438 protein-coding genes, 9 tRNA genes, 1 other RNA gene and 1 riboswitch (2 of these 449 running past the window's edge) are annotated in these 447,571 nt (G+C 65.2%); of the genes, 204 read left to right on the forward strand and 244 right to left on the reverse strand.

Annotated features, from left to right (window positions below; genetic code table 11):
• Window positions 1–266 carry the 3' portion of an AAA family ATPase gene (locus tag ACSQ23_RS11750; RefSeq protein WP_436090747.1) on the forward strand. 217 nt of this gene lie to the left of the window's left edge, so 266 of the gene's 483 nt are visible here — the last part of the coding sequence; its start codon lies beyond the left edge, outside the window; it ends in the stop codon at window positions 264–266.
• Complete coding sequence (gene purN, locus ACSQ23_RS11755; protein WP_436090748.1) at window positions 259–855, forward strand: phosphoribosylglycinamide formyltransferase; 597 nt, start codon at window positions 259–261, stop codon at window positions 853–855. Before ACSQ23_RS11750 ends, purN begins: the two co-directional genes overlap by 8 nt.
• Here the strand turns inward: purN and ACSQ23_RS11760 are convergent, their stop codons facing one another.
• Window positions 856–1,743 carry a bifunctional helix-turn-helix transcriptional regulator/GNAT family N-acetyltransferase gene (locus tag ACSQ23_RS11760; RefSeq protein ID WP_436090749.1) on the reverse strand — a complete coding sequence of 296 codons (888 nt, stop codon included), beginning with the start codon at window positions 1,741–1,743 and terminating at the stop codon, window positions 856–858.
• Between the two features lie 142 nt (window positions 1,744–1,885).
• Complete coding sequence (locus tag ACSQ23_RS11765) at window positions 1,886–2,434, reverse strand: hypothetical protein (protein WP_156384530.1); 549 nt, start codon at window positions 2,432–2,434, stop codon at window positions 1,886–1,888.
• Window positions 2,435–2,595: 161 nt separating this feature from the next.
• Here ACSQ23_RS11765 and ACSQ23_RS11770 point away from each other — a divergent pair, with 161 nt between their 5' ends.
• The 4 genes from ACSQ23_RS11770 to ACSQ23_RS11785 all read left to right on the forward strand — a co-directional run bounded on the left by ACSQ23_RS11770 (window position 2,596) and on the right by ACSQ23_RS11785 (window position 4,886).
• Window positions 2,596–2,982 (forward strand): tautomerase family protein, encoded by a 387-nt coding sequence (locus tag ACSQ23_RS11770; RefSeq protein WP_055996066.1) that lies wholly within the window; start codon window positions 2,596–2,598, stop codon window positions 2,980–2,982.
• A gap of 13 nt (window positions 2,983–2,995) precedes the next feature.
• Window positions 2,996–3,886 (forward strand): DMT family transporter, encoded by an 891-nt coding sequence (locus tag ACSQ23_RS11775; protein WP_055996063.1) that lies wholly within the window; start codon window positions 2,996–2,998, stop codon window positions 3,884–3,886.
• Entirely contained in the window at window positions 3,883–4,236 is a 354-nt protein-coding gene (locus ACSQ23_RS11780; RefSeq protein ID WP_055878169.1) for a VOC family protein, read from the forward strand. The genes ACSQ23_RS11775 and ACSQ23_RS11780 overlap by 4 nt, the downstream gene beginning before the upstream one ends.
• Window positions 4,237–4,301: 65 nt before the next feature.
• Complete coding sequence (locus tag ACSQ23_RS11785; protein ID WP_055878171.1) at window positions 4,302–4,886, forward strand: carboxymuconolactone decarboxylase family protein; 585 nt, start codon at window positions 4,302–4,304, stop codon at window positions 4,884–4,886.
• A gap of 1 nt (window position 4,887) precedes the next feature.
• On the opposite strand, the gene ACSQ23_RS11790 is transcribed toward ACSQ23_RS11785, so the two are convergent.
• From ACSQ23_RS11790 to ACSQ23_RS11815, 6 genes are all read right to left on the reverse strand, one after another.
• Window positions 4,888–5,373 (reverse strand): VOC family protein, encoded by a 486-nt coding sequence (locus ACSQ23_RS11790; RefSeq protein ID WP_055878173.1) that lies wholly within the window; start codon window positions 5,371–5,373, stop codon window positions 4,888–4,890.
• 86 nt (window positions 5,374–5,459) lie between these two features.
• On the reverse strand, window positions 5,460–5,753 hold the full coding sequence (locus ACSQ23_RS11795) for a DUF1330 domain-containing protein (RefSeq protein WP_436090750.1): 294 nt from the start codon (window positions 5,751–5,753) through the stop codon (window positions 5,460–5,462).
• 8 nt (window positions 5,754–5,761) lie between these two features.
• A complete protein-coding gene (gatB, locus tag ACSQ23_RS11800) occupies window positions 5,762–7,261 on the reverse strand; it encodes an Asp-tRNA(Asn)/Glu-tRNA(Gln) amidotransferase subunit GatB (RefSeq protein WP_055996060.1) in 1,500 nt (499 codons plus the stop codon).
• A gap of 146 nt (window positions 7,262–7,407) precedes the next feature.
• Complete coding sequence (locus ACSQ23_RS11805; protein ID WP_055996057.1) at window positions 7,408–7,914, reverse strand: AAA family ATPase; 507 nt, start codon at window positions 7,912–7,914, stop codon at window positions 7,408–7,410.
• Window positions 7,911–8,429, reverse strand: a complete 519-nt coding sequence (locus tag ACSQ23_RS11810) for a GNAT family N-acetyltransferase (protein WP_055878180.1) — start codon at window positions 8,427–8,429, stop codon at window positions 7,911–7,913. The genes ACSQ23_RS11805 and ACSQ23_RS11810 overlap by 4 nt, the downstream gene beginning before the upstream one ends.
• Before the next feature lie 27 nt (window positions 8,430–8,456).
• The gene (locus ACSQ23_RS11815; RefSeq protein ID WP_436090751.1) at window positions 8,457–8,765 is read right to left on the reverse strand and encodes a chorismate mutase; all 309 of its coding nucleotides are present in this window, start codon (window positions 8,763–8,765) and stop codon (window positions 8,457–8,459) included.
• 308 nt (window positions 8,766–9,073) lie between these two features.
• On the opposite strand from ACSQ23_RS11815, the gene ACSQ23_RS11820 reads away from it, so the two are divergent.
• Window positions 9,074–9,331: a YjhX family toxin gene (locus tag ACSQ23_RS11820; RefSeq protein ID WP_055878184.1), complete on the forward strand. Its 258-nt coding sequence runs from the start codon at window positions 9,074–9,076 to the stop codon at window positions 9,329–9,331.
• Window positions 9,332–9,394: 63 nt separating this feature from the next.
• Here the strand turns inward: ACSQ23_RS11820 and ACSQ23_RS11825 are convergent, their stop codons facing one another.
• From ACSQ23_RS11825 to ACSQ23_RS11855, 7 genes are all read right to left on the reverse strand, one after another.
• Window positions 9,395–9,709, reverse strand: coding sequence for a hypothetical protein (locus ACSQ23_RS11825; protein WP_055878186.1), 315 nt, complete (start codon window positions 9,707–9,709; stop codon window positions 9,395–9,397).
• Window positions 9,710–9,821: 112 nt separating this feature from the next.
• A complete protein-coding gene (gene gatA, locus ACSQ23_RS11830; RefSeq protein WP_055878187.1) occupies window positions 9,822–11,306 on the reverse strand; it encodes an Asp-tRNA(Asn)/Glu-tRNA(Gln) amidotransferase subunit GatA in 1,485 nt (494 codons plus the stop codon).
• 94 nt (window positions 11,307–11,400) lie between these two features.
• Window positions 11,401–11,883: a GNAT family N-acetyltransferase gene (locus ACSQ23_RS11835; RefSeq protein ID WP_436090752.1), complete on the reverse strand. Its 483-nt coding sequence runs from the start codon at window positions 11,881–11,883 to the stop codon at window positions 11,401–11,403.
• A 5-nt stretch (window positions 11,884–11,888) separates the two neighbouring features.
• Window positions 11,889–12,176: an Asp-tRNA(Asn)/Glu-tRNA(Gln) amidotransferase subunit GatC gene (gatC, locus tag ACSQ23_RS11840; protein WP_055996048.1), complete on the reverse strand. Its 288-nt coding sequence runs from the start codon at window positions 12,174–12,176 to the stop codon at window positions 11,889–11,891.
• 82 nt (window positions 12,177–12,258) lie between these two features.
• Window positions 12,259–12,774 carry a hypothetical protein gene (locus ACSQ23_RS11845; RefSeq protein ID WP_436090753.1) on the reverse strand — a complete coding sequence of 172 codons (516 nt, stop codon included), beginning with the start codon at window positions 12,772–12,774 and terminating at the stop codon, window positions 12,259–12,261.
• A complete protein-coding gene (locus ACSQ23_RS11850) occupies window positions 12,771–13,046 on the reverse strand; it encodes a type II toxin-antitoxin system RelE/ParE family toxin (protein ID WP_436090754.1) in 276 nt (91 codons plus the stop codon). The genes ACSQ23_RS11845 and ACSQ23_RS11850 overlap by 4 nt, the downstream gene beginning before the upstream one ends.
• Window positions 13,043–13,312 carry a CopG family ribbon-helix-helix protein gene (locus tag ACSQ23_RS11855; protein WP_436090755.1) on the reverse strand — a complete coding sequence of 90 codons (270 nt, stop codon included), beginning with the start codon at window positions 13,310–13,312 and terminating at the stop codon, window positions 13,043–13,045. The genes ACSQ23_RS11850 and ACSQ23_RS11855 overlap by 4 nt, the downstream gene beginning before the upstream one ends.
• A 46-nt stretch (window positions 13,313–13,358) precedes the next feature.
• Here ACSQ23_RS11855 and ruvX point away from each other — a divergent pair, with 46 nt between their 5' ends.
• The 9 genes from ruvX to rpmG all read left to right on the forward strand — a co-directional run bounded on the left by ruvX (window position 13,359) and on the right by rpmG (window position 23,836).
• On the forward strand, window positions 13,359–13,820 hold the full coding sequence (ruvX, locus tag ACSQ23_RS11860; protein ID WP_055878198.1) for a Holliday junction resolvase RuvX: 462 nt from the start codon (window positions 13,359–13,361) through the stop codon (window positions 13,818–13,820).
• A gap of 88 nt (window positions 13,821–13,908) precedes the next feature.
• Window positions 13,909–14,892, forward strand: a complete 984-nt coding sequence (locus ACSQ23_RS11865; protein ID WP_436090756.1) for an aspartate carbamoyltransferase catalytic subunit — start codon at window positions 13,909–13,911, stop codon at window positions 14,890–14,892.
• Window positions 14,889–16,202, forward strand: a complete 1,314-nt coding sequence (gene pyrC / locus ACSQ23_RS11870; protein ID WP_436090757.1) for a dihydroorotase — start codon at window positions 14,889–14,891, stop codon at window positions 16,200–16,202. Before ACSQ23_RS11865 ends, pyrC begins: the two co-directional genes overlap by 4 nt.
• Window positions 16,199–16,828: a glycerol-3-phosphate 1-O-acyltransferase PlsY gene (gene plsY, locus ACSQ23_RS11875; RefSeq protein ID WP_055996029.1), complete on the forward strand. Its 630-nt coding sequence runs from the start codon at window positions 16,199–16,201 to the stop codon at window positions 16,826–16,828. The genes pyrC and plsY overlap by 4 nt, the downstream gene beginning before the upstream one ends.
• Window positions 16,829–16,831: 3 nt before the next feature.
• Window positions 16,832–17,950 (forward strand): DNA-processing protein DprA, encoded by a 1,119-nt coding sequence (gene dprA, locus ACSQ23_RS11880; RefSeq protein WP_055996026.1) that lies wholly within the window; start codon window positions 16,832–16,834, stop codon window positions 17,948–17,950.
• A gap of 192 nt (window positions 17,951–18,142) precedes the next feature.
• Window positions 18,143–20,806 carry a type I DNA topoisomerase gene (gene topA, locus ACSQ23_RS11885; protein ID WP_055996023.1) on the forward strand — a complete coding sequence of 888 codons (2,664 nt, stop codon included), beginning with the start codon at window positions 18,143–18,145 and terminating at the stop codon, window positions 20,804–20,806.
• A gap of 11 nt (window positions 20,807–20,817) precedes the next feature.
• Window positions 20,818–23,109 (forward strand): ribonuclease R, encoded by a 2,292-nt coding sequence (rnr, locus tag ACSQ23_RS11890; protein ID WP_436090758.1) that lies wholly within the window; start codon window positions 20,818–20,820, stop codon window positions 23,107–23,109.
• 2 nt (window positions 23,110–23,111) lie between these two features.
• Window positions 23,112–23,528 carry a DUF983 domain-containing protein gene (locus ACSQ23_RS11895; RefSeq protein WP_055996016.1) on the forward strand — a complete coding sequence of 139 codons (417 nt, stop codon included), beginning with the start codon at window positions 23,112–23,114 and terminating at the stop codon, window positions 23,526–23,528.
• Between the two features lie 140 nt (window positions 23,529–23,668).
• Window positions 23,669–23,836, forward strand: a complete 168-nt coding sequence (gene rpmG / locus ACSQ23_RS11900) for a 50S ribosomal protein L33 (protein ID WP_055048921.1) — start codon at window positions 23,669–23,671, stop codon at window positions 23,834–23,836.
• 396 nt (window positions 23,837–24,232) lie between these two features.
• On the opposite strand, the gene ACSQ23_RS11905 is transcribed toward rpmG, so the two are convergent.
• Both ACSQ23_RS11905 and ACSQ23_RS11910 read right to left on the reverse strand, forming a co-directional pair.
• A complete protein-coding gene (locus tag ACSQ23_RS11905; protein ID WP_055878213.1) occupies window positions 24,233–25,603 on the reverse strand; it encodes a PleD family two-component system response regulator in 1,371 nt (456 codons plus the stop codon).
• 56 nt (window positions 25,604–25,659) lie between these two features.
• Entirely contained in the window at window positions 25,660–26,034 is a 375-nt protein-coding gene (locus ACSQ23_RS11910) for a response regulator (protein WP_055878215.1), read from the reverse strand.
• Between the two features lie 109 nt (window positions 26,035–26,143).
• On the opposite strand from ACSQ23_RS11910, the gene ACSQ23_RS11915 reads away from it, so the two are divergent.
• The 10 genes from ACSQ23_RS11915 (at window position 26,144) to ACSQ23_RS11960 (ending at window position 34,919) form a co-directional block, all read left to right on the forward strand.
• Window positions 26,144–26,416 (forward strand): DUF3572 family protein, encoded by a 273-nt coding sequence (locus ACSQ23_RS11915; RefSeq protein ID WP_055878217.1) that lies wholly within the window; start codon window positions 26,144–26,146, stop codon window positions 26,414–26,416.
• Window positions 26,417–26,420: 4 nt separating this feature from the next.
• Entirely contained in the window at window positions 26,421–27,749 is a 1,329-nt protein-coding gene (locus ACSQ23_RS11920) for a DNA polymerase IV (protein WP_436090759.1), read from the forward strand.
• Window positions 27,730–28,194, forward strand: coding sequence for a RidA family protein (locus ACSQ23_RS11925; RefSeq protein WP_055878220.1), 465 nt, complete (start codon window positions 27,730–27,732; stop codon window positions 28,192–28,194). The genes ACSQ23_RS11920 and ACSQ23_RS11925 overlap by 20 nt, the downstream gene beginning before the upstream one ends.
• Window positions 28,195–28,269: 75 nt before the next feature.
• Complete coding sequence (locus ACSQ23_RS11930; protein ID WP_055878222.1) at window positions 28,270–29,031, forward strand: glycerophosphodiester phosphodiesterase family protein; 762 nt, start codon at window positions 28,270–28,272, stop codon at window positions 29,029–29,031.
• Window positions 29,024–30,190, forward strand: a complete 1,167-nt coding sequence (locus ACSQ23_RS11935) for a GNAT family N-acetyltransferase (protein WP_436090760.1) — start codon at window positions 29,024–29,026, stop codon at window positions 30,188–30,190. Before ACSQ23_RS11930 ends, ACSQ23_RS11935 begins: the two co-directional genes overlap by 8 nt.
• A gap of 144 nt (window positions 30,191–30,334) precedes the next feature.
• Window positions 30,335–31,663 (forward strand): glycosyltransferase, encoded by a 1,329-nt coding sequence (locus ACSQ23_RS11940; RefSeq protein WP_055878223.1) that lies wholly within the window; start codon window positions 30,335–30,337, stop codon window positions 31,661–31,663.
• A complete protein-coding gene (locus tag ACSQ23_RS11945; RefSeq protein ID WP_055878225.1) occupies window positions 31,660–32,082 on the forward strand; it encodes an HIT family protein in 423 nt (140 codons plus the stop codon). Before ACSQ23_RS11940 ends, ACSQ23_RS11945 begins: the two co-directional genes overlap by 4 nt.
• A gap of 1 nt (window position 32,083) precedes the next feature.
• Window positions 32,084–32,719, forward strand: coding sequence for a YoaK family protein (locus ACSQ23_RS11950; RefSeq protein ID WP_436091036.1), 636 nt, complete (start codon window positions 32,084–32,086; stop codon window positions 32,717–32,719).
• Between the two features lie 112 nt (window positions 32,720–32,831).
• A complete protein-coding gene (locus ACSQ23_RS11955; RefSeq protein WP_055878228.1) occupies window positions 32,832–33,095 on the forward strand; it encodes a helix-turn-helix domain-containing protein in 264 nt (87 codons plus the stop codon).
• Window positions 33,096–33,173: 78 nt separating this feature from the next.
• Window positions 33,174–34,919: a SulP family inorganic anion transporter gene (locus ACSQ23_RS11960; RefSeq protein ID WP_436090761.1), complete on the forward strand. Its 1,746-nt coding sequence runs from the start codon at window positions 33,174–33,176 to the stop codon at window positions 34,917–34,919.
• Window positions 34,920–34,927: 8 nt separating this feature from the next.
• Here the strand turns inward: ACSQ23_RS11960 and ACSQ23_RS11965 are convergent, their stop codons facing one another.
• The 3 genes from ACSQ23_RS11965 to clpS form a co-directional block, all read right to left on the reverse strand.
• Window positions 34,928–35,668, reverse strand: coding sequence for an SDR family oxidoreductase (locus tag ACSQ23_RS11965; protein ID WP_436090762.1), 741 nt, complete (start codon window positions 35,666–35,668; stop codon window positions 34,928–34,930).
• A gap of 76 nt (window positions 35,669–35,744) precedes the next feature.
• On the reverse strand, window positions 35,745–38,117 hold the full coding sequence (gene clpA, locus ACSQ23_RS11970) for an ATP-dependent Clp protease ATP-binding subunit ClpA (protein WP_436090763.1): 2,373 nt from the start codon (window positions 38,115–38,117) through the stop codon (window positions 35,745–35,747).
• 10 nt (window positions 38,118–38,127) lie between these two features.
• The gene (gene clpS / locus ACSQ23_RS11975; RefSeq protein WP_082528039.1) at window positions 38,128–38,529 is read right to left on the reverse strand and encodes an ATP-dependent Clp protease adapter ClpS; all 402 of its coding nucleotides are present in this window, start codon (window positions 38,527–38,529) and stop codon (window positions 38,128–38,130) included.
• Between the two features lie 291 nt (window positions 38,530–38,820).
• On the opposite strand from clpS, the gene ACSQ23_RS11980 reads away from it, so the two are divergent.
• Together ACSQ23_RS11980 and ACSQ23_RS11985 are read left to right on the forward strand one after the other, a co-directional pair.
• A complete protein-coding gene (locus tag ACSQ23_RS11980; protein ID WP_055878235.1) occupies window positions 38,821–40,482 on the forward strand; it encodes an SPOR domain-containing protein in 1,662 nt (553 codons plus the stop codon).
• 59 nt (window positions 40,483–40,541) lie between these two features.
• The gene (locus tag ACSQ23_RS11985; RefSeq protein WP_055878237.1) at window positions 40,542–40,820 is read left to right on the forward strand and encodes a hypothetical protein; all 279 of its coding nucleotides are present in this window, start codon (window positions 40,542–40,544) and stop codon (window positions 40,818–40,820) included.
• 2 nt (window positions 40,821–40,822) lie between these two features.
• Here the strand turns inward: ACSQ23_RS11985 and ACSQ23_RS11990 are convergent, their stop codons facing one another.
• From ACSQ23_RS11990 to mgtE, 5 genes are all read right to left on the reverse strand, one after another.
• A complete protein-coding gene (locus tag ACSQ23_RS11990; RefSeq protein ID WP_055878238.1) occupies window positions 40,823–41,725 on the reverse strand; it encodes a division plane positioning ATPase MipZ in 903 nt (300 codons plus the stop codon).
• 144 nt (window positions 41,726–41,869) lie between these two features.
• Window positions 41,870–42,217 carry a DUF4180 domain-containing protein gene (locus ACSQ23_RS11995; RefSeq protein WP_055878240.1) on the reverse strand — a complete coding sequence of 116 codons (348 nt, stop codon included), beginning with the start codon at window positions 42,215–42,217 and terminating at the stop codon, window positions 41,870–41,872.
• Entirely contained in the window at window positions 42,217–42,648 is a 432-nt protein-coding gene (locus tag ACSQ23_RS12000; RefSeq protein WP_248310517.1) for a DUF1489 family protein, read from the reverse strand. Before ACSQ23_RS12000 ends, ACSQ23_RS11995 begins: the two co-directional genes overlap by 1 nt.
• Complete coding sequence (locus ACSQ23_RS12005; protein WP_055878241.1) at window positions 42,645–43,322, reverse strand: glutathione S-transferase family protein; 678 nt, start codon at window positions 43,320–43,322, stop codon at window positions 42,645–42,647. Before ACSQ23_RS12005 ends, ACSQ23_RS12000 begins: the two co-directional genes overlap by 4 nt.
• 358 nt (window positions 43,323–43,680) lie before the next feature.
• Window positions 43,681–45,096, reverse strand: a complete 1,416-nt coding sequence (mgtE, locus tag ACSQ23_RS12010) for a magnesium transporter (RefSeq protein ID WP_055878243.1) — start codon at window positions 45,094–45,096, stop codon at window positions 43,681–43,683.
• A gap of 120 nt (window positions 45,097–45,216) precedes the next feature.
• Between mgtE and ACSQ23_RS12015 the strand changes: the two genes are divergently transcribed.
• The gene (locus ACSQ23_RS12015) at window positions 45,217–45,579 is read left to right on the forward strand and encodes an MmcQ/YjbR family DNA-binding protein (RefSeq protein ID WP_055879788.1); all 363 of its coding nucleotides are present in this window, start codon (window positions 45,217–45,219) and stop codon (window positions 45,577–45,579) included.
• 171 nt (window positions 45,580–45,750) lie between these two features.
• Here ACSQ23_RS12015 and ACSQ23_RS12020 read toward each other — a convergent pair whose 3' ends face one another.
• Genes ACSQ23_RS12020 through ACSQ23_RS12035 form a run of 4 tightly spaced genes read right to left on the reverse strand, consistent with a single transcriptional unit; the run spans window position 45,751 to window position 48,985 of the window.
• Window positions 45,751–46,653, reverse strand: a complete 903-nt coding sequence (locus ACSQ23_RS12020) for a bifunctional methylenetetrahydrofolate dehydrogenase/methenyltetrahydrofolate cyclohydrolase (RefSeq protein ID WP_055878245.1) — start codon at window positions 46,651–46,653, stop codon at window positions 45,751–45,753.
• Between the two features lie 57 nt (window positions 46,654–46,710).
• Entirely contained in the window at window positions 46,711–47,454 is a 744-nt protein-coding gene (locus ACSQ23_RS12025) for a LamB/YcsF family protein (protein WP_200940421.1), read from the reverse strand.
• On the reverse strand, window positions 47,451–48,341 hold the full coding sequence (locus tag ACSQ23_RS12030; protein WP_055996007.1) for a biotin-dependent carboxyltransferase family protein: 891 nt from the start codon (window positions 48,339–48,341) through the stop codon (window positions 47,451–47,453). Before ACSQ23_RS12030 ends, ACSQ23_RS12025 begins: the two co-directional genes overlap by 4 nt.
• On the reverse strand, window positions 48,338–48,985 hold the full coding sequence (locus ACSQ23_RS12035; RefSeq protein WP_436090764.1) for a 5-oxoprolinase subunit B family protein: 648 nt from the start codon (window positions 48,983–48,985) through the stop codon (window positions 48,338–48,340). Before ACSQ23_RS12035 ends, ACSQ23_RS12030 begins: the two co-directional genes overlap by 4 nt.
• Before the next feature lie 557 nt (window positions 48,986–49,542).
• Here ACSQ23_RS12035 and ACSQ23_RS12040 point away from each other — a divergent pair.
• Window positions 49,543–50,091, forward strand: a complete 549-nt coding sequence (locus tag ACSQ23_RS12040) for a dihydrofolate reductase (protein WP_436090765.1) — start codon at window positions 49,543–49,545, stop codon at window positions 50,089–50,091.
• Here the strand turns inward: ACSQ23_RS12040 and ACSQ23_RS12045 are convergent, their stop codons facing one another.
• Window positions 50,092–50,307 carry a dodecin gene (locus ACSQ23_RS12045; protein WP_055878254.1) on the reverse strand — a complete coding sequence of 72 codons (216 nt, stop codon included), beginning with the start codon at window positions 50,305–50,307 and terminating at the stop codon, window positions 50,092–50,094.
• Between the two features lie 212 nt (window positions 50,308–50,519).
• Between ACSQ23_RS12045 and ACSQ23_RS12050 the strand changes: the two genes are divergently transcribed.
• From ACSQ23_RS12050 to ACSQ23_RS12060, 3 genes are all read left to right on the forward strand, one after another.
• The gene (locus ACSQ23_RS12050; protein WP_055878256.1) at window positions 50,520–51,368 is read left to right on the forward strand and encodes an alpha/beta fold hydrolase; all 849 of its coding nucleotides are present in this window, start codon (window positions 50,520–50,522) and stop codon (window positions 51,366–51,368) included.
• 79 nt (window positions 51,369–51,447) lie between these two features.
• Window positions 51,448–51,915, forward strand: a complete 468-nt coding sequence (locus ACSQ23_RS12055; protein WP_436090766.1) for a DMT family transporter — start codon at window positions 51,448–51,450, stop codon at window positions 51,913–51,915.
• Complete coding sequence (locus ACSQ23_RS12060) at window positions 51,912–52,343, forward strand: DMT family transporter (protein ID WP_055878259.1); 432 nt, start codon at window positions 51,912–51,914, stop codon at window positions 52,341–52,343. Before ACSQ23_RS12055 ends, ACSQ23_RS12060 begins: the two co-directional genes overlap by 4 nt.
• Window positions 52,344–52,446: 103 nt before the next feature.
• Here the strand turns inward: ACSQ23_RS12060 and ACSQ23_RS12065 are convergent, their stop codons facing one another.
• On the reverse strand, window positions 52,447–52,866 hold the full coding sequence (locus ACSQ23_RS12065; RefSeq protein ID WP_156387301.1) for a hypothetical protein: 420 nt from the start codon (window positions 52,864–52,866) through the stop codon (window positions 52,447–52,449).
• A 184-nt stretch (window positions 52,867–53,050) separates the two neighbouring features.
• On the opposite strand from ACSQ23_RS12065, the gene ACSQ23_RS12070 reads away from it, so the two are divergent.
• The 7 genes from ACSQ23_RS12070 (at window position 53,051) to ACSQ23_RS12100 (ending at window position 62,663) form a co-directional block, all read left to right on the forward strand.
• Complete coding sequence (locus ACSQ23_RS12070) at window positions 53,051–53,758, forward strand: hypothetical protein (protein ID WP_156384529.1); 708 nt, start codon at window positions 53,051–53,053, stop codon at window positions 53,756–53,758.
• An 18-nt stretch (window positions 53,759–53,776) separates the two neighbouring features.
• A complete protein-coding gene (locus ACSQ23_RS12075) occupies window positions 53,777–55,165 on the forward strand; it encodes an O-antigen ligase family protein (RefSeq protein ID WP_436090767.1) in 1,389 nt (462 codons plus the stop codon).
• On the forward strand, window positions 55,158–55,970 hold the full coding sequence (locus ACSQ23_RS12080) for a metallophosphoesterase family protein (RefSeq protein ID WP_055878267.1): 813 nt from the start codon (window positions 55,158–55,160) through the stop codon (window positions 55,968–55,970). The genes ACSQ23_RS12075 and ACSQ23_RS12080 overlap by 8 nt, the downstream gene beginning before the upstream one ends.
• Window positions 55,971–56,059: 89 nt before the next feature.
• Entirely contained in the window at window positions 56,060–58,195 is a 2,136-nt protein-coding gene (locus ACSQ23_RS12085) for a GumC family protein (RefSeq protein ID WP_055878269.1), read from the forward strand.
• Between the two features lie 311 nt (window positions 58,196–58,506).
• Window positions 58,507–59,730 (forward strand): sugar transferase, encoded by a 1,224-nt coding sequence (locus ACSQ23_RS12090; RefSeq protein WP_436090768.1) that lies wholly within the window; start codon window positions 58,507–58,509, stop codon window positions 59,728–59,730.
• A gap of 336 nt (window positions 59,731–60,066) precedes the next feature.
• The gene (locus tag ACSQ23_RS12095; protein WP_436090769.1) at window positions 60,067–61,368 is read left to right on the forward strand and encodes a hypothetical protein; all 1,302 of its coding nucleotides are present in this window, start codon (window positions 60,067–60,069) and stop codon (window positions 61,366–61,368) included.
• 521 nt (window positions 61,369–61,889) lie between these two features.
• A complete protein-coding gene (locus tag ACSQ23_RS12100; RefSeq protein WP_436090770.1) occupies window positions 61,890–62,663 on the forward strand; it encodes a hypothetical protein in 774 nt (257 codons plus the stop codon).
• A gap of 44 nt (window positions 62,664–62,707) precedes the next feature.
• On the opposite strand, the gene ACSQ23_RS12105 is transcribed toward ACSQ23_RS12100, so the two are convergent.
• Complete coding sequence (locus ACSQ23_RS12105) at window positions 62,708–63,373, reverse strand: hypothetical protein (RefSeq protein ID WP_436090771.1); 666 nt, start codon at window positions 63,371–63,373, stop codon at window positions 62,708–62,710.
• A 745-nt stretch (window positions 63,374–64,118) separates the two neighbouring features.
• Between ACSQ23_RS12105 and ACSQ23_RS12110 the strand changes: the two genes are divergently transcribed.
• The gene (locus tag ACSQ23_RS12110) at window positions 64,119–64,895 is read left to right on the forward strand and encodes a glycosyltransferase family 2 protein (RefSeq protein WP_436090772.1); all 777 of its coding nucleotides are present in this window, start codon (window positions 64,119–64,121) and stop codon (window positions 64,893–64,895) included.
• A 41-nt stretch (window positions 64,896–64,936) separates the two neighbouring features.
• Here the strand turns inward: ACSQ23_RS12110 and ACSQ23_RS12115 are convergent, their stop codons facing one another.
• Entirely contained in the window at window positions 64,937–66,322 is a 1,386-nt protein-coding gene (locus tag ACSQ23_RS12115; protein ID WP_436090773.1) for a glycosyltransferase family 4 protein, read from the reverse strand.
• Between ACSQ23_RS12115 and ACSQ23_RS12120 the strand changes: the two genes are divergently transcribed.
• Together ACSQ23_RS12120 and ACSQ23_RS12125 are read left to right on the forward strand one after the other, a co-directional pair.
• Window positions 66,262–66,990: a class I SAM-dependent methyltransferase gene (locus ACSQ23_RS12120; protein ID WP_436090774.1), complete on the forward strand. Its 729-nt coding sequence runs from the start codon at window positions 66,262–66,264 to the stop codon at window positions 66,988–66,990. The two genes, ACSQ23_RS12115 and ACSQ23_RS12120, sit on opposite strands and share 61 nt — an antisense overlap.
• A 333-nt stretch (window positions 66,991–67,323) precedes the next feature.
• Window positions 67,324–68,304 (forward strand): NAD-dependent epimerase/dehydratase family protein, encoded by a 981-nt coding sequence (locus ACSQ23_RS12125; protein WP_436090775.1) that lies wholly within the window; start codon window positions 67,324–67,326, stop codon window positions 68,302–68,304.
• 85 nt (window positions 68,305–68,389) lie between these two features.
• On the opposite strand, the gene ACSQ23_RS12130 is transcribed toward ACSQ23_RS12125, so the two are convergent.
• From ACSQ23_RS12130 to ACSQ23_RS12160, 7 genes are all read right to left on the reverse strand, one after another.
• On the reverse strand, window positions 68,390–68,515 hold the full coding sequence (locus tag ACSQ23_RS12130) for a hypothetical protein (RefSeq protein ID WP_436090776.1): 126 nt from the start codon (window positions 68,513–68,515) through the stop codon (window positions 68,390–68,392).
• Complete coding sequence (locus ACSQ23_RS12135) at window positions 68,512–68,871, reverse strand: hypothetical protein (RefSeq protein ID WP_156384525.1); 360 nt, start codon at window positions 68,869–68,871, stop codon at window positions 68,512–68,514. The genes ACSQ23_RS12130 and ACSQ23_RS12135 overlap by 4 nt, the downstream gene beginning before the upstream one ends.
• Window positions 68,872–69,012: 141 nt before the next feature.
• Window positions 69,013–69,102, reverse strand: a tRNA-Ser gene (locus ACSQ23_RS12140).
• Window positions 69,103–69,132: 30 nt separating this feature from the next.
• Window positions 69,133–70,104 carry a quinone oxidoreductase family protein gene (locus ACSQ23_RS12145; protein WP_436090777.1) on the reverse strand — a complete coding sequence of 324 codons (972 nt, stop codon included), beginning with the start codon at window positions 70,102–70,104 and terminating at the stop codon, window positions 69,133–69,135.
• A 3-nt stretch (window positions 70,105–70,107) separates the two neighbouring features.
• A complete protein-coding gene (locus ACSQ23_RS12150) occupies window positions 70,108–71,610 on the reverse strand; it encodes a hypothetical protein (RefSeq protein ID WP_436090778.1) in 1,503 nt (500 codons plus the stop codon).
• Between the two features lie 13 nt (window positions 71,611–71,623).
• Window positions 71,624–73,471: a flagellar hook-associated protein FlgK gene (gene flgK / locus ACSQ23_RS12155; protein WP_055878287.1), complete on the reverse strand. Its 1,848-nt coding sequence runs from the start codon at window positions 73,469–73,471 to the stop codon at window positions 71,624–71,626.
• A gap of 68 nt (window positions 73,472–73,539) precedes the next feature.
• Entirely contained in the window at window positions 73,540–75,309 is a 1,770-nt protein-coding gene (locus ACSQ23_RS12160; RefSeq protein WP_436090779.1) for a flagellar hook protein FlgE, read from the reverse strand.
• 255 nt (window positions 75,310–75,564) lie between these two features.
• Here ACSQ23_RS12160 and ACSQ23_RS12165 point away from each other — a divergent pair, with 255 nt between their 5' ends.
• Window positions 75,565–76,431 (forward strand): ATPase, encoded by an 867-nt coding sequence (locus ACSQ23_RS12165; RefSeq protein WP_436090780.1) that lies wholly within the window; start codon window positions 75,565–75,567, stop codon window positions 76,429–76,431.
• 57 nt (window positions 76,432–76,488) lie between these two features.
• A complete protein-coding gene (locus ACSQ23_RS12170) occupies window positions 76,489–77,406 on the forward strand; it encodes a homoserine O-succinyltransferase (protein WP_436090781.1) in 918 nt (305 codons plus the stop codon).
• 153 nt (window positions 77,407–77,559) lie between these two features.
• On the opposite strand, the gene ACSQ23_RS12175 is transcribed toward ACSQ23_RS12170, so the two are convergent.
• The 3 genes from ACSQ23_RS12175 to ACSQ23_RS12185 are packed head-to-tail and all read right to left on the reverse strand — an operon-like array spanning window position 77,560 to window position 81,129.
• Complete coding sequence (locus ACSQ23_RS12175) at window positions 77,560–77,994, reverse strand: SRPBCC family protein (protein ID WP_436090782.1); 435 nt, start codon at window positions 77,992–77,994, stop codon at window positions 77,560–77,562.
• 22 nt (window positions 77,995–78,016) lie between these two features.
• On the reverse strand, window positions 78,017–79,183 hold the full coding sequence (locus ACSQ23_RS12180) for a hypothetical protein (protein WP_436090783.1): 1,167 nt from the start codon (window positions 79,181–79,183) through the stop codon (window positions 78,017–78,019).
• Entirely contained in the window at window positions 79,180–81,129 is a 1,950-nt protein-coding gene (locus tag ACSQ23_RS12185; RefSeq protein ID WP_436090784.1) for a glycosyltransferase family 2 protein, read from the reverse strand. The genes ACSQ23_RS12180 and ACSQ23_RS12185 overlap by 4 nt, the downstream gene beginning before the upstream one ends.
• Window positions 81,130–81,312: 183 nt before the next feature.
• On the opposite strand from ACSQ23_RS12185, the gene ACSQ23_RS12190 reads away from it, so the two are divergent.
• The 5 genes from ACSQ23_RS12190 (at window position 81,313) to ACSQ23_RS12210 (ending at window position 86,016) form a co-directional block, all read left to right on the forward strand.
• Entirely contained in the window at window positions 81,313–82,767 is a 1,455-nt protein-coding gene (locus tag ACSQ23_RS12190; RefSeq protein WP_436090785.1) for a YcjX family protein, read from the forward strand.
• Window positions 82,764–83,786: a YcjF family protein gene (locus tag ACSQ23_RS12195; RefSeq protein WP_436090786.1), complete on the forward strand. Its 1,023-nt coding sequence runs from the start codon at window positions 82,764–82,766 to the stop codon at window positions 83,784–83,786. Before ACSQ23_RS12190 ends, ACSQ23_RS12195 begins: the two co-directional genes overlap by 4 nt.
• 113 nt (window positions 83,787–83,899) lie before the next feature.
• The gene (locus tag ACSQ23_RS12200; protein WP_436090787.1) at window positions 83,900–84,736 is read left to right on the forward strand and encodes an alpha/beta hydrolase family protein; all 837 of its coding nucleotides are present in this window, start codon (window positions 83,900–83,902) and stop codon (window positions 84,734–84,736) included.
• Between the two features lie 157 nt (window positions 84,737–84,893).
• A complete protein-coding gene (locus ACSQ23_RS12205; protein WP_436090788.1) occupies window positions 84,894–85,481 on the forward strand; it encodes an NADPH-dependent FMN reductase in 588 nt (195 codons plus the stop codon).
• A 175-nt stretch (window positions 85,482–85,656) separates the two neighbouring features.
• Window positions 85,657–86,016, forward strand: a complete 360-nt coding sequence (locus ACSQ23_RS12210) for a YciI family protein (RefSeq protein ID WP_436090789.1) — start codon at window positions 85,657–85,659, stop codon at window positions 86,014–86,016.
• Window positions 86,017–86,168: 152 nt separating this feature from the next.
• Here the strand turns inward: ACSQ23_RS12210 and ACSQ23_RS12215 are convergent, their stop codons facing one another.
• The gene (locus tag ACSQ23_RS12215) at window positions 86,169–86,720 is read right to left on the reverse strand and encodes a DUF2269 family protein (RefSeq protein ID WP_055878307.1); all 552 of its coding nucleotides are present in this window, start codon (window positions 86,718–86,720) and stop codon (window positions 86,169–86,171) included.
• Between the two features lie 279 nt (window positions 86,721–86,999).
• Between ACSQ23_RS12215 and ACSQ23_RS12220 the strand changes: the two genes are divergently transcribed.
• Complete coding sequence (locus tag ACSQ23_RS12220) at window positions 87,000–87,872, forward strand: EamA family transporter (protein ID WP_055996702.1); 873 nt, start codon at window positions 87,000–87,002, stop codon at window positions 87,870–87,872.
• On the opposite strand, the gene ACSQ23_RS12225 is transcribed toward ACSQ23_RS12220, so the two are convergent.
• Window positions 87,873–88,346 (reverse strand): winged helix-turn-helix transcriptional regulator, encoded by a 474-nt coding sequence (locus tag ACSQ23_RS12225; RefSeq protein ID WP_082528046.1) that lies wholly within the window; start codon window positions 88,344–88,346, stop codon window positions 87,873–87,875.
• Window positions 88,347–88,477: 131 nt separating this feature from the next.
• Between ACSQ23_RS12225 and ACSQ23_RS12230 the strand changes: the two genes are divergently transcribed.
• Together ACSQ23_RS12230 and ACSQ23_RS12235 are read left to right on the forward strand one after the other, a co-directional pair.
• Window positions 88,478–89,077: an NADPH-dependent FMN reductase gene (locus tag ACSQ23_RS12230; protein ID WP_436090790.1), complete on the forward strand. Its 600-nt coding sequence runs from the start codon at window positions 88,478–88,480 to the stop codon at window positions 89,075–89,077.
• Between the two features lie 101 nt (window positions 89,078–89,178).
• Entirely contained in the window at window positions 89,179–89,706 is a 528-nt protein-coding gene (locus tag ACSQ23_RS12235; RefSeq protein WP_055878311.1) for an SH3 domain-containing protein, read from the forward strand.
• Between the two features lie 111 nt (window positions 89,707–89,817).
• Here the strand turns inward: ACSQ23_RS12235 and ACSQ23_RS12240 are convergent, their stop codons facing one another.
• The 8 genes from ACSQ23_RS12240 to ACSQ23_RS12275 all read right to left on the reverse strand — a co-directional run bounded on the left by ACSQ23_RS12240 (window position 89,818) and on the right by ACSQ23_RS12275 (window position 97,120).
• Window positions 89,818–90,150 (reverse strand): 2Fe-2S iron-sulfur cluster-binding protein, encoded by a 333-nt coding sequence (locus ACSQ23_RS12240; protein ID WP_436090791.1) that lies wholly within the window; start codon window positions 90,148–90,150, stop codon window positions 89,818–89,820.
• A gap of 3 nt (window positions 90,151–90,153) precedes the next feature.
• On the reverse strand, window positions 90,154–91,179 hold the full coding sequence (locus ACSQ23_RS12245; RefSeq protein ID WP_055878314.1) for an NAD(P)/FAD-dependent oxidoreductase: 1,026 nt from the start codon (window positions 91,177–91,179) through the stop codon (window positions 90,154–90,156).
• 124 nt (window positions 91,180–91,303) lie between these two features.
• The gene (locus tag ACSQ23_RS12250) at window positions 91,304–92,590 is read right to left on the reverse strand and encodes a phosphoadenylyl-sulfate reductase (RefSeq protein WP_082533209.1); all 1,287 of its coding nucleotides are present in this window, start codon (window positions 92,588–92,590) and stop codon (window positions 91,304–91,306) included.
• Between the two features lie 38 nt (window positions 92,591–92,628).
• A complete protein-coding gene (locus tag ACSQ23_RS12255; RefSeq protein ID WP_055878317.1) occupies window positions 92,629–94,287 on the reverse strand; it encodes a nitrite/sulfite reductase in 1,659 nt (552 codons plus the stop codon).
• Window positions 94,274–94,579 (reverse strand): DUF2849 domain-containing protein, encoded by a 306-nt coding sequence (locus ACSQ23_RS12260; protein WP_055878318.1) that lies wholly within the window; start codon window positions 94,577–94,579, stop codon window positions 94,274–94,276. Before ACSQ23_RS12260 ends, ACSQ23_RS12255 begins: the two co-directional genes overlap by 14 nt.
• 6 nt (window positions 94,580–94,585) lie before the next feature.
• A complete protein-coding gene (cysG, locus tag ACSQ23_RS12265; protein WP_055878320.1) occupies window positions 94,586–95,977 on the reverse strand; it encodes a siroheme synthase CysG in 1,392 nt (463 codons plus the stop codon).
• 416 nt (window positions 95,978–96,393) lie between these two features.
• Complete coding sequence (locus tag ACSQ23_RS12270) at window positions 96,394–96,714, reverse strand: 2Fe-2S iron-sulfur cluster-binding protein (RefSeq protein ID WP_055878326.1); 321 nt, start codon at window positions 96,712–96,714, stop codon at window positions 96,394–96,396.
• An 88-nt stretch (window positions 96,715–96,802) separates the two neighbouring features.
• Entirely contained in the window at window positions 96,803–97,120 is a 318-nt protein-coding gene (locus tag ACSQ23_RS12275; RefSeq protein ID WP_055995919.1) for an Hpt domain-containing protein, read from the reverse strand.
• 410 nt (window positions 97,121–97,530) lie between these two features.
• Between ACSQ23_RS12275 and ACSQ23_RS12280 the strand changes: the two genes are divergently transcribed.
• Window positions 97,531–102,834: a hypothetical protein gene (locus ACSQ23_RS12280; RefSeq protein ID WP_436090792.1), complete on the forward strand. Its 5,304-nt coding sequence runs from the start codon at window positions 97,531–97,533 to the stop codon at window positions 102,832–102,834.
• A gap of 61 nt (window positions 102,835–102,895) precedes the next feature.
• On the opposite strand, the gene ACSQ23_RS12285 is transcribed toward ACSQ23_RS12280, so the two are convergent.
• The 8 genes from ACSQ23_RS12285 to acs form a co-directional block, all read right to left on the reverse strand.
• Window positions 102,896–103,276 (reverse strand): cupin domain-containing protein, encoded by a 381-nt coding sequence (locus tag ACSQ23_RS12285; protein WP_055878332.1) that lies wholly within the window; start codon window positions 103,274–103,276, stop codon window positions 102,896–102,898.
• 50 nt (window positions 103,277–103,326) lie between these two features.
• Entirely contained in the window at window positions 103,327–104,526 is a 1,200-nt protein-coding gene (locus ACSQ23_RS12290) for an MFS transporter (RefSeq protein WP_436090793.1), read from the reverse strand.
• Between the two features lie 8 nt (window positions 104,527–104,534).
• The gene (locus tag ACSQ23_RS12295) at window positions 104,535–105,752 is read right to left on the reverse strand and encodes an MFS transporter (RefSeq protein ID WP_436090794.1); all 1,218 of its coding nucleotides are present in this window, start codon (window positions 105,750–105,752) and stop codon (window positions 104,535–104,537) included.
• 104 nt (window positions 105,753–105,856) lie between these two features.
• Window positions 105,857–106,882, reverse strand: a complete 1,026-nt coding sequence (locus ACSQ23_RS12300; protein ID WP_436090795.1) for a glycosyltransferase family 4 protein — start codon at window positions 106,880–106,882, stop codon at window positions 105,857–105,859.
• Between the two features lie 258 nt (window positions 106,883–107,140).
• Window positions 107,141–107,956: a UDP-2,3-diacylglucosamine diphosphatase gene (locus ACSQ23_RS12305; RefSeq protein ID WP_055878338.1), complete on the reverse strand. Its 816-nt coding sequence runs from the start codon at window positions 107,954–107,956 to the stop codon at window positions 107,141–107,143.
• Window positions 107,957–108,197: 241 nt separating this feature from the next.
• Complete coding sequence (locus tag ACSQ23_RS12310; RefSeq protein ID WP_436090796.1) at window positions 108,198–108,698, reverse strand: cupin domain-containing protein; 501 nt, start codon at window positions 108,696–108,698, stop codon at window positions 108,198–108,200.
• The gene (locus ACSQ23_RS12315; RefSeq protein ID WP_436090797.1) at window positions 108,682–109,785 is read right to left on the reverse strand and encodes a glycoside hydrolase family 3 protein; all 1,104 of its coding nucleotides are present in this window, start codon (window positions 109,783–109,785) and stop codon (window positions 108,682–108,684) included. Before ACSQ23_RS12315 ends, ACSQ23_RS12310 begins: the two co-directional genes overlap by 17 nt.
• A gap of 204 nt (window positions 109,786–109,989) precedes the next feature.
• Complete coding sequence (gene acs, locus ACSQ23_RS12320) at window positions 109,990–111,933, reverse strand: acetate--CoA ligase (RefSeq protein ID WP_436090798.1); 1,944 nt, start codon at window positions 111,931–111,933, stop codon at window positions 109,990–109,992.
• A 175-nt stretch (window positions 111,934–112,108) separates the two neighbouring features.
• Between acs and ACSQ23_RS12325 the strand changes: the two genes are divergently transcribed.
• Window positions 112,109–112,675: a hypothetical protein gene (locus ACSQ23_RS12325; RefSeq protein WP_436090799.1), complete on the forward strand. Its 567-nt coding sequence runs from the start codon at window positions 112,109–112,111 to the stop codon at window positions 112,673–112,675.
• A 25-nt stretch (window positions 112,676–112,700) separates the two neighbouring features.
• Here ACSQ23_RS12325 and ACSQ23_RS12330 read toward each other — a convergent pair whose 3' ends face one another.
• The 4 genes from ACSQ23_RS12330 to ACSQ23_RS12345 all read right to left on the reverse strand — a co-directional run bounded on the left by ACSQ23_RS12330 (window position 112,701) and on the right by ACSQ23_RS12345 (window position 116,331).
• Window positions 112,701–114,029, reverse strand: coding sequence for a lipopolysaccharide biosynthesis protein (locus tag ACSQ23_RS12330; protein WP_055995889.1), 1,329 nt, complete (start codon window positions 114,027–114,029; stop codon window positions 112,701–112,703).
• Window positions 114,026–115,183 carry a lipid II:glycine glycyltransferase FemX gene (locus tag ACSQ23_RS12335; protein ID WP_055995886.1) on the reverse strand — a complete coding sequence of 386 codons (1,158 nt, stop codon included), beginning with the start codon at window positions 115,181–115,183 and terminating at the stop codon, window positions 114,026–114,028. The genes ACSQ23_RS12330 and ACSQ23_RS12335 overlap by 4 nt, the downstream gene beginning before the upstream one ends.
• 108 nt (window positions 115,184–115,291) lie before the next feature.
• Entirely contained in the window at window positions 115,292–115,990 is a 699-nt protein-coding gene (locus tag ACSQ23_RS12340) for a TerC family protein (RefSeq protein ID WP_055878350.1), read from the reverse strand.
• Between the two features lie 265 nt (window positions 115,991–116,255).
• Window positions 116,256–116,331 (reverse strand) — tRNA-Lys (locus ACSQ23_RS12345).
• Window positions 116,332–116,457: 126 nt separating this feature from the next.
• Between ACSQ23_RS12345 and ACSQ23_RS12350 the strand changes: the two genes are divergently transcribed.
• On the forward strand, window positions 116,458–117,327 hold the full coding sequence (locus ACSQ23_RS12350; RefSeq protein WP_436090800.1) for a mechanosensitive ion channel family protein: 870 nt from the start codon (window positions 116,458–116,460) through the stop codon (window positions 117,325–117,327).
• Window positions 117,328–117,585: 258 nt separating this feature from the next.
• On the opposite strand, the gene msrA is transcribed toward ACSQ23_RS12350, so the two are convergent.
• Window positions 117,586–118,230: a peptide-methionine (S)-S-oxide reductase MsrA gene (msrA, locus tag ACSQ23_RS12355; RefSeq protein WP_436090801.1), complete on the reverse strand. Its 645-nt coding sequence runs from the start codon at window positions 118,228–118,230 to the stop codon at window positions 117,586–117,588.
• A gap of 160 nt (window positions 118,231–118,390) precedes the next feature.
• On the opposite strand from msrA, the gene ACSQ23_RS12360 reads away from it, so the two are divergent.
• The 3 genes from ACSQ23_RS12360 (at window position 118,391) to ACSQ23_RS12370 (ending at window position 121,167) form a co-directional block, all read left to right on the forward strand.
• On the forward strand, window positions 118,391–119,491 hold the full coding sequence (locus ACSQ23_RS12360; RefSeq protein WP_436090802.1) for a pyridoxal phosphate-dependent aminotransferase: 1,101 nt from the start codon (window positions 118,391–118,393) through the stop codon (window positions 119,489–119,491).
• An 80-nt stretch (window positions 119,492–119,571) separates the two neighbouring features.
• Window positions 119,572–120,237: a hypothetical protein gene (locus ACSQ23_RS12365; RefSeq protein ID WP_436090803.1), complete on the forward strand. Its 666-nt coding sequence runs from the start codon at window positions 119,572–119,574 to the stop codon at window positions 120,235–120,237.
• Between the two features lie 18 nt (window positions 120,238–120,255).
• Window positions 120,256–121,167, forward strand: a complete 912-nt coding sequence (locus tag ACSQ23_RS12370; RefSeq protein WP_436090804.1) for a S8/S53 family peptidase — start codon at window positions 120,256–120,258, stop codon at window positions 121,165–121,167.
• Window positions 121,168–121,240: 73 nt separating this feature from the next.
• Here the strand turns inward: ACSQ23_RS12370 and ACSQ23_RS12375 are convergent, their stop codons facing one another.
• Entirely contained in the window at window positions 121,241–121,690 is a 450-nt protein-coding gene (locus ACSQ23_RS12375; protein WP_055878359.1) for an Lrp/AsnC family transcriptional regulator, read from the reverse strand.
• A gap of 111 nt (window positions 121,691–121,801) precedes the next feature.
• On the opposite strand from ACSQ23_RS12375, the gene rocF reads away from it, so the two are divergent.
• Together rocF and ACSQ23_RS12385 are read left to right on the forward strand one after the other, a co-directional pair.
• Window positions 121,802–122,755 (forward strand): arginase, encoded by a 954-nt coding sequence (gene rocF / locus ACSQ23_RS12380; RefSeq protein WP_436090805.1) that lies wholly within the window; start codon window positions 121,802–121,804, stop codon window positions 122,753–122,755.
• Window positions 122,756–122,798: 43 nt separating this feature from the next.
• On the forward strand, window positions 122,799–123,911 hold the full coding sequence (locus ACSQ23_RS12385) for an ornithine cyclodeaminase (RefSeq protein ID WP_436090806.1): 1,113 nt from the start codon (window positions 122,799–122,801) through the stop codon (window positions 123,909–123,911).
• Here ACSQ23_RS12385 and ACSQ23_RS12390 read toward each other — a convergent pair.
• From ACSQ23_RS12390 to ACSQ23_RS12455, 14 genes are all read right to left on the reverse strand, one after another.
• Window positions 123,803–124,954 carry a glycosyltransferase family 61 protein gene (locus ACSQ23_RS12390; protein ID WP_082533204.1) on the reverse strand — a complete coding sequence of 384 codons (1,152 nt, stop codon included), beginning with the start codon at window positions 124,952–124,954 and terminating at the stop codon, window positions 123,803–123,805. The genes ACSQ23_RS12385 and ACSQ23_RS12390 overlap by 109 nt on opposite strands.
• An 86-nt stretch (window positions 124,955–125,040) precedes the next feature.
• Window positions 125,041–125,985: an endonuclease/exonuclease/phosphatase family protein gene (locus tag ACSQ23_RS12395; RefSeq protein ID WP_436090807.1), complete on the reverse strand. Its 945-nt coding sequence runs from the start codon at window positions 125,983–125,985 to the stop codon at window positions 125,041–125,043.
• A gap of 118 nt (window positions 125,986–126,103) precedes the next feature.
• Window positions 126,104–126,553, reverse strand: coding sequence for a GNAT family N-acetyltransferase (locus tag ACSQ23_RS12400; RefSeq protein WP_436090808.1), 450 nt, complete (start codon window positions 126,551–126,553; stop codon window positions 126,104–126,106).
• Between the two features lie 110 nt (window positions 126,554–126,663).
• A complete protein-coding gene (locus tag ACSQ23_RS12405; RefSeq protein ID WP_436090809.1) occupies window positions 126,664–128,259 on the reverse strand; it encodes a 2-isopropylmalate synthase in 1,596 nt (531 codons plus the stop codon).
• A gap of 115 nt (window positions 128,260–128,374) precedes the next feature.
• Window positions 128,375–128,500, reverse strand: coding sequence for a hypothetical protein (locus ACSQ23_RS12410; protein WP_274532685.1), 126 nt, complete (start codon window positions 128,498–128,500; stop codon window positions 128,375–128,377).
• 97 nt (window positions 128,501–128,597) lie between these two features.
• Entirely contained in the window at window positions 128,598–128,975 is a 378-nt protein-coding gene (locus tag ACSQ23_RS12415; protein WP_436090810.1) for a VOC family protein, read from the reverse strand.
• Window positions 128,975–129,379 (reverse strand): hypothetical protein, encoded by a 405-nt coding sequence (locus tag ACSQ23_RS12420; RefSeq protein WP_436090811.1) that lies wholly within the window; start codon window positions 129,377–129,379, stop codon window positions 128,975–128,977. The genes ACSQ23_RS12415 and ACSQ23_RS12420 overlap by 1 nt, the downstream gene beginning before the upstream one ends.
• A gap of 24 nt (window positions 129,380–129,403) precedes the next feature.
• Window positions 129,404–129,829: a hypothetical protein gene (locus tag ACSQ23_RS12425; protein ID WP_055878371.1), complete on the reverse strand. Its 426-nt coding sequence runs from the start codon at window positions 129,827–129,829 to the stop codon at window positions 129,404–129,406.
• Between the two features lie 106 nt (window positions 129,830–129,935).
• Window positions 129,936–130,514, reverse strand: coding sequence for a TetR family transcriptional regulator (locus ACSQ23_RS12430; protein WP_055995848.1), 579 nt, complete (start codon window positions 130,512–130,514; stop codon window positions 129,936–129,938).
• Window positions 130,514–131,512, reverse strand: a complete 999-nt coding sequence (locus tag ACSQ23_RS12435) for an aldo/keto reductase (protein WP_436090812.1) — start codon at window positions 131,510–131,512, stop codon at window positions 130,514–130,516. The genes ACSQ23_RS12430 and ACSQ23_RS12435 overlap by 1 nt, the downstream gene beginning before the upstream one ends.
• Window positions 131,513–131,593: 81 nt before the next feature.
• Window positions 131,594–132,481 carry a PhzF family phenazine biosynthesis protein gene (locus tag ACSQ23_RS12440; protein ID WP_436090813.1) on the reverse strand — a complete coding sequence of 296 codons (888 nt, stop codon included), beginning with the start codon at window positions 132,479–132,481 and terminating at the stop codon, window positions 131,594–131,596.
• A gap of 77 nt (window positions 132,482–132,558) precedes the next feature.
• On the reverse strand, window positions 132,559–133,056 hold the full coding sequence (locus tag ACSQ23_RS12445; protein WP_055878377.1) for a heme-degrading domain-containing protein: 498 nt from the start codon (window positions 133,054–133,056) through the stop codon (window positions 132,559–132,561).
• 64 nt (window positions 133,057–133,120) lie between these two features.
• The gene (locus tag ACSQ23_RS12450) at window positions 133,121–133,633 is read right to left on the reverse strand and encodes a heme-degrading domain-containing protein (protein ID WP_436090814.1); all 513 of its coding nucleotides are present in this window, start codon (window positions 133,631–133,633) and stop codon (window positions 133,121–133,123) included.
• A gap of 99 nt (window positions 133,634–133,732) precedes the next feature.
• Entirely contained in the window at window positions 133,733–134,206 is a 474-nt protein-coding gene (locus ACSQ23_RS12455; protein ID WP_436090815.1) for a GFA family protein, read from the reverse strand.
• 101 nt (window positions 134,207–134,307) lie between these two features.
• Here ACSQ23_RS12455 and ACSQ23_RS12460 point away from each other — a divergent pair, with 101 nt between their 5' ends.
• The 4 genes from ACSQ23_RS12460 to ACSQ23_RS12475 all read left to right on the forward strand — a co-directional run bounded on the left by ACSQ23_RS12460 (window position 134,308) and on the right by ACSQ23_RS12475 (window position 136,034).
• Window positions 134,308–134,454: a hypothetical protein gene (locus ACSQ23_RS12460; protein ID WP_436090816.1), complete on the forward strand. Its 147-nt coding sequence runs from the start codon at window positions 134,308–134,310 to the stop codon at window positions 134,452–134,454.
• 90 nt (window positions 134,455–134,544) lie between these two features.
• Window positions 134,545–134,715: a DUF1127 domain-containing protein gene (locus tag ACSQ23_RS12465; protein WP_082528055.1), complete on the forward strand. Its 171-nt coding sequence runs from the start codon at window positions 134,545–134,547 to the stop codon at window positions 134,713–134,715.
• A gap of 141 nt (window positions 134,716–134,856) precedes the next feature.
• The gene (locus ACSQ23_RS12470; protein WP_082528056.1) at window positions 134,857–135,339 is read left to right on the forward strand and encodes a DUF1003 domain-containing protein; all 483 of its coding nucleotides are present in this window, start codon (window positions 134,857–134,859) and stop codon (window positions 135,337–135,339) included.
• Between the two features lie 62 nt (window positions 135,340–135,401).
• Window positions 135,402–136,034 carry a LysE family translocator gene (locus ACSQ23_RS12475; protein WP_436090817.1) on the forward strand — a complete coding sequence of 211 codons (633 nt, stop codon included), beginning with the start codon at window positions 135,402–135,404 and terminating at the stop codon, window positions 136,032–136,034.
• A 318-nt stretch (window positions 136,035–136,352) separates the two neighbouring features.
• On the opposite strand, the gene ilvC is transcribed toward ACSQ23_RS12475, so the two are convergent.
• Together ilvC and ACSQ23_RS12485 are read right to left on the reverse strand one after the other, a co-directional pair.
• Window positions 136,353–137,372 (reverse strand): ketol-acid reductoisomerase, encoded by a 1,020-nt coding sequence (gene ilvC / locus ACSQ23_RS12480; protein ID WP_055995826.1) that lies wholly within the window; start codon window positions 137,370–137,372, stop codon window positions 136,353–136,355.
• A gap of 45 nt (window positions 137,373–137,417) precedes the next feature.
• Window positions 137,418–138,056, reverse strand: coding sequence for a TetR/AcrR family transcriptional regulator (locus ACSQ23_RS12485; protein ID WP_436090818.1), 639 nt, complete (start codon window positions 138,054–138,056; stop codon window positions 137,418–137,420).
• Between the two features lie 232 nt (window positions 138,057–138,288).
• Here ACSQ23_RS12485 and ACSQ23_RS12490 point away from each other — a divergent pair, with 232 nt between their 5' ends.
• The 3 genes from ACSQ23_RS12490 to ACSQ23_RS12500 all read left to right on the forward strand — a co-directional run bounded on the left by ACSQ23_RS12490 (window position 138,289) and on the right by ACSQ23_RS12500 (window position 142,769).
• Window positions 138,289–139,278: an aldo/keto reductase gene (locus tag ACSQ23_RS12490; protein WP_436090819.1), complete on the forward strand. Its 990-nt coding sequence runs from the start codon at window positions 138,289–138,291 to the stop codon at window positions 139,276–139,278.
• Between the two features lie 21 nt (window positions 139,279–139,299).
• Window positions 139,300–140,391 carry a fatty acid desaturase family protein gene (locus ACSQ23_RS12495; RefSeq protein ID WP_436090820.1) on the forward strand — a complete coding sequence of 364 codons (1,092 nt, stop codon included), beginning with the start codon at window positions 139,300–139,302 and terminating at the stop codon, window positions 140,389–140,391.
• A 140-nt stretch (window positions 140,392–140,531) separates the two neighbouring features.
• Window positions 140,532–142,769: a hypothetical protein gene (locus ACSQ23_RS12500; protein WP_436090821.1), complete on the forward strand. Its 2,238-nt coding sequence runs from the start codon at window positions 140,532–140,534 to the stop codon at window positions 142,767–142,769.
• 303 nt (window positions 142,770–143,072) lie between these two features.
• Here the strand turns inward: ACSQ23_RS12500 and ACSQ23_RS12505 are convergent, their stop codons facing one another.
• Window positions 143,073–143,669: an HdeD family acid-resistance protein gene (locus ACSQ23_RS12505; protein ID WP_055878391.1), complete on the reverse strand. Its 597-nt coding sequence runs from the start codon at window positions 143,667–143,669 to the stop codon at window positions 143,073–143,075.
• A gap of 235 nt (window positions 143,670–143,904) precedes the next feature.
• Here ACSQ23_RS12505 and ACSQ23_RS12510 point away from each other — a divergent pair, with 235 nt between their 5' ends.
• The 4 genes from ACSQ23_RS12510 to ACSQ23_RS12525 all read left to right on the forward strand — a co-directional run bounded on the left by ACSQ23_RS12510 (window position 143,905) and on the right by ACSQ23_RS12525 (window position 147,378).
• The gene (locus ACSQ23_RS12510) at window positions 143,905–144,579 is read left to right on the forward strand and encodes a response regulator transcription factor (protein WP_436090822.1); all 675 of its coding nucleotides are present in this window, start codon (window positions 143,905–143,907) and stop codon (window positions 144,577–144,579) included.
• Window positions 144,576–145,928 carry a sensor histidine kinase gene (locus ACSQ23_RS12515; RefSeq protein ID WP_436090823.1) on the forward strand — a complete coding sequence of 451 codons (1,353 nt, stop codon included), beginning with the start codon at window positions 144,576–144,578 and terminating at the stop codon, window positions 145,926–145,928. Before ACSQ23_RS12510 ends, ACSQ23_RS12515 begins: the two co-directional genes overlap by 4 nt.
• A 181-nt stretch (window positions 145,929–146,109) precedes the next feature.
• A complete protein-coding gene (locus tag ACSQ23_RS12520) occupies window positions 146,110–146,742 on the forward strand; it encodes an outer membrane protein (protein ID WP_055878397.1) in 633 nt (210 codons plus the stop codon).
• Window positions 146,743–146,946: 204 nt separating this feature from the next.
• Window positions 146,947–147,378 carry a BA14K family protein gene (locus ACSQ23_RS12525; protein WP_055878399.1) on the forward strand — a complete coding sequence of 144 codons (432 nt, stop codon included), beginning with the start codon at window positions 146,947–146,949 and terminating at the stop codon, window positions 147,376–147,378.
• Between the two features lie 35 nt (window positions 147,379–147,413).
• Here ACSQ23_RS12525 and ACSQ23_RS12530 read toward each other — a convergent pair whose 3' ends face one another.
• The 5 genes from ACSQ23_RS12530 to ACSQ23_RS12550 all read right to left on the reverse strand — a co-directional run bounded on the left by ACSQ23_RS12530 (window position 147,414) and on the right by ACSQ23_RS12550 (window position 152,916).
• Window positions 147,414–149,444, reverse strand: coding sequence for a GMC family oxidoreductase (locus ACSQ23_RS12530; RefSeq protein WP_436090824.1), 2,031 nt, complete (start codon window positions 149,442–149,444; stop codon window positions 147,414–147,416).
• A 32-nt stretch (window positions 149,445–149,476) separates the two neighbouring features.
• Window positions 149,477–150,016, reverse strand: a complete 540-nt coding sequence (hpt, locus tag ACSQ23_RS12535; protein ID WP_055878403.1) for a hypoxanthine phosphoribosyltransferase — start codon at window positions 150,014–150,016, stop codon at window positions 149,477–149,479.
• Window positions 150,017–150,018: 2 nt separating this feature from the next.
• Complete coding sequence (locus tag ACSQ23_RS12540) at window positions 150,019–150,894, reverse strand: carbohydrate ABC transporter permease (RefSeq protein WP_436090825.1); 876 nt, start codon at window positions 150,892–150,894, stop codon at window positions 150,019–150,021.
• Window positions 150,891–151,853: an acetylxylan esterase gene (locus tag ACSQ23_RS12545; RefSeq protein ID WP_436090826.1), complete on the reverse strand. Its 963-nt coding sequence runs from the start codon at window positions 151,851–151,853 to the stop codon at window positions 150,891–150,893. Before ACSQ23_RS12545 ends, ACSQ23_RS12540 begins: the two co-directional genes overlap by 4 nt.
• A gap of 61 nt (window positions 151,854–151,914) precedes the next feature.
• Window positions 151,915–152,916: a LacI family DNA-binding transcriptional regulator gene (locus tag ACSQ23_RS12550; protein WP_436090827.1), complete on the reverse strand. Its 1,002-nt coding sequence runs from the start codon at window positions 152,914–152,916 to the stop codon at window positions 151,915–151,917.
• Between the two features lie 366 nt (window positions 152,917–153,282).
• Between ACSQ23_RS12550 and ACSQ23_RS12555 the strand changes: the two genes are divergently transcribed.
• The 10 genes from ACSQ23_RS12555 (at window position 153,283) to ACSQ23_RS12600 (ending at window position 164,464) form a co-directional block, all read left to right on the forward strand.
• A complete protein-coding gene (locus ACSQ23_RS12555) occupies window positions 153,283–155,625 on the forward strand; it encodes a family 78 glycoside hydrolase catalytic domain (RefSeq protein ID WP_436091037.1) in 2,343 nt (780 codons plus the stop codon).
• Between the two features lie 86 nt (window positions 155,626–155,711).
• Complete coding sequence (locus tag ACSQ23_RS12560; RefSeq protein ID WP_055879818.1) at window positions 155,712–156,998, forward strand: ABC transporter substrate-binding protein; 1,287 nt, start codon at window positions 155,712–155,714, stop codon at window positions 156,996–156,998.
• Between the two features lie 112 nt (window positions 156,999–157,110).
• Complete coding sequence (locus tag ACSQ23_RS12565; RefSeq protein WP_197421198.1) at window positions 157,111–157,992, forward strand: carbohydrate ABC transporter permease; 882 nt, start codon at window positions 157,111–157,113, stop codon at window positions 157,990–157,992.
• Window positions 157,989–158,816, forward strand: a complete 828-nt coding sequence (locus ACSQ23_RS12570; protein WP_055878412.1) for a carbohydrate ABC transporter permease — start codon at window positions 157,989–157,991, stop codon at window positions 158,814–158,816. The genes ACSQ23_RS12565 and ACSQ23_RS12570 overlap by 4 nt, the downstream gene beginning before the upstream one ends.
• A 267-nt stretch (window positions 158,817–159,083) precedes the next feature.
• Window positions 159,084–160,499 carry an MFS transporter gene (locus ACSQ23_RS12575; protein ID WP_055878414.1) on the forward strand — a complete coding sequence of 472 codons (1,416 nt, stop codon included), beginning with the start codon at window positions 159,084–159,086 and terminating at the stop codon, window positions 160,497–160,499.
• A 160-nt stretch (window positions 160,500–160,659) separates the two neighbouring features.
• On the forward strand, window positions 160,660–160,980 hold the full coding sequence (locus tag ACSQ23_RS12580) for a hypothetical protein (RefSeq protein WP_055878415.1): 321 nt from the start codon (window positions 160,660–160,662) through the stop codon (window positions 160,978–160,980).
• A gap of 152 nt (window positions 160,981–161,132) precedes the next feature.
• On the forward strand, window positions 161,133–162,260 hold the full coding sequence (locus tag ACSQ23_RS12585) for an NADH:flavin oxidoreductase/NADH oxidase (protein ID WP_055995787.1): 1,128 nt from the start codon (window positions 161,133–161,135) through the stop codon (window positions 162,258–162,260).
• Between the two features lie 72 nt (window positions 162,261–162,332).
• A complete protein-coding gene (locus ACSQ23_RS12590) occupies window positions 162,333–163,469 on the forward strand; it encodes a helix-turn-helix transcriptional regulator (protein WP_055995783.1) in 1,137 nt (378 codons plus the stop codon).
• Window positions 163,470–163,552: 83 nt separating this feature from the next.
• Entirely contained in the window at window positions 163,553–163,870 is a 318-nt protein-coding gene (locus tag ACSQ23_RS12595) for a hypothetical protein (protein WP_055995780.1), read from the forward strand.
• Window positions 163,871–164,035: 165 nt separating this feature from the next.
• The gene (locus ACSQ23_RS12600) at window positions 164,036–164,464 is read left to right on the forward strand and encodes a hypothetical protein (protein WP_055995773.1); all 429 of its coding nucleotides are present in this window, start codon (window positions 164,036–164,038) and stop codon (window positions 164,462–164,464) included.
• A gap of 245 nt (window positions 164,465–164,709) precedes the next feature.
• Here ACSQ23_RS12600 and ACSQ23_RS12605 read toward each other — a convergent pair whose 3' ends face one another.
• Window positions 164,710–165,918: a multidrug effflux MFS transporter gene (locus ACSQ23_RS12605; RefSeq protein ID WP_436090828.1), complete on the reverse strand. Its 1,209-nt coding sequence runs from the start codon at window positions 165,916–165,918 to the stop codon at window positions 164,710–164,712.
• Window positions 165,919–166,191: 273 nt separating this feature from the next.
• Between ACSQ23_RS12605 and ACSQ23_RS12610 the strand changes: the two genes are divergently transcribed.
• Window positions 166,192–166,818 (forward strand): TetR/AcrR family transcriptional regulator, encoded by a 627-nt coding sequence (locus ACSQ23_RS12610; protein ID WP_436090829.1) that lies wholly within the window; start codon window positions 166,192–166,194, stop codon window positions 166,816–166,818.
• Between the two features lie 390 nt (window positions 166,819–167,208).
• Window positions 167,209–169,044: an ABC transporter ATP-binding protein gene (locus ACSQ23_RS12615; protein ID WP_436090830.1), complete on the forward strand. Its 1,836-nt coding sequence runs from the start codon at window positions 167,209–167,211 to the stop codon at window positions 169,042–169,044.
• A 198-nt stretch (window positions 169,045–169,242) separates the two neighbouring features.
• Here ACSQ23_RS12615 and ACSQ23_RS12620 read toward each other — a convergent pair whose 3' ends face one another.
• From ACSQ23_RS12620 to ACSQ23_RS12640, 5 genes are all read right to left on the reverse strand, one after another.
• Complete coding sequence (locus ACSQ23_RS12620; RefSeq protein ID WP_436090831.1) at window positions 169,243–170,895, reverse strand: DUF4166 domain-containing protein; 1,653 nt, start codon at window positions 170,893–170,895, stop codon at window positions 169,243–169,245.
• The gene (locus ACSQ23_RS12625; RefSeq protein ID WP_436091038.1) at window positions 170,892–172,127 is read right to left on the reverse strand and encodes an FAD-dependent oxidoreductase; all 1,236 of its coding nucleotides are present in this window, start codon (window positions 172,125–172,127) and stop codon (window positions 170,892–170,894) included. The genes ACSQ23_RS12620 and ACSQ23_RS12625 overlap by 4 nt, the downstream gene beginning before the upstream one ends.
• 30 nt (window positions 172,128–172,157) lie before the next feature.
• Complete coding sequence (locus tag ACSQ23_RS12630; protein WP_436090832.1) at window positions 172,158–174,071, reverse strand: potassium transporter Kup; 1,914 nt, start codon at window positions 174,069–174,071, stop codon at window positions 172,158–172,160.
• A gap of 277 nt (window positions 174,072–174,348) precedes the next feature.
• On the reverse strand, window positions 174,349–174,954 hold the full coding sequence (locus ACSQ23_RS12635) for an NADPH-dependent FMN reductase (protein ID WP_436090833.1): 606 nt from the start codon (window positions 174,952–174,954) through the stop codon (window positions 174,349–174,351).
• A 261-nt stretch (window positions 174,955–175,215) separates the two neighbouring features.
• Window positions 175,216–175,512, reverse strand: coding sequence for a hypothetical protein (locus tag ACSQ23_RS12640; protein WP_055878440.1), 297 nt, complete (start codon window positions 175,510–175,512; stop codon window positions 175,216–175,218).
• Window positions 175,513–175,776: 264 nt separating this feature from the next.
• On the opposite strand from ACSQ23_RS12640, the gene ACSQ23_RS12645 reads away from it, so the two are divergent.
• Window positions 175,777–176,100: a hypothetical protein gene (locus ACSQ23_RS12645; protein WP_436090834.1), complete on the forward strand. Its 324-nt coding sequence runs from the start codon at window positions 175,777–175,779 to the stop codon at window positions 176,098–176,100.
• Window positions 176,101–176,206: 106 nt separating this feature from the next.
• On the opposite strand, the gene ACSQ23_RS12650 is transcribed toward ACSQ23_RS12645, so the two are convergent.
• From ACSQ23_RS12650 to ACSQ23_RS12660, 3 genes are all read right to left on the reverse strand, one after another.
• Complete coding sequence (locus ACSQ23_RS12650; protein WP_436090835.1) at window positions 176,207–176,965, reverse strand: pyridoxine 5'-phosphate synthase; 759 nt, start codon at window positions 176,963–176,965, stop codon at window positions 176,207–176,209.
• A gap of 117 nt (window positions 176,966–177,082) precedes the next feature.
• Complete coding sequence (locus ACSQ23_RS12655; protein ID WP_436090836.1) at window positions 177,083–177,970, reverse strand: DMT family transporter; 888 nt, start codon at window positions 177,968–177,970, stop codon at window positions 177,083–177,085.
• A gap of 50 nt (window positions 177,971–178,020) precedes the next feature.
• Window positions 178,021–178,392, reverse strand: coding sequence for a winged helix-turn-helix transcriptional regulator (locus ACSQ23_RS12660; protein ID WP_436090837.1), 372 nt, complete (start codon window positions 178,390–178,392; stop codon window positions 178,021–178,023).
• A 106-nt stretch (window positions 178,393–178,498) separates the two neighbouring features.
• Between ACSQ23_RS12660 and ACSQ23_RS12665 the strand changes: the two genes are divergently transcribed.
• Window positions 178,499–179,365, forward strand: a complete 867-nt coding sequence (locus tag ACSQ23_RS12665; protein WP_436090838.1) for an NAD(P)-dependent oxidoreductase — start codon at window positions 178,499–178,501, stop codon at window positions 179,363–179,365.
• Between the two features lie 265 nt (window positions 179,366–179,630).
• On the opposite strand, the gene ilvN is transcribed toward ACSQ23_RS12665, so the two are convergent.
• The 3 genes from ilvN to ACSQ23_RS12680 all read right to left on the reverse strand — a co-directional run bounded on the left by ilvN (window position 179,631) and on the right by ACSQ23_RS12680 (window position 182,826).
• A complete protein-coding gene (ilvN, locus tag ACSQ23_RS12670) occupies window positions 179,631–180,185 on the reverse strand; it encodes an acetolactate synthase small subunit (RefSeq protein ID WP_055878448.1) in 555 nt (184 codons plus the stop codon).
• A 12-nt stretch (window positions 180,186–180,197) separates the two neighbouring features.
• On the reverse strand, window positions 180,198–181,967 hold the full coding sequence (locus ACSQ23_RS12675; RefSeq protein ID WP_436090839.1) for an acetolactate synthase 3 large subunit: 1,770 nt from the start codon (window positions 181,965–181,967) through the stop codon (window positions 180,198–180,200).
• 280 nt (window positions 181,968–182,247) lie between these two features.
• The gene (locus tag ACSQ23_RS12680) at window positions 182,248–182,826 is read right to left on the reverse strand and encodes a TetR/AcrR family transcriptional regulator (protein WP_436090840.1); all 579 of its coding nucleotides are present in this window, start codon (window positions 182,824–182,826) and stop codon (window positions 182,248–182,250) included.
• Window positions 182,827–182,900: 74 nt separating this feature from the next.
• On the opposite strand from ACSQ23_RS12680, the gene ACSQ23_RS12685 reads away from it, so the two are divergent.
• Window positions 182,901–183,788, forward strand: coding sequence for an NAD(P)-dependent oxidoreductase (locus ACSQ23_RS12685; protein ID WP_436090841.1), 888 nt, complete (start codon window positions 182,901–182,903; stop codon window positions 183,786–183,788).
• Here the strand turns inward: ACSQ23_RS12685 and ACSQ23_RS12690 are convergent.
• Genes ACSQ23_RS12690 through ACSQ23_RS12700 form a run of 3 tightly spaced genes read right to left on the reverse strand, consistent with a single transcriptional unit; the run spans window position 183,785 to window position 188,726 of the window.
• Window positions 183,785–184,933, reverse strand: a complete 1,149-nt coding sequence (locus ACSQ23_RS12690; RefSeq protein ID WP_436090842.1) for an alanine racemase — start codon at window positions 184,931–184,933, stop codon at window positions 183,785–183,787. The two genes, ACSQ23_RS12685 and ACSQ23_RS12690, sit on opposite strands and share 4 nt — an antisense overlap.
• The gene (locus ACSQ23_RS12695) at window positions 184,930–186,666 is read right to left on the reverse strand and encodes a hydantoinase B/oxoprolinase family protein (protein WP_436090843.1); all 1,737 of its coding nucleotides are present in this window, start codon (window positions 186,664–186,666) and stop codon (window positions 184,930–184,932) included. The genes ACSQ23_RS12690 and ACSQ23_RS12695 overlap by 4 nt, the downstream gene beginning before the upstream one ends.
• Window positions 186,663–188,726 (reverse strand): hydantoinase/oxoprolinase family protein, encoded by a 2,064-nt coding sequence (locus tag ACSQ23_RS12700; protein WP_436090844.1) that lies wholly within the window; start codon window positions 188,724–188,726, stop codon window positions 186,663–186,665. The genes ACSQ23_RS12695 and ACSQ23_RS12700 overlap by 4 nt, the downstream gene beginning before the upstream one ends.
• Before the next feature lie 97 nt (window positions 188,727–188,823).
• On the opposite strand from ACSQ23_RS12700, the gene ACSQ23_RS12705 reads away from it, so the two are divergent.
• From ACSQ23_RS12705 to ACSQ23_RS12715, 3 genes are all read left to right on the forward strand, one after another.
• Entirely contained in the window at window positions 188,824–189,717 is an 894-nt protein-coding gene (locus ACSQ23_RS12705) for a LysR family transcriptional regulator (RefSeq protein WP_436090845.1), read from the forward strand.
• Window positions 189,718–189,854: 137 nt separating this feature from the next.
• The gene (locus ACSQ23_RS12710; protein WP_055878456.1) at window positions 189,855–190,733 is read left to right on the forward strand and encodes a phytanoyl-CoA dioxygenase family protein; all 879 of its coding nucleotides are present in this window, start codon (window positions 189,855–189,857) and stop codon (window positions 190,731–190,733) included.
• Window positions 190,734–190,803: 70 nt separating this feature from the next.
• Complete coding sequence (locus ACSQ23_RS12715; RefSeq protein ID WP_436090846.1) at window positions 190,804–191,805, forward strand: bestrophin family protein; 1,002 nt, start codon at window positions 190,804–190,806, stop codon at window positions 191,803–191,805.
• On the opposite strand, the gene ACSQ23_RS12720 is transcribed toward ACSQ23_RS12715, so the two are convergent.
• Together ACSQ23_RS12720 and ACSQ23_RS12725 are read right to left on the reverse strand one after the other, a co-directional pair.
• Window positions 191,802–192,290, reverse strand: coding sequence for a DUF805 domain-containing protein (locus ACSQ23_RS12720; RefSeq protein WP_436090847.1), 489 nt, complete (start codon window positions 192,288–192,290; stop codon window positions 191,802–191,804). The genes ACSQ23_RS12715 and ACSQ23_RS12720 overlap by 4 nt on opposite strands.
• 143 nt (window positions 192,291–192,433) lie before the next feature.
• Window positions 192,434–194,056: an ABC-F family ATP-binding cassette domain-containing protein gene (locus tag ACSQ23_RS12725; RefSeq protein ID WP_055995719.1), complete on the reverse strand. Its 1,623-nt coding sequence runs from the start codon at window positions 194,054–194,056 to the stop codon at window positions 192,434–192,436.
• A 178-nt stretch (window positions 194,057–194,234) separates the two neighbouring features.
• Here ACSQ23_RS12725 and ACSQ23_RS12730 point away from each other — a divergent pair, with 178 nt between their 5' ends.
• Window positions 194,235–194,600 carry an ArsR/SmtB family transcription factor gene (locus ACSQ23_RS12730; protein WP_055995716.1) on the forward strand — a complete coding sequence of 122 codons (366 nt, stop codon included), beginning with the start codon at window positions 194,235–194,237 and terminating at the stop codon, window positions 194,598–194,600.
• Between the two features lies 1 nt (window position 194,601).
• A complete protein-coding gene (locus ACSQ23_RS12735; RefSeq protein WP_055995713.1) occupies window positions 194,602–195,105 on the forward strand; it encodes an SRPBCC family protein in 504 nt (167 codons plus the stop codon).
• A gap of 183 nt (window positions 195,106–195,288) precedes the next feature.
• Here the strand turns inward: ACSQ23_RS12735 and ACSQ23_RS12740 are convergent, their stop codons facing one another.
• The gene (locus ACSQ23_RS12740) at window positions 195,289–196,494 is read right to left on the reverse strand and encodes a mandelate racemase/muconate lactonizing enzyme family protein (RefSeq protein ID WP_055995710.1); all 1,206 of its coding nucleotides are present in this window, start codon (window positions 196,492–196,494) and stop codon (window positions 195,289–195,291) included.
• A 598-nt stretch (window positions 196,495–197,092) separates the two neighbouring features.
• Here ACSQ23_RS12740 and motA point away from each other — a divergent pair.
• A complete protein-coding gene (gene motA / locus ACSQ23_RS12745) occupies window positions 197,093–197,953 on the forward strand; it encodes a flagellar motor stator protein MotA (RefSeq protein ID WP_436090848.1) in 861 nt (286 codons plus the stop codon).
• Between the two features lie 11 nt (window positions 197,954–197,964).
• The gene (locus ACSQ23_RS12750) at window positions 197,965–198,876 is read left to right on the forward strand and encodes a flagellar motor protein MotB (protein ID WP_436090849.1); all 912 of its coding nucleotides are present in this window, start codon (window positions 197,965–197,967) and stop codon (window positions 198,874–198,876) included.
• A 94-nt stretch (window positions 198,877–198,970) separates the two neighbouring features.
• On the opposite strand, the gene ACSQ23_RS12755 is transcribed toward ACSQ23_RS12750, so the two are convergent.
• Window positions 198,971–199,177 (reverse strand): cold-shock protein, encoded by a 207-nt coding sequence (locus ACSQ23_RS12755; protein WP_055878471.1) that lies wholly within the window; start codon window positions 199,175–199,177, stop codon window positions 198,971–198,973.
• A 210-nt stretch (window positions 199,178–199,387) separates the two neighbouring features.
• On the reverse strand, window positions 199,388–199,735 hold the full coding sequence (locus tag ACSQ23_RS12760; protein WP_055878473.1) for a hypothetical protein: 348 nt from the start codon (window positions 199,733–199,735) through the stop codon (window positions 199,388–199,390).
• A gap of 140 nt (window positions 199,736–199,875) precedes the next feature.
• Between ACSQ23_RS12760 and ACSQ23_RS12765 the strand changes: the two genes are divergently transcribed.
• Window positions 199,876–201,042, forward strand: coding sequence for an FG-GAP repeat domain-containing protein (locus ACSQ23_RS12765; protein WP_436090850.1), 1,167 nt, complete (start codon window positions 199,876–199,878; stop codon window positions 201,040–201,042).
• 64 nt (window positions 201,043–201,106) lie between these two features.
• Here the strand turns inward: ACSQ23_RS12765 and ACSQ23_RS12770 are convergent, their stop codons facing one another.
• Entirely contained in the window at window positions 201,107–201,391 is a 285-nt protein-coding gene (locus ACSQ23_RS12770) for a hypothetical protein (protein WP_055878477.1), read from the reverse strand.
• A 131-nt stretch (window positions 201,392–201,522) separates the two neighbouring features.
• Here ACSQ23_RS12770 and ACSQ23_RS12775 point away from each other — a divergent pair, with 131 nt between their 5' ends.
• Both ACSQ23_RS12775 and ACSQ23_RS12780 read left to right on the forward strand, forming a co-directional pair.
• On the forward strand, window positions 201,523–202,944 hold the full coding sequence (locus ACSQ23_RS12775; protein ID WP_055878480.1) for an MATE family efflux transporter: 1,422 nt from the start codon (window positions 201,523–201,525) through the stop codon (window positions 202,942–202,944).
• Between the two features lie 12 nt (window positions 202,945–202,956).
• Window positions 202,957–203,433, forward strand: a complete 477-nt coding sequence (locus tag ACSQ23_RS12780) for a YbaK/EbsC family protein (RefSeq protein WP_055878481.1) — start codon at window positions 202,957–202,959, stop codon at window positions 203,431–203,433.
• Between the two features lie 21 nt (window positions 203,434–203,454).
• On the opposite strand, the gene miaA is transcribed toward ACSQ23_RS12780, so the two are convergent.
• Window positions 203,455–204,309 (reverse strand): tRNA (adenosine(37)-N6)-dimethylallyltransferase MiaA, encoded by an 855-nt coding sequence (gene miaA / locus ACSQ23_RS12785; protein WP_349236238.1) that lies wholly within the window; start codon window positions 204,307–204,309, stop codon window positions 203,455–203,457.
• A gap of 51 nt (window positions 204,310–204,360) precedes the next feature.
• Between miaA and serB the strand changes: the two genes are divergently transcribed.
• Genes serB through ACSQ23_RS12805 form a run of 4 tightly spaced genes read left to right on the forward strand, consistent with a single transcriptional unit; the run spans window position 204,361 to window position 206,313 of the window.
• The gene (gene serB, locus ACSQ23_RS12790) at window positions 204,361–205,233 is read left to right on the forward strand and encodes a phosphoserine phosphatase SerB (protein WP_055878485.1); all 873 of its coding nucleotides are present in this window, start codon (window positions 204,361–204,363) and stop codon (window positions 205,231–205,233) included.
• Window positions 205,230–205,667, forward strand: a complete 438-nt coding sequence (locus tag ACSQ23_RS12795) for a GNAT family N-acetyltransferase (RefSeq protein WP_436090851.1) — start codon at window positions 205,230–205,232, stop codon at window positions 205,665–205,667. The genes serB and ACSQ23_RS12795 overlap by 4 nt, the downstream gene beginning before the upstream one ends.
• Window positions 205,664–205,786, forward strand: a complete 123-nt coding sequence (locus ACSQ23_RS12800) for a hypothetical protein (protein WP_436090852.1) — start codon at window positions 205,664–205,666, stop codon at window positions 205,784–205,786. The genes ACSQ23_RS12795 and ACSQ23_RS12800 overlap by 4 nt, the downstream gene beginning before the upstream one ends.
• Complete coding sequence (locus ACSQ23_RS12805) at window positions 205,783–206,313, forward strand: GNAT family N-acetyltransferase (RefSeq protein WP_055878489.1); 531 nt, start codon at window positions 205,783–205,785, stop codon at window positions 206,311–206,313. The genes ACSQ23_RS12800 and ACSQ23_RS12805 overlap by 4 nt, the downstream gene beginning before the upstream one ends.
• Here the strand turns inward: ACSQ23_RS12805 and ACSQ23_RS12810 are convergent.
• Genes ACSQ23_RS12810 through ACSQ23_RS12850 form a run of 9 tightly spaced genes read right to left on the reverse strand, consistent with a single transcriptional unit; the run spans window position 206,310 to window position 213,447 of the window.
• The gene (locus ACSQ23_RS12810) at window positions 206,310–207,806 is read right to left on the reverse strand and encodes a Do family serine endopeptidase (protein ID WP_055878490.1); all 1,497 of its coding nucleotides are present in this window, start codon (window positions 207,804–207,806) and stop codon (window positions 206,310–206,312) included. The two genes, ACSQ23_RS12805 and ACSQ23_RS12810, sit on opposite strands and share 4 nt — an antisense overlap.
• 44 nt (window positions 207,807–207,850) lie before the next feature.
• A complete protein-coding gene (locus ACSQ23_RS12815; RefSeq protein WP_055878493.1) occupies window positions 207,851–208,036 on the reverse strand; it encodes a DUF2065 domain-containing protein in 186 nt (61 codons plus the stop codon).
• Window positions 208,037–209,119: a protease modulator HflC gene (locus tag ACSQ23_RS12820; RefSeq protein WP_055878495.1), complete on the reverse strand. Its 1,083-nt coding sequence runs from the start codon at window positions 209,117–209,119 to the stop codon at window positions 208,037–208,039.
• Between the two features lie 3 nt (window positions 209,120–209,122).
• A complete protein-coding gene (gene hflK / locus ACSQ23_RS12825; protein ID WP_055878497.1) occupies window positions 209,123–210,244 on the reverse strand; it encodes an FtsH protease activity modulator HflK in 1,122 nt (373 codons plus the stop codon).
• A 60-nt stretch (window positions 210,245–210,304) separates the two neighbouring features.
• Window positions 210,305–210,811: a dihydrofolate reductase gene (locus ACSQ23_RS12830; protein WP_248310539.1), complete on the reverse strand. Its 507-nt coding sequence runs from the start codon at window positions 210,809–210,811 to the stop codon at window positions 210,305–210,307.
• A 14-nt stretch (window positions 210,812–210,825) separates the two neighbouring features.
• Window positions 210,826–211,305, reverse strand: coding sequence for a GNAT family N-acetyltransferase (locus ACSQ23_RS12835; RefSeq protein ID WP_055878501.1), 480 nt, complete (start codon window positions 211,303–211,305; stop codon window positions 210,826–210,828).
• A complete protein-coding gene (locus ACSQ23_RS12840) occupies window positions 211,302–211,628 on the reverse strand; it encodes a MazG nucleotide pyrophosphohydrolase domain-containing protein (RefSeq protein WP_055878502.1) in 327 nt (108 codons plus the stop codon). Before ACSQ23_RS12840 ends, ACSQ23_RS12835 begins: the two co-directional genes overlap by 4 nt.
• Window positions 211,628–212,656 (reverse strand): DUF4424 domain-containing protein, encoded by a 1,029-nt coding sequence (locus tag ACSQ23_RS12845; protein ID WP_055878504.1) that lies wholly within the window; start codon window positions 212,654–212,656, stop codon window positions 211,628–211,630. Before ACSQ23_RS12845 ends, ACSQ23_RS12840 begins: the two co-directional genes overlap by 1 nt.
• On the reverse strand, window positions 212,653–213,447 hold the full coding sequence (locus ACSQ23_RS12850; RefSeq protein ID WP_055878506.1) for a thymidylate synthase: 795 nt from the start codon (window positions 213,445–213,447) through the stop codon (window positions 212,653–212,655). Before ACSQ23_RS12850 ends, ACSQ23_RS12845 begins: the two co-directional genes overlap by 4 nt.
• 49 nt (window positions 213,448–213,496) lie before the next feature.
• Between ACSQ23_RS12850 and ssrA the strand changes: the two genes are divergently transcribed.
• From ssrA to ACSQ23_RS12865, 3 genes are all read left to right on the forward strand, one after another.
• Window positions 213,497–213,850, forward strand: a transfer-messenger RNA (tmRNA) gene (gene ssrA, locus ACSQ23_RS12855).
• Window positions 213,851–213,980: 130 nt separating this feature from the next.
• On the forward strand, window positions 213,981–214,472 hold the full coding sequence (locus tag ACSQ23_RS12860) for an SspB family protein (RefSeq protein WP_055878507.1): 492 nt from the start codon (window positions 213,981–213,983) through the stop codon (window positions 214,470–214,472).
• Between the two features lie 7 nt (window positions 214,473–214,479).
• Window positions 214,480–214,686, forward strand: a complete 207-nt coding sequence (locus ACSQ23_RS12865) for a ribbon-helix-helix domain-containing protein (RefSeq protein WP_055878509.1) — start codon at window positions 214,480–214,482, stop codon at window positions 214,684–214,686.
• On the opposite strand, the gene ACSQ23_RS12870 is transcribed toward ACSQ23_RS12865, so the two are convergent.
• The 8 genes from ACSQ23_RS12870 to ACSQ23_RS12905 form a co-directional block, all read right to left on the reverse strand.
• Window positions 214,683–218,306 carry an AsmA family protein gene (locus ACSQ23_RS12870; protein ID WP_436090853.1) on the reverse strand — a complete coding sequence of 1,208 codons (3,624 nt, stop codon included), beginning with the start codon at window positions 218,304–218,306 and terminating at the stop codon, window positions 214,683–214,685. The two genes, ACSQ23_RS12865 and ACSQ23_RS12870, sit on opposite strands and share 4 nt — an antisense overlap.
• Window positions 218,307–218,452: 146 nt before the next feature.
• Window positions 218,453–219,454 (reverse strand): CorA family divalent cation transporter, encoded by a 1,002-nt coding sequence (locus ACSQ23_RS12875; protein WP_055878514.1) that lies wholly within the window; start codon window positions 219,452–219,454, stop codon window positions 218,453–218,455.
• A gap of 10 nt (window positions 219,455–219,464) precedes the next feature.
• The gene (locus ACSQ23_RS12880; RefSeq protein WP_055878515.1) at window positions 219,465–222,311 is read right to left on the reverse strand and encodes a valine--tRNA ligase; all 2,847 of its coding nucleotides are present in this window, start codon (window positions 222,309–222,311) and stop codon (window positions 219,465–219,467) included.
• Between the two features lie 367 nt (window positions 222,312–222,678).
• Window positions 222,679–223,371 carry a PopZ family protein gene (locus ACSQ23_RS12885; RefSeq protein ID WP_436090854.1) on the reverse strand — a complete coding sequence of 231 codons (693 nt, stop codon included), beginning with the start codon at window positions 223,369–223,371 and terminating at the stop codon, window positions 222,679–222,681.
• Window positions 223,372–223,556: 185 nt separating this feature from the next.
• Complete coding sequence (locus ACSQ23_RS12890) at window positions 223,557–223,931, reverse strand: hypothetical protein (RefSeq protein WP_055878519.1); 375 nt, start codon at window positions 223,929–223,931, stop codon at window positions 223,557–223,559.
• 136 nt (window positions 223,932–224,067) lie between these two features.
• A complete protein-coding gene (locus ACSQ23_RS12895) occupies window positions 224,068–225,441 on the reverse strand; it encodes a TolC family outer membrane protein (RefSeq protein WP_082528061.1) in 1,374 nt (457 codons plus the stop codon).
• A 156-nt stretch (window positions 225,442–225,597) separates the two neighbouring features.
• Entirely contained in the window at window positions 225,598–226,251 is a 654-nt protein-coding gene (locus tag ACSQ23_RS12900; RefSeq protein ID WP_436090855.1) for a protein-L-isoaspartate O-methyltransferase family protein, read from the reverse strand.
• Between the two features lie 164 nt (window positions 226,252–226,415).
• Window positions 226,416–226,489, reverse strand: a tRNA-Cys gene (locus ACSQ23_RS12905).
• 141 nt (window positions 226,490–226,630) lie between these two features.
• Between ACSQ23_RS12905 and ACSQ23_RS12910 the strand changes: the two genes are divergently transcribed.
• The 9 genes from ACSQ23_RS12910 to ACSQ23_RS12950 all read left to right on the forward strand — a co-directional run bounded on the left by ACSQ23_RS12910 (window position 226,631) and on the right by ACSQ23_RS12950 (window position 238,199).
• Complete coding sequence (locus ACSQ23_RS12910) at window positions 226,631–228,985, forward strand: response regulator transcription factor (RefSeq protein WP_436090856.1); 2,355 nt, start codon at window positions 226,631–226,633, stop codon at window positions 228,983–228,985.
• Window positions 228,986–229,186: 201 nt separating this feature from the next.
• Window positions 229,187–230,737 carry an ABC transporter substrate-binding protein gene (locus tag ACSQ23_RS12915; RefSeq protein ID WP_436090857.1) on the forward strand — a complete coding sequence of 517 codons (1,551 nt, stop codon included), beginning with the start codon at window positions 229,187–229,189 and terminating at the stop codon, window positions 230,735–230,737.
• A 76-nt stretch (window positions 230,738–230,813) separates the two neighbouring features.
• A complete protein-coding gene (locus ACSQ23_RS12920; protein ID WP_055878527.1) occupies window positions 230,814–231,836 on the forward strand; it encodes an ABC transporter permease in 1,023 nt (340 codons plus the stop codon).
• Entirely contained in the window at window positions 231,836–232,735 is a 900-nt protein-coding gene (locus ACSQ23_RS12925) for an ABC transporter permease (protein ID WP_055878529.1), read from the forward strand. The genes ACSQ23_RS12920 and ACSQ23_RS12925 overlap by 1 nt, the downstream gene beginning before the upstream one ends.
• The gene (locus tag ACSQ23_RS12930) at window positions 232,735–233,580 is read left to right on the forward strand and encodes an ABC transporter ATP-binding protein (RefSeq protein WP_436090858.1); all 846 of its coding nucleotides are present in this window, start codon (window positions 232,735–232,737) and stop codon (window positions 233,578–233,580) included. Before ACSQ23_RS12925 ends, ACSQ23_RS12930 begins: the two co-directional genes overlap by 1 nt.
• Window positions 233,577–234,461, forward strand: coding sequence for an ATP-binding cassette domain-containing protein (locus tag ACSQ23_RS12935; protein ID WP_436090859.1), 885 nt, complete (start codon window positions 233,577–233,579; stop codon window positions 234,459–234,461). Before ACSQ23_RS12930 ends, ACSQ23_RS12935 begins: the two co-directional genes overlap by 4 nt.
• Complete coding sequence (locus ACSQ23_RS12940; RefSeq protein WP_436090860.1) at window positions 234,458–236,005, forward strand: hydantoinase/oxoprolinase N-terminal domain-containing protein; 1,548 nt, start codon at window positions 234,458–234,460, stop codon at window positions 236,003–236,005. The genes ACSQ23_RS12935 and ACSQ23_RS12940 overlap by 4 nt, the downstream gene beginning before the upstream one ends.
• On the forward strand, window positions 235,995–237,098 hold the full coding sequence (locus tag ACSQ23_RS12945; RefSeq protein ID WP_055878536.1) for a DUF917 domain-containing protein: 1,104 nt from the start codon (window positions 235,995–235,997) through the stop codon (window positions 237,096–237,098). The genes ACSQ23_RS12940 and ACSQ23_RS12945 overlap by 11 nt, the downstream gene beginning before the upstream one ends.
• A gap of 18 nt (window positions 237,099–237,116) precedes the next feature.
• Window positions 237,117–238,199, forward strand: coding sequence for a DUF917 domain-containing protein (locus ACSQ23_RS12950; RefSeq protein WP_069909440.1), 1,083 nt, complete (start codon window positions 237,117–237,119; stop codon window positions 238,197–238,199).
• Between the two features lie 54 nt (window positions 238,200–238,253).
• Here ACSQ23_RS12950 and ACSQ23_RS12955 read toward each other — a convergent pair whose 3' ends face one another.
• The gene (locus ACSQ23_RS12955) at window positions 238,254–238,886 is read right to left on the reverse strand and encodes an outer membrane protein (RefSeq protein ID WP_436090861.1); all 633 of its coding nucleotides are present in this window, start codon (window positions 238,884–238,886) and stop codon (window positions 238,254–238,256) included.
• Window positions 238,887–238,977: 91 nt separating this feature from the next.
• On the opposite strand from ACSQ23_RS12955, the gene mobA reads away from it, so the two are divergent.
• Entirely contained in the window at window positions 238,978–239,619 is a 642-nt protein-coding gene (mobA, locus tag ACSQ23_RS12960) for a molybdenum cofactor guanylyltransferase (RefSeq protein ID WP_436090862.1), read from the forward strand.
• A gap of 79 nt (window positions 239,620–239,698) precedes the next feature.
• A tRNA-Asn gene (locus ACSQ23_RS12965) sits at window positions 239,699–239,774 on the forward strand.
• A gap of 62 nt (window positions 239,775–239,836) precedes the next feature.
• Here ACSQ23_RS12965 and ACSQ23_RS12970 read toward each other — a convergent pair.
• From ACSQ23_RS12970 to ACSQ23_RS12980, 3 genes are all read right to left on the reverse strand, one after another.
• Window positions 239,837–241,483, reverse strand: a complete 1,647-nt coding sequence (locus ACSQ23_RS12970) for a L,D-transpeptidase family protein (protein WP_436090863.1) — start codon at window positions 241,481–241,483, stop codon at window positions 239,837–239,839.
• The gene (locus ACSQ23_RS12975; protein ID WP_436090864.1) at window positions 241,464–242,459 is read right to left on the reverse strand and encodes an amino acid ABC transporter substrate-binding protein; all 996 of its coding nucleotides are present in this window, start codon (window positions 242,457–242,459) and stop codon (window positions 241,464–241,466) included. The genes ACSQ23_RS12970 and ACSQ23_RS12975 overlap by 20 nt, the downstream gene beginning before the upstream one ends.
• 120 nt (window positions 242,460–242,579) lie before the next feature.
• Complete coding sequence (locus tag ACSQ23_RS12980) at window positions 242,580–243,002, reverse strand: response regulator (RefSeq protein WP_436090865.1); 423 nt, start codon at window positions 243,000–243,002, stop codon at window positions 242,580–242,582.
• A gap of 831 nt (window positions 243,003–243,833) precedes the next feature.
• Between ACSQ23_RS12980 and ACSQ23_RS12985 the strand changes: the two genes are divergently transcribed.
• From ACSQ23_RS12985 to ACSQ23_RS13050, 14 genes are all read left to right on the forward strand, one after another.
• Window positions 243,834–245,153, forward strand: coding sequence for a nucleotide sugar dehydrogenase (locus ACSQ23_RS12985; RefSeq protein ID WP_055995634.1), 1,320 nt, complete (start codon window positions 243,834–243,836; stop codon window positions 245,151–245,153).
• A 3-nt stretch (window positions 245,154–245,156) separates the two neighbouring features.
• On the forward strand, window positions 245,157–246,644 hold the full coding sequence (locus ACSQ23_RS12990) for a glycosyltransferase (RefSeq protein ID WP_055995631.1): 1,488 nt from the start codon (window positions 245,157–245,159) through the stop codon (window positions 246,642–246,644).
• A gap of 13 nt (window positions 246,645–246,657) precedes the next feature.
• The gene (locus ACSQ23_RS12995) at window positions 246,658–247,782 is read left to right on the forward strand and encodes a hypothetical protein (RefSeq protein WP_436090866.1); all 1,125 of its coding nucleotides are present in this window, start codon (window positions 246,658–246,660) and stop codon (window positions 247,780–247,782) included.
• A gap of 1 nt (window position 247,783) precedes the next feature.
• Window positions 247,784–249,220, forward strand: a complete 1,437-nt coding sequence (locus tag ACSQ23_RS13000) for a mannose-1-phosphate guanylyltransferase/mannose-6-phosphate isomerase (protein ID WP_082528063.1) — start codon at window positions 247,784–247,786, stop codon at window positions 249,218–249,220.
• Window positions 249,213–250,733 (forward strand): right-handed parallel beta-helix repeat-containing protein, encoded by a 1,521-nt coding sequence (locus ACSQ23_RS13005; RefSeq protein WP_436090867.1) that lies wholly within the window; start codon window positions 249,213–249,215, stop codon window positions 250,731–250,733. Before ACSQ23_RS13000 ends, ACSQ23_RS13005 begins: the two co-directional genes overlap by 8 nt.
• A complete protein-coding gene (locus ACSQ23_RS13010; protein WP_055878566.1) occupies window positions 250,733–252,163 on the forward strand; it encodes an MBOAT family O-acyltransferase in 1,431 nt (476 codons plus the stop codon). Before ACSQ23_RS13005 ends, ACSQ23_RS13010 begins: the two co-directional genes overlap by 1 nt.
• Window positions 252,164–252,171: 8 nt before the next feature.
• Window positions 252,172–253,290 (forward strand): alginate O-acetyltransferase AlgX-related protein, encoded by a 1,119-nt coding sequence (locus tag ACSQ23_RS13015; protein ID WP_055995619.1) that lies wholly within the window; start codon window positions 252,172–252,174, stop codon window positions 253,288–253,290.
• Entirely contained in the window at window positions 253,287–254,087 is an 801-nt protein-coding gene (locus ACSQ23_RS13020; RefSeq protein WP_436090868.1) for a hypothetical protein, read from the forward strand. The genes ACSQ23_RS13015 and ACSQ23_RS13020 overlap by 4 nt, the downstream gene beginning before the upstream one ends.
• Window positions 254,084–255,409 carry an alginate O-acetyltransferase AlgX-related protein gene (locus ACSQ23_RS13025; RefSeq protein ID WP_436090869.1) on the forward strand — a complete coding sequence of 442 codons (1,326 nt, stop codon included), beginning with the start codon at window positions 254,084–254,086 and terminating at the stop codon, window positions 255,407–255,409. Before ACSQ23_RS13020 ends, ACSQ23_RS13025 begins: the two co-directional genes overlap by 4 nt.
• A gap of 11 nt (window positions 255,410–255,420) precedes the next feature.
• Window positions 255,421–256,062, forward strand: coding sequence for an alginate O-acetyltransferase AlgF (locus ACSQ23_RS13030; protein ID WP_436090870.1), 642 nt, complete (start codon window positions 255,421–255,423; stop codon window positions 256,060–256,062).
• Between the two features lie 77 nt (window positions 256,063–256,139).
• Window positions 256,140–258,869, forward strand: a complete 2,730-nt coding sequence (locus ACSQ23_RS13035; protein ID WP_055995607.1) for a tetratricopeptide repeat protein — start codon at window positions 256,140–256,142, stop codon at window positions 258,867–258,869.
• A gap of 1 nt (window position 258,870) precedes the next feature.
• Window positions 258,871–259,920 carry an alginate lyase family protein gene (locus ACSQ23_RS13040; protein ID WP_436090871.1) on the forward strand — a complete coding sequence of 350 codons (1,050 nt, stop codon included), beginning with the start codon at window positions 258,871–258,873 and terminating at the stop codon, window positions 259,918–259,920.
• A 160-nt stretch (window positions 259,921–260,080) separates the two neighbouring features.
• The gene (locus ACSQ23_RS13045; RefSeq protein ID WP_156387307.1) at window positions 260,081–260,389 is read left to right on the forward strand and encodes a hypothetical protein; all 309 of its coding nucleotides are present in this window, start codon (window positions 260,081–260,083) and stop codon (window positions 260,387–260,389) included.
• Between the two features lie 336 nt (window positions 260,390–260,725).
• Complete coding sequence (locus ACSQ23_RS13050; protein ID WP_055995601.1) at window positions 260,726–261,535, forward strand: outer membrane protein; 810 nt, start codon at window positions 260,726–260,728, stop codon at window positions 261,533–261,535.
• 73 nt (window positions 261,536–261,608) lie between these two features.
• On the opposite strand, the gene ACSQ23_RS13055 is transcribed toward ACSQ23_RS13050, so the two are convergent.
• Both ACSQ23_RS13055 and ACSQ23_RS13060 read right to left on the reverse strand, forming a co-directional pair.
• Window positions 261,609–262,613 (reverse strand): alpha/beta hydrolase family protein, encoded by a 1,005-nt coding sequence (locus ACSQ23_RS13055; protein WP_436090872.1) that lies wholly within the window; start codon window positions 262,611–262,613, stop codon window positions 261,609–261,611.
• Complete coding sequence (locus ACSQ23_RS13060; RefSeq protein ID WP_436090873.1) at window positions 262,589–262,885, reverse strand: hypothetical protein; 297 nt, start codon at window positions 262,883–262,885, stop codon at window positions 262,589–262,591. The genes ACSQ23_RS13055 and ACSQ23_RS13060 overlap by 25 nt, the downstream gene beginning before the upstream one ends.
• A gap of 175 nt (window positions 262,886–263,060) precedes the next feature.
• Here ACSQ23_RS13060 and ACSQ23_RS13065 point away from each other — a divergent pair, with 175 nt between their 5' ends.
• On the forward strand, window positions 263,061–266,843 hold the full coding sequence (locus ACSQ23_RS13065) for an autotransporter domain-containing protein (RefSeq protein ID WP_436090874.1): 3,783 nt from the start codon (window positions 263,061–263,063) through the stop codon (window positions 266,841–266,843).
• Window positions 266,844–267,003: 160 nt separating this feature from the next.
• Here the strand turns inward: ACSQ23_RS13065 and ACSQ23_RS13070 are convergent, their stop codons facing one another.
• On the reverse strand, window positions 267,004–267,966 hold the full coding sequence (locus ACSQ23_RS13070) for a hypothetical protein (protein ID WP_436090875.1): 963 nt from the start codon (window positions 267,964–267,966) through the stop codon (window positions 267,004–267,006).
• Window positions 267,967–268,206: 240 nt separating this feature from the next.
• Between ACSQ23_RS13070 and ACSQ23_RS13075 the strand changes: the two genes are divergently transcribed.
• Window positions 268,207–268,716 (forward strand): invasion associated locus B family protein, encoded by a 510-nt coding sequence (locus tag ACSQ23_RS13075; protein ID WP_436090876.1) that lies wholly within the window; start codon window positions 268,207–268,209, stop codon window positions 268,714–268,716.
• A gap of 73 nt (window positions 268,717–268,789) precedes the next feature.
• Window positions 268,790–269,530, forward strand: a complete 741-nt coding sequence (locus tag ACSQ23_RS13080) for an invasion associated locus B family protein (RefSeq protein ID WP_436090877.1) — start codon at window positions 268,790–268,792, stop codon at window positions 269,528–269,530.
• Window positions 269,531–269,666: 136 nt separating this feature from the next.
• Here the strand turns inward: ACSQ23_RS13080 and ACSQ23_RS13085 are convergent, their stop codons facing one another.
• Entirely contained in the window at window positions 269,667–270,251 is a 585-nt protein-coding gene (locus ACSQ23_RS13085; protein ID WP_436090878.1) for a TetR/AcrR family transcriptional regulator, read from the reverse strand.
• Between the two features lie 81 nt (window positions 270,252–270,332).
• Between ACSQ23_RS13085 and ACSQ23_RS13090 the strand changes: the two genes are divergently transcribed.
• The gene (locus tag ACSQ23_RS13090; protein ID WP_436090879.1) at window positions 270,333–271,751 is read left to right on the forward strand and encodes an MFS transporter; all 1,419 of its coding nucleotides are present in this window, start codon (window positions 270,333–270,335) and stop codon (window positions 271,749–271,751) included.
• 70 nt (window positions 271,752–271,821) lie between these two features.
• Here ACSQ23_RS13090 and ACSQ23_RS13095 read toward each other — a convergent pair whose 3' ends face one another.
• The 3 genes from ACSQ23_RS13095 to cysD all read right to left on the reverse strand — a co-directional run bounded on the left by ACSQ23_RS13095 (window position 271,822) and on the right by cysD (window position 276,431).
• Complete coding sequence (locus tag ACSQ23_RS13095) at window positions 271,822–273,351, reverse strand: peptidoglycan-binding protein (protein WP_436090880.1); 1,530 nt, start codon at window positions 273,349–273,351, stop codon at window positions 271,822–271,824.
• A 246-nt stretch (window positions 273,352–273,597) separates the two neighbouring features.
• Window positions 273,598–275,514 (reverse strand): sulfate adenylyltransferase subunit CysN, encoded by a 1,917-nt coding sequence (gene cysN, locus ACSQ23_RS13100; RefSeq protein ID WP_436090881.1) that lies wholly within the window; start codon window positions 275,512–275,514, stop codon window positions 273,598–273,600.
• Entirely contained in the window at window positions 275,514–276,431 is a 918-nt protein-coding gene (cysD, locus tag ACSQ23_RS13105; RefSeq protein ID WP_055878611.1) for a sulfate adenylyltransferase subunit CysD, read from the reverse strand. Before cysD ends, cysN begins: the two co-directional genes overlap by 1 nt.
• Window positions 276,432–276,628: 197 nt before the next feature.
• Here cysD and ACSQ23_RS13110 point away from each other — a divergent pair, with 197 nt between their 5' ends.
• From ACSQ23_RS13110 to ACSQ23_RS13120, 3 genes are all read left to right on the forward strand, one after another.
• Window positions 276,629–278,008, forward strand: a complete 1,380-nt coding sequence (locus ACSQ23_RS13110; protein WP_436090882.1) for a cryptochrome/photolyase family protein — start codon at window positions 276,629–276,631, stop codon at window positions 278,006–278,008.
• Between the two features lie 222 nt (window positions 278,009–278,230).
• On the forward strand, window positions 278,231–279,283 hold the full coding sequence (locus ACSQ23_RS13115) for a cysteine synthase A (RefSeq protein ID WP_436090883.1): 1,053 nt from the start codon (window positions 278,231–278,233) through the stop codon (window positions 279,281–279,283).
• Window positions 279,280–279,990: an alanyl-tRNA editing protein gene (locus ACSQ23_RS13120; RefSeq protein WP_055878619.1), complete on the forward strand. Its 711-nt coding sequence runs from the start codon at window positions 279,280–279,282 to the stop codon at window positions 279,988–279,990. Before ACSQ23_RS13115 ends, ACSQ23_RS13120 begins: the two co-directional genes overlap by 4 nt.
• A gap of 52 nt (window positions 279,991–280,042) precedes the next feature.
• Here the strand turns inward: ACSQ23_RS13120 and ACSQ23_RS13125 are convergent, their stop codons facing one another.
• From ACSQ23_RS13125 to ACSQ23_RS13145, 5 genes are all read right to left on the reverse strand, one after another.
• Complete coding sequence (locus ACSQ23_RS13125) at window positions 280,043–281,098, reverse strand: amino acid ABC transporter substrate-binding protein (protein WP_055878620.1); 1,056 nt, start codon at window positions 281,096–281,098, stop codon at window positions 280,043–280,045.
• Window positions 281,099–281,322: 224 nt separating this feature from the next.
• Window positions 281,323–282,123, reverse strand: coding sequence for an amino acid ABC transporter ATP-binding protein (locus tag ACSQ23_RS13130; protein WP_055878623.1), 801 nt, complete (start codon window positions 282,121–282,123; stop codon window positions 281,323–281,325).
• Window positions 282,124–282,126: 3 nt separating this feature from the next.
• The gene (locus ACSQ23_RS13135) at window positions 282,127–283,251 is read right to left on the reverse strand and encodes an amino acid ABC transporter permease (RefSeq protein ID WP_055878624.1); all 1,125 of its coding nucleotides are present in this window, start codon (window positions 283,249–283,251) and stop codon (window positions 282,127–282,129) included.
• A 9-nt stretch (window positions 283,252–283,260) separates the two neighbouring features.
• A complete protein-coding gene (locus ACSQ23_RS13140; RefSeq protein ID WP_436090884.1) occupies window positions 283,261–284,448 on the reverse strand; it encodes an amino acid ABC transporter permease in 1,188 nt (395 codons plus the stop codon).
• A 116-nt stretch (window positions 284,449–284,564) separates the two neighbouring features.
• Window positions 284,565–285,596, reverse strand: a complete 1,032-nt coding sequence (locus ACSQ23_RS13145) for an amino acid ABC transporter substrate-binding protein (RefSeq protein ID WP_055878630.1) — start codon at window positions 285,594–285,596, stop codon at window positions 284,565–284,567.
• A 214-nt stretch (window positions 285,597–285,810) separates the two neighbouring features.
• Between ACSQ23_RS13145 and metC the strand changes: the two genes are divergently transcribed.
• On the forward strand, window positions 285,811–286,998 hold the full coding sequence (gene metC, locus ACSQ23_RS13150; RefSeq protein WP_436090885.1) for a cystathionine beta-lyase: 1,188 nt from the start codon (window positions 285,811–285,813) through the stop codon (window positions 286,996–286,998).
• Here metC and ACSQ23_RS13155 read toward each other — a convergent pair.
• On the reverse strand, window positions 286,988–287,719 hold the full coding sequence (locus ACSQ23_RS13155; protein WP_436090886.1) for a phosphatase PAP2 family protein: 732 nt from the start codon (window positions 287,717–287,719) through the stop codon (window positions 286,988–286,990). The two genes, metC and ACSQ23_RS13155, sit on opposite strands and share 11 nt — an antisense overlap.
• Before the next feature lie 104 nt (window positions 287,720–287,823).
• Here ACSQ23_RS13155 and ACSQ23_RS13160 point away from each other — a divergent pair.
• A tRNA-Pro gene (locus ACSQ23_RS13160) sits at window positions 287,824–287,900 on the forward strand.
• A 202-nt stretch (window positions 287,901–288,102) separates the two neighbouring features.
• Window positions 288,103–289,083 carry a DUF930 domain-containing protein gene (locus tag ACSQ23_RS13165; protein WP_436090887.1) on the forward strand — a complete coding sequence of 327 codons (981 nt, stop codon included), beginning with the start codon at window positions 288,103–288,105 and terminating at the stop codon, window positions 289,081–289,083.
• A 198-nt stretch (window positions 289,084–289,281) separates the two neighbouring features.
• On the opposite strand, the gene ACSQ23_RS13170 is transcribed toward ACSQ23_RS13165, so the two are convergent.
• The 12 genes from ACSQ23_RS13170 to ACSQ23_RS13225 form a co-directional block, all read right to left on the reverse strand.
• A complete protein-coding gene (locus ACSQ23_RS13170; protein WP_436090888.1) occupies window positions 289,282–290,085 on the reverse strand; it encodes an alpha/beta fold hydrolase in 804 nt (267 codons plus the stop codon).
• Between the two features lies 1 nt (window position 290,086).
• Entirely contained in the window at window positions 290,087–290,713 is a 627-nt protein-coding gene (locus ACSQ23_RS13175; protein WP_436090889.1) for a TetR/AcrR family transcriptional regulator, read from the reverse strand.
• A 234-nt stretch (window positions 290,714–290,947) separates the two neighbouring features.
• Window positions 290,948–292,234 (reverse strand): hypothetical protein, encoded by a 1,287-nt coding sequence (locus ACSQ23_RS13180; RefSeq protein ID WP_436090890.1) that lies wholly within the window; start codon window positions 292,232–292,234, stop codon window positions 290,948–290,950.
• A gap of 16 nt (window positions 292,235–292,250) precedes the next feature.
• Window positions 292,251–293,261 carry a zinc-dependent alcohol dehydrogenase gene (locus ACSQ23_RS13185; RefSeq protein ID WP_436090891.1) on the reverse strand — a complete coding sequence of 337 codons (1,011 nt, stop codon included), beginning with the start codon at window positions 293,259–293,261 and terminating at the stop codon, window positions 292,251–292,253.
• Between the two features lie 8 nt (window positions 293,262–293,269).
• Window positions 293,270–294,595 (reverse strand): histidinol dehydrogenase, encoded by a 1,326-nt coding sequence (gene hisD, locus ACSQ23_RS13190; protein WP_055995534.1) that lies wholly within the window; start codon window positions 294,593–294,595, stop codon window positions 293,270–293,272.
• Window positions 294,596–294,629: 34 nt separating this feature from the next.
• Window positions 294,630–295,433: an ABC transporter permease gene (locus ACSQ23_RS13195; RefSeq protein WP_055878662.1), complete on the reverse strand. Its 804-nt coding sequence runs from the start codon at window positions 295,431–295,433 to the stop codon at window positions 294,630–294,632.
• Window positions 295,430–296,374, reverse strand: coding sequence for an ABC transporter permease (locus tag ACSQ23_RS13200; RefSeq protein ID WP_055995531.1), 945 nt, complete (start codon window positions 296,372–296,374; stop codon window positions 295,430–295,432). Before ACSQ23_RS13200 ends, ACSQ23_RS13195 begins: the two co-directional genes overlap by 4 nt.
• Before the next feature lie 184 nt (window positions 296,375–296,558).
• Window positions 296,559–297,665 (reverse strand): ABC transporter substrate-binding protein, encoded by a 1,107-nt coding sequence (locus tag ACSQ23_RS13205; protein ID WP_436090892.1) that lies wholly within the window; start codon window positions 297,663–297,665, stop codon window positions 296,559–296,561.
• Between the two features lie 33 nt (window positions 297,666–297,698).
• Complete coding sequence (locus ACSQ23_RS13210) at window positions 297,699–298,832, reverse strand: ABC transporter ATP-binding protein (protein WP_436090893.1); 1,134 nt, start codon at window positions 298,830–298,832, stop codon at window positions 297,699–297,701.
• A 123-nt stretch (window positions 298,833–298,955) separates the two neighbouring features.
• Window positions 298,956–299,726 (reverse strand): SDR family NAD(P)-dependent oxidoreductase, encoded by a 771-nt coding sequence (locus ACSQ23_RS13215; RefSeq protein ID WP_436090894.1) that lies wholly within the window; start codon window positions 299,724–299,726, stop codon window positions 298,956–298,958.
• A 95-nt stretch (window positions 299,727–299,821) separates the two neighbouring features.
• Complete coding sequence (gene hutC / locus ACSQ23_RS13220; RefSeq protein ID WP_436090895.1) at window positions 299,822–300,568, reverse strand: histidine utilization repressor; 747 nt, start codon at window positions 300,566–300,568, stop codon at window positions 299,822–299,824.
• 48 nt (window positions 300,569–300,616) lie between these two features.
• Window positions 300,617–301,963, reverse strand: coding sequence for a formimidoylglutamate deiminase (locus ACSQ23_RS13225; RefSeq protein WP_436090896.1), 1,347 nt, complete (start codon window positions 301,961–301,963; stop codon window positions 300,617–300,619).
• Window positions 301,964–302,056: 93 nt separating this feature from the next.
• Between ACSQ23_RS13225 and hutI the strand changes: the two genes are divergently transcribed.
• From hutI to ACSQ23_RS13265, 8 genes are read left to right on the forward strand one after another with little or no spacing between them, the layout of a single operon-like run.
• The gene (gene hutI, locus ACSQ23_RS13230; protein WP_436090897.1) at window positions 302,057–303,286 is read left to right on the forward strand and encodes an imidazolonepropionase; all 1,230 of its coding nucleotides are present in this window, start codon (window positions 302,057–302,059) and stop codon (window positions 303,284–303,286) included.
• A complete protein-coding gene (gene hutH / locus ACSQ23_RS13235) occupies window positions 303,283–304,818 on the forward strand; it encodes a histidine ammonia-lyase (RefSeq protein ID WP_436090898.1) in 1,536 nt (511 codons plus the stop codon). The genes hutI and hutH overlap by 4 nt, the downstream gene beginning before the upstream one ends.
• The gene (gene hutG, locus ACSQ23_RS13240; RefSeq protein WP_436090899.1) at window positions 304,818–305,627 is read left to right on the forward strand and encodes an N-formylglutamate deformylase; all 810 of its coding nucleotides are present in this window, start codon (window positions 304,818–304,820) and stop codon (window positions 305,625–305,627) included. Before hutH ends, hutG begins: the two co-directional genes overlap by 1 nt.
• Complete coding sequence (gene hutU / locus ACSQ23_RS13245; RefSeq protein WP_436090900.1) at window positions 305,624–307,294, forward strand: urocanate hydratase; 1,671 nt, start codon at window positions 305,624–305,626, stop codon at window positions 307,292–307,294. Before hutG ends, hutU begins: the two co-directional genes overlap by 4 nt.
• 7 nt (window positions 307,295–307,301) lie before the next feature.
• Window positions 307,302–307,922 (forward strand): HutD/Ves family protein, encoded by a 621-nt coding sequence (locus tag ACSQ23_RS13250; RefSeq protein ID WP_436090901.1) that lies wholly within the window; start codon window positions 307,302–307,304, stop codon window positions 307,920–307,922.
• A gap of 31 nt (window positions 307,923–307,953) precedes the next feature.
• The gene (locus ACSQ23_RS13255; RefSeq protein WP_055878698.1) at window positions 307,954–308,259 is read left to right on the forward strand and encodes an ETC complex I subunit; all 306 of its coding nucleotides are present in this window, start codon (window positions 307,954–307,956) and stop codon (window positions 308,257–308,259) included.
• A 12-nt stretch (window positions 308,260–308,271) separates the two neighbouring features.
• The gene (locus ACSQ23_RS13260) at window positions 308,272–309,210 is read left to right on the forward strand and encodes a TraB/GumN family protein (RefSeq protein ID WP_436090902.1); all 939 of its coding nucleotides are present in this window, start codon (window positions 308,272–308,274) and stop codon (window positions 309,208–309,210) included.
• Window positions 309,211–309,214: 4 nt separating this feature from the next.
• On the forward strand, window positions 309,215–309,958 hold the full coding sequence (locus tag ACSQ23_RS13265) for a sulfite exporter TauE/SafE family protein (RefSeq protein WP_436090903.1): 744 nt from the start codon (window positions 309,215–309,217) through the stop codon (window positions 309,956–309,958).
• Between the two features lie 153 nt (window positions 309,959–310,111).
• Here ACSQ23_RS13265 and ACSQ23_RS13270 read toward each other — a convergent pair whose 3' ends face one another.
• From ACSQ23_RS13270 to ACSQ23_RS13310, 9 genes are all read right to left on the reverse strand, one after another.
• The gene (locus ACSQ23_RS13270) at window positions 310,112–311,263 is read right to left on the reverse strand and encodes a Gfo/Idh/MocA family protein (RefSeq protein ID WP_436090904.1); all 1,152 of its coding nucleotides are present in this window, start codon (window positions 311,261–311,263) and stop codon (window positions 310,112–310,114) included.
• A 171-nt stretch (window positions 311,264–311,434) separates the two neighbouring features.
• A complete protein-coding gene (locus ACSQ23_RS13275) occupies window positions 311,435–312,490 on the reverse strand; it encodes a sugar phosphate isomerase/epimerase family protein (protein WP_436090905.1) in 1,056 nt (351 codons plus the stop codon).
• 321 nt (window positions 312,491–312,811) lie between these two features.
• Window positions 312,812–313,954, reverse strand: coding sequence for a Gfo/Idh/MocA family protein (locus ACSQ23_RS13280; RefSeq protein ID WP_436090906.1), 1,143 nt, complete (start codon window positions 313,952–313,954; stop codon window positions 312,812–312,814).
• 4 nt (window positions 313,955–313,958) lie between these two features.
• The gene (locus tag ACSQ23_RS13285) at window positions 313,959–314,702 is read right to left on the reverse strand and encodes a sugar phosphate isomerase/epimerase family protein (RefSeq protein ID WP_436090907.1); all 744 of its coding nucleotides are present in this window, start codon (window positions 314,700–314,702) and stop codon (window positions 313,959–313,961) included.
• Between the two features lie 13 nt (window positions 314,703–314,715).
• Window positions 314,716–315,471 (reverse strand): sugar phosphate isomerase/epimerase family protein, encoded by a 756-nt coding sequence (locus ACSQ23_RS13290; RefSeq protein WP_436091039.1) that lies wholly within the window; start codon window positions 315,469–315,471, stop codon window positions 314,716–314,718.
• A 229-nt stretch (window positions 315,472–315,700) separates the two neighbouring features.
• Entirely contained in the window at window positions 315,701–316,777 is a 1,077-nt protein-coding gene (locus tag ACSQ23_RS13295; RefSeq protein ID WP_436090908.1) for an ABC transporter ATP-binding protein, read from the reverse strand.
• A 6-nt stretch (window positions 316,778–316,783) separates the two neighbouring features.
• Window positions 316,784–317,704, reverse strand: a complete 921-nt coding sequence (locus ACSQ23_RS13300; RefSeq protein WP_436090909.1) for a carbohydrate ABC transporter permease — start codon at window positions 317,702–317,704, stop codon at window positions 316,784–316,786.
• A complete protein-coding gene (locus ACSQ23_RS13305) occupies window positions 317,704–318,660 on the reverse strand; it encodes a carbohydrate ABC transporter permease (RefSeq protein ID WP_436090910.1) in 957 nt (318 codons plus the stop codon). The genes ACSQ23_RS13300 and ACSQ23_RS13305 overlap by 1 nt, the downstream gene beginning before the upstream one ends.
• 112 nt (window positions 318,661–318,772) lie before the next feature.
• A complete protein-coding gene (locus tag ACSQ23_RS13310) occupies window positions 318,773–320,011 on the reverse strand; it encodes an ABC transporter substrate-binding protein (RefSeq protein WP_055878729.1) in 1,239 nt (412 codons plus the stop codon).
• Between the two features lie 237 nt (window positions 320,012–320,248).
• On the opposite strand from ACSQ23_RS13310, the gene ACSQ23_RS13315 reads away from it, so the two are divergent.
• The 3 genes from ACSQ23_RS13315 (at window position 320,249) to ACSQ23_RS13325 (ending at window position 323,324) form a co-directional block, all read left to right on the forward strand.
• The gene (locus tag ACSQ23_RS13315) at window positions 320,249–321,277 is read left to right on the forward strand and encodes a LacI family DNA-binding transcriptional regulator (protein WP_436090911.1); all 1,029 of its coding nucleotides are present in this window, start codon (window positions 320,249–320,251) and stop codon (window positions 321,275–321,277) included.
• Between the two features lie 113 nt (window positions 321,278–321,390).
• Window positions 321,391–322,860 (forward strand): ArnT family glycosyltransferase, encoded by a 1,470-nt coding sequence (locus ACSQ23_RS13320; protein WP_436090912.1) that lies wholly within the window; start codon window positions 321,391–321,393, stop codon window positions 322,858–322,860.
• A gap of 218 nt (window positions 322,861–323,078) precedes the next feature.
• Window positions 323,079–323,324 (forward strand): hypothetical protein, encoded by a 246-nt coding sequence (locus ACSQ23_RS13325; protein WP_055878738.1) that lies wholly within the window; start codon window positions 323,079–323,081, stop codon window positions 323,322–323,324.
• Between the two features lie 1,237 nt (window positions 323,325–324,561).
• Here the strand turns inward: ACSQ23_RS13325 and ACSQ23_RS13330 are convergent.
• Window positions 324,562–324,637 (reverse strand) — tRNA-Arg (locus ACSQ23_RS13330).
• A gap of 201 nt (window positions 324,638–324,838) precedes the next feature.
• Here ACSQ23_RS13330 and ACSQ23_RS13335 point away from each other — a divergent pair.
• A complete protein-coding gene (locus ACSQ23_RS13335) occupies window positions 324,839–325,627 on the forward strand; it encodes a YdcF family protein (protein ID WP_436090913.1) in 789 nt (262 codons plus the stop codon).
• Between the two features lie 183 nt (window positions 325,628–325,810).
• Here the strand turns inward: ACSQ23_RS13335 and ACSQ23_RS13340 are convergent, their stop codons facing one another.
• Window positions 325,811–326,398 (reverse strand): metalloregulator ArsR/SmtB family transcription factor, encoded by a 588-nt coding sequence (locus tag ACSQ23_RS13340; RefSeq protein ID WP_436090914.1) that lies wholly within the window; start codon window positions 326,396–326,398, stop codon window positions 325,811–325,813.
• Window positions 326,399–326,638: 240 nt separating this feature from the next.
• Here ACSQ23_RS13340 and trhA point away from each other — a divergent pair, with 240 nt between their 5' ends.
• Window positions 326,639–327,325 carry a PAQR family membrane homeostasis protein TrhA gene (gene trhA, locus ACSQ23_RS13345; RefSeq protein WP_055878751.1) on the forward strand — a complete coding sequence of 229 codons (687 nt, stop codon included), beginning with the start codon at window positions 326,639–326,641 and terminating at the stop codon, window positions 327,323–327,325.
• On the opposite strand, the gene ACSQ23_RS13350 is transcribed toward trhA, so the two are convergent.
• Entirely contained in the window at window positions 327,312–327,773 is a 462-nt protein-coding gene (locus tag ACSQ23_RS13350; protein ID WP_055878753.1) for a DUF192 domain-containing protein, read from the reverse strand. The genes trhA and ACSQ23_RS13350 overlap by 14 nt on opposite strands.
• Window positions 327,774–328,006: 233 nt before the next feature.
• On the opposite strand from ACSQ23_RS13350, the gene ACSQ23_RS13355 reads away from it, so the two are divergent.
• A complete protein-coding gene (locus ACSQ23_RS13355) occupies window positions 328,007–328,411 on the forward strand; it encodes an SgcJ/EcaC family oxidoreductase (RefSeq protein WP_436090915.1) in 405 nt (134 codons plus the stop codon).
• A 393-nt stretch (window positions 328,412–328,804) separates the two neighbouring features.
• Here the strand turns inward: ACSQ23_RS13355 and ACSQ23_RS13360 are convergent, their stop codons facing one another.
• Window positions 328,805–329,428 (reverse strand): cold-shock protein, encoded by a 624-nt coding sequence (locus ACSQ23_RS13360; RefSeq protein ID WP_082533190.1) that lies wholly within the window; start codon window positions 329,426–329,428, stop codon window positions 328,805–328,807.
• Window positions 329,429–329,685: 257 nt separating this feature from the next.
• Here ACSQ23_RS13360 and ACSQ23_RS13365 point away from each other — a divergent pair, with 257 nt between their 5' ends.
• From ACSQ23_RS13365 to ACSQ23_RS13390, 6 genes are all read left to right on the forward strand, one after another.
• On the forward strand, window positions 329,686–330,105 hold the full coding sequence (locus tag ACSQ23_RS13365) for a VOC family protein (protein ID WP_055995483.1): 420 nt from the start codon (window positions 329,686–329,688) through the stop codon (window positions 330,103–330,105).
• A 163-nt stretch (window positions 330,106–330,268) separates the two neighbouring features.
• Window positions 330,269–330,724: a YcbK family protein gene (locus ACSQ23_RS13370; RefSeq protein WP_436090916.1), complete on the forward strand. Its 456-nt coding sequence runs from the start codon at window positions 330,269–330,271 to the stop codon at window positions 330,722–330,724.
• An 88-nt stretch (window positions 330,725–330,812) separates the two neighbouring features.
• Window positions 330,813–330,887 (forward strand) — tRNA-Glu (locus ACSQ23_RS13375).
• A 61-nt stretch (window positions 330,888–330,948) separates the two neighbouring features.
• Window positions 330,949–331,023 (forward strand) — tRNA-Glu (locus ACSQ23_RS13380).
• Between the two features lie 220 nt (window positions 331,024–331,243).
• The gene (locus ACSQ23_RS13385; protein WP_436090917.1) at window positions 331,244–331,972 is read left to right on the forward strand and encodes a hypothetical protein; all 729 of its coding nucleotides are present in this window, start codon (window positions 331,244–331,246) and stop codon (window positions 331,970–331,972) included.
• 832 nt (window positions 331,973–332,804) lie between these two features.
• On the forward strand, window positions 332,805–333,251 hold the full coding sequence (locus ACSQ23_RS13390) for an ion channel (RefSeq protein ID WP_436090918.1): 447 nt from the start codon (window positions 332,805–332,807) through the stop codon (window positions 333,249–333,251).
• A 3-nt stretch (window positions 333,252–333,254) separates the two neighbouring features.
• Here the strand turns inward: ACSQ23_RS13390 and ACSQ23_RS13395 are convergent, their stop codons facing one another.
• Window positions 333,255–334,619, reverse strand: coding sequence for an FAD/NAD(P)-binding protein (locus ACSQ23_RS13395; RefSeq protein WP_436090919.1), 1,365 nt, complete (start codon window positions 334,617–334,619; stop codon window positions 333,255–333,257).
• A gap of 204 nt (window positions 334,620–334,823) precedes the next feature.
• Between ACSQ23_RS13395 and ACSQ23_RS13400 the strand changes: the two genes are divergently transcribed.
• From ACSQ23_RS13400 to ACSQ23_RS13420, 5 genes are read left to right on the forward strand one after another with little or no spacing between them, the layout of a single operon-like run.
• Window positions 334,824–335,711, forward strand: a complete 888-nt coding sequence (locus tag ACSQ23_RS13400; protein WP_436090920.1) for an amino acid ABC transporter permease — start codon at window positions 334,824–334,826, stop codon at window positions 335,709–335,711.
• A complete protein-coding gene (locus ACSQ23_RS13405) occupies window positions 335,708–336,544 on the forward strand; it encodes an amino acid ABC transporter ATP-binding protein (RefSeq protein ID WP_436090921.1) in 837 nt (278 codons plus the stop codon). The genes ACSQ23_RS13400 and ACSQ23_RS13405 overlap by 4 nt, the downstream gene beginning before the upstream one ends.
• A 41-nt stretch (window positions 336,545–336,585) precedes the next feature.
• Window positions 336,586–337,509, forward strand: a complete 924-nt coding sequence (locus tag ACSQ23_RS13410; RefSeq protein ID WP_436090922.1) for a transporter substrate-binding domain-containing protein — start codon at window positions 336,586–336,588, stop codon at window positions 337,507–337,509.
• Between the two features lie 17 nt (window positions 337,510–337,526).
• Window positions 337,527–338,930, forward strand: a complete 1,404-nt coding sequence (locus tag ACSQ23_RS13415; protein ID WP_436090923.1) for an NtaA/DmoA family FMN-dependent monooxygenase — start codon at window positions 337,527–337,529, stop codon at window positions 338,928–338,930.
• Window positions 338,931–338,990: 60 nt separating this feature from the next.
• On the forward strand, window positions 338,991–340,172 hold the full coding sequence (locus tag ACSQ23_RS13420) for a mandelate racemase/muconate lactonizing enzyme family protein (RefSeq protein ID WP_436090924.1): 1,182 nt from the start codon (window positions 338,991–338,993) through the stop codon (window positions 340,170–340,172).
• A gap of 122 nt (window positions 340,173–340,294) precedes the next feature.
• On the opposite strand, the gene ACSQ23_RS13425 is transcribed toward ACSQ23_RS13420, so the two are convergent.
• From ACSQ23_RS13425 to ACSQ23_RS13435, 3 genes are all read right to left on the reverse strand, one after another.
• Window positions 340,295–341,341 carry an aldo/keto reductase gene (locus tag ACSQ23_RS13425; protein ID WP_436090925.1) on the reverse strand — a complete coding sequence of 349 codons (1,047 nt, stop codon included), beginning with the start codon at window positions 341,339–341,341 and terminating at the stop codon, window positions 340,295–340,297.
• 40 nt (window positions 341,342–341,381) lie between these two features.
• Window positions 341,382–342,365 (reverse strand): Gfo/Idh/MocA family protein, encoded by a 984-nt coding sequence (locus ACSQ23_RS13430; RefSeq protein ID WP_436090926.1) that lies wholly within the window; start codon window positions 342,363–342,365, stop codon window positions 341,382–341,384.
• A gap of 78 nt (window positions 342,366–342,443) precedes the next feature.
• Window positions 342,444–343,397, reverse strand: a complete 954-nt coding sequence (locus ACSQ23_RS13435; protein ID WP_436090927.1) for a transglutaminase family protein — start codon at window positions 343,395–343,397, stop codon at window positions 342,444–342,446.
• A gap of 108 nt (window positions 343,398–343,505) precedes the next feature.
• Here ACSQ23_RS13435 and ACSQ23_RS13440 point away from each other — a divergent pair, with 108 nt between their 5' ends.
• From ACSQ23_RS13440 to ACSQ23_RS13460, 5 genes are all read left to right on the forward strand, one after another.
• Complete coding sequence (locus ACSQ23_RS13440) at window positions 343,506–344,342, forward strand: transglutaminase-like domain-containing protein (protein WP_055878786.1); 837 nt, start codon at window positions 343,506–343,508, stop codon at window positions 344,340–344,342.
• 57 nt (window positions 344,343–344,399) lie between these two features.
• Window positions 344,400–344,753, forward strand: a complete 354-nt coding sequence (locus tag ACSQ23_RS13445; protein WP_055878789.1) for an ArsR/SmtB family transcription factor — start codon at window positions 344,400–344,402, stop codon at window positions 344,751–344,753.
• 92 nt (window positions 344,754–344,845) lie between these two features.
• The gene (locus ACSQ23_RS13450) at window positions 344,846–345,463 is read left to right on the forward strand and encodes a dihydrofolate reductase family protein (protein WP_055995314.1); all 618 of its coding nucleotides are present in this window, start codon (window positions 344,846–344,848) and stop codon (window positions 345,461–345,463) included.
• 15 nt (window positions 345,464–345,478) lie between these two features.
• The gene (locus ACSQ23_RS13455; RefSeq protein ID WP_055995312.1) at window positions 345,479–345,934 is read left to right on the forward strand and encodes an SRPBCC family protein; all 456 of its coding nucleotides are present in this window, start codon (window positions 345,479–345,481) and stop codon (window positions 345,932–345,934) included.
• Window positions 345,931–346,722, forward strand: coding sequence for an alpha/beta fold hydrolase (locus ACSQ23_RS13460; RefSeq protein WP_436090928.1), 792 nt, complete (start codon window positions 345,931–345,933; stop codon window positions 346,720–346,722). Before ACSQ23_RS13455 ends, ACSQ23_RS13460 begins: the two co-directional genes overlap by 4 nt.
• A 174-nt stretch (window positions 346,723–346,896) precedes the next feature.
• Here ACSQ23_RS13460 and ACSQ23_RS13465 read toward each other — a convergent pair whose 3' ends face one another.
• Genes ACSQ23_RS13465 through ACSQ23_RS13480 form a run of 4 tightly spaced genes read right to left on the reverse strand, consistent with a single transcriptional unit; the run spans window position 346,897 to window position 350,778 of the window.
• Window positions 346,897–347,721 carry an ABC transporter ATP-binding protein gene (locus ACSQ23_RS13465; protein ID WP_055995309.1) on the reverse strand — a complete coding sequence of 275 codons (825 nt, stop codon included), beginning with the start codon at window positions 347,719–347,721 and terminating at the stop codon, window positions 346,897–346,899.
• Between the two features lie 13 nt (window positions 347,722–347,734).
• A complete protein-coding gene (locus tag ACSQ23_RS13470) occupies window positions 347,735–348,796 on the reverse strand; it encodes a FecCD family ABC transporter permease (RefSeq protein WP_436090929.1) in 1,062 nt (353 codons plus the stop codon).
• Window positions 348,793–349,821: a FecCD family ABC transporter permease gene (locus ACSQ23_RS13475; protein WP_055995303.1), complete on the reverse strand. Its 1,029-nt coding sequence runs from the start codon at window positions 349,819–349,821 to the stop codon at window positions 348,793–348,795. Before ACSQ23_RS13475 ends, ACSQ23_RS13470 begins: the two co-directional genes overlap by 4 nt.
• A 3-nt stretch (window positions 349,822–349,824) precedes the next feature.
• The gene (locus tag ACSQ23_RS13480) at window positions 349,825–350,778 is read right to left on the reverse strand and encodes an ABC transporter substrate-binding protein (protein ID WP_436090930.1); all 954 of its coding nucleotides are present in this window, start codon (window positions 350,776–350,778) and stop codon (window positions 349,825–349,827) included.
• Between the two features lie 148 nt (window positions 350,779–350,926).
• Here ACSQ23_RS13480 and ACSQ23_RS13485 point away from each other — a divergent pair, with 148 nt between their 5' ends.
• Window positions 350,927–351,298: a hypothetical protein gene (locus ACSQ23_RS13485; RefSeq protein ID WP_436090931.1), complete on the forward strand. Its 372-nt coding sequence runs from the start codon at window positions 350,927–350,929 to the stop codon at window positions 351,296–351,298.
• 150 nt (window positions 351,299–351,448) lie between these two features.
• On the opposite strand, the gene ACSQ23_RS13490 is transcribed toward ACSQ23_RS13485, so the two are convergent.
• A complete protein-coding gene (locus ACSQ23_RS13490) occupies window positions 351,449–351,724 on the reverse strand; it encodes a hypothetical protein (RefSeq protein WP_156384587.1) in 276 nt (91 codons plus the stop codon).
• Window positions 351,725–351,819: 95 nt separating this feature from the next.
• Window positions 351,820–352,035: a hypothetical protein gene (locus tag ACSQ23_RS13495; protein WP_436090932.1), complete on the reverse strand. Its 216-nt coding sequence runs from the start codon at window positions 352,033–352,035 to the stop codon at window positions 351,820–351,822.
• On the opposite strand from ACSQ23_RS13495, the gene ACSQ23_RS13500 reads away from it, so the two are divergent.
• Window positions 352,034–352,996, forward strand: coding sequence for a nucleoside hydrolase (locus ACSQ23_RS13500; protein ID WP_436090933.1), 963 nt, complete (start codon window positions 352,034–352,036; stop codon window positions 352,994–352,996). The genes ACSQ23_RS13495 and ACSQ23_RS13500 overlap by 2 nt on opposite strands.
• Complete coding sequence (locus tag ACSQ23_RS13505) at window positions 352,996–353,283, forward strand: antibiotic biosynthesis monooxygenase family protein (RefSeq protein ID WP_436090934.1); 288 nt, start codon at window positions 352,996–352,998, stop codon at window positions 353,281–353,283. Before ACSQ23_RS13500 ends, ACSQ23_RS13505 begins: the two co-directional genes overlap by 1 nt.
• A gap of 8 nt (window positions 353,284–353,291) precedes the next feature.
• Here the strand turns inward: ACSQ23_RS13505 and ACSQ23_RS13510 are convergent, their stop codons facing one another.
• The 3 genes from ACSQ23_RS13510 to recJ form a co-directional block, all read right to left on the reverse strand.
• Window positions 353,292–354,083 (reverse strand): class I SAM-dependent methyltransferase, encoded by a 792-nt coding sequence (locus ACSQ23_RS13510; protein WP_436090935.1) that lies wholly within the window; start codon window positions 354,081–354,083, stop codon window positions 353,292–353,294.
• A gap of 94 nt (window positions 354,084–354,177) precedes the next feature.
• Entirely contained in the window at window positions 354,178–355,413 is a 1,236-nt protein-coding gene (locus ACSQ23_RS13515) for an SAM-dependent methyltransferase (protein ID WP_082528080.1), read from the reverse strand.
• A 173-nt stretch (window positions 355,414–355,586) separates the two neighbouring features.
• The gene (gene recJ, locus ACSQ23_RS13520; RefSeq protein ID WP_436090936.1) at window positions 355,587–357,383 is read right to left on the reverse strand and encodes a single-stranded-DNA-specific exonuclease RecJ; all 1,797 of its coding nucleotides are present in this window, start codon (window positions 357,381–357,383) and stop codon (window positions 355,587–355,589) included.
• 190 nt (window positions 357,384–357,573) lie between these two features.
• Here recJ and ACSQ23_RS13525 point away from each other — a divergent pair, with 190 nt between their 5' ends.
• Window positions 357,574–358,524: a Tim44 domain-containing protein gene (locus ACSQ23_RS13525; protein ID WP_082528081.1), complete on the forward strand. Its 951-nt coding sequence runs from the start codon at window positions 357,574–357,576 to the stop codon at window positions 358,522–358,524.
• Between the two features lie 54 nt (window positions 358,525–358,578).
• On the opposite strand, the gene ACSQ23_RS13530 is transcribed toward ACSQ23_RS13525, so the two are convergent.
• The 13 genes from ACSQ23_RS13530 to ACSQ23_RS13590 all read right to left on the reverse strand — a co-directional run bounded on the left by ACSQ23_RS13530 (window position 358,579) and on the right by ACSQ23_RS13590 (window position 370,832).
• Window positions 358,579–358,959, reverse strand: coding sequence for a DUF1801 domain-containing protein (locus ACSQ23_RS13530; RefSeq protein WP_436090937.1), 381 nt, complete (start codon window positions 358,957–358,959; stop codon window positions 358,579–358,581).
• Window positions 358,960–359,009: 50 nt separating this feature from the next.
• On the reverse strand, window positions 359,010–359,990 hold the full coding sequence (gene glpX, locus ACSQ23_RS13535; RefSeq protein WP_055878826.1) for a class II fructose-bisphosphatase: 981 nt from the start codon (window positions 359,988–359,990) through the stop codon (window positions 359,010–359,012).
• Between the two features lie 180 nt (window positions 359,991–360,170).
• Entirely contained in the window at window positions 360,171–361,511 is a 1,341-nt protein-coding gene (locus ACSQ23_RS13540) for a homoserine dehydrogenase (protein ID WP_055998071.1), read from the reverse strand.
• A 244-nt stretch (window positions 361,512–361,755) separates the two neighbouring features.
• Complete coding sequence (locus ACSQ23_RS13545; protein WP_436090938.1) at window positions 361,756–362,727, reverse strand: ABC transporter substrate-binding protein; 972 nt, start codon at window positions 362,725–362,727, stop codon at window positions 361,756–361,758.
• Between the two features lie 3 nt (window positions 362,728–362,730).
• Complete coding sequence (locus ACSQ23_RS13550) at window positions 362,731–363,699, reverse strand: iron-siderophore ABC transporter substrate-binding protein (RefSeq protein WP_436090939.1); 969 nt, start codon at window positions 363,697–363,699, stop codon at window positions 362,731–362,733.
• Between the two features lie 8 nt (window positions 363,700–363,707).
• Complete coding sequence (locus ACSQ23_RS13555) at window positions 363,708–364,679, reverse strand: iron-siderophore ABC transporter substrate-binding protein (RefSeq protein ID WP_436090940.1); 972 nt, start codon at window positions 364,677–364,679, stop codon at window positions 363,708–363,710.
• A 176-nt stretch (window positions 364,680–364,855) separates the two neighbouring features.
• Window positions 364,856–366,073 carry an LL-diaminopimelate aminotransferase gene (locus tag ACSQ23_RS13560; RefSeq protein ID WP_055878839.1) on the reverse strand — a complete coding sequence of 406 codons (1,218 nt, stop codon included), beginning with the start codon at window positions 366,071–366,073 and terminating at the stop codon, window positions 364,856–364,858.
• Between the two features lie 358 nt (window positions 366,074–366,431).
• Window positions 366,432–367,079: an SdpI family protein gene (locus ACSQ23_RS13565; RefSeq protein WP_055997906.1), complete on the reverse strand. Its 648-nt coding sequence runs from the start codon at window positions 367,077–367,079 to the stop codon at window positions 366,432–366,434.
• Complete coding sequence (locus tag ACSQ23_RS13570) at window positions 367,076–367,345, reverse strand: autorepressor SdpR family transcription factor (RefSeq protein WP_244488447.1); 270 nt, start codon at window positions 367,343–367,345, stop codon at window positions 367,076–367,078. Before ACSQ23_RS13570 ends, ACSQ23_RS13565 begins: the two co-directional genes overlap by 4 nt.
• A 52-nt stretch (window positions 367,346–367,397) precedes the next feature.
• Window positions 367,398–368,423, reverse strand: a complete 1,026-nt coding sequence (locus tag ACSQ23_RS13575) for a glycosyltransferase family 4 protein (RefSeq protein WP_055997903.1) — start codon at window positions 368,421–368,423, stop codon at window positions 367,398–367,400.
• 100 nt (window positions 368,424–368,523) lie between these two features.
• A complete protein-coding gene (rpsI, locus tag ACSQ23_RS13580; protein ID WP_055997900.1) occupies window positions 368,524–369,006 on the reverse strand; it encodes a 30S ribosomal protein S9 in 483 nt (160 codons plus the stop codon).
• Entirely contained in the window at window positions 369,006–369,470 is a 465-nt protein-coding gene (rplM, locus tag ACSQ23_RS13585; protein ID WP_055878849.1) for a 50S ribosomal protein L13, read from the reverse strand. Before rplM ends, rpsI begins: the two co-directional genes overlap by 1 nt.
• 309 nt (window positions 369,471–369,779) lie before the next feature.
• The gene (locus tag ACSQ23_RS13590; RefSeq protein ID WP_436090941.1) at window positions 369,780–370,832 is read right to left on the reverse strand and encodes a COX15/CtaA family protein; all 1,053 of its coding nucleotides are present in this window, start codon (window positions 370,830–370,832) and stop codon (window positions 369,780–369,782) included.
• Between the two features lie 82 nt (window positions 370,833–370,914).
• Between ACSQ23_RS13590 and ACSQ23_RS13595 the strand changes: the two genes are divergently transcribed.
• A complete protein-coding gene (locus ACSQ23_RS13595) occupies window positions 370,915–371,118 on the forward strand; it encodes a DUF2842 domain-containing protein (RefSeq protein ID WP_055878854.1) in 204 nt (67 codons plus the stop codon).
• A gap of 53 nt (window positions 371,119–371,171) precedes the next feature.
• Here ACSQ23_RS13595 and ACSQ23_RS13600 read toward each other — a convergent pair whose 3' ends face one another.
• From ACSQ23_RS13600 to ACSQ23_RS13615, 4 genes are read right to left on the reverse strand one after another with little or no spacing between them, the layout of a single operon-like run.
• A complete protein-coding gene (locus ACSQ23_RS13600) occupies window positions 371,172–371,411 on the reverse strand; it encodes a hypothetical protein (protein ID WP_436090942.1) in 240 nt (79 codons plus the stop codon).
• Between the two features lie 41 nt (window positions 371,412–371,452).
• Window positions 371,453–372,739, reverse strand: coding sequence for a UDP-N-acetylglucosamine 1-carboxyvinyltransferase (locus tag ACSQ23_RS13605; RefSeq protein ID WP_055878859.1), 1,287 nt, complete (start codon window positions 372,737–372,739; stop codon window positions 371,453–371,455).
• A 45-nt stretch (window positions 372,740–372,784) separates the two neighbouring features.
• Window positions 372,785–373,819: a polysaccharide deacetylase family protein gene (locus ACSQ23_RS13610; RefSeq protein WP_436090943.1), complete on the reverse strand. Its 1,035-nt coding sequence runs from the start codon at window positions 373,817–373,819 to the stop codon at window positions 372,785–372,787.
• 4 nt (window positions 373,820–373,823) lie between these two features.
• Complete coding sequence (locus ACSQ23_RS13615) at window positions 373,824–375,917, reverse strand: GumC family protein (RefSeq protein WP_436090944.1); 2,094 nt, start codon at window positions 375,915–375,917, stop codon at window positions 373,824–373,826.
• 159 nt (window positions 375,918–376,076) lie between these two features.
• On the opposite strand from ACSQ23_RS13615, the gene ACSQ23_RS13620 reads away from it, so the two are divergent.
• The 5 genes from ACSQ23_RS13620 (at window position 376,077) to ACSQ23_RS13640 (ending at window position 381,345) form a co-directional block, all read left to right on the forward strand.
• Window positions 376,077–376,631, forward strand: a complete 555-nt coding sequence (locus ACSQ23_RS13620; RefSeq protein WP_055878866.1) for a polysaccharide biosynthesis/export family protein — start codon at window positions 376,077–376,079, stop codon at window positions 376,629–376,631.
• Window positions 376,632–376,668: 37 nt separating this feature from the next.
• Window positions 376,669–377,844 carry a glycosyltransferase family 4 protein gene (locus tag ACSQ23_RS13625; protein WP_436090945.1) on the forward strand — a complete coding sequence of 392 codons (1,176 nt, stop codon included), beginning with the start codon at window positions 376,669–376,671 and terminating at the stop codon, window positions 377,842–377,844.
• A gap of 37 nt (window positions 377,845–377,881) precedes the next feature.
• Complete coding sequence (locus ACSQ23_RS13630) at window positions 377,882–379,399, forward strand: undecaprenyl-phosphate glucose phosphotransferase (protein ID WP_436090946.1); 1,518 nt, start codon at window positions 377,882–377,884, stop codon at window positions 379,397–379,399.
• 135 nt (window positions 379,400–379,534) lie between these two features.
• A complete protein-coding gene (locus tag ACSQ23_RS13635) occupies window positions 379,535–380,791 on the forward strand; it encodes an O-antigen ligase family protein (RefSeq protein ID WP_055878873.1) in 1,257 nt (418 codons plus the stop codon).
• A 38-nt stretch (window positions 380,792–380,829) separates the two neighbouring features.
• Complete coding sequence (locus tag ACSQ23_RS13640) at window positions 380,830–381,345, forward strand: cyclic nucleotide-binding domain-containing protein (RefSeq protein ID WP_248310528.1); 516 nt, start codon at window positions 380,830–380,832, stop codon at window positions 381,343–381,345.
• A 36-nt stretch (window positions 381,346–381,381) separates the two neighbouring features.
• On the opposite strand, the gene ACSQ23_RS13645 is transcribed toward ACSQ23_RS13640, so the two are convergent.
• The 6 genes from ACSQ23_RS13645 to ACSQ23_RS13670 all read right to left on the reverse strand — a co-directional run bounded on the left by ACSQ23_RS13645 (window position 381,382) and on the right by ACSQ23_RS13670 (window position 386,473).
• Complete coding sequence (locus ACSQ23_RS13645; RefSeq protein ID WP_436090947.1) at window positions 381,382–382,167, reverse strand: metallophosphoesterase family protein; 786 nt, start codon at window positions 382,165–382,167, stop codon at window positions 381,382–381,384.
• Window positions 382,168–382,185: 18 nt separating this feature from the next.
• Window positions 382,186–383,160 carry a phosphotransferase enzyme family protein gene (locus ACSQ23_RS13650; protein ID WP_055878884.1) on the reverse strand — a complete coding sequence of 325 codons (975 nt, stop codon included), beginning with the start codon at window positions 383,158–383,160 and terminating at the stop codon, window positions 382,186–382,188.
• A gap of 28 nt (window positions 383,161–383,188) precedes the next feature.
• Window positions 383,189–383,265 (reverse strand) — tRNA-Pro (locus ACSQ23_RS13655).
• A gap of 148 nt (window positions 383,266–383,413) precedes the next feature.
• Window positions 383,414–383,836, reverse strand: a complete 423-nt coding sequence (locus tag ACSQ23_RS13660) for a hypothetical protein (RefSeq protein WP_055878886.1) — start codon at window positions 383,834–383,836, stop codon at window positions 383,414–383,416.
• Window positions 383,837–383,943: 107 nt separating this feature from the next.
• Window positions 383,944–385,731 carry a peptidoglycan D,D-transpeptidase FtsI family protein gene (locus ACSQ23_RS13665; protein WP_436090948.1) on the reverse strand — a complete coding sequence of 596 codons (1,788 nt, stop codon included), beginning with the start codon at window positions 385,729–385,731 and terminating at the stop codon, window positions 383,944–383,946.
• A gap of 103 nt (window positions 385,732–385,834) precedes the next feature.
• Entirely contained in the window at window positions 385,835–386,473 is a 639-nt protein-coding gene (locus tag ACSQ23_RS13670) for an isochorismatase family cysteine hydrolase (protein ID WP_248310529.1), read from the reverse strand.
• A gap of 140 nt (window positions 386,474–386,613) precedes the next feature.
• Here ACSQ23_RS13670 and ACSQ23_RS13675 point away from each other — a divergent pair, with 140 nt between their 5' ends.
• Window positions 386,614–386,775 (forward strand): Thivi_2564 family membrane protein, encoded by a 162-nt coding sequence (locus ACSQ23_RS13675; RefSeq protein ID WP_291311183.1) that lies wholly within the window; start codon window positions 386,614–386,616, stop codon window positions 386,773–386,775.
• A 14-nt stretch (window positions 386,776–386,789) separates the two neighbouring features.
• On the opposite strand, the gene ybaK is transcribed toward ACSQ23_RS13675, so the two are convergent.
• Window positions 386,790–387,263: a Cys-tRNA(Pro) deacylase gene (gene ybaK, locus ACSQ23_RS13680; protein WP_055878892.1), complete on the reverse strand. Its 474-nt coding sequence runs from the start codon at window positions 387,261–387,263 to the stop codon at window positions 386,790–386,792.
• 72 nt (window positions 387,264–387,335) lie between these two features.
• Window positions 387,336–387,989, reverse strand: a complete 654-nt coding sequence (locus tag ACSQ23_RS13685; RefSeq protein ID WP_436090949.1) for a MarR family winged helix-turn-helix transcriptional regulator — start codon at window positions 387,987–387,989, stop codon at window positions 387,336–387,338.
• A gap of 116 nt (window positions 387,990–388,105) precedes the next feature.
• Between ACSQ23_RS13685 and ACSQ23_RS13690 the strand changes: the two genes are divergently transcribed.
• The gene (locus tag ACSQ23_RS13690) at window positions 388,106–389,641 is read left to right on the forward strand and encodes an MDR family MFS transporter (protein ID WP_055997871.1); all 1,536 of its coding nucleotides are present in this window, start codon (window positions 388,106–388,108) and stop codon (window positions 389,639–389,641) included.
• A gap of 75 nt (window positions 389,642–389,716) precedes the next feature.
• On the opposite strand, the gene ACSQ23_RS13695 is transcribed toward ACSQ23_RS13690, so the two are convergent.
• Window positions 389,717–390,106 (reverse strand): response regulator, encoded by a 390-nt coding sequence (locus ACSQ23_RS13695; protein ID WP_055997868.1) that lies wholly within the window; start codon window positions 390,104–390,106, stop codon window positions 389,717–389,719.
• A gap of 179 nt (window positions 390,107–390,285) precedes the next feature.
• On the opposite strand from ACSQ23_RS13695, the gene ACSQ23_RS13700 reads away from it, so the two are divergent.
• Window positions 390,286–390,540, forward strand: coding sequence for a hypothetical protein (locus ACSQ23_RS13700; protein ID WP_055878902.1), 255 nt, complete (start codon window positions 390,286–390,288; stop codon window positions 390,538–390,540).
• On the opposite strand, the gene ACSQ23_RS13705 is transcribed toward ACSQ23_RS13700, so the two are convergent.
• From ACSQ23_RS13705 to ACSQ23_RS13730, 6 genes are all read right to left on the reverse strand, one after another.
• A complete protein-coding gene (locus ACSQ23_RS13705; RefSeq protein ID WP_055878905.1) occupies window positions 390,537–391,052 on the reverse strand; it encodes a MerR family transcriptional regulator in 516 nt (171 codons plus the stop codon). The two genes, ACSQ23_RS13700 and ACSQ23_RS13705, sit on opposite strands and share 4 nt — an antisense overlap.
• Before the next feature lie 26 nt (window positions 391,053–391,078).
• On the reverse strand, window positions 391,079–391,390 hold the full coding sequence (locus ACSQ23_RS13710) for an integration host factor subunit alpha (RefSeq protein ID WP_055048678.1): 312 nt from the start codon (window positions 391,388–391,390) through the stop codon (window positions 391,079–391,081).
• Between the two features lie 255 nt (window positions 391,391–391,645).
• Window positions 391,646–392,614 (reverse strand): beta-ketoacyl-ACP synthase III, encoded by a 969-nt coding sequence (locus ACSQ23_RS13715; RefSeq protein WP_055878908.1) that lies wholly within the window; start codon window positions 392,612–392,614, stop codon window positions 391,646–391,648.
• A complete protein-coding gene (gene plsX, locus ACSQ23_RS13720) occupies window positions 392,611–393,693 on the reverse strand; it encodes a phosphate acyltransferase PlsX (protein WP_436090950.1) in 1,083 nt (360 codons plus the stop codon). The genes ACSQ23_RS13715 and plsX overlap by 4 nt, the downstream gene beginning before the upstream one ends.
• Before the next feature lie 124 nt (window positions 393,694–393,817).
• Window positions 393,818–394,366 carry a YceD family protein gene (locus ACSQ23_RS13725; RefSeq protein WP_436090951.1) on the reverse strand — a complete coding sequence of 183 codons (549 nt, stop codon included), beginning with the start codon at window positions 394,364–394,366 and terminating at the stop codon, window positions 393,818–393,820.
• On the reverse strand, window positions 394,363–394,890 hold the full coding sequence (locus ACSQ23_RS13730; protein WP_436090952.1) for a ubiquinol-cytochrome C chaperone family protein: 528 nt from the start codon (window positions 394,888–394,890) through the stop codon (window positions 394,363–394,365). The genes ACSQ23_RS13725 and ACSQ23_RS13730 overlap by 4 nt, the downstream gene beginning before the upstream one ends.
• Before the next feature lie 160 nt (window positions 394,891–395,050).
• Here ACSQ23_RS13730 and ACSQ23_RS13735 point away from each other — a divergent pair, with 160 nt between their 5' ends.
• Window positions 395,051–395,500 (forward strand): outer membrane protein assembly factor BamE, encoded by a 450-nt coding sequence (locus tag ACSQ23_RS13735; protein ID WP_055878918.1) that lies wholly within the window; start codon window positions 395,051–395,053, stop codon window positions 395,498–395,500.
• A 199-nt stretch (window positions 395,501–395,699) separates the two neighbouring features.
• Here ACSQ23_RS13735 and ACSQ23_RS13740 read toward each other — a convergent pair whose 3' ends face one another.
• The 4 genes from ACSQ23_RS13740 to glyA form a co-directional block, all read right to left on the reverse strand.
• Window positions 395,700–396,914, reverse strand: a complete 1,215-nt coding sequence (locus tag ACSQ23_RS13740) for an MFS transporter (RefSeq protein ID WP_055878921.1) — start codon at window positions 396,912–396,914, stop codon at window positions 395,700–395,702.
• A 7-nt stretch (window positions 396,915–396,921) separates the two neighbouring features.
• On the reverse strand, window positions 396,922–397,422 hold the full coding sequence (nusB, locus tag ACSQ23_RS13745) for a transcription antitermination factor NusB (RefSeq protein ID WP_436090953.1): 501 nt from the start codon (window positions 397,420–397,422) through the stop codon (window positions 396,922–396,924).
• Window positions 397,423–397,504: 82 nt separating this feature from the next.
• Window positions 397,505–397,984, reverse strand: a complete 480-nt coding sequence (nrdR, locus tag ACSQ23_RS13750) for a transcriptional regulator NrdR (RefSeq protein ID WP_055997857.1) — start codon at window positions 397,982–397,984, stop codon at window positions 397,505–397,507.
• Window positions 397,985–398,024: 40 nt separating this feature from the next.
• Entirely contained in the window at window positions 398,025–399,329 is a 1,305-nt protein-coding gene (glyA, locus tag ACSQ23_RS13755) for a serine hydroxymethyltransferase (RefSeq protein ID WP_055878928.1), read from the reverse strand.
• A gap of 137 nt (window positions 399,330–399,466) precedes the next feature.
• Window positions 399,467–399,549: riboswitch (ZMP/ZTP riboswitch) on the reverse strand.
• Between the two features lie 120 nt (window positions 399,550–399,669).
• Between glyA and ACSQ23_RS13760 the strand changes: the two genes are divergently transcribed.
• On the forward strand, window positions 399,670–400,095 hold the full coding sequence (locus ACSQ23_RS13760; protein ID WP_436090954.1) for a BA14K family protein: 426 nt from the start codon (window positions 399,670–399,672) through the stop codon (window positions 400,093–400,095).
• Window positions 400,096–400,137: 42 nt separating this feature from the next.
• On the opposite strand, the gene ACSQ23_RS13765 is transcribed toward ACSQ23_RS13760, so the two are convergent.
• Window positions 400,138–400,722, reverse strand: coding sequence for a SixA phosphatase family protein (locus ACSQ23_RS13765; protein ID WP_436090955.1), 585 nt, complete (start codon window positions 400,720–400,722; stop codon window positions 400,138–400,140).
• Window positions 400,723–400,835: 113 nt separating this feature from the next.
• Between ACSQ23_RS13765 and parC the strand changes: the two genes are divergently transcribed.
• Together parC and ACSQ23_RS13775 are read left to right on the forward strand one after the other, a co-directional pair.
• Window positions 400,836–403,115 (forward strand): DNA topoisomerase IV subunit A, encoded by a 2,280-nt coding sequence (gene parC, locus ACSQ23_RS13770; RefSeq protein ID WP_055997851.1) that lies wholly within the window; start codon window positions 400,836–400,838, stop codon window positions 403,113–403,115.
• Window positions 403,116–403,131: 16 nt separating this feature from the next.
• Window positions 403,132–404,058, forward strand: coding sequence for a hypothetical protein (locus tag ACSQ23_RS13775; RefSeq protein ID WP_436090956.1), 927 nt, complete (start codon window positions 403,132–403,134; stop codon window positions 404,056–404,058).
• Window positions 404,059–404,060: 2 nt separating this feature from the next.
• Here the strand turns inward: ACSQ23_RS13775 and ACSQ23_RS13780 are convergent, their stop codons facing one another.
• Together ACSQ23_RS13780 and ACSQ23_RS13785 are read right to left on the reverse strand one after the other, a co-directional pair.
• The gene (locus ACSQ23_RS13780) at window positions 404,061–404,789 is read right to left on the reverse strand and encodes an arginyltransferase (protein ID WP_055878940.1); all 729 of its coding nucleotides are present in this window, start codon (window positions 404,787–404,789) and stop codon (window positions 404,061–404,063) included.
• 123 nt (window positions 404,790–404,912) lie between these two features.
• The gene (locus ACSQ23_RS13785; RefSeq protein WP_436090957.1) at window positions 404,913–405,404 is read right to left on the reverse strand and encodes an RDD family protein; all 492 of its coding nucleotides are present in this window, start codon (window positions 405,402–405,404) and stop codon (window positions 404,913–404,915) included.
• 135 nt (window positions 405,405–405,539) lie between these two features.
• Between ACSQ23_RS13785 and ACSQ23_RS13790 the strand changes: the two genes are divergently transcribed.
• Complete coding sequence (locus ACSQ23_RS13790) at window positions 405,540–405,974, forward strand: hypothetical protein (RefSeq protein WP_436090958.1); 435 nt, start codon at window positions 405,540–405,542, stop codon at window positions 405,972–405,974.
• Here ACSQ23_RS13790 and hemB read toward each other — a convergent pair.
• Window positions 405,971–406,984 (reverse strand): porphobilinogen synthase, encoded by a 1,014-nt coding sequence (hemB, locus tag ACSQ23_RS13795; protein WP_436090959.1) that lies wholly within the window; start codon window positions 406,982–406,984, stop codon window positions 405,971–405,973. The genes ACSQ23_RS13790 and hemB overlap by 4 nt on opposite strands.
• A 196-nt stretch (window positions 406,985–407,180) precedes the next feature.
• Here hemB and ACSQ23_RS13800 point away from each other — a divergent pair, with 196 nt between their 5' ends.
• The 4 genes from ACSQ23_RS13800 (at window position 407,181) to ACSQ23_RS13815 (ending at window position 410,171) form a co-directional block, all read left to right on the forward strand.
• The gene (locus ACSQ23_RS13800) at window positions 407,181–407,564 is read left to right on the forward strand and encodes a hypothetical protein (protein WP_055878947.1); all 384 of its coding nucleotides are present in this window, start codon (window positions 407,181–407,183) and stop codon (window positions 407,562–407,564) included.
• A 291-nt stretch (window positions 407,565–407,855) separates the two neighbouring features.
• Complete coding sequence (ldtR, locus tag ACSQ23_RS13805; RefSeq protein ID WP_055997842.1) at window positions 407,856–408,365, forward strand: transcriptional regulator LdtR; 510 nt, start codon at window positions 407,856–407,858, stop codon at window positions 408,363–408,365.
• A gap of 280 nt (window positions 408,366–408,645) precedes the next feature.
• A complete protein-coding gene (locus ACSQ23_RS13810) occupies window positions 408,646–409,911 on the forward strand; it encodes a L,D-transpeptidase family protein (protein WP_162247934.1) in 1,266 nt (421 codons plus the stop codon).
• 5 nt (window positions 409,912–409,916) lie between these two features.
• Entirely contained in the window at window positions 409,917–410,171 is a 255-nt protein-coding gene (locus tag ACSQ23_RS13815) for a DUF6898 family protein (protein WP_055879867.1), read from the forward strand.
• A 108-nt stretch (window positions 410,172–410,279) separates the two neighbouring features.
• On the opposite strand, the gene ACSQ23_RS13820 is transcribed toward ACSQ23_RS13815, so the two are convergent.
• From ACSQ23_RS13820 to rpoZ, 9 genes are all read right to left on the reverse strand, one after another.
• Window positions 410,280–410,747, reverse strand: coding sequence for an SRPBCC family protein (locus ACSQ23_RS13820; RefSeq protein WP_055997836.1), 468 nt, complete (start codon window positions 410,745–410,747; stop codon window positions 410,280–410,282).
• Between the two features lie 44 nt (window positions 410,748–410,791).
• A complete protein-coding gene (recO, locus tag ACSQ23_RS13825) occupies window positions 410,792–411,514 on the reverse strand; it encodes a DNA repair protein RecO (RefSeq protein ID WP_436090960.1) in 723 nt (240 codons plus the stop codon).
• Between the two features lie 24 nt (window positions 411,515–411,538).
• Window positions 411,539–412,489: a GTPase Era gene (gene era / locus ACSQ23_RS13830; RefSeq protein ID WP_156384584.1), complete on the reverse strand. Its 951-nt coding sequence runs from the start codon at window positions 412,487–412,489 to the stop codon at window positions 411,539–411,541.
• The gene (gene rnc / locus ACSQ23_RS13835) at window positions 412,486–413,190 is read right to left on the reverse strand and encodes a ribonuclease III (RefSeq protein ID WP_055878959.1); all 705 of its coding nucleotides are present in this window, start codon (window positions 413,188–413,190) and stop codon (window positions 412,486–412,488) included. The genes era and rnc overlap by 4 nt, the downstream gene beginning before the upstream one ends.
• Window positions 413,190–413,954, reverse strand: coding sequence for a signal peptidase I (lepB, locus tag ACSQ23_RS13840; protein WP_244488443.1), 765 nt, complete (start codon window positions 413,952–413,954; stop codon window positions 413,190–413,192). Before lepB ends, rnc begins: the two co-directional genes overlap by 1 nt.
• A gap of 30 nt (window positions 413,955–413,984) precedes the next feature.
• Window positions 413,985–414,404 (reverse strand): holo-ACP synthase, encoded by a 420-nt coding sequence (gene acpS / locus ACSQ23_RS13845; RefSeq protein WP_055878965.1) that lies wholly within the window; start codon window positions 414,402–414,404, stop codon window positions 413,985–413,987.
• Window positions 414,401–414,985, reverse strand: coding sequence for an orotate phosphoribosyltransferase (pyrE, locus tag ACSQ23_RS13850; protein ID WP_436090961.1), 585 nt, complete (start codon window positions 414,983–414,985; stop codon window positions 414,401–414,403). Before pyrE ends, acpS begins: the two co-directional genes overlap by 4 nt.
• Window positions 414,982–417,255, reverse strand: coding sequence for a RelA/SpoT family protein (locus ACSQ23_RS13855; RefSeq protein WP_436090962.1), 2,274 nt, complete (start codon window positions 417,253–417,255; stop codon window positions 414,982–414,984). Before ACSQ23_RS13855 ends, pyrE begins: the two co-directional genes overlap by 4 nt.
• Before the next feature lie 189 nt (window positions 417,256–417,444).
• Window positions 417,445–417,813: a DNA-directed RNA polymerase subunit omega gene (gene rpoZ / locus ACSQ23_RS13860; protein ID WP_055878973.1), complete on the reverse strand. Its 369-nt coding sequence runs from the start codon at window positions 417,811–417,813 to the stop codon at window positions 417,445–417,447.
• 347 nt (window positions 417,814–418,160) lie between these two features.
• Between rpoZ and ACSQ23_RS13865 the strand changes: the two genes are divergently transcribed.
• The 4 genes from ACSQ23_RS13865 (at window position 418,161) to ACSQ23_RS13880 (ending at window position 421,522) form a co-directional block, all read left to right on the forward strand.
• Window positions 418,161–418,772 carry a LabA-like NYN domain-containing protein gene (locus tag ACSQ23_RS13865; protein ID WP_055878975.1) on the forward strand — a complete coding sequence of 204 codons (612 nt, stop codon included), beginning with the start codon at window positions 418,161–418,163 and terminating at the stop codon, window positions 418,770–418,772.
• Window positions 418,773–418,892: 120 nt separating this feature from the next.
• Window positions 418,893–419,528 (forward strand): uracil-DNA glycosylase, encoded by a 636-nt coding sequence (locus ACSQ23_RS13870; RefSeq protein ID WP_244488442.1) that lies wholly within the window; start codon window positions 418,893–418,895, stop codon window positions 419,526–419,528.
• 120 nt (window positions 419,529–419,648) lie between these two features.
• Window positions 419,649–420,518 (forward strand): FecR family protein, encoded by an 870-nt coding sequence (locus ACSQ23_RS13875; RefSeq protein ID WP_055878980.1) that lies wholly within the window; start codon window positions 419,649–419,651, stop codon window positions 420,516–420,518.
• A 134-nt stretch (window positions 420,519–420,652) separates the two neighbouring features.
• A complete protein-coding gene (locus ACSQ23_RS13880; RefSeq protein ID WP_436090963.1) occupies window positions 420,653–421,522 on the forward strand; it encodes an alpha/beta hydrolase family protein in 870 nt (289 codons plus the stop codon).
• Window positions 421,523–421,564: 42 nt separating this feature from the next.
• On the opposite strand, the gene smpB is transcribed toward ACSQ23_RS13880, so the two are convergent.
• Both smpB and dapA read right to left on the reverse strand, forming a co-directional pair.
• Entirely contained in the window at window positions 421,565–422,029 is a 465-nt protein-coding gene (gene smpB / locus ACSQ23_RS13885) for an SsrA-binding protein SmpB (RefSeq protein WP_055878984.1), read from the reverse strand.
• A 100-nt stretch (window positions 422,030–422,129) separates the two neighbouring features.
• Entirely contained in the window at window positions 422,130–423,011 is an 882-nt protein-coding gene (dapA, locus tag ACSQ23_RS13890; protein ID WP_436090964.1) for a 4-hydroxy-tetrahydrodipicolinate synthase, read from the reverse strand.
• Window positions 423,012–423,350: 339 nt separating this feature from the next.
• On the opposite strand from dapA, the gene ACSQ23_RS13895 reads away from it, so the two are divergent.
• On the forward strand, window positions 423,351–425,408 hold the full coding sequence (locus ACSQ23_RS13895; protein ID WP_436090965.1) for a lytic transglycosylase domain-containing protein: 2,058 nt from the start codon (window positions 423,351–423,353) through the stop codon (window positions 425,406–425,408).
• A 46-nt stretch (window positions 425,409–425,454) separates the two neighbouring features.
• Window positions 425,455–426,399 carry an alpha/beta fold hydrolase gene (locus tag ACSQ23_RS13900; protein ID WP_436090966.1) on the forward strand — a complete coding sequence of 315 codons (945 nt, stop codon included), beginning with the start codon at window positions 425,455–425,457 and terminating at the stop codon, window positions 426,397–426,399.
• Between the two features lie 7 nt (window positions 426,400–426,406).
• Here the strand turns inward: ACSQ23_RS13900 and ACSQ23_RS13905 are convergent, their stop codons facing one another.
• From ACSQ23_RS13905 to ACSQ23_RS13920, 4 genes are all read right to left on the reverse strand, one after another.
• The gene (locus ACSQ23_RS13905) at window positions 426,407–427,747 is read right to left on the reverse strand and encodes a hypothetical protein (RefSeq protein ID WP_436090967.1); all 1,341 of its coding nucleotides are present in this window, start codon (window positions 427,745–427,747) and stop codon (window positions 426,407–426,409) included.
• Between the two features lie 131 nt (window positions 427,748–427,878).
• On the reverse strand, window positions 427,879–431,265 hold the full coding sequence (locus tag ACSQ23_RS13910; RefSeq protein ID WP_436090968.1) for an OmpA family protein: 3,387 nt from the start codon (window positions 431,263–431,265) through the stop codon (window positions 427,879–427,881).
• 225 nt (window positions 431,266–431,490) lie between these two features.
• Window positions 431,491–432,939 carry a hypothetical protein gene (locus ACSQ23_RS13915; protein WP_436090969.1) on the reverse strand — a complete coding sequence of 483 codons (1,449 nt, stop codon included), beginning with the start codon at window positions 432,937–432,939 and terminating at the stop codon, window positions 431,491–431,493.
• A 301-nt stretch (window positions 432,940–433,240) separates the two neighbouring features.
• Window positions 433,241–434,974 carry a tetratricopeptide repeat-containing sulfotransferase family protein gene (locus ACSQ23_RS13920; protein WP_436090970.1) on the reverse strand — a complete coding sequence of 578 codons (1,734 nt, stop codon included), beginning with the start codon at window positions 434,972–434,974 and terminating at the stop codon, window positions 433,241–433,243.
• Between the two features lie 107 nt (window positions 434,975–435,081).
• Between ACSQ23_RS13920 and ACSQ23_RS13925 the strand changes: the two genes are divergently transcribed.
• A complete protein-coding gene (locus tag ACSQ23_RS13925) occupies window positions 435,082–435,825 on the forward strand; it encodes an SDR family oxidoreductase (RefSeq protein WP_055879008.1) in 744 nt (247 codons plus the stop codon).
• Between the two features lie 59 nt (window positions 435,826–435,884).
• On the opposite strand, the gene nagA is transcribed toward ACSQ23_RS13925, so the two are convergent.
• From nagA to ACSQ23_RS13940, 3 genes are all read right to left on the reverse strand, one after another.
• Window positions 435,885–437,042 carry an N-acetylglucosamine-6-phosphate deacetylase gene (nagA, locus tag ACSQ23_RS13930; protein WP_436090971.1) on the reverse strand — a complete coding sequence of 386 codons (1,158 nt, stop codon included), beginning with the start codon at window positions 437,040–437,042 and terminating at the stop codon, window positions 435,885–435,887.
• 178 nt (window positions 437,043–437,220) lie between these two features.
• Entirely contained in the window at window positions 437,221–438,231 is a 1,011-nt protein-coding gene (locus ACSQ23_RS13935; protein WP_055998053.1) for an SIS domain-containing protein, read from the reverse strand.
• Between the two features lie 48 nt (window positions 438,232–438,279).
• Complete coding sequence (locus ACSQ23_RS13940; RefSeq protein WP_436090972.1) at window positions 438,280–439,044, reverse strand: GntR family transcriptional regulator; 765 nt, start codon at window positions 439,042–439,044, stop codon at window positions 438,280–438,282.
• Window positions 439,045–439,288: 244 nt separating this feature from the next.
• Between ACSQ23_RS13940 and ACSQ23_RS13945 the strand changes: the two genes are divergently transcribed.
• The 4 genes from ACSQ23_RS13945 (at window position 439,289) to ACSQ23_RS13960 (ending at window position 444,605) form a co-directional block, all read left to right on the forward strand.
• Window positions 439,289–440,575, forward strand: coding sequence for a neutral/alkaline non-lysosomal ceramidase N-terminal domain-containing protein (locus ACSQ23_RS13945; protein WP_055879015.1), 1,287 nt, complete (start codon window positions 439,289–439,291; stop codon window positions 440,573–440,575).
• A gap of 177 nt (window positions 440,576–440,752) precedes the next feature.
• The gene (locus ACSQ23_RS13950; RefSeq protein WP_436090973.1) at window positions 440,753–441,802 is read left to right on the forward strand and encodes a Gfo/Idh/MocA family protein; all 1,050 of its coding nucleotides are present in this window, start codon (window positions 440,753–440,755) and stop codon (window positions 441,800–441,802) included.
• A 78-nt stretch (window positions 441,803–441,880) separates the two neighbouring features.
• Window positions 441,881–442,702 (forward strand): amidohydrolase family protein, encoded by an 822-nt coding sequence (locus ACSQ23_RS13955; RefSeq protein ID WP_436090974.1) that lies wholly within the window; start codon window positions 441,881–441,883, stop codon window positions 442,700–442,702.
• Between the two features lie 361 nt (window positions 442,703–443,063).
• On the forward strand, window positions 443,064–444,605 hold the full coding sequence (locus ACSQ23_RS13960) for a tryptophan halogenase family protein (protein ID WP_436090975.1): 1,542 nt from the start codon (window positions 443,064–443,066) through the stop codon (window positions 444,603–444,605).
• A 209-nt stretch (window positions 444,606–444,814) separates the two neighbouring features.
• On the opposite strand, the gene ACSQ23_RS13965 is transcribed toward ACSQ23_RS13960, so the two are convergent.
• Window positions 444,815–445,207 carry a DUF3224 domain-containing protein gene (locus ACSQ23_RS13965; RefSeq protein ID WP_436090976.1) on the reverse strand — a complete coding sequence of 131 codons (393 nt, stop codon included), beginning with the start codon at window positions 445,205–445,207 and terminating at the stop codon, window positions 444,815–444,817.
• Between the two features lie 82 nt (window positions 445,208–445,289).
• On the opposite strand from ACSQ23_RS13965, the gene ACSQ23_RS13970 reads away from it, so the two are divergent.
• Together ACSQ23_RS13970 and ACSQ23_RS13975 are read left to right on the forward strand one after the other, a co-directional pair.
• Window positions 445,290–445,613 (forward strand): hypothetical protein, encoded by a 324-nt coding sequence (locus tag ACSQ23_RS13970; protein WP_436090977.1) that lies wholly within the window; start codon window positions 445,290–445,292, stop codon window positions 445,611–445,613.
• 3 nt (window positions 445,614–445,616) lie between these two features.
• Window positions 445,617–446,438, forward strand: a complete 822-nt coding sequence (locus ACSQ23_RS13975; protein WP_436090978.1) for an AraC family transcriptional regulator — start codon at window positions 445,617–445,619, stop codon at window positions 446,436–446,438.
• 131 nt (window positions 446,439–446,569) lie between these two features.
• Here ACSQ23_RS13975 and ACSQ23_RS13980 read toward each other — a convergent pair whose 3' ends face one another.
• The gene (locus ACSQ23_RS13980) at window positions 446,570–447,001 is read right to left on the reverse strand and encodes a CBS domain-containing protein (RefSeq protein WP_055879036.1); all 432 of its coding nucleotides are present in this window, start codon (window positions 446,999–447,001) and stop codon (window positions 446,570–446,572) included.
• A 198-nt stretch (window positions 447,002–447,199) separates the two neighbouring features.
• Window positions 447,200–447,571 carry the 3' end of an aminoglycoside phosphotransferase family protein gene (locus ACSQ23_RS13985; protein WP_436090979.1) on the reverse strand. Its footprint extends 492 nt past the window's final position, so 372 of the gene's 864 nt are visible here — the last part of the coding sequence; the start codon falls outside the window, past its right edge; it ends in the stop codon at window positions 447,200–447,202.

Here is a 447,571-nt window from a genome sequence, read left to right on the forward strand (position 1 = left end):
GCACGGCCATCATCGAGTGGGGCACCTGGGCCCGTTCCGAGCGCGACGCGTTGCGCGAAGGCGCCCGTGCGCTGGGTGCTGCCGTCGAGCTTGTCCACATGGATGCCCCAATCGACGTGCTCCTCGACCGCGTTACCAGGCGCGGCCGGGAATCACCGCCGATCGATCGCGCCATGCTAGAAGATGCCTCACGCGCCTTCGAACGGCCGACCGCCGAAGAACTCGCCCTCTACGACCCTCCAGCAAAGGCCCCGCCCCGTGACTGAGCCGAAAAAGCGTGTTGCCATCCTGATCTCCGGTCGTGGGTCGAACATGACCGCGCTGATCGAGGCCGCCAAGGCGCCCGACTATCCGGCCGAGATCGTCGGCGTGTTTGCCAACAAACCGGATGCCGGCGGGCTGCAGATCGCCGCCGGCCAGGGTATTGCCACGGCCTGGCGCTGGCATAAGGACTATCCGAGCCGTACCGGGTTCGAGCTGGCCTTGTCGGACGTGCTGAAGCTCTGGCGGCCCGATTTCATCGCGCTCGCCGGCTTCATGCGCCTGTTCACGCCTGAGTTCACCGAGAAGTGGCAGGGCCGGATGCTCAACGTTCACCCCGCGCTGCTGCCACTGCACAAGGGCCTCCATCCGCAGCAGCAGGCGCTCGACGCTGGCGACAGCGAAAGCGGCTGCACGGTACATTTCGTCACAGCGGGCACGGACGAAGGGCCCACCATCCTGCAGCGCCGCGTCCCGATCCTCCCCGGCGACACTGCGGAGACCCTCGGCGCCCGCATCCTCGTCGAGGAACACATCGCTTACCCCGAGGCACTGGCCATGTTGGCGCGCGGCGAAGTCACCTTCGAAGGCTGATCAAGCGGCAATCGCTGAGCGACCGCGCCAGATCATGTAGACATTGGCCCGATCGTAAGGCGAGCCTTCGCGGATCGCCGGCTGATGCTCGAAGCCGGTCCGCTCGTAGAGGTGGATCGCCGACTCGAGCCGCGTATTGGTCTCGAGGAACAGCTCGGCGCCACCGAGCCGCTCGAACTCGGTAATCGCCGCCTCGATCAGCTTCCTGCCAATACCGACGCCCTGTACCGCGGGATCGACCCCCATCTTGGTCAGCTCGTACTCGCCGGGCGCATGTTGCTTCAGGGCGCAGGTCCCGACTACGGCATCGCCGAGCAGTGCGAACAGCACCGCGCCACCGTGCTCGACGATCGCCTCTGGGTGCGACATCACCTCGATGTCATAGGGCTCGAGCACGAAGTAGCGCTCCAGCCAGATGGCGTTGAGCCGGTAGAAATGCGTGCGCAGTTGCGGGCTGAGCGGCACGATCCGCACCGTCTCCTGGCTGTAGGCGCGTGCCTTCGCCGTGATGAGGTCGGCCAGCCCCGGCGCCGCCACCTGCTCCAGCCCGGCCAGCAGCGTCGCCGGATCTAACCCGGCGCCGGCGACTCGCTCCTCCAGCGCGTCGCGGATCGCGCGCCACAGCGGTTTGGCCGTCTGCAGCGCGGTCTCGGCCTTCGCCGTCAGAGTCAGCCGTCGGGTCCGGCGGTCACCGGCGTCGCTCGCCGTGTTCACCCAGCCGTCGCGGACCAGGCGCGTGGTCAGCTGGCTGATGGCGGAATGGGTCTGGCCGACCGCGCTCCCGATCTCGCCCACCGTCATCGGCCCGCGATCGTGCAGCAGTCGGAGAATCGGGAACCAGCGTGCCTGCAGCTCAATGCCGTGCCGTCCGTAGACCTCATCGGCCATGGCCTAGAGCTGGTCGCTGATCGCCTTGAGCTGGCTGCCCAGCGAGAGCAGCCCCATATCGCCGAGATAGGTCATTCCTGGCTCCTGCAACGATATATGTAAGTACTAACATATCTCCGTTCGAGGGACCATCGCAAGCCTATTACTTCCTCGGGTGGTCCGCCGTGCACCACACTTCGGCCTCGGCAATGAAGGCACTCGACAGCGGCTGCGCCTCGTCGAGCTTGATGGCACCAGCCAGTGGGCTGCCACCGACGCTGATCGAGCCGTCGCGGCAAGGGATCCACACGGTGGAGAGGATGTTGGGCGTGCCCCCGAGGTCGTAGTCGTCCTTGCGGGTGAGATAGCGTTCGATCGGCCCGGATATCTCCACCGTCACGTCGCCGGCCGATGCCCGCAAACCAGTATCGAGGTCGAGCTCGAAGCGAACCGGCGCCAACGTGAATTCCGGCTCGCGCCAGGCAATGCCGGCACTGACGCTCCTGATGTGTCGATTGAACTCCGCACCGAGCCACGCCCCGAGTTCGCGATCAGGTCCGATGATGCGGGTGCACTGCGGCGTCCCGAGCACGAGGGCGTGTCCCTTGCCGCGCAGCGACCAGTCCACCCGCCAAACCGAGGCGTAAGCAGTGGCCCTGCCTCCGTCGTAGAGCGTCACGCACGGGTTGGCGCCCATCAGTCTCAATGTCATGCTGGCGGCCCTCCATCCGCCGGCTATGTAGGTACGGGCGCCGCCGAGACCAGAGGTGGACGAAACGCTGCCATCACGGGAATCGATCGGACCCATCGTCAAAATCGGTTCGACGCGACTCTGCTTTGTGGTCCATGTTCCGGCCTTCTCGAGGATACCCGATGCCATCAACACGACTTGAAACCCGCGCCGGCTGGATCGGCGATCGCCATGCGGCGCTGATCGCCGCGGTGCAGCGCGCGCTGGTCGAGGGCATCCGCATCCCGGAGCAGGATCGTGACATCCGGATCATCGAATATCCCGCGCATGCCTTCGCGCCGCCCGACGGCAAGAGTGTCAACTACACCGTTCTTGAGATCACGATGTTCAGCGGCCGCTCGGTGGACGCCAAGCGCCGGCTCTATGCCGCGCTGGTCAGCGAGCTCGGCGTCTTCGGCATTGCTCCGTCCGATCTAAAGGTTGTGCTGCACGACGTGCCGCGCGAGAACTGGGGGCTGGGTGGCAAGGCCGCCGTTGATATCGAACTCGGCTTCAAGGTCGAAGTCTGAAGGAGCCGTACCGATGAAACTGCAATACTGGCTGCTCATCATCCTGCTCGGCGCCGTCTGGGGCTGTTCGTTCCTGTTCAACGCGATCCTGATCCGCGAGATCAGCCCGCTCTGGGTAGCCGCCGGACGGGTCAGCATCGGCGCCGCCATCTGCTGGCTGGTGTTCTTCGCTACCCGCAAGAAACTGCCGACCGATCCGAACCTCTACTGGCAGTTCCTCATCCTCGGCATCCTCAATTACGCCATCCCTTTCGCGCTGTTCCCGTTCGCAGAGCAGACCGTCGCGAGCTCGATCGTCGGCGTCATCAACGGCATGACCCCGATGACCACGGTGATCGTCTCCCAGCTCTGGCCGGGTGGTGAGAAAGCCAGCTGGAATAAGGTGGCCGGCGTCGCCATCGGCTTTGCCGGCGCGGTGATCCTCGCCCTGCCCTCGCTCGGCGTCGGCGCCTCGGCCCAGATCATCGGCCTCCTCGCCGCGTTCATCGCGACGCTCTGCTACGCGCTGACCCTCAACTATGCCCGCCGCTTCGCCAAGGTGGAGCCCTATGCCGTGGCCTCGGCCTCGCTCACCGGCGCCGCGCTGATCTCGGTTCCCATCGCGCTGTTCTTCTCCGGCATCCCGATCATCACCCGCCCCGAGACCTGGGGCGCACTGTTCGGCATCTCGGTGTTCTCGACCAGCTTCAGCTTCCTCCTGGTCTACTGGCTGTTGCCGCGGGTCGGCGCCACCAACCTGTCGCTCAACACCTTCATCACGCCGATTTCGGCGATCCTGCTCGGCGTGCTGATCCTCCACGAACGCTTCGAGCTGATCCACATCCTCGGCATCATCGTGATCTTCCTCGGTCTCGTTTTCATCGACGGCCGGCTGGTCAAGGGCTGGCGCAAGGCGCCGGCGTGACAGTCAAGCGCATCGTCGCAAACATCGCGGCCGACGACCTGTCTGCCGCCAAGCGGTTCTACGGCGATGTGCTCGGGCTGGACCAGCTGATGGATCACGGCTGGATCGTCACCTATGGCTCGTCGGCGCAGATGAGCGTGCAGGTAAGCGTCGCCGGTGAGGGTGGATCCGGCACGCCGGTGCCGGATCTCTCGATCGAGGTAGATGATCTCGAGGCTACCTTCGCCAAGATTCGCGCCGCCGGATTTGCCGTTGAGTACGGCCCTGTCGACGAACCATGGGGCGTCCGTCGCTTCTATGTCCGCGATCCGTTTGGGCGCCTGGTGAACATCCTCAGCCATACCGACTAGCGTTCAGCCACGGTTCAGGTGACCTGCTCCACCCCTAGTCATCATATGACCTGAGGAGGCCACCGGTGTTCATCGGAACCATCGACGAGAAAGACGCGACCGGCGCCATTGCCGATATCTACCAGACCGAAGCGGCGGCGCTGGGCTTCGTGATGGAAGGCACCAAATGCTGGACCGCCCTGCCGCACATCGCCCCGATGGTCGAGCACCTGCTGCATGCGGCGCGGAACAACTTCTCGCTCGGGCTGGTCAGCTGGCGGCTGATCACGCTGGTCGCAGCCAAGCAGATTCCCTCGAGCTATTGCTCGCATGTCTACGCCAAGCTGCTGGTCAGCGACCTGGGCTCGAAGGAGAAGGTGCTCGCCATCCAGCACGATTTCCGCAGCGCCGGCCTCGCGGCGAAGACCGTGGCCATGCTGGCCTATGCCGAGCAGGTCGCGCGTGACGCCAGCCTCATCACCGAGGGCGACATCGAGGCGCTGCGTAAGCACGGCTTCACTGATCGCGAGATCGCCGACATAGCGTTCTGCGCCGCCTATCGCAGCTTCATGAGCCGCTATTTCGATGCCGTCGGCGCGATGCCGGAATCCACCTGGCTCGACCCCGATCCGGAGTTTCGCGCCGCGATGACGGTGGGTAAGCCCGTCTGAGCTACCAGACCGGCCTGGAGATGGCGTCGCGGTCTCCAGGTTGCTGCTGGTCGATGGCGGTATCGCGACCGACGTCCTCGATGACCACGTCCTCGCGCATGGCGAGTTGCGCGGTTGGCGTCGACACATCGATCACCATGCCGTTGAGGTCGCGGATCAGCCCGCGGGTCTGGCCATAGTCCAGCGCAATAGCCTCCGACACCACGTCGGCGCCCATGGCCCGGGCGCGGTCGAGCACCTCGAACACGTCATCGACCTCGAAGGTGAGGTAGGTTCCCTCGTGCATGCCCCAGGCATGGCGCGGCGTGAACTGGCTCATCTGGTCGATCAGCCCAATCTGGACGTTCGCCTGGCCCTTGGGGGTGAGCACGACGAACCAGTCGCTGTCATAGATCGTCTCGAGCCCGAACAGCTCCTTGTAGAACCTGGTGCTGTCAGCGAGGTCCTTGCAGAGGACATTGAACAGAACACGATTGAGCACCGACATGGCTGCCTCCGTAGACGGGGTGGTTTTCGTCAACGGTCTGCGACGGCGAGGGTTCCGAAACGGCTTCGTAGCGATCCCACAGCGGATCAGCCGTCAAACCCTTCGACGATGGCGAAATTGGCGGAACTCGCGCCGAGGCGGGCCTGCATGCCCTGCTGGTATTCCTGGGAGTGGTAGGCACGCAGCGCGTGCTCGTAGCTGGGGAACTCGACAACCACGACGCGAGGCCCGACCGTGCCCTCGACGACGCTTTGCTGACCGCCACGGACGATGAACCGGCCGTCATTGGCGGCGAGGAAGGGCCGAACGAACGCCTGATACTGCTTATAGAACTCGGGGTCGGTGACCTCGAGATTGACGACCCAGTATCCGCTAGCCATCGCCCCTCCTATTCGAGCCCGAGTTTCCTTTTCAGAATCTCGTTCAGCGCCTGCGGGTTGGCCTTGCCACCCGAGGCCTTCATCGCCTGTCCGACGAACCAGCCGATCAAAGTGGGCTTCGCCTGTACCTTGGCCACCTGGTCCGGGTTGGCGGCGATGATCTCGTCGACCACCTTCTCGATGGCGCCGAGGTCGGTCACCTGCTTCATGCCGCGCCGCTCGACGAGATCGGCCGGCTCGCCCTCGGGCTCCTCGGCGATGATCACCTGCAGCAGGTCCTTGGCGCCCTTGGACGAAATGGTCCCGGCTGCCACGAGATCGACGATGCCGGCGATCTGATATGGCTTGATATGCGTCTCAAAGGCCGAGAGACCCTGGCTGTTGGCATAGGCTGCGATATCGCCGGTGACGAGGTTGGCCACCGCCTTGCCGTCGCGTTTGGTGCTGCCGAACTTCACCGCGGCCTCGTAATAGTCGGCCGTCTCGCGCTCCAGTGTCAGCACCATCGCGTCGTAGGGCGTCACGCCGTACTCGGAAACGAAGCGCGCTTCCTTCTCATCGGGCAGTTCCGGCAAATGCTGCGCCAGATCGTCGATGAAGGCCTGGTCGAACTCCAGCGGCAGCAGGTCCGGATCGGGGAAGTAGCGGTAGTCGTGCGCTTCTTCCTTCGAACGCATCGAGCGCGTCTCGCCGGTCTTGGGGTCGTAGAGCCGAGTCTCCTGGTCGATCGAGCCGCCGGCCTCGAGGATATCGATCTGGCGGCGCGCCTCGAACTCGATGGCCTGGCCGGCGAAGCGGATCGAGTTGACGTTCTTGATCTCGCAGCGCGTGCCAAACTCGCCGCCGGGCTTGCGCACCGAGACGTTGATGTCGGCGCGCATCGAGCCCTGCTCCATGTTGCCATCGCAGGTGCCGAGGTAGCGCAGGATGCTGCGCAGCTTGCCGAGGTAGATCTTGGCCTCTTCCGAGTTGCGCAGGTCAGGCTTCGAAACGATCTCCATCAGCGCCACGCCCGAGCGGTTCAGGTCGACGAAGCTCATGGAAGGGTGCTGGTCGTGGATCGACTTGCCGGCATCCTGCTCGAGGTGCAGCCGTTCGATGCCGATCTCGATCCGCTCGCCGCCCATGTCGAGGAACACCGAGCCCTCGCCGACGATCGGGTCCTTGAACTGGGAAATCTGGTAGCCCTGCGGCAGGTCCGGATAGAAGTAGTTTTTCCGGTCGAAGATCGAGCGCTTGTTGATCTTGGCCTTCAGCCCGAGCCCCGTCCGCACCGCCTGACGCACGCACTCGTCGTTGATCACCGGCAGCATGCCGGGCATCGCCGCGTCGACGAAGCTGACATTGGAGTTCGGCGGCGAGCCAAATTCGGTCGACGAGCCCGAGAACAGCTTGCTCTCCGAGGTCACCTGCGCATGCACTTCCATGCCGATGACGATCTCCCAGTCCCCGGTTGCTCCCTGGATGAAGCTCTTGGGGTTGGGCGTGCGAGTATCGATAAGGGTCATGGGCTAAGGCTCTTGTTCATTCCGACTTTGTCTATGGCATAGCCGAGCGCTGCAGAAAACTTCTCTGCGCGCCAAACTTCGGCAAATCCATGCCGCTGACAGAGCGCGATGGCTCTGCGATTGCCCGGAACCGGCTCTCCGAACCGTCACGAGCGCGGATCGACGACGCGGAGCACGGCGTCCAGCACGTCGTCGAAGGCGCCGCTGGTATCGATCTCGTGAGTCGCACCATCCCGCAGGATCGGCTCCACCTCACGGATCAGTTCGAGAACACGCTCCGTCTCACCCACACCTTTGCCGTAACTGTTGCCCGTTCGGGCCGCGAGCCGCATCGCCACGACGGGCTCGGGCGCGCTCAGCAGCACCACTGCATCGAGTTGCGGGTAGAACTGCCCCTGGTTGGGCGAACAGCCGCTGATCACCAGGATGTCGGCGCCCTCCTCCGCCAGCAGCTTTCCGACGCGGTCGTCGCGCCAGACCCAGTCGCGTCCGGCCTCGACCGGCGTTCCCGGCGCGTTATCCTCGACGACGTCGACCCAGTGCGACCAGGCATCGGAATCGAGATCGACAGCCTTGTAGCCGCGGGCGGCAATTGCCGCCGTGATGGTCGATTTGCCGGTGGCTGACATCCCGGTCAGCAGGATCCGCCTCATTCGTCGTCGTTCAGCGGACCACGATAGGGGGAGAGGCGTTTTTCCAGCCGGACGCTGGTTTGCGGGTCACTGCCAGTGGCGCCTTCGCGCTTCAGCACCAGGATGCGGTAGCCCTGATGCTGGTAGAAGTTCACCGCCCGCACATTGTCGCTCAGCGTATCGAGCTGCACCTTGTCGGCGCCCTCGAGCTCGATGATCGATTCCATGCGGCGGAGCAGCAGCGTGCCGATGCCCTGGTTCTGCAGCGACGGCGTGACGAACAGGTAGGGAATATAGGGACGGCTGCGCGCCCGGGCGCACCAGCCGACCGGCGAGCCGTCGATTTCAGCAACGATCGTGCGATCGAGCAGCTCGTGCACGGCGATACCGAGCCGGCGCTTCTCGTTCGCCCGGCTTGCCGCCTCACCGCTGAGGAAGGGCTGCAGGTCGCGTTCCCACGCGAGCAGCGCGATGTCGGCGAGACGTTCTGCCTCGCTCGCCACAGCCTTGCGGATAGTGATCTCCGGCGACGTCATCGAAGCCTCCACTCCGCCCACGCTATCTCAGCCGTGGCGCTTGCGTGCAGCGATAATGCCCTTTTCGTAGTTCACATTCCAGTTGATCAGCGTGCGCCAGATCAACTCCGCCTGATCCTCGTCGAGGTCGAGCTGCTCGGCGCGCTGGCGCTGCTTGGCGATAATCGCCTCGATGCGGGTCGGGTCATAGGCCTCGTGCGGGTCGGTCTTGATCTCCGCCATGCGCGTCACATAGCCGTGCCGCTCGGCGAGCAGGCTTAAGAGGGCCTGATCGATCCGGTCGATCTCGGCGCGCACATCTTCCTTGGTCTGGCATTCGGCGGGGGCTTTGGTCACGGGAGGCACTCGGCGGATAAGGAAAGAGTTGCTGGTTTGCACCGCCGCGCCACTGTTTGCAACCGACCACTGGTCTAGGCGCCGTTGTGCGGCTATTCATCCGCCGTTCAGCGGCCCGGCGATATCGCGGCGCCGTCAAAAAGTGGACTGCCCTATGTCTAGCAAAGTTGAGATTGCGTAATACCCCGTCCGCCCGCTGAGCCCTTTGGGCCGGCGATGTGTCTGCGACGGGGTTTCTGGAACCAGGCAGCTGCCAGGCGAGATGCTGGCCGCGGCCCTTTTCCACGCATCCTCAGGCTAGATTTCTCATGGATATTTCCCGCCACGAGCAGCGGGTGCTGCACGTCCTCGCACAGGGCGGCAAGATCGTCGCGCTCAAATCCGACAATGGCAAACTCATCGGCGTCGAGTGTTTCAACCGCGATGGCTGGCTGATGCAGCAATGCAGCCTGCCGCTGTTCAAGAAGCTTAGGGCCAAGAAGGCGATCGCCTCCAGCAATGGGCATCCCTACCGCATCACCAGACGCGGCCTCGAGCTCGCCCGCAGCGAGTTCGACAACCGCTGAATACGCAGAGAGCCCCGGATCAGCTCCGGGGCTCTCCTGCAATGGGGCCGTCGTCTGTCGCGCTTAGTGCTGCGTGACGCCGCTCAGTTCGCGGGCGATGTGTTCCCACTCGGCGGAAACGCTGGCGGTGGCGCGCTTGCGGCCGGCGCGGCGATACCAATAGTCGGCATTGCCCATGTCGGCTTCGATCCAGTGCAGCAGCGCATGCACCCAGTCGAACTCGAAGGTGCCTTCCATCGCCTGGACGATACGATGCGCTTCTTCCCACTCGGGGCCGACGCGCAGCTCGCCCTTCTTCATCCACCACAAAGCCTGCAGGGGCTTGGACATATCCTTGGGCGGGGCCGACCAGTCTAGGGTCGTGAACACATCGGCCATGGAGCCAATCCTCTGAAACGAAACCACCGGTTTGGCCGGGAGTTCGACAAGTCTCAATTTGCGCATGGGCGGCAAATAGTGCCGAAACCGCTATGGTTCAAGCGGTTTCCGATCACCACCACTTGTCAGGGCTGAAGTCGATGCCGGCCGAACGCTCGATGACGCGGCCCGCGGCGAACAGCGTTTCCTCGTCGAACGGCTTGCCGATCAGCTGCAATCCGAGCGGCAGGCCCGCGCCGTCCTTGCCGGCCGGCACCGCGATTCCCGGCAGGCCCGCCATATTCACGGTCACCGTGAACACGTCGTTGAGGTACATCTTGACCGGGTCGGCCTTCATGTCCTCGTCGCCGATGCCGAACGCCGCCGACGGCGTGGCCGGGGTCAGGATGGCGTCGACGCCGTCGTTGAAGACGATCTCGAAATCGCGCTTGATCAGTGTGCGGACCTTCTGCGCCTGGACGTAGTAGGCGTCATAATAGCCAGCCGACAGCACATAGGTGCCGATCATGATGCGGCGCTTCACCTCGCGGCCGAAACCATCGGCGCGGGTCAGCTCATAGAGGTCGGTGATGTCCTTGCCGGTGTCGCGCAGACCGTACTTCACGCCGTCATAGCGGGCGAGGTTCGACGACGCTTCGGCGGGCGCCACGATGTAATAGGCCGGCAGCGCATATTTGGTGTGCGGCAGCGAGATGTCGCGGACCGTCGCACCCTCGGCCTTAAGCCAGGCGATGCCCTGCTGCCACAGCGCCTCGATCTCGGCGGGCATGCCGTCCATGCGGTACTCACGCGGAATGCCAATGACGAGACCCTTGACGCCGCGCTCCACCGCCGCCGCGAAATCCGGCACGGCGAGGTCGACGCTGGTCGAATCCTTCGAATCGAACCCTGACATCGAGGTCATCATGATCGCCGCGTCCTCAACGGTGCGGGCGATCGGTCCGGCCTGGTCGAGCGAGGAGGCGAACGCCACCACACCCCAGCGCGAGCAGCGGCCATAGGTCGGCTTGATGCCGACGGTGCCGGTCAGCGCCGCTGGCTGGCGGATCGAGCCGCCAGTATCGGTCGCCGTCGCGGCGGCGCAGAGCCACCCCGAAACCGCCGTCGCCGAGCCGCCGGACGAACCACCGGGCACCAGCTGCGCGTTGGAGTTGTTCGCCCGCCACGGGTTGATCACCGGGCCGTAGTAGCTCGTCTCGTTGGACGAACCCATGGCGAACTCGTCCATGTTGAGCTTGCCCAGCATCACGGCGCCATCGCGCCACAGGTTGCTGGTGACGCTCGATTCGTATTCCGGCTTGAAGCTGTCGAGGATGTGGCTCGCCGCCTGCGTGTGCACACCCTTGGTGGCGAACAGGTCCTTGATGCCGAGCGGAATGCCCTCGAGCGGACCGCCCTGCCCGGCCGCGAGCTTGGCATCACTCGCCTTGGCCTGCGCCTGGGCCTGCTCGGCAGTCACCGCTACATAGGCGTTGAGCTTGGCGTTGCCGCCCTCGATGGCGTTCAGGTAGGCGCCGGTGAGTTCGCTCGAGGTGAACTCCCTGGCCTTAAGGCCAGCACGGGCGGCAGCGAGGGTCAGGCGGGTAAGGTCGGTCAAAGGCTTGGCTCGCGGGGAAAGGACGCGGGGGAATGTCGACCGCCGTTCCTATAGCGGCGTAGCGATTACCGCAACATTCGGAACGCGCATCGGATCAGGCGACGGCGGGTTGCCCGATGTGCTTCTCGAAGAAGGCCGACCATTCACTGTCGGGATAATCGAGGAACGGCCCGCGCACGCTGAAACCCGCATTGGTGTAGAGCCGGTGCGCTTCCGACATGCCCGGGCCGGTGCCAGTCTCCAGCAGCAGGTGCGAGATGCCCTTCGAACCCGCCAGTTCGGTGATCGCCGCCAAGAGCGCCGAGCCCACGCGCTGACCGCGCACCGACGGACGGGTGTACATGCGCTTCACCTCGCCCTCGGTCGCCGAGATCGCCTTCAACGCACCGCAGCCGACGGCCTCGCCGACCGCATTGCGCGCCACGAATACGGTGGTGTCGGCGCCGGCCATCTGCTCGACCGTCATCTTGAACTGGAATTCCAGCGGCGACAGCGGAAGCAGGTGCGCGTTGAGCTCCTCGACCAGCCCGCGGACATCATCCTGCAGCGGCGTCTCAATGGCGATGGTGACGGTCATATCAGTTACTCGACGACCTTGGGCACCATGAAGAAGTTGTCTTCCGTCAGCGGTGCGTTGGCGACGATCTTGTCAGGGTAGCCGCCATCGGTGACCTTGTCCTCGCGGCGGCGCAGCGTCATCGGCATTACCGAGGTCATCGGCTCGACGCCGCTCACATCGACCTCGCCCAGTTGCTCGACGAAACCCAGAATGGTGTTGAGCTCGTTGCGATAGGTCTCGACTTCGCCCTCCTCGATGCGAATGCGGGCCAGGCGGCCAATACGCTTCACGGTGGCGGCATCTACCGACATGGGGGCACTCCGAAGGTCACGATTTCCGGCGTTCTAGCAATGGAAGCGCGCGAAGAACAACGAAAAGCGTTGATGGGCGCCATCAAACTTCCAACGCCATGCCGGCCTCGAGCGCCACCAACCCCGTGCCGTCGAGCCGGTCGCGCAGCGCCGCGAACGTGCGCTCAACCACCGCGTCGGGCCCCGCGACCGCAATCAGCCGTGGCCCAAGTGCATCGAGTGCATCTGCCGCCAGCCGGTCGCCCTCGGTGCCGAACACCACAATCACAGCGTCTCGAACCCAGCGCCCGGCCTTCGGCACGGCCTGGGACAGCAACAGCAACGGCGCTTCGCCGATCGCCGCAATCAGCGCGCCGCCTTCGAGACCATGCGTCGTCACCTCGCCCAGCACATCTTCATCGAGCATCGAACCTGGCCGCCCGGGCTGCCAGAGCACCGGATCGATTTCAGGCAGGCTGCCATCGAGCGCAAACGTCGCGTCGGCGCCCGACACCAGCTCCTCCGGATCGACGCCGCTGACCCCCGTGGGATCAGCCACCAGGATCTTGCCGCCGATATGAATTCGGATCGTGGTGCCGCCGAACCAGGTGAGTTTCATCGATCCTCGCGCATATGGAAAACGCGGAGGACGCGGATCAGGTTGGGAAGCACTTCGTAGCGTAGTTCATACTGGTCGATCAGTAACTTCCGTATCTCACGCGAGGTGATTTCGTCTACGCGTTCCCCTATCTGAGGATGTTCTAACGTTCGGCGCGCGTTGGCTCGAATTGCCGAGATAGCGCGCTTCGCTGCGTTGCGATTCACCTGCGCGAGGAACGTCTCGAATCTCCTGAGGTCGCCAAGGGCCGCTCCAGCCCACTGCAGCCTCATTTCTTCACGGCGGGCAATGGCAGTGGGTTTTCGGTGTCGAGACTCTCGATCCAGGCGGCAACTGCATCGTCGTCAACGACGTCGCCGCGATCAGCGGCCTCTGCTGCCCCCAACGTCAGTCGATTTTTCTCCTCCTCCCAGTCCACCCAGTCGGAGAGAGCGCGCTTGACGATCCAGGCACGCGAGCGCTCCATACTTCTCGCGTAGCGATCCACTTTCTCCGCCAGCTCTTCAGGAATATGTGCCGTCAGGACTCGGGTGCTCATGGCAATCGTCTCCAATCAAACCTAATCATAGTGATTGACCGCGACTATGCCAACCGAGAACGACCTCACCGCCCTCCCCGCCACCGGCAAGCTGCTGGGGCTCGATCTCGGTACCAAGACCATCGGCGTGGCGATTTCGGACGGCATGCGCTACTCGGCGACGCCGCTCGAGACCATCAGACGGCTGAAGTTCACCCAGGATGCGATCCGGCTGCAGGAACTGATCGCGGAGAACGACGCAGTCGGCATCGTGCTGGGGCTGCCGCTCAACATGGATGGCTCTGAAGGACCGCGCGTCCAGTCGACCCGCGCCTTTGCCCGCAACCTCGCCCCCAAGATCGCCATCCCCATCGCGTTCTGGGATGAGCGGCTTTCCACCTCCGCCGTCACCCGCACGCTGATCGAAGCCGATGTGCGCCGCGACAAGCGTGCTGAAGTCGTGGACAAGCTGGCGGCGAGCTACATCCTGCAGGGGGCACTAGAGCGGCTCCGCCGAGGCGCGCTGTAACCGATCGGTCTCGTGGAAAATGTACAGCTGGACTGTACATGCTCCGCCCCTCGCGTTAGACCCCCGCGAACATTCGGAACGGAGCGGCATGGCTACTTCCTCGCCAGCATCGGTCACCGGCGGCCAGGGGGTCGCGAGACCCGCTTTCCGTCATCGTCATCTTCTCGGCATCAGCCAGCTCAACCAGTACGAGATCGTTGATCTCCTGGATCGGGCCGAGGCCATGATCCCGATCTCGCGACAGGAGCGGAAGATTCTGCCGACGCTCTCGGGCAAGACGCAGATCAACCTGTTCTTCGAGAACTCGACGCGCACCCAGTCGAGCTTCGAGATCGCCGGCAAGCGGCTCGGCGCGCAGGTCACCAACATGTCGGTGAAGACCTCGTCGGTCGCCAAGGGCGAGACACTGATCGATACGGCGGCGACGCTCAACGCCATGCGACCCGATGTGATCATTGTGCGCCACGGCGCGTCCGGTGCAGTGGAGCTGCTCAGCCAGAAGGTCGGCTGCTCGGTAATCAATGCCGGCGACGGGGCGCACGAGCACCCGACGCAGGCACTGCTAGATGCGCTCACCATGCGCCAGCACAAGGGGCGGCTGGCCGGGCTCACCGTCGCCATCTGCGGCGACATCGCCAACTCGCGCGTCGCCCGCTCGAACCTGTTGCTGCTCGGCGCCATGCAGGCCCGCACCCGAGTGGTCGCGCCGCGCACCCTGCTGCCGAGGGGCATCGAGACGCTGGCGACGGAAGTGTTCACCGACATGCGTGAGGGGCTCGAAGGCGCCGACGTGGTGATGATGCTGCGCCTGCAGCACGAACGCGCCAACGGGCGAATGATCCCTTCGGTGCGCGAGTATTACCACTTCTACGGGCTCGACGAGGAAAAGCTGAGCTTTGCCAAGCCCGATGCCATCGTCATGCATCCGGGCCCGATGAACCGCGGCGTCGAGATCGACCCGGCGATTGCCGACGGCCCGCGTTCGGTGATCACCGAGCAGGTGGAGATGGGCGTCGCGGTGCGCATGGCGGTGCTCGATACCCTCCTCGCCGACCGGGAGGCTCGGCCATGAGCAAGCCATTCGTCATCGCCAATGCCCGCATCGTCGACCCCGCCAGCAACCATGACGCTCCCGGTGCCGTGCTGGTGGAAGATGGCGTGATCACCGGCATCACCAATGGGGCGCCGCAAGGTATTCCTGACGGTGCCGAGACCTATGATGCCCGCGGCCTCGTCGTCGCGCCCGGCCTCATCGACATGCGCGTGTTCACCGGCGAGCCCGGGCACGAGTACCGTGAGACCCTCGCCAGCGCGGCGGCAGCCGCTGCGGCCGGCGGTGTCACCAGCTTCGTCTTGATGCCCGACACCACGCCGGTGATCGACGATGGGGCGCTGGTCGATTTCATCCTGCGGCGCGCCGGGGCCAAGGCATCGGTCAACATCCTGCCGGCAGCCGCCATCACCCGCGGTCTCAGGGGCGAGGAGATCACCGAGTTTGGCCTCCTGAAAGAAGCCGGTGCGGTGGCGCTCACCGACGGTCGCGAGTCGATCCAGTCGGCTGGGCTGCTGCGCGCCGCCTTCACCTATGCCCGCAATTTCGACCTGCCAGTCATCCACCACGTGGCGGAGCGCTCGCTGATCGGCGACGGTGTGATGAACGAGAGCGCGCTGGCGACCATCTCCGGCCTCAAGGGTATCCCGGTCGAAGCCGAGACCATCCCGCTCGCCCGCGACCTGCAACTCGCTGCCCTTACCGGCGTCCGCTATCACGCGGCGCAGGTGTCGACCGAGGCGGCCGTGGAGCAGCTGGCGCTGGCCAAGCGGCGGCTCTCCACTGTCTCCGCCGGTGTCTCGATCAACAACCTCTCGCTCAACGAGAACGACGTCGCGCCTTACCGCTCGTTCTTCAAGCTGTCGCCGCCGCTTCGCTCCGAGGACGATCGCCGCGCCGTCATCGACGGGCTGAACTCGGGCGCCATCGACACCATCCATTCGGGTCACGACCCGCAGGACACCGAGGTGAAGCGCCAGCCCTTCGCCGAGGCCTCGGACGGCGCCATCGGGCTCGAGACCCTATTGGCCGCAGCGCTCCGCCTCGTGCACTCCGGCGACGTGCCGCTCATCACCCTGCTGCGCGCCATGACCAACCGGCCGGCCGAAGTGCTGGGCCTGGCGTCCGGCCGCCTCGCGGTCGGGGCGCCGGCCGACCTGATCATCTTCGATCCAGAGTTTCCCTGGGTGGTCAAGGAGACGGCGCTGCGTTCACGCTCACGCAACTCGGCCTTCGAGGGCGCCCGCATGCAGGGCGCCGTGATGCATACGTTCGTTGCAGGCCGCCTGGTCTTCAGCCATGCTGCTACCGCTGAGGGGGCCAACGCATGAACTTCCTGATCGCGACTGTACTGGGGTATCTCCTCGGCTCGATCTCGTTTGGCCTGTTGCTGACGCGCGCCGTCGGTATCGACATCCGCGCCGTCGGCTCGGGCAATATCGGCGCCACCAATGTACTGCGCACCGGCAACCGCTGGCTCGCTGCCGCCACGCTGCTGCTCGATGCCGGCAAGGGCGCTGCTGCGGTGCTGCTGGCGCGCTACTTCCTCGTGCCTGGCGCCGAGCCGTTACAGGCCGAGTTCATCGTCTACGGCGCCGGTATCGGTGCGTTCTTCGGCCACGTCTTTCCGGTCTGGCTCGGGTTCAAGGGCGGCAAGGGTGTCGCCACCTATATCGGCGTCTTGCTCGCCTGGAACTGGGTGGTCGGGCTGATCTTCTGCGCGGTATGGCTGCTGATCGCCGTCGCCCGCCGTTTCTCCTCGCTCGCAGCGCTCACTGCCGCCGCGACGGCCCCGATCTTCGCCTACACCCTTGCCGGCACCGACATGCAAGGGTTCACCTTCGCCGCTGCCTGCGCGCTGCTCAGCTTCGTGCTGTATTTCAAGCACTGGCAGAACATCCGCCGGCTGTGGAACGGCACGGAGCCAAAGATCGGCTCGGAAAAGCCCAAGGCCTGAGCTATGGCGCGTGACGGCATCGTACTGACGCCGTCGCAACGCACTGCGTGGCTGCGGCTCATCCGCACCGACAATATCGGGCCGCAGACCTTCCGCCAGTTGATCAACCGCGAAGGCTCGGCCGAAGCCGCATTGGCCGGCCTGCCTGACCTGCTCAAGCGCCTTGGCACCCCGGCCCGCATTCCCTCGATTGCAGAGGCCGAGGATGAGATCGTCGCGACCGAGCGGCTCGGTGGCCGTTTCGTCGGCTCGAGCGAACCCGACTACCCGCCGCTGCTCCGCTATATCTCCGGCGCGCCACCGCTGGTCACCATCGCCGGCGGCCACAATCTCGACTGGGGGCACAGCGTCGCCATCGTCGGTGCCCGCAACGCCTCTACCGCGGGACAGAAGTTCGCGCAGATGCTGGCGGTCGATCTGGGCGGGGCGCGCTACACCGTGGTCTCCGGCCTCGCCCGCGGCATCGACACGGCGGCCCACCGGGCCGCGCTCCGCACCGGCACCGTGGCGGTGCTGGCTGGCGGCCTCAATCATATCTATCCCAGCGAGAACATCTCGCTGGCGCACCAGATCGTCGAGAACGGCGGTGCGCTGCTCACCGAGATGCCGCTCGGCTGGGAGCCGCGGGCGCGCGACTTCCCGCGCCGCAACCGCCTCGTCTCCGGCCTCTCGCTCGGCACGGTGGTCGTCGAGGCGGCGAAGCGCTCCGGCTCGCTGATCACCGCCCGGCTGGCGCTGGAACAGAATCGCGAAGTCTTCGCCGTCCCCGGCTCACCGCTCGATCCGCGTGCCGAAGGCGGCAATGCGCTGATCCAGCAGGGCGCCAAGCTGATCACCGGCGCCGCCGATATCATCGAGACGCTGCGCGAAGCCGACCCGTCGCGCAGCAGCCTGTTCGAGCCCGACTGGCTGCCCGAGCGCGAGGTGGCTGAGGCGGCGGCACCGTCGAGCGATGAGCGCGCCCGTCTGATCGAAGCACTGAGCCTCACGCCGATCCCGGTCGACGACGTGATCAAGTCCACCGGCATCACCATCAGCCGCGTGCAGACCCTGCTGCTGGAGCTCGACCTCGAGGGGCGGGTCGAGTGGTCAAGCGGCCAGTTGGTGGCGCTTCGTCCCTGACCGATCCGACCCCCGAGATGATTGCCGCGGGGTGATGGGCGCGGCCCCGCCCATTCTGTCGCGCACCGCGTTGTCACCCAACTTTCTTCCCCCATAGGGGGAATGCCGCGCGGCGCCTCCGGGCTGGTTGACAGCCCTTAGACGCTTCACCATGTTGCGCCGCGTTCGAACGCCACTCCTGAAAGCTTGTTCATGAAGCTCGTCATCGTTGAAAGTCCCAATAAGATCAAGACGATCAGCGGCTATCTTGGCAAGGACTATGAGGTCCTCGCGAGCTTCGGTCACGTTCGCGATCTGCCCGCCAAAGACGGTTCGGTGCTGCCCGACGAAGACTTCGCGATGAGCTGGGAAGTCGATGCTGCGTCGAAGAAACGCCTCACCGATATCGGCAATGCGCTGAAGAATGCCGACGAGCTGATCCTTGCTACCGACCCGGACCGCGAAGGCGAAGCGATCTCGTGGCACGTGCTCGACGTGCTCAAGCAGAAGAAGCTGGTCAAGGACAAACCGGTCAGGCGCGTCGTCTTCAACGCCATCACCAAGGACGCGATTACCGAGGCGATGCGCAATCCGCGCGACATCGACGAGCCGCTGGTCAATGCCTATCTCGCCCGTCGCGCCCTTGATTATCTCGTCGGCTTCACCCTTTCCCCCGTGCTGTGGCGCAAGCTGCCGGGCTCGCGCTCGGCCGGCCGGGTGCAGTCGGTGGCTCTGCGTGTCGTCTGCGACCGCGAGTCCGAGATCGAGAAGTTCCGCCCGCAGGAATACTGGTCCGTCGGCGCGCGCCTCAACGAGAAGGGCCGCAGCTTCGAGGCGCGGCTCTATTCGGTGGACGGCAAGAGGACCGACAAGCTCGACGTGGGCACCGGCCCCGAGGCCGAGGCGCTGAAGGCCGCAATCGAAGCCGGCACGTTCTCCGTTACCGCCGTCGACAAGAAGCCCACCAAGCGCAATCCCTATGCACCGTTCAGCACCTCGAGCCTGCAGCAGGATGCGTCCTCGCGTCTCGGCTTTGCTCCGGCGCGCACCATGCAGATCGCGCAGCGCCTCTATGAGGACGGCATCATCACCTATATGCGAACCGACGCCGTGCAGATGGCGCCGGAAGGCATCGACCAGGCCCGTCGCGCCATCGTGAAGAACTTTGGCGCCGACTACCTGCCCGAGAAGGCCCGCATCTATTCGACCAAGGCCAAGAACGCGCAGGAAGCGCACGAGGCCATCCGCCCCACCGACATGTTCCGTCACCCCGACACACTGCGCGGCGACCCGGACAAGCACCGCCTCTATGAGCTCATCTGGAAGCGCACGCTCGCCAGCCAGATGCGTTCGGCCGAAATCGAGCGCACGACGGCCGATATCTCGGTGTTCGCCACCAGCCGCGACATCACGCTGCGCGCCGTCGGCTCCGTCGTTACCTTCCCCGGCTTCCTCGCGCTCTACGGCGTCGAAGCCAAGGAAGATCGCGATCCCAACGCCGAAGAAGACGAGGATAGCCGCGAGTTGCCGCCGCTCAATGTGGGCGACCGGCCGAAGCTGGAACAGGCGCTGATCGAGCAACACTTCACGCAGCCGCCGCCGCGCTATTCAGAAGCCAGCCTGATCAAGAAGATGGAAGAGATCGGCATCGGCCGCCCGTCCACCTACGCCGCGACGATCTCGGTGCTGCAGGACCGCAGCTACGTGCGGCTCGAAAAGCGCATGCTGATCCCCGAGGATCGTGGTCGCATCGTCACGGCCTTTCTCGAGAGCTTCTTCAATCGCTATGTCGAGTATGGCTTCACCGCCAGCCTCGAGGAACAGCTCGACCTGATTTCAGACGGCAAGCTCGCCTGGAAGGACGTGCTGCGCGACTTCTGGAAGGACTTCCAGGGTCATGTCGAAGAGATCAAGGACCTCCGGGTCTCCGAGGTGCTCGATGCCCTCAACGAGGTGCTGGCCGATCATATCTTCCCGGCCAAGGCCGACGGTTCCGATCCGCGCCGCTGCCCGAACTGCGGCGAAGGCCAGCTATCGCTGAAGCTGGGCAAGTTCGGCGCCTTCATCGGTTGCTCGAATTACCCCGAGTGCCGCTACACCATGCAGCTTTCCGACGCCGCGACCGGCGGCGCCAGCGAGGCCGGCACCGGCGACGGCATCCTCGGCACCGATCCCGAGAGCGGCCTCGAGGTGGCCTTGAAGTCGGGCCGTTTCGGTCCATATGTGCAGCTGGGCGAGGGCGCCGAGCCGAAACGCTCGTCCCTGCCCAAGGGTTGGACGCCCGACAGCCTGACGCTTGAGAAAGCGCTGCAGCTGCTGTCGCTGCCCCGTCCGGTCGGCGACCACCCGGAGACCGGCAAGCCGATCAGCGCCGGCATCGGTCGCTATGGGCCGTTCATCCTCCACGATGGCACCTATGCCAACCTTCCCGAGGTCGAAGAGGTGTTCACGGTCGGGCTCAACCGCGCTGTTGATCTGCTCGCCCAGAAGGCGGCAGGCGGCGGACGGTTCGGTCGCGGCGGCGGCGGTACCCCGGCGGCGATCAAAACCTTCGAGCACGATGCCGGCACCATCTCGGTTCGCGCCGGTCGCTATGGCCCTTATGTGAATCAGGGCAAGGTGAACGCAACGCTGCCCAAAGAGTTGAAGCCCGAGGACGTGACGGTCGAGCTGGCGCTCGAACTGATCGCCGCCAAGGGCGGCGCTTCCGGCGCCAGGAAATCCTCGTCGCGGTCCGCCGGCGCCAAGAAGGCGCCAGCGAAGCAAGCGGCACCCAAGAAGACGACAACCAAACCCGCGGCCAAGGCCAAGTCGACTGCAAAGACGGCGACCAAGCCCAAGGCCGCAGCGAAGACAAAGGCGGAGACCCCCGCCTAAAGAAAGCGACAATGGCGAAAGCGCCAAAAACCAAGACCACACCCAAGAGCCCACGGCAGTTTGCCGTCGGCACTCTCCCCTCACGCGAAGCCATCCTCGAAGCGATGGCGCAGCAGCCGACCCTCGATGGCAAGCGCGACCTGGCGCGCCATTTCGGCATCCACGGCGACATGCGCACCCCGTTCAAGGTGCTGCTCAAGCAGATGGAGGGCGAGGGCTTCATTGCCCGGACCCGCAAGCAGATCCGGCCGACCGCCGCCCTGCCCGCGGTCACCGTCCTCGACATCCCCGCCGACGCTGACCCCGACAATCTCCACGCCTTCCCGGCGCAGTGGAACGACGAGGAAGGCGCGCGTCCGCGCGTCATGGTCAAGCAACCGAGGGACGCCCGCGTTGCTCCGGCCCCTGGCGATCGCATCCTGGCGCGCATCAGCGCCGGCGATGGCGAACTGCCGGACTACACCGCGCGGGCGATGAAGATCCTCGACAAGCCGCGCCGCGGCCAGATCGGCATCGTCCGCATGGACGAAGACGGCGCACGGTTGATCCCGGTGGACCGCAAGCAGAAGGAAATGCGCATCGACGGCGGCGATCTGGGCAGCGCCCGCGACGGCGACCTGGTCGAAGTCGAGATCAAGCTGACCGGCCGGTTGATGATCCCCAAGGCCAAGGTGACCAACGTCATCGGCAACCCCAAATCCGAGGGGGCGGTCTCGATGATCGCCATCCATAACCTCGAGATTCCCTACCGTTTCCCCGCCTCGGTGACCAAGGAAGCCGAAGAGGCCAAGGAAACCACGATCAAGGGTCGCGAAGACTGGCGGCACATTCCGCTCGTCACCATCGACCCGGTCGACGCCAAGGACCACGACGACGCGGTCTATGCCGAGCCGGACAGCGATCCGAAGAATGCCGGCGGTCACATCGTCTACGTCGCCATCGCCGACGTCGCGGCCTATGTCCGCCCCGGCACGGCGCTCGATCGTGAAGCCTATATCCGCGGCAACTCGGTCTATTTCCCCGATCGGGTGGTGCCGATGCTGCCCGAACGCATCTCGAACGATCTCTGCTCGCTGCGCGAGGGCGAGAACCGGCCGTCGCTGGCCGTCCGCATGGTGTTCGACCAGAACGGCAAGAAGCGTAGCCACAGTTTCCATCGCGTGCTGTTCCGCTCGGCCGCCAAGCTCAACTACCAGCAGGCGCAGGCGGCCATCGACGGCAAGCCGGACGACAAGACCGGGCCGATCCTTGACACGATCCTCCGACCGCTCTGGGCCGCCTACGGCGCCATGGCGAAGGCACGCGACAATCGCGGCCCGCTCGATCTCGACCTGCCCGAGCGCAAGATCATCCTCGACAAGACGGGGATGGTGGTCGACGTGAAGGTGCCCGAGCGGCTCGATGCGCACCGGCTGATCGAGGAGATGATGATCGCCGCCAACGTTGCGGCCGCCGAGACCCTGGAAAAGCACAAGAGCGCCCTGCTCTATCGGGTGCACGACACGCCGAGCCAGGAGAAGCTCGTGGCGCTGCGCGACTTCCTCAGTTCGCTGCAGCTGCCGGCGCCGAAGTCGGACGCAGTACGTCCAGCGGATTTCAACCGCATCCTCGACAAGGCCCGCACCGACGGCAAGATCCAGCAGGTATCGGAGATCATCCTCCGCACCCAGGCACAGGCCGAGTATGCCGCTGAGAACTATGGTCATTTCGGTCTCAACCTCGACCGCTATGCGCACTTCACCTCGCCGATTCGTCGCTATGCCGACCTGATCGTGCACCGGGCGCTGATCAGCGCGCTCGACCTGGGCAAGGACGGGCTCACCGACGGCGAGATCGCCAAGCTCCCGGGCATTGCCCAGCACATCTCGTCGACCGAGCGCCGCGCCATGCTGGCCGAGCGCGAGACCATCGACCGGCTGCTGGCGCAGTTCCTCGCCGCGCATGTCAACGCCAAGTTCGAGGGCCGCATCTCGGGCGTCACCCGCTCGGGCCTGTTCGTGCGGCTCAGGGACACCGGCGCCGATGGCTTCATTCCGGCCTCGACGCTTGGCCAGGACTATTATCGCTTCGTCGAGGAGATGCAGGCGATGGTGGGCGACCGCACCGGCGAGACCTTCCGCATCGGCGACGATGTCAGCGTACGCCTGCTCGAAGTCGCCCCGGTTGCGGGAGCCCTGCGCTTCGAGCTGCTGAGCGAAGGCAGCCGCGGCGTTCCGTCATCTGGCGGGCGTCAACGCAAAGGACCATCTAGCAAACGAGGCAAGGCGGGCGCCTATCGCAAGCTCGCCAAACGAAAGAGATAGCGATGGCGGTCGAGATCGGTTTTGCGCGCGAGCAGCGCTCGCTGTGGAAGGCAATCGGCAATGGCGTGATGTGCCGTTGCCCGAACTGCGGCAAGGGCAAGCTGTTCCGCTCTTACCTCAAGATCAACGACACCTGCAGCGAGTGCGGCGAAAAGCTGAGCTCGGCGCGTGCCGATGACTTCCCGCCCTATATCGCCATCTTCATCGTCGGCCACATCCTGGTGGGCTGGATGCTGCATGCCGAGATGAGCGGGCCGGTCGATCCGATGTTCTACGTCTGGACGATGATCCCGGCGGCAATCCTGCTGCCGCTGATCATGCTGCCCTCGATCAAGGGCGCAGTGGTCGGCCTGCAATGGGCCAACTACATGTACGGCTTCGACCCGACGCGCGGCGATACCTCGAAGAGCGACGTCTGAACCCCGGCCGGGCGCTTCAGGGCCGCTTGACATCGGCCCGAAAATCCGTAGTTTCCGGCCAAATTTCCACAGGCCGGTTGGCCGGTTGAATTCACAGCCCCGCGGATAGCGCGCGGCAAGCCGTTTCAAGGAATGTGACCATGGCCAAAGCCGTATCCCTCAAGATCAAGCTCGTGTCGACCGCTGACACCGGCTTCTACTACGTCACCAAGAAGAACTCGCGTACCCAGACCGAGAAGCTCTCGTTCAAGAAGTACGACCCGGTCGTGCGCAAGCACGTCGAGTTCAAGGAAGCCAAGATCAAATAATCTGGCCCTTCCTGCCGCTTTCAAAGCCCGCGCTCGTTGAGCGCGGGCTTTTCGTTATGGGCCTCACGAAGTTCGTGCGCGACCGTACGAAGAAGTTCGTGATGGACGTCACGAACGCAAAACGCCCGCCCCGGTATACGGGACGGGCGTCTGAAGAAGCGGCTGGTCCGCGGCGGCATGTCGAAGAGGCCACTCTTGCCCGCTGCGAACCAGCCTCCCTACGGACCCAGGAGTTGCGGCGGACCTGAGGAGAACCGTAGGGGTGACTGCTGACACCGAAAGTGTCGGCGTTATTTCTATGGGTCCAACTTAACCCTTTCCGGCGTCAGAGCAAGTAGCCGCTCCACAACGTTACTAATCCTTAACCTTAATATTCCGCCATTGCGCTGATCGCAACTAGGCGGCGTCGACGACGACCCGATTTCGTCCCTCGCGCTTGGCGCGATAGAGGGCCACGTCGGCGCGCTTCAGCAGCAGCTCCGGGGTGTCGGTTTCGTGCTCGTTGAGCGCCATGCCGACCGACACCGTGACCGGCAGCGGCCGGCCGTTGCCGGCCTCGAAGCCCCGCTCCGCCACGGCGCCGCGCACCCGTTCGGCCACGCTCTGGGCCTGCCGTGTGTCGGTGTCGGGCATCAGCACCACGAACTCCTCGCCGCCGAATCGGCAGGCGAGGTCGACACCGCGAATGTTGCGGCGCAGGCGGTCCGCGAACTCGCGCAGCACTGCATCGCCGGTATCATGGCCGTGCGTGTCGTTGACGTCCTTGAAGTAGTCCATGTCGATCAGCATCACCGCCATGTCGCGGCCCTGCTGTTGCGCCTTCTGCAACAGGATCGACAAATGCCGCTCGAAGTAGCGGCGGTTGTAAAGCCCGGTCAGTTCATCGGTCACCGCCAGCGCCAGAGTATTGTTGACGCTCTGGCGCAGTTCGACAGCATAGCGCTGACGGCGGATCTGGGTGCGTACCCGCGCCATCAACTCGTTGCGCTCGACCGGGCGCATGATGAAGTCGTTGACGCCGAGGTCGAGGCCGCGGACCACGCGCGGTCGGTCGTCCTCTTCGGCGATCAGGATGATCGGCAGGGTGCGCGTCTGCTCGGCGGTCCGCATCTGCGAGCAGACCCGCAGCGGGTCGAAATCCCCCAGCGCCATCGACACCAGCGCCAGCTCGTAGTCGCCGCCGCTGACGGCCAGCACGGCATCAGCAGGGTTGGCGAGGATATCGACGCGGTTATGCGCCTCGAGGTAGCCACGGATGCGCTCGGCGTGGCGCAGGTCGGGATCGACCAAGAGGATGCGGCCGTCATTGTGATCGATCGAATCCATGGCGCGCATGGCGTCCTCGATGGCGATCTCCTGGCCGGTGCGCGCCCGGGCGCGCAGCTCGTCGGTCAAGGCCTTGAGGCGCACCAGGCTCTTCACCCGCGCCATCAGCTGTACGTCATCGACCGGCTTGGTCAGAAAATCGTCGGCACCGGCCTCGAGCCCACGCACCCGGTCGGAGGGCTGGTCGAGCGCCGTCACCATCAGCACCGGGATGTGGCTGGTGCGGCGATCGGCCTTCAACCGCGCGCAGACCTCGAAGCCATCCATCTCAGGCATCATCACGTCGAGCAGGATGATGTCGATCTCGCCCTCGGCGCAGATCGCCAGCGCTTCCTTGCCGGAAGCTGCCGTAACCACGTCGAAATACTCAGCCGAAAGCCGCGCCTCGAGCAGGCGGACATTGGTTGGAATATCGTCGACGATCAGCACCCGCGCCGTCAAAGACCTCAGGCCCCGCGATTTGAGGAAATCTGCCCGAACGCCATATAGGGAAAAGCCTAGTTGGCGGGTCCAATGTAGCGGGCAATGGTTTCCAAAAAGTGAGGTACGGAGATGGGTTTAGAGATGTAGCCTTCGCATCCGCCCTGGAGGATTCGTTCCTCATCGCCCTTCATGGCGAAGGCTGTCACGGCGATTACGGGAATCGACATCAGCTCGTCGTCTTCCTTGAGCCACTTGGTGACCACCAGCCCGGAGACCTCCGGCAGCTGGATATCCATCAGAATCAGGTCGGGGCGATGCGCCCGGGCAAGATCCAGCGCCTCCAGGCCATTGCGGGTCTGGATGATGGAATATCCACGCGATTCAAGCAGATCGTTAAAGAGCTTCATGTTGAGCTCATTGTCTTCGACGATCATGACGGTCTTGGGCATACGGGACTCAAATCCACCCTGAACGGGGCCGGCGGGCCCTCGTGTTCTGCCCGAAGTTCGGGGTAACATCAATCCGATTACCTCCCGAGCCCTTGCCGAGACCCTGCCCTTGCCCAAAACCCTCGAACTCACCTCACGCAGCCTGGGCGATCTCTGCCTCCACCAGCTCGCCGAGAACCCGGCGCAATTGGCCGAGTTCATGACCATGACGGGCTACTCCCCCGACGCGTTGCGCAGGGCCGCCGGCGGCGACGGGCTCGATCGTGGGCTGATCGACTATTTCGCCGCCAATGAGGCGCTGCTGCTCACGCTGTGCGCCAATAACAGCTTCAAGCCGGACGACTTCATGCGCGTCTGGGCCCGGCTCAACCCGGCGGGATGAGGCGATGCTGGCGATCTGCCGCGACTGTTCGGCGACGGTGGAGGCCTTTGAGGCCCCTACCCGCTGCCGCACGTGCGGATCGCCCAGAATCAGGGCGCATGACGAACTGGGCGCGCTCAGCATCGCGCATGTCGACTGCGACGCCTTCTATGCCTCGATCGAGAAGCGCGATGACCCGAGCCTGGTCGACAAGCCGCTGATCATCGGCGGCGGCGCGCGCGGCGTCGTCTCCACCTGCTGCTACATCGCCCGGCAATACGGTGTGCGTTCCGCCATGCCGATGTTCAGGGCGAAGGAGCTCTGCCCACACGCGGTGATCATCCCGCCCAACATGGCGAAGTACGTGGCGGTCAGCCGCGAGATCCGCACCCTGATGGACCAGCTGACGCCGCTGGTCGAACCACTGTCGATCGACGAGGCTTTCCTCGATCTCTCCGGCACCGAGGCGCTGCACAAGGCCAAGCCCGCCGTGGTGCTCGCCCGCTTCGCCAAACGCGTCGAAGCGGAGATCGGCGTCACCATCTCGGTGGGGCTCAGCCACAACAAGTTCCTCGCCAAGGTTGCCTCCGACCTCGACAAGCCGCGCGGCTTTGCGGTGATCGGCAAAGCCGAGACCGTGGCGTTCCTCGCGCCGCAGCCGGTGACGCTGATCTATGGCGTCGGCAAGGTGTTTGCCGAGACGCTGCGCAAGGATGGTTTTGAGACCATCGGGCAGTTGCAGGCGACGCCGCCCGAACAGTTGATGCGCCGCTACGGCGATTCCGGCGCCCGGCTCTCCCGGCTGGCGCGCGGCGAGGACGCGCGGACCATCTCTACCGACGACCAGATGAAGACTGTCTCCGCCGAAACCACCTTCAACACCGACCTCAGGACATTCGAGGACCTCTCCACCGAGCTGCTGGCGCTTTGCGAGCGGCTCTCGGAGCGGCTCAAAGCCAAGTCGATCCTCGGCGACACGGTTACGCTCAAGCTCAAGTCGGCAGGTTTTCGCTTGCGCACCCGGGCCCGGCAATTGATGATCCCGACACAGCTTGCCAACGTGCTCTACGAGACCGGCATGCAGCTTCTCGCTCGCGAGATCGACGGGACGGCATTCCGGCTGATCGGGATTGGCGTCAGCGGCATCTCGGAGGCTGACGGCATCGATCCAGTCGACCTGATCGAGCCGGGAATCGCCCGACGCGCCGCGGCCGAACGGGCCATTGATCGTGTACGCGATCGCTTCGGCCGGGACGCGGTGATCCGCGGCAAGCTATACGACCGGGTGAAGGCTCGCGCCGCCCGCAACGCAGACAAAGACGAAGAGAACCAGGATGACCAGCCCCCTCGATAAGCTCCGCGAATATGGCTACGAGCTGCCGCAGCCGAAAGCGCCGGTCGCCACCTATGTGCCGATCACCCGGACGGGCAATATCATCTACGTGTCGGGTCAGATCTCCTCGGGCGCCGATGGCGTGGTGACGGGCCTGCTCGGCGACACTATGAACGTCGTCCAGGGCGGCAACGCCGCCGAACTTGCGGCGGTCAATTTCCTCAGCCAGATCGTTCACTCGGCAGGCGTCGACCTCAGCAAGGTCAAGCGTGTGCTGAAGCTCACCGTGTTCGTCGCTTCCACCCCCGAATTCGCCGAACACCACCTCGTCGCCAATGGCGCCTCCAACCTCATCGTCGGCGTACTGGGCGACAAGGGCAAGCATGCCCGCTCCGCCGTCGGCATGGCCGCCCTGCCGCTCGGCGCCGCAGTGGAAGTCGAAGGCATCATCGAAGTCGAGGGATGAGGTACGGGCGACGCGAAAGTGTCATGCGGGGCTGCTAGCGGCGGCGCTGCTTCCACCCCATATGACGGCTAGAGCATGTGCGCCAAACCTAACTTCGATCGTCCCATTGCCCACCGCGGTCTGCACGACCGCGGTCGCGGCATTATCGAGAACACCGCGAGCGCCTTCGCGGCGGCGATCGAGGGCGGCTACGCGATCGAGTGCGATGTCCAGCTGAGCCGCGACGGCATCCCAATGATCTTCCATGACGACGATCTCGACCGCCTGACCGGCGTTGCCGGTCCGGTCGGCGCGCGGACCATGGCCGAGCTCTCGACCTACACCCTGCTCGACAGCGCCGCTGGCGATACCCCGCAGCGGTTCGACGCGTTCCTTGCCCAGATCAATGGCCGCGTGCTGCTGCAGATCGAACTGAAGCAGCAGCCTAACCAGGCCGCCACCGAAGTGCTGGCGCAGACGGTGATGGATGCACTCAAGGGCTATCGTGGGCCGGTGACACTGGAGTCGTTCGATCCCAAGCTCATCATCGAGGTGAAAAAGCGCGGCGCCACCATGCCGGTCGGCATCGTCACCTATGCCTATGACGAACCGGAATGGGACCAACACCTCAGCGACGCAACCAAGTTCATGCTGCGCCATCTGCTGCACTGGCCGGTCAGCCGCTTCGATTTCATCTCCTGCCGCGACAAGTCGCTCGAACTGCCAGCAGTGAAGCTGTTCCGTTCGTTCGGCATGCCGGTCACCGCCTGGACCGTCAAATCGCCGGCCGCGGCGCTCGCCGTGCTCGGCAAGGCCGACCAGATTGTATTCGAGGGGTTCGATCCACCAAGTGCCTGACGAAACGCTCAGCGCCGACGTGCTCAGCTCCATCGCGGAGATCCCCGCGGCGGTGTGGAACGCCTTGGCGCCTGCGCATGACGGGGTGGTCGACAACCCGTTCCTCGATCACCGCTTCCTGCTGGCCCTCGAGCAATCCGGCTCGGCTTCCAATCGCACGGGCTGGCAGCCGCAGCACCTGTTGCTGAGCGACAGCGCCGGCACGCCGGTCGGCGCCATGCCGCTCTATCTCAAGTCGCACTCGCAGGGCGAATACGTCTTCGACCATGGCTGGGCCGATGCGTTCCAGCGCGCCGGCGGCGAGTATTACCCGAAGCTGCAATGCGCGGTGCCGTTTACCCCGGTCACCGGCCCGCGTTTCCTCGCCAGGGACGACGCCAGCCGGACCGCAGTGATCCGCACCGCAGAGACGCTCGCCACCCGCAACAACATCTCCTCGGTGCACGCCACTTTCGTCAGCGAGGCCGAGGCCGAACTCGCCCGTGCCTCCGGCTGGCTGGTGCGCCACGACACCCAGTACCACTGGCACAATGACGGTTTCTCGAGCTTTGAGGATTTCCTCGGCACGCTGTCATCGCGTCACCGCAAGGTTACCCGTCGCGAGCGCCGCGATGCGCTGGAGGCCGACGGGCTGACGGTCAAATGGCTCACCGGCTCCGACCTCACCGAGGCAGTCTGGGATCAGTTCTTTGAGTTCTACCAGGATACCGGCAGCCGCAAATGGGGCCGCCCTTACCTCAACCGCCGCTTCTTTTCCCTGCTTTCAGAGGCGATGGCCGACCGCGTCCTGCTGATGTTCGCCTATGACGGCGATGAGCCGATCGCCGGCACCTTCTCGATGATCGGGCACGACCGGCTCTACGGCCGCTACTGGGGCGCCACGCGCAATGTGCCGTTCCTGCATTTCGAGCTCTGCTACTACCAGGCCATCGACTACGCCATCGCGCACAAGCTGCCGGTGGTCGAGGCCGGCGCGCAGGGCGAACACAAGCTGGCGCGCGGCTATGCGCCTGCAACTACCCGCTCGGTGCACTGGATCGGCCACCCCGGCCTTCGTGATGCCGTCGCCCGGTTCGTGGCGCAGGAACGCGCCTCGGTGGCGCGCGAACAGGAGCAGCTCGAACGCTATACGCCATTCAGACATGGGGACCCGCATTAGGTGTGAGTTGCGCCCGGCCCGGCACTGTGGTTCGAAGGCACCACACTGGACGGGCTCGGGTCTGACGCGGTATTTTCCTGCCTCAGCCAGACCATACTCTCGATAGATATGACGGCCGCCTCCTCCCGAGGCCCTGGAGACCGAATGAGCAAGCGCATCGCCATAGCCGCGATTGGGACGATGGGGGACGTACAACCCTTCGTCGCGCTTGCACTGGCGCTGAAAAAGCGCGGTCACTCGGTGGTGCTGTGCGCCACCAGCGACTTCGAGGGGTTCGTGACCGGTCACGGCGTCGAGTTCGCGACGCTGGGCAGCGATATCCAGGCCTTCATGCGGCAGAGCCAGTTCGACAACGTCATGTCGAAGAACTCGCTGCTCTACGCGCCAAAACTGCTGCGCGACGGCCAGAAGATCATGAAGGAAGCCTGCCGGCACCTCTGGGCCACCGCCCAGGATGTCGACGCCATCATCTTCCACCAGACCACCAATTTCGCCGTCGACGTCGCCGAAGCGCTGGATATTCCGGCGATCATGACCGCGTTCCAGCCGATCAACCCGACCGGCGAGTTCCCGTATTTCGGCTATGACGGCCCACCGCCCGAGCCATTGTTCAATCGCATCAGCCTCGATCCGCTGTTCAACCGGCTGAGCTACGTGGTGCAGGCGGCGCACCAGAGCTACTACGATTTCCCGCGCGACCGGATGCGCGCCAAGCTGCTCGGCCTCCGCAGCCGCAAGCGCTCGGGCTTCTCCAAGAACGCCCGTGGCGAGCCGATCCCGGCGCTGCACGCCTATTCTCCGGTGATCTCCCCGCGCCCCGGCGACTGGCCGGAGACCACCACCGTCACTGGCTTCTGGCGCCTCGACGACATCACCGGCTGGGAGCCGGATGCCTCGTTCCGCAAATTCCTCGATGCCGGCGAAGCGCCGATCTATTTGGGCTTCGGCTCGATGCCGTGGGGCGCGGCGCGCAACACCGAGATCATCACCAAGGCTCTGAGGGAATGGGGCGGCCGGGCCGTGGTCGGCAAGGGCTGGGGCGGCATCAAGGCCGAAGACCTGCCCGATACGGTCTACACCATCGACAAGGCGCCCCACACCAAGCTGTTCCCGCTGATGAAAGCGCTGGTGCACCATGGCGGCGCCGGCACCACCTATGCCGGCCTTTATGCCGGCCGGCCGACCTTCGTGGTGCCACACTTCTTCGACCAGCCCTACTGGGGCCGCCGGGTCTACGAGCTGGGCTGCGGCCCTGCCCCGGTTCGCCTCAGGAAACTCACCCCGGGGATCCTCGCTTCGGCGCTCGAGGAACTGGCCACCGACGCCACGTTCGAGATTGCAGCGACCGAACTGCGCGATCGCCTCGTGCTCGAGGACGGCACCGGGCTCGCCGCCGACATCGTCGAAGAAACGATCGAGACCTATCCCGGGAACCTCTACGACAGCGACGACGTGATGGAGACCGCCTCGTGACCGCCTACGACCCGAGCAACATCTTCAATAAGATCATCAAGGGCGAGATCCCGTCCCACAAGGTCTACGAAGATGCGGACGTGCTGGTCATGATGGACGTCTTCCCGCAGTCCAAGGGACATGTGCTGATCATCCCCAAGGCGGCGTCGCGTAACCTGCTCGATGCCGATCCGGCCGTCCTCGCCCGCACCATGCCGCAAGTGCAGCGCGTTGCGAGAGCGGCGCAGAAGGCACTGAACCCCGACGGCATCCGCATCATGCAGTTCAACGAAGCGCCGGCCGGGCAGTCGGTGTTCCACCTGCACTTCCATGTCATCCCGGTCTACGAGGGGGTCGAGATCGGCCGCCACGGCCAGGGCAAGGCGGATGACGCCGAGCTCGCCGCGCAGGCCAAGGCCATCGCAGCCGCCCTCGCCTGACGTGACGCCGGCTCCGCAGCTCAGCCTCGGTCTGCTGCTCACCGCCGCTGCCGGCATGATTGACGTCGTCGGCTTCATTGAGCTGGGCGGCTTTTACACCTCGTTCATGAGCGGCAACACCACGCAGCTCGGCGCCGGCCTCGCCGAGCTCGGCCCGGCGCTGGCACTGCCTGCCGGGCTCATCGTGATGTTCGTGGTCGGCAGCTTCTTTGGCAGCCTGATCTCGGGGATCGGCCAGCGGCGGGGCCGCATCGGCGTGTTGGCGCTCGTCATTGCCGGCCTGCTGGCGACCCTGGTGCTGCACGCCAACGGGTTCTCCGCCGCCCAGGCCATGCTGGCGCTCGCCACTGCCGCCGGCGCGCAGAACGCTGCACTTCCGCAAACCGGGGCGGCCAGGCTGGGTGCCACCTTCGTCACCGGCACTCTATTCGCGGTGGGGCAGGACCTGGCGCGCGCCGTCCGCCGCGAAGCCCCGCCGCTGCGCTGGCTGCAGCACCTGCTGGTCTGGCTGGCGCTGCTGCTCGGCGCGTCCATCGGGGCCTTTGCCTATGGACAGTGGCAGGTTGGGGCGCTGATCGTGCCCGGGGCGATCTACCTCGCCTTCCTATGCGCCTATGTGGTGCGGGCGCCGCGCTAGTCGCCCGGCTTTTCGACTCCCGGCGAAGCTGCTAGAAATCCCAATAGTGATGTGCAGCACATCAGTTCGTCGACATTCTGCGCTAGACTTCCTCGTCCAGGCGTTAGCACCGATGATGACCGCCGCTCAATTGCGGGCCGCCCGCGCCCTGCTCGGCATCGACCAGAAGACCCTGGCCGATATGGCCGGAGTATCGCTGCCCACTATCCAGCGCATGGAAGCAAGCGACGGCACCGTGCGCGGCATCGTCGAAACCCTCACCAGAGTGATCGAGGCCCTGAACGAGGCCGGCGTCGATTTGATCGGCGACAACGCCCGCAGCGATACGGGTGGCCGCGGCGTGCGCCTCCGACGACCGACGCCGAAGACCGACTGAACTCCAGACATCATTTGGGCGATCACGGCCCTTGCCACCGATGATTGCCGCGCTTGTTCGCGAAAGGCGAATGATCCGATGGCCAGTTCTGCCCCCGCCTCACGTGCCGCGTCGCCCGCCCTCACCGAGCTTTTCACCCCCAAGCTGATCACCGTGCTGCGCGAGGGCTATGGGCTCGCCGACCTCAGGGCCGATATCCTCGCCGGGCTCACCGTCGCCATCGTCGCACTGCCCCTGTCCATGGCCATCGCCATCGCCTCGGGGACGACGCCCGAGCGCGGACTGTTCACCGCTGCCGTCGGAGGCTTCCTGATCTCGGCGCTGGGCGGCAGCCGCTTTCAGATCGGCGGACCGGCGGCGGCCTTCACGGTGCTGGTCGCCTCCACCATCAGTCGCCACGGGCTCGACGGACTGCTGCTCGCGACGATCATGTCCGGAATGTTCCTGCTGTTGATGGGAGTGTTCCGCCTCGGCAGCTACATCAAGTTCATCCCCTACCCGGTGACAGTCGGCTTCATCTCCGGAATCGCGGTGATCCTGTTCGTGGGCCAGATCCACGATCTGCTCGGCCTGACGCTGCCGGGCGCCGATCCGGCGGATATCCTTCCCAAACTTGCAACACTGGCGGCGGCCATCGGGACCACCAACCCGACCGCCCTCGGCATCGCCGCGCTCGCCGTCGGCGTCATCATAGGGCTGCGGCGCTGGCGCCCGCACTGGCCGGGCATCCTCATCGCCGTGATTGCGGCCTCGCTTGCCGGCGCGCTGCTGCAGCTGCCGGTTGAAACCATCGGCACGCGTTTCGGTGGTATTCCGAGCACTCTGCCTGGCCCCGCGCTGCCGCCGTTCTCGCTCGACAAGGTCCAGGCGGTTCTTCCCGATGCCGTCGCCTTCGCCCTGCTTGGCGCCATCGAGTCGCTGCTCTCCGCCATGGTTGCCGATGGCATGACCGGCCGGCGGCATCGTTCCAATATGGAACTGGTGGCGCAGGGTATCGCCAATGTCGGCTCGGCGCTGTTCGGCGGCATCTGCGCCACCGGCACGGTAGCTCGCACCGCCACCAACGTGCGCTCCGGCGCTCGCAGCCCGCTGGCCGGCATGTTCCACTCGGTGTTCATCGTGCTGTTCATGCTGGTGGCCGCCCCGCTTGCGAGCTTCATCCCGCTCGCGGCCCTCGCCGGGGTGCTGGTGGTCGTTGCCTGGAACATGGCCGAAAAAACCGCGTTCGCGACCCTGCTCCGCACCTCGCCGGGCGACGCGGTAGTGCTGCTGGCGACGTTCGGGCTCACGGTATTCCGTGGCCTCACCGAGGGCATCGTCGTTGGCTTCGCGCTGGGAGCACTGCTGTTCATTCACCGGATGGCTCAGCATGCCGGAGTCGAAGTGCACGCCCCGCCGGTTCCCGAGGATCAGGCCGACGCCGCCGGCGCCACGCGCCTACCCTACGACCCCGCCATCGCCACGGACCCCGATGTCGCCGTCTACCGCATTACCGGTGCCTTCTTCTTCGGCGCGGCGGCGACCGTGGGCTCGGTGCTCGAACGCATCGCCGACCAGCACCGTGCCTTCGTCGTCGATTTCTCAGCCGTGCCGTTCATCGACTCGACCGCCGCCAACACCATGGGGGGCATCGCGCGCAAGGCGGCGCGTCATCACGTCGTGCTGCTGATCTCCGGCGCGACCCCGGCGGTACGGAAATCCCTCACTACGCATGGTGTCAGCGGGCCCACGGTGCTCTACGAGCGCACCGTGGAGGCCGCGATCGGCGCCGCGCATGCGGAAATCGCGCGCCGCAGCGCTCCCGAGGTCATCGCACCGGCGTAGCGCGCGCCCTAGCTCAGGAACTCGGTCCGAGCCCGCTCGATCACCAGCGAACGGATCGCGACGTTGCGCGGCTGGCCGAGGACGAACAGGATCGACTCGACCACATCCCTGTCGCTCAAGGCGTCCTCGACACCGCGCAGCTGATCCCAGTTCTCCTCGAGCGGCGAGGTGTCCTCGATATGGCCGGGATAGACCGAGGTGACGCGCACGCTGGTGCCTGCCATCTCCTCGGTCAGCGCCTGGACGAAGCCGTTCTGGGCGTGCTTGGCGGCGACGAACGGCACCGATGAGCCGCGCATCCGCGCATAGGGCAGCCCGCTCACCGACACGACGGTATGGATGTCGGCCTCGGGCCGCTTCAGCAGCAGCGGCAGCAGGCGCCGCGTCAGCGCCATCGTGCCCGTCACCGTCGAGTCGACGACGGCGGCGATCTGCGCATCGGTCATCGCCTGATAGGCGCCGCCCACCCATTGCGAGCCGGAATTGACGAGGATGTCGAGTTCGGGATGCACCGTGGCGATCTTGCTCGCCGCGCCGGTCAGCGACAACGGGTCCGCCAGGTCGCAGACGAAGGCATCCGGCCGCTTGCCCGTCCGCTGCTCGATCGCATCGGCGACGGCGCCGATGCCGGCAGCGTTACGCCCCAGCAGCAACGGGATCATCCCCCGGTCTGCGGCGACGATGGCCAGCGCGGCCCCGAGGCCACGCGCCGCGCCAGTTATTGCAATGGTCTTGCCCTCAAGTGCCACTCGTTCCTCCCTCGATCGTCACCTAAAGAAAAAGGCCGGGATCGCTCCCGGCCTTGCATAGACCCTGCATGGGATCTCAGCTTTTCTCTTCTGCCGGCTTGTCGGCAGCGGCCTTGGCCTTCTTGGCCTTGGGCGCAGCGATGGCCTTGGGCCGGGCCGGCCGCGGCGGAACCGCGATCAGCTCGAGCTTGGCCTCGGTGCCGACGCCAACAACGGCCACGGTGACCGAACCGCCGTTCTGCAGCTCGCCGAACAGTACCTGGTCGGCCAGCGGCTTCTTGACGTGCTCCTGGATCACGCGGCCCAGCGGGCGGGCGCCCATGCGCTCGTCATAGCCGCGGATCGCCAGCCACTCGGCCGCTTCCGGGGTCAGCTCGATAGTCACGCCACGCTCGGCCAGCTGGCCTTCGAGCTGCAGCACGAACTTCTCGACCACCCGACGGACGACTGCCGGCGGCAGCGGGCCGAACGAGATGATGGCATCGAGGCGGTTGCGGAATTCCGGCGTGAACATCCGGTTCACCGCTTCCTCGTCGTCACCCTGCTCGCGCTTGCGACCAAAGCCGATCGGCGACTTCTGCAGCTCCATGGCGCCGACGTTCGACGTCATGATCAGGATCACGTTGCGGAAGTCGACCGACTTGCCGTTGTGGTCCGTCAGCTTGCCATGGTCCATCACCTGCAACAGGATGTTGAACAGGTCCGGATGGGCCTTCTCGATCTCGTCGAGCAGCACCACGCTATGCGGATGCTGGTCCACGCCATCGGTGAGCAGGCCACCCTGGTCGAAACCAACATAGCCCGGAGGGGCGCCGATCAGCCGCGACACGGTGTGCCGCTCCATGTACTCGGACATGTCGAAGCGCAGCAGCTCCACGCCCAGCGTATCCGCCAATTGCTTGGCCACCTCGGTCTTGCCGACACCGGTTGGGCCGGTGAACAGGTAGGAGCCGATCGGCTTTTCCGGTTCGCGCAGGCCCGCACGGGCCAGCTTGATCGCCGACGAGAGCGCGGTGAGCGCCTGATCCTGGCCGAACACCACGGTTTTGAGATTGCTCTCGAGGTTGGCGAGGAGCTCCGAATCCGACTTCGACACCGACTTGGGCGGAATGCGCGCCATCGTGGCGATGGTCTGCTCGATATCGGCGACGTCGATGGTCGTCTTGCGGTTCTCCGGGGTCAGCAGCATCTGGCTGGCGCCGGTCTCGTCGATCACGTCGATCGCCTTGTCGGGGAGCTTCCGATCATTGATGTAGCGTGCGCTCAGCTCGACGGCGGCCTTCAGCGCGTCGTCGGTGTATTTCAGCTTGTGGTAGTCCTCGAAATACGGCCGCAGGCCCTTCACGATCTCGATCGCATCCGGGATGGTCGGCTCGGCAACGTCGATCTTCTGGAAGCGGCGAACCAGCGCCCGGTCCTTCTCGAAGAACTGCCGATACTCCTTGTAGGTAGTCGAGCCGATGCAGCGGATATTGCCCGAGGCCAGGGCCGGCTTCAGCAGGTTCGAGGCATCGAGCGCGCCGCCTGAGGTGGCGCCGGCGCCGATCACGGTGTGAATCTCGTCGATGAACAGGATGGCGTCGGGGTGCTTCTCGAGCTCCTTCATTACGGCCTTCAGCCGCTCTTCGAAGTCGCCGCGATAGCGGGTGCCGGCCAAGAGCGAACCCATGTCGAGCGCATAGATTACCGCTTCGCGCAGCACTTCGGGCACGTCGCCCTCGATGATCTTGCGAGCCAGGCCCTCGGCAATGGCGGTCTTGCCCACGCCGGCGTCACCGACATAGAGCGGGTTGTTCTTGGAGCGACGGCAGAGGATCTGGATGGTCCGGCGCAGCTCGCTGTCGCGGCCGATCAGCGGATCGATCTTGCCGGCCCGGGCCTTCTCGTTGAGGTTGACGCAGAAATCGGCAAGCGCCGAGCTCTGGCCGTTGCCGGCACGTTCGCCTTCCTCGCCCTGCCCGTTCCCGGCCGGAGTCTCGGCGCCACGCACCCGACGCTCCTCGCTCGGCCCCGACTTGGTGATGCCGTGCGAGATGAAGTTGACCGCGTCGAGCCGCGTCATGTCCTGCTGCTCGAGGAAGTAGGCGGCATGGCTCTCGCGCTCGGCGAAGATGGCGACGAGCACGTTGGCGCCCGTAACCTCTTCCTTACCGGACGACTGCACATGGATCACGGCGCGCTGGATGACGCGCTGGAACGCCGCGGTCGGCCGCGCGTCCTGCCCGTTGGGCACCACGAGGCTGTCGAGCTCCTCGTTGATGAAATCCTCGAGGTCGGACTTCAGCGCTTCGATGTCGACATCGCAGCCGGTCAGCACCGCGATGGTGTCGCGGTCGTCGGTCAGCGCCAGCAGCAGGTGCTCGAGCGTGGCGAACTCATGCGCCCGCTCGCGCGCCAGGTTCATCGCCTGATGGAGGGCCTTCTCAAGTCCGCGGGAGAAAGAGGGCATATGTCGGTTCCTATTGCTTTTCCATCACGCACTGAAGTGGGTGCTGGTTCTTGCGGGCCGCGTCCATCACCCTGGTGACCTTGGTTTCGGCCACCTCGAAGGGGTACACACCGCATTCGCCGACGCCCTGGTTGTGGACGTGAAGCATGATGCGCATGGCCTCTTCGCGGGTCTTGTTGAACACATCCTGCAGCACCAGGACGACGAACTCCATCGGAGTGTAATCGTCGTTGAGCAGCAGCACCCGATAGAGGCTGGGCCGTTTGCTCTTGGTCTTCGGCTTCGTGATGGTCGCCGTATCGTTCTTGCTTCCCCCATCGCCCTTGCCGCTCTTGCGGTCATCGTCTGCCCCGCGCGGCGGCACCTTGGATGCACCAGTGGTCGGGAGCGTCAGTTCGATGGCTGCACGCATGGCTCGGGTCTGGGGGAGATCGGTTCGAAGCAGCATGGTGAGGCCATTATGTAGGCAAAACTCCCTGCCTGTTAAGTGCCGAACTACCTAAACTTTGGAGCAGGTCGCCGTGTTCGGTGGCTCTTAACCAAGTGCCCGAAATCCATCGCATTTTACGGAATGGTAAGACCGGCTCCCTAAGGTGGTGGGTAACAGGGAACGTGGCTGGTCTCATTTGGGGAGGATCGGCCACAGGTTCTCGAGGCGTTGAGTACGGGCGGCGTTTGCGCCCGAGAGTAGTTGGAGTACCGGGTGCTTTCGCAGAAGCATTTTTCCCATTCGCGCGCGCTGTTCGGGCGTATCGTCGCGGCATTCGCGCTGACCTTGGCACTGCTGGTGCCGATGATCTCGGCAGCTGAAGCGGCGACTGTGCCACGCAAGTTCGCGGGCATCGTGGTCGACGCCAAGTCCGGCAAGATCCTCTACGAAAGCTCGGCCAACGCCGCGCGCTATCCCGCCTCCGTCACCAAGGTGATGACCCTCTACGTCCTGTTCCAGGAACTGGAGGCCGGTAACATTACGTTGAAGACCAAGTTCACGGTGTCCAAATACGCCGCACAGGCGGTGCCGACCAAGCTTGGGCTTAAAGCCGGCTCGACCATCACCGTCGAGAACGCCATCAAGGCGATCGTCACTATCTCCGCCAACGACATCGCCCGCGTCATCGCCGAGAACATCTCCGGCTCCGAGAGCGCGTTCGCCAAGCGCATGACCTCGACCGCCAAGGCGCTGGGCATGTCGAACACCACTTACCGCAACGCTTCGGGCCTGCCTGACAAGGGCCAGGTCACCACCGTTGCCGACCAGGCCATCCTTGGCATCGCCGTCTACCAGCACTTCCCCAACTACTACGAGTATTTCCAGACCCGGAGCTTCTCGTACGGCAAGCGCACCTACGGCAACCACAACCGCCTGCTCGGTTCGAACGGCGTTGACGGCATCAAAACCGGCTACACCAATGCGTCCGGCTTCAACCTTCTGACCGCGGCCCGCGCCGACGGCCACCACATCGTGGTTGCCGGCTTCGGTTTCGACTCGAGCGGCGCTCGCGACGCCAAGGTGCGCGAGCTGGTTAAGAAGTACCTGCCCAAGAGCCGCAGCGGTGGCTATCTCGACGTCGCCATGATCCCGCAGCCGGGCCGCAAGGGTGCGACCGTGATGGTTGCCTCCACCGATCCGGTGCCGGTGATGCCGGCCCCCTACCCGTCCTTCCGCATCGGCGGTGGCACGGTCAGCGTCACCGCCAAGCTGCAGCCGATCGAAGCGGCGCAGCAATCCGACGACATCGTGGTCGCCTCGATCGGCGAAGCCGCCCCGCTGCCGGAGGCGCGGCCGGCAGACCTCGGCTTCGATGAAGCTGTGCAGGCCGCCAATACGCTCGCCAGCCGGCCGACCATTGCCAGCATCGCGCCGCAGCAGGAGCGCCCGCTCGATGTGATCGGCGCGTGGCTCAGCGACACCTTCTCGCTCGGCGCGGCTCCCGCCCCGCTCGGCCAGACCGCGCCGTCCGCTCCGCTGCTGCCACCGGTCGGCATCGGCGAAGAAGGCCAGCCGATCGACCTGATGACCTCAGGCGGCATTGGCGACACCGCGCCCGATATCATCGAAGACCAGCCCGCTCCGGCACCGCTCGCGGTTGCTGAGGTGGCCGAGGTTCCGCAGGAAGTCAGCGGTGGCTGGATCGTCCAGATCGGCGCTGCGCCGACCGAGGGCGGTGCCAATTCCCTGATCAGCGACGCTTCGTCCAAGCTCGGTAACCTTGGCGCAGCCCGCTCCTATGTCGAACGGTTCGAGAAGAACGGACAAGTGTTCTTCCGCGCCCGCTTCGGCGGTTTCAACGACCGCGATGCCGCGGCCGGTGTGTGCAATGAGCTGAAGAAAGCCAAGATGAGCTGCCTCGCGATGCAGTCCTAAGACGCGAAAAGCAGCCGCCCCAGGGAAGCGAATTTGTGGCCTGTGTTGGAGTAGCCCAAATGAGCGATACGTCTAGCCTCACCGAACTCGCCCGATTTGTAGGGCAGTCGGCCCTTGCGTCCGAAGATGCCGTTGTCCGCAGGCAGGCGGTCAATGCCATGGTGACGCGGTTCAACCCCGGCCTGAAGCGCCGCGGCGTCGGCGATCTGCTCGGCGTGGTGATGGCGCTCAGCGCCCGCACCCGCCGCATGCTGATGCCGCATGTCGAGATCGAACTCGATGTGTTCGCGCCGGCCGGCGGCCGCGCCGTGACGGTGACCCTGCCCCGCCGATCCTGAGTTTACTCGCCGGCCATGTGCTCGAAATTGGCCGGCGCGCCGGCCGTCGCCGCCAGCGCCTTCTCGCCTTCGATGCGGGCTTTCGCACGCTCGCTTACCGGCAGTCTCAGCGCCTCGACCAGTGCCCGGTATTCCTGCCGGGCACTGAGATGCGACATCGACGGCAGCCCGCCCAGCATTTCCGCATCCAGCGGATCGAACACCGTCATGCCGGTCGGGAACAGCGAGCGGAAGATCACCCGTTCGGCGATGCCCTCGGCCACGCGGCAGCCGAGCCGCACCGCGATCTTCTCGATCGCCCCCTGGACGATCTTGGTCGAGCGCGACGGCAGCATCGAGATGCGGTTGCGCACGATCACCCAGTCGATAGTGCGCCCGTCGATCGACAGCCGCTCGGTGCGCGCCCGCTGCACCAGCCGCGCATAATGGCTCATCTCGCGCGGGTCGCCGGTCACCGGGTCCACATGCGCCATCACGTCGAGGTCGATGATCGAGTCGTTGAGCGGGGTGATCAGCGTATCGGCCAGCGAGTGCGCCAGCCGGGTCAGGTGGGTATCGAAGCCGGGCGTATCGACGATCAGGAAATCCGCCTCACCTTCGACCTCGATGATCGCCTGCCGGAACAAGTCGAACTCGACGCGCTGGTTCTCCTTGACCGAATCCGACTTCGACAGCGGCAGATGGAAATGCGTGGCGTGCGGCAGCTTCAGATCGTGCGCCTGGGCCCAGTTGCGGCGGTTGCGTACATAGTGGGTCAGTGTCTGCTGGCGGCTGTCGACGTCGATCGAGGCGACGCGGAAGCCCTGATACATCAGGAAAACGGCAAGATGGAACGCCGTGGTCGACTTGCCGGAGCCGCCCTTCTCATTGCCGACGACAATGACGTGCGTGCCTGTCCTGCCCATCAGTCTCCCCTGCCGCTCCAGTAGCCCGAAGCGACGCGATTTCGGGATTCGGTATGTGTTCGCCCGAGCGGACTATTGATGAGACACCCACCCCGTTCAAGGGGGTGTTTCAGCACCGGGCGATGACAGGCACGCAACGTCACCCTAAAGCCGCGCTTCCAGCGCTGCCCGGTCGGCGAGGAACATCACCTGTCCGCGCCGGTTGCTCTCATAGATGAAGTCGCGCAGCGACGGGCTTTCGGCGGTGAAGCGCGAGATGTCGCCGAGGATGGCAACGCGAAAACCGTATTGCTGGAACTTCTGCAGCACCGCGCCGGCGAGCCCGCTGCTCAGCCAGAAGAAATCGTCCACCAGGTGTTCCACCGGGATGGCGATCAGGTCGATGCCCAGCCCATAGGTCGAGCCGATCACATCGTTGCTGTCCACCTCGGCGGCAATCACCGGCCCTTCGTAGAAGCCGACATTGACGCCCTTGATCGCTGTGCTCTGCATCAGATCAGTCCCAGTTTCGCCAGCTCTTCAGCGAGTTCGAGCGAGCCTTCCTCCTCGAAGCCGCCCTTGCCGATATCGGCGGGTGCATCCCTGGGGTCAAGGTAACGCCAGCCCTGGAACGGCGACTTCGGCCGCGGGATGGTGCGAACCATGTCCGGCGCCATGATGATGTCGCAGCACTTGAGCCCCTGCTCATCGACCGCTTCAGCGAGTCGCAGGATCGGCTGGCGGCAGCGCACGACGCCCGAGATCACCCAGTAGATCGACCCCTGCCCCTCCATCTCGTCCTTGCGCTTGGGCATGGTGCGGGTGCGGTGGACGTGCACGTCCTCGCCGTAATCGGCGCCCCACCAGTGGGCCCGTTCGCTGCGATAGGACTCGAGCTCCTCCAGCGTCGCAACACCGACGCAGAGCTTGATCATGTGCATCATGCGGTGCCGGCCGCATCCCGCCTGGCGAGGATGATGTCGATTTCGTCGTGCTCGACCACCCACGGCTCTTTCACCGCCTCGGCGAACCATTCCTGGAAGGCCGGCAGGGCGTAGATCGCCTCGACATATTCCTGCGCCAGGTCGCTCACCGGCAGCTCGTAGGTGCGGATGCGCGTCGCCACCGGCGCAAACATGGCGTCGGCGGCGTTGAACGAGCCGAACAGGTAGGGGCCGCCGGAACGCGACAGCAGGTCACCCCAGATCCGCTCGATGCGCTTCAGGTCATCGGCCACGACGTCGAAATCGACCTTGCCCGGATGCGAGGCCCGGAGGTTCATCGGCGCCGCGTCGCGCAGGGCGTTGAAGCCGCCATGCATCTCGGCCGCGGCTGAGCGCGCGTAGGCCCGCTCGACGCGGTTGGACGGCCAGATACCCTTGGCCGGATACTTGTCGTTGAGGTACTCGATGATCGCCGTGGTCTCGGGCAGCACCACGTCGCCATCGACCAGCACCGGCACTTTGCCGCTGGGCGATTTCTTGCGCAGGTTCTGCTGCCAGCCCTCGCCGTTGAGCAGCACCAGTTCCTCATCGAACGAGATGCCGAAGTGGCGGAGCACCAGCCAGGCGCGCAGCGACCAGCTCGAGTAATTGCGGTTGGCAAAGATCAGTTTCATCGGTCGGCCTCAAAAGCGGAAGGGCGCCGAGTGGCCCGGCGCCCTTCCAAAATTCTGTACTATCGAAGGACCTTCAGGTCCAGTTGCACCCCGTCCTAGGCGCCGGCAACGATAGTGAACACGAGTGACATGGCCAGCAAACAGACGAGTGTCCAGGACACTGTCGGTAAGGCTGAACGCCACCATTCGGTCTTTGATTGGCCTCGCATCAAAGCTCCTTTTTGCCGTTCACGGGCTGCCGCAACCACACTTGGTGACGAAATTGCGACAGTAATGATTCGTTAACTCGGCAAGGGCGTGGTTGGGAAGTGGCGGGAAAGCCACAGTGGATAGGTCGAGTATCCCTGTGGAAAGCGCTTCAGAACAGCCCGAACCAGAGCCCGGCCAAACCCAAAAACGCGAAGAATCCAATCACATCGGTGACGGTGGTGACGAACACCGAGGAGGCGATTGCCGGGTCGACCTTCAGCCTGTTGAGGGTCAGCGGGATCAAAATTCCAGCGCTGCCGGCGGCGATCATGTTGATGATCATGGCTAAGCCGATGACCATCCCGAGACTCAGATTGGCGTAGCGGAGCCAGGTGATGGCGCCGATCAGCACCGCGAAGATGCAGCCATTGAGGAAGCCGCCGGTCACCTCACGGACGATGAGGCGGCGCACCCTGCCCCGGTCGAGGTCACGGGTGGCGAGCGCCCGCACCGTCACGGTCATGGTCTGCGTCCCGGCATTGCCGCCCATCGAGGCGACGATGGGCATCAGCGCCGCCAGCGCCACCATCTGCTCGATGGTGGCGTTGAACAGGCTGATCACGAACGAGGCCAGCATGGCGGTGAAGAGGTTCACCACCAGCCAGGGCGCGCGGCTCCGCACCGTCGACAGCACGTTGTCCGACAGCTCTTCGTCGCCGACGCCGCCGAGCAGCTTGATGTCTTCGGTTGCCTCTTCATGGATGACGTCGACGATGTCGTCGACGGTCAGCACGCCAACCAGCCGCTTGTTCTCATCGACCACGCCGACTTCCACGAGGTCATAGCGCTCGAAGTCGCGCGCCGCCTCTTCCTGGTCCTCGGTCGCTTCCACGGTGAGAACATCGTGGTTCATCAGGTTCTCGATGCGCACCTGCCGCTTCGAACGCAGGAACTTGTCGAGTGGGATGGTGCCCAGCACCCGGTAACCGGGGTCGACGACGTAGAGCTGGTAGAACTCGTCCGGCAGCTCCTTTTCCACCCTGAGGTAGTCGATGGTCTGGCCGACGGTCCAGAATGGCGGGATGGCGATAAAATCGGTCTGCATCCGCCGGCCGGCGGAATCCTCGGGGAAATCGAGGCTGCGCTTGAGGCTCAGCCGTTCGAAGGCCGGCAGTTGCGCGAGGATTTCCTCGCGGTCGCCGGCGTCCATATCCTCGAGGATGTAGACGGCGTCGTCGTTGTCGAGCGTCGCGACGCCGCGCGCCACGTCCTCGGCCGGCAGCTCTTCGATCAGGTCGGTACGGACGTTGTCGTCGACCTCGGTGAGCGCCAGATAGTCGAACTTGTCGCCCAGCATCTGGACCAGCGCGACGCGCTCATCCTGCTCCAGCGCCTCCAGCACGTCGCCCGCGTCCGACGCGTGCAGCGGCTCCATCATCTCGGCGACGTCGTGCTCTTCGCCCGCCGAGAGGTGGGCGCGCAGCCGCTCGATCCAATCCTGATTCAGGTGATCGTCCGGACCGCGAAGCGCGTTCGGATCGGGCCGGGCTTCCCCGATTTCCGCGATGTCGGATTCATTGGTCATGGAGACCCCGGGAGACAGGCGCTTCGGGTTCAAGGCTGGTGTAGCCAATCGGTTGCAGATGCGCCAGACTTGCAAGGCTAGTCGAGCGCAGTTTTTTGCTTCGCCCAGAGGGAGATGGCCGTGGCCGGAACGAGGGAGAGCGAGATGGATCGGATGCTGCGCCTGTGCTCTGCGCTCGGCCTGCCCGATGTGGCGGAGTCCACCAGCTACGGCGCTCCTTCAATCAAGGTCAAAGGCAAGAACTTCGCCTCGGTGCGCGGCCCGCAGGAAATGGTGCTGCACTGCCCGCTCGAGCAGAAGGAACTACTGATGGAAATGGCGCCCGACGTCTACTGGCAGACCGATCACTTCAAGGGCTGGCCGGGCCTGTTGGTGCGGCTCGACGTGATCGGCGACGAGGAACTGTCGCTGCGACTCGAGGACGCCTGGAGGTTCCGGGCACCCAAGCGGCTGGCCGATGCCTACGCGGCGGCGAAGCGTTAGGCCGACATAGCCTCGCGTCTATCAGTCGTCGCCTCCCTCCCCCCGGGGCGCTACCGCGTCCCTAGGAGGGGAGGGATTGAGGGAGGGGGTGGTGAAGTCAGCACCGTGGCCACCTCACCACCCCCACCCCCCTGCCTCAAGGGGGAGGGGAGCAGCCCGGCTCCCGCGGTCCTAGGGCGTCAAATCCTTCGGCGGCGTGATGCCGTTGATCAGCGAGGCGGTCGTCACCGTGTTGGCGAGCAGGCAGACGATGGTCATCGGCCCTACCCCGCCCGGCACCGGCGTAATGGCGCCCGCAACCTCGGCCGCCGCCGGGTAATCGACGTCCCCGAGCAGACGCGTCCTGCCTTCGCCACGCTCAGGCGCCGGGATCCGATTGATGCCCACATCGATCACCGTCGCGCCCGGCTTGATCCAGTCTCCCTTGATCATCTGCGGGCGGCCGACCGCGGCAACCACGATGTCTGCCTGCCGAACCACATCGGCGAGGTCCTTGGTTTTGGAATGCGCCACCGTCACCGTGCAGTTCTCACGCAACAGCAGCTGGGCCATCGGCTTGCCCACGAGATTTGAGCGGCCGACGATCACCGCGTTCAGCCCCTCGAGCGAACCGAGCGTATCGCGCAGCAGCATCAGGCAGCCGAGTGGCGTACAGCTCACCGGCCCCGGCAGTCCGATCTGTAGCTTGCCGACGCTGGCCGGCGTGAAGCAGTCGACGTCCTTGTCGGGCGAGATGGTGGCAATCACCTTGTTGGGATCGATCTGCCTGGGCAGCGGCAGCTGCACCAGGATGCCGTGAATGGCCGGATCGGCATTGAGGTTCTGCACCAGTGCCAGCACTTCGGCTTCCGAGGCATCCTCAGGCAGTTCGTACTTTTCCGAGTGCATGCCGACCTCGACGGTCTGCTTGGCCTTCTGGCTCACATAAATTTCGCTGCCCGGATCATGTCCGACGATCACAACGGCAAGGCCGGGTGTCACGCCGTGCTCGCGCTTCAGGCGCTCGACATGGCCGGCAATCCGGGTGCGCAGCCCCTCGGCGTAGGATTTTCCGTCGATGATCTTGGCGGTCATGGCAGCTCCTGGGGGGTGGAGCCGCCGATATGGAACAACTCGCCCCGCCGCGCAACCTCAGTAAGGGGCGCGGATGGCGATCCCCTCGGCCTCGAGCGCCGCACGCACGGCACGGGCAATCGCCACCGCCTCGTTGGTGTCGCCGTGGATGCAGAGCGAGGTGGCTTGCGTACTGATCACCGAGCCATCGATCGCCACCAGTTCCCCCGCCCGCGCCAGCCGGACGGCGCGGTCGGCAATCGCCCCCGCATCGTGCAGCACCGCGCCGGGCTCCGACCGCGGCACGAGCAGCCCGTTGGGCTGGTAGGCGCGATCGGCATAGGCCTCGCGCACCACCGGATAGCCCAGTGCCTCTGCCACCTCGACCTGGGCGCTGTCGTCGATCGCCAGCACCGACAGGCTCGGCACCAGGCCGGTCACCGAGGCAAAGCACAAAGCCGCCACCGCCGGCTCCTCGGCCGCCATATTGGCCAGGGCGCCGTGCAGCTTCAGGTAACGCACCGGCACGCCCTCCTCCTCGGCGTACTCGACCAAGGCGCGCACCTGCCCCCGCACCTGCTCGTCGAGCTCTTCGGGCGGCAGGAACAAGCGGCGACGACCAAAGTGCTCGCGATCGGCAAAGCCCGGATGCGCGCCGACCGCCACACCCCGCGCCTTGGCCGCCCGCAGCGCCAGCCGCATTGTCGTTTCGTCCCCGGCATGCCCGCCGCAGGCGATCGAGGCCGACGAGATGATGTCGAACAAAGCTGCGTCCCCCGGCATACCCTCGCCGAGGTCGGCATTGAGATCGAGTTCGTTCACCGCTTCAGTCCTTCTGCATGCTGCACGGTCACCGGCACGAACCGCACCTGGTTGCCCGGCCGCAGCTGGGCAAACCGGTCGAGATCGGCCGTCACCACCGTCGCGATCCGCGGATAGCCGCCGGTCGGCTGGTGATCGCGCATCAGCACGATCGGGGTGCCATCACCGAGGATCTGGATATCGCCCGGCACCACCGCATCCGACACCAGTGACAGGATTTTGGCGTCGGCGAACACCTGGCTGGGATCGCCAAGCCGCACGCCCATGCGATCGAGCTGTGACGACACCGCGAACCCATCAGTAACGAAACGCTGACGGATGGCGTTGTCGAAGCGGTCGGCATGGATGCCCCAGACGATGCGGATCGGGCCGTCGGCGACTTCGGCTGGAGTTGGATGCTGGCCCCGTCCGCGGGGCAGCGTGGCGCCGAGCGGCAGGAGGTCGCCAGCCCGCAGAGCCCGCCCACCAAAGCCACCGATCCCGGCGATCGAACTGGTCGCCCGGCTACCCATCACCAGGGGCACCTCGATTTCGCGGTCGAGCCGCAGATAGCCGTAGTTCCCGGCCGGACCGGGCCGGATATCCACGACTGACCCAGCGCCCAGCAGCGCCCTCGCCGGCCATGACTTCGCTTCGCCATCGATGCTGAGTTCGAACGCCCCGCCATCGACCGCAATGGAAACCGAACCCTCGGCGACGAAGCTCAGCCCCGCCGTGGTGAACTCGATCGCGGTGGTCCCCGCCGCGCCAAGCCAGCCGCCCGCCCGCGCGAACGCCGCGCCATCCATCGGACCGGAAGCGCTGATGCCGTGCCGCAACAGCCCTGGCCGCCCGGCATCCTGCAGCGTCGCCAGGGGCCCGGCGCGCGTAATGCGGATGGCGCTCATGATGCCACGAACTTTACGCTGTCGCCGGCGCGCACCGTGGTCGGGGGCTCGGCGGCCGGGTCGAAGTTGCGAAACTCCGTGTGGCCGATCACGTGCCAGCCGGTCGGAATGGCGGTCGAGGTGATCGCCGTCTGCCCGGCGGCGAACAACACCGTACCGGCCTGTGCCTGCCGCCGCACCACGCCCCGTCGCGGCACCACCAGCGCCTCGGGATGCATGCCGCAATAGATGAAGCCGGGCGCAAAGCCAGTCGCCAGTACGCGCAGTGGCGCGGCGTTGTGAGCGGCGATGAAGTCCGACACCGAGAGCCGCACCAACCCCGCTACATCGGAGAGATCCTCGCCGTCGAAACGCACGGCAACGCGGTGCTCGGCGTCCGCGGCAGCCGGCTGCCCGGGGGCCGAGACCAGCAGGCGCACCTCACCGGCCAGCGCGTCGAAGCTGATCGCCGATGGTTCATAGCGGAGCAGCACCGAAACGAGGTTCGGCACGACCTCCACCACGCCGCGCACGCCCGCTGCCTCAGCCCGGGCAGCAAAACCGATGGCGGCCCGATTGGCGTCGTCGGAAAGGGTCTCGGCGAAGCGGATCAGCAGCCCACGGTCGCCCAGGGGCAGCAGGGTTGGCGAAAGGGTGTCGGTCATGGGCGGCGTCAGGCGCCGCCGCCGGGACAGCAGGCCATCAGCAGCTCCCACCGCCGTGGCTTCGGCGGTCCTGCGAGCGGCCCATACGACAACATGGCTACCCGGTACGGACTGAGAGGCGGCAAGTCGACAAGACCGCGTGGTTCGGAACAGGGGAGACAGGGCGGCGCCGGCGGGGCGACATCCCCGCTCCCCCCGGCTCCCAGCGAGATGAAATCCAGCGGCACCCGGCTGGGGCCGCAGTTCTCGGCATGCGCCACGGAATCGAGCAGCAGCGAGAAACAGCCGAGGAAGTGCCCGAGCCCGTCCTCTGCTGCCGACGGCACGGAGACGGCCCGGGCCGGGCCTGCAGATATCAGCAACGCCACGGCGCAAGCTGCGCCCAGACGCCAGTACTGGTCCAGTTTCATCGGCGCTCTCCCGCCCACTGGGCACCTGCCGCGCCCCGCCAATAGCTAGCAAGGCGCGCCGCGCATGGCTATCGGTATGAGAAACAGAGTCTCCAGCTTTCGCGGGCGTCTCACAGCAATCGCGCAAGACGAAAGGTCCAGCTCCCCATGTCCATTCCCGACGCCGGTGTTATCGTCGAAGGCCATGCCATCGTCTCGGTCGATGGCATGATCGCCGCTGCCGACGGCAGCATGCCGCCGGCCCTCCGCAACGAAGCAGACTGGCGCATCTTCCAGGCGGCGCTCGACGCAGCGGCGCTGGTCGTCCTCGGTCGGCTCGGCCACGAGCGGCATCCGAACCCTGGCCGCAAGCGCCTGGTGCTGACCCGCTCGGTCGCAACGCTCGAACGCGACCCGGCCGATCTCCTGACGCATTTCTGGAACCCGGACGGTATGGAGATCGGCGATGTCCTCGGGCAACTCGGCATCGGCTCGGGCACCATCGCCATCACCGGCGGCACCGGCACGTTCGACCTGTTCCTGCCGCTGTTCGATCGCTTCGTGCTCGCGGAAGTTCGCGAGCTGACGCTGCCCGACGGCATCCTCTGCTTCAGCAAGGGCCACCCAAGGCTGGTGCTGCCCGGCGCCGGTCTCGAGGCCCGCGATATGGAACTGATCGATCGCGGCGTGGTCCAGACCCAGTGGGTCCGGCCCTGATCAGCTCGGATCCTCGATCCGGAAGCCGACCTTCATGACCACCTGATACTGCGCGACCTTGCCCTCGAAAATCGAGCCGCGCACTTCTGCGACCTCGAACCACTCGAGGTTGCGCGTGGTGCGATGCGCCCGAGCAATGGCGCTTTCGATCGCATCGGTAATCGAGGTCGTCGACGAGCCGACCAGATCGATCTTCTTGTAGGTGTGGTTTGGCATGTCAGTCCCCTTCATGTGTCGAACGGGCGGATGAGCCTGGGCCGCCGGCACGCCGGCAGACCAGCCACGGCGCGCCTTTCCGACCAAACTGTCAAGGGATGGCAACTGCCTGCGCTGCGATGAAACGCACGACCGCTCGGCTGCGTTCACCCCAGAGCAAGGCAGCCGGAAAGGTGATTTTCGTGGATGGGCAGGTTCGGCATCTGAGGACAATGGTCGGCAAGGTCGACACGTTCTTCCGCGAGGCGGGACCACCCGACGCGCCGGTTCTCCTGCTGCCCCATGGCTACCCTTGCTCATCCTATGAATTCCGCAACCTGATGCCCCGGCTGGCCGATCGCTGGCGGCTGATTGCACCGGACTTTCCCGGCGCCGGCTACAGCAGCGACCCGGATGGCTTCGACTACAGTTTTGACGGCTATGCCGACTTCCTCGACGACTTCGTCACCGCGCTCGGCATCGACCGCTTCGTCCTCTACCTGCATGATTTCGGCTCGCCGATCGGGGCGCGCCTCGCCATCAAGGCGCCCGAACGCATCGTGGCGATGATCCTGCAGAATGCCGACGTGCCCTACGACGACGCGCTGGGCCCGAAATACGCCGAGATCGAGCGCACCTGGGAATTGCCGCCCGCGGAAATGCGAGCCGAGCTGGCCAAGGCAATCAGCAAAGAGACGTTCAGGGAGGAGTTCCAGAACGGCACGCCGACCGAGATTGCCAACCGCTTGCCTCCCGACCTGTGGGAATTGCATTGGTCATTGCTGACCCCAGGGCGCCAGCAGATCGCCATCGATCTCATCGCCGGCCTCAAACAGAACCGCGCCTGGTTCCCGCAACATCGGGATTACCTCAGGACGCATCGCCCGCCGGCGCTGATCGTCTGGGGGCCATATGACGAATATATGCCCGAGGTATCGGCGCGGGCCTATCTGCGCGATCTGCCCGATGCCGAGCTGCACCTGCTCGACGGCGGCCACTGGCTGCTGGAAACCCATCTCGACGAGGTCTCGAAGATCATGCGTGACTTCCTCGATCGGGTCGCACCGCCGGAGGGCGCATAGCTCCAGATCGCTCGAACATCTTGACGATGCGGCCCGCCATCCGTCACTTGCTCGGGCCCACCTCCCAACGTAGTTCCACATGTCACCCCGCCGGATCGATCTCGCCGCCAACCTTGCCGCGCTGGCGGCAGGGGCCCTGCTCTCGCTCATGGTCCACCTCAACGGCGAACTCGCCCGCCAGGGCGGTGCGTTGTTCTCGTCATGGATGGCGCACGGCACCGGAACGGTGGCGGCCGTGCTGGTGATCCCGCTGTGGTGGAAGGCGATCCAGCGCAGCGATGCGCCGCGCCAGGCCATTCCGCTCTGGGCCTATCTCGGCGGTTTTGCCGGCGCGGTAACGGTGATCATGACCTCGACGGCGGTGAACTCGTCGCTGGCGCTGAGCGGCACGCTGGCGCTGGGCCTAGCCGGCCAGATCGTCTTCAGCCTCGCCGCCGACCGCTGGGGCCTGTTCGGTATCGCCAAGCGGCGCCTGCGGCTGGGGGACGCCGTTGCGCTGGCGCTGATTGTCGCCGGCAGCGCCCTCGTGATCTGGGGCAGCCTATGATCGAAGCAGTGGTTCTTGCCTTTGTCGCCGGCGGACTGGTCGGCGTCAGCCGCCAGCTGAACGGCCGGCTGGCGGTGTCGACCTCGGCGCTGTTCGCCTCGTTCTGCAACCACCTGGTCGGCTTTGGCCTGCTGACCGTCATTGGCCTCGCGATCGGCGGCCTGCTCAGCGACGGCGCGTTCTCGGGGCCGTGGCACATCTATTTCGGCGGGCCGGTCGGTGTGGTGTTCGTGGCGCTGAGCAGCTGGATCATCGGCCAGATCGGCGCCACCCGCTCGACCATGCTGATCATCGCCGGTCAGGTGCTCGGCGGCGTGGCGCTGGATTGGGTGCTGACCGGCAAGCCGGTCTCGATCGCGGCGCTCTGCGGCATCATCCTGATCGTCGCCGGCGTGATCGTCGCACAGCGCCAGCGTTCCGCCGACTGATGTGTCGCAACCAGAATCCCGAACAACTAACGTCGGCGACGGGAAGGCCGCCAACCCATTTACGTGCGATGCTCGCGATAACCCGCTTGTCCGCGGGGGATCGTCAAGCCGGGCTGGCCGAGACGTCGCCCGCGCCGAGGTCGATGCCGGCTTCGACATTCGCCGCGGCGACCTGTACCCGAGAGGCCAGGGCGGGATCGGTGATCTCGTTGGCAATGATGTTGATGGCATCCGCGACGCGGGCCCGGACGTCGGCCGGCAGGCTGGAGGCAACCGAGCCCAGCTCAACCACGAGTTGCGCCAGAAGTGCGTCCTTCTGATCGGCCGGCAGCCCTGCCGCCCTGATGTCGGCGATGTAAGCCTCGACCGCAGCGATGCACGCCTGCTCGCTGCCGCCGGTGTGGCAGCTGGCCTTGATGTCGGCGATCGATACGCTGGTCACGACGCTCTGGGCCCCCACGGGGGCTATCGCGCCGAAGGTCACCATGCTAGCGACGGCAAGCGTTCCAAGTATGTTGCGCATGACAAATATCTCCGCAGGATGGCACAAGGTACTGCATGGTACCCGTCGAGGTCAATCTTGCTGACACTGAGCGACTCTCGTGGCGAGAAGCCGGAGCAGGCAGAATTAGCAAGGTTAACCACGTCTCGTTGCTTAAATCACCTGAGGTTTCGCCTTGTAACGCCGATGTCTCGAGGGCATGGCGATGACCGGTCGGCGAGCTCGTCACTCCCCTGGGCTAGTGCTGCTTTCGCTCACCTCACTGCTACTTGCCGCCGGGTCGGCCTACGCGCTGTTCGCCGAATCGAGCCCCTATCTGTTCGCCGGCAACGGGCTTGCGCAGCGGATCGAGGTGCTCGCCGACGGTCAGTTCCATCCCGGGCTGTCGCGTCCGGCGCATGATCTCGTGCTCGACGACTGCGTGGCAGTCGCGAGCTCGCTCTATGGCCTCGCCATGCCCACCGAGCGACGCAACGCGGCGCTCAGAACCTGCAGCAGCGCTGCCACCGGCTTTGCCGAGTCATCGCCAACCTACGCCTATGCCTATTATGTCGAGGCACTGCTGGCCGCCGAACATACCGACTCCGGCGCCCTCAACGCCGCCCTCAGCACCTCGCGAGCGCTGGCGCCGACCGAGCAATGGCTGGCCGAGCTCCGCGTCAAGTTGGCCGAGGATCACCTGGCGCAGCTGCAGCCCGCCGCCATTGCCGGCCACGAGGCCGATCTGGCGCTGCTGGTCGTCAGCCAGCGCGGCATCCGGGTGATTGCCCGCCGCTACGCCGCGCTGGCAGGATTCCGTGAGCGCATCACGGCGATCGTCGAAACGCTGCCGCCCGAGCAGCAGAGGCGCTTCGTCGCGGCCCTGCGCAACGAGATCGCCGCCCGCAGAGCGAGCACCCCTGCCACCCCCTGAGAGAACTGGAGCCCAGACGTGACTGCCCTGCCCGACCAAGCCATGGAGCGCACGCGCCGGCACGCCGTGCCGACCAACCGCGGCAATGCCAACGGCCGGCTGGGCGGGATGCTGCTGCTGCTGGTTGGCCTGTCGCCGCTGCCGCTCGGGAGCAACCGGCCGGCATTCTGGGCCGCCTGGGGTGTCGCGCTCGGCGTGATCGGGCTGGTGTATTTCCTCTCGCAGCGCGCCCGGCACAGCGCGCTGCGCATCGGCCCCCGGCACCTGCCGGAACTGACGATCCTGTTCATCGTGCTGCTGCTGTTCGTCGCGGTGCAGGTATTGCCGTTGGGCGGCCTCGGCTACAGCCCGATCCAGACTTTTCCCCGCGGGCTTCAGCTCAGCGCATCCAGCATCAGCCTCGATCCAGCAACCACCAGCCTGACGCTGCTGCAGTTCGCCTCCTACGGGCTGCTGGCCCTGTTGTTCCTGCAAGTGGGCTACCGCAACTCCCGCGCCGACCGGGTGCTCAACGCCATCTTCGCGATCATCGTCGCCTATGGCCTGCTCGGCATCGTGCTGCAGGGGCAGTTGGGCGCCCTGCTCGGCATCCCGGGCTCGGGGGGCATCGCCACCGGCCCCTTCGTCAATCGCAACAGCTACGCCACCTATCTCGCCTTCGGCCTCGCCATCGGCGTGGCGCTGGCCATCGGCCAGCTCGAGCGGGGCGAGAGCCGGCGTAAGCGCCATCGCCGCGTCGCGACCCTGGCGCTGATCGGCGTGGGGCTGTTCGTCATCGGCGCGGCGCTCGTCGCCACCCAATCGCGCATGGGCTTTGTCGCCGGACTGGTCGGCGCCCTTTCGGTGACGCTGCTGGCGCTGGCCGGCCGCCGCCTCGGCACCGGCATCTGGTTGGGCATCCTCGCCGCGCTGCTGCTTGGGACTGTCGGCATGCTGGCCCTGAATGGCAGTGGCCTGCTCGAACGCCTCGGCTCGCTCGAAACCGCCGGCGACGTCCGGGCCGATCTGTATCGGCAGGTCTGGCAGATGATCCTGTCGAGCCCGCTCGTCGGCTATGGCGGCGGCACTTTCGAGGGCGCCTTCCCGCTGTTCCACCAGCTTCCGGTCAGCCCCGACGTGGTGTGGAACAAGGCGCATTCCACCTACTTCGCGCTCTGGGCAGAGTTCGGATTCATCTTCGGCAGCCTGCCGCTGATCATCGTGCTGGCGGTGGCCATCCGGCTTCTCGCCGCACGCCCCAGCGGCCCACGCCTCGCGGCGATCGGGGTGATTGTGGTGGCAGCTGTTCACTCGAGCGTCGATTTCAGCCTCGAGATCGAGGCCGTGGCGTTCGTCTTCGTGGCCATCGTCTTTCTCGCCATCGGCGCCGGCATCGGCGCGGCGGAACAGCGGAGGCACCATGCGTAAGTACCTGCAGCACCTGCTCGCCCGGCTGCCGCTGTCGCGCCCCCGGCAGGCGACAGCGGAGTTCGAGGCTCGCAGCGCGGCGGAGGAGCCGGGCACCATTTACGCCATCGGCGACATCCATGGCTGCCTCGATCTGTTGCGCCAGCTGGAGGCGCTGCTGTTCGAGGACGCGGCCCGGCGACCGGGTCCCAAATGGCTGGTCATGCTGGGCGACTATGTCGACCGCGGCCCGCAATCGGCCGGCGTGCTCGATCACCTCCTGGCGCCACTGCCGGACGGCTTCCAGCGGATCTCGATTGCCGGCAACCACGAGGTTGCCATGCTGAAATTCCTCGAGCAGCCCTCGCGCAACTCGTCCTGGCTGGGCTTCGGCGGCATCGAGACGCTGCAATCTTACGGGATTTCCGAAACGGCGGTGGCCGGCGCCTCCCGCTCGGCCCTGCGCGACCTGATCCACAGCCACATTCCTGCCGAACACGGCGACTTTTTGAGGCAGCTGCCGCTGCTTTTTTCGACGCCCAACTATCTTTTCGTGCACGCGGGCCTGCGTCTGGGCACCCCTTTAGAGCAACAGCATCCCGATGACTTGCTGTGGATTCGTAACGAGCCTGCAACGAGTTACGCTGAGTTTCAAAAGCTGGTGCTGCATGGCCATACGCCGACCCCCGACGTAGTCTTCGGCGATCACCGCATTTCGGTCGATACTGGGGCTTATCTTACCGGCAGATTGTCAGCAGTTCGCCTGAGCCGAGAGAATCAGCCACAGTCCTTTTCGGTGCAGGCGCGCATTCCAGGTGCACGTTAAGCGCATACCGGCGGCCTCAATAGTTCACTATCCGCCATAGTCCACCGGCCGGACCCACAGGGGTGGCAGCAATTGGTGCTTGAATATTTATGAACGACCAAGGTTTCGATCTCCGCAGCATCCTGGGGTTGCTGCGCCGGCAGGCTCGGTTGATTGCGATTACCGTCCTCGCCGTGCTGGTAGTTGCTACGGCTGCCGTGTTCACCATGAAGCCGATCTATACTGCGAGCACGCTGGTACTGGTCGACCCCTCGCGGAAAGACCTGCTCGATCCCAATGCCCAGATGGGCGGCGGCTCGGGTGAAAGCGCCCGGGTCGACAGCGAGGTGGAGCTGGCGAAGTCCGAAGCGACGCTGCTGCAGACCATCGAAGACGAAAACCTCATCGACGACCCCGAATTTGGCGTACGGCTGGGGTTCCGCGATACGGTGCTGAGCTTCTTCCGCATCGCCGAGGCGACATTGCCCACCGGCGACGAGGCGCTGCAGAGCGTCATGGCGAAGCTGCGCGAAAGCGTCACCGTGCAGCGCCGCGGCCTCACCTTCATGCTGGCCATCCAGGCCCGTTCCCCCAATCCGGCAACGGCGGCGCGTATCGCCAACGCGGTCGCTGCCGCCTACATCAAGGTGCAGCTCGCCGCCAAGATCGGCTCCACCCTCGCCTCGCGCGACATCATCCAGGGCCGTATCGCCGGCGCCAGCGCCGCCGTCTCGCAATCGGAAGGCGCCTTCGACAAATTCATCGAGGATAATATCGACACCATCACGGCGGAGACGGGTCGCACCGATCTGGCTGCGTTGCGCGCGCAACTGAAGGAAGTCGGCGGCAACCGGGCCCGCGACGCGGCGGTGGCGGAACTGGTGCAGCGTAGCCTCGAACAGCGCGACTGGGCTGCGGTATCGGCCAATCTCGGCTCACAGGCGATCACGGCCCTCGCCGAGCAGCGCCAGCAGCTGGTCAACAGCCTCGCCGACACCGTCGACGACTCGCAGCAATCGATCGACCTGCGGGCCGAGGTCGCCAAGCTCGACGCCGAGCTCGAGAACTCGACGACGGCCGAGCTCACCACCATGCGCCAGCGCGTCGCCACCTATCAGTCGCAGGCCTCCGATATCCGCAACCAGCTGCGCACGAGCATCCTCTCCACCGACCTGCCGCCCGACGTGCTGACCAATATCTACGAGCTGCAGCAGAACGCCGAGATTGCCCGCACCCAGTACCAGACGCTGCTGTCGCGCCTGCGCGAGCTCGAGGCCCAGGCTTATCTGCAGGTAGCCGACAGTCGCGTGGTGTCGCAGACCCTGCCACCCTCCGAGCCCTCGTTTCCCAACCCGCGGCAGATCCTGACGCTGGCCGGCCTCGCCGCCCTCGGCCTCGGCATCGGCCTCGCCTTCCTGAGGGAGAACTTTGTCGGCGGCTTCACCAGCGAAGCGCAGTTGCACTCGTTCCTCCGCGGCCCGGTGATTTCGGCGGTGCCGCGCCAGAAGGAGGCGCGGGCCGGCGCCGGCGACGGCGGGATCGGCGAATACATGGTGTCGAGCCCGCTCTCGATTTTCGCGGAATCTGTGCGCCGCATCCGCGTCGGCATAGATCAGTCGCTGCAACGCAGTGAGGCGAACCGGCCGGCCGGTGGCATCGTCATAATGGTATCGTCGGCGTCGCCGAGCGAAGGCAAATCCACGCTGGCTCTCTCAATTACCCGAGCTTATGCGCTGGCCGGCCACAAGACCCTGTTGATCGACTGCGACCTCAGAAAACCCAGTATTCATCGTCAACTCGGCCTCGAGCCGTCCACTGGCCTGCTCGAATATCTCAATCACGCGGTGAAGGAAGATGCGCTGCCGTCAATCATGACTGTCGATGATGAAAGCGGCGCCCAAGTTGTGCTCGGCGCCCGGCGAAGTGACATTGCCACAGATTCGCTGCTTTCTAGTACCACGTTCGCTCGACTCATTAGTGCGGCGCGTTCCACGTTCGATATTGTTGTTCTTGATACACCGCCCGTCGGACCAGTGGTTGATGGGTTGTATCTTGTGAAGCACGCTGATTCTATTGTGTTTGTAGTTCGCTGGGCCAGCACTTCGCAGCACGATGTTCGTCATGCGGTGACGCTGCTCCAGGGCGCCAAGAAGCCGGAGACAGAAATTCTAGCCGTGCTCAACCAGCAGGAGATTTCCAAGTCCGCCTATTCGGGCAAGTACGCCGGATACTACACCGCCTCATGAATTCAGCGGCCACGCTCTCATGCGGTCGATTTCTTTCTTAATCGTCACCACCGGCAGCAAAGACAAGCTCATCCTGCATGACCAGCTCAGCCTCGAGCAGAAACGGCAACAACTTGCGCATGATGATCGTATTTTGAGACCTTCTTTGAACAAGAGCAGCGTTAATTTTCATTGAGAAGCACTGAACTGCCCAACTGAGGGGATACTGATGAATGACGCAGGATGCGGCAAAATCTGCGGAAATTCAGGGAGAGGGCCTGGGAGGCCTATGGCCTCCGCATTGGCTACTGAGCCGGCTGGGTCGCACACGCGTGCAGATCTTCGGCGCCCTGTTGTTCGGCGTCCTCGTGCCGGTGGCCTTCCGCTGGGGCACCGACATTGACGGCTGGCTGCTGCCAGAGCAGATCTCCACTATCGTCGCCACCACCTTCGCCATCACCCTGGGCCTGATCGGGCTGCGCCAACTGGCACGGCTGCCCGGCGTCGAGGAGAGCATCTATTGCGTGCCGGCCCTGCTGGTGAGTTTCCTTTTGGCGCTGGCGGCCCTCTTGATGCTGCGCCTCGAGTACAATCGGTACCTGTTTCCCACCAGCTTCGCGCTGACCGTCGTCTGGGTGTTTGTCGCCCACGCCCTCAACCGCCGCTACCGCACGGTGCGCCTCGCTATCGTGCCGGGTGGCGAGGTCGAAACGCTCGCTTCGATCCGCGAGGTGGAGTGGCTGCCGCTCGACACCCCCACCCTACCACCGGGCCGCCTCAACGGCCTGATCGTCGATTTGCGGCAGGATCTCGATCCACGTTGGGAACGCTTCATCGCCGATTGCGCCCTCGCCGGCATCCGCATCTTCCACGTCAAGCAGATCCGCGAGTCGCTGACCGGCCGGCTGGAGATCACCCAGCTCTCCGAGAATACACTCGGCTCGCTCAACCCCGACGCGCTCTATCTCAAGATCAAGCAGGGGCTGGACTGGATTTTCGCGCTCCTGGCGCTGGTGCTGCTGTTCCCCGCCCTGCTGCTGGTCGGCCTCGCCATCTGGCTGGAGTCGCCAGGCCCAGCGATTTTCCGGCAGACCAGAGTTGGCTTCCGCGGGTTGCCCTTCCACGTCTACAAGTTCCGCACCATGCGCACTGACAGCGAGGTTTCCGGCGATCGCCGCCAGCAGGCGATCACCCTGCTCGATGACGAGCGCATCACCCGCCTCGGTCGCTTCTTGCGTCGCACCCGCATCGATGAACTGCCGCAGCTCATCAACATCCTGCGCGGCGAGATGAGCTGGATCGGCCCCCGCCCCGAGGCCCTGCCGCTGGCGCAATGGTACGAAAAGGAGCTCTCCTTCTACCGCTACCGCCACATCGTCCGCCCCGGCATCAGCGGCTGGGCCCAGATCAACCAGGGCCACGTGACCGCAGTCGACCAGATCCGCGACAAGCTCCACTACGATTTCTACTACATCAAGAACTTCTCGCCGTGGCTCGACGTGCTGATTGCGCTGAGGACGGTGGGGATCGTGGTGTCAGGGTTTGGATCGAAGTGAGGGTGGAGACGAGGGCTTGGCTACGTCGCCTGCTCCAGCGGTGAGCAGCTTCCCAGTATCTTTCACGTTTGATGCGTCCTTGGAAGAAGCGATATCGGATCCCGCAGACCCCACTGCCCCAATGGAATCCACGATCCGGTTGTTCCAGATCTCGCACCCGCTGATCCGAACGGGCAACGCGGCGCAAAACAGATCGAAACACTTCCCGCCAGTACCCGTGCGAGATATGCAGCAGACCCTGCCTCGTCAGCCTCCTTACATCCAGGAACGGACATAATGCAAAGCTCCCGGGCCGGGGCGGACGCCGACGCTCACGCTAGTGGTCCGTCGGGCGCCATGCCGACGGTCGCCGTCCCTAGCCGCGACGTGCCCGTCGCAACGCCCAAGCAGATCCGCCTAGCGACGCTATTGCTGTTTGTTTACTGGATCGGAGTCTATTCCGGCTTCAGCATCCTTGGCTCTGACGGAGGCCTCATCGTTCCGTTCGCCATCGCAAATGGAGCGGGCCTGGTCGGCATCGCACTTTACCTACAGTTCCTTCCACAGCCGAAGATAGTCTTGGGCTGGGTCGCTGCATTGCTCCTGATTGTAGCGGCTAGCGCGGTAACATCAGTTTTTACTGTGGCGAACAGCTGGCCTCGACTGTTGGCGTGCGCACAGATCTCGCTTTCTATCGTGTCCGGTGTTGGGGCTGTGTGCGTGATGATGGCGGCCGGCAGAAATGGGATGTCACGAACCTTTAGAGCTATAACAGCAATCATATTTTTCGCCTCACTCATTGAGATATTCGCACCGAGGGAGTTTGTTCTTCTCGTTTATGAGAACTTGTACGCTTGGCGGCCGGTTGCAATCTATGACGCAATCGCTCGCGACGAAGCGCTCTGGGGATGGGTGAGACCTCTTGGCCTTAGTACAGAGCCATCCTTTGTAGGCATATTCCTTGGCCTGTTAACTCTCGCTGACAACATAGTTACAGATGGAACGAGCCGCCAGCGGAGCCTGCTCCAGCTGCTCGTTCTTTTTGCGTGCTATTTTGCAGTCGTGAGAAGTGTCACGCTGTTCATTTTCCTATTGCTTGTCCTCCTACGTTACCTCTCGCCTCAACGAGGCAACCTGCTCGCCTCAATCACGACAATCTGCGTATGCGCTGCGGGCGCCAGCCTCTTGGCTTACGCATTGAACGAGACGGGATTTCTTGGAGGTGGAAGTGTCTTCATTCGGTTGGTCGCGCCATACGCGGCGGCTTTGGACGCGATTTCCGAGTTGCCCGTCTTCGGTTTTGGCATAGGATCCGAGAGCGATGTTTACCCCATCATTTCAAGCGTCTGGAGCAGACTGGATGCGTGGAGCAACTTCTCTTACTACTATGGAAGTCCCTCCGAACGGCTGATCACGTCCAACATAGCCTGGATGCTAATATATCTCGGGATCGGGGGCGCCGCGGCGCTGTTGTTCTGCATCCATGGCTTTTGTTCCGCTCTTGCGAAAAGCGATGCCTCGTGGACCGTTGTCGCCATTTTGCTCGTTTGGACGTCAATTGGCGGATTCGCTGATGCTCGCACATGGTCAATAGTATTTATTCTTGCCTCTGCTGCCGCGATAAATAAACATCCACCTACTGCTGAGCCGCGTTCATGAGCCTGCGAGGTTTCGGGAGGATATCGCTACCGGTTTCGTCTCTTGCCTCCGCTGCAGGCGGGCTGGTGACGATCCTTGGTATATCGAAGATCTTGCCATCACATGAGTTCGCACACTTCAGCCTTCTCCTTTCGGCTGCCCAGTTGTCATGTGTCGTGGCGTTCGAATGGCTCAGGCTATCTGTACTTCGCTATTGGCGTGAAGGGTCACGTGCGCGCAAGTCCGCATCCTTGCAGGCTGCAATAACTTGGATGTACCTCGGTGAGTTGGTTGTCGCGTCTGCTGTGGTGGTCGCCGCGATGGTGTTTGGGTGGGTTGCCTTCGCTCTCGTCGTGGGGATAGCAGGGACGACTGCGATGCTCGATTGGCGCCAAACATGTGCGCGTTCCGCGTATGACGATTTCGGCTTCGTCCAAACATCGCTGTTGAGGGCCATCGTGTTGCCGACTGGGACCCTTGTGGCAGCCTCTTGGGCGCCCGATGCCCTATGGGCTTTGGGAGGATACCTAGGAAGCCAGATCTTGGCGCTCGTACCGAGCTTAGCAGCGGCGGCGAGCCGCGCTGGCGCCAGACTTCCGACCCGCACGTTCACCAAAGAAGACCTTGCCGAGATTGCGTCTTACGGAAGCACCATGTCCTTGGGAGGCGCTGTCTCGGCTGGGATTTTCACCCTCGCACGGTCCGCCTCCATTGCCTTGGCCGGTGCAGCAGGCAGCTTCCCGGTGCTCATAGCGATAGATGTCGGACAGCGCGCCTTTTTTAGCGTGGGGGCCGCAGTAACCCTCTTGACGTTTCCCGACCTCGTCCGGAGTCATACGAGTGGTTCGAAAGTCGCCTTCGCAGCGGCGGCGGAATCTCAGTTCCTGCTTCTGTGGGGCACCTTCACTGCGCTTCTGACGGCTGGGATCGTAGCCGGCGGGCTGTTCGCTAGGTACTTGGGCGTTCAACTTGACGATCCGTATGGCACACTGGTCGCCACTGCTGCGTGCGGGCTGCTTGCGTTCAGAAATTTCGCGGTGGATGCCATTTTTGTGGTGCGTGCGGATCGGTTGGCGGTCTTGATCGGCCCTATCCTGTCATTGACTTCCTTTGGCGCCTTCGCGGTTGCTTCGGACTATGTTGGTCTCTGGAAGGGCGACGTGAGTACAGCGTTGTTAGCTAGCGCTGCCCTTGGAACCTTCGTGACCATTGCGTTAGCAAGCATTAGGCTTGAAACTGTCGCTTGGGTTCCCTGGAGGGCAGTCGCGTTCTCTGTGATATTGCTGTTGGCGTGCGCTCGCGTCGCTGGCCTGTGAACTCGGGTCCAATGCTCTCACCCTAAGGGCTGCGGATCTCGGCCCTAGTCGTCACTGAAGACCCCCCCGAAAACATCTAATGCGCGTGCTGTCCAGTCGAACCGCTTGAGGCAAGCAGCGCGAAACTGGGCAAAGGCATCCCAGTCTTCAAATCCCTCAAGCGATGAAATCAACCCGTCAAAGCTCCGCACGTCCGAGAATACTCGAACGAACCGATCCGCGTGAGGAACATTGCTAAACTCTTCGCCTAGGCCCCGGGGCGACAACACGACGCAGTTGTTTGCGATATACCACAGTACCTTAAGCTTCATTCCGGTTACAAACCGATCCGGAACGATGCCCACCCGCAGGGTTTGATCCTGCGGGAGCTTTTCCAAGTCGGTTTGCCCAGGGATGGAACCATTAAAGGTTGCATCGCTGAACATGCGCAGCACGGATGAGAAGTTCGAGGGCTGCAAGATCGCACGCTCCAACCAAGCCGCATCGCGCCGCTTGAATGACCACCCGAAGGTGCCAGACACGACAAGTTCAGGAGGACTTCCCACGTTTGTCGGCAAGAGCGGTCGGGCCTGCGGGCAGCCGGGCGGTAGGTACTTAACCTTGAATCCGGCCTCCTCAAGGATCCGCTGCTCGCGTAGCGAAAGAACGAGGATTCTCACGTTGTTCCTCGATAACAGTCTCCGCTCGTACAAGCGGGACATGCCGATCATCAGCCCATCGACACTAAGTCGACCCTCGTCGTCGAAAGCGCTTGGCAGGTTATGGAGGATGAGGTGGATTCGACGATCGACCGGCAGGTCGTGCGCTAGGGCGGAGAAACTCTCGTGTGAGAGTATGATCTCTGTTTCGGCGTCTAGCAGTTGAGGCACCTCCGCCGCAAATCGCGTGTATCGAGGCGTACTGGCTCGGAGAACCGCTCTGGCGACGGCCTGCACCGTTCCGAGCCGGCGCCCGTCAAGCTCCCAAACGATCGCCCCAAGTTCCCGCAGTGAGCGTACCAGCATGTCATCGTAGATCGTCCCACCATCCTGCAGCCACGCGGGGCGGCGAACGTAGAGAAATTTGCGTTTCGATAAGGGTGGGGTCATTATTCTTTGCGGTGTCGCGGCGCGATGTTGTGAAGGCGAGCCGCAGTCGCCCCTGCATTTCCCCTGCGCTCGCCGCGGAAGCGCTAAGCTGGCGACGCAAACTTCGTTCAGAATGCAACGCATGCCGCCTGTGCGGATGCCTCTTCATCAGGGTCTAGTGGCGCAATCTGAGCCTGTCGCACTTTAGGCTCATCGCAAAGGAAGAGCCTCTGATGAAGTGGCACAACTGAACCGAGTCTGCCATATAATAATGCGATACGATTCCTGCATCGCTTCTTGTGACTGAGACCGACCCACGGACTACGCTCATGAAGTCTTGAGCGCGTTGGCCAGGTACTCCGTTCGTGAGATTGGAGAACTACTAGGCATGACTGGCGCGGCGATCAACATTTCCATGATAACGGCGACGTTCAATTCGGGTGCAACTCTACCCGCAACACTGCAGTCATTGGCTGCCCAGACCTACGGCAACGTAGAGCACTTGGTGATCGACGGGGGCAGCAGCGACAACACGATGACGATCGTACAGTCGGATCGGTTCGCCAACCGAGTGGCTCTGAGCGAGCCTGACGATGGACTTTTTGACGCCCTTAATAAGGGCGTCGCCAAAGCTACTGGCGACGTCATCGGCATTCTTCACTCCGACGACGTATTGGCATCTTCTGATGTGCTGGAAAGCGTTGCGCGAGAGTTCCGTGACCCGGCCGTCATGGCAGTCTACGGAAACCTCACTTATGAGACACGTGAGGCGCCGCACAAGATCATTCGATACTGGCACAGCGGTGAGTTCACACTCCTAAAGTTGAGGCGGGGATGGATGCCTCCCCATCCTACCTTGTACCTGCGACGTCCGGTCTATGAACGTTTCGGCGTCTTCGACTGCAGCTATCGGATTGCCGCAGATTACGACTTTGTCCTTCGCGTTCTTCCCAACATCGCCGGGGGGGTAAGATATCTCGATAAGCTCCTAGTGAGGATGAAGGTTGGGGGGACGAGCAACCGATCTCTGAAAAACATAATCGCAAAATCTGCGGAAGACTTGCGGGCACTCCGAAGTAATGAGATCGGCGGCTGGGGGTCCTTGCTGTTGAAGAACACCGCCAAGATCGGCCAGTTCTGGCATCGTCCCGCCTCGATTTCTTGATCGTCACTACCACATCAGTAGCGGCGGCGTTCACATCGCGCTCATTTGACGGTTACGGCCCTGAGCACCGCAAGATGTGCTTCTGTCACATTCTCCGCGCTGAATCGACGCGCGCTCTCGAACGCCTGAAGCGCTGCCTTATCGGTAAGCGTCCTTTCGGAGGCGACCTTGTTCATGATGGCGACAAGGTCGTCAACACTGTCGGGATTGAACAGCCAACCACCGCCCGCAGTCCCCACCGCCTCTGGTATGCCGCCCCGTTCTGAAGCAATTACAGGACGTCCATAGGAGAAGGCTTCCAGGACAGCTCGGGGCAAAGGCTCGGCCCACAGCGACGGAACGACAACCACGTCAACCCGCGAGTAAAACTCATCCGGCGCCACGAATCCCATGAAGTCGATTTCGCGCCCGGCCTCCGCTACCAGCCGCTGGCGCACTTCGGGCCGAGTTTCGCCCGCAATCACTAGCTTGACGTTGCCCTGCATCCTGCCGAAGGCCTTAGCGAGTAATTCAAGTCCCTTTTCTGACGATGCTCTACCGATGTAGCCAAATGTCACGAACCCGTCTTCACTTCGCACAACCCTCACGGCGCGGCGTTCGGCAATATTTACGATGTTGGTTCGGATCTTGGCGTTTACAAATAGGCCAGCCTCAAGATGAGTGTCTAGGATAGCTTTGCTGTTGCCTATCACTGCGTCGACCAATACGGTTTTTGGCCCACGGGCAAATGTTGCGACCCGGCACTCGGCGCAAGTAGACGTGCAAATCCGACCATTGCGAAATCGAGCGCTGCGTCCGCACACGAGATAATAGTCTCGCAAGACATGAACGATCGGGATGTTTCGTTTGGCGGCCTCGCGCCAAACTCCCCATGACAGTCCGATCAGATTGTTTGTATGAACGACCTCTGGAGCGAACTCGTCGAGAAGATCGGTCAGCCCCCTCGGTACGAGACCCAGGTTATCGACGATGTGCCACATCGCCTTGCTAGCCTTAACTCGTACAACGCCATCAAAAGGCCAATAGAAATTTCTAATGTCGCGACTAACGACGCGCACCCCTTCAACGTTCTCATCAGCATCGGCTACCTTGCTGTCGTGCCCCCTGAACACCACAACCTCGTGCCCCCTCGCAACCAGACCTTCAGCAAGCGCCTTCGTGGAGACCTCCGCCCCCCCTACTACTCTAGGATCGGAGGGCGTAGCGTAGACGATGTTGGCGATTAGTACCCTCAATTGGCGGTATCTTTCTTCCGGTCGACGATTCGAGCTAACAGACCGGATACGGAGGAGCCAAGCAACCCGTTCAGCGCCGACAACGAGCCGTACCGTCTGCCCTGCGACCGAACAGAGCGCGAGACACCTGCATGCCGCTGTACAAAACTGACTTCTATCAGAACCGGCGGAGCCATACCGTTTCGTCGGCACGCACTGTGCTGACGTGTGTATGCCAACTGTTTCCGTTTAGCTCGGTCGTTGATCTGGGCTGCGGCACTGGCACGTGGCTTTCTGCCGCCGGCAGTCTCGGTGCAACCAGATTGGTCGGCTACGAGGGCGACTGGGTTCGTCGCGACATGCTCGACAACTCTTCCATCGAGTTGCACAGCGTGGACCTTTCTAAACCCCTTCGATCAGATGCGGAGCGGTTTGATTTGGCGATGTGCCTCGAGGTCGCAGAACACCTCCCGCCAGAGCGCGCCGACGGGGTGATCGAAGAACTCTGCACCAAGTCGGACACTGTGTTGTTTGGGGCAGCTGTCCCCGGCCAACGCGGCGTCGGACATGTTAACGAGCAGTGGCAGGACTACTGGGTCGAGAAGTTCGCAAACCGAGGTTACGCAGCAAACGACCTGCGTCCGAGGTTTTGGAGCGATGAAACGGTTCTCCCGCATTACGCCCAGAACATCTTCGTTTTTACACGAGGCGTACGGGTGCTGGAGCCGAGCGGTTATCCGATCAACATAGTGCACCCCGGCGTCCTGCAGCAGTACGAACACCCCGGCATCAAGTTGCTAACTAAACTAAATGCAGAGCTGCCGAGGGCTCTTTTTGGCGCGGTCGCCCGTCGCATGCGAAGAAAAAATGCTTCCGAGTGAGGTCAGCTCATCCACCGATCAGACGGAGTTCGTGACTGTAGATGCCGTGCCAGCCCGACCTCTGCATGCACGAACAGTTTGCCGACTGGAAACAGCCGGCAGACAAGCTTTTGTGGACGCTGTCGACCGTGGCGAGATCCAGCGCGCCGATCTAGGCTCGGTGGTTGACCGCGTTGTGACGGAGTGCCATCCGACAGGATGTCTCGTATTCTACCATAACAACAACGACTTGCACTCCGCGCGTGAGCGCAGGCATGCGTCCAGTGGTCAGCGCTCGACCGCAGCTAAGGCGCTGGACTGATCTTATCCGATGTCGAAGAAGGATGCGATTTGATGACGAAATTTGCGCTGGTCTGCGGTGCGGGCGGTTTTATTGGTAGCCATCTGGTGCGGAGACTCAAGAACGAGGGGTTCTGGGTCCGCGGCGTCGATCTGAAGTTCCCGGAGTTCGCCGAAACGGAAGCGGACGATTTTGTAGTCGGAGACCTTCGGGACCAACGGGTAGTCGATGCAGTGGTCGATCGGCGTTACGACGAGGTCTACCAGTTGGCAGCCGACATGGGTGGCGCCGGGTACATTTTTACCGGCGAGCATGACGCGGACATCATGCATAACTCGGCCACCATCAACCTTGGCGTTATCGACCGTGCCCACAAGCGTAACATACGGCGCATCTTCTATTCATCGTCGGCCTGCATGTACCCGGCGTACAACCAGGAAGATCCGGACAATCCGAACTGCAAGGAGTCATCGGCCTATCCAGCCGCTCCCGATAGCGAATATGGGTGGGAGAAGCTGTTCTCCGAACGGCTGTTTCTCGCCTTTAACCGGAACCACGGCATGTCCAACCGGGTGGCGCGTTACCACAATATCTTCGGCCCGCAGGGCACGTGGACGGGCGGCAAGGAGAAGGCACCGGCGGCGGTTTGCCGTAAGGTCGCCATGGCTGCAAACAACGGTGAGATTGAGATCTGGGGTGATGGTAACCAGACCCGTTCATTCCTCTACATCGACGAATGCATCGAAGGCACAATCCGGCTGACGCGGTCCGACTTTGAGGGGCCGGTCAATGTCGGTTCCGATGAGATGGTCACGATCAATCAGCTCGTTGATATGGTTGCCGATATCGCCGGCAAGACGCTTCATAAGAACCACGTTCCGGGCCCATTGGGAGTTCGCGGCCGCAATTCCCACAATCAACTGATCGAAGACAAGCTGGGATGGCGTCCGACACAAAGCCTGCGGAAGGGCCTTGAGACGACTTACGCGTGGATTGAAACACAAGTACGCCGCAACGCCGCTAGCAACGCCTGATCCGAAATCACCGGAATCCCCGGCGTCACAGTTTCTAGCGTAGACTTGGAGCGCGAAACCTCGCGCTCCTGCAGCGCCCCCTCCCCTACAACCGCACGACCTGCAACGCCACGATCCAGAACACCAGCCCCGTCAGCACCAGCAGCGGCACCCCCCAGCGGGAGGGGATACGGTCGAGTTGGTCGGCGAGCCTCTCCCAGAGGCGCTTCATTGGCGCAGCAGGTAGGGCTTGTGGTTGTAGAAGACGGTGCCGGGAGCGACTTCGACGCGGCCGGGCGAGCCTTTGGCGTCGAACTTTACCGCCTCGAGATAGGCGAGGTAGCAGGCGCTCTGGCACTTGCCCTTGAACAGCAGCGTCTTGCCTTCCATCAGCATGGCCCGGGCATAGCCCTCCCACACCCAGACTTCGCCGCCAGGGCCAGTAAAGGTGCAGACGCGGCGCTCGGCGCACGATTGCGGGTAATAGCCCTTGTGGGCCAACAGGTCGGCGCGTGACATCCGTTCGGCAGCCGGCGTATCCGGCAGCTGGCGAACGGCGACGCCCGCAGCAAGTGCAGGTGCGGCCAATAAAGATGCGAGAAGTACGGCAGAAAACTGCGTCCGAAAGCTAACCATTTCCAAGCCCCAATCTTGGTTATGGTCCGCCGCAGGTGATAGATTAACAGATACTTAACCGCCTACCAAGACGGGCAATTATCACAAATGCTTTGGCGGGTAGGGAGGGATTCGAACCCCCGGAACGCTTTCACGTTCGCCGGTTTTCAAGACCGGAGCAATCAACCGCTCTGCCACCTACCCGACGGCCACGCCTTTAGCGGCAGCCGCGCCTTACGGCAAGAGCAGCGTCGAGCCGGTGGTGGCGCGCGTCTCGAGAGCGATGTGGGCTTTGGCCGCTTCGGCAAGAGGAAAGGTCTGGTCGATGGCGATCTTCACCTTGCCCAGCGAGATCACATTGAACAGCGCCTCGGCCCCAAGCCGCAGATCGTCGGCGGTCCTGAGATATCCCCCGGTGGTGGGGCGGGTGAGGAACAGCGAGCCCTTCTCCGCGAGGATGGTCAGCTTGGGAATGGACACCGGACCCGAGGCATTGCCAAAGCTCACCATCAGGCCGCGCGGCTTGATGCAATCGAGCGACGGCTCGAAGGTCGCGGCGCCGACGCCGTCGTAGACGACGTCCACCCCTTTGCCGCCGGTGAATTGCCTCACCCGCTCGACAAAGTTGTCGGTCCGGTAGTTGATTGTGAGGTCGGCGCCATTCGCCTGGGCAATGGCGCACTTGTCGTCCGATCCGGCCGTGGCGATCACCATCGCGCCGATCGCCTTGGCCCATTGCGTCAGGATCTGGCCGGTGCCGCCGGCGGCGGCGTGGATGAGGATGGTCTCGCCTGCCTTGAGCGGATGGGTCCAGTGCAGCAGGTAGAAGGCGGTCAGGCCCTTGAGGATCGCCGCTGCAGCCACCTCGTAGCTAATGGCATCGGGGATGCGCACCACCCGGTCCGCCGGCAGCAGGCGCTCGTCGGCATAGGCGCCGACAGAGCCCTGGTAAGCGATACGATCGCCAACCCGCCACTGGGTGACATCAGGCCCGACCGCGATCACCTCGCCGGCGCCTTCGTTGCCCGCGACGAACGGCAGCGCCACCTTGTAGAGCCCGGTGCGCTGGTAGGTATCGATGAAGTTGAGCCCGATGGCGTGGCTTCTGATCTTGATCTGACCCGCGCCGGGCGCCGGAACCTCGACCTGCTCCAGTGTCAGCTTTTCCGGGCCGCCAAGTTCGCGGACGACGATTGCACGGCTCATCGGTTACCTCATGTAGTTCACCAGCGACAGCTGGCTGAGCAGCGCGGTGGTCTGATAGCTCGCTTCGAGACGCGTCTTCAGCGCCAGGATTTCCATGGCGATCGTCTCGGTGGGCGCCGCCTCAATCTGCTCTAACATGTTTCCAAGCTGGGCGGAGTGCGCAGTATGCCGCTCGGCAATGGCGCCAGTGGTGCTCTGGGCGAGGCCGAGCTCGACGGTGATCGCGGCGAGTGAGCCGGGCTGGTTGTCCTTGGTATCGGCGAGGCGGGCGGCATTGCGCGACATCATCGAGGAGTAGCGCTTTTCCGAGGTCGGATCGCTGTCGGGGAAATCCTGCACGGCGACGGCAGCGAGGGTCTGGATCAGGTTGATGAAGCCGCTCTCGTTGGCCTGGACGCCGTAGCCGACGGTGGTGCCTTCGCCCACTCGCGCCGTGACGGTGCTGCGCGGATCAGCGCTGTCCTCGCCGGTGTACCAGAGCATGGTGTTGGCCGAGGTGCCGGCGATGAGACCGGTGGCGCTGTCGAAGGGCGGGCCGTCGACGCGCATCACCTGCTCGCCCTGGCCGTTGAAGAAGTTTTCGGCCGCGGCATAGGCGGAGGCCGAGACCAGGGTGGTCTCGGCGAGCTGCTTGACCGAGCCGGTGAGCGCGGTCTCGAAACTGGCGGCGGTCGCATCAGCATCGGCGCCGATCTGGAACTCACCGTCGCCCGGCGTGCCCGTCGTAGCGACGAGGACGATCTGCTCCTCGGTGCCGTCGGGCATGGTGAAGCTGACCTGCACCTTGTCGCCGGCATTGGGCAACGGCGTGCCGAACTTTACCGTCAGCGCCGGTGGCGGACCGCCGCCCGGGGCCGTGACCGCGATATTGGCCGAGGTGGTGGTGATGCCGGAGAGCTTCATGCCGAAGACGGTGATCTCTTCGGCCAGCGTCACCGTGTCGGTGACCCGACTGATATCGAGGCGGCCAAGATGGTCGGCCCCGAGATCGGCGAGCTTGCGCTCCCCGGCCACCTGCTTGAAGCCGGCACGGGCGCCGACGCCGTTCATCACATCGGATGAGGTCGCCACCGGCTGGCTGTCGGTGCGGTTGCCGCCGAACATGTAGCGGCCGGCGACATCGGTATTGAGCAGCGTCAGCACTTCGTCGAAGCGCGAGCCGGCCAGCGTCGGCGTGGTCTGGAAATTGATGCCGGAGGTGCCGCCGCCGCCCGAGATCGCCGCGGCGCGGGCGTCGGACTCGATGGTGTCGAGCCGGCTCATCACCGTATCGAGCACTTCGAGCCTGAGGTTCACCGTCGAGATCGACTGCTGGTAACCCTCCATCCGCGCCATGCGCTGGCGCAGCGCCAGGTCGAAATAGCGGTCCGAGCCCATCTCGGCCAGGGTCGAGGCCTTCTCGCCACTGGCCAGCTGCGTCTGCAACTGGTCGTAGCGGGCCTTCATGGCGGTGATGTTCTTGATGCCGTTGGCGAGCGGGAACATCGTCTTGCCGACTGAGGTCATGGGCTTGTTCCTTCTAGAGCTGCATCAGGGAGTCCATCAGTTCCTGCACCACGCTCATCACCCGCGCATTGGCGGCGAAAGCGTTCTGCAGTTCCATCAGGCGCGCCATTTCTTCGTCGACGTCGACGCCGTATTCGCTGTCGAGCCGCTGCGTCAGGGCAGCCAGCGTCTGCTGCTGCGTCTCGTTGTTCGAGATCGCCGCTTCGGCAACGTTGCCCTGGTAGTTGAGGGTCTGCGAAATCAGGTCGGCGACGGTACCGCCGAGGCGTGAGCTGGCGTCGCTCAGCCCACCCCCCTGCCCGCCGGAAAAGCGCATGTCGTCGAGGTTGGCGATCACCTGGTTGAGCCGGTCCTGATCACCTAACGGCGTCGTGCCGGTGTATTGCACCAAGAGCTTGTTATCGGCGACGATCGAGGCGTTGACGCTGATGCGGCTGGCGAAGCCGAGCTTCTGGCCGACGCCGTCGAGGCTGTTGGTGAAGTCGGCATTGTTGGTATCGACAAACAGCGAGAAGCCGAGCGTACCGTTCTGCAACCCCGAGGAGGTGGTGCGGGTCGAGAGCGACAGCATGTCGGTGGTGCCGGCGACGCCGTCGTCCATGATCCTGAGTGTGCTGCCCGACGGGTTGGAGACAGACAGCCCCCCACCCAGCTTGTTCTGCAGCTGCGAGGCGACCCCAGCGGCTCCGCCGGAGAAATCGAGCCCGATCACCCGTGCGCCGTTGGCATCGACATAGTCGAGCGGGAGCTTGGTGGTGTCGTCGACGCGCAGCACGCGGACGGTCTTTTCGGCGCCACCCTGCGTGTACTTGAAGGTGAACTCGTTGCCGTTGCGGACGTTGGCGAGGTCGACCTCGTAGCCGTTCGACGGCCCCGAGGTGACCTGCGTGCCCTGCTTGACGTTGGTCGACATCGCCTGCGCCACCGAGGCGGCGATCTCGTCGAGCTGATCCTGCGCCTGCACCAGTTGCTGGTCGCGCAGTTGGATGAGGCCGGCGAGCTCGCCCGATTGCAGCACGTTCTGCTTGACCAAGTCGATCTCGAGGCCGGCCGGAGTCATGATCGAGAGCTTGCCGACGCCGCTCACCGCATCGTTCGGGCTGAAGCGCGAGGCGGCCGACAGCGCACCGGCGCTTTCGTAGCTGAATACGGATGCCTTCACATCGAGGATGCCGACGCCCGAGCGGGTCATCAGCGAAACGGTGCCGTCGCCGCGATAATTGACGCGCAGATCCATCTGCTGCGACAGGTCCTCGACCAGCCGGTCGCGCTGGTCCATCAGGGTGGCGCGCGAGGTGGCATCGATGCCCTGGTCGGCGAGCCTGAGGTTCACCTTTTCCAGCGATTGCAGCTGGTTGTTGATCGAGTCGACGCTGTTGGAGAGCTTGGCCTCGATCTCCTGGCGCAGCGACTGGATGTCGGAGCTCAGCCGGTTGAGCGTCGAAGCCACGGTCTGGGCCTTCTGCACCAGATCGGCTCGGTTCGCATAGCTGTCGGGGCTGGTCGCCACGGCGGCGAGAGAACTCTCGAAGGCATTGTAGGCGCTGTCGATCGAGCCGACAGTGCCGGGCTTGCCGAACAGGGTCTGCACCCGGTCGAGGAAGCTCGCCTGCACGCTGGTGAAGCCGGATTCGGCAGTGCTGCGTGTGTAGTGCGCCTGCAGAGATTGGTTGAAGGTGCGGCTGAGCTGGCCCTCGCGGGCATAGGTCGAGTTGACGCCCAACGAGTCGATGACGCTGACCGAACGCCGGTGATAGCCGGGGGTGCCGGCATTGGCGACGTTGTTGGACAGCGTATCGAGCGCGTTCTGCCCGACACGCATGCCCGAAAGCGCATTGCTGAGGGTAACCGAGAGCCCCATACCACCCTGCTCCAGTTGAGAAAGCTCCGGCGCAGGGCGGACCCGCGCCGGAGGGGTTCAGTTCCGCCTCAGCGGATCATGTTCAGCGATTCCTGCAGCATCTGGTCGGCCGCGGAGACGATGCGGGTACCGGCGGCGTAGGCCTGCTGCGTGACGATCAGCTTGGTGAACTCTTCGGAGATGTCGGTGTTGGAGGCCTCGACGGCCGAACCGATCACCCCGTCGGTGTCGAGCAGCGGCTCACCCGATTCCGAGGTCGCGGCGAACACGCCGCCGTCCATTCTCTTCAGCGCATTGACGGCGCTGAAGTTGGCGGTGACCACCTGGGCCACCTCAAGCTGCTGGCCGTTGGTGTAGGAGACCACTACGCGGCCATTGTCGTTGACCGCGACCGAGACGAACTCGCCGGCGGCATAGCCGTTCTGGTTGAGCGTCGTCACTTCGGCATTGCCGTTCGGATCGGCGAACTGGGTGAGGCCCGAGGCACCGTGCTGCAGGGTGATGTCGCCGATGGCGACGCCGTTGACCTGGAGACCCTGCAACTCAGTGGACTCGACGGGCGGGTTGGGCGAGCCGTCCGGCCCGAAAGTGTAGTCGCCACCGAACCGAGACCAGGCGGTGCCGGTGCCGGTAGCTTGCGAGTTGGTGAGAATGAACAGGTTCCATTTCTCGGAACCGCCGTTCGCCGTCGAGTTCACCTTGGCCCAGCGCATCTGCACGTTGGCCGGCGCACCGTTGCCGGCATAGACCGTCACCGCACCGCCGGAGATCGACTGCGAAACAAAGGCGTCGGCCTTGTCGGCGCTGACGCTGTTGACCCGCTGCTGCAGGGCCAGAGCCGACGAAACGGTCGGGTTGTAGGTGCCGTCGGCAAGGCCGAAGCCCAGCGACGAGGTGCCGGTGGTGTTGTCGGCAACCTGCACCACGTCGGTGGCGTCGGCGCCGGTCACGGTGATGGCGCCGCTCGAGTTGAGAGCCACGGTGGGCCGATCGCCGGCCGGCAGCGCGCCGTTGATGGCCGTCTGGATGGCCGTCAGCAGGCCACCGACGGTGCCCGAGGCGGTCACGTCGACGTTGGTGCCGCTGGTGCCGCCGCCTTCGTTGAAGGTAATGGTGACCGGTGTGCCATTGACGGTGAGGGTCAGAGTGTTGCCGGCGCTGGCAATGGTGTTGGCGGCAGCGCCGGATGTGGTAGTCGCACCCGAGGTGGTCGCCGCCGTATCCGGCGTGATGTTGAGGAAGTCCTGCGCCCGCAGCAGCTCGCTGCCCGGAGTCTTCGAGGCCTGGTAAGCCGCGGTCTTGGGCAGTTGCGGCAGGTTCAGCTCGTAATTGACCGACGTGGTCTGCTGCGCCGGCAGGAACGCGCTCGACACCTGCAGCACCTGCGGCACCGAACTCGAGATGTTCTGCGTCGCCGGGTCGATCGGCAGGCCCTTGAGGTAGTAGCCCGAGCCGTTGACGAGGTAGCCGTTCTTGTCGAGTTCGAAGTCGCCGCGGCGGGTGTAGTAGTTGGCGCCGGCGAACAGCGTATCGCCGTCCGACATGCCGATCGGCGGCTCGACGACGAAGAAGCCATTGCCGTTAATGGCCATGTTGGTTTCGGTCGAGGTGCCCTTGATGTCGCCCTGGATGTTGTTGGTCGAGCGCGAGTAGGCGAGCACCGAGCCGGCGGTCTGCCGCTTCTGGGCGGCATCGGGGATCATGTCGACGAAGTCGGTGTCGATGCGCTTGAAGCCGGTGGTCTGGCTGTTGGCGATGTTGCCCGAGATGTTCTCGAGCGCGAAGGATTGGGCGCGTAGCCCGGTGACTGCGGTCGAAAGAGCGCCGTAGATGCCCATAGTTTGCTCCATACCCCCATTTGGCGTGCGGACACGCGGGTTCGGACAATGCAATGCAAGGGCGATGCCAGTTCGGCTGCGCATTGAAATTGCTGCGTTTTTCGCTGCGCTGGTACGGGTGTGGCGACAAAGGGGCAAAAGAGTCCGGGTCGGGCGGCAGGAATTGCCGGGGTGGCATGGCCGGGCGGAGCCCCCTGCCCTTGTCGCGTCCCCGCGCATCGTCTAAATCGATCACGCCGAACCGGACCCGCCCCTATGCTGTTCAATTCCGCCGAGGATTTCCTGAGCGCGCCGCGTCACGCCGTGACGGTGTTCGGCATGGCCGGGGTCGGCAAGACCTGGCTGGCGGCGCTGCTGCGCAAGCACCAGTGGTTCCACTATTCGGCCGACTACCGCATCGGCACGCGCTACATGGGCGAGTTCATCGTCGACAACTTCAAGGCCGAGGCCATGAAGGTGCCGTTCCTGCGCGAGCTGTTGCGGACGGACTCGATCAAGATCGACAGCAATATCACCTTCGCCAACCTCGACCCGCTCTCGACCTATCTCGGGCGCCCCGGGGATGCGCGCCGCGGCGGGCTGCCGCTTGCCGAGTATCAGCGCCGGCAGGAGCAGCACCGGGTGGCCGAGATCGCGGCGCTGGCGGACGTGCCCTATTTCATCGAGCGCGCCGACCAGCTCTATGGCTACTCGAACTTCATCGCCGATACTGGCGGTTCGCTGATCGAGGTGGTGGACCCGGCCAATGCCGAGGACCCGGTGATCAAGGCGCTGACCTCGAGTACGCTGCTGCTCTACATCCGCGGCACCGAAGACGACGCCCACAAGCTGATCGAACGCTTCAAGCACAGCCCCAAGCCGATGTATTATCAGCCGCACTTCCTCATTGAGAAGTGGAACGAGTTCAAGACCCTGAACAAGGTCAAGGACGACGCCGGCGTCGACCCGGACGCCTTTGGCGCCTGGGGTTTTGAGGCGCTGCTCAAGGATCGGCTGCCGCGCTACCAGCAACTCGCCGACAATTTCGGCTACACCATCGAAGCCAGCGACCTCGCCACTGTGCGCGACGGCGACGAATTCCTCGACCTCGTGGCAGGGGCGATCCGTCAGCGAATGCGATAGCGCCCTCACCGGCGCCGCTTCCGCTCACCTGATCGCTATCCTATCTAGAGGCACATCATGCCAATTCGCATTCCTGACCACCTGCCGGCGGCCAAAACCCTTCAATCGGAGGGTGTCATGGTCATGGACTCCTCCCGCGCTGCCCGCCAGGACATCCGCCCGCTGCAGATCGGCCTGCTCAACCTGATGCCCAACAAGGAGCGGACCGAGACGCAGTTCGCCCGGCTGATCGGCGCCACGCCGCTGCAGGTCGATCTGACGCTGGTGCGGGTCAGCGACCACAAATCCAAGAACACCTCGGAAGAGTACCTCAAGAGCTTCTATTCCACCTGGGAAGAGGTGCGGGAGCGGAAGTTCGACGGCTTCGTGGTGACCGGCGCGCCGGTGGCGAACATGCCGTTCGAGGAGGTAAAGTACTGGTCCGAGATGCTCGAGATCATGGACTGGACAGAGACTAACGTGCACCACACGATGTTCATCTGCTGGGGCGCGCAGGCGGCGCTGCATCACTTCCATGGAGCGAAGCGCTACCGCATGCCGTCTAAGGCTTTCGGAGTGTTCCGCCACAAGCTGGTCGGCCCGCAGACGCCGTGGCTGCACGGCTTCTCAGACAGCCCGATGATCCCGGTGAGCCGCTATAACGACATCGACCGAACAAGCCTCGGGGCGAACCTCGAAGTGCTGATCGACAATGACGACATCGGCGTCTGCATGCTCGAGGACAAGGTGCGCCCTGCCCTCTACATGCTGAACCACCTCGAGTACGACAACCGCTCGCTGGCGGACGAGTATGAGCGCGACGTCAAAGCCGGGCTGGACACAGCGCCGCCGGTCAACCTGTTCCCCAATGGCGACACCACGGTGGAGCCGGAGAACCGGTGGCGCAGCCATGCCCACCTGCTGTTCCAGAACTGGATCAACGAGATCTACCAGACCACGCCGTACGAGCTCGAGAAGATCGGTTTGAGCGAGTAACTCGTTGTGAGGGACTGAGAGAGACGGCCCCCTCCCATCCTCCCCCATGAAGGGGGAGGTGCCGCATCGAGATTGCGGCAGCGATGGGTGTCAAACGCTCGACTCTTCACCTCCCCCTTCATGGGGAGGCCGGGAGGGGGCCGTCTGCTTCAGTCAATGCATCCCCTCCGCCGACTGCTTCAGACCTTCCAGCATCATGGTCCAGTTCTTTTCGAACTCGGCCCGGGTCTTGGCGTCGACCTCGGTGTCCTGGCCCTCGTTGAACTGGCTGAGCGTCACCTTGGTGCGCGCGCCTGATGGGGCGAGCTCATACTTGACCACGTGGTAGCTGGGCGGACGTTTGCCGGAGCCGTCCTTGTCGCTCCAGTGGGTGAAGCTCAACTCCTTGGCTTCCGCGAGGGTCTGGATCTCGCCGCGATCGGTGAAGCTCTTGCCCTGCCATTCGCCTTTGAAGGTGATGGGATTGCCGATCTTCCAATCGGTCTCGATCCTGGTGCCGGGGAACATGGCGCCGCCCTTCATCGCCTTCCATACGGTGGCGCTGGGAGCAGCAATGAAAGTGTCGATTTCAACGACAGGTTTGTGCATTTGCACCTCCTCTGATTGGAGGTCAAACGCCCGACCTGAGGGACAGTTGCGCAATGCCGGCCGGAACCTGGTTGAACAGCGCCGCCTTCCAAGCTGCATCGTTCCAGAGATCGCTGTAAGTCCAGCTCGCTGCGGCCGCGAGCACCAGCAGCAGCAACGACAGCAGCCGGAGTTGGAACGGCAGCCGAACCACGGCAAGCCACGACAGGAAGGCAACGATCAGCGCGATCGGCGGCACGATGGCAGTCATCGTGGTGTTGAGGATGGCGCGGGCGAACACCAGGTAGAGCGGCTGGGCGATCACCGCCAGCGCGCTGAAGACGTGGCGCCGCTCCGGGAGTTCGGGCCAGAAGCAGTAGAGCAGCGGCACGATCAGCACCGGCGCAAACACCGCCAGCGCCTCGAGCCCGCCCGCCAGCGCCTCAACGTCGAAGTGCAGGTTGGTGTAAGTGCTGACATAGGGCAGCAGGGCGGCCGCGACATCCATTCGCGCCTGCACGATGAAGCCGACAATGCCGATGGCGACGATCAGCGTCGGCAGGATCGCCACCAGCAGCATGGCCACGAAGGCACGCGGGTCGGTGCGCGCATCGCGATCGGCCAAGGCCGTGGCGATAGCCAGCGGGACGATCAGCAGCGCTGCAATCGGGCTCGCCAGCAGCAGCAAGGGCAACAGCAGCCCGAGCCCGATGGCCGATTGCACGTCGCCGACATCCTCGAGCGAACGGATCGCCGGGATCAGCGCGGCGAAGGCGATGTAGAGCGGGATGGCGCGCGAGGATGCCGTCACCGTGTAGAGGCCGCCGGCATGCAGCATCAGCGCGACGAGCGCGATGAACGCGCCGATGCGGAACCAGCCATTGGCGCGCAGCCGGTCGTACAGCGCGCCGAAGGCGAAGCCCGAGACGGCGACGACGGTCAGCGACAGCGCCCATTGCTGCAGCTGGGTGCCCGGCAGCAGGCCGACGACGCGCAGCACCACCTGCGACAGCCAGCCGCCGGTTCGCCACGCCTCGCCTGCCTGCAGCTGTTCGATGTCGCGGCGGACATAGCCGCCATCGATGACGTGCAGCGCCAGCACCAGCAGCACAATCACGGCCGCCAGTGACCAAAGGATCGTCGCCGGGCGCCAGAATGGCCGCCGCTGATGGGCCGCAACCGGGGCGGTGGCGAGATCGAGGATGCTCATTTCGGCGCCTCGCTCTTGACCTGTGCGAGCGTCTTCTGGGTGACGCTCGAGGTGCCGTGCTCGGTCTTTTCCCAATAGTGCGGGTTGAAGATCAGCTGCCAGAACGCCTTGTAGGCGGCGATCGAGTGCAGCACCCAGTAGACCGGGAGCAGGATGCCGACCGGCACCAGGTCATAGTACTTGCGCTTCAGTGCCGCGATCACCCCGAAATAGACGAGGAACAGGTTGCCGATCACCAGGTTGAACAGCGCCATGGTGCCGAACGGCTCGGGGAACAACCAGCCGAAATCCCAGCTATTGGTGAACCACACCAGGAAGGTGATCACCCACAGGATCGGCGCCAGCAGCATGGTGAAGGGCGGCGCCCCGATGAAGAAGTGGAAGGAGAAGAAGCCTTTAGCGCCGATGGACTTCCAGAGCTGGATCGGGTGCCGCATGTGCACCAGCCAAGTCTGCATGTAACCCTTGATCCAGCGCGAGCGCTGCTTGATCCAGCTGGGCAGCACGCCGTTGGCTTCCTCGTAGGTGGTCGAGTTGATGACGCCGACGGTGTAGCCCTCCTGCGCCAGCCGCACGCCCAGGTCGGCATCTTCAGTGACGTTGTAGGGGTCCCACGCGCCGACCTTGCGCAGCGCCGAGAGCTTGAAGTGGTTGGAGGTGCCGCCGAGTGGGATCGGCACCTTCAGCCAATCGAGCCCCGGCAGCAGGAAATCGAACCACTGGCTGTACTCGAGCGTGAACATCCGCGTCAGCCAGTTTTCGGAGCGGTTGAAGTAGTTGAGCCGCCCCTGGACACAGGCGAGCTGCGGGTCGCCGTTGCGGAAGGCCAGCACTGCCTTCTTCAATTGGTCCGGCTCAGGCTGATCCTCGGCATCGTAGATGGTGACGAACTCGCCGCGGCTGAACTGCAGCGCGTAGTTGCAGGCCTTGGGCTTGGTCTTGGGCTGGCTTGGCGGCACCCGGACGATCTCGAAGGTGCCGGGCAGCCGCAGGGCCTTCGCTGCCTCGATGGTTTCGGTATCGTCCTCCTCGAGGACCAGCTTCACCTCGAGCTTGGAGGCTGGATAATCCAGCCCTTTCAGCGCCTTGGTCAGCAGCGGCAAGACCTTGGCCTCTTTGTACATCGGCACCAGCACGGTGTAGACGGGCAGCTCGCTGTCCTTGAGTGCGGCGATCGCCTCGGGCGAGATCTCCATGTCGGCCTTGCGCGACGAGCCGATGAAGGTCAGCACGAATTTGAACACGAAGGTCAGGGTGTAGATGGTGGTGAAGAACGCCATCAGCGTCACCGCCGTCGCCATCGGCGCCAGCACGAGACCTGCCAGCAACACGGCCAGCAGCGCCCACAACACCAGCTTCTGCGGCTTGGTCACCGTGTATTTGGCCGAGTGCTCGGGCTTCCACGAATAGAGCGCCTCGCGGGCGAAGAAGCTGTCCCAATCGCGGAACAGCTGCTGGGTCTGCCACAGGATATCGAATGGCGAGGTGATGACGAAATCGTAGCTGTCGGGGCCGAACCGCTCGTCGCCCCACAGGAAATGTTCGGTGGTAATCTCGGTGGCGGCGAGGATCAGCCGGCCGTCGATCCGGCGCCAGGGCACGATGTTGCGCTCGGCGTAATCGGCGCGGTCCTCGACCCGGGTCAGGGTCTGGTCGATCGGTTCGCGCTGCAGATCGACGAAGGGCAGGCCGTACACTTCGGCGACCGCCTTGTAATAGTCGATCGGCCGTACGAACCCGAGCGCGATGATGGTTGCCGCAAGGCTCGAGCCCCACTCCGCCGTTTGCCGCATGGCGATCGCCAGATCGGTGAGCCGCAGCGTCTTTTTGGCAAGCAACAGCTTGGCGACATCGAGATGCAGCCGTTCGCCGGCCGTACGTTCGCGCGGAACCCCGACGAGTTCGTCTGCATCAGCCTCAAAATTACGAGCAACCGCGTAAGCCATGGTTCAGCTAAGGCGGGGAACCGTGAAGAATCCCCAAATCTGGCAATCACGATTCCTCCCAACGGGCCAACGCGCTAGCCTTGCAATCGCCATGGGACCGCCTACCTTCCCGACAATCTTGGTTTGTCGCGCTTTCGAACCGGAAAAGTCTGCAACTTTTCCTGAAAGCGCTTAGGGAACCCGATGCCGCAAGCGCCGACGACCATCACCGACGAGATCGGCATCGCGCTAGGCAACCTCGCCGATGCGGCGGTGGCGCCGTTCACGCCCACCTTGCGACTGGGGGTGACCGGGCTCAGCCGCGCCGGCAAGACCATCTTCATCACCGCGCTGATCCACAACCTCCTCACCGGCGGGCGCCTGCCCGGCTTTGCGGCGCTGACCGAGGGCCGCTTCATTGGAACTCGGCTGGCCGAACATCCCGATGCCGGCATCCCGCGCTTTGCCTATGAGCAGCACCTCGCCGCGCTGACCGGCAAGGAGCCGCACTGGCCGGAATCGACGCGGAAGATCAGCCAGTTGCGGTTGACGCTGAAGTTCCAGTCGAAGCGCTGGGTGTCGGGGATGTTCGGGCCGACAGTGCTTAACCTCGATATCGTCGACTATCCCGGCGAGTGGCTGCTCGACCTGCCGCTGTTGTCACTGAGCTTCGCCGAGTGGAGTGCACAGGCCCTGAAGCGTGCTGCGCTGCCGCACTCGAAAACCGAAGCCGCGGCGTTCATGAGCGAGATCCAGCAGACGGACAGCGCGAAAGAGGCGACGGACGTGGATGCCGAACGGCTGGCGGCGGCGTTCACCGATTACCTGCGGCGCAGCCGCGAGGATGGGCGGGCCCTCAGCACCCTGCCCCCGGGTCGGTTCCTGCTGCCCGGCGACCTCGAGGGCAGCCCGGCCTTGACCTTCGCGCCGCTGCCGCCACCGGTCGGCCCGGTGCGATCGTCGAGCCTCTACGCCATGCTGGAGCGTCGCTACGAGGCCTATAAGGCGATCGTGGTGCGGCCGTTCTTCCGCGACCACTTCGCGCGGCTCGATCGGCAGGTGGTGCTGGTCGATACGCTCAGGGCACTGAACGCCGGCCCGGCAGCAGTGGCCGATCTCGAGACAGCGCTGACCGATATCCTGTCCTGCTTCCGGCAGGGCGACAACAACCCGATCACTCGCCTGGTGGCGCGACGTATCGACCGCATCCTGTTCGCGGCCACCAAGGCCGACCACATCCACTCCTCGAGCCATGACCGGCTGGAGGCGGTGATGAACCGGCTGGTCGCCGATGCGGCGCGCAAGGCCCGGTTCGCCGGGGCCGAGACCCGCTCGATGGCCATCGCGGCGATCCGGGCAACGCGCGAGAGCGTCATCGACGACGGCGGCGACAAGCACGAGGTGATCGTCGGTACGCCGCAGGCGGGCGAGGTGCTGGACGGCAAGACCTACGACGGCAAGACGGAAATCGCGCTATTCCCCGGTGACTTGCCCGAGCATCCTGATGCGCTGTTCGAGGATGGTCGTCCAGTTGCACTGAATTTCCTGCGCTTTCAGCCGCCGCAGCGGCTGGAAAAGAACGCCGAAGGCAATGTGGTGCTGCCGCATATCCGTTTCGACCGGGCGCTCGACTACCTGATCGGAGACTGGCTGCGATGAAACCACCCTTCGCCCGCTCCGTCTCGTCCAGCGGCGACGCCGCCGAGGAGCCGCGCCGCCCGCGCGTGTTCGAACCAGCGCAGGCCGTCGCCCTGCCCGAGAGCATCGAGCCGATCACCGATATCGAGGCGCCACTGGATGATGCGGCGCGACCGCCGCGGCTGCTCGGCTGGGTCGGGCGCGTCGCCTGGATCGCCGGCGGTATCCTCGTCTCTCTGGCGCTGGGGCTTGCCGCCGAACGGCTGATCGCCGAGCTGTTCGCGTCGCAGCCCTGGCTCGGCTGGGTCGGGCTCGGAGTGCTTGCCGTGCTGGTGATCGCACTGCTGGTGATCATCGTGCGCGAGGTGGCTTCGCTGCTGCGGCTCCGCGCCCTCGACCGGCTGCGGCACGCCGCGGTCGCGGCGCTCAGCAGCGACCGCAACAAGGATGGTGCGGCGATCACCCGCGAACTGCTCGAGATTTACGCGCGCCGACCGGACCTGGCGCGGCCACGCGACGAACTGGAGAGCAATGCGCGCCACGTCTTCGATGGCGCCGAGCATGTGCGGCTGGGCGAACGGCTGCTGATGGCGCCGCTCGATACGCGAGCCCGGGCGCTGACGGCGGCTTCGGCGCGGCGTGTGGCGCTGGTGACGGCGGTCTCGCCGCGGGCACTGATCGACATCGCCTTCGTCATCTTCGAGAGCGTGCGGCTGGGCGGCGACATCGCCCGGCTCTATGGCGCGCGGCCCGGCTTCATCGGCACCTGGCGGCTGATCGGCGCCATCCTCGCACACCTCGCGGTCACCGGCGGGCTGGTGCTGACCGACGGCGTGGTCGAGCAGCTGGTCGGCCAGGGGCTCGCGGCGAAACTCTCGGCGCGGCTCGGTGAGGGCGTGGTCAACGGGCTGATGACGGTACGGGTCGGCATCGCCGCGATGCGCGTGGTCCGCCCGCTGCCGTTCGAGGTGGTAAAGCAGCCGATGGTCAAGGATTTCATCCCGGAGCTGGCCAACGTGCTGAACGCGGAAAAGAAGTAGATCGGGCTTCTTCGCTCGTCCCACATTGTCGGATTTCTTCAATCTCGTTCCGGGTCCCGTCGCTAGAACTGTGGACATCAACCAGGGCCTCGGGCCAACAACGGAGAGAAGCAATGTCGATCCTCAGCACCAGCACCAAGACCGTCGCCACCCTCGCCTTCGCGCTGCTGGCCAGCGTTTCCCTCGCGGCCGAGACGGTCGTCGACCTGCCGAGCGGCGTGAAGGGCACACTCTCCACCCCCGATAGCGGCGCGACCGGTCAGGCCGTGGTGATGCTGCACGGCTTCGGCAGCTCGCGCGATGAAGTGGGCGGGCTGTTCGCCCAGCAGGCAGCGGCGCTGGCCGCCGAAGGCATCGCTTCGCTGCGCATCGATTTCCGCGGCTACGGCGAGAGCACCGGCGACATGGCGGACACCACGCTCGAAGGGCTGGTGGCAGATGCCGCCGAAGCCCGCAGCTATCTCGGCAGCGTCGAGGGCGTCGATGCGGCGCGGGTCGGCGTCATCGGCTACAGCTTCGGCGCTGCGGTCGCCATGCTCGAACCCGACGACTTCAAGTCGGTCGTGGTGTGGGGCCAGATGGGCGACCTGCAGAAGGAGTTCCACGAGTTCCTCGGCCAGGATTTCTACGACAAGGCCAAGGCCGAGGGCTCGGCCAGTGTCGATCTCGGCTGGCGGGTGGTGACACTGAAGCAGAGCTTCTTCGACAGCCTGGCCCAGAACGATCTCGCCGCCCGGTTCTCGGGCTATGCCGGCCCGTTCCTGACCATTGCCGGCGAAACCGACCCGGCCATCGGCTACTTCGAACAGTACTTGGGTCTCGCCAAGGGCAAGACCGAGTCGCTCAGCATCCCGGGCGCCGACCACATGCTGGGCGTGTTCAGCGAGCAGCCCGAGATCGGCAAAGAGGTGATCGACAAGACCACCGCCTGGCTGAAGGACACGCTGTAACAACCCTTCCGATCGAAGCCAGGGGCCGGGTTCACACCCGGTCCCTTTCTGCGCGGTGAACAATGCGTTCGCCAGTTACATGGATGTGCCGTCTTGCGCGCTTCTGACCATAGGCACATATCCACCCCCAGTCACATCTAGTAACCAGGGGGCACCAATGTACCGGGTCGCCGTATTCGTCGGGAGCACGCGCCCGACCTCTTCCAACCTCAAGCTCGCCAAGGCGCTGGAAAAGCTGGCCGCCGGCAAGCTCGAGTTCCAGTACATCAAGATCGACAACCTGCCGTTCTACGACGACGCGCTATGGAACGATCCGCCGGCCGAAGTGATGCGGCTGAAGCGCGAGATCGCCGCGGCGGATGCGGTGCTGTTCGTGACGCCCGAATACAACCGCTCGATCCCGGGTATCCTCAAGAACGCCATCGACTGGCCGTCGCGGCCGTTCGGCGAGAGCGTCTGGACGGACAAGCCGGGCGCCATTGCCGGCGCCACTGGCGGGGTCAGCGGCACCGCTGCGGCACAGGCGCACCTGCGCTCCATCCTGCCGGTGGTGGGCGTGGCCCTGATGGGCCGGCCGGAGATCTATTTCCAGTCGCGGCCGGGCGCGATCGACGACGACAACAACATCACCGACGAGCGGCTCAGGACCAACCTCAACATCTGGGTAGAGCGCTTCACCGACTGGATCGGCATGTTCGCGAGGCCGCAGCAGGCGGTGGAAGAGATCGAGCGCAAAACCGCCTAGAGCGCTTCACCGTTTCAATGAAGCAGCGTCGCGCTTTCGATCCCCGGATCAAATCCGAGGAGGAAAAGTCTGCAACTTTTCCTGAAAGCGCTCCTGATCACCTTCACACAAGAGTCGCATCGGCGGGCTACCCGTTCCCATATCCGGCACGTCGCCGGCGATATGGAGATGCGCGATGCCCAACTATCTCTTGGCCTACCATGGCGGTGGCGAACCCGAGAGCGAAGAGGCGCAGGCGGCAGTAATGCTGGCCTGGAATGAGTGGCTCGAAGCGACCGGCGAAGCAATGCTGGATCTTGGCAGCCCGGTCGGCGCGACAATGACTGTCGGCTCGGATGGCGCGGTGGGCCCTGCCCCGGCCGATCCGGTCAGCGGCTACTCGATCATCGAGGCCGACGACATGGACGCCGCGCTCGAGATCGCCAAGGGCTGCCCGGTGCTCGCCGATGGCGGCAGCGTCGAAGTCTCCGAGCTCGTCGACATGGAGTTCGACGACGAGGACGATGACGACGACGATGAAGACGAAGACGACTGAAACCCGCTGGTGATCGCGGCGCGCCCCCAAGCGGCGCCGCGACCACCACATGCCACCGTTTCGTTGAAACGGTTACATGTTCGAAGTCTTTGGCTTCCAGCGCTTTCGAACCGGAAAAGTCTGCAACTTTTCCTGAAAGCGCTGGAGGAGTCTCACTCGGCGCGAAGCGGGTGCAGCCGCGCCTTGCCGCCGAGGATCAGGAAGGCCGTGACACCGAGCGCGCCGTAAACCACGACAAGCGCCGGGATGTCGGTCCAGTTGGGCTTCAGCACCATCAGCGCGACGATGGCAATGATGCTGGCATAGTCGACCATGGCGATGCGGATCATCCGGCTGCCGAACACGGCGGCCTCGGCGATCTTGCCGTCGGCAATGAGCCGGGCCGCCTCTTCGCCCATCGGACGCAGGAAGAAGTGGCCGACAACGAAGCTGGCGAGCGCACCGACGAGGCCGAGGATGACCCAGGCCTCACCCCAGAGGTTACCGAGCAGCACGGTGACGAGGCCGAACAGCAGCGTCAGGCCCGAGGCCGGCAGGAACCACAGCATGGCAAGGCTGCCCAGGCTCCCGGTGACCCGCATCAGGCTCTCGTCGTCACCCTGGCGCATGGCCAGGATGGCCTGCAGCAGCATGACCGCGCCGCCGCCGAACCAGGCCATGGCCGCGAGCACATGCAGAAACTTGAAGATTGTATAGACGTCCATCGATCCCTCGCGTGCCCCCCGCGAAGGCGCGCTGGGTAGGTCGGCGTCGGTGAACCGGGGATGAATGGGCGTTGGGGGCCTGTCACATGCACGTGCGATCTCCCCCTGGCGGGGAGAAAGCAGGGGATGCTGGAGGACACCGTGGCTCCGCATCCCCTCTCTGGCGAAAACTAAGGACTTAGCTCCGCTAAGCCCAAGTTTTCGCTTTCTCCCCCACAAGGGGGGAGATGAGCTGTGGCACTATCCAGCCCGACCTCAACCGATTCCCTCGGCCCCGCGATGAACCTCAAACTTGCAGCTCTGGGCGCGGCGATCCTGTGGGGGTTCACCTACATCATCACCACCACCATGCTGCCGCATAACCCGATCTTCATCGGCTCGGTGCGGGCGCTGGGTGGCGGGCTGCTGTTGCTGGCATTCGCCCGGCAGATGGTGCCGCGGGGTTATTGGCCGAAGCTGATCGTGCTCGGGACGCTGAATTTCGGGGCGTTCTTCGCCCTGCTGTTCGTTTCAGCGATCCGGCTGCCGGGCGGCGTTGCCGGCACCTTCCAGACGCTGGGGCCGCTGATCACCATTCTGCTCGCCTGGGCGCTGCTGAGCCAGCCGCCGACGCTGATGAAGATCGTCTCGATCCTGATTGGTGCAGTGGGCGTGACGCTGGTGATCCTCCGTGCCGACGCCGGGATCGACATGATCGGCGTCGCGGCGGCGCTCTGCAGTGTCGTCGCCGGCTCGCTCGGCGGCATCCTGATCAACCGCTGGGGCCGGCCGGCGGAAATGTCGCTGGTGAGCTTCACGGCCTGGCAGCTGCTGATCGGCGGCACAGAGCTGGCGGTGCTGGCGCTGATCATCGGGGATGTACCCGCTGCGATCAGCTGGACCAATGCGCTGGGGCTGGCGATTCTTGCGGTGGTGTTGACCGCCCTGCCCTTCATCCTGTGGTTCCGCGCCATCGTGGCGCTGGGCGCCGCCTCGGTGATCCCATTTGTGCTGGTGACGCCGGTGGTCGCTTTCATCCTCGATGCGGTGATCCGCAACGTCGTGCCGGGCCCTTTGCAACTGGTCGGCGTGGTGCTGGTGATGACCGGGTTGATCGTCAACCAGTGGGCCGGCGCGCGGTCCGCCAAATCTGCTGCCAGCAAACCTGCCTGATCACCAGGCGAGGCGCTTGGCCTCTTCCTCGCGCTCGGCAAAGCGCTCGCGGGCTTCCTCGACGCGGTGCCGGTTGGCGTGGGCCCAATTGCCGATGACCCGCAGCGGCTCCTGCAGCTCCTGGCCCATCTCGGTCAGCGCATAGTCGACACGCGGCGGAATGCTGGGCGTCACCTTGCGGGAGACGAAGCCATCCTTTTCGAGATCACGCAACGTTGCGGTCAGCATCTTCTGCGAGACGCCGTCGATGTGCCGCTTGATCTCGGAGAACCGCCGCGGCCCGGCGCTCAGCACCTGCACCACGAGGATGGTCCACTTGCCGCTGATCTGCGCCAGCACCTCGTGCACCGGCAGCATGGCCCGGGAGCATTCGGCAAAGGTCTCGGGCTCGTTCACATCGTGCCGGGGAGCCCAGCTCGGGGTGCCGGAAGCGGGAGCCGGCTGTGGTTCCGTGTTGGTGACCAGGTCGTCCATGGGTAACTCCGTCTCGAAACGGTGCCGTCTTGTGCACCTCTGAGGTAGTCACCAACATAGCGCCAGTTACTGACGGTGACTAGGTCTCTGTTGGTGGCCACCCATGCACTCCTGACAAGGCAGACACCCAAATGAGCAGCAAGCCACGCATCGGCATCATCCTCTCCACCACCCGCGAAACCCGCTTTGCCGACCGCCCGGCGCAATGGGTGCTCGACATCGCCAAGGCCCGCGGCGACGCCGACTATGAGATCGTCGACCTCAGGGATTTTCCGATTCCGTTCTTCGATGCCGTCGGCTCGCCGCGCTTCGTGCCGCAGACCAACGAGGTCGCGCTGCGCTGGGCGAGGAAGGTGTCAGAACTCGACGGCTACATCTTCGTCACTGCCGAATACAACCGCTCGATCTCGGGCGTCTTAAAGAACGCCCTCGACCACATCTACGACGAGCCGGCCCGCAAGCCGGCCGCGTTTGTCGGCTACGGCGCAGTGGGCGCGGCGCGCGCCGTCGAGCAGTTGCGGCTGATGGCGGTGGAACTGAGCATGTTGCCGATGAAGGCGGGCGTTCATATCAACATGGAGCCTTTGCTCGGCATGCTGCGCGGCGGCAAGGATTTTGCCGACTACGACTACCTGGCGCCGACGGTGACCGCGATGCTGGATGAACTGGCCTGGTACACCAAAACGTTGAAGGCGGGCCGCGAGGCCGAGGCGCTCGAACAAGCCGCCTGAACCGTCCCTCGGCCGGCGGTGCGCGCTGCCGCCGGCCAATGATTCTGCAGCGCTCGGGGAACCTGCGGGCGGTTTGGAGCTTTCACCCCTCCGCGAGAACCATGCGCTGCGGACGCCACTGGTTCTCGGCGGAATGGGAGCTGAAGCTGGCCCGTATGCTGACCTCACTCGCGCTGTTCGGAACAGTTGCGCTTGCCGCTCTTGTCCTCACTGCCTCCGGGCTGAAATACAGCACCGATATGATCGGGCAGATGGCGGCTGCCACGCCGGTCAAGACAACCAACCTGAGGCCCGGCTACGTCGCTCGTCCGACCGTTGCCCGGGCCAACGACCTGAACGTCGCGCGATCGGTGCCGGTGGTTACTCCTGAGGTCAGCACGCCGGTGAGGACACCGCCGCCGGGCTTCACCCACAGCGTTGCCGTCGAAGCGCTCAAGGTCCGGGCCGGACCGAAGCAGATCGAGCCGCAGGTGTTCACGCTCAAGGGCGGCAGCTGGGTCAACATCAGCGACACTGTCGAGGGTTGGGTGCGGATCACCGACCAGGCCGGCCACAGCGGCTGGGTCTATGGAAGTTTGCTGCGTCCCGCGACGCAGCCTGAGCTGCGTCAACAGACGCAGCAGGAGTAACGGGCCGTATCAGAGCCCGGACGATGCTCCCTGACGCGCCGCACGGGAGCATGCGCAGCGGGCGTCCAGCTTGACCTCCGGACGCCCGCTGTTTGCATCAGGAACGGCGGGTCAGGCCGCCTCGGAGTCCTTGGCAGCGCTCGGCGCCAGGGTCACACGCATGCCATCCAGTTCCTCGCTGAGCAGGATCTGACAGCTCAGCCGCGAGTTCGGCTTCTTGTCGAGCGTCGAATAGAGGAGATCCTCTTCGTCGTCGCTCGGGTCGGGGAGCTTTTCGAACCAGCCGTCCTCGACATAGACGTGGCAGGTGGCACAGGAACACGCCCCACCGCACTCGGCCTTGATGTTGAGGCCCCAGTCGCGGATCACTTCCATCGTGCGCCAGCCATCGAGCCCTTCGAGCTCGTGTTCGACGCCGGAGTGGTCAGTGACGAGAATCTTCATCGATCAGACGACGCCGAGCTTCTTCTGCAGCTTGGTCGAACTGGTGGTGTACTGGAACACCACGCGTTCGCCCGGCGACACCACGGCCTTGGCCGCCTGCGCCATCAGGGCGGCCTCGTGGAAGCCCGAGAGGATGAGCTTGAGCTTGCCGGGGTAGTGGTTGATGTCGCCGATGGCGAAGATGCCGGGGACCGAGCTCTCGAACTTCGCGGTATCGACGGTGATCAGGTTGTCGTTGAGCTCGAGGCCCCAGTCGGCAACCGGGCCGAGCTTCATGGTGAGGCCGAAGAACGGCAGGAGGCGCGTCGCCGGCAGCGGGGTATCACCCGAATCCATGGCGATGTGGACGTGGTCGATCTGGCCGTCCTTGCCATCGAGCTTACCGATCTGGCCCATGAGGAAGTTGATCTTTCCCTCCATGACCAGCTCTTTCATCTTGTTGACCGAAGCCGGCGCCGCCTTGAAGGCGTCGCGACGGTGCACCAGCGTCAGCGAGCGCACGATCGGCTGCAGGTTCAGCGTCCAGTCGAGCGCCGAGTCACCGCCCCCGACGATCACCACGTCCTGGTCGCGGAAATCGTCCATCTTGCGGACAGCGTAGAACACCGACTTGTTCTCGTACTGCTCGATGCCTTCGACCGGCGGGCGCTTGGGCTGGAACGAGCCACCACCGGCGGCAACCACCACCACCTTGCACAGGAACACTTCGTCGGCATCGGTCTCGAGGCGGAACGTGCCGTCCTCGAGCTTTTCCAGCTTGGTGACCATGCGGCTGAAATGGAACTCGGGCCCGAACGGCGCGATCTGCTGCATCAGGTTGTCGGTGAGGCCCTGCCCCGTGACCATCGGGAAGCCCGGAATGTCGTAGATCGGCTTTTCCGGATAGAGCTCGGCGCACTGCCCGCCCGGGCGGTCGAGGATGTCGATGAGGTGGCACTTGACATCGAGCAGACCCAGCTCGAATACGGCAAAAAGGCCCACAGGACCGGCGCCGATGATGACCACATCCGTGACGATTTCGTTCGACATTCGCTTCTCGTTTGGCTGAAGGCCGCTCCGGCCTTCCAGTTCTCAGGATGGTGCGCAGCCTGTCACGCTAGGCGCGGCGAAACGACTGCCCCCGCAGATAGCGGGGACGGCCGTGAAACTTCGATCAGGCGTTCTCGAGCGCGCGGCGCAGGAACGGACGGGTGCCCACCGGCACCTCGGTCAAGCCGACCGGCTGGTAGAACAGATCGACCGTTGCGAGCTTACCCTCTTCGAGCGCCTTCCTGGTCGGCTCGTGCTTGACCACAAAGGCGTTCATGCCGCAGCGGCGCATGTGCGAGATCTGGTCGTGCAGCACATCGCCCACGGCGCGCAGTTCGCCCTTGTAGCCGTAGCGCTCGGCGATCAGCCTCGCGGAAGAGTAACCGCGACCATCGCCGAAGGCGGGGAAGTTGATGGCGATGGAGCTGAAGCGATCGAGATCGCCCTGCACCAGCTCGACATTGTCGCCCGGCGAAACCAGCAGCCCGACCGGATGCGGGTTGGCCAGCACGGCTTCGCGGTGCTCGAGGAACACCGGCAGCGGGATGTGCGTGTAGCGCACGCTGGCCGCGTCATCGCCTTCCGCCCAGGCGCGGAACGGGTCGGCGATGAAAGCGCCGTCTTTGAAAAGGTTCAATTCCTGAGCGGCCATGGGTTTGGCGATGGCTCCGTTGAAATCGAAATGGATACCGCACTCTTTCTTGTTCAGTCCGCGCCAGCGGCCGGCACGCGGATCTTCGCCTTCGGCCACCACGCTCGTGCACGGCGCACAACCGATCGACTTGTAGCCCTTATTGTAGAGCGGGTGCTCGGGCAACCCATACTTGAGCTTGTAGGTCGTGATATCGGCATCGGAGAAATAGGCCAGCGGGTTGACCTTGATGCGGTCGTCGCTGGTCAGCTCGAAATGCGGCAGCACGCCACGCTCGGCCGTCTGGAAGCGCTTGCGGCCGGTAACCCAGCCGCCAAAACCGGAAACTGTGGCATCGAGCGGCTCGGTCTTCCTGATATGGCAGCACGAATCCGGATCGGTCTCCCACAGGTCGCCCTTGGGATCGAAGCGCTCGATATCCTTTGCATCCGGATGGAGCGCGATGACGTTGGTGAGCCCGAGCTGCCGCTTCAGCGTTTCGACATAGTCGAGCGTCTCGGGGAAGTGTTTGCCGGTCTCGAGGAAATAGACCGGCAGGTCCTTGTTCACCTCGGAGACCATGTGCAGCAGCACCGAGGAATCGGCGCCGAACGACGAAACGATGGCGACATCGTCGACCAGCAGCTCCTCGACCGCCTGGCGCAGCACGGCCACGCCATCCATCTCATCGAACATGCCGTTGAGCGACATGATGCCGAGTTCGCGCAGCTTGTCCGGCTTGTGGGCGCGAACGCCCGGGGCTGTGGCGAGATCAAGCATTGCCGCGCTCCTCGGCGTCGGGCCAAAGGGGTCTCAACTCAGGCATTGCCGTACAGCGCCTCCTTGAACGGCGCGTCGCCCAGCCGCCGGTAGGCAGCGATGAACGACTCGTCGGCGCTCTCGCGCTTCGAAATATACAGGTCGACCAGCCGCTCGATGGCAGCAGGCACGTCTTCGACCACGAAGCCGTGGCCGAGGATGTTGCCGATCGCGGCATTCTCCGTGGCGTCGCCGCCGACGGTAATCTGGTAGAGCTCGGTGCCCTTCTTCTCGACACCCAGAATGCCGATATGGCCGACATGGTGGTGGCCGCACGCGTTGATGCAGCCCGAAATCTTGATCTTCAGGTCGCCGATCTCGGCCTGGCGCTCGGGCGAGGCGAACTTGCGGCTGAGTTCCTGCGCCAGCGGGATCGAGCGGGCATTGGCGAGCGCGCAGAAATCGAGACCCGGGCAGCAGATGATGTCGGTGATCTGCCCGGCATTGCCTTCGGCCAGCTCGTGCTCGACCAGCTTAGCGTAAACGGCCGGCAGGTCGGTGACTCGGACATGCGGCAGCACCAGGTTCTGCTCGTGGCTGACGCGCAGTTCGTCGAACGAGTAACGCTCGGCAAGGTCAGCGACGACCTCCATCTGCTTGTCGGTGGCGTCGCCCGGCGCGCCGCCGGTCGGCTTCAGCGAGATGGTGACCGACACATAGCCCGGCTGCCGGTGCGCGTTGAGGTTACGCTCGAGCCAGCGACCATAGGGCGGGTTGAGGATCTTTTCCTTCGCCACATCCACTGTGGTCTCGTTGACCAGCTCGTAATCGGGCTGGGCGAAGTATTTGGTGATCCGGTCGAGCTCCTGCTGCGGCAGGGTCAGCACGCCGCCCTTCACATGGGCGAACTCCTCCTCGACCTGCTCGCGAATGGTGTCGATGCCGGTCTCGTGCACCAGGATCTTGATGCGCGCCTTGTACTTGTTGTCGCGGCGACCGTAGCGGTTGTAGACGCGCAGGATGCTCTCGAGATAGGCGAGCAGGTGTTCGTGCGGCACGAACGGGCTGATCTGCTTGCCGATCATCGGGGTGCGGCCAAGACCGCCGCCGACCCACACTTCCCAACCGATTTCGCCCAGCGCGTTGGTCGCCGCCTGTAGCCCGATATCGTGGAAGCGGATGGCAGCGCGGTCGTTGGTCGAGCCGGTCATGGCGATCTTGAACTTGCGCGGCAGGTACGAGAACTCCGGATGGAGGCTCGACCATTGGCGCAGGATCTCGGCGACCGGACGCGGATCGATGATTTCGTCGGCAGTGGCGCCGGCAAACTGGTCCGTGGTGATGTTGCGGATGCAGTTGCCCGAGGTCTGGATGGCGTGCATCTCGACCGAGGCCAGGTCGGCGAGGATCTTCGGAATGTCGCGCAGCTTGGGCCAGTTGAACTGGATGTTCTGGCGCGTGGTGAAATGGCCGTAGCCGCGGTCGTAGTCGCGAGCGATCCGCGCCAGCATGCGCAGTTGCTTCGAGCTCATCGTGCCGTAGGGCACGGCGATGCGGAGCATATAAGCGTGCAATTGCAGGTAGAGCCCGTTCATCAGCCTGAGCGGCCGGAACTGGTCCTCATTCAGTTCGCCGGTCAGACGGCGGGCCACCTGGTCGGAAAACTGCGCCGTGCGTTCCTTCACGAACGCGGCGTCGAACTCGTCATATCGATACATGGCCATCCTCGTCGAGATGCTGGCGCTCGAAGCGCGGGGCGGTCGGGCCCTCCGCGCGGATGCGTTCGCGGATACGGTCGGGGTGGATCACCCCGTCGCGCAGCGTCACGGTCTCGACCTCGAGACTGACGACGCGCAGCGTCTTCTTGGTTGCGGCCAGCGCGGCTTCCTTGGCCTCCGCCTCTTCCTTGAGGAAGACGCGAGCCTCCTGCAGCTCTTCAACCCATTTGCCGGCGCGATCGAGATAGACCGTCGCCCCGCTCATCAGCTCATTGCCGGTGAGGATTTCCATGCTCACTTACGCCACCTTGAATTCGGAGCTGGCGAGTTCGATTGCCTCGCTCCAGTCGCCATGAGCGATCGCTTCGCCCACGAAAATGATTGCCGGCCCGTCCTCGAGCTCGATCGTGCCCGAGGCGAGTGTGCCAAGCGTGCCGCGATAGAGCACCCGGTCCTTGCGCCCTGCCCTGACCACCACGCCGACCGGGATGGTCGCCGCGGCGCCTTCGGCGATCAGCCGCTGGGCTGTCGGCCCGGCGACGGACTTTCCCATGTAGAGCGCCAAGGTCAGCCCGGTCGAGGCCAGCGCCGCCCAGTGCTTCAGTTCCTCGGACTCGGCGCCATGCGCCGTGGCGAGGACGAAGCCGGTCGAAATCTTGCGCAGCGTCACCGGGGTCGCCGTATCGGCGGCTGCCGCCAGCGCCGAAGTGACGCCGGGCACGATGTGGTAGGCGATGCCCGCGGCCTTCAGCGCATCGATCTCTTCGCCGGCGCGGCCGAACACCATCGGGTCGCCGCCCTTGAGGCGGGCCACGCGCTTGCCGGCTTTGCCCAGCCGCACGATCAGCGCGTTGATCTCGGCCTGGGTGAACGAGTGATGGCCCTTCTGCTTGCCCACGAGGATGCGTTCGGCATCGCGCCGCCCCATCTCGACGGCAGCCGCGGGGACCAGGTGATCGTGAACGATCACGTCGGCTTCCTGCAGCAGGCGCTGGGCGCGCAGGGTCAGCAGATCCTCGGCGCCGGGACCGGCGCCGATCAGCCAGACGACGCCCGGGCTGTCGCCCTCTGCACCATGCTGGACCAGGAGGCTTTCGGCCTTCGCGTCACCTTGCCCGCGCAGCAGCGCCACTTCTACTTCGGGAGAGGTGACCAGCTCTTCGTAGTAACGGCGGGCGCGCGTGCCCGGCAGCAGCGCCGCAACCTTGTCGCGCATCGAACCGGCCAGCTTGGCCAGGGCGCCAAGGTTCGGCGACAGCGCCGCTTCGATCCGCGCCCGGATCAGCCGGGCCAGCACGGGTGCATCGCCTTCGGTGGCGACCGCAATGGTCACCGGCGCCCGGTCGATGATCGACGGGGTGTAGAAATCGCACTCTTCGGGGACATCGACGACGTTCAGCGGAATACGCCGGGCCCGCGCCGCACGCTTGGCGGCATCGCCGTCCGGGCCGTGGTCGGCAACGAAAACCAGTGCCGCATCAACGAGATCGGCATCCTCAAACGGACGCGCCAGCACGGTGACCGGCAGTTGGGAGAAATCGGCTTCGATGTTCCGGGAGATAATGACGACCAAAGCAGTCGTCTTAGTAACCAATCGGGCTTTGTTGAGGGCTTCTTCTCCACCGCCGATGATGACGATGCGCTGACCCTGGACTTTGTAGCTGACGGGGAATGTGTTCAGTTCACCCATTCACGGCCTTTCCGAAGCCGGATACATACTGACTTCGAGACTTTGGAACAAGCTATTGAAATTCAATAGCTTTAATGTTTCCCGTAGCAGGTATGGATTAGAATTGCGTTGAGGCGACGCCGCCCCAGCCGCGAAATGAATCCATGCACCGCCCTGATGGTGGAATGGTGACAGCGCAACGGGCTCAGGCGGGGCTTCCGGTCAAAGGGGCTATGCGCATTCGCTAGTGGGATCTGGCAACGAAGTGTCGCGTGCCACCAAAGCCGCTGAGTCTGTAGACGAAGCCTCCGGCAGCAGGCGTACCCGCACTTGCCGTCGATGATGTTCACCATCTCGCCCGCCAAAGCGCGATCGACCTCCATGCCTAGCACCGCCCGGCAGGGTGAACCGACCCTGCGGCCAAGTCAAAGCCGCTGTCAGCCCTGCCGCTCCGGCACGTGGACGACCAGCCCGTCGAGGGCGTCCTTGACCTTGATCTGGCAGCTGAGGCGGCTGGTCGGCTTCACCGCATAGGCGAAATCCAGCATGTCCTCTTCCATCATCGAGGGGCCGCCCACCGTCTCGGTCCAGGCGTCATCGACATAGACGTGGCAGGTGGCGCAGGTGCAGGCGCCGCCGCATTCGGCGACGATGCCGGGCACGCCATTCATGATGGCGGTTTCCATCACGGTCGAACCGACTTCGCCCTCGGTCTCGTGCCGCGTGCCGTCGGATTCGATATAGGTGATGTGGGGCATGTAACTTCGCTCGACAGGGTCAGCCGCATATAGCGGTGCAGCCCCCGCCTCGCAAGCGCGCCAAACGGCGCACGCTCATGCGACGCGCTCACTCTTCGGCGCTGAGCAGTTCGGTGATGAAGGCCTGGCAGTCGGCGACGGCCGCGGCAATGTCCTGGATATGCTCGGGATTGACCGGCTCGCCGGCCCGCAGCGCATCTTCGGCGCGCCTGGCGAGATCGCGGACACCCCAGGCGCCAATGCCGGCGGCAGCGCTTTTCAGCGTATGCAGGTGCTCAAGCAGCAGCGGGATCGAGGTGCTTTCCTCGATGCGTGTGAGATAGACGCCCGACATCTGGGCATAGAGCCGGAGCACTTCATCGCGCAGCCCCGGATCGCCGAGCGACTGCTGGTCGAGGTGATCCATGTCGATGGGAGCATGGGAAAGGTCCCGGGAGGCTGACCCTGCCCCGGCTTCGACTGCAATATTCCTAACCATCCCCGCAACCCTTCCTACCGCCCGGACCTGGGCTATGGCAGGAAGCTAGCGAGACCGGGTGAAGGGCAGCCAAAACGAATGGGTACAATCTTACCTATGCCCTTAACCGGCCGCATTCCGACCCGAAATTAACCTTCCGTTAAGAATGCGCTCGGTTTGCCTCAAATTGTATGTATGTTTGAGGTCCACCTAGCGTGCGGCGGCGTGGGGCATAGGGCAGATTGCGGGGCATTTGAATCGCATTTTACCCAATTTGGACGACTAACCGGAACCCCCGGGGTGGTCCAATGCAGGCTCTGATCGACCGCCAAGTGCCGATGCGAGAGTTGTAAAGAGTTATGGCCAAAAAGACCGCAACACCCCAGAACGATCCTGCAACTCTGGCATTCTCGGCAGTCGAGGACGCGCTCAAGGACTCGGTTTTCGCCAACCTTGACCAGCCCGCAGCAGCGGAAGAGCCGCCGGCCGAAAAGGCCGCGCCCAAGCTGCCGCCGCGCGATAACTCGCCGCGTTCGGAACGTCAGCGCACCGCCGACAAGTTCGCGGCGCAGACCGGTTCGGTCGCCAATGACGACCGCTTCCCCTCTTCCAAAATTCTCTACGGCCTGCAGTCGAAATCGTCCGGCGCGCCGACCATGGTGGCCGGGCTGGTGGCGCTCGGCTGGGTGGTGGCGATCGCGCTGGTGGCGATGATCCGCAACGGCGCCGACATGGGCAATGCCTCCTTCTGGGGTTCGAACGATTTCATCGGCCTGTTGGCGCTCGCCATCGTGCCGGTGATCGGCATCTTCGCCATCGCGACGCTGATCCGCCGGGCGCAGGACCTGCGCAACGCCGCAGCCGCGGTGACGCAGGCGGCGATCCGCCTCGCCGAGCCGGAGACCACCGCATCGGAGAAGGTCGCCTCGGTCGGTCAGGCCGTGCGCCGCGAAGTGAACGCGCTGGGCGATGGCCTCGAGCGCGCCCTGTCGCGCGCCGGCGAGCTCGAAGTGATGATCCACAACGAGGTCACGGCGCTCGAGCGTACCTATTCCGACAATGAATCCCGTATGCGCGCGCTGATCCAGGAACTGGCCAGCCAGCGCGAAGCTGTCATCACCAATACCGAACGCGTGCGCGAAGCGATCACCGAAAGCCATACCGGCCTGGTGTTCGACCTCGACATGATTTCGCAGCGCATCGCCGGCACCATCGTCGAAAGCGGTGGCAACCTGACCAAGGCGCTCGAAACTGCCGGTAACTCGCTGAACGGCGCGTTCGGCGAGCGCACCGAGAGCTTTGTGTCGCTGATCGACCAGCGCACCAGCCACCTGCTGGTAGCCCTCGACGACAGCGCCTCGCGCCTCAACATCACGCTAGAAGACCGCGCCGGCACTATCTCGGGCGCCTTCGAAAACCGCACGCAGGAACTGAGCGCGGTGATCGACGGCCGCATGCAGTCGCTGACCGAAGCGCTCGACAGCCGTGCCGTGACCCTCTCGGACGCCATCGACAACCGCACCTCGTCGCTGGCCAAGCTCCTGAGCCAGGGCGGCATTACCCTGCTCGACCAGTTGCGCGACCGCGGCCATGAAGTGTCGAGCGCCCTCGATATGATCGGCACCCGCATCGCGTCCGATATCACCGGCCGCGCCCGTGAAGCCGAGCAGCTGCTGTCGGGCCTGTCGCATCAGCTCGACGAGCAGGTGCAGATCCAGGTCAACTCGATGGAATCGCGCCTGCAGTCGGCGATGATCGAGCTTTCCGGCGCCCTCGACGACACCACCGAACGAGCTCGCGTCACCCTCACCGGCGCCGGTTCGCAGAACCTCGCGCAGTTCGACGCCCGCCTCGACGAGATCGCGGTGGTCATCGACAACCGCCTCGCCAGCCTCGATGGCGTCATCGGCGACAAGGGCGACAAGCTGATCGCGGCGCTCGACAAAAACAATGCGAGCTTTGCCGCACGCGCCAACGTGCTGGAGATGGCGCTCGACGAGAAGTCCGAGCACTTCAACGAGATCGTCTCGCAGCGCACCCGCGAAATGACCGAAACGCTCGGCCAGCGCACCAAGCAGATCACCGAAGCGATCGCCAACCGGTCGCAGGAAATCTCGGACTCGCTCGAAGGCCACACGCAGATCATCGCCGACGCGCTGGATAGCCGCACGCAGCTCCTCGGCGAGACGCTGAGCAGCCGCCATGGCGAGCTAAGCGCGGCGCTCGACGAGCACGTCAAGGCGTTCGACGTGACCATTGCCGGGCATGCCCGCGCGATGGACACCAACATCATCACCCACGCCCAGGCGATCGACCTGGCGCTCGGTTCGCGCGTCGAGCAGTTCGACAACGTGCTGACCGGCCGCGCCAAGGAGCTCGACCAGGCCGTGGCCAGCCGCACGCAGGCGCTCGACCAGTCGGTCGCCACCCGCACCCAGGCCATCGACCTGGCGCTGCAGCAGCATGCGCAGCAGATCGGCGACAGCCTCGACCAGCGGACCTCGACACTCGACGCCGCCATGCTGCAGCACGCTCAGCAGCTCGGTGACAGCCTCGACCAGCGGACTGCCGCGCTAGACACAACTTTGCTGCAGCACGCGACCCAGATCGGCGACAGTCTCGACCGCCGCAGCCAGGCCATCGACCGGACGCTGCAGCAGCACGCCAGCCAGATCGGCGACAGCCTCGACCAGCGCACCCAGGCGCTGGCGTCGACGGTGTCGACCCGTTCGGCGGAGCTTGCCGAGGCGCTCAACACCCGCACCCAGCAGCTGGCCGAAACGCTCGGCAGCCACACCGTCGGCATCGCCGCGGCGATCGGCGAGCGCACCAGCGAGCTGGCCCGCACCATCGACGCGCAGGGCACGACGGCCCGCGACCGGATCGATGCGAGCCTGCGCAACGTCACCGAGGTGATGTCGGAACGCGCCGGCGCCGTCTCGACGCTGATCGAAACCAAGGTCTCGGAAGTCAGCGAAGGCCTTGGCCGCGGCATCGACAGCGCGATCCTCCGCATGGCCGACGCCGAAGCCGGCGTGAATGCCCGCATCGAAGGTGCGGCCAGCACGGTGGGCGAGAGCGCCCGCAAGGCCGCCGACATCATCGAGACCGGCGTCAACTCGGCCCGCAAGGCCATCACCGACATGGTGGACCAGCGCCTGGGCACCCTGCCCGAGGCGATCACCGCCCGCGCCGACATCACGGCCGAGCGTCTGGCTTCGCTCAATACCGCGATCAACACCGCCCTGGTGCAATCGATGACCGACCTCGAGGCCGGCGCCGATCGTATCGAGGAGACCATCTCCCGCCGCATTGTTTCGGCGACGCAGGGCATCGCCGACGATGTCACCACGACCGCCGACCGCATGGACGTAGCGGTGGGCCGCGCCCTCGCCCAGTTCCAGCAGGCGTCGAGCAATATCGACGAACTGATCTCGATCAAGGCGGTGGCCGCTGCCGACGCCATCGGCGGCAAGGTTGCCGAGATCAACCGGGTGGTGTCGGAAAAGACTGACGCCTTCTCGGCGCTGGTCTCCGACAGCTCGGCGCAGCTCGAGATGAGCCTGCAGAACCACGGCAACGTGCTGGCGCAGGCGCTGATCACCAACGCCTCGCAGGCCGAAGACCTGATGAACCAGTCGACCTCGCGCATCCTCACCGATGTGACGACGGCGCTGGGCAAGCTCAACGACTCCAACATGCTGCTGCAGAAGGTGCTCGACGCCTCGACGGCGAACCTCGCCAACCTCGAGAACTCGGTGGCCCAGCAGACCGCCACCTACTCGACCACGGTGCGCGAGGCGATCGGCTCGACCGAAGAAGCCGGGCGCCTGGTCACCGAGCATGTGGGCGCGCTGCAGGCCTCGATCGCCTCGATGGTCAACGAGTTCGGCTCGATGCTCGGCAACCTCGACGCCGAGGCCAAGAGCCTAGACAGCGCGGCGCACAACCTCTCGGCTTCGGGCACCCTGACCCTTGCCAACCTCGACGAGCGTCGCTCGGCCATGGACGAGCTGGCGCAGGCCTTCACCGCCCGCGCCGACGAGATCGACACCCGCATGCGCGGCTTCGCCCACTCGATCTCCGACACCGTCGAAGAGACCGAGCAGCGCCTGGTCGCCGCCCGCGAGTCGATGGAGCAACTCCTGGCCTCGACCACGTCCGGCGTCGCCGAGACGCTGGAAGCGACCTCGGGCACCATCAACGCAGCTCTCGCCGACACCACCGGCCAGCTGCACAGCGTGCTGACCAGCACCGCCGAGACCGTGCAGGCCGCCCTGGGCGAAACCACCGGCCAGCTCGAATCCGTGCTCACCAGCACGGCCGAGAAGGTGCAGAACGCCTTGGGCAACACCACCAGCCAGCTCGAGTCGGTGATGAACAGCACCGCCGAGAAGGTGCATAACGCGCTGGGTGAGACCACCAGCCAGCTCGAATCGGTGATGAGCAGCACGGCCGAGCGGGTGCAGACCGCCCTGGGCGAGACCACCGGTCAGCTGGAGCAGGCCCTCACCGGCACCACCGACAAGGTGCAGAGCGCCCTCGCCAGCGCCACGTCCGAGATGCAGTCGGTGCTCAGCAAGAGCACCAACCTGCTCGAGGAAGCGCTGGACGGCACTTCGCACCGCGTCGCGACCCAGCTCGGCTCGTTCACCGACACCGCGGCGAACGAGAGCCAGCGTGCCGCCGATGCCCTGCGCCAGACCCAGGCAACGATGATCCTCGAGATGCAGCAGGCGCTCGAGGCCGCGACGCAGCGCTTCAACGAGACGGCGACCGCGATGCGCGCCACCGCCAAGGAAGTGGGCTCGGAACTCGAGAACACCCGCTCCGAACTGGCGCGTGGCGTGATGGAACTGCCGGAAGAGACCAAGTCCAGCGCTGCCGCGATGCGTCGCGTCGTGGCCGAGCAGATCGAGGCCCTGGCCGAGCTCAACGCCATCGTCCGCGCCCAGCCGGCAACGCACGACCTCAACGAGCGTCGTCCGTCGCCGAGCCGTCCGGCACGCGACGAAGCCCCGTCGCGGCCCGAGCCGCGTCCGGAACCGGTCCGTCCGGAGCCGGTGCGCGCCGCCGAGCCGCCGAAGGCCGAGCCGGCCCGCGCGCAACAGCGCTACACGGCGATGCCGGAGGTTTCGGCCCCGGTGGTCACTGCGCCGCGCCCGCAGCCGGTTGCCGAGGCCAAGCCCGCTGCGGCTGCCCCCAAGACCGAAGAAGGTGGCGGTTGGCTGCGTGACGTGCTGCGCAATGCATCGGGCCCGTCGGCTGCCGCGGCCGCCCCGGCCCCCGCCCCCGCTGCTCCGGCTCCGGCTCCCGCCGCTGCACCGCAGAACCTCTCGACCCTCACCGAGGAGATCGCCAAGGCGATGGAACCCTCGGCGCTGGCCGATGCATGGCAGCGCTACCAGGCCGGCGAGCAGAATGTGTTCTCGCGCCGCATCTACACGCTGGGCGGCCAGGCGACCTATGACGAAGTGCGCAAGCGCATCCAGCGCGACAGCGATTTCGCCAAGACGTCGGCCACTTACATGGCCGAGTTCGAGCAGCTCCTGAAGCGTGCCGCTACCGGGTCAAACCCGGCCGGCGAGACCCGCGAGTACCTGCTCAGCGATCGCGGCCGCGTCTACACCATGCTGGCCCATGCCAGCGGCCGCCTCGGCTGACGCGCACCACATTGACCTTGACTTGAGGCCCGCGGGACACCGCGGGCCCTTTTCTTTTCAGTCAGATCCAGACGTCGTTCTGTGCCGTGCGTTCGCCCGGCGCCGACCCGGTATTGGTGACGCCGCGCGGCTCGATCAGCATCATCTTCACTTCGCCAGCCGCATAGGGCTTGTGCTCGACGCCCTGCTTGACCACGAACATCTCGCCGGGCTTCACCGTTACCGCGCCATCGCGGAAATCGATGCGCAGCTCGCCCTCGAGCACGATGAAGGCCTCGTCGGTATCGGGGTGGTCATGCCAGACGAAATCGCCCTCGATGCGCACTAGCTTGAACTGATAGTCGTTCAGCTCGGCCACCACCTTGGGCTGCCACTGCTCGGCGAACAGCTCGTATTTCTGGGCGAAGTTGATCGGCTGATAGGGTTTGGGCGCAGCGTTCATCAGTCTCTCCTGGAGTTACCTAGGAGAGATAGAGCGCGGCGCCGGCTTTGCTAGCCCAGCCGGGCTTCGGCCGGGCGCTTGGGGCCTTGCATGGTGATCGACAGCCAGATCAGCACCGCACCGACAAAGGCGAAGGCGGCGGCGATGAAGTAGGCCTGGGCGCCCATCAGGCCGGTGAGCCAGCCGAAGGCGATCAGCGCGATGACGCTCATCGCCTGCTGCAGCATCTGGAAAAAGCCCTGCGCCTCGGCGGCGATCTCGTCGCTGGTCCAGTTGGCGATGAAGTTGACGCAGCCCATGAAGCCCAGGGCAAAGGTGAAGGCGTGCAGTAGCTGCAGCGGGATCAGGAACTCGAGACCGGGCTGGAAGCCCATGCAGATCCAGCGGAACACCGCCGTGGCAGCCGAGAGCAGGATCAGGCTGCGGGCCGAGAAGCGGCGAGCGATCCGGCCGAACAGGAACATGATCGCCGCCTCGGCGAAGGCGGCCAGCGCCAGCAGCGGTGCAATCAGATCGGCCGACAGCCCCTGCTCCATCCACAGCAGGGCCTGAAAGGCGTTGAGCACGATGTGGGTAGCGTAGACCATCGAGAAGCCGACCAGCGGCAACAGGAAGAACGGCTTCATCACCGCGCCGAGATGAGTCGCGCCGGTCACCGGCGGCTTCAATTCGCCCTCGCCGGCGCGGAAGCGCGGCAGCCCGAAGGCGACGAGGCCGCGAAGGATCGAGAGCCCGACGAACATCGGCAGGAAGATGCCGCCGCCGAACTGGCTGATGACCCAGCCGACGGCGAACAGCGTCACCATATAGCCGACAGTGCCCCAGGCGCGGATCGAGCCGTATTGCGTGCCGCGCCGTCGCGTCATCCGCATCGTAGCGGCATCGACGACCGGGCCGATGACGTTGATGGGGAGGAGCGCCAGCGTCCAGATGATCAGGATGCCCCAGAAATCGTGGACGTAGAACAGCGCGATCGGGATCAGTGCGCCGAGCCCACAGCCGAGCACGATCACCTGCCGCCAATCTGACGCCTTGTCGGCGACGCGACCGACGACGATGTTGAGCAGCAGAGTCACCAGCACCGGTACGGCGTTGATGATGCCGATCTGCTCGGAGCTCAGCCCCTTGTCGGCAAACCAGATGCCGCCATAAACGTTGAACGCCGCCCCCGCCATGTAGATGGAAAAGTAGAACGCCGTGGCGCGCAGCTCCGGCGTAATGAACGGCTCTGTGGCCGATTTGGCAGGCATATCAAACCTCAGGGGGCCGGATCGGCTACGGTCAGCTGGTCCGACGTGATCGGGTGCGCGGATGGGGGCTGCAGCTTCAGCGAGAGCACCACGCAAAGCGCTCCGAGAACGGCATAGGCCGCGACGAACAACCACGCCATTGGACCAAAGGCGGCCACGAACCAACCCATGGCGAGGATGATCACCACCGACATCGCCTGCTGCAGCACATAGGAGAAACCCTGCGCCTCGGCGGCAATGTCGTCGCTGGTCCAGTTGGCGATAAAGTAGATGCCGCCGAGGTACCCCATGGCGAAGGTGATGGAGTGCAAAAGCTGCAGCCCGAACAGCACCCAGACTGGCGGTGAGAACGCCATGGCGGTCCAGCGCAAGGCGGCGACCAGACAGGCGAAGATGATGATATGGCGGGCCGAAACCTTGAGCTTCAGCCGGCTCCAGACGAACATCATCACCGCTTCGGCCGCAGCCATGGTGGCGGTGAGTGGCCCGATCAGCCCGGGTGAGATGCCCTGCTCGGTCCACAGGATCGCGGCGAAGGCAGTCATCGCGCTATGGGTCGAATAGAGGATGCTGAGGCCAAGCAGCCCCATCACGAACCACGGCTTCAACACCTCGCGCAGATGGCGGGCGCCCTTCCTCAAGGCGGCGCGATCCTCGCCGGACCGGAATTGCGGCAGCTGGAACGCCAGCACGGCGCGCAGCAGCGCGAAGGCGACGAACACCGGAACGAACGCCCCGTCGCCGAGCCAGGCGATGAGCGGGCCGCTGACGAGCGTCGCGACCATGAAGCCGACAGTGCCCCAGGCGCGCACGGCGCTGAAGTCGGTGCCCCGCCGCTGCGTCATGCGCAGCGTCGCGGCATCGACGACGGGCACCAGCGCGAAGGCCGGCATCACCGAGAAGATCCAGATACCGAGAATGCCCCAGAAGCCGGAGACGAAGAACAACCCGATCGGCACCAGCCCAGCGATCAGCGACAGGACGATGATAACGCCGCGCCAATCCGGCATGCGATCGGCGATGCGCCCCACCAGCTGGTTGACCAGCAGCATGGCGACCAGCGGCGCGGCGTTGATGATGCCGATCTCCTCGGCGCTGATGCCGTGGTTGATCAGCCAGATGCCCAGATAGACGGACGCTACGCCGGTGCTGCCGAAGACGGTGAAATGATAGATCGCAGCGCGCAGCTCTGGCGAGATGCGCGGGGCGATGGTGGTCGACGACATCCGGGTGTGCTCCCGGCGGGAGAATCCGCCGCACCGGCGGACAGTGCAGAGCGGGCGCGGAAAGATCAACGGGCTCGGCGTTATCAGGCGTTACGTGACGGAGATCATGCCGCCTTCGCCGCCGCTTTGCGGACCGGCACCAGCGCCTCGAGGAATAGGTCGGCGCAACGGGCCCAGGTGAAGCCGAGGGCGTGGGTGCGCGCCGCTTCGCGGCTGAGCGTGAGGGCGCGGATGACGGCGAAGCCGAGGTCCTCGTCGAGCGCGCCGCAGGCGGGGTCGGTGAGGATGTCGCGCGGGCCGGTGACCGGGTACGCGGCGACCGGCACCCCCGACGCCAACGCCTCGATCATGACGTTGCCGAAGGTGTCGGTGCGGCTGGGGAACACGAAAACATCGGCCGAACGGTAGAGCCGGGACAACTCCTCGCCGGTCCTGAGGCCAAGGAATACGGCTTCGGGATAGCGCGCCGCGAGCTCGGCGCGGGCCGGGCCGTCGCCGACGATGATCTTGGTGCCGGGGACATCGAGCTTGAGGAACGCTTCGACGTTCTTTTCCACCGCGACGCGGCCGACATAGAGCAGGTGCGGGCCGGGCAGATCGGAAAACTCGCTCTTGGGGCCCGGCGAGAAGCGCGAGTGGTCGACGCCGCGGGTACAGAGCCGGACGTGGCCGAACTGGCGCGCGGCGAGCTCTTCCTGCATCGAGGCGGTCGGCACCAGCGTTGCGGCGGCCGGGCCATGGAACCAGCGCAGGAAACCATAGGTCCACTCGGTCGGGATCGGCATGCGGGCCGCGACATATTCAGGGAAGCGAGTGTGGTAGCTGGTGGTGAAGGCCAGCCCCTGCTCGAGGCAGACGAAGCGGGCGAGCAGGCCCAACGGGCCTTCGGTGGCGATGTGGATGTGGTCCGGCGCCTCGCGGGCAATGACTTGCCCAATGGTCATCGGGGTTACCAGCGACAGCCGGATCTCCGGATAGGTCGGCATCGGGAACGTCCAGAACCCCTCGGGGGTGAGGTAGCTGACCTCGTGGCCCCGCCCCATCAACTCCCGGCCGACCGCTTCGAGGCAGCGCACCACCCCATTGGTCTGCGGCAACCAGGCATCGGTGACGATCAGTACCTTGCGCATCGGACCCACCCATCGGCAAGCGATGCGTGGGGTTTACGGGAGTCGGGTGACAGGGCTGCGAATGGGGTGTGACGATGGGATGACGGATGGAGCCGGGCTGTCACACAGGAGATGACGGAGCGCGGGGCCACCCCCACCCTCAGTCCCTCCCCACAAGGGGGAGGGAGGCGATAGCTGCAAGTTCTCCGGCCAAGCGTCTCCCTCCCCCTTGTGGGGAGGGATCAAGGGTGGGGGGTGGGCCCCAGCCGCAATGTGAACTTACTGCCCGGGCACCGCCGGCGCACGCCTGAGCCGCAGCCGGCGTGGCTTGCGCGGCAGCGGGGTCTCTGTCCAGCGGACCAGCTCCAGCACGCCTTCGTGCGTCTCGGCGACGGCGGTGCAGCTCTCCACCCAGTCGCCGGTGTTGACGTAGTGGATGCCCAGCCGCTCGTGCATGTCGGCGTAGTGGATGTGGCCGCAGATGACGCCATCGGCGCCGCTTTCGCGGGCCTCGAGCGTCAGCGCTTCCTCGAACCGGCCGATGACGCTGACGGCGTTCTTCACCTTGTGCTTGGCCCAGGCCGAGAGCGACCAGTAGGTCAGGCCCATGCGGCGGCGCACCCAGTTGACGGCGATGTTGAGCCGGAGCGCGGCGCGATAGGCCCAGTCGCCGACATGCGCCAGCCACTTGGCGTGGGCGACGACGACGTCGAACTGGTCGCCGTGCATGACCACGTAGGTCTTGCCCTGTGCCGTGGTGTGAACGGTGCGATCGACGAACTCGACCTCGCCGAAATAGGTGCCGAGATACTCGCGCAGGAATTCGTCATGATTGCCCGGCAGCACCACGATGCGCGTGCCGGCCAGCGCCTTGTCGAGGAAGATCTCGACCAACTGGTGATATTCCGCCGGCCAGTGCCAGGCCTTGGCGAGCCGCCAGCCATCGACGATGTCGCCGACGAGGTAGATCGTCTCGGCTTCGTGCCAGCGCAGGAAGTCGATCAACTGGGTGATGCGGGTGGGACGCATGCCGAGATGCACATCGGAGATGAACAGCGCACGTACCCGCCGCACCTCCCTGCCCTCTTCGCTCATGCCAAAACCTCTCGCCTGCAGATTATCCCGCCGATCGATCGGCGAGATAATCCGTGTATTTGATTGTCACGCTATCGAACCGGAAAAGTCTGCAACTTTTCCTGATAGCGCTCCGCGATCCGAAGTTTAGCCCATTTGAGCTATGGGACGGGAGCGCTTTCGACGCCCGCCCCGGCTCAGGTGGGGAAAACTCCGGCCCTCATAGATGAAGCAGCACCGCCGCGACAACCCCGCAACGGCGTTACGGCGCCGGGGTCAGCCGGGTGATCACTTGGGCATGCTGAGGGAAACGGGCCAGAAGCTCGGCGCGGGTGACGAGGATCATGTCCTCCATCTCCCAGCCCGGCGCTACCACCTCGCTGACCAGCCCGTACTCGCCTGCCGGCAGCTCGGCGGCCTTCCAGACGCCGCCGGCGACAGCCAGGCTCGGCACCTGTCCGGCGGCCAGGTCCGGCCCCAGCACCACCGCTTCGTAGCGGCCATCGGGGTGGATCATGTGATAGGTCAGCGGCGCACCGAAATGGTGGAACTGGATGCCATCCGAGTGCTTGGTGTGGAAGTGGTCCACCGGGGAATCGTCGGTCAGCATGTAGTAGATGCTGGTCATGGTGCCGCGCCGGCCGCGCGCCGTTTCGAGCTTGTCACGATGCGTCGGGCGGAAGGTCTCGCGGAAGTAACCGCCCTCGAAATGGCCGCCGAGCCCGAGCGACGCGATGACCTCAGCCTTATTGAGCTTGGACATTGTCGGCTCCGATGCGCGATTTCAGCGCCACGATGCGCGCAAAACTTTCTTCGACGCGCGCCTTGAACACCGGATCGGCCTCGGCCTCGGCAAGGAGGATGGCGCGAACCTCGTCGCCCAGCGTGGCGCGCTGGTAGGCGGTATTGGAGAACAACAGCACATCGACGCCGGCCCGCACCGCGTTGACCACCGTCTCCTTGAGACTGAAGTGGTCGCGGATGGCGCCCATCTCGAGATCGTCGGTGATCACCACGCCCTTGAAGCCGAGCTCGCCGCGCAGCTTGTCCTCGATCCAGGGCTTGGAGAGGCTCGACGGCATGCCGGAGGGATCGACATTGGTGTCGATCAGGTGACCGATCATCACCATGTCCTCGTAGCCGCCTGAGATCAGCTCGCGATAGGGCTCGAGCTCGCTGTCCTTCCAGGTCTTGGTGATGTCGACAAAGCCCTCGTGGCTGTCTGCCGTGGATGAGCCGTGGCCAGGGAAGTGCTTCAGCGAGGTCAGCAGCCCGGCAGCGTGGTGGGCGGCGATCACCTCGGCGGCGTACTCAGCCACCACCTTGCCATCCTTGCCAAAGGCGCGGCCGTACTTGGCGATCACCTGGTTGTTCGGGTTGACCGACAGGTCGACCACCGGCGCAAAATTGACGTTGAAGCCCCAGGCGGCGACGCCTTGCGCCAACCCATCATAAATGGCGCGGGCCTCGGCCGGCGTGTTCTTGGCCGCGACCGAGGCCGCATCGGGAATTTCCTTGAAGCCGGCGGCACTATCGAGCCGCTCGACCAGCCCGCCTTCCTGGTCGAGGGTGATGAATGGCGGCAACCCGGCTGGAGCCGCTTCGCGGAACGCCGTATTCATCGCTTCCACCGCCTTGCGGCTCGCGACGTTGGTCTTGAGGTACATCACCCCGCCGATATCGCCTGCTGCGATCTCGGCCCTCAGCGCCGCCACGCCCTTGTCGTCGACGCCGTTGCCGACAAACCCGACAACGATCATCTGCCCCGCCATCTGCTCGAGCGACTGGGCCAAGGCAGGTGAGGCAGCAAGGGGAAGAAGCGTCGCGAGAAGCATCGTGGCGAAGCGCATGAATGAGGGTCTCGGAGAAATCGGGAACTGGCTTCTGGCAAGAGAATGCGGCGAAACCCCGATGGAGCTGAGCGTGGGGCCACCCCCACCCTCATTCCCTCCCCACAAGGGGGAGGGAGGCGATAACTGCACGATCTCGGTTCGAGCGTCTCCCTCCCCCTTGTGGGGAGGGATCAAGGGTGGGGGTGGCCCCACGCTCCAGCCTCAGCGGTTCTGCCGGTTCTCGATCAGGTCCGTCACCACGCCCGGATCGGCGAGTGTCGTGGTATCGCCGAGCGCACCGTAGTCGTTCTCGGCGATTTTGCGCAGGATGCGGCGCATAATCTTGCCCGAGCGGGTCTTGGGCAGGCCGGGCGCGAACTGCATCAGGTCGGGCGAAGCGATGGCGCCGATTTCCTTGCGCACCCAGTTCCGGAGCTCGGTCTTCAGCGCGTCGTCGCCCTTCTCGCCGGCCATCAGCGTCACATAGCAATAGATGCCCTGCCCCTTGATGTCGTGCGGGTAGCCGACCACGGCCGCCTCGGCGACCTTGGGATGCGCCACCAGCGCGCTCTCCACCTCGGCGGTGCCGATGCGGTGGCCGGAGACGTTGAGCACGTCATCGACGCGGCCGGTGATCCAGTAGTAGCCGTCCTCGTCGCGGCGGCAGCCGTCGCCGGTGAAGTAGTAGCCCTTGTAGGTCTCGAAATAGGTCGAAACGAAGCGCGCGTGGTCGCCATAAACGGTGCGCATCTGCCCCGGCCAGCTGTCGGCAATGCAGAGCACACCTTCCGCCTTGGTCTGCTCCTGGAGCTTGCCCTCAGGCGACAGCACGATCGGCTTGATGCCGAAGAACGGTTTGGTGGCCGAACCGGGCTTGGCGGCAATGGCGCCGGGCAGCGCCGAAATCAGAATGCCGCCGGTTTCGGTCTGCCACCAGGTGTCGACAATCTCGCAGCGCTCCTTGCCGACATGCTTGTGGTACCAGAGCCAGGCTTCCGGGTTGATCGGCTCGCCCACCGAGCCGAGCAGCCGCAGCGACGGCATGGCATATTTGTCGGGGATCTCGGCGCCGGCGCCCATCAGCGCGCGAATGGCGGTGGGCGCGGTGTAGAAGATGTTGACCTTGTGCTTTTCCACCACCTGCCAGCAGCGGCCGGCATCGGGATAGCTCGGAATGCCCTCGAACATCAGCGTCGTCGCACCATTGGCGAGCGGCCCATAGACGATGTAGCTGTGGCCGGTGACCCAGCCGACGTCGGCGGTGCACCAGTAGATTTCGCCCGGCTGGTAGTCGAAGACGCGCTCGTGGGTCAGCGAGGCCCAGACGATGTAGCCGCCGGTGGTGTGCAGCACGCCCTTGGGCTTCCCGGTGGAGCCGGAAGTGTAGAGGATGAACAGCGGGTCCTCGGCGTTCATCGGCTCGGGCGCGCAGTCGGCGGAGACCTTGGCGGCCTCGTCGGCGTACCAGACGTCGCGGCCCGCCTGCATCGCCACAGCGTTGCCGGTGTTCTTGACCACGATGACGCGCTCGACACCCGGGGTTTTGAGCAGCGCTTCGTCGACGTTCTTCTTTAATGGAATGGTCTTGCCGCCGCGGCGGCCTTCATCGGCCGTCAGCACGATCCTGGAATCGCAGTCGTTGATGCGGCCGGCGATGGAGTCGGGCGAGAAGCCGCCGAAGATCACCGAGTGCACCGCGCCGATGCGGGCGCAGGCCAGCATCGCCACCGCGGTGTCGATGATCATCGGCATGTAGATCGTGACGCGGTCGCCCTTCTTGACGCCATTGGCCTTCAGCACATTGGCGAAGCGGCCGAGCCGCTCGTGCAACTGGCGGTAAGTGACCTTGTCGTCGGTGCCGGGGATATCGCCTTCCCAGATGATGGCGGTCTCATCGGCGCGGGTCGCGAGGTGGCGATCGACGCAGTTGGCGGAGATGTTCAACACCCCGTCCTCGAACCATTTGATCGAGATGTCGGGGTACGTGTAGCTGGTGTTCTTGATCCTGGTCGGGGCCTTGATCCAGTCGATGCGCTGGGACTGCTCTTTCCAGAAGCCATCCGGATCGCTCAGCGAGCGGGCGTACATCTCCTCGTACTGCGCCGCCGTGGTCCGTGTCCGGGCAACCGCCGCCGCGCTGGGGGCGAACACCAAACTCTCGCTCATCGATAGTCCTCCGATTTTGCGAACCGTTCTAACCAAGCCCTGAAGGTCGGGCAAGCAGACCACTTGCCGCCTTTCGGCCTAGTGGAAAGCGCTGAAACCGTTCGGAAACCCTCGCCGTAAACGCTTTCTCGGCGGTTTCAGGTGACAATGCCGGCAATACCATTTGGAGGCTTCGATGCCCGAACTCGGCTATCACGCCGCGCGACCGGATGAACTCGACATGATCCATGCCGAGCTGATGGCGGTGATCGACGAGTCGCCGCACTATTCGGAACGCTTCAAAGAGCACGAGAAGAGCCGCCTGACCAAGGGGTTCCTGCGGGCGCTGCAGCGCGTCGACCCCTTCCACGTCATCATCCTGACGCAGGACGGCGTGCCCGGCGGCGGTCTCGTTTCCGGGCCGGAGACCGGCTCGATCTTCCGCTACTGGAGCTGGATCTTTCCGTCGCACCGGCAGAGCCGGCTCGGCATTTACGGTATGCGGGTGTTCGACGAACACTGGGACAACGGCAAGTTCCACAAGGCCTTCACCTGGGTACGGCCGGAGAACGAAGTCGCCCTCGCCCTGCTCCGCCGCTACGGCTACGAGCAGGCGGCGCTGCTGCGTCAGCAGATCTTCGGGCAGGACTACGTGGTGATGGAGAAGTTCTACACCAAGGTCACCGAGGACTATGACTCGGGGATGAGCATGGGCCGCATCGCCAGGTTCAGGGCGCGGGTGGATATGCTGCTGGGGCGGTGAGGGCGCGGCCAAACGCCCACAAACGCTAGACGTCCTTCACCCGCCGGGCCGCCAGGAGCTCCTGGAGCCGCGGGCCTATCGAGACGTCGATCCCGGCCATCCGCTTCGCCGTCAACCACATCGCCGCCGACCAGAAGGTCTGGGCCGCCAGCGCTGCTGCCGCAGCACCCATCAGCCCATGCGCCGGCACCAGCAGGATGTTAGCCCCAACCAGCACACCCATGCCGAGCCCGATGGCCGGCAGCGTCGCGTAGGGCCGGTCGCGGATCGACAGCACCAGCGCCGCGGGGCCGAACAGTGAACGCACGCAGAGGGCGAGACAGAGCACGGCGAGCGGCACGACGCCGACCTGGAACTCCGGCCCGAACAGCATCAGCAGCAGCGGCCCGGTCAGCACCACGATGGCGAACAGTGCCACCGAAATGGCGCAGGCGACGAGGTTGGCCTCACCGATCTGCTTCATGAATCCCGCCCGGTCGGCTGCGGCGTTGCGCTCGAACATCTCGGGCAGCGTCACTGCGTAGACCGCCGAGACGCCAAACGCCACCAGCGAGAACACCCGGGTGCACACGCCGAACACCGCGAGGCTTTCGCGATCGAGGAAGTGGGACAGGAGCAACAGGTCGATGTCGAAGAAGAAGTCGGTGGCCAGCGCGATGACCACCCATGGCAGCGCGAAGCGCCACCAGCGCTTCTGCTCGGCTGCGGTAGCGGCCATGGCTTCAGGCACCTGCCGGACAGCGCGCAGCACCCAGGCGAACTGGGCGGCGGCAATCACGGCAAAACCGATGGCGAGGAGCCAGATCAGCTCGGCGAACTTCGCTTCCGCATTGCCCGCCATCGCGGCGAGCGCGAAGCAGAGGACGATGAGCAGCGGGCGAAAGATGGTGTCGGCGAAGAAGCCGGCGAATGGACGCTTCAGCCCGACCAGCAACGCGCTGTTGCAGTAGACCACGGCGGTGGCGAGCGCCATCAGGCAGGCCGGCAGCCAGTGGGCGAGCAGCACCCTGCCCGGCTCGCCGAACAGCCCGGCCAGCGGATAGCCCAGGAACAGCAGCACCAGCGAGGTCACCGCGACGTGGCCGTAGGCGCGCAGCATGAAGCCACGCAGCAGCCGGCCCTCACCCTTCGAGCGATACTCGGCGGCGAAGTAGGTGCCGATGGTCTCGAAGCCGAGCGGCATCACCACAGCGACGATGTTCACCGTGGCGATGATCAAGAGGTACTCGCCGAGGATATCGGCGCCCCAGAAGCGGGCGATGGCCGCCTGGGCCAGGAAGATCACGCCGGCGCCGAACAGCCGGGCACCGAAGATCACGCTCGATTGTGAAACGAGGCGCTGCCGGAGGCTCATTCGGCGCTCCGCCGCTGGTCCGGCTTGGCGCGATCAAGCCGCAGCCGATCGACATAGCGGCCGAGCGCGTGTGCAATCTCCCGGCCGGCGAAGGCGCCTTCGCCGACGAGGCGTGGCCACCAGTGCGCGGCATAGTTGGCGACGGGCGGCACCGGCGTGATAACGCCGCGCTCGCCGACCATGCCCTTCTTGAACTGGTGCAGCCCCTGGAAGCCATCGGTGCCGCCGAGATCGTACCAACGGGCGGCGGTATGGTCGCGCAGCCAGCGGATGATGTGCCAGTGGAGGAAATAGCCGGCGCGCAGTTCCAGCGCCGCGGCGCTGGTGGCGCCGTAGAGGTAGACCGCCCGATCGCCGGCCTTGAAGATGATCGCCCCGGCGACGATCTCACCGGCCCGCCTGACGAAGAACAGCTCGGGCCTCAAGGTCGGGTTGTCCATCGCCAGCAGCGCCGGCACGGTGCCGTAAGCCGAATGGTCGGGAAACTTCTTGCGGTCGACCATCTGCTCGTAGAGCGCGTCGAACTCGGCCCGCCGTTCAGCTCCGGCGTGCTCGAAGCTCAGCCCGGCTTTCTCGGCCTTGTTGAGGTGATAGCGCCATTTCTGGTGAAAGCTCTGACGCTGCTCGGCGTCGCTCAGCCTGAGGTTGACGATGTAGCGATCCGGGAACAGCAGCCTGGCGCCCTGACGAAAACCGCGGGCAAGCAGTTGTTCGTATTCGGCGTTGGCGGCGCCCAGCGCCGCACGCGGCAGCACCGAGAGCATCATCCGGCGACCAACCGCATATTCCTCGGACAGCGCTGCGACCATGCGGGCGTAGATGGCGTTGGCGTCGGCCGTGTCGGTATGGCGCAGCATCGGCGCCCATTTGGCCACGGCGATCGAGCCGAGCCCAAGTGGCAGCGGCTGCACCATGATCAGGCAGCCGCCGACCACCTCGCCAGCCAGCGTGAACAGCTGCGGCTCGAGTGCGACGCCCGGCCAGCGGGCCCGCGCGAAGGTCGCGAGCTGCTCCTGGCAGACGCCTTCGAAATCGGCGATCGCATCGTCCCAGGCTTCCGGTTCGACCAGGTTCATGGCGAAGCTGGAAGCGACCGGTCGTGACGGGACGGCAAACTGCGCAACGGGACTGAGCGAAAGGGCGGCAAGCGACATGGACGAAATCCGGCAGACAACCTGCCGGACGCTATCGTCCCTCGCGTGAGGAAATCCCTACGGCCCGCCTCGCAATGCGAGGAAACTCGGGCCGTGGTTACGTGGGAGTTAGTGCACCACCGGAACGGGAGGCGCGCCCTTGATCAGCGGGATCATCGGCAGCGTGTGGCCGAGCAGCTGGTCAGCGCCCTCGTAGAGCATCTTCACCGCCACATAGAGGATGATCACGAGGCCGAGCCAGGCGATCCAGCGGTACTTGTGCAAGAGGCCCGCAACCAGGGTCGCCGCGACGCCCATCAGCAGCACCGAGAGGCCGAGACCGAAGATCAGCGCCACTTCGTGGTGCTGCGCCGCTCCGGCCACCGCCAGCACGTTATCGAGCGACATCGAGACGTCGGCGATGATGATCTGCCAGACCGCCGCCTTCAGCGACTTCTTCTTCTTGCCCGAGACGGTACCGTCGGCGTTGAGGTCTGCATCCGCCAGCGCCTCGGTGGCGTTGTGTTCGTCCTCGTGCGAGACCGACAGCTCGCGATACATCTTCCAGCACACCCAGAGCAGGAGCAGACCGCCCGCGATGAGCAGGCCGCCGCCGAGCGCCAGCAGCTGGGTAGTGATCAGCGCAAAACAGATGCGCAGGATCGTCGCAGCGATGATGCCGATAAGGATGGCTTTGCGACGGAGATCGGCCGGCAGCCCGGCTGCCGCGAGCCCGATGACGACCGCGTTGTCGCCAGCGAGCACCAGATCGATCATGATAACCTGAAAGAACGCCGCAAAAGCCGAAGCATCAAGGCCGAAGGGCATTCCGGGGTATCTCCGTGAGCAAGGGTGGTGGGGCTATGTAAGCGGCGCGGCGAGCCTTGTGAAGAGCGCCATTAGATCAATTCACGCCCGCGGCGCTTTGTAGGCCGGCAATCGCCGGCTCCCCACCAGCCGGACGCGGCGCTTGAGTACCGATTCGACAACGTGGATCGCTGCTTCAACGTCGAACGGCGAAGGCGCATCGGTCCAGGGCCCGGAACGAGGTCAATGCCTGTTCCGGCCGCCATTTCAAAGCTTTAGGAGGACTTGGTGGGTGCGCACGGACTCGAACCGTGGACCCGCTGATTAAGAGTCAGCTGCTCTACCATCTGAGCTACGCACCCTGTCCGAGCGGCTGACTATCAGGGGTCCCCCACCTTGTCCAGCATCTATTCGCGCTGCTGTGGACTTTCCTGCTTTTGCCAGATTGGTAAGTTAACGCCCGCAGCGAAACAGCCCACGAAGAGCCGATGAACGACCTGCCCACCGACGCGACCGAAGCCATCTCTCTGCCGCTCAGGTGGCTTGCGGACAATTCCGTGGCCCTCGTAAGCGCGCTCATCGTGCTGATCGCCGGCTGGTACCTGGCGCGCACGCTGTCGCGCATGGTGCGCAACCTGTTGCCGCGCGCCTATGGCGTCGACAAGAATTTTGCCCCGCTGCTGGCGCAGGTCACCCGCTACGGCATCATCATCTTCTCGATCGTTACGGCGCTGAGTTTCCTCGGCGTCTCGAGCACCTCGATCTACGCGGTGATCGGCGCCGCCGGCCTTGCCATCGCGTTGGCGCTGCAAGGCACCCTCGCCAATATCGCGGCGGGAATCATGCTGGTGTGGCTGAGGCCCATCGCCATCGGCGAGTATATCGTCGGCGATGGGGTGGCCGGCGTGGTGGTGGAAATCGGCCTGTTCGGCACGCGGCTCCGCTCGACCAGCGGGCTCTACATCTTCACGCCGAATCAAAAGCTCTGGTCCTCGGCGATCACCAATCACAGCCGCGAGCCGCGCCGGCGAATCGACGTGAACATCACCGTGCCGGATTCGATCAATGTCGCGGCGGCGCGCCGGACGATGTTGAAGATCGCCACTTCGGATAAGCGCGTGCAGGTCGATCCGCCGCCGACGGTGCATGTCGAGAGCTTTGTCGGCGACAAGATCATGCTGCAGCTGCGCGCCTGGGTGCCGACCCCCGAATACCTGCCGACGCTGCGCGACCTGACCGAAAAGGCCAAGCTCGCGATCAACAAGATGCTCACCGCCGACGACGAGCAGGCGCAGGTGGAACTGGCCGCCGACCCGCATACACAGGGCGCTGGTGAGCGGACGCCGGATCTGACGTAAGGGAGCTGGTGCTACGTCAGTCCACGCACCGGGTCATTCCCGCGAAAGCGGGTGACGTTGGGTATGCGAACCGAGCCTCTGCAGCTCGGTGTCATCCCCGCGAAAGCGGGGAACTCCGTTTGCGAACGTGCAAAGGCCAAGAAAACAGAGGTTCCCGCTTTCGCGGGAATGACCCGGTGGGTGGGGCACAACCGTAACTTAGCGCGAATGCGCTTTCGCGGGATGACCCCCGTTTGTGGTGCCGCTGGACGTCAGGCCTCACGCGTGCCCGTCGAGCCCCTTGAACGCGTCCTTGCCCCAGATGGCTTCGACCTGGCCATTCTTGCCGCAGCCGACGCGGTAGCGGGCGTAGTGCTGGGCGCGGGTTAAGCCGTTCTGCAGCATCTCGCTGCCCTTCCAGAAATCCTGGTGATAGGCCTCGGCCGGCCAGAAGGTCGGGGCCATCGCGACGATGGTCGCCACGGGCTTGCGGAGCGCTGCGGCAGTCGCTTCCTTGCCGGCCTCGGCGACCTTCAGCTCGGCATCGGTGCCGGCGTAGATCGCCGTGGTGTAGCTCTCGCCGTAATCGCAGAACTGGCCACGCGTCTCGATCGGATCGATCAGGTGGAAGAAGGTGTCGACGAGCTTGTCGTAGCTGGTGACACTGGGGTCATAGACGATCTTCACCGCCTCGCGATGCCCGGTGGTTTCGGTGACCACCTGCTCGTAGCTCGGGTTGTCGACGTGCCCGCCGATATAGCCCGAGGTGGTGGAGATGACGCCCGGCGCATGGTCGAAATCGCTCTCGATCGACCAGAAGCAACCGCCGGCGAAGACGGCGGTCGCCGTCTCGGCGCCCTGCGCGCCGGTCATCCCCAGCGCACCCACGATTGCCACCGCGAGCGCCAGCTTGTTCTTGATCATGAAAGTTCACCCCGAAGGTTCTGATTGCCTCAATGATTGTCCCGCGCCCGCGTCACGCACAACACAAACTAACGTGCGGCTTGGCGATGTAACCATTGAGATACGTGGCGCGAATGGATGGAGTTGCACCGCGCTCCGGGCAGGATAAGTTCGCCGCACCATGCGCCCCATCCTTACCCCCCTTGCCCAGTCCCTGCCCTCCACCGTGCCGTTCACCGGTCCCGAAGCGCTGGAGCGGCGGACCGGTGTGCCGTTCCGGGCACGGGTCGGCGCCAACGAGAGCGGCTTTGGGCCCTCACCGAAGGTGATCGAGGCGATCGCGGCGGCAGCAGGTGGGGTATGGATGTATGGCGATCCGGAGGTGCATGAGCTGAAGGCAGCACTCGCCGCGCATCTCGACATCCCCGCGGCCAATGTCGCAGTTGGCGAAGGCATTGACGGGCTGCACGGGTTGATCGCCCGGCTGATCACTGGGCCCGGTGATGTCGCAGTCACCTCGCTCGGTGCCTACCCGACCTTCAACTATCACGTGACCGGGTTCGGTGGCCGGATCGTCGCGGTGCCTTATGCCGGTGACCACGAGGACCTGGGAGCTCTCGCCAAGGCGGCGCGGCACGAGCGGGCCAAGGTGATCTATCTCTCCAACCCAGATAATCCGATGGGCACCTGGTGGAGCGCTGCGGAGATCGAACGCTTCATCGCCGAGGTCCCGGAAGAGACACTGATCCTGCTCGACGAGGCCTATTGCGAGACCGCGCCTGCGGGTACCCTGCCCGCGCTCGACATCGCCCGCCCCAACCTGATCCGCACCCGCACTTTCTCCAAGGCCTATGGGCTTGCCGGCATGCGGATCGGCTACGCCATCGGCGAAGCAAGCTTCATCAAAGCCTTCGACAAGGTGCGCAATCACTTCGGTGTCACCCGCCTGAGCCAGGTGGCAGCGATGGCGGCACTGGCGGACCAAGCATGGCTGACCAGCGTGGTGGCGAAAGTCGCCAGCGGACGAGAGCGCATCTACGGCATCGCGGCTGAGAACGGCCTCAGCGCCGTGCCCTCCGCCACCAACTTCGTCGCCGTCGATTGCGGCCGCGACGGCGACTATGCCATGCGGGTGCTGAAGGCGCTGGAGGCGCGCGGCGTGTTCGTTCGCAAGCCGATGGCGCCGGGGCTCGACCGCCACATCCGCATCAGCGCTGGACGGCCGGAGGAGCTCGATGTCGTGGCGGCGGAACTGCCCCACGCACTCGGCGATGCCGGCTGATTACACTTATTTAGTTCTGGTTCCGAACACTTCCTTAGCGAAACTGCGTTCTATTGGCGGCTCGATAATGGGGCCATCTCATGGGCAGAACGCTCCCTGAGGTTGATCGGCGAAACGACCTGCACGGGCAGGAACACTGGCAGGGCGGCATCGCCGCCGGTCTGCTTCTCGCCTTTGTGCTGCTCACGGCATGGTCCTGGCCCACGCTCGCCCAGGAGCAAGGCGTCGCCGTCCACCTGATCGATATGGCGCAGGACTCGGAGCTGTCCGCAACCGCGGCAAGCCTTGCCGACGGGTGGTACGACGCCTCGGTGAACAGCCGGGTGTCGGGCTACGAGCTTGCCGACGGCACCCCGGTGTCGTTCGGGGACTGGTATCACAGCGACTGGCCGGATACCCGCGTCGACCTGTTGACCCAGTTCGGTGATGATTTCGGCCTCCTCTGGGGCTTCAGCACCGGCGAGCGAGGCGAGAAATACACCGTCGATCCCAGCCTTCGCATCGGCTTCGTCGCCCAGGCGCATCCGGCCGCCAACTCTGTGCTCTCGCTTACCGTGCGCGCAGTCGCCTGGGGTAACCTCAACGAACAGCCCTGCGAGGGCGACTACGGCGAGATCGGCGGCGTCCAGACCGTCAATTGCCGGCTCGCCGCAACGTTCCTCGCCCCGGAGGAGACGCTGCAGTACCTCGCCCATGCCGAACCGAACCGGCTCCACATTTCGCTCAGCTACAGCGCCAGTTTCTAGCGTCCAGGAGTGCACGCCATGACTTCCCGTCTCAAGTCTCTCGTCATCGCAGCCATCGCCGGCCTTGCCCTGTTGGGCGGGGTTTCCACCTCCATCGCCCAGACCACCTCACCGGTGCTCAGGAGCTGGATGAGTCCCGACATCGCCGACGCGTGGACCAAGGGCTACAAAGGCCAGAGGACGACCATCACCATCGTCGACGATTTCAGCAGCGGATCGAAGTTCACCGGCAACCTCGGAACCGGGTCGCTGCTCTACCGGCACGGCGAATGGACCCGGCTCGAAGCCAGCATGATCGCGCCGCTCGCGACCATCAAATCGCAGAGCTTTTATTCCGGCACCACGGTCCCGTTGGCGAGCGGCCTCAACGTGCTCAACCTCAGCTACGGCATGTATGCCAAGGGCACCTACAGCCTCGGCCAGCTGGGATGGAGTGCGCAGGAATCCTCGATCATCAGCTATGCCAAGTACGGCAGGGCGGTAACGGTCAAAGCCGCGGGCAATGATGGCATCGCCATCGGCTCAACCAACGCAGCCGGCAACAAGGACTTCCTGAACCTTGCGCTGGTCGGCGCACCGTCGGCGATCTATGTCGGGGCTCTCACCAGCAACGGCACGGTGGCGAAGCCCGCCAGCCTCGCCTCCTATTCGAACAAGGCCGGCACCAACACGGCGGTGCAGAGCCACTTCCTGGTGGTCGGGGTCGAGAGCAGCAAGACCGGCCTCGCCGGCACGTCGTTCGCCGCGCCGATCATTTCGGGTTATGCCTCGGTCCTGGGCAGCAAGTTCACCACGGCGACACCGACCCAGATCACCAACCAGCTGCTGAATACGGCGCGCAAGGATACGCTGCTCAACTACAACGCGACGACCTTCGGCATGGGCGAAGCCAGCCTCAGCCGCGCGCTGGCGCCGCTGACGATCAGGTAGCGCCAGTCCGCGCACCGAGCCTCCTATTATCGTCGCCTCGGTGCGAGCCGGGGCGACATGGCTTTGGGAGGATCTAGCCGAGCTCCTTCCGCGCTCCCAACAGGATGCTCGTCTCGGTATTGGCGATGCCGTCGATCTGGCGAACCTTGCGCAGCAGTTCGTCGAACTCGCGCAATGTCGGCGTCTCGATCTCGGCCACCACGTCCCACCGGCCATTGGTGGTGTAGAGCCCGCGGATCTCGGGGAAACCGGCGAGGCGGCGGATGATCTGCTCGGAGTTCTTGCCGTCGACCTCGACCATGGTGATGGCGCGCACGGCGTCCACCCGCCCCTGCGCCTGCACCACCACAGTGTAGCCGGCGATTGCGCCGGAATGCTCCAGCCGCGCCATCCTTGCCGTCACCGTAGCGCGTGAGACATTGAGCTGCGCCGCGAGCTTGGCGACCGGCATCCGCCCGTCGGTGCGCAGCAGCGCGATCAGGCGGTAGTCGAGGTCATCGAGACCAGGTGTACTATTCGTCATCCTTGGCCGCCATTTTGCACATTGGATTGCACATTCTTATCACTTCTTCGGCTTTTCGTCAGCGGCACTCCGACCTCACATAGTGGGAAGATCGCAATCGAGGAAACCGAGATGCTCCACGACGCCCGCGCCCGCCGCCCCTCTGCCGGCAACCGTATCGACCTGGTCGGCGTGCCGACCGATGCCGGTGCGTCCTGCAGCGGCGCTGCGCTCGGACCGGACGACCTGCGTGCGGCTGGCCTGGCAGAGCGCCTCGCGAGCCTCGGCTATGCCGTAGCCGACCTCGGCGATATCAATGTCGATCGCCGGCTTGCGGCCGCTGCGGAAATCGAGGCGCTGGCCGTGGGCGCCAGCGAGGCCGGCTACCGCAGCCTCGAGAACGGCGCGCGGCCGGTGTTTCTCGGTGGGGATCACTCGATCTCGATGGGTTCGGTCGCAGGTGTCGCCCGGCATTGCCGCGATGCGGGCCGGCCATTGTTCGTCTTGTGGTTCGATGCCCATGGCGACTTCAACACCTGGGCCACCACCGAGACCGGCAACATCCACGGCATGTCGCTGGCCCGCCTCTGCGGCGAGCCGGGCTTTGCCAATGACGATGCCTGGTTTGCGCGTGTCGATCCCGCCAATGTCATGATCCTCGGCGCCCGCGCGCTCGACTGCGAGGAAGCACAACTGATCGATGCGCGCGGCGTCGAGGTGGTGGACATGGACGCCATCCGGATCGCCGGGGTCGCCACGCCGCTGTGTCGTTTCCTCGATCGTGTGGAGGCCGCCAACGGCCACCTGCATCTGTCGCTCGATGTCGATGCCATGGACCCCAGCCTGGCCCCCGGTGTCGGCACCACCGTGCCCGGCGGGCTGACGCTCGCGGAGGGTCAGTTGGTGATGGACATGCTGCACCGCAGCGGCCGCGTCGGCTCGCTCGACCTGGTCGAGCTCAACCCTGTCCTCGACCGTCACGGCAAAAGCGCCGACCTGATGGTGGATCTCGCCGCCCGTCTGTTCGGCGCATCCGCCCCGGTGTCGCCGCCGCTTGCAGGCATTCGCGACCTCGCAACAACCTGACACTCAACCGAAGCCTGACTGCTTCCCAAAGTAAGAGGCCCAAATGACCCAATTCATCGGCACCAGCGACATCCGCACCCTCCTCCGGCATACCGGCCTCGAGCCCTTCCTTATCGGTCTCGCCGGTTACATCGAGGCCGATTTCCGCCGCTGGGAGAGCTTTGAGAAAGCGGCTCGCCTCGCCAGCCACAGCCGCGACGGCGTGATCGAACTGATGCCGGCCTCCGATGGCGAACTCTACGCCATGAAGTTCGTCAACGGTCATCCCGGCAACACGGCGGGCGGCAAGCTGACGGTAACAGCTTTCGGGGTGCTCGCCGATGTGTCGACGGGTTACCCGGTGCTGGTGTCGGAAATGACGATACTCACCGCGCTCCGCACCGCTGCGACTTCCGCCGTCGCGGCACGCGCCCTGGCTCGACCCGACAGCCGGGTGCTGGCCCTGATCGGCGCCGGGGCCCAGTCAGAATTCCAGGCCCTCGCCTTCAAGGCGTTGCTGGGGGTCGAGGAGGTGCGGGTGGTCGACCTCGACACCGAAGCGATGGACAAGTTCTGCCTCAACCTCGCAACCAGCGGCCTCCGCATCATCCGCGCCGGTTCGGTCGCTGAGGCCGTCGACGGCGCAGATATCGTCACGACCTGCACTGCCGACAAAACACGGGCCCGGGTCCTGACGCCTGATCATGTGGTGCCCGGCATGCATGTCAACGCCATCGGTGGCGACTGTCCCGGCAAGACCGAGCTGCATCCAGACATCGTCGCCGGTGCCTCGGTCTTCACCGAGTACACGCCGCAGACCCGGGTCGAGGGCGAGATCCAGCAGATGCCGGCAGATTTCGCGGTCATCGAACTGTGGCAGGTGCTGACGGGCAAGGCGGCCGGCCGCAGGTCGGCCGGCGAGGTTACGCTGTTCGACTCGGTCGGCTTCGCCATCGAGGATTTCTCGACGCTCCGCTATGCCCGCGACCTGAGCCGGGCCGAGATCCGCGACATCGACCTTATCCCCGAGCTCGACGACCCCAAGGACCTGTTCGGCCTGCTTGCGGCTCAGAGCCCGAAATGGGCAATGATCGCCGCCTCGACCGCGGCGGGATCGACGCGCCAATCCCAGTCTCCAAGGCCACTCGCGACGCCCTCCGGCTCGCCGAACACATAGCCAAGCTGGCCCTCGCGCTCGTTGATCAGCACATCGGTGCGCATGAACCATGCCCTTGAGCTGACCATCAAAATCCTGGTTTCGGGACGACTGAACACGGTGCTGTGCATAGCGGCCCCACCTAGCCCGGCAATCATCTTGGCTTCGCTGAACAAGGCAATCTGGGCTTCGACCGGCAGCGTCTCCGGATGGACGATGCGAAAGCCATAGCGCTCGAACAGCGCCTCGATCTCGGCCTCATTTACGAGACGACGCCGACGTATCCGCGAACGGGATATGAAGATGCGTTCGGCGCGCTCGACCCTGGAGGCGCTTCCAAGCGCGACCAGCCGCGAGAGCGCGTCGCGCGCCAGCGGATTGATGAACTGCTCAAGGTAGACAAGCCGATCGGGCAGGTACGCCCGGCGACAGAACAGCGGCTCGCGATAGTAGCGAACGCGCGACTGGGCGACGCCCAGCCCCTCGAATAACGCGCTGACTGTCGCCGATCTCGGAATGGAGGTCGCGATCTCGATGCCGGCGGGGGCCCGTTCGAGCAGCATAAGCCGGGTCAAAGCCTCGAGCAGGTTGTGGCCATAGTTATCGGTGAAGTAGCAATCCACCACGAAGACTTCATCTGCCTCAGCAGGAGACCGAAACACTCTGGGTGGGCGCGATCTCAGCCCACTGAGCGCCTTCGGATCGATGATGACGCCCTGGCTCTGCGGCAACACGACAGCCGTTCGACGGTCGACGAACAGATGCCCGGGTACAAGCACAACATCGTCGGCAATCGTGATGCCGGGCTCCCCGCCACTCGCTTGGGTCGGCAAGCTGTCGAAGTTTTCAGGGATCACATCCCCGTAGATCAGGGGGCGGGTGACTGGGACGGTGATGGTTGCCGGCTGCGCAGGCAGTGGCGTGGGACGCCGCCACGGTGGCGGGCGAAAACGCAAGTGCGGCGGTCGAGCGAAGCCCAGCAGACCAAAAAGCCACCAGCGCGCCAAGCGACCTGCCTGTCGCACCCGCCCGAGCGCGCTGCGCCGAAAGTCCCGCCACTTCATGCCTGCCCCCGCAAAGCTGAGCCTTGGAGATGCACGCGAATGACTGATCTGGCAAGTCACCGCACGATGATGCGTCCTTGCGGCAACTAGCTTCCGGTCAGCCTGATTTCGGCCAGCAGCCCACGGTGGTTGGAGCCCATGGCGTCATCCAGCGCGTTCACTTCGCTGATGACCAATGGTGCGCGGGTGAAAACATTGTCGATCGGGACGCCCAGCGGACCGAGCCGAACCGGCCAGGTGGCGGGGTAGGACGGCCCGGGCGCGAGGTTTCGCCGCTGCACCAGCCCGTCGATACTGGCGGACCAGGCCGCGGCGTTGAAATCGCCGGCCAGCACCAATGGACCATCGAGCCGACCGATGACGGCGCCGAGTTTGGCAAACTCCTCGGCGGCAAAGTCGTCGAAATAGGGCTTCACCAGGTGTGCCGCGACGATGTTGAGCTTCTGCCCGTCGATCGTCGTGCTGGCGGTTACCAGGCGATTCTGCCACGCCCCACTCATCGACTGCACGGTGATGTCGGCGAGCGGTGTGCGCGAGAGGAGCACCACGCCGCCGCAGCGCGAGCCATCATCGCAGCCGGCGTAGTACGGATAGACCTGACGCAGGATGCCGACGTGGCTGGCGATCGGCGCCGCCTCCATCAGGACGGCCACATCAGCGCCCGAGCCGGCGATGAACCGGGCGATGTTCTCGCCGTTCTGGTTGTCCGACAGCAGGTTGAAGCTCAGCAGCTTGAGCAGCGGCTTGCCCGGGGTAGCGGCAAGCGCAATGCGCGCCTCCTGCTGATGGTAGATGATCGCCGCGCCCTGCCCGACGCTGATCGCGAAGACGAACACGAACACCCAGGCGCGGCGCCAGGCGCCACCGACGAACAGCAGCACCACCAGGCCGAGCAGCGCTACAGCGATGTGGAAGCGCAGCGACTGCAGCAGGGCCTGCCCGGGAATGCCCAGGTCGACGCTGACTGCGAACAGCGCGCCAGCAACCACCAGGGCCAAGGCGGTGAGCCCGCCCCTCAGTTCTCGCAGCATGAATGCTCCAGCCATTCGACTCGGGCGCAGCCTAGAGCGCTTCACCGTTGCAGTGAAACGCCGAAACGTCGGGGGTCATGGATTGTGTCGCGCCTCCGAGCTGGGAAGCCGCATCGCGTCAGATCGGCTTGGTCATCTGCACGCAATTGTGGGCGAAGGTCGCGAGTTCCACCTCGTCCCACACCTCAGCTGTCCAACCGAGCTTCTCGTAGAAACCGACGGCGTCGCGAGCGGCATTGAGCCACAGCCGCTTCATGCCGCGCGCCCTGGCGTAGTCGATGAGCAAGGCTTCCAGTACCGAGCCGTGGCCCTGCCGCTGCAACGGCGGCACGATGGCGACCAGTCGGACGATACCGCCTTCGCCGCGCGGATCGAGCCGGGTGGTGCCGATCGGCACACCGTCATGCATGAGTACGAACTTGCTGTGCGTCGGCTCAAGGTCGTGCGGATGCGCCCGGTCATAGACGAGGCCCGGGTGGCGCTCGGCAGTGAACAGCACTTCGAGCCGGATCCGATGCATCGCCTCCCAATCCTCGGGTGAAGCCAACTCGCGCAATTCGTAGGTCATTGGTCGCTCCCTTAGCCCATCAGAAGGGGCAGCCCGACGGCGGCGCCTGGCGCACCATGAGAAGGAGCCGCCCGGAGGGGCGGCTCAGAAAGTGTCGACTGCAGCTCGGATCAGCTCGCGGCGGCAGCCTCGGTGGCCCCCTGCGCCGCGGCGCCGCGTTCGAGCAGCAGGCGGTTATAGGCGTTGATGTAGGCGCGGGCCGAAGCGACGAGGGTGTCGGGCTCGGCGGCGTTGCCGGAGACGATGCGGCCGTTCATTTCGAGGCGCACGTGGGCGCTCGCCTGCGCGTCGGTGCCGCCGGTGACGCCATCGATGGCGTAGAGCACCAGGTGCGGGTCCTTGCCGACCGCCTGCTTGATGGCGTTGAAGATCGCATCCACTGAGCCAGTACCGTCGAACGAGGCCTTCACCTCGACGCCGTCAATGGTGATGACGAGGTCGCAATGGTGCACGCCGCCGGTCTTGGAGATCACCTCCATGTCGACCAGCTTGATCCGATCACCGACCGAGCCGGCCTCGTCATCGACCAGCGCCACGATGTCGGCGTCATAGACGTGCTTCTTGCGGTCGGCAAGATCCTTGAAGCGGACAAATGCCTCCTGGAAGGCATTATCGCCAAGGTCGTAGCCCAATTCCTTCAACTTATCCTTGAAGGCGGCGCGACCCGAGTGCTTGCCCATCACCAGGGTGGTTTCCTTGATGCCGACCGAGGCCGGCGTCATGATCTCGTAGGTCTGGGCGTTCTTCAGCATGCCGTCCTGGTGGATGCCGCTTTCATGCGCGAAGGCGTTCTTGCCGACGATCGCCTTGTTGTACTGCACCGGGAAGTTGGCGGCCGCCGAGACGACCTTGCTGGCGCGGCTCAAATGGGTCGAGTCGATCTCGGTGTCATAGGGCATGGCATCGCCGCGGGTGCGCAGCGCCATCACCACTTCTTCGAGCGCGGCGTTGCCGGCGCGCTCGCCCAAACCGTTGATGGTGCATTCGATCTGGCGGGCGCCGCCGCGCACCGCGGCCAGCGAGTTGGCGACGGCGAGGCCGAGATCGTTGTGACAATGGGCGGAGAAGATCACTTCATCGGCGCCGGGGACACGCTCGATGATCGAGCGGAACATCGCCTCGTGCTCGGCCGGAATGGCGTAGCCAACCGTGTCGGGCAGATTGATGGTGGTGGCGCCGGCCTTGATCGCGAGCTCGACGCAGCGCGCCAGGTAGTCGATCGGCGTACGGGTGGCGTCCATCGCGCTCCACTCGACATTGTCGATGAGGTTGCGGGCCTGCGCCACGGTGGCCGAGATGATCTCCAGCACCTGCTCTTCAGTCTTCTTCATCTGGTGGGCCAGATGGATCGGCGAGGTGGAAACGAAAGTGTGGATGCGGCCCTGCCTGGCGTGGCGTACCGCCTCGCCGGCGCGGGCGATGTCACCCGGGATGGCGCGGGCGAGACCGGCGACCACCGAGTTCTTCACCTGCTTGGCCACTGCGACGACCGCTTCGAAGTCGCCGTTGGAGGCGATCGGGAAGCCGGCCTCGATAATGTCGACGCCCATTTCGTCGAGGGCCTCGGCGACCTGGAGCTTTTCCTCCAAGGTCATCGTCGCGCCGGGGCTCTGCTCGCCGTCGCGCAACGTCGTATCGAAGATGAAGACGCGATCCTTGTTGGAAGAGCTTGCCTTATTGCTCGCTGCCGCTGCCTGGGTGCTCATTGCTGTGTTCCTATCAAACGGCCGGGGTTCGAAAACCGTCGCGACCGGACAAATCGTTGTTCGGTTAACCTGCGCGCTCCCCTGACCACCCGCTCGCTAGACGAGCTGTCGGTTATCAGGGGCTGATAAGAAGGAGAAGCAGGGCGGCCGGAAGCAGCAGCAGAGCGGCCGCAATCATCAGCCGGCTCTCACGAGCCTTCTGCTGGGCGGCGGCTATGGCAATGGCGCGGTTGCGCTGCATTCGTCAGACCAAAACTTGCTACGGCGCAAATACTGCGCGAATTCCGCCGCTTGCGCAAGCCTTTGCGCAGCGGCGGCTAACGGAAGGTGAAGCGGCCCTAGCCGCGCGCGGGTCGCTCGCGGCGAAACTGCACCTCGAGCAGCAGCCCTTCCGGACCTTCGACGAAGAACTGCCCGATCTCCGAATCGGGGATGCCGGTGATCCGGTACGGCCACCCCGCCGCCTCGATCCGCGCTTTGGTCGGCTCGAACCCGTAGACCCCGAAGGCCACATGATTGACCATGCCGCGCGGGAAATCGTTCGCTCTCGGTGCGACATTCAAGTGGATGGCCGGATGGCCATCGACGTAAATCCAGTGGCCGGGAAAATCGAATGGCGGACGAAAGCCATCCTCGGCACCAAGCACCTCGGCGAAGAACCGCACCATCCGCGCGCCGTCCGACACGTCGATATTGATGTGGTCGAGCCGTGGCATCAGTTGAACGCCAGCACGGCGAACACCACGATCGCCAGTAGCGACACCACGGCGATAATCCGGCCGAGCCGCACCCGCGCTGTCGCCGCCGCATCGCCGGCGCGCATCTTGCGCGCAGAGACCGCCGATGTGACGACGCCTGCCGCCAGGAGCACGACGAACGCCATCTTGGCCCAAAACCAGTGGCTGACGCCGTCGAGGCTGCCGTAGCGGACCCAGATCATCAACGGCCCACTGAGCAGCAGCACGATGATGCCGTAATGCCCGAAGCGGGTGAGCAGCCGGTTGGTCTGGGGCGCCGCCCCGCCCTGCCCCATCATCCCCAGCAGCGGCAGGAACGCCGCCGCTACCAGCATGAGACCGACAAGATGGGCGATGAGCAGAAGCGAGAAGGCGACGTCCAAGCTGACCTCAGTTGCAGGGGGACTTCAGTTGAAGGCGAACACGGCGGAGAAGACCACGACGAGGAAGGAGACCCCGGTCAGCTGGCCGAACATCTTGGCGCGCTTGGCCGCTTCGGCATCGCCCGCGATGGCCTTCTTGCGGTTCACCTCGTTGAGGCTGATGAACACGATCATCCCGAGGATGCCCAGCATCTTGACCCAGAACCAGGCGTTGGGAACGACCCAGTTCCACTTGAGCCAGAGTGTCAGGATGCCGGTGATCAGCAGCGTCGCAAAGGCGTATTTGCCGACCTTGGCGAACCCTTCGATGATCGAGAACAGCAGGCCGCGCTGCTCCGGCGTGGCGGTCGGCAGCTTGGCGCCGACGATCGGCATCAGCACCAGATTGGCGCCGCCGGCGATGAACGCGATGATGTGGATGAAGAAAATCAGAAGTGTGACAACGTACACGGCTTAGCCCTCCAAATGCCCGCGGGGAGGCTAGCTGAGTTGGGTGCGTCGCACTAGCGTCGGCACGTGACGCGGATGAATTGTGAAGGCGTGGCGTGGTCCGGGTCTACGCCACTATGCCGGCGGTCACCAGCGCATAGACGCGGTCGAAGCCGGCATCGACATCGGGCGCGCTCCACTCGGCGCCGTGCGCCGGGTCGTGGAAGCGGGCGGTGGCGTCGAACATAGCCTGCGCTGTGGCCCGCGGGTCGACCGGCCGGAAGTCGCCGCTGGCGATGCCGTCCCCAATGATGATCTCCAGCTGGCCGACGAGAGTGTCGACATGCCGGGCCACCACCTCGCGCGCCTCGGCGAAGATGGTGCGCGATACCGAGAACAGCTCCGGATCGCTCTTGACCTTCTCGCGCTTCAGCTTGAGCAGCGTGCTGAACCACAGGCGCAGCCGCTTCGCTGGCGCTTCCCCGGAGGTCGCGATCGCCGCCAGGGGATCCGACGTGCGCTTCAACCAGCCCTCGACCACTGCGTCGCGCAGCGCAATCTTGCTGTCGAAATGCCGGTAAACGCTGCCGTGACTGACCCCGAGCAACCGCGCCACATCGACCACCGTGGTCTTATGCGGACCAAAGCGGCGAAACACCTGTTCCGCCGCCTCGAGAATTCGTTCGCGGGTCAAGACCTCGTTCATCAGGCTCCAGTTCGCTCACTGTCGAGCATTGCCATCTGCGCCGGCAGGTAGCGCTCGCCGCGCGCGGCATTCGGTGGCACCGCTCCTTCGATGGCGGACAGATCGGCCTGCGTCAACACCACATCGAGCGCGCCCAGCGCCTCGGTCAACCGATCCCGGCGCCGTGCGCCGATAACCGGGACGATGTCCCTGCCCTGCGCCAGCACCCAGGCGATCGCCAGTTGCGCGACGCTGATGCCCTTGCCGGCTGCGATATCGCGCAGCTTGTCGACCAGTTGCAGGTTGTGATCAACATTCTCGGCGCTGAACCGCGGGCTGTGACCGCGGAAATCCCCGGCGACGAGACCGTCCTTGCTCCAGTGGCCGCTGATCAGGCCACGCGACAGCACGCCATAGGCGGTGACGCCGATGCCCAGTTCGCGCGTCACCGGCAGGATCGCCCGCTCGATACTGCGCGAGATCAGCGAATACTCGATCTGCAGGTCAACCACCGGATGCACCGCATTGGCGCGGCGGATGGTCTCGGGGCCGACCTCGGAGAGACCGAGGTGGCGAACATAGCCGGCGTCGATCATGTCCTTGATGGCGCCGACCGTTTCCTCGATCGGCACGTTCGGATCGAGCCGCGCCGGCCGGTAAATGTCGATGTAATCGACGCCGAGGCGCTCGAGCGTGTAGGCGAGCGCGGTCTTGACGGCTGCCGGCCGCCCGTCGAAGCCGAACCACTGCCCGTTTGGCCCGCGCTGCGCGCCGAACTTGACGCTGAGCACGGCGTTGTCGCGCCGACCCTGCAAGGCTTCGCCGAGCAGCATCTCGTTGTGCCCCATGCCGTAGAAATCGCCGGTGTCGATCAGGGTGACGCCGGCCTCGAGCGCGGCATGCACGGTGGCAATGCTCTCGCTGCGATCGGACGGCCCGTAGGCGCCCGACATCCCCATGGCGCCCAGGCCGAGGGCGGAAACGACGGGGCCCGATGTTCCAAGCGTGCGATGATCCATGACCAGTCTCCTTGTGGTGAGACCGCTCATGTGGATGACGACTGACAGAATTGCAAGTCTGTCAGTTGATATTTGAAATCGCTAGTCCCCGAGGTTGAGCGTCCCTTCGCCGACGATCACCGCGTGGCCGCCGATGCCGCCATGGGTGAGCCTGTCGCCATCCTTGCGCAGCTGCAGCGTGATGAGGCTGGGACGGCCCATCTCGTATCCCTGCCGCAGGCGGAACTCGTGCTGGCCGTTATCGGTGTGACGGGCGAGAAGGCCAATAAGCGCGGCGGCAGCCGAGCCGGTCGCGGGGTCTTCGACCTGGCCCATGCCGGGCGAGAACATGCGCGCGGCGAAGTCGTTGCCATGCTCTTCCGGCGTCTGGGTGAAGACGTAGATCGAGCCATGCCCCTCAGGATAGTTCATGTCCCAGCCGCGTCGCTCGAGGCGAATGCGCTTCAGGGCCGCCGCGTCGCGGACCGGCAGCAGGTAATAGGGCACGCCGGCCGAGAACAGCGCCGGCTGGTAAGGTCCGCAGCCAACGTCGTCGGCATGGAGCCCTAGCGTGGCGGCTATCGCTTCGACGGAAGGCACCTTGCCGACCTCTTCGGGCAACCGAGGCAGCGCGAAGCGGGCGAGCCCGACATCCTTTTCGACGCGCTCGATCACGCAGGTGATGACGCCGACCTGCTCCTCGAGCCGCACGGCAGTGCTTCGATTCTGTAATCCTAGCACCACGGCGGCGCCCACTGTCGGGTGACCGGCGAAGGGGAGCTCCACGGTCGGCGTGAAGATACGCACGGCCGCCGTGTGGCGCTCCGACTGCGCCTTCTGGATGAACACCGTCTCGGACAGATTGAACTCGGCGGCGATCGCCTGCATCCGATCGTCGAGCAGCCCGTCGGCCTTGAGCACGACGGCCAGGGGATTGCCCTGCAGCCGCTCGGTGGTGAAAACATCAAGCAGCACGTAGTTGAGTTTCATGATCGGGCTCCGCAACCGGGCAGCAGTTGCGGCAGCCCGATCCGCAGTGTCAAGCCGCCTCCGCGCGACGCCTCCAACTAAATCTTGGCGAGTGCGAAAGCCGCCTTGTCGAGCCCGAGTTCTTCGACCACGGCGTCCACGCCAACCTGGTGATCGTCGCGCTCGTGGAGGCCCGAAATGGTGACGCAGCCGATGGGACCGAAGCCTTTCATGCGGATCGGGAAGGCGCCCCCGGCGAGGACAAAGTCAGCACCGTCGAGCGCCCGATTCGGCGCGAACAGCCGATCCTCGCGGTTCTGCTCCAGCGCTACGCGATAGCTCGACTTGAGCAGGCGCTGCACGGTGTTGATCTTGCGGCGCACCCAGTTCGGATTGTCGGCCGTGGTCCCGGGCATGGCGGCGTAGAACATCTGCCGATCCCAGGTGCGGACGTCGACCACCAGCCCGAGTTTCTCGCGCAGGGCGCGCTCACGCACCCTTGCGCCGATCGAGAACGCTACGTTCTCGTTGAACTCGGTGAACTCGAGCCCCCGTTCCTGCTCGATGATTTTGGCGATGTCGTCTGCCGTAGCCATACCGTCGCTCCCTGTGGTTGCGGGCGGTATAGCCAACGGTATGGCACCGCGGCAAGCCAGCAGGTCAGCCGGCGGTCGGTTCCTCGTGCGGCAGCATGAGCGGCGCCGGATCGATGCCGAGATGCCGTGCGATCGCGGTCACCACGAAGCCATGATCGTGCCTGCCGGGGACGCCCGACACGGTGATCGTTCCGACGACGCTTACCCCCTCGATGCGGATCGGGAACGAGCCGCCATGCGCCGCAATCTCGGTAGGGTCGACATTGTCATCGGGTGCGAAGCCGCGCTTGTCGCGCTGCTGGCGCAGCGTCAGCGCGTAGGAAGCGCGGTTGAAGCGCCGAACGCAGTTACTCTTGCGCCGGACCCACTCGAAATTGTCCGGGCCGGTGCCGGCCATCGCGTAGTAGTAGAGCGGCCGGTTCCAGAAGCGGATGTCGATCACCAGGGCCGCCTTTGCCGCCACCGCGAGCTCACGAATATCCTCGCCCAACTGCAGCGCCGTGGTCTCGTCGAACCGGCTGAACACCAGCTGCCGCTCCTGCTCGGCCACCAGCGCGATATCACTGTCGAAACTCATCATCCCCTCCAGGCGTTTCGTCCACCTGCTAGCACGACACGGTGCGCCGCTCCCTCCGCCAGCGCGGCGATTTCTTCCGGCAAATTGCAGTGGACCGCATCAGGTCGTCGCCGCGCTCCAGGCGTCATAGAGCGGTTGGCGGTCGGGCGGCTGGCCAGGGAAATTGACCTGCGCCTCATCGATCACCGCCCATGGCAGGCGGCTGGCGGTCCAGATATTGCCGATGGGGACGGCCCAGCTCGGGTCGTCGAGCGTGCCGGGCTTGACCACGAAGATCGCCGGCGAGGCGAGCGGCTCGTTCCAGAGCTTGGTGCCGCAGCAGGCGCAGGCCAGCATGCGCACGGTCCTGCCGCTGTCGGCCGGCTTGTCGTAGGCAACGAGTTCGCCCCGCAGGTGCTGCAGCCGTTCGCGGGCGATCGGCATCGACATCGAGTGCGTGGCGCCGCTCAGGCGCTGGCAGTCGCGGCAGTGGCAGTTGTAGACGGCAAGCGGTGCGCCGGTGATCCGGTAGCGCACCGCGCCGCAGATGCAGCCTCCCTCCACCGGGAATGCCGGCAACGCGATCTCAGTCATTGGTCTCTCCCTGAATTCCTTGTTCAGAACCGGTTCAACCGGCCTCGGTCATTGAGCGCCCCAACGCCGGACGAGCCGGCTATCAAACCAAGGAATCGAACATGATCCCCGAACTGTTGCTGCTGTCCGACCACCTGCGTGCCCGTACGCCCAACCAGCAGATCGAAGACCGCCTGCTGGCCGATATCGGGCTGACGCGCGCAGAGCTCAGGAAGCAGAAGACCTGGTTCGGCCGCAAGCTCCGCTAAGGGCCAAACGGTTCATCAGGCATTCATCGATCCACGGGCATAAGCCCACTCCGCCGATCCCGGCACCACCCAAACTGACGAGATGACCAAATGGCTTTCAGCCTGACGTCCATGTTCCGTCGTGCAGAACGCAAGCGGGTCTTCACCGACCTGATGAAGTTCGACGACCATCTGCTGCGTGATATCGGCCTCACTCGTGGCGACCTCGCCGCGATGCGCGCCGGCCGCCACCACAGCACGCCTTCCCGCGGCCATGAGTGACCTCGCGGTAGGCGATATCCCAAGCTGAAGGGCCCCGAGATGATCGGGGCCCTTTTTGATTCGGGGCTCACCGGATCCGATCCCGCGCCGACCGCCAGACCTGATAGAACCGCCGCATGGCATGGCCAGCAAGAGGCGGCAATGAGCGAAACCAAACCCCACCACGACAACACCGAGACGGCGCGGCGATTCACGCTGCGACAGGCCAAGCCGATCAGCCTCCCCCGCACCTATGGCGAGTACCTCGCCGACCAGATCGCGGCGCTTGTCGGATCGTGGCGCTTCATCATCGTGCAATCGGCGGTGCTGGTGCTGTGGATCGTGTTCAACGTCGTCGCCTGGGTGCAGCACTGGGACCCTTACCCCTTCATCCTGCTCAACCTGGTGCTGAGCTTCCAGGCCGCCTTCACCGCCCCAATCCTGATGATGGCGCAGAACCGCCAGTCCGACATCGACCGTCAGAAGGCGCAGCTCGACTACGATGTGAACCTGCGTGCCGAACTCGACATCGAGGCCCTGCACGAAAAGATCGACCTGCTCCGCCAGGAAGACATCACCCGGCTGGTCGGCCTGCTTGAAATGCTCACCCGCGAGCGCATCGAGAAGGGCGACAGCAAAACGTAGGCGTCACTGGCGGAAGTTCATGGCGCGTGGCATGCAGGTGTGTAGCCAACCGGGGATCCGCCGTGCCCGCGCTCACCACCCTTCTCGCCTTCGCCGGCGTCGCCTTCGCTATGGTGATCGCCCCCGGCCCCAACATGGCCTATCTGGTCTCCCGCTCGATTGCGCAGGGTCGTGCCGCCGGGCTGATCTCGCTGCTCGGGGTTGCCACCGGCTTTATCATCTACATGCTGGCGGCGGCGCTCGGCCTCACCGCGTTGTTGTTCGCCGTGCCCTTCGCCTATGACGCGATCCGCATCGCCGGAGCGCTTTACCTCGGCTGGCTGGCCTGGAATGCGCTGCGCCCCGGCGGCCATTCGCCGTTCGAACTCAGGACGCTGGCGCCGGACTCGCCGAAGCGACTCTATGCGATGGGCCTGTTCACCAGCCTGTTGAACCCCAAGGTCGCGGCGCTCTATCTGTCGCTGCTGCCGCAGTTCATCGACAAGTCGGCCGGCAATGTGCTCGGCCAGACCTTGGTGCTTGGCGCCACGCAGATTGCCGTGAGCATGACGGTCAATGCCATCCTCATCATCACGGCGGGGACGGTGGCACTGTTCCTCACCGGCCGGCCGTTCTGGGCCCGGCTGCAGCGCTGGCTGATGGGCACGGTGCTCGGCTTCCTCGCCATCAAGATGGCCACGGACACCAGCCGGTAGATCCAATAGGGCAGCATCGCGCTAACGCGGTGGGCCAACCGTTTCGCCTCCCCACCGGATGTCATCCCAGCGAAAGCTGGGACCCATTTCTCCGCTGGCACGGGCTGTGAGTTGGGTCCCAGCTTTCGCTGGGATGACATCGAGTCGTTGGAGCAAAACTGTGCTCCCCAGAAACGACAAAGGGGCCCGGAGGCCCCTCTGCGCATACATCCTGCGAAGGATCTTTGGATTCGTTCTTGACCTTGTCGACCAGCGCGCCGGCCTTGATCACGGCGGCCCGCCAGCGCGCATCAGATCAAGCGTGGAGCAAGGCCCCGCTTAGTTCTTGGCCTTGTCCACGAGGGCGCCGGCCTTGATCCACGGCATCATGCCGCGGAGCTTCTCGCCGACTTCCTCGATCTGGTGCTCGTCCGCGAGGCGACGGGTCGCCTTGAAGCGCGAGGCGCCGCCCTTGTATTCCTGCATCCACTCGGAGGTGAACTTGCCGGACTGAATGTCCTTGAGCACCCGCTTCATCTCGGCCTTGGTCTCCGAGGTGATGATGCGCGGGCCCGAGACATACTCGCCCCACTCTGCAGTGTTCGAGATCGAGTAGTTCATGTTGGCGATGCCGCCCTGGTAGATCAGGTCGACGATCAGCTTCACTTCGTGCAGGCACTCGAAATAGGCCATTTCTGGAGCGTAGCCGGCTTCCACCAGCGTCTCGAAGCCGGCGCGGATGAGCTCGACCAGGCCGCCGCAGAGCACCACCTGCTCACCGAACAGATCGGTCTCGCATTCCTCGCGGAAGTTGGTTTCGATCACGCCCGAGCGACCACCGCCGACGCCCGAGGCGTAGGCCAGGGCGATGTCGTGGGCATTGCCCGAGGCGTCCTGGTGGACGGCGATCAGGCACGGCACGCCGCCGCCCTTCTGGTATTCGCCACGCACGGTGTGGCCCGGGCCCTTCGGCGCGATCATGATCACGTCGACGGTCGCCTTGGGCTCGATCAGGTTGAAGTGCACATTGAGACCGTGCGCGAAGGCGATCGCGGCGCCGTCACGGATGTTGGGCTCGATGTCCTTCTTGTAGATGTCGGCCTGCAGCTCGTCGGGGGTCAGCATCATGATGACGTCGGCCCACTTGGCGGCATCGGCGACGGACATGACCTTGAGGCCTTCGCCCTCGGCCTTCTTGGCCGACGGGGAGCCCGGACGCAGCGCCACCACGATGTCCTTTACGCCGGAATCGCGGAGGTTAAGCGTGTGCGCATGACCCTGCGAGCCGTAGCCGACGATCGCGACCTTCTTCCCTTTGATGATGTTGAGATCGGCATCCCGATCATAATAGACGCGCATGGAAGTCTCCTCTTGGTGCGTTGGGCCGGTGCGGCCGATTTGAACTCAGGCGGCCGGGTGGACCGCGTATATGGCAAGAAACTGTTCCGTCGCCCGGGCCGCGTCGCGCGCGATCTCGGCTTCGGCAGGAGTGAAGGTTTCGCCGAGCAGCAGGCGGATCTGCGCGTCGCGCACGACGAGACCGAAGAAGCTGCGATAGGCCTCCTCGGAGCTGTCGAAGCGCAGGAGCCGCGCCTCCCTGCCCGCTTCCAGCACCGGCTTCAGGCGCTTGCGGATGGCGAGCGGACCGTTCTCGAGTACGATCGCCCCGAGGCCATGTTTTTCGGCGCCGGCATGGCCGATGGCGAGGCGGTTGAGGGTCACCGAGACATCGCCGACGATGGTGCCGAGGAGGTCGCGGGCGAACTGCTCGATGCTCTGGCGCAGCGAGGCGGCATCGAGCCGCCAGCGATCGACCTGCGGCGCCTTCACCTTGGCCGCCTGCCACTGCACCGTCGCGGTGAGCAGCCCGTCGCGGTCGCCGAACCACTTGTAGAGCGTTTCCTTGGAGCACGAGGCGCGGCGCGCCACCGAGGTCATGGTCAGCCGATCGCCCTGCTCGACGAGCAGATCCAGCGCCGCCGTCAGCACCTGCTGCTGGCGCGGCGTGAACACCTCTTCGCTGTTGGCAACGGCAGACGCCACGACGACACCCAAGGCTCCGCGAGGTGACGATCCGCACCCCGCGAACCGGACACCTCGACATCAATGACGCAAACCGTACCGTACGTTACGGTTCGGCGCAAGGGGGATGTCGGGATGCAATATGCTTGACGTCTGCCCGCCGGGTCGCGAGCGGGGCATTGGTCGCAAGGCTGGGTTGTCCGATCCGGGAGGAGATGCTGGTATGGCAGTCAACACGATATGGAGGAAGAAGATGACGACGTCGCTGCCCACCCGCGCCTTTGGCAAGACCGGCATGGAGATCACCCGCCTTGGCGTTGGCGCCTGGGCGATGGGCGGCAATATGTGGGGCCCGCAGGATGACGCTGATTCCGACGCTGCCATCCGCCACGCCATCGACCTCGGCATCAACTGGATCGATACTGCTGCGGCCTATGGCGTCGGCCATTCCGAAGAGGTGATCGGCGCGACGCTGAAGGCGCTGCCGGCCGATCGTCGGCCGTTCGTCTTCACCAAGGGTGGAGTGATCCGCGATGCCAACGGGCAGAACCCGCGCCGCCTCGCCAACAAGGCGAGCCTCCGCAACGAACTCGAGAACTCGCTCAAGCGCCTGCAGGTCGAGGCCATCGATCTCTACCAGGTGCACTGGCCGGCCGACGACGTGCCGCTCGAGGACTATTGGGGGACGATGCTCGAGCTGAAGTCCGAGGGCAAGGTTCGGCATATCGGGCTCTCAAACCACAATGCCGAGCAACTGGCGCGAGCCGAAGCGATGGGGCATGTGGAAACGCTGCAGCCGCCGTTCTCGATGATCAAGCGGGAGACCGCGGAGGCGATCCTGCCGTGGTGCGCGGCGCATGGCACCGGCGTCATCTGCTACAGCCCGATGCAGGCGGGCCTGCTCACCGGCAGCTTCACCCGGGAGCGCGCCGCGACCCTGGCCGACAACGACTGGCGGAAGACCAACCCGGAGTTCACCGGCGAGCGGCTCGACCGCAATCTTGCCCTCGCGGCGGCATTGAAGCCGGTTGCCGACAAGCACGGCACTTCGATCTCAACCATCGCCCTCACCTGGGTGCTAGCCTGGCCTGGGCTAAGCGCCGCGATTGTCGGCGCCCGATCACCGGCCCAGGTCGATGGCTGGATCGATGCAGCGACCATCGAACTCGACGCCGCCGACCTCGACAGCATCGCCGCCACCATTGGCGCCACTGGCGCCGGACAGGGTCCTGTCAGGCCGTAAGGACACATCGGAGGGGGGCCGATGATCACCAAGCGCGACTACAGCATCACCGGGCCCGAGGCGCAGCGCGCCATCGAGCGCGGCCTCGCGGCAGCCGAGTGGTATCACACTGAGGTGCCACGCGCCGTCATGAAAGAACTCATGCAACGCTCCGATGGCCCGGCGATACGCGACAACCTGATCTGGCTTGGCCTGCTGCTGGTCACCGGCATTGGCGGCATCGCGTCCTGGGGCACCTGGTGGTGCGTGCCGTGCTTCTTGGTTTATGGCGTGCTCTATGGTTCGGCCAGCGACAGCCGCTGGCATGAATGCGGGCACGGCACGGCGTTCAAGACAGCGTGGATGAACAAGCTGATCTACCAGATCGCCTGCTTCATGCTGATCCGTAACCCGACGACCTGGAAATGGAGCCACGCTCGCCACCACGCCGACACCATCATCGTCGGCCGCGACGTCGAGATCGCGGTGATGCGACCGCCGGTGCTGGCCCGGGTGATCCTGAGTTTCGTCGGCATTGTCGACGTCTGGTACGCGCTGGGCGACATGGTGCGGAACGCTGCCGGCAATGTCAGCGACGCCGAGAAGAGCTTCATTCCCAAGGGCGAGTGGCCCAAGGTGGTTCGGGTGGCGCGGATCTGGGTGGTGATCTACGCCGCGACCGGCATCACCGCGATCGCCATGCAGTCGATCCTGCCGTTCATGCTGGTCGGGCTACCCCGCCTCTACGGCTGCTGGCACATGGTGATGGTGGGGCTGTTGCAGCATGGCGCGCTGGCCGAAGATGTCACCGACCATCGGCTGAACACCAGGACCGTGCTGATGAACCCGATCAGCCGCTTCCTCTATTCGGACATGAACTATCACGTCGAACACCACATGTTCCCGGTCGTGCCCTACCACGCGCTCGAGAGGCTGCACGAAGCCATCAAGCACGACCTGCCCCCGCCTACCCCGTCAATCCTTGCGGGTTATCGGGAGATGATCCCGATCTGGCTGCGTCAGCTCAAGGGCGAAGATGTCTTCCTGCGCAAGGACCTCCCACCGTCCGCCAAGCCTTATCGCGAGGACCTGCAGGTCGAGGCGCCGATGAGTGGAACCGGCGCGGCCGAATAGGCGCGGTTCGGCTGCTGTGGCGCGGATGCATCAGCAACTGCCGAAGCGGCTTTGTCGCTATTCTTAGCGATTTACAGCGCCACCGCGCTTGGCGACGTTCCGGTGGCCAGATTGCGGCAGGGTGCGGGCGGATACTGACTATGAAATTGCGCTGGGTCACCAAGTGGTTCTCGCTGCTGAGAATCACGGGGCTTGTGTTGCTGTCGATGGTGAGCGTGGGTGCAGCTCAGGCGCAGACCCCTGACGTCATGATTGAGAAGACCGGCCCTGAGACCACGGCTGCCGACGCAGACATCACCTACACGGTGACTGTCACCAACCTCGGCGATGCCGGCAGCCCCGGCACTGACGACGCCATCAGCCTGGGCATGAACGATCCACTACCTCCCGGCACCACCTTCGTGTCGCTGAGCAGCCCGAGCGGCTGGTCGTGCTCTACGCCTGCGGTTGGAGCCAATGGCTCAGTGACCTGCAGCATACCCGCCCTGCCAAAGGCTGCCGGAGCGCAGACCTTCACCGTCGTTGCCCACGTGGCGGCCGGCACGCCAGGCGGAACATATTTCACCAACATCGCGAGTGTCTCGTCAGCCGCCGACCCCAACGACGAGAACAACAGCGCGGTGTCGACAGCGCAGATTCCGGCGCCGGTGGTCGATGTCGGCGTGCAGAAGCTGGCGGTCGAGAACATCGCTGACGACACCGATCTCGTCTACAGCCTGACCGTCAGCGCCAGTGGCAACCCGGCGACGGTCACCCTGGACGACAATCTGCCCTCCCCGCTGACCTTTGTCTCGCTCGACGCCCCATCGGGCTGGAGTTGCTCGACGCCGGCGGTGGGCAGCAACGGCGCCGTCAGCTGTTCCATCACCAACCTGACCACCGCGAGCAGCACCTTCACGCTGATCACGCATGTGCCGGATGGCACGCCCGAGGGCACGTTCATCCAGAACTTCACGTCGGTCAGCACCCTCAGCAACGACATCAACACCGAGAACAACAGCGCGACCGCTGGCACCACCGTCCAGGGCGAAGCTCACCTCTCCATCAGCAAGACAGGTCCGGCCAGCGCCGAGCGCTTCGAGGTGCTGAGTTACACGGTCGCGGTCAGCAATGCTGGTCCGAGCGGAGCTACCAACGCCGTGATGAGCGACGCCCTGCCCGCCGGCCTCACCTTCTCGGCGGTCACCGCCCCGTCCGGCTGGTCCTGCGCCGCGCCCGCCGTCGGCAGCGGCGGCACCATCACCTGCAGCACCAACGAGTTCCCGGCCGGCGCCTCGGCCGAGTTCAGCATCGATGCGATGGCCGTGCTCGATGGGCCGATCACCAACGTCGCGACCATCGCCAGCAGCGACGGGGACGCCAATACCACCAACAACTCGAGCTCGGCGACCACCGCCGTGACCGATACCGTGTCGCTGGCGTTCGAGGAGATGACGCGCGGCTTCGTCGAAACCCGGCAGAAGCTCATCGGCAACGCCATCGACACGCCCGGCCTGCGCGATCGTCGCGGCGGCGCGCCGAAGGTATCGCTGTCGGAGGCGAACGGCGATGCCGTGCTCAATTTCTCGGCCCGCACCGGCAATGCCTGGGACCTCGGGCCCGGTGCCGCGCTGCTGGCCGAGGATAGCGGCGTGCCGCTGAGCTTCTGGATCGACGGATCGCTGACCTTTCATACGCGGGACGAGGCCGATGGCCGCCTGAGCCTCGTCGGCGCGGGCGCCGACTATCTGGTGAATGACCGCTTCCTCGCCGGTGTGGCGCTCTATCTCGACGGTATGCGGGACGTGACCGATGTCGGAGAAATCACCGGTACCGGCGCGCTGGTTGGACCCTATGTTTCGGTCGAGATCCTCGACAATGTGACACTCGATGCCAGCGTGTTCTTCGGGCACTCGTGGAACGATGCCAATGCCACGCTGTTCGGCCAGAGCTTCAGCGGCACCTTTGAGACCGACCGTTTCATCACCGAGGTAGAGGTCGAAGGCCAATGGAGTGCTGACGCTTTCAGCATCCAGCCGAGCGCCCGGCTCTACTTCGCCAACGAGGACGTCGGCGCCTACACTGTCACCAATCCGCGCGGCGACATCGTCAACGTCGATGGGTTCTCGACCTCGACGCTCGAGCTGGGCGGCGCGCTGACGGTGGCACGAACCTTTGCGTTCGGCGACGGGCTCGACCTGACGCCGTCGCTCGGTGTCCGCGCCGGCCTGGGCGGGACCGGCGAGGACATCGTGGTCGACAACACTTATGCCGGTGTTACCGGCGGCCTGACGCTCACGGGACCTGGCTGGGCCCTGCGAGCGCTGGCCGACTATGGAATCGATACGACGGGTTTGGCGACGGCGTCGGTTCGCGGCAGCATGACAGGGCGATTCTAGCGGCTCCAGGTGCGCTCAAACGTCCGCACAGCAGCGTTTCCAGCCTTGTCAGCGAAATTGCAGGAACCTTCCGCTATCAGGCCGCCGCCCTGATCTTGCGTCCACACACTGACGGGGTTGGCGGGCGTTTCGGCGACAGCCCGGAACGCCCGCTATCTTGTCGGCGCGGCGCATTCGACCGCATCGCACAAGAAAATGCCCCGGTCCACAAGTGGAGCCGGGGCATTGATCAGAGGGCTTCGCGTTCTTGCGGGCGCTTTCACCTTGCTCTTTGAACGTAGCTCGCGCCGCTTGGTTCCCGGTTCAGGCTGGCCGTTTGAACTTCCGCACCCGGAAGGCCAGCATGATCAGCAACACGCCCGCAAAGATTGCATAGCCGGCGATGGTCCAGATCAGCGACAGCGCCCCTGCCCCCGGTTGGAACAGCAGCAGCAGGCCGAACAGGATGCTGAGCGCGCCGAACAGGCCGAGCACCCACTCGCCCTCGATCTCCTTGCGGGCCTGGATGGCGCCCCAGATGGTCAGCACACCAATGATGATCGCCCAGATGCCGATGAAGATGACGAGGATGAACGCGGTCATGCCGGGCCAGAAGAAGGCAGCAAGACCGGCGAGGACGCTGACGACGCCGCTGATCGCCATCCACCAGCGCGGCCCCATGGCGGGGGAGTTGGCGCGGCCGGAGATCGCGGCCCACAGGGCGAAGACGCCGTCGATGAGGGTGTAGGCGCCCCATAGCAGGGTCAGTGAGATGAGCGTGATGGCGGGCCAGAAGATGGCCAGCACGCCGAAGGCGATGGCGGCGATGCCGCGCAGCAGCAGCAGCCACCAGTTGTCGCCAAGCATGGCGCGGAGTCCGGCGGGAAAATCGGAAGGCGTAGAAGTCTCTGTCTCGGCCATCATGCTTCTCCACTGTTTCGCGGGAAAGCTCCGGAACTTCCGAGAGCCCCATTGCGACAATACCAGAGTCTGCGGTCGCCGAAAAAGCCAAACGCCGCCTGAAATGGCTCGAATATCTAACGGGTTAGTTAGCCCTCATGCGGCTGATCGGCCGCACTCGGACCCGAGGTTGCCGCGGCGCAATCCTGGCGCAATGCATGCTGCATATGGCAGATCGTGGCGCGGGGATTCCTGAATGCGATTGCTACTTGTCGAAGACGAGCCGGAAATGGCCGCGGCGCTGAGCGCCGTGCTGGGGCGCTACGATATGGTCGTCGACCATGCGCGCACCAAGCTCATCGCCGAAGAGGCAATCCTCAGCCACACGCATGACGCGGTGCTGCTCGACCGCAAGTTGCCGGACGGCGACGGCATCGACCTGGTGCCGCTGCTGCGCAAGCGCCACGCCGGGGTGCCGGTGATCATCATTTCGGCCCGTGGCTCGATTGCCGACAAGATCGAGGGGCTCGACACCGGCGCCGACGACTATCTGCCAAAACCCTTTGCGGTAGAGGAACTGCTGGCACGGCTGCGCGCCGTGCTGCGGCGGCCGATGCAGGTGGCGCCGGAATCGGTGCAACTGGGCGCGCTGTCGTTCGATCTCGACAGCCGCGAGGCGCGGATCGGCGAGAGCACCATCGAGCTGCCGCGGCGCGAACTGCTGGTGCTCGAATGCCTGCTGCGACGCGCCGGCCGCACGGTGCTGCGCACCTCGCTTGAAGACGCGGTCTATGGCTATGGCGACGAGATCCAGTCGAACTCGCTCGATGCCCATATCTCGCGGCTCAGGCGCAAGCTCGCGGACGCCAAGGCGGGGGTCGAAATCCATGGCATTCGCGGCGTCGGTTACCTGATCAAGGCGGTGGCATGAAGTTCTGGCGCCCCCACTCGCTGCGTCGACGCCTAGCCTGGCGTCTGGTGCTGCTGCAAACCGTGACGCTGTCGCTGGCTTCCGCCATCCTCACCATCCTCATCCTGCAGCTCAATCCAGGCGAGCAGATCGTCGACAGCTCGCTTGCCGAGGCAGTCGCCGCCGCTATGCGACGCGGACCCCATGGCGAACTGGTGCTCGGCCCTAATGCCGAGCTCGAGCGCTATCGCGCCGAGTCTCCCACGGTTTGGATGATCGTCACGGACGACCAGGGGCACGCCTTCGAGGATGGTCCGGTGCCGGCCGCCTATAGCGAGATGGCGTCGAGCCTCAACCGGCTGTGGTTTGTCGACATTCGCGACTCGGGTGGTGAAGAAGATCTGGCGGCGGCATTCCACAGCGGCGATACACCGATCGGCAAGCTCTACGTGCTGGCCGGTGGTGGCGCCTTTGTCAGCACCATCTTTGCGGCGATCCTGGTCGGCAACATCTTCATCCTGCCGTTGCTGCTGATGCTGATCATCGCGACGGTGATCGCCATCCCGTTGATCGTTCGCAAGGTGATGCGCGGGCTGGACGCTGCCGAGGAGCAGGCCCGCAGCATCAATTTCGACAAGCACGGCACACGCCTGCCGCTCGACAAGGTACCCTACGAGGTCCGCGGCCTGGTGACGGCGGTGAATGAGGCCCTGACTCGCCTCGACGAAGGCTATGAGCGGCATCGCCGCTTCCTCGCCGACGCGGCGCATGAGCTGAAGACGCCGATCGCAATCCTGCAGACCCGAGTGGAGAATCTCGACACCGGCCCGGAGCGGACCCGGTTGCTCACCGACACGGCGAGACTGGCGGCCATGGCCGAACAGTTGCTCGACCTGCAGCGGCTGGCCCAATCGCAGATCGACTTCCAGCCGATCGACCTGGTGCCGCTGGCCGAGCGCGTGGTCGCCGATCATGCGCCGCTTGCCATCTCCGCCGGGTACGACATCTCGCTCAGGGCGCCCGCCCCTTCCGCCTGGGTGCTGGGCGATCGCGGCGCCATCGAGCGGTTACTGGCGAATTTGACGCAGAATGCGGTGGTGCATGGCGGCAATAACGGCACCATAGAGATCGAGATCGCCGGCAACGGCACTTTCGAGGTGCATGACAGCGGACCGGGTATTGCGCCGGAGCATCGCGAGAAGATCTTCGAGCCGTTCTACCGCATCCGCCCACTCGACCGCGGTGCCGGGCTCGGGCTGAACCTGGTGCGCGAAGTGGTGCGCCAGCATGGCGGCAATATCTCGGTGCTGCCGAGCCATCTCGGCGGGGTCTGCTTCCGCGTCGAACTGCCCGTGGCAACCACGCCATAGCGATTTCGGCGCCGCGCAATGCTCGCGCAATCCCAACAGTGAAAATGGCGAACGCGGTCAGTGAATGACCGCGAGGTCACCGAATGACCTCTGCAGTCCGGTTGCAAGGTGCATGCCGGCCATCCTCACTTGCCCGGCGGCCACCTCCCTGGTTGCGGGGCCCGTTGTTCGCGGAGTTCCCATGTTCTGGAAGTTTTCTACCCCTGGCTTCGTTGCCGTCCTGCTGCTCGGCGTCCTGCCGGCGACCGCGGCCGACGCGCAGGACAGCCGCTGGAGCGAGCCCTACGCGCCGGCCTCAGCCTCTGAATGGACCGGTTTCTACGCCGGTATCCATGGCGGCCTCGCGCCCAAGGCATCCGACTTCAACATCTTCAAGGACTCGAGCCTGCTGGGCGGCGTGCAGGCCGGCTACACCATGCAGCTTGGCCCGGCGGTGATCGGCGCCGAGCTCGAAGGCACCTATGCCCGCGGCATCGTCTATGGCGTCGGCAGCGGCGAGCTGGAGCAGAACTGGAGCGGCGCCGCCAAGGTTCGCGGTGGTCTCGCCCTTGGCGGCACGCTGGTCTACGGCACCGCCGGCTATGGGGTGGCGCGGCTCGATGCCGGCAACAACGTCATCTCCGACGACAAGTGGGTCGGTGGCATGCTGTGGGGCGCCGGGCTCGAGCAGAGCTTTGGCAACGGCCTGTCGGCGCGGGTCGAATACACGCAGACGCGCTTCAACGACGTCGACTCGACCCTTACCGGCAACATCCACCGCAGCGACGACCTGACCAATCACGCGGTCAAGGCGGGGCTCAACTTCCGCTTCTGACGAGATCGCATCGGGATCGACGGATCTGTCACTCGTTCCGTCGGTCCCCAGGGCGGCCCGCGGCCACCCGGGCCGCCCATTCCCCATCCCCTAGAGCGGTTCGCCGTTCCATTGAACGGCGAACCGCTCCAGGTCCCTGCTTTTGTCGCGCTTTCGAACCGGAAAAGTCTGCAACTTTTCCTGAAAGCCCTCCGAGGAACCAAAATGGCTCTCGCCAGAACCCTGACTGCCGTCATGATGGCGGCCTCATTTGCCCTGCCCGCGATTTCCCCCGCCCTGGCGCAGTCGCCGGCCGGCAACCGCATTCACGTCGCCCAGAGCGAGGACCAGCGCTGGGCCGACTGCAGCCAGTTCCTCGACCGCCGCGAACGCGAGCGGTGCGAGAAGGACCGCTGGGGCCGCCCCAGCAAAAAGAACAATGACGATGATATCGGCGCGGCGATCGGCGCGGGCATTATCGGCCTGACCATTGGCGCCATCATCGCCGGCTCGGCCGAGAAGGAACGCAGCAGGCGCGATCGCTATGACGCCGAGTACGAGCGCTGGCTCGATTACTGCAGCCGCAAGTACCGCAGCTTCGATCCGGAAACCGGTACTTATCGGGCCAGCAACGGACGTCGCTACGTTTGCCGGTGACCGACGTCCAGCCGGTCCGGAGCGATCCGGGCCGGCTACATTGAACTGGCCAGATGCTCGGCATTGCGGAAGGCCAGCGCCATGATGGTCAGCACCGGGTTGAAGCCGCCATTGGTCGGGTGCAGGCCGCCGTCCGAGACGAACAGATTGTCGTGTCCCCAGACACGACCAAAGGGATCGGTTACCGAGTTGGATGGATCGGTTCCCATACGGCAAGTGCCGGCCTGATGCTGGCCACCCGATAGTCCGGGATTGGGTGCGAAGCCCCAGGTAGCAAGCGCCCCGGAAGCGTGAAGCCAGCCGAGCGCCTTGCCGTGCATGTAATGGGCCGTCCGGATGGTTTCAGCGTGCACCGCGCCTGACAGCATCGCCACCGGCAGCCCCCATTTGTCCCGTACCCCGGGAGCAACCCGCACCCGTGCCTCGGCATTGGGGATCTCGTGCACCGGCCCCGCGACGCGCAACACGCGGTGAAACTGGTCGCGCATGAAATCCTTGGCGCCCTGCCCCCAGCGCCGCTGCCCTGGCGGCAGCACGTTCTTCCAGAAGATGATCGGCGGCTGGACGAAATCGTCGGCCAGCATGCCGCCACCAACGATGCCGGGGTTGCCGTGATTGTAGGCGGTGGTGGCGATGCTCACGCCCGGCCCACGCGAGGCATGCACCGTCTCGTCGAACTGACCGTAGGCGACGGCATAGACGTGCCCCTGCAGGTTCCGGCCGACGAGATCGTGCTTGTTGCCCAGACCATCCGGTTCGCGCGCCGAGGGCGAGTTGAGCAGCAGGCGCGCTGTCTCGATGGCGCCGCCGGCCAGCACGACTGCCTTGCCTCGCACGGAATGCTCCGCGCCGGTGCTGTCGGCGAAGCGAACACCGGTGACGACCCCGGCGCTGTCGGTGTCCACGCGCAGCACCATGGCGCCGCTGACCAGATGGCAGCGGCCAGTGGCGAGCGCTCTCCTGATCATGGTGTTCTGCGTGCCGTTCTTGGCGTCGCTCGGACACGGGAAGCCGACGCAGCTGCCGCAGCCCATGCAGCCGTCGCGGCCGTGGCGCGGCTGGCTGTTGATGGCAAGCGGCGGGCGGGTCGTGGTGATGCCGAGGGCGGCGGCGCCGCGCCTCAGCACCGAGCGGGCTGGACTGTCCGGTAGCGGCGGCATCGGATAGTCGCGCGTGCGCAGACCTTCGTGACTATGGGCGGCGCCCTCGCCGGAGACGCCGATCTCCCACTCGGCGCGTTCGTACCAGGGCGCGAGATCATCGTAGCCGATCGGCCAATCGATGAGGGATGAGCCCTCCGGAACCCCGTAGAGACTCGCCATGCGGAAGTCGGCCCGATGGAAGCGCCAGGCCTGGGCGCCATAGACCAGCGTGCCGCTGCCCACGGCGGCGGCAAGGTTCTGATAGCCGTTCTCGTGCGGGCGGAGCACCCGCTCGACACCGTCCGGCCCCGCCAGCACCCGCGGGTTGCCGTCGAGGTCCGGACCGGTGTTGTGGCCGTAGAGCGCCAGACGGTGATTGCGCAGATGGTCACGATGGCCGCTGTCGGAATAATCGCGCACGAGCCCACGCTCGAGCAGCAGCACGTGCTTGCCGGCCTCGGCCAGCACACCGGCGGCCACGCCACCACCGGCGCCAGCTCCCACGATGATCACATCATAGTCGAGCGTGCCGGAGAACGGCTGTGGCGCCTGCCCGTCGCGCCCGGCGGGACCGGTCGGTCCCTCCGGCAGCCGGTGCTCGTAACCAACCATGTCCCAAGAGGCAGCATTCGGATTGCCGCCATTGCCGGGATCGGCATAGACGCCCTCGGCTACCAGTTCGCAGAGTTCGCGGAACCAGCCGGCATCATCGAGGCCGGCGAGCGTCGCATCCCGCTCGGCCTCGGGGAGAGCGGCGAAATCGGCAGGCAGCCGCGCGAGCCCGGCGGCGATGGCGGCGCCCAGTTTCGGCTGGGCGGCAAGGATGCCATCGAGGTAATCGAGCGCGCCGAAGGCAAGGGCCCCGCCATCCCGGTCGGCCGGCATGATGCGGTCGACCACCGCCGCGAGCAGCGTGCGATCCATGTCCCCTCCTCCGCCGGTCCCCTCGGCCTTAGCTAGTCGGTGAACCGCACCGCACCAATGTGATCGAGGTTGCGGTTGCGCTGCGCGTAGTCGATCCCGTAACCGACGACGAACTTGTCGGGGATCTCGAAGCCGATCCAGCGCGCCTTGACGCTGGTCTCGCGCCGCGACGGCTTGTCCAGCAGCGCGCAGACTTCGATGCGCTTGGGGTGGCGGGTCGCGAGGATTTCCAGCACGTGCTTGAGCGTGTAGCCGGTGTCGACGATGTCCTCGACCACCAGCACGTCACGGCCTTCGATCTCGCCGCGCAGATCCTTGAGGATACGCACCTCGCGGCTCGACTCCGTGGAGTTGCCGTAGCTCGAGACCTCGAGAAAATCCACTTCCACCGGCAGGTCGAGTTCACGCACCAGGTCGGCAATGAAGATGAACGAGCCGCGCAGCAGCCCCACCACCACCAGCTTGTCGGTGCCGGCATAGTGGTTCGAGATTTCCTTGGCGAGCGCCTCCACCCGAGCCGCGATCGCCTTGGCCGAGATCATCTCGTCGATCACGTAGTTCCTGGTCGTCATACCTACTTCAGTGCCCCTTGGGTGAGTCCGCGCACAAAATACTTGCCGCCGATCAGATACACCAGCAGCGGCGGCGCGATCGCCATCATCACCGTGGCCGCCGAGCCGCCGGCGCGCACCCCCATGATCGCCACGGTGATCGGCTGCTGCGCGCCGGAAGTGAACACCATGCCGTAGAGGTACTCGTTCCAGATCTGGGTGAACTGCCAGATCACCGTCACCGCGGCGATCGGCCCCGAGAGCGGCAGCATGACGCGCACGAAGATGCGCCAGAACCCGGCGCCATCGACCTGCGCCGCCTTGACGATCTCGTTGGGAACGCTGGCGTAGAAGTTGCGGAAGAACAAGGTGGCGAACGAGATGCCCATCACCGTGTGGATGAGCAGCAGGCCCAGCACATTGTTCTGCAGGCCGAGCTGCCCGATGATCCAGGCCCAGGGCAGCAGCGCGATCTGGCTGGGCAGGAAGATGCCGAGAAAGATCATCACGAAGATGAACTCCGAGCCGGGGAACTTCCACTTGCTCAGCACATAGCCGTTGAGCGCCCCGATAATGGCGGTGGCGATGGTCGCCGGCACGGTGATAACAAGCGAGTTGAGGAAGTTCGGCCCGAGCCCCCGGCACATGCCGCTGACACAGGCATCGTTCCAGGCGCGCAGGTAGTTGTCGAACGAGAAGCTCTCCGGGATGGCGATGATACCGTTGCGGAACACCTCCTCGCCGTCGCGGAACGAGTTGGAGAGGACCAGCAGCGCCGGCAGCGCATAGATCAGCCCGAACAGCGCCAGCACTGCGTAGATCAGGATGCGCGACAGCGCCCACCGGCGACGGGCGATGGCTCCGTCCCGGTCGGCGTAGTCGATCGTCAGGGCGGTCACGGCAGGGTCTCGTCGAGCCAGGCGACCTGCCGCCGCTCCTGCCAGGTGCCGCCACCTTCATGGTTGTTGAAGGTGTAGCTTTCGATGGTCTTGGGGCCGGCCCAGGCGTTGTAGGCGCCATAGACGGTCGAGGGCGGGCAGACGTCGTCCATCAGCGCGACGGAGAACAAAGCTGCCGCCTTCGAGCGCGCCGAGAAGTGCACGCCATCGAAGTAGTTGATGGTGTGGTAGGCGGCAGCCGCCTTCTCGCGATGCGTGGCGAGGAAGCGGACGATTTCGCCATAGGGGTCACGGGTGGTGAGGCCGACGGCGCGCGGGAAATCGCAGAGGAACGGCACGTCGGGCATCGCGGCCTTCACCCGCGGCTCGAGCCCGGCAACGGCGATCGAGATGCCGCCGCCCTGACTGCCGCCAACCACCGCGAGCTTTGCCGGATCGGTTTCGGCGCGGCCGAGCGCTGCCTCAACGGCGCGCACGCCGTCGGTGTAGACGCGGCGATAGTAGTAATCCCGCGGGTCGTTGATGCCGCGGGTCATGAAGCCGGGGTGCGCCGGGAACGAGCCGGCCGGGTCCGGGGTATCGCCGCGCGACCAGGAACTCCCCTGCCCGCGCGTATCCATCACCAGCACGGCGCGACCGGTGGCCGGCCACAGCAGGTGCTCCTGCGGCAGACCGCGACCGCCGCCATAGCCGATGAACTTCACCACCGTACCGCGCGGCGCGACGCCGGCCGGCCTGATGTACCAGCCGCGCACCTTGTCGCCGCCGAAGCCAGAAAAGGTGACATCGGCGACGTCGAACAGTTTCAGCCCGGTATCGACCGGTTCGAACACCGCCTCCAGCGGTTTGGCGCGCGAGTGCTCGAGGGTCTCCGCCCAGAAGCTGTCGAAATCGGCGGGAGCGACGGCGCTCGAACGGTAGCTGTCGAGCTGGGACTGCGGCAGGTCGAAAAAGGGCATGATCTCTATCTGGTCCGGTTGGCGCGCAATGTTTGACTGGAATGGTAGGCGGTGGAAAGCTCTACGAAGGGCGAGGACGCGAACTGCCGCGTACCACCAGCCGCGGCGAGACGACGAAATGATCGCCCTGCTGCCTTCCGTCGATCCGCTCGATCAACAGGCGCGCCGCCTGTAGCCCGAGCACCTGGCCGGACTGGTCGACGCTGGTGAGGCTGTTCTGCGCCAGATCGCAATAGATGGTGTTGTCGTAGCCGACGATGGCGAGGTCGCCTGGTACCGAGAGGCCCAGGTCCTTGGCGACGCTCAGCGCATGCAGCGCTACCATGTCGGTCCAGCAGAACAACGCCTCCGGCCGATGCCGGGATTCGAGCAGGTGCCGCACCACCGTCTGCACCTCGCGCGCCGTCTGGTCGGCCGGCACGATGTTGATGTGCTGGGCCAGCCCACGTTCCTTCATCGCCTCGCGATAGCCGCGCTCGCGCTGCACCGTGACCACGACATTCTTGGTGGGGACGGCCAGCGTCACCATGGTGATGCGGCGATAGCCGTTGGTTGCCAGGTGGCGCACCACCTGGGCGGCGCCGGCAACGTCGTCATTGTTGGCCGTGTCGAGCGTCGCCAGTTGCGGCACGTGATAGCCGACCACCGCCGTCGGGATGCGGGTCGACACCGCTTCCGCTGTTTCCGGCGGCATACGGGGGCCGATCATGATCAGCCCATCCATCTGCCGATCGATCATCGAGTCGATCAGCGACATCTCGATGGTCTCGGCGGAGCGGCTGACGCCGATCATGGTCTGATACTGGGTGCGGTCGAGCGCCTCGTTCACCCCGGCAAGGATATCGGCGAAGAAGGGGTTGCGCATATCGGGCAAGAGGATGCCCAGCGTGTAGGTGCGCCCGCGCATGGCGCGCGCGCCGGCATGCGGCCGGTAGTTCAGCTTCTCCATCGAAGCCTGCACCCGGGCACGCAGCGCATCGCTCACGCCATAGGCGTCGCGCAGCACCTTCGACACAGCCGCCACCGACACGCCGGCGTCGGCCGCAACCGTCTTGATCGTCACGCGGCTGGTTTTGCTTGCTGGCGCCACAGTTCCCCCCGAACCGGCCCCTCTTCTAGGACATTTCACCGTTTCATTGAAACGGCGAAATCCCCAAGTCCTTGATTTGACGCGCCATCGAACCGGAAAAGTCTGCAACTTTTCCTGAAGGCGCTCTGCAACCCGCTTTCCACAACACAACGTGAGCGATTTTGGCGGTTCTTGAGGGCATTTGGCGGCTACTGCGTCGATTTGGCGGTTCTTGCGCGAATCCTGCTTGAACTGATCGTGTAGAACGGTATACGTAGAACGTCACACGTTGATCGGCAGCCAGCGGCGCCGGATGGACCGCAACAGGTCCCTTGGGAGGATGCAAAATTGAACGAGACGATGCTCATCCGGGCAGGTGAAGCCGTATCCAGCCAAGGCGCCTGGGTCGCCGAAATGATCCACCCCAGCGTCGATCAGGGCGTCGGCACGCAGTCGTCGTTCCTGCGCAAGACTTTCAACCTCTCCTCCCGCGGCGGGGCCGGGACGCTGAGGATCAGCGCTCTCGGCCTCTACCGGGCGTTCATCAACGGCAAGCGCGTCGGCGGCGACCTGCTGACGCCGGGCTGGACCAGCTACTGGGACCGCCTCAGCTTCCAGACTTACGATGTCAGCGCCCTGCTCAAGGACGGCGACAACACCATCGACATCTGGCTGGGCGATGGCTGGTACCGCTCGCGGATGATGTGGCCGCGCAACCAGCTGTTCAACACCTGGGGCGACAAGATCGGCGCCATTGCCGAGCTGCGCGGCGCCAATGGCGAGCTCATCGTCGGCACCGACAGCACCTGGCAGAGCGGCCTCGCGCCGGTGATGAAATCCGGCATCTACTATGGCGAGAATTACGACGCCCGGGCCGAGAATGCGCCGGCAAGTGGTGGCGCCAACGTGCTCAGCGGGTTCGACAAATCGACGCTGCTACCGGCCGAGACGGCCGGTGTGCACGAACTGCCGGCCCTGCCGGTGGTCAAATCCTTCGCCGATGCTCAGGGGCGCACGGTCTACGATTTCGGCCAGAACGCCGGCGGCTACGTCGCCTTCACCGTCGAGGGCGAAGCCGGCGCCAAAATCACCATCGAGCATGCCGAACTCACCAACCATCTCGGCGAGTTCGACCGCGAAAGCATGCGCTCGGCCGAAGCCCGCGTCGAATACGTGCTGAAGGGCGGCGCGCCGGAGAGCTATCGCCCGACCTTCAGTTTCTTCGGCTTCCGCTTCGCCCGCGTCGCCATCGAGGGCAAGGCGACGATCAGCAAGATCGAGATGATCCCGATCAGCTCGGCGGTCACCCGCACGGCGAACTTCAGCTCGGCCAACCCGCTGGTCAACCGGCTGGTCGAGAATACCGTCTGGTCGCAGCGCTCGAACTTCATCGAGGTGCCGACCGATTGCCCGCAGCGCGACGAGCGGCTGGGCTGGACCGGCGATGCGCAGGTGTTCGCGCCCACCGCCTGCTACCTGCACGAGAGCCACGGCATGCTAGTGAAGTATGTCCGCGATCTGATCGCCGACCAGCGGCCGGATGGCGCCATCCCGCATGTGGTGCCGGATCCGACGCGCAACCATGAGGACGTGGTGCCGGGCTTTTACGGCTCGACCGGCTGGGGCGATGCGATCGCCGTCATCCCGTGGACGCTCTACAACCACTATGGCGACCGCGCGATCCTCGAGGAAGCGCTGCCGGCGATGGTCAAGTGGAACGATTTCGTCTGGTCGATCAGCGATGGCCCGATCGTTCGCCCGCCGGCCGGCTGGGGCGGGCGCGGCTTCACCTTCGGTGACTGGCTGCAGCCGCAGGGCGATTTCGCCAAGCCCTACCCGACTATCGGCGACGACGCCGCGGCGACGATCTACCTCTACATCTCCTCGCACCTCGCTGCCAAAACCGCCGAAGTGGTTGGCGACCAGGCGCAGGCCAAGCGCCTCAACGACCGCGCTGCCGAAGTAAAGAAGGCTTTCCAGCGGGAGTTCATGACCGCTGCCGGCCGTATCGGCTACAACGACCAGACCTCCTATGCGCTAGGGTTTTTGTGGGACCTGATCCCGCCCGAGCACTACGAAGCGGCCAAGGGCTACTTCAAGGAGACGGTGGCGCGCGCCCATGGCCGCATCGGCACCGGCTTCATCGGCACCCCGGCGCTGCTGCCGGCGCTGGTCAAGATCGGCGAGGCCGAGCTCGCCGGCTCGGTGTTCCTCCAGGAAGGCCTGCCCGGCTGGCTGTTCCAGGTGAAGATGGGCGCCACGACGATCTGGGAGCGCTGGAACGCGCTCAACGAGGACGGCGTGGCGTTCGATCCGCAGATGAACAGCTACAACCACTATGCCTATGGCGCAGTGTGCCAGTGGCTGCTCGAAGGCGTCGCGGGTTTCCGCCCCGATCCGGCGCTGCCGGCGTTCAAGCACATCTTCTTCGAGCCGACGATCATCCCGGCGCTGTCGCCGGTCGCCGCCAACCATGACTCGGCCGCCGGCCGGATCGAGGCCGGCTGGAAGGTCGATGGCGGCAAGGTGACCTACAATCTCACGGTGCCCGAGGGCGCGAGCGGCACGCTCGTCCTCGCCGCCGACTACACCGACGCCAGTGTCGACGGCATCGCCGTCAGCGAGCGCGGCACGGACGGAAAAGCGCGCAGCCTGCTGGCGCCCGGAAAGCACAAGGTGACGTTCCGGATCAGCAAGCCCTGACGGCAGAGGAGCCGAAAGGACTGGAAGAACTGCAACCGGCCGCCGGAGGACCCATGGCGGCCACAAGGGAGGAACTATCAATGCTGATGCGCAATCTGACGCGTGCGGCGCTGGCAACCACCGGCATCGTCGTGATCATGGCGGGCGCCGCAAGCGCGCAGGACAAGGTCAAGGTGACCTTCCTGTTCGACAACGCGCCGTCGACGGTCGCCATGGCCGAGGCCCTGGCCGCCGCCTTCGAGGCCAAGAACCCCAATATCGACATCGAGACTGAAAGCCGCCCGGGCGGCGCCGATGGCGACAACCTGATCAAGACCCGCCTCGCCACCGGCGAGATGAGCGACGTGTTTCTCTACAATGCCGGCTCGCTGTTCCAGGCGATCAACCCGGTGCAGAACCTCGTCGATGTCACCGATGAGCCGTTCCAGGCTAATGTCATCGACAGCTTCAAGGCCACCGTCACCGGCACCGATGGCCGGGTCTATGGCGCGCCGATCGGCACCGCGATGGGCGGCGGCATGCTCTACAACATCCCGATCTACAAGGAGCTGGGCCTGAGCGTACCGAAGTCATGGGCGGAGTTCATGGCCAATAACGAGAAGATCAAGGCGGCCGGCAAGACCGCGGTGATCCAGACGTTCGGCGAGACCTGGACGTCGCAGCTGTTCGTCCTCGGCGACTTCTACAACGTGCAGGCGGCGGTTCCGACTTTCGCCGCCGACTATACCGCCGGCAAGGCCAAGTACGCCACGACGCCCGCCGCCATGAAGGGTTTTGAGCGCCAGGAAGAGGTGTTCAAGGCCGGCTACCTCAACGAGGACTTCGCCGCCGCCACCTTCCCTGACGGCGTCACCAAGATCGCCACCGGCGAAGGCGCGCATTACCCGATGCTGTCGTTCGCCGTCTCCAACATTAAGGAACTGGCGCCCGAGCACATCAACGATGTCGGCTTCTTCGCCATTCCCGGCGATGACGCGGCGAGCAATGGCCTCACCACCTGGATGCCGGCCGGTCTCTATATCCCCAAGACCTCGAAGCACCCGGACGAGGCCAAGGCGTTCGTCGCCTTCGTCGCCTCGATCGAGGGCTGCGATGTCCAGACCCAGTCCGCCGGCGCGACCGGTCCCTACCTGGTGAAGGACTGCACCCTGCCGGCCGACGTGCCGCCGGTGGTCTCCGACCTGCTGCCCTACTTCCAGGAAGGCGGCCACAGCGCCCCTGCCCTCGAGTACCTGTCGCCGATCAAGGGCCCGGCGCTCGAGCAGATCACCGTGGAAGTCGGTTCGGGCATCCGTTCGGCCGCTGACGGCGCCGCGCTCTACGACGAAGACGTCAAGAAGCAGGCCCAGCAGCTCGGCCTGCCCGGCTGGTAATCGCGCCATCTGCGTGTGAAACTTGGCGTCCGGCCTCACCGGTCGGACGCCAACACCTTGGACTTGGAGGAGGACAGGTATGGCAGTTGCGGTCGCTGAGGGCTCGGTGCCCATTGCAAACCCGCGCCGCAAGTCGCGCACGGCGGGGCTCTATCCGAGCTGGTTCTACCTTCCGGCGGCCATCATCTTCGCCGTGCTGTTCATGCTGCCCACCTTTGCGTCGCTGTTCTTCAGCCTGACCCGGTGGACGCTGCAGAAGGCCGACTTTATCGGGCTCGAAAATTTCGCCCAGTTCTTCCGCGAGCCCTTCCTGTTCCAGGGCCTCGTCAACACGCTGATCTATGGCGTCGTCACCTCGGGGCTCAAGGTGGTGCTCGGCATGCTGCTGGCGCTGCTGCTCACCTCCGACATTTTCGGCCGCGGGTACCTCCGCGCCGTGGTGTTCTTCCCGGTGCTGGTCTCGACCGTCGGCGTCGGCATCACCTTCACCGCCATGATGCACCCGACCCAGGGGCTGATCAACGAGACGCTGGCTTCGATCGGCATCAAGGGGCCGGGCTGGCTCACCGATCCGCGCTTCGCACTCTACTCGGTCGCACTGGTCGATGTGTGGAAGGGCGTCGGGCTCGCCACGGTGATTTACATCGCCGGCATCGTCTCGATCCCGCTCGAATATTATGAAGCCGCCAAGATCGACGGCGCCACGCCGTGGCAGCGGTTCTGGACCGTGACCCTGCCGCTGGTGCATCCGGCCACTGCGACAGTGATCATCCTCAGCTTCATCGGGGGCCTGCGCTCCTTCGACATGATCTGGGCGATGACCAAGGGCGGTCCCGGCTTCACCTCCGACGTTATCGCGTCGGTGATCTACAAGCAGTACCAGGCCGGCTTCTATGGCCTCTCCACCGCCGGCAATGTCGTGCTGTTCATCATGGTCGCACTGATCATCGTGCCGCTCTCCATGCTGCTCAATCGCCAGGAGACCGACCGGTGAGACACGCCCAGCGCTACATTCTCGGCGGCATCGCGATCGCTGCGTCGATCGTGGTTTTCCTCGTGCCGTTCGCCTTCATCATCCTGACCGCGGTCAAGGACCGGCGGCAGGCGGCGACGCGCTCGTTCGACTGGCCGACCAGCTGGCACTTCTGGGATAACCTGATGGAGGTGCTCAGGACGCAGGACTACATGCTGGTCACGGCGTTCATCAACTCGATCATCCTCACCGTGGTGAGCGTCACGCTGCTGGTGGTGTTCGGCGCCATGGTTGGCTTCGTGCTGCAACGGCGGCCGTCGCGCTGGACGCCGATCGTCAATTTCCTGGTGCTGGCCGGGCTGATCATCCCGCCGGCGGTGGTGCCGACGATCTGGGTGCTGCAGTCGGTCGGCATGTTCAAGACCATGCACGGCATGATCCTGATCGAAGTCGCCTATGGGTTGAGCTTTACGATCCTGCTCTTCCGCGCCTTCGTTGCGACAATCCCGCGCGAGCTCGACGAGGCGGCGATCATCGACGGCGCCGGACCGCTGCGGCTGTTCTTCCAGGTCGTGCTGCCGCTGCTCAAACCGGTGGTGGTGACGGTGATCGTGGTGCAGTCGGTCGCCATCTTCAACGATTTCACCAACCCGCTCTACTACCTGCCGGGCAAGCAGAACGTCACGGTGCAGCTGACGCTGTTCAACTTCCAGGGGCAGTTCAACACCTCGCTGCACCTGCTCTTCATGAACATCCTGCTGATCACCATCCCGCCGCTGATCGTCTACCTGTTCTTCAACCGCCAGATCGTGGCGGGGATGACGGCGGGCGCGGTGAAGGGGTAGTTGCCGACTGAAGCAGACGGCCCCCTCCCATCCTCCCCCATGAAGGGGGAGGTGAAGAGTCGAGGCTCTGTCTTCGATCGTCCTAAGCACACCGGCGGGGCACCTCCCCCTTCATGGGGGAGGATGGGAGGGGGCCGTCTCTGTCAGTCGGGCTGATGTGTGCACCCGCGACACGTCGCCCGAAAATCCTCCGCCTCATCCTATTCGCCGATAGGCGTGGCCGGTGAATGATGTATTGGTACCATACTAGTCATTTGCATCCTCGCCATGTCCACACCGCTCAGCCCACACGCCCGCAACGTCGCCCTCGTGGTCGCCGCCACGCTGTTCATGCAGTTCCTGGACGGGGTGATCATCGTCACTGCCCTGCCCCGCATGGCGCAGGATTTCAACGTCGGGACGCTCGAGATGAGCCTCGGCGTCACCATCTACATGCTGGCGGTGGCGGTCTGTATTCCCGCCGCCGCCTGGCTCTCCGACCGGTTCGGAGCACGGCGCGTCTTCGTCGTGGCGATTGCGCTGTTTACGCTCACCTCGATCGCCTGCGGCATGGCAGAGGATCTCGGCCAGTTCGCCATCGCCCGGGCGCTGCAAGGCGCCAGCAGCTCGGTGCTGTTCCCGGTGGGACGCATCATCGTGCTGAGGACCGCGCAGAAATCCGAGATCGTCTCGGCCATCGGGCTCACCATCTGGCCGGCGCTGTTTGCCCCGGTGCTCGGTCCAGCGCTCGGCGGCTTCATCACCGAGTACATTTCCTGGCACTGGAATTTCTGGATCAACATCCCGCTCGGCATCATCGGCATAGCGCTGGTGCTGGCGATCGTGCCGAAAGACACCGAGTTCGCCGAGCGGCCGTTCGACGGTATCGGCTTCGTCCTGACCGGTATTACGCTGGGCTGCCTGCTCTACGGCTTTGACGCGCTGGTGCAGGGCGGGCTGCCGGTGTGGCTGTCGGCACTGCTGATCGCCATTGGCCTGGCCGTCGGCACGGGCGCGGTGTTCTGGCTGCTGCGCGCCGACCATCCGCTGATCGATTTGCGGACGCTCGGCATCCGCACCTTCGCCGCTACCGACGCCAAGGCCGGCGCGATCTTGAGGACCGCGATCAACGCCACGCCGTTCCTGCTGCCACTGATGTTCCAGGTCGCCTATGGCATGGATGCCCTGAGCGCCGGCGGGCTGGTGGTGATCTATTTCTTCGGCAATCTCGCCATCAAGGCGGTGACCACCCCGACGCTGCGCCGCTTCGGCTTCCGCAGCATCCTGACGGTCAATGGCGTACTGGCCGGCGTCTCCGTCGCGGCCTGTGGCCTGCTCGGGCCACAGACGCCGTATCTGCTGACGGCTGCCGTGCTGTTCATCGCCGGCGCCACCCGCTCGATGCAGTTCACCGCGCTGGCGACGCTGGCCTTCGCCGACGTGGATGCCAAACAGCGCAGCTCCGCCACCACCATCTCGAGTATGTCGCAACAGCTCTCGATGGTGTTCGGCGTCGCCGTCGCCGCCGGCTGCCTCAACCTCAGCCAGATGTGGCGCGGCGCGCCGACGCTCGGGGTGATCGACTTCCAGATTGCCTATCTGGTGATGGGCCTCGTCATCATCGTCTGTGCGCTGCAGCTGCTGACGCTCGAGCGAAACGCCGGCGCCGAAGTATCGGGCCACCAGCGGCCGCAGGCAGCCTGAGCTTTCCCTCCCCCTGCCCGCACGCCGCAAGCAGACCGATTGACTGCCCTCGTTGCTCTGCTAGCAATTGTCTCGGGGGAGACGGTGCGGCACGTCCTCTCGTCATTGGGGGGACAAGATGACTTCTGTATTTCGTACAGCCGCATCGGCGGCATGTCTTATGTTGCTGGCCGGCTGCAGCGGTGACGCCTGGATCACCGGCGGCGAGTTGATCCGCCCGGGTGAGCCCACCGGGACGATCACCGTGGTCAACGGCACCAGCCGGGTGATCGACGTCATCCTGATTTCCGAGTGCGGCGCCTCGACCTACGGGCTCGACCGGCTGCCCGACACCGTCGCCCTCGGGTCCGGGCAGAGCTACAGCTTCACTGTTTCGGCGGGCTGCTGGGATGTCGATGCTGGCTCGGTTGGCTATGGCGAAGCCCGTCAGCGCCTCAGTGTCGCCGCCAACGGCATCACCGAGTACACCGTTACCGACTAGCACGATCCCGTCGTTTGCCTTCGAGGCCGGGCTCCGGTCCGGCTGACACGGCCGCGTGGGCGCGCTGTCCGATCACTTCATCGGCACTTGCCGATGGATGCCGACCGGTGCATGGTGCGGCCGACTTCAACCCAGTGCAGCAAACCTCCCATATGTCCCAGCTTTTCTCGCCGTTCACACTGCGTGGCCTGACCATGCGCAATCGCACGGTCATCGCACCGATGTGCCAGTATTCGGCCCAGCACGGTCTCGCCAATGACTGGCACTTCGTGCATCTGGGGCGCTTTGCGCTCGGCGGCTTCGGCCTCGTCATCCTCGAGGCGACCGGTGTCACGCCCGAGGCACGCATCTCGTATGGCGACCTCGGGTTGTGGAACGACGAGCAGATCGCGCCGCTCAAGCACATCGTCGAGTTTCTGAAAGCCGAAGGCGCGGCGACCGGTATCCAGCTCGGCCATGCCGGCCGCAAGGCAGCGACGCCGATCGCATGGCGCCGCGGCTTTGATGAAACCGAAGCCGACAAGCGCGACTACGCCTACGAGACCTGGGTGCCTGAAGCCCCCAGCGCCGAACGCCATTCCGACAATCCCAATTTCCAGATGCCGCTGGCGCTCGACAAGGCGGGGATCCAGCGGGTCGTGCAGAGCTTCGCCGATGCCGCCCGCCGGGCTGACCAGGCCGGCTTCGATACGGTCGAGATCCACGGCGCGCATGGCTACCTGATCAGCCAGTTCCTGTCGCCGCTCGCTAACCACCGCACCGACGAATATGGCGGCAGCCGCGAGAACCGCATGCGTTTCGCCCTCGAGGTAACCGAGGCGGTCCGCGCCGCCTGGCCCGAGGACAAGCCGCTGATCGTACGGCTGTCGGTGACCGATGGCAGCCCCGGTGGCTGGGGCATCGAGGACTCGATCGTCTTGTCGCGCGAGATGCAAGCGCTGGGCGTCGACATGATCCACTGCTCGTCAGGCGGCTTCGACGGCTATTCGCTGAAGGCGGCGCCGCTCTACCAGGTGGAACTATCCAAGGCGATCCGCGCCGCCGGTGTTCCGACGATCGCCGTCGGGCTCATCGATGACGCGAACGATGCCGAGCGCATCCTCAACGAGGGCGAGGCGGATCTCGTGGCTTTTGCGCGTACCGCGCTCGAAGACCCCAACTGGCCGGTGCATGCGCGCCACACGCTGGAAGGCGGCGGCGATGCCTACCAGCTGTGGCCCAAGCAGGCCCGCAGCCGCATCCGCGACCGCGATCGCGCGCTGGGCATTCGACAGTCATAATACGACTCTTGCCAAACGCTCCCGACCCGACCTAAGGTCTCGGCGCCGGGGGCGTCCAGGCGGACTACCACAGTGAACGAGTCTGAGGCCCTCTCCGGGCTGGTCGGCCAGATCTACGACGCAGCCATCGATCCGGGCTTCTGGCCCGGTGTCTTGCGGGAAACAGCGCGGTTTGTCGGCGGCTGTTCCGCCGCCATCTACAGCAAGGACCCCACCAGTCGTTCAGGCGGCGTGCTCTATGACGACGGTGGCCTGTCGCTGGCCTATCGCACGGCCTACTTCGAGCGCTACGTGCAGCTCGACCCCGCCACGACGCGACACTTCTTCACCGAGATCGGCGAGCTGGTCTCCACCATCGACATCATGCCGCACGCCGAGTTCCAGCAGTCGCGCTTTTATCGCGAGTGGGTGCAGCCACAGCAGCTGGTGGATTTCGTCAGCACCGTGCTCGACCGCTCCGGGACCTCGGCCTCGATGTTCGGGGTGTTCCGCCACGAGCGCGACGGCATCGTCGATGAGGCGACGCGCCACCGCATGCAACTGGTGGTGCCGCATATTCGACGGGCGGTGCTGATCGGCCGGGCCCTGGAGCAGCATTCGGCGCGCGCCGAGGTGCTGGCGAGCTCGCTCGACACCATTCGGGCCGGCATGTTCCTGATCGGCGCCAACGGCGCGCTGGTGCACGCCAACGCCGCCGGCCATGGGCTGATTGCGCCGGGAGGACCGCTGCGTGTCGCTTCCGGCCGGCTCGTTACCACCGATGCCGCGCTGGAACAGTGCCTGCGCGACGCGGGCTCGTTCGACGAGGGGGGCGACGCACTGCTCGGCGAGCGCGGCATCGCCCTGCCGCTCACCGGCCCTGGCGGGGAGGCACTGGTCGCCCATGTGCTGCCGCTGAGCTCGGGCTTTCGCCGCCAGGTTCGCACCAGCACCGCTGCCGTGGCAGCGCTGTTCGTGCAGCGCGCCGAACTGCACATCGAAACGGCGCCCGAAGCGCTGATCCGCGCCTATGGACTGACGCCGGCCGAGTTGCGGGTGCTGCTTGCCATCGTCGAGATCGGCGGCGCGCCGGAGGTCGCCGAGGCGCTTGGTGTCAGCGAGACGACGGTGAAGTTCCATCTACGCCGGCTGTACGAGAAGACCGGCAGCCGTCGGCACGCGGACCTCGTGAAGCTGCTCGCCGGCTTCACCAGCCTCGCCAGCACATGACGGCCCATCCGATCGGAGGGCGAAGGCGCCGCGGGGATCGGCAATATCGGCGGCACGGGGGGCTCCTTCAACGGAGCCAAGTTATGACCAGATCGATGATCCTGCTGTCCGTGGTGTGCCTCTGCCTCGTCCCAGGCTTCGCCGCGGCGGCGACACGGGTCACCGAGCAGCAGGTCCGCAACGTCTGCGGCAAGAACCTGCAATCAGGCGGCGGCGCGATCGGCTGTTCAAAGAAATGCGGCAACACGGTCTGCGACTACGGCTGCTACAAGGACAAGTGCAACGTGATCGTGTTCAGGGCCGCACCGGCCGCCGGAACGCATGTGCCGATTGAGCGCGGATCCCTGCTTTCAGGCCCCGGCGAGTCACCTTCCCCACCGCCGCCGCCAAGCATCGAGTAGCAGCCCCCACCCGCGTTGCTACTTCGATACGGCCGGTGAGCCCCACGCTCACCGGCCGTTCATTTTCCCACGCTAATGATCCGACTTCCGTCGCAATCGCCGTGCCTCCTTGCATGCCGACAGCGCCGCACCCATCTTCGGATCACCACGGGAGAATGACGCCGAATGACCAGCAAAGCCGCCCTCTTCGCCTTGCTCGCCATGTGGGGCGTCGGCTCCACCAGCTGCCTTCCGGCTTTCGCCGAGGATACCCCCACCGAATCCGCCAGCGATGCCAAGACCAGCAAAGCCGGTCTCGTCGATCGGGTGTGGACCAAGGCCGATGGCGACCTGCCCGGCGTAATGAAGATCTTCCTCTCCGATGGCACGCTGGTGCAGGATTCCTGCTGGGAAACCCACCGGCTCTCCGCCTGGGAGCTCACCTCGGATACCGCGCTCAAGTGGAACGAGGACGGCATGGACATCAATGCCGACATCGTCTCCCTGACCGACGCCGAACTGGTGCTGAGCCTCAAGCTCGGCAGCGACGCGGTCGAGGAGAAGTATGTGACGGCGACTGTGCCGTATGTCTGCCCGGATATGCCGAAGAGCTGATTGCTCGACACGTCAGAGCGTGTGGCCACCCCCACCCTCGATCCCTCCCCACAAGGGGGAGGGAGACGCATACTGAGATTGCGGCTCTTGCTCCTCCCTCCCCCTTGTGGGGAGGGTAGCGCAGCTAGGCGAAGCCGTAGCGAAGCTAGGGTGGGGGTGGGCAGCCACCGACCTGTCAGTGGTCCCCCAAAAAGAAAAGGCGCGGAAGTTTCCTCCCGCGCCCGCTTCCCTGCATGGGATAGCTGTTATTCCGCCGGTGCGCCGACGACCGGGGTGACCGTGGTGCGGATGGTCAGCTGGGTCAGGATGAAGGCGAGGATGGCGCAGATGGCGAAGCCGACCACCATCGGGATGGCGGTGCCATCGTGGAAGGCTCCGACAATCCCCATCACCACGGCGCCGAGCACCATCTGCAGCGTGCCCATCAGGGCCGATGCGGTGCCAGCAAACTCGCCATGCTCTTCCATCGCCAGGACGCCAGTGGTCGGCAGCACCAGGCCGAGGAAGCCGAAGGCGATGAACATCAGGCCCGAAAGCACCCACATGCTGTCGATGCCGGCGACGAAGATGCCGGCCAGCAGCGCCATCGACAGCGCAAAGCCGGTTACCGCCGTGCGCACCACCCGCTGCAGGCCGAAGCGCTTCACCATGAAGCCGGTCGACTGCGACACCGCGAAGAACGAGACCGCGTTGACCGAGAAGGCGAGGCTGTATTCGGTCGGCGTCAGCCCGTAGTGCTCGATGAACACGAAGCTCGAATTGCCGATGAAGGCCATGAAGGCCGACATGCCGAAGGCGCCGATGAAGGTCAGCCCGAGGAAGTTCCAGTCCTTCAGCAGCATGCCGTAGCCGCGAATGGCGCTGCCGATGGTCGATTCGGTGCGCTGGTGCTTGGGACGCGTTTCCTTGAGCGCGACGATCGACAGGATCAGGCCGAACACGCCGACCGCACCCATCACCCAGAACAGCAGCCGCCAGTCGCCGAAGGCGATGACCACACTGCCCGCCAGCGGCGCAAGAATCGGCGAGATCGAGAACACCAGCATGATGAGGCTGAACAGCTGTGCGGCCTCGGCGCCGGTATACTCGTCACGCACGATGGCGCGCGGCAGCGACATTGCCGCGCAACCACCGATGCCCTGGATGAACCGCGAAACGATCAGCCACTCGACCGAAGGCGCCACGGCGCAGCCGATGGAACCGGCGATGAAGACCAGCGTGCCGATATAGAGCGGCGGCTTGCGGCCGATCATGTCGCTGATCGGACCATAGATCAGCTGTCCCACAGCGAAAGCGGCCATGAAGGACATCAGGCTGAGCTGCACCGACGCGTCGGTGACGCCCAGTTGCCCGCCGATTTCCGGCAAGGCCGGCAGATACATGTCGATGGCGACGGGGCCGATCACCGACAACAGGCCAAGCACGATGGCCATACGGATGAGTTTTGCGTTCATAGCAGTAAATCCCAACACTGCTTGTGTGACTGAGAGCGAGCAGGCGATCCGGCAACGAGCGTCGGACAGAGTTCGGCCGCGCGCGGATCACCCCCGCGCGTCGTTTGCCTCCCTCGCCGGTGTACCCGGTTCAGCTGCCGCTTGAATGACACCTGAGTCCACAAAATTGGACACTAGTGTCAAAGTGACTTTTGGACACTCTTGTCCAATTCGTCAAGTGCTATTATCATCCCTCGTATGGAGATCAGCCACGACCTCGTTCGCAGCCCTGCCATGCAGCGGGGGAACTACAACAAGCGATGCGCCATCATCAGCGCCGCCACGGCGGTGTTCGTGCGCGATGGCTATGTCGGCGCCAGCATCGACGCGATCGCCGAAGAGGCGAACGTCTCGCGGCAGACGATCTACAACCAGATCGGCGACAAGGAGCGGCTGTTCGTCGAAGTGGTGCGTGGCATCAACGAGCAAGGCAGCGCGCGGCTGGTCGAGACGCTCGCCACCTTCCCCGATGCGCCGCAGGATATCGGCCGCGAACTGGTGGAGTTCGCCATCCGGCTGACGCGCAATTGCCTTTGCGACGAGGGTTCGCGGGCGCTGCGCAAGCTGATCGAGAACGAAGGCAGCCGCTACCCCGAGCTGTTCGAGACCTGGAAGGACTATGGCCCGGGCAAGAACTGGCCGGCCATCTCGGCCCGCTTCGCCCGCCTGGCGCACGACGGCGATATCGAGCTCGATGACCCGGACCTGGCGGCCCGGCAGTTCATGGCGCTGATCCGCGCCGACCTGCCGAACGAGCCGGGCGAGACGGTCAGCGACGCCGAGCTCGAACAGGCCGCCCGCAACGGCGTGCGGACATTCTTGCGCGCCTACGGCAAGCGCGACGCCGCCCTGGCGCTGTAGAAGCTGGGCTGACGAGTTGAAGCACTCGCAGCCGAGATGGCCCACCGTCCCGCCTCCCCCACCGGCTGTCATCCCAGCGAAAGCTGGGACCCAACTCGCCTCCAGCGCAGGTGGTGTACCGGACGAGGGCGGAGCCCTCGCCGTGGGGTCCCAGCTTTCGCTGGGATGACACCGAGTATTTGGACCACCTGGTGCAACCGATCATGAGACGATCTACTCGAGTGTAGCCGACCGGCCACACCCAGCCTGCCGATCACAGGTCCCCCGGTTGCCCGGCGCGCAGGCTAGGCCTATGGTCCGCCTCCCAAACCGCTGCCCCCAGGGAGTTCAGAATGAAAGCGACGCTGTCCCACCAGAAAGGAGCCTATTTCAGCAAGGACACCCCGCTTCATGCCTTCTCACTCCCCGCGCGCGAGGAAAAACCCGCAGCGCCCTAACCGCTTTCGCAGCCTCTTCGTCAACTCGACCGACCCTGCTGCCCGGCAGCGCAATCGTTCGCGAGCGCGAAAGTTCGTCTCCTACTATCGGCCGCACCTGCCGCTGCTCGTGGCCGATCTTTGCTGCGCCATTCTCGTGGCCGGCACCGCCATCGCGCTGCCGCTCAGCGCCAATTTTGTGACGACGCGCCTGCTCGCCCTGCCCGAAGCGCCCGAGGCGTTCTGGCAGATCCTCATCATGGGCGCCGTGATGCTCGCCATTCTCGCGGTCGAGGTGGCGGCGACGTTCTTCGTCGACTACCAGGGCCACGTCATGGGCGCCCGCATCGAAGCGGCGGTGCGCCAGGAGCTGTTCGAGCACTGCCAGAAGCTCTCCTTCGGTTTTTACGACCGGCAGCGCACCGGCCAACTGATGAGCCGGATCAGCAATGACACGCTGTGGCTGGGCGAACTGTTCCATCACGGCCCGGAAGACCTCGCCATTGCGGTGTTCAAGTTCGGCGGCGCCATGCTGGTGCTGTTCTTCATCGATCCGGTGCTGGCCGCCCTGATTCTCGCCCTCACGCCGTTTGCTGTGGCTTATGCGCTGCATTTCAACCGGCGGATGAACCGGGCGCTGGAACGCAGCAAGCAGCAGATCGCGGCGGTGAACGAGCGGGTCGAGGATGCGCTGGCCGGCATCCGGGTGGTGCAGTCCTTCACCAACGAGGGGCTGGAGACTGATCGCTTCGCCGAGCAGAACCGCCGCTTCGTGGTGAGCCGCGCCGACGGTTATCGCTCGGAGGCCTGGTTCTCGGTCGGCACCGAGAGCTTTGCCCAGCTCGTCACCATCATGGTGGTGGTGGTCGGGGCGCTGCGTATCCTCTCGGGTGAGCTGACGGTCGCCGAGATGCTGACCTTCCTGCTCTGCGTCGCGGTGCTGGTCGATCCGATCAAGCGGCTCGCCAACTTCGCCCGCCTGCTGCAGGAGGGCTATACCGGGTTCGTGCGCGCCATGGAGATCCTCGAGGTCGAGCCCGATATCACCGACCGGCCCGGTGCGGCGCCGATGCCGGTGCCGCGCGGGGCGATCCGCTTCGACGACGTGACCTTCCGCTACGAGTCGAGCGGGCCGCAGGTGCTCAGCAGGCTGTCGCTCGACATCGCGCCGGGTGAGTTCGTAGCGCTGGTCGGCCCGTCTGGAGTGGGCAAGAGCACGCTCTGTGCGCTGATCCCGCGCTTCTACGATGTCGATGCGGGCGCCATCCGGATCGATGGGCGCGACATCCGCGATGTGCAACTGGCCTCGCTCCGCCGGCATGTCGCGGTGGTGCAGCAGGATGTCTACCTGTTCGCCGGCTCGGTGGCCGAGAACCTGCGCTATGGCAGGCCCGACGCCACCGACGCCGAGGTCGAGGCCGCCGCTCGGGCCGCCAATGCGCATGAGTTCATCATGGCTTTGCCCAACGGCTACGACACCGATGTCGGGCAGCGCGGCGTCAAGCTCTCGGGCGGCCAGAAGCAGCGCCTCACCATCGCCCGCGCCTTCCTCAAGGACCCGGCGATCCTGATCTTCGACGAGGCGACGAGCGCGCTCGACAACGAGAGCGAGCGGGCGGTGCAGCAGGCGCTGCTGACCCTCGCCAAGGGACGGACCACCATCGTCATCGCGCACCGGCTCTCCACCGTGCGCCATGCCGACCGCATCCTGGTGCTCACCCGCGATGGCGTGGCTGAAGAGGGAACGCATGAGGCGCTGGTGGCGCGGGATGGAGTTTATGCGGCGCTGCATAGTGTGGCGAGTATCTAGCGGGGGAACTGGCCACCTGTCCCTTCTCCCCTCAGGGGAGAAGGTGGCCGAAGGCCGGTTGAGGGGTGAAGCGGTGCAGCGAGCGCTCGCTGAGAAGCTGAACCCCTCACCCTAGTTCCGCTACGGACCTGACGGTCCTAGCTGCACTAGCCCTCTCCCCTCAGGGGAGAGGGGACGCTGAGGAACGGTCCGTGATCCCTAAAGCACCAGATACCCCCGGTACGCCACCAACCTTCCGAACAGGGGCAGGCCGATTTCGACCTCGAAGCGGTGGCGGCCGCCCTCGTCGACCCGCTCCTCGGCGGTGATGCGGGGCAGCAGCAGGCCGGGGAGCGGCACGTTCCAGATCCGGCCAGAGACGCGCTGCATGTCGAGCCCGTCGCCGCGCGGCACCAAACGCATGCGGATGGCGACGGCACCGAAGCGCTCCTCGATCAGCCCGTCGGGTGCCGCGCTCATCACCGAGCGCATCGGCCGGTCGGCGAAGAAGCGCGTCCAATGCTCCCTGCCCTCGCGGCTCTCGATCACCACCCGCACCGGCAGCCGGCCCTCGTCGAGCGGCAGGCCGAGGCGTTTGGCGAGGAAGCGGGCGACCGGGTTGGTGGCTGGGGCCACCACTGCCTCGCCTTCGGCGATCACCGCCGGCCGGCCGCGATGCAGCCGCCGCGTCACCTCGGGCAAGCGGTCGAACCCCTCGCCCATCACCCGCCGGTAGAGCGGCTTCTCGCCCCGGAACGCCACCTGCTTGGTCTCGATGGCGAGGCCTTCGAGCCAGGGCTTGATCTGCTCGAGGCTGACGACGCCGGCGGCCGAGCGGGCGCCACCGCGCAGCCGGCCGCCAAAGGTCAGCTGCTCGATGATCGCCGCCGTCGGCAGCACCGGCACATAGGGGCCGTCGCCATTGGCGGCCCGCAGCCACCAGCGCACCACGCGTGGGTCGCCGCGAGCATCCTGCCCGGCCGCCTCGACCAGCATGCCGCCATCGGCGGTGCCGAAACGATCGAGCCAAAGTGCGATCTGCGTTCCGAGGCCGGCGAATACGCCCGCCGATTTGACCAGCCCCCAGCGCACCGGCACCGCGGCGACGCCGATCAGCCAGTTGAGCACCGGCAGCTCCATTCCGGCATCGAACCCAGCCCGGACGCGTGGCGCAAAACGCGCGGGCAGCAGGTCGAGATCGGGAACGTCGGCCAACATGGCGCGGCGGGGAGGCAGCCCTTCGATGGTGACCGAGCGGCCGCCGCTCCAGCCGCGGCCCCGCTCCCAGCCGGCCTCGCGGAACACCCGGACCGGCTGACCAACCCAGCTCAGGATACCCTCGATGACCGAGCGGCCCTTGGGCGTCCTGTTGCCGGGGACGATTGCAACATCCACGCTGTCGACGGCCAGCCAGGCGCTGGTGACCTGGTCAAGCACGGCGTGGGTCAGCCCAGGCGTCGAGCTGGCGCCCGAGATCACCGAGATGGCGACGGCGCGGGCCGCACTGTCGAACCTGGCGATGCCGGCAACGAACGCCCTCGAGTCGGCGATGTCGACATAATGGCAGCGCGCGCCGATCGCCGCCTCGATCAGCTGGGTGCCGCTGAGCTGGAACGGGCCGGAGCAATCGACGACGACGTCGCAGTCGATCTCTTTCAGCCGTTCGACGCCGATGCGGTCGCGATCGATCAAGACGAAGCCGTATTCGCCCTGCTCGTCGATTGTCCGCAACTCGCGCTGCAGCGCCACTGCCCGGCGTTCGGTGCGCCCACCGAGGCTGACGCGAAAGCCCTTGCGGCGCGCCAAGAGGCGCGCCAGGCGCGAGCCGAACACGCCGGCGCCTCCGACGATGAGGATATGCGGGCGGCTCATGCAGCAACCTCGCGTAACGATTCCGTTTCCAGTTGCAACGCCTTGAGCGGGTTGAGCAACTGCCCCGACACCATGGTGGCGAGCAGCCAGGGCAGCGGCGGCAGCCTGGCTACCGCCGACACCAGCACGTCGCGCGCCAGCGGCAGCAGCACGCCATCGGATTGGTAGAACGGGGTGAGCGTAAGCGACAGCAATTGGTAGAGCCGCACGTGCCAACGCCGCAACCGCACATACTCACTCAGGGCCTCACCGACCGAGGCGGCCCCGGCAAGCGCTCCGGCCAGCGCCGCGGCATCGAGCAGCGCCATATTGGCCCCCTGCCCGAGCTGCGGGCTGGTGGCGTGGGCGCTGTCGCCGATGAAGACGATGCCGTCGCCGGCCGGAACCGCGAGCGTATGGTGGGCATAGCGCGCCAGCGTCATCTCGTCGAAGCCGCGGATCGCCTCGAGATGCGGCGCCGTTTCCGGCCAGTGCCCCAGCACTTCGTCGCGCCAGCCATCGATGCCGGCGGCCTGCAGCGCCTCGAAGGTTTCGGGCTTGAGGCTCCAGAAAAACGCCGCGAGCTCCGGTCCGTCGCGGCGCTGGCGGCCGACCGGCAGCACGCCGATCATCACACTGGCCTTGCGATAGCGCTGCATCAGCGCATCGCGGCGGAACCCTTGATCGACCCAGGGCACCGTGCCCCAGATGGCGCCGAAGCTCAGCGGCCGCGAGGTGCTCGGCAGCTTCGCCTCACGCTTCAGTGGCGAGGCCGAACCCAGCGCGTCGACCACCAGATCGAACGGCCCTTCACGCCCCTGCGGGGCGCGCAGCCACTGCTTGCCACCGGCGCGCTCCAGCGCCTCGATGGCGAAGCCGGTGCGGATCGGCAGACGCTCGGCCACCACGGCGTCATGCAGCACATTGAACAGCGCCGCGCGGTGGACGGCGATGGCGTGCACATCGGGGCCGAGGGGGCGATAGCTCACGTCGAGCACCACCCGGCCACTCTGCGCGTCGGTGCCGATCAGCCGCTCGACTCGCGAGCCGAGCGCGGCGATCTCGGGATAAAGGCCAAGTGCCGCCAGCACGGCGAGGCCGGTGGGCTGCAGCATCAAGCCCGAACCGAGCGGGCGTGGCGTCTCGAAGCGCTCGAACAGCCGGACGCGATGGCCGGCGCGGCTCAGCAGCAGCGCCGCAGCCAGTCCGCCCGGGCCAGCGCCCGCGATCGCAATATCAAGTGATTTCAGCAGTCTCGCGTCCCCAGGGTACCCGAGGACGGACTAGATCACCACCTGCGTGCCGATTTCAACCACACGGCCGGTAGGAATATGGAAGTATTCCGTTGCGTCGGTGGCGTTACGGGCGAGACCGATGAAGATCCGGTCGAGGAAGAGCGGCGCGCCACCCTTCAGCGACGGCTTCAACGAGCGGCGCGACAGGAAGAAGGACGTCGACATGATGTCGAACTTCCAGCCGAGCTTGCGAGCCAGCGCCAGTGCTTTGGGGATGTTCGGCGTCTCGATGTAACCGAAGGTCACCACCACGCGGTAGAACAGGTCGTTATAGGCATCGATCCTGATCTTCTCCTCGTCGGCGACACGCGGCCGATCCGAGGTGACCACGGTCAGGATGACGTTGTGCTCGTGCAACACTTTATAGTGCTTGAGGCTGTGCAGCAGCGCCGTCGGCGCGCCCTCGATGTCGGAGGTGAGGAACACCGCTGTGCCGGGGACGATGGTCGGCTTCTTCTTGGCGAGGTTTTCGACCAGGAACTCGAGCGGCACCTCGTCACGCCGGGTCTTTTCGGCCAGCCGGCGGCGGCCCCAGATCCAGATCGTCATCATCGAGGCGATCAGCGTCGCGACCACGGCCGGCACCCAGCCGCCCTGCGAGAATTTTGCGGCGTTGGCGATGAAGAAACTGGTGTCGATCACCAGCAGCGGGGCGATCACCACCACCGCGACGATGAGGCTCCACTTCCACAGCCGCCACATGACGATGAACAGCAGCACGGCCGTCACCAGCATCTCGCCGGTCACCGCGATGCCGTAGGCGGCCGCCAGCGCCGTCGACGAGCGGAAGCCGACGACCAGCAGCACGACGCAGATCAAGAGCAGGAAGTTGACCTGTGGCATGAAGATCTGCCCGGCCACCTCCTCGGAGGTGTGGCGCACTTCGAGGCGCGGCAGGAGGTTCAAGTGCATCGCCTGGCGAACCAGCGAATAGGCGCCGGTGATGACCGACTGGCTGGCGATGACGGTGGCGAGCGTTGCCAGGCCCACCATCGGCAAGCGGGCCCAGTCGGCCTGCATTTCGAAGAACGGGTTGACCACCTCGTGCGGGTGGCTGAGGACGAAGGCGCCCTGCCCGAAATAGTTGAGCAGCAGGGCCGGGAACACCAGCAGCAGCCAGGCGAGGATAATCGGCCGGCGGCCGAAATGCCCGAGGTCGACATAGAGCGCCTCGGCGCCCGTCACCGACAGGAACACCGCGCCCAGCACCACGATCGAGATGCCGGCATGGGTGTAGAGGAAGGTGATGCCATGCGCCGGGTTCAGCGCCATCAGCACCTGCGGCGCATCGGCGATATGCAGCAGACCGGTGCCGCCAAGGACAATGAACCAAATGGCCATCACCGGCCCGAACACCGTCGATACCCGCGCCGTGCCGAAACGCTGCACCATGAACAGCCCGATGATGATCACCACCGTCATCGGCACCACCCAGGGGGTAAGCCGCGGCTCCACCACTTCGAGGCCTTCGACTGCCGAGAGCACCGAGATGGCCGGCGTAATGATCGCATCACCGAGGAACAGCGCACCGCCGACGATGCCGAGCCCGAGGATCCAGGCCGGCCGCTTGGCGAAGGCGTTGCTGGCGAGGGTCATCAGCGACAGGGTGCCGCCTTCGCCCTTGTTGTCGGCGCGCAGCACGAAGATCACGTACTTGACCGTGACCACCATGGTCAGCGACCAGACGATCAGCGACAGCAGCCCGAGCACCTCGGGCTCATTCGGAGAGCCACCGGCCGCGTGCAGTGTGTCGCGGAAGGCATAGAGGGGGCTGGTGCCGATATCGCCGAAGACGACGCCCAGGGCGCCGAGAATGATAAGGGGTAGCTTGCCTGTGGCGTGGCCGGTTTGTTCGGTCGCCGTGGCGCCGGCCGTCACGCCGGACGAAGTGGTCTGGGTCATATGCCCTTCGCTCACCCTGTTATCGGGTGGGCGGCTGTCTACACCCGACCACCGGCGCACTCAACGGTCAAATTCCGCCGAGGCTCGCATTTGCTGATGGACAGTTATGCGGATTTGCGGGGGCACCACAACGGAAAAGGGGGCGGCGCCATGGGAAGCACCGCCCCCGACCGGGGTGCGAAAGGAGGAGAACCCCGGAAGACTGACGCGCTTCCCGCTCAGGTTAGTGAGCTGGAGGCGTTCATCGAAACGATGAACGCCCACGCAGCCGTAGAGCTTAGGCGGCCTTGGCCGCGGCAGCCGCGTCAGCCTGGCGGGCATTGCGGGTAGCGTTGGTCCACCAGATCAGGTTGTCGAGCATCTCGGGCACGAAGAAGTCGAAATTGGCCTTGGTGTCGTCCCAGCTCTTCTGGCCCATCATGATGGGGATGAAGTCCGAGCCACCGATGTGGACGGCGTGACGGACCGGGACGGCCTGCAGCTCAACCATGATGTTGCGCAGGTGCTCGATGGCACGGGCGCCGCCCACCGAACCGTAGCCGACGAAGGCCACGGCCTTCTTCATGAAGGGCTTATAGGCCCAGTCGATAGCGTTCTTCAGCGCACCGGTGATCGAGCGGTTATACTCGGCGGTGACGACGATGTAGCCGTCGAACTCATTGAGCTTGGCCTGCCACTTGGCGGCGATCTCGTTCGGGGTCGGCATCCAGAAGTCGGACGCGGCCGCATCGAACAGCGGAAGCGGGTAATCCTTCAGGTCGACGATCTCGACATCGACATCACCGCGGGCGGCGACGTGGCCGGCAATCCAGCTGGCCGGCTTGTCGCCGAAGCGGGTCGGGCGGATCGAGCTGATGATCACGGCAATCTTGGGTTTGGACATTTGCTGCACTCCAGTATCAAAATGTGACTAGCGGCAAATAAGTGCCCAAGGTGGTGCCGCACAAGCAGGCACCTCGATGAAGCGAAGGCACACAATCCAGCCCCGGTTACATCCCTGTTCGTGGGGTTACAGCGTTGTGAGTGAAGCAGTTCCGGCGGTTTCGCGACCCGGGGTCGGGCGTGCGTCGGCCAACGCTGCCCATTCGCACCGGGCGCGAAATGCAGCGTTCGCGATTATCGAACAACCGATAACGGAAGCGTGTCAGCGCAGGCCGAACGAATAGGTCCAGGCCAGCGCCTTGAGCCCGGACTCATCCAGCTCGGGGTGCTTGGGCTGCAGCTGTTCGATGGCGCGCTCGGTGAGACTTTTCTTCGAGCGCTTCTCCAGCCCGTCGACGGGCTGCTGCAGCTCCTCGAGCAGGCCGAGGATACGCTGCTTCAACTCAGTGCCTTCGGCTTCACCGAAGCGTTGCACCAGATGCGGGGTCTTGGCCCGCGGGAACGGCGAGTTGCCGAAACCGGTGTAGAGCACCAGGGCTTCGTTGATCGGGTCGCTCATCGCCTGCTCGTATGCAACTGCTCTCAAAGCCATATGGCAACCCGCCCAATCCGTGAAAGGCTCCAACTTGGTCCATCCACCGTTGAAGCGAAATAAGCGGCAATGGCGGTAGTTAAGTCGGATTTGACGGCCGACCGCAGGTTGCCCGTTAATATATGCGCGAAAGCGCCCAGTTGGGCTGCGGCGTTCACCACGCCTGGTTGTCGCGGTTGCGCCTTGCACGTAGCCAGATCAGTGTCCGCCCATTGTTTTGGGGGATTTGAGATGAAGCTAGTCGCCACGGCCGTGCTCGCCATGACATTGTTCGCGACCACTGCAGCGGCCGGGCCGCCGCTGCGGCTCTGGGTGAAGAACGCTTCGACGGTGACCATCGACAAACTCTATATCGAGATCATGGGCACCGACTGGGGCGCCGAGCGGCTGCGCGGCAAAACCATCGAACCAAAGGGCAAGATGCAGTTCATGCTCGAGGACGGCGTCGACAAATGCGTGGTCGATCTGAAACTGCTGTCGACCGCCGGCAAGGAATACTCCTACCGGGCCCGCCTCTGCGAGGACCACACCTTCACTTTCCGCGGCCGGCCCTAAAGCGCGTCGCGATCTTTCAGATTCGCTCTCTGCGCCTTAGCTTTTGTTTTTACGCATGTCTCTGTCACGAAACCGGCACCCACTTTCGGGCGACATGCTGTGGCCATCAGGCGCAGGCGATCTTGTAGTGCCGCACCGTCTCGGCCATGCCATAGATCAGCGCGTCCGCAGTGATCGCATGGCCGATCGAGACCTCGGCGAGGTCGGGGATCGCGTGCTTCAGCGGCGGCAGGTTGACGAGGTTGAGGTCGTGCCCGGCATTGACCAGCAACCCACCCTGCCCCGGCCGTGCATTGTGCCCGGCGGCGCGCGCCGCATCCGCGGTCTCGCGCAGCGCGTCGAGATGTACCGCTTGCACCTCAGGCTTCAGCGACCCGCCGTACGGGCCGGTATAGAGCTCGACCCGATCCGCCCCGACATTGGCCGCCGCCGCCGGCGCCGCGGGGTCGGCGTTGATGAACAGCGACACCCGGATGCCGGCCTTCTTCATCCGCTCGATCGCTGGCGTCAGCACGGCGCGATTGGCCTCGATGTTCCAGCCGTGATCCGAGGTCGATTGCAGGGGATCGTCGGGCACGAACGTCACCTGGTCCGGCGCGGCGCGCTCGACCAGGGTGAGGAAATCCTCGGTCGGGTAGCCTTCGATGTTGAACTCGCGGCCCGGATAATCCTGGCGCAGCAGGGTCACCAGCTCGAACACGTCGGTGCGCCGGATGTGCCGCTCGTCGGGCCGCGGATGCACGGTGATGCCGTCGGCACCGGCATCGAGCGCGATGCGGGCAATACCGGTAACGCTCGGCCAGGGCACGGAGCGCCGGTTGCGCAGCATGGCGACGGCATTGAGATTGACGCTGAGATGAGTCATCGCGGGACCTTGGCAGAACTGGGCGGAGGCTTACCCCATCGGATGCCACCGGGCCAATCGAACGTTTTGATGAGCCCGATCAGCGGCGGAGATGGCCTCGCGCGGCGCGGGCCGGCATCACGCCACCGGCACCAGCCGGCGTTTGCGCTCATCGAGCACCACGATGATGAGGCCGGCGGCCACCACCAGCACGATGCCGCTGATGGCGAGGAGGTTCGGGAACTGACCGAACACTACGAGGCCCGACAGCACCGCCCAGAAGGTGAAGAAGTAGTAGAACGGCGCGACGACGCCGGTCGGCCCGACGCGGTAGGCCATGAAGATGAAAAAGTGGCCGAAGATCAGGAACAGCCCGGCGCCGGCAAGCAACAGCAGGTGGTGCGTCTGAGGCACCACCCATTGCTCGGTCAAGAGGTGCATCGCCCCTGCCCCGAGCAGCACCACGATTATTGCCGACATGGCGACGATCATCCCCGGCACCTCGGCTGCGATCCGCCGCCCGGCGAGATCGCGCACCGCACAGAGCACCGCATTGGCCAGCGCCAGCACGGCATAGATCGAGATCCCCTGCATGGTCGGCTGCGCCACCATGATGGCGCCGATGAAGCCGATACCGATCAGCGCCATCCGCACTCCGCCGATCCGTTCGCGGAACAGGATGGAGGCGCCGAGCAGCACCAGCAGCGGGGTGATCTGCCCCAGCGCCGAGGCATCGGCGATCGGCATGTTGGCGAGCGCCACGACGTAGCAGAGGATCGCCACGGTCTCGGCGAGGTTACGCGCCAAGACCCGCCGCTCGAACACCAGCGGCAGCTGCCGGCCGTAGCCCAGCGCCAGCATCAGCGGCAGCCCCCAGATGAGGCCGGCGCACCCGCGCAGCATCAGCACCTGGTAGGGTGGCAGCCCCTCGGTGGCGAGTTTCATCAGCGTGTCGTTGATCACATACGAACAGGTCGCGATGACCATGAACAAGGGCCCGCGGAACGGGTGCGATGCGAACGACACTGGTGACTTCCCCTCGAAGAAAAGCCGGGATCGCTCCCGGCCCAGACCTTCTACATGCTTTCCGTCCCATGCGAAATCGCCGATGCCTTGCGCTGCCGCCTCGCGCTGATCTCGGTGATATGCGCATCCCCCCAGGCGCCCAGCGGCTCCAGCGCCTTGTTGAGCGAAGCGCCCAGTTCGGTCGCCGAATACACCACCTTGGGTGGAATCTCGTGGAACACCTCGCGGTGCACGATGCCGTCGGCCTCGAGTTCGCGCAGATGCTGGATCAGCATCTTCTCGGTGATGCCGGGAACGGCGCGCTTCAGCTCGCCGAAGCGGCAGGGTTTTTCGGCGATGGCCCAGAGCAGCAGGGCTTTCCACTTGCCGCTGATCACATCGATCGCCGGGGCCAGCCCGCAGACATAGGGAACCTGCTGCATCTCTCAGCTCCTACTGACTTTTTGGTAAGTACCTGACTTTATTGTAGGTTCTTGCGGGAAAGAAAGCCAGACCTACCTTCTGCGGCACCAAGCAACGGAGCAGCAGATGACCCGAAAGATCACCTTCCTCGGCCTCGGCGCGATGGGCAGTGCGCTCGCCCGCACCGCCCTCGCCGCGAACCTCGATGTCACGGTGTGGAACCGCACGCCGGCACGTGCCGAGCCCCTGGTGGCGCAGGGAGCCACCGCCGCGGCAGACAGCAGCAGCGCCATCGCCGCGGCCGACCTCATGGTCATCTGCCTGCTCGACTATCCCTCGGTGCGCGCCGTGCTCGACGCCGCCGGCGCGACGCTCCGCGGCAAGACCATTCTCAACCTCACCAACGGTACGCCGGAGCAGGCGCGCGGGCTGGCGGCCTGGGCCGAAGCGGAAGGCGTCGACTACCTCGACGGCGGCATCATGGCCATTCCGCCGATGATCGGCCGGCCGGAGACGCTGATCCTCACCAGCGGCTCAGCGACCGCCCGGGCGACAGCGCATGACGTTCTGGCGAGCTTCGGCTCCAGCCGCTACCTCGGTGGCGATCCCGGCCACGCCGCGCTCTACGACCTGGCGCTGCTCACCGCGATGTACGGCATGTTCGGCGGCTACCTGCAGGGCACTGCGCTGCTCCGGGCCGACGGGATTGCGGCAGCCGACTTCGTCGAGATGGCGCAAGCCTGGCTCACGGCGATGCAAGCGAGCCTGCCGGAGATGGCACGACAGATCGATGCCGCCGATTACGGCCGCAACGTCGCCTCCAACCTCGCCATGCAGGACGCCGCCTATGTCAACCTGATCGATGCCAGCCGGGCGCGAAAACTCTCGACCGACCTGATCGAGCCGATGCAGCGGCTGTTGCAAAAGGCGGTGGCCACCGGCCGGGGCGGTCACGACATCGGCAGCATGGCCGAACTGATCCCGCTCGACTGAGCGGGGGCGGTCGCGCGGCGGGGGCCAGAAACAGCCACCGGCCGTGAAGCGGTGGCCTTCTCCCCTTGTGGGAGAAGGTGCCCGAAGGGCGGATGAGGGGTATCGCAACCGAAGGTTGCGCGATCGGAGCGAAGCGACGAGCGACAGAGTGCGCGGAGAGAAACCCCTCATCCGGCCTTCGGCCACCTTCTCCCACAAGGGGAGAAGGCCACTACTTCAGGGCCGGAGGCTCATCACATTGATTGCCCTGCCCTTGCGACGGACGTCACATGCCTTCCGGCCCACGCGAGATCGCGGCGAGCCCGGTGCGCACCACTTCGATCAGCCCCAGCGGCACCATCAGTGCGATAAAGCTGTCGATCTTCGATGGCTTGCCGGTCACTTCGAAGACGAAGCTCTCGGTGGTGGCATCGACAATCTGGGCGCGGAACGCATCGGCGAGGCGCAGCGCCTCGGCGCGCGGCTCGCCCGAGCCGCCGACCTTGATCAGCGCCAGCTCGCGCTCCAAGGATTTCCCCTCGCTGGTGAGGTCATGCACCCGGTGCACCGGGATCAGCCGCTCGAGCTGCAGCTTGATCTGGGTCAGCACCTTGGGCGTCGCAACCGTCACCACGGTGATACGGCTTAGACCCTTCTCGTGCTCAGTCTCTGAGACCGTGAGACTGTCGATATTATAGCCGCGGGCGGCGAACAGCCCGACGATCCGGGCGAGAATGCCCGGTTCGTTATCGACCAGCACGCTCAGCGTGTGCCGCTCAGGAACCTGGGTTTCTGCGGCGAGGAAGTATGCCGAACCGCTCGGCTGCAAATGTGCGTTCATGGTTCTAACTCCTCAAACCAGCTGCCGGCCTTTTTCGTCGATCACCGCGCCGATATCGTCCTCGAAATCGGGCAGGATCATCTCGTTGTGCGGCTTGCCCGACGGGATCATCGGCAGGCAGTTCTCGTGCTTTTCGACCAGGCAGTCGAACAGCACCGGGCCGTCGTAATCGAGCATCTCCTGGATGGCCGCATCGAGCAGCGCCGGATCGGAACAGCGGATGCCCTTGCCGCCATAGGCTTCGGCCAGCTTGACGAAATCGGGCAGGCTCTCGCTGTAGGAGTGCGCATAGCGCCCGCCATGCAGCAGGTCCTGCCACTGCCGGACCATGCCCATCCGCTCATTGTTGAGGATGAACACCTTGATCGGCAACCCATACTGCACCGCGGTCGACATCTCCTGCATGGTCATCTGCACGCTCGCCTCACCGGCGATGTCGATGACCAGCGCATCCGGGTGCGCCACCTGCACGCCGACGGCTGCCGGCAGGCCGTAGCCCATGGTGCCGAGGCCACCCGAGGTCATCCAGCGGTTCGGCATTTCGAACGGGAAATGCTGCGCCGCCCACATCTGGTGCTGGCCGACTTCGGTGGTGATGTAGACATCCCGTCCTTTGGTCGCCTCGTAGAGGCGCTGGATGGCGTGCTGCGGCTTGATCGTGGTGGTCGAGTTCTTGAAGCCCAGCGAGTGCTTAGCGCGCCAGCCCTCGATCTGCTGCCACCACGGCGCGATCGCCTCGGTGCGCGGCTGGTTGGTCTTGGTGCGCCAGATGCGGACCATCTCTTCCATAACCAGCCCGCTATCGCCGACGATGGCGAGATCGGTGCGGACGTTCTTGCCGATCGAGGACGGGTCGATATCGACGTGAATGCGGGTCGAGCCCGGCGAGAACGCATCGATGCGCCCGGTGATCCGGTCGTCGAACCGCGCCCCGATATTGATCATCAGGTCGCAATCATGCATCGCCATGTTGGCTTCGTAGGTGCCGTGCATGCCGAGCATCCCCATCCACTGCGGGTTGGAGCCCGGGAAGGCGCCCAGCCCCATCAGCGTCGAGGTCACCGGAAAGCCGGTCAGTTCGGCCAGCTCGCGCAGCTTCTCGGAAGCTTCCGGCCCCGAGTTGATGATGCCGCCGCCGGTATAGAAGATCGGCCGCTCGGCCTTCAGCATCATATCGACGGCCGCCTCGATGGCCTTGCTGTCGCCCGCCGTGGCTGGGTGGTAGCTCTTGTGGCGGCTCGGCCCGATTTCGTCGATGCCGAGATAGGTGCCGAGGGCGAACTGCACGTCCTTGGGGATATCAACCAGCACCGGACCGGGGCGGCCCGAATTGGCGATGTGGAACGCCTCGTGCATGACCCGCGGCAGGTCGTTGACGTTCTTCACCAGGTAATTGTGCTTGGTGCACGAGCGGGTGATGCCGACGGTGTCGCATTCCTGGAAGGCGTCCGAGCCGATCAGCGTCGTCGGCACCTGTGCCGTGATGCAGACCAGCGGGATCGAGTCCATCAGCGCGTCGGTGAGGCCAGTGACCGCGTTGGTCGCCCCCGGACCCGAGGTCACCAGCACGACGCCGACCTTGCCGGTCGAACGCGCATAGCCCTCGGCCATGTGGGTGGCGCCCTGCTCGTGGCGGACGAGGATGTGCTGCACCTTGTCCTGCTGGAACATCGCATCATAGATCGGCAACGCCGCCCCGCCGGGATAGCCGAAGATGTGCTCCACCCCGTTATCGACCAGGGCCTGGATCACCATCTCCGCGCCTGTCATCTGCTCGGCCATTTTCTCATAACTCCCCCGGGCTCTGCCGGTCTTCTATTCGCTACGCCGTCTCCGGCGGAAATTCGGCAACAAAAAAGGCCCCGTTAGGGACCTTCGAACGAGCGCACCGACCCTCGCAGGGATTTACCCCACGTGCTCGATGCGCCCCACTACTACGATAAGCTTCTGCACGGATCGTGCTCCAAGTTAGGTGCGGAGTTATGCGGGTGGTGGGGTGGCGGTGTCAAGGGGGCTAGTTTGCCTCCGAGGCGGATGGGGCTGCCCGGATGCGTTGGCGTGATCAGCCCACGGGCCGTTCGACGGCGCGCTCGATCAGCGTAGTGAAGGCTCGAGTGGCCGCGTCGAGATCGACACGCCCGCCCTGCTGCTCACGGGCCATCGCCTCGGCGGCGCCGAGCAGCCCGATGCAGCACAAGCGAAGCTCATCGCCGGGGAGGTCCGTCAACGGCTGCAGTTCGCCTTGCATCACCTCGACATACTCGTCGCGCATCGCCAGCTGCTGCGCGGCCATCTCTTCGCTGCCCTGCAGAGCGGCCGAGAGGGCCGGCCCTTCTACTCCGGCGTCGACAAGGCAACCGAAATACGCCGAGCTCATCAGCGCCGCCAGGGCGGAGAGCGAGCGGGGAGCGGCGGCCAGTGCCTCGCGCAAAGCGTCGACATAGGCGCGCTCGAGCCGCTCGTAGAGGGCCAGCAGAAGGCCGGGCCGCGTGCCGAAATGCTCGTAGGTCACCGGCCTGCTGACATCGGCCCGCAGCGCCAACGAGACCAGCGTCAGCGCATCGGCACCCTCCTCTCGAACGATCCTCAGGGCGACGTCGAGCAGTTGCTGGCGACGATCCTCCTTGCTCAGGCGTGCCATCCCCACTTGCCTCTCGAGTTAACCTACATTATGTAACTTACGTATTGTAGTTTTCTGGCGACGGAGCGTCAAGAATGAGCGATGTGAGTGTCATTGGCGTGGGCGATATGGGCAGCGCGATTGCACGGACCCTGCTTGCAGCGGGCCTGGCTGTGACGGTGTGGAACCGCAGTGACGCCAAGGTGAGGCCGCTGGTCGAGCGGGGAGCAACGGCCGCCGTCTCTGCTCGTGCGGCCATCGAGGCGAGCCCGGCTGCGCTGCTCTGCGTGAGCGACTACCCTGCAACGATGGCGCTGCTCGAGGGCACGACGCGTGCCCTCCACGGCAGGCTCATCGTCCAGTTCGCTTCGGGAACACCGGCGCAGGCCCGAGCTTTGGAGACCAAGATTCGCCAGGCGGGAGGGCGGTATCTCGACGGCGCTATCGGCGCCTGGCCACGGCAGGTCGGCTCACCCGATGCTTCATTCACCCTCGCCGGCAACGCCGACGATTTTGCAGCGGCGCGTCCGCTGCTCGACCTGATGGGCGGCCAGCTAGCGCATGTCGGGCCAGATGTCGGCCACGCCAAAGCCTACGCCAACGCGGGATTGGCCTACTTCGCTGGGCATTGGATCGGCTTTGCCCAGGGTGCCGCGGTACTAGAGACCGAAGGTCTCGATCCGGCGATGCTTGGCGACACGCTGGCGAGCATGGGGCCGATCCTCGCGACCGATATGCAACGCATGGGGCGTGCCATAGCCGCAGAAGCGTTTGACGAGGCAGAGAGCACGGTAAAGACCATAGCCGGAGACCTGCGCTGGCTCGCTGAACTCGCCGACGCTACCGGCGCGGAGGCCGAGTTTGCGCGACTTGCTGCCGCTCTGTTCGCGCGCGCTCGGGATCTTGGGTTAGGCGACAAGCAGCATAGTGCGATCATCAAGGTGCTGCGGGGACGCCTTGCCGCGCCCGTTCCGCCCTCTTAATCCGACAACCCGCGCGCCTCGATCGGCCAGATCGCTTCCAACCTCTCTCCACGCACCACGTGGATGAAGTCGTGGAGGTTGGCCGTCGGGTCGCAATGCGGCACGGTGCATTCGAGCCGAGCGCCAGCAGGGGGTGGGGCGATGCCGTCGTAGGTCTTCACCCGGCCGAACTCGTCGCCGGCCCAGGCGATGGTGCCGATCTCGACGCCATCGCGATAGACGCGCGGTGGCGGGCCATCGACGGCGAAGCTCTTTGAACCGCCATCGACGATCGCCTCGCCATTGGCGCTGTGGCCGATGACGCTGACGACTACCAACATGGCGAAATCGAATACCGGCTCGCCAGTGCCGTGGAAATCCACCGGGCGGTAGCCTTCGTCCATCAGCACGTAGGAGCCGGCCTGCACTTCGGTGAGGATGCCATCCGAGAAATCCAGGAGGTGGCTGCCGGTGCCACCACCACTGACGATCGCCGGCGCCAGCCCGGCGGCGCGAAGGCCGACGAGGATGGGCGTGAGCCGCGCGTTGGCGAGGTCGTTGGCAGCGCGGCGCTCCTGGTGATCGAAGACGTGCTGCACCTTTCCGGCATAGGCCTGCACTCCGGCATAGACGAGCCCAGTCTCGGTGGTAATGGCGCGAGCCAGGGAAACCGCCTCCTCCGCCTCGGTCACCCCGGTGCGGCCGAGCCCGGTGTCGCAATCGACCAGCACCGCGACATGCGTGCCGGCGGCGCGGGCCGACGCCCCGAACGCCGCGACCAGCTCCAGTCGGTCGACCACCACGATCAGCTCAAGCCCACGTGCCGCGGCGGCGGTCAACCGGTCGATCTTCAACCGGCTCGACACCGGCGCAGTCAGCATCAGTTTCGTCAGCCCGGCCTCGAACAGGGCCAGCAGCTCGCCCGGCTTGGCGCAGGCAATGCCCAGCGCGCCGGCCGCTATCTGGCGTTCGGCGATCGCTGCGCATTTGTGCGATTTGGCGTGCGGGCGCAGTCCCATGCCGGTGAGCCGGGCCAGTTGCGCCAGGCGATCGAGGCTCGTCTCGAAGCGATCGGCATCGAGCAACAGCGCCGGCGTTTCGAGCCGGGCCCGGCTGCCCGGCTGTCCGAGCAACGCTTCGTTGAGACCGGCGACCCCGCGTTTCATCGCACCACTCCGGCGCGACGGGCGGCGCGGAGGCTTTGCGTGGCGCCGAGGTCGAGCCCGAGATCGTCGCCGATGACGACGCCGTAGTCGCGCGCCGCGCCATCGATGCTGACCTTCTCGGCCACCACATCGGCGAGCACCCGCTCGGGTTCGCGTTCGAGCGCGTCGCCATAGCCTCCGCCGCCTGCCCCGACGAGGCGGAATACGTCGCCGGCGGCAGCGGCGAAGCCACGCATCGGCATGGTGGGCAGCAGTTTCTCGCTGCCATCGGCGGCGATATGCACATGCGCCGACGGTCCACCGGTGCCGCCGCCTTCCAGCCCGTAGGGCGGGTGGTCGCGGCGATCGCCGCGCAGGTTGAAACCGGTGGGCTGCAGGAACCTGAACTCGCGGGTGAAGGCGAGGCCGCCGCGATGGCGCCCTGCCCCGCCGGAATCGGTGACGAAGCCGTAGCGCAGCACCTCGACCGGCATCTCGGCCTCGATCATCTCGATCGGTTGGTTGGAGAGGTTGGCCGCCGGGTTGGAGATCCCCTCGATGCCGTCACGATCGGCACGCGCCCCCCAGGTGCCCACCAGCATCTCGTTGAGCACATATTGTCGGCCTTGGTACGTGCCGCCCGCTGCCATCAGGAACGGCCCGCCTTCCGAGCCGGCAATGGCGCGTTCGGGCACCACCTGGGCCAGTGCCTGCATGATGGTGTCGAACACCCGATAGCCGACGACGCCACGCGCCCCACAGGCGGCCGGGTAGACCGGGTTGAGCAGGCACCCCTCGGGCGCCCGGACGGTGATCGGCTTCAGGTAGCCATCGCAATTTGGGATATCGCGGCGCGACAGACAGCGGATCGCAGTGAAGGCGGCGGACTCGGGGAGCGAAATCGGGCAGTTGATGCTCGCCGCCACCTGGCTCGAGGTGCCCTCGAAGTCGATGTCGATGCTGTCATCCATGACGGTCACGGTGGCCCGGATGCGGATCGGCTCGGGCGCCTCGCCGATGCCGTCGAGGTAATCCTCGCCGACATAGACGCCGTTGGGCAGCTCGCGGATGGTGTCGCGCATCATCTGTTCGGCATGCGCGTGCAACGCCTCGACATAGAGCGCCAGCTCGGCGGCGCCATAGCGCTCGACCAGTTGCAGCAGGCCGCGCTCGGCGGTGGTGCAGGCAGCAATTTGCGCCCGCAAATCGCCCAGCACCTCCACCGGCTGGCGGGTGTTGGACTGGATCAGCTCGAACAGCGTCGCATTGGGCTCGCCCGCGGCGTAGAGCTTCAGCAGCGGCAGCCGCAGCCCCTCCTGCTGGATCTCGGTGGCATAGATCGCAACGCTCCCGGGCACGATGCCGCCGAGATCGGTATGGTGGGCGACGGTCGCCGCATAGCCGGCGAGCGCCGTCCCCTGAAAAATCGGCTTGATCACGTAGATATCGGGGAGGTGCTGGCCACCGGCGCTGTAGGGGTCGTTGGTGATCAGCACGTCGCCGGGGCTCAGGTCGGCACCGAACTTTTCTTCGATGAAGCGCATGACGCGCGGGAACGAGCAGAGCTGGATCGGCAGTGTCAGTCCCTGGGCGATCACCCGTCCCTGGGGGTCGCAGAGCGCCGTCGAGTAATCCATGATGTCGCGCACTACGGGGGAATAGGCGCTGCGCATGACGATCAGCGCCATTTCGTCGGCGATCGAAGCCAGGCCGTTGCGGATGACCTCGAGGGTGATGGGATCGACGCGGCTCATGGTTGGCTGACCTCGATTTCGATGTTGCCGGCCGCATCGAGCCGAGCGGACGCATTTGGCGGGATCACGCAGGTGCAGTCGTAATCCTCGATGATGAAGGGCCCGGGCCGCAGGCTCAAGCCCAGCGCCTCGCGGCCGATCACCGGGGTCATTACCGGCGTGGCGCCGAAGGCCACCAGCCGGTCGCGTCGTTCGAATGCCGGAGCCGGCGCATAGCGCACGATCTCCGAGGCGACAGGTACACGCACGGTAAGGCGAAGGTTCACCAGCTGCACCGGATCGGCGCTGGAGCGGTGGCCATAGGTGCGCTCGTGCTCGGTGTGGAAGCCCTCGACCAGGTCAGCGACCTCGCCGGTTCGGTCGGCAATGTTCAACTCATAGGCCTGGCCGAAATAGCGGAGATCGGCGCTGTAGCGGAACTCGGCGCTGGCGGCATCGTAACCATCGGCAGCGAGCGCCGCCCGGGCCCGGATACTCAACTCGGCCTTCAGGTCGGCCAGCATCGCGGGGCTGATCGCCACGGTGTCGGCCAGCAGCGGCTGCACGAACTCCTGCTCCACATCGGAGCGCAGCAGCCCCGAACCACTGAACACGCCGGCGGCCACCGGCACGATAATGTGGCGGATGCCGAGCGCCGCGGCGATATCGGCAGCGACCACCGGGCCATTGCCGCCGAAGGCGACGAGGCTGAAATCGCGCGGGTCGCGACCGCGATAGGTGGAAACGGCTTTCACCGCCCGGGTCATGGTCGAAACCGCAAGCGTCAGCACGCCCCGCGCAGTGGTCAGCAGATCCTGGCCAAGTGGCTCGGCGATCTGGGTGCGGAGCGCGTTGCGCGCCCCCTCGGCATCGACGGCGATGCTGCCACCGGCGAGCGTCGTGTCGTTGATGTAGCCGAGCGTGACGAACACGTCGGTCAGGGTGGCGCGCGTACCGCCGCGGCCATAGGCGACCGGACCCGGCATGGCGCCGGCGCTTTCCGGCCCGACGGTGACGCGCCCTTGCCGGTCCAGCACCACAAGGCTGCCGCCGCCGGCGCCGATCTCCGACACGTCGATGAACGGCATCTTGATCGGATAACCGCCGCCCTTCACCAGTCTGCTGGAGAGGTTGATGCCGGCGCCCACTTCGTACTCGTCGGTGCGAGCCGCTTCGCCGTTCTCGATCAGCGCGGCCTTGGCGGTAGTGCCGCCCATGTCGAACGAAATGATGTTGGCCCCCCGCCCCTCGCCGCGCACCAGCCGGGCGCAGGCGATGACGCCGGCGGCCGGGCCCGATTCGACCAGCGAGGCGGCGCGCTTCACCGATGCGGCGAGCCGCATGATGCCGCCGCCCGAATGCATCATCTCGATCGGCGCGGTGACACCGATGGCGGCGAGCCGGCCGGCCAGCGCATCGGCATAGGAACGGATCACCGGACCGACATAGGCGTTCACCACCGCGGTCGAAGTGCGCTCATACTCGCGGATCTCGGGCAGGATTTCCGAGCCGCGAGTGATGTAGACGCTGTCGCCGAGTTCCTCACGCAGGATCGCCTCGGTGCGGATCTCGTGCTCCGGGTTGGCATAGGCGTGCAGGTAGCTGATCGCCACCGACTCGATGCCCGCGGCGCGGAAGCGCTGGCCGGCGTTACGGACCTCGGCCTCATCAAGCGGCACGCGAACCGTACCGTCGGGCCTCATCCGCTCGCTGATCTCGAGCCGGCGCTGGCGCGGCACCAGCGGCGGCGGCTTGTCATATTGCAGGTCGTAAAGCACCGGGATGCGCAAGCGCCGCAGCTCCAGCACGTCGCGAAAACCGCGGGTGGTAACAAGCCCGGTGCGGGCGCCCTTGAACTCGAGGATGGTGTTGGTGGCAACGGTGGTGGCGTGGACGATCGCGGAGATCTCGGCCGGCACGATGCCGAGCTCGCCGATCAGTGTCGCGAGCCCATCAGCAATGCCGCGACTGTAATCGTCCGGCGTCGACGCCACCTTGCGGATCGACACCGTGCCGGCGGCGTCGACCAAGGCGATGTCGGTGAAGGTGCCGCCGATATCGATGCCAACGTGATAGGCCAAGGCTGATCTCCGTCTCGAACAGTGGACGAAGTCTAGTCAGGTGCGAGCGATCAGTTCCAATTGATAGTTGGCGCCAGATTGATAGGCTTTGCCTATCATGCGTCTGACCCTCGCCCAGATTGAAACCTTCTACTGGATCAGCCGGCTGGGCAGCTTTCACGCCGCGGCGCGGCAGCTCAACGTCACGCAGCCATCGGTCTCCGGTCGCATCCGCGAGCTCGAACTGGAACTGGGGACGGCGCTGTTCGACCGTTGGGGCGGGCGGGCCCGACTGACTGAAGCGGGCCGAGCCATCCAGAACCAGGCCGAACAGATGCTGACGCTGGCGCGCGAGATCCATGACGAGGCCGGGTCGGGAAAGCTCCGCGGGCTGCTGCGGCTCGGCGTGGTGGAGACGGTGGCGCACCTGGCGCTGCCTGGGCTGATCGGGGCGCTGAAGCTGCGGCGGCCACAACTGCGGGTCGAGCTGGCAGTCGACGTGGGCGCCGCTTTGATCCGGCAGCTCGAAGAGCGCCAGCTCGACGTGGTGATCAGCAACGACAGCACCAACGTGGAAGGCGCCATATCGCGGGCGCTGGGGCAGATCGACCTGGCGTGGGTGGGCCCGGTGGGTCATCGGCTGGCCGGCCAGGTGCTGCATCCGGCGGACCTCAGAGACGAGGCGATCTTCACGCAGCCGGCGCAATCGACCATCGGACGGACCATCCGTGCCTGGTTCGATACCGGCCGGGAGGCACCTAAATCGCTGAGCGTCTGCAACTCGCTGTCGGTGATCTCTGAACTGGTGGCGGCAGGCCTCGGCTTCGCAGTGATCACCCCGGCACTGCTCAGTCCAGAACTCGCCGCGAGGGTAGTGCGTTACGCTGCGGCGCCACCTATCGAGGCGCGAACGCTGTCGGTGGCGGCGCTTCGCGAGACCTGGTCGGAGGATGTCGAGTTCATCGCCGAGTTCGTGGCGGAGGCGTTTCAACAGGGGCGGAGCCAGCGATAGCCAAACGCTGCGGATGGTAAGCACGCATCAGCTGCTATCCGACGAATGGCAGGGCTCCACTCGCCGCAAAATCCGTGCTTAACATACTACCATACCGCGCCCGCGGACTGAGCTGTCACATCCCGTAGGAACATCCCATGCCTCACAAACTCCAGGTGCTCACTCCAGAGCAGGCGCAGCACTTTGTCGAAAAGGGCTATGTGCTCGTCAAAGGCTGCCTCGATCCGGAGCTGGCCAGGAAATGGACGGCTGAGGCGTACACGCGGCTGGGTTATGACCCGGTCGACCGCTCGACCTGGAAGAAGGACATCGTCTGGATGGACCGCAACAACATTGCGGCGATCAAGGATATCTCGCCCAGGGCCTGGGGGGCGCTTTGTGACGTGACCGGCGGCGAAGACCGCATCGATCACAAGGTGATGGAGATCGAGTCGCAGCACTTCACCACCATCGATTCCACCGAGTGGTCGGATGCCTTCATCGTCAACTTCCGCCGCGGCGCCGACAAGCCGTGGATGAAGCCCTCGCCGGAAGCCGGCGGCTGGCACAAGGATGGCAGCTTCTTCCGCCACTTCCTCGATAGCCGCGAACAGGGCCTGTTGACCGTCGTCTACTGGTCCAATGTCGGCCACAAGGGCGGCGGCACCTTCATTGCGCCCGACTCGATCAAGCACGTGGCGCGCTACCTGGCCGACCATCCGGAGGGGGTCGATCCGTCCTTCGACTTCGGCCACCTGATCGACAAGTGCGAGGAGTTCGTCGAAGTCACCGGCGAGGTCGGCGACTTCATCATCCTCCACCCCTACATGCTGCACGCTTCGTCGAACAACCATTCGCCCAATGTGCGCTTCATGACCAACCCGCCGGTGGTGCTGAAGGACCCGATGAACTTCAACCGCGACGACCCGGCCGAGTTCTCGCTGATCGAACGTGCGACGCTGCACGGCCTCGGGCTCGACCGCTACGACTTCCGCCCCACCGGCCCGCGCGACGAGCAGTGGAAGGTGATCGGCTAAGCGCCTCGCCAGCGGCGCTTCCATTTCGCGCGTGCAATAATGGCGGCTTCGAATCTCGGAGTCGCCGCTGATGCATGTCGGACGTTCCTACCGGTTGCTGGATTTCGCGGTCTGGTCGCGGCGCGGTGCGCTCTATGTCCTGATCGTCAGCCTCGTGGCGGTGGCGGCCTACAGCCTGCCGCCGCTGGCCGGGTTCTCCATCCCCTGGCCGATCGTCGCGGTGCTCGGCACCAGCGTGGCGCTGGTCGCCGGGTTCAAGAACGGCCAGGTGCTGCAGCGCAGCTCCGATGCGTTGCAGGCCTTCGCCCAGATCGCCGCGATCAGCCGGCTGCTGGCGACGCTGAGCTGCGATTTCCTCGACAAGGAGGCGGCGCGCCGGGTGATCCTCCGCCACCTCGCCTGGTTGACGGCGCTGCGCTACTCGCTGCGCCGGCCAATGCCATGGGAGACGGTGAGCCAGGGTGCCAACCGGGCGTTCCGGCGGCGCTACTACCAGATCCAGGAAGATCTCACGACGCTGCCACAGGCGCTGGCGCCGTTGCTCGGCGCGGAGGCGGATGCCATCGCGGCCCGGCCGCAGCCGGCGCTGGCGCTGCTGCAGCTGCAGGGCGAAGAAATCAACGCGTTGCTGAAGCAAAGCGCTGTCCCGACGCAGGTCTATTCCGAGCTGATGAAGCTCCTGCGTGATTGTCACGACCAGCAGGCGCGCTGCGATCGGATCAAGAACACGCCCTACCCCCGGCAATATGCCGTGGTCAGCGCCATCTTCGTCGTCATCTTCGCAACGCTCCTGCCATTCGGCGTGGTGCCGACCTTCGCAGCCATGGGCGGCTCCGACGGCGTGCTGGGTACGGTGATGCTGTGGCTGAGCGTGCCGTTCAGCGTGCTGATCGGCTGGATGTACTTTGCGCTCGACCTCGTCGGCGAGAGCACCTCGAACCCGTTCGAGGGCAATGCCAACGACGTGCCGATCTCACAGATCAGCCGCGACCTCGAGATCGAACTGAGGGCCCGGCTCGGCGACACAGAGCTGCCAGCAGCGCTGCCGCCGGTGCACGGGATCGCGACCTAGCTTTCCGAACTTGGCGACCAGGGGCCGCGGGCGCGTCGGCGGGCGTCCATGTCGGCGACAAACGCCTGCGCCCGGCTGAGCGGGACGGCCTTGGCGCGGGGCGCCCACGTGCTGGTCTCGCGCGGGTCGTCGCCGTACGCGTTGGCGCCATAGCCGTCGGGCCCGAAGCACATCAGCACCAGCAGCCAGATGCCGCCGATGAACGGCACCAGGCTGATCCAGTACCACCAGCCGGAGCGCCCGCTGTCATGCAGCCGCCGCACCGTCACGGTGATGTTCGGCACGACGTGGATGAAGACGCAGAACAGCGTCAGCGGCCCCAGGCCACTGACGCCCGGCCGAAAGTACCCGAGCATGGCAATGTCGACATAGAGCGCGCCGAACAGCAGGAGCAGCGAGACCAGCGTATACACCCAGTATTGGGTCCGCGAAGAGCGCCCTGTGAACTCGAAGTACCGCAGCATCGTGTCGAAATAGCCGAACATCTGGAAATTGCCCCTGCCCTCGCAAAGCAAAGCTAGAGCAAGACGATCAACATCCGATTTTGGCGAAGCATCGCAATTTAGCGACCTTGGTCGCCATGAGATCGCCTCGTCTTCCCGTCTCCGCTCAGAGGAGAGGGGCCGCTCTAGCCCCGGAGGCCCGGTGCTTCCTGGCCGGTGCGCGCCACATATTCGGTGTAGCCACCGCCATAGGCGTGGACGCCCTCGGGCGTCAGCTCCAGCACGCGGTTGCTGAGCGCGGCGAGGAAGTGGCGGTCGTGCGAGACGAACAGCATCGTCCCCTCATACTGCGACAATGCCTCGATCAGCATTTCCTTTGTCGCGATATCCAGGTGGTTGGTCGGCTCGTCGAGCACCAGGAAGTTCGGGGAGTCGAACAGGAGCTTGGCCATCACCAGGCGGGCTTTCTCGCCGCCTGACAGCACCCGGCACCTCTTCTCGATCTCGTCGCCGGAAAAGCCGAAGCAACCGGCCAGCGCCCGCAGCGCCGCCTGCCCAGCCTGCGGAAAACTGTCCTCGAGCGACTGGAACACCGTGCGGTCGCCATCGAGCAGGTCCATGGCGTGCTGCGCGAAATAGCCGAGCTTGACGCTGGGCCCGACATTGATCGAGCCGTTATCCGGCTCGGTGCTGCCCGCCACCAGCTTCAGCAGCGTCGATTTGCCGGCGCCGTTGACGCCCATGATGCACCAGCGCTCCTTGCGCCGGACATGGAAATCCAGCCCCTCGTAGATCGAGCGGCTGCCATAGGCTTTGTCGACGCCCTTCAGCAGCACCACGTCCTCGCCGGAGCGCGCCGGCGGACGGAACTCGAAGTTTACGGTCTGGCGGCGCTTGGGCGGCTCCACCTTGTCGATCTTGTCGAGCTTCTTGACCCGGCTCTGCACCTGCGCGGCGTGGCTGGCGCGCGCCTTGAAGCGCTCGATGAAGGCGATCTCCTTGGCCAGCATCGCCTGCTGGCGCTCGAACTGCGCCTGCATCTGCTTGTCCGAAAGGGCGCGCTGCTGCTGGTAATACTCGTAGTCGCCGGAATATGCGGTGAGCGAACCGCCGTCGATTTCGACGATCTTGTTGACGATGCGGTTCATGAAGGCGCGGTCGTGCGAGGTCATCAGCACCCCGCCCTCGTAGCGCTTCAGGAAATCCTCGAGCCAGATCAGGCTTTCGATATCAAGGTGGTTGGATGGCTCGTCGAGCAGCAGGGCATCGGGCCGCATCAACAGGATCTTGCCGAGCGCCACGCGCATCTTCCAGCCGCCTGACAGCGCACCGACGTCGCCGTCCATCATCTCCTGGCTGAAGCCAAGCCCGTGCAGCACTTCGCGCGCCCGCGCATCGAGGCTGTAGCCATCCAACTCCTGGAACTGGCCCTGCACCTCGCCATAGCGGGTGATGATCTCGTCCATCTCGTCGGCGCGATCCGGGTCGGCCATCGCCGCCTCGAGCTCGCTCATCTCGGCAATCAGCGCGCCGGCGGGCCCCGCGCCCTCCATTACTTCGGCAACCGCCGGACGACCGGCCATGTCGCCGACATCCTGGCTGAAATAGCCGATGGTGACGCCGCGATCGACCGCTACCTGCCCCTCGTCCGGCTGCTCTTCGCCGGTGATCATCCGGAACAACGTGGTCTTGCCGGCGCCGTTCGGGCCGACCAGCCCGACCTTTTCGCCACGCTGCAGCGCAGCGGAGGCTTCGATGAAGACGATCTGCTTGCCGTTCTGCTTGGAAATGTTCTCGAGGCGGATCATGCGGTTACGGGGCCCTGCTGAAGTGTCGGGCCTCTGCTGAGTGATCGCGGCCGCGGGTTGTTGCGTGGCGTAAAGCACCAGCCGGCCCGCGACGCAAGCGCGGCGGCGTCACAGGTGCCCTGCGTCACCGGCGCAGCAGGGCTTTACATTATTTGCTCTATGACGTAATTACGTTGTCATGCAAATACAAGATCCACTCACCGCCACCTTCGCCGCCCTTGCCGACCCCACGCGTCGCGCCATGCTGGCGCGGCTGACCCAGGGGCCAGCCACGGTCAACGAGCTGGCCGAACCCTTCGCGCTCACCCTCCCCACCGTGTCGCGGCATCTCAAGGTGCTCGAGCAGGCCGGGCTGATCAGCAAGCAGCGCTCGGCGCAATCGCGGCCCTGCACGCTGGAGATCGCGCCGCTGGTCGAAGCCGACGCCTGGATGGCGCAATACCGCGAGTTCTTCACCACCCGCTTCGACCGGCTCGACACGCAGCTCAAGGCCATGATGGCCGCCCGCGCCGATGCCGCAAAAGCCTCCAAGGGAGACCAGTGACATGCCTGCCAGCTATGCCCTCGATCGTGGAATCGCTCTGCAACGCACCTTCGCCGCGCCGGCCAGCGTGGTGTTCGAAGCCTGGACCGACCCGGCCTATCTCGACTGGTACTTCAACCCCGACCAGCACACCGATCAGCCAGCGACGGTCGACCTCAGGGTCGGCGGCCAATGGCGCCAGGAAATGGTGGAGACCCCCGAGAAGCGGTACTTCACCGGCGGCGTCTATCGCGAGATCGTGCCGGGCAAGAAGCTGGCGTTCTACTGGGGCGCCGTCGGCGGCTGGCCTGAACTCGACCTCGACAATCTCGACGAGAGCCCGCTGGTCACCATCCAGCTGACCCCCTATGGGGCGCAGACCCTGATGGATTTCCACGTGCAGTTCCCGGACCAGTACACCCCTGAAAGGGTCGACTGGTGGATGAACTGCGGCATGGTCGTCGGCTGGAACATGACCATCGACCGGCTCGTCGCGGTGTACGAGGCGGCGCGTCGCGCCGGGTAGTCTGGGTCTTGGCAAGCCGCTGCCGCCGGTGGCTGCCGCCCCCCACCCCTGTCCCCTCCCCTCGAGGGGGAGGGAGACCAAAACACCGGCACCTCAGCAGGCGTCTCCCTCCCCCTTGCGGGGAGGGGACAGGGGTGGGGGACAGCCCGCACCTGCGCTGGAGCTTCTGCCCCTCGTTGTACCTCAGTCGAAGAAGTTCTCGTCGCCCTCTTCGAGGTACTTCCTGGCTTCCTTGGCGATTAGGTTGACGCCGAGGCCCGGACGATCCGGCACGTCGATCAGCCCGCCCTTCACCGGCATGCCCTCAAAGCCCTCGGTGATGTCGTACCAGAACGGTTCGAACCGGGCCGGGTACTCGAAGGCGATCAGGTTGTCCGGCATGGTGGCGCAGACCTGGATCAGCGCGGCGAGCCCAAGAATGCCGTTGGCGGTGCCGTGTGGCGCGATGGCGATACCGTGGAGGTCCGCGTGCTCGGCGACCCACTTGATCTCGGCGAGGCCGCCGACGTCGCAGGGATCGGGGCCAATGACGTTCACCGCGTGGCTCTCGATCAGCTGCTTATAGTGCTGGCGCAGATAGATCTGCTCGCCGGTGTGGATCGGCGTCGTGGTGTGGTGCGTCACGTCCTTGTAGACGTCAGGGTTGACGTAGGGCGAGTAGTCGCCGGTCACCGTGTCTTCGATCCAGAGCAGGTGCAGGTGTTCGACCGCCTTGGCGAGGCGCAGCGCATCGAGCGGCATGAAGCCCGGGCCGGCATCGACGGCGGTATTGTAGCCCTTGCCCAGCGTCTCGCGGGCCGAGGTGATGCAGGCGACGAGGTGGTCGAAGCCTTCCTTGGTCATCGTGCCCTTGTGCGGGTACGGGAACGGCGCATCCTCCTGCACTTCGCCGTAGAAGAAATCCGGGAAGTCGCGCACCATCGACGAGTGGTAGGCGCTCGGCAGCTTGAACAGGGTGAACTCGCCCTTCAGCGACTTGCCGTACTCGGCCCAGCGCTTGTAGCCCTCGGGCGTGTGCTCGGCGCCGCCGGGCACCTCGGCCTGGTACAGCGTGCGATAGGTGCGGACCTGGTCGCGCACCTTGCCGCCGAGCAGGCGGTAGGCCGGAGCGTTGGCCGCCTTGCCGGCAATGTCCCACAGCGCATGCTCGATAGCCGAGACCGCCGAGCCGAACGGCTTGAAGCCACCGCGCACCCGGATGCGGCGCATGACGCGCTCGACGTCGCGCGGGTCCTGCCCGACGATCCAATCCTTCAGCTGCAGCACCTGCGGCTTGACGTAGGGTTTGGGGGTCTCGATCTGGCTCCAGCCGGTGATGCCCTCATCGGTGGTGATGCGGATCACCGGGCTCGAGGCAATGATCGCGCATTTCAGGTCTGTAATCTTCAACGGGAAGCTCCTCAAAATCCCTACCATACCAGTATGGCAGCTATGCCGCATTCCCGCGCGGATTTGAATGCTCCTAATGGGGCATTTTCGAAATTGTCGGTGCGGGAGGTCGCTTCGGCGCTTCACGCCGTTCTATTCACCGGCCGTCATCCCGGCGAACGAACGCCGGGACCCACTGCTCGATGGTCGGGCATACGCGAACCGCCCCGGTCCGTCACAGCAAGGTCGGAAAGCTCCGCGCGGGGCGAACGTCCTGCGCACTGGGTCCCGACTTTCGTCGGGATGACGGCCGGTGTTGGGGGCAACGCTTTGGTGGCTTACTGAACCAGGAAGCTTGCGGAACCAACGCCTCACTCTGCCCGTCTTTCCGCGCCTCGCCATTAGCTGAACCTTAACCGCGGCATAGCAGATTGGCGGCTGAACGACGCGCCGGTGAAAGGCGCCGAAAAGACTAGGTTTCCGCGCGGTTTCGCGCGGAGTTCGAGAAGCAGACAGGAGTCGCTTCGAACATAGAAGGCAGCTGGATCGGACCGCGCCGATCGCTCGCCTCAGGTTCGCAGGACCCTTGTCCCTGATTTAGTAGCGCGGGTCCTGTTTTATGCGTCTCATCATCGGCATTGTCGTAATCTTTGCCAGCGTCATCGGCGGCTATGTCGCCATGGGCGGGCATCTCGAAGTGCTGATCCAGCCCTTCGAGGCGCTGATCATCCTGGGTGCGGCGTTCGGCGCCTACATTATCGGCAATACCGGGCCGGTGCTGAAGCAGACGGCCAGCATCTTCGGCATCCTGTTCCGCGGTCCGCGCTACGACAAGGCCGCCTATGTCGAGCTGCTCGGACTGCAGTTCACGCTGTTCAAGCTGGTACAGGCCAAGGGCGTGCTGGCGCTCGAGCCGCATATCGAGGATCCCGCCAACTCATCGCTGTTCCAGCGCTTCCCGACCTTCGCCGGCAACCACGACGCCGTCGAGTTCATGTGCGATTACCTGCGCATGGTCACCCTCGGCAGCAACGTCGCCTACGAGATGGAGTCGTTGATGGATGAGGAACTGGAGACGCATCACCAGGAGCGCGAGCGCCTGGTGTCCGCGGTGCAGGCGCTGGCCGACGGCACGCCGGCGCTCGGCATCGTCGCGGCGGTGCTCGGCGTGATCAAGACCATGGGGTCGATCAGCGAGCCGCCGGAAGTGCTCGGCCACATGATCGGCGGCGCGCTGGTCGGAACCTTTCTCGGCGTGTTCGTCGCCTATGGCTTCTTCGGACCGATGGCGCAGTCGCTGCGCAACATCTTCGAGGCGGAGTCGAAGTACTTCCTGTCGATGAAGGTTGGCCTCCTGGCGCAGATGTCGGGCTATGCCCCGGCCATCGCCGTCGAGTTCGCGCGCAAGGCGCTGATGTCGGAAGTGCGGCCGACCTTCGCCGAGATCGACGAAGCCACCGCCAACCTGCCGGCATCGTGAGGATCTGAGTCATGGCACGGAACGACCAGACCATCATCATCAAGCGGGTCAAGCGGGCCGCCCATGCCCACCATGGCGGCGCCTGGAAGATCGCCTACGCCGACTTCGTGACGGCCATGATGGCGTTCTTCCTGCTGCTGTGGCTGATCAGCATGACGACGCCGGAGCAGAAGAAGGGCCTCGCCGACTATTTCGCGCCGCCCAATGTCAGCGAGAACACCAGCGGCGCCGGCGGCGTCATGGGTGGCCTCGCCTTTGCCGAGGATGGCGCCAAGATCGCCGTCGAATCCAACAAGGACGCGCTGACCGCGCCGGAGAGCAGCGAAGCCGGCCCGAAGATGGAATCGCGTGGCGGTGTGGCCGAGATCGGCGGCAGCGACTACGACGCGATCCGCGCTTCGACGGTGACGCTCGAATCCCGTTACAATGCCGACTATCACGCGGCAGCCGCCAGCATTCGTCAGGCTTGGCAGGCCCTGCCCGACATCACCAAGATCGCCGATAACCTCTTGGTGCGCGAGACCGAGAACGGGCTCGACATCGAGATCATGGACCAGGAAGGCCGGCCGATGTTCCCCGAGGGGTCGAAATACCCCTACGAGTCGACTCGCCAAGCCATCGCCTCACTCGCGCCGATCCTGCAGAAGCTGTCGAACCAGATCACCATCTCGGGCCATACCGCCGCCGGCGCGGTCTACGACAACCCACGCTATGGCGCCTGGGATCTCTCGAGCGACCGCGCCAACGCGGTTCGCGCTATCCTCGGCGAGTTCGGCCTGTCCGACGATCGCATTCGGGCAGTGAACGGCAGCGCCACGTCGGAGCCGCTGTTTCCCAACGATCCGTACCTTGCCGGCAACGGCCGGGTGCAGATCACGGTGCGCTACGAGGCGCCGCCGGTTCCAGCCGGCTTGAAGCCGTAAGCTCTGGGAAAGTCGACCAACAAAAAAGGCCCCGTGAGGGGCCTTTTCCGTCGTTGCGCCGCCAGGACAAGTCCCTCAGCGCCACGGGGCGTTCTTAGAGCGCCTTGAGGTTCGTCGCCGAAACCTTGCCGTCACGGCCCTTTTCGAGCTCGTAGCTCACCTTCTGGCCTTCGGCGAGGCCGGACAGGCCCGAACGCTCGACGGCAGAGATGTGGACGAAAGCGTCCTTCGAACCATCGTCCGGCTGAATGAAGCCGAAGCCCTTGGTGGTGTTGAAGAACTTAACGGTGCCTTCGATCATGATGGCCCCCTTTCAATTGTCGTGCGCAGGATCTTCCCGCTTTGCACGCGTTCCTCGTTCGGCGACATGCCGACCGGGTCTAAACGTTCACAATATCAAGAGGTAGCCAATTAGACCGCAAGCGGCCCGAGCTGGTAGCGCCAGATGGAAGCGAAACGTGCCCGGTTATATCTGCCACCATTGCGCCTTAATCAAGGCCGACCGCGACGATTACCGGTATGGCGCCAGATCGACCTCGTCGACCACGCGCTCAAAGCTCTCGAGTTCGCTGCGCACGCGGTAGAGCAACGGGCCGCTTTCGTGCGGCAGCAGCGCCACCACCTGGCAGACCGCCGCCGACCGCGCGATGTCGCGCGAGCCGCGCGCCATGGTCAATCGTTGCCCGACATGGAAGCGGTGCACCGCATTCGGTGTGATGGGCTGCGCCGGCTGACGATGGAACTCGGCGGCCGGCCTGTCGGAATGACGATCGACCCCCGACGCACCGGCGCGCGGTTTGGCCTTGCCGGCACCAAGCCGACGCGTCACCGGCACGGCGATGCTCTTGAAGGTATTCACTGTGGTCCTGGGGTACGAGTCCGGCGCCACGAACGCGACGCCGGTATCACTCCGGCCTGAGCCTCGAGCCGACCCTAGCACAATCGGCCCTGCGGCGACAGGCGCTTGTCCCGGGACGCCTCAGCCAATACCGTCGACCAATGGATCAGCTCTGCGCCCTGATCGCCGCCATCAGCTTCGGCCTCTGCTCGCCGGACACCGCCACGCCGTATTTCATCGAGGTGTCGGCAGAGGCGTTGCCGCCCAAGAGTGGTTCTCCCAACGCGATGGGCGCGACCGCCGCCGACCTCGATGGCGACGGCGATGCCGACCTCGCCATTGCCATCGAGCACGGCGGCAACCGCGTGCTGCTCAATGACGACACCGGGCGGTTCAGCGAGGCTCCACTCGGAGGCCCCGGCGGCGACCACGAGGACGTCGCCATCGCCGACTATGACGGGGATGGCGACCCCGACCTGGTGTTCATCGGCGAGGATGATCAGGTGGTGGGTTATCACCTCAACGACGGCGCCGCCGGCTTCACCGATGTATCGGACCGACTGCCCGACCGCGCCACTTCCAACACAGTGGTCGCCGTGGATGTCGACGGCGACGCCGATGCCGATCTCGTCACCGCCAACGCCGGTCCGGATTTCGTCTGGATCAACGATGGCGCCGGCAGGTTCGTTGACGAGAGCGCAGCCCGCCTGCCCCAGTACGGCGACATCAGCCAGGATATTGCGGTCGGCGACGTCGATGGCGACGGAGACGCCGACCTGGTTTTCGGCAACGAGGAGCAGAACCGGCTCTACCTGAACGACGGCGCCGGCCATTTCGCCGATGCGCCGCTGCCGTTGCGAGCGACGCCCGAGGAGACGCGGGACGCCGATCTGAGCGATGTGGATGGCGACGGCGACCTCGACCTCTATTTCGCCAATGTCCGCATCTTCAACGCCGACCGCGACCAGCAGGATCGGCTGCTGCTCAATGACGGCCGCGGCCGCTTCACCGACGTGACCGCCACGCATCTCGAGCCCGATGACGAACTTACCACGGCGGTCGCCTTCATCGACTACGACCGCGATGGGGACGTGGACCTGATCCGCGGCCGAATGGGTGACCTCATGGCAAAGCGCTCGGACTTTCCGCCGCTAGCTTTCGCCAACGATGGTGCCGGCCATTTCACCGCCGCGCCGGATGTCGTACCGCCTATTGCCGGCGCCAATGCATTCGATATCGAGCTTGCCGATTTCAACGGCGATGGCCGGCCCGATTTGTTCGTCGCCAGCCGGGGCGGAGCGGACCGGCTGCTGATCGGGCTCAAATGACCGGACGCAAATGAAAATGGCCCGACGGTTTCCCGTCGGGCCATTGTTCAAATCGCTTGCCGTGTCAGCCGTTCGGCGAGCACGGAGCGAGATAGCGGCGACCGTTGCGGTCTTCCCAGACGCACTTGGACGGGTCATCGCGATAGCGGCCGATGAGCTCGCCGGCCACGGCACCACTGATGCCGCCAACCGTTGCACCAACCAGCGCACCGCCGACAGTACCGGTCGTCACGCCACCGATCACGGCCCCGGCAATCGCGCCGGTACTGGCCGTCTTCTCGGTGGTGGAGCACGCCGTGAGCGTCATCGCCCCGGCCAGAACGACGGCGATGGATAGAAGTTTACGCATGAATACCCTCCGGGAGGTTTTGTTAAGACGCGAGCCCTGCACGACAATGCACCGGCTCCGGATAGGTTCCGCATGAACTTGAGGCAAATCGTTGGCTGAGGTAAGGGTCCCACGCGATTGGGATTACCATTATGAATGAGCCGACAACGGTGCCGGTATCCGGCATCGATGCTTCAACGCCGTCCAATGGCTGGGCAACAGAGCTTCGTGCAAGCTTTGCGCTGGCCTGGCCGTTGATCGTCGCGCAGCTGGCGCAGAACCTGCTGTTCACCACCGACGTGGTGCTGATGGGCTGGCTCGGCCCGAAATATCTTGCGGCCGGCACGCTGGCCGGCGCCTTCCTCATGCCGTTCCAGTTGACCGGCATCGGCATCGTCGGCGCCGTCGCGCCGCTGGTGGCACAGGCGCGTGGCCGCGGTGATACCAAGGCAGTGCGCCGCATCGTCCGCCAGGGCTTCTGGGTGGCGATCCTTGTTGCCACGCTGCTGGTGCCGATCGTCCTTAACATTCGCCCGATCTACCTCGCCATCGGCCAGGACCCGGAGGTCACGACGCTGGCCGAGAGCTACATGTTTGCCGGCTTCTGGATGCTCTACCCGGCGCTCGGCATCATGGTGGTGCGCTCGTTCCTCTCGGCCTTTGCCGCGACCCGGGTGATCCTCGTCGTCACGGTCATCGGCGTGCTGGTCAACGGCTTGCTCGCCTACACGCTGATCTTCGGCCATTTCGGCTTCCCGCGCCTCGAGTTGCGCGGCGCCGCCATCGCCACCGGCCTCGTCAACGTGGTGATGTTCCTTGCCCTGCTCGGCTATGTGGTGACGCACCGGAAGCTGAAGCGCTTCCATATTCTGGTGCGGTTCTTCAAGCCGGACTGGCCGCGCTTCCGTGAAATCCTCAAGGTCGGGCTGCCGATCGGGCTGACCGTCGCAGCCGAAGTCGGGCTGTTCTCGGTTGCCGCTATCCTGATGGGCCGGCTCGGCACCAACGAGACCGCCGCCCACGCCGTGGCGCTGCAACTGGCCTCGACCGCGTTCATGGTGCCGCTCGGCCTTGGCATGGCCGCCACGGTGCGCGTCGGCCTCGCTTACGGCCGCGGCGACAGCGAGGGCGTGCGCCTTGCCGGCTGGACGGCTATCGTCATGGGCACGGGGTTCATGGCGCTGACCGCGGCGCTCTTCCTCGCCGTGCCGCATGCGCTGGTCACCATCTTCCTCGACAGCTCCGACCCCGCCAATGCGAGCGCGCTGATGCTCGCCGCCACCTATCTCGGCATTGCCGGCATCTTCCAGCTGGTCGATGGCGCGCAGGTGGTCGCGGCCCATTCGCTGCGTGGCCTCTCCGACACCCGCACCCCGATGCTGCTGGCCATATTCGGCTACTGGTTCGTCGGCCTGCCGACCGCCTACGTGCTCGGCTTTGTCTTCGACATGCGCGGTGTCGGCGTCTGGCTGGGCCTTGCCACCGGCCTGGCGTTCGTGGCGACATTGCTGGTCAGCCGCTTCGCCTTGCGCGGGCGGCTGGGCCTGATGAAGAAGCTCGTCGTACCTGCTTAGGATCCTCGCCCAATGCCCCCGCTAAAAGCCGCCGAACAGCGCGTCGCCGACGCCCTTGCCAGCCACGCCCTGCCGGCACAGGTGATCGTGCTCGAGCAACTGGCTACCACCGCCCAGATGGCGGCGGATGCGCTCGGCGTCGAGGTCGGACGGATCGTCAAGTCGCTGCTGTTCAAGGGCAAGGACAGCGGCAAGCCGTACCTGCTGCTGGTCTCGGGCAGCAACCGGGTGCACGAGAAGCGCGCCGGACAGCGCATCGGCGAGGTGCTGGAGCGGCCGGATGCGGATTTCGTCAAGCTCCACACCGGCTTCTCGATCGGCGGCGTCTCGCCCTACGGGCACCCTCTGCCGCTGACCACCTATCTCGATGACGCGCTCTACAATTACGGCACGGTCTGGGCGGCGGCCGGCGACCCGCGCTCGGTGTTCGAGATCACCGCTGCCGACCTCGAGCGCACCACCGGCGCGACGCGCATCGACGTTACCTGACACAACGTTTGCTGAGGCGGTCTAAGAAGTAATCCAGTTCCAGTCGGCCATGCGGTTGCGGAACCAGGTGCGCTGGCGCTTGGCGTATTGCCGGGTGGCGATGACGGCGCGCTCGATGGCCTGATTCTCTTCGAGCTCCCCCGCCAGCATCGCCGTGATTTCCGGCACGCCGATCGCCTTCATCGCCGGCAGGCTGGGATCGAGTGTCAGCGCCAGCAGCGCCTCGACCTCCTCCACTGCACCGCCTGAGAACATGGTCTCGAAGCGGCGGGCGATGCGCTGGCGCAGCACTTCGCGGTCGGGGTTGAGCACCAGGCGCTCGAGCGCGAACCCCTCGAGCAGCCCCTGCTGTGCTTCGTCCTGATAGCTGGCGAGCGAGCGGCCGGTGGCATTCAGCACGGCGAGCGCCCGGATCACCCGCTGCGGGTCCGGCGCCCTGAGGCGGCTCGCAACGAGGGGATCGCGCGCCGCAATCAGCCGGCCGCGGCCCTCCCGGTCCAGCCCCTCGACCTCGGCCTCGGCAGCCGCCAGTGCGGCCGCCGGCACCTCCGGGACGTCGGCAAAGCCGGTGGTGAGCACATCGAAGTAGAGGCCCGTCCCACCGACGAAGATCAGCGGCCGATCGGCCTCTGTTTCGATCACCACGGCCGCCGCGCGGGCCCATTCGCCGGTCGAAAAGCGCACGGATGGATGCACCGTGCCGTAGAGCCGGTGCGGCACGCCGGCCATTTCGATTTCGGATGGACGGGCGGTCAGCAGCTGCAGCACGTCATAGACCTGCAACGCGTCGGTGTTGACGATCACCCCGCCCTGCTGGCGCGCCAGGTCGAGCGCCAGCGCCGACTTGCCGCTGGCAGTCGGACCCGCTATCAACACCGCTCGCCTTTCCGGGCCCTTGCCCATCCTTTTCAGGCCTTTCTCACGCACATGATGGTTCTCTGCCTCATCGCCAATCCGGCTGACCCTGCAATTGACTCGGCGCTGGTCGCGGCGATCCAGCACGAGACCAGGGGTGAGATCAACTGGCTGCACCAGCGCATCGCCTGTGACATCGAGGCGCCCAAGGCTGCCGATCCGGTCGCTGCAGCGCGCGCCGTCATCGGCAATCGGCCAGTCGACGTAGCGCTGGTCCCGGCGGAAGGTCGCCGCAAGCAGGTGCTGGTCGCCGACATGGATTCCACCATGATCGAGCAGGAATGTATCGACGAGCTCGCCGACGCCGTTGGCATCAAGGCCGAGGTGGCCGCAATCACCGAGCGCGCCATGAATGGCGAGCTGGATTTCGAGCAGGCGCTGCGTACCCGGGTGGCGCTGATCAAGGGGTTGGAACGCACCGCCATCGAGGAGATTCGGCGTGAGCGTATTACCCTCGCACCGGGCGGCCGCGCCCTGATCCACACCATGAAGGCCTATGGCGCCTATACTTCGCTGGTTTCGGGCGGCTTCACCTTCTTTGCCGACTATTTCGGCAAGCGCATCGGCTTTGACGAGGCGATCGCCAACGTGCTCGAGTTCGATGGCGAGCGGCTGACCGGTACGGTCAAGAGCCCGATCGTCGACAAGTCGACCAAGCTGCATCGCCTGGAGGCGCTGGCCGCCGAGCGCAACCTGCCGATGAGCGCGACGATGGCGGTGGGCGATGGCGCCAATGATCTCGACATGATCAAGGCCGCCGGCTTCGGCGTGGCGCTCCATGCCAAGCCGCATGTCGCGGCCGAGGCGGGCATCCGCATCGACCATGGCGACCTCACGGCCCTACTCTACCTGCAGGGCTATACCGATGAGGACATAGTCAGGTGAGGCTGGAGACGGAGCGACTCGTTCTCAGGTCCTGGGAAAGCCGCGATCACGCTTCGCTGGCGGCAGTCCTCGGCGATGCTGAAGTCCGCCGCTTTTATCCCACGGTGGCGACGCCGGAGCAGACCAGGGCGCAGCTGGAGTTCTCGATCGAGAAGCAGGCCGCCATGGGCTTTCATTTCGGCGCGGCCGAGCTCAGGTCGACTGGCCAGTTCGTCGGCCTCGTCGGCCTTGGCTACATTCCCGAGGAAACGCGCGCCGCCATTCGTGGCCAGCCGGCGGTCGAGATCGGCTGGCAGTTCGACAAGGCATTCTGGGGTCAGGGCCTTGCCCCGGAGGGCGCCCGAGCCTGGCTCACCTATGGCTTCGAGACGCTCCAGCTGCCGGAGGTCGTCGCCTTACCTTTGTTGGCAACCTGCCCAGCCAGCGCGTCATGAAGAAGATCGGCATGGTGCGCGATGCGGACGCCGACTTCGAGCACCCGAGGCTTGCGCCAGGTCACCCACTGCGTTCGCACGTGGTGTACCGGATCACCAATCCGGCGCTCGACGCGTGAGGATCGAGACGGACCGTCTGCTGCTGAGACCGTGGCAGGGGGCAGATCACGAAGCATGGGCTGCCATCAACGCCGATCTCGAAGTCCGCCGCTACTACTGGCCGTCGATCCAGAGCCGCAGCGAGTCCGATGCGGTCATCGTGGCCTGTGAGCAAGCGCTGGATGAGCAAGGGTTCGGCTTCGTGGCGGTTGAGCGGCAGGCCGACCATGCGCTGATCGGCGGCATCGGCTTCTCCTGGACCGACGAGGAGATTCCCGGCGGCCGCCAGATCGAGATCGGCTGGATCTTCGGGCAGCAATATTGGGGCCAGGGCTACGCGTTCGAAGCGGCGACCGCCTGCCTTGCCTGGGCTCCCGGCCGGCTGCCCTTGCAGGTGATCGGCTACACCTCCGAGATCAACACCCCGTCGCGACGGCTGATGGAAAAGCTCGGGATGCGGCGGGACCCAGCCGAGGATTTCAACGACATCACCGTGCCGGAGGGCAACCCGCTCCGGCCGCACGTGCTGTACCGGCTGGAACTCTAGCCCAACCGGACGGCGATGAACCGGCTGGTGCCGGTGGGGTCGATCACCTTGAACAGCACCGCCGGACGGCCAGCCTCCTTGGCCTGCCCCACCAGTTCGCTCAGTTCATCGATGGTGCCGATCTCCTTCTGGTTCACCTCGGTGACCAAGAGGCCCGGGATGAAACCCTTCTGATCGGCGTCGCTGCCGCTCTTCACGCTGGTGACGACGATACCGTCCTCCTCCGGCGCAATGCCGAACTCCGCACGCTTGCCCTCGTCGAGCAGCGCCACGTCGAAGCCGACGAGGTCGGGCAACCCCAGCGGCGGCGTCTCCTCCTCGGTGGCGGTCGGCTCCGGCGCCGGCGCAGCCTCCGGCGTCGGCGTTGCCGGTGTATTGTTCTTGGCGATCAACTGCTCGCCGAGTTCAAGGCGGCCCAAAGTGATGCTGAGCGTCTGCTCGGCGCCGTCGCGCAGGATCTTCACCGGCACGGCCTTGCCGACTTCCGTCTCGGCGACGACACGCGGCAGGTCCCGCATGCGGGCAATCGGCTTGCTGTCGAACTCGAGGATGATGTCGCCCTCGACCACCTGCCCCTCGGACGGGCCGCCTTTGGTGACGTCGATCACCAGCGCCCCGGCAGTACTCTTGAGGCCAAGGCTGCTGGCGATGTCCTCGCTGACTTCCTGGATACCGACGCCGAGCCAGCCGCGGCGGGTTTCGCCGAACTCGGCGAGCTGGTCGATCACCGGCCGCGCCAGGTTCACCGGCACGGCAAAGCCGATCCCCAATGACGAGCCGCCGCGGGCAATGATGGCGGTGTTGATGCCGACCACCTTACCGTCCATGTCGAACAACGGACCACCGGAGTTGCCCTGGTTGATCGCTGCGTCGGTCTGGATGAACTGGTCATAGGGGCCGGACTGGATGTCGCGGTTACGGGCGGAGACGATGCCCAGCGTTACCGAGCCGCCAAGGCCAAATGGGTTGCCGATCGCCATCACCCAGTCGCCGACCACCGCGCCGTCGCTGTCGCCGAACTCGACGAACGGCAGCGCATGGCCGGCATCGACCTTCAGCACCGCGAGGTCGGTCTTGTCGTCCTTGCCGACAATGGTCGCCGGCAGGCGGGTGCCGTCGGTCAGGTAGACCTCGATTTCCTCGGCGCCCTCGATGACGTGGTTGTTGGTGACGACGATGCCGTCGGCGGAGATGATGAAGCCGGAGCCAAGGCTGCGCGCCTCCTGCATCTGCTCCTCGCCCAGCCCATTGTTCGGGTTGTGCTCGTCGAACAGTTCCTCGAGCGGCGAGCCATCAGGCAGATCGGGGAACGGCACGCCGCCACCGCCCGGCACACGCCGTGAGGTGCCGATGTTCACCACCGCGGGAGAGAGTTGCTCGGCGAGCGCTGCGACCGATTCCGGGCCCCTCGCCGCCACCGGCGCCGCCTGCGCCGCCAGGGCCAGCACTCCCGCGACGGCCAGAGACCGCAAAACCCGACCGGCAGCACGCATTCACTTCTCCTGCAACGACTCAGCCGCGGCTGCGCATGTCGCAGTCAGCCCCGAAGCAGCCACAAGAGAACAAGTCCGACCCCGGCGCAAGCCAGCGCAGCCGCACGAATGGTTGAAGCTGGCGTCGATTGGATCGACGCCAGCAGCTTCTTCATCTGTTCGGGGAACGCGGCATAGACGAGCCCTTCCAGGACCAGCACGAGGGCCAGTGCCGAGAAGAGCTCGAGCATTTACTGCGCCGGCGCGGCCGGTGCAGGTTCGGCCGAAGCCGGCGTTGCCGGAGTGGTCTCCGCCGGTGCAGCTTCCGTCGGTGCAGCCTCGGCAGGGGCGGTGACCGCGTCGGCGGCAGGCTGGCTGAGGACCGGCGAGTCCACGGGCGGCTCTTCGACCAGCGGCGTCGCCGGGATCGGCGTCGTCGCGGCTTCGGGCGGCGGCGTCACGTTGTCGGGGTTCTGGTTCTGGAAGAACCGGAAGAACTCCGAGTCCGGCGACAGCACCATGGTGGTGCCGTTCGGCCCGAGCGCCGCGCGATACGACTGCATCGAACGGTAGAAGTCGAAGAAGTCGGTGTCGCGGTTATAAGCATCGGCGAAGATCTGCGAGCGCTCGGCATCGCCCTCGCCTCGCAGGATTTCCGCGTCACGGCGGGCTGCCGAGAGAACCTCGACGGCCTGACGATCGGCGATGGCTCGGGCGGTCTGCGCCGCTTCCTGACCACGGGCGCGAAGCAATGCCGCTTCGGCCAGACGCTCGGCCTTCATACGGTTGAAGGTTTCGGCCGAAACGCTCGGATCGAGGTCAGTGCGGATGATGCGCACATCAACCACCTCGATGCCCAGTTGGGCCATATCGGGGCGGATCAGGTCGCGCGCCTCGCGCATCATCTCCGGACGCTGTTCGGACAGCGCCTCGGTGAAGGCGCGACGACCGTAGACCTGGCGGAGCGCCGCGTCGAAACGGGTCGACACACGATCCTCCACCACGCGCAGTTCGCCCTGCGCGCGGGAGCGGAACAGCCGCGGGTCGGCGATGCGGTAGGTGAGGTAGGCGTCGACGATGTAGAACTTACCGTCCGACACCTGCACCGTCATGTTGGCGGCGTCGTAGCGCAGCAGCCGGTCTTCGATGATCTGCACCGTGTCGACGAAGTTGGTCGGGATCTTGAAATAGAGACCCGGATCCGTCTTCACGTCGGTGATCTGGCCGAAGCGCATGACGATGGCCTGTTCGCGCTCGTTGACCACGAAGATCGACGACACGAAGATGTACAGCAGAGCGACGACGGCAATGCCGAGAATAACAAGTCTGTTCATGGCTTACCTCGGCGTCGCGTCGGCGGGGACGGGCGTGGTGTTGAGTGTCGAGTTCGGCCGGATCTCCGGCAGCGGCAGGTAGGGCACAACGCCCGATCCGGCGCTCTTGTCGACGAGCACCTTCTCCGAACCGCCCAGCACCTGCTCCATGGTTTCGAGGAACAGACGCTTGCGCGTCACTTCGGGGGCCTTGGCGTACTCGGCGTAGATGGAGAGGAAGCGAGCCGCCTCACCTTCTGCTTCCTGCACGACACGGTTCTTGTAGGCGGCCGCATCTTCGCGGACCTGTGCGGCCTGACCTCGAGCGTCACCCAGAAGCGTGTTGGCGTATTGCCGCGCTTCTTCCTGGAAACGGTCTTCGTCCTGTTCGGCACGCTGCACTTCGTTGAAGGCGTCGGCCACTTCAGTCGGCGGGGCCGCCTGCTCGATGGCGATCTGCGACACCGTCACGCCCATGCTGTAGCTCTGGACGATCGACTGTACGATACCGCGCACGTCGTTTTGGATGCCGGCGCGATCGTCGCGGAACACGTCCTGCGCCGGACGGCGGCCGACGATTTCGCGCATCGCGCTTTCGCCGATCGAGCGCACCATGTCGTCGGGATCGCGGACGTTGAACAGGTAGGCTACCGGGTCGGTCACCGACCACAGCACCGAGAACTTCACGTCGACGATGTTCTGGTCGCCCGAGAGCATCAGCCCTTCGTCAGACTGCGTGCGCGTCGAGCCGACAGATCCGATCTCGGTGCGGTTTTCCGTACGCGGCGCCCGCTCGACGGTCTCGATCGGCCACAGCGCGAAATGCAGGCCGGCCGGAACGCTTTCCAGCGGCTGGCCGAAGCGGAGCTTTACCGCCCATTCCTGTTCCTGGACGGTGAACACCGAGTTGGCCACCCAGAACGCGCCGAGCGCCAGGACGACGCCGATGATAGTCCAGCGCCCACCGGGGATCCCACCCTGAAAACGGTCGCGACCGCGGGACAGAAGTTCTTCGAGGTTGGGCGTACCACCGCCCCGGCGGCCACCGCCGCCACCACCGCTACCCCCACCACCCGGCGTCTGACCCCAGGGGCCGCCGTTGTTGGAGTTGCGGCCTCCCCCGCCCGTATTGTTGTCCCAGGGCATACGCCACCTTTCAGCCGGATTATCGATTGCCGCCCTATATAGGCAAGCGCTCCCCTGCGATCAACGTGCAGCGGGTTCACGCCGACGATAGACTTTTACCGTGAAGTCGGCGCTATCGCGTTCGGTGCGCAACAGTTCAGGCTCGGCTTCTACTTCCCATTGCTTGGGATCGATCAATGGAAAGCGAGCATCGCCAGAGGGTGAGGCCACCACATGTGTGACGTAAAGTCGCTCCGCCAACGGCATGGCCTCACGATAGATTTCGCCACCGCCACCGATCATGACTTCGTCAACGCCGTTGGCAGCAGCGATCTGCCGTGCGTGGTCGAGGGCCTCGGCAAGACTGTGGAACACCAGTACACCGTCCGGCAGGTAGCCCTGTTGTCGCGTCACCACGATGTTGGTGCGGCCGGGCAGCGGTTTGCCGATGCTCTCGAAGGTCTTGCGGCCCATGATCAAGGGCTTGCCCATCGTGGTGCGCTTGAAATGGGCGAAATCGGTCGGCAAACGCCAGGGGATCGCGCCATCCGAGCCGATGATGCCGTTCTCGCCGATCGCTGCGATCATCGCCACCGGGACGCTCATGGCGCACCGAGCCGCGCCAGCGCATCACCATCGACGCGAACCTTGGTCCACTCGTCCTGCATGACGCCACCCTGCGATTTGTAGAACTGGATCGATGGCTCGTTCCAGTCGAGCACCCACCACTCGAACCGGCCGAGCCCCTCGCGCACGCAGCGCTGCGCCAGATTGACCAGCAAGGCCTTGCCGACGCCCAGCCCGCGCGCCTCGGGGTCGACGAACAGATCCTCCAGCCAGATGCCGTGGCGTCCCTGGAAGGTCGAGTAGGTGTAGAACCAGAGCGTGAAGCCGACGGGTTTGCCCGCCCACTCGGCGATCTCGCAGAACACCTTGGGGTCGGCGCCGAACAGGTCGCGCAGGATGTCGGCCTCGGTGGCCCTGGCCTCATGCGACAGCTTTTCGTATTCGGCCAGCGCCGCGATGAAGCGGATGATCAGCGCGGCATCATCGGGCGCCGCGCTGCGGATCACGAGGCTCATCGGGCGGTGTCCAGACGCTTGAGATGGGCGAACCACTTGCGCTCGAGAGCGGCCTCGACGTCGATCTGGTTATGCCGGCAGAACAGCAGCACCTGGGCCAGGAGATCGGCCGCCTCGTCCTCCAGCGCCGTTCGGATGGCGGCTGCCGAGCGCTCGCCGACACGGCCACGGCCGGTACTGCGCAGATGCTCGGCGACCAGTTCCCCGGCCTCTTCCTGCAGCTTCAGCGCATACCAATCGGCATCGCGGCGGATGTCGCAGCGCTCGGCATAGACGGCGGAAACCTGCTCCACCCGCTCGGTCAGTTCGGTGATCGTCGCCATCAGCCGACGTTGGGTTCGGGGTTCTGCCGGTTGAGGATCAACACCTCGAGCTCCCGGTTGTAAGGCGGCCACCAGTCCTTGGCCTCCATCTCGAAGGTCGTCGGGCCGGTCTTCTTGACCTCGCCATCCCAGCAGAACGACACGAGGTTCTGCGGCAGCACCTTGTCGATGGTCAGGTGGAACTTGCCGACCGGACCCGCCCAGTTGGCGCCGGTCGACCAGATGTAGCTGACCCAGCTCTCGGTGAACGGCGCGCCATAGGGTTCGTCGGGGTTCGGCAGGGTCTTTTTGACGGTGTTGATGAAGCTGTCGTCGGTGCAGTACTTGCGCTTGTACTCGACCGCTGGATCATAGCCCTCGTAAGGCGGCGACAGGAAGGTCACGGCCACGGTGCCGCCGACGCTCGGCTTATACTGGTGCTCGACCGTCACGGTCTCGCCGGCCGGGAAATGCGCTTCCCAGCTATAGGTCGAGCGCAGCGTCCATACCGGCCAGTATTCGGTATGCATGCCCTGCCCCTGGTCGAACTCCATCGGGATCACCAGGGCGCGGTGCAGCAACTCTTGCTTGGTCGCCTCGTCGAGGGCATTGATCGCCTTCACCGTCGCATCGCCATAGGGCGTCAGCGGCAGGCCGAGGTCGGTGAGGTACTGCGTGTAGTCGATATTAGTGGCGAACACATACTGGTGCAGCTCGGCCGAAACCGGCTCGCCGTTCACCAGCGTCTCGAAGCCGAAGATGTTCTCGGGGTCCTCGGTGGGGATCGCCACCATGAAATCCCCGTCGCCGGTGATGTCGGGCATCGGGAAGGCCACCAGCGCGTCGGTATCCTCAGCCCCCTCGTTGCGGAACTCGTACTTCACCCGGACCTGCTCGGGCGAGACGTAGAGGTCCTCGCTCAGCATCTTCACATCGTCGGTCTGGACGAACACTAATCCGCCGGCGCCCAGCGTCGACATGGTGTCGTTGGCAAGCGTCGGCGCCGCGGCAAGGGCGGCGAGCATGCAGGCGATCGACAGGATCCTCATACGGCGATCTCGGCCTTGATGGAGGGGTGTGCATCATAGCCGGTGATCATGAAATCCTCGAACTCGAAATCGAAGATATCGCGCTTGTCGGGGTTGATGGTCAGCCGCGGCAGCGGCCGCGGATCGCGGCTGAGCTGCAGCCGGGCCTGGTCGAAATGGTTGTGGTAGAGGTGGAGATCGCCGAACGAATGGACGAACTCGCCGGGCTTCAGCCCGGTCACCTGCGCCATCATTTCAGTCAGCAATGCGTAGGACGCGATGTTGAACGGCACGCCCAGAAAAAGGTCGGCAGAGCGCTGATAGAGTTGGCAACTGAGCTTGCCGTCGGCGACGTAGAACTGGAACAGGCAGTGGCACGGCGGCAGCGCCATGTCGTCGACCTCAGCCGGGTTCCAGGCGGTGACGATATGGCGGCGCGAGTCGGGTTTGGTGGTGATCGACTTCACGACATTGGCGATTTGATCGATGGTGCCGCCGTCGCCATCCGGCCAGCTGCGCCACTGCGAGCCATAGACCGGCCCGAGATCGCCGTTCGCATCGGCCCATTCGTCCCAGATTTTGACGCCGCGCTCCTGCAGCCAGCGCACATTGGTCTCGCCGCGTAGGAACCAGAGCAGTTCGTAGACAATCGACTTGATGTGCAGCTTCTTGGTGGTCAGCAGCGGAAAACCCTTGCCGAGGTCGAAGCGCGTCTGCCGGCCGAACACCGAGCGAGTGCCGGTGCCGGTGCGATCGGGCCGATCGGTGCCGTTGTCGAGGACGTCGCGGAGAAGGTCTAGGTATTGGCGCATCCGTTCAGCTTACTGCGATTCGGAGGCGCTCCGACCGGCTTCCACAGGGCCGTTTGCATCACGCGCCCGTCGCGCCTATATAGGGCTTGCCGGCAACGGCTATGGCGATAAACGGCTAGCGTAATAAACCTATTGGACCCGGGGGCAGTGCCCGGCGTCTCCACCAGAACTCCCCGTCGTGGCGGGCTCATGGGGACGAAACAGGATCGACAAGGGCGTAAAGGTTAGACTTTTGCTCGGCATGGTACCACCGATATCGGGCCATCCTAATAGTTGCCAACGACAACTATGCTAAGGTTGCTATCGCTGCTTAATGCGGCGCCGGCACCTGAACTAGAAGTCCTCCGGGCCTAGCAGTCCGACAGGCGGGGTTCGCAGGCACCTGGCAACAGAAGCCTGCACTTCCCTCACTCCTCCGACATCCACATGAGCGTCCCGACGTCGCGGACCGCCGTTTCGGTTTTGCCTTGAATTGTGCGCCTCGCAGCGGTGATATGGACCCTTACGGGGATTCCCCCGCACGCAAGGACGATATGGCTGAAGACCTGATCCGCTACGATATTCTGGCCCAGGAAGCGCTGCGCGGCGTTGTGCGCAAGGTGCTGTCCGAAGTGGCGCGGACTGGCCTGCCCGGCGACCATCACTTTTTCATCTCCTTCGTCACCAAGGCGCCCGGAGTTCGGATGAGCCAGCGGCTGCTCGAGCAGTACGACAAGGAAATGACCATCGTGCTGCAGAACCAGTTCGGTGCGCTCAGGGTCAGCGAGACCGGCTTCGAGGTCGAACTCTCGTTCGACGGGCGGCCGGAACTGCTGGCGATCCCGTTCTCCGCCATCAAGGGTTTCTTCGATCCTTCGGTACAGTTCGGCCTGCAGTTCGATGTCGAGCGGGTGGCCGGTGAGGACGCCGAAATCGAGCCCGAGACGGCCGACGAACCGCATGCGGCGGCACCGGCGAAACCTGCCGCTGCTCCCGAAGCGCAGGGCGAAAAGGTCGTGAGCCTCGACAGCTTCCGCAAGAAGTAACGGCGCGGTGGAGAAGCGCTCGCTGACCATTGCCGGGCACCGCACCAGCATCGCCGTCGAAAGAGAATTCTGGGCCGGGCTCGAAGCGATGGCGCTGGCGGGCGGCAAATCAATTGCCGCAGTGATCGCCGAGATCGATCAGGAGCGCGAAGCGCCAAACCTCTCGTCGGCGGTGCGGCTCGCGGTGCTCGCCTGGTACCGCGACCGCGGTTAGTTCCCCAGCCCGATATCCATCGGTCGGTTGAACTCTTCGAGCGCCTTGCGCAGGTCTTCCTCGTCCTTTGCCTTTTTGGCCGCTTCCTCGTCGGCAGCCTTTTTGGCGGCAGCCTCCTCTGCCGCTTGTTGGGCCGCAGCCGCTTCGGCGGCCTTCCTCGTGGCGGCCTCGTCGGCAGCCCGGATAGCGGCAGCTTCGGCGGCGAGCCGAGCCTTCTCGGCTTCTTCGGCCTGGCGGCGCGCCTCGTCCTCTTCGCGCAGCTTTTCGAGCCGCGCCACTTCGGCCTCGTAAGCCTTGACCATGATGGCGTCGACCAGGCCCGAGACGTCGAAGGTCCGCTCGGGCGCCAGCAACGTGCCGCCGAGCCTCGCGGCGACTCGGGCCGAGCCGGTGGCAACCAGCGCTGCCGGCGTCACTGTCGTCGGCGCGATGGTGTAATCCCCGCCGAGCCCGAGATCGCTGAGGTGGAGCGAGCCGCTGCCGAACACCTGGCCACCCTCCCCTTCGATCGACAGGTTAGGGCTGCGCAGCACGCCGCCCGCGATATTGAAGCTGCCAGTCACCTGCGGGGCGAGGAATGGTCCATCATCGAGGCGATCCTCGATCAGCGCGCTCAGTTCTTCCGGCTGCATCTCGAGCACCTTTTCAGCGTTGGCCACCTGGCTCAGCGCCTGCGGATCGAGCCGCTCGATCTTCAGCCCGCTCACCGTGTAGGTCCCCTCACCGGTCAGCGCGCCGATGACGCCGGCGACGGAGCCGCCAGTGCCGTCGAACCGGCCAGAGGCATCGAGTGTGCCGCCGAGGGCGTCGGCGACCAGCGGCGGCGCGATGTCGTCGAGCGAGACCCCGATCAGCGAGATCCGTCCGGTGACCTGTTTGTCGGTCAGCGGCCCCGAGCAGCAGACCGCGAGCTCGAGGCCGACCGAGCCGGTGCCGAGCTTGCCGGTGAGCCCGCGAAACCGCGTGGTAGTGGCATCCCAATCGAGATCGAACGCGAGGTCCGTGACCAGCGGCTTGCCGGCTATCGCCAGCGCCGGAGCGGTGATGGAAACGCGCCCGGTGGTGGCGCGCGCGCCGTCGCCCGTGGCAAGCGGCCCATCCGGCCAGAGGCCGTTGCCGGAGAGCTGCGAGGCCGGCCCGGTGAGGGTTTGCAGCAGCCCGCCGATGTCCAGCCGTCCCGCGGCAATACTGCCGCTGACCGCCCGGGTGGCGCCACGGCTCGCCAGCTTCAGGTTGCCGGTGAAGCTCTCCGCGCCGGAGGTGCCGGTGATGTCGGAAAGCTGAACGTCGGAGAAGCCGGTGAAATCGACCCGCGCGGAAGCCGCTATCGCCGGCAGCGAGACGCCGCCCGCCCCCAGCCAGTCGGCAAAGGCGGTGGGATCACCAAGCGTCGCCTTGATAGTGCCTTTGCCGCTATAGGCCGCCGGATCGGTGACCACGAGATTGCCGGAAAAGCCAAGCGAGTCGCCGCCGCCTTCGACCAGCACGGTGGTTTCAAGGCTGTTGGCGATGTTGCCATCGATAACACCCACCAGGTGCACCGGCTCGCCCACGCCGAACAGGCTGACCTCTCCGAGACCCAGTTGCGCGGTCATGGCGGTCGAGTCGGCTGACTTCATATCGAGCCGAAGCTTGACCGGTCCTGATAGCGCACGCAGGAAACCGGCCTGCAATTCGGCGTCGGCGGCGACTTCGGCAGTGCCCAGGCGGCCGGAGATCGCAAGGCTTTGTGCTCCGTCACCGCTTGGCGCATCGAGGCGCAGTGCCAGGTCGGCGGGTAGCGACGGGGTGAGAAAACTCTCGATGGCCGGCGATGCGCCGATCGCCTTGTAGAAGCTCGCCAGCGCCGGGGCATCGGCGGAGGTCACCGTGAGCGTGCCTGAGCCGGAGAGTTCCGGTTTGGTGATCGAGCCGAAGGCGGTGAGCGAGGCCTTGAACCTGGCGCCCCCGAGATCGCCGGCGGAAATGTCGTCCACCACCAGCACGCCACCGTCCCACGAACCGCGAGCCGAGAGCGCCCGGCCGTTGAGTCCGCCCAGCGTCATGCTGTCGGCGACCAGCTCGAACTCGCCCTTTGGGAAGCTCGCCGGGAATGCCGCATCGGCACTGAGATCGGGCAGCAAGGCGAGCAGCGCGGCACTGCGCGCCGCGTCGAGCTGCCCCATATCGGCGGTGATGTGGAGGTCCGGCGTGGCGCCCAGCCCGAGCTGCGCCGAAAAGGACCGCGCCTCGCCGTCGAGTTCGACCCGCCCGTCACTGACCGACAGCGTCTCGCCGACCAGGTCGACCCTGGCTTCGATCGATCCCGGCATGCCGAACAGCGGGTTGCCGTCAGCCGGCTTCCGCCACAGCGTAGTCAGCGCGTCGAGCCGCTGCGACTGCAGCGACAACGTGCCGGAGAACTCCGGGCGGCCGGTCTCGGTGGTGACGTCGCCACTCAGCGATACGCGCGTGTCGCCCGGCAGGATTCCCGTCAGCCCGCGGACCGTCCAGCCGCCCGCATGGGCGGTCGCATCCAGCCGGACGTTGCGGAGAGAGAACGCCCGGAGGTTCACTTCGGACACATCGAGGCCGATGGTGCCCGGGATGCCGGGGGCAGCGGGGAGCGGCAGTTCGCGCAGCAGCCGGACCAGCTCATAGGGCTCGACCGCCTGCTCCGCCGTCGCGTCGCGCGGCGGCAGCGCCAGCAGGCCACCCGAAATCACCGCGTTGAAGGCCATGCCGCGCCCCAGCGTCACGTCGGCGGCGCCAAGCAGGCGCGTCGCGGCGCGGTTCTCGTCGGGGATCACCACATAGTCGGAGAGCAGCACCTTGCTGGGGCTGGCTTCGATCTTGCTGGTCATTACCAGGTCGCCCTGCCCTGCATCCTCGGCCCCCGCCTTGGCCGGCCTCGGCGGCGGCTGCCGGTAGGTCATGGTGCCGGTGAAGCCCGGCGTCAGCCCCGGGGTCAGGAAGCCCTCGGCAGCAAGAGTGAAGCGCTCGTCCGCCGGCCTCAGGGTCATGGCGAGCGACCCGCCGCCCTCGGCGTCGAGCTGACCGGTGGTGACGCGCAGCGCATAGACGGCGCCATCGACATTGCCGGTGCCCTGGAACGAGAACGGGCCGCGCAGCGCCTCGAGCTTCAGGTCGCCGGCGACGTTCGAGGCGATGTAGGTCTCGCCGGCCCGCGCGTCGTGCAGCTTGACGGTACCGCCGCTGACCACGGCGTTGGCGACGGAAATATTGCTGCTCACTGCCTTGGCGAGCGCGATGCCCGCATCCACCGAGCCATCGGCCGCAACGTCGATCGACACGGTTGGCCCATCGAGCTGCAGCTCAGTGACGTTGTAGCGATCGCGCAGGAAATCAATCAGCGAGAAATCCGCCTCGACCCGCTCGACCGTCAGGTTCGGCGCCTCAGGCGGCCCGGCGCTGACATTGGAGAAGGTCAGCTTCGGCTGCGGCAGCAGCGAAAACGACACATCGCCTTCGATGCGCACGGGCGTCCCCAGCACCTCCCCGGCGATGGCGGCGAGACGGTCGCGATACTGCCCCCAGGGAATGAAGCTGGGCACGACAAAGGCTGCGGCGAGCAGCAGGATCGCAATGACGCCGACGACGATGTAAAGCCGATTGAGCACGGGGGCCGGTGAATCCTTGCAAAAGTGCAGCAGAGTTTAGGCAATGGCTGCTGCCGCGTCACGCGCCGAACAGCAGGTCTCTGTCATTATCGCTGCGCTGAAGGCATCCGGTCAGGCCCGGGCGAAAGGTGAGTCCCCTTAGGGGTCTACATCCATTTCTTCTTGCGCATGAATAGGTAGATGGCGACCCCGAGCACGCAGAGGAAGCCGGTCACGATCCAGAACGCATAGGGGCTGTCGTGGAACGGGATGCCTTCGACGTTCATGCCGAGGATGCCGCTGATCACGGTAAGCGGCATCAGCACCACCGTCGCCGCTGCCAACAGCAGCATGGTCTGGTTCATCTGCTCGGCGCGGGTATCGAGCAACTGCTCGTGCACCAGCACGGCGCGCTCGGAAAGCGTCTGCATTTCGTCGCCGAGCCGGGCCGTGCGGGCCGCCGCCTCGCGCAGGCGGACCCGGTCGCGGGCAGTGAAGAAGCTGAGGTCTTCGATTTCGAGCGTCGTCAGCACGTCGCGCTGCGGCCAGATCAGGCGGCGCATGTTGATCAGCGTGCGGCGCAGATGCGCCAGCCGCGAGCGGGTGTCGCCGGCACGGTTCATCATCAGCATCTCCTCGATGCTGTCGAGGCTGTCGCCCATCCGCTCGATCAGCGGCTCAATCCGGTCGGCGGCGCGGAGCGCCAGACGGGCGACGAGGTCGGCAGGCGACACCGGCGCGTGGTGCGTCTGCTGCCATTGGGTGATGCCGAGGAACTCGACGATGTTGAGCTCGGAGGCGATGATGACCCGCCCCTTCTCGATCCACAGCGTCAGCAGCTGCCGGCCGACATCCTCAGGATCGGCGCCGGGCCGGGCAACGCGCAACACCACCAGCGCCCGATCATCGAGCACGGTGCAGCGGCTGCGGGTCGACGGCACGGTGATGAGGTCGGCGTTGAAATCGCCGAGCTCGCGCTTCAGCCAGACCTTGAACTCCGGCGCCCGCGAGTTGCCCGAGATCAGCGCAAAGCCCTTAGCCGGGGTGGCGAACGTCGCCTCCTCGGCCTCTTCGAGCTTGCGCACCCCGCCGCGGCCATCAAACTGGACGATAGTCATCCAGTCCTTGATCGGCTGGCGCTGGTTGCTGGCCGGCATTGTTTCGCCCATGGAGGCTCCGTTAGCTCAGGCGTGACAGAGCCTCGGTGAGGCGGGCACGGCGATCCTCCGCCTCGGCGCGGCGGCTGCGCTGTTCTTCGATCACCTCTTCGGCGGCCTTGGCAAGGAACTGCTCATTGCCCAGTTTCTTGTCGATCTTGTCGATCTCGACCGTCTCCTTGGCGATGTCCTTCTTCAGCCTACCGCGCTCAGCATCCAGATCGATGACACCGGCGAGCGGCAGCACGAAAGTGGCTTCGCCGAGGACCAACTGGGCGGAATCGCGCGGCACATCCGAGGTGTAGTCGACGCTCTCGAGCCGGGCGAGCCGGGTCAGTGCCGAGAGATTGGCCTCGACGCGGATGCCGGTCGTCTCCCCGGCCCCAACCACCAGCAGCTTCACCTTGGCGCCGGCCGGGACGTTCATTTCCTGGCGGACCGAGCGGATGCCGGAGATCAGCGACACCAGCCAATCGAGCTCGGCCTGCGCCTCGGGATCCTCGAGGCCGGCCAGTTCCGGCCATTCCGAAATGATCAGCAGCTTTTCGCGCGCCGGGCCGCTCTTGCCGGTCTCGGCCCACAGCTCCTCGGTGACGAAGGGCATGAATGGGTGCAGGAGCTTCAGGATCTGGTCGAGCGCGAAGGCCGCCGTCGCCTGGGTCTCGGCCTTGGCAGCCTCGTCCTCGCCGGTGAACACCGGCTTGGCCAGCTCGATGTACCAATCGCAGAAGGTGCCCCAGACGAAATCATAGGCCGCATTGGCGGCTTCGTTGAAGCGGTAGTCGTCGAGCGCGGCGGTGACGCTGGCCACGGCGCGGGCAGTCGAACCGACAATCCAGCGGTTGATGGCGAGGGCGTTCTTTTTCGGATCGAACCCTTCGACCCGGACGCAGCCGTTCATCTCGAGGAAGCGCGCGGCGTTCCAGAGCTTGGTGACGAAGTTGCGGTAACCCTCGACGCGGGAAATGGCGAGGCGCATGTCGCGGCCCTGCGCTGCCATGGCGGCCAGCGTAAAGCGGGTGGCGTCGGCGCCGTATTCGTCGACGAGGCTCAGGGGGTCGATGACGTTCCCCTTGGTCTTGCTCATCTTCTGGCCCTTCTCGTCGCGGACCAGCGCATGCATGTAAACGGTGTGGAACGGCTCGGTGCCGGTGAACTCCAGCCCCATCATCATCATGCGGGCGACCCAGAAGAAGATGATGTCGAAACCGGTGACCAGCACGCTGGTCGGGTAGTACTTCTTGAGCTCAGGCGTCTGGTTCGGCCAGCCCATGGTCGAGAACGGCCACAGCGCCGACGAGAACCAGGTATCGAGCACATCTTCGTCGCGATGCAGCGGCACCTTGCTGTCCGAGAGCTCGGCGAACGGATCGCGGTGCTTGCGCATGTTCCAGGTGTCGGCGTTCAGCCGGTCGCGCTGTGTGGTGTCGAAGCCGGTGACGGCCTTGGCATAGTCAGGCGCGGTGGCGCCGCCCTGATAGACCTCGATCTTGCGCGCGCCGTAGTAGGCCTGGGCGAGCTTGACCGCCTCGGCCTCGTTGTCGGCGACAAAGCACTTGAGGCCGGCATCGCGGTTGTTGAAATCCGGATCGGTGCTGAGCCGCGGGCCATACCAGGCCGGGATCTGATGGCCCCACCAGAGCTGGCGCGAAATGCACCAGGGTTTGATGTTCTCCATCCAGGCGTAATAGGTGTTTTCGTAGGCCTTGGGGACGAACTTGGTCCGCCCCTCCTTGACCGAAGCAAGCGCCGGCTCGGCCAGGATGTCGGCCTTGACGAACCACTGGTCGGTGAGGAACGGCTCGATGACGATCAGCTTCGACTTTTCGTCGTAGGGGACCATGATCTTCTTGTCGTCGACCCAGACGAGCACGCCCGAAGCCTCGAGCTCGGCAATGATCTTGGCGCGCGCGTCGAACCGGTCAAGCCCGCGATATGCCGCCGGCACGGTGTTGTTCAGCGTGGCCGTGGTGGTGAAGATGTTGATCGGCTTCAGGCCGTGGCGCTGGCCGACTTCGAAGTCGTTGAAATCATGCGCCGGGGTGATCTTCACCGCGCCCGAGCCGAGCTCGGGGTCGGCATACTCGTCGCCGATGATCGGGATGCGGCGGCCGACGAGCGGCAGGATGACGTGCTTGCCGATCAGGTGCTTGTAGCGCTCGTCCTCGGGATGCACGGCGACCGCCACGTCGCCGAGCATGGTCTCGGGACGGGTCGTGGCGACAGTGATGGTCTCCTCGCTCCCCTCGATCGGGTAGCGCAGGTGCCACATCTTGCCGTTGGTCTCGATGTTCTCGACTTCGAGATCGGAGATGGCGGTTTCGAGGCCGGGATGCCAGTTCACCAGGCGCTTGGCGCGATAGATCAGGCCCTTCTCGTAGAGCGTGACGAACACCTTGCGAACGGCCTCGGAAAGCCCCTCGTCCATGGTGAAGCGCTCGCGCGACCAGTCAGCGGAGGCGCCGAGGCGGCGCAGCTGGTTGAGGATGGTGCCGCCGGACTCGGCCTTCCACTCCCAGACGCGCTCGAGGAACTTCTCGCGGCCCATCTCGCGACGACCGGGCTGCTGGCGTTCGGCCAGCTGACGCTCGACGATCATCTGGGTGGCGATACCGGCGTGGTCGGTGCCCGGCTGCCACAGCACGTCCTTGCCGCGCATGCGCTCGAAGCGGATCAGGATATCCTGGATGGTGTTGTTGAGCGCGTGCCCGATATGCAGCGAGCCGGTGACATTGGGTGGCGGAATGACGATCGAGAAGCTCTCGGCGCCAGGCTTGGCCCCTGCCCCAGCCTTGAAGGTGCCGGCCTTGTCCCACTGCTCGTAGATGCGGGTCTCGACGGCGGCGGGGTCGTAAGTCTTCTCAAGCATCGGTGGTTTCCAACGGCAAACGGCCCGCGCGCACCAAAGCGCCGGCGGGCCCCAGAACTCAGTGGCTAGGTCTAAAGCAAAGGCGTGAGGGGGAAGTCAACACAAACGCATGTGGTGACGCTGTTCTGCCATGCAAGGGACGACTGAGAGAGACGGCCCCCTCCCTCGCCATTCGAGCGTAGCTCTCATGGCCTTCTCGCCTCAAATCGCTCCACTGGAGCGATTTGCCCTACGGGACTGCTCGAAGTCCCCCATGAAGGGGGAGGTGAAGAGTCGGGGTTGTGGCTTGATCGAGCCCCGCTCGCCGGCGGAGCACCTCCCCCATCATGGGGGAGGATGGGAGGGGGCCGTCTGCTTCAGGTGACGTCTATTTGCCGCCGCGCGAAACCCGGGCGATTTCCTTTTCGACCATCCGCTCGACCACCGAAGGCAGGTTCTCGTCCAGCCATTCCTTCAGCATCGGGCGCAGCATCTCGCGCATCATGTCTTCGATGGTGACGCCACTGCTAACGGTCGACAACCCGGAGAGGCGGGCAAAGGTGCTCTTCACCGCCGACTGGGTGGTCGGCTCGAGCAACTCCTCGGCGAGATCGGCAGAAAGCGACGGATCCGGCATCGGCGCGGCGGCGGCAACCGAGGCGGCCGGCCGTGGCGCCGGGCGCTCGTAGGCGGGAGCGGCGGCGCGTGGCGGCGGGGCGAACACCGGAGCCGGAGCGGGCTCTTCTTCCTGCTCGAAGGAGATGTCGTCGGGGTCGATCAGCGTCGCGTCCAGTTCCGGCGCCGGGGCGCTGCCGCCCAACAGTTCGGAGAAGCTGAGGCCAGGCTTGGCGCCGTCCTCGGCTGCGGTGTCGCGCAGGATCTGCTCGGACGAAAGCGCCAACGGCTCGGGTTCGGGCTCGACGGGACGCGGGGCCGGCTGCGGTACGAAGCTGCGGGCCGGTGCAGGCGCCGGCATGACCGGCTTTTTGGGCGCCGCCCCGGCATCGTCATCGGCGATGATCTGCCGGATCGAGGACAGGATTTCGTCCATCGAGGGCTCTTTGGGCGCCGGCTTGTTCATAACTGCCTCACATTACCCGCCAGATACGCGGCCGCACTTTGGGCGGATTCGGCGACATGACCGAATCAACTGCATCCAATTTAGTGCAAGCAATGGCGCTTTGTGAATCGGCGGCACACCAGCCGTAGCGTCTTCCCCCAGGGATTTCCGGGGGAAGACGGTCGCGTAGCGCTTGACCCGGAGCGTCAGGCGAGCGCCGCCCGATTGCGGACGATGGTATAGACGAAGATACCCATGCCGATGATCGTGGCGATCGACGCAACCTGGGCCAGCCATTCGCCCTGCCCCGAGGTTGCCATGGCGACGCCGATACCGATGGTCAGGGCGCCGAGCAACGCCACCCAGAAATGCACCAGCGCCAGCCGCGTCTGCGCGGCAGCCGGCACCAGTTTGTAGTAGACGCCGTAGATCACCATCGTGACGAAGCCGATGAGGTTGTTGTGGGCATGGCCCGGCGACAGCGTGTGATCCTGCGTGATGGCCATCTGGATGCCCCACGCCATCCCCAACAGCGCCAGAACCGCGCCGACGGCGATGAACCAGAACGGTAGTGCTTTCATAGTTCCCCCAAAACTGCGGACCGCCCCTCGCGGCCGCATCAAAAAGGCCGCGATGCGGACTGCGCATCGCGGCCTGATTCTGAGGGTATGCCTCGGCCACATCCCGGTCCATGCGGACCAAGGGCGGCCGCGACTATCAGTCGTCGCTGAGGGCGCGGAGCTCGGCCCAGACATCCTCGACATTGGCGATATAGCCGTCGGCCGAGTGCATCGCGACCTTGAGGCCCAGCACTTCCGGCGACAGCTTGCCGGAGGCAGCGAGCAGCGAGAAGGCAGCGATCATCTTGGTCGAGCGCGCGGTGATCAGCGATTCACGGGCGGTGGTCAGTTCGGCCTGGGCGTTGAGCACGTCGAGAGTGGTCTTCTGGCCGACATCGCGCTCCTGGATGGTGCCATCGACGACCAGCTGGCTGGAGCCGACCGCGGCCTGCGCCGAGTCGATCTGCGAGGTGGAGTTCTGCAGCGTCGACCAGGCGGAGATCACCGACTCCTTGATCTCGTCGCGCGCCGACAGCGCGTCGACCTCGCTCTGGATCTGCTGGATATTAGCCTTGCGCAGGCTCGCCGACAGCGCGCCGCCCGAATAGATCGGGATCGACAGCGACAGCTTGGCGGAACCGCCCAGCGCGCTGCTGGTCCCGCCGAGCTTGCTGGAATAGCTGGTGGTCGCATCGATCGCGCCGATCAGGCTGAGGGTCGGGCCGAACGAGGCACTGGCCGCATCCGATCCGGCCTGCGCCACGCGGATCGCCGCGCGGGCAGACAGCAGCGCCGGATGACGCTCCTGCGCCGAGGCGATGGCACCGTCGATCGAAGTGGGCAGCGACTTGCCGAAGTTGAAGTCGGAGCTGAGGTTCTTGGGCTTGTGGCCGACCCAGCGCTCGTAGCTCGCCTGGCTGGTCTGCAGCGAGGCGATGGCCGAGCGGTAGAGTGCCACCGCGGCAACCTGGCGGGTCTTGGCCTGCGACACGTCGATCTTGGTGCCTTCACCGAGGCGCAGGCGATCTTCCGAGGAGCTCACCTGGGCATCGAAGAACGCCATGTTGTCGGAGCGCAACTGCACCAGCTGGGTATCGCGGATCACCGCGTAATAGGCCTGCACCACCGCCAGCAGCACGTTCTGCTCGGCGTTGCGCAGCGCGTACTTCGCCACCTCGGTGCCGGCGCGGGCCTGCTCGATCTCGGCGTCGGTCTTGTAGTTGTCGAACAGCGTCTGGCTGTAATTGAGGCCGGTGGAGAAACTGGCCGCGGTGTTGAACTCCCCACCCTGCGGCTGTTCCCAGGAGCCGCCGATGCTGCTCGACAGGCCGAGCGAAGGCAGCTTGCCGGATTTCGCCAGCGCGATGTTCTCGGCAGTCGCCTTCACGTTCAGCAGCGCCGACATGATGTTGGGATTGTTCTGATACGCGCTCTCGAGCGCCGCCCTCAGACTCTCCGCATGCACCGTCGCCGGCAGCATGCTCAGTGAAACGGCAAGGGCGCCCGCCCGCATTGCCCCCAGGAAACGCATAGTCAAAACCTCCGACAGCCTTCCGACGTTACGTCGGGCACATGGGACGCACAACCTCGCAACTCAAGTGTTGCGAGGTTTTAACCTTGGAAATGTTTGGTCCCGTGATTACCCGGCAACACTGCCGAACCGCGGGTCAGTTAGAAAACGACCGGCTCAGAACACGAAGGCCTCTACCCGCGGCACTTCAGCCAGCGGCGGCAGCGAGGTATTGAACTCGCTCCGGCCGGCAACCTCGCCGCCGGATTTGACGAAGATATGCGCGACTGCCGGGCCGCCATTGGCGATCAGCGCCACCAGACGCCCGCCTTCGCGCAAGAGGTGGAACAGCGGCGTCGGTTCTGCGGCGACCGCCCCCTCGACGACGACGACGTCGAAATGATCACGCGGCAGCCCTGCTCCATCGAAACTGCCGACGGCAATCTCGGCATTGGCCACATTGGCCGCCTCGAGGTTGACCGTGGCCTTGCCGGCGAGCGCCGCATCCATCTCGAGCCCGGTGACCGAGGCGCCCAGCAGCGCCAATACGGCCGTCGAGTAGCCGGTGCCCGCTCCGACATCGAGCACCCGATCGGTCGCGGCGATCTCGGCGAGTTGCAGCAGCTTGGCGAAAGGCGCAGGCGCACCAAGATAGCGGCCGGCGCCCAGGGCATGCGATACGTCGGCATAGGCCAGCGCCTCACGATCGGCCGGCAGGAAGGCCTCACGCCGGACCGTACCCATGGCAGTGAGAATCCGATGGTCCATCACGCCGCTGGTGCGCAGCTGGTTATCGACCATCTTGAGGCGGGCATTCGCAAAATCGGCCATATCGGCTCCCTCGGGCTGGAGGCGTCAGGCAGGTGCATACGCCCCGCAGATGAATGCTTCAAGGATGCCGATCGGCAGCGCACAGGTGCTCTGCCGGGAATGGGGCAAACGCCCAAGCGAGCAGACGCGCGTTGGCGCTGGAACGGGGATGTCTGAGAGAAGGTTGGAGGCCACATCCGGAATCGAACCGGAATACACGGATTTGCAATCCGCTGCGTAACCACTCCGCCATGTGGCCTCACCGAGGCGGTTCATATGGCAGAGCAATTGTTGATGCAAGCTGAACGGGATCAATGACAACGGCATTTCTAAAGGAACCGCCCTCGCCCTTGTGCCCGCCTTGGTTTTCCGGCCTTGTTCTCCGTAACAGGACCGCGCCTTGCCCACGACACCCATGCCCAGTGCCCCGACGAGACCGCACATCGACCGTGCGCAGAAGCGCCGCGATCTGCTCGCCGTGCCCGAAACGGTGGTGCTGCTCGAGGCGCCGGCCGGCATGGGCAAATCCATCCTCTTGGCGCAACTGGCGGAGGAGTTGGGGACCAGCGTTTACCGCTCAGCCGCCGCACCAGTTGAAGCCAGCCTCCCGGTTACCGTGTGGGACATCCCGCCGGGCAGTTCGCCCGATCCCCTGCCCGAGGCCTTCGTCTCCGGCGACCGGCGGATCATCATCGCCAAGCGGCCGGAGACGGTGCTGCCGTCGCTCGATCGCGCCGCTGTCTACGGCCACGTCCGGCGTCTTGGCGTATCGGAACTGCTGATCGGCCGAGACGAGCTGCGGCAGGCGATGCCGGCGCGGCTGGCCGAGCGCGCCTTCCAGCAGTCGCGCGGCTGGCCGATCCTGCTCGGCCGATCGAGCCCGGGTGAAGAGGAGATGGCGCGCTTCCTCGCCAGCGAGCTGCTGGCGCCGATAAGCGCGGTCGAACTTGTGGCTCTCGCGGCCTGGCTCGACGGCAACCCCACCCCGGTGGCGAGCTCGGAGTTACTGGCGCTGCTCGATCCGGTTCGCCCGGCGCTGCGACATGCGCTTGCCGCGGAACTCGCCGCGCGACGCGCGCATCCCCAACGGGCGGCGGAACTTGCGGCGGCCTATGCCGGACAGGGCTGGATGACGGATGCCATCACGACGTGGCAAGCGATCGGCCGCTTCGACGAGGCCTCCGCCGTCTACGCTGCCGGCGGTGGCCGGTTCTACCTCTACCGGCACGGGGCCGCGGCGTTTGATCGCGTGCTCGCCGGCTTTCCGTCCGACTATGCGCTCGGCAACGACACGCTGGTGATGAGCCTCGCGATGCAGGCGCTCAAGCATGGCGAGGTGGCTCGTGCCCGCCGGCTGCTGGCCGATCGCTTCGGTAGCGGCATCAACGACTTCCACAGCGTCTTCACGCACCGCGAGAAGTACAGCACCGACCTGCTCGCCTTCCGCGTCGTCATGCTGATCTACGAGGATTACCAACTGACCGACGAGCTGTTTGAGCAGGTCTTCGACACCTTGGGCGACCTGCCGCTCGACGATCACATCGTGCGCGGCAGCTTCTACAACTCAGTGTTGGAATTCTACATCCGCGGCCGGCGCCTCGCGGCCGCCGAGGACGTCGCGCAGCGCGCCCTCTACCACTACGAGCAGGCCAAGGTGCCCATGCTCGCCTTTTACATCAGCCTGCACCAGGCGCTGGTGCGCCTGCTGATGGGCGATGCCAACAATGCCCGTCGGCACGCCGAGCAGGCGGCGCGTTACCTGCACGCTATCGCGTTCGACAGTCCGGGCGACGAGCGCCTCTTGGCGCTGCTCAACGCCTGCATCGACTACGAAGGCGGTAAGCCCGAGCCGCTTGCCCGCTTCCTCAGCACGGAACTCGACGATTTCGTCCACGGCGAGATCTGGCCCAGCCTGATCGAGTTCGCCCTGCACTATGGCAGCCAGGCGCTGAGCGAGCACTTTTCCACCCTCGCGGCGCGGAATTTCCTTGATCGCTGGCGGGTCTACCAGATCTCCAACCGGCAGTTCGGCCTGATGATCGAGCTGCGCGAGGCGGCGATCCTGCAAAATGCCAACCGCTGGCAGGAGGCGGCCGAGAAGATCGCGGCCCTCGCCACTCGCATCACCCGCTCATGGGTTGCGGCCGCCGGCGAGGAACTCGAGCGCCTTAAGGACCGCGACGAGATCGTCCAGGCGATGATCTGGCTCCGGCACATCGTCTATGAGCAGCCGACCCGCCCGCATCTCGAGCGGCAGCTTGGCTTTATCATCGGCAACCTGAACCTCACCGGACGCCAGCGGCTCTGCGCCGAAGTCTGGCTGGCCTTCGTCCACAAGCGGCAGCGCAACCTGTCGCGGGCGCGGGCGCTGCTGCAGAAGGTGTTCGAGGAAGCAGCGCGCCTGGGCGCCATTGCCCCGTTGGCCGAGGAGCGGGTGTTCCTCAGCGAACTGGTGGAGCAGCAGCGTATCGGGGAGTATCTCGAAATCTCCGCCCCGGTCCGCCAGGTGCTGCGGCGCCTGCGCGATGGCGGCCTGCCCAACTCGGCGCTGGGAGCCCAGAACGGGCTCAGCCGGCGCGAGACCAAGGTGCTGATGATGATCTCCGAGGGATCGTCCAACAAGTTCATTGCCAACGCGCTCGGGCTCAGCGAGGCGACGGTAAAATTCCACCTGTCCAACGCCTACCGTAAGCTCGGCTGCAAGCGTCGCCGCGAGGCGATCAGCGCGGCGCGTGCCCTCGGACTGGTAGGCTAGAACCTAGCCGATTTAGTCGAAAACCTAGCCTTCTTTGCGCCTTGAGCGGGGTGCCCGCATGTTGCGAAGCTTCCCCTATCGGGCTCGTGCGACCGCAAGGTGACAGCGAGCCCCGAGGGGCGCCGGCGCAGCCGGGCCGTCTCCGGTGCGTGGGGCTCAAGCGCCGGGTGGACAAAAAACGGGACAGGGAACAGCACAGTCATGACCAAGCACAGGCTTCTTGCAGCAACTGCACTTTCGACCCTCATGCTGGGCGCAGCGCCCGCCATGGCGGTCACCGTGACGATGAACACCGTGCAGATCTTCGGCACCATCGATCCGGCGAAAATCTCCGACTACACCGACTACATGGCGGCCGTGAACCTCTATGATGGGCTCGTCACGGTCGATGCCGCCGGCAACATCATCCCCGAGCTGGCCGAGAGCTGGACGGTGTCGGACGATGCCAAGGAAGTCACCTACAAGCTGCGCGACGATGCCAAGTTCGCCGATGGCTCGCCGGTCGAAGCCAGCGACGTGGTCTATACGGTCGAGCGCCTGCTGCGCATCAACCAGGGCCCGGCCAACCTGTTCGCTGGCGTGCTGGCGCCCGGCTCGGTGACTGCCGTCGACGCCAAGACGGTGAAGTTCACCCTCTCCAAGACCTTCGCGCCGTTCCTCACCACCGTGCCGGCCATCTTGATCCTCAACGAGGAGGTGGTGAAGGCCAACGAGGGGTCGGACGACGGCCAGACCTGGCTGGCGACCAATGTCGCAGGCGCCGGCGCCTACAGCCTCAAGAGCTGGGATCGCGGCAGCCAGATGACGATCACCCGCAACGCCGACTACTACAAGGGTTTCGGCGCCGGTCCGATCGACGAGGTCCATTGGATCATCACCAATGACGAGGCCACCGTGCGCTCGCTCGCGGCTTCCGGCGAGCTGACCATGTCGAGCCAGTTCCAGTCGCCCGACACCTATACCGCGCTCGAGGCAATGGGCCGCTTCGTCATCGCCAAGGAAGAGACCTCGACGGCGTTCTACCTCAAGCTCAACAGCAAGGCCGCGCCGACCGATGACGTGCACATCCGCAAGGCCATCGCGCTCGCTACCGACTATGCCACCATCCGCGAAGTGATCTCGCCCGGCGGCGTGCTGTCGACGCCGCTGCCCAAGGCCTTCGCCGCCTTCCATGCCGACGATATCCCCGAGCCGGTCTATGATCTCGAGGCGGCCAAGGCGGAAGTCGCGCAGTCAAAGTACGCCGGCGCGCCGATCCCGATCACCCTCGCCTATGTGGCGGGCACCAAGTTCGAGGAAGAGATCAGCCTGCTGATGCAGTCGAACCTCGAGCAGCTCGGGTTCGTGGTGACGCAGCAGGCGGACCCCTGGAACCGCATCACCGAAATCGCCGGCAAGGTCGAGACCACGCCGAACGTCAACCAGATCTTCTTCGGCCCGACCTACCCGTCGCCGGATTCGATGTTCTTCACCCAGTACCACTCTGAAGCGGCCGGCACCTGGGCCTCGATGGAGTGGGTGCAGAATCCCGAGATCGACGCGATGATCGACGAGGCCCGCGGCACCGGCGACACCGCCAAGCAGGCCGAGATCTACAAGGCCGTGCAGCACAAGCTGGTCGACCTGCAGTCCGACGTGTTCCTCAACACCCAGACGGTGCAGCACGCCATGGACAAGTGCCTCACCGGCTTCAAAGCCGTGCCGATGATGTCGTTCGACTACGACTTCACCCGCTACAGCTGGACCTGCTGATCGTAGCCGTCCCCGGCTTCGGCCGGGGACGCCCCTCCCGCACCACCCCTTCTCGGCTTACCAGGGCGGCTGCCTCTTGGAATTCCTGCTTTTCCTGTTCCGGCGCATTTTGTGGTCGATCCTCGTCCTCGTGGGCCTGTCGATCGTCATCTTCGCCATTGCCCGCGTGGTCCCGGGTGATCCGGCGCGCATGGCGCTCGGCCCCACCGCCACCGCGCAGCAGGTGGCGGACCTGCAGGAAAAGCTCGGGCTCAACAAGCCGATCGTCGAACAGTACGGCATGTTCATCGCCGGGCTCAGCCGCGGTGACCTCGGCCGCTCGCTGCTGACCGAACGCCCGGTCAACGACGATATCCGCGATACGTTTGCGGCGACCTTCGAGCTGGTGCTGGCGACGATCACCCTCGCCTTCGTGCTGGGCGTGCCGCTGGGCGTCGCGGCGGCGCGCTGGAAGGACAAATGGCCCGATACGCTGGTGCGGGTGCTGGCGATCTTTTCGGCCGTCACCCCGAGCTTTTTTGCGGCGCTGCTGCTGCAGATCCTTGCCGGCTACGTGCTGCACATCCTGCCGACCACCGGGCGGCTGCCACACAATATGGAATTCGTCGCCGGCATCACCGGGCTCCTGACCGTCGACTCGCTGCTGGCCGGTCGCCTTGATGTGTTCGGTGAGGCGCTGCGCCACCTGCTGCTGCCGGCCACGGCGCTGGCGCTCGCCACCATGGGACAGATTGCCCGCATCACCCGCTCGTCGATGATCGATGTGGCGAGCCAGGACTATATCGAGGCGAGCCGCGCCTTTGGCGTGCCCGAGCCGATCCGGGTGTTCAAATACATGCTGCGCCCGAGCTTCGTGCCGCCGCTGACCATCCTCGGGCTCGAGTTTGCGTCGCTGATCGGCAACGCCTTCGTGGTCGAGCTGGTCTTCGCCTGGCCCGGCATGGCCGCGTACGGCATCCGCACGATCCTGCAGAAAGATCTCAACGCGGTGATGGGCGTGGTGATGGTCTCGGGGGTGTTCTTCGTCCTGGTCAATCTGCTGATCGATGTGCTGGTCGGGTTCGTCGACCCCCGCGTCCGCATTCGGGGGAGCCGCTGATGGCCCAGGAATCGCACCCTGAAACCGTTCCCACCGCCCCGCCGCGCCGGCTCTCCAACGCCTACCAGAACTGGTATCGCTTCTCGCGCAACCCGACCGCGGTGATCGGCGCGGCCATCGTCATCCTCGCCATTCTCGCGGCACTCCTCGCGCCCTGGATCACCCCCTATCCCGAGCATGTCGGCGCGGTGGTGAATTTCCGGGCGCGTCACCTGCCGCCCTCGGCGGAGTACTGGTTCGGCACTGACAATGTCGGACGCGACATCTTCACCCGGGTGATCTTCGGGCTCAGGATCTCGCTGCTCCTGGCGCTGGTGGTGCTGGGCATCGCCATCCCGGTAGGCACGACGCTGGGCCTGCTCGCCGGCTATTTCGGCGGATGGGTCGAAGTGGTCATCATGCGGCTGACCGACATCGCCCTCGCCATCCCGCCGCTGGTGATGGCGCTGGCGGTGGCCGCGGTGCTGTCGCCCGACCTGATCAACTCGATGCTGGCGATCGCCGCGCTATGGTGGACCTGGCATACGCGGCTGATCTACTCGATCACCCGGCAGTTGCGCACCCAGGAGTTCGTCGAGGCGGCGGAGACGCTGGGCGCCAGCAAGTTCCACATCCTGTTCCGCGAGATTCTGCCCAACTGCGTTTCGGCGCTGGCGGTAAAAACCTCGCTCGACGCGGGCTTCGTCATCCTCGTAGGCGCCTCGCTGAGCTTTCTCGGCCTCGGGATCCAGCCCCCTACCCCGGACCTCGGCACCATGGTCGCCTCGGGTTCGGCGTTCCTGCCCGATTATTGGTGGGAATCGGTGCTGCCGGGCTTCGCCATCCTGATCGTCGCGCTCGGCTTCAACCTGCTCGGCGATGGCCTCCGCGACCTGTTCGACGTGCAGGAGGTGCGCTGATGGCCGACGCCCTGCTCTCCGTCCGCAACCTCAGCGTGCAGTTCACCACCTATGGCCAGACCAACCCGGTGCTGAAGGGGGTATCGCTCGACGTGCCGGCCCGCTCGCAGATTGCCCTCGTCGGCGAGAGCGGTTCGGGCAAGACCGTGACGATGCGGGCCATCATGGGGCTGTTGCGCAGCCCGCCGGCCAAGGTTACCAGCGGCGAGATCTTCTACGATGGCCGTGACCTGCTGACGATGCCCGACCGCGAACGGTTGAAGCTGCGCGGCACCGCCATGTCGATGGTGTTCCAGGACCCGATGAGTTCGCTCAACCCGGTCTTCACCATCGCCGACCAGATGGGCACCATCCTCAAATATGCCGATCGCCGCCTCGGCCGCAGCCGCGACGGCCGGGAGCGCATGGCGCGGGTGCATGAAGTCCTGGGCCAGGTGCGGATGCGCGACCCTGAGCGGGTGGCGCGCTCCTACCCGATCATGCTGTCGGGCGGCATGCGGCAGCGCGTGCTGATCGCCATGGCGCTGCTCAGCGAGCCGCGGCTGCTGATCGCCGACGAGCCCGGCACTGCCCTCGATGTCACCACCCAGGCGCAGATCCTGAAGCTGCTGAAGGATCTGGTCGAAGAGCGCGGCCTCGCCCTGCTGATGATCACTCATAATCTGGGCGTGGTGCGCGAGACCTCGAACTACGTCTACGTGATGAACAAGGGCATGGTGGTCGAGCATCGGCCGACTGCCGAGCTCTTTGAAGCGCCGCGCGACGATTACACCAAGGCACTGATTGCAGCCGTGCCGCGGCTGACCGGCGGTACCAGCTTCGGCAAGGCGGGAGCGGCCGCATGAGCGCCATGCTGGAAATCGTCGGGCTGACTAAGCTGTTCCCAGTCCGCAACGGCTTCGGACGAAAGACGGGTGACGTGCGCGCCGTGGACGACGTGTCGTTCTCGATCGAAAAGGGCAAGGTTTATGGCCTTGCCGGCGAGAGCGGCTCAGGCAAATCGACCATTGCGCGGATGATCATGGGACTGGCCAAGCCGACCGGCGGTGACATCCGGCTCGATGGCCACAGCATTATCGGCGAGACCGGCACCCGAGCCTATGGCCGCAAGGTGCAGTTGGTATTCCAGAACCCTGGCTCGTCGCTCAACCCGCGCCGCACCGTGGGCCAGTCGATCGCTGTGCCGCTCGCCGCGCACGGGACACCTGGCGAGGAGCACAGGCGACGGATCGCCGAGCTGCTCGAGATGGTGCAGCTGCCGGCGGATTTCGCGCTGCGCTACCCGCACGAGCTGTCGGGCGGCCAGAAGCAGCGCGTCGCCATTGCCCGGGCGCTGGCGGTGGCGCCGCAACTGCTGATCCTCGACGAGCCGACCTCGGCGCTCGATGTCTCGGTGCAGGCCCGCGTCATGGACCTCCTGGTCGATCTCGGCCGGCAGCTCGGGCTCACCTACCTGTTCATCTCGCACGACCTCAGCCTGATGCGGAACTTCGCCGACACGGTCGGGGTGCTCTATCTCGGCAAGATCGTCGAGACCGGCGCGACCGCGTCGGTGTTCGAGGCGCCGCAGCACGATTACACCCGCCTGCTCCTTGCCTCCGTGCCGGTGATCTCGGCCGAGGAGGAGGCGATGCGGCCCACAATTCCACTGATCGACGGGGAAATCCCGACGGCGGAACAACTTATCGCGCTCCGCGCAGCAGTCTCCCAAAGGATAGAAAAATGATCAGAATTGGCATCGACGTGGGCGGCACCAATACCGACGCCGTGGTCATGGATGGCCCGACCGTCATTGCCGGGGTCAAGGCCGCCACCACCGCCGACGTGATGACCGGCGTAGTCAACGCACTGAAGGCGGTGCTGGAAGCCTCGAAGCTGGACGCCTCGGCCATCGACGTGGTGATGATCGGCACCACCCACTTCACCAACGCGGTGGTGCAGCGGCGCGACCTGGCAAAGACCGCCGCGGTGCGCCTCGGTCTCCCCGCTACTGCCTCGCTGCCCCCGATGGTCGATTGGCCCGAGGACCTGAAGCTGGCGATCGGCGGCACCGGCTACCTCGCCCATGGCGGCAACGAGTTCGATGGCCGGGTGATCTCGCCGCTCGACGAGCAGGAACTGCTCGGCATTGCCGAGGACATCAAGGCCAAGGGCATCAACACCATCGCCATCACCTCGGTGTTCTCGCCGGTGACCGGCGAGTTCGAGAAGCAGGCCGGCGAGATTTTCGCCAAGGCATTGCCGGGCGTGCACATCACGCTCTCGAGCGATATCGGCCGCATCGGCCTGCTGGAGCGCGAGAACGCGGCGATCATGAATGCCTGCCTGCGCGATCTCTCCCGGCACGTGATCGAAGCCTTCCGCAAGGCGATCACCGAGACCGGGATCAGGGGCCGCTTCTACCTGACGCAGAACGACGGCACGCTGATGGATGCGGCGTTCGCCGAGAAATTCCCGGTGCTGACCTTCGCCTCGGGCCCGACCAACTCGATGCGCGGCGCGGCCTTCCTCTCCGGGGTCGCGGACGCCATCGTCGTCGATATCGGCGGCACCACCTCCGATGTCGGCTCGCTGCACAAGGGTTTCCCGCGCCAAGCCACCGTGGCCGTGGAAGTCGGCGGCGTGCGAACCAACTTCCGGATGCCGGACGTGTTCTCGATCGGCCTCGGGGGTGGTTCGCACGTTGTCGAGACCGGCGGCGCCATCAAGGTCGGCCCCACCTCCGTCGGCTACCGGATCGTCACCGAGGCGCTGATCTTCGGCGGCTCGACGCTGACCACCTCCGACGTCATCGTTGCCTCCGGCCGCGCCGAGCTCGGCGACAAGGCTAAGGTGGCGCACCTGACGCCCGAGTTCGTCGCGCGCACCCAGGCCAGGATTATGTCGATGCTGGAGGATTGCGTCGAGCGCTCGCGCCTCTCGCCCGAGCCGCTGCCGGTGATCGTGGTAGGGGGCGGCTCGATCCTCGTCGATGGCCCGATCGGTGGCCTCGAGGTGGTGAAGCCCAACCACTTTGCCGTGGCCAATGCCGTTGGTGCCGCCATCGCCCAGGTTTCGGGCGAGGTCGACCGCGTCTATGCGCTGGCCGAGATCGGCCGCGACCAGGCGCTGGCCGACGCCAAGGAGCGCGCCACCGAAGCCGCAGTCGCCGCCGGGGCGTTGCGCTCGTCGATCGAGATCGTCGATGTCGAGGACGTGCCGCTGGCTTACCTGCCCGGCAACGCCACCCGCGTCCGCGTGAAGGCCGTCGGTGAACTGCATGTCGGATAAGGGTTATCTGCTCAAGGAGAGCGACCTGCTGCCGCTGTCGATCGGCGCGGCGCTGCTCGGCACCGGCGGCGGCGGCAACCCCTATGTCGGGATGCTCAGGGCACGCGAGCTGATCCGCAAGGGCGCCGAAATCCGCGTGCTGCCGCTCGATGCGCTGCCTGACGACGCCTGGGTCGGCGAAGTCGGCGGTATCGGCGCGCCCGTAGTGGGGGTCGAAAAGATCGAGGAAGGCGGCGAGTGCTATCGCGCCATGCGCGCCGTGGAAGAGACGGCCGGCGTGAAGCTCTCAGCCACCATCTCGGCCGAGATTGGCGGTTCCAACGCGCTCGAACCGGTGATCGCGGCGGCCTATGCGGGCCTGCCGGTGATTGACGGCGACGGCATGGGCCGGGCCTTCCCCGAAGTGCAGATGACCACCTTCTTCATCTATGGCGCCAAGGCCGCTCCGGCTGCCATCGCCGACGAGAAGGGCAATGTCGTCGTCTTCAAGGAGGTGATCGACATGTTCTGGCTCGAGACCTTCGCCCGCGGCGTCTCGGTGAACATGGGGGCGGCCGCCGGCCTCGCCATCGCTCCGATGTCCATGGAGTTCGTCCGCCGCACCGCCGTACCCGGCACCGTGACCCAGGCGCTCCAGATCGGCCATACCGTGCTCGAGGCTCGCCAGAAGCGGCAGAATGTCGTCGAACGCGTCGTCGCCTCGACTGGCGGCAAGCTGTTCTTCACCGGCAAGGTCACCGATGTACGGCGTGAACTGGTAGGCGGCTTCGCCCGCGGCCATGCGCATATCAGCGGCGTCGGCGATTGGGCGGGCTCGGAGGCGCGCATCGCCATCCAGAACGAGAACCTCGTGCTCTGGGTCGATGACGTACCGGTGATCATGGTGCCCGACCTGATCATCAACCTCGAGCTCGATACGGGCGAACCCATCACCACCGAAGTGCTGCGCTACGGTCAGCGCATCGCGGTGATCGGGCTGCCGGTGCATGACCTGATGAAGACACCCAAAGCGCTGGAAATCGTCGGCCCCAAGGCTTTTGGTTACCCCGAACTCACCTTCAACCCGCTCCAGCCCCAGCCCGTTCTGGCCTGAGGCGAAAGGAACCGCAGCATGAAGTTTCTTCGCACCATCCATGCCGAGGACATGGAAGACATCGCCACCGGCGGCGCCATCCTCGGGACCGGCGGCGGCGGCGACCCCTATGTTGGCAAACTGATGGCCCAGCAGGCGATCAAGCAGTACGGCCCGGTCAACCTCGTCGATATCGACGAGCTGCCCGACGACGCGCTGGTGGTGCCGGTCTGCATGATGGGCGCCCCCACGGTGATGACCGAAAAGCTGCCGCAGGGTGAGGAGCTGATCAACGCCTTCCGCGCGCTCGAGCAGTTGCTCGGTCGGAAGATCGACGCCGTGCTTTGCGGCGAGGCCGGTGGCGTCAATTCCACTACTCCGTTCGTCGTGGCGGCGATGGCCGGCTTGCCGCTGGTCGATGGCGACGGCATGGGCCGCGCCTATCCCGAGCTGCAGATGGTGACCTTCACCATGCACGGCGTTTCCGCCACGCCCATGGTGCTTTGCGACGACAAGGGCAACTCGCTGGTGCTGGAGACGGTCAGCAACGCCTGGACCGAGCGGCTCGCCCGCGCCGCCACGGTGGAGATGGGCGGCTCGGCGCTGCTCGCCTTCTACTCGATGTCGGGCGCCGTGGCGAAGAAGGCGATCGTGCGCGGCACGCTGACGCTTTGCTCCGAGCTCGGCCGCACGCTGCGTGAGGCCAAGGCCGGCCACGTCGATCCGGTGAACGCCATCGTCGACAAGCTCGAGGCCGATGTGATCTTCCATGGTCGCATCAAGGACATCGAGCGCCGTACCGTCGGCGGCTTCGCCCGCGGCACCGCCCGCTTCGAAGGGGTCGAGGAGTGGAAGGGCCACAGCTTCCGGCTGGATTTCCAGAACGAGTTCCTGATGGCCGAGCGGGATGGCGAGATCATCGTTACGACGCCCGACCTGATCACCGTGCTCGATGCCGAATCGGGGCTGCCGGTCACTGCCGATGCGCTGCGCTACGGCCTGCGGCTCAAGGCGCTGGCCATGCCATCCAACCCGCAATGGCTGACACCGGCCGGCATCGAACTCGTCGGTCCGCGCTACTTCGGCTACGACACCGACTACCGCGAGTATTTTGCGCGCTGAAGGGGAGCCAAAAACCGGGCCCCGCGTGCGGGGCCCGGCCAATCACCAGCGCGATCAGAAGTGGAAGTTGACGCCGACGCGGACGGCCGAGCCGTCGATGTCGAACTCATCTCCGTTGTTGTAGCCCTCGACCTCGACGGTGCCGAAGTTGGTGTAGAGGTACTCGGCCTTCAGCGAGACAGTGTCGGTCACCATGTATTCGGCGCCGACGCCGGCGACCCAGCCAGTCATGGTCTGAGCCTCATCATAGGTGTCGAGACTAGCCACGGCGAGACCGGCGGTGCCGTAGAGCAGCAGATCACCGACGGCGAAACCGAGACGACCGCGAAGGGTAGCCAGACCGTTGATACCGTCGTTGTCGCCGAAATGATCGTTGTCGCTGCCTTCGACGATGCCGGCCGCCGACAGGTCCGCCTCGACGCCCAGTACGATCGCGTCGAACTGCGCGTTGTAGCCGGCCTGAACGCCGCCCAGCCAGCCGCTGAGTTCTGAAGTATCGGTGTCACTGCCGCCGTGAGCCGCGGTAGAGCTCGCATAGCCGGCGTTGACGCCGATGTAGAATCCGGTCCAGTCGCGGCTGGCGCTGACGATGGCTTGGTCCGGCGAGGGAACGTAGAGATCGGCAGCGCTGGCGGTGCCGATAAGCAGCCCGGCAAATGCCAGGGCGGCGAAGATACGCGTAGTCATATAGACTCCAGTAAACTGAAGCCCCCCGCCGCCGCTCCTCTATGGCGGAGGGGAATTTGTCAAGACCACCAAGGCGGTAGAGCGCTCTGCTATGGCAAAGAATCAACACTCGATCGCCGGCCTGATCTTGGCTGGGGGCCGCGGCGAGCGCCTCGGTGGAGTGATCAAGTCCGAACTGGTGCTTGGCGGCGTGCGCCTGCTCGAGCGTGTGGCGGAGCGGCTTAGGGCCTGCTCGCCGCTGCTGACGGGGCATGGGCGAATCGATCCAGTAGCGCTGCACCTGCCGTCCGGGATGATCGCGGTGCCCGACCTCGATGGCGATTATGCCGGGCCCCTGGCAGGCCTCGCCGGCGCCATCGCCTACCTCAATGCCCTGGCCACGCCGCCGGAGCTGCTGGTCAGCGTCGCGGTGGATACGCCGTTCCTGCCGGCCGACTTCGTCACGCGCCTTCTCGAGGGGCTCGGCGAGGCACCCGCCGCTGTCGCGGCCTATGATGGACAGCGCTACCCCACCAACGCGATCTGGCGCGTGGCGCGATTCCGCGACCTGCCGGAGCGGGTACGGGCCGGAACCGCACCACGCAGTCTAAGATCGCTGTGTTCCGCGGCTCAGGGGCTCACTATCGAGTGGCCGAAAAGCGCTGCTGGCGATCCCTTCGCCAACGTCAACACCCCGGAAGATCTGGCCAATCTGCAGCTGCGAGTAGCCACGGCCGGGTCGCTTCGCGATTGAGTTTCCGAGATCGGAAATTCGGGCTTGGCAAAGGAAATCAAAACCGCTACACGGGCGCTGCTTCACACGAGGCACGTGTTCCGCGGTAGCTCAGTTGGTAGAGCATTCGACTGTTAATCGAATGGTCCTTGGTTCGAGTCCAAGCCGCGGAGCCAATCTTTTTCCCTCAGCCTTGAGATGATCAGCGCAGGCCTTCGGCCGGCGCTTCTGGCCTTGCTCACCAGGCCAGCGACTTGCCGTCCAGCGCGGCCAGCAGCTTTTCGTCGTGGCCGTAGATATCCGAGCTGAAGTGGACGCCATCGGCTTCGACCCAGGCGGTCAGGTACGTAATGTGCACCGGCAGCGGCGTCTTGAGGTTCACCACGGTGTTCTTCAGCGATGCCACCACAGAATCGATGCGCTGGTTGGACCAGCCGTCGACACCACCCGCCGCCAGCACCTGATCGGCCAGCTCGAGCGGCCGCGACAGGCGGATGCAGCCGTGGCTGAAGGCGCGCTCGGCGCGGCCGAACAGGCTGCGTGATGGGGTATCGTGCAGGTACACGTCATGGGCATTGGGGAACATGAACTTCACTCGGCCCAGGGCGTTGTTGGTGCCCGGCTTCTGGCGCAGCTGGAACGGGAAGCGGCTCGGCGTCACCTGGGCCCAATCGACCTGTCGAACGTCATAGACATCCTTGCCGCGTACCGCCTCGAAACCGGCAGCGGCGACGGCCGCCGGGTTGTTCTTGAGCTTGGGCAGCTCCTCCTTGGCGGCGAGCCCGGCCGGCACGTTCCAGTATGGATTGAACTCGAGGTAGCGGATGGCGTCGCTGAACACCGGCGTGCGGCTGTAGGGTTTGCCCACCACCACCGCCATCTTCTCCTTGATCTCGCCATCGGCGATGCGGCGCAGCTCGAAGCCGGCGATGTTGACGATGATGTATTGCCGGCCGAGATCGTCCGGCATCCAGCGCCAGCGCTCCATGGCGAAATCGATCGATTCGATGCGATCCTCGATCGGCACATTCATGGCGACCAGCGAGGCGGGGCCGACGACGCCATCGACATCAAGGCCGTGGCGCGCCTGGAAGTGCTTCACTGCTTCGACCAGCACCTCGTCATAGAACTCGGGCTCGCCCGGCGCGGTGGCGGCAGCGCCGTCGGTGACGGCGAGACGGGCGCGCAGCGCCGGGATGCGCGGATCGGTCATCCCCGGCTTCAGGGTGTCGCCAAGTGGCACGGTGCCCCAGCCGCCGAGTACGGTCAGCGCGTGGTAGTCGTCGAGCGCCTTGCGCAAGGCTTGATACTCGGCGTTCTGCGGCTCCCACGCGTGCAGCACCGTTTCGACATCGGCCACCTTGGCGACGCCCGCCAGTGCAGCGGCTTCGTCGATGGTGCGTGGGGTGAGGAAGAAGTTGGGGTCGATCTTGTTGGGCAGGAAGCGGCCGACCTTAAGGTCCGAGGCATATTCGAGGAAGGCGGCCGAGAAGTAGAGCTCGATGATGGCGAGGCTGCGCTTATCGGTCTCGCCGGCGGCGGCCAAGAGGCTCGCGAGCTGCTGGCCTGGGTAGTCGTCCGGGTTGAGCCCGTCATCGGTAGCGTTGGTCAACCGCGAGACCATGACGTCGGCGCGGGCGCTGTTGAGCCAAAGCAGGTCGCCGCTCTGCTCTTCGTAATAGGTACGCAACACGTCGCGCCGCTGCTTGATCGGCAGCGGCAAGCGGGGCTCGTTGGCCAGCAGGTCGATGATGTTGATGCGGACCACGGCCAGGTCGCGCGGCGACAGGTCGACGCGATCCTGCGCTACCGCCGGCATGACAAAGAGCAGCGCCAGCAGCGCGACGACAAGGTTGCGGATCAGGTCAGGGCATGGGCGGCGCATAGAGGATCCCGCCTTGGGTCCAGAGGGCATTGACGCCACGGCTGAGCTGCATCGGCGTCTCGGCGCCGAGGTTGCGCTCGAAGACCTCGCCGTAGTTGCCGACGCCCGCCAGCACCTTGACCAGCCAGTCGTCGGCAAGGCCCAGCGCCTTCACTGCCGGAGCCCCCATGGCTTTTGCAGTGTCGGCCCCGGCGCCCGCCATCGATGCCGCATCCAACTCCTGCTCCTCGGCATCGATCAGCGCGTAGAGGGTCCAGCGGATAAGGCTGGTCCATTGCGGATCGCTGTCCCGCACCACCGGGCCGAGCGGCTCCTTGGAGATGACGTCCTTTAAAATGACGTGCTCGTCGGGGGTCGGCAGTGCTGTGCGCTCGGCAGCCAGCGCCGAGCGATCGGCGGTATAGGCATCGCACCTGGCCTCGGCATAGGCGGCCCGCGCCGCATCGCGCTCCTCAAAGCTCAGGAACGAGACCTTGAGACCAGCCTTCTCGAAATAGGCCGCCGCGTTGGCCTCAGTGGTGGTGCCGCTGACCACACAGATGCTGGCGCCGTCGAGCTCCAGCGGACTGATCGCGCCGAAGATGGCGGGGATCATGAAGCCCTGCCCATCGAAATAGCTGGTGCCGGGGAAATCGAGCCCGAGGTCCAGGTCGCGCGACATGGTCCAGGTGCTGTTGCGCGACAACAGGTCGATCTTGCCGTCGCTGAGCGCGGCAAAGCGCGCCTCGGCCGAGAGCGGCAGGTATTCGACCTTCCCGGCATCGCCGAGCACCGCCGCCGCAACGGCGCGGCAGAAATCGACGTCGAACCCTTGCCAGACCCCAGCTCCGTCCTGTTTGGAAAAGCCGCCGAGCCCCTCGCTGACGCCACAGATCAGCTTGTCGCGGGCGCGGACGTCATCGAGCGTGCCGGCAAAGCCGACCGAGCTCGATGCGAGAAAGGCCAGCAGTGCTGCTGCCAGTTGTCCTCGGTGCATTGGCCACCCCTCATGGCTGGATGCGAACCTGACAAGTCTTGTCCGCAACGGCGGCGACGCACAAGCCCTAGGCCATTGCCGCCGTTACGTGATCGTTGCCTCCCCCTCGCGGCCGCCTGCTCAGGCGCCGCGCGGCGGCAGGTTGGTCCGGGCGCGCGGCACCGTCCCGGTCAGGCCCAGCTGGTCGAGCGCCCGCTCGATCTCGGCGTGGGTGTAGGGCTTTTCGAAGTAGCGCGCGCCAAGCGGCAGGTCCGGTGTTTCCCCGGGGCGCGGACGCGACACCACGATGATCTCGATGGTCGGCCAGCGGTTGCGGACGGTTTCCGCCAGTTGGGCGCCGTCGATGGTACCGGGCACGTCGTATTCTATGAATGTCACGGCGATGCCAGAGCGCCCCTCAAGATGCGCCACCGCCTCGTCGGAGCTGAAGGCGACCAGGGCTTCAAACCCCGCCGCCTCGAACAATTGCACTGCCCCAAGCATGATCATGGGTTCGTCCTCGACGATGAGGACCAGTGGCCGGCTGCTTCCGGTTGATGTCAATTATAGAGACCCGCATTTTTGTCACCCATTTCGCGTGGCGTTCCCGGCGCCACGCATTCGAGCCGAAGAGGCACCTCCTCGACTCCGAGCCGAAGAGGGCCCTCTTCGACTCGGCCCACGCGAATCCTTTCGCTCAACGACGGCAAAAGCGCGACCAGTGGCACGCACTCCCGTTCCACGCGCGAGGTGCGCATAAAGACCTAACGAATCCTCGCCGAATTCGTGCGACGATTAGATAAAGCTCCGAACAAAAGCGGCGACAGGCCCGATTTGCTTGGATTTTCGGGTACTGGCGCAAGGCGGCCAAGGTGGCTGGCGCGCAAATCGGCATCGTTGTCATCCCGTCGTCATCCGGGACGGAATGGGCAAAAACTGCCCAAAAAGTAATCACGCGACCGTGAGCATCGGAGCGAGGCACGGTTTCGCCGCAATGCGACCATGCTTCGAGCACGGATGAAATGCGCGGCCAACTGCCGCAACTCCGCAGGCTGCGTACGGTTTGGCGCGCTGGTTTCCCAAACACTGCAGGATGATGACGGTCGTACGTCATGCGCCAACCGCATGGCTCGTATGAGTCCGGGTTGCTTCTCAGCTTGGGGGCCAGCGAACAGGCTTTCACCCATCGGATGGCGAACAACGGCCATCCACCGGCAAGGATGCCAATACTAAGCGCCAACAACGATCACTCCAGCGGTGGAGAGTACGTGTGATGTCACTTAGCGTAACGGGGCCAGCGAGCTTGTAGCTCGTCGTTCTGTACTCAGTCGCCACTCAACAAACTTGCCCGTCGGGCGAGAACAATATTGCTCAACCTTCTGAAAGAGGACCGTCGTGGCCAAAATCAGCGTCTTTGGTATCGGGTATGTCGGAGTCGTCTCCGCCGCGTGTCTGGCGGATGATGGCCACGAGGTGGTGGCGGTCGATCTCGATCCCGCCAAGGTAAGCGCCGTCAATGCCGGCCTCTCCCCGATCGTCGAGAACGGGCTCGATGAGATCATCGCCCGTGCCGTGGCCTCGGGTCGGCTGCGCGCCACCACCGACGGCCAGCAGGCGGTGCTCGACACCGACGCCAGCTTCGTCTGCGTCGGCACCCCGAGCGACGACACCGGAGCGGTCGGGCTCAAATACGTGAAGGGCGTCTGCGCCGATATCGGCCAGGCGATCAAGCACAAGCAGAGCTTCCACTCGGTGATCATCCGGTCGACCATCGTTCCGGGCACCATGGACGAGACCTGCATCCCGGTGCTCGAAGAGGCCAGCGGCATGATCGCCGGCCAGGATTTCGGCGTCGGCTACTATCCCGAGTTCCTGCGCGAGAGCACGGCGATCGCCGACTACTACGATCCGGGCCTCATCGTCTTCGGCGCGCTTGAAGACCGCACCGCGCAGATCCTCAAGGACATCAACGCCCAGATGCCCGTGCCCTCGCATGTGGTGACGCTGAAGACCGCCGAGGCGGTGAAATATGCCTCCAACTCGTGGCGCGCCGTGAAGGTGACCTTCGCCAACGAGATCGGCAACATCGCCAAGGCCTCGGGCGTCGATGGCCAGCAGGTGATGAAACTCATCTGCGCCGACACCAAGGTGAACATCTCGCCTTACTTCATGAAGCCGGGGTTCGCCTTTGGCGGCTCGTGCCTGCCCAAGGACGTCCGCGCCCTGCAGCACCTCGCGGCGAGGACGGGCGTCCCCTCCCCGCTCCTCGACTCCGTGCTCATCGCCAACGCGGCGCAGATCGACCGGGCCGAGAAGATGGTGGCCAATTCCGGCGCCAAGACCGTCGGCCTCGTCGGCATCGCCTTTAAGCCGGGTACCGACGACCTGCGGGAAAGCCCGCTGGCAGAGCTCGCGAGCCGGCTGATTTCGAAGGGCCTCGAGCTGCGCGTCTATGATCCGTACGTCTCGCAGGCTGTTGCCGGCGGCGTCAGCGCCATGGGCCGCGGCAATGACGTGGTGCCGGACCTGCCGTCGCGGCTGGTCGGCAAGATCGAGGACCTGATCGCCGGGTCCGACGTGATCCTCGTGGGCAACCGTTACGAGGAGACCATCGCGCCGCTCAACTCGGTGAGCGAATACCGCTCGCTGGTCGACCTGACGCGCATCAACGCGTCGCTGCGCTCCAACGGCACCTACGAAGGCATCTGCTGGTAAGCCATGAACCTTCTCGCCCACGCCATCTACATCCTCTCGGTCGCGGCTATCGCCAGCACCGTGCCGGCCTCCGCCTTCTCGGGCGGCGCCGGGGTCTTCCTCACCCTGGGGGTCATCGGGCTCTGGCGCTACAGCTGGGCGCTGGTCAACTTCGTGCGTGCGCACCTCTATATCCGCGTCTTCTACCCTCGGCGGCGCGCTGCCGCCGAGGCGCTCTACGCCACGCGCCGCCCGGCGCACGCCTTCTTCCTCGCCACCAGCTACAAGATCGACGCGGCGATCACCTCGCGGGTCTATCGCTCGATCTTCGAGGCGGCGCGTCGCTCGCCCGGCGGTTCGACGGTGGTTGCCTCGGTGGTCGATCTCGCCGATGAGCGGTTGATCCGCGCCGTCGCCGCCCAGGTGCTTGAGGGCACGAACACCGTCGAGGTGGTGATCGACCGCATCGATGGCACCGGCAAGCGCGATGCGCTCGCCACCTCGCTCCGCTCTATCGCCCGCCGCTATCCCAGCGCCGACGACGTGGTGCTGCTGATCGACGGCGACACCCAGATCCCCGAGGACATCGTCGAGCGCGCCGCGCCCTTCTTCGCCAATGGCAAGGTCGGCGCCCTGACCACGCATGAACGCGCCGAGATCGACGACGCGCCGCTGTTCCGCGACTGGTTCAAGCTGCGCTTCACGCAGCGCCAGATGATGATGTCGGCAGTAGCGGTCGGCGGGCGTGTGCTGACGCTGACCGGCCGGATGTCGGTGTTTCGCGCCGACCTCGCCACTAACCCCGAATTCATCGCCTCGGTCGAGCAGGACTATATCGACCACTGGCGGCTGGGCCGGGTGAAGTTCCTCACCGGCGACGACAAGTCGACCTGGTTCTGGCTGCTCAAGAACGGCTACGAGATGGCCTACCTGCCGGATGTCGCCTGCGTCTCGATGGAGACCCAGCCCAAGCCGGGCTTTGTCGAGAGCGCCATCACGCTGATGCGCCGCTGGTTCGGCAATATGCTGCGCACCAATGGCCGCGCCCTGGCGCTGTCGCCGGCCAAGATCGGCCCGTTTGCCTGGTGGTCGATCCTCGACCAGCGCGTCTCGATGTGGACGACGCTGACGGCGCCGGTGGGCATCGTGCTGTTCTCGGTGTTCGTCGACCCGTTGATTGCCGTCGCCTACATCGCCTGGGTGATGGCGACTCGCTACGCCTATTGCTGGCTGCTCGCCAGCTTCGGCGGACCGTTCCCGATCACCTATCCGTTCCTGCTCTATTTCGGCCAGCTGTTCGGCGCCGCGATCAAGACCTCGGTCATGTTCCGCCTCGACCGCCAGCGCTGGACCCGCCAGTCGGCGACCAGCGTCAGCAACAGCGGCGGCTCCGAAGGGCGGGTCCGCTCCATCAGCTCCAGCTACATGCACGTGCTCGCCCTGGGCCTGCTCGTCGCCGGAGTGATCTTCGTCACGGGGCTCCTCAGCCCCTTCCCGATCCATGCCAACTGAGGGCTCAGTAGCAATGACCGAAGCGCATGCAGAACTCGACAAACCAAAAGCCAGCAGAAGCGCCTCGCCTGCCCCGTTCGCGGCGGAACCCGCCGTGCACGGCGAACACCCGGTCATCCGGCTGCCGTTCAACGTCATCATCAACGGCCGTTCGTTCCAGGGCCATGCGCTCAGCATCGTCGGGGCGGAAGCCACCGGGCTGATCGATCCGCAACTGCATGGTCGCGTGCAGCTGGTGACGCTGGTGTTCAACTTCCCCGGCTACGCCATCAGCCTGCCGGTGGATGCGGCGATCGGCGCCGGCGCGCCGGAAGCGGGCACGGTGACGCTCCGCTTCCTCGAGCCGACCGGCCCGCACCTGCCGCAGCTGCGCTACATCCTCAACTCGGTGGTCGGCGGCGAGCTGATCGGCGTCGACGGGCTGATCCGCACCGCGGATAAGCCCGAGAAGGTGAAGTCAGAACTGCCCAAGGCGCAGCGCTCCGCTACGCAGGGCATCATGACCGGCATCCGCTGGGGTGCCTTTGCCGGCCTCGGCCTGCTGCTCGTCGGCTTCGTCGGGGTGAAGCTCTACGAGCGGCTGTTCGTCCTGCCGGTCACCGGGCTCTCCACCATCACGCTCGACGGCATGGATCTGAGGGCGATCAGCCCGGGCCAGCTCGATTTCGTCAATCCGGCGGCGACCAAGGGCGAGATCGCCTTCGCCATCCGCACCACGTCGGGCGAAGTGCTCGCCGTCTCCATGCCATGCGATTGCGTGGTCGCGCCGGGCGCAGCCGAAGGCGGCGCCACGGTGCTGGCCGGCGACACGGTGATGACCGTGGCGCCCAAGGATGCGCCGGTGGTGATCTCCTCCAAGGTCGATGGCAGCGGGCTCAGGGCACTCGCCTCGGGCGCTCATGCCGAGGTGCACATGCCAAACGGCGCCGTCACCACCGCGTCGCTCGATGCCAAACAACTGCCGGGACTGCTGCGGAGCGCCACTGACGGCACCGCCATCCCGGTCACGCTCGTGCCGGCCACCCAGCTCGACCAGGGCACGGTGGGCTCGCCCGTCGACGTGCTGATCAAATCCGACCCGCTGGCGGCGGTGGGGCGGTTCTTCTCCTTCAACGGACCGGCGAACGAGGGCCACTAAGATGAACGCCATCCATCCAGTCGTGCTTTGCGGAGGCGTGGGTACGCGGCTTTGGCCGTTGTCCCGCAGCCAGCAGCCGAAACAGTTCCAGCCGATCGACCATGAGGGCTCGATCACTTTCTTCCAGACCACCGTGCAGCGGCACCGGGGCGAACTGTTCCACGATCCCGTGGTGTCGGTCGCCGGCGGGCACCTGGGCACGGTTCGTCGCCAGCTTCGCGATGTACAGCGCAACGCGCGGGTCATCGCCGAGCCGGTGGCGCGCAATACCGGGCCGGCCGTGCTGTCGGCGGCGCTGCTGATCGCCCGCACCGATCCCGATGCGGTCATGCTGATCTGCCCCTCGGACCACGTGATCGAAGGCGATCTCAACGCCCGCATCCGGGAGTCGCACAAGGCGGCGGCGGATGGCCTGATCGTCACCTTCGGCATCAAGCCGCGCTACAACGAGACCGGCTACGGCTACATCATCGATGGCGGCGAGTTCTCCAACTATCGCGGCGTGCATCGCGCCGAGAAGTTCATCGAGAAGCCGAACGCCCAGACGGCGCAGTCGCTGATCGAGACCGGGCTCGCCTACTGGGCCTCCGGCATCTCGCTGATGCGGGCTGACACGGTGATCGAGGAATATCGCCGCTTCGACCCGGTGACCTTCGGGGCGGTCAGCGCCTCGCTTGCCAACGCGGTCAGCGAAGACGGCGCCCTGGTGCTCGAGGAAGCGAGCTTCGGCTCGGCCGAAAGCCTGCCGACCGAGCGGGCGGTGTTCGAGAAGTCGAAGACCGTGGCACTGGCGCCCGCCGATGTCGAATGGGACGACGTCGGCGCCTGGGCGGCGTTCCACACCATCGGCAAGAAATCGGAGGACAACAACGTCGTCAGCGGCGACGTGATGATGGTCAATTCGCGCGGCAGCTATGTGCGCGGTTCGGATCGCCTGGTTGCCGTGGTCGGCGTCGACAACCTCGTCGTCGTCGATACGCATGACGCCTTGCTGGTGACCACCCGCGAGCAGTCGCAGGACGTCAAGAAAGTGGTCGAGCAACTCAAAGCGCAGAGCCGCCGCGAGGCCGAGGACCACTCGTTCGGCGCCACCGACTGGGGCAAGCAGGGCAAGCTCGCCTCGGGCGCCGGCTACATGCTGCGGCACCTCACGGTGAACCCCGGCGCGACGCTGCCGGTGGAAAGCGGCTCGGAGTTCCGGCGGCTGATGGTCGTCGCCTCGGGTGGCGGCATGCTGCACATGGGCAGCCGCCGCCGCGAGATCCGCGCCGGAGCCACCTTCGAGATCGGCCCGGAACAGACCGCCGAAGTGATCAATGACGGTACAGGCCCGATGCAGGTCATCGAGGTCGCCTGCCATGTGGACGGTCCCCTGACGCACCTCACCCCGCTGCTGGAACTGGCAGCGGTGGCCGACGGGAGCCGCGAACATGCGTAAGGCGTGGGTCTGCGCAGGTTTTGCCGCCGCGGCATGCTCTCTCCCTTGGGCCGCCACGGGAGCCGACTACGCGCGGACCCTCGCCTATGAAAAGACCGTCGCCGCCCTCGCGGCGATGGTCGAGGCCGGCCGGCCGGCCACCGACCTCCAGTCGGCGGCCGCGCCTCTCGGCTTCAGCTATACCGCCGCCGAGCCGAAGCCGATGAAGGGGCTGGCGCTCGGTGGAGCGCAGGTCAGCGTCGTCTCGATCGACCTGGTACTGAGCCAGCTGGCGCTGCAGGCCGGCGCCAACTATCACGTGGCCCTGCGCCAGGCTCAGGCGAAGCCGGAAGTGCTGCTGGTCGAAACCGGGGTTACCAGCCTCGCGCAGCTCTATGACGCGGTGACCGCAGCCAAGCTCACCGGAGTGCTCGACAAGACCGACAGGGGCTATGTCGCACACCTGCCGATCGCGGTGTGGAACGGCGCGACGCTGTCACTGCAGCCGGGCGAAACGCTGCTGCTCGACCGCTCTACCGGCGCGTTCCTGCTTGCGGCCGGAAACCTCTTCGGCGATGCCGCCGCGATCGCCGGGATTGGCGAGGCCAACCCCCGCCTCAAGGATTTCAACCCGTTCGTCGTGGTTGCCCTGTCGGGCAGCGCCAGGCTGGAGCGGATGAGCTTTGCCGATCTCGGCTATGGGTTGTTCCCGCCGCTCACCGGCGTCACCATCCTCGAGGGTGGCTTTTACGCCAAGCCCTCGCCCTCACTGATCCGCGACAGCCGTTTCGACAATGTCGGCTCGCTGGCGCTGGTCGATGCCGATGCGGCGGTGGTCGACGGCAATGTGTTCGGAGCCTCGACCGGCCCTGCCCTGCTGCTGAGCGGCGGCACCGATATCGCGGCACGCGGCAACGTCGTGCTCGCCGGATCGGCCGCCCACGGCATCAAGGTCACCGGCGGCGCCAAGGCGGTCGAGCTCTCCGGCAACATCGTCATCGACGCCGGACTCAACGGCATCTTTGCCGACGCGGGCGCCGCGAACCTCAGGATCGACGGCAACCTCATCGCGGGCAGCAAGCGCTCCGGCGTCTCGGTCGCCTCGGCCGATTGCATCGACGTCACCGACAACCTGTTGCTGCAGAACGCCCAGTCCGGCCTCGCGGTGCGCGACAGCGCCGGCCTGAAGGTCAGCGCCAACCGGCTGATCGACAACGGCAATGCCGGGATCAGCGTGACGCATCAGCCGGATTACGGGGTGATCGAGATCGCCTCGAACGAACTCGATGGCAACCGGGTCGGCATCAAGGGCTCGACCACGGCGCGGCTCCAGTTCGCCATGAACGATTTCACCGGCCAGGCGCCACGACTGCTCGACGGTGAACTGGTGCAGTTCACCGATCGCTTCTTCAACCTCAGCGCCACCGACGCAACGCCGACGATCATCGACGGCCTGCAGCTCAAGGCCGGCGCCAAGCTCACACCCACCGGCGCCCTGCGCCCCACTAGCTGTACCTTCGAGGGGGATGCCTGATGGTCTTTTCGTCCGAGACGTTCCTGTTCCTGTTCCTGCCGATCTTTCTGGCGGCGTATTACCTGACGCCGCCGAAGTGGCGGAACCTGACGCTGCTGATCGAATCCTACCTGTTCTACGGCTGGTGGCGCTTCGACTTCCTGATGCTGCTCTGCGCCAATACGCTGTGGGCCTATGTGTTCTCGATCCTCGTCGAGAAGTATCAGGGAACGCCGAAGGCTAAGCTGTTCGTCGCCATCGGCGTCACCGGGCACCTGCTCGTCCTCGGGGTGTTCAAGTACCTCAACTTCTTCGTCGACAGCTTCGCCTCGCTGTGGGGGACGACACCCGATGCGCTCGGTATCCACTGGCAGCTGCTGCTGCCGATCGGCATCTCGTTCTACGTCTTTCACTCGATCAGCTACCTGGTCGACGTCTATCGCGGCGATGCCAAGGTTTCGCGCAACATCATCGACTTCGCGGCGTTCCTGGCGCTGTTCCCGCAGCTCGTGGCCGGCCCGATCCTGCGCTACAAGGATCTGGCGCCGCAGTTCGAGCACCGCGAGCACTCCTGGGAGCTGTTCAACGCCGGCTGGCAGCGCTTCCTGATCGGGCTGTCGATGAAGGTGCTGATCGCCGACCCGGTGGCGCCGCTCGCCGACGCGATGTTCTCGGCCCCGAACCCCACCGTCGTCGAATCCTGGCTGGGCGCGCTGGCCTATTCGATGCAGCTCTATTTCGATTTCGCCGGCTATTCGGCGATGGCGATCGGGCTGGCGCTGATGATCGGCTTCCGCTTCGCCGAGAACTTCAACATGCCGTACATCAGCCGCTCGATCACCGAGTTCTGGCGCCGCTGGCACATCTCGCTCAGCACTTGGCTGCGCACCTACCTCTACATCTCGCTGGGCGGCAACCGTAAGGGCACGGTCCGCACCTACATCAACCTGTTCCTGGTGATGCTGCTGGGCGGGCTATGGCACGGCGCTGCCTTCACCTTCATCCTGTGGGGTGTCTGGCACGGCGGCATTCTCGTCGTCGAGCGGCTCACCGGCTACGACAAGACGGCGCAGAACTACTGGTGGAGCCTGCCGCTCTGCTTCGTCGCCGTGGTGCTCGGCTGGGTGATGTTCCGCGCCCCCGATGTCGGCCAAGCGTTCCAGATGTATGCCGGCATGTTCGGCTTCAACGGCATCGGCATTCGCCCGGAAGTGGCCTGGATGGTGAGCCGCGAGGCGATGACCATGCTCGCCATCGCGATCGCCATCACCATTGCCGAACCGAAGATGCGGCACCTCTGGGAGCCGCAGATCACCGTCAACGCGGACGGCACCGCCACTGCGGCCGCCACCAGCCTGGTCAAGGCCGGAGCCCTCAGTGCGCTCGCCATCTTCTGCCTGATGCGGCTCGCCGAGCAGACTTACTCGCCCTTCCTCTACTTCCAGTTCTGAGGCCGGAAATGACCGTCGAATCCAACTTCACCGTGAAGACTTTCGCCTCGGCTGCTCCCGCCTTTGCACTGCCGGTGCTGTTCCTCGGCTATGCGGTGGTCGCCAATTACGAATTCGTCACCGGGCTCGGACGCGATATCGCCGAGATGCCCAAAACCGCCTCGGCCTACCTGAGCGGCGAGGCCGCCGCGCAGATCGATACCTATTACAAGAAGATCATGCCGCACCGGCTGCCCTCGATCGATGCGATGGGCGCGGCCCGCTACCTCGCCTTCCGCGAGGGACGGCCCGGCGTGGTGGTGGGCGAAGACGGCTGGCTGTTCTCCAAGGAGGAGTTCGAGGCGACGCTGAAGCGCACACCGGATCTGCGTGAGGCGGCGGCCGGAGTGACGGAAGTTCGCGACCAGTTGGCCGCCAAGGGCATCGAGCTCGTCGTCGTGCCGCTGCCAGCCAAGGCCGACATCTACCGCGAGCACGTCAGTTATCCGGCGATCCCCACCGATCTCGAGCGGCTCTACGAAGACTTCCGCACCGTGCTCGACAATGCCGGGATCAGGAGTATCGAAACCCGCGCGCCGCTGCTCGAGGCCAAGGCCAAGGGCCAGCTGTTCCTCACCACCGACACCCACTGGACGCCGCTCGGCGCCGAGGTGGTGGCGGACGCCGTGGGGGCGGCGCTCGGCAAGCGCGACACCACCTACAGCATCGCCGACACCGCTCCGGTGGAGCGTGAAGGCGATCTCTCGAAATTCATCGTTACCGGCGGGTTGGCACCTCTCGTCGGTCTGGGTCCGGAGACTGTCGTGCCGCGCGAGGCGTCTGCGCCCCCTGCAGCCTCGAGCACCGACATCTTCGGGCCCTCCTCTATTCCCTTCGTCCTGACTGGCACCAGCTACAGCGCCAATCCGCAGTGGAGCTTTGGCGAAAGCCTCAAGGTTTCGCTGGCCTCGGACGTCTTGAACCTCGCCGAAGAGGGCAAGGGTCCGGTGGCGCCGATGCGCGCCTTCCTCGACAGCGCAACGCTGCGCGACACGCCGCCCGAAGTGGTGATCTGGGAGTTCCCGATCCGCTACCTCGGCCAGACCCAGCTATGGAACGCCGAGCCGGCGAAGGCGGCAACCGAATGATCCGCGCGCTGACGCTAGCAGCGGCAAGTCTGGTCCTTGCGGCGGCGAGCTTCGTCGTCGCGGCTCCAGCCAGCGCCGCCACCTGCATGGTGCGGGTGCCGGAGTCGCTGTCGAGCAGCTCGGAGCGCGCCCGGCCGATGGTGCCAGGGCCGTGCAAGCCCGGCCAGGGGACCAAGCGCGTCGCCAAGCCGGTTGATCCATTGAAGCAGATCCGCAACCGGATGGTTGCCGGTAAGGACGTCAGTTACAAGGACATGCAGACGCTGGCGGATTCCGGCGACGACCTGGCGCAGTTGCACCTCGCCAAGCGCATCGAGGCCGAGAACGATCCGGCGACGCTCGACGCCGCGGCCCGCTACTATCGGCGAGCCGCCGAGAATGGCCGCACTTCAGCCGTCCGCCCGCTGATCCGGCTTCTCAACGCCGATGTGTTCCTCGACCAGCCCAAGAATCTCACCTCGTCGCAGGAGCTGCTCGAGAAGCTGGCAGCCGACGGCAATGCCGCCGCGCGGGACGGGTTGATCGCCATGTATCGCGCCGGCAAGCCGTTCGGGCTCGATCCGGCGCGTGCCGACGAGCTGCTGGTCGCCTCGGCCAAGGGGGGCGACGCCAAGGCGGCGCTCGACCTCGCCTTCACCCTGCTCTCGGGCACGCCGGACGCGGCCAAGATCGAGGAGGCCAAGGGCTATCTCAAGGTCGCTGCCGCCTCCGACACCCTCAACATCCGGACGATGGCGGAGAACCTGCTCCGCACGCTCGAACCACAACTCACCGCCTCCACGGAGACGTCACAATGAACAAGACCCTGCTGCTCGGTGCGGCCCTCGCCGCGGCGCTTTCGGCCAGTCCGGCGCTTGCCGCCAACTCGGCCTTTGGCTGCAAACACCTGGAAGACAACCCGACCCTGCCATCGGTCGAAGGGCGTGACGGGTTCTTCTTCCGCATCTTCGCGGACCTGCGCATGCAGCACCCGTTCACCGAGGATACGGTGGCGCAGATGGGCAAACTCGCCGAGGCGCTGAAGGCGCGCGGCACGACCATGCTTTATGTGCCGATCCCCACCAAGAGCGTGACGCTGCCGACCTTCCTGCCGGACGAAGCCAAGCTGTTTGGCTTCAACGAAGACGTGGCGGTCGCCGTCTACGAGGACCAGGTGGCGCGGCTCAATGCCAAGGGGGTGATCGCGGTCGACCTGCTGTCGGCGCTCCGCACCACCAATGGCGGTGATCCGCCGTTCTTTCGGTCTGACTTCCACTGGACGTCGCGCGGCGCCGAAACCGCGGCGCAGACAATCGGCGGCATGATCAAGCAGCTGCCGGCCTATGCCGACGTCACGCCGGTTACCTACGAGACCAAGGCGACGGGCGCCGAGCTTGCCGTGTCGGGCATGCGCCGCACGCTGCAGGCCTATTGCGTGCTCAGCCTGCCGCCGGTGATCAGCACGTCCTACGAGACCGTGGAGGTCGCCAGCGCCGATGCCAGCCTCGACATCTTTGGCGATAGCGGCGGCGAGACGGAAGGCGCCACCAATGATGAGATCGCGCTGGTCGGCACCAGCTTCTCGGACGCTTTGGTGCCGAATTTTTCGGGCTTTCTCGCCCAGTATGCCAGCCTGCCGGTGGCCAACATGGCGATCACCGGCGGCAACCAGTTCGGCGCCATCACCTCGTATCTCACCTCGCGCGAATTCCAGGCCGACCGGCCAAAATTCCTCGTGTGGGAAAACCCGATTTACAACAACCTGGCGCAGTTCGGCACCGGCTCGTTGACCGAGCTGATCGCGGCGGCGCGCGACGACTGCCAGCCGGTCGGCAGTACGCCGGTCATCGACAAGGCCAAGGGGCTGTATGAGGCCGACCTGACTGGCACGCCGATCGCCCCGAACCAGGTGCTGCTGGCCGATGCCGGCGACAATGGCAGCCGCGACGTGGTGCTCAATTTCGAGAGCACCGACGGGCGCACCTTCACCCGCGAAGTGCATCGCGGCGACCGCTTCCGCGGCACCGGTCGCTTCTTCATCCCGCTCGAGTCGCTCGACAGCCTGGAGCTGTCGAAGGTCTCGATCCAGTTCGATCGCCTCTCCGAGGAGAAGGCGGCGATTTCCCTCTGCAACACCTAAGGAGAGCCAAGATGCTGCGCTCAACCCCCAAACTCATCGCCCTGACCACCCTGATGCTGCTCAGCGCCACGCCTTTCGCGCTGGCTCAGGATGACGGGCTCTACGATGCGCCGGTCGATCCGAACTCCGCCTTCGTCCGCGTGCTGGTGCCCGGCGCCGCCGTGGCGGTGGTGAACGGCACCACGATCGACGACATCACCGACGGGCTCTCGGCCTATGTGAACGTGCAGCCGGGCGATATCCCGGTCTCCGCCGGCGATGTGTCGGGCTCGGTGACCACCTCGCCGGGCGCCTACTACACCTACGCCTGGAGCGTCGAAGGCGAGCCGCTGGTGCTGCAGGACGATCCGGCCTCCGACCCCAGCAAGGCCACCGTCTATTTCTACAACCTCTCCGACCTTGCCAGCGTCGACCTGTTCGTGCCCGCCGCCAAGACCAAGGCAATCGAGGCCATTGCCGGCGACACCGGCAAGTCGGTGGCGCTGAAGGCCCCGCTGACCCTCGATTTCGAGGTGCAGGCCGAAGGCAAGCCGGTAGCCACGGTGGCCGCGCTCGACCTGAAGCGCCGTGGCGGTGTGTCGATCATCTTCAGCGGCTCGAACGGCACCTATACCGCCGCCGCTGTCGAGAACGCCTTCTTCCGCGCGCAGTAACTGTCCTGATTTCGTCGCGCTTTCGAACCGGAAAAGTCTCTGAACCTTTCCAGAAAGCGCTCCAACCGGAGGCTCCGATGCCCTCATTCGTCCCCCGCCTCGCCACCGCCCTGCTGCTTGGCTCAGGTCTCGTATCCGCCGCTGTGGCGGCGCCTGTCGAGGTCACCTTCCTGCCGCCGGAAATTCCGGCACAGGAGGTCTGTGTTGCCAAGAAGGCCGACCCCGACGTGGTGGCGCGCTGGCAGGCGTGGGACGGGGCATCGGTGCCTGAAGGCGACCCCGAGCTGGTGCTGCGCGACGCCCGGCGGCTCAGGGACCTGAACCCGACCGGCAATTTCGAGCTGGTCGACAAGATGCTGGCGATCGTCGGCAAGATGCCGGCGCCCAAGGTGCCGGACACCGCGATCGACCGGATCAACCTCTATCTCAAGGCCGGCAAGGTGCCGCAGTTGCGCGAGACCGGCGTCATCGACGGCCTCGAGGCCAATGCGGGCGGCCTCGCCCCCAAGGCGCTCAACCTGCTGTCGACGCTCTATCTCGACGGGCTGGTGGTGAAGAAGGACAAGGAGAAGGGGCTCGGCTACCTGACCCGCGCCGCCATGGGCGGCAATGCCGACGCCCTGCTCCGCCTCGCCTCGATGAATATCGGCGGCGAACAGGTGCCGGGCTGGGAGCTCGATCCCAAGCTGGCCGTGACGATGGCGTTCGGCGCCCTGGTGGGCAAGCTCGACCCCGAGATCTGCGACCGTATCGGCCGCATCGCCCGCGAATATTCGAAGGGCCTGGTGGTCAAGCAGGACCACAACATTGCCGAGCAGTGGCTGCGACTGGCGGCCGACCTCGGCGATGCCGGCGCGGCCTGGAAGGTGGCGCAGCTGCATCTCGAGAGCGAGCTGATCGTCAAGAACAATGACAACCTGCTGAAGTACCTCAACCTCGCCTCCGACCGCGGTGTGGCGGCGGCACAGGTGGAACTGGGCAAGCTCTATGAAGCGGGCGCGCTGGTGCCCGAGGACAAGAACAAGGCCGAGGCGCTCTATGCCGAAGCCTCGGACATCGGGAGCCGTAACGCGCTGTTCCGGCTGGCGACCCTGCTCGAAAGCGAGCAGATGATCCCAGACAAGAAGCAGGCTTACCAGGCGCGGCTCAACCAACTCGTAGAGATGTCGCAGCCGCCGGGCTGGGCATTTTCCAAGCTGGCGAAGCTGGTGCTGACGGACAAGGGCCGCTGGGCCGGCGAGGCCGAGGCCAAGGCACTGCTCGAAAAGGGCGTAGCGCTGGAGGATGCGGACTCGGCGCAGGAACTGGCCTTCATCCTGTTGCGGCACCGGGACGAGCCGGGCGTGTTCGAACGGGCGACCGAGTTGCTCAGCTTCGCGGTGACCAATGCCGGCAAGATCGACCCGATGACCGACCTGCGGCAGGCCTACCTTTGCCGCGCGCCGAAGGGTGCCGACATGCGCCTTGCCGGCTTCTGGCAGCGCACCGAGGACGCCGCGGGCAACTCGACCGAGTTCATGGATTCCGACGATATCGACGCGCTCGACCCTGACGCCGACCCGCTGGCGCTGGCCAAGCTCCAGACCCATGCGCTCTACGGCCGGCCGAACTCGGTGGCCTACTACGTAGACTACCTGAACCGGAATGGCGCCAGCCCGGAAATGCTGGCGTTCTGGCAGTCGCGCATCGATCCGGTGCCGGCGACCATCGATGCGCTGGCACGGCAGCGGCTGACCGTATCGCCGACGCCCGAAGTGATCGAGGAGTCCATCGCGGCGCTGAAGCAGGCGCGCGCCGACGGCCTGCCGCGGGCGGCAGTCGACCTCGGTTCGGTGCTGCTCGACTACTTTCCAAACGACGCGGAAAAGCGGAGCGAAGCCATCGGCTACCTGACCGAAGCGGCCCAGCAGGGCTCGGGCGAGGCGATCCTGCGGCTCTTGCCGATCATGCAGGCCGAGGGCTTCTCGGATGCGGAGCTCCTGGCGCAGTATCAACAGGCGATCGAGCAGCGCGGCGACGCCGACGCGCTGATCTTTGCGGCCTCGAACACCAAGGACGAGGCGCAGCGGCACGACTATCTCTATCGCGCCGCCAGCGTGGTCGACTGCACCTTCGAGAACACCATCAAGCTGGCGGGCGCGTTCGTTGCCACCGAAGACGATAGCGAGACCGAGCACTGGCTGCAGGTCAGCCTGCGGCTTGCCGGCGAGGATGGCTGGCGCCACACCGCGATTGCCGATCGGTACATGGCGATGGGCGGCGAGGAGCGGGCCAAGACCGCCATCGAGCTGTTCGACCAGGCGGTGGCGCTCGGCGACGATACGGCAGTGAGCCGGCTGGTGAAGATCTATGCCGACCCTGACAGCGAGGACTATGCCCCGACCAAAGCGGTGGCGATGTTCAAGCGGATGATTGACAGCGCCCAGGTCGCCGATCTCGGCAAGATCCGCGACAAGGTGCTGAAAGCGCCGCCGGCGATCCAGACCGCGGTGATGGAGGAGGTCGACTGGTCGGCCCGCTATGCAGCGGCCGCCGCCTCTGGCGACGCGGTGGCAATGCGCGAGCTGGCGCTCTACCTGCGTTCGACCGGCACCACAGTGGCCGAGGCGAGGGATGCCAGTTCGTGGCTGAAGCGTGCGGCAGAAGGCGGCGACGCCATCGCCATGGTCGAACTCGCCAAGGCCTACGCCATGGGCATCGGCATCGAACCCTCGATCCAGGAGGCCACCGTGTTGCTGAAGGATGCGGCCGGGCTCGGCAATCCCGAGGCGCAGCGGTTGCTGGCGTCGATGGCAGTGGAGAACTGAGATGCGGATTGCACTCCCCCTGATCGCGGCGATGACGCTGGTGCTCGGGACTTCGGCTGGCCGGGCGGAGGACAAACCGTTCGCTTGCCCTGCGGTCCCTGCCCCAGTGGTCGCGCTCACTTTCGGCAGCCGCTACACCGACGACAGCAAGACCCGCTCGGATATCGATGAGGTGTCCAATGCCGAGGTCGATCGCGCCCTGCAGCCGGTGGAGAAGTTCATCGGCGAGCTGATGAAGATGGCCAACACCGCACTGATGGACGGTGACACCGCCCGCGGCGAATGTGTGCTCGACTGGCTCGACCAATGGGCGGCGGCCGGCGCGCTCACCGAGCTCGAGACGCTGAACGTCAAGCTCGCCATCCCGGCCCGCTATGCCGGGCTGGCGATAGCACTGCTGCAGGCGGAGACCGCCGGCCCCCTCGATCCGGCCAAGCGCACGCGCGTCGTCGGCTGGCTCACCGATGTGGCCACTGCGATGGAGCAGTTCTTCGACAATGACGCCCCGAAGAATGCCAAGCGGGCGAACCTGCGGGCCTGGGCCGGGCTCGCGGCTGCGGCGATCGGGCGGCTGAATGGCGACACGGCGATGCTCGATTGGGCCAAGGGCAGCTTCGAGCTCGTGACCTGCCAGGCCTCGCCGGATGGCAGCCTGCCGCTGGAGATGAACCGGGCCGACAAGGCGCTGAACTACCAGCTCCATGCCACCGCGCCGCTGATCGTCACGGCGGACCTGCTGAAGGCAACCGGCTACGATGGCTATGCCGCGTGCGACGGCAAGCTCAGCACCATTGCCGCGTTCAGCCTCAAAGCGATCGAGGATCCGTCGATCGTTCAGAAGATCAACGGCAAGGAGCAGACGTTCCAGACCGGCAAGCAGGCGCTGGAGCCATTCATGCTGGCCTGGGTGGAGCCGCTGCTCCGCCACGCTCCGGATCCGGCGGCCGACGCGTTCGTCGCGCCGCTGCGCCCGCTGGCGCATGCCAAGCTCGGCGGCAACCTCACCCGGCTGGGCGATTGGGTTGCACGTTTGCCGGCATCAACTAGTTAACCCTTCCGCCCGAATGACGGCGCCGCCTGCCCAATATGTGGCGGGCGGCGCTTTTCATCGTGGGTTCAGGTAGGTACCGTTAGAGCGCGGTAGAAAACTGCGCTTAGAGCTCTGTTGCTTGGCCCACAGCGCGCTTTCCGAATGAAAGCGAAATTGTACTTTGTCCAAGAAGCGTTCCTTAAAAGATTCTGCAGTAGGCCCGCGCCCGAACAGTCGGGGGCTCGTCCGACTTCGCCGCTCCCTTTCAGAAAGTGTGGCCGTGGTCTCTGCAACTGGTGTTGATGCACCCGCCGATCTGGGTGCGCGTTTTTCATCCGTCCTCGCCAAACTCGATGGCCGCAAGGTCAGCGCAGATGTGTTGTTCGAGACGTTAAGACTCGAAACGCTGGACTGGGGCATCGACAACAATGTCGAGACCTCCGCCGTCGCGCTCGAGGAGAAGCCGGTCACGGCAGGCGACGAGCGCTAAGTCATTGCACCGCGATAACTTCGCGCAGCGCAGCCGCGCCGCGGGCCGCCGCACGGCCCAAAATGCGTCATTAATTTGGCAACGCCCGTTGACGGACGCAGGTTATTGCAAGTTCACATTGTTCGAAACCGCACATTCGCCATCCCCGGCGCTCGATTCTCGCTGATCTTACAACAACATATCGACACTTCGCACTGTTTCGCACAATTGTCGGTTGTTTGTCGAAAATGCAACAACACTCTGCATTTGCCGACTTGTTAAGGACTCCAGGGACGAGTCCACCTAAACTCTTCGCTGCATGGGGCGTCTTTTCGCTCTATTATTGGAGGGTTGACTATGCGGACGAGATTCTTAGCTCTCGGTGCGACCTGCGTTTTTGCCACTGGCGCGGTTGCGGCCGATCTCCCAATCATCGAACCGATCTATTCCACCCCGCTCTACGACTGGAATGGGTTCTATGCCGGTATCAACGCGGGTTATGGCGGCGGGGTATTCAAGCATCCGTTCCAGATCATCGGGCCCGAGCCCGTTGAAGAGGAACCGGCACCGGCACTTGTGCCGCCCGGCCCCGGCGAGATCATCTTTGCCACCGGCTCGGCCGACGTCACGGCCGGCGGCTTCATCGCCGGCGTGCAGGCCGGCTACAACTGGCAGTGGAGCGAGAACGTCCTGCTCGGCATCGAGGGCGACATTCAAGGCTCATCGATCGATGGCCGCGTCTCGCTCAGCATCACCGACGAAACCGGCGAGTTCCTGCCGCCCGGCGAATCCGCCGACTTCGACCTCGGCACCCGCCTCGACTGGTTCGCCACGCTCCGACCCCGCATCGGCTGGGTGAACGATCGCTTCGTGGTCTATGCCACCGGCGGCCTCGCCTGGGGTCAGACGACATCGTCGATCAACGGCACCATCGTGGGGCAGACGGTCATCGACGAGTCGATCACCAATGACCGCTTCGGCTGGACCATCGGCGCCGGCATCGAGTATGCGCTGACCGACAACATCACCTTCAAGACCGAGTATCTCTACACCGACCTCGGCAGCGAACAGATCGTCGATGCCGATTTCGGCGACGGCTTCAACTTTTCTGCCGACAGCGATGTGGCGTTCCACGTCGTTCGCGCCGGGCTCAATTTCCAATTCTGAGACGCGGGCCAACTGCCCCTCGGTCATCCGGCCGAGGGGGCTCTTTGCCGCCCGTCTCTCAGTCCTGCCGCTCTCAGTCCTGTCGCTGCTTCCGCACCAGCGAGTCGAGAAAGGCCTTGAGGGGCGCTTTCCAGCTCGCTTCACGGCCTGCGGTAAGCGCCAGCGCATGGCCGTCGCCGCGCACGGCCGGCAGCAGGCGATACTCCGCATCCCCACCTGCTGCGACAAAGGCATCAACCATGCGGCGCGACAGTTCGGGCGCGAAGTAGGTGTCGTTCTCCGCGTAGAGCCAGAGCGTCGGGATCCGGGCCGTCCGGCCGTAGGCAGCGGCTGCGGCCACCAGCTTATCCGGCGCGCAATTGTTGTACGCTTTGTTGCGCTCGCGGCCGCCGCGCCCCCCGGAAAAGTCTACCACCGCAGCAACCCCGGCTGGGTTGTGGCTCGCCAGCGCCAGCGCAGCCCAGCCGCCGGCCGAGTTTCCGACGATCACAATACCACCGGGCTCGATGAACTTCTGCGCCTGCATGAAGTCTACCGCACTCTCTATACTACTGGCGGCAGCAAGTCCGGCGCGCTCGAAGTCCGGATTACCGCAAGCCCCCTGCCCCTCGAGGTAGCGCCCGCCAGTAATGCCGTGCCCGGGCCGCTGCGGCAGCAGCACAGCATAGCCACGCGCCACCAGCCAAGCCGCGAGCGCCGGGAATGACGGCATCGCCACCCTGGCCCGGCGCGCCCGGTCTTCGTCTGAGCCATGGTTGATCACCGCCAGCGGAAACGGGCCGTCGCCCGGGGGCCTGTAGAGGTAGGCGTGCATAAGCACGTCCTTGAGGGGGGATGGCACCAGCCAGAGTTGCTCGCGTTGCGGCCCTCCCTCGGGCCCGGCCGGACCGGCGCGAGACTCTCCCGCGGCCAGAGCAGCTGCCGGCGCTGCAGCTGACAGAAGCAGGCCAAAGGCCGCGATAGCGAGGATCACGACTATCCCCCGATAGATGCTTAGCATTCGCCCCTCGGCTGTCACCACCCAGACGATGACGCGGTCTCTTCGCGGCATTTTCATGTCGGCCGGAGTCTTCGCCACGACACCGACTCCATGCCTGGAGTCATTCCCGCCGCGGAACGGACAAAATCCACATTGACGACCCGGATATACATTACTTTGGTCGCCATTGTCTTGACCATGGTCGCCATCGTCTTGCCGTCGATGCAGTTGTTGCAGTGCGGCAACACGATGAAGACTCCACGTAGACTCTTGGTAGGAGTCGATAGACTCTTCTTGCTGTAGTTCTGGAGTCCACATAAGCATTCGATCATCGCATGGTAGTCGGCCACCGGCGTCTTGAAGACGTTCATGGCCGACGACATCAGAAGGACGGGGGACTGCATGTCGAATCAGGCTCATCGCAAAGCGGCACAGGCAAACCGCGACGCAAGGCATTCGAATCCAATAGTAACTCGCGGTCCGCGCACGCAGCCGTCTTGGCTGTTGGCAAGTACCGCGCTGTTTGCGGGAGCGATGAGCGCCGGAATGATCGGGGCAACCCCGGCATTTGCGGAGGAGCTGGGGGCTGCCTGCAATATCAACCCGGCGAACTACTACACCTGCGCCGGGGCGGATGACACCAACCTACCGCTGGTCACGCCGCTGGTGCTGGAGCCGAACGGTACGTTCCAGGTGGACCTGGGGCCAAACCCCGACAACAATCCGTTCGAGTTGACTTCGAATCATGCGGCACCGGCCCTCACCATCGAGGCCGACGGCTACTCAACCGAGAACAACGGGATACGCCTCTATCCCAATTCGTTCATCAACAATGCCGGGGGCACCGGCGTTGCCATTCTGAACCCCGGCTCGCTGGGCGACCCGGTGGTGTTCCAGATTGATGACGACTGGGGCAACGATGATTTTGACGCGGCCAGCATCACCGGCACGACCGGTATCTTCGTCGAGAACGATGGTGGCTTCGGGCCCGGCCACATCGTCATCCAGAACAATGGGCATGTCGAAGGCACCAATTTTGCGGCCATCGAAGCCACTGGCGGCACCGAGGACGGCCTGATCTTCGAGCTGCAGAACCACAGCTACGGGTCGTCGATCGGCGCCGTTGACGGCGTCTATGTTCACGACGACATCATCTGGACCGAGATCAGCAACGGCAACGGCCTGATCGCCGGTCTCGGCAATAACGGTGTCTACGTCCGCAACGTCGACAACACGGATGAGTTTCGCAACGCCGTTCAGGTCAACAACAACAGCGCAGGCGTCATTGCAGGCTACAACACCGGTGTCTACGTCTCTGACGTCCAGGACCTCGACGACGGCAACGGTAACGTCCACATCAACAATGACGCGTACTACGACTGGATGGGAACCGACGAAGATCCGACCGACGACGTGCTTCAGCGCGGTGGCCTGATCGTCGGCGTCAACGAAGACGGCGTCTACGTCTCCGACATCAGCGGCAACTTGCGCATCAACAACGGCGGCACGCTGGGCGAAGCTTTCGACCTGAGCGTCCTCGATGACCAGGTCTCCAACAACGAGGATGGCCTGCTCGACACCAATACGCTGTTCGGTGACATCGGCGCAGGCCTGGGGATCTGGGGCGAGCAGCGCGGCGTCAACGCCTATAACGTTGGCGGGATGGTCGAAATCAACAATGGAAGCTACACGGACAACTTCGACCGGCCCATCCAAAACGGTGGCCTGATCGTCGGCGTCAATGACGATGCGGTTCACATTAGTGGCGTCGAAGGCGTCTATGGCGAAAATGGGGACGACAGCTGGTACCAAGCAGTCAACCTCGGGAACCAGGACGGCCTGATGTGGGGCGGAGATGATGGCGCCTACATCCGCGACGCCGACGGTAACGTGGACGCCAACAATGTTGGCGGAACGATTTTCGGCATCGAGGACGGCCTGCAGGTGGATGATACCTGGCGCGGCAACGTGTTCGTGGGCAATGCCGACGGCCGGATCCAGGGTTTCTATGGCGACGGCATCAAGATGGAAGATGTCAACTCGTGGGATGAGTATGGCGGTCGGGTCGGTATCGCCAACGGCGATTTCGACGGGAACCCGGACCCGCTGAGCGAGGACGGCTACAACTCGAACTGGGGTCTGGACGGCGGCCTGATCTGGGGTGCCGATAACGGTATCGACATCACCGATGCCGACCAGGTGTGGATCGGCAACGGTGTTGGCGGCATGATCGTCGGCGACGGTTACTGGCAGGAGCCGGTCATCAATCTGGCCACGTCCAACGAAGACGACGGCGGCGCGGATATCATCAACCTCGGCTTGATGACCAGCGACAACATTCCCTACTTCGAGCGCGACTGGACTGCGCCCGATGCGATCGACGTGCCGGCTTTGCCGCTCGATACGGACGCAGTTGCGAGCCTGCTGCAGGACTATGACGATATTGGCAGCTTCGTCTGGAGCGGCGGACAGGTCGGTCTGGTCGACAATCTCGACAGCTACGCCGACGCCGCGTCAGACATGCTGATGTGGACCCGCGGTGGAGCCACCTATGTCGAGAACCACGGCGTCATGGTCGGCCGCGTCAATATGGACGGGCACAATGGCGACGACTGGCCTGAGGTGCGGGGCAACACCGTCAAGAACTTCGGTACCTGGCTGGTCACTGATAACGGCGAGTGGGGCACCGAGATGCACGGCAGCTCCAACGATGAGATTCACAACGCTGGCCTGATCCAGACGGCGTTCGGTTGGGACACCTACGAGACGGCCAACTTCGGTGGCGTAAACACCTTCACCAATGGCGGCTACTACGACGACGGCTTCCAGGCCGAGGTCGGGCTGCTCAGCATGATCGACGACGGCACGGGTGACTTCACCTGGATCGATCACAATTTCCGCGGCGGCGACGACGGCAGCCTCACCAGCTTCGTTGGTCTCGATGTGAACTTCGGCCCGCAGATGGGCCCGATCAACGACGATCCGTCGACCTGGCGCGCCGACTATCTCGAAATCGAAGACGAGATCCAGGGCTCGACCGGCCTGATCATCAACAAGGTCGGGACCGCACCGACCGACCTGCTCGGCGACAAGATCTACGTTGCCTACGCACCGGTCGACGCCAATGACGAGAGCATGCAGTGCTACGAAGTCGCCTGCGTCGAAGGCGACACGATGTACATCGACGCCGCGTCGGAGGGTTACATCAATGTCGACGGCGTCGGCGCCATCCAGGATGGGTTCTACGCCTGGTACCTGCACGAAGAAGGCTTTGCTCCCGATCCGGACTTCGTGCTGGAAAGCGGCTGGGCGCCGCAAGCGGCACAGCTTCCAACCCTGATCACCGCCGCCCAGAATATCTGGCACGACACGGCAGGCGTGGTCGCCGACCACGTGTACGGCAACCACTTCCCGCTGGCAGGCAGTGGTGGCGCGGGTGCGGATCTTCCGGTCGGCGAACTGCCGATCGCGCCGGATGCTGCTCCAGGCGCGGCGGTTTGGGCCAAGGCCACAGGAAACTGGACAGACCAGAACACCGAAGTCACGGAGATCATCCCGCCCGGTGGTCCGGTCACCATCGATACCAGCTTCGTGCAGAACACCTTCTCGATCCTCGGCGGCGTCGACTTCCAGCCCATGGGCGGGGGTGAGGACGGCCTGCGCGCCGGCGTGTTCGGTGGCTATGTCGGCTCGAACCTCGACTTCGACAGCTATGGGGCGGCCGCCGAGTACACGGGTGGCGTGATTGGCGCCTACGCAGCCTTCACCAGCGGCGGCTTCTATGCCGACGCCGAGGTCAAGGCCGACCTGCTCAACGTAACCTACACGGCGCCGATCAGCCCGGGCTTCGAAGTCTCGGGAGCCTCGACCAGCATCGGTATCCTCGCCAACACCGGCTACCGCATGGAGCTTGGTGACAGCGCCTTCTTCGAGCCGATCGCGTCTGTGGCGTTCGTCTCGACCCAGCTCGACGGTTTCGACGCCGGTGGCGCCTCGGTCGAGTTCAGCGACGGCACGAGCCTGCAGGGCGGTATTGGTGCCCGCGCCGGCGTGACGCTCGGCACTCCGGGCGACACCACCACCGAAGTCTCGCTGATGGGCAAGATCTGGAACGAGTTCGAGGATGCGAACCAGATCACCATCACCGACGGGCTCGGCAACAGCACGACCTTCGGCGACGGCATCAGCGGCATATTCGGCGAACTCAGTGGTACAGCAACCGTGTACAGCGCCGACCGGAGCTTCTCGGCCTTCGGTTCGGCAGGTGTGAAGTTCAACGAAGACTTCACCTCGGTGGATGCCAAGGCCGGACTGCGCAAGGGCTTCTAAGCCAACAGCTCAACAAGCACGCGGCCGGTTCGAAAGAACCGGCCGTCTGTTTTTGCGAGCCAGGTGGTTGAGCAGGTGGCGTTTGAGACGGCAAGGACCGGACAACCTGCAACACCGATCCGATGAGGGGGCCGTGCTCGGCAGCAGTGAGGCCGCGACCCTACACAGCTTCCCGGCGGGTTACATCGGCCAGGACATGCGCCGCCGTGCCGAAGGCGTCGAGGTGCCAGCGCCGCCGCGCCTCGTGCTCCGGCCCGTCAACAGCGCGTAACGGCGCCTGAAAATCCGAAGAGAAGTGCCACGTATTGCCGCCAGGATTGAGTTCCAGCACGTAGAGCCGGTCGGTAGCGGCATCGCGGATGATGTCGCAACCTTGCAGCGGCGCCTCAGGGACTGCCCGATACGCAGCCCGCGCCAATGCCGCGACGTCGGCGCGATAGAGGAAGGTCTTGGTTTTGCCCTGCAGCACGTTCAGCGCAACGGGCGCCGCTTCGATCGTCTCGTCATCGCTCGAAAGGTCGACCCGGTTGTCGCCCGCCTCCGACATCTGACAATAAAGCGGTTCCCCGAACAGGGTCAGCACCCGGTAGTGCGGCATGCGTGGACCGGAGTTGATGAACTGCTGAACCACCATCGGCGCACGCCGTCCGGGGTGATCCTCGGGATAGTCCTCCGGCTTCAAATAACGCACCCGGACAGTCCGCATCAGTTGGATACCTCTTCCCTGCGACGAGGTGGCGATGTCAGTCGGCTTCAGCACCACGAACTCCCCCCACATCGCTGGATCGAGCTTGGTGTCCGGCCCCAGCATGGTGCTCATCGGCACACGAACCCTGCCGGCCGCAAGTCTCCTCAGTTGCTCGAACTTGTGAATCGGGCGCCCGTGATAGACCTTGCCCCGCGCGGGAGCGAACTTGCCAAGTGGCCCGGCAGAGAACACCAGGCTGGGTAGCGACGCCGCCAGTTTCAGCAGCTCGGGATCGGGACGGTCGGCCGCGACGATGACGACTCCCGTCGTCGGATCGATGCGGCGCACCATTTGCGCAATCTCGTACCAGTCATCGAGAGCCTGCCAGCCTGGCTGGTGCACGATCACCAGATGGCGCTGCAGCGCCGGCTGCAACGATCTCGCTGCCTCGACGGCCGACGCCGCGGCAGGGGCCACTGGTTTGTTCTTCGATCGTGCCATTTTCGTGCACCAACAGTTGTCGTCGCACGATATGACACAATTCACGACGAAGGAAGTCGCAGATTACAGTATATCTCAAAGACTTAGCTGGGTTTTTGGCCGTCTCTGACTTGCATTTTCCGCCGTCTTTCTGTACATCCCGTGTATTGCGGAGACGGTAACGAGGGCACGTCGATGAGATTGCGCAGTTTTTTGTATGTCTTCGCCGTCGCACTGAGTTTTGCGGCTCCGGCCGCGGCGCAGGAACCAGTTCTCGGCGGTGAGGCCGAGGCCGCCACCCCGACCGTAGAGTGGACCGGTCGCTGTGTTTCCGAGGCCCGTCAGTCAGGCGCCGAGTGCACAATGACCAAGCCCGCCTTCGCGGCAAAGCAGATGGTCGGCAGGGCCTCGCTGCGTTTCCCGCCTGATGGAGCGACCGCAAGCCTTCACGTCTCAGTTCCGCTCGGCATCTATCTTGGAGCGGGAATTGGCTTCAACATCGACGGAGCGGGCGGCCAGCAGCTTGAGCTGCAGACCTGCGACCGCAGTGGCTGCTCTGCCAGTGCTGTGATGTCGCCGGAAACACTGGCCGCGATGCAGAACGGGCAGAAGCTGAACATCCTGTTCCAGAGCATGAGCAAGCAGGTGGTGACGCTCGAGATGTCGCTGGTCGGCTTCACGGCGGTCTATCAGAAGCTGAAGTGATGCCGCTCATAGCTGAGCGCGAACGCGACAGCGCGGGGCGACGCGAGACTTGAAGGCGAGGGACCGGCTGCCAATGCCACGGTTACCCAAAGTCGAACCACAGTTCGAGGACGATCCAGACGACGAGGCGGTTCCCCACCAGCGCTCGAGCGGCGAACGCCGGCCGCGGCGCAGACGTCCATGGCTCGCGTGGCTCCTCTCGATTGTGTTTGCCTTGGTGCTCGTCGCCGGGGCCGCCGTCGGTTACCTGCTGTGGCGACAATCGCTCCCAACCGCCGCAGCCGTGGACGCCGTCGCGGCTGCAGCGACTGAGGCGACCTCGCCTGCAGTTGCGCCGCCGACTGCACCTGGCACCACTCCCGTTGCCGCGAACCCGAAGGTCGAGCGGATCGAGGACTGGTTCGTGATCTGCCCGGCGGACGCGGCCACAGCCTGCTATATGGAGCAACAGCTCTCCGCCAAGGAGTCCAAAGGCATAGTGTTCGCGTGGACGGTGTGGCGAGATCCCGAGGGTGTCGTCCACGCCGCCTGGCGCACGCCCGCCGATGTTGCAACCAATCGCGGCCTGACCCTCGATATCGGGGACGGCAAACTTCGGACTGTGCCATTCGCCCAGTGCAGCGCCGGCAATTGCGTCGTTCAGGCGATCCTGGCGCCGGACTACCTGAGCAAGCTCGATACTGCGGCGACAATCTCCGCCGTCATCGTCCCCACAACAACCGGCAAGCCCGTGAAGTTTGTGTTGAGTTCCAATGGCTTCACGGAAGCTCTGGCGCGACTTGGCCCGACGAAACAGTCGGCCAATTCGCCGTGACCGCTGGGTTCAACCGACTGCGCTGTTCACCCAACTGCCGCCGCCATCGGCTTGATGGCGGCCCGTGGTGGTTGCGGAAACCGCATCCGGCAAGGCCTGGGCGTAGGCTCGCCTCGCGTCCGGGTCCTTACCACCATCAGCCTGGCGGACTGAGCAGCGCCGTCACCGTGTCGGGAATGATTTCGGCCGCGGTGGCCTCGGTCAGGCGACCGGCCCGAACCTCGGCCGCCCCGGCGTGCAGGATCGTGTGGAAGCAAGCGGTCAGCCACTCGATCGGCTGATCGACGCGAAAACTTCCCTCTGCCTGGCCCCTGGCGATCAACGCCGCGACGCGCGCCATCGGCTGATGATGATGGCTGCGGATGCGCTCGGATGACAGCGCCACCTCCGCTGCTCCCAGCAGCGCGTGTGATTCCGCCACGATCCGCCACGAGCTGCGGACGAGCCGCTCCATCGCCCGCCGCGCGTCGCCGCTGAGATCGACGGCCGACAACTCTGCCTCGGCCTTGGCCATGGTGCGCTCGAACACCGCGTCGATCAGTTCCTCCCGCGAGGAAAAATGTCCGTAGAGCGTCACCCGGCCGACTCCGGCCGCCTGAGCGATCTCGGCCATGCTGGCGGACGGGTTGAGCGCGAGACAGGCCAACGTCGCATCCATGATCGCGTCTCGGTTGCGCAGCGCGTCAGAGCGCCTCGCACGTTCACCGTCGGTAGTCGGCATCGTCAGCCCTTTACTAAATCAAACACTGGTGTATACGTTCCGTCGTTAACTCAAACATATATGTTCATGTTAGGAACGTCCATGAACCATCACCTAGCCACCGAAGCCCACCATCCCAGCGCACCAGAAGACGCCCCCGCGTCAGGTCGCTGGTTTGCCCTGGCTTTGCTCTGCCTCGCCCAGTTCATGCTGATTCTCGATGTCACCGTCATCAATGTCGCACTGCCCGATCTCAGCCGCGACATCGGCTTTCCTCCAACTTCCGCTGCCTGGACCATCGCCGCTTATGCCATCCCGTTCGCCGGCCTGATGCTGTTGGGCGGTCGATCCGCGGACCTCCTCGGCTCGCGACGTGTCTTTATGGCTGGCCTGATCGTTTTCACCGTTGCCTCGTTCGCCGCGGGCTTCGCCACCGACGCGACCATGCTGCTCGCCGCCCGCGCGGCGCAGGGTGTCGGCGCCGCTTTCCTGTCCCCCTCCGCACTCTCGACTGTGACCCGCCTGTTCACCGGCCGCTCGCGCCATCGCGCCCTGGCGATCTGGGGCGCCATCGGCGGCTCCGGCGCTGCGGTTGGCGTGCTGCTCGGCGGCCTGCTCACCGCCGGTCCGGGCTGGCGCTGGATCTTTTTCGTCAACGTGCCAATCGGCATCCTCGTTGCCATGGCGGTACCGCTGGTCGTGCCGGCCGGCCGCGGACTTGGTGACGGCAAGTTCGACGTGATCGGCGCAATCCTGGCGACGCTCGGCACCGCCAGCCTGGTCATCGGCATCACCCAAATCGGCTCGCTCGGCAATGGGATGCTGTTTATCGGCGCGGCGATCGTCATCCTCGGGGTCTTCGCAGCGGTCGAGAGCTTCGCAGCCAAGCCCCTGGTCGATCTCCGGCTATTGACCCGCCGGCCGATCCAGGCCGGAGCACTGCTGATGCTGGTGGCGACCGGCCTCCTCGTCGGATCCTTCTTCCTGCTTTCCTTCGCGTTGCAAAGCCGCTTCGGCTGGACCGCCCTTGATACCGGCCTCGGCTTCCTGCCTGTCGCCGTAGCAACCGTCGTCGGCGCCCACCTTGCCGGTCATGCTGTTGGCCACCTCGGCGCCCGCGTCGTCGCTGTTGCCGGGCTCGTCATCGCCGCCGCGTCGCTGGCATTCGCGACGACCGCGCTTGGCTCGCCCATGCTGTTGATCGCCTCGGTGGCGACGACTGCACTCGGACTAGGCACCGTATTCGTCAGCGCGACAACGACAGCGATGGCGCATGCCGGGCCACATGAAACCGGCGTCGTCTCCGGTCTCGTCAACACGTTCCACGAGCTGGGGGGAGCAATGGGCGCGGCCATCCTCGCGGCGATCGCGGCGGCAAGCCTTGCCGCGCCGTCGATTGCCAACGGCTTTATCGACGCGCTGACGCTCTCGGCCATTGTCGCCGGCGCGACGGCCGTGCTGGCGATCATCGTGGTGCCCGGCGGCAAGCCCGCCGCCGACGCCCCGCGTTTCGTTCACTAGGCTGTCAGTCGTTACAGTTGCCCCTCGGCCCTGCGGCCGAGGGGGTTGTTCAAGCCCTCACCGTCGGTGATCAGCTTCCCGCTGCCGTCACGTAGCAACCGCCGCCGTCGGCCTTGATGGCGGCGCAGATGGCGTTGGCGCGTTCGAGCGAAGGGGTCGGTACCTGGACGCGGTAGACGTTGCCGGCGGTCTCGACCTCGGGTTTGGCTTCGCCGAACAGCGTGCTCCAGCGGCCCTCGACATAGGCGCGCGACCGCTCGGCCTCGGCTGCGTCCGACTGGCTCGACAGGTGCACGATCGCCGCGCCACTGCTGCCCGGCGCCTCCTGTGGCTGTTCAAGGGCCACCGTGATGCTCAGCGGATCGCCGCTCAGGATACCGAACTCGGTCAGTTCGGCCGTGCTGAACACGTACATGTCGTCGGGTGGCGTGCGCAGCATGTGCGAGATGACCTGCTGGTGGACGCCGAATTCCTCGAGCGCATCGAGCACATCGCCGAGCGTCGTCTGCGCCAGCACCAGATCGGCAACCTCGGCCGAGATCTGGTGCACGCCGAGTTCACCCTCGGCCTGCCGGTCGATGCCGGCAAAGAAGATATAGGCACAGGCCGAGTAGCAGCCCATGTCGCGCGGCACGAATGTGGTCAGCCCGCGCTTGCGGATCTCATGGGCCATCTTCAGCGCTGAATCGACCGAGCCGCCGGGACTGTTGAGCGCCACGATACGAACCTGCGGGCGGGCGGCGAGGGCGCGGTCGAACTCGGACGACGTCTGGTCGGTGATATCGGCGTTGAGGAGGATCAGGTCCGGCTGATCCTCGGGCAGGACGAAGGCGCCGCGCGGCGGTGCACCGCCAGTGCCCTCGGCCTTCTTCAGCTCATCGGGCGGCGGCAGGTTGCCGAGCGGGGTGAAGTGCGAGGCGATGTAGACGGAGGTGACCGCGCCCTCGTGAGCGTAGTCCTTACCCCAGGCGAGCGAGTAGCCGACTGCTTCGCCGGCGGCGCTGACGAACATGGTGTAGAACGAATAGTCGCCGATCTGCCCGGAGACGACGAACCGCCCTGCCCCGAAGCTGCGATAGGTGACGGTGCGCTCCGGATCGGGGCTGGTCATCACGTCGAACAGCGCCTCGAACGACTGGTCGGCGAGCGAAACATGCATGGTTTCGAGCGAAAACTCGCCATCCTCGCTGACATACGAGGTGCCGGCATCGGTCGGGTTGCGGATCGATAGCAGGCGCAGCGGAATCATCATGGCGACATGCGCCGGAGTGTCGCTGACCAGTTCGATGCCGAGCCTGCTATCGACCTTTCCGGCTTGATCGCGCAGCGCGCGGCGTTCGAAATCGGTGAGAACGCCGGTCGTGGCCCTGCCCTGGTTCTTCTGGAACGCGGCGATGGCGTCGAAGGTGCCGCGGCCGAACTGACCATCGACCAGGTATTGGTAGTACCCGAGCAGGATCAGGTCGGTCTGGGTGGCGGAGCGTTCCTCGTCGCTCAGGCGTTCGAACCAGAGCTTCGAATCATCGAAGGAAGCGTGCGCGGCAGCGGTCGATGCCCACAGGAGCAGCAGCCACAACAGGAGCCGGAACGCGTTGCGCATGAGATACTAGCCAATCAACCTGACCGGCATTGTCGCATCGATCGGAGGGCGGCGCCAGCCGATGGCGAGGTGTTCACAGGAAGTGTGGTGGCCGTGTCTCAGTCGTCTCCCTCCCCCTCGGGGCGACCTCTTGTCGTCCCCCTTGTGGGGAGGAATCAAGGGAATGCCAAGTCCTGCTTCGCTACCCCCCCATGGGGGACGACAAGAGGTCGCCCCGAGGGGGAGGGAGATCCCGTGCGTGCGGCGCTAGATCGAGTAGCCGGTATCCCACTCGAAGACGCGGGCGTAGAGGTCGTCGGCCATCTGCACCGGATCCTGCAGCGCACCGTGCAGCACGATGTCGGGCTTTTCCGGCGCCTCGTAGGGGCTTGAAATGCCGGTGAAATTCTTGATCTCGCCGCGGCGCGCCTTGGCGTAGAGGCCCTTGGGATCGCGGGCTTCGCACACCTCGAGCGGGGTGTTGACGAACACCTCGGTGAACTTCACATCACCCGCCACTTCGCGCGCCAGCCGGCGCTCGTTGCGGAACGGCGAGATGAACGAGACGATGACGATCAGCCCGGCATCAGCCATCAGCCGCGCCACTTCGGCGACACGCCGGATGTTCTCGACGCGGGCCTCGTCGGTGAAGCCGAGGTCCTTGTTGAGGCCGTGGCGGACGTTGTCGCCGTCAAGGATATAGGCGTGGCGGCCTTCGGAGGTGAGGCGCTTCTCGATCAGGTTGGCGACCGTCGATTTGCCGGAGCCCGACAGCCCGGTGAACCAGACGATCTGCGGCGTCTGGCCCTTCATCTCGGCGCGGACCCGGCGGTTCACGTCGAACGACTGGTAGCTCAGGTTCTTGGCGCGCTGCAGGCCGTACTCGATCACCCCGGCGCCCAGCGTGGCGTTGCTGATGCGGTCGATCAGGATGAAACTGCCCGAGAGCGGGTTATCGCTATAGCTATCGAAGGCGATCGGCTTGTCGGTGGCGATGGTGACAGTGCCGACTTCGTTCAATTCCAGAGTCGTTGCAGCCGATTGCTCGAGCGTGTTGACGTTGGTTCTGAACTTCAGCGCGGTGATCGAGGCCGGCACCTGCTGGGCGCCGAGCTTCAAGAGATAGGAACGGCCGGGGATGGCCTGCTCGTCGCTCATCCAGACCATGCGGGCCTGGAACTGGTTGGAATAGTCCGGCGTCTCGCCGGGGTGCACCAGCACGTCGCCGCGCGAGATATCGACCTCGCGATCGAGCACCAGGGTCACCGCCTCGCCGGCGATGGCGTGCTGCTGGTCGCCGTCCATGGTGACGATGCGGCTGATCCTCGCCGGCTTGCGGGAGGCGGCGACCAGGATGTCGTCGCCGACCTTCACCTCTCCCGAGGCCAGAGTGCCGGAGAAGCCGCGGAAATCGAGGTTCGGGCGGTTCACCCACTGCACCGGGAAGCGGGATGGCTGCTCGACGCGGTCGGTCGCGACCTCGATGCTCTCGAGATACGGCACCAGTTGCGGGCCATTGTACCAGGGCGTCTGCGGGCTGGGGTCAAGGATGTTGTCACCCTTCAGCGCCGAGAGCGGGATGGCGACGAGGGTCTCGAAGCCAAGATCCTTGGCGAAGGCGCGGTACTCTGCCTCGATGGCGTTGAACACGTCGGCATCGTAGCCGACGAGGTCGATCTTGTTGACCGCCAGCACCACGTGCTTCACGCCGATCAGGCTCAGGATGAAGCTGTGGCGGCGGGTCTGGGTCAGCACACCCTTGCGGGCGTCGATCAGGACGATGCCCAGATCGGCGTTCGAGGCACCGGTCGCCATGTTGCGCGTGTACTGCTCGTGGCCGGGAGTATCGGCGACGATGAACTTGCGCTTGTCGGTCGAAAAGAACCGGTAGGCGACGTCGATGGTGATGCCCTGCTCGCGCTCGGCGGTGAGCCCATCGACCAGCAGCGAGAAATCGATGCCTTCATCGCCGGTGGTGCGGTTGCGGCTTTCCTTGCGGAGGCTGGCCAGCTGATCGTCGAGGATCAGCTGGCTGTCGTAGAGCAGCCGGCCAATCAGCGTCGACTTGCCGTCGTCGACCGAGCCGCAGGTGAGGAAGCGCAGCAGGCTCTTGTCGGTCTGTTCGGCGAGCCAAAGTTCGAGGGCGGTTTCAGCAGACGAGGCGGTCATGGGTACGCTCGACATCAGAAGTACCCTTCCTGCTTCTTCTTCTCCATCGAGCCGACACTGTCGGAGTCGATGAGGCGCCCTTCGCGCTCCGAGGTGCGGGAGGCCTGCATTTCCATGATGATCGACGGCAGGTCGGCCGCGTCGGAGCGGATGCCGCCGCTCAGCGGATAGCAGCCGAGAGTACGGAAGCGGATCATCTCTTCGCGCGCTGTCTCGCCGGGATTGAAGCGGAAGCGGTCGTCATCGACCATGATGAGGGTGCCGGAGCGCTCCACCACCGGGCGGCGGCGGGCGAAGTAGAGGTCGGGGATCTCGATGCCCTCGGCGTAGATGTAGGTCCACACATCGAGTTCGGTCCAGTTCGAGATCGGGAACACCCGCATGCTCTCACCGGGCGCCAGCCGCGTGTTGAAGATGCGCCACAGCTCGGGCCGCTGGTTCTTCGGATCCCAGGCGTGCTGGGCGTTGCGATGCGAGAAGATGCGCTCCTTGGCGCGCGACTTCTCCTCGTCGCGGCGGGCGCCGCCGATAGCCGCGTCATACTGGCCGGCATTGAGGGCCTGGCGCAGCGCCTGGGTCTTCATGATGTCGGTATGCACGGCCGAGCCGTGATCGAACGGGTTGATGCCCGCTGCCAGCCCATCCGGATTGGTGTGCACGATCAGATCGAGATCGTGCTGACGCGCCATGCGGTCGCGGAACTCGATCATCTCGCGGAACTTCCACCTGGTATCGATGTGGAGGACCGGAAACGGGATGCGGCTGGGGAAGAAGGCCTTGCGCGCCAGGTGCAGCAGCACCGACGAGTCCTTGCCGATGGAATACATCATCACCGGACGCTCGAAGCTTGCCGCGACTTCGCGGAAGATTTCGATGCTTTCGGACTCGAGGGACTTCAGGTGGCTGAGGCCACGCGGGCCGACGGAACTCATTGGCGCTGGGGAACCATGTTGCAACGGCAGTCAAATACGCGCTCAAAACAAGGGCGGCAAGCGCCACTAGACTACCAAAAAAGTCAACTATTCCGCCTGTTTGCGCGTATCAGGCGTTGTAAAGGTGGAGCTTGTCGCATGATCGTCATGACAAGAACGGCTGCGTCGGGGATACCGAGCAAAGGAAAATCTATTCCATGACTGGAACGGCGCTGGTCTGGCTCAGAAACGACCTGCGGATCGCCGACAACCCGGCGTTATTCGCGGCGCTGAAGCACCGCAAGGCGCACGCCATCCACATCGAGGCGACAGATGGCAGGCTGCGGCGGCGCGGCGCCGCCAGCCGCTGGTGGCTGCATCACAGCCTCAACCGGTTGGCGGAGGAGCTGGCGCAGCTTGGCGTGCCGCTCGAGACCGTCGAGGGTGAGGCCGAGGCTGAGCTGTTCAAGGCGATCGCCGCCCATGGTGCCGACGCGGTGTACTGGAACCGGCGCTATGGACCGGCGGAGCGCGAAATCGATGCCGGCATCAAGGCGCGGCTGAAGCGCGAGGGCATAGCGACCGAGAGCTTTGCTGCCAACCTGCTGGTCGAGCCGTTCGAAATGGCAACCGGCGCCGGCAAGCCCTATTCGGTGTACACGCCGTTCTGGAACACGCTGAAGAAGCGCGAGATCGACAAGCCGCTGCCGAGGCCAAGGCACGGCGAAGCGATCAGACCCAGGCAGGTCGATGCCGATTACCGCGAAGCGGACTGGGGCCGGAAGCTCGCCGGGCACTGGCAGATCGGCGAGGCGGCAGCACGCGAGCGGCTCGATCGGTTTCTCGATGAACTGGTGCTCGACTATCCCGGGGATCGCGACATCCCCAGGAAGGCAGCAACCTCCGGACTGTCGCCGCACCTGGCGTTCGGCGAGATCAGTCCACGACAGGTGTGGCACGCGGCGCTGGCGATGGCGCATCACGTACCGGCCAAGGCCTCGGCAATCGACAAATTCCTGTCGGAGCTGGGCTGGCGGGACTTCAACTACAACCAGCTCTACCACCGCGACGACATCGCGACCGTGCCGATGGTCGAGAAGCATAGAGGGCTCAAATGGCGGCATGCCGATGCGGCGCTCGAAGCCTGGCGGCATGGGCGGACGGGTATCCCGATCATCGACGCAGGGATGCGCGAGTTGTGGGAGACCGGGGTGATGCATAACCGGGTGCGGATGCTCACCGCGTCGCTCCTCGCCAAGAACCTGCTGATCGATTGGCGAAAGGGCGAGCAGTGGTTCTGGGACACGCTGGTCGACGCCGATCCGGCGAACAACCCCGGCAACTGGCAATGGGTGGCCGGCAGCGGGCTCGACGCTTCGCCCTGGTTCCGGATCTTCAACCCGGTGACACAGGGCGAGCGGTTCGATCCGGCCGGCGACTACGTGCGGCGCTGGGTACCGCAAGTGGCAGGGTTGCCGGACAAGCTGGTGCACCAGCCCTGGGAGGCGCCGGATGCCGTGGCGCTCGATTACCCCGCGCCGATCGTCGACCTCAAAGTTTCGCGCGAGCGGGCGCTGGAGGCGTTCAAGGCGCTGTAGGCCTGCTGTGACGCGCCTTTGCCTGGAGGACAAAGGGTCTAGAGGCAGACTGAACTCAGATGTGGCAAGGTCCGAAATTCCGACAATCCCGATGACCGCGCGAAATCCTGCCCTTTCTCGTGCGGGCCGGAAAATCCCATACCATTCCGCAGCTTAAGCCTTGGCAGTGAAGGGGCTGCCGCCTAGGTTCAGGCCAACCTCCACAGCCCACCCTCCGGCCCCATGACCAACCACCGCGACGTTATCTCCGCCATCGGCAACACGCCCCTGATCCGGCTCAACCGCGTGTCCGACGCGACGGGCTCGGAGATCTGGGGCAAGGCGGAGTTCCTGAACCCGGGGCAATCGGTGAAGGATCGTGCCGCGCTGTTCATCATCCGCGACGCCGAGAAGCGCGGGCTGCTGCGGCCCGGTGGGACGATCGTCGAGGGCACTGCCGGAAATACCGGCATCGGGCTTTCCATGGTGGCCAATGCGCTGGGCTACAAATCGGTGATCGTGATCCCCGAGACGCAGAGCCAGGAAAAGAAGGACGCGCTGACGCTGCTCGGCGCCGAACTGATCCAGGTGCCCGCCAAACCCTACAAGAACCCAAACAACTACGTGAAGCTGAGCGGCCGGCTGGCCGAGAAGCTGGCCAAGGAACTGCCGGGCGGCGCGATCTGGGCCAACCAGTTCGACAATACCGCGAACCGGCAGGCCCATATCGAGACCACCGGCCCGGAGATCTGGGAGCAGACCGGCGGCAAGATCGATGGGTTCGTCTCGGCAGTCGGCTCGGGCGGCACGCTCGGCGGCATTTCGATGGCGCTGAAGGCCAGGAACCCGAACATCCAGATCGGCCTCGCCGACCCCGAGGGCGCGGCGCTCTACAGCTACTACACCACCGGCGAGCTCAAGAGCTCGGGCAACTCGATCACCGAGGGCATCGGCCAGGGCCGCATCACCGCGAACCTCAAGGATATCGTGGTCGATCGCGCCTACCAGATCCCCGACAGCGAGGCCCTGCCCTATGTGTTCGACCTGCTCGAACACGAAGGGCTCTGCCTCGGCGGTTCGTCCGGCATCAACATCGCCGGCGCGGTGCGGCTGGCGCGCGACCTCGGGCCGGGCAAGACCATCGTCACCATCCTTGCCGACTACGGCAACCGCTATCAGAGCAAGCTGTTCAATCCGGAGTTCCTGCGCTCGAAGAACCTGCCGGTGCCGCATTGGCTTGAGCAGAGGACGCCCATAGACTGGGAGTCAGTCGTTGAGGCGGAGCCGGTTGCGTGACTGAGTTCATCTTTCGAGAGGACAGCTATGTCCGCTCGCTGCCGACGCTGGTCACAGCGATCACGCCCGAGGGCGGGATCGTGCTGGACCGGACGATCTTTTATGCGACATCGGGCGGCCAGCCTGGCGACACCGGCCGGCTGGAGCGGGCCGATGGCTCGTTCGTCAGCCTCGGCGGCACCATCCACCCCGATGGCGACAAGACGGTGATCGTGCACCTGCCGGTCGAGGGGCAGCCGCCGCTGGCGGTGGGCGATGAGGTGATCGCGCACCTCGATTGGGAGCGCCGACACAAGCTGATGCGCATGCATACGGCGCTGCACCTCGTGACGGTGGTGCTGCCCTACCCGATCACCGGTGCTGCGGTGGGAGAGGACAAGGGGCGGGTGGATTTCAACCTGCCCGATGTCCCCGACACTGCCGAGGTCGAACGGAAGCTCAATGATCTGGTCGAGGCGGCGCTGCCGGTCTCGGCCGAGTGGATCACCGACGCCGAGCTCGAGGCCAATCCCGGGCTGATCAAATCGATGAACGTCAAGCCGCCGATGGGCCAGGGCCGGGTGCGGCTGGTGCGGATCGGTGATGTCGACCTGCAGCCCTGCGGCGGCACGCATGTCAAAAACACCAGCGAGATCGGCCCGCTGCGGCTCGGCAAGATCGAGAAGAAGGGCGCGATCAACCGCCGGGTGTCGGTGGTTTTCGGGTAGCTTGAGGCCCGTGGTGGCGGCGGGCCTCCCTGCCCCTTGAGGGGTGCAGAAACTACTCGATCGGCGGGGCCCAGATCAGGCCACCGTTGATCCACAGCGCGTTCTGGCCGCGGACCACGGCGGCGCCGGTGGCAGGGCCGAAGTTTCGCTCGAAGATCTCGCCGTAATTGCCGACAGCCTTGATGACATTGGCGATGAACATCGAGTCGAGCCCGATGCTAGGGCCGAAGGTGCCTTCAAGGCCGAGCAGGCGGCGGATGCGGTGGGTCTTGGCGGCGGCGAGCGAGCCGATATTGAGCGAGGTGACGCCGGCTTCCTCGGCATCAATGAGCGCGAACAGGGTCCACTCGACGATATCGAACCACTGGTCATCGCCGGAGCGGATCACCGGGCCGAAGGCGTCCTTGGAGATGCGCTCGGGCAGGATGCGATGGGTGGCCGGCTCGGGCAGGCTGCGACGCATGGCGTTGAGGAAACTGGCGGAAGCGGAGACGGCATTGCAGCGGCCTTCGCGGTAGGCGACGGTCAGGTCCTCGCGGTCTTCGTAGAGCACCTCGGTATAGGTCGCCTGGGTGCCGAAGAAGAACTCACGCAGGTTGGCAAGCCCCTCGGGCGCATCGACGATGCAGACACGGACATCGTCGAGCTCATAGGCCGAGACGACGCCGAGCGACTGCGGCACCATGATCGCCTGCCCGTCATAGAATGAGGTGGCGACATAGCTGGCGCCGTAGCCGGTATCCCGTCGCATGGTCCAGGGGGCGTTGCGGGCGATGAGATCGATGCTGCCGGTCTGCAGTTGAGCGAAGCGGCTGTCGCCCGAGAGCGGCACGAACTCCATCTTGCTGGCGTCGTTGAACACGGCGACCGCGATAGCGCGGCAGAAATCGACATCGAAGCCGGTCCAGCGCCCATCGGCGCCGGGCTGAGCAAAGCCGGGCAACGGGTCGGCGGTGGCGCAGATCAGATGGCCGCGGTCACGGATCGCCTGCAGTGTCGGGCCGGCCATAGCGGGCGCCGCCGGCTGTGCCGAGGCCCAGGACGGGGTCAGTATCGCGATAACGAGGATGACGCGGACGAGGCCACGCCAAACGGCCTGAACCGTCATGGTCTAAACGCTGCTCCAACTCGCCCTCGGCGCGCAATATCCCGATCGCGGGTGACCGGGTCAAGGCGGCTGTGCGACGCGGGACGAACGGGGCGGGAGCTCCCCTCCCCCTTGAGGGGAGGGGTGGGGGGGTCCATCGGTGATCACCGCACCACCCCACCCTCAATCCCTCCCCTCAAAGGGGGAGGGAGGCGGAAACTGCGGGGCCTCGGGTCCCAACTGACTCAGTGCAATATCTGGCTGAGGAACAGCTTGGTGCGTTCGTGCTGCGGGTTGGAGAAGAACGCTTCGGGTTCGTTCTGCTCGATGATCTGGCCCTGATCCATGAAGATGACGCGGTTGGCGACCTGGCGGGCGAAACCCATTTCATGGGTGACGCAGAGCATGGTCATGCCTTCCTCGGCGAGACTGATCATCACCTCAAGCACTTCCTTGACCATTTCCGGATCGAGCGCCGAGGTCGGCTCGTCGAACAGCATGATCCTGGGGTTCATGCAGAGCGAGCGGGCGATGGCGACGCGTTGCTGCTGGCCGCCCGAGAGCTGGCCGGGGTACTTGGCCGCCTGCTCGGGGATGCGCACCCGCTCGAGGTACATCATCGCCGTTTCCTCGGCCTGTGCCTTGGGCACGCCGCGCACCCAGATCGGCGCCAGCGTCAGGTTCTGCAGGATCGTCAGGTGCGGGAACAGGTTGAAGTGCTGGAACACCATGCCGACTTCGCGCCGCACTTCATCGACGCGCTTCAGGTCGGAGGTCAGCTCGACGCCGTTGACGATGACCTGGCCCTTCTGGTGCTCCTCGAGGCGGTTGATGCAGCGGATCAGTGTCGACTTGCCGGAGCCCGACGGCCCGGCAATGACGATGCGCTCGCCCTTCATCACCTTGAGGTTGATGTCGCGCAGCACGTGGAAATCACCGAACCACTTGTTCATGCCGATGATCTCGACCGCCACCTCGGTCTTGGAAACCTGCATGTTGGTGGTGTCGATATCGCGATCGACGACGACTGGAGATACGTCTGACATCAGCTACCTCTTGTGGCCGGTATTGAGCCGGCGCTCCCAGTATCGGGAGTATCGGGAGATTGAGAAACAGAGCACCCAGAACACGGCTGCGGCAAAAATATAGCCGGTGACCGACTGCGTTGGCGATGCCCATTCGATGGCGTCGTTCTTGGTCTTCACCGCTTCGAGCAGATCCTTCATGCCGACGATGTAGACCAGCGAGGTATCCTTCAGCAGCGAGATGAAGTTGCCGACGATGCCGGGGATCACGTGCTTCAATGCCTGCGGCAGGATGATGAAGCCCATGCGCTGCCAATAGCCGAGCCCGAGGGCGGCGGCCGCCTCGTACTGGCCGCGGCCGATGGCCTGCATGCCGCCGCGCACCACTTCGGCCATGTAGGCCGAGGCGAACAGCGTGACACCGACCAGGGCGCGCACCAGTTTGTCCACGGTCGTCCCCTGCGGCATGAACAGCGGCAGCATGATCGAGGCCATGAACAGGATGGTGATCAGCGGCACGGCGCGGATCAGCTCGATGAAGGCGATGCAGAGGGTCTTGATGATCGGGAGCTTGGATTGCCGGCCGAGCGCCAGGAGGATCCCCATCGGCAGCGACAGGCTGATGCCGACCACCGAGATGATCAGCGTGACCAGCAGCCCACCCCACTGCTCGGTCGGCACGTAGCGCAGGCCGAACATGCCACCCGACAGCATGACCACCGAGGCGATCGGGAACACCACGAAGAACAGGATGGCGTTGACGATCTTGAACGGGGCCGACGGCCAGAGCAGCGGCAGGCCGATCAGCGCGAGCATGGCGAACACGATGTTCGGGCGCCAGTACTCGGCCATCGGGTAGAAGCCGTAGATGAAGAACTCGATCTCGCTGGCGATATAGGCCCAGCAGGCACCGACATTCTCGACCCGGCACTGCTCGACCGTGCCGCCCGGAGGGACGGCGCGGCCGATCAGGAAGCCATAGAGCTGCGGGACGAGCCACAACAGCAGAACTACCGCGACGACGGTGAGGATGGTGTCCGAGACGCTGGCAAACAGGTTCTTGCGCAGCCAGGCGACGAGGCCAGTCTGGCTGCGGGGCGCCGGCTGGGCTTTCTCGATCTCGGAGCGGACGAAGGCGATATCGGTCATCTGCCGCTCCTAGCGTTCAACCAGCGCCACACGGGCGTTGTACCAGTTCATGATCGCCGAGGTGCCCAGCGACAGGATGAGGTAGACCAGCATGGTGAGCGCGATCACCTCGATGGCGCGGCCGGTCTGGTTGAGCGTCGTGCCGGTGAACACGTTGACCAGCTCGGGGTAGCCGATGGCGGCGCCGAGCGACGAGTTCTTGGTCAGGTTCAGGTACTGGCTGGTCAGCGGCGGGATGATGACGCGCATCGCCTGCGGGACGATGACCAGCCGCAGCCGGTCGCCATCCTGTAGCCCCAGCGCCTCTGCCGCCTCGGTCTGGCCGTGGCTGACCGACTGGATGCCGCCGCGCACCAGCTCGGCAATGAACGCCGCGGTGTAGATCGAGAGGCCGAAAACCAGCGCCACCAGCTCAGGGGGCAGCTCGAGGCCGCCCTTGAAATTGAAGCGGTTGAGCACCGGCGGATCGAAGGTGACGGAAGCGCCGCTCACCACCCAGACGAGGCCGACGATAACCAGCGTGAGGGCGAGGCCACAGAGGAACACCGGGAAGCGCTTGCCGGTGCGCTCGAGGCGCGCCTTGGCCCATTGCCGCAGCACCAGCCACAGCACCAGGGCAACGGCGAGCCCGACCCAGACCCAGACGAACTGCTCGTCGGGGATGGGCTTGGGCACGAACAGGCCGCGCTGATTGATGAAGGTATCGAGCGGCAGCGCCAGCGAGTCGCGCACCGCCGGCATGGTCTTCAGGACCGCGAAGTACCAGAAGAACAGCTGCAGCAGCAGCGGGATGTTGCGGATGGTCTCGACGTAGACCGTCGCCAGCCGGGACACCAGGTAGTTCGAACTCAGCCGTGCGATGCCGATAGTGAAGCCGATGAGCGTGGCAAAGAAGATGCCGATGACGGCGACGAGAACGGTGTTGGTGAGGCCGACGAGGAACGCCTGCCAGTACAGCGAAGTGCGATCGAACGGGAACAGCGTGAAGCTGATGTCGAACCCGGCCGTCTTCCACAGGAAGTCGAAGCCCGAGGTCTTGTTCTGCGCCTTGAGGTTGATCGCCGTGTTGTTGACGATCCAGACGAGGAACACCACCACCAGTACCGCGACGACGACCTGGTAGATGACGCCCCGCACGACGGGATCGTTGAATGAGAAGCCCCGCGGCGGTGATTGCGCCGTGTCGATGGATGCCATGAGCTATGCATCTCCCTGCCCAGGAGAAGAAAAATACCGGCGCATGCGGGTTCCGCCTGCCGCCCGCCGGAAACGATCAGCCCGGCGCTGGAGCTCAGCGCCGGGCTGCAGAAGGTTTAGCGGATCGGCGGCGAGTACTGGATGCCGCCGTCTTTCCAAAGGGCGTTCAGGCCGCGGGCAAGGCCGATCGGCGTGTTCGGGCCGACATGCTTGTCATAGACCTCGCCGTAGTTACCGACCAGCTTGATGATCTGGTAGGCCCAGTCCTTGGTCAGGCCGATCGGGGTGCCGAAGTCGCCTTCAACGCCAAGCAGGCGCTTGATCGCCGGGTTGTCGGAAGCCAGCATCTCGTCAACGTTGGCCGAGCTGACGCCCAGCTCTTCGGCTTCGAGCAGCGCGTAGTAGGTCCAGCGGGCAATGTTGAACCAGCCATCGTCGCCCTGACGCACCACGGGGCCGAGCGGCTCCTTGGAGATGATCTCCGGCAGAATGATGTGGTCAGCCGGGTTGGCGAACTTCGAACGCTCGGCGGCGAGCGCAGAGGAGTCAGTGGTGTAGACGTCGCAACGGCCATCTTCGTAGGCCTTCACCACTTCGTCCTGGTCGACGAACACCACGGTGTTGAACTCGAGGTTGTTGGCGGCGAAGTAGTCGGCCGCGTTCAGCTCGGTGGTGGTGCCCGACTCGATGCAGACGGCGGCGCCGCTGAGATCGAGCGCCGAAGCGATGTTGTCGGCCTTGCGGACCATGAAGCCCTGACCGTCATAGAACATGGTGCCGATGAACTTGATGCCCAGCTGGGTATCGCGGCTCATGGTCCAGGTGGTGGTACGCGACAGCACGTCGATTTCACCGGCGCTGAGCGCGGTGAAGCGCTCCTGCGAGGTGAGCGGCGTGTAACGGACGGAGTCCGCATTGTTGAAGATCGCGGCCGCCAGAGCGCGGCAGTAATCGACTTCGAGACCAGACCAGTTGTTGTTCGCGTCGGGGGCAGAGAACCCCGGCACGCCGCCGGTCACGCCGCATTGGACATAGCCCTTGGCCTTGACCGCGTCGAGCGTTGCCGAGGTTGTCGTCTGCGCGAAGGCGGCGGATGCGGAAAGGCCGAGGCCTGCCGCAAGCGCGACGGAAAGAAGCGATTTGATCATTGTTATTACCTTGTTTCCTGACCCTGTTCGTCGGGCAACTTGGCCCCAGCCTGTTGCCCGGCGGCACCTCCGCCTTGGAGGGCGGATGTGATGCTGGTAAGCATCGAAGCGGCAATTGACGGTTGCGTCAAGCGCTATGGCCGAAATGGGGCAGCAAACCTGACTGTTTTTTGCCCATATTTCTCTGGTGACTGCGTTTTGGGCAGAGTTTGAAATGACTGATAACAACGGGAAAAGCGGCACTCCCGCATCCCTCGCAACCGTCCTCACGCATGGCGGGCGGGCTTCGGACGAGCACCTGGGCTTTGTGAACATGCCGGTGTTCCGTGGCTCGACGATCCTGTTCAAGTCGCTGGACGAACTGGAAGATTACAAGGCGCCCTACCGCTACGGGCGGAACGACAATCCGACGACCCGGGCGCTGTGCGAGCTCGTCAGCGAGCTCGAAGGGGCGGTCGGCACCATCGTTGCGCCATCGGGCCTGTCGGCGGTTTCGACGGCGCTGCTGGCGGCCGTTTCGGCGGGCGATGAGTTGCTGATGACCGACTCGGCCTACGAGCCGACACGGACCTTCGCCACCGAGGGGCTGACCCGGTTCGGCGTGACGACTCGCTACTATGATCCGCGCATCGGCGCGGGTATCGCCGAATTGTTCACCGAGACGACCAAGGCGATCTTCGTCGAGAGCCCTGGGTCGCTGACTTTCGAAATGCAGGACCTGCCGGCGATTGCCGCAGCTGCGCACGCCCGCGGCATCACGGTGATCGTCGACAATTCGTGGGGCACGCCGCTGTTCCACCGGCCGCTCGAAATGGGCGCCGATATGGTGATGCATGCCGCGACCAAGATGTTCGTCGGGCACTCGGACGCCATGGTGGGCACGGTTTCCGCCAACGAGAAGCTGTGGGCCCGGCTGAAACGCACCCACCGCATCCTCGGGGTTGCCGTATCACCGGACGATTCGTACCTGACGCTGCGCGGGCTGAGAACGCTGGCAGTGCGGATGAAGCACCACAACGAGGCAGCGCTGGCGTTCGCCGGCTGGCTCGAGGGGCAGCCTGAGGTTGAGGAGGTTTACCACCCTGCCCTGCCGAGCCATCCGGATCACGCCCTGTTCAAGCGCGATTTCAGCGGCGCCGGGTGCCTGTTCGCCTTTCGGCTGAAGCAGCGCTCGCGCGACGCGCTGGCGGCGATGGTCAACGGTTTTCAGCTGTTCGGCATGGGCTATTCGTGGGGCGGCTACGAGAGCCTCTGCATCCCGTTCGATCCCTCGAACATCCGCACGGCGGTGGCATGGGACGCGCCGGGGCAGATGTTCCGCGTGCATGTGGGGCTCGAGAGCCTCGACGACCTCAAGGCGGACATGGCGGCAGCGCTGACGCGCTACCGGGCTATCGCCTGACCAACAGGGTACGGAGCGCGGCGAACGGCCGGCGCTCCGTGCCTGAAGCGGTCGCGGCGAACAACCAGCCGCGCGATACGAACAGTTGGCGCACCGCGTAGGCGCCGAGCAGGCCGAGCAGCGCGCCTGCGGTGATGTCGGTGGGGTAGTGCTCGCCGACGACAATGCGCGACACGGCAATAGCGGCGGCAAACAGCATGGCCGGCCAGAACGCCCGCGGCCACAGGAATGCCACGACCGCGGCAAAGGCGAAGGCAGTGGTGGAGTGACCCGAGGGGAAGCTCTGGTAGTCGTAGGCGCTCCAGTTGAAGCTCTGGAAGCTCAGCGGCGTTTCGGCCGTCCAGGTCTCGGGCCGCCCGCGCCCGATGGTGCGCTTGAGCAGCGTCGAGACGAGGCCAGGAAGGCCGACGCCGAGGAAAATGAAGCCGGCGAGCGCGGCCACTTCCCGCAGCGCGAGGCGGAGGTTATCGCGCGTCAGCAGCGAAAGCAGCCACGCCACGAGCCAGGCGATGCAGGTGGGAATCAGAATCCAGTCGGATTTCCCCCATTCGGTGATCCAGAAGAAGACCGCCCGTACGTTGCCCGGTAGCCCCTGCCCCCAGGCCGAAAGCGGCCGATCGAGCAGATGCAGCACCGCGATCAGCACGACAAAGCCGAGGACGAACCAGGGCGCGCGGCGACGGGTGAGGCCAAAGGGCCAAGGCTTGCTCAGATCGATCATGGCGCTCTTGTCGGCGGAGACGCCAGTTCACGTCAACCGGAACTCAAATGGGCTTGCCCTGCTTGCTCTTTGCAGCAACTCCCGATAACGGAAGGGCGATAGTTCGGGGTATAGCTCAGTCTGGTAGAGCACCGGTTTTGGGAACCGGGGGTCGAGTGTTCGAATCACTCTGCCCCGACCATCAAAAAGGCAGCGGGCGCTGGAGCTTGCAGGCCTTTGTCCGAGCCGAGGCGAGTAGAAGCGTCCGCCATGCGCAGAAGCGGACACCCATACGCCCCAGCACTATTCGGGCCCCTCCTGACCATTGCCAGTAAGTCCCTGGCGAGCGAAAATGTTCTTGCTCCTCCCACCGGACGCCCACAATCGTCATGGCAGGCTGAACCATGAGCGAAATCACGCTGCCCGAGCCGACGCTCCCCGAGCCGCCAAGGCGTAAGCCATGGAACGTCTGGGGCACGATGGCTTCAGCAATGCTGCATGTGGGGGTGCTCGTGTTCTTCCTCTGGCAGCCGCGGCCTGACAGCGCCGAAGCCACACCACCAGCGGCCATTGACGTGGAGCTAGTGCGGCCCCCGGAGACCAGCGAGCCGCCTGCGGAGGAGCCAGCGGAGGAGGATTCGGCGGCAACCTTGCCGCCGGCCAAGACGACCCCAGCCAATCCGCCACCGGCAGAGCAAGCTGCCGGTCCAGCTCCATCGGCCGCGGAGGAGGTCTCTCCGCCCGAAACGTCATCCGAAGCGGCGGCCCCAAAGACCGTAGACGAGGCCTCGGCCACCGCAGTATCGGAGCCGGTGGGGGGTGCGGAGACCTCGGCACAGGAAGCCCCGATACCGCTGTCGCGTCCCAAAGTGAGGGGGTTGACTGCCCCAGCCAGCGGGCCGGATGGCGCCGTCACCGCAGTCACGGCCGACACTGGCGAGATGACGGAAGGAACGGCCCCGCCTGCTCCGTCGGCGGAGCCCGATGTCGCGACCCTCGAGCTGGGCGCGCCGCGCAGCGCCACACGCTTCTATCTCAAGGCGATGCTGAGTGTTCCCAGCATGGCGCAGGCGCGCGCGATGCTCGAAACGCTGCCGCCCGAAAAGCGGCTGGCGCAAACCTGCAACATCGAGGCCCTGGCCCAGATCGGCAATGCCGGGGAACGCTTCACGCCCGACGTGGTGATGGCGGAAGCCTACGCCAGGTCGGAGATGACAGGCACGCGCCTCACAGCCACCGGCGCGATCTTCCGCTCCGGAGACAGGTGGTATGGCCTCGCTTTCGACTGCACACTCAGCGACAACCTTACGAGTGTCACGGCATTTTCCTATCGGCTCGGCGCCGACGTGACGGACGCGGTGCTTGCTCGACTGAGCAAGACCTAGCCGGAGCGGCAGACGCTGAGCTCAGGCACGCCGCCGCTCGATCGCGTCCACTCCAGCACTCCGACCTAAGTCTTGAGATACCTGCACCGCGTGCAATCGCCAATTGCGCAGCAGCCGAATCTCGAGAGGCTCACGTACGTGCTCGAGGCTAATGAAGGCCGGTTTCTCAGATGGCAGTGGAAGCCTGGTGTCGACGGGTTACTGGTTGAAGAACGTCTTCAGTACACGGGCCATGACTTCGGGGGCGACGACGTGTCCCTGCCCGTCGAGCGTGTGTCGTTCGGTCTGGGGGATGGCAGCGGTTATCGCTTTCGCGGCGCGGTCGAAGAAGTCGGTCGGGAGGCCTGACAACTGGGGTTGGGTGATCGGACCCTCGGTGGTCACCAGGACCGACTGAGTGATGCGGGCAAGTCGGTCCGTGGGGATCTTATAGTCATTGAGGATCACGGCGTCCTTGACGAGCGTGTGGGCGAGCGCGACGGACGAGGCCCAGATCGGGTACTGTTTGAAAGTCGCGATGTCCGCGTCGGGTCCGCCGGTAAGCCTCATGAAGAGTTCCAGGAGCTCCTCGTCCCGGCCGGCTTTGTATGCCTCGTGGGTGTCCGCGAGGTACTGGTTGAACCTCGGCCACAGGTCGTCTCCGATCACGTACGGCACATCCCACACCGCGATCTTGTCGATCGCCGAACCTGCCGCTGCTGCCTCCAGCGCGAGGGCGCCGCCAGATGAGGCGCCGTACACGTGAGCTGAGCCGCCGGCTGTCGCAATCAGTGCGTCGAGGTCTTCCACCTCCCGCGCCAAGGCGTACGGCGGTGTATTGCCGCTGGCGCCCCGGCCGCGTCGTGCGTAATTGTAGACCGTGAAATGGTCGGCAAGGTGCCGGGCCAGCGGCGCGTTCTCAGCGCCGTCGTCTAGGGTGCCGCCGACGAGGATCACCGCCGGGCCAGTGCCTTCCCGGTCGTAGGCGATCCTCGTGCCGTCCGCAGAAGTGACATGGGGCATCTTACCTCTCCTTTGAAATCGTCTTGCGGACCCGTCTCGCCGGCACAGCAAAGAGCAGCCGGAAGTAGCGAGCTAGATGATCGAGGCTGTCGAGCGCGGCGGGCATACCGTCCAGCGCTTTGGCGAGGATGAACGCGCCTTGCACGACCGCCTGGGTGTGCAGTGCGAGGCTCTCGGCTGTGAGTTCGCCGCTGTAGTCGCTGCGGGCAATTGCCGCCTCGATATCCGTTTCGAGCGTCCGCGCGTGCAACACGATGCTGTTGGCGCAGGCCTCACGAACGGCGGGATGCGTCACATAGGCTTCCTGCACGATCGTGCCGGCGTAGCAGGTGGCCTCGGGGATCGTGTTGGTGAGCAGGGCTTTCCGCAGTTCGATGTAGCCCAGCAGCCGGTCGAGCGGCTCCGGTGCGGAATGGTAGCTCGCCGAGGCGAATAGTGTTCCGGTGACCACATCCCAATGGGCGGCCGCGGCGATGGCCAATTCTTCCTTGCTGGAAAAATGATGAAAGAAGCTGCCCTTCGTCAGGCCAGCTGCGGCGCAGACATCCTCGATGCGGGTGGCGTGGTAGCCCTTTTCCCGGACGACGTTGAGCGTCGCATTCAGAATTTTGAGGCGTGACTCGTGCATACCGCTACCATACCCACTAGTTGGTATGGTGTCTACAGCGCCCTGTGAGTCAGGACGAACCCCTGGATCAACAGCTCGATACAAAGACTTTCTTGTAGAGAAGAACAGGCGCAGCCGCCTCGATCACTGCAGCCCTTTGACTAACCTGGAACGCGGGCGTCTGCTTTGGGCCACAAGCAGTCGTTGGGACGTTGTGTCACCGTCAGCGGCGCTGCGGTGCCCAACCAGCAACGCCTAACGCGGCTCGATTGAATTGAGGAACGCGGTGATGAAGTCCGCGCCCGCACTCGGTTCGCTACCGACGCGCACCGCGTTGGCAAAGCCGATGGCCGAGGAGCTGGGGTTGTGGCGACCGCTGCCGGCGCGGAGGTTCATCACCAGTGTGGGGCAGAGGAAGAGGCCCAGACGGATAACTTCACGCCAGTCTGCCGGCAGGAGGTTTTGATCCCGCAAATCCTGCAATAGCGGGCGCCAGGCGCGTTTGGCCTTGACCTGGAGCAGATCGTCGCGGACCGGGGTCAGGGCCCAGTCGGTGTCGATGGTGAGGGTGCCGTCGCGATAGGTCGCGGTTGCCGTGTACCGTTCGGCGGCTTGCTCGGGGTCATAGAGCCAGAGCGGGTGGGCGATGATGTTGTGGAAGGTCGTCTTCACCTCGGCGAGGAGGGTCGGCACGTGTTCGCCGGCAAACGCCGGATCGAAGAATGACAGGCTGGGCCCGTCCTGCCCCTCGGAATACCAGACGTTGGCATTGTGTGCGTCGCCATGCGCCACGACACCGGCGGCATCCGCCAGGCGAGCGGGGTTCAGCCGGTGGTGCGCCAGGTCGAACAGCTCGCCGATCGAATGGCGATACGTAACGCCGTTTACGACAAACCTGGCGCCGGAGAATTCGGCCCAGCTCAGCGTGACACCCGGAAACGCGAAGCTCTGGCCGACATAGAAGCTCTTGAGGCGCCCACCGGGATAGGCGCCGGTGACCGGATCGATGAGGCGCTCGAAGAACAGACGGTGCACCGGTTCGCTTTGCGACTGCGCCGACGTGATCGGGTGCAGGGTCTGCCGGTAGATGTCGGTGACGCGATCGCTCAGCGTCGCCTCGGCCGAGACCGCCGCGGCGCGACGCTCGGCATGGTCGTCGAGGTCGAGGGCCCGCAGGACATCGGAGAAACGTGGATCGGTGCGCCGGCGATAGACGAGGATCTGCTCGCCCGGGAGCGTCGAGGCGTAGACCGCCTGATCCACTGGTAGCCCGGCGCGCGCCAGGATATCGGCGCGATAGTACTCGCCACTCATCTGCTCCTCGCCCTCCTCCTGGTGGAACTTGAAGAAGAAGGCGCCGTCGGCGGTGTCGAAGAAACCGTTGAGCGAGTTGAGGCTGTACTGGTCGCGATTGATGGCGACGTTCTGCGCTTCGATCTTGAACAGATCGGCGAGCAGCGCCGCGAGCAGCGGTTCCGCCCGGCCATCATGGTGCTTGGCGGCGGCGCGGATATCCGCCGTCCGGCTGGAAAACTGGGTCATGGTCGGGTCTGCCGGGCTAGCGGATGGAGATGATGGTCTTGAGGCCTTTGACATTGCCGGCCAGCAAGCGCTCGAAGGCGGCCGGCACCTGGTCGAGCCCGATCTCCTCGTCGATCAGCGAGAGCAGTTGCTCGCCGAGCACATCGGCCAGGGCGATTGCCTCGGGCAGTTCGTCCTTGAAGGCGTGACAGCCGACGAGCTGGATCTCGCGCTCGACCAGGTGATTGGGGTCGAGATCGAGCTTGCCGTGGCTGATGCCGACAAGGCCAAGCACGGAGTTCGGCCCGATGACATCGAGCAATTGCCCCAAGGCGGCGATGCTGCCGGTGGCATCGATGGCAAAGCGCAGCGGTCGGCCCTGGTTGGCAGCGGCGATGGCGTCCGGTGTGAGATCGACAACCCGACCGCCGGTGACCTTCGCGACCATCCGGGCCCGATCGGCATTGCGATCCGCCAGGAGGAGCGGGCCGTTATGGCGATGCGAGAGGGCGAGCGCACAGAGGCCGCCAATGGTGCCGCAGCCGACCACCAGCACGCCAGCGCCGTCGGCCGGTGCGACCTTGTTGATGGCGTGGAGGGCCACGGCGAGTGGCTCGCTCATTGCCGCGACGCGTGGGTCCATGGTCTCAGGTCGCAGCTGCACGAGCCTCGCCGGCAGGATGACCTGTTCGGCGAAGCCGCCATCGCAGACCTCGCCGACGAAGCCGAGGCGTTCACAGGCGTTGCGATGGCCGTCGCGGCACTGCGGGCACTCGCCGCACCAGAAGCGGGAATCGGCCACCACGGCTTGCCCAACCGACAGGCCGGACACCCCCTGCCCGACCGCGACGACCCGGCCGCAGAACTCGTGGCCGGCGACGCTTGGGCGGCGCGAAATCCACTGCCCGGTCGAGAAGTTGTGGAGGTCCGAGCCGCAGATGCCGGCGGCCTCGACGGCGATGAGCACCGAACCGGGGCCAGGCGCCCCGGGGGCAGCGACCTGTTCGAACCTCAGGTCCTTGACGTCATGGAGGCGCACCGCACGCATAGGATCGGCTACCGCACAAACTGCTGGCGCAGGTCCGAGACGGCAAGGGCATGCGACGAAAAACCCTCGTAGATGGCGAGCTCGTGGGCGTGCCTGGCGAGCAGCGGAAAACCTGCGGCGGTGACGTAACCGATCGAGCTGCGTTTGACGAAATCGGTAACAGAGAGCGGACCGTAGGTGCGGGCCCAGCGGCTGGTCGGCAGCACGGCATTGGGCCCGAGGCCGAAATTGCCGATACTGCAGGGGGTGTGCTGGCCGAGCAGGATTTCCGACGCCTCGGTGATCTTGCCCAGATGATCATAGGGCTCGGTGGAGAGGATCTCGAGGTGCTCGGGGGCATAGGCGTTGATGAAGTCGTAGCTCTCCTCGACCGACGAGGTGAGGATGATGCCGCCGGTCTTGCCGCCGGTCAGCACGGTGCGTGAGAAGGCGACGCGCTGCTCGGTCATTTTCGCCCAGATACCCGGCAGCGCGGCGATCGCCTCCTCGGCAACGCGTCGGCTGTGGGTGACGAGGTAAGCCGACGAATCCGGGCCGTGCTCGGCTTCGATGAGCAGATCGAGCGCGGCGAGGCCGCCATCGATGGTGTCGTCGGCAAAGATCACCGCCTCGGAGGGACCAGCAGGCAGGCCCGTATCGATGACGCCGGAGAGCAGGCGCTTGGCGGCGACCACCCAGGGGCTGCCCGGGCCGACAATCTTGAGCGCCGGCTTCACCGTCTTCGTTCCATAAGCAATCGCGGCAACCGCCTGGGCGCCGCCGGCCTTGTAGACCGTCTCGACGCCGGCGAGGCGCGCCGCCACCAGGGTTGCTGCGTCGACGCTGCCATCGGGCGCCGGCGGGGTGACGATGGCAAGATTGGGCACACCGGCGACGACGGCCGGCACGGAGGTCATCATGGTCACCGACGGGAACGAGCCCTTGCCGCGCGGCACATAGAGGGCGACCGACTGAATGGGGGTGAAGCGATCGCCGGCATAGGCGCCCGGCCGGATCTCCTTCATCCACATGGTCTCGGGCTTCTGCTCCTCGTGGAAGCTGCGGATGTTCTCGATGCCGAACTGGATGGCGTCGATAACCTTGCTGTCGACCGCCTTGAAGGCGGCGTCGAACTCAGCCGGCGTGACCTGCAGCGTCGCTTCGGTGACGTTCTCAGCCTTGTCGAGATCCCGCGCAAACCGGGCAAGCGCGGCATCGCCTTCGGTCCGCACCGCCTCGATGATCGGCTTCACCTTCTCGATGACGCCGGAGAGATCGGCCTCGGAACGCTTCAGCAGCGCTGCCCGCTGCTCGGTCGAGAGCTTCGCGTAGTCGTAGAAGGACACGTCAGACATAGTTCGTCTCACTTTGCGTACGGACGGCGGACCGTCATTTCGATTTGAGGAAGATGTCGAGGCCGACCAGGCGGTCGAGCAGCGCGATCACCAGGGTCGCGCAGACGATGAAGACCACCGAGATGGCCGCGAGGTCCGGGGTGATGATCGAGCGGATCGAATTGTAGATCTGCACCGGCAGCGTCACCGTCCGGGCGTCGGTCAGGAGCAGGCTGACCAGGAACTCGTTGAGCGCCAGGATGAACATTAGCAGCGAGCCGCTGATGATGCCGGGCATGACGCCCGGGATGGTCACATTGAAGAAGGTGGAGATCGGCCCTGCCCCGCAATTGGCCGCCGCCAGTTCGAGGTCGGGGTCGAGGCTCGCCGAGCTCGCCATCACCGCCCAGATCATGAACGGCAGGTTGATGACGCAGCAGGCGAGGCCAACCGGCCAGATCTGCCCGAGAATCCGCATCTCGCCGAACAGCAGCATCAGCCCGATGCCGGAACCGATCAGCGGGATGGTGAAGGGCAGCAGCAAGTAGATCTGCAGCGTCCGCTCGAACTTGATCGCATACTTGCTGAGCGCGATGCCCGCGAGGGTGCCGACCGGGATGGAAATCAGGGTGCAGATCAGCGCCACGGCCAGCGACCGGACGAAAGCGCTGCGCAGGTCATCGGCCAGCGCGATCTTGGCGTACCACTGCAGCGAGAACCCCTGGGGCGGGAACTGGATGATGTTGCCCGAGGTGAAGGAGGCGCCGAGGACCACGATCGTCGGGGCCGAAAGGACGATGAGGACCAGGGCCACCATCGTCCAGATGACGATGGACTTGCCCAGGGGTTGCTGGGTCATTTGCGATCCCTCCCCATGGCGAGGGTGCCGGCCCCGAAGATCGAAAAGACGATGCCAACGACCAGCGAACCGATGCCGACGAGGATGATGGTGAGCGCGGCGCCCATCCCCTGGTCGGAGGTGCGGAAGAACTGGTCGTAGATGGCATTGGCGATGAAATCCTGCGAGCCGCCGCCAAGGATGGCCGGCATGGCGAAATCGGTCAACGACAGCGTCAGGACCACGAGGCCGGCGCCGATCAGGCCGGGCTTGGCCATCGGCAGCACGACGTGGACGAAGCTCCGCCACCAGTTGGCGCCGAGGCTGCTGGCAGCGGACTCGATCTCCTCGGGGATGGCGGTGAGGGCCGGCGCCAGCATCAGCACGGCGAACGGGATCATGTACTGCACCAGCCCGAAGAGGACGGCTGGGTAGTTGTAGAGCAGCCGCATGGGGGGAACGCCGACCAGCCCCAGCACCTCGTTCACCACCCCCTGGTTGCCGAGTATGATGAGCCAGCCATAGGCGCGCACCACCTGGCCGATGAAAAAGGGCAGGAACAGCGCGATCAGCAGGAACTTGCGCAGCAAGGCCGAGGGCGTGCGCACCATCAGGTAGCTGTAGGGAAACGCGAAGACGAGGCAGAGCACGGTGACGATCACCGAGCCGAGCAGGCTCCGCCACAGGATCGACCAGTAGAGGCCGCTATTAAAGATCTGCTCGTAGTTGGCCGAGCGGTAGTCGGCCGAAGGCATGAAGGTACTGGTATCGAGGACACGAGCGCTCTGGTCGGCGATCTGCACCATGCCGATCACCAGGAGCAGCACCAGCAGCACCGCCGGCAGCACCATCACGTAGGGCACCGCACCAGACAGGCGTCTCGGCCAGACGGCGGCCACGGCGGCCTCGATACCGTCCATGATCCGCCAGCCAAGCGGATAGGCCTTTCGATAGGTTCGCATAGTGCTCCCTTGGGGTAGTGCGGGACGGCACAGCAGCGCCGTCCCGCTCAGTCAAAATCGCGCAGCGGTCGCCTCCCTCCCCTTAAGGGGGAGGGAATGAGGGAGGAGGTGGTCCGGTGATCGCGGATGGACCCCCACCCCCAGCCCCTCCCCTCAAGGGGGAGGGGAGCGAACGCGCAGCGCGTCAGCCCTGCATGATCTTCTTGAATTCGCCGAACCAGGTGCTCTCGTTCTCGACCTGAACCTGCGAGGAGATGCGGATCAGGTGCTCGAAATCCTCCGGCTTGGTCGGATAGGACGGATCGCCGACGAGATCGGCCGGCGGGGTAAGACCGGGGACTACACCCGGCAGCCCGAGGCCATCGAGCCACACCTGCTGGGCGTCCTTGGTGATGGCGAAGTTGATGTACTGCTTGGCCCAGTAGAGCTCGTTCTCGGGCAGGCCCTTGGGGATCCACAGACCATCCGTATCGAACTTGGCGCCTTCCTCGGGAACGGTCCAGGCGATGTTGACGCCGTTCTTTTTGGCTTCGCGGGCATTGGTCGAGATGGTGACCGCGAGGTCGATCTCGCCATTCTGGAACCAGGTGGTGAAATCCGGATCCTCGCCGAGCAGCGGCGCCTGTTGCTTCACCTTGGCGATAAAATCCCAGGCCGGCTGCATGTTGGCGGGGATATCCTCGAGCTTGCCGCCGCCGGCGACCTGGGCCGGGAAGTGGAAGCCGATACCGTCATTGTAGAGCGCGATGCGGCCCTTGAACTTGGGATCGAGCAGCACCTGCAGCGAGGTCGGGGCGCCATCCGGGAAGGCCTCGGGACGGTAGGCCAGCACGTAGACATAGCCATAGGTATTGACGATCGGATAGCCCTCGAGCCCGACGGGCTTGGCGAGGTCCGTGGTGCCGGCGAGGTTCGACAGATCGGACAGATCCTCGGTCACGCCACGCAGTGCAGACTTGGTGGCATTGGTGGTGGTGTCCCAGTTGATGTGGATCGGGGGCACCCGGTTCTGCGCCACCGCCGCCCACACCTTGGGCTGGATCTCGTTGTCTTCGGTCAGGTCGTGCCGGACAGCGATGCCGGTGGCGGCGGTGAAGGGGTCGGAAACGCCGGCCTTGAGGCTATCGACCCATGAGCCGCCCCAGGCGCGCACGATGATTTCGGCGGGCTTGGCCGGTTCCTGGGCAAATACCCGTGTCGCGAAGCCGGAGGCTGCGATGCCGCTCAGCGCGGCGGCACCGCCGAGGAATTTGCGGCGGGACAGGGCAAGGATGGATTTGCGGTCAGTCATGGTTTCTCTCTCCTGTTGTCTCTACCAGCCGGCTCAGTTGGGGAAGGTCAGCACATCGCGTGCGTTCCAGCCCATCGCCACGTTGTCCCCGATGGCGAATTGTTTGTGAGCCGCTGGATCATGATCGAACACGCGCAATAGCGTGCCCGGGGCTAGGTCTATCTCGTAGACGAGGCGTTCACCCTCGAAGATGGCGTCGCGGACGACACCGCGGCTGGTGGTCTGGCAGCCGGAAAGCTCGGCTTCGGACGATGCCAGCCGGACCTGTTCGGCGCGCAGTGCACCGGTGACCGAGGCACCAGGTGAGGGCGCAGGGCCTTGCGCCGCCCAGGTGCCGGTGACCTCGCTGCCCCCGACATCGAAGCTGACGGTGTTGCCCGAGGTCGCGGTGACCTTGCCCGAGATGAAGTTGGTGACGCCGATGAAGCCTGCGACAAAGGCATTGGCGGGCGTGCGGTAGGTCGCTGACGGTGGCGCCTTCTGCTGGATGACGCCTTTGTCCATCACGATCACCTCGTCCGAAACGACGAGCGCCTCGCGCTGGTCATGGGTGACATTGATGGTGGTGACGCCGAGCTCGCGCTGGATGCGGCGGAACTCGAGCTGCATCTCCTCGCGGAGCTTGCGATCGAGCGCCGCCAGCGGTTCGTCGAGCAGCAGCAGGTCGGGCTCGAACACCAGGGCGCGGGCAATGGCGACGCGCTGCTGCTGGCCACCCGAGAGCTGGTGGATGCGGCGGTCGGCATAGCCGCCGAGGTGGACCAGATCGAGATAGCGCTGCACCCGCTCCGGGATGGTGGTCGCATCGAAGCGCCGCATCTTGAGCGGGAACGCGACGTTCTCAGCCGCTGTCATGTGGGGAAACAGCGCCAGCTTCTGGAACACCATGCCGATCGACCGCTTGTGCGGCGGCGTGGCGCTGACCGGCTTGCCGTTGATGAAGATCTCGCCGGCGCTGGGCTTCTGAAAGCCGGCGATCATGCGCAACAGCGTGGTCTTGCCGGATCCCGAAGGCCCGAGAATGGTGAGAAAACGCCCGTCCTCGAGATCGAAGGAGGCGTCTTTGACGGCATGGAAATCGGCAAAGGTCATGTCGACGTTGCGCACCGATACGGCGACGCGAGCCGCCTGGGCGGGACGGCCTTCGATGCCGGCTTCAATCGTCATAACTTCCCCTCGAACAGGCCAGTCGCAGCCACTTTACGCGCATAATGTCTATACATATCGACCTGTGTGTCAACACGACTTGTGCAGTTTTCATTTCTGCACAAGGATTGTGCAGATGGCGCGTCAGATGGAGGCAAGATAGCCTCCGTCGATCGCCAGGCACTGCCCCGTCACATAGGCCGATGCGGTGCTGGCGAGGAAGACGACAGGGCCGCCGACATCCTCGGCCAGCCCGAAGCGGCCCTGCGGGATCTTTCCCAGCATGCCGGTCGCCCAGGCCTCATCGGCATAGAAACCTTCCGTCATCTCGGTGCGGAAATAGCCCGGCGCGATGGCGTTGACGCGGATGCCGTGCCGAGCCCATTCCGCCGACAGGGCGCGGGTCATGCCGAGTAACCCGGATTTCGACGAACCATAGGGGACGGCGGTGGGCACGCCCACATAGGAGGTCAGCGAACAGAGGTTGATGATCGAGCCACCGCGATCGCGGGAGGCCATACCGCGCGCCGCCGCCTGAGCGCAAAAGAAGCTGCCCTTGAGGTTGGTGTCGACGATGCTGTCCCACAGCGCCTCATCGACGTCGAGCGACGGCGCGACGCTTTCGAAGCCGGCATTGTTGACGAGGATGTCGATGGGCCAGGTCGCGTCCAATTCACCGATCGCTGCAGCAACGCCGGCGACATCGGTGACGTCGAGCTCGAGCGCCCGGCCGGGCGCACCGGCTGCAGCCACCTGGCTCAGCGTCGCGTCGAGGCTGGTGCGGGCACGCGCCGTGACGCAGACCTCGGCGCCGGCCGCCGCGAGGGCAATGGCAATCCCCTGCCCCAGGCCGCGACTGCCGCCGGTCACCAGGGCGCGCCTTCCCGTGAGGTCGAAGGCAGATTTGCTAGACATGCAGCCTCCTCCCAGAGATGCAGTTGACGAGTATCAGCACTTTCAGTCACTCATGTCTATACATAATGTCGGTAGGATCGTGACCTGACGCGCGGTCACGACGACGGGGTGAAGGTGGCGACGAGGGCGTGGCGATCCCCCGGATAGGTCAACCGCACCTGAGTGACGGCAGCGCCGGCGCTCCAGGTCCGCCGCTCGATAACGAGGCAAGCCGTCCCCTGCTCGATCCCCAGTTGCTCGGCGGTCGTGGCGTCCGCTGCTGCCGCATGAATGCGGTGTTCTGCCGAGCTCCAGGGCACCTGGCTCAGCAGCCATTGTCCCGGCGGGACCTTGGTGAAATCCGCCTGGTCCGCGCCCTCGACGCTGGCAAGGTTGATCAGCCGCTGTTCGAGGCAGAACGGCTTACCGCCTGCCAGGTGGACGCAGGTGATATCGAGGATCGCCGTACCAATGGGCACATCGAGCAGCAGCCGATCGGCGCCCTGGGCTTTCCGCTTCGCCACCCGCGGAACATTGAATGCGTAGGGGAGCTTGAGCGATTCCACTTCCTTGCGGATGTCGCTGATCTCGAGCACCGCGGACTGGGTGTGCGGCTGGCTGACGAAGCTGCCGCTCTTTTTCACCCGCTCGATCAGCCCGGCCCGCGCCAGTTGGGTCAGGACCTTGTTCACGGTCATCCGCGAGCAGCCATACTCGCGAGCGAGATCCACCTCGAACGGGATGCGGTGGCCGATGGGCCATTCCCCCGAAACGATCTTGCCTTCAATGTCATTGAGGATGCGCTGGTGGAGCGTGCCGGCTTCGGTGTCACGCTCGGCAGTCACTAGTGTGCTCACGCTCATCCAATCCCGTGCTTCAAACCAAAGCTAACCGATGTTCCGCCGATGGGGTCAAGCCCCAAGCAGGCGGTGCATGGTCGACTCGAACCGCCGCCGAATGGCGCCGGACTTAACATGTTTGCCATCGACCACGCGCTTCCTGCCGCCAACCCAGACATCCGCCACCGAGACGCCGGAGGCGAACACAAACGCGTCCAGCTGATCGGCCGGCGGCAGGTAAGGCGCACCGGCGGCCGAGAATGACACCAGGTCGGCGGGGTTGCCGACTGCAATCCCCGACTGCACCCCGAGGGCCTGCGCACCCCCCTTCGCCGCCAGGTTGAGGAGCTCCGCGGCGGCCGACTGTCCGGCCCGCGCGATGACGTTTCGGCTCTGCTGCGCCAGGCGCTGGCTGTACTCCAGCTGCCTCAGCTCACCGGCGAGCGAGATCTGGACGTTGGAATCCGAGCCCACGCCCAGGCGGCCGCCCTGCGCGACGAATGTGGCGCCGGCAAATATGCCGTCGCCAAGGTTGGCTTCGGTAATCGGGCAGAGACCCGCCACAGCCTTGGTGGCAGCGATGCCGGCCACCTCATCGGCGGTGAGGTGGGTGGCATGGATCAGGCACCAGCGCTGATCGACCGGCGCGCCGGCAAGCAGCAGCTCAACGGCGCGCGCGCCGGTGGCCGCAACGCAATCCTCGACTTCCAGCAATTGCTCGGCGACGTGGATGTGCACGGGCCGTCCTTCGGCGAGCGGCAGGATCTCGCGGATCTCCTCGATGGTCGCGGCCCTCAGGCTGTGCGGGGCGATGCCCACCACCGCGCCCTCCAGCGCGCGGACCGCGCGCCGCGAAGCGGTCACCAGTTCGGCAAAGCGAGCCGTGTCGTTGATGAAGCGCCGCTGCCCCTCGATCGGCGGTTTCGGCCCGAAGCCTGAGTGCGCGTAGAACACCGGTAGTAGGGTCAGGCCGATGCCCGCCTCGGCACTGGCGGCCGCGATGCGTTCCGCCATCTCCGCGATGTTGCCATAGGGGCGGCCATCGACGTCGTGATGCAGGTAGTGAAACTCGCCGACCCGCGAGAAGCCCGCCTCGAGCATTTCGACATAGAGCTGCGCCGCCACCGCCTCGACGTCGTCGGGGGTCATCGACAGGGCGAAGCGATACATCTGGGTCCGCCAGCTCCAGAAGCTGTCCTCACCAGGCCCACGCCTCTCGGTCAGCCCCGCCATGGCGCGCTGGAAAGCGTGGCTGTGGAGGTTGGGGACCGCCGGCGCCAACAGCGCATGGCGCTCGTCTGCGACAGCCGACGCACTCCCCTCTGCCACCGAGGTGATCAGCCCGTTCTCGATCCCGATGCTGACATCGCGGGCGAGACCGGTGGGAAGCAAGGCGGCGGCGGCGAACAGCTTGGTCATCGAGCGATCCTGACGGGACAAACGGAAAAACTCTCTTGTCATCAACCCTATTATGTCTATACATCTTTTAGAACGATTGAAAGCGGACATGCAATGCCGACACCAATCCCCAGCCTCGACGCGGACGTGAAACTATGGCGGAACGCCCGCCTCGTGACGATGGCCACCCCCTCGGTCGAGCCGATTGAAAACGGTGTCGTCGTCACCTCCGGCGAACGCATCGTTTTCGCCGGCGCCGCGTCGGAGGCGCCCGATATCGGCGGCGCGCAGCAGATCGACCTCGGCGGCCGGCTGGTGACCCCGGCGCTGATCGATTGCCACACCCACATCGTGCATGGCGGCAACCGCGCCCGTGAGTTCGAAATGCGGCTCGAAGGCGCCAGCTATGTCGAGATTGCCAAAGCGGGGGGCGGCATCGTCTCGACCGTTCGGGCCACCCGAGCGCTGTCGGTCGAGGAACTTGTCGAGCAGGCCCTGCCGCGCCTCGACACGCTGATGGCCGAAGGCCTCGCGACCATCGAGATCAAGTCGGGCTACGGCCTCAGCATCGAGGCTGAGCTGAACATGCTGCGCGCCGCCCGCGAGCTCGGCAACCGGCGCGCGGTGCGCGTCGTCACCTCGTATCTGGGCGCCCATGCGACGCCCGAGGAGTACAAGGGACGCAACGGAGCCTATCTCGACGAGGTGGTGCTGCCCGGCCTGAAAGCGGCGCATGCAGACGGGCTGGTCGACGCCGTCGACGGCTTTTGCGAGGGCATCGCCTTCTCGCCCGAGGAAATCACCCGGGTTTTCGACCTGGCGAGGGAGCTCGGGCTGCCAGTGAAACTCCACGCTGAGCAGCTAAGCCATCTCGGCGGCACGCTGCTCGCCACCCGTTACGGCGCGCTGTCGGCCGATCATCTCGAATACATCGACGATGCGGACGCCGCGGCAATGGCCGCCGCAGGCACCGTGGCCGTGCTGTTGCCGGGGGCCTTCTACGCCATCCGGGAGACGCACAAGCCCGATATCGCCGCGCTGCGCCGGCATGGCGTAGCGATCGCGGTCGCCACCGACTGCAACCCCGGTACCTCGCCGCTCACCTCGCTGCTGCTGGGCATGAACATGGCCGCCACCCTGTTCGGGCTGACGGTCACCGAATGCATGGCCGGAACGACGCGCATAGCGGCGCAGGCGCTGGGGCTGCTTGAGCAGACCGGCACGCTCGAGGCCGGCAAGTCCGCAGACTTCGCGGTCTGGAACTGCGCCTCGGTGGCCGAACTCACCTACCGCATCGGCTTCAACCCGCTGCATCGCCGCATCTTCAAGGGCAAGGCAACATGACTATCACGCTCACACCGGGGAGCGTCTCGCTCGAGACGCTGTCCGAGATTTTCTGGAACGGCACTCCTGCGGTGCTCGATCCGGGATTCGACGCCGCGGTCGACCGCGCCGCGGCCCGCATTGCCCAGATCGCCGCCGGCAACGCCCCGGTTTATGGCGTCAATACCGGCTTCGGCAAACTGGCCTCGATCAAGATCGAGGCGGCCGATCTCGCCACGCTGCAGCGCAACCTCATCCTGTCGCATTGTTGCGGTGTCGGCGCGCCGCTGCCCGAGAACATCGTGCGGCTGATCATGTCGCTGAAGCTGGTGTCGCTGGGGCGCGGTGCATCCGGCGTGCGGATCGAACTCATCCGGTTGATCGAAGCCATGCTGGCGCGTGGCGTCATCCCGCTGATCCCGGAAAAGGGGTCGGTCGGCGCCTCCGGAGACCTGGCGCCGCTGGCGCATATGACGGCGGTGATGATCGGCGAGGGCGAGGCGTTCTATCGCGGCGAACGCCTTGGTGGCCGCGAGGCGCTTGAGCGGGCCGGGCTTACCCCGGTAGTGCTCGCCGCCAAGGAGGGCCTGGCGCTGATCAACGGCACGCAGACCTCGACGGCGCTGGCACTTGCCGGGTTGTTCCGCGCGCATCGCGCCGCCCAGGCGGCGTTGATCACCGGCGCCATGTCGACCGACGCCGCGATGGGCTCTTCCGCGCCCTTCCATCCCGATATCCATACCCTCAGGGGGCACCAGGGCCAGATCGATGCGGCAGCGGCGCTCCGCACGCTGCTCGCCGGCTCAGCCATTCGCGAGAGCCATGTCGAAGGTGACGAACGGGTCCAGGATCCCTACTGCATTCGCTGCCAGCCGCAGGTCGATGGCGCCTGCCTCGACCTGCTCCGCAACGCGGGGCAGACGCTTGAGATCGAGGCCAACGCCGTCACCGACAACCCCCTGGTGTTGTCCGATGGCAGCGTGGTGTCGGGCGGCAATTTCCACGCCGAGCCGGTGGCCTTCGCGGCCGATCAGATCGCCATCGCGGTGTGTGAGATCGGCGCCATTGCGCAGCGGCGCATCGCCTTGCTGGTCGATCCCGCCCTCTCCTACGGCTTGCCGGCGTTCCTCGCCAAGAAGCCGGGGCTCAATTCCGGGTTGATGATTGCCGAGGTGACCTCGGCGGCGCTGATGAGCGAGAACAAGCAGATGGCCCATCCGGCCTCGGTCGACTCCACCCCCACCTCGGCCAACCAGGAAGACCATGTCTCGATGGCCTGCCACGGGGCGCGCCGGTTGCTGCAGATGACCGAGAACCTGTTCGGCATTATCGGCATCGAGGCGCTGACGGCGACGCAGGGTGTCGATTGCCGGGCGCCGCTGCAAACCGGCACCGAGCTGATCAAGGCCCGCTCGGCGCTTCGCGCTGTCGTCCCCGAACTCGAGGAAGACCGCTACATGGCGCCCGACATCGCAGCCGCGGTGACGCTGGTCGCCAATGGTGGCCTCGCCAGCGCCATCGGACCTGGCATCCTGCCGGGGCTGGCGCACTGATGGAGATCTTCGAGCTCCACCAGGGCACCTCGCCCGTCATCCTGGCGTTCCCGCATACCGGGACTTATGTGCCGCCTCAGATCCAGGATCGGCTGAACGACAACGGCAAAATCCTCGCGGACACGGATTGGCACATCCACCAACTCTATCGCGGCCTGCTGCCGGGCGCCTCGACCATCCGCGCCACCCACCACCGTTATGTCATCGATGTGGGTCGCGATCCCACCGGCGTCAGCCTTTATCCGGGCCAGAACACCACTGGCCTCGTCCCCGAAACCGACTTCGACGGGGTGCCGATCTGGGCCGAGGGCGGCTTCGCCGACGCTGCCGAGATTGAGCGGCGGCTGGCGGAGTTTCACGCCCCCTACCACGCCGCGCTGGCCGCCGAAGTCGAGCGGGTCCACGCGGCGCACGGCGTCGCCATCCTGTTCGATTGCCATTCGATCCGCTCCAACATCCCGTTCCTGTTTCAGGGCACGCTGCCGGATTTCAACGTCGGCACGGCTGACGGAAAGTCCTGTGCACCCGCCGTCGAAGCCGCCGTCTACGACGTCGCGCGGGCGGCCGAGGGCTACAGCTCGGTGCTCAACGGCCGCTTCAAGGGCGGCTGGACAACGCGCCACTACAGCAACCAGGCCGGCGGCGTGCAGACGATCCAGCTCGAACTGGCGCAGGCGTCGCACCTCGTCGCGGAAGCGCCGCCCTTTGCACTCGACCCCGTCAAATCAGAACGCCTGCGCGCCCATTTGGGCGAAATGCTGAAGCGCCTCGAGGCGCTGGCCCCCTCTCTCGCGGAAGCAAAGCCATGACCGATCCCCGCCACAACATTCGAGAAGTCCGTGCCCCTCGCGGCACCCAGTTGCGGGCCAAGAGCTGGCTCACCGAAGCGCCGCTCCGCATGCTGATGAACAACCTCGATCCCGATGTCGCCGAGAACCCCAACGAACTGGTGGTCTATGGCGGCATCGGCCGGGCGGCCCGTACCTGGCAGGATTTCGACCGCATCGTCGCGGCGCTGGAAAAGCTCGAGGCCGACCAGACCCTGCTGGTCCAGTCGGGCAAGCCGGTCGGGGTGTTCCGCACCCACTCGGATGCACCGCGCGTGCTGATCGCCAACTCTAACCTCGTGCCGCATTGGGCGACCTGGGATCACTTCAACGAGCTCGATAAGAAGGGCCTGGCCATGTACGGCCAGATGACGGCGGGCTCGTGGATCTATATCGGCACCCAGGGCATCGTGCAGGGCACCTACGAGACGTTCGTCGAAGCCGGCCGCCAGCACTATGACGGCAACCTCAGGGGCAAGTGGATCCTCACCGCAGGCCTTGGCGGGATGGGTGGAGCGCAGCCCCTCGCCGCCGTCATGGCCGGCGCCTCCTGTCTCGCCGTCGAGTGCAACCCGGACTCGATCGATTTCCGCCTCCGCACCCGCTATCTCGACGAGAAGGCGACAACGCTGGACGAGGCGCTCGAGATGATCGCGCGCTGGACCGAAGCCGGCGAGGCGAAATCGGTGGGCCTGCTCGGGAACGCCGCCGAAATCCTGCCGGAGATGGTGCGCCGCGGCATTCGCCCCGACCTCGTCACCGACCAGACGTCGGCGCATGACCCGATCAACGGCTACCTGCCCAAGGGCTGGAGCATGGCCGAATGGCGGGAGAAGCGCGAGAGCGCCCCGAAGACGGTCGAAAAAGCGGCGCGCGCCTCGATGCGCGAACATGTCGAGGCCATGCTGGCCTTCTGGGATCGCGGCATCCCGACACTCGACTATGGCAACAATATCCGCCAGGTCGCCAAGGACGAAGGACTTGAGAATGCCTTCGCCTTCCCGGGCTTCGTGCCGGCCTATATCCGCCCGCTGTTCTGCCGCGGCATCGGCCCGTTCCGCTGGGCGGCGCTCTCGGGCGATCCCGAGGATATTTACAAGACCGACGCCAAGGTCCGCGAGCTGACGCCGGGCAATACGCACCTCCACAACTGGCTGGACATGGCGCGGGAGCGCATCGCCTTCCAGGGCCTGCCGGCGCGCATCTGCTGGGTCGGCCTCGGCGACCGTCACCGCCTGGGGCTGGCCTTCAACGAAATGGTCCGCAGCGGCGAACTGAAGGCGCCAGTGGTCATCGGCCGCGACCACCTCGATTCGGGCTCCGTGGCCTCGCCGAACCGCGAGACCGAGGCGATGCAGGACGGCTCCGACGCGGTTTCCGACTGGCCGCTGCTGAACGCGCTGCTCAACACGGCGTCGGGCGCAACCTGGGTCTCGCTCCACCATGGCGGCGGCGTCGGCATGGGCTTTTCGCAGCATGCCGGCATGGTAATCTGTGCCGACGGCACCGACGATGCGGCCCGCCGGCTGGAACGCGTGCTGTGGAACGATCCGGCGACCGGCGTGATGCGGCACGCCGATGCCGGTTACGAAATCGCCCTCGATGTCGCACGCGAGAAGGGGCTCGACCTCCCCGGCATCCTTGGCTGAGGACGCTATGCGGCTCACGCGGTTCGAGGACCTGGCGGTCGTCCCCTGGCGAAACGGCGGCGGCGTTACCCGCGAGGTTGCCGCCCGCCGCGACGCCGGCGCCGGGTCCGACTTCCTGTGGCGCCTCAGCATCGCCACGGTCAATGCCGACGGCCCGTTCTCGAGCTTTGTCGGGACCGACCGGACGATTGCCGTTCTGGCCGGACGCGGTATCGCGCTGCGACTGCCCGATCGGACGGTCCCCGTGACCGACGACAGTGAACCGTTCTCGTTCGGCGGCGAAGCGCCAGTGCATGCCAGCGTCATGGACGGCGAGACGACCGACCTCAATGCGATGACGCGGCGTGGGTGGTTCACGCATAGGATGCGCCGATTGCACCAGGATGGCACCTTCTCCATCGAAGGGGTGGCCGCCGAAACGGTGGTGGTGTTTGGCGGCAGGACGGTTGTCGAAGGGCTGGGCGGGCCTCTTGCAGCCGACCGGTTCGATGCACTCGTGGGCATCGCGCCTGGACAGCGCATCACCGTCCGCCCGGAGCCCGGCGCCCCGACTTACCTGATCGAGTTCTTCCGATCCCGAGGGGAACAGAAGGACTCGAAAGAGCGCCCAGAAACCCCTATGAGTTAGTCCAATTCGGACAACAGGACTCGAAGTAACGATGACGGCACGAATTTACCGGCCTGCGCCCAATGCCATGCAGTCCGGCCGGGGCAAGTCCAAGGAATGGATCCTGGTGCATGAGCCGGCCGCCCCGCGCGAAATCGAGCCCCTGATGGGCTACACCTCGAGTACCGATACGCGGGCGCAGATTCGCCTCACCTTCGACACCCTCGAAGAAGCTGAGGCCTATGCGCACAAGAACGGCATTGCCTACCAGGTGCTGCCCGACCACAAGCCGACGGTGAAGCGCACCACCTACTCGGACAATTTCCGCTCCGATCGCAAAACGCCCTGGACCCATTAAGGGCCCGCGGCGATGAGGGCATTCCTCCGCCGCACCCTGTTGCTGCTGTCGTTGCTGGCCGGGCTCGCTCCCGCCGCAACGCTGGCGGCCCCTGCCCTGTGGCGGGTCAGCGATGCCGACAGCTCCGTCTGGCTGTTCGGCTCCATCCACATTCTCGACAAGGACCGGGACTGGCGGACGCCGCGCTTCGACGCAGCGCTCGCCGAGGCCGAGCACGTCTATTTCGAGATGGTGCTGGACGTGGACGCCTACGCCACGTTTACCCGACTATCGATGCTCTATGGCATGAACCGGGACGGGCGGCAGCTCAGCGACTACCTGACCGGCGAACAGCAGGACACGCTGCAGGCCTTCCTCGATGAGCACGGCTTGCTGCGCGACCTGATCGAGCCGATGCGGCCATGGATGGCGGACCTGACGCTGATGAGCATGAGCCTTTCGGCAGGCGGTGGTGGCGAAAGCGCGATGACGCAGCAGGCCGGCGTCGAGCTGGTGCTGCTCGACGAGATTGTCGAGGACCGGCGGCGCGAGCTGGAAACAGCGGAAACGCAGTTCCGGCTGTTCGCAGGACTGCCCGATGCCGAACAGGTCAGCTCGCTGATGCGCACCATTGCGGCGACCGACAGCCCCGACCAGGGCCTGGGCGCCTTGGCCGACCTGTGGCACGCCGGCGACGTCGAAGCGCTGGCGCGCACGATGAATGCGGCGCTCGGGCCGGTCGACTCGCCGACCTATCGGCGCATGCTGGGCGATCGTAACCGCCGCTGGACCACCGAGATCGCTGAGATGCTGGCGAACAACGAGGACGCCATGATCGTGGTCGGCGCGGGACACCTCGCCGGCCCGGTCGGCGTGCCAACACTGCTCGGCGAAGCAGGATTCAAGGTCGAGCGGATGGATCGTTCGGTGGCGCCCGCCAGCGCGACCGGCCGGCCGAACAGGCGCCGGTAGCACGATGGACCAGATGCTGGTGTTGATCGCCGTCGGCGCGGCTTTGGCCGGGTTTGCGCAGGGCGTTTCCGGCTTTGCCTTCGCGCTGGTGGCGCTGTCGGTGTGGGCATGGGGCGTCGATCCCCGGCTGGCGGTGGTGCTGTCGGTGTTCGGTTCGCTGGTCGGGCAACTGGTGACGCTGCCCTTCGTGTGGCGCGGCTTCAGCGCGAAGGCGGCGCTGCCGTTCATCATCGGCGGACTGATCGGCGTGCCGATCGGTGCGCAGTTGGTAGGTGCGGCCGACCCAAATCTGTTCAAGTTCGGACTAGGGCTGTTCCTTGTCGCCTATTGCCCACTGATGCTGCTGCTGCGGCCCGACCTCCGGTTCAGTTGGGGCGGAGGGGTGGCCGACACGGCAATCGGCTGGATCGGCGGAGTGCTCGGCGGCATGGCGGCAATCTCGGGTCCGGTACCGACGCTGTGGACGACACTGCGCGGCTGGAGCAAGGACGAGCAGCGCGGCGTGCTGCAAGGCTTCAACATCGCCATGCACACGGCAACGCTGACGGTCTACCTCCTCGCGGGGACGCTCGAGATCGAGATGCTCGGGGCGCTGGCGCTGACCGGGGTAGTGCTGGTGCCGTTCGCCATCCTCGGCGTGCTGGTGTTCAAGCGGCTGACGACAGTGGGGTTTCGGCGCGTGGTGCTGGTCGGGCTGACCGCGTCAGGTCTGGTGCTGATCTGGGGGGCGGTGGTGGCTTGGGTTTGAAGTGACGCTCTGCCCTGGCAGCTGTCGCCTCCCTCCCCCTTGAGGGTGAGGGATTGAGGGAGGGGGTGGTGCAGTCAGCACCGAGCGTCCCTCACCACCCCCACCCCCAACCCCTCCCCTCAAGGGGGAGGGGAGCGGAAAGATCCAGGCGAACTAGACCTCGCTGAGCTTGGTCCACTTGCCGTCGGCCTTCGACGAGGCGACGGAGGCCATGATGAACTCCATGCCTTCGACGCCATCGGCGAGGCTGGGGAGCAGCCCGGCGACGTCCTTGCCTTCGCCGCGGATCACCTGGGCGAACTGGCTGTAGAGCGTGGCGAAAGCCTCGAGGTAGCCCTCGGGATGACCGCCCGGGATGCGGACGTTCATCGCGGCAGCGGGCGGAGCGGAGATGGCGCCGCCGCGGGTCAGCAACTGCTTGGGTTTGCCGAACTCGGTGAACCACATGTAGTTCGGGTTATCCTGCCGCCACTCGAGGCCGGCCTTTTCGCCATAAACGCGCAGCTGCAGGCCGTTCTCCGAGCCCACGGCGACCTGGCTGGCCCACAGCATGCCCTTCGCGCCGCCCTGGAACCTGAGCTTGATCTGCACGTCGTCATCGAGCTTACGCCCCTTGACGAAGCTGGTGAGCTCGGCGCTGACCGCCTCGGTCTTCAGCCCGGTGACGAACCGCGCCAGGTTGTAGGCGTGGGTGCCGATATCGCCGATGGCGCCGCCGGCGCCGGAGCGCTTCGGATCGGTACGCCAGCTCGCCTGCTTGTTGCCCGGGTCGGCAGCATTGGTCAGCCAGTCCTGCGGGTATTCCACCTGCACGACGCGGATCTTGCCCAGGGCGCCCGACTTCACCAGTTCACGCGCCTGTCGCACCAGCGGATAGCCGGTGTAGTTGTGGGTGAGGAGGAACTTGGCGCCCTTCTTGGGCTTGATCGCGGCGAGGGCCCGCGCGTCGTCCAGCGTCGAGGTCAGCGGCTTGTCGCAGATGACGTGGATGCCGGCCTCGAGGAAGGCCTTGGCTGGGCCGAAATGCGCGTGGTTGGGCGTAACGATGGAGACCGCCTGGATACCGTCCTTGCGGGCGGATTCCCTGGCGGCCATTTCCTCGTACGAGGTGTAGATGCGGTCCTCGGCGAAGCCGAGGTTCTTGCCGCTCTCGAGCGCCGTTGCCGCGTTGGACGACAGGGCGCCGGCGACCAGTTCATAATCGCCGTCGATGCGGGCGGCGACACGGTGGACGTAGCCGATGAAAGCACCGGTGCCGCCACCGACCATGCCCAGGCGAATGCGCGGAGCGCCGTTCTCTGCCATTTTCTTACTCCCTCAGTTTCATTGACGGGATGTCACCCCACCCACCGCGTCACCCCGGCGAAGGCCGGGGCCCCATCCCGAGCTGCTTCAGCTCACCGTGGAGGGTGAGATATCTCAGGATGGATCCCGGTCTGCGCCGGGATGACACCGCTTGTGGGGTTACCCCAGTGCTTAGCTCAGACCGAGAATCTTGCGGTTGGCCGCCTTGTCGGTACCCGACGCGGCGAAGTCGTCGAAGGCCTTCTCGGTGACATTGATGATGTGGCTCTGGATGAACGGCGCACCTTCGGCAGCGCCCTGCTCCGCCGACTTGATGGCGCATTCCCACTCGAGCACCGCCCAGCCGTCGAAACCGTAGGCGCTGAGCTTCGAGAAAATACCGGCGAAATCCACCTGGCCATCGCCGAGCGAGCGGAAGCGGCCGGCGCGGTTCACCCAGGACTGGAAGCCGCCATAGACGCCCTGCCGGCCGGTCGGGTTGAACTCGGCGTCCTTGACATGGAACATCCGGATCCGCTCGTGGTAGAAATCGATGTATTGCAGGTAGTCGAGCTGCTGCAGCACGAAGTGGCTGGGATCATAGAGCAGGTTAGCCCGCGGGTGGTTGTTCACGCGCTCGAGGAACATCTCGTAGGTGGCGCCGTCGAACAGGTCTTCGCTCGGATGGATCTCGTAGCAGACGTCGACGCCGTGCCTGTCGAACTCGTCGAGGATCGGGGTCCAGCGGCGGGCCAACTCATCGAAGGCCTCTTCGACCAGCCCGGCCGGACGTTGCGGGAACGGATAGAGATAGGGCCAGGCGAGCGCACCGGAGAAGGTGGCGTGCGCCTTGAGACCGAGATTCTTCGACGCCGCGGCACAGGCCTTGAGGTGCCTTACCGCCCATTCCTGGCGTGCCTTGGGGTTGCCGCGCACTTCCGGGATGGCGAAGCCGTCGGACAGCGTGTCATAGGCCGGGTGCACGGCGACGAGCTGGCCGATGATGTGGCTCGCGAGCTCGGCGATCTCGAGCCCATGGCTCTGCACGGTGCCCTTCACCTCGTCGGCATAGGTCTTGGAGGTCGCGGCCTTCTCGACGTCGACGAAATGCGTCAGCCAGGTCGGGATCTGCACGCCCTTGTAGCCGAGGTCGGCTGCCCAGGCGCAGATGTGGTCGAGCGTGTCGAACGGGGCCTTGTCGCCCGCGAACTGGGCGAGGAAAATCGCCGGCCCTTTAATGGTGCGCATCAGAATACCTCCCTTGGACGGCGCGGTTCCGCCGCCACTACGTGCACGTACCTCAAGTCAGTCCGACACCCTGCCCGCCGATAGCTTCGAGAGATGAATTGAGCCGGGCCGCCGCTGACATGTCGGCAGCTACCTTCATGCTCGGCTCGGAACTGTCAAGGTGACGCGCGGCGGGAAATGACCGTCGCGCTACTCTGCCTTCACCGGCGTCGCCGGATCGCCGTCCACGGCGGCAGCGAGCATCGGCGGCAGCTTGTCGGTGATCGCCCAAAAGAGGGCCCGGGTAATGCCCGGGCCCTTCGAGTGTTCGGTGCAAACGGCTCAGCGCAGCAGGGCGCGGGCTTCTTCGATGCCGAGGGCGGCGGGGCGCTCGCAGGTGGTCTGCAGCGTGATCACCTGGCCGGTTTCGCCGGCGCGGAGGATCGAGGTCATGACGTCGACGGCATGCAGCGCCACATCGAGGTCGCAGCGCGCCTTCTTGCCGGTCTCGATCGAGTCCATCATGTCGCTGAGGCCAGCATTGCGGTAGTTGGCGCGCGGGTTGGGCTTGTCGAGATCCTGGTTGGCCTTGCCGAACGGGTGATCCCAAGGGGTCACCTTCTCCTTGGTGCCGGCGCGATCGGTGATGGTCACGTCGCCGTTGAAGAAGTTCGGATCGGGCACATAGACCGAACCTTCGGTGCCGTAGAGCTCGATATTGTGGTGGCCGTGGCTGGAAACGTCCCAGCTGGCGCCCAGGGTGATGATGGCGCCCGAGTGGAACTCGAGGATGGCGTGGATCGTGGTCGGGGTGCCGACCTTGATGAACGTGCCCTTGAACGGCGAGCCCTCGGTGGTCACCTCACGCTCGGCCCGGGCCGAGCCGGTGAACGCGGTGACGCGCTTGATCGGACCGACGAGGCTGATCAGGTCGGTGATGTAGTAAGGGCCGAGATCGAGTATCGGCCCCCCGCCGGGCTGGAAGAAGAAATCCGGGTTGGGATGCCAGTGCTCCATGCCGCGGCTCAGCACGTGCATGGTGCCCGAGGCGATCTTGCCGAGCTTGCCCGAGTCGATGATCGAGCGGGCCTGCTGATGCGCGCCGCCGAGGAAGGTATCGGGCGCGGAGCCGACCTTGAGCTTGTGCTCCTCGGCCAGCGCCTTCAGCTGGATGCCCTCTTCGACGCTGAGGACGAACGGCTTCTCGGAATAGGCATGCTTGCCGGCCGAGAGGATGTCCTTCGAAATCGAGAAGTGGGTCGAGGGGATCGTGAGGTTCACGATCACGTCGATCTCGGAGTTCTTCAGCAGCTCATCGGGGGTCTGCGCCGCGACATTGTACTCCCGTGCCCGCTTCTGTGCGGCCTCGGGAAGGATGTCGGCGATGGCGCGGACTTCGAGGTTCCTGAACAGCGGCGCGAGGCGCAGGTAGGCGGCCGAGATGTTGCCGGCGCCCATGATGCCGACGCCATAGGTCTTTGCCATGATCTTAGGCTCCGAGAGTCTTGATGAAGGCGATCGAGCGCGAAGCGAAGCGGTCGATGTCATTCGGGTTATCGTGCTCGGCGACGAAGTACTGCGCCTTTGTCTCAGTGCGGATGATCGGCCACAGCGTCTTCCACGGCACGACGCCCTGACCGGCATCGGCCCAGCCATCTTCATCGGCGTTCTGGCCGGCTGGCGCGATATCCTTTACGTGCACGGCGACGATGCGATCGCCGAACTTGGGCAGCCAGGTCGCGGGGTCGGCCTTGCCGCGGACGATCCAGGCGACGTCGGCCTCGACGTTCACGGCCGGAGCGGCTTCGAGCAGCCAATCCATGGCGTATTTGCCGTCATACGAGATGAACTCGAATTCGTGGTTGTGGTAGCCGAAGGTGAGGCCGGCATCCTGGAAGGGCTTGCCGATCTTCTGCAGCCGATCGCCGAACTTCTTCCAGCCATCAGCCGAGGTGGGCCGATCGGTGGGGGCGAGCCAGGGGCAGACGACGACCTTGATGCCGAGCGTCTCGGCGAGCTTCAGGGTCTTCGAAGTATCCTCGAGGTCGCCGAGGCTCACATGTGCGGTCGGCATGGTGAGGCCGTTGGCGTCGAGCTGCGCCTTCAGCGCCTGGGGGTCGGTGTAGAGCGAACCATAACCCTCGACATGGGTGTAGCCGAGCGCGGCGACCTTCTTGAGCACGTCCGCGAGCGGGTAATTGCGGGCGCTGAACAGCTGAAAACCGATATCCATTATGTGGCCTCTTTCACTTCCAGGCGGTGACGGCGGCGATCGAACGGGATGCGAAGCGGTCGACGTCGGCGGGGTTGTCGTGTTCCATCACCCAATAACGGGCGTTGGTGTGGGCTTTGACGGCGTCCGAGAGCGCCTGCCAGTCGAGCGTGCCGTGGCCGACATCGGCCCAGCCGTCTTCGTTGGCATTCTCTCCGGCGGGAGCGATGTCCTTGACGTGGACGGCGTTGATGCGGCGACCATGCTTCTTGATCCACTCGATCGGATCCTGGCCGCCCTTCACCACCCAGGCGACATCCATTTCCCAATCATTGTTGGGCGCGGTGTCGAGGATGAGGTCCATCGGCAGCTTGCCGGTGGCGGTGGGGCGGAACTCGAAATCGTGGTTGTGCCAACCGAACCCGAAGCCGCGCCGGCGGAACGCCTCGCCGAGCTTGGCGAGGGTCTCGCCCAGCTCAATCCACTTGCTGTCGCCCTGCCCTGCCTCGCGCTCTTCCTTGGGAATCGCCGGGCAATAGAGGAACCTCATGCCGAGCGTTTCGGCGGTCCTCAGCGCAGCCTCGGTATCCTTGAGCTGGGCGAGGCCGAAATGGCCGGTCGGCATGGTGAGGCCGTGCTGCTTCAGCGAGGCGGCGAGGCTCTCGGCCTCGGCATAGAGCCCGCCAAAACCCTCGACCTGCTTGTAGCCGAGTTTGGCGAGACGCCCGAGCACGCTGTCCAGCGGCGGGAAATTCCGCGCGCTGTAGAGCTGAAAAGAAAAGTCCAACAGATGTCTCCTCCACTCGTGCACTTCTCCGTTTCGCTGAAACGGTGAGATGCACTCGATCCTCGGTTTGTCGCGCTTTCGAACCCGGAAAAGTCTGCAACTCTTCCTGAAAGCGCTCCGTAAAGCCACCGCCCCGGTCGTTGCCGGGGCGGCGCAGTGCTGATTTATCGCGGTTCGTAGCAGCCCGTTCGGCGGGCCGCTACGCGTCCGGTAAGCTCAATGAGCCGAAAGGTCAGATGCGGTTGCCGCTCGCTGCGTTGAAGACGGAACCACGACCCGGATCGAAACCGATCAGGACCTTCTGGCCCGGCTCGAGATGCACTTCGGCGGCAGCGCGGAAAGTGATCGACTGGCCGGCGATCTTGGTCCAGGCGACGGTATCGGCGCCCATCGGCTCGACGATCTCGATCTCCGATTCCATCTGCACCGGCATTTTCCGCGCTTCCTCGCCGACAGCGATATGCTCGGGCCGAATGCCGAGGATCGATGCGCCATTGGTCTGGTTGGCGAACTGGTAGTTGCCAAGCGGGATGTTGGCCTGGCCATCGACGCTGAGCGTAGTGCCACTGAGATCGCCCTTGATGAAATTCATCGAGGGCGAGCCGATGAAGCCGGCGACGAACAGGTTGACCGGCTTGTTGTAGATGGTGTGCGGGTCGGCCAGTTGCTGGATCACGCCATTCTTCATGATGGCGATGCGGTCGGCCAGGGTCATCGCCTCGATCTGGTCGTGCGTGACGTAGATCATGGTATTCTTGAGCCGGGCGTGCAGCCGCTTGATCTCGATGCGCAGGTCGTTGCGGAGCTTGGCATCGAGGTTGGAAAGCGGCTCGTCGAACAGGAACACATCGACATCACGCACCAGGGCGCGGCCGATGGCGACACGCTGGCGCTGGCCGCCGGAGAGCTCGACGGGCTTACGCTGCAAGAGCGGCTCGATCTGCAGGATTTCCGAGGCGCGCTTGACGCGGGCATCGACCTCGGCCTTCGGCATGCGGGCAACGCGCAGGCCGAACGACAGGTTCTTCTCCACCGTCATCTGCGGGTAGAGCGCATAGGACTGGAACACCATGCCGATGCCGCGGTCCTTGGGCTCGTCCCAGGTGACGTTCTTGCCGGAAATGAAGATCTGCCCGTCGGAAACGTCGAGCAGGCCCGCAATGCAGTTCAGCAGCGTGGACTTGCCGCAGCCCGAAGGCCCGAGCAGCACGATGAACTCGCCCTGTGCGACCTCGAGGTCGAGAGACTCGAGGACCTTCACATTGCCGAAGTTGAGGCTGAGATCCTTGATGGAAACGCTAGTCGTCATTGAGGATTACCCCTTCACCGCACCGGCGGCGATGCCGCGGACGAACCATTTACCCGAGATGAAATAGACCACCAGCGGAACCGCTGCCGTGAGGATGGTTGCAGCCATGTTCACGTTGTATTCGCGGGTACCGGTCGTGGTGGTGACGATGTTGTTGAGCTGCACCGTCATCGGCATGTTCTCGCGGCCGGCGAAGACCGTGCCGAACAGGAAGTCGTTCCAGATGCCGGTAACCTGCAGGATGATGGCGACGATGGTGATCGGCACCGACATCGGCAGCATGATGCGGAAGAAGATGCCCCAGAACCCTGCCCCGTCAACACGGCCGGCCTTGAACAGCTCGATCGGCAGCGAGGCAAAGAAGTTGCGGTAGAGCAGCGTCAGGATCGGCATGCCGAAGATGGTATGGACGACCACGATGCCCGGGAGCGTCGCGAACAGCCCGACCTTCGAGAGCCCGATGATCAGCGGATAGATCACCACCTGAAACGGCACGAAGGCGCCGAAGATCAGGATGCCGAACAGCAGCTCGGAACCCTTGTACTTCCAGAAGCTCAGGGCGTAGCCGTTGATCATGGCGATGACGATAGAGACCGGCACGGAGAGCGCAGTGATCTTCACCGAGTTCCAGAAGCCAGGCTTCAGACCGTTGCAATCGCGGCCGGTACAGGCGGTGTCCCACGCTTTGAGCCACGGGTCGAAGGTGAGGAGCGCCGGCCAGTTGAACAGGTGCCCTTCGCGGATTTCCGGCATCGTCTTCAGCGACGTCACGATCATCACCCAAAGCGGCATCAGGAAGAAGACAGCCGAGATGATGAGGAAGGCGTAGACGCCGATCCGTCCGATGGTGACGGTCTTGGGCTTGGGGCCGCGCGGTCCGGAGAGCGTGCCGGCAGAAAGGCCCGGTGAGGTGGCTTCAGTGGTCATTATGCCCTGCCCGCCTTGCGATTTGCGTTCCAGCGCAGCAGGTACTGCACGGCGATGAGAAGCATGACCGGCAACAGCATCATGGTCGCGGCGGCCATACCCTGGCCGACGTTCACGCGGTCGGTGATGTGCTGGATGACGTAGACGGCGGGCATCTGGGTCGAAACGCCCGGTCCGCCCTGGGTCATGGCGATGACGATGTCGAAGACGCGCACGATGCCGGTCATCTGCAGGATGAAGGCGGTCGCTACGGCGCCTTTCATCATCGGCAACACGATGAACAGGTAGGTCTTCCAGGTTGGGATACCATCAACCTTGGCGGCCTTCCAGATCTCGGAGTCGACGCCGCGGAGGCCCGCCAGCAGAATGGCCATGGTCACCCCGACGCCGTTCCACAACCCGCCGAGCACGAGGCCGTAGAGCGCAGTCTCCTGCTTCACCAGCGGCGCGAACTCAAAGTTCGTCCAGCCAAGCTGGCGTACGGCGGACTGGATGCCGAGATTGGGGTCGAACATCCACTGCCAGACGAGGCCGGTAACGACCAGCGACATGGCGAACGGATAGAGGAAAATCGAGCGGAACAGATCTTCCTGCTTGATGCGCTGATCCATGAAAACCGCGAGCAGGTAGCCGAACACCATGCTGACGCCGATCGACAACACGCCGAACACGGCGAGGTTGCGGACCGAGATGTTCCACCGATCGTTCGCCCACAGCCGCTCATACTGAGCCAGGCCAATGAAGTTGAAGTTCGGGAACAGCTTGGAATTGGTGAACGACCAAATGATCGAAAAGATGATGCAGATCACGAACACCCCGACCGCCGTGACGATCATCGGCGTGGTGCCCAGCACTGACTGAATGTTGAATTTCCGGCGCGTGCGCGGTTTGCGCTCCGCTGCTGTGCCGGCAAAACCAGGCGCCGCTCGCTCGCCCGGTTCGGCGATCTGGGTCATGGTTCACTCCCCGCGTTGTTGAAACAACCGGCACCGGATCCCTGCCCACCCGGATACGCCGAAAAAGAGCCGGGCGGTGCTTTTGGCACCGCCCGGACATCATAGCACCAGATCAGTCGGCGTTCTGGAGGATCGTCACGTACTGCTCGGCGGCTGCCGCGGCAGTCATCGTGTCGTCAGCCCAGAACTGGGCGACGAGGTCGTTCATCTGACCGGTGGTGTCGTTCGACTGCCAGCGGCCGGCATCCACGGCGATGTTCGCCGGGTCCTTGATGATCTCGAGGCCGCGCTTCATGCAGTCGTCAGCGAGCGACATATCGACGTCGTCACGGATCGGCATGGAGCCCTTGGCGTTGTTGAACAGCGCCTGGACCTGCGGGTTGACCATCATGGAAGCCATCTTCAGCTGAGCCGCTTCGACAGCCGGATCCGACTGCTTGGGGAACAGGAAGATGTCGCCGCCGGTGGAGACGGTCGGGTGATCGATCGGCAGAGCCAGACAAGCGTAATCGACGCCAGCCTTCTCACCGGCGACGCCGAACTCGCCACGGGCCCAGTCACCCATGATCTGCAGAGCCGCCTGGTCGGTCACGACAAGGTTGGTCGTGTCGTTCCAGTTGCGGTTCGCCGAACCGGCATCGGAGAACTGCTTGAACTGACGGAACTTCTCGAACACCGCCGGCATCTCTGCCTTGGCCAGCTCGAGGTCCTTGTCCTTCAGGATCTTTTCGCGCTTCTCGAGGCCGAGCAGCGAGGTCTGGATCACGCCGAAGGCGCCGTTGATCTGCCAGCTTTCGCCGCCGATGGCGAACGGGATAATGCCGGCTTCCTGAAGCTTCGGAGCTTCCGCGAGGAAGTCGTCAAAGCTGGTCGGGAGCGGCACGCCGGCCTTCTCGAATGCCGGGACCGAAGCCCAGGCCCAGTTCCACGAGTGGATGTTGACCGGCACGCACCACCAGTGACCATCGACAAGGCAAGCCTCGGAGATGGACGCCGGACGGATGAAGCCAGCCCAGTTCTCTTTCGTCGCCAGATCGGTGAGATCGAGCAGCATGTTGCCGGCGATCAGTTCTTCGTACTGACGGCCGGGGTTGAACTGCGCCGCGCCCGGAGGATCGCCACCGAGAATGCGCTGCAGCGTGGCCGAACGGGCATTTTCGCCGCCGGCGATAGCAGTATCGACCCACTTGTCGCCGCCCAGGGCGTCGAACTCACGGGCGAATACCGACACGGCGGCCTGTTCGCCACCCGACGTCCACCAGTGAATGACTTCAACGTCCGCGGCGCGCACCGAGGTGCTGCCAAGCAGGGCGGCAGCCACCAGGGCCACCACCGACACGACTGACTTCATAATGTAGTCCTCCCAACGTTCACCCAGGAGCAAAACGCCCCTCGCGAAATTTGCGCCAGCCGCGCAGGGGCCCCTCTTGTTGGGAAAGCTCCGGTGCTGGCTGCGTGTAATCGATTACACAACCCCTTGCAGGAGGTCAATGCAATCGATTGCAGGAGTTTCAGACATTCCTTGCGCGGCTGTCAAGGTCGATCTAGACAGAGCGGGCGAGCAGCGATGAGGGAGCGCTGCGAACTCATGGTCCTGGCAAGAAAAACAACGACGATTCAGGACGTTGCCCGTCACGCAAGTGTGTCCGCGGCGACAGTCAGCCGTGTGCTCAGTTCGCCCGAAAGGGTGACGGAGACAACGCGCGAGCGGGTTTATGCTGCGGTGCGCGACACCGGCTACACCATCAATCAGGCGGCCCGATCGCTGCGGCTCAAGGCAGCGCGGACGATTCTGATGGCGGCGCCCAACATCGGCAACCCGTTCTACTCGACCATCGTCGACGCGGTGATCCGCGAGGCGGCCGAACGCGGCTACAGCGTGCTGGTGGCGAGCCGGATCGGCGACGACCCGAACCGCTGGCTCAGCGACTACCTGCTCTCCAACCGCGCCGACGGGCTGTTGCTGTTCGACGGCTCGCTCGACACCAACCGGCTGCATGGCTTGCGCGACGATGGCGTCGCCCTGCCGCTGGTGGCCGCCTATGACGAGATCCCTGACGCCAAGATCCACTCGGTGATCACCGACAACCGGCTGGCGGCCAAGCGGGCGATCAAGCACCTGGTGGAGCTCGGGCACACCGAGATCGGCCACATCATCGGACCATCGCGCAATCAGTCGACCAACGAGCGCTTCATCGGCTTTGCCGAGGCGATGCAGGAGGCCGGGCTGGCGGTGCGCGAGGAATGGCTGTTCCCCGGCACCTACAACATGGAGTCGGGTACCGCCGCAGCCGAGCACCTGCTCGCCAGCGGCAAACTGCCGACGGCGGTATTCTCGGGCAATGACGAGATGGCGATCGGCCTGATCCACCGGCTGCGGCTCGAGGGGCTCGACTGCCCGCGCGACATCTCGGTGGTCGGCTTCGACGATATCGCCGTGGCGCGCTTCTTCGATCCGCCGCTGACCACCATGCGGCAGCCGCGCGAGGAGATCGGCCGGATGGCCACCCGCTCGTTGATCGACATCATCGAAGGTATCGCCCCCGAGGACGAGCCCATCCACGTGGTGCTCAACTCCGACCTGGTCATACGCGAGAGCACGCGCCGCGCCGGCTAAGACGCTTGCGGCCCGGGGCACGAGGTGCAAATGATGCGCCGTTGCCGGGGGGCACGGGACGCATCGTGGACTGGGGGGTAGCCAAAGCCGGCGGGTCGGCCGTTGAGCTGCGCATGGCGCGGCGCGACCTTGTATTGCCGCGCCTGGCGGTGGCGTATTTCCTCGTCCTCAAGCTCGTCTACGCGCTGTTCGTGCCGCCAAACATCGACGAGGCCTACTACTGGCTGTGGGGGGCGCACCTGCAATGGTCGTATCTCGACCATGCGCCGCTGGTCGGATGGGCCGGCGGAGCAGCGGCGTTGCTGCTGGGCTGGACCCCGATCGCGGTGCACCTGCCGGCGCTGCTGAGTTTTGGCGTGCTGGTCTACGGCCTCGCCCGCAGCGCCGAGTGGCTGGCGCCCGAGGATCCGGAGCGGCACTTCTGGGTCGGGCTGGCGCTGTTCTGTGCCTCGCCGCTGCTCAATGCTCTGACGACGCTCAACTATCCCGACCACGCACTGATCTGCTTTTCGGCGCTGTCGATGCTGCAGCTGGGTAAGTATCTGGGTGCGCTGCGCAATGGTGGCGAGGGCCGGCTGCGCGACCTCTACCTCGGCGCCCTGTTCATGGGACTAGCCGGACTCAGCAAATACAATGCGGTGTTCATCGCCCTGGGGCTGCTGGTGGTGATCGTCGGCCAGGCGGAATTTCGCCGCCTGCTCCGCTCGCCGCACCTCTATCTGGCGGGGCTGCTGACGGTGACGATCACCCTGCCGGTGGCGTGGTGGAACGCCCAGCACCATTTCGCCAGCGTCGGTTTCCACACTGCCGGGCGGTTCAATGCCAGCGGCAGCCATTTCGCGCTCGACGGCGTGACCTCGGTGCTCACAGCGTCGCTGTTCTACGTCTCGCCATTCCTCGCCTGGGGCTTGTTCCGCTTCCTGTTCGGTCGCGTGCTTGCCGGGCCGCAGGGCGCCTACCAGTTGCTGGGGCGGTGGACCGCCCTGCTCTCGAGTGTCGGCATGCTGGCGCTCGCCAGCTGGAGCGCCGCGGCAAACCAGGTGAAGCCGCACTGGCTGGTGCTGAGCTTTCTGCCGTTCGTCATCGTCGCGCCGCTGTTCGTGCGCTCGCGCTGGGCGATCCGACTGCACCTCGCCTGGGGCATGCTGCTGATGAGCCTGGCGACGCTCTATTATCTGGCGGCGCCACTGCCCACCCAATTGCTCGGCGTCCGGGACCGCGAGGCGGTGGAGACGTTCGGGCAGGAGCAGCTGGCAGCCGCGGCCAAGGCCGCCGCAGCGCTGCACGGCGCCTCGCTGATCGCCTCCACCACCTACGGCAACACCGCCAAGCTGGCCTTTGGGTTGGGCAGCGACGGCAACGTGATCGACCTCAGCGGCCAGCCGGGGCAGTTCCGCCTCTGGCGACAAGAGCTGCCGGATACGGGCAAGAACGTGATCATCGTCGCGCCGGCCGGCGCGCCGCCGAGCGGCTTCGCCGATCGCTTCGACAGCGTCGAGGACCTCGGGCCGGTTGACGCCGAGCGCTTCGGCCACCGGCTGACCACCTACCAGCTGCTGCTGGGGCGGGGCCTCAGACCCTGACGCAGGGCGACAGAACAGCTGCATCACGCCAGCACAACACCACTGGAGCTAACCTCATTGCTGCCGCCGTTCGCGGCTAGGCTAGGTCTTTGATTTGTCGCGCTTCCGAGGTGGAAAAGTCCGCAATCCCCGCCTTCGTGGGGACTGGCTTTTTCCTGAGGCGTTCCAGGCAACCGCGAGCCGTATTCGGACGTTCAGGGCCGATCGGAGTGCAGTTCATGACGACGGTGAGAATTCTGGTGCGGCACGACGGAGCCGGCTGGCGAATCGCCAGCCCCGGCCGCGACCTCGACACGGCCTCGGGTCCGCGCCCCTACACGCAACGCGATGAGGCCATCTCGGACGCGCTGTTCGCAGCCCGGATGCTGCGGGCATTGGGCGAGACGGCGTCGGTCTATGTGGAAAACAGCGACGGGCTGCGACTTGTCGCCGAGGAGGACGTACAGGTCTGGCGCAAGCATTAGTTTTGGTCTTGTGGCGTTTTCGAACGTCCTGAAGGCGCTGCAGGGCCAAACAGGGGGAACCGGATGCCGTCCGACAAAGAGCAGCATCCGGCCCACCCGATAGCGAGTGTGGACGCAGTGTCGGGCATGGCAATTAGCTGCCATGCCCGACACTGCCACAATCCCGACTAAGGTCGGTATGTCGCTGGTTGTGCAGGGAAAATGCTCTTGCACCTGCACCGGTGGTGGGTTGCGACCGGCGCCGGCAGTCAGGGAGCGCCGAGAAAGAACGATGGCGGCGTCGGCAGGCAGGTCGGCCGGCTCGTCGCGGCCCACGCACCAACTCTCGAGGCGAAGAGGCTTACAGCGCCCATTGACTGGGACGCACCATCAACCCCGCCTACCCCTTGCGAAGTTGATTGACGTGGCACTCGACACCCGCAGCGATCGCACATCGTGGCTGCAGGATCGGGGCCCCGCGGTCTATGACCATCGAGCGGGGCTCGGTTCGTGAACGATCAGCGTAGCTCCCGGGGCGATACGCGCCCCTGCCCTACGCGCGGCGATCTCACAAGCGCTGGCGCACATGCCTTCGACAACGAAGCTTCGCCCAAGCCCCTTGTGCTTGTCGACGTGCCGCTCCCAGACCTGGACAATGCCGCCGAGCCCGGTCAGCACGCACACCGACTGCTCACATGCCGGGGGCCAATACCGAGCGTCGCCAATCATTTGGCGCACGCTAACCTCTCCGGCGCTGGTAAGACTCGAAACAGCCCAGATGATCAGCAGCCAGAGCATCCCAGACAGCACGAAGGCGCCCAGCCAGTACCAGGCACGCCCAAGGACCAACCTGCCTGAACCCCTTGCACCCTCGGCAGCCATCGTGCCCTCCATTTCGACCGGCAAAGTATCTATGATACGGACTAAGGTCGCCAGTGACAGAAAAGCCCAAATCTTCGCAAAATAAAAGCCATCTTTTCGACTCCCACGAGTCGATCGCCAAACCGACATCGATTCAAACCCTTAGTGATGGGCGCGGGGTCGGGGCTGAGAGATTGGCCGCATGGTCCGTGTTGGTTGCCACCCCAAGTAACCTGAGGGGTCACACCACTATACCGGCCGCCGCGGGCGGGCCGGTGGCGTCAGCAACCGCGATGTCAGGATTGGGTGACGCCGGAACAGGCTGAGCTTCACACCAAGCCGCCAGCGGAGAGGAGCTCGCGCGCCTCTGGCGGATGACCAATGCTGGTTGGGCGGGTGGCGACCTCGGCAGGATTCGAACCTGCGACCAACAGCTTAGAAGGCTGCTGCTCTATCCCCTGAGCTACGAGGCCGTGGCGCGGGTGTAGCGCAATCGGACTCGATTGTCAGGCCTTGGGTTTGCCGACTCCCGGCAGCAATGGCAGGGTACGCGGCACACTGGAGCGCTTCATCGCTCGTTGAAGCGATGAAGCGCTCCAAGCGTTTGACTTGTCGCGCTTTCGAACCGGAAAAGTCTGCAACTTTTCCTGAAAACGCTCCGGGAGGACCCTGCCGTGTTCCCCTATCTCACGCGGATTTTCTGGCTCCTGGTGCAGCCGCTTTCGCTGGTTGTGCTGCTCCTGGTGGCCGGGCTGGCGCTGAGCTGGCTCAGGCGGCGGTGGATCTCGCGGATGCTGGTCGGGCTGGCGCTGCTGCTGCTGTTCCTCTGCTCTTTCACCACCTTCGGCTATGTGCTGATCACCCCGCTCGAGCAGCGGTTCGAACGGCCGGCGGAGCCGGCTCGGGTCGACGGCATCGTGGTGCTGGGCGGCGGCATGGATGGCGAGGTGAACTCGGTGCGCGGCGGCTATGAGTTCAACCGCTCCGGCGACCGGTTCGTCGAGGCGCTGCGGCTGGCGCTGCACCACCCGAACGCCAGGATCGTCATCGCCGGCGGGCCGGCGGCTTTGGTGCAGCAGGAGCCGGAAGCGCTGGCGGGCAAGCGCTTCTTCGAGGCGTTCGGGATCGCGCCCGAGCGCATCCTGCTGGATGACCAGTCGCGCAACACCGAGGAGAATGCGCAGTTCGCCAAGCAGTTGGCCAAGGTCAGCGCGGGCGAGACCTGGCTGCTGGTGACCTCGGCCTTCCATATGCCGCGGGCCGTGGGGCTGTTCCGCAAGGCCGATTTCCCTGTCATCCCGTGGCCGGCGGATTACCTGGCGAGCGGCGCCGAAGGGGTGCGGATCAAGCCGGACCAATCGACCGAGAACGTCTCGGTGAGCAGTCTCGCACTGCGCGAATGGGCGGGGCTGCTGGGGTACTACCTGACCGGGCGGATCGACGAGGTGCTGCCGGGGCCGTAAGGGGCGAGGACCACACCGGCTAGAGGTGAGTTGGGTCCCGGCTTTCGCTTATCCGCGCTATGTAGGGGCGTGCCCCACCCACCGGGTCATTCCCGCGAAAGCGGGAACCTCTGTTTTGGTGCCACCCGCGAGATCGCAAACGGAGGTCCCCGCTTTCGACACCGGTGAGTTGGGGCCAGCAGCCTAGAGATCGAAGAACGACAGCTGCGGGGTCTGCTTGGGCGGCGGCGGGGCGACGGGTTCTGCCTCAGCCTTTGGCCTGGCGACGCGCGGCTTGGCCGGTGCCTTGGGCTTGACGACAATGATCGGCTCCGGGGGCGGTTCGGAAGCCGCGACCATGGGCTCCGGAACCGGCTCGGGTGCGACCAGAACGGGCTCCGGCGCAACCACCGGAGCTGCGACGATCGGCTCAGGCGCGATCGGCTCGGCAACCATTGCCGGCGCTTCGACGGTTTCTGGAGCTTCGGGGGCGACAGCTACCCCCACCGCAGCCTTCTTGCCCCTGCCCGGCTTCTTCTGATGCGTTTCCAGCCAGGCCATACCGGGCTTCAGCTCGTCGCGCTGGAACGAGTAAAGGTTCTCGCGCCCCTGCTTCACCTCCTGCACCAGCCCGATTTCCTTCAGCACCCTCAGGTGCCGGGAGATGGCCGGTCGGCTGATATCGAAGGCGGCCGCCAGCTCATGCACCGGGCGGGCCTTGTCGTGCAGCAGCTCGAGCACCCGGAGACGGGTGGGATCGGCGAGGGCGGAATAGAGGTCGGCGAGACTCATTTCGTCTTCCGAAACAATGGAGTGCGCGGACAGTTGTAACAACTGCGTTACGTGTCAAGCGGCCGGAGTGCGGAATGGGTTGACTGTGACAGTCCGATGACGGGATTGTCACAGCTTATTTGCTTAGGAGCGTTTCGACGAAAAGTCGAAGCGCTCTGCGCCGTTATCCTTTGTCGCGCTTTCGAACCGGAAAAGGCTGCAACTTTTCCGGAAAGCGCTTGTGAGAGAGCCTGAAGCGCCGTGACGACCGAGACGACCATTGCCCGAACCTGGTGGACCCGGGGCCGCCCCTTTTCCCTGCCCGAGCTGATCGCGGACGGGGTGGTGCATGGCATCGGCATCGTCGTTGCCGTGGCGCTCGGGGCGGTGCTGCTGGCCTTTGCCGGCTACGAGACGGCGCCCAACGAGCTGCCGGCGCTGGTGCTGTATGTGGGCAGCCTGTTGCTGGTGCTCAGCATTTCGCTCGCCTTCAACCTCTGCCCGATCGCCTCGCCGGCGAAGCGTACCCTGGCGCGGCTCGACCAGGCGGCGATCTTCCTGTTCATCGCCGGCACCTACACGCCGTTCCTGGTGCTGCTGGGGGCGACACCCTCGAGCATCATCATCGGGCTGTTGATCTGGGGCGCGGCGCTCACCGGCATGGCGCTGAAGCTGTTCGTGCCGCACCGCTTCGGGCGGGGCGCGATCGTGCTCTATCTGGGCATCGGCTGGAGCGGTGTGTTCGTGTTCCAGGCGCTGGCCTCGCACCTGCCGGGCGTCGCGCTGTGGCTCCTGGTAGCGGGCGGGCTCTGCTACAGCGTCGGGCTGATCTTCCACCTGTGGGAGCGGCTGACCTTCCACAACGCCGTATGGCACGGCTTCGTCGTCGCCGGCGCCAGCCTCCACCTCGTGGCGGTGCTCGACTGCATGGTAATCAGCCGGCTGTAGCGCCGTTCTTGATGCGATCGTGCACGACGCGATCGCCGGCGGCGATGCCCAGTTCCTTGGCGCGGCCGCCCGGAATTTCCAAGACGAACATCACCGGACCATCGGACGGGATCGAGGTCAGATCGAGCGGCCGGGCGTTGGCGTGGATATTGGCCACCAACCCCTCGGCGGTGATGAACACCATGTCGAGCGGGATCAGCGTATTGCTCATCCAAAAGCTGACTTCGCGGCTTTCCTTGAAATCGAACAGCATGCCGGCATCGGGCGCCAGGGCTTCGCGATACATCAGGCCCTTGGCCCGGGATTCTGGCGTATCCACCACCTCGACGGTGAAGGGATGGTTGCCGTTGCGCGACTCGATGACCAGCCGGTCGTCGGAGGCGCAGGCGGTGAGCGTCAGGAGCAGGAGGGCGATGAAGGCGCCATGCAGGGCCCGGAGGATGTTCATGGGATCTTGGGGGGTTAGTGCGAACTGGCGGCACCTTATCGCGCCACCGAGGCTTCGGGAACAGCGTCAAGAGACGCGTTCGGGAACAGCGTAAGAGACGCGTTCGAGAACAGCGTAAGAGACGCGTTCGAGAACAGCGTAAGAGACGCGTTCGAGAACAGCGCGAAAGGCTATTGACCTCAACTGCTGTTGAGGTCCGACAAGCGTGGCATCCCAGATGGAAGGAAACCCAGATGAATGCCCGGCGGACTGCCGATATCGAGACCATCCACCGCTTTGTTGCCGCGGTTGAAGCGTCGCAGCGCAACCGCAGCCCCGACGATTTCATCGCGCTGTTCTCGCCCGATGCGGTGTGGGTAACGGGCGGCGGCGTGCGGCTGACCGGGCGCGACGAGATCGACGCCTTCACCCGTCGGGTGCTCACCCCTGCCCTGGGCGACGTGCACGCCACCTACGAAGTGGAGCACGTGCTGTTCGTCGATGACGACGTCGCCGCGGTCAATGTGCGGGCGACGCCCGTGCATGCCGATGGCTCGCGGATCGAAGGCGAACTCGAGGGCACCAAACTCTATGTGCTGAAGCGCAACGCCGAAGGCTGGAAGTTCGCCTCGAGCCATAACGGCTTCATCCAGCCGTAGTGGCAACGGGAAGCGACCGCACTTCACCTATAGCGTTTGGCGGCAAGAGGACCCTCGGGTGCTTCCTCCGCGGAGTGGTGCAAGGGCGGCCGAGCCATCGTGCCCTCCAGGACCCCCTCTCTGGCAAAATCTAAGGCTTAGCCAAACGGCTAAACCTAAGATTTTGCTTTCTCCCCCGCCAAGGGGGAGATGATCCGTGCCTTCCACCTGCATCGAAGTTTCAGTCGGGACTCTCCCCCTTGGCGGGGGAGAAAGCGAAAACTTGGGCTTAGCGCAGCTAAGTCCTTAGTTTTCCCCAGAGAGGGGGTGCGGGGAGCCACCGGGGCACCGCAGCATCTCTTGCCGGCGCTTCTCATATGCAAATGCCCCGCCCACCACGGGAGGCGCAAGAGATCAGTGCGAGGACGGCGCGTCGCCCCAGCCGTCCGGACGGATCTCGGCGACCATCAGGCCCTTGGGGCCGGTGCCGTAGCGGACGAGGACGTGCTGGCCGGGGCGCAGCTCGGTGATGCCGAAGCGGCGCAGCGTCTCCATGTGGACGAAGATATCCGGAGCGCCGTCACCGGCCGAGAGGAAGCCGAAGCCGCGGATGCGGTTGAACCACTTCACCTCGAGGCGTTCGAGGCGGCTGGTCGGCTCGACCGTGACGTGGGTGCGCGGCGCCGGCATCTGCGCCGGGTGCTTGGCGGTCGAGTCGTCCATCGAGAGGATGCGGAAAGCCTGCAGCCCACCCGGTCGCGCCAGCGCCTCGACGACGATGCGCGAGCCCTCATAGGCGGTCTGGTAGCCGTCCCGCCTCAGGCAGGTCACATGCAGGAGCACGTCTGGGCGGCCATCGTCGGGGACGATGAAGCCGAACCCCTTGGAAACGTCGAACCACTTGATCGACCCAACCACCTCGATGACATCGAGATTGGCGTCGCCGCCGTGGTCGGATGCCGGGTGCTGTCCGAGCGGGCCGGTCTCGTCGGACCGGAACCCGGGTTCGTCACCGTCGGCTGTAAACTTGGCCCCCATGCCTCAAGCCTTTTCGTACTCGCCCCGCCGCTGTTCGGGGTACGCCACACATGAGGCACTGTGTCCGATTCAGCCCGGGAAGTTAAGAAGCGTTTACGATTTTGTCAGGGGTTTTTCGCAACCGCTTTGGAGGACCGGCAATACCGGCGCTTCCAGCCCGGTATTCGATGACCCGTGTGTCGTCGACGAGTGTCCAACTTGATGCGGGCGGCCAGCCGTTGTAGGCCGCACCAACACACTCTCCGGGAGGACCAGACGTGAAGTATCTCCACACCATGGTGCGGGTCACCGACATCGAAGCGAGCCTGAAATTCTATCGCGACGGCCTCGGGCTCGAGGAAGTCCGGCGCACCGAGAACGAGAAGGGCCGCTACACGCTGATCTTCCTCGCCGCCAAGGGCCAGCACGAGACGCCGGTCGAGCTCACCTATAACTGGGACCCCGAGGTCTATACGGGTGGCCGCAATTTCGGTCACCTCGCCTACGAGGTCGCCAACATCTACGATTTCTGCGCCCATATGCAGAAGCTCGGCTACACCATCAACCGCCCGCCCCGCGACGGCCGCATGGCGTTTGTCCGCTCGCCCGACAACATCTCGGTCGAGATCCTGCAGGAAGGTGCGGCGCTCGCCCCGGCCGAGCCCTGGCTGTCGATGCCGAACACCGGCGCCTGGTAAGCCGCCCCCCGGGGGCAGCCATCCGCAGCCCCTGAGGTAACCGACCGCTAACCAATCGGCTTAGCCGACGGTTAGCCAAGACTTTGTAGCTTCCTCGCGAGCGCCGGCCGGGCAAGGGCCGGCGTTCTGCTACCGCCCTGACGCGCGGCATGGGAAGTGACGAATGATCCGACTGATTGCGGTGCTGGCAAGCGCCCTGCTGCTGAGTGGCTGCTTCTTTTTCGGCGGCGGGGGCGGCGCCTCCTACAAGGGTTATGTGCAGCGGGCCGGCATGTTCCTCTCGTCGACCGACGTCGACAATTCCTGCATCTCGCCAAAACTGCGCTCGGTGATCAGCTCGTTCGAACGCCGGTTCGGCAAGAAGATCGTGGTCAACTCCGGCTATCGCGATCCGATCCGCAACATCATCGGCGGCGGCGAGGATTCGAGCTACCACATGCGCTGCATGGCGGTGGATTTCTTCATCCCCGGCGTCAGCAAGGGCCAGCTCGTCGCCTTCGCCCTGCGCAACGAGCAGGTCGGCGGCCTCGGCTGCTACCCGGGCCGCGGCTTCATCCATGTCGACGTGCGCGACCGGCCGCGCGGCTGGAAGAAGCCCGTCACCTTCTCGGGCTGCTGACGTTCCACAGGGGCTGACATAAGCGCGTGTTTCTTCGAAAAACACCCTTGCCAGCCCGAATGAACCTCCCTATACGGACGCCACCGCGGCGCCCTTCGTCTATCGGTTAGGACGGCACCCTTTCACGGTGCAGAGAGGGGTTCGACTCCCCTAGGGCGCGCCACTTTCCCCTCATGGGCTGGTGGTTGACGGTACGGCGCTCATCGCCGATAAAGAGTTCCTCCGCGCCCATCGTCTAGCGGTCAGGACACCGCCCTCTCACGGCGGGAACAGGGGTTCGATTCCCCTTGGGCGCGCCAACTCCCCTCCTTCCAGCGAGAAGTCGTTTCGGCCCAGGGTGCGTGCATCGCACGCTCCCTTAAGCGGTTTGTAGCGGGCCGATCCTGCGGCAACTGCTTGGCCGGAACGTCTGGGGTATCGAAACCAGCACGAATGCCATACGCGCGCCGATCCGACTTGGAGGGGGTTGCTGAGCGCTGCGATTTCGTTTCCAGATTGGGCAACCTCGGGAGAGTGCCATTGGGACCTCGCTGGTTTGCCTCGCTGCTGCTAGTCGCTGTCGCGTACGCGGTCCCGGCCGTTGCACAGCACTCACCTGCTGCTGAAAGCAGGCGTGTCCTTGAGGAGCAGATTGCCGCAATTCTCTCAAGCAAGACTGTGCGCTTGCCGGCTCTTGAAGCCGGCGGCGAGGCGCGCTTCGAGACGCTGCCTCTGACTTCGCCGACGTCCGATAGGGTGCTCGACGAAACGACGGCCTTCTTTGAAAAGTGCGTGCTCGTGGTTCGGTTGGTGCAGCACCACCCGCTTGACTGGCGTCAGATGGACACCCGGCTGGATATTTCCCTGATCGTCGCCGAGCCCGAGCGCGTCAAGATAAGGCCCCGTTCTGTCCACCCACAGCTCGGCCCCATGGGAGGAAGCATTATTTATCGATGGCGACCGGAGGTGGAGCGGCGGATGAAGGTCTTGCAGCGGCAGGCCCGTGAGATCCTCGATGAAGCGATGGAACGGTTCCCGGCGGACGTCGAAACGCGCCTCGCGTGGATTGCTGCGCGGCACGACAAGGAGCTCGTCGACAAGATCTATCTGGATGCGGGGAGACGCGTTTACTACGACAACGGGGTGGAGATTTCTGAGCCAGAGTCGTGGTCGCCCATGTTCCACCTCGAAGGTGAGCGGGCGGCAACCTTCGTGGAGTTGGTGCATCGATATCAGACCAGTTACTGCGGCGAGCGCTTATCTGCGTAGTCGTCTCCGCACGCAAAGCCAGCGCGCAGCCCGAGGTTAGTGGCTGAATCACCCCATAGTCGTGGTGATTTCCCAGCCAGTTCCGCGCACTCACTCAGACATCCGGATCGCCTCGATCTCGTGCCGCCGTGTCGGTGGCCCATCGCAGTCGGTCGGTCTAGGGGCATCGCCAATCGATTAGTGGCGGAGCACTTTCGACGACGTGCCAAACTTCGAGTTCGTAGTATGGTCCTTCATGGACGCGTGCGAGCTCTGAATTGAAAGTGGCGTACGGCTCTATCGTTGCTGGGGAACCACCGCCGACAGAGAATGTCGGCCGCAACGGATTTGAGTGTGGATCGAGCGGGTCTTCACGCTCGGCGTAGAAGGCCAGTATCGATGCCTCCTGTCCCGGAGGATACGAGCGAGCTTCCAAAATCATGAAGTCGCAGTTGTCGCCGTTCGAGAGTTTGTCGATGCCTTGATGCAAGAGGATGCGTTCGGTTCCAGGTGGGTGCGGCATCCGACCATACTGTCGCCCCCAGTTCACTGCCTTTACTTCATTGAGGCCGATCGGGAGTGCTACGCAAAAGCTCAGGGGAGCCAGGATCACGACTGACAGAGTGATGCCGAGCGTCCGGAGAGCCGTGATCATCTCGGAAGCATGTCTTTCAACTGGCGCTCGCGACAAGCACAGACGGTATCGGCCCGACCAATGGGTGTCGAGACTGGCTCGCACTCTAACCTCATGCGGGGTGAACCACTGGCGGGCTCGGTTCGGTTGTCACGGACAGTTTTTGTCGGCTTCGCTATTCTGTGCGGCGATGGATAATGATCGTTCCTGGAGGGCTCGGTGACCGATCTCATTCTGCTGCAACTCGGCTGGTTGGCCGTTGGCCTCACCGCGGCGGTGCTGATTCAGATTGCCGGCCTCAGCCTGATCTCGCGGCTGGTGACCCGCCTGAGCGCGCGGCCCGAGGGGATGGCGCAGACGTGGCAGATCACCACCATGGGGCTCGTGGTCTATCTGCTGTTCGTGCTGCACCTGGTGCAGATCGCCGTCTACGCCGCGATCTATGTGGTTACCGGCGCGATCGACTCGGTGCACACAGCGCTCTACTTTTCGGCGGCGACGTTCACGACGATCGGCGGCGGCGTGGTGCAGACCGAGGAGCCTTGGCAGTTCTTCGCGTCGCTCGAGGGGCTCAGCGGCATCATCATGGTCGGGTGGTCCATTTCCTTCCTCGTGGCCGTGACCAATCGGCTCGGCATGTGGACGCAGAAGGCGTCGAGGAACTGAGGCTCAGCCAAAGGCGCGGGCGGCGGCTTCGCCCAGCACGCGCTTCGCCAGTTCCGCGCACTGCACCCGGATATCCGGGATCGCCTCGATCTCGAAGAAGGTGCCGCGGGTCAGCGGCCCCACTGCCAGCAGCCGGTCTGACGGCGTACCGAAGCGGTCGATGGTGCGGCACTCCGTATCCACTTCGAGGCCGATGTGCAGGGGATCGGGGCGGATGTCGCCGCGGGTGAGGAGCGCGCGGATGGCCGGGTTGCTCGATTGCTCGACGTCGACGCTGATGCCGCCGCAATCATAGACGCGGGCGACGTCGAAGAAGGTGAGATTGCTGGCGCCCTTGCGGCGCACGGTGGCGCGGATTTCGGCGCCCCGCCGCTCGATATCGAGATAGGTGCCGGCAACGAGGCGGACCTGCCCTGCCCCCACTGCCTGTTCCAGCCGGGCGTGGAGTTCCGGCGGCAGGCGGTGGCGGTGGATGTTCCAGAACGGCCTGACATGGCTGAGGAAGCGGCGGCGGGAACCCAGCGACCAGTTCTGCCAGATCCGCTGGTTGAACGGCCTGAGCGCATCGACGACGCTGCGCCAATCCTCGCCACGCCCCGCCGCTTCTTCGACCAGGTCGCGGAACCAGGCGGTGAAATAGTGGAGCTCGGTGCCGAACGGCACATCGGCCGCCTCGAGCGGAATCGGCGCCACCTGGCGGTGCGCCTTGGGCAGGAGGCCGTGACGGGAGACGACGGTGATCGGGCCGCGATGCTGGGCTTCGGCCAGCGACAGCCAGGCATCGACCATCGAGAGGCCCGAGCCGAGCAGCAGCACCGGGGCATCGGGATCGAGCGGGGTGTCAGCCTCGGAGCCAACGCGCACGGCAATGCCCTTGGCGCGGGCCGGGTTGGTTTCGTGCCCCACGGCCAGCACGGCGGCATGGGCCACAAGGCTGGCGCCGCTGCTGAGCCTGGCTTCCACCCCTGCCCCGGTCGTCAGGACGTGGATGCACTCGTCGTGGACGATGTGCAGCCGGCCGGGCGCCGTGGCTTCGACTTCGGTCAGCACGTCGGCGAGATAGCTGCCGTAGTGGCGGCGCGGCACGAAGACGAAGCGTTCGGCCTCGGTTACCAGTTTCCGATCGTGCAGCCAGCGCCAGAAGTGATCGGGATCATCGGCATAGGCGCTCATGCCTGGCGCCGCGACGTTCAGCACATGGTCGAGCTGACGGGTCGAATAGGCGACACCGCGGCCGAGGCTCGGGCGCTTTTCGACCAGCGTGACGCGGATATCGGCGACGCTGCGCAGGAGGTGCGCGGCGAGCAGCACGCCACTGGCGCCACCGCCGATAATGAGGATGGAGAGGCGTGGCTGCGCTTCGTTCATGCGTGCTTCCTTGCGGGTTGGGTCACGACGCAAAACGTCCCGATTGAAACGTCCGTCCTAAGCTAACGTTCTCCGAGGGCAGGTTTTTTCGTCACCCGCGACCGGCGCGCTGCCGGAGTTCCTCGACCGGTTCCGACGCATAGACTACTAATCCAGTCGATTTAATCAACACTGTATCCTTCCCGGATGCAGCGGGGGCTGGGCTTGACGCAATTGACGCTCGATATCGCCGAACGGGGCGCCGTGCCGCTCGAAGACCGGGCGGTGGAACGCCCGCGTTCAGGCCACCGGCACCGGCTGCGGAGTGGTCTGGTCTGGGCGGTGGCAGTGCTGATCGCCGCCTATGCGGTATCGGCAGTGGCGACCAACCCGGCGATGCGCTGGGATTCGATCGGCAAGTTCCTGACCGCGCCGATCATCCTCCAGGGCCTCGTGACGACGCTGCTGATCACCTTCCTGTCCGCCGTCATCGGGCTCGTTGGCGGGCTGGTGATTGCGCTGATGCGGATGTCGGCCAACCCGCTGATCAAGACCATCGCGGTGGGCTATCTCGGATTGTTCCGGGCGGTGCCGCTCCTGGTGCAGATCCTCATCTGGTACAATCTCGGCACCTTCTTTCCTGAGCTCGGTTTCGGCATCCCGTTCACCGATATCGGACTCTATGGCGATACCAACGTGCTGCTGAGCCCGCTGGTGGCGTGCCTCATCGCCATCGGCTTGAACCAGGCCGCCTATATGGGCGAGATCATCCGCGGCGGGCTGCTGTCGGTGCAGCCAGGCCAGGTCGAGGCGGCGATCGCGCTGGGAATGACGCGGGCCAAGGCGTTCCGCCGGGTAATCGCGCCGCAGGCGGCCAAATCGATCATCCCACCGCTCGGCAACGACATGATCAACCTGTTGAAGGCCACCTCGCTGGTCTCGGTGGTGGGCGTCGGCGACCTGATGACCCGGGCGCAGGGGATTTATGCCAGCAACTATCAGGTGATCCCGCTGCTGATCGTCGCCAGCATCTGGTACCTGGTGCTGACCATCATCTTCACCTTCGTCCAGGGCCTCCTGGAGCGGCGTTTTGCGGCCGGGGTGGCGCGATGAACTACGCCCCGCCCGACCTGCGCGTCGCGACGGAAGCGCCGGCGCTGATCCGTGTGCGCAACGTGACCAAAAGCTACGGCGCCAACCGGGTGCTGGACGGGGTCAATCTCGATGTCCGGCAGGGCGAGGTGCGCTGCATCATCGGGCCCTCCGGCTCGGGCAAGAGCACCCTGCTCCGCTGCCTCAATGCGCTCACCGATTTCGACAGCGGCGCCGTGGTGCTGGACGAGACGCGGGTCGGCTATACCGAGCGCAACGGCGTGCTGAAGCCGTGGACCGGGCGGGAGGCTGCAGCATTCCGCAGCCGGGTCGGGCTGGTATCGCAGCATGTGAACCTGTTTTCGCACCGCACGGTGCTGGAGAACGTTATCGAGGGTCCGGTGCAGGTGCTCGGCGCGAGCCGTGCCAGCGCCATGCGCAGCGCGACCGACCTGCTGTCGCGGGTCGGGCTCGCCGACAAGCACGACAGCTACCCCAGCCAGCTCTCGGGCGGGCAGCAGCAACGCGCCGCCATCGCCCGGGCGCTGGCGATGAACCCCAGGGTCATGCTGTTCGACGAGGCGACCAGCGCGCTCGACCCCGAACTGGTGGGCGAAGTGCTGGGGGTGATGCAGGCCCTCGCCAGCGACGGCATGACCATGGTGGTCGTCACCCACGAGATGCGCTTTGCCGAGGAGGCAGGCGACCGGATCGCGGTGATGGATGCCGGCCGCATCATCGAGGACGGACCGGCAAGCGAGATCTTCAGCCGGCCGCGCCAGCCGCGCACCGCCGAGTTCCTCAAGGATCATTTCAGGTTCGCTCCGGCCGAGGGCCGGCGCGACCGCGCCTGAACAACCGGGCAAACGCCCATCATGCAAGAAAGAGACTGACCGTGACCAAGCTCTCATCACTCGTAACCAAAGTGCTACGTGCCGCCGGCCTGACGCTCGCCGTCGCTGCGCCGCTGTTCGCCGCTCCGGTCTTCGCCCAGGATGCCGCGACCGAAGCCGCCCGTGCCCTGCTGCCGGCCAAGTACCGCGATGCAGGCGTGCTGAATGTCGGCGCCTCGACGGTTTACGCGCCGCACTCGTTCTTCAAGGAAGGCACCACCGAGTTCACCGGCTACGAGATCGAGCTGTTCAACGCGGTGACCGAAATCCTCGGGGTCAAGCCGGTCTATACCGAAGCGCCGTTCCAGCAGCTGATCGCCGGGGTGAAGTCAGGCCGTTCGGATGTGTCGCTGGGCGATCTCGGCGACAACGACCTGCGCCGCGAACAGGTGGATTTCATCGACCACACCCGGCTGACCTTCCAGCTGCTGATCGACGAAGCCGACAAGGACAGCATCAAGACAGTGTTCGACCTCTGCGGGCGCGATCTCGGCGTGGTGCAGGGCACCACCAACATCATCTTCAAGGCGCTGTCGCAGTGCGAGAGCAAGGGGCTGAAGCCGGCCAGCTTCATCGAGTTCCCCGATGCCACCGCCAAGGACCAGGCGATCCAGTCAGGCCGGCTGCCGCGCGCCGATATCTCGGCCACCGCCGTGGGGCGCTTTCGTGAGGCGGCCGGGCTGAACCCGGGCCAGATCCTCGTGCCGGCGCCGGAACTGGGCGACCTCTATATCGGCTTCATCGTCGACAAGGGGAACACCGAGCTCGCCAGCGCCATCGAGGCGGCGCTGAAGATCCTGTTCGACAACGGCAAGTACGCCGAGATCCTCGCCGCCTACAGCATCTCCGACCTCAACCTCGAGGCGCCGGGCGTCAATATCGGCCAGAACGCCTCGAACTGGGTGCAACCCAAGCCGAAGAGCTGATCGCCGGATCGATCCGCATGCGGGCGCCGGCAGCAGCCGGCGCCCAAGCCATTTCCACCAGGACCTCGATGATGCCCAGCGCCCGGCCCTCCGGCCACGACAAGATGAACATCGCCGTGCTCGTTTCGGGCGGCGGCAACCACCAGGGCGCCTGGCGCCGAAGCGGCAGCAATATCGAGCTCGCCAACACGCCGGGCTTCTACGTGGCGTTCGCGCAGGCAGCCGAGGCGGCCAAGATCGACGCGATCTTTTTTGCCGATATCCCCTCGCTCGACCCCAAGGCGCTCGGGGTAAACCCGGTGCTCAACGCGTTCGAGCCGGTGGTGCTGACTTCGTATCTCGCGGCCTTCACCAGCCGGGTCGGACTGGTGTCGAGCGTTTCGACCAGCTTCTCCGAGCCCTATACGGTGGCCCGGCAGTTCGCCTCGCTCGATCGCGTTTCGGGCGGCCGCGCCGGCTGGAACATCGTCACCTCGGCCACTGGCGAGAAGAACTATGGTGCAACGCCCCTGCCCGACCAGGATGTGCGCTATGCCCAGGCGGCCGAGTTCGTCGAGATTGCCAAGCGCCTATGGGACAGCTGGGACCAGCAAACGCTGAAGATCGACCGGGCCAGCGGGCAGTTCGGCGACATCGCCGACATCCGGCCGACCGATTTCCACGGCAAGTTCTTCGACGTGGCCGGGCCGCTCAATATCCAGCGCCCGCCGCAGGGTTGGCCGGTGCTGTTCCAGGCCGGCGCCTCGCCGATCGGCCGCGGCTTTGCCGCCGAGACGGCCGAGGGGGTGTTCACGGCGCAGCAGACGCTGGAGGACAGCCTCGAATTCGCCCGCGACATGCGGGCCCGCGTCGGCGCTGCCGGCCGCGATCCGCGCCGAGTGAAGCTGCTGCTCGGCATCACTCCGATCATCGGGGCGACCGAGGCAGAGGCGAAAGCCACGGAGCGGGAGCTGGGCGAGTTCATCGACATCAAGGCGTCGCTGCGCAAGCTCAACAGCTATATCCCCGGCGTCGACCTGTCCGGCTTCGATCTCGACAAGCCGATCCCACGCGAGGCGCTGCCGGATGTGTCGGCGGTGCAGGGCCGGCAGAGCCGCTACAAGATCTTTGCCGATCTGACGCTCAATGACGGCTGGACGCTGCGCGAACTGGTGAAGCTTACCGGCCGCTCGGATGGGCACTGGACGCTGACCGGCAGCCCCGAGCAGATCGCCGACCAGATGGCCGAGCGCTTTCTGGCGGACGCCTGCGACGGCTATGTGGTGATGCCGACCTACCATCCCGAAGGCTCCGGGCTGTTCTTTTCGGATGTGGTGCCGATCCTGCAGCAGCGCGGGCTGTTCCGCACCGAATACGAAGGCACGACGCTGCGCTCGCACCTGGGGCTGGATATCCCGGAACGCGGTGGGCGCGGCATCTGACGGCCTTTGCCGCCCTGCCCCTCCTCGCTATAGAAGGCAGCAAACAGAGGGGAGTATTCGATGTCGGCTGTGGGTCATCTGTCGGAGGGGGATCGCGGACAGGCGCGGATCACCGCGATCAAGGCATTGCGGCTCGACAGCGGCTTCTGCCTCGTCCGCATCGATACCGATGCCGGCCTTTCCGGCTATGGCGAGTGCGGCGACCTCGATGGCGACCTGGTGCGGGCAGCGCTGCTCACCCATGCCGAGGGCGGGGCGCGGCTGCCGCACCTTCAGCTGATCGGCAAGGATCCGCTCGATATCGGGGTGCACCACCACAACCTGTTTTACGCCTATCGGCAGCGCCCGGCGCACATCATGATCTGCTCGGGGCTGGACATGGCGCTGTGGGACCTGGCGGGGAAACTGCTGAAGCAGCCGGTGCACAAGCTGCTCGGCGGGGCCTTCCGCACCGAGCTCGAACTCTATTCGCACTGCCCGCATTTCGATTTGACCGATGCCGGCGCCTGGGCCGAAGCGGCCGCCGACCTGAAATCCGATCCGCATGGCTTCAAGACCTTCAAGGTCGATATCCACGACGCCATCGGCGTGCCGATGCAGGAATACGCGCCGAGCCTGTCGCCCGGCGATATCCGCAAGATCGGCCGCTCCTACGAGCTGGCGCGCGAGCACCTCGGCGACGAGATCGACATCATCGTCCACTGCCATAACGAGCTCGATGCACCGAGCGCCATCGCGGTGGCCGAGGCGGTGGAGGCGATCAAGCCGATCTACTACGAGGATCCGCTGCAGCCGGGCTTTTCGGAGAACTGGCTGGCGCTGCGGCGTTCGACCAATATCCCGATCATGACCGGCGAGAATATCGAACTGCCGGAGGGGGCGCTGCCGTTCCTCCAGCACCAGGCGGTCGATTGCCTGCAGCCCGACATCATCAGCTCGGGCGGCATCACCGGCACCAAGGCGATCGCCGACCTCGCGGCGCTCTATCGCACACCGATCACGCTGCACAATGTCAGCGGGCTGCTGATGAATGCGGCGAGCCAGCAGCTGGCTGCGTCGGTGTTCAACTGCCCACGCATCGAGTGCACCCGGCGGGCGGACGGTCTCGCGTGGGCGTCGCCAAATCCACTGCAGGTCAGGGACGGCAAGATGCAGGTGTCGATGGCGCCGGGGCTGGGGGTGGAGCTGGATCAGGAGTGGATCAGCGGGCACCGGTTTGCTGGGGAGCCGGACTGGAACTGAGGCGCCGGCCTCGCCCCCACGGGAGAAGGCAGACTGATGGTTTGGCCGCCCCCACCACCAGCTTCGCTGGTCCCCCTCCCCCGCCACGCGGGGGAGGATCACTGCGCCGCCGGTGACTATCCCTACGGCAGCCGCTGCGTGTGCGTCGGTTCGAACTCCGCCTTGCCGAACGTGCCCGGCAGGTTGGTGTCCATCCATTCGTACGGGTAGCCGAGCTTCAGCGGCATGGCGTCGGTGAGTTCCCGACGCACCTCTGCCGGCAAGTCGAAATCGCCGGCGTCGAGGTTTTCGGCGACCTGGTCGACGCGGCGGGCGCCGATGATGGCGGCGGTGACCCTCGTGTCACCAAGCAGCCAGCTCAGCGCCACCTGGCTCGGAGTGCGGCCGAGGCGGCCCGCCACTTCGACGACCTTGTCGATCATCTTCAGCGAATCCTCGAACCAGTAGCGCGGCAGGGTGATCGCCGCCTGCTGGCCGATGCGGGATTTCTCGTCGGGCTTATCCTCGCCGCGGTACTTGCCGGTGAGCATGCCGGCGGCGAGCGGGCTCCAGCAGATCATCCCGAGGCCCTGGTCGTCGCAGGCCGGCAGGATCTCGCGCTCGATGTCGCGGCGGACGAGGTTGTAGAGATGCTGCGCCGAAACCAGCGGCTCATAGCCCTTGAGCGCGGCGACGCCGTTGGTCTTGGCGATCTGCCAGCCATAAAAGTTCGAGCAGCCGAGATAGCGGATCTTGCCGGCGCGGATCAGGTCGTCGGCGGCGCGGAGGCTCTCTTCGATCGGGGTGTAGGGGTCGGGCCCGTGGAACTGGTAGAGGTCGATGTAGTCGGTATCGAGCCGCTTCAGGCTCTTCTCGCAGGCTTCGACGATGTGCTTGCGGCTCAGCCCACGCGAGGTCACTGCCGGGTCGGCCGGGAACCAGCACTTAGTGGCGATCACCAGCTGGTCGCGGCTGTGGTCTTTGAGCGCCACGCCGAGCATGGTCTCCGAGGCGCCGCCGGAATAGCCGTTGGCGGTATCGATGAAGTTGCCGCCGCCTTCGACGAAGCGTTTGACGATGGCGCTCGAGGTCTCCTGGTCGCAGCCCCATTGCGAGTTGCCGAACGTCATGGTGCCGAGGCAAAGGCGCGAGACCAACAGGCCGCTGCGGCCGAGATAGCGATACTTCATCAGTTTCCTCCGAATATGAGATCGAACAGGGAAAGGCGGATCACTCGGTCGGGTATTTCAGCCCGATCTGCTGCCGGATGGTGTCGAGGCAGGTCATGATGGCGACGCTCTCCGAGGGTGAGAGAATAGTGCCGGCGGTCCGCTTCTCGGCGACGAGGCGTTCGAGCTCGGCGGCCTGGTACTGCATGCCGCGGCCCTCGACCTTCGAGACATACTCCTCGACCACGCTGTTGCTGGCGTCGTAGCGGCGGAAGCTGGTGGGGGTGTACCAGACCTTGTCGATCTCGATGCGACCCTCGGTGCCGTGGATGGTGGCGATATTGCGCCCGGCAGTATCGCTGCCGGACAGCGTCAGCGCGATGGCGCCGGACCCGTAGGTGAACATCGTCGCGACGGTGCCATCCGCTCCGGTCTGTTTGAGCCGCGCAGTGGCGGCGATGGTCTTGGGTGCGCCGAGCACGTCGAAGGTGAACGAGATCGGATAGATGCCGAGATCGAGCAGCGCCCCACCGCCGAGCTCCAGCGCGTTGAGCCGGTGCTTGGGGTCATCCGACAGGTCCTGCGTATGGTCGGCGACCACCGAGCGGATCTCGCCCAAGACGCCCGAGCGGACGATCTCGCGGATGCGCAGCATGTGCGGCAGGAAGCGGGTCCACATCGCTTCGAGCACGACGAGGTCCTTGCTGGCCCCGAGATCGACGATCTCCTGCGCTTCACGGGCGTTGACGGTAAAGGCCTTCTCGATCAGCACGTGCTTGCCGTGGTTGAGCGCCAGCCTGGCGTTGTCGGCATGCATCGGGTGCGGCGTCGCGACATAGATGGCGTCGACATCGGGATCGGCGCAGAGCGCCTCGTAACTGCCATGCGCCTTGGGGATGCCGAACTCGGCGGCGAACTTGTCGGCGCTCTGCTGGCTACGCGAGCCGACCGCGGTCACCTTATGGCCGTGCTGGTTCAGATCCTTCACGAACTGCTCGGCAATCCAGCCGGTTGCCAATATCCCCCACCTGACGCTGCCGGCCATTCTCGTGCTCTCCCGAAGTCCGATTGTTGCGGCCCCGAGGTGTAACGACTTGGTCCGCCTGCGCAATGGTCCGGAAGGCTAATTCTGTCCGGCAAGGCTCGCTGCATTGGCCTCGCGCAGACGCCGCCCCGCCGCCTCAGCCTCGACCTGCACTTTGTGATGCCCACCATCGGCAGTGACGTTCACCTGCACGTCCATGCCGAGATAATCCGCACGGTCGCCGATAAAGCTGCCGCTGAGCGGTTTGGCCTGCCTCGGCTCCCGCGCGACGCCAACCCGGATCAGATCTTTGTTGCCGATGATGCCGTTGGTCGGGTCGAACTCGACCCAGCCGGCGCCGGGGAGGAAAACCTGTACCCAGGCATGGGTGGCGCCACCGCCACGCATGGCCATGCCCGTATCCCGCGACGGCACATAGATGTAGCCGGTAACGAAACGCGCGGCGAAACCGAGGCTGCGGCAAGCTTCGATCATCATCAGTGCGAAGTCGCGGCAGGTGCCGGTGCCAGTGGTCAGCGTCTGTAGCGGCAGCTGCGTGCCAGGGTCGGTGCGGCGCGAGTACCTGAAACTCTCCCGGATGCCGGCGGTCATGGTCATCAGCAGGTGTCCGGTCTCCATCGCCACGCCGGAATGGGCGAACTTCCTGGCAAACGCCTCGACTTCTGGCGCCGGATGGTGCGGCCGCATGTAGGGAGCAAGGTCCGGCAGCGTCTCGGCGTCATAATCGAACGGCCACGACTTGGCCCGCTCCTCAGTCTTGAACCGCGGCACAGTCAGTGGCGTGTGGTCCAGCATGATATCGGTCTCGAAGCGCAACTCGCTGGCCGCCTCGCCGAACTCCGCGACGGTGATGCAGTTGCCGAACACGTCGTGGATCCAGTGGATCTCTGCGTCCGGAGACACGGTGATCGCCGAGCTCAGCAGCCGCTGGTCGTGGCTATCGCGCGGGCGGAACAGCACCCGGTGCTGGCCAAAGCGCACTGGCCGTGCGTAGCTGTACGTCGTGGTGTGGCGTACTCTCAGAACAGTCATCGCCGCTTCCGCTTTTGTTCCCCTGGTCAGAACAGTCGAACTGTCGCGGCGGTTCCGCGGAACTTCCCGACCTGCCCCGAATTGAGGCGCATACAACTGGGTGGTGCGATGAAGTTTTCCGTGAACTGCAGCCTGCAATACGATGTGGCGACCGATACGACGCTGATCCTTAATATCGAGGCGCAGCGCAATGCCGGCCAGAATATTCTTGCCGAACGGTTCAGCATCTCGAGCGGCGTGCCGACCGACTCGCATGTGGTGCCGGAGACGGGCAATCGCTATCGCCGCATGGTGCTACCTTTCGGCCAACACCAGATCAGCTACACGGCTGATATCGAAACGATGCCGTTCGTCGGCGACCCCGGCCAGATCGCACAGGTACCCGTCGCGGCACTGCCATTCGACGTGTTCGGCCACCTGTCGCCATCGCGCTACTGCCAGTCCGACAAACTCGGGCGGTTCGCCTGGCGCACATTCGGCGACATCGCCAACGGGCACGAAAAGGTGACGGCGATCTGCAACTGGATTTTCGAGAACGTCGACTATCTCGAAGGTTCCAGCGACGTCAGCACCTCGGCCTACGACACTTTTACGCTGCGGGCCGGCGTGTGCCGTGACTTCGCGCATCTAGGCATCACCTTCGCCCGGGCGCTGGGCATCCCTGCCCGATTTGTCTCGGCCTATGCGCTCGATCTGATCCCGCAGGATTTCCACGCCGTGTTCGAGGCCTATCTCGGCGATCGGTGGTACCTGTTCGACGCCACGCGGCTCTGCCCCATCGACGGCATCATGCGGATCGGTATCGGTCGCGACGCGGCGGACTCCGCTTTTGCCAGTTACTTTGGCCAGTTGAGCGGACCGCCCAAGCTGATTTCGGTCAAGCGTATCGATGACCAGCCGCCCAGCGCCTGGACCGTTCAGGCCGTCAGCATCTCAGCCAACTAGACACTTAAGCATTGACTTAGGTATTGACAGCGCCACTGCGTCAAGATACTTAAGATCATGCTTAACCAAGAGACAGAGCCCCTCGATCTCATGTTCCAGGCATTGGCCGACCCGACCAGGCGGCGAATGATCGAACGACTGAGCCGGGGATCCGCATCGGTCAGCGAGCTGGCCGAGCCGTTCAAGATGAGCCTGCCCGCCATCGTGCAACACCTGCAAGTGCTGGAACAGAGCGGGCTGGTGACGACGCAGAAGGTGGGACGGGTGCGGACCTGCACCATCGACACGGGAGCGCTCAGCATGGCCGAGAAGTGGATCAATGATCGACGCATCGGCTGGGAGCACCGGCTGGATCGGCTGGGGGCGTTCCTCGACGCGCTGCCCAGCGGCCCGGACAAGCCGGTGAAGTAGCGCCCCACCAGCGCGTCATGGACGACAGAACTGAGACAATCGGCCGGAAGCAGCGTTTCCGGTAACGGGCGAGCTTTGCCCAGGAGGATCGAATGGCCAAAGTCGTGTTGAGTTTTTCGATGTCGCTCGATGGCTACATCGCAGGCCCGAACGTCTCGGTTCGCGACGGTATGGGAGTCGGCGGCGAGCGGCTGCACGAGTGGATGTTCGCCAGCAGCGGCACCAAGGCGGGTGATGGCAGCTACAGCAGCACCGAGGCCCAGGACGCGGCCGAGATCGATCTGGCTTTCAGCACGGTCGGCGCAACGATCGTCGGCCGTCGCACCTATGATGTGGGCCTGCAGCACTGGAACGACACGCCCTACCCGGTGCCGTCGTTCGTCCTCACCCACAACCCCAAGCCCGAACAGCAGATGAAAAGCGCCAGCTTCCGCTTCGTCACAGACGGAGTGGAGAGCGCCGTGCGGCAGGCCTGCGAGGCGGCAGGCGACAAGGACGTGGTGGTGATGGGCGCTTCCGCCGCTCAGCAGGTGCTGCGCGCCGGCCTCGCCGACGTAATCCGCGTCCAGGTGGTCAGTGTGCTGCTTGGCGGCGGTACGCGCCTGTTCGACAGACTTGGCGATGCTCAGATCGAGCTCGCCCGTACCCGGGTGGTCACGGCTTCGCCCGGCGTCACCCACCTCGAATTCAATGTCATCAACCAAGCCTAGACAGAGGAAACCCAAATGACCGAACGTTCCATCGCCCACGGCAGCTTCACCGTCGAACGCAAGTACAAGCATGCTCCGAGCAAGGTGTACTCCGCCTGGTCCAATCCCGAATTCAAGCGCCAGTGGTTCGGCTCGCCGAGCCCGGACAAGCCGAAGGACGTCATGGACTTCCGCGTCGGCGGCCGCGAGTTCAACGAGGCCGAGATGGGCGGCGACACCTATGTGTTCGACGTCACCTATCGCGACATCGTGCCCGACAACCGCATCATCTACACCTACGAGATGCTGAAGAACGGCGCGCGCATTTCGGTGTCGCTGGCGACCGTCGAGTTCTTCCCGGAAGCCGCCGGCACCCGCATGGTGGTGAAGGAAGACGGCGCCTTCCTCGACGGGCTCGACAAGATGGCCGATCGCGAGGCGGGCACCAACTACATCATCGACCTGATGGGAAAGTGGCTCGACGAACAATGAGCGCCAAATCGCATAGCGTGATGATTGGCGACCTCGAGGTGCACTACCTCGAGGAAGGCCGCGGGCAGCCGCTGCTGCTGCTGCACGGGGGCACGGCGACCGCCGACTCCTGGGGCGCGGCGATGCCGCAGCTGGCCGACCGCTATCGCGTCCTCGCGCTCGATACCCGCGGACACGGCAGGACCAACAACCCTGCCCAGAAGATGAGCTACGCGCAGTTCGCCGACGATGTCGCCGGCTTCATCGCAACGCTCGGTCTCAGGAAACCGCTGATCATCGGCTATAGCGATGGCGGGCAGACTGCGCTGGAGTTCGGGTTGCGGCATCCGGGCAAGGCCGGGGCACTGGTCATGGGCGGCACGGTAAGCCGACTGACCCAAGCTATGCTGGAAGGGCTTCGCTCATGGGGGTTTTCGGTGCCAGGCGAGGTCGACCTCGATCGATTGGCCAAGGAGTTCGGCCCATATTTCGAACAGATCAAGGTCGCGCACGCCCACCATTACGGTCCGGACTACTGGCGGGCGTTCCTGAAGCAGATCTCCACGCTTTGGCTCACAGTACCCACCTACACTGAACGGCAGCTCGCATCGATCTCGGTGCCCTCCCTGGTGATCATGGGCGATCGAGACCAACTGGGCGGGATCGATGAAGCCGATCGCCTCTACCGGCACCTCGGCGCCGGAGAACTCTCCATCATCGCCAATGTCGGCCACGAGGCCGTCAACAAACCGCTGTTCTGGGACGCGGTACGCGAGTTCCTCGCCCGGCACGACGAGCGCCAGGACTAACCAGCGAAGGGGTGCCGACTGACAGAGACGGCCCCCTCCCATCCTGCCCCATGAAGGGGAAGGTGCCCTGCCGGTTCACTGGGTACGATCGACGACAGAGCCTCGACTCTTCACCTCCCCCTTTATGGGGGAGGCCGGGAGGGGGCCGTCTCCATCAGTCAAGCAGCCCCCGCCCTACTCCGCCGCCGCCTTCAGCCGCGGCTTCACCCGATGCCGTCCGACCGGCACGATCATCGGGGTGTGCGACACCGGGTCGTCACACACTTCGGCGTCCATGCCGAATATCGACTTCACCAGCGCTGCCGTCACCACTTCGGCCGGCGGGCCGGAGGCCGCGATCTTGCCGTCGCGCATGGCGACGATGTGGTCGGCGTAGCGACAGGCGAGGTTGAGGTCGTGCAGCACCGCGACCACGGTGCGGCCGCGCTGCTGCACCAGATCGGTCAACAGGTCCAGCACTTCGACCTGGTGGTTGATATCGAGGAAGGTGGTCGGCTCGTCCAGCAGCAGCAGCTCGGTTTCCTGCGCCAGCGCCATGGCGATCCAGACGCGCTGGCGTTGCCCGCCGGAGAGCTCGTCGACGGCGCGGCCGGCGAGATCGAGCGTGTCCGTCGCTTGCAGCGCAGTGGCGACCGCTGCGTCATCGGCGGCGACCCAGTGGCGGAACCAGCCCTGGTGCGGATAGCGGCCGCGGCCGACGAGGTCCGCAACGGTGATGCCGTCAGGCGCTACCGGGGTCTGCGGCAGGACGCCGAGCAGCGTCGCGACCTCGCGGGTCGGCATCTGGTGGATGGCGCGGCCATCGAGATAGACCGTGCCGGCGCTCGGGGTCAGCAGCCGCGCCAGGCCGCGCAGCAAGGTGGACTTGCCGCAGGCATTGGCGCCGACGATGACGGTGAACTTGCCGGGTGGGATGTCGATGCTCAGCTTGTCGACGATGGTACGATCGCCATAGCCGAGCGTCAGGTCGGCGGCCGAGAGCTGGTGGTTCACTGTCATCTTGGGCCTCCAATCAGCCGCCGCGGCCCGAACGATGGGCAGCGGCAAGCAGGTAGATGAGGAACACGGCGCCGAGTGCGCCGGTGACGACGCCGACCGGCAACTGGTTGCGGCCGAGCATGTGCTGGGCGACGAAATCGGCGGCGTTGGTGACGAGCCCGCCGACCAAAGCCGCCGGCAGCAGCACATTGCCGGAGGGTCCGAGCAGTCGCCGCGCGATCGGGCCGGCAATGAAGGCGACGAACGATACCGGGCCGACGGCGGCCGTGGCGAAAGCAGCGAGCAGCACCGCCACGAGGATCAGGCCGAGGCGGGAGAACTCGACCCGGGTGCCGAGCGCCCGCGCCGCGTCGTCCCCCATCTGCAGCGTGCGCAGCGAACGCGACAGCACCGCCGCGAGCGGCACCAGCACGAGGAGCGCGACGGCGAGCGGGGTGAGGTTCTCGAAGGTCGAGCCGTTGAGGCTGCCGGTGAGCCAGCTCAGCGCTTCCTGCACTTCCATGATGCGGACGCGGGTGAAGAGATACGACACCACTGCGCCGGCCAGCGCCGCCATGCCGATGCCGATCAGCACCAGCCGGTAAGGCGTGACGCCGTTGCGCCAGGCGAGCCCGTAGATCAAGAGCGCGGTCAGCACTGCGCCGCCGCAGGCCATCACCGAGACGCCGAGCCCCGACCACTTGAAGATGATGATCGCCAGCACCGCGGCGGCGCTCGCCCCGGTGGTGATGCCGACGATGTCGGGGCTGGCGAGCGGGTTGCGGAGGATGGTCTGGAAAACGATGCCGGATAGCCCGAACGCCGCCCCTGAAAGCAGCCCGGCCATGACGCGCGGCAAGCGCACGCCGAGGACGATGAAATCGTTCGCCGCATCGGCATTGCCGGTGAAGGGCGAGAGCAGCGAGCGCACCACGTCAGCGAGTGGCAGCGGATAGTCGCCGATCGACATCGACAGGCTGGCCACCGCCAGCGACAGCAGCGCGAGGCCGAGCACGACGAGGCCATAGCGGCGCTGCAGGCGCCTGCGCACCGCGACGACGGCGCCAACCGGGGCAAAGCTCGAGGCGGCGCTCACAGCTCAGCCAGCTTCCTGCGCCGCACCAGCGCAATGAAGAATGGCGCCCCGAGCGCCGCCGTAACGATGCCGACCTGCAGCTCGCCCGGCGGCACGATGATGCGGCCGACAATGTCGGCACCGAGCAGCAGGATGGGAGCCAGCAGCATCGAGTAGGGCAGGATCCAGCGGTAGTTCGGGCCGGTGAAGGCGCGGGCGAGATGCGGCACAGTGAGGCCGACAAAGGCGATCGGTCCGGCGGCAGCAGTGGCGGCGCCGGCGAGGATCACCGCGGCGAAGCCGACCATGGCGCGACCGCGCTGCACCTTGAGGCCGAGACCGCGGGCCACATCGTCGCCCAGCGCCAGGCCATCGAGGATGCGCGAGGTGAGCAGCGCCAGGACGATGCCGGCAAGGATGAACGGCGCCACCTGCATCAGGATGTCGGTGGTGCGGCCGGTCAGTGCGCCAACCTGCCAGAAGCGGATCTGGTCGAGGGTTTGGACATTGGTGATGAGAATGGCTGATGTGACCGAGGTCAGCGCGGCGGTGACTGCGGCGCCGGCCAGCGCCAGCTTCACCGGGGTCGCGCCTTCGCGGCCGAGCGAGGCGACAAGGTAGACTACCAGCATCGCCGCCCCTGCCCCGAGGAAGGCCAGCCAGACATAGCCGGAGAGCTGGGTGACACCGAACACCGAAATGCCGAGCACCACGCAGAGCGTTGCGCCGGCATTGATGCCGAGGATGCCGGGGTCAGCCAGTGGGTTGCGGGTCGCGCCCTGGAGGATCGCGCCGGAGAGCCCGAGCGCCGCGCCGACCAGGAGGCCGACCAGGGTGCGTGGCAGGCGCAGGTCGAGAATGATCTTGTGGTTGGTCTGCGTGGGGTCGAACGCCGTCACGGCGTTCCAGATGTCGCTGAGTGCGATCGGGCGGGCGCCGACGGTGATCGAGAGCGCCAGCACCACGACGAGCGCCACCGCCAGCAGCACGAAGCCGCCGGCGCGGGCTGCCGGCGGCAGGCCCGCCGATGTGCCGCCCGGCGACATACTCTAGTCGCCGATGCTGACGTCGGCAGCGGCGATGGCGGCGCTGAGCTTATCGAGCTCCGTGGCATAGGCGGCGTAATTGCGCAGCCTGAACGCCGGCCAGTCGGTCACCTGCCCTGCCGCGGCGGCGCGCAGCGTGGTCCAGGTGGCCTGGGCCTTGGCGGTCTCCATGGTGATCTTGGAGCGGTTGTCGACGAGGATCAAGTCGGGCTGGTACTTGTCGATGTTCTCCCAGCTCAGCGTCTCCCAGTAGCCGCGGTCATCGGCAATTACCGGGTCGATCAGCTTGAGACCCCAGGAGGCAAAATCCATCAGCTCGGACGAACCTTCGGTGGCGGCGACATAGAGCGCGTCAGTGCCGGCCCAGACCGCAAGGGCCGAGAGATCGGGTTTCGTGGCAACGGCCGCCTTGAACTTGTCACGCGCGGTCTCGAAAGCGGCCTTGTCGGCGGCGACCTCAGGAGCCGCGAGATCGGCGCCAAGGCTCGCCGCTAGCTTCTCGTAATCCTCGATCAGGGTGACGATCGAAGCGCCCTGCTTCGGGCCGGTGATCGGCGCCAGCGGCTTCAAGGCGTTGACCACGTCGGCCCCACCGCTCCAGGTATTGTCGAGCGGCCACCATTCACCGACGATCAGGTCCGGCTTCAGGGCCGCGGCCTTCTCGATGCTGACCTCGCCCCAGGCTTCGCCGATGATCTCGATGCCGGTGAGGTCAAGCCCTTCGAGCGCCTTGGCATCGGCGATGGCGCTGTCGGCATAGATGCCGACCGGACGAATGCCGAGCGGGATCAAGCCGGCAGCCGCGTCCTGGCTGGCGATGATGCGCGTCGGCACGTGGTTCACAGTCACAGTGGTGCCTGACCCATCGGCATAGGTCCAAGCCTCTGCGAAAGCGGCGCCGGGCACCGAGAGCAGGAGTGTCGCAAAAGCAGTTGCGGCAAGCGTCTTGAGGGACATTGGCGGGACCCAGATATGTTGATTGTACGGGTCACCTATCAGCGCGCTATGCTGATTAGTCAAGTCATGTTTCCGGCTCACGACCGTGAGTCATGCGGGTTTCACCAATAGGTGCTATGGCTTAGCCGCCAACACGCGAGACCGGGACGTGATCGAGCTGCCGCCGGCCATCGAAGAATACTGGTACGCCTTCGATTGGAACGTCGAGGCGCTGTGGGCGCTGGACCTGCCGTCCGAAGCGTTTCCGATCGACAAGCTGCTCTGGCACCTCGATGTGCCGCTGTGGGAACTCGACGGGCACCGCTATGCGCTGACGCCCCGCCAGGTGCTGCGCTCGCCCTATCGCTATGACAAGGAATATCGACGGGTGCGGGCGGCGAGCCTGGTGTTCCCGATCGAGATCACCCGGCTGAAGGGCCGCTGGCTGATCCTCGACGGCGTCCACCGGATGACCCGGGCGCATGAGGACGGGCACGAGGAGATCTTCGTGCGCAAGGTGCCGCGGAAGTTGATCAAGTAGGGGTTGGCGCAGCGTGCTTGGCGCCCCTCACCCCGGCCCTCTCCCCAGAGGGGAGAGGGGGCGATGGGCTCACCGGCCGTGCCACATACGTCCCCTCTCCCCTCTGGGGAGAGGGTTAGGGTGAGGGGTAGCCAAGCGCTCGAGACAGGCCTAACTCGCCACCCGATACGGGCTGAAGGTCCGGCCGTTATCCGAGAGGCTCGACCAGACGACCCAGTAGCGGCCCTGCTCGTCGGGAACCAGCACTTCGGCCTCGCGACCGCTATGGGCCTGGAAACGGGCCAGCGACTGGGCTTCGAGGGCGGCGTTGGAGCGGGAGGGGAACGGGCCGTGCGCCTTGCCCTCGAAATCGACCCACCAGTTATCGCGGCTCTGGATCACGAGGTAGAGCGCCTTGGCCATCGAGAGGTCACCCCTGCTGTTCACGGAACCGTTATCACCGATTCCGCTGGCGTTCTGCCATCTGGAATGAGTTTCGCACAAGTGCGTCGTCGGGACGAGAGCACTAGGCGCCGGATATTTTATGCAAAGATGCGCCCAAATTTCACGAATGCAAGCTTAGGGGCGCGCGAGACCTTGTCCTCGAACGCGCCGAACACTTGGCGCTCGTAACTAACGAGCGCGGGCTGAGCCGCAACTGCCCACGGCCTTACATGATGAGGCAGAGCTGCCAGAGTATTGGGCAGCGTGGTGCCGAGACTGGCGCGGCGGGCGGCGGCATGCATGATGGCGGGCATGCAAACACTCAAAGTCATCTACGATACCGACCCGGGCGTCGACGACGCCATGGCCCTGCTGCTCCTCGCCCGCCACAAGCGGATCGAGCTTATTGGCGTCACCACCGTGTTCGGCAATGCCGACATCGCGACGACGACGCGCAACGCCCTGTATCTGAAGCAGAAACTCGGCTTCTCCGCGCCGGTGGCCGGGGGTGCGGGCGCACCGCTGGTAGGCGAGCCGGATGCGCCACCGACCTTCGTCCACGGCATGAACGGGCTGGGCGATATCGACCTGCCTGATATCACCGCCGCCGCCGATCCACGCCCGGCGCATCAACTGATCATCGACCTGGTGAAGGCCAACCCAGGCGAGGTCACCATCATCGCGGTGGGACGGATGACCAATCTCGAGCGCGCCATGCGCGAGGCGCCGGAGATCGTCGGGCTGGTCAAGCAGATCGTGGTGATGGGCGGCGCCTTCGGCCGCAACGGCCATACCGGCAACGTCACCCCGGTGGCCGAGGCCAATATCTGGGGCGATCCGGATGCCGCCGACATCGTGTTCGGTGCGGCGTGGCCGATCGCCATTGCCGGGCTCGACGTGACGCAGGCGACAGTGATGACGGAAACCTACGTGGCCGAGCTCGCAGCCGCCGCCGGCGAGGATGGGGCGTTCGTTCGCGCCATCTCGGCGTTCTACCAGAACTTCCACCGCGAGAGCGCCGGGCTCGACGGCTTCTATGTGCACGATTCGAGCGCCGTGGCGCTGGCGCTGCATCCCGAGTTCTACCAGACCGAGACCGGCGCCATCCGGGTGGTCACCGAGGGCATCGCCATCGGGCAGACCATCATCAAGCCGGATGGACGGAACTATCCGCCCGGCGCGTGGGACGGCCGGCCAAGCCAGAGCATCGCGGTCGGCGTCAACGCGGAGGCGGTACTGAAGTTCTATCGGGATACGCTGGTGGGGAGCGGCTGATGTACGGGCTGATCGGCCGGATCACCACAGCGCCGGGCAAGCGCGACGAGCTCATCGCCATCCTGGCGCCGGGCGGCACCATGGCCGGATGCATCAGCTACGTCGTTGCCAAAGCCACTGATGACGCCGATGCCATCTATGTTACCGAGGTCTGGGAAAGCAGCGAAGCACATCGCGCTTCGCTGGCATTGCCGCAGGTAAAGGACGCGATCTCGCGCGGCCGGCTGCTGATCGCCAAGTTCGAGACGATCGCCGCAACCGAGCCGGTCGGCGGTATCGGCATCTGACACTGCCGCTATCGCCGGGCCTTCACCGCCCAGGCCCGCGCAGCGAGGCGGATCGGCCCGTTGCCGAGCCGTTTCGCCAGGCGCTGCCGCAAGGCTTCTCGCGCCTCCACCGACAGTTTCATGCAGTAGCCCGGGGCCGGCCCGGCCCCGAGCGTGAACGGATGCCAGAAGGCCTCGAAGTCGGCGAACTCGGTGTCGATTTCGATCGTCTCGATATCAGGCGCGGCGAGACCGGCATCGTCACACAACGCCGCCAGCCCAGCGTCGGTGCAGAACGGGAAGCGTAGCGCCTCATCGAGCGCGGCGGCGTGCGGCTCGATTTCTGCCGCGGCCTTCCAGAACAGGTCGATCATTTCCATGCCGCCGCGGGGATAGTCCCAGACGTAGAAGGCCAGCATGCCGCCCGGTTTCAGCACTCGCTGCATCTGGCGCAGCGCCGCCACCCGGTCCGGGACGAAGTTGAGAACCAGCGCTGCCGCAACGACATCGACGCTGGCGGTCGCCGGCAACGCCGTGGCGTCGCCAACGATGAAGCTGGCGCGGTCATCGCCGACGGCCCTGCGGGCGTAAGCGACGAAATCCGCTGACGGATCGAGTGCGAGGATCGAGTGCGGGGCCGCCCGTTCGAGGATGGCGCCGGTGAGGGCGCCGGTGCCGCAGCCGATGTCGAGCCAATCGGCGCCGCGCGGCGGCTTCAGCCAATCGAGGAACCGCCCGGCCAGTTGCCGGCTCCAGCGCCCCATATACTGCTCGTAGTTGTGGCCGACGCTCCAGGCGTCGAACTCCGTGGACCGGTCCATCTCCATCTCCCTATGGTAACAACACACCGTAGGAGGAGGTTTTTGAACCGATCCAAGCCGAGCTGTTCAGCTCTGCTTCATCGCGCTTCAGCCATTAGGCCGGCCGCCGGTACTGGTAGATGCCGACGTCGATCGAGCCTTCGAAGAAGCCCGCTTCGCAATAGCTGAGGTAGTACACCCACTTGCGGCGGAATTCCTCGGTGTAGCCGAGCTTCTTGATGTCGTTCCAGCGGTCGAGGAAGCGCTCGCGCCAGAGCTTCAGCGTCCTGGCATAGCTCAGCCGGAAGGTCTCGACATTCTCGAGGATGAGCCCGACCTTGTCGCCCTGCTCCTGCATGGCGGTCTTGGTCAGCAGCATGCCGCCGGGGAAGATGAAGCGCTGGATGAAATCCGGACGCGCCCGATAATCGTGGAAATCCTGCTCGCCGATGGTGATCGCCTGGATCGCCGCGGTGCCGCCCGGCTTCAGCCGATCGTGCACGGTCTTGAAGTAGCTCGGCCAGTGCTCTTCGCCGACGGCTTCGATCATTTCGATCGAGGCGACGTGGTCGAAATCGCCCCGGGTATCGCGATAATCTTCGAAATGCATGGTGGCGAGCTGGTCGAGCCCCTGCCGCTCGAGGCGCTCGTTGGCATATTTCAGCTGCTCGGCCGAGAGCGTGATGCCGTAGACTTCGGCGCCGAAGTCCTTGGCAGCGGTTTCGGCAAAGCCGCCCCAACCACAGCCGATCTCCAGCACGCGGTGCCCTGCCTTGACGCCAGCCAGCTCGGCGACGCGGCGGTACTTGGTGTGCTGCGCATCGGTGAGCGACTGCTCGTCGGAGGTGAACAGGGCCGAGGAATAGGTCATCGAAGGGTCGAGCCACTCGGCATAGAAGTCGTTGCCGAGGTCGTAATGCTCGGAGATGTTCTTCTTGGATCCCTCTTTCGAGTTGTGCCGGCTCAGGTGGTAGGTGAAGTCCTGGGCGGCGCGGCCGTACCAGGAGTTCTCGCCGCTATCGAGCACGTCACGGTTCTGCAGGAAATAGCGGAACAGCGCCGTCAGGTCCTCGATCTCGACGTCGCCGTCGATATAGGCCTGGGCGAAGCCGACGGTGCCGCGCTGCAGGGTCTTCTGCAGCACCTTGAAGTTGTGCAGCGTCAGCTGCGCATGCACCCCGGTCGACGGGTCGCCGAAGGTGCGGGTCTTGCCATTCGGGAAGGTGATGGTGACCGCGCCGTGCTTGGGGCGGCCGATCAGCCGCTTGCCGAGAAAGGCCGCAACGGTCGAGAGCAGATGGGTCCACGGCGTGGGCGACGCTGCCCTCGTTTCAACCGCAAGCTTATCCATGACGCAACATTCCAGACTAAGTCCGCTCCGCCGAGCGGCCAAACCAGCGCCGCAGCGGGGCCGCAAAGACGCGACCGAGCAACGGGGCTCCCCGTGAATTAGGGCAGCACTTTAGTCGTCATAAGTGGATATGCAAGCATGACTTTCAACCCTCAGAGCACCCGCTCGAGCGGCTAGCGACCGCCCGGTCGCGCCGCATCCAGCAGGCGGAACTGCGCTTCTTCGCGGCCTTGCCAATGGTCGATCGACAGCGTCCCCGCCATGTGCAGCGGGGTGTCGTTGCCGGCGCTCAGCAGCGCTTCGCCAAGCGCGGTAGTGGCGGCGCGGAAGGCAATGGCCTTGAGTCGCGCACCATCGTCGGCGGTCAAGGTGAACTTTACATGCCCGCCGGCGCCGACGATCTCGGCGAACTTCGCCTTGTGCGCCGGAAAGGCAAACACCGGCTGTGGGTTGCCGGCGCCGAACGGCCCTGCCCGCTCGATCTCATGCACGAATTGCGGGTTGGCGCCACGCGCCGTCATCGCCGCATCGATCTCCAGCGCGGTGAGCGCCCGCGCCGCGCTGACGCTGTTGCCCAGCCGGTCGGTGACGTGGGCACGGAACGGCCCGAGCTGCCCCGGCTTCAGTGTCACGCCAGCCGCCATGGCGTGCCCGCCGCCCTTCACCGCGAGACCCAGCTCTACCGCCTCGATCACGGCGCTACCAAGGTCGACACCCGGCATCGAGCGGCCCGAGCCGGTGCCGGTGCCGTCGGGGGCAAGCGCAATGGCGAAGGTCGGGCGTTCGAAGCGCTCGCGCAGCCGCGCCGCGATCAGACCGACCACGCCGGGGTGCCAGTTGGCCGAGGCCAGCACCAGTACGGGCGGCCCCTCGCCGCCGCCGATCTCGGCCTCGGCGGCGCGGGCCGCCTCCTCCACCGCCTCGACTTCGATGCGCTGGCGTTCGCTGTTGAGTTCGTTGAGCTGCGCCGCGATCATCAGCGCCTGCTGTTCGTCGTCGAGTGACAGCAACCTGGTGCCGAGCGCCGCATCGCCGATGCGGCCGCCGGCATTGATGCGTGGTCCGATCAGGTAACCGAGATGATACGCATTGAGCGGACCGGAAAGCCGCGCCGCCAGCGCCAGGGCACCGATGCCGCGGTTGGAACCGGTGCGCGCCACCTCGAGGCCGCGCGCCACGAATGCGCGGTTCAGCCCCTTCAGCGGCACGACATCGCAGACCGTCGCCAGCGCCACGAGGTCGATCATCGTCATCAGGTTGGGCGCGCCCGTGTCGCCGCGTTGCTTCAGCAGCCGGTTGGTCGCCACCAGCACCATGAAGGTGACGCCGGCCGCGCAGAGGTAGCCGAGGCCGGAGATGTCGTCGGGACGGTTGGGGTTGACCAGCGCATTGGCCGGCGGCAACTCGGCGTCGAACAAATGATGGTCGATCACCAGTACGTCGAGGCCACGTTCGCGGGCATGGGCGATCGGGCCATCGCTGGTGGTGCCGCAGTCGAGCGTAATCAGCAGCTTGGCGCCGCCGTCGACCAGCTTATCGATCGCGGTGGTGTTGGGCCCATAACCCTCGAAGATGCGGTCGGGGATGTGCACCTGGGGGTCGAGCCCGAAATGCCTGAGGTAGCGGGCCATCAGCGCGCAGGAGCAGGCGCCGTCGACGTCATAGTCGCCGAACAGCGCCACCGGCTCGTTGTCGGTGATGGCACTGGCCAGCCGCTCGGCCAAAGCATCCATGCCGGCGAGCGTCGAGGGGTCGGGCATCAGCTCGCGGATGGTCGGCTGCAGATAGATCTCGGCGGCATCGACGCCGACTCCGCGCCCGGCGACGATGCGGGCGAGGATCTCCGAGAGGTTGGTGCGCTGGCCGATGGCCGCGGCAGTCCGCGCTGCCGCCGGATCGAGCCGATCCACCCAGGCGCGGCCCAAGGCGGAATTCGATACGTCGAGGAAGTTGGGGCGCGGCTCGTCCATCACCCCGCGAGGTAAGCAGAAAGCAAGTGATAGTCGAGGGTGCCACGGCGGTTTTCCCGCCGGGATCAGGGCGGCAGCCAAGGGGCCGGACGGCGAACCGATGAAAAACGGACAAGCGGGCGACGAAAGGTCTAGCGCCGGGTGGCAAAGGTCCCCATATCAACCCCAACGTTTTACATGGGGAACCACAATGTTCGCTTCGAAGGGCTTCCGGTTTTCGGCCCTCCTTGCCACTCTGATCATGGCCTTCTCGCTGGTTGCGGTCGATACCGCAGAAGCGCGGCGCGGCGGCAGCTTTGGTAGCCGCGGCATCCGCACCGAGCGGAGCGTGCCGTCTACCCAGGTGTCGCCGAACACCACGGCGCCGGTGCAGAACACGATGACCAACAGCACGACGCGGAATACCGTGGGTAATGCCACGACACCGGCCCGCCCCAGCCTGTTCGGCGGTTTTGGCGGCGCGCTGCTCGGCGGCTTCCTGTTCTCCGGTCTGTTCGGCATGCTGTTCGGGTTCGGCTTCGGCGGTTTCGGCGGCATGCTTGCCCTCTTGGTGCAGGTGGCGATCATCGGCCTTATCGTCAGCTTCTTCCTCAGGCGCCGGCAGCAGCGCCCGGCCATGGCCGGCGGCCCGTTGAACTACGAGGCACAGAACACGGCCCGCACCTATGGTGGCGGCGGTGGCGCTGCGGCTCCGCGCGGCCCGCGCTCGGCAGCTTCGCAGCGTGCCGGCCGGCGCGATGAGGTCGGCATCACCGACCAGGACCTCGGCACTTTCGAGAGCCAGCTCAAGGAGATGCAGGACGCCTACTCGCGCGAGGACTATGCGGCGCTCCGCCGGATCACCACGCCCGAAGTGATGGGCTACCTTGCCGAGGAACTGGGCGAGAACGCCTCCAAGGGCCTGCGCAACGAGGTGTTCGATGTGAACCTTCTGGCCGGCGACGTGGCCGAAGCCTGGCGCGAAGACGGCACCGACTACGCGAGCGTGGCGATGCGCTACGAGAGCCGCGACGTCACCCGTAACCGCGGCACCGGTGAGATCGTCTCCGGCGACGATCGGGTCACCGAGACCACCGAGGTCTGGACCTTCCAGCGCCAGAACGGCAGTCGCTGGCTGATCAGCGCCATCCAGGAAGCGTAAGCTCCCGATTACCGAATGCGAGCGGGCCGCCCAGTGGGCGGCCCGCTTTTCATTTCAGGGTAACGCCGAGACCAGCGCCACCCACTGCCTGACCACGGCCTCGAGGGCCGGCCGCTTGTGCTCGACATCGGCCATCGAGTCGAACCGCAACAGGCGCCGATCCTTGGAGTCGCCCTCGAGCAGCCCGCGCCGATCCTCGATCATCAGGCCTCCCGGGAACACCAGCACCAGTTGCACGAAACTGCTCTGACGCAGGTTGAACGCCGCCATGTCGTGCGCGCCGAGATAATAACTGGGCGCATTCCACTTGACCCGCTCACCCAACTCGGGCGCTGCGGACTTGATGGTTGTACGCAGCGCTTCGATTTCGGGCTTCAGCGGATGGTCGAGCGCCGCCATCATCGCTTCGACCTTCACGTCATCTTTGCTCGCCATAACGCCCTCCTCGAACGGGCAGAACGCGACAAGCGCTACGCCCAATCAAGCTAGCGGTGATGCTCCGCGGTGATCCAGCGAACCGTCTGGCTCCAGGAGCGCATCACCACGGTATTGGTGCGAACTGTATTCTTGCCGTAGCGCACGCCGCTCAACAGGGTGCCGTCGGTGACGCCGGTGGCGGCGAACAGCACGTCGCCGGAAGCCAGCTCGTCGGTGCGGTATTTCCGGTTCGGATCGGTGATGCCCATTTTCAGCGCGCGGGCGCGCTTCTCATCGGTATCGAGGATCAGCTTGCCCTGCATCTGGCCGCCGATGCAGCGCAGCGCCGCCGCGGCCAGGACCCCCTCAGGGGCGCCGCCGGAGCCGAGATAGATATCGATGCCGGTATCTTCAGTGTTCACCGCGTGGATGATGCCGGCGATGTCGCCGTCCGAGATCAGTTTGATGGCGACGCCGGCGGTGCGCAAGTCATCGATCAGCGCAGCATGGCGCGGTCGATCCAGCACGCAGGCGGTGATCTCGTTCACCGGTACGCCCTTGGCCTTGGCCAGCGCCTTGACGTTGACGGTAGCGCCCGCATCGAGGTCGACGAGGCCCGCGGGGTAGCCGGCGCCGATGGCGATCTTGTGCATGTAGACGTCTGGGGCGTTCAGCAGCCCGCCGCGCTCGGCCATCGCCAGCACGCAGATCGAATCCGGCTGGTTCTTGGCGCACAGCGTCGTGCCTTCCAGCGGATCGACGGCGATATCGACCTCCGGGCCGTCGCCGGCGCCCACTTCCTCACCGATGAACAGCATCGGCGCCTCGTCGCGCTCGCCCTCACCGATGACGATCCGGCCATGGATGTGGACGTTCCCCATCTCGCCGCGCATCGCTTCGACGGCGGCGGCATCGGCCGCCTTCTCGTCGCCCTTGCCGCGCCAGGTGGCGGCGGCGAGCGCCGCCGCTTCGGTGACACGCACCAGTTCGAGGGTGAGCGAACGGTCGATGGCCGCCTGCCGGTCGGTATCGGATTTGCTGAGCTTCATGAACACTCCCTGCCCCGCCGCACGGGGCATTACGTGGCCTATGCGGTCGCCATCCCGAACCGCAATGCCGGGAGGGCTCCCGGACACTTTACCGCTTCGTTGAAGCGGTGAAATGCTCCTGGGCATTGATGTGTCGCGCTTTCGAGGTGGAAAAGTCTGCAACCTTTCCCGAAAGCGCTCCTAGAGTTGCTCGATCCGGATCATCTGCGGATCGCCGACGATGAAGCCGTCGCCCTTGATCGCCTGGAGAGCGTCGCGGACGGTCTGCTCCATGGTGGAGTGCGTGAGCAGCACCACCGTGCGGGACTCGGTCCCCGTCACGCCCGGCTCGCTAACACGCAAATCCGGACGCTGGATGACGCTTTCGAGAGAAATACCGGCAGCACCCATGCGGGTAGCAATAGCGGCAAACGCGCCGGGCACGTCCCTGACATTTAGTCGGATGTAATAGCCGCCCTCGTGCTCGCGGATCGGGGCGCGCCGATAGGGCGTCAGCTCCGCCACCGGTACGCCGAGCGGCGGCACCCGCGTGCCGCGGGCGATGTCGAGGATATCCGAGAGCACCGAGGACGCCGTCGGCGGGCCGCCGGCGCCCGGGCCGGCGAGCAGCAACTCGTGCACATGGTCGGTTTCGAGCGCCACCGCGTTCAGCACCCCATCGACACCGGCCACCGCCGAGGTCTTGGGCACCAGCGTCGGGTGCACGCGCTGGTCGATGCCGTCGGCCGAGCGCTGGGCGATGCCGAGCAGCTTGATCTTGTAGCCCAGATCGCCGGCCACCTTGATATCAGCCTGGCTGATGCTGGTGATGCCCTCGACGAAAATCTCGTCCGGCGCGATCTCGCAGCCGAAGCAGAGCGAGGCGAGAATAGCGAGCTTGTGCGCGGTGTCGAAACCGTCGACGTCGAAGCTCGGATCGGCCTCGGCATAGCCCAGCTTCTGCGCATCGGCGAGGCACTCGGCGAAGCTGATACCCTCGTTGCCCATGCGGGTCAGGATGTAGTTGCAGGTCCCGTTCATGATGCCATAGACGCGGGCGATGCGGGCCGAGCCGAGGCCCTCGCGCAGCGTCTTGATGACGGGGATGCCGCCGGCCACCGCCGCTTCGAAGCCGAGCTGGGCGCCCGATTCCTCGGCCGCCCTGGCGAGGTTCACACCATGCCGGGCCAGCAGCGCCTTGTTGGCGGTGACCACCGGCCGGCCGATCTCCAGCGCAGCTTTCACCGCGGCCAAAGCCGGCCCGTCCTCGCCGCCGATCAGCTCGACGAACAGGTCGATACTGTCGGATTTGGCCAGCGCCACCGGATCGTCGAACCATTCGAGGTTGCTCGCATCGATGCCGCGGTCGCGGCTGCGCGAGCGGGCGCAAACGGCGGTGACGGTGATCTTGCGACCGAGCTTGCGGGTCAGCTCCTCGCCATCCTTCTGAATGATGCGGACCAGCGTCGCGCCGACATTGCCGAGACCGGCGACACCGATACGCAGCGGCGCCTCGAGCGCGGCATCGGCATGATCCTGCATCGACTTGAGGATCCGGGTCCGGGTATCCGAGCGGGGCTCGCGCCCTTCCCGCAAGTCGAAGACGAATAACGGGTCGCCGGCGATGGTCCGTCCGAACCGGGTCGGGGTCCAACCGCGCGCCGCAATGAAGGCTTCGACGGATTGGCGGAACGACTGGATATCGGACATAGAACAGCTCTCGGAATTGGTGCGAGAGCTATGGATAGGAAAGACCCTATCCGTCAATAGGATTGATGGTCGATGCCTACTTCCCGACGTGCCTGGCCGCCTCGGCAATCTTGTCGAAGTAGCGCGGCACGCCCCAGCGCAGCGACAGGGCGCTCATCGAGATCATCGCCATGTTGAGGGCGCGGTCGTCCATTTTGACATAGGCGCCCCTCGCCACCTGGGGTGCCGCCCGAACGAAGGGACGCGAGAAGAACTCGTCGGCCAGCGCCGGCGTGTGGAAGTAGCCGATCAGGATGTCCGCCGGGATCGTGTCGAACAGCTCGTAGCTGAGGGGATACCAATAGAGCTCCCCCTCGCCGGCGCCATCGACCTTGTCGGCAATGACCATGCCGGCACTGGCAAGGAAGCTGGCCCGCGTGTCGGCCGCCGAATGAATGCCGATCTCATTGTTGTAGTCGATCAGGGTGACGAAGCTCTTGCCGGCCATTTCGGGGCGGGCGGCGGCCTGATCGAGAACGAACTGCTTCAGGTCGGCGACCAGCGCCTCGCCTTCGGCGGGCTTGCCGATCGCCCGGCCGGTAATGGTGATGACGTCTTGCCAGGTTGTCGTCCAGGCCTCGCCGGGATAGGCGACGACCGGGGCGATCTGGCTCAGGCGGCCATAGTCTTCAGCGCTGATCCCTGAGTGAACGGCAAGGATGAGGTCGGGCTTCAACGCCGCGATCTGCTCGATCGGCACGTCGGTTGCGTTGTCGAAGATGAACGGCTCGGCCCCACCCAGCGCCGCGATCCCCTCTGCCGTCCAGGGCAGGATGTCGTGGTCAAAGCCCTCCGAGCGGAAGGTCGGCATGCCGACCGGCACTTTGCCAAGCGCGATCAGCGCGTCCTGCGAGGAGAGGCCCCAGGTGACGATGCGCTCGGGCGACTTCGCGATCGTTGTCTCGCCGAACGCATGCTTGATGGTAACCGGGAACGCTTCCGCAGCCACGGTCGCGGAGGCAAGGACGACCAGCACCAGGCTGGCTGCGAGTTTGAGCAGCGTGCGCATCGCTTACTTCCCCACGTGCTCGGCCGCAGCGGCGACCTTTTCAAAATAGCGCGGCATGCCCCATTTGATCGACAGGGCGCTCGAGGAGATCACCGACATGTTGAGGACGCGGTCGTCCATCTTCACATAGGCGCCGCTCTTCACCTGCGGAGCGGCTGCGATATAGGGGCGGGCAAAGAACTCGTCAGCCAGCTCGGGTGAGTTGAAGAAGCCGATCAGGATGTCGGCCGGGATCTGGTCGAAATTCTCGTAGCTCAGCGGATACCAAAAGCCCTCGTTGGCACCGGCAGCCTGGGGCTTGGGCGGGATCACCAGCCCGGCCAGCGCCAGCAGCTTGGCGCGCGCGTCATCGGCCGAATGGATAGCAGCAGCGCTGTTGTAGTCGATCAGCGTCACGGCACTCTTGCCTGACAGCGCCGGGTACCTGGCCGCCTCGGCCCTGATGAAGATCTCGAGCTCGGCGACCAGCGCCGTCGCTTCGGCAGGCTTGCCCATCGCCTCGCCGGAGATGGTGATCACCTGCTGCCAGGTCGCCGTCCAGGGATGCTCGGGGTAAGCCACAACCGGAGCGATCTGGCTCAGGAGCTTGTACTCGTCCTCGCTGATGCCCGAGTAGACCGCAAGGATCAGGTCGGGTTTCAGCGCGGCGATCCTTTCGATCGGTGCACCGGCGCTATCGTCGAAGGTCACGGGCGTGGCGCCACCGGCCTTGGCGATGCCCTCCTCCACCCAGGGCACGATGTCCTTGTCGAAGCCGGCCGAGCGGAAGCTTGGAAAGCCGACCGGCACGGTGCCGAGCGCGATGGCGGCATCGGTCGAAGACCAGCCGAGCGTCACAATGCGTTGTGGCGCGGCCGGGATCACCGTCTCGCCCAGCGCGTGCTTGATGGTGACGGGAAAGCTCTGCGAGAGCGCGGGCGAAGCGAGCAGCGCGAGGAACAGCGCCGCGATGGCGTGGAGGACCAGCTTCATGTGAGATCTCACTTCCTGGCGTTGCGGGCGGCCGCAGCGATGATTTCGGCGTAGTGCGGAAAGCCCCAGCGCAGCGACAGCGCACTTGGCGGCGAAACAGCGGCCACATATTCGATGCCGACCAGCGAGGCGAAAGCGCCCTTCTGATACTGCGGCTGGCTCTGCGCGTAGGGCTTTGCGAAGAACTCGTCCGAAGCGGCCTGCGTCTCGTAATAGGTGATGAGGATGTCGCTCGTGAGCTGGTCGAACAGCTCGTAGCTCAGCGGGTAATAGAACGAGCCGTCCTTGGGTGAGAGCTCGGTGACGCTGGGCGCCAGCACCAGGCCGATATCGGTGAGGAACCTCATGCGCGCATCGAGCGCGTCATAGACGGCGATCGAACCGTCGAAGTCGTTGACCCCGGCAAAGCTGGTGCCGGCGATTTCGGGATACTTCGCTGCCTCGTCGGCGACGAATTTCAGCGTATCGGCGACCAACTGTTCGGCCTCCGCCGGCTTGCCGACGATCTGACCGACGATTCTGGTCACGTCCTGCCACGGCGTGCTCCACGGCTGATCCGGATAGGCGACGGTCGGCGCGATCTGGCTCAGACGGGCATACTGCTCGGCGCTGATGCCCGAGAACACCGCGATGATCACATCCGGCTTCTGGGCGGCGATCTGCTCGAACGGGATGTCCGAGCTGTCCGCGAGCTGGACCGGCGTCGCCGCGCCGAGCTGCGTCAGCTTCTCTTCCACCCAGGGATGGAGGCCATTATCGCCGCCGCCATAGGTGGAGAACGGCATGGCCACAGGGACCACCCCCAGTGCCAGCAACGCATCATGGTTACCCCAGCCCCAGGTAACGATCCGCTCGGGCGCCTTCTCGATCACCGTCTCTCCGAAGGCGTGCTTGACGGTGACCGGAAAGGACTGCGCCAGCGCCAGCGCCGGAGCGGCGGCGAACAGCAGGGCGAGCGCAACAAGAAGTCGACGGAACATGACATGGCCTCCAAGCTGAAAGCTGATAACCACAGTCATGTTATTGGAGCAAGGGGATTCGGGCGTTCGCCACACCCCGCGGGGATGACGCCGAGTGAGGGGAAGCTGTGGTGGCGCTCACAAAGGCAAACGGCCCGGTCATTGACCGGGCCGTTGCAAACTCTGATCTGACCGCCCTACTTCGCCACGGTGATGGGCACGACGTTGCCGTGGCTCGGCTGGCTCTGCAGGAACTTCTTGATGTTGCGCGCCGCCTGCCGGATGCGCTGCTCGTTCTCGACCAAGGCGAGCCGGATGTACTGGTCGCCATACTCGCCGAAGCCGACGCCCGGGGCGACGGCGACGCCGGTTTCCTGGATCAGCAGTTTGGCAAACTCGAGCGAACCGAGATGGGCGAACTGATCGGGGATCGGGGCCCAGGCAAACATCGTCGCCTTGGGCGACGGGATGTGCCAGCCGGCGCGGCCGAAGCTCTCGACCATCACATCGCGACGGTCGCGATAGACGGTGCGCACATCCTCGATGACGCTATCCGGGCCGTTGAGGGCCGACGCGGCGGCGACCTGGATCGGGGTGAAGGCGCCATAGTCGAGATACGACTTCACACGGGTCAGCGCCGCGATCAGCCGTTCGTTGCCGACGGCAAAGCCGACGCGCCAGCCGGGCATGGAGTAGGTCTTGGACATCGAGGTGAACTCCACCGTGATGTCCATCGCGCCTTCCACCTGCAGCACCGAGGGCGGCACTTCGTCATCGAAATAGATCTCGGAATAGGCGAGATCGGAGAGGATGAAGATCGAGTGCTCGCGGCAGTACTTGACCACTTCCTTGTAGAAATCCAGCGACGCCGTATAGGCGGTGGGATTGGCCGGGTAGTTGAGGATCAGCGCGATCGGCTTGGGGATCGAGTGCCGCACGGCGCGATCGAGGGCCCGCATGAAATTCTCGTCCGGCTCGGCCGGCATGGAGCGGACGACGCCGCCGCTCATGATGAAGCCGAAGGCATGGATCGGATAGGTCGGGTTGGGCACCAGCACCACGTCGCCCGGCGCGGTGATCGCCGCAGCCATGTTGGCGAAGCCTTCCTTGGAGCCGAGCGTCGCGACGACCTGGGTGTCGGGGTTCACCTTCACGCCGAAGCGGCGACCGTAGTAACTCGCCTGGGCCTTCCTGAGCCCGGGGATACCCTTGGACGAGGAATAGCGGTGGGTGCGCGGATCCTTCACCGTCTCCTTGAGCTTGTCGACGATGTGCTGCGGGGTCGGCATATCCGGGTTGCCCATGCCGAGGTCGATGATATCGACGCCGTTGGCGCGGAGCTTGGCCTTGATCGGATCGATATGGGCGAAGACGTAGGGCGGAAGGCGGCGGATGCGGTGGAAATCTTCGTTCATTGGAACCTCGGTGGACCCGCGATGCAGTAGAGGACTTGTCACGCTTCCGAACCGGAAAAGTCTGCAACTTTTCCTGGAAACGCTCCCCGTCGTGCCGCGACGCCTTCAGTGAGGCGCCGATTATCGCGGAATTATGGTTTTGACTCAGTTAAGCGGCGATCACGATCGCCAGGCTCGGTAGGTTCCGCTCTCCCCAGCCGCATGGCGGCGCTCGGGGAGAGCTAGCGAGCGGCGGCGCTAGCGCGCGCGACCGCTGCGGCTGCAAAACCGGCGGCTGCGATTGGCGCTGCTACTCCCTGAGTCATGTCCAAACCCTGAGCGAGGATTACGGAGCTTTAGTGGCGACAACGGCCGATGGTCAAGCCCGCTGTCGTCTGGCGTAGGCCAATGAGTACACGACCCCGATCAGGATCGGCGCGAAGACGCAGCCGAGCAGCCACCAGATCAGGGCTGGCGCAGGGAGCAGCGCCGCTGCAACGATCAGCACGAGTCCGGCGATGATGCAGAGCAGCCCGGTGAGACGGTGGGTGGCCTGCCAGTTGGCGGCGTCGCCCAATGTGGTCGGCAGGCGGATGCCCGCGAAGCTGTTGGATTGGGACTTCGGCATGGCGTTGCCGAGAACCACCAACAGCACGCCGAGTGCAAGCCCGAGCACCTGCACCATGCTGACCGCGACGCCGATGCCGATCAGCACCGTCGCGGCTTCGATCACCAGGGCGAGGCCAATCAGCGCGGTGATCACCACGCCGGCGGGGTGCCGTCCGGCGGCGGCATCGGATGGCTTGGCGACCCGGCCGACGACAAAGAAGATCGCCCAGACGAATAGCACCATCAGCAGCGGCATGAGCAGTGCCCACTCGCGCGGCAGGAAGCCATCCGCCTCGCCGCCGACGCCCCAATGGACCGGCAGCATCGTGCCGGCCGGGACCAACGCCAGGCCCGCGGCGAAGGCCGCGACGAGAGCGACGAGCAGCGCGATGCGGATCGGGGTGAACAGCGGGCTCATGACTTGGGCTCCTTAAAGCTCATTAGGCCCGAGAGAGCCTCTTCGAGAATGGACATGTTGAGGTGATAGATGAGGCTGGTGCCCTGTCGCTCGACGGCGACGAGCTCGGCCTCCTTCAGTTTGGCGAAGTGCACGGAGAGCGTGGGCTTACTCAGCGTGAAGTGCTCCGCCAGCGCGCCGGCAGACATCGGCCCGCCCCTGAGGAGCTGGAGGATTTCCCGGCGCACCGGGTGCGACAGCGCTTCGAAGACGGCGTTGATACCCATAAGACCCGCTCGCGTGGCGATGAGCCTTATTTAGAAAACACTCTAATTAGAGTCAAGACGAACGAACATCGCCCTTCACCGGCAGATACTCAAGGAACTGGTCGGTGCTGGCCGCCCAGGAGAACTGCTCGGCATAGTCGCGGCAGCCATCGCGGGACACGTCGAGCGCCTTGAGCGCCGCGGCCTTGAGGTCGTGGTCGAGCACGCCGACCGGGGCATCGCCGATTACGTCGATCGGCCCGGTCACCGGGAAGGCCGCCACCGGGGTGCCGCTGGCCAGGGCCTCGAGCAGCACCAGGCCAAAGGTGTCGGTCTTGGAAGGGAACACGAACACGTCCGCCGAGGCGAAGAGCCTCGCCAGCTCCTCGCCCTGTTTGGGGCCGACGAACACCACGTGGGGGTATTCGGCCTTCAGCTTCTCGAGGCTCGGCCCTCCCCCCACCACCAGCTTGGTGCCGGGCAGGTCGAGCGAGACGAACGCCTCGATGTTCTTTTCCACCGCGACGCGGCCGACATAGAGGAACACCGGGCCGTCATAGGCAAGCGGCTCGCGTCGGGCCGGGTTGAACAGCTCGGTATCGACGCCCTTCTGCCAGATCACCGCATTGGTGAAGCCGCGCTGCTCGAGCAGGGTCTTCAGGTGCGGTGTGCCGACGAGGCAGTATTTTGCCGCGCCGTGGAACCAGCGCAGGAACCGGTAGCTCCAGCGCAGCGGCACCGGCAACCGCGCCCGCAGGTATTCCGGGAACTGCGTGTGGTAGGCGGTCGAGAACGCGAACCGGTGCTTCCGGCACCAGCGGCGCGCCATGATGCCGAGCGGGCCCTCGGTGGCGATGTGGATGGCGTCGGGCGCCGCAGCCTCGATCCGTGCATAGACCGGCTTCATCAGCGTCCGGCTCAGGCGGATTTCGCCATAGCCGGGCATCGGGAAGGTCTTGAACTCGTTCGGGGTCAGGAGCTTTACCGCGATACCGCGCTTCTCCATCTCCTTGATCACCAGCTCGATCGAGCGCACCACCCCGTTGATCTGCGGGTGCCAGGCATCGGTGACGATGAGAACGGTCTTGGGCTGCGGCATTGGCTGCTCGTCTGAAGGCGGGCAATGGGTAACTTGGACAGACGCCAAAAGCAAAGGGGCCGGATCGCTCCGGCCCCTCGGCAAATCTGAAACTCGAAGCTTAACGCTTGGAGAACTGGAAGGAACGACGGGCCTTCGCCTTGCCGTACTTCTTACGCTCGACCACGCGGCTGTCGCGAGTGAGGAAGCCGCCGGCCTTCAGCACGCCGCGCAGCTCGGGCTCGAAATAGGTCAGAGCCTTGGAGATGCCGTGACGGACGGCACCGGCCTGGCCCGACAGACCGCCGCCCGAAACGGTGGCGATGACGTCGTACTGGTCGACGCGCGCAGCGGCGACGATCGGCTGCTGCAGCACCATCTGGAGCACCGGACGGGCGAAGAAGGCGTTGAACTCCTTGCCGTTGACGGTGATCTTGCCGGCACCCGGCTTGATCCAGACGCGGGCGATAGCGTTCTTGCGCTTGCCGGTGGCATAGGCACGGCCCTGCGCGTCGAGCTTCTGCACGTGCACGGGAGCATCGGCAGCAACAGCGACGACGTTGGCAGCGCCCAGGTCTTCGAGCGAATTGATGGTCTCGGCCATTACTTGGCCCTCACATTCTTGGAGTTGAACGAAGCGACGTCGAGCTTCACGGGCGCCTGGGCCTCATGCGGGTGGGTCTCACCGGCATAGACGCGCAGGTTGCCGTACTGCTTGCGGCCGAGCGGGCCTTCCGGGATCATCCGGCGGACGGCGTTCTCGAGCACGCGCTCGGGGAAACGGCCCTCGAGCAGCTGACGCTGGGTCCGGTCCTTGATGCCGCCCGGATGCCCGGTGTGCCAGAAGAACCGGCGCTGATCGAGCTTCTTGCCGGTCAGCTTCACCTTGTCGGCATTGATCACGACGACGTGGTCGCCGGTATCCATGTGCGGGGTGTAGGTCGGCAGGTGCTTGCCGCGCAGACGCATGGCGATGATGGAGGCGACACGGCCAACCACCAGATCCTTGGCGTCGATCAGGATCCACTTCTTCTGGATCTCGTCCGGCTTCGCCGTGTAGGTGCTCATCTCGTTTTCCTTGAAAGCAGGCAGAGTGACCCCTGCCCCGTATTCGTGGCGCGGATATACGGACGCGACCGGGAAGCGTCAAGCGGAAAGATTTTACCCTTCAATTTCAATTACTTGCGCAGTTGGTATTATGATACCACATACTAAGTCATTGAAATCAAACGACATCGCCACCTGCCAAAACGCCACCCGTCCCCACCGGATCATTCCCGCGAAAGCGGGAACCTCTGTTTTCTCGTGTGAGGCACGATCGCGAACGGAGTTCCCCGCTTTCGCGGGGATGACAGCGAGTATGGGGCAGCGCCGCTGCTAGGCCCTTCGCGCCGTCGTATCCGCCAGATAGGCCGTCACCAGCCCGGCCAACATGAAGGCCAGGGCCTGGTGGCCGAGCGCCAGCGAGATCGGCACCATGCTGAGGAGCGTGGCAATGCCGAGCCCGACCTGCAGCAGGATCAGCAGCGAGATGCGCGGCAGCCAGCCATGCACGCCGCCAAAACCGCCGCGCTTCGACTGGCGCCACAGCAGCCAGCCGACATAGAGCACCACAGCATAGGCGATCATCCGGTGGATGAACTGCACGGTGAGGGTGTTCTCAAACAAGTTCTTCCAGAACGGCTCGACGACATCGAGGCCGCGCGGGATCAGCGCCCCATCCATCAGCGGCCAGGTGTTATAGCCCATGCCGGCATCGAGCCCGGCAACGAAGGCGCCGGCGACGATTTGGATGAGGATCAGCGCCAGCAGCCCCCAGACCGGCCAGCCGGCGGGACTGGCGGGCTTGGCGGGTTCGAGCCGGCGCGCCACCCAGATCAGTGCGATGAACAGCAGCGAGGCGGCGCCCAGATGGGCGGCCAGCCGGTATTGCGACACCGAAGTCAGTTCCGACAGGCCGGACGAGACCATCCACCAGCCGAGAAAGCCCTGGAAGCCGCCGAGCACGAAGAGCCCGGCGAGCGGCGCCGCAAGGCTCCAGTTGAAACGGCGCTGGAACAGGAACACCACGAACGGGATGGCGAAGGCGAAGCCGATGACGCGGCCAAGGAAGCGGTGCGCCCACTCCCACCAGAAGATCGACTTGAAGTCCTCGATCCCCATCCAGGAGTTCTGCACCCCCTGCGGGATCTGCTTATAGGCCTCGAACTCGGCCTGCCAGTCGGCAGCGCTGAGCGGCGGGATGGTGCCCGAAATCGGCTTCCACGAGGTGATCGACAAGCCGGATTCGGTCAACCGCGTCGCGCCGCCGACCACCACCATGATCAAGACCAGCAGCGCCATGCCATAGAGCCAGAGGCGAACTGGCCGCAGCCGGTCGGTGGCCGGCGTTGATGGTGTGACGGATTGTTCGGTTGCGCTGAGAGCCAAGATGGGTTCCTTTCGGCCCCGAACTACTCCCGGCAGCGCCCCCTTACAATGGCCGCGATGCCGCATCGGAAGCTATGATGCCATGACCCAGTCCACCCGCAAACTCCTCGGCACTGTCCTGATCCTCGGCTCGCTGCTGGTCTGGTCGGTGCTCGGCATGTGGATCTACATGAGCTTCCTGGGCGCCGCGGTGTGGTGGCTGCTCATCGGCTTCTTCGCCGTGATGGGGATGAGCTGGTTCTACCCGGCGACCTGGATCATCCGCTGGATGGCGAAGCCGGACTGACCGGCGCGGGGTCCCCAAGCCACCTCCAAAGCGCTCCGGCCGCTCGAGGCGCTTCACTTTTGCCAGAAGAACGCCGCGTAGGTCAGAAAACCAGCAATCAGGATCCCAAGGGGATACGAGAAGAACAGCTGGTTCTTGATGCCAACCTCTTTGCCCCCGCCCTCCTCGCCGTAATACATCCTCGTCTTGATGATGTTTCGATACTCATCTCGATGAGTAAAATAGACGACCAGGCCACGCACCCACCTGAATACAAGCACCAGCGTAATCATCAGGCCGAGCAGAGATCCCACGTTCGGTCTCCAACAATGTCCTTTTGCGGGAGCGTGGCCCCCTACTCCCAGCGCACCTTGGCGCCGAGCTTGGTCAGCTTCTCGACGAAATGCGGATAGGCCCGGCGGATCGGGTCGGCATTCTTGATGCGCGACTCGCCGGGGATCTGGATCGCCGCCAGCAGCAGCGCCACGACGACGCGGATGATGTAGGGCGCCTCGACCGTTGCCGGGCGCAGCGGGTTGCCGCCGAATACCACGAGGCGATGCGGGTCGGAGAGGTGCACGCGGGCGCCGAACTTCAGGAGCTCAGCGCTCCAGCCGAGCGCCCCCTCATAGACCTTGTTCCAGAACAGGATGTCGCCGGTACAGCCCACCGAAATGCCGATGGCGTGCGGCAACAGGTCGGCCGGGAAATACGGCCAGGGCGCCGCCTCGATCTTGGGCAGCATCTCGGCGGTGTAGGGCTCGGTGACCTTGCGGGTCCAGCCGGTGGCCGTGACCTTGCCCTCCTCGACCTCGAACTCCAGTCCGAGCTTGCCGAACTGGCGGAGGATCAGGGTCAGCTGCGGGCCCATATCGGTCTCGACGGTCAGCCGGCCACCGGTGACCGCGCCGATGGCGAGGAAGGTTGCGACCTCGTGGTGATCGTCCGGGACGCGGGCGGTGGTGCCGGACAGCTTGCCCACGCCGCGCACCGTCAGCCGCGAGGTGCCGATGCCGTCGATATCGGCACCCATCGCCGCCAGCATGTCGCAAAGCGCCTGCACGTGTGGCTCGGAGGCGGCGTTGTTCATGGTCGAGGTGCCGTGCGCCAGCGCCGCGATCATCACAAAGGTCTCGGTGGCGGTGACCGAGGCGTAGTCGGGCCAGAGATCGACGCCCCTGATCTGGTTGCGGCGCTCGATGCGGTACGGGTGCGTGCCGGCGATGGTGCCGCCGAAGCGTTCGAGGATCTCGAGGTGCGGGTCGATCTCGCGCACGCCAAGCGCACAGCCCTTGGCCTCGGTATCGAAGATCAGGTGGTCGCTGCGCAGCAGCACCGGGGCCAGCAGCAGCACGGCGGCGCGAATGCCCACCGGCAGTTCGGCGTCGGTCGTGGCGAAGGCCTTGAAGTCATGCTGGATGGTCAGCGTCTGTGCCTCGAGGCTGCGTTGTACACGCGAGCCCTTGGAGCGGAAATACTCGACCAGTTTGTCGATATCGCTGATTTCCGGGACGTTGGTCAGCGTCACCGCTTCGTCGGTCAGCAAGGTAGCGCAGAGCATGGGCAGCACCGCGTTCTTGTTGCCGGACGGCCGGATGGTGCCGGACACCGGTTGTGCGCCATCGACGATGAGGTCAGCCATGAAAGCTCCGGGGAATCAGTAAGAGAAGGGACATGAGAAACGCGATCAACCGGGCAGCATTGCGAACACGGCCGGGGTCGCGAAGACATCGACATAGCGTTTGGACTGGAACAGGCCGTTGAGGGACACCCGCGGCAGCGAATGGAGGCTGTGCCGGTGCCCAGCATATAGCCCGCCGGGACGCGTCGTCACGGCCGTTCTGAGCCCCAAGTCGCGGGCCAGCGAAAACTCGCGCGGGCCGGCCGAGGCAGTGCCGCCGATCGGGTAGCTCAGGTGCAGCGGCGTCTTCCCGAACTGCGCCTTGAGGATACGGACCGATTGCTCGATCTCGTTGCGGGCATCGAGCGGGCCCAGCTTGGCCAGCTCATAGTGATGCACGGTATGGGCGCCGATGGTGCAGAGCGGATCGGCTGCGAAGTGCCGGAGCTCGGTCCAATCCATGATCAGCTCGCGGCAGTGCTGCTTGAGATCGAACCCGTACTGGCCGGCGATGTCGCGGATCAGCTTGACGCGGTCGGCCTCGGGCATGGTGCGCATCCGGCGGTAGAGCGCGTCATAGGCCCGCTGCTTTTCCTCGAGGTTGGCGGTGGCATAGTACTCGGTCTCGCCGGCATAGGTGACGGCCAGCGCATTCTGGCCGGCGATGATGTCCTCGAGCGCCTGCCACCACACCTCCCCTACCCCGTCGACCAGCGCCGTCGGCACGTAGAGCGTGAACGGGCATTGCTGCCGGCGCAGCACCGGCAGCGCGAACCTGAGGTTGTCGCGGTAGGCGTCGTCGAAGGTGAAGACGACAAAGGGCCTGCCCGGCGTCTCCGCCTCGATGCGCCGCGCCGCCTCGTCCATGTCGACGATGTCGAAGCCCAGCTCGCGGACGCGGGTGATGACGAAGGCCAGGAAGTCGGGCTTGACCTGGAGAATGGCGTTGGGGGCGAAGTCGGCCGGATCGTCCGGCAACACCCGATGCAGCGTGAAGATCACGCCGCGGGCCTTGGAGCGCTTGCGAACCAGGTGCGTCACGCCGCTTGCCCATAACAGCTCGAAGGCGGCGCCGATCAGCCTGTACTTGAGCGTTGTCACGGACCTAAGCCACGTCCGCCCTGACGGCGGGAAGGCGGACGACGCGACCAAGCTCGAAGCCGAGCGCCGCGATATCGCGGCGGGCTACGCCGATCGCTACCGGGCTGGCGTCCTCGCTGGTGACCAGCACCACGGTGGCCCGGGCGCCCGCGAACAGCGGCAGGCTGGAAGCGACACCGACCCGGCCGGTATCGACGATCACCACGTGATAGATATCGGCCAGCGCCTCGATCAAGGTCGAAGGACGGGAGGAGCGGCGGTCGAGCGATGGGAGGCGCCCCCAGGGCACTTCGGCAAGGTTATCGCCGGCGCGCTGCATGACGTCGCCATAGTCAGCCTGCTCGGCAGCGAGGTCGGTGAGGCCGAGCAGAGCGCTGGTTTCGCCGCTGCCGGCATCCACCACCACGGCGCTCAGATCGCTCATCAGCGCATCCTCGAGCAGCCGGTCCATCACCATCAACGTCTCCTGGCCGCCATCGAGGCTGGCCAGCAGCACGGTGCGCAACTGGTGCGTGGTAACGGCAGCCGAGAGCTGCGCCAGATCGTCGTCGGCCGGACGGGCTGCCACCGGCGGCGGGGCGATGCCGGACTCCACCGCATGCTCCAGCTCGTCGTCGATCGCTTCGTCGACCATGTCGTTGTCGATCTCAGCGGCTTCGGCGTCGTAGACGTGATCCTCCGACTCCAGCCCTGCGGCACGCGTCCGCTCAGTCAGCGCCCTGCCCGACATCAGCTCGCCGAACAGGATCGCGCCGATCTGCAGCGCCAGCGCCACGAAGCCGATGGCGCCCAGGATCAGCGGGATTTTAGGAGAAGCCGGCTCGACTGAAGGCGCCGCCTCGCTGACGATGCGCACATCGGGCAGCGCCGAGTTCGACGCCGTGCGCGACGTCGCGTCGGAGTAGCGGGCGAGATAGTTTTCCAACAGGTCGCGCTGCGCCTTGGCCTCGCGCTCGAGGCTGTCGAGGGTCACGCCGCCCTTGGTGGCGTCACCGGCCGTAAGCTTGGCGCGGGTCAGGTCGTCGCGCAGCCGCTGCTCGAGGTCGGCCTCGACCTTGGCCTCGGCCTCGAGCGAATCCGCGACACGGTCGGCCTCGCTGGTGATCTGCTTGTTAAGCTCGCCGACCTGCGCCTTCAACGCCTTGATGGTCGGGTGGTTGGACAGCAGGGTCGTCGATTTCTGCGCCAGTTCGGCTTGCAGGTTCGCCTTGGTTTCGAGCAGCCCCTGGATCACCACCGAGTTGCGGACGTCGTTGACGCCGTCGAGCGACTGGCCCTTGTCGAGCAGCCCGCGGATCACCTGCGAACGGGCCTGCGCGTCGTTCTTGCGCTGCTGCGCTTCGGCAATCTGCGTGGCGACCACAGTCAGTTGCTGGTCGGTCACCGGGATGCTGTTGGCGCCGACGAACAGGTCGTTCTCGACTTTGTAGTTGGCGACGGCGGTCTCGGCTGCGCTCACCTTGGGGCGGAGCTTATCGATCTCTTCCTCCAGCCACACGGTGGCGTCGGCGGTATCGGTCAGCGACTGGGCCCCGCGGCGCTTCACGTGGGCGGCGGCGATGGCGTTGGCGATGCGCGCCGCGAGCTCGGCGTCGGTCGAGCGCACATAGATCGAGATCACCGCAGAATCGCGCTCACGGATCACCGTCATGCGGTCGGCGAGATTGCCGAGCACGGTCTCATCGACACTACGCTGCTCCGGTCCGCGCCCCACGAGGCGCAGCACGAAGCCAATGGGCGAGAAGCCGGCATTGGAGAATTCAGGCACCGAGCGGAGATTTTCCGAATCGACCACTTCGAGCAGCAGGTCGCGTGATTTGATCAGCTCGATCTGGCTCGACATCAGCGCTTCGGTGTTCACCGCGTTGCCGCCCGAGGTCACGTCCATCGCAGCGCGGGTGTAGATGTTGCTGCGCGGTTCGACCAACAGGCTCGCCGACGATTCGTAGCTCTTGGGGATGAACAGCAGGACCGCAGCCGAGGCGACCAGCAGCAGCACGGTGACGAGCACGATGCGCAGGCCACGCGACAGCACGGCGGCGATCAGCGCCCCCACATCCATCCGCACGTCATCGGCGCGCTCGAAATCCGAACTCACTCGCCCGCCCTCACTGTTACTCCTGAGCTATGGGGCCGGCGTGGTAAGCATTCAGTTAAGCTGGCTCGCAATCTGACGATCCGAAGGCAATTTTCTAAGCAGAATGTTAACCATAGCACCGCGACACTGGCGCCCTGATCAGGGTTTTTCGGGATAGCCATGCGCTGGCTGCGTTTCCTTCTCATTTTGCTGCTCGTGCCGCTTGCGGCCTGCGCCATCAACGGCAAGCCGTCGACCTATCTGGTCGAGGTGAAGGGGCCCTATACGCTCGATACCGGCGACGTGGTGCGGGTCAGCGTCTATGGCGAAGCCGAACTCTCCAAGAGCTACCAGGTTGACGATGGGGGCGCCGTGGCGCTGCCGCTGGTCGGGCCGGTAAAGGTGCGCGGAAAAACCACGCAGCTCGCCGCCGCTTCGATCACCGCCGCATTGGCCGAGGGCTATATTCGCGAGCCGAGTGTCGCAGTCGAGATCGAGACTTACCGGCCGTTCTTCATCCAGGGCGCAGTCAAGAACGGCGGCCAGTTCCCCTATGTCTACGGCATGACGGTGCGTGCGGCGATCAGCACGGCCGGCGGATTCTCCGACACGGCGGACCGCGGCAAGGCAGTAATCTATCGCCGGCAGGGCAACCAGATGGTGAAGGGATCGGTCAACCTCGACTTCCCCATTTACCCCGGAGATACCATCGTAGTGTCGGAGCGCTGGCTCTAAAGGGTTCGGAAACCCCGCCCCCTCTAACGCTGGGGGCATGTCCAGCGCATCTCGTCCGCTCCGCATCCTCCAGATCCTTCGTGCCCCGGTTGGCGGGCTGTTCCGGCACGTCTACGATCTGACGCATGAACTGGCGGCCCGCGGCCACGAGATCGGCATCGTCGCCGACAGCCTCCACACCGATGCACTGACCGAGGAACGGCTGGAAAAGCTCCGCCCGCTGGCGCCGCTCGGCATCCATTCGCTGCCGATCCCCCGCACCTTCGGGGCCGCCGACCTCACCACGCCGCTCAGGGTTCGCCGTCTCGCCGACGTGCTGCAGATCGACGTGCTGCATGGCCACGGCGCCAAAGGCGGGCTCAACGCCCGGCTGGCCCGCATCGGCGCCCGGCAGCGCGTTTCGCTCTACACGCCGCATGGCGGGGTGCTGAACTACCGGCCCGGCTCGCCGGCCGGCCAGCTGTTCCGCCTCATCGAGCGCGCGCTGCTCGGCGCGACTGACGCAATGGTGTTCGAGAGCGGTTTCGCGCAACGGGCTTACACTGAGCAGATCGGCAAACCCTTGTGCCCCGGCCCGGTGATCCATAATGGGTTGATGCCGTCGGAGTTCGAGGCGATCGTCCCCGGACCGGCGGCGGCCGATTTCGTGTTCATCGGCGAGTTCCGCGCGGTCAAGGGCATCAGCTACCTGCTCGACGCACTGGTCGACGTCCGCGCCCTCGATGGCCGCCCGGCGACGCTGGTGATGGCTGGCGGCGGCCCGGACCTCGATACGATCAGGGCGCAGGTCGAACGTCTCGGGCTAGCCAAACGCGTCACTCTGGTCGGCGTCAAGCCGGCGCGTCCTACCCTGCATCTGGGCCGCATCGCCGTCGTGCCTTCGCTCGCCGAGTCGCTGCCCTATGTGATTCTCGAGGCCGCAGCTGCTGGTCGCCCGGTGATCGCCACCGACGTGGGCGGCGTGAAGGAAATCTACGGCCCCACTGCCTCGAGCCTGCTGCCGGCGGCCGACGCGGCTGCGCTGCGCGGCGCCATGCAGGCAGCTCTCGACGATCCGGCCGCGGCAGCCCGCGAGGCAGAACTGCGGCTCGCGCATATCAGGGGCGGTTTCTCCATCGCCTACATGACCGACCAGATCGAGGCGCTCTACCGGCTGGTTCTCGCTGCCCGGGCGCCCACCGGGGTCACGTCGCCTTCAGTGCTCACGTCTTAGAGCCTCCACACAACAAGAGCCCAGCAAAGAGCCCCCGATGTTCCACCTTGATCCTCAGCAGGCCGTCCTCGAGCACGTTGCGCAGCCGCCCAAGGCGAAAGCCGCGCCACCGCGGCTGAGCGACCTCGCCGCCGCCCTCGCCGATCAGCCGATCGCCCCAACCTACTCGGCGGCGGTCGTCGCCGGCGTGGCGCAGGTGGCAGAGATTGCCCTGTTGATCGCAACCGGGGTGGCGCTGTTCGGGCTCAATGGCGGCGATACGCTGCTCAGCGTCGTCACGACGCTCGGCGTCGTTGCGGTGGCTGAGGTGTTCATCAGCCTGCTGCGGCTGCACGGCATTGCGGCCTACCGGCTCGGCGTCTCACAGCTCTGGAAGGCCGCGCTCAGTTGGACGGCCGCCTTCGCGCTGCTCGGCGGGCTGGTGCTGCTCTACGATAGTGGCCATGCATTGTCGCGCCCGTGGATCGCCGCCTTCTGGGCCGCCGGGCTTGGCGTGCTCGCGGTCTATCGCATAGCGCTGCATCAGGTGGTGATGCGCTGGACCCGGCAGGGCAAGCTCAAGCGCCGCACCGTCATCGTCGGTGGCGGCCAGGATGCCGAAGCGCTGATCGAATCGATCCAGACCACCGGGCGCGACGATATCGACCTGCTCGGGCTGTTCGACGACCGCAACGACGACCGCTCGCCCGAATCCGTCGCCAGCCTCGCCAAGCTCGGCCGCGTCGCCGAGCTGATCGAGTTCGCGCGCCAGACCCGGATCGACCTGGTGATCGTCTCGATGCCGCTATTCGCCGAGCACCGCGTGCTCGACATGCTGAAGCAGCTCTGGGTGCTGCCGGTCGATATCCGGCTCTCTGCCCATATGAGCAAGCTGCGCTTCACCTCGAAGGCCTATTCCTATGTCGGCGGCGTGCCGGTGTTCGACATGGCCGACCGGCCGATCTCGGACTGGAACCTGGTGTTCAAGTGGCTGTTCGACAAACTCGTCGCTGCCACGGCGCTGATCCTGCTCTCGCCGGTGATGGTCGCCACGGCGATCGCCATCAAGCTGGAGAGCAAGGGGCCGGTGTTCTTCCGGCAGAAGCGGCACGGCTTCAACAACCAGCTGATCGAGATGTGGAAATTTCGCTCGATGCGGACCGACATGCTCGACGCCAACGCGGTGAAACTTGTCACCAAGGACGATCCGCGGGTCACCAAGGTGGGCAAGTTCATCCGCAAGACCTCGATCGACGAGCTGCCGCAGCTGTTCAACGTGCTGCTCGGTGAACTTTCGATCGTCGGCCCTCGGCCACACGCCCTCTCGGCCAAGGCCGACAACCAGCTCTACTACGATGCGGTCGAGGGCTATTTCGCCCGCCACCGGGTGAAGCCGGGGATGACCGGCTGGGCCCAGATCCACGGCTGGCGCGGCGAGACCGACACGGTCGACAAGATCATGCAACGAGTCAAATGCGACCTCTACTACATTGAAAACTGGTCGCTCTGGCTCGACGTGAAGATCGTGGCGCTGACCCCGATCTCGCTGTTCACCCAGCGCAAGAACGCGTTCTGAAATGACCGGGGCGAGCCACCGGTTCTTCCCCATACTCGATGTCATCCCAGCGAAAGCTGGGACCCAACTCGCAGCTGGTGCGCGCCGTGAAATGGGTCCCAGCTTTCGCAGGGATGACACCCAGTGGGTGAAACGATGAGTGCTGCGGCCTCGACGGCCTCCCCCACCCTTGCCGGCACCTGGCTGCGCGCCCGCGCCACCACCCTGCTCGACGCCCTCGTCGTCGGCTGGATCTTTGCCGGCGGCCTCGTCATCGCCGAACCGTCGCCGTACGAGCTGGCGTTCCTCGCGGTGCTCGGGGTCTCGATGGTCTCCGGATTCGCGCTGCGCCGCTCGACGCTGGGGCTGCTGGTGCTGTTCGCGAGCTTCGTGCCGTTCGCCATCATCGCGGCGTTCCAGGTGAAGTTCAGCACCATCCCGGATGCGCTGATCTACCAGGCGGTGACGATCTTTCTGTTCTTCACCTCGTTTTGGGTGGCGAATTATGTCGCCGACGCGCCGCAGGCCCGGATGCGGCTGATCATCGGCGCCTACCTCGCAACCGCCCTGCTCTCGGCCGTGCTCGGCACGCTCGGCTATCTTGGCATCGGGCATGAGCTGTTCACCCGCTATGACCGCGCCAAGGCGTTCTTCAACGATCCGAACGTCTTCGGCCCGTTCCTGGTGCTGCCGGCCATGTACGTGTTGCAGCGCGTGCTGTTGGGTACGCCGCGCCGCGCCATCTGGGCGGCACTCGCCTATGGCGTGCTGGTCACCGGGGTGTTCGCCAGTTTCTCGCGCGCTGCCTGGGGCCACATCGTCATCTCCAGCGCTATCGTCTACGTGCTGGTGTTCGTCCTCGAAGCCCATGCCCGGCAAAAGGTTCGCATGCTGCTGCTCGCCATGGCCGGCCTGATGCTGCTCGTCGTCGCGGCGGCCGGTATCCTGTCGATCCCGCAGTTCCGCTCGTTCATCGAGCTCAGGACCCAATCGCAGAATTACGATACCGGCGAAAGCGGCCGCTTCGGCCGGCAGGGCTATGCGTTCGACCTGGCGTTGCAGCATCCGCTCGGACTTGGCCCGCTTGAGTTCCGCAACCTCCGGGTCAAGGAAGAGCCGCACAATACCTATGTCAATGTGCTGCACGCCTATGGCTGGGGTGGCGGCGTTGCCTTCATCCTGTTCATCGGCGTGACGCTGTGGCGGAGCGCCACGTTCATCGCCCGGCCCGGTCCCAACCGCCTGCTGCTGATCCCGCTGGTCGCGGTATTCGTGCCGCTCGCCGGCGAAGCCGCGATCATCGACGTCGATCATTGGCGGCACTTCTTCCTCGTCGCCGGCCTGATCTGGGGCGTCACTGCCGGTTACGGGCGGGTCGACAAGCGATTTGGCTTGGCGGCGCCGGTTCCCTGAGAGCATGATCAGGCCCGGCGCGACAGCCGGGGGCCAGCGTGGAACCACAGAACAGCTCGATGCAGGCGGTGCTCGCCACCACTGACGACCTCGCCAAGGTTCGCTACGACACCGGCGATATCCTGATCAGCGAGGGCCCGAGCAGCGGGGTGCTCTACATTCTTGTCGAGGGAGCGGTCGAAGTGCTGCGCGGCGACGTGCGTGTCTCGCTGGTCGACGAGCCGGGCGCAGTGTTCGGCGAAATCTCCGCCCTGCTCGGCCGCCCGCACAGCGCCACCGTGCGCGCCATCGAACCGGTGATGGTCCACCGCATCGAGGACGCCGAGAGTTTCCTGCAGATGCGGCCGGAGATCGTCTTCCATGTCGCCCGCATCCTCGCCAGCCGGTTGATCGACGCCACGACCTACCTCGCCGACCTCAAGCACCAGTTCGCCGACCGCAACGACCATCTGGGCATGGTCGATGAAGTGCTCGAGGCGCTGGTGAACCAGCAGTTGCCGGCCCAGACGGCTGCCCCGGTCATTGCCACCGGCAAGCCCGACCCGCGGCTCTAGGCCGCTTCACCGAATGGAACCGGGGCAGAAAGCGCTCTAGGCCGCCAGCGGCGCCCGCGGCAGCCAGGCCGGCCACTCGAGCATTTCCTCCGGCACGCCGCCGCTGCCCCAGTCGAGCGTTCCCGCTCCCTCGAAGGAGAACCACGCCGCCTGCCTCAACTTGGTATCGACCACTATGTGCGTCGGCACCTCGCCCACCTGCCGGCCAGGGTTGAAGATCCAGGTGTCGCCCAGCCGCGAGGCCCATGAGCCGCCGCGCGCAAACGGCGCTTCGTGCACATGGCCGCTGAACACCAGTTGCGGCTGGTATTGTGCGATCCAGCCCGCGAGCTCCACATCGCCGTAAGAGCGCGAACCGGACCAGCTCACCGGCGTCTCGGCCGGCGGCGCATGGTAGACCCAGAACCAGTTCCGCCCGCGTGTAGCCGCCGCTTCCGCCAGCTGCCGGCCGATGGCGTGCTTGGCGATGTCGCCATCCCACCAGGGGCAGATGGTGATGCTGTCCTCGCCGATGGCAAAGCTCTCATTGTCGGCATGAGCGCCGTTGCCGCGTGCGTATGGCACCCAGCGCGCATAGCGCTCGCCGGTCGAGTAGACATGGTTGAGGTCGTGGTTGCCCGAGCAGACCACCAACGGCACGGTGGCGCGGAGCCGCTCGAGATATTTCAGCACCACCACCATTTGCGCGCTGGTGGTGACCAGCGAGCTGCCATCCAGCAAGTCTCCCGCGATGATCAGCAAGTCATAGCGATTGGCGGTCGAGACGAGCCAATCGAACTGCGGCAGGTTGTAGTGTAAATCGGCGACGGCGAGGATGCGCATGGCGCCCTCCCCCGGTCGTCAGCGGCTCAGATACTTTCGCGCCATTGCCGCCGTGTCCAGCGCAAACCGTTCGACATGCGACTTCGCGAGGTCGGTTTCGCCATGCGATCCGATCCACGCCAGCAGCGCCATGCGCCGGAGCAGGATCAGCGTATCGATCATCCTGAGGTCCTCCGGCTTCAGCGGCCGGATTTCCATATAGGCGCCGAGCCAGGCGCGGATCAGCGCTGGCACCTGCGGCGAAGTCTCGATGAACGAGAGACTCGCGGCGAGATCGTAGAGGAACCAGCCAAAGCCGGAATCGTCGAAATCGAGCAGTACGGTGTGCTCGCCGTCGACCAGGAGGTTAGCGAGCCGCATGTCGGCGTGGATCAGCCCGAAGCGGTCGATATCGGTGCCATAGGCCCTGAGATCGGCGCGCAACGCCGCATCGAGCGCGATCAGCGTTGCCAGCGTGTCGCCTTCGACATGCGGGGCCTTGCGCCAGTCGCCCCAGAGGCCCGAGGCTTCGAGGATGCCCACCGCGTCCCAGATCGGCCGGACGAACTTTTCGGGCTGCTGCCAGGTGGCAATGTGGTTGTGGAGCGTTGCGGCATAGCGCCCAAGCGTTGCGAACAGCGGCACGAGGTCCGCATCCGGCTGAGGCTCGGCGCCGTTCTCGAAGGCGAACAAGGCTGCGAAGCGGTCCGGCGCCACTTCCTGCACAATCTCGCCGTCCGCCCCGGGGATCGGGCGCGGCACCGGGATTTCGGTGTCGTCGGTGATCGCTTCGAGCCAGGCGAGCTCGCTGCCGATGGCGGTGCGCGACTGGTAGCGCGGCCGGTGCAGGCGCAGCACATGGCGCGAACCGCTGGCCCCGTCGATGCGGAAGGTGTGATTCTCGGAGAGATTGATCAGGACCGGTGCGCCGCCTGCGGCAACCGGCCAGCGCTCGAGGCTGCCGGCGACAAGCGACAGTTCCTCCGGGAGCGGATCGCTGGGGGCAATATCCAATCCGCTATCCTCTAGGCTTTGGAAGAAATGGTCGGAGTGGCCGGATTTGAACCGACGACCCTTTGTCCCCCAGACAAATGCGCTACCAGGCTGCGCTACACCCCGACTGGTGCGGAGGCCTACAGAAACCAGCCTTTTGAGGCAAGAGGCATTTTTGCGGCAATGCGATCCAGGTGGAACAATTGCGCGCCCCAGGCTGCGAAGCGGGGCGGTGATCAGCCCGCCTCGCTGCGTCAAATACCGCGACGTCGGCCTAGTAGATCGGGCCGTCCGGCCAATCGGAGCCGCCGCCGCCGCCGGACTCGTTGGAGTCACTGGAGCTGTCGCCCGAGTCGAGCAGACTGCGCGGCGGCTCGGGCGCGATAGCGTCGGGGGTCACCTTGGAGAACTTCGACATATCGCCGAAGAGATCGCGGCAGCCGGCGGCGATCCAGTAGCTGCCCAGCTTGCGCAGCTCGGTCAGGATATCCTCGCGGCGGGCGTTGGTGGTCCCCTCATTCTTGTATTCGGCGCGAAGGGCATCGGCGGCCGTCTGAACTCTGAAGCACTCCTGGGACAGCGAGTCGAGTCCGGGTTTCTTGATCCGCGCCAGGGCCGGGCTGGTTGCCAGTGGCAGCACGACGATGGCGGAGACGAGGGCGGCGGTGAAGGCACGACGGAGGCCAAGTGCGGGCATCTTTTCTCTCCTTGTCGTGGCGACGCGGGAGGCGTCGTCGATGGTGAGCATTTGACGCTAATTGCTCTGAACCGCCCCTGAATGTGGTGTTTATCGCCTGTCGGCCCTCACCGGACGGTCACGTCGGCACCGGCCGCCGGCACTCCGCCGATCCGCATCAGCCGGTCGTCGATGCCGGCGACGGTGGTGGGGAGAATGCCCAGCATCGGGGCGATCCGCTGGATGATCTGCCCGCTGACCACTGCGACGTTCCAGCCGGCCTCGCGGGTGGAGCGGGCGTTTTCGGCCTGCGCCTCGTCGAGCATCACCAGCATGGCGTAACGCGGATCCTCCATCGGGAAGGCCGAGGTGAACACGGTGACGTTCTTGGTCTTGGAATAGCGGCCGTTGATGGTCTTCTCCGCCGTGCCGGTCTTGCCACCGGTGCGGTAGCCGACGGCTTCGGCGTCCATGTTGCGGCCGGAGCCGAGCAGCGCGTTCATGCGGAACAGGTACATCATCTCGTCGCTGGTCCTCGAACTGACGATCGGGCGCGCCAATTGCGCGGCCTCCGCCGCGCTGCGCCGGAACAGCGTCGGCGGCACCAGCTTGCCCTTGTTCATCAGCGCGGCGACAGCCGTCAGCATGTGCATCGGCGTCGCAGCAAACCCGTAGCCATAAGAGGCAGTGGCGGCCGCGACATCGGAGAAACTCTCAGGCACGCGGGGCGCGGCTCGCTCGGGCAGTTCGATCCCGGAGCGCTGGTCGAATCCGGCGGTGCCAAGGAATGCGCGGAGCTTGTCCTTGCCCATCGTCTCCATGATGCGGATGGTGCCGATATTGTCGGAGTAGCGGAACACGTCCGAAACCGACATGATCTCGTGCCGGCCGTGATCGAGCAGGAAGCGGCCGAAGCGTACCCCTTCCCGCGCGTCGATCATATCGTCGATGCCGACGGCGCCGCTGTCGAGCGCGGCCGCGATGGTGATAGTCTTGAAGGTCGAACCCAGTTCGAACGTGCCGTTGGTGATGCGGTTGAAGCTCTCGGGCTTCAGCGCCGTGGCCGGCTCGTTCGGGTCGAAATCCGGCAGCGAGACCATGGCGATCACCTCGCCGGTCTTGACGTCGACGATCGCTCCGGCAGCGGCAATGGCACGGAAGCGGGCAAGCGCGGCGAGCAACTCGGAGCGCATCACGTACTGGACGCGGGTGTCTATCGACAGCACCTTGGGCTCGAGCTCGGCACCGCGCGCCAGCCCGACCTCTTGCAGCACGGCAAGATCGTCGCGGTCGATGGCCAGTTCCATCCCCGCGATCCCCTGGTTGTCGACATTGACGCTGCCGATGACATGGGCGAGCTCGGACCCTGCCGGATAGAAGCGCTTGCTCTCCTCGATGAAATCGATGCCCGGCAGGCCGAGCGCCATCACTCGATCCTCGAGGGCCGGCGTCAGCTCTCGCTTAAGCCAGACAAAGCCCTTGTCGCCGGAGAGGCGCTGCCGCAGCCAGTCCTCGTCAAGATCCGGCAGCACGGTGCGCAACTGCGCCGCCGTGTTCGCCACGTCGACGATGCGACGAGGTTCGGCGTAAAGCGAGGGGACGCGGATATCGACGGCGATGGCGATGCCGTTGCGATCGACGATCGGTGGGCGCGACGCCTGGATGATATCGCGCGTGACACCCTCGATGGTGTCGTCGAGCCTCACCTGCCCCAGTTGCACCAGCCGCCCGCCGATCAGCAGGAAGCCCGCCACCAGCAGCAGCGCGACGATAGCAATGCGGCCGCGAGTGATCCGGTTGTGGATTCGCGCCGTCCCGGGCACGATGATCTCGGGATGGCTTTGGGCAGGACGCAAAGGTCCGGCCCCGTCGAGGTGATCGGCGGTGGTCATGGTGGGGTCAGCGGTGAGAGGCATTACTGGGCGCTGAGGTTCACCACCGGAGACCGCCGATCAATGGCATTTGAGGCAACAGCTTAACGAGTGGTTAGCGACGTAGCGGTCAGCGGGGACAGCCACCCTATTGCCCTCGCGCCTCCACAATCTCGACCACTTCGGCGGTCTCGACCTGCATGCCGAAGCGGCTGTCGTAGATGTGGTGCATGGCGTCGTGGGTGGAGTCGGCGGACGAGCAGATCGCGTCGGTGGCGATGATGACGCGGTAGCCGAGATCAATGGCGCCGATGACGGCGGCCATGACGCAGACCTCGGTCTCAGCGCCGGAGATCACCACCGTATCGACGCCGGCAGCCTGGAGCTCAGCGTGCAACCGGCTGCCGAGCCAGGGGCTGTAGATCGGCTTGTCGAGCACGCGGGCGGGCGGCGTGTGCAGCGCCAGGGCCGGGATCAGCTCGAGCAGTCCAGGATCGAGACGCTCGCCGGTCATTGCTGCCCAGCGCTGGTAGTAGCGGCGCCAGGTGCCGCCGACATCGTCAGCCGAACGGGCCGGAATGAAGCGGGTGAACACCGTGCGTTCCGGCGCCATCTCGACCAGCCGCACCACTTCGGGCAGCACCCGCTGCATCCACGGCGCGTGCCAATCGGTCTGTTCAGCAAACATGCGTTGCATGTCGACGCACAGGTGTACCCAGTTGGCGCCGAGCGGGCCGAAGTGGAGGCCGGGCGGCGCGATGAGATCGGTCGGATCGGTCATCGCCATGCAACTGGCGCCGCCCTGTCAGGGTTCCGCGGTCAGGCCAACATTCGGATTTGACACGAAGTTTTCGCGTCGCCTGCCACGAATTGCGCGTTTGCGCGTTGAGCAGGTACCTGCATTCCGCAGCGTCACGGAGACTTCAGATGTCCGTTCTCATCGGAATCCTCATTACCTTCCTCGTCGTCGTATTGATCCTGTGGCTGGTGCAGCGGCTGCCGGTCGATGCTCGCGTCAAGCAGATCATCCAGATCGTGGTGATCATCATCGGCATTATTTCGCTGCTGAAGTACCTGGCGGTCTTCTAGAACGCGCCGCTGCCCTAGGCGACGAGATCGATCAGCTTCGCTTCGGTCACTTGCGCGGCGTCCACTGGGCTCAGCCCCACCAGCAGACCGCGCTGGCCGCCATTGATCAGGACTTCGTCGAACAATTCGGCGGTTTCGTCGATAGCGGTCGGAACCTTCTTCCGCTGCCCGAACGGGCTGATGCCGCCGACCTTGAAGCCGGTGAGTCGCTCGGCGTCCACCGGCTTCATCATGTTGGCGGATTTGCCGCCGAAGGCCGCGGCGAGCTTCTTCATGCTGACTTCGCAGTCGGATGGCACGACGACGCAAACCGGCTTGCCGTCGACCTCGGCCATCAGGGTCTTGAACACCTGCTCGGGCGCCTTGCCCAGTGCCTCGGCTGCCTGCAGCCCTATACGCGGCGCGTCCGGGTCATAGTCGTACGGAAAATGTGTGAAGGCGATGCCGGCCTTGGTGAGCGCGAGCGTCGCGGCGGTGGTTTTCGACATGGCGCAGTGTTACGGCGACAGCGCACCCTCGTCCAGCTGGCGCGCCGGACCGCATTATCGTTGGCCGGCAGGCTACTCCGCGCCGGCTGGTTCGGCCTCACTCACGGCGGCTTCGCTTTCCTCGAACAGGCGCTTGATGTTGGCAGCGGATTTTGCCACGCCGCCATCGTCGGTCGACCAGTTCGAGAAGCGCTCGAACAGCACGGCGAACGCCACGAGGTCGCGCTCGTTCCATTGCCCGAGCGCCTGTGCGAACAGATTCCACTTGTTGATCCGCACCGCCTCGATGAAGCGTTTCCCCTTGGAGGTGAGCTCAAGACAAATGCGGCGGGCATCCTGCTGCGAGGCAACGCGCCGAGCGTAGCCGCGATCGACGAGCTCCGCCGAAATACGGCTTGCCCGTGACGGATCAACCGCAAGCCGTTCGGCAATCAGCCCCACGGTCACCTCGACCTTGGCATCCTCGATGTAAGCCGGGGCATGGGCGATCGCGCTGATCGCGTCGAGGTGCGCGACGTCGAGCGTCGGGTCGATCTGCGCCATCACCTGCCGGCCGAAATCACGGCGCTGGATGGAGCGCCGAACCTTATGCATTACCGCATCGATCGCTGCGACTGCCTCTGCCGCATCCGGCGAGAACCCGCTCCGTTTGGCGAGTTCGATGAGTTCCTGGTCCCCCTGCGTGTGACAGATGGCCGGAAGGTCGGTCTTGGTGTCGTCCTGCATGACTTCGCGCTAGCAGATATGTGTGCCAGAGTCAATTACATGCTCCTGTCATACAATTGCTGTTGACACATATGTGAAGCAGGCACATAACCCCGTTCCAATTCGGAGGTCGCTTGATGAGCGTTGATACCAACCCCATTTCCGGCGCCGCGCCGGTCGCCGAGGCGCCATCGCGCCCCGACCGCGCGACGCTGCTCGTCTATTTCGGCGCGCTGATCGCGATGTTCATGGCGACGCTCGACATGCAGATCGTCGTCACCGCGCTGCCCACCATTGCCGGTGAACTAGGCAACCTGCATTTGTTCGGCTGGGTCGGCTCCGCCTACCTGCTCTCCACCGCCGCAGTGGCGCCGTTCTACGGCAAGCTCGGTGACATGTACGGCCGCAAGAACGTGGTGATGACGGCGATCGTGCTGTTTCTCATCGGCTCGGCCGCCTGCGGTCTCGCCTGGTCGATGGAATCGCTGATCGCCGCGCGCGTGCTGCAGGGCATCGGCGGTGGCGGGCTGATGGTCTCGGCCTTCGCCATGATCGGCGAGCTGTTCGGGCCGCGCGACCGCGCCAAGTACCAGGGCTATTCGTCGGCCGTGTTCGCGCTGAGCTCGATTCTCGGGCCGGTCGCCGGCGGCTACATCACCAGCCTGTTCGGCTGGCGTTGGGTGTTCCTCGTCAACCTGCCGGTCGGCATCGTCGTCCTGGCGCTTATCTTCGTCGCCATGCGCTCGAAGTTCGTCGAGAAGCAGCACAAGGTCGACTATCTCGGCGGCGTACTGCTTGCCGTCGCCACCACTGCCATCGTCTACTGGGGCGACCATGTGATCGACCCGGCCGGCCCGGATCTGCTGACCTTCGCCCTGCCCGTCATCGGCATTGCCGCGGCCATCTGGTTCGTCGTTACCGAGCGTCGGGCCGCCGAGCCAATCGTGCCGTTGCGGCTGTTCCGGAACCACACGATCACCATCGTGACGCTGGTCTCGCTGCTCGCCGGCGTCGTAACGCTCGGCCAGTTCTTCTACTTTGCGCTCTACTTCCAGGTGATCACCGGGTTCGGCCCGGCCGAAGTCGGCTTCCTGTTCCTGCCTGCTTCGGCGACTTCGATGATCGTCTCGATGCTTGCCGGCCGGATCATTGCGGCCACGGGGCGCTACAAGTGGATGCCGGTGGCCGCGATGGCGGTCGGCGCGCTGCTGATGGTGGGCTACACCTTCGTCGACGCGCACACGCCGGTCTGGATCATGGCGCTGCTGATGGCGGTGTTCGGCATCTCGATGGGTCTGCAGTTCCAGGTGCTGATGGTCGCTATCCAGGCCGCGGCACCACTGCAGGATATCGGCGCCGCCACCGGCCTCATCACCCAGGCTCGCACCATCGGCGCCTCGCTCGGGCTCGCCGTGAACGGCGCGGTCATGACCTGGGCGCTGACCCAGCAGAACACACAGCTCCCCGCCGACGTCGCGGCTGCGGTGCCGGGCGGCCTCACCAGCCTCAGCCCGCACATCGCGGCCGGCCTGCCGGAGGCGACGCGCGAAGTTGTTCTCAGCCACTACACCGCTGGCTTCAACACGCTGTTCCTGTTCCTTGCCGGGGTCTATGTGCTGGCGATGATCTTTACCATCATGCTCAAGGACGTGCAGATCCCCAAGCGGGGCTGACGGCCGAGGTCGCAAAATAAGAGGGGGGCCGTCCGGCCCCCTTCTGTTTTGCTTGAGCTTTCGAGACGAAAAGCTCTAGCGATCCCTGCCCTGCCCCGCCATCGTGGCGTGCAGAAACTCCAGCAGTTGCGCATTCGAGAATGGCTTCGCGAGGATGGGGCGGTGCCGGTGCCGTTCCACTATTGCCTCAGGCCCGGAGGCTGTCGCGAAGAAGAATGGGACATCCTGATGGGTCAGCGCGTCAGCCAACCCGAAGCTGTCGGCGCCGCCGACTTTGACATCGAGAATGGCGCAGTTGATCGAACGCTTGCCAATCGTGGCTTCGGCCTCGTTCGGGGTCACACAGGTGATGACTTCGGCTGCGCCCAGGTCGAGCAGGAAATCCTCGATCATGATCGAGACCAGTACCTCGTCCTCGACGATCAGCACCGTTCCAAAACCCGAACCATCCGATTGCGTGTTCAATAGCACTGGCTGTCTCCTTTCCCTTTCACATGCGCCCGTGCGGTCGACAAATCGAGGAAAAAGGGAGTTAGCACGTTGCCGCTTTGCAGCGGTTTGTGGCGAATGAGTACACCGCTTGCAGGCAACCATTCTGCGTGCAATGAGTTGAATGAGTAACGCAACCTCATTCCTGCTTCGCGATGTCAGAGAAAACCTACAAGGGTAACGACTTAGTCCGCGGCGAGCGGCTGCAGATCATGCTTGAAGCGGACGAACTGCGCGCTCTCGACGACTTCCGCTTCGCCAACCGCATGCCGAGCCGTGCGGCTGCAGTCCGCGAATTGCTGCGCCGCGGACTTGGTGTCGATGGGGCTGTGTCGAACAGCGGCAACGGCTCGTCGCAGTCGTTCGGCGTGCTGGAATCCGAAAACGCCGACGAAGGCGTCGGGCGCTAACCCTCGCGAGCGCGCTCCAGCAGCCGCTTGCAGTCGAGCAGTTCACGCAGCACGTCGGAAAGCTTGTCGCGATCAGCGGTCGTGAGGCCGGCTGGCTTGGGCTTGAAGCTCGGAAGCTTCAGGCGCGACGGCGCCGGCGGGGCATCGGTCATGTCGTCTTCGGGGATCACCGCCGACTCGGAGGTGAAATCCTCCTCGGGCTCGGTGTCGGCGGGCTGGTGCTCCAGCGCTTCGACCGGGCGGCCCTCGCCGATGCCGATGACATAGCGAATGCCCTGATCCTTCAGGATCCGCTGCACGCCCTTGATGGTGAAGCCCTGATCGTAGAGCAGATGCCGGATGCCCTTGAGCAGCAGCACGTCCTCAGGCCGGTAGTAACGCCGGCCTCCGCCACGTTTCAGCGGTTTGATGGTGGAGAAACGCGTCTCCCAGAAGCGCAGCACGTGCTGCGGCAGGTCCAGCTCGTCGGCTGCCTCGGATATGGTGCGAAACGCGTCTGGAGACTTGTCCAAAAGGACTCACCCGCCCGGAAAGAGTCTTATTTTCCAGACCGGACCATAGATTTGTTGATCTTGGATTTCAACACGTTGCTGGGTTTGAACACCAGAACCTGTCGCGGCAGGATCGGCACTTCCTCGCCGGTCTTGGGATTGCGGCCGATCCGCTCGTTCTTGGAGCGCACCTGGAACGAGCCGAACGAGGAGAGTTTTACGTTGTGGCCTTCCACCAGCGCGTCGCCGATGAGGTCGAGCACCCGCTCCACCAGTTCCGCCGACTCGGTGCGGGACAACCCCACCGCTTCGTAGACCGCTTCCGCCAAGTCGGCTCGCGTGACCGTTCTCTGCGTCATATGCCGCCCCTCCGTTTTTGCCCAACTGGATACAGGTGCCCGTCAGGCGCCCCCACCCACGGATTTGTGGCAAAGATTAACGCGCTGTCACGTCACTGGCAATCTGGCTTACCAATCAAAGGCGTGAGGTTGGCAAACGGCCTCCCAGAGGTTGGCAAACGGCCTCCCAGGGGTCGGCAACGGCCTCCCAGAGGTCGGCAACGGCCTCCCGCTCCGTGAATGGCGAGGGGCCCGCCGAGTTTGATCGCGACGGGCTTACCAGCGGATCAGCGATGCGCCCCAGGTGAAGCCGCCGCCCATGGCTTCGATCATCACCAGGTCGCCGCGCTTGATGCGGCCATCGGCTACGGCGGTGTGAAGCGCCAGCGGCACCGAGGCGGCGGAGGTATTGGCGTGACGATCGACGGTCACCACCACTTTTTCGGGCGGCAGGCCGAGCTTCACCCCGGCGCCGTCGATGATGCGCTTGTTGGCCTGGTGGGGCACGAACCAGTCGAGATCGTCGATGGTGTGGCCGGTATCCTCGAGCACCTTGTAGACCACGTCGGTGATCATGCCGACGGCGTGCTTGAAGACTTCCTTGCCCTCCATGCGGATGTGGCCCATCGACTGCGTCGAACTGGGGCCGCCATCGGTGTAGAGCTTGTTCCAGTAGTGGCCATCGGAGCGCAGCGAGGTCGCGAGCACGCCGCGTTCCTCGCCGGCTTTGCCGAGCTCCATCACCACTGCCCCTGCCCCGTCGCCGAACAGCACGCAGGTGGTGCGGTCGTTCCAGTCGAGGATGCGCGAGGCGGTCTCGGCGCCGATTACCAGCGCGCGCTTGGCGAGCCCGTTCTTCAGATACGAGTCGGCCGTCGCGACGGCGTAGACGAAACCCGAGCACACCGCCTGGATGTCGAAGGCGGCGCCATGGTGCATGCCGAGCTTCTGCTGCACCACTGCCGCCGTCGCCGGGAAGGTCATATCCGGCGTGGTCGTCGCGACGAGGATCAGGTCGACGTCGTCGATGGTGATGCCGGCGTTCTCCATCGCCTTGCGGCCCGCAGCGGCGGCAAGATCGGAGGTGTTCTCGCCCTCGGCGGCGATGTAGCGCTGCTTGATGCCGGTGCGCTGCTGAATCCACTCGTCGGAGGTGTCGACGGTCTTGGCCAGCTCGTCATTGCTCACCACACGTGCCGGCAGATAGGAGCCGACGCTGCGGATGATGGATTTCTTGTCGGTCACGCGGATTTCGCCTCGGTTTCGGGAACGGGCGCCGCCTCGGTCGAGGGCGCCGCGTTGAGTGTGGGGAAGCGGCGCATGCCTTCGCCGATCTTGTCCATGACGCGGCTGCGGGCCATCTCATAGGCAAGGCCCAGGGCGCCCTTGAAGCCGACCTCGTCGGTGCCGCCGTGCGACTTGATGACGACGCCGTTGAGGCCGAGGAACACCCCGCCATTGATGTTGCGCGGGTCGAGCTTGCGGCGCAGCGCCTGCAGCGCCTGGCCGGCAATGGCTGCGCCCAGCATCGAAATGATGTCGGCCTTCAGCGCGTTGCGGATATAGGCGCCGACTTGCCGCGCGGTACCCTCGGCAGTCTTCAGCGCGATATTGCCGGCAAAGCCTTCGGTGACAACCACGTCCACGGTGCCTTTGCCGATGTCGTCGCCTTCGACGAAGCCATGATAGATGAAGCCCTCGCCGCTTGCCGCCTGCAGGATGCGCGCCGCTTCCTTCACCTCGTCGTGGCCCTTCATCTCTTCGGTGCCGACATTGAGCAGCCCCACGGTGGGCAGTTCCTGGTCGAACAGTGCCCGCGCCAGGGCGGCGCCGAGAATCGAGAAATCGGTCAGCTGCTTGGCATCGCCGCCGACGGTGGCGCCGACATCGAGCACGATGATGTCGGTGCGCAGCGTCGGCCACAGCGCCGCGATGGCGGGGCGCGAAATGCCCTCGATCGGCCTCAGACAGAACGTGGCCATCGCCATCAGCGCGCCGGTATTGCCACCGGAGATCGCGACATCGGCCTCGCCGTCCTTCACCGACTGGATGGCCGCCCACATCGAGGAGGTGCCGCGGCCCTTGCGCAGCGCCTGCGAGGGCTTTTCCTCCATCGAGATGACAATGTCGGCGTTGACGATGCGCGAGACCTTTTTGAGATCGGGAAACTCGTCGAGCAGCGGCTTCAGCTCGGCTTCGCGACCATGGAAGATGAAGGTGGTGTTCTTGCGCTCGCGCCAGAACAGACGCGCGCCTTCGACGGCCACGCGGGGCCCTTTGTCGCCGCCCATGGCGTCAACGGAGATACGGATGGAATCGCTCATCGCCGCCCGGTCCAGCGTCCCCTGACGGAGACGGGTTTCAACATACTCAAACGCTTACCTCAAACAAGATATCACCCGGATGTGGCGGGGTCCTAGAGCGCTTCACTGTTTCAAAGAAAGCGTTCTAGCCCTTGTCCTCGGGAGTCTTGAGGATTTTGAGGCCGGCGAACGGCAGATCGCTCTCAGTATCGCCATCATCGCGCAGCGCGCCCAGGGTTTCGCCGGGCTGGCGCGGGTATGGATCAAGCGCCAGCGCCAGGGTCTCGACGATCAGTGCCGACAGGTCGGCCTCGTTGCCCTCGAAATGGTCAGGCACGTCCTCGCCGTCAAGATCGACGAAGATTTCCGCGTCCGCCGGGCCGGCATAGACCTTCTCGCCGCCGGGCAGGAACACCCGTTCGATCGGCTCGGCGATCTCCTGGATCACCGGCTCCAGCGACACCACGCTCGGCTGCACGGTGGTGGCGACCAGCCGGCCGGTGACGCGGATGCCGCCCTTGAAGCGCACCGCGTGCAGCTTCACCTCGAGCTTTTCGACCGCGGTGATGCCGAGTTGCCCGGCGACCGCCAGCCGATCGGCGGCGTCCACGGCAAGCACCAGGTCGCGGCCGGCCGTCGGCATCGAATCGAGGCGGATGCTGGCGTCGGGGATACGGAACTGGTCAGCGTTCATGCTGCAGTCGCCAACTCGAGGCGCCCCCCGCAGATGTCGGCCAGCGACTGGCCGGCGAACTTGTCGTACTGAGTGAACAGGTAGGCCGCCAGTTGCGGCGCGTGCTCCGAGTCGGCCTCGGGGTAGACGTTGCGGCGCAGCACTGCTTCGACGCCCGGCCGGTCATCACGGTCCATCGCCTCGTTGAGGCTGGTCATCAGGCCATAGAAGATCTCGCTCATCTTGCGGACCTTCTTGGGCACGGCCATATCCCCTGCTCCGAGCTCGCGCAGCGAACGGTCCATGTCCTTGAAAAACAGGTCGAACAGCGCCTGGCTGAACTCGTGGCCGGCCTGCTTTTCGACTCTCAGACGCCGGAACAGCAGCGACAGGTGCAGCGAGATCATGTCGAAACGGCCGGTGACCGTGTCGGGAATGCCCCAGTCGGCGTAGAAGACGGGCTGCCGGGATTGCGCCACAATGGCTGTATAGACGGCATAAACAGCGTCGGAGGACGGGTTTTTCCTGAACAAGTTCAATATCATCAGTCGCGCTCCGCGGTTTTGCGGGACAAGGTGCTGCCGGTGTGGAAGGGTTCGGGCAAGGACGCAAGCCAGCTTGCCAGCGGGCGCCTTTGACAGCTACACAGTGCCCGGCCGGCCAAGGCCGTGCTAATAGTAGACAGCGATCGGGAAAGTCAAATTGATGCCTTTGCGCACCGTCACTAGCCGCCTCTTCCCGATGACCGCCGCCGTGCTTGTCAGCCTGTCGCTCGCCGCTTGCGGCAGCGGCATGAGCCTCACTCAATCAAAGGCGCGCGGCTACGAGATCTCGGAAGATGCGGTGGCGCAGATTCGCGTCGGCCAGAGCGCCGCGCTGGTTACCGCCGTGCTGGGCTCGCCGCAGGTCACCAACTCCTTTGCCACCGAAACCGCCTGGTACTATCTGGGCGAAAAGGTGCAGCAGACCGCGTTCGGCATGGAGCTGAGCAAGGAGCGTACCCTGCTCGTCGTCTACTTCGACAAGAAGAACAAGGTGGTCGATACCGAGCGCCTGGGTGTCAAGGACGGCAAATCCTTCTCGATCGAGAGCCGCCGTACCCCGTCCTACGGCCAGGACCGCACCTTCCTTGAGTCGATCATCAGCTCGATCTGACGTCGATCTCAAGCTCACCAATTCCACCAGCCGTCATCCCGGCGAAAGCCGGGACCCACTGCTCAGACGGCCAGATCAGGCATCAGCCGCGCCGGTCCATCACGGCAAGGTCGGATGGCTTCGTGCGCGTGGATTGGCGGGAGCACTGGGTCCCGGCGTCCGCCGGGATGACGGCCGGAGGTTGTGGCGTGTTCGAGAGCTAGCCCGGCTGCCCCTCCGCCCTGCCCGGCCGAAAGCTGACCCATGCCAGCGCCAGGATCGCCACCGCGGCGACCGGGATGGCCAGGAGGTTGATGGCCTCCCAGCCGATCAGCTGCAGCAGCAGGCCCGAGGCGATCGAGGCCAGGGCCATGACCCCGAACACCACCTGCTCGTTGGCGGCCTGCACCTTGGCGGCCTCTTCCGGCCGGTAGGCGGCGGCGAGCATAGCGGTTGCGGCGATGAATCCGAAATTCCAGCCAACACCAAGCAACACCAACGAAATGTTGAAGTGCATCGTGGTGATGCCGTGCAGGTTGACGCCAGCCGCCAACAGGATCAGCAGCAGCCCGATGGCTGCGGTCAGCCTGGCGCCGACGCGCTGAATGATCGCGCCGGTGACGAAGCTGGGGGCGAACATGGCGACGATATGCCACTGGATGGCGAAGGCCGCTTCCTCGGTGGTGTGGCCGCAGACATAGACCATGGCCAGCGGCGCCGCGACCATCACCAGCACCATCAGCGAGTAGCTGATCGCAGCGACTACCATCGGCACCCAGATGCCGGTGTCGCGCAGCAGCACCGCCAACGGCCGGCCGGCCTTGCGGTCCTCCGCCCGCTTCACGGTGGGCGCCAGCCGGGTGCGGCTGATCACTCCGATCGCCACCAGCGCCAGCACGCCCATGACCAAGTAGGTCGCGGCGAACTCGTGTCCAGGGATCCAGCCCTTGGTGTGTGCAGCAACCTGCGGACCGAGGAAGCCTGATACCACGCCGCCGAACAGCACCCAGGAGATGGCCCGCGACTTGAGGTTGGCGGGCACGCTGTCGGCCGCCGCGAAGCGGTACTGGTTGGCGAAGGCCGCGGTAACGCCGAAGACCGCGAGCGCCAGGCAGAACAGCCAGAACTGATCGAGCCAGGCGGCGAGCGCCGCGATCATCCCCGCCGGAATGGCGATCGATGCGCCAAGCATCAACCCCTCGCGCCGCCCCAGCGAATGGATCAGCAGTGCCGCCGGCCCGGTGGCGAGCGCGGTTCCGATGATCATCAGGGTAACGGGGACAGTCGCGAAGCCCTTGTCGGCGATCATGGTCGCGGCGGTCAGCGAGGCGATCGACATGATGATCGCCTGGTTCGAGCCGAGGATCGCCTGGGCGACGGCGAGCAGGCCGATATTGCGGAGCGGCGAGCCGATGCTGGTGGCGCGCTCGTCCATGGCGCGCCTACCTGGCCTTCACCGCGTCGTCGTCGCGGCCGGCCGCGCGGGCCACGCCGTCGAGCACGGCGTTGACCATCTTGGGCGCGTCGTCTTCGTAGAACGCCTTGGCGACGTCGACATACTCGGTGATCACGACGCGCGCCGGGATGTCCTTGCGCCGCAGCAACTCGAAGGTCGCGGCACGGAGGATGGCGCGCAGCGTCGCGTCGATGCGGGGCATCGGCCAGCCGTCAACCAGGGCGTTATCAACCGCGGGGTCGATCTGCAGCTGCGCCTTGATCACGCCGGTGACGATCTGGCGGAAGAAGTCGGCATCGGCCGGCAGATACTCCTCCCCCTCCACTTCACGCCCCACATGGATGGCGCTGAACTGGCTGAGCGTGTCCTCGAGCGTCTGGCGGCCGACATCCATCTGGTAGAGGGCCTGGACGGCGGCGAGGCGGGCCGCGCCACGCTGGTTGGCGGTGCGGGGCGCGGAGGGATCACGCGGCTTGGGCTGGGCCATATTGGAAAGTCATTCTGTTGTGCGCGCTCAAACGCGCAATGTTCTGCCCTTGGCTTAGCCACTGGGCGTGGGAACCGCAATCTCAATCGTCGTGATTGGGCTTCAGGCGCTCGTCGTTGCCAAGCTCGGTCAGGAACGAACGGAAGTCGTCGGCGGCGGAGAAGTTCTTGTAAACCGAGGCAAAGCGCACGAATGCGACGTCGTCGAGGCCCTTCAGCCCCTCCATGACGAACTCGCCGATTTGATCGGAAGTCACCTCGACATCGCCGAGGCTTTCGAGCTGGCGCACCACGCCCGAAATCATGCGCTCGACCCGCTCCGGCTCGACGTCGCGCTTCCTGAGCGCCGTGCCCACCGAACGCGCCAGCTTGTCGCGATCGAACGGCACCTTGCGGCCGGACTTTTTGACCACCAGCAGCTCGCGCAGCTGCACGCGCTCGAAGGTGGTGAAACGGCCGCCGCAGGCATTACAGATCCTGCGGCGACGGATGGCGTTGGAGTCCTCGGTCGGCCGGCTGTCCTTGACCTGCGTATCGTCATTTCCGCAATAGGGGCAGCGCATCGGTAGGCTCCAGGAATGCTCCGCGAAGGCGAAGCTATGCTCAGTCGGCGTAGATCGGGAAGCGCGAGGTCAACGCCATGACCTTGTCGCGCACCGCCGCTTCCACCGCGGCGTTGCCTTCGTCGGAATTGGCTTCACGCAGGCCGTCCAGCACCTCGACGATCAGCTTGCCGATCTCGCGGAATTCGGCCTCGCCGAAACCACGGCTGGTGGCCGCCGGAGTGCCCAGGCGAACGCCCGAGGTGACGAACGGCTTTTCCGGGTCGAACGGGATGCCGTTCTTGTTGCAGGTGATGTAGGCGCGGCCGAGGCCGGCTTCCGCCCGCTTGCCGGTGGCGTTCTTCTTGCGCAGGTCGACCAGCATCAGGTGGTTGTCGGTGCCGCCCGAAACCACGTCCAGCCCATTCTCGATCAGCGTTGCCGCAAGCGTGCGGGCATTGGCCACCACCTGGCGGGCATAGGCCTTGAACTCGGGCTGCAGCGCTTCCTTGAAGGCCACGGCCTTGGCCGCGATGACGTGCATCAGCGGCCCGCCCTGCAGGCCAGGGAACACCGCCGAGTTGATCTTCTTGGCGATCGCCTCGTCGTTGGAGAGGATCATGCCGCCGCGCGGGCCACGAAGCGACTTGTGCGTGGTGGTGGTGGTGACATGGGCATGTGGCACCGGCGAGGGGTGCACGCCACCGGCGACGAGGCCGGCGATATGCGCCATGTCGACCATCAGGTAGGCGCCGACTTCATCGGCGATCTCGCGGAAGCGGGCCCAATCCCAGACACGGGAATAGGCGGTGCCGCCGGCAAGGATCAGCTTGGGCTTGTGCTCGCGGGCGAGGCGGGCGACTTCGTCCATGTCGAGCAGGTGATCATCCTGGCGCACGCCATACGACACCACCTTGAACCACTTGCCGCTCATGTTGACGGGCGAGCCGTGCGTCAGGTGGCCACCCGAGTTGAGGTCGAGGCCCATGAAGGTATCACCGGGCTCGAGCAGCGCCAGGAACACCGCCTGGTTCATCTGCGAGCCGGAGTTCGGCTGGACGTTGGCGAAGTTGGCGCCGAACAGTTGCTTGGCACGCTCGATGGCGAGGTTCTCGGCGATGTCGACATATTGGCAGCCGCCGTAATAGCGCTTGCCCGGGTAACCCTCGGCATACTTGTTGGTCATGATCGAGCCCTGCGCCTCGAGCACGGCCTTGGACACGATGTTTTCCGAGGCGATCAGCTCGATCTCGTGCTGCTGCCGGCCGAGTTCGAGCTTGATGGCTTCGGCGATCTCGGGATCGGTCTCGGCCAGGGTGTTGGTGAAGAAGCGGGGGAAGAGCGGAAGGGATGCGGCGGCGCTCATTTGGCGTCTCCCGGGGCAGTAGGATTGGGGTTTCGGCTGGCGTGCGTGTAGCACGCTGGCCCAAGCGATTCCAAGCTGAGGACAGCCTGGCAATATCTGTGGATCGTCCGGTTCATGCGGGCTCCCATGAGGTTTCGGTTGGGTGCCCAGGCGAGCGGCAGCTGCTCGTTCGCGTTCCCCGATGGTGCCCCATCTGATCTCGCCAGTCGCGCGAACACCTCATTATCGCAGAGTTGAACCGCCGATGAAAGCCCCAGCCCGGGCGCCCCCCGCAACTATGCGTGCCTCAAAACGTTGTGCGAGCCAGCGTCAGCTCAACAAGAAGACGAGGAGTCCTCACATGAAAAAGCTCGCTTCCGCCATTGTCGCTACCAGCCTTGCCGGAATCATGATGATCCCAGCACCTGCCAGCGCGGCTTCGGTCAACATCAGTATCGGCCAGCAGCAGCGCTACGTTTCGGAGCGGTGCCTCGAGCATCCGAACTGGCGTGGCTGCGATGACTGGCGCCGGAACCATAATCGCTGGGGCACCGGCGACTATCGCAACTGGTACCGCTGGAACCAGCCGAACCTGGGCAGCGTCGCCGCCGGCATTTTCGGCTTCGCAGTGGGCGCCGCCATCGTCGGCAGCATGAACCGCAATGTCGACCGCTATGACGGCTTCGACGGCCACGTCGCTGCCTGCGAGGCCCGCTATCGCTCGTACAACGCCGAGACCGACATGTTCCTCGGCTATGATGGCCGCTACCATCGCTGCAATCTCTGATCGCCGCACCGAGGGGCGCCCGCTGCGGCGCCCCACCTTCGGCTAGCCCTTTGGCGGCCGCAGGAAGTGCACCAGCCGCCCGCAACGCGGCGCCAGCTCCATCCAGTCCGAGATCTCACAGTCGATCACCGCGATGCCTGCAGTCGGGAAATTCCCCAGGGCCGCGCCGTCGGCGCTCAAGGTCAGCGCCGTTTGCTCGGTCGCACTGTTGTGCCCCAGCAGCATGAGGCTCTTCGCACCGCTCCCCTGCTCCGCGATCAGGCCGAGATAGTCGTGGTCGCGCCGGTCGTAGACGGCGTCGCTCCAGACCACGTCGGGCCTCGGACCGTTGGCCGGCAGGCGGGTCATGGCCAACTCGAGCGTTTCGCGCGTCCGGCGTGAGGTAGAGCAGACAATGCGGTCGGGCAACCAGCCGTGCCTGGTCAGGGTCTCGCCGATCCACGCAGCAGCGGCGATGCCGCGCAGCGCCAGTGGCCGATCGAAATCACTGAGGCCCGGATCGTCCCAGGCGGATTTGGCGTGACGAACGAGGATCAGGCGAAGCATCTGGAGATCGTAGAGCAAGCCACCGCCGGCGCAACCTTTGACGCAGTTGCGCGGGATCTCGGCTGCGACGGCAACTATCACCCCTGCCGCCTGTGACAGGACGCTAAACTCCGGGGATGCGGCCTTGCTGCACCCCCGGTTTGAGGCCCCAATCGCTATAGTGCGAAAATGATTCGCATGACTGAGACCACCCGATGAGCGACGATCCGGACACCGTTCCGCCCGATGGCGATAACCAGCGGGTCGTAGATCTCCGCGAGGCGCTCGAGGAGCGCTACCTCTCCTACGCCCTTTCCACCATCACCCAGCGCGCCCTGCCCGATGCCCGCGACGGCCTGAAGCCGGTGCACCGCCGGATCCTGCACGCCATGCGGCTGCTGCGGCTCGACCCGGGCGGCGCCTACAAGAAGTCGGCCAAGGTGGTCGGCGACGTGATCGGTAGCTTCCATCCGCACGGCGACCAGTCGATCTATGACGCCATGGTCCGCCTGGCGCAGGATTTTGCCATGCGCTACCCGTTGGTCGACGGCCAGGGGAATTTTGGCAATATCGATGGCGACGGGGCGGCGGCTTACCGTTACACGGAAGCGCGCATGACCGAGGTGGCCTCTCGGCTGCTCGAGGGCCTGGGCGAGAACGCGGTCGACTTCAAGCCGACCTATGACGGCGCCACCGAGGAACCCTCGGTGCTGCCGGCGAACTTCCCCAACCTTTTGGCCAACGGCTCGACCGGCATCGCCGTCGGCATGGCCACGTCGATCCCGCCGCACAACGTCGATGAAATCTGCGACGCGGCGCTGCACCTGATCAACAATGGCCGCGACGGCACCACCACCGCCGATCTGATGCACTACATTCCCGGTCCGGATTTTCCGACCGGCGGCATCCTGGTGGAAAGTCAGAGCTCGATCCTCAATTCCTACGAGACCGGCCGCGGTTCGTTCCGCCTGCGCGCCCGCTGGGAGCGCGAAGACAAGGGGCGCGGCGTCTACCAGATCGTCGTCACCGAGATCCCCTATGGGGTGCAGAAGTCCAAGCTGGTCGAGAAGATCGCGGAGCTCTTGCTCAACAAGAAGCTGCCGCTGCTCAAGGACATCCGCGACGAGAGCGCCGACGACGTCCGCCTCGTCATCGAGCCGCGCGCCGGCACGGTCGACCCGGCTATCCTGATGGAGCAGCTGTTCAAGCTGAGCGACCTCGAGCAGCGCATCTCGCTCAACATGAACGTCCTCGACCGCGGGGTCGTGCCGCGGGTGATGAGCCTCAAGGAGGCGATCGTCGCCTGGCTCGAGCACCGCAAGGACGTGCTGGTGCGCCGCACCAATAACCGGCTGGCCGAGATCGCCCGCCGGCTCGAAGTGCTCGACGGCTATATCGTCGCCTATCTCAACCTCGATGAGGTGATCCGCATCATCCGCGAGGAGGATGACGCCAAGGCCTCGCTGATGGCGACCTTCAGCCTCAGCGATGTGCAGGCCGAAGCGATCCTCAATATGCGGCTGCGCTCGCTGCGCAAGCTCGAGGAAATCGAGCTGCGTACCGAACACAAGACGCTCAGCGAGGAGCAGGCGCATCTCAACGCCCTCATCGCGTCCGACAAGAAGCAGTGGGGTGAGATCGCGAGGCAAATCGGCGAGCTGAAGAAGGCCTACCCCAAATTCGAGAAGGACGGTGTCACCCGCCACCCGCGTTGGGGCCGCAAGACCGACTTCTCCGAGGCGATGGATATCGACCACGAGGAAGTGGCGACGCAGATGATCGAGCGCGAGCCGATCACCGTGATCCTCTCCGAAAAGGGCTGGATCCGCTCGATGCGCGGCCACACCACCGAGATCGATGACAAGGGCTTCAAAACCGGCGATCGGCTGAAGCTGTTCCTCCACGCCCAGACCACCGACAAGCTGCTGCTGCTCTCCACTGGCGGCAAGGTGTTCACGCTGGCCGGCGATCGCCTGCCGGGCGGCCGCAGCCAGGGCGAGCCGGTGCGGCTGATGGTCGATATCGAGGAAGGCCAGGACCTGGTCGATCTCTTCGTCTACCGGCCGGGCCGCAAGCGGGTTATCGCCTCGCGCAAGGGCGACGGTTTCGTCGTCGCCGAGGACGAGCTGATCGCCAATACCCGGAAGGGCAAGCAGGTGCTCAACGTCGGCGATACCGAGGAAGCGCGGCTGATCGCGCCGCTCGAAGGCGACATGCTCGCGGTGATCGGCGAGAACCGCAAAATGCTGGTGTTCCCGCTCGACCAGTTGCCCGAGATGGGCAGGGGTAAGGGCGTCCGCTTGCAGAAATACAAGGACGGCGGCCTCTCGGATCTGAAGACCTTCCCCTCCGGCGTCGGGCTCACCTGGACCGACTCCTCCGGGCGCAACTATACCAAGACAATGACTGAGCTGACCGAATGGCTGGGCGATCGCGCCTCGGCCGGTCGTCAGCCGCCGACGGGCTTCCCAAGAAACAACAGGTTTGTCGGTTAGCGACGGACTTCCGGATTTGACTGAAGCGAAAACCGAAACCAACGGCGCACGACGCGACTGCGTTGTGTTCGTGACCCATATCTGGACGTCGGAAGTCGCCGAGCACTACGCGCGGCTGAAGCGTGAGGCGGGCACGGTGCTCGACGTCTTCCTCGCCTATCAGCACAACGAGGGAGAACTCGGCACGCCCGCGCCGGTGCAGGCGGATTTCGTAGTCCGCATGGCCGACAGCGCCAGGCATTTCCCGCTTCGCTACCAGGAATTCCTGCAGCACCCTACTCCCTGGGGCTATGTCGACCTGGTCTGGATCACGGCGTTTCTCGACCCCAGGCTGGCGGCTTACGACCGCTTCTGGCTGGTCGAGTACGACGTCGACTTCTCGGGCGACTGGGCTGACTTCTTCAGGCCTGCGGCGGGCTACGAGGGTGATCTGCTGACAACCCGCATTCATCCGCTGAGCGCCGAGCCGAGCTACTATTTCGCGCCGATCTATCGGCAGCCCGCGCACGCGATCGCAGATCCGCTGATCGTGTTCATGCCGATCTCACGCCTGTCGCGACGGTTGCTGGAGCACTACTGCGGGATGCTGCTGCAGCCGGGCTGGCACGGCCACTTCGAGATGCTGCTGCCTTCGATGGCGCGGGCGGATGGCTTCTCCATCGCCGAGATTGGCGGCCATGATACCCAGACGCCCAGGGAACGCTGGGGCCATCACTACGACGGTAGTCATCTCGATATGCACACAATGGGCACCACGCACGCCTATCGGCCACCGCGCGGATTCCGCTATTTCGTCAGGGCGCCGCAGCAGTTCCGCCAGCGGAACCGCATCTACCACCCGATCAAGGTGGGGTTGTCGCTGCGCCGACGGCTGCACATGCGGTACCTGCCACAACTGAAGAAGCTGCGGGCCTTCTCGCGCTGGTTGCGGGGAAAGGGCTGAGGCTACTCGAGGCGGCGCCAGCCCAGCGGGCCACGCTGCACTTCGAGCGGACGGAACTGGCCCTTGTAAGCCATCTTCGGCGAGTCCTTCACCCAGTAGCCGAGATAGACATAGGTGAGCGCGGCGAGCTTCACCTGCTCGATGTGGTCGAGGATCAGGAGGTTCCCGAGCCCGCGCTTGTCGAGCAGCGGGTCGTAGAAGCTGTAGACCATCGACAGCCCATCCGGCATGACGTCGGTGAGCGCGACGGCCACCAGCGGGCGCTGCGGGTGCGAGGTGAGCCGGTACTCGACCACCACGGTCTGCACCGGGGTATCCTCGACCATGTACTCGTAGTCGACAAAACTCATCTGCGTCATGCCGCCGCCGGCATGGCGAGCATCGAGGTAGCGCTTGAACAGCGCGAACTGCTCGGCGGTGGCGCGCGGCTGGCAAACCTCGACGGCGATGTCGGCATTGGCCTTGCGGATGCGCCGGTAGCGCGCCGACGGCACGAATTCCTGCGCCACGATGCGCACCGACTGGCAGGCCGAGCAGCCGTCGCAGGCCGGCCGGTAGATCAGGTTCTGGCTGCGGCGGAAGCCGTTGTCGCTCAACAGGTGGTGGAGCGAAGCGGCCCGACGACCGGTCAGGTGGGTGAAGAGCTTACGCTCCTGACGACCCGGCAGATACGGACACGGCATAGCCGCGGTAAGGAAGAGCTGGGTGTTCTCGGGCGTCTGATCGGTCATCGTCGTCCTTCGAGCGATGCTCAGAGGATAGACGCGACCCGATGGGCCGGCAATGGCCCATCATGTCTCAGCGCACCGTGATCAGTACCTCTGGATCAGTACCTCTGGATCAGTGCCTCTGGATCAGGCCGAGTGCATGCCGCCGGACCGCCAGAACCGCTGCATCGGCGAACGGCGCAGCATCAAGGTGCCCACTACGAGATCGTGCAGCATTTGCTGGCGCGGCGTGAACAGCGCGAAAAGGATCGAGAACGGCCAGGAAATCCACACCGTCACCCAGAACAGGATCGGGTGGATGAGGATGCTCCAGCCGTTGAGCGGCGTGCCGCGCACCGGCGTCAGCACGATATCCATCATCTGCATGCCGACGGTGGCCCGCATCGGCGAGCCGAGCGTCGCCGCATAGTAGCCGAGGATCGCCAGCGGAATGATGACCGGCAAGGCCAGCAGGCCGAGCCCCAACGTCACGATGCCGAAAATGCCACCGACCAGCAGCGCGGCGATGGTGATGAAGGTGATGATCACGCAGTCGATCAGCCACGCCGCAGCGCGGCGCAGCAACACGCCCTCGAACAGTTCCGGCGCGTTGGACGGGTCGGGAAGATGGTCGCTCATGGTGTTGCCCTGGTTCATGAGGGAAAAGATGGGGACCATGAGGTCCCACACAAGTGGGGACACGAAAAATCCCCTGGCCAGCGGCCGAGCGTGACGCCAGTCTGGTCCGGGGCCTGTCCGTCCGGGCAGGCGATCGTGGGCATCGACATGCTTGATCTGAGCCGTTCCAGCATCGCCATCCCGCCCCATCTGAGGGACGTGCGCTACAATGCCAGCCATTTTCCAGGCGCCCCCGGCGTGCTTGGGGTCGAGGGCGGCGCGAACTGCCAGCAATACGCCTACGCCGTGCTCCGCCATCACGGCTTCGTCCTGCCCGACCTGCGGTCCGACGCGTTGTGGCTGGATCGGGACTACACAGCTGAAGCCGAGCGAATGGCGCCGTTCGACCTGGTGCTCGTTCACGACAATCCCGACAGCTGGGGCGCGCATGTCGGACTGTGCGTCGGAGCCGACGTCGTCCTGCACCTCTCGCGGAGGATCGGTGTCCCCGCCATCGAGACGCTCGGGGACCTGCAGCAGCGGGAGACGTACCGATATCTGATCGGCTGCAAGCGTCCGCTGCGCCGTTAGGCGTTGAGCAGGCGAGCCGCCTCGAGGGCGAAGTAGGTCAGCACGCCGTCGCACCCTGCCCGCTTGAAGGCCACGAGGCTTTCCAGCATGGCGCCCTCGCCATTGATCGCCCCAGCCTCCGCCGCAAAGCGGATCATCGCGTACTCGCCCGATACCTGGTAGGCGAACAGCGGCACGTCGAAGGCGTCGCTGACGCGCTGCACGATATCGAGATAGGGCAGTCCCGGCTTCACCATCACCATGTCGGCGCCCTCGGCGATATCCTGCGCCACTTCGCGCATCGCCTCGTCCGAATTGGCATAGTCGAGCTGGTAGGTGCGCTTGTCGCCAATGAGCCGGCTGCCCGAGCCCACCGCCTCGCGGAACGGGCCGTAATAGACCGAGGCGAACTTGGCCGAGTAGGCCATGATGGCGACATGGTCAAAACCCTCGGCATCGAGCGCCCGGCGGATGGCGGCAACGCGGCCATCCATCATATCGGACGGGGCGATGATGTCGGCCCCTGCCCTCGCCTGCATCAGCGCGGCCTTGACCATTGCCTCGACCGTCTCGTCGTTGAGGATCTCGCCGTCGCGGACCAGCCCGTCCTGGCCGTCGGACGAGTACTCGTCGAGCGCCACGTCGGTGATCAGCCCGATATCGACGCCGGCGTCGCGGATGGCGCGCAGCGCCTGCGCCGTCAGGTTGTCCGGGTTCCAGGCTTCGCTGCCGTCGGCATTGCGCCGGTCGTCCTGGGTATTGGGGAACAGCGCCAGCGCCGGGATGCCCTCGGCGGCGGCCGCCCTGGCCGCTTCAACCACGAGATCGACGCTCAACCGTTCGACGCCGGGGAGCGTGCGGATGGCGGTGCGCTCGTTCTGCCCCTCGATGATGAAGAGCGGCCAGATCAGGTCGTGCGGCGTGAGCACGGTCTCGCGCACCATGTTGCGCATCCAGCCGGCGCGGCGCAGCCGACGTTGCCGCCGCCCGCCGAGAAAGCTCATGTCGTGCTTGGGCCAGTTCGTGCTCATCAGGCGCTCCATCAGGGCATCCCGCCATTCGTCAAACGGCGAGACGCCCTCATTTTTTGTTTGTCACGCTCTCGAACCGGAAAAGTCTGCAACTTTTCCTGAGAACGCTCCGGACCGCGGCGCTTCTATCAGGCACGGCGGTCCTGCGCCAAGGCTTGCGCTTGTCGCACCATCCCATCCGCGCTATCCACGCCGGATGGATTTCAAGAGCGAACTCGCCGGGCGCTATCTGAGGATCATCGCGATCATCGCGTTGCTGCTCGGCCTTGCCGATGCGTCCCGCCTGCTCGGGGTCTCCTCCGGCGCCGTCAGCCCGATCGCCCAGCTCGGCCCCACTGGCTTTGCCTTCCTCACCGTGTTCTGCCTCGCCCGGCTGTTCGCCGCGGTGGGCTTGTGGATCCGCGCCAGCTGGGGCGCCGTGCTGCTGGTTGGCGCCACCCTCGTCGAGCTGGCGCTCTACCTGGGCGGAGTGCCCGGCGCCGAGATGGGGGCCTTTGGTTTCGCCCTCAGGCTGCTGCTGGTCGGCGGCATCGCGGTGCTGTTCTTCCTCAGCTTCCGGCTGCGCCGCGCCCACGACTAGGGCCTAAAGCGCGTCGCGATCTCTGGGAATCGCTCGTGCGCTTTAGCCATTTTTCTGCGCATGTCTTTGTCCCGAAACCAGTACCCACTTTCGGGAGACATGCTGCGGTAACGGACGATTCAGGTTACAATTTTCTGACCTGCGGTTACCTCTCGTAAAGCCAAATTCCTGAACTTTTTCCGTAAGATAGTTTTAAGTCTACGGCTTAAGGCCATCTTATTTGGGCCCCCGTAGTTTGGGGCCTATGAGACGCGAAGAAATCGCGCAAGACGACAGGACAGTGAGGCAACAATGGCAATCAAATCCAACGCCGCAGAGGCAATGGTTCCGGAAGAAGCTCTCGGGCTGAAGCCGCTCTACCTCGAAGCCGTCAGCCGTGTCGAACGGCTCCATCGCCGGCTGCTCGACCTGATCAAGGACGAGTTCGACCGGATGGGCTGGGACGATATCAACCCCGTCCAGGCGCTGCTGATGTTCAACATCGGCGATGCCGAGATGACCGCCGGCGAGCTGCGCTCGCGTGGCTACTATCTCGGCTCGAACGTCTCGTACAATCTCAAGAAGCTGGTCGAGACCGGTTATATCTTCCAGGAGCGTTCGCGTTCCGACCGCCGCTCGGTCCGCATCCGCCTCACCCCCAAGGGCGAGGAAGTGGCCGAGGTGATCGACGAACTCTACGATCGTCACCTCAAGTCGATCGAAAAGGTCGGCGGCCTCAACGGCGAGACGTTTGAAGGCCTCAACAAGGCGCTGGGCCGCCTGGAGCGCTTCTGGGTCGACCAGATCCTCTACAAGCTCTGACCTCGGGCAGAGCCCGCTCTGCCTGGGCCCAAATCGACCAGTGTGGCATCCTTGCCACAGCGGATTCAGCAAACGCCGGCCTTAAGCCGGCGTTTCTTATTTATGCCCAGAATTCGGCTATGCATCGAAGCAATTGCAGGCTGATCCCTCGTCACTGCAAGTCCCTTGGTTTTGTGCGTTCAGACGGCCGGCAGTTCACACCTGCTTGACCACGTTGGAGGCATACTGGGGCCGATGCTATGAGGGACAACCTCTCGGAATGGCGACTTTGGGTGACTTGATGCGGTTGAATCGACGGAACCTCCTGACCTCCATGGCGGCGATGGGCGCCGGCCTTGCGATGCCGGCCATCGTCAGGGCGGAGGAAGACAACTTCTGGGACGCGCTTAACAAAGATAAGCGGATCAAGAACGTCGATCAGGAAGGCAACACCGCCACCGCCAAGAGCCTGGTCGATACGATCGAGCCGATCCTCAGCTACGACACCTCGTACAACCTACAGCTGGCAATCCAGAACTATGAAGCGTTCATCGCCGCCAATGGCAGCTGGGAAGCGCCGACGCGAGAGACCTTCGGGCTGAAGCTGGGCGAGTCGCGCCGGGCCGCTGCGCTGTTGAAGCGCCGCCTGATGATCAACGGCGACATGCCGCTCGAAAAGCGCGTCAACGACGAGTTCGATGCCGGGCTCGATGCCGCGGTGCGCCTGTTCCAGGCCCGCCACGGCCTCGTCATCAACGGCGCCGTGGACGAAGCGACGTTCTACGCATTGTCGGTGCCGGCGGATTACCGCCTCAACCAGCTTCGCCTCAATGCGCAGCGCATCGACCAGTGGGCCTCGGCGCTTTCCGATCGCTATGTCGCGGTGAATATTCCGGCGGCGGTTGTCGAGGCGGTTGAGGGCGCGCAGGTGGTGCAGCGCCATAACTCGGTGGTGGGCAAGGTCGACCGCGCCACGCCGATCCTCAACTCCAAGATCTTCCAGGTGAAGTTCAATCCTTACTGGACGGTGCCCAAGAGCATCATCGAGAAGGACATGATCAAGTACATGAACGAGGATCCGGAATACCTGACCAAGTTCCGCATCCGCATCTTCGACGGCAAGGGCAACGAGATCCCGCCGACGGCCATCAACTGGCAGACCACCGAGGCGGTGAAGTACACCTTCCGGCAGGATCCGGGCGGCGAGAACTCGATGGGTCACTGCAAGATCGATTTCTACAACAAGTACGACGTCTACATGCACGACACGCCGCAGAAGGCGCTGTTCGGCGAGAACGCCCGCTTCCACTCCTCGGGCTGCATGCGCTGCGAGAACATCGAAGAGCTGGTGGCTTGGCTGCTGCGCGACAATGGCGGCGGCTGGACCCCCGAAAGCGTCATGGCCGCATGGGAGCAAGGCATGCGCGAGGACATCAAGCTCGACGTGCAGATCCCGATCCACACCACCTACATCACTGCCTGGGCCAACCGGCAGGGCACGGTGAGCTTCCGCGACGACGTCTATCAGTTCGACGCGCAGGGCATCGTCAACTTCGGCGAAGGCTGATCACGATGGCCGGACCCGACAATCGTCCGTCCGGCCAACAGCCTTCCGGGCATAGAGTCCTCTTCGAGTTCACGCAACTCGGCCAGCAAATGCGCGTCGCCGCGATCGACGAGGCGACCGGCACTGAAGTGGTGGTGATCACACCGCTGACCGCCAGCCGCTTCCAGATGCAATCGCTGGCGCTGGGCAAACTCCGCCGCCGGCTCGGCATCGAGGAGCCGCCCCCGCCGCCCGGGCCGAAGCCGGCGAAGTACGCTTAGCTCTATTCTCGGCCCGTGCACTGCCGCGTCCCCACCCACGGTGTCACCCCGGCGAAGGCCGGGGCCCATCCTGAGATGCCGGCCGTAAGATAAGGGGGCCACCCACCCCTACTGCCCCTCTACATACCTCGCCAGATTCTCCAGCGACGACCTCAACCCCGTATCGTGATCTTCCTTGTTGATGCCGGGCGGCACGTCTTCGGAGAGGATGATGACGCGGGTGCCGCCATCGGCGGGTTCGAGGTCCCAGACCATGCGCATGGTACCGGCGAAGGCCGGATCATCGCTCCTGAAGCGCACCAGTTGCACCACGCGATGACCAGGGACCAGTTCGGCGAATTCCGACTCCACCATGTCGGTATCCTCGGTGGTCTTGCCGGGGCCGGGAACGCTGTAATGCAGCGCCATGCGGAAAGCGCCGCCAGGGCGCGGTTCGAACTCCAGCATTTCGCCGGTCATCCCCTCGGGTGGCAGCCAGGCCAGCAGCGCGTCGCGATCGACGAACGCCCGGTAGATCGCCTCGGGCGGCGCGGCGATGATCCGCGACGCGGTGTCGATGCGCAGGTGCTCGGTCATGGCGGTTCTCCTTGAGACAGGCAACGCGCGAGGTGCGCCGTGGATCAATCGGCTGGCTTCGACACCAGCTCGATGAAGGTTTCGCGGATCGCCGGCGGTTCGAGCTGGCGCGCCAGCCAGACATGCATATCGAGGAAATGCCCGGTCAGCGTGAAGGCGGCGCCGACATCCTCCGCTGTCGGATCGGCGCTGCTGATCAGGAATGGTGGCAGCCGCAGCAGCCGTGGCAGGTAGGGCTCGGCGGCGGCGCGACTGACGGCCCGGCCGGATTTCGGCGAGACATGGGTCAGGTCGCGCGTCGTGCCGGTCGCGGCGCAGCTCGACAGATCAAGACCGAAGCCCAGCTCATCGAGCAGGATCAGCTCGAAGCGTACCACCGAGGCGCCGAGTTCGAGCACCGACCCCTCCTGGTCGAGGATGCGGATGGCAAGGCCGAGCAGGCGATCATGCGGATCGCGCTCCGGCAGCAGCCGCAGGTGTTCGCAGACGATCTGACTAGCATAGAGTTTTACCCGGTCGGCGATCAGCCCGGCGGCGCGCGCCTCGAGCAGCTCGAGCGTGAAGGTGCCGAGGTGCTCTTCCAGCCGGGCGCGCCAGCTGACCTGCACCGAATTGCCGGGCTGCAGCGTCGCCGCGAGCTTCGATGAACGGCCACCGCGGATCAACCCGAGATGCCGCCCCCTGCCCTCGACCATCACCTCGGCGATGACGCTCGACTCGCCGTGACGGCGAACGCCGACAATCAGCCCTTCACCGTCCCACTGCATGGACCGTCGCGCCGCGGTGCGCCCTCACTTCTGGTGCGGGTACTCCAGCCCCATTTCGCGATAGCGCTCGGGATCGTCGCCCCATTTCTCGCGGACCTTGACGAAGATGAACAGGTGCACCGGCACCTCGAAGATCTCCATCAACTCCTTGCGCGCTTCAGCGCCGATCGACTTGATGGTCTGCCCGCCGGCGCCCAGGACGATTTTTTTGTGCGTGTCGCGGGTGACATAGATCACCTGGTCGATGCGATACGAGCCATCCTTGTTGATGGTGAACTTCTCGCCCTCGACCGTGGCGTTGTAGGGGATCTCGTCGTGGACACGGAGGAACAGCTTCTCGCGCGTCACCTCGGCGGCGGTGATCTGCAGGGTGAGGTCGGTGAGCTGATCCTCGGGGAAGTGCCAGGGGCCGAGCGGAATGCGCTTCAACGCCCAGTTGAGCAGGTCCTGTACGCCGCTGCCAGTCAGCGCGGAGATCATGAAGGTCTGTTCGAAGCGCAGGCGTCCGTTGAGAGCCTCGGACAGCTTCAGCAGCTTTTCCGGCTTGATCAGGTCGACCTTGTTGAGCACCAGCACCTTGGGGTGCGGGACGTTCCCCAGCCCCTCGAGCAACGCCTCGATTTCCGGGGTGACGCCGCGCTCGGCATCGACGATCAGGGCGACGAGGTCCGCATCGCCCGCACCGGTCCAGGCAGCCTCGACCATGGCGCGGTCGAGCCGGCGCTTGGGCGCGAAGATGCCCGGCGTGTCGATGAAGACGATCTGGCCATCACCCTCGGTCACCACGCCACGGATCATCGAGCGCGTCGTCTGCGCCTTGTGGGTGACGATCGAAACCTTGGTGCCCACCAGCGAGTTGAGCAGCGTCGACTTGCCGGCGTTCGGCGCGCCCACCAGCGCGACGAAGCCGCAGCGGGTGTTTTCGCCGGCCACCGGCAGCTCGGCTGCCTCGGGCATTTCGTTCTTGTCGGTCATATCGTGTCGCGCCAGACTTTCTCTCGGATCAGGAAAGCCTCGGCGGCCTTGTGCTCAGCCAGCTTTTTGGAGGGGCCGGTGGCGGTGATGGCGGGGAAATCGCCGAGCCGCACGGCAATGGTGAATTCCGGCGCGTGATCGGGGCCGGTGCGCTCGACTTCGGCATAGAGCGGCGGCTCGAGGCCCCTGCCCTGCGCCCATTCCTGCAGCGTGGTCTTGGGGTCGGCGCGGACATGCCCGGCGTGGTCGAGCTGCTCGCCGAACAGCCGCTCGACGATCTCGTAGGCCTGGCCCAGCCCGCCATCGCAGAAGACGGCGCCGATCACCGCTTCGGCGATGTCGCCGAGGATGGCATCCTTGTTGGCGCCGCCGGTGCGCGCCTCGCTGTCGCCGAGATTCATCTCCGAACCGAGGTCGAGCTGCCGAGCGATGGCGGCGCAGGTTTCCTTGCGCACCAGGGTGTTCAGCGAGCGCGACAGCTCGCCTTCGTTGGCCTTGGGCATCCGGCGATACAGCATGTCGGCCACGACGAGGCCGAGCACGCGATCGCCGAGGAACTCGAGCCGCTGATAGGAGCGCTCGATGCGCTTGCCTGGGGAAACGGCGCTGGAGTGAGTCAGCGCCCGATCGAGCAGGTCGGGGTCGGCAAAGCGATAGCCCAGACGAGCTTCGAGCTTTTCGTGCGAGCGTCCCTTCGCCATCAGTTCACGGACTGGAACATCCGGTCCCAACGCACGTTGGCCGGCCATTCCCACAGCTGCCACGGCGGCAGATTGTTCTTGATCGAGAAGAACCGCGCCTCGGCCTTGCCGATCAGATTATCGAGCGGCACGTAACCCACCTGGCTCAGCACGCGGCTGTCGGCGGACCGGTCGCGGTTGTCGCCCATCATGAAGAAGTGGCCCGCGGGAACGACGTACTCGGCTGTGTTGTCGAGCTGCTCGTTGTCGGAGATCTCCTGGATGGTGTGCGTGACGCCGTTGGGCAGCGTCTCGGTGTAGACGGTCACCGGCACGGTGGTCATGTAGCTGTCGGTATCGGTCGCCGTACCGGTCTGCTGGCGCTCGACCATGGTGCCGTTGATGTAGAGGCGCCCCTCTTTCATCTGGATGCGATCGCCCGGCATGCCGATGACGCGCTTGATGTAATCTTCGTTGGTGATTTCGTTGCGGAACACCGCGACATCGCCGCGCTTCGGCTCACTGCCGAAAATGCGGCCGTTGAACGGCAGCGCGATCGGGAACGAGTATTTGCCAAAACCCCAGGTCCACTTGTTGGCGATGAAATAGTCGCCGATCATCAGCGTCTGCTGCATCGAGGCGGTGGGGATCGAGAACGGCTGGTAGAGGAACGTCCGGAAGATCAGGGCGATCGCCAGCGCCTCGATGATCACGATGATCGTCTCGAGCAGCTCGTTCTTCTTCTTGCCGGCCTTGGCTTCGGCTTTCGACATGGACTGGCTCATTTCTCGCCTCTACCCCTGGGGGTCAAGTGGTTATGGGAGGGCCGCCGCCTGGTCAACCGGCAGCGCCTCGATAATGACGAACGCCTGGGCCATGCCGCCGTCGTCGGTAATGGTCAGGTGGATATGTGGCTTGTGGCCGGCCGGAACAAGCCGCTCCAGCATGCGGGCAGCGCCATTGGTCAACTTCATGGTCGGCTTGCCCGAAGGGAGGTTTACGACGCCCATGTCGCGCCAATAAACGCCGAAACTAAGGCCGGTTCCCAGCGCTTTCGAGCAGGCTTCCTTGGCGGCGAAACGCTTGGCATAGGAGGCCGCGCGCTGGGCCCGGCGATCCGATTTCTGCCGTTCGAGCTCGGTGAAGATCCGATGCGTGAAGCGATCGCCATAACGCTCCAGGGTCTTTTCGACCCGCTTGATATCGCACAGGTCGTTACCGAGACCGATAATCATGAGAGCCCCCTCGATCCCGGCTTGATCGCCGGGATAGCCGCAAGCTCGGGCGGCAAGGCGTCGGCCGGATAGGCCGGCACCTTGTACTCGACCAGCGAAACCAGCGGCACGCCGACGTCCGCCTCGCCGGCGGAGCGGTCGATCAGGCACGCCGCGGCGACGACATCCGCGCCGGTCTTCCTGATCGCCTCGATGCACTCGCGGATCGAGATACCGGTCGAAACGATATCCTCGACGATGATGACCTTCTCGCCGGGCGCGAGCTCGAAGCCGCGGCGCAGCTCGAACTTACCCTCGACCCGCTCGGTGTAGATCGCCGGCACACCCAGGTGCCGCGCCGTCTCGTAGCCCGGAATGATCCCACCCACTGCCGGGGAGACGATCTGGCTCACATCGCCATAGCCTTCGGCGCGGATCTTCTCCGCCAGGGCGCGGCAGAGCTTTTCCGCCTTGGCCGGGTGCATGAACACCTTGGCCTTCTGCAAAAAAATCGGCGAGCGCAGGCCGGAGGAGAGGATGAAATGTCCCTCGAGCAGCGCGCCGCTCTCACGGAACAGGTCCAGTACTTCGTCAGTGGTCACGCGGGCTCCTCTTGCCGTTCGGGCGCAGTCCATTCCAGCCGGTCGAGCGCCCGGGCCTCGGCGACCGTGGCGCGCTGCACATCCGAGATCCCGGCCGCCAGCTTCAGCGAGTTCAGCACGTCGGTGAGCTGGGCGAGATCACGGACCTCGATCTGGAAGATGAACCGATGAAAATCGGGCGATTCCATGCGCATCACCAGATTATGGATGTTGGCCTCGCAGGCGGCAATCACCGTGGAAATCTGGGCCAGCGAACCCGGCTTGTTCTGGGCCTGCATCGAGATGACGCAGGGATGATCGCGGTCCTCGCGGCCGGCCACGTCCCAGCGCACGTCGATCCAGGCGACGTCGCTGTCATAGAGCTCGGACAGCGCGTCAGAATGAATTGGGTAGATGATGATCGGGGTGTCCGGCGTCATGATGCCGACCAGCCGGTCGCCCGGCACCACGCCCTCGGGCGACACCTCGACCCGGGTATTGAAATCGAGCTGGGTCAGCGCCGCCTTGGCCTTTGGACCGGAGCGCGGGTTGCCCGGCACGCGGAAGCGGAATTCGTCGGTCGCCTTCAGCGCGAACCAGCCCTCGGCCTTGTCGGGTACCGGCAGGTCGATCTTCTTGCGCCGCCGCTTGATGCCCTTGACCTCCATCACCTGGGTGTCGAGGTCCTCGCCGCTGATCTTGCCTTCGCCCAGCGCGATCAGCAGTTCGCGCTTGCCCGGCTGCCCCAGCCCCTCGGCGAGCAGCTTGAACTCGGCATCGTCGAGCCCGGAGCCTTCGCGCTCGAGCAGAATCGAAACCATGTGCTCGCCGAGCGCATAGGCGCGGGCTTGCGCCTGCAGCCGCACCGCACGGCGAATGGCGGCGCGGGCCTTGCCGGTTGCGGCGATGGTCTCCCAGTTCGAGGGCGGCAGGTGGTTCTGGTCGCGGATGATCTCGACTTCGTCGCCGGAGCGCAGCTGGGTGACCAACGGCACGATCTGCCCATTGATCTTGGCGCCCACACAGGTGTCGCCGATGTCGGTGTGGAGCGCATAGGCGAAGTCGATCGGCGTCGCGCCGCGCGGCAAGGCGATGAGCCGGCCGCGTGGGGTGAAGCAGAACACCTGGTCCTGGAACAGCTCGAGCTTGGTGTACTCGAGAAAATCCTCGGTCGAGGAGCCGGCGGTCAGGTGGCTGATGGTCGAGCGCAACCAGACGAAGGCCTTGCTCTCGTTCTCGATCTTGTGGATGTCGGTGGCCCCCTCCTTGTAGAGGGCGTGCGCGGCGATGCCGAGCTCGGCGATGCGGTGCATCTCCTCGGTGCGGATCTGCAATTCGGCGCGCTGCCGCCCGACCCCGACTATGGTGGTGTGGATCGAGCGATAGTCGTTGTGCTTGGGGACCGAGATGTAGTCCTTGAACCGCCCGGGCACGACCTTCCAGTTGGTATGGACGATCCCCAGCGCCCGGTAGCAATCGGCGACGCTCGGCACGATCACCCGGAAGCCGATCATGTCCGAGAGCTGCTCGAGGGCGATTTGCTTCCGCTCAATCTTGGTGAAGATCGACCAGGGCGATTTCACCCGCGCCGAAACCCGCGCGTCGATGCCGTCGCCTTTCAGTTTCTCGCTGAGTTCGGTCTTGATGGTCTTGATGGTGTCGGCGAACTCCGACTTCATCTCGTCGAGCCGGTCAGTGATCGCCTTGTAGTGGTCCGGCTGCAGCACCCGGAACGCCAGGTCTTCGAGCTCCTGACGCATGTCCTGCATGCCCATGCGGCCGGCCAGCGGCGCATAGATATCCATCGTCTCGGTGGCGATGCGCTTGCGCTTGTTCTCGGGCATGAAGTCGAGCGTGCGCATATTGTGCAGCCGGTCGGCGAGCTTGACCAGCAGCACCCGGACGTCGGCCGAGATGGCGAGCAGGAGTTTTCTGAGATTCTCCGCCTGCGCTTCTTCGCGGGTCACCAGCTGCAGCCGGTCGATCTTGGTCAGCCCGTCGACAATGGCGCCGATCTCCGGCCCGAACAGCTGGTCGATTTCGGCGCGCGTCGCGTCGGTATCCTCGATGGTGTCGTGCAACAGCGCCACCGCGATCGAGGCGTCATCGAGCTTCAAATCGGTGAGGATGGCGGCGACTTCGAGCGGGTGGGCAAAGTACGGGTCGCCCGAGGCGCGCTTCTGCGTGCCGTGCTTCTGCATGGCATAGACATAGGCCTTGTTGAGCAGTGCCTCGTCGGTATTCGGGTTGTAGGCCTGCACCCGTTCGACGAGTTCGTACTGACGCATCATAGGGTTACCGCACTCTCCTACGCGGCCCCGCCTCGGCGGCTCACGTCTCTTCGGCGCGAGGTTGCCCGGAAACGTCCAACGACCTTTCCTGATCTCGCCCGACCGACGATGCAAACAAAAAAGCGCCGGGCGGAAACGCCCGACGCCTCAAGACTATATATGCGAGATCAACCGCCGATCAATCGGAGCTTAGTCGTCCCGGCGCTCCGGCGGAGCCAGGGATTCGATACCGCGCAGCAGTTCGTCTTCGCTGATGGTGTCGAAGGTGTCGCTGTCTTCGTCGGCGTTGGCATCGAGCAGCGGAGCGGCGTGCTTTTCGGGCTCGTCGACCTCGACGTATTTCTGCAGCGAGTGAATCAGGTCCTCGCGCAGGTCTTCGGGGGAGATGGTGCCATCGCCAATTTCGCGCAGCGCCACGACCGGGTTCTTGTCGTTGTCGCGATCGACGGTGATGGACGAACCAGCCGAGATCATGCGAGCGCGGTGCGCTGACATCAGCACGAGGTCGAAACGGTTCTCAACCTTCTCAATGCAGTCTTCGACGGTGACGCGGGCCACGTACGTCTCCAGGTTGTTGTGGGATCAAGCGGCCCTCATACACGACCGGGTCGGTGGGCACAAGGTTTTCAGTCTCGGGACACAACAGCGTGTTTTTACCACAGGGATATGACGCCTACGCAGTTTTTGTTTCGTGTGACGGAACAATGGTTTGGGCCGCGGGGGCGAATCCCGACCGAGTGGCTCCGAATTTATGGGGATTGCAAATTCCCGGGATTAAGCGCGTATTCCGAACTTAGGGAGCGGACCACGCCTTAAATGGGCTACCCTTCGATCCTAGCGGTAAGCCAACGATAGTTTATGCCGGGCAGCCTGAGAGGCCGGCCGCCCCGGTCAGGAGAACAGGCATGTCAATTGATCCGCGCGAGAAGATAGTTCTCTTCATCGATGGCGCGAATCTCTATGCGACCAGCAAGGCCATCGGCGTCGACATCGACTATCGCCGGCTGCTCGCAGAGTTTCAGTCCAAGTCGTACTTGCTGCGCGCCTACTACTACACCGCCCTGGTCGAGGACCAGGAATACTCCTCGATCCGGCCCCTGATCGATTGGCTCGACTATAACGGCTTCACCGTCGTTACCAAGCCCGCCAAGGAGTTCACCGACGCTTCCGGACGCCGGAAGATCAAGGGCAATATGGATATCGAGCTCACCGTCGATGCCCTCGAGATGAGCCAGTACTACGATCACCTGGTGCTGTTCTCCGGCGACGGCGATTTCACCGCGCTGGTGGCGGCGCTGCAGCGCAAGGGCAAGCGCGTCACGGTCGTCTCGACGCTCACCACGCCGACTCCGATGATCGCCGACGACCTGCGCCGGCAGGCGGACTTCTTCATGGACGTCGCTGATCTCGCCAAGATCGTCGGCCGTACCCCGCCGGTCGACCGCACATCGCCGCAGGTGGAACGAAGCGCGCCGGTTGACCGCACCATGGCGACCGTGGACCCTAAGGGAAGCTGAGTCCCCCAGCATTTCTCGTTTATCGAGACGAGAAATGCTGGAATCGCTTGATTGTCGCGCGTTCGAACCGGAAAAGTCTGCAACTTTTCCTGAACGCCGCTCCAGCCCTGACGGTTGCGATTGCCTGAGACCAACCCGCCGCACGATTGCCCGCGCTGCCCTCGCCTCGTGGCGTTCCGCCACGACAACCAGCGCGCCTATCCGGACTACTTCAACGGGCCGGTGCCCACCTGGGGCGACGAACACCCCGGGCTGATGATCGTCGGCCTTGCGCCAGGCTTGAAGGGGGCCAACCGCACCGGCCGGCCGTTCACCGGCGATTATGCCGGCGACCTGCTCTACGCCACGCTCGAAAAGTTCGGTCTCGCCACGGGGCACTACCAGCAGCGGCCGGATGATGGGCTCGAGTTGCAGGACGTGCTGATCGCCAATGCGGTGCGGTGCGTTCCGCCGCAGAACAAGCCGACCGGCGACGAGATCAAGACCTGCCGGCCCTTCCTCGGCGCGGCTATCGCGCATCACCGTCCCCGTGCCTTCCTGGCGCTCGGTCGCATCGCGCACGATTCGCTGCTGACGACGCTGGGCGAGAAACGCTCGAAATTCGCCTTCGGCCACGGCGTCGAGCACCAGCTTTCGAGCGGCGCAACGCTGTTCGATAGCTACCACTGCTCGCGCTACAACACGAACACGGGCGTGTTGACCACTGCGATGTTCGAGGACGTCGTGGGGCGTGCGGCGCGGGCGATTACCGCGTAGACGCCGCATCCTGCCAAGAGCAACGGCGCCGCCGTCTGTCGTGCTCACGAAATCGACAGTTGAACTCGCACGTAAACAAAGTCTTAATACGCGAACAGACAGGGACTGAGGTCCACGGTCATGCCGCGTCTTGGGATTTTCTTCGCACTGCTGGTCGCACTGCTGACGGCGGATGCCAAGGCAGCGGATTCACTTGGCCAGGTCGCCGAGGTCCGGCCGGAAGCGACGGGCGGTTTCGGTCAGGCGCGGGTCAGCCTGCTCAAGGGTTCCGAGCTGCGCGAAGGCGAGACCGTGGTCACCGGCCTCAATGGCGAGGTGCAGGTTGTGTTCTCCGACCAGACCCGCCTCGTTATCGGCCGTGGCTCGAGCCTCGTGATCGAGCGCTACCTGATGCGCAATGATGGGACGCCGGAGAAGTTCGCGATCAACGCGCTGGCCGGCACCTTCCGCTTCATCACCGGTAACGGCGACAAGAACGCCTACAGGATCGCCACGCCCACCGGCACGATCGGCATCCGCGGCACCGAGTTCGATTTCACTGTCGAGGGGCGGACGGGGCAGACCAACGTCGTGCTGTTCCACGGCGCGGTCATCCTCTGCCCGGTAAGGGGAAAGTGCGTGACGCTCAGCGAGCGCTGCGGCGTGGCGCAACTGGTCTCAAAGCGCGAGGCCGACATCGTGACGCGCGAGGCCGAGCGGCTCAAGGTGGCCGGCGCCTTCCCCTATGTCGCCTCGCAGTCGCGGTTGCTTCGCGACTTCCGCGTAACCCGCCCTGCGCAATGCATCGCGCCGGTGCAGATCGAGCGCGAGACGGCTCAGCGCCTCGCCGTGACCGATCCACCGCCCATCGTTCCAGTGCCGCTGTCGCCACCGCCGCCTCCCCCGACCGAGGCGAAGGGCAATAATGGCCTTGGTAATGGCGGGGAAGGCGATGAGGGCCCAACCGAACAGGGCAACCCCGGCAAAGGCAAGGGCAAGGACAAGCCCTGAAGGCGGATGCGATTGAGCGCTGGAGTGGGCCAAGGTCGCCGTTGACACTCCGGGAGAGCCGGTGACACGCTCGTCAGTCGGATTTTTCTCAGTACCTTCAAAGGGAAGCGCCTATGCAAGTCGTGAAGACCGGAATGACGATGTTGATTGCCTCGTTCGCCCTTGTGGCCGCAACGATGGCGCAGGCGGAGACGGTGAGCGAGGTCACCGTGATGAACGGTGCCCGCGCCGTCCCTGCCACCGTTGTCGTACCGGATGGCGCGGGGCCCTTCCCCGCAGTGGTGATGAATCACGGCCACGGCGGCGGCCGGCAGGAAGGCGGCGGCTTCACCCGCCTGGCCAGGGCGCTGGCCGATGCTGGCATCCTCACGATCCGCATGGATTTCCCCGGCAGCGGCGACAGCAAGGAGCCGTTCACCGAGGGCTACCTCAGCAACATGATCTCGGACTCGAACGCCAGCCTCGCCTACCTGCTGCAGAACTTCCCGGCCGATCCTGCTCGCCTCGGCATCCTTGGCTACAGCATGGGCGGCCGCATCGCACTGACCGTCGGCCAGACCGAAGGCAATCCATACAAGGCGATGGGCCTGCTCGCCCCATCAGCCAATCCGGGCAAGGATCTGCTGCTGTTCTTCGCGGGCGGATCGGAAGCCGAGTACGAGCGGCTCTATGCCGAAGCTTCCAGCGACGAGGGCTATGCCGATTACACGACGATGTTCGGGCAGCAGCAGAAGCTGAGCAAGCAGTGGTTCGACGAATTGCTGGCTTCCAAGCCGCTCGAAGCCATCAGCGCCTACAAGGGCGCTATGCTGGTGGTGCATGGCGACAAAGACGTGGTGATCAAGCCGGCCGAGAACGAAGCCGTCATCGCCGCCTACCCCGCCGCCTCGATCGTGCTCGTCCCCGAAGCCGACCACGGCTACGGCTTCTACAGCGATCAGCCTGAGGTCAGTGCACTGGTCGAGGGCTCGTTCGCAAAGTTCTTCAGCGAAGCGCTGAAATAGCGCCCAATGACAGAGGCGGCGCGTGGTTCGGGCTAATCGGCCCTACCCGCGCCCGCCTTCTTTCATGATCCGGGATTTGTCGCGGTTCCAGTCGCGGTTGCGCTCGGTTTCGCGCTTGTCGAAACTCTTCTTGCCCTTGCCGACGCCGATGAGCAGCTTGGCTCGGCCCTGCTCGTTGAAATAGAGCTTCATCGGCACGATGGTGTTGCCGGCACGCTCGACGTCCTGGCTGAGGCGCGCCAGTTCCTTCTTTTTGACCAACAGCTTACGCGGGCGCTTCTCTTCATGGTTGAAGCGGTTGGCCTGCAGGTATTCCGGAATATGCGCGTTGATCAGCCACAGTTCGCCACGTTCCGGCGAGGCATAGGCCTCGGTGATCTGGGCCTTGCCGGTGCGCAGCGATTTCACCTCGGTGCCGGTCAGAACGATGCCGGCCTCGAGCGTGTCGATGATCTCGTAATCGTACCGGGCCCGGCGGTTCTCCGCGATCGGGCCGGTGACGATCATCGCCGGTTTGTTGGGTGTCTTAGCCATGATCTTCCGAGCCAATAGCGAGTGGCGAACAGGAGCAGCCGCATTGGCCACTCCCAACTCGCTGCTCGCTCACTTAGTTGGGCAGCAGGCCCGCATGCGACAAGGCCGCGTCGATGGCCTTCTCGTTGTCCTTGGACACCGGCACCACCGGCAGGCGGAACTCGTTGCGGCAGAGCCCGAGCCTCGCGGCGGCGTATTTGACGCCGCCGGGATTGTTCTCGAGGAACAGCGCCTTGTGCAGCGGGAACAGCTTATCCTGCAGGGCCAGCGCTTCGGCGAAATTGCCCTGCTGGCAGGCGTTCTGGAACAGGGCGCTGAGACGCGGCGCGACGTTGGAGGTTACGGAAATACAACCGTGACCGCCGTGAGCGTTGAAGCCGAGCGCCGTCACATCCTCGCCCGAGAGCAGAACGAAGTCGGCGCCCAGTCGCATTCGCTGCGCGCTGGCCCGCTCCATGTTGGCCGTCGCATCCTTGACGCCGAGGATGTTCGGATGCGCCTCCTTGAGGCGCACGATGGTGTCGACCGAGAGGTCGACCACGGTGCGGCCCGGGACGGAATAGAGGAGGATCGGCAGCGCCGTCGCCGAAGCCACGGCGGAGAAGTGCTGGAACATCCCCTCCTGGGTCGGCTTGTTGTAGTAGGGCACCACCGACAGCACGGCGTCGGCGCCGACTTCTTCGGCAAAGCGCGCCAGCGATACCGCCTCAGCAGTCGAGTTCGAACCGGCCCCGGCGATCACCGGCACGCGCCTGGCAGTCACCTCGACGCAGATTTCGATGACGCGGCGGTGCTCTTCGTGGCTGACCGTCGGGCTTTCGCCGGTGGTGCCGACCGGCACCAGCCCGTGCGAGCCCTCGTTGATCTGCCAATCGACGAAGTTGCTGAAGGCTTTCTCATCCAGCGCCCCGTTCGCGAACGGAGTGATGAGCGCTGTGATCGAACCTCGCAACATTTCGGGTCAGTTCCTCGTCGTATGGGCGCCGCCCCTTGGCGGTCGCGGCTGTGGTTGGTGGGCCGTATGGCCAAAATGTGGCCACATCCCGATCATCGGGGGGCCATAGTCGCGCACCATAGTTTCTCTCGTGCGGCGCGACAAGCAAGCTGTCGATAGAGGCGCGACGCACACCCACAAGGACCGAGTGGCTAACCAAACGTTCACGCGCGCCGTGCAACCTTGGGACGCTGCAAGGGTGGGGGCACCTTGTTGGATTTCGTATTGCGGACCAACAGGACGGTTACCATGGTTGTTGCGAGGGGCGCGCGTCGCCTGATCGCCACTGGAATTGTTGGCTTGGGTGTACTCGGCGCTGCAACGCTGCCGATCCTGTTGTCGCGTGCCAACGATACCGCAACTGCCGATGTGGTGACGCCGGTCACCCGGCCGCCGCTGACGCCCGCCGTCGAGGCTTCGCTGCTCGATCCCGTGACCACCGGTTCGATCCCGATCAAGGCGCCGGTCGTCGATGCGAAGGCCGCCTCGGCTACTTTCAAGGAGGCGCTCGATCTGCTCGCCGACGGCAAGCAGGCAGATGCCTATGCGCTGGCCAGCGGCATCGCCGACACCGCCGAACGCCATGCGATCCAGTGGGCCGCTATCTTTTACGGCAACGGCGAAGTGCCGGCTGCCTCGGTGCAGCAGTTCATCGCCGACGCGCCCGATTTCGCCAGCAGCCCCGCATTCAAGACCCGGCTCGAGGAAGCGCTGACCAAGGAAAAGGCCGACGGCGCGACGCTGATCAAACAGCTCGGCGGCGCCATGCCAAACACCCTGGCGGCGCAGATTGCGCTGGCCGAAGCCTATGTCGGCAGCGGTCAGACGGAACGTGCCGCGCGCATCGCCCGCGCCATCTGGACCGAGAACTTTCTCGACAAGGCCACCGAGGCCAAGGTGCTCAGCCGGCTCGGCGGGCTGCTCGATCGTGACGCCCATTGGGCTCGCGCCATGCACCTGATGATGCATGATCGCGCCACCGGCGTCGAACGGCTGATGCAGTACATGACGCCGGCGCAGAAATCGCTGGCGCTGGCCCGCAACGCAGTGTCGCGCAACACCAAAAACGCCAAGAAGCTGCTCGACGCCGTCGATCCGTCGATGCGCACCAACTCGGTCTACCAGTTCAGCCGCGCGCAGCGCGCCCGGCAGTTCGAACTCTGGGACGACGCCATTAACTGGCTGGACAAGGCCAAGGGCGAGCCAGTTGATGCCGCCGAGTTCTGGTACGAGCGCCGCACCCTCGCCCGCCAGTTGCTGGCGCTGGGCGAAGTAAAGCGGGCCTACAAGGCGGCTGACGGCTATCGGGAAGGACCGGATGGCCGACTGGTCGAGGCGCATTTCCATGCCGGCTGGATCGCGCTGTCGTTCCTCAAGGATGCCAAGGCAGCGGCCCCGCATTTCGAGGAAATGACCAAGCATTCGACCCTCCCCGACTCGGTCACCCAGGCGAACTACTGGCTCGGCCGGGCCCGGCAGGCTCTCGGTGACGAAGCCGGCGCCGCCGAGGCGTTCAGCAAGGCCGCGGCGTTCGGCACCATCTACTACGGTCAATTGGCCCGCTCGGCGCTTGGCAAGCCGTCGGCTGAACTGCGCGATATGCCCGCCTGGAAACAGGCCGAGGCCGGCTTCGAGAGCCGGGAACAGGTGCGCGCCGTGCGCCTGCTTGCCGACAATGGCCACAAGGAACTGGCGGTTCCCCTGCTCCGCAGCTTCGCGGAGGGCTTTACCGACGGGGCCGATCTGTTGCTGTCGGCCAAGCTCGCCCAGGCACTCGATGCGCACCATCTCACTATCGCCATCGCCGATACGGCGGAGAAACGCGGCATCCCGCTCGACCTGTTCAACTTCCCCAAGGACGGCCTGCCGAGCACCAAGCTGGCCGCGATGGATACGGCGGCGATCTATGCCATCACCCGGCAGGAGAGCCGCTTCCAGGTCGACGCCATCTCGTCCGCCGGCGCGCGCGGCCTGATGCAGCTGATGCCGGCAACCGCCAAGGAAACCGCCGGCAAGCTTGGCGTGAAGTACTCGGCCAGCCGGCTGACCAGCGACGGCGAGTATAACGCGCTGCTCGGCTCGACCTATCTCAAGGCGCAGCTCGAACGCTTCGACGGCTCGCTGCTGCTCGCCGCTGCCGCCTACAATGCCGGCGCCGGCAACGCCCGCAAGTGGGTGAACACTTTTGGCGACCCGCGCTCCGATGCGATCGACCCGGTCGTGTGGGTGGAACTGATCCCCGTCCAGGAGACGCGGACCTATGTGAAGCGGGTGCTGGGCAACTATCTCGTCTACCGGGCCCGCCTGGGCAAAGACGACCTGAGCATCGGCGAGGCACTCAGAAAGATCCCGGGATAGTTCGCGGGCCGACAGTTGGGACGGCCGCAAATTCTGCTATTGCTCGATGATGTTCTCCCGCCCGCGTCTGTCGCCCGATGATCATCGCAGTTTCGCCACTCTGCCGGTGACCCGCTACACTGTCGGGCCGGCGGACGAACAGGTCGCGGTCCACATCTCCGGTCGGCTGGCCGGCGGGCGCATTCCCCTGGTCTGCGTGCCCGGTTACCAGCGCAACATGTTGGATTTCGCCGACTTCGCGAACCACTTCCACCGCGTTTACGGCGACGACTGGCCGATCGTCCTGGTCGACCTGAAAGGCCGCGGCCGTTCGTCGGATCGCACCGACAAATCGCGCTACATCTCGACCGTCGATGCGCTGGAGCTGGTCCAGGTGCTGGCGGCGCTGGCTGTTGATGGCGGCATTTTCGTCGGCCAGGGCTATGGCGGCCAGGTGGTGATGGCATTGGCGGCCGAGCGGCCGAACCTCTTGTCCGGCGCAGTGCTCATCGATGCCGGGCCGGTCTCCGATCCGCGCGGCCTGGTCCGCCTGCGCAACAACCTTCGGGACCTCGAGGGCAACCGCTCCGAAGCGGGCTTTCGGACCATGGCGCGCCGGATGCTGGCGCCAGACTACCCGGCGGCGACAGAGGGGCTGCTCGATGTGCTAGCGGCCCGCACCCACTTTCTCGACAAGCGCAACCGTGTCCGCGCCTTGTTCGATCCGCACCTCACCGGCTTGCTCGAGTCGTTTGAGCACGACGATATCCTGGTGCCGCAATGGCAGCTCTATGATGCCCTGGCCAGCGCCCCGTTGCTGCTGATGCGGACGCAACTCACCGAGCAGGTGCGGCGCGAGACGTTCGAGGAAATGCTGCGCCGGCGCCGCGACGCCGAGGGCTACGTGATCGAGGGCTCGGGATCCCCTGCCCTGCTCAACACCCCGGAGGATGTCGGCCCGATCGCCGAGTTCGTGCGCAAGCTGGTGAAGCGGCGCGCCAAGGCCGCCTGAACCCTCTCTACTGCTGGCCCGCCGCCTTCTTCGTCTCGACCGTCGCCGGGGCAAGCCCGCGCGCCTGCTCCCGCCAGTGCTCCCGCGCGATCCGGCCGGCGATGCCGAGGTGGTTCTCGATCCAGCCGGCATTGTCGTCGGTCAGTTCGGCGATCTGATCGAAGTGATAGAGGCCAAGCCGGTTCAGCGCCGTCTCAATGATCGGCAGGATGCCGATGACGTGCGTGAGATCGTCCTTCACGCCAAGCCGCGGCGCGGCAATACCCACGGGCCTGCCGGGGGCCTCGACGGGCTCAGCCGTCGCCCCCGGGTTGGCGGCCTCGGTGGCGGACGTGACGGCGGCAAGCGAGTCCACAACGATAGCCTCGGCTGAAACTTCCGGTAGGTCCACCCTGCGGGTCCGCGGCGATGCAGCGCGACGCGGCGACCAGTTGCCCTCAATGGCCCGCATGGCAGCGGCCTCATCATCTTCGGCGCTGGTCTCGGGCGCGGCCGGGGTGATGGGTTCCGGAGCGACGGCCACCTCTTCCAGCAACGGCGACGCCGCCGGCTGGGCGATCTCAGCAACCGCGGCAGGCGGCTGTTCAAGGGGCGCGTTCGCCGCAGCAGCGTCCGCCTCGGCGTCAGCGGCAGGGAGCTCGAGGGAAGCAGCCGTCTCTGCCTCGACCGCCGTCGCTGCATCGGGCTGTGCCTCTGCTTCGACGGGAGGCGCGACCTCCACCTCGACGACCGGCTCGGACTTCACCGCCGGCGGCCCGGCCACAACGGGAGAGGCTGGTTCAGCCGCCGGCATGGGGACCGCAGCAACGACGGCCGCCGGCTCCAGACTTTCTACGGCAAGCTTTTCGAGCGGGAACGGAATGACTTCGGCGCTGGCCCCCTCCAGCGTGACGACGCGAACCGGCACGGCGGAGCTGCGCGGATGCGCCACGACGTGGCCCGACGTGGTCTCCCCTGCCACTCGGGCCGGCCGCATTGGCTCGGCCGTTTTGGTCACGGCAACCGCGGGCAGCGGCGCAATACTCGGCATCTGGATCTTGCTCGCGGGGCTACCCGGCTTGTCGCCCGCCAGCGCCAGCAGCGCTTCGGTGAAATCGAGGGCCGGGACGTCGGCCGGCGCGACCGGTGTTGGTGTTTTCACCACTTCGCTAATGACCGGGGCCGCGACCAAGGCTGAGGCCCCTTCCGGCTTTGCCGGCTCGACAACCGCGACCGGCGACGACGCCGGCGCTTTGGTCGGCATCAGGCGAGAGGCCGCCAGACGGGCGAGCGCGCCAACAACTGCGCCGGAGAGGAACGCCACCAGCAAAAGCAGCGCGATTTCGAGGATGTGCGCAGGGTTCAGCATCTGCGACCTCAACCCTTCCGAGCGCGAACGGAGAGCCAGCCGGTAACGAGACCGATTGCTCCCGCAGCCAAAACGAACGGCCAGTAGACCTCGAGCAGATAGATCAGAGAATCCAGGGTCATATGCGTTCGCTACTCGTCGGCGAGGGTAAAGACGATGCGGCGGTTGGCCTGCTTGCCGGCGCGAGTCTCGTTGCTGGCGACCGGCAGGCTCTCGCCATAGCCGATGGCATAGAGCCGCTCGGGTCCGATGCCGCGCAGGATCAGCGCATCGACGACAGCCTCGGCGCGCGACACCGATAGGGCCAGGTTGGCCTCATCCTCGCCGTCGGCGTCGGTGTGTCCTTCGACGTTGACCGTCGCTTCAGGGCATAGCCCCAGGTAGCCAGCCAACTCGTCGATCGCCGGAACCGATTCATCGGCGATCCGGGCGCTGCCGGACTGGAAGACGATAGCGTTGCGGGCCGCAAACGCCGTCACTTTGTCGCGGCAGACATCCAGCGGCGGCAGCAACGTGACGCTGGTTTCCCACTGATCTAGCGTCGGAACCGCTGCCAGCGCGGTGAGCGCCGCCTGCTTGGCCTCCTCGGTCTCAGCCCGGCCGGCGAACACCCAGCGGTCGCCATCGAGCCCGAACTCGCCATCCGCCAGCAAGGCCAGCGCACGGCTGCCGGCATCGGCATTGGTGACGAAATCGTCAGGCAGGTCGGGGCTGATGGTCAGGGCCTCCGCCGGCTCGCCACCGGCGATGACCGCCAGATGCCGCCGCATCGGCTCTGCCGGCACCGCGCCCGAGAAGGTGATCGGACCGCCGAGCGACTTCTTGGCATCGAACAGATAGTTGCGGACCACCGGTGTTGCTGGCTCAGGCTGAGGCTCAACCGCCGGCTGCGGTTCGACCACCGCGACCTCCTGCTCAGCGGGCGCGGTCTCGGCTGCGGGAGGCGCCTCAACTGCGGGAGTGGCCTCGGCTGCCGGCACCGCTTCTTCGGCTGGCTCCGTCGCGGCTGTCGCGGGTTCCGGCTCCAATGCCGCCGGCTCAGCAGGCACGAGCTCGGTTGTGGCCGGTTCGGCCGTTTCCACCGTAGCGGGTGCGGGCTCTGGCGCGGCCTGTGTCGGCTCGGCCAAGGCTTCAATCCACGCCGCGCCGCCATCCGACGCCGTCGCGACTGCCGCCCGCGCGGCGTCGGCGTCGGCTGGGGTGAGCGGCTGGCCGGCGATGGACCAGGCTTTGCCGTCGTACTTCACCTCACCGCTTTCGAGCTTCAGCAATGCATCGAGGCCGGCCAGCGAGTCGGCGATGAAGCCCTGCGGCTCGCCCGAGCCGACCAGCGTGGTGTCGCTGCTGACCTTGCCGGCGCGCACCGCTGCAAAGCGGCGAACCTCCTCGGTCGGCACATAGCCGGAGAGTGCGAAGCTCCCATCAGCGGCCTTTACCGCCGACCAGACGAACGGCGTGACGACCGGCGCCGCATCGCCGGCCTGGATCGCGACATGCCAGGCGGAGGTGTCGGTTGCGGTGCGCAGGGCGGTTTCGAGCTCGTAGCGGCCGGTGGTGGTCGGCAGCTTGCCGGTCAGCGACCAGCTTCCAGCCGAGAGCGCCAGCGTGCCTTCGTCGAGCCCCAGAAGTGCATCGAGACCGCCGATGGCCGCCGGGATGAAGCCTTCGGGCGCCCCGGCGCCGAGAGCGGTTCCATCGACGACGTTGGCGCCGGCATGCCCTGCGAGGTAGCGCTTCAACTGTTCCGTCGGCAGGAAGCCGGTGAAGGCAATCCTGCCATTGGCCGACTTCTGCGCCCGCCAGATATAGGGATCAACAACCGGCAGCGCTGCCGTTTCGGCGGCACCCGGCAGGCTGACGCTGTAGGTCCAGCCGGCGGTCCGCAAACCGGTGGCGGCAAAAGCGGATTCAGCGGCGAAGGCTTCCTGCGGCGTGTCAACCGCACCATTGAGGCTCCAGCTGGCGCCGTCATAGCTGACCTTGCCGCTATCGAGCAACTGCAACACCCCGAGCGCCTTGAGCGCAGCCGCTTCGAAATCTGCCGGGTTGCCGTCGGCGATGACGGTGGTGTCGCTTGCGACCGCCGGCAGCCCCGCAACCAGGGCCTTGCGCACTGCCGCGCCGGGCACGTAGCCCGAGAGCGAGAACTGGCCAGTGGCGGTCTTCTCGGCGGCAAAGGTGAAGGGCGTCGCCAAGGGCGGCTTCACCGTCGTGCTGGCGAGAATGAGCCCCTGCGGCGCACCAAGCTCCAAGCGCGTCTCGATGGCAGCGAAGTCGGCCACCGTGGCGGCGCGCCCGTCGACGGTGATCACCGTTCCCTGGATGGTGGCGTGGCCCTCGCTCATCCGGCGCAGCGCCTCGAGCACGAAATCAATGCCGGATTCGAAGCGCTCCGGCGCGCCACGGCCAAGCTCGAGTCCGGCGGCATCGACATTGTCGAGCGCCTCGAGACGATCGCGGAGCGCTGCATCGGGGACGAAACCGTCGAGGACGATCCCGTTCGCGCCTCGCTCGGCGCTCAGCCAATACTCACCGACGAGCGGCGGCCCGAGCGTCACGGCGGCACCGGACGGCGTCATCGCGACACGGACGGATTCGGCTGTAGCGGCGTCCGCCGGCGAGCCGGCCAGGGTTGACGTACTATCAGAGATTGTTGCGCTACCGCTTTCCAATTTCAGGAGATTTTGCAACAGTAGTTTGGCGGATACGGCAAACTCGCTCGGCGCCCCGGATGCGAGCACGAGGCTCGTGGAAACGTTCGTCCCGGCGGGCGCCAGCGACTCGAGCTCGCCAACCAGCGTTTCGCTCGGGGTGGCGCCGGACAGCGTCAGCTTCCGCCCATCGTACTCGGCACGCCATTCGAACGGCGAAACCAGCGCCGGCTGCACTTCTCGGTAAGCCACCGTCACAGCGGCAGGAACAGCCGCCGCGCCGGTGTCGGCGAGCGAGGCATAAGCATCAGGCGATTTGGCCCGCCCCGAGATCGTCAGCTTCAGATCGGCAAGTGCGACTTCGCCCTCATCGAGTTGCCTGGCATAGCCCAGCGCATAATCGACGGCGGCGAGCCAGTTCGCCCGGTTGGGCGCCCCTGACATCAGCCGCGTTTCGTCGCGCGCCCCCTCCCCGGCGATATCAAGGATCTCGGCGCGTGCCTCCTCGTCGGGAAGGCCGCCGGAGAGCGTAAGTACGCCGCCCTCGATGGTGGCGATGAACGGGAATGGACTGACATATTCGGCGAGCACCACTTTCGAGGTCACGCTGCGGACGCCGTGCACGGCTGCGACTTTTGCGACAGCCTCGTCGATCATCGATTGCGTGGTGGCGGTGCCGGTGATCGTGGCGTCGCGCATGTCGAAACTGAGCTTCGCCCACTCGAACTCGGGACCGGCGATAACGGCGCTGGTGCGGCTCGCAAGATCCGGCGGGATGGCGCTGCCGCTCGTCGCCACGGCGGCGACGGTGCCGCCGATGACCGTGACGAAGGCTGGTACACCCCAGCGCAGGAAGATGCCGCTCATGCCGCCCCCGAAACAAGAACTCTGCCGACGCCATGCCGACGACGAGCCATAGCGCCAAACACTGAATCGGAGAAGTGCGTCAACGCCACTGACAATTTCAGAATGTCCAAGTGAACGGATAAATGAGGCCAAATGAACGAAGCCTGACAGCTTCGTGAATGCCCCCTGAAATAGAGAAAGGCCCGGCTGACGCCGGGCCTTTCCAATCCGATTGGGCCGTAAGGCTTACTCGAAGGTCTTCTTGAACTCGGTCTCGAGCTTGTAGCCCACGTCCGCACCGAGGGTCTCGGAGGTAACCGTGCCCTTGATCGAGGAAGTGTAACCACCGCCCGGAGCCCAAGCCAGCTTGGCCGAACCGTAGATCAGATCGTCGGAGCCGTTGTCGACAAAGCCGAGTTCGCCGGTGACAGTGATCGACTCGGTGACGGCAGCCGAAACGCCCGCCGCAACCTGCCAAGCATCGCCAAGGCCAGCGATGTTCTGCTGGTACCAACGGCCGCCGACATTGACGGTGACGCCTTCGGTGACCGCGAAGCTCGCAGACGCACCGGCACCAAGATCGGTGTCGACACCGTTGTCAACAGCTTCGAAGGCCGCCGCGAGGGTGAACATATCGAAGGTGGCCGAAGCCGACGCGAGGACGTTCCAGTAGTCGGTGACCGGGGCAACATCGTCGTGACCAAAAGCACCAGCCAGAACGACCTTGAAGTTGTCGAACGTACCGGCAAAGCCAGCATGGACGCCCCAAGCTTCGACTTCGCCGTCCAGCACGCCAGCGGCAGCGCCGGTGATGTGGGCCGAGATGCCTTCACCAGCGTAAGCAATCACGCCAACAGCGGTGCCAGCACCATAGAGCGGGGCGACGGGATCCGCCTGCTGGTTGTCGAGCTTCTCAAGACCAGCGCTGATCGTGAAGCCGTTGCCAAGGTCAGACGTGACCTGGATGACCATGCCACCGTCATCGAGGCCATCGGTATCGCCGCCGAGCGGCCCCCAGCTGACGCCACGATCGACGTCTTCCGAGTTGAAGAGGTCAAGCCACGTCAGGGGCTCGTCGTCGCCCTTGTTCATGATCGAGCCCTTCTTGCCCGCCATGATCACGGTCGAGTCACCGATCGAGACATAAGCTTCGTCAAGAACGACCGAACCGGGGCCGGAGTAAGTCCAGTCGCCGTTCACGTCGACGACCGGGTCGCCGTTACCGTCGAGGATGTAGCCGCCGTCACCGGTGGTCGAACCGCCGTAGTAGCGCACGCCTTCGTTATCGACACGAGCGTCGGTCACCTGCTTCAGCTTCAGGACCGCCTTAGCGGGACCGAAGTCAGAGTCAGCAGTCGCGACGAACTTGATCCAGGCGTCAAAGCGCGAGCGCCAGTCCAGATTGTCGTCGGTGCCCGGAAGAGCGCCGTCACCGCCGCCGATCCAGGCGATGCCACCGTCGGCCGGAGTAGCGACGCCGAACGACTCGTTGTCGAAGTCGCCCCAGCTAAACTTGTACTTCACTTCGCCGGTGATCTGCAGGCAGTTGGTGTCGGACGAGATCGTCAGACCCGACAGGCCCAGAGCGTCGCAAACGTCAAGCGACGTCAGAACGCCGAGATCGGCCGCGAAAGCGCCGCCGGTCGAGAGACCCGCTGCCGCCACAGAACCCAGAAGAAGGCTCCTGATTTTCATTATTGACCTCCAAAGTCAGTCATTCGTTTTGCCAGTTGCCCGGCGGCTTGTCGAAACGCGACCACACTTTTGTGTGTGTTGCCGTCGCGTTTGCGACCGACAAACGATCCCATGCATGGATTCGCAAGACCCACTCTACGCAGGAGTTCGGGAGGCGCAATCGTAGAATGGCTGAATTGCGGCAGCGCCAAGGTGGTTGCAGACCGGCTGTTGCAAATTCGGCACAGGTTTGGAAACGGGCCGTTAACACTTGCAACCCGAGTCCCCCGGAAGGACCGTGCCGGACGTCGCGTGCTCGGCGTCAGGCCCAGAGTTCGGGGTGAACCTCTCGCCACGCCGCCATGTGGGCCGAGTGATTGGCGGCGCGCTCGGCGCTCGACCAATCCCCCTGCTGCGGCTCCGATTGGGCCGGCGCAAGGCACGCCTCATCCCAATCGGCCCCCAGGAACTGCAGCAAGCTCGCCATCGGGGCCCGCCGATCGGACATCAGGGCACCGACGTCGAGGTCGCGAATAAACCCCGGGAAGCGCGTGTGCCAATCGCTCATCAGCTGCGAATACGCCGAATGGTAGCCGCGCAGCTCGCCCAGCTCGTTCGAGTACTCGAACCCGGCGCCGGTGAGGAACTTCTCGAATATGGCGACGCGATGCTCGGCGGGCGGCCGCACGCAGTGAATGATCCGGGCATTGGGCAGGGCGAGGCGGATGAAGCCCAGGTAGTGATAGTTCGATGGCATGGTGTCGATGACGCGCTTGCCGTCGGGAATCAGCCGCTGAGCTTCTTCCATGTAGGCGCGTCCAAGCGCAGCGAAACGATTGGCCGGTATCGCCGACAATGGGAGCCCGCCGGTTTCCCGAAGCAGTTCACGCACCAGCCTGCCCATGGTCGGCAGCTCTCCAGCGCCCGCGAAAGCCGGATGTGAGGCGAGGATCAGTTCCAGCGTGCTTTTGCCTGACCGCGGCAGGCCAACGATGAAGACCGGGTTCGCCGCTGACGAGGCGCCGCTCAGCAGCATCTCATCAGCATCACGAAAGCGCTCCAGCTCCGACTTCAGGAGGTCGGCCTCGCGGTTCAGCGAGAAGGTGACGCGTTGCCGCTGCATGCGGTTCGCCTCGATGAATGCGGCGATGGATCCGGAATGATCTCCAATGTCGGCCAGAGCCTTGCCCAAGGCAAAGCCGGCAAAGATCCGGTCGACGATATCGACATGCTCTGACCGGAACACGCCCTCCATTGCCGCGACTGCGCCATCGCGCGCCCGGTGGCGCACCGAGGTGGCGCGCTGCAGGTGTGCCTCGCCATATGTCGGCCGCAGGGTGAGGGCGCGGTCGAACCCGGCGATCGCCTCGTTTATCGCGCCACCCGCATAGAGTGAGCGCGCGCGCTGCATGTGAAGGGTGGCCTCTTCGGGAAGGACAGCCAATCCCCTGTCGAGCAGCTCCAGCGCCTCCGCCGCGCGCCCTTGGTCGATCAGCATGAAGGCAAGCCGATCATAGGCCTCGGCATAGCCGGGCCGCAGCTCGATCGCCTTGCGATAGGATGCTTCCGCCGCGAAATGGTCCCCCCCCTGACGGAGCATGCTGGCCAGCCTGAAGTGGAAGGCAGGCTCGGTCGGCCTAATCTCGGCAGCATGCCGATAGGCATCGGCGGCCTCGTTGAACCGCCCCAGTGAGCGGTTGGCCATGCCGAGATTCGAATAGGTTTCCGCCGATGCCGGCTGAATGGCCACGGCGCGTTGCAGCACTTCCACCGCTTCGTCGTTGCGACCGGCGCTGCTCAGCGCCACCCCCATATTGGCGAGGTATTGCGGGTTGGAGGGCTCGGTCTTGAGCGCCACGGCGATGTGACGGATGGCGGCGGTCGGTTCTCCCTGCTGCATCAGCGTGAGCCCGAACAGGTGGTTGGCTGCAGGGTGCCCGCCGTCGAGGCGCAGAATCTGCTGGTACAAGCCTGCTGCCTCTGTTCCGCGCCCAGCCTGGTGAAGCTCGATGCCGCGCTGCAGCAGGCTCTCCACCGTCCGGCCTTGCGGTTGCATGTGGGGAACTCGACGGGAAGGGGACATGCGTCTCTTGCTAATGGCTGCCTTGCCTATGCCGCAAGTCCTCGTCCATATGACGGCAACAAAGGGCGGGAAAGCGGAAAATGACAGACGGCAAGGTGGCGGTGGTGACCGGCGCGACCTCGGGTATCGGGCGCGCAACGGCAATCGGGCTGGGCAAGGCCGGGTATCGCGTGGCGATTCTGGGGCGACGCGAGGTCGAGCTCAAGGAGACAGCGCGGCTGAGTTCGGCGCAGTATAGTGGGGTTTGCGATGTCACCGACCCCGCAGCCGTGCACCGCTACTTCACCGACCTGAAGGCGAAGCTCGGCCGGGTGGACGTGGTGTTCAACAATGCCGGCCGGTTTGCACCGCAGGCGAGCTTCGGCGACACCGATATCGGGACCTGGCAGGGCATGGTGGATGTGAACCTCAACGGCGCATTCTATGTGGCGCGCGAGGCATTCCGGGCGATGCGGGACCAGACGCCGCAGGGTGGCCGGATCATCAACAATGGCTCGATCTCGGCTTACGTGCCGCGGCCGGGCGCGGCGGCCTACACCGCCACCAAGCACGCGATCACCGGGCTGACCAAGGCGATCTCGCTGGATGGACGGGCCTTCAGCATTGCCTGCGGGCAGATCGACATCGGCAACACCGCCACCGACATGACCGCCAGGATGACCACTGGGTCACTGCAGGCCAACGGCACGATGGAGCCGGAACCGACCTTCGACGTGCAGCACGTGGTGGACGCGATTCTCTACATGAGCGGGTTGCCGCTCGAGGCGAACGTGCAGTTCATGACGGTGATGGCCACGACGATGCCGTATATCGGCCGGGGGTAAATCCCAGTCCTGCCGAACGCGGCCCTCCCCCGCAGCGCGGGGGAGGATCACACTCGACCTCAGGCCCCGAACACCTTTTCACCACCTATCCAAGTCGAGCGCACCTTCAGGTCGTCGCTCAGGACCGCGAAGTCGCCGCGGGCGCCTTTGCTGAGGTGGCCGCGGTCGGCTTCGGCGTGGATGGCGCGGGCCGGATAAAGGCTCGCCATGCGCAGGGCCTCGTCGAGCGGCACGCCGATGGTCTGGTGGACGTAGCGGATGGCGTCGATCATCGCGAGGTCGGCGCCGGCGAGGGTGCCGTCGGCGAGGCGCAGGGCGCCATCCTTCCTGTAGACGGTGCGGCCGGTGAGCTCGAACTCAGTCCAGTCGGTGCCGGTGATCGACATGGCGTCGGAGACGAGGAAAACCTGGCCTGGGCCACGCTTGGCGCGGAGTGCGATGCCGATCGAGGTCGGATGGACGTGAATGCCGTCGGCGATGAGGCCGGCATCGAGGCCCGGCAGGTCGAGCACGGCGCCGACGACGCCCGGCTCGCGATTACCGATCTGGCTCTGGGCGTTGAACAGGTGGGTGGCCATCGAGGCGCCGGCTGCCGCGGCAGCTGCAACCTGGACGTAGCTCGCATCGGAGTGGCCGATGCTGACAATGATGCCTGCCGCGGCGAGGCGGGAAATCTGTTCCGGGCCAACGGTTTCGGCGGCGACAGTAATGAGGAGAGTCGGGAGTGCGCGTTTGGCGGCGAGGAGCCGCTGCAGGTCGGCTTCGTCCATTGGACGGATCAGCGCCGGATCGTGGGCGCCCTTGCGGGCGATGGAGAGGTGGGGGCCTTCGAGGTGGAGACCGAGGAAGCCGGGGACGTGCTGCTCCACCGCCGTGGCGCCGGCGGCGATGACGGCCTCGTTCTTGGGTACCGTATCGGTGATCAGGGTCGGCAGGCAGGCGGTGCAGCCAAACTGGGTCAGGGTCGCGCAGATGGTGCGGATGGCATCGAGCGTCGGCGTATCATTGAGCAGCGCGCCGCCGGCGCCATTGACCTGCAAGTCGAGAAAGCCGGGAACGATCATGGCGCCGTCGGCCGGAACGCGAATGGCATCGGCGGGTGAATCCGCGGCGATGAGGCCCTCAACCTTGCCGTCAGCAACGACCAGCGCCATGCGGTCGTGCCATTCGGCGCCGTCGAAGATGCGGGCTCCGGTGAAGGCTTGTTTGGTAGTCATGTGCTTTGCTCCTGCAGGTGCGAGCCTTGAGAGCCGGAGCAGGCTGACCCCCACCCCTGTCCCCTCCCCGTCAACAGGGGGAGGGAGACGCTCTCACTAATACCGAGGTCGTCGTCTCCCTCCCCCTGTTGAGGGGGAGGGATCAAGGGTGGGGGTCAGCCCCCACTGGTGCTTCGGGTCATATGGTCTCCGTCACCTTCTTGAGGTGCGGCGGGCGGTCCGGGTCGAAGCCGCGGCGACGGCTGAGGGCTTCGACGAAGCCGTAGAAGCTGACGATCAGCGCCAGGGCGTCGGTGATGGCGTGGCCGGAGGCGGCGAACGGCAGGCGTTCGGCGCTCTGGGCATTGACCGAGGTGATGAAGACGCGCGCGCCCTGCCCGGCCAGCCGTTCGGCGACTTCGGCAACTGAGGCTTCGGCGGCGTCGCGGGCAGCGAGTGCGAGCACCGGGAAGTGATGCTCGACAATGCGGGCCGGGCCGTGGATGACCTCGGCAGCGCTGTAGGCCTCGGCATGGATGCCGCAGGTTTCCTTGAACTTCAGCGCCGCCTCGTTGGCGATGGCGAGCGCCGGGCCACGACCGAGGACATAGAGCGACTGGTGCTTGTCGAGCGCACCGAGCAGCGGCGACCAGTCGCAGTGCACGGCCTCTTCGAGCACCTCAGGAAGCGATTCCAGAGCGGCCAGCAGCGCCTTGTCTTCCAACCAGTTTCCGACAAGGCCGAGGCCGGCGACGACCGAGGCGACGAAGGTCTTGGTGGCAGCCACCGACTTCTCCTCGCCGGAGCGGAGCGCGATGGTCTGGTCGGAAGCCTGGGCAAGCGGCGAGTCCGGGGTGTTGGTCAGCGCGAAGGTCAGCGCGCCATTCTTTTTAGCCGACTGCGTCATGCCGACGATGTCGGGGCTTTTGCCTGACTGGGAGATGGCGATTGCCGCAGTGCCCTTGAGCTTCAGCTCGCGGCCATAGATCGAGTAGACCGAGGGGCCGACCGAGGCGACCGGCACGCCGGCGAGGAGCTCGATGGAGTACTTGAGGAACGACGAAGCGTGGTCGGAGGAGCCGCGTGCGATGGTGACGATGGCGGTGGGGTCGGCGGCGCGGAGCGCCTTGCCGGCGGCCGCGAAGTCGGCCTTGCCCTCCGAAAGCAAGCGGGCGATCGCCGATGGGGTCTCTTCGACTTCCTGGCGCATGTAGCTGGCGTTGGCGGCTGTGGTCACGGCATCACTCACGGTTTGCGATCATTTGCGGGCAGCTTCGCCGACTCTGAGCTCGGCGACAAAATCATAGGTGTCGCCGCGGTAGACCGAGCGAGTCAGTTCGACGACCTTGCCCGAAGGCAGGTAGGCGATGCGCTCGATATGGAGCGCGGCGGCGCCCACGGGGATTTCGAGGAGACGGGCATCGTTCTCCTCGAGATTGGCGGCGCGGATGCGCTGAATAGCGCGCACCGGTCGGTTGCCGGTCTTGTCGAGATGCGAGTAGAGCGACGAGCCCACGGAACCCGGATCCGGCAAGGTCTCGGCGGACAAAGCCGCGCGCTCGATGGCCAGCGGCATATCGCCGGAGAGGCGGAGGCGCGCCACGCGGGCGACGCGATCACCAGGCGAGAGGCCCAGAATCACCGTCTCATCAGGCGATGGATCGTAGATGCCGCGATCGAGCCAGATGGCGCGCACGGCCATGCCGCGGCGCGCCATATCCTCGGTGAAGGAGGTGAGCTGGCTCAGTGATTGCTCCACCCGGCTCTGCTGTGGGGCAACAAAGGTGCCCGAGCCATGGCGTTGTATCAGCAGGCCGTCGCGCACCAGATGCTGCACGGCCTTGCGCACCGTGACACGGGAGACCTCGACCTTGGCGGCAAGGTCACGCTCGGAGGGAAGCGCATCGCCGGGCTTGATGGCGCCACGCGCTACCGCGTCTTCGATCCAGCGTTTCAGCTGCAGATAGAGCGGACCACCCTGCGGCAGGATGATGGCTTCGGCGCTGAAAAGCTCGCTGGTCAAATTGTCTGTCCCGGACCAAACCACCGGGCAAATCGGCCCGGCGCGGGTGTCGTCCCACATTCATCCCATAATACCAATAAAAGACCATTGACCAAGCGGTTTCTGCGCTGATGTCCCCGACTTGCTATGAGATCGGTCCCACGCGGGGTTGCCGGCGGCGGGTTATGCGTGAGGCTTCTCGACAAGTGGTATGTTTTTGGCATTAATGCCGAACCCGTGGGAACTCGATCGGAGTGTGGTCGGAATGCCGGAACTATCGCCGCTGCTGGCGGGAGCCTCGATCGTCGATATCACGCCGCCGGCCGGGCTGATGATGTCCGGCTACGCAGCCCGCACGCAACCGGCGACCGGTAGCCACGATGCGCTGACGGCGCGGGCCATTGTCGTGGGTGATACGGCCATCGTCGTCGCCGATGTGATCGGCCTGCACGAGGAGAGCTGCGCGCGGATTCGCTCGCGTTGCGCACTACCCGACGACAGGGTGGCAGTGATCGCCACGCACACGCATGGTGGACCAGTGAGCATGGCTGGTCGCGGTGGCACGGCGTTCGACGCCGACTTTCTGACGCGGCTGGAAGACGGGTGCGTCGAGGCGATCGACCGGGCGGTGGCGGTGCAGCGGCCAGCAATCCTTTCGGCCGGCCTGGGCGACAATCCCGGGATCGCCTTCAACCGGCGGCACGACGGCGGGGTCATCGACCCCACCGTGCCGGTGCTGCGGATCGACGGTGTCGATGGCAAGCCGATCGCCGTCCTCACAGCACACGCCTGCCATCCGGTGGTGCTGGCAGCTTACAATCGGCAGTACACCGCCGACTTCCCGCACTATGTGCGCGAGGCACTGGAGGCCGCCTCCCCCGGGATCGTCGCGGTGTTCCTGACCGGCTGCGCGGGTGACATCAGCACGGGACACTCGCCGCATTCGTCGATCAGCACGGTCCCCACCGCAGATCGCACCTATGCCGAGGCTGAACGGCTGGGCCGACGCATCGCTGCGAGCGCTTCGACAGCAAGGCTCAGGCCGTTGGCTGGCGGCGTTGCCGCTGCGGCCGCAGCGGTGACGCTCGATCTCGAACGGAACGAGACGGCGCCCCTGCCCGTGCTGGCGGCCGAGTGGCGAGCCAAGGCGGCCGAGTCGGACCCGGCCTGGGCGACGCTCTATGAGTGCTGGGCGGACTGGGCCGGGACCGTCGCGCTGCGGCCGGCTGCGCCGTGGACCGGCAAGGTGACGGTGCTCGACTGGGCCGGGGTCCGGTTGAGCTTCCTGCCGGGGGAGATGTTTGCGCAATCGGCGCTGAACGTGCGCGGCGATGCGGCGCGCGTGCACTTCGTCAACAGCTTTGCCGATGGCGTGCCCGGGTATATTCCGCCGGCATCCGAATATCCGTTCGGCGGCTACGAGGTGCTCGAGGCGCACCGATATTATGGCTTGCCGGCGGCGTTTGCAGAGGGCTCGGCCGAGCGGCTCGAAGCCGCCGCGATCGAGCTGAATGCCAGGCTGGACAGGGCCACAGGTTCGTCGGGCACATGAGCGGGCTACCGCCGAGTTGCCCGCAGGGTCATCCGCGCGAAAGCGGGGGTCGCGGTTTGCAGCGCGCGCCGAGAACAGAGGTTCCCGTTTTTGCGGGAATGACTCCTGGGCATGATTGCAGGCCCGACCAAACGTTGCCCGGCTTGGCCGGGGAGATCAGGACTTGGAGCAGTTTGAATGAGCGTTCGTGTACTTGTGGCGGGCCTGGGCAATATGGGGCGGAGCCACGCGCTGGCCTATCACCGGCACCCGGGATTCGAGATCGTCGGGCTGGTGAACCGGCGGGCCCCGAAGCTCGAGCCGGAACTCGCTGGCTACCAGGTGCTGGCCGACTATCAAGCGGCGCTGCGGCAGCTGAAGCCGGACCTGGTGTCGATCAACACCTACACCGATACGCATGCCGACTACGCGGTGATGGCGCTGGAACAGGGCGCGCACGTGTTCGTCGAAAAGCCGCTGGCGATGACCGTGGCCGATGCTGAGCGGGTGGTCGCGGCGGCCAGGGCCAATGGGCGGAAGCTGGTCGTGGGCTACATCCTGAGGCACCACCCGAGCTGGATCCGCTTCATCGAGGAAGCGCGCAAGCTCGGGGGTCCATATGCATTCCGCTTGAACCTCAACCAGCAATCGAGCGGTGCCAACTGGCAGACGCACAAGACACTGATGGAGACGACGTCGCCGATCGTCGACTGCGGCGTGCACTATGTCGATGTGATGTGCCAGATCACCGATGCGAGGCCGGTCGAGGTGCGCGGCATGGGGGTGCGGCTCTCCGATGAGATCGCCCCGGACATGTACAATTACGGTGCGCTGCAAGTGTTGTTCGAGGACGGTTCGCGCGGCTGGTACGAGGCGGCGTGGGGACCGATGGTTTCGGAGAACGCCTTCTTCATCAAGGACGTGATGACGCCGAACGGCGCGGTGTCGATCGTCATGGACCCGGGCGCCAGATCGGATGATCTCGATACGCACACGCGGACCGACCAGATTCGGGTGCACCGGGCGGCGCTCACGACGGACGGGAGCTTCGCCAATGCCGACGAGTACATTTCGATGCAGGGCGAGCCACACCACGATGCGCTCTGTGCCAGGGAGCAGGACTATGTATATCGCGCCATCATCGAGGATATCGACCTCAGCCGGCACATGAATGACGCGGTGCAATCGCTCAGGATCTGCATTGCGGCGGACGAAAGCATCCGGAGCGGGCTGGCGGTGAAGCTTTAGCCGAAAGACTGGCCTGTCGCGCCGGGTCCCGGCAGGCTAACTTCTCAGCTCGGATTCTCACTTCAAACGGCTGATTTCATGCGCATTGTCGATACGCACCTGCACCTGATCTATCCCGACAGGTTCTCCTATCCGTGGTTGGGCGGCGCGCCGGCGATCAACAAGCCCTGGCATGTGGAAAGCTACTGGGCCGAGGCAGCACCGCTCGGGATCGAGGCGGCGCTGCATATGGAGGTGGATGTCGCCGAGCCCGAGATCGCGGCGGAAACGGAGTTCGTGCTTGGGCTCGACCGAGTTATCGGGGCGATCGCCAACGGGAGACCGGAGCATGCGGATTTCGAACGGCATCTCGAAAAGATGCGAGAGCTGGGGCGGGTAAAAGGCATCCGACGGTTGCTGCAGGGACAGCCTGCCGAGTTGAGCCAGACGCAGACCTTCATCGACAACATCCGGCTCTTGCCGCGCTACGACATGAACTTCGACATCTGCGTGAAGTCGCATGAGCTGATGCTGGCGCCGCCGCTGATCGAAGCGTGCCCTCAGACACAGTTCGTGCTCGATCACTGCGGCAACCCCAAAATCGCCGAGCGCGAATGGGAGAGCTGGACGACGCGGATGGAACGGATCGCCGAACTGCCGAACGTGGTGTGCAAGGTTTCGGGCATCCTCGCCAATGTCGACGACACCTGGACGGTCGACCAGCTCCGACCGTATGTCGAGTTCGTCATCGAGACCTTTGGCTGGGATCGTGTGGTGTGGGGCAGCGACCATCCGGTAGTGACGCTGTTCGCCGATCTGACCAAATGGGTGAACGCGAGCCGGGAGATCGTCGCCGGCGCGAGCCAGGCTGAGCAGGAGAAGCTGTTCTCAGGCAACGCCGAGCGGGTCTATCGGCTGTAGTCGTTTTCTGCAAAATACTGTGATTTGACGGAGCTTTCGGCTCCATGCTCCAGTGCCCGCTGAGGGGACTATGACGCACGGCAGTCGAACGCCCGCCGAATACAGACATGGGCGCACGATATTCATCGCAGGACTTGTAGTGATCGGCGTTTGTCTCTTCGCCGCGACCGTTTGGTTGTCGTTTTGCGTGCCGGTAGCGGTCGAGAACGAGGGCAGCCTGATCGAAGGACTTCACCAGCCACCGTAACGACTTGATGCTGCGCCGGATCCGGACCTTAGCTTTCCGGACTTTCCCTCGTCGTTCGCCCCTTGCCGCCCTGCCCTACATCGCGTTTCCTCCCGGTGAGGGAGAACTGGGATCATGGCGGGGCAACCGCATTTCGTTATCGTGGGGGGCGGCACCGCTGGGTGGATCGCCGCCTTCATCATCCAGGACTCGATCAAGCGGCTGAAGCTCGATGCGAAGCTCAGCGTGGTGGAGTCGTCCAAAATCCCGACAGTGGGGGTGGGCGAGGCGACGACCGCGGCGTTCCACGTGTTCCTGACGCATTTCGGCATCGATATCTTCGAGTTCTTCAGGAAGACCGAGGCCACCTACAAGCTGGGTATCCGGCACGAGGACTGGCGGCGGAAGGGTTTTACCTATTACGGGCCGATCGATGACCCGCATGCGGTAGTGCGGCCACCGCCGGGGGCGCCGTCGGACTATCTCAACGTCTATGCGGTGTCGGTGAACGAGCCGGTGCAGGACATGCATCTGTTCGGTCCGCTGCTGAAGCAGAAGAAGGCGCCGTGGACGAAGAAGGCCGACGGGTCACTGATCCCGCTCGGACCGTTCCTGCCGGCCTATCACTTCGACCAGTCGCTGGTGGGCAAGTTTCTGAAGGAGAAATCTCAGGGCGTCGAGATCGTCGACAACGTGTTGACGGGAGTGGAGCGGAACGGCGAGACGGGCGACGTCACGGCGCTGGTGTTCGAAGACGGACAGAAACTCGAGGGCGATTTCTTCATCGACGCGACCGGGTTCCGCAAGCGCCTGATCGTCGGCGAGATGCAGGCGCCGTGGATTTCGTACCAGCACGAACTGCCGGTGAACCGGGCCCTGCCCTTCTGGCTGCCGGTGGAGCCGGGCGAGGAGATCGCCAATTACACCCGTGCCTGGGCGCAGGAAGCGGGTTGGATGTGGCAGATCCCGACGCAGTACCGCTATGGCTGCGGTTACGTCTACTCCGATGAGTTCCGTACCCCCGACGAGGCGCATGCCGAGGTGGAACGGGTGCTGGGGCGCAAGATCGAGGTACGCGGCGATATCCAGTTCAAGATCGGGCGGCTCGAGAAGGCGTGGATCAACAACGTGGTGGCGGTGGGGTTGAGCTCGAGCTTTCTCGAGCCGCTGGAATCGACCTCGATCCACGGCACGATCGTGCAGATGATGATGTTCGCCGGGCAATATCTGCGCGATCCCGCCCAGATGGGGCTGCCGTTGCGGGACGACTACAACCGCCGCGTCGGACGGCAGGTCGACGATTTCCGCACCTTCGTGAACACCCATTACATGACGGAACGGGACGATACGCCGTTCTGGCGCGAGGTGCGGGAGCACCGGATTCACCCCGAGACAAAGCAGCGGCTGGAGCGGTGGAAAACCGCAATGCCGCGGCGCGAGCACTTTGCGGACTATCTGTTCGGGCTGCCGCATGTGGAAACGCAGCTGCATTATCCGGTGCTGGACGGGCTTGGGCTGCTCGATCCCGCGGTGGCCAAGGCAGAGATGGCGCGCGATCCGAAGCTCAGAAAATTCGCGCGCGAGACCCATGCCGGGCTGGTGAAGGAATACAAGCAGGCCGCCAGCAAGGCGCTGGGGCATGCGGAGTTCCTGGAGCTGGTGCGGGGGATGGGTTGAGGTTGTCCGTTTCGTCCAGTGCATTGCCCTGGTGCAGGACCCAACGGCGTATTTGCCACCAGACAACGCCCCAAACTCGGTGTCATCCCAGCGAAAGCTGGGACCCCACGGCGAGGGCTCCGCCCTCGTCCGGTTCACCCCCTGCGCTGGCGGATAGATGGGTCCCAGCTTTCGCTGGGATGACAGCCGGTGGGTGGGGGAGACCGCGGCTACTTCAACTCATAGTTCAGTTCGTAGTGCACGGTCTTATCGTGCTGGGCTGAGTAGCTGCCCTGCCCCGTGATACCCTTCAGTTCGCCGGTGCCGGAGCCCTCGACGATCTGCCACTTGCTGGCGGCGACGCCGTTGGTCCAGTCGCCGACTTCGTAGATGATGAACTGCCCGGATTTGCCGTCGAGCGTGCCGTCCATGACCAGGTAGCCGGCATAGTGGCAGGTCTCGGCGGTGGGGTATTGCATCAGGTAGCGGCCGGGGCCGGCGGCTTCGATGGCGCCGTGCATGACGATATCGATCTTTGCCTCGCTCGATTTCAGCGGGGCGGCTTCGTGGTAGGGTTTTTCGTCCCAGTTGTTATGCAGAATCGTGCCCTTGGCGGTCTTCATTGGGGTTCTCCTTGCTTGGAGGGGGAAGCTAGCGGAGTGACGCCATGTGGAATTGTAGTTTCGCGACAGAGGAGTTGAGCCGATGATCCTGCGCCAATGGTCGGCCCGTATCCGGACCGCGGACGAAGCGCGCTACGTGGCCTATATCGAGGAGACGGGAGCCGCCCACTACGCCGCCACCGACGGCAACCTCGGCTTCCAGATTCTCACCAGCGCCGAGGCCGACGGGCTCAGCACCATCACGACGCTGAGCTGGTGGACCGACCTCGCGGCGGTGAAGCGCTTTGCCGGCGAGGATTACCAGCGGGCGCAGTACTATCCGGAGGATGATGCGTTCCTGGTGGAGCGGACTGAGTTCGTGCAGCACCACCTGGTGCGTGCGTCTGCGATGGGCGGCGTGCGCTGACTGATGCGACAGAGTGATCCCAGGCCAATCGATCCGGCGGTGAAGCCGGCGCGCGGGTTGCTGCACAAGCGGACCAGCTTCGAGCATTTCGAACTGACGCGGTTCGAGCCTTCGGATGACCTCGCCGATTGGGTCGAGCACCACTGGATGATCCTCTACGACCTCGGTGACCGCCCGCCGTACACCCAGCGCAACCTTAGCCACCCCAACCAGCACCTGGTGATCGACTCGCGGGGTGAGACCGGCATCTTCGGCGCGGCCACCGGGGTGTTCGAGACAACACTCACCGGTTCAGGCCGGGTGTTCGCAACGAAGTTCTGGCCGGGCGCGTTCCGGCCGTTCTTTGGGCGCGCGGTGAGTGCGCTGAGCGACACGTGGCTGCCGGTGGAGACGGTGTTCTCGCGGACTTCGGCCGCTATGCAGGAGGAATTCACCGGGCTCAACGACCCCGTCGCCATGGCCGAGCGGATGGAGGCACTGATTCAGGCGCAGTTGCCGGAACCGGACGAGAAGGTCGGGCTGGCACGGCGGATCGTGACGTTTGCCGAGGCGAACCTGGAGCTCGTGTCTGCTGGCGAGCTCGCCGAAGCGTTCGGGCTGGGGCTCAGGGCACTGCAAAGATTGTTCGACGAGTATGTCGGGGTGTCGCCCAAATGGGTGATCGACAGATATCGCATGCTGGAGGCGGTCGAGGCACTGAACGCCGGAGGGGCGGAACCGCTCACCGAGCTGGCACACCGGCTGGGGTATTTCGATCAGGCGGCGTTCAACCATGCGTTCGAGAAGCTGACCGGGGCCGCGCCGGGAGTGTTTCGGGGCGGCTAGCCGATAGAGACGGCCCCCTCCCAGGGGTGAGGTGCTCCGCTGGTTCACTTGGCACAATCGCGCCATGACCTCGACTCTTCACCTCCCCCCTTGTGGGGGAGGCCGGGAGGGGGCCGTCTGCTTCAGTCACCCTAGTGCTGGCTGTGCATCCCGCCGGGTTCGGAGATTTCGTGCAAGGCGTGGGCGCTGGCGCGACCGCTGTCGGCGAGAGCGACATCGCCCAGCGAGATCATGCCGATGAGGCGCTTTTCGCGGCTGAGGACCGGCAGGCGGCGAATCTTGAACTCGGCCATATGGTCGGAGACGTCGGAGAGTTCCTCATCCTCGTAGCACCAGCGTGGGCTGGAGCTCATTACCTGGCGGACGCGCGTTTCAGGACCCATCCCCTCCGCCACGGCGCGGATGCAGATGTCGCGGTCGGTGATCATGCCGACAAGGCGATCGTTCTCGCCGACCGGCATCGAACCGGCGTCGATCTCGCGCATGGTACGCGCAACGGAGCGGATGGTGTCATCGGGCGAGCAAAGCTCGACGTCGGTGCTCATGCATTCGCTGACTTTCATGGCCGTTCTCCCTGGTGTTGGAGCGCTTTCAGGAAAAGTTGCAGACTTTTCCGGTTCGAAAGCGCGACTAATCAAAGGACTCCGAGCAATCACCGAAGCGGTGATTGCTCCAGGGGGCGGCAAGGATCGCCGCCCCCGAAAGAGGAGAATGCAGCAGGCAACAGAGAGTTCAGCGCCAGGCGTGAAACAGATTTCTCGTCAGGCGGTGTCGTAAGCGGTGAGCAGCAGCGGCAGGATACTGATCTGCTGGGTCACCGGGTTACCGTCCTCGATGTCCCAGGCAGCACTGAGCGCGGCGTGGACCGAGGCCCAGGCGAGCAGGTGGCGTCGCGCGATGCCGGTGCGGGCAGCGATAGCGTGGGAGTGGCGGGCGACGCGCGGGGCGCTGATGACGAAATCGTCGCCCTCCTCGGGGTTGAGGAAGCTGTTGGCGTAGTCATAGGCGGGATCGCCGACGAGGCCCTTGGGATCGATGGCGACCCAGCCACGGGCGCCGGAGACGATGTTGTCGTGGTGGATGTCACCGTGCAGCGGGATGGCGTCCATCGGCCTGTCGAACAGGTTGTAGGC

Source organism: Devosia sp. LjRoot16 (genome assembly GCF_964252795.1).
Taxonomy (GTDB): domain Bacteria; phylum Pseudomonadota; class Alphaproteobacteria; order Rhizobiales; family Devosiaceae; genus Devosia_A.

Bases quoted from the DNA above. Each gene is read 5' to 3' on its own strand.
- ACSQ23_RS11760 (WP_436090749.1), bottom strand. From the start codon at position 1,743: ATGGCCGATGAGGTCTACGGACGGCACGGCATTGAGCTGCAGGCACGC.
- ACSQ23_RS11765 (WP_156384530.1), bottom strand. From the start codon at position 2,434: ATGACATTGAGACTGATGGGCGCCAACCCGTGCGTGACGCTCTACGAC.
- ACSQ23_RS11770 (WP_055996066.1), top strand. From the start codon at position 2,596: ATGCCATCAACACGACTTGAAACCCGCGCCGGCTGGATCGGCGATCGC.
- ACSQ23_RS11775 (WP_055996063.1), top strand. From the start codon at position 2,996: ATGAAACTGCAATACTGGCTGCTCATCATCCTGCTCGGCGCCGTCTGG.
- ACSQ23_RS11790 (WP_055878173.1), bottom strand. From the start codon at position 5,373: ATGTCGGTGCTCAATCGTGTTCTGTTCAATGTCCTCTGCAAGGACCTC.
- ACSQ23_RS11795 (WP_436090750.1), bottom strand. From the start codon at position 5,753: ATGGCTAGCGGATACTGGGTCGTCAATCTCGAGGTCACCGACCCCGAG.
- gatB (WP_055996060.1), bottom strand. From the start codon at position 7,261: ATGACCCTTATCGATACTCGCACGCCCAACCCCAAGAGCTTCATCCAG.
- ACSQ23_RS11805 (WP_055996057.1), bottom strand. From the start codon at position 7,914: ATGAGGCGGATCCTGCTGACCGGGATGTCAGCCACCGGCAAATCGACC.
- ACSQ23_RS11810 (WP_055878180.1), bottom strand. From the start codon at position 8,429: ATGACGTCGCCGGAGATCACTATCCGCAAGGCTGTGGCGAGCGAGGCA.
- ACSQ23_RS11820 (WP_055878184.1), top strand. From the start codon at position 9,074: ATGGATATTTCCCGCCACGAGCAGCGGGTGCTGCACGTCCTCGCACAG.
- ACSQ23_RS11825 (WP_055878186.1), bottom strand. From the start codon at position 9,709: ATGGCCGATGTGTTCACGACCCTAGACTGGTCGGCCCCGCCCAAGGAT.
- ACSQ23_RS11835 (WP_436090752.1), bottom strand. From the start codon at position 11,883: ATGACCGTCACCATCGCCATTGAGACGCCGCTGCAGGATGATGTCCGC.
- gatC (WP_055996048.1), bottom strand. From the start codon at position 12,176: ATGTCGGTAGATGCCGCCACCGTGAAGCGTATTGGCCGCCTGGCCCGC.
- ACSQ23_RS11845 (WP_436090753.1), bottom strand. From the start codon at position 12,774: ATGAAACTCACCTGGTTCGGCGGCACCACGATCCGAATTCATATCGGC.
- ACSQ23_RS11850 (WP_436090754.1), bottom strand. From the start codon at position 13,046: ATGAGGCTGCAGTGGGCTGGAGCGGCCCTTGGCGACCTCAGGAGATTC.
- ACSQ23_RS11855 (WP_436090755.1), bottom strand. From the start codon at position 13,312: ATGAGCACCCGAGTCCTGACGGCACATATTCCTGAAGAGCTGGCGGAG.
- ruvX (WP_055878198.1), top strand. From the start codon at position 13,359: ATGCCAACCGAGAACGACCTCACCGCCCTCCCCGCCACCGGCAAGCTG.
- ACSQ23_RS11865 (WP_436090756.1), top strand. From the start codon at position 13,909: ATGGCTACTTCCTCGCCAGCATCGGTCACCGGCGGCCAGGGGGTCGCG.
- pyrC (WP_436090757.1), top strand. From the start codon at position 14,889: ATGAGCAAGCCATTCGTCATCGCCAATGCCCGCATCGTCGACCCCGCC.
- plsY (WP_055996029.1), top strand. From the start codon at position 16,199: ATGAACTTCCTGATCGCGACTGTACTGGGGTATCTCCTCGGCTCGATC.
- dprA (WP_055996026.1), top strand. From the start codon at position 16,832: ATGGCGCGTGACGGCATCGTACTGACGCCGTCGCAACGCACTGCGTGG.
- topA (WP_055996023.1), top strand. From the start codon at position 18,143: ATGAAGCTCGTCATCGTTGAAAGTCCCAATAAGATCAAGACGATCAGC.
- rnr (WP_436090758.1), top strand. From the start codon at position 20,818: ATGGCGAAAGCGCCAAAAACCAAGACCACACCCAAGAGCCCACGGCAG.
- ACSQ23_RS11895 (WP_055996016.1), top strand. From the start codon at position 23,112: ATGGCGGTCGAGATCGGTTTTGCGCGCGAGCAGCGCTCGCTGTGGAAG.
- rpmG (WP_055048921.1), top strand. From the start codon at position 23,669: ATGGCCAAAGCCGTATCCCTCAAGATCAAGCTCGTGTCGACCGCTGAC.
- ACSQ23_RS11910 (WP_055878215.1), bottom strand. From the start codon at position 26,034: ATGCCCAAGACCGTCATGATCGTCGAAGACAATGAGCTCAACATGAAG.
- ACSQ23_RS11920 (WP_436090759.1), top strand. From the start codon at position 26,421: ATGCTGGCGATCTGCCGCGACTGTTCGGCGACGGTGGAGGCCTTTGAG.
- ACSQ23_RS11925 (WP_055878220.1), top strand. From the start codon at position 27,730: ATGACCAGCCCCCTCGATAAGCTCCGCGAATATGGCTACGAGCTGCCG.
- ACSQ23_RS11930 (WP_055878222.1), top strand. From the start codon at position 28,270: ATGTGCGCCAAACCTAACTTCGATCGTCCCATTGCCCACCGCGGTCTG.
- ACSQ23_RS11940 (WP_055878223.1), top strand. From the start codon at position 30,335: ATGAGCAAGCGCATCGCCATAGCCGCGATTGGGACGATGGGGGACGTA.
- ACSQ23_RS11955 (WP_055878228.1), top strand. From the start codon at position 32,832: ATGATGACCGCCGCTCAATTGCGGGCCGCCCGCGCCCTGCTCGGCATC.
- ACSQ23_RS11960 (WP_436090761.1), top strand. From the start codon at position 33,174: ATGGCCAGTTCTGCCCCCGCCTCACGTGCCGCGTCGCCCGCCCTCACC.
- clpA (WP_436090763.1), bottom strand. From the start codon at position 38,117: ATGCCCTCTTTCTCCCGCGGACTTGAGAAGGCCCTCCATCAGGCGATG.
- clpS (WP_082528039.1), bottom strand. From the start codon at position 38,529: ATGCGTGCAGCCATCGAACTGACGCTCCCGACCACTGGTGCATCCAAG.
- ACSQ23_RS11985 (WP_055878237.1), top strand. From the start codon at position 40,542: ATGAGCGATACGTCTAGCCTCACCGAACTCGCCCGATTTGTAGGGCAG.
- ACSQ23_RS11990 (WP_055878238.1), bottom strand. From the start codon at position 41,725: ATGGGCAGGACAGGCACGCACGTCATTGTCGTCGGCAATGAGAAGGGC.
- ACSQ23_RS11995 (WP_055878240.1), bottom strand. From the start codon at position 42,217: ATGCAGAGCACAGCGATCAAGGGCGTCAATGTCGGCTTCTACGAAGGG.
- ACSQ23_RS12000 (WP_248310517.1), bottom strand. From the start codon at position 42,648: ATGATGCACATGATCAAGCTCTGCGTCGGTGTTGCGACGCTGGAGGAG.
- ACSQ23_RS12005 (WP_055878241.1), bottom strand. From the start codon at position 43,322: ATGAAACTGATCTTTGCCAACCGCAATTACTCGAGCTGGTCGCTGCGC.
- mgtE (WP_055878243.1), bottom strand. From the start codon at position 45,096: ATGACCAATGAATCCGACATCGCGGAAATCGGGGAAGCCCGGCCCGAT.
- ACSQ23_RS12020 (WP_055878245.1), bottom strand. From the start codon at position 46,653: ATGACCGCCAAGATCATCGACGGAAAATCCTACGCCGAGGGGCTGCGC.
- ACSQ23_RS12030 (WP_055996007.1), bottom strand. From the start codon at position 48,341: ATGAGCGCCATCCGCATTACGCGCGCCGGGCCCCTGGCGACGCTGCAG.
- ACSQ23_RS12035 (WP_436090764.1), bottom strand. From the start codon at position 48,985: ATGACCGACACCCTTTCGCCAACCCTGCTGCCCCTGGGCGACCGTGGG.
- ACSQ23_RS12040 (WP_436090765.1), top strand. From the start codon at position 49,543: ATGTCCATTCCCGACGCCGGTGTTATCGTCGAAGGCCATGCCATCGTC.
- ACSQ23_RS12045 (WP_055878254.1), bottom strand. From the start codon at position 50,307: ATGCCAAACCACACCTACAAGAAGATCGATCTGGTCGGCTCGTCGACG.
- ACSQ23_RS12050 (WP_055878256.1), top strand. From the start codon at position 50,520: ATGGTCGGCAAGGTCGACACGTTCTTCCGCGAGGCGGGACCACCCGAC.
- ACSQ23_RS12055 (WP_436090766.1), top strand. From the start codon at position 51,448: ATGTCACCCCGCCGGATCGATCTCGCCGCCAACCTTGCCGCGCTGGCG.
- ACSQ23_RS12060 (WP_055878259.1), top strand. From the start codon at position 51,912: ATGATCGAAGCAGTGGTTCTTGCCTTTGTCGCCGGCGGACTGGTCGGC.
- ACSQ23_RS12065 (WP_156387301.1), bottom strand. From the start codon at position 52,866: ATGCGCAACATACTTGGAACGCTTGCCGTCGCTAGCATGGTGACCTTC.
- ACSQ23_RS12070 (WP_156384529.1), top strand. From the start codon at position 53,051: ATGACCGGTCGGCGAGCTCGTCACTCCCCTGGGCTAGTGCTGCTTTCG.
- ACSQ23_RS12080 (WP_055878267.1), top strand. From the start codon at position 55,158: ATGCGTAAGTACCTGCAGCACCTGCTCGCCCGGCTGCCGCTGTCGCGC.
- ACSQ23_RS12085 (WP_055878269.1), top strand. From the start codon at position 56,060: ATGAACGACCAAGGTTTCGATCTCCGCAGCATCCTGGGGTTGCTGCGC.
- ACSQ23_RS12095 (WP_436090769.1), top strand. From the start codon at position 60,067: ATGCCGACGGTCGCCGTCCCTAGCCGCGACGTGCCCGTCGCAACGCCC.
- ACSQ23_RS12105 (WP_436090771.1), bottom strand. From the start codon at position 63,373: ATGATCGGCATGTCCCGCTTGTACGAGCGGAGACTGTTATCGAGGAAC.
- ACSQ23_RS12110 (WP_436090772.1), top strand. From the start codon at position 64,119: ATGACTGGCGCGGCGATCAACATTTCCATGATAACGGCGACGTTCAAT.
- ACSQ23_RS12120 (WP_436090774.1), top strand. From the start codon at position 66,262: ATGCCGCTGTACAAAACTGACTTCTATCAGAACCGGCGGAGCCATACC.
- ACSQ23_RS12125 (WP_436090775.1), top strand. From the start codon at position 67,324: ATGACGAAATTTGCGCTGGTCTGCGGTGCGGGCGGTTTTATTGGTAGC.
- ACSQ23_RS12130 (WP_436090776.1), bottom strand. From the start codon at position 68,515: ATGAAGCGCCTCTGGGAGAGGCTCGCCGACCAACTCGACCGTATCCCC.
- ACSQ23_RS12145 (WP_436090777.1), bottom strand. From the start codon at position 70,104: ATGAGCCGTGCAATCGTCGTCCGCGAACTTGGCGGCCCGGAAAAGCTG.
- ACSQ23_RS12150 (WP_436090778.1), bottom strand. From the start codon at position 71,610: ATGACCTCAGTCGGCAAGACGATGTTCCCGCTCGCCAACGGCATCAAG.
- flgK (WP_055878287.1), bottom strand. From the start codon at position 73,471: ATGGGGCTCTCGGTTACCCTCAGCAATGCGCTTTCGGGCATGCGTGTC.
- ACSQ23_RS12160 (WP_436090779.1), bottom strand. From the start codon at position 75,309: ATGGGCATCTACGGCGCTCTTTCGACCGCAGTCACCGGGCTACGCGCC.
- ACSQ23_RS12165 (WP_436090780.1), top strand. From the start codon at position 75,565: ATGCTGTTCAATTCCGCCGAGGATTTCCTGAGCGCGCCGCGTCACGCC.
- ACSQ23_RS12170 (WP_436090781.1), top strand. From the start codon at position 76,489: ATGCCAATTCGCATTCCTGACCACCTGCCGGCGGCCAAAACCCTTCAA.
- ACSQ23_RS12175 (WP_436090782.1), bottom strand. From the start codon at position 77,994: ATGCACAAACCTGTCGTTGAAATCGACACTTTCATTGCTGCTCCCAGC.
- ACSQ23_RS12180 (WP_436090783.1), bottom strand. From the start codon at position 79,183: ATGAGCATCCTCGATCTCGCCACCGCCCCGGTTGCGGCCCATCAGCGG.
- ACSQ23_RS12185 (WP_436090784.1), bottom strand. From the start codon at position 81,129: ATGGCTTACGCGGTTGCTCGTAATTTTGAGGCTGATGCAGACGAACTC.
- ACSQ23_RS12190 (WP_436090785.1), top strand. From the start codon at position 81,313: ATGCCGCAAGCGCCGACGACCATCACCGACGAGATCGGCATCGCGCTA.
- ACSQ23_RS12195 (WP_436090786.1), top strand. From the start codon at position 82,764: ATGAAACCACCCTTCGCCCGCTCCGTCTCGTCCAGCGGCGACGCCGCC.
- ACSQ23_RS12200 (WP_436090787.1), top strand. From the start codon at position 83,900: ATGTCGATCCTCAGCACCAGCACCAAGACCGTCGCCACCCTCGCCTTC.
- ACSQ23_RS12205 (WP_436090788.1), top strand. From the start codon at position 84,894: ATGTACCGGGTCGCCGTATTCGTCGGGAGCACGCGCCCGACCTCTTCC.
- ACSQ23_RS12210 (WP_436090789.1), top strand. From the start codon at position 85,657: ATGCCCAACTATCTCTTGGCCTACCATGGCGGTGGCGAACCCGAGAGC.
- ACSQ23_RS12215 (WP_055878307.1), bottom strand. From the start codon at position 86,720: ATGGACGTCTATACAATCTTCAAGTTTCTGCATGTGCTCGCGGCCATG.
- ACSQ23_RS12220 (WP_055996702.1), top strand. From the start codon at position 87,000: ATGAACCTCAAACTTGCAGCTCTGGGCGCGGCGATCCTGTGGGGGTTC.
- ACSQ23_RS12225 (WP_082528046.1), bottom strand. From the start codon at position 88,346: ATGGACGACCTGGTCACCAACACGGAACCACAGCCGGCTCCCGCTTCC.
- ACSQ23_RS12230 (WP_436090790.1), top strand. From the start codon at position 88,478: ATGAGCAGCAAGCCACGCATCGGCATCATCCTCTCCACCACCCGCGAA.
- ACSQ23_RS12235 (WP_055878311.1), top strand. From the start codon at position 89,179: ATGCGCTGCGGACGCCACTGGTTCTCGGCGGAATGGGAGCTGAAGCTG.
- ACSQ23_RS12240 (WP_436090791.1), bottom strand. From the start codon at position 90,150: ATGAAGATTCTCGTCACTGACCACTCCGGCGTCGAACACGAGCTCGAA.
- ACSQ23_RS12245 (WP_055878314.1), bottom strand. From the start codon at position 91,179: ATGTCGAACGAAATCGTCACGGATGTGGTCATCATCGGCGCCGGTCCT.
- ACSQ23_RS12250 (WP_082533209.1), bottom strand. From the start codon at position 92,590: ATGCTTGATCTCGCCACAGCCCCGGGCGTTCGCGCCCACAAGCCGGAC.
- ACSQ23_RS12255 (WP_055878317.1), bottom strand. From the start codon at position 94,287: ATGTATCGATATGACGAGTTCGACGCCGCGTTCGTGAAGGAACGCACG.
- ACSQ23_RS12260 (WP_055878318.1), bottom strand. From the start codon at position 94,579: ATGGAAATCCTCACCGGCAATGAGCTGATGAGCGGGGCGACGGTCTAT.
- cysG (WP_055878320.1), bottom strand. From the start codon at position 95,977: ATGGGTGAACTGAACACATTCCCCGTCAGCTACAAAGTCCAGGGTCAG.
- ACSQ23_RS12270 (WP_055878326.1), bottom strand. From the start codon at position 96,714: ATGCCCCACATCACCTATATCGAATCCGACGGCACGCGGCACGAGACC.
- ACSQ23_RS12275 (WP_055995919.1), bottom strand. From the start codon at position 97,120: ATGGATCACCTCGACCAGCAGTCGCTCGGCGATCCGGGGCTGCGCGAT.
- ACSQ23_RS12280 (WP_436090792.1), top strand. From the start codon at position 97,531: ATGGCCAAAAAGACCGCAACACCCCAGAACGATCCTGCAACTCTGGCA.
- ACSQ23_RS12285 (WP_055878332.1), bottom strand. From the start codon at position 103,276: ATGAACGCTGCGCCCAAACCCTATCAGCCGATCAACTTCGCCCAGAAA.
- ACSQ23_RS12290 (WP_436090793.1), bottom strand. From the start codon at position 104,526: ATGCCTGCCAAATCGGCCACAGAGCCGTTCATTACGCCGGAGCTGCGC.
- ACSQ23_RS12295 (WP_436090794.1), bottom strand. From the start codon at position 105,752: ATGTCGTCGACCACCATCGCCCCGCGCATCTCGCCAGAGCTGCGCGCT.
- ACSQ23_RS12300 (WP_436090795.1), bottom strand. From the start codon at position 106,882: ATGCGCAAGGTACTGATCGTCACCGATGCCTGGTTGCCGCAGACCAAT.
- ACSQ23_RS12305 (WP_055878338.1), bottom strand. From the start codon at position 107,956: ATGAGCGAAGAGGGCAGGGAGGTGCGGCGGGTACGTGCGCTGTTCATC.
- ACSQ23_RS12310 (WP_436090796.1), bottom strand. From the start codon at position 108,698: ATGTCCAAGCTCAATAAGGCTGAGGTCATCGCGTCGCTCGGGCTCGGC.
- ACSQ23_RS12315 (WP_436090797.1), bottom strand. From the start codon at position 109,785: ATGCGCTTCGCCACGATGCTTCTCGCGACGCTTCTTCCCCTTGCTGCC.
- acs (WP_436090798.1), bottom strand. From the start codon at position 111,933: ATGAGCGAGAGTTTGGTGTTCGCCCCCAGCGCGGCGGCGGTTGCCCGG.
- ACSQ23_RS12325 (WP_436090799.1), top strand. From the start codon at position 112,109: ATGCCCGAACTCGGCTATCACGCCGCGCGACCGGATGAACTCGACATG.
- ACSQ23_RS12330 (WP_055995889.1), bottom strand. From the start codon at position 114,029: ATGAGCCTCCGGCAGCGCCTCGTTTCACAATCGAGCGTGATCTTCGGT.
- ACSQ23_RS12335 (WP_055995886.1), bottom strand. From the start codon at position 115,183: ATGTCGCTTGCCGCCCTTTCGCTCAGTCCCGTTGCGCAGTTTGCCGTC.
- ACSQ23_RS12340 (WP_055878350.1), bottom strand. From the start codon at position 115,990: ATGCCCTTCGGCCTTGATGCTTCGGCTTTTGCGGCGTTCTTTCAGGTT.
- ACSQ23_RS12350 (WP_436090800.1), top strand. From the start codon at position 116,458: ATGAACGACCTGCCCACCGACGCGACCGAAGCCATCTCTCTGCCGCTC.
- msrA (WP_436090801.1), bottom strand. From the start codon at position 118,230: ATGATCAAGAACAAGCTGGCGCTCGCGGTGGCAATCGTGGGTGCGCTG.
- ACSQ23_RS12360 (WP_436090802.1), top strand. From the start codon at position 118,391: ATGCGCCCCATCCTTACCCCCCTTGCCCAGTCCCTGCCCTCCACCGTG.
- ACSQ23_RS12365 (WP_436090803.1), top strand. From the start codon at position 119,572: ATGGGCAGAACGCTCCCTGAGGTTGATCGGCGAAACGACCTGCACGGG.
- ACSQ23_RS12370 (WP_436090804.1), top strand. From the start codon at position 120,256: ATGACTTCCCGTCTCAAGTCTCTCGTCATCGCAGCCATCGCCGGCCTT.
- ACSQ23_RS12375 (WP_055878359.1), bottom strand. From the start codon at position 121,690: ATGACGAATAGTACACCTGGTCTCGATGACCTCGACTACCGCCTGATC.
- rocF (WP_436090805.1), top strand. From the start codon at position 121,802: ATGCTCCACGACGCCCGCGCCCGCCGCCCCTCTGCCGGCAACCGTATC.
- ACSQ23_RS12385 (WP_436090806.1), top strand. From the start codon at position 122,799: ATGACCCAATTCATCGGCACCAGCGACATCCGCACCCTCCTCCGGCAT.
- ACSQ23_RS12390 (WP_082533204.1), bottom strand. From the start codon at position 124,954: ATGAAGTGGCGGGACTTTCGGCGCAGCGCGCTCGGGCGGGTGCGACAG.
- ACSQ23_RS12395 (WP_436090807.1), bottom strand. From the start codon at position 125,985: ATGCTGCGAGAACTGAGGGGCGGGCTCACCGCCTTGGCCCTGGTGGTT.
- ACSQ23_RS12400 (WP_436090808.1), bottom strand. From the start codon at position 126,553: ATGACCTACGAATTGCGCGAGTTGGCTTCACCCGAGGATTGGGAGGCG.
- ACSQ23_RS12405 (WP_436090809.1), bottom strand. From the start codon at position 128,259: ATGAGCACCCAGGCAGCGGCAGCGAGCAATAAGGCAAGCTCTTCCAAC.
- ACSQ23_RS12410 (WP_274532685.1), bottom strand. From the start codon at position 128,500: ATGCAGCGCAACCGCGCCATTGCCATAGCCGCCGCCCAGCAGAAGGCT.
- ACSQ23_RS12415 (WP_436090810.1), bottom strand. From the start codon at position 128,975: ATGCCACGGCTCGACCACATCAATATCGACGTGTCGGACGGCGCGCGG.
- ACSQ23_RS12430 (WP_055995848.1), bottom strand. From the start codon at position 130,514: ATGAACGAGGTCTTGACCCGCGAACGAATTCTCGAGGCGGCGGAACAG.
- ACSQ23_RS12435 (WP_436090812.1), bottom strand. From the start codon at position 131,512: ATGGATCATCGCACGCTTGGAACATCGGGCCCCGTCGTTTCCGCCCTC.
- ACSQ23_RS12440 (WP_436090813.1), bottom strand. From the start codon at position 132,481: ATGAAACTCAACTACGTGCTGCTTGATGTTTTCACCACCGAGCGGCTG.
- ACSQ23_RS12445 (WP_055878377.1), bottom strand. From the start codon at position 133,056: ATGGCTACGGCAGACGACATCGCCAAAATCATCGAGCAGGAACGGGGG.
- ACSQ23_RS12450 (WP_436090814.1), bottom strand. From the start codon at position 133,633: ATGAGTTTCGACAGTGATATCGCGCTGGTGGCCGAGCAGGAGCGGCAG.
- ACSQ23_RS12455 (WP_436090815.1), bottom strand. From the start codon at position 134,206: ATGACTGAGATCGCGTTGCCGGCATTCCCGGTGGAGGGAGGCTGCATC.
- ACSQ23_RS12460 (WP_436090816.1), top strand. From the start codon at position 134,308: ATGATCCCCGAACTGTTGCTGCTGTCCGACCACCTGCGTGCCCGTACG.
- ACSQ23_RS12465 (WP_082528055.1), top strand. From the start codon at position 134,545: ATGGCTTTCAGCCTGACGTCCATGTTCCGTCGTGCAGAACGCAAGCGG.
- ACSQ23_RS12470 (WP_082528056.1), top strand. From the start codon at position 134,857: ATGAGCGAAACCAAACCCCACCACGACAACACCGAGACGGCGCGGCGA.
- ilvC (WP_055995826.1), bottom strand. From the start codon at position 137,372: ATGCGCGTCTATTATGATCGGGATGCCGATCTCAACATCATCAAAGGG.
- ACSQ23_RS12490 (WP_436090819.1), top strand. From the start codon at position 138,289: ATGACGACGTCGCTGCCCACCCGCGCCTTTGGCAAGACCGGCATGGAG.
- ACSQ23_RS12495 (WP_436090820.1), top strand. From the start codon at position 139,300: ATGATCACCAAGCGCGACTACAGCATCACCGGGCCCGAGGCGCAGCGC.
- ACSQ23_RS12500 (WP_436090821.1), top strand. From the start codon at position 140,532: ATGAAATTGCGCTGGGTCACCAAGTGGTTCTCGCTGCTGAGAATCACG.
- ACSQ23_RS12505 (WP_055878391.1), bottom strand. From the start codon at position 143,669: ATGGCCGAGACAGAGACTTCTACGCCTTCCGATTTTCCCGCCGGACTC.
- ACSQ23_RS12510 (WP_436090822.1), top strand. From the start codon at position 143,905: ATGCGATTGCTACTTGTCGAAGACGAGCCGGAAATGGCCGCGGCGCTG.
- ACSQ23_RS12515 (WP_436090823.1), top strand. From the start codon at position 144,576: ATGAAGTTCTGGCGCCCCCACTCGCTGCGTCGACGCCTAGCCTGGCGT.
- ACSQ23_RS12520 (WP_055878397.1), top strand. From the start codon at position 146,110: ATGTTCTGGAAGTTTTCTACCCCTGGCTTCGTTGCCGTCCTGCTGCTC.
- ACSQ23_RS12525 (WP_055878399.1), top strand. From the start codon at position 146,947: ATGGCTCTCGCCAGAACCCTGACTGCCGTCATGATGGCGGCCTCATTT.
- ACSQ23_RS12530 (WP_436090824.1), bottom strand. From the start codon at position 149,444: ATGGATCGCACGCTGCTCGCGGCGGTGGTCGACCGCATCATGCCGGCC.
- hpt (WP_055878403.1), bottom strand. From the start codon at position 150,016: ATGACGACCAGGAACTACGTGATCGACGAGATGATCTCGGCCAAGGCG.
- ACSQ23_RS12545 (WP_436090826.1), bottom strand. From the start codon at position 151,853: ATGCCCTTTTTCGACCTGCCGCAGTCCCAGCTCGACAGCTACCGTTCG.
- ACSQ23_RS12555 (WP_436091037.1), top strand. From the start codon at position 153,283: ATGCTCATCCGGGCAGGTGAAGCCGTATCCAGCCAAGGCGCCTGGGTC.
- ACSQ23_RS12560 (WP_055879818.1), top strand. From the start codon at position 155,712: ATGCGCAATCTGACGCGTGCGGCGCTGGCAACCACCGGCATCGTCGTG.
- ACSQ23_RS12575 (WP_055878414.1), top strand. From the start codon at position 159,084: ATGTCCACACCGCTCAGCCCACACGCCCGCAACGTCGCCCTCGTGGTC.
- ACSQ23_RS12580 (WP_055878415.1), top strand. From the start codon at position 160,660: ATGTTGCTGGCCGGCTGCAGCGGTGACGCCTGGATCACCGGCGGCGAG.
- ACSQ23_RS12585 (WP_055995787.1), top strand. From the start codon at position 161,133: ATGTCCCAGCTTTTCTCGCCGTTCACACTGCGTGGCCTGACCATGCGC.
- ACSQ23_RS12595 (WP_055995780.1), top strand. From the start codon at position 163,553: ATGACCAGATCGATGATCCTGCTGTCCGTGGTGTGCCTCTGCCTCGTC.
- ACSQ23_RS12600 (WP_055995773.1), top strand. From the start codon at position 164,036: ATGACCAGCAAAGCCGCCCTCTTCGCCTTGCTCGCCATGTGGGGCGTC.
- ACSQ23_RS12605 (WP_436090828.1), bottom strand. From the start codon at position 165,918: ATGAACGCAAAACTCATCCGTATGGCCATCGTGCTTGGCCTGTTGTCG.
- ACSQ23_RS12610 (WP_436090829.1), top strand. From the start codon at position 166,192: ATGCAGCGGGGGAACTACAACAAGCGATGCGCCATCATCAGCGCCGCC.
- ACSQ23_RS12615 (WP_436090830.1), top strand. From the start codon at position 167,209: ATGCCTTCTCACTCCCCGCGCGCGAGGAAAAACCCGCAGCGCCCTAAC.
- ACSQ23_RS12620 (WP_436090831.1), bottom strand. From the start codon at position 170,895: ATGAGCCGCCCGCATATCCTCATCGTCGGAGGCGCCGGCGTGTTCGGC.
- ACSQ23_RS12630 (WP_436090832.1), bottom strand. From the start codon at position 174,071: ATGACCCAGACCACTTCGTCCGGCGTGACGGCCGGCGCCACGGCGACC.
- ACSQ23_RS12635 (WP_436090833.1), bottom strand. From the start codon at position 174,954: ATGTCCAAACCCAAGATTGCCGTGATCATCAGCTCGATCCGCCCGACC.
- ACSQ23_RS12640 (WP_055878440.1), bottom strand. From the start codon at position 175,512: ATGAGCGACCCGATCAACGAAGCCCTGGTGCTCTACACCGGTTTCGGC.
- ACSQ23_RS12645 (WP_436090834.1), top strand. From the start codon at position 175,777: ATGAAGCTAGTCGCCACGGCCGTGCTCGCCATGACATTGTTCGCGACC.
- ACSQ23_RS12650 (WP_436090835.1), bottom strand. From the start codon at position 176,965: ATGACTCATCTCAGCGTCAATCTCAATGCCGTCGCCATGCTGCGCAAC.
- ACSQ23_RS12660 (WP_436090837.1), bottom strand. From the start codon at position 178,392: ATGCAGCAGGTTCCCTATGTCTGCGGGCTGGCCCCGGCGATCGATGTG.
- ACSQ23_RS12665 (WP_436090838.1), top strand. From the start codon at position 178,499: ATGACCCGAAAGATCACCTTCCTCGGCCTCGGCGCGATGGGCAGTGCG.
- ilvN (WP_055878448.1), bottom strand. From the start codon at position 180,185: ATGAACGCACATTTGCAGCCGAGCGGTTCGGCATACTTCCTCGCCGCA.
- ACSQ23_RS12675 (WP_436090839.1), bottom strand. From the start codon at position 181,967: ATGGCCGAGCAGATGACAGGCGCGGAGATGGTGATCCAGGCCCTGGTC.
- ACSQ23_RS12680 (WP_436090840.1), bottom strand. From the start codon at position 182,826: ATGGCACGCCTGAGCAAGGAGGATCGTCGCCAGCAACTGCTCGACGTC.
- ACSQ23_RS12685 (WP_436090841.1), top strand. From the start codon at position 182,901: ATGAGCGATGTGAGTGTCATTGGCGTGGGCGATATGGGCAGCGCGATT.
- ACSQ23_RS12690 (WP_436090842.1), bottom strand. From the start codon at position 184,933: ATGAAACGCGGGGTCGCCGGTCTCAACGAAGCGTTGCTCGGACAGCCG.
- ACSQ23_RS12695 (WP_436090843.1), bottom strand. From the start codon at position 186,666: ATGAGCCGCGTCGATCCCATCACCCTCGAGGTCATCCGCAACGGCCTG.
- ACSQ23_RS12705 (WP_436090845.1), top strand. From the start codon at position 188,824: ATGCGTCTGACCCTCGCCCAGATTGAAACCTTCTACTGGATCAGCCGG.
- ACSQ23_RS12710 (WP_055878456.1), top strand. From the start codon at position 189,855: ATGCCTCACAAACTCCAGGTGCTCACTCCAGAGCAGGCGCAGCACTTT.
- ACSQ23_RS12715 (WP_436090846.1), top strand. From the start codon at position 190,804: ATGCATGTCGGACGTTCCTACCGGTTGCTGGATTTCGCGGTCTGGTCG.
- ACSQ23_RS12720 (WP_436090847.1), bottom strand. From the start codon at position 192,290: ATGTTCGGCTATTTCGACACGATGCTGCGGTACTTCGAGTTCACAGGG.
- ACSQ23_RS12725 (WP_055995719.1), bottom strand. From the start codon at position 194,056: ATGATCCGCCTCGAGAACATTTCCAAGCAGAACGGCAAGCAGATCGTC.
- ACSQ23_RS12730 (WP_055995716.1), top strand. From the start codon at position 194,235: ATGCAAATACAAGATCCACTCACCGCCACCTTCGCCGCCCTTGCCGAC.
- ACSQ23_RS12735 (WP_055995713.1), top strand. From the start codon at position 194,602: ATGCCTGCCAGCTATGCCCTCGATCGTGGAATCGCTCTGCAACGCACC.
- motA (WP_436090848.1), top strand. From the start codon at position 197,093: ATGCGTCTCATCATCGGCATTGTCGTAATCTTTGCCAGCGTCATCGGC.
- ACSQ23_RS12750 (WP_436090849.1), top strand. From the start codon at position 197,965: ATGGCACGGAACGACCAGACCATCATCATCAAGCGGGTCAAGCGGGCC.
- ACSQ23_RS12755 (WP_055878471.1), bottom strand. From the start codon at position 199,177: ATGATCGAAGGCACCGTTAAGTTCTTCAACACCACCAAGGGCTTCGGC.
- ACSQ23_RS12765 (WP_436090850.1), top strand. From the start codon at position 199,876: ATGGATCAGCTCTGCGCCCTGATCGCCGCCATCAGCTTCGGCCTCTGC.
- ACSQ23_RS12770 (WP_055878477.1), bottom strand. From the start codon at position 201,391: ATGCGTAAACTTCTATCCATCGCCGTCGTTCTGGCCGGGGCGATGACG.
- ACSQ23_RS12775 (WP_055878480.1), top strand. From the start codon at position 201,523: ATGAATGAGCCGACAACGGTGCCGGTATCCGGCATCGATGCTTCAACG.
- ACSQ23_RS12780 (WP_055878481.1), top strand. From the start codon at position 202,957: ATGCCCCCGCTAAAAGCCGCCGAACAGCGCGTCGCCGACGCCCTTGCC.
- serB (WP_055878485.1), top strand. From the start codon at position 204,361: ATGATGGTTCTCTGCCTCATCGCCAATCCGGCTGACCCTGCAATTGAC.
- ACSQ23_RS12800 (WP_436090852.1), top strand. From the start codon at position 205,664: ATGAAGAAGATCGGCATGGTGCGCGATGCGGACGCCGACTTCGAGCAC.
- ACSQ23_RS12810 (WP_055878490.1), bottom strand. From the start codon at position 207,806: ATGCGTGCTGCCGGTCGGGTTTTGCGGTCTCTGGCCGTCGCGGGAGTG.
- ACSQ23_RS12815 (WP_055878493.1), bottom strand. From the start codon at position 208,036: ATGCTCGAGCTCTTCTCGGCACTGGCCCTCGTGCTGGTCCTGGAAGGG.
- ACSQ23_RS12820 (WP_055878495.1), bottom strand. From the start codon at position 209,119: ATGAACAGACTTGTTATTCTCGGCATTGCCGTCGTCGCTCTGCTGTAC.
- hflK (WP_055878497.1), bottom strand. From the start codon at position 210,244: ATGCCCTGGGACAACAATACGGGCGGGGGAGGCCGCAACTCCAACAAC.
- ACSQ23_RS12830 (WP_248310539.1), bottom strand. From the start codon at position 210,811: ATGATCGCAGCGATCGGCGAGAACGGCATCATCGGCTCGGATGGCGCG.
- ACSQ23_RS12835 (WP_055878501.1), bottom strand. From the start codon at position 211,305: ATGAGCCTCGTGATCCGCAGCGCGGCGCCCGATGATGCCGCGCTGATC.
- ACSQ23_RS12840 (WP_055878502.1), bottom strand. From the start codon at position 211,628: ATGGCGACGATCACCGAACTGACCGAGCGGGTGGAGCAGGTTTCCGCC.
- ACSQ23_RS12845 (WP_055878504.1), bottom strand. From the start codon at position 212,656: ATGAGGATCCTGTCGATCGCCTGCATGCTCGCCGCCCTTGCCGCGGCG.
- ACSQ23_RS12850 (WP_055878506.1), bottom strand. From the start codon at position 213,447: ATGCGCCAATACCTAGACCTTCTCCGCGACGTCCTCGACAACGGCACC.
- ACSQ23_RS12860 (WP_055878507.1), top strand. From the start codon at position 213,981: ATGGCTGAAGACCTGATCCGCTACGATATTCTGGCCCAGGAAGCGCTG.
- ACSQ23_RS12875 (WP_055878514.1), bottom strand. From the start codon at position 219,454: ATGGGCGAAACAATGCCGGCCAGCAACCAGCGCCAGCCGATCAAGGAC.
- ACSQ23_RS12880 (WP_055878515.1), bottom strand. From the start codon at position 222,311: ATGCTTGAGAAGACTTACGACCCCGCCGCCGTCGAGACCCGCATCTAC.
- ACSQ23_RS12885 (WP_436090854.1), bottom strand. From the start codon at position 223,371: ATGAACAAGCCGGCGCCCAAAGAGCCCTCGATGGACGAAATCCTGTCC.
- ACSQ23_RS12890 (WP_055878519.1), bottom strand. From the start codon at position 223,931: ATGAAAGCACTACCGTTCTGGTTCATCGCCGTCGGCGCGGTTCTGGCG.
- ACSQ23_RS12895 (WP_082528061.1), bottom strand. From the start codon at position 225,441: ATGCGTTTCCTGGGGGCAATGCGGGCGGGCGCCCTTGCCGTTTCACTG.
- ACSQ23_RS12900 (WP_436090855.1), bottom strand. From the start codon at position 226,251: ATGGCCGATTTTGCGAATGCCCGCCTCAAGATGGTCGATAACCAGCTG.
- ACSQ23_RS12915 (WP_436090857.1), top strand. From the start codon at position 229,187: ATGACCAAGCACAGGCTTCTTGCAGCAACTGCACTTTCGACCCTCATG.
- ACSQ23_RS12925 (WP_055878529.1), top strand. From the start codon at position 231,836: ATGGCCCAGGAATCGCACCCTGAAACCGTTCCCACCGCCCCGCCGCGC.
- ACSQ23_RS12930 (WP_436090858.1), top strand. From the start codon at position 232,735: ATGGCCGACGCCCTGCTCTCCGTCCGCAACCTCAGCGTGCAGTTCACC.
- ACSQ23_RS12935 (WP_436090859.1), top strand. From the start codon at position 233,577: ATGAGCGCCATGCTGGAAATCGTCGGGCTGACTAAGCTGTTCCCAGTC.
- ACSQ23_RS12940 (WP_436090860.1), top strand. From the start codon at position 234,458: ATGATCAGAATTGGCATCGACGTGGGCGGCACCAATACCGACGCCGTG.
- ACSQ23_RS12945 (WP_055878536.1), top strand. From the start codon at position 235,995: ATGTCGGATAAGGGTTATCTGCTCAAGGAGAGCGACCTGCTGCCGCTG.
- ACSQ23_RS12950 (WP_069909440.1), top strand. From the start codon at position 237,117: ATGAAGTTTCTTCGCACCATCCATGCCGAGGACATGGAAGACATCGCC.
- ACSQ23_RS12955 (WP_436090861.1), bottom strand. From the start codon at position 238,886: ATGACTACGCGTATCTTCGCCGCCCTGGCATTTGCCGGGCTGCTTATC.
- mobA (WP_436090862.1), top strand. From the start codon at position 238,978: ATGGCAAAGAATCAACACTCGATCGCCGGCCTGATCTTGGCTGGGGGC.
- ACSQ23_RS12970 (WP_436090863.1), bottom strand. From the start codon at position 241,483: ATGCGCCGCCCATGCCCTGACCTGATCCGCAACCTTGTCGTCGCGCTG.
- ACSQ23_RS12975 (WP_436090864.1), bottom strand. From the start codon at position 242,459: ATGCACCGAGGACAACTGGCAGCAGCACTGCTGGCCTTTCTCGCATCG.
- ACSQ23_RS12990 (WP_055995631.1), top strand. From the start codon at position 245,157: ATGAACCTTCTCGCCCACGCCATCTACATCCTCTCGGTCGCGGCTATC.
- ACSQ23_RS12995 (WP_436090866.1), top strand. From the start codon at position 246,658: ATGACCGAAGCGCATGCAGAACTCGACAAACCAAAAGCCAGCAGAAGC.
- ACSQ23_RS13000 (WP_082528063.1), top strand. From the start codon at position 247,784: ATGAACGCCATCCATCCAGTCGTGCTTTGCGGAGGCGTGGGTACGCGG.
- ACSQ23_RS13005 (WP_436090867.1), top strand. From the start codon at position 249,213: ATGCGTAAGGCGTGGGTCTGCGCAGGTTTTGCCGCCGCGGCATGCTCT.
- ACSQ23_RS13010 (WP_055878566.1), top strand. From the start codon at position 250,733: ATGGTCTTTTCGTCCGAGACGTTCCTGTTCCTGTTCCTGCCGATCTTT.
- ACSQ23_RS13015 (WP_055995619.1), top strand. From the start codon at position 252,172: ATGACCGTCGAATCCAACTTCACCGTGAAGACTTTCGCCTCGGCTGCT.
- ACSQ23_RS13020 (WP_436090868.1), top strand. From the start codon at position 253,287: ATGATCCGCGCGCTGACGCTAGCAGCGGCAAGTCTGGTCCTTGCGGCG.
- ACSQ23_RS13025 (WP_436090869.1), top strand. From the start codon at position 254,084: ATGAACAAGACCCTGCTGCTCGGTGCGGCCCTCGCCGCGGCGCTTTCG.
- ACSQ23_RS13030 (WP_436090870.1), top strand. From the start codon at position 255,421: ATGCTGCGCTCAACCCCCAAACTCATCGCCCTGACCACCCTGATGCTG.
- ACSQ23_RS13035 (WP_055995607.1), top strand. From the start codon at position 256,140: ATGCCCTCATTCGTCCCCCGCCTCGCCACCGCCCTGCTGCTTGGCTCA.
- ACSQ23_RS13040 (WP_436090871.1), top strand. From the start codon at position 258,871: ATGCGGATTGCACTCCCCCTGATCGCGGCGATGACGCTGGTGCTCGGG.
- ACSQ23_RS13050 (WP_055995601.1), top strand. From the start codon at position 260,726: ATGCGGACGAGATTCTTAGCTCTCGGTGCGACCTGCGTTTTTGCCACT.
- ACSQ23_RS13060 (WP_436090873.1), bottom strand. From the start codon at position 262,885: ATGAACGTCTTCAAGACGCCGGTGGCCGACTACCATGCGATGATCGAA.
- ACSQ23_RS13065 (WP_436090874.1), top strand. From the start codon at position 263,061: ATGATCGGGGCAACCCCGGCATTTGCGGAGGAGCTGGGGGCTGCCTGC.
- ACSQ23_RS13075 (WP_436090876.1), top strand. From the start codon at position 268,207: ATGAGATTGCGCAGTTTTTTGTATGTCTTCGCCGTCGCACTGAGTTTT.
- ACSQ23_RS13080 (WP_436090877.1), top strand. From the start codon at position 268,790: ATGCCACGGTTACCCAAAGTCGAACCACAGTTCGAGGACGATCCAGAC.
- ACSQ23_RS13085 (WP_436090878.1), bottom strand. From the start codon at position 270,251: ATGCCGACTACCGACGGTGAACGTGCGAGGCGCTCTGACGCGCTGCGC.
- ACSQ23_RS13090 (WP_436090879.1), top strand. From the start codon at position 270,333: ATGAACCATCACCTAGCCACCGAAGCCCACCATCCCAGCGCACCAGAA.
- ACSQ23_RS13095 (WP_436090880.1), bottom strand. From the start codon at position 273,351: ATGCGCAACGCGTTCCGGCTCCTGTTGTGGCTGCTGCTCCTGTGGGCA.
- cysN (WP_436090881.1), bottom strand. From the start codon at position 275,514: ATGTCGAGCGTACCCATGACCGCCTCGTCTGCTGAAACCGCCCTCGAA.
- cysD (WP_055878611.1), bottom strand. From the start codon at position 276,431: ATGAGTTCCGTCGGCCCGCGTGGCCTCAGCCACCTGAAGTCCCTCGAG.
- ACSQ23_RS13110 (WP_436090882.1), top strand. From the start codon at position 276,629: ATGACTGGAACGGCGCTGGTCTGGCTCAGAAACGACCTGCGGATCGCC.
- ACSQ23_RS13115 (WP_436090883.1), top strand. From the start codon at position 278,231: ATGACCAACCACCGCGACGTTATCTCCGCCATCGGCAACACGCCCCTG.
- ACSQ23_RS13125 (WP_055878620.1), bottom strand. From the start codon at position 281,098: ATGACGGTTCAGGCCGTTTGGCGTGGCCTCGTCCGCGTCATCCTCGTT.
- ACSQ23_RS13130 (WP_055878623.1), bottom strand. From the start codon at position 282,123: ATGTCAGACGTATCTCCAGTCGTCGTCGATCGCGATATCGACACCACC.
- ACSQ23_RS13135 (WP_055878624.1), bottom strand. From the start codon at position 283,251: ATGACCGATATCGCCTTCGTCCGCTCCGAGATCGAGAAAGCCCAGCCG.
- ACSQ23_RS13140 (WP_436090884.1), bottom strand. From the start codon at position 284,448: ATGGCATCCATCGACACGGCGCAATCACCGCCGCGGGGCTTCTCATTC.
- ACSQ23_RS13145 (WP_055878630.1), bottom strand. From the start codon at position 285,596: ATGATCAAATCGCTTCTTTCCGTCGCGCTTGCGGCAGGCCTCGGCCTT.
- metC (WP_436090885.1), top strand. From the start codon at position 285,811: ATGACTGATAACAACGGGAAAAGCGGCACTCCCGCATCCCTCGCAACC.
- ACSQ23_RS13155 (WP_436090886.1), bottom strand. From the start codon at position 287,719: ATGATCGATCTGAGCAAGCCTTGGCCCTTTGGCCTCACCCGTCGCCGC.
- ACSQ23_RS13165 (WP_436090887.1), top strand. From the start codon at position 288,103: ATGAGCGAAATCACGCTGCCCGAGCCGACGCTCCCCGAGCCGCCAAGG.
- ACSQ23_RS13170 (WP_436090888.1), bottom strand. From the start codon at position 290,085: ATGCCCCATGTCACTTCTGCGGACGGCACGAGGATCGCCTACGACCGG.
- ACSQ23_RS13175 (WP_436090889.1), bottom strand. From the start codon at position 290,713: ATGCACGAGTCACGCCTCAAAATTCTGAATGCGACGCTCAACGTCGTC.
- ACSQ23_RS13180 (WP_436090890.1), bottom strand. From the start codon at position 292,234: ATGACCCAGTTTTCCAGCCGGACGGCGGATATCCGCGCCGCCGCCAAG.
- ACSQ23_RS13185 (WP_436090891.1), bottom strand. From the start codon at position 293,261: ATGCGTGCGGTGCGCCTCCATGACGTCAAGGACCTGAGGTTCGAACAG.
- hisD (WP_055995534.1), bottom strand. From the start codon at position 294,595: ATGTCTGACGTGTCCTTCTACGACTACGCGAAGCTCTCGACCGAGCAG.
- ACSQ23_RS13195 (WP_055878662.1), bottom strand. From the start codon at position 295,433: ATGACCCAGCAACCCCTGGGCAAGTCCATCGTCATCTGGACGATGGTG.
- ACSQ23_RS13200 (WP_055995531.1), bottom strand. From the start codon at position 296,374: ATGCGAACCTATCGAAAGGCCTATCCGCTTGGCTGGCGGATCATGGAC.
- ACSQ23_RS13205 (WP_436090892.1), bottom strand. From the start codon at position 297,665: ATGACTGACCGCAAATCCATCCTTGCCCTGTCCCGCCGCAAATTCCTC.
- ACSQ23_RS13210 (WP_436090893.1), bottom strand. From the start codon at position 298,832: ATGACGATTGAAGCCGGCATCGAAGGCCGTCCCGCCCAGGCGGCTCGC.
- ACSQ23_RS13215 (WP_436090894.1), bottom strand. From the start codon at position 299,726: ATGTCTAGCAAATCTGCCTTCGACCTCACGGGAAGGCGCGCCCTGGTG.
- hutC (WP_436090895.1), bottom strand. From the start codon at position 300,568: ATGAGCGTGAGCACACTAGTGACTGCCGAGCGTGACACCGAAGCCGGC.
- ACSQ23_RS13225 (WP_436090896.1), bottom strand. From the start codon at position 301,963: ATGACCAAGCTGTTCGCCGCCGCCGCCTTGCTTCCCACCGGTCTCGCC.
- hutI (WP_436090897.1), top strand. From the start codon at position 302,057: ATGCCGACACCAATCCCCAGCCTCGACGCGGACGTGAAACTATGGCGG.
- hutH (WP_436090898.1), top strand. From the start codon at position 303,283: ATGACTATCACGCTCACACCGGGGAGCGTCTCGCTCGAGACGCTGTCC.
- hutG (WP_436090899.1), top strand. From the start codon at position 304,818: ATGGAGATCTTCGAGCTCCACCAGGGCACCTCGCCCGTCATCCTGGCG.
- hutU (WP_436090900.1), top strand. From the start codon at position 305,624: ATGACCGATCCCCGCCACAACATTCGAGAAGTCCGTGCCCCTCGCGGC.
- ACSQ23_RS13250 (WP_436090901.1), top strand. From the start codon at position 307,302: ATGCGGCTCACGCGGTTCGAGGACCTGGCGGTCGTCCCCTGGCGAAAC.
- ACSQ23_RS13255 (WP_055878698.1), top strand. From the start codon at position 307,954: ATGACGGCACGAATTTACCGGCCTGCGCCCAATGCCATGCAGTCCGGC.
- ACSQ23_RS13260 (WP_436090902.1), top strand. From the start codon at position 308,272: ATGAGGGCATTCCTCCGCCGCACCCTGTTGCTGCTGTCGTTGCTGGCC.
- ACSQ23_RS13265 (WP_436090903.1), top strand. From the start codon at position 309,215: ATGGACCAGATGCTGGTGTTGATCGCCGTCGGCGCGGCTTTGGCCGGG.
- ACSQ23_RS13270 (WP_436090904.1), bottom strand. From the start codon at position 311,263: ATGGCAGAGAACGGCGCTCCGCGCATTCGCCTGGGCATGGTCGGTGGC.
- ACSQ23_RS13275 (WP_436090905.1), bottom strand. From the start codon at position 312,490: ATGCGCACCATTAAAGGGCCGGCGATTTTCCTCGCCCAGTTCGCGGGC.
- ACSQ23_RS13280 (WP_436090906.1), bottom strand. From the start codon at position 313,954: ATGGCAAAGACCTATGGCGTCGGCATCATGGGCGCCGGCAACATCTCG.
- ACSQ23_RS13285 (WP_436090907.1), bottom strand. From the start codon at position 314,702: ATGGATATCGGTTTTCAGCTGTTCAGCGCCCGCAATTACCCGCTCGCG.
- ACSQ23_RS13295 (WP_436090908.1), bottom strand. From the start codon at position 316,777: ATGACGACTAGCGTTTCCATCAAGGATCTCAGCCTCAACTTCGGCAAT.
- ACSQ23_RS13300 (WP_436090909.1), bottom strand. From the start codon at position 317,704: ATGACCACTGAAGCCACCTCACCGGGCCTTTCTGCCGGCACGCTCTCC.
- ACSQ23_RS13305 (WP_436090910.1), bottom strand. From the start codon at position 318,660: ATGACCCAGATCGCCGAACCGGGCGAGCGAGCGGCGCCTGGTTTTGCC.
- ACSQ23_RS13310 (WP_055878729.1), bottom strand. From the start codon at position 320,011: ATGAAGTCAGTCGTGTCGGTGGTGGCCCTGGTGGCTGCCGCCCTGCTT.
- ACSQ23_RS13315 (WP_436090911.1), top strand. From the start codon at position 320,249: ATGGTCCTGGCAAGAAAAACAACGACGATTCAGGACGTTGCCCGTCAC.
- ACSQ23_RS13320 (WP_436090912.1), top strand. From the start codon at position 321,391: ATGGCGCGGCGCGACCTTGTATTGCCGCGCCTGGCGGTGGCGTATTTC.
- ACSQ23_RS13325 (WP_055878738.1), top strand. From the start codon at position 323,079: ATGACGACGGTGAGAATTCTGGTGCGGCACGACGGAGCCGGCTGGCGA.
- ACSQ23_RS13340 (WP_436090914.1), bottom strand. From the start codon at position 326,398: ATGAGTCTCGCCGACCTCTATTCCGCCCTCGCCGATCCCACCCGTCTC.
- ACSQ23_RS13350 (WP_055878753.1), bottom strand. From the start codon at position 327,773: ATGAACATCCTCCGGGCCCTGCATGGCGCCTTCATCGCCCTCCTGCTC.
- ACSQ23_RS13355 (WP_436090915.1), top strand. From the start codon at position 328,007: ATGAATGCCCGGCGGACTGCCGATATCGAGACCATCCACCGCTTTGTT.
- ACSQ23_RS13360 (WP_082533190.1), bottom strand. From the start codon at position 329,428: ATGGGGGCCAAGTTTACAGCCGACGGTGACGAACCCGGGTTCCGGTCC.
- ACSQ23_RS13370 (WP_436090916.1), top strand. From the start codon at position 330,269: ATGATCCGACTGATTGCGGTGCTGGCAAGCGCCCTGCTGCTGAGTGGC.
- ACSQ23_RS13395 (WP_436090919.1), bottom strand. From the start codon at position 334,619: ATGAACGAAGCGCAGCCACGCCTCTCCATCCTCATTATCGGCGGTGGC.
- ACSQ23_RS13405 (WP_436090921.1), top strand. From the start codon at position 335,708: ATGAACTACGCCCCGCCCGACCTGCGCGTCGCGACGGAAGCGCCGGCG.
- ACSQ23_RS13415 (WP_436090923.1), top strand. From the start codon at position 337,527: ATGCGGGCGCCGGCAGCAGCCGGCGCCCAAGCCATTTCCACCAGGACC.
- ACSQ23_RS13420 (WP_436090924.1), top strand. From the start codon at position 338,991: ATGTCGGCTGTGGGTCATCTGTCGGAGGGGGATCGCGGACAGGCGCGG.
- ACSQ23_RS13425 (WP_436090925.1), bottom strand. From the start codon at position 341,341: ATGAAGTATCGCTATCTCGGCCGCAGCGGCCTGTTGGTCTCGCGCCTT.
- ACSQ23_RS13430 (WP_436090926.1), bottom strand. From the start codon at position 342,365: ATGGCCGGCAGCGTCAGGTGGGGGATATTGGCAACCGGCTGGATTGCC.
- ACSQ23_RS13435 (WP_436090927.1), bottom strand. From the start codon at position 343,397: ATGACTGTTCTGAGAGTACGCCACACCACGACGTACAGCTACGCACGG.
- ACSQ23_RS13440 (WP_055878786.1), top strand. From the start codon at position 343,506: ATGAAGTTTTCCGTGAACTGCAGCCTGCAATACGATGTGGCGACCGAT.
- ACSQ23_RS13445 (WP_055878789.1), top strand. From the start codon at position 344,400: ATGCTTAACCAAGAGACAGAGCCCCTCGATCTCATGTTCCAGGCATTG.
- ACSQ23_RS13450 (WP_055995314.1), top strand. From the start codon at position 344,846: ATGGCCAAAGTCGTGTTGAGTTTTTCGATGTCGCTCGATGGCTACATC.
- ACSQ23_RS13455 (WP_055995312.1), top strand. From the start codon at position 345,479: ATGACCGAACGTTCCATCGCCCACGGCAGCTTCACCGTCGAACGCAAG.
- ACSQ23_RS13460 (WP_436090928.1), top strand. From the start codon at position 345,931: ATGAGCGCCAAATCGCATAGCGTGATGATTGGCGACCTCGAGGTGCAC.
- ACSQ23_RS13465 (WP_055995309.1), bottom strand. From the start codon at position 347,721: ATGACAGTGAACCACCAGCTCTCGGCCGCCGACCTGACGCTCGGCTAT.
- ACSQ23_RS13475 (WP_055995303.1), bottom strand. From the start codon at position 349,821: ATGTCGCCGGGCGGCACATCGGCGGGCCTGCCGCCGGCAGCCCGCGCC.
- ACSQ23_RS13480 (WP_436090930.1), bottom strand. From the start codon at position 350,778: ATGTCCCTCAAGACGCTTGCCGCAACTGCTTTTGCGACACTCCTGCTC.
- ACSQ23_RS13500 (WP_436090933.1), top strand. From the start codon at position 352,034: ATGCAAACACTCAAAGTCATCTACGATACCGACCCGGGCGTCGACGAC.
- ACSQ23_RS13495 (WP_436090932.1), bottom strand. From the start codon at position 352,035: ATGCCCGCCATCATGCATGCCGCCGCCCGCCGCGCCAGTCTCGGCACC.
- ACSQ23_RS13505 (WP_436090934.1), top strand. From the start codon at position 352,996: ATGTACGGGCTGATCGGCCGGATCACCACAGCGCCGGGCAAGCGCGAC.
- ACSQ23_RS13510 (WP_436090935.1), bottom strand. From the start codon at position 354,083: ATGGACCGGTCCACGGAGTTCGACGCCTGGAGCGTCGGCCACAACTAC.
- ACSQ23_RS13515 (WP_082528080.1), bottom strand. From the start codon at position 355,413: ATGGATAAGCTTGCGGTTGAAACGAGGGCAGCGTCGCCCACGCCGTGG.
- recJ (WP_436090936.1), bottom strand. From the start codon at position 357,383: ATGGACGAGCCGCGCCCCAACTTCCTCGACGTATCGAATTCCGCCTTG.
- ACSQ23_RS13525 (WP_082528081.1), top strand. From the start codon at position 357,574: ATGTTCGCTTCGAAGGGCTTCCGGTTTTCGGCCCTCCTTGCCACTCTG.
- ACSQ23_RS13530 (WP_436090937.1), bottom strand. From the start codon at position 358,959: ATGGCGAGCAAAGATGACGTGAAGGTCGAAGCGATGATGGCGGCGCTC.
- glpX (WP_055878826.1), bottom strand. From the start codon at position 359,990: ATGAAGCTCAGCAAATCCGATACCGACCGGCAGGCGGCCATCGACCGT.
- ACSQ23_RS13540 (WP_055998071.1), bottom strand. From the start codon at position 361,511: ATGCAGGATCATGCCGATGCCGCGCTCGAGGCGCCGCTGCGTATCGGT.
- ACSQ23_RS13545 (WP_436090938.1), bottom strand. From the start codon at position 362,727: ATGCGCACGCTGCTCAAACTCGCAGCCAGCCTGGTGCTGGTCGTCCTT.
- ACSQ23_RS13550 (WP_436090939.1), bottom strand. From the start codon at position 363,699: ATGAAGCTGGTCCTCCACGCCATCGCGGCGCTGTTCCTCGCGCTGCTC.
- ACSQ23_RS13555 (WP_436090940.1), bottom strand. From the start codon at position 364,679: ATGTTCCGTCGACTTCTTGTTGCGCTCGCCCTGCTGTTCGCCGCCGCT.
- ACSQ23_RS13560 (WP_055878839.1), bottom strand. From the start codon at position 366,073: ATGAACGAAGATTTCCACCGCATCCGCCGCCTTCCGCCCTACGTCTTC.
- ACSQ23_RS13565 (WP_055997906.1), bottom strand. From the start codon at position 367,079: ATGAGCCCGCTGTTCACCCCGATCCGCATCGCGCTGCTCGTCGCTCTC.
- ACSQ23_RS13570 (WP_244488447.1), bottom strand. From the start codon at position 367,345: ATGGGTATCAACGCCGTCTTCGAAGCGCTGTCGCACCCGGTGCGCCGG.
- ACSQ23_RS13575 (WP_055997903.1), bottom strand. From the start codon at position 368,423: ATGCCGCAGCCCAAGACCGTTCTCATCGTCACCGATGCCTGGCACCCG.
- rpsI (WP_055997900.1), bottom strand. From the start codon at position 369,006: ATGGCCGAGACCATCAATTCGCTCGAAGACCTGGGCGCTGCCAACGTC.
- rplM (WP_055878849.1), bottom strand. From the start codon at position 369,470: ATGAGCACCTACACGGCGAAGCCGGACGAGATCCAGAAGAAGTGGATC.
- ACSQ23_RS13595 (WP_055878854.1), top strand. From the start codon at position 370,915: ATGACCCAGTCCACCCGCAAACTCCTCGGCACTGTCCTGATCCTCGGC.
- ACSQ23_RS13605 (WP_055878859.1), bottom strand. From the start codon at position 372,739: ATGGCTGACCTCATCGTCGATGGCGCACAACCGGTGTCCGGCACCATC.
- ACSQ23_RS13620 (WP_055878866.1), top strand. From the start codon at position 376,077: ATGCGCTGGCTGCGTTTCCTTCTCATTTTGCTGCTCGTGCCGCTTGCG.
- ACSQ23_RS13625 (WP_436090945.1), top strand. From the start codon at position 376,669: ATGTCCAGCGCATCTCGTCCGCTCCGCATCCTCCAGATCCTTCGTGCC.
- ACSQ23_RS13630 (WP_436090946.1), top strand. From the start codon at position 377,882: ATGTTCCACCTTGATCCTCAGCAGGCCGTCCTCGAGCACGTTGCGCAG.
- ACSQ23_RS13635 (WP_055878873.1), top strand. From the start codon at position 379,535: ATGAGTGCTGCGGCCTCGACGGCCTCCCCCACCCTTGCCGGCACCTGG.
- ACSQ23_RS13645 (WP_436090947.1), bottom strand. From the start codon at position 382,167: ATGCGCATCCTCGCCGTCGCCGATTTACACTACAACCTGCCGCAGTTC.
- ACSQ23_RS13660 (WP_055878886.1), bottom strand. From the start codon at position 383,836: ATGCCCGCACTTGGCCTCCGTCGTGCCTTCACCGCCGCCCTCGTCTCC.
- ACSQ23_RS13665 (WP_436090948.1), bottom strand. From the start codon at position 385,731: ATGCCTCTCACCGCTGACCCCACCATGACCACCGCCGATCACCTCGAC.
- ACSQ23_RS13670 (WP_248310529.1), bottom strand. From the start codon at position 386,473: ATGGCGATGACCGATCCGACCGATCTCATCGCGCCGCCCGGCCTCCAC.
- ACSQ23_RS13675 (WP_291311183.1), top strand. From the start codon at position 386,614: ATGTCCGTTCTCATCGGAATCCTCATTACCTTCCTCGTCGTCGTATTG.
- ybaK (WP_055878892.1), bottom strand. From the start codon at position 387,263: ATGTCGAAAACCACCGCCGCGACGCTCGCGCTCACCAAGGCCGGCATC.
- ACSQ23_RS13685 (WP_436090949.1), bottom strand. From the start codon at position 387,989: ATGCAGGACGACACCAAGACCGACCTTCCGGCCATCTGTCACACGCAG.
- ACSQ23_RS13690 (WP_055997871.1), top strand. From the start codon at position 388,106: ATGAGCGTTGATACCAACCCCATTTCCGGCGCCGCGCCGGTCGCCGAG.
- ACSQ23_RS13700 (WP_055878902.1), top strand. From the start codon at position 390,286: ATGTCAGAGAAAACCTACAAGGGTAACGACTTAGTCCGCGGCGAGCGG.
- ACSQ23_RS13710 (WP_055048678.1), bottom strand. From the start codon at position 391,390: ATGACGCAGAGAACGGTCACGCGAGCCGACTTGGCGGAAGCGGTCTAC.
- plsX (WP_436090950.1), bottom strand. From the start codon at position 393,693: ATGAGCGATTCCATCCGTATCTCCGTTGACGCCATGGGCGGCGACAAA.
- ACSQ23_RS13725 (WP_436090951.1), bottom strand. From the start codon at position 394,366: ATGAACGCTGACCAGTTCCGTATCCCCGACGCCAGCATCCGCCTCGAT.
- ACSQ23_RS13730 (WP_436090952.1), bottom strand. From the start codon at position 394,890: ATGATATTGAACTTGTTCAGGAAAAACCCGTCCTCCGACGCTGTTTAT.
- ACSQ23_RS13735 (WP_055878918.1), top strand. From the start codon at position 395,051: ATGCCTTTGCGCACCGTCACTAGCCGCCTCTTCCCGATGACCGCCGCC.
- ACSQ23_RS13740 (WP_055878921.1), bottom strand. From the start codon at position 396,914: ATGGACGAGCGCGCCACCAGCATCGGCTCGCCGCTCCGCAATATCGGC.
- nusB (WP_436090953.1), bottom strand. From the start codon at position 397,422: ATGGCCCAGCCCAAGCCGCGTGATCCCTCCGCGCCCCGCACCGCCAAC.
- nrdR (WP_055997857.1), bottom strand. From the start codon at position 397,984: ATGCGCTGCCCCTATTGCGGAAATGACGATACGCAGGTCAAGGACAGC.
- glyA (WP_055878928.1), bottom strand. From the start codon at position 399,329: ATGAGCGCCGCCGCATCCCTTCCGCTCTTCCCCCGCTTCTTCACCAAC.
- ACSQ23_RS13760 (WP_436090954.1), top strand. From the start codon at position 399,670: ATGAAAAAGCTCGCTTCCGCCATTGTCGCTACCAGCCTTGCCGGAATC.
- parC (WP_055997851.1), top strand. From the start codon at position 400,836: ATGAGCGACGATCCGGACACCGTTCCGCCCGATGGCGATAACCAGCGG.
- ACSQ23_RS13780 (WP_055878940.1), bottom strand. From the start codon at position 404,789: ATGACCGATCAGACGCCCGAGAACACCCAGCTCTTCCTTACCGCGGCT.
- ACSQ23_RS13785 (WP_436090957.1), bottom strand. From the start codon at position 405,404: ATGAGCGACCATCTTCCCGACCCGTCCAACGCGCCGGAACTGTTCGAG.
- hemB (WP_436090959.1), bottom strand. From the start codon at position 406,984: ATGAGCACGAACTGGCCCAAGCACGACATGAGCTTTCTCGGCGGGCGG.
- ACSQ23_RS13800 (WP_055878947.1), top strand. From the start codon at position 407,181: ATGGATTTCAAGAGCGAACTCGCCGGGCGCTATCTGAGGATCATCGCG.
- ldtR (WP_055997842.1), top strand. From the start codon at position 407,856: ATGGCAATCAAATCCAACGCCGCAGAGGCAATGGTTCCGGAAGAAGCT.
- ACSQ23_RS13810 (WP_162247934.1), top strand. From the start codon at position 408,646: ATGCGGTTGAATCGACGGAACCTCCTGACCTCCATGGCGGCGATGGGC.
- ACSQ23_RS13815 (WP_055879867.1), top strand. From the start codon at position 409,917: ATGGCCGGACCCGACAATCGTCCGTCCGGCCAACAGCCTTCCGGGCAT.
- ACSQ23_RS13820 (WP_055997836.1), bottom strand. From the start codon at position 410,747: ATGACCGAGCACCTGCGCATCGACACCGCGTCGCGGATCATCGCCGCG.
- recO (WP_436090960.1), bottom strand. From the start codon at position 411,514: ATGCAGTGGGACGGTGAAGGGCTGATTGTCGGCGTTCGCCGTCACGGC.
- era (WP_156384584.1), bottom strand. From the start codon at position 412,489: ATGACCGACAAGAACGAAATGCCCGAGGCAGCCGAGCTGCCGGTGGCC.
- rnc (WP_055878959.1), bottom strand. From the start codon at position 413,190: ATGGCGAAGGGACGCTCGCACGAAAAGCTCGAAGCTCGTCTGGGCTAT.
- lepB (WP_244488443.1), bottom strand. From the start codon at position 413,954: ATGAGCCAGTCCATGTCGAAAGCCGAAGCCAAGGCCGGCAAGAAGAAG.
- acpS (WP_055878965.1), bottom strand. From the start codon at position 414,404: ATGATTATCGGTCTCGGTAACGACCTGTGCGATATCAAGCGGGTCGAA.
- ACSQ23_RS13855 (WP_436090962.1), bottom strand. From the start codon at position 417,255: ATGATGCGTCAGTACGAACTCGTCGAACGGGTGCAGGCCTACAACCCG.
- ACSQ23_RS13865 (WP_055878975.1), top strand. From the start codon at position 418,161: ATGTCAATTGATCCGCGCGAGAAGATAGTTCTCTTCATCGATGGCGCG.
- ACSQ23_RS13875 (WP_055878980.1), top strand. From the start codon at position 419,649: ATGCCGCGTCTTGGGATTTTCTTCGCACTGCTGGTCGCACTGCTGACG.
- ACSQ23_RS13880 (WP_436090963.1), top strand. From the start codon at position 420,653: ATGACGATGTTGATTGCCTCGTTCGCCCTTGTGGCCGCAACGATGGCG.
- smpB (WP_055878984.1), bottom strand. From the start codon at position 422,029: ATGATCGTCACCGGCCCGATCGCGGAGAACCGCCGGGCCCGGTACGAT.
- dapA (WP_436090964.1), bottom strand. From the start codon at position 423,011: ATGTTGCGAGGTTCGATCACAGCGCTCATCACTCCGTTCGCGAACGGG.
- ACSQ23_RS13900 (WP_436090966.1), top strand. From the start codon at position 425,455: ATGATGTTCTCCCGCCCGCGTCTGTCGCCCGATGATCATCGCAGTTTC.
- ACSQ23_RS13905 (WP_436090967.1), bottom strand. From the start codon at position 427,747: ATGCTGAACCCTGCGCACATCCTCGAAATCGCGCTGCTTTTGCTGGTG.
- ACSQ23_RS13910 (WP_436090968.1), bottom strand. From the start codon at position 431,265: ATGAGCGGCATCTTCCTGCGCTGGGGTGTACCAGCCTTCGTCACGGTC.
- ACSQ23_RS13915 (WP_436090969.1), bottom strand. From the start codon at position 432,939: ATGAAAATCAGGAGCCTTCTTCTGGGTTCTGTGGCGGCAGCGGGTCTC.
- ACSQ23_RS13920 (WP_436090970.1), bottom strand. From the start codon at position 434,974: ATGCAACCGCAAGGCCGGACGGTGGAGAGCCTGCTGCAGCGCGGCATC.
- ACSQ23_RS13925 (WP_055879008.1), top strand. From the start codon at position 435,082: ATGACAGACGGCAAGGTGGCGGTGGTGACCGGCGCGACCTCGGGTATC.
- nagA (WP_436090971.1), bottom strand. From the start codon at position 437,042: ATGACTACCAAACAAGCCTTCACCGGAGCCCGCATCTTCGACGGCGCC.
- ACSQ23_RS13935 (WP_055998053.1), bottom strand. From the start codon at position 438,231: ATGCGCCAGGAAGTCGAAGAGACCCCATCGGCGATCGCCCGCTTGCTT.
- ACSQ23_RS13945 (WP_055879015.1), top strand. From the start codon at position 439,289: ATGCCGGAACTATCGCCGCTGCTGGCGGGAGCCTCGATCGTCGATATC.
- ACSQ23_RS13950 (WP_436090973.1), top strand. From the start codon at position 440,753: ATGAGCGTTCGTGTACTTGTGGCGGGCCTGGGCAATATGGGGCGGAGC.
- ACSQ23_RS13955 (WP_436090974.1), top strand. From the start codon at position 441,881: ATGCGCATTGTCGATACGCACCTGCACCTGATCTATCCCGACAGGTTC.
- ACSQ23_RS13960 (WP_436090975.1), top strand. From the start codon at position 443,064: ATGGCGGGGCAACCGCATTTCGTTATCGTGGGGGGCGGCACCGCTGGG.
- ACSQ23_RS13965 (WP_436090976.1), bottom strand. From the start codon at position 445,207: ATGAAGACCGCCAAGGGCACGATTCTGCATAACAACTGGGACGAAAAA.
- ACSQ23_RS13970 (WP_436090977.1), top strand. From the start codon at position 445,290: ATGATCCTGCGCCAATGGTCGGCCCGTATCCGGACCGCGGACGAAGCG.
- ACSQ23_RS13975 (WP_436090978.1), top strand. From the start codon at position 445,617: ATGCGACAGAGTGATCCCAGGCCAATCGATCCGGCGGTGAAGCCGGCG.
- ACSQ23_RS13980 (WP_055879036.1), bottom strand. From the start codon at position 447,001: ATGAAAGTCAGCGAATGCATGAGCACCGACGTCGAGCTTTGCTCGCCC.